Source organism: Tenacibaculum profundi (assembly GCF_052050075.1).
GTDB lineage: Bacteria > Bacteroidota > Bacteroidia > Flavobacteriales > Flavobacteriaceae > Polaribacter.
Window position 1 is genome coordinate 2,153,357 of the sequence record NZ_CP197225.1, and the last position, 461,373, is coordinate 2,614,729.

The following is a 461,373-nucleotide window of genomic DNA, read 5'->3' on the forward strand; positions in this document are numbered from 1 at the left end:
TTCGAGCATTTGATAACTAACAGGCGTGTTTGTTTTACCAGAAAATTTATTCGAAAAAACAGCTACATCTATTTTTAACTGATTCTTACGCGAAAATAAAAAATAAGATAATCCCAGCTTTTGTAGCCTCAACTTTTCTGTACCATAATCAAAATTCTCTTTCTTCTTCAAATTATAGAAAAAAGAAAGCTTATGATCTTTACTATAAAACAATGTTAGTTTGGGTCTAATTTCTTTTGTTTTAATATGATAGTTTCTATTAACTAAATTCTCTGTCTGTAGACGGCTTTCTGAAAATACACCTTGTGTTTCGAATGCACAAAATGATGTCAGTTTGTGTTGAAAATTTAATTGATGAATTAAAGAAGTATTTTCTTGACTTCCAACTGAAAACTGTTGTTTATTTTTAGACTTTCCATAAGTATAAACCCAGCTATATCTCTGTAAATTTCTATTGTAATAAAAATTGTTTCTGATACTGTAGGAAAGACTTAATAAATTACTTGGATTAATTTTATATGGATTCCACCAAAAACCTTTCTCTTTTTTTTCTTGCTCATTATAAATAGAAAAATAACCATTATTGAAAAAATGAGATATTAGTTTTCTTATTCCTTTTTTAACCTCCCATCTTTGTGGGTTTAAAGTTATGGATTGTTTATAATTTAAACGCTGCGTAGGTATAAAGCGTATATTAGGGAGCGCAACTCTTAAATAAATTGCCTGGTCCTGAAACTGAGCTACTTCAAACTCATCAATTTGTTGCTTTCCGTCTTTATTATAGTCATTCCAAATATAATACCCCTGACCTGGTTCTGTTTTTATATAAACAAAATCTTGTCTAGCAAGATTACCAGAAGTTGTTTCATAAAGAGCTCCAAGCTTCAAAAAATTTTTAAAAAAATGCTGATTATAGACCACTCTAGAATTAAGTGCTATTTCATTCTTTTCAAACTTATTATCAGTCATTCTAAAGTTTGTATAAACTGATAAATTAGTTCTTTTATTTTGAATAAGTTTAGTTTTTAAATAAAACATCTTGCGTTCATTTATTTGTTTAAAAACATTTGATTTTATACTATCATTTGTTCGGTAATTGAACCCTATTTTTGCGAATACTTTAACAGAATCTCCTATTCCGTATACTCCTTCGACTTCGTTGAAACGATGACTTAAACTATCAAAATAATTAGTTTCTGATAATTTCCGCAGATTTGATTCAAAATTCACGGCTAACCCTGCCCAAGATTTATTAAAGCTTCTTTTAATTTTTGATTTTACCTTGTAAAAATTACCTTCTATTAAGCTAGTTATATTACTTAACATACTTGCATTTAGCCAAAAATTGATTTTTTGTTTTTTTATGTTAGTCTCAATACCTTGTCTATAACCTAAAAAATTATTTGAAAAAGTAAGATATTGAAAATCATACGCTATTTTTGTGTTTTTTTTATTGTTAAATATTACACTTGCTCCTAACTCGGATTGATTTCCAATTCTATTTTCTAAATTCCAGTCTCTATTAAATTCAACAGCTTGAAAACGTTGTACTGTTTGAAATTTATCTTGAATAAACTTGTAATTTAATTTACCAGAAATATTCCAAGTCTTATTTACTATTTGCTGTTCCCACTTAACTCTAGTGGCTATTCTTCTATTTTCCTGATTATCAATTACTGAAAATAAATTCTGATCGTTATCACTAATGGCTAACTCAGCAGAAAGTTGTATTTTCTCAGATGGTTTAAAAGTAGAATTCAATGCTAGTATTTGTAGTTTTGTTGGAGCGCTCAGTTTAACAACAGGATTAAAATCTCCCAAATTTTCACCAACATACTTATAGATTGTTCCTAAAGCAATCATTTCATTTACTCGATAATCTCCTTTGTTTTCTCCAACATTTGTAAAAGTTACTGTATACACTTCACTGTTATCATCAGTAGTATATTCAAAAATTTCTTTAGTCCCTCTCAGAATTTTCTTATATTGAATCTTATTTATGGAAAACTCGTCAATAAAGGCACTTTGAGTAGCCATTTTATCGGGGTTATTTCCAGCATTTTTCAATATTTCTTTTTGAGCATCTGTTAAATTTTGTTGAACAGTTTGGCTTTTAACATCATTTTCGTTGTAAAAAAAACCTGCTACTGAAAAAGAGTTATTTTTATATTCTGTATTTCCATAAGTAATAAATCGTGTATAGTTTCTATCTGCATACTGAAATTCAATCCGAATACGCATATCATTCGTTATTGGATACGTTGTATTAAACTTAATTTCTGCTAAATTATAATCTATGGTATAGTCTTTATTTTCTCCTTTTTCAATGACAACACCATTTACAAATACACGTTCACTTCCTTCAACCATAATAACAGCTGATTCATCATTAGTCCCATAAATTTTATAAGGACCTTGATTCCCTTCAGAACCAATAAAATCAAATACTGAAAATCTTCCTCTTACGATGGCTCCTGAAAATTTAGCATTTAAATATTTACTATACTTGGTCCCTATTTCAATGCCTGAAACTTGTTTTTCAAAATTCAAAAAATAAGTATTTTTATTTGATAAATTTAAGTCTCCTCCTTTTATATTCCAACTCTTACTATACAGTTCAATAAATATTCGATCGAAATCAGTAATATTTTGTGAATATCCCTCTTGTTGTAATGGAAAATTTGTGTCGAAAATATTTGCTCTAATTCCTACTTTATCTGATAGCTTTCCTGATATTGTTAAATCTAATGTGGCATTAGTAACTGCATTTTGGTTACTTCCAGTAGTAACTCCTCGGGTGATAAACCCCGATGTTTGTAAACCATCAAAAAACACAAAATCATTATTTTTTTTATTGGTTGTCTCACTGTACAACTTTCCTGTATATTTACTATTTGCAACAATTAGTCCCTTATCAAAAGGAACATATGTTTTAGTCAAAAAGTCAGGATATCGATAATATTCAATAATAATTTCCTTATACTTTTTCTTATTAATAACAAGTTGAGAAGCAATAAAATCAATTTTGTATTCACTTTTCGGAATAACCTCTTTTTTCTTTCCTAAATCTAAAATTTTAAAACCCTCTTTTTGAATACTGATACTATCGATTTGAATAGTATCATTAACAACAAATATTTCTTTTGAACGAAACTCTTCAGATATACTTTGAGCATAACTATTTATAATTACTAGTATAAAAACACAAAAAAATTTACTAAACATAATACAGTAATGTAGCAATTCCATCAATAGATTACAATATAGTTGATGTAATCAATTTACTGTATCATTATTTTTTATAAAATTAATATCTAGTATTTTTCACGGCTATAGAAATAACATTATGTATTGCTTAAATTAAGAGACCAGATAATACTTAAGTTTAACCGTTTAAAAGGGTAATATGACCAAGAAATAATTAGTTTACATAGAAAATCTTTCTACCCTATCCAAATTTGAATGAATAAAAGCAAAATAGCACTCCTTTAGTGCTACTTTGCTTAATATATTTACATTAAAATACCTTTTTTGGGTTTTATTTGTGGAGGTATTGTTTCTTCTTCTAGCATTTCCTTTAAATCAATTTCTATAGTTCTACAAATTGATAGCATTGGAACATCGTTAGGTAGTCCTTCAAAAGGATTTTCAGAATAATCTCCTATAAGCTCCATCATAAGATAAACCCATCCAATTAAAATATTAAATGGAATAGAAAGCCAAATTCCAAATGTTCCGAGTTTATCAAATTCCGAGACAATACCAAATGGTAATAAGAATAAAAATATAGCAACAAATATGAAACTATAACTACCATATTGCCTTGGTAATGGAAACTTTTTTATTCGCTCGCATTGTCCCTGATAAGTATAGAAATTATGTAGTAATTTTTGTAATTCTACATGTCTAAAGTTATCTAATAAATCTCTTGACCTGATGTCTGCTAAATCTTTAGACTGCTGATCAATAATTTGAGTTGCTGTATTAGTGTGCTTTAACAACCTATCCTTTTCTTTTTTTTCCAAGCACATGTTTAATTCTTGACTAGTAACCTCATCGATAAAAAGCCCTACACCTCCTTCTCTTATTCTCTTCTCTGTAGTTCTTCGTAAATGCCAACCTTGGTTAATGTGTTCCCAAGGAGTAGGTGTTAACAATTGACAACGCAAGGTATACAACCATGATATGTGCCTGTAAATTAATTTTTTATGAATACCATATAACTCTTGTTTTGAAATAGGGCTATTTACTGAAAGATTATTTATGAAAGCTCTTGTGGTAGCTCCCCAACTTCTACTATCATTAACAATTGCTCCCCATATTTTTCTTGCCTCCCAGAGACGATCATAAGAACTATTGTTCTTAAAACCAACGTAAAAAGCTACTGCTGTACCAATAAGCGATAAAGGTAACCATGGAATAACTAACCAATCCCAGTGTGTAAATCTATACAGTACTGCGACAAAAGAAGTCCATACTGTTAACCATATTAAGTGTATTCCACTAAATCTTAAAATAGATACTAAACCAAAATTCTTTTTTGTATACATATTTAATTAATGTTGAATTTTTATTAAGGGTTACAAATCTACTAATAACGAAGTAATTAATTGTGAAGTGTCCTTTCTGTAATGCTTTTTAATATTCTTAACTATTTCAATCATTATAATTATATCTTAAAAAAAAAGTAAAACATTATTTTATGAATAGAAAATCATTTGCCTTTTTCGTTTTTAAATATTGATTATCAGAAACTATAACTGCTATTTCAAAAAACATTCTTTTTTATTTAGATAGCTTTTTAAACGAAAATTACTTCTTCTAATAGTTTACCTGTCTATTAACGATTAACTTTTTTTTAACAGTTTACCCAATTTATGTGACTTCTTAAAATTTAAAGCATCTAACTAGACGACAACCTAAAATAATTGTTGTTTTATAAAACTTTGATTCCCTTCAAAAAGGCACCTGAAGTCCCATTTTACATGGATTGAGGGTGCTCTTTTTTCAATTTAGCTACAAAGCAATTAATAATTATAGTTGTATTAGATAAAAATAAGACAACATTGTATTTTTCTTTATGAATAAGTACATTTTATAAAAAAACAATCATTAAAGAAAATACAACCACCTATTGCTTAATATAAAAAGAGGGAGATTACCCCTCTTTTTATAAACTCATTTTTAATATATTTTTACGAAATATTCTTATAATACTTCCTCAAAATCACCTTGAGTAGCTTGACATATATTCTCTTGTTTATCATCACCTCCACAACTTATAAAAGCGCAAATCATTATTAAGAGAACAAGTATATATTTTATTTTTTTCATTTTTAAAAAATTATGTAAAACATTACTTTGATTCGATTCTTACAGACTTTACTACATTATTTACTTTTACTTGGTAAAGCCCTGGCTCTAGTGAATCAAAAATAACTTCATTATTTGAAATAACAGAATTTCTAACATTAGCACCATTTTTTTCTAGGCTTACTTGCTCCCCCTCTAACTCATAAACAACTTTTATGACTCCTTTATAATCACAAACAACGTGCTTTCTAAAAAAACGAGGCGTCGCAATGTTAACTTTATTAATAGTAACTAGTATTTTTTTCATTTTTGATTGATCCGGCGATCTAAGGAAAACTTCTATAGGTCTCGTAAAGTCTATTTCTGTTACTCCCGAAACAACTTTTTGTCCTTTATAAAAAATTTCAGCCAAAGGTGTTAATTCGAAAATAGGTGCTAAACTTGTTATATCACTTGTATCAAAAACATCAATGGTCAATGTACCATTGCTAGCATTATAATCATAACTTAACGATCTAAGATCTTGTAAAGAAAAGCTTATAATTTCTGCTTCTGATAATAACTCAGGCTCAGCAATACTATAAGCCTGTGTTAAATCTCCTTGAATGCTTCCTGATTTAAATTTAAAAGTTTTATTTACATCAATAATTTTATCGTTTGTTGAATCATAAATTTTAAATCTCATGGTTTTGTTATCTTCATCTGAAAAAATTTGTAAATAAGCATAATATTTACCCTCAACTCCAGCCTTAATAAGATTCGCTACCCCTCTACACTCATCGCCTACAAAGACTCCGACTCTATCGTTTTCACTATTGAGTGTTTTTCCGTTTAAATTCAAAAACGCAACTACAGACATATCATACTGATAGCCATTCTCTACCTCCCAGTCCAAAGAAGACTGGGCTTTTAATAGTAAAGAATTTACAAATAATAACAGTAAAGCTATTTTATAACATATTTTATTCATCATGAAACTCTATTATTTAATTAGACTATTCATATAAACTTTCTGACCTACAACAATCTTCATTTGATATACCCCATCTGATAAATCGTCTAAGCTAAGAGTCAAAACATTACTTCCTTCTTTTAGATCAAATTTTTTGTCGTAAACAATAGATCCTATATATGAGGCTACTTGAACCTGAGCTTTATTCTTTTTTGGACTATAAAGTCTAACACTCAAGCTCTTTTCAAATGGGTTCGGCCATACAAGTAAATCTGTATTTATAATTTCAGATTCTTTCTTTAAAACCAAGGGTTTTTGAATAGTTCCTAGAATATCATTTTCCTTAAAAGAAATAGTGTTGCTAGGAGCTTTTTCAAATGAATTTTTTAGGTTGAAAACTAACTCTTCATTAGTATCTTCACCATAAATTGTCATAAAAAACAATCTTTTATTGTTTATAAATATTTCATTCGCTTCACCTCTTAGGTTTCCTTTTTTATCTACTATCTCTAATATTGAATATTCTTTAGGAATTTCAACTACCGCATTCATATTACCTTTATACTTTTGATATTTATTGGCTCTTACATAACTTTTATTGGAAATTTTGAAAGTTCTAGCACGTCTTGAGGCAATGTACGAAGGGTACGTAAAATTTTCTTGTTCATTTGAAGAGTACAACATATACCCAACACCTGGTTGTAAAAACTCTAAATTCCCTGACCATCCACTTAAATTATCATAAATAGCAAAATGGTGTTGTGACTTTATTACATCTCCTTCTTGCGGATGGAAGTTTGCTAACGCTTGCTTCACTGATGTTGCTGTATTAGCAATGTAAGGAAGCCAATTCCATCTTTTTTGAATATCAAAACTCCATGTGTTTAAATTAACCTTTGGACCAACTGTTCTTAAGTTATTATCTTTTGCTAAATAAACTTTATACATATGATTTGAACTCAAACCTCCATTTCTTGTTATAGAACCTGACCATTCTCCAGTAGTAGAATCAAACACTTCTAGTCCATTATTTTGACTTTGACTTAAAATTCTATCCTGATTACTTAAGCTTAAATCTACCGTAAGATTGTTCAAATCTGCAAATTTTTCATCCTCAAGGAAAAAAGAAACCCAATTCCAACCACTACTAAACTTAATATTTTGGTATGCCAGATCAGAGTTTTTAAACACTTCAGGATTATTTTTGGCTCCTAAAATTCGATTTGATTCGAAATTTAACTCTAAACTATTCCCAATAGTAGCAGGATAAACAATATCTGTTGAAGCCTCCCAAATACTGAAATTTATTGCTTCCCCTTCAGATTGATTTGAATAAACTGTTAAGTATAAGAAGTAATCTTGATAGGAATCATCGTATACTAAACTGGCAACCCCTCTTACTTCACCATTAATAAATGCAGCTACTTTATCCTTAGTACTCAAAGAAAAAGTATTATCTATCTTAATTTTCCCTACAATATTTATGGCAAACTGGTAATCTGAAGGATTTACATTCCAGTCTGGACCTACGGGATTAACATTTAATTTGATCTGAATATTTTGATCATAACCGTAATTAGAATTCAAGTATAAAACTTCCTCATAATTTCCTACCCCTAATTGAGAGCTTGTACTTCCTTGAATTGTAATACTGCTCGAAGGAGGAATAGTTCCATTAGTTTGAGACAATGATAACCAATCAGGAACATTTGTAATATCGAAATCTCTTGGTGTACCTCCGCTATTTATAATGTTAATTTCAAAGTTTGCTTTATCACCTTTATTGGTTTCCTCTTGAACTATTTCTTTTTCATTATTAATAGTCCAAGTTAATTGATCTTGATTTACAAAAGCTGACCAAGTAATAGGTGACTGTTGCATATTATTAACTGCATCAAACATACGATGTACTGTTATATCCAGTATTTGCCTCTCTATCAAAGATTTATCATTGATTACAGGTTCTATAATCATTTCATCTTCGTTAATTACACGAGTTACTTGGAACAAGACTTCTTTTCTTGCCGGCTTAATAGGCGGTGCATCATTAGAATAGTTTACACTACCATCACTTAAAATACTTAAACTATTGGTATGTTGCAAATTTGATGTTCTATGATAATATCTCGGTCCATTTCCTGTAGGTATATCAGGCATATTCATTGGTAGATACAATAACAAACTAGAATGATTAATATCAACCTCATTAAAACGATCTCTGTCAATTTGTTCATAAGAACGTAATGTATTCCATAAACGAACTTCATCCACGTATCCCACAAAATGATTATCAATTTCAGGGGTAGAATTTGGGACAAATTTACCTCTGGCTCCAATCCAAATATTACTACCATAAAAACCTGATAATTCATTACTAGGTAAAGTAGATACTAATTCTGCATCAAGATATGTATTTAGATTACCATATCTATTTAACAATATAGCTACGTGATGCCATTTCCCGTCAGCGACATTATGATTTTCAGTTAGCACATATGAATTCCCTTCGTTATCTAACGATAATACTCCATTCGTATTAATATTAACGGCTACCGTATTATTTTCACTGTTATCTCCGCGTCCATTAGAGAATATTGTTGCATTTTGAGATACATCTGTTTTCATCCAAAAACTTAATGTATAACTCATTTGATTGGTAATTTGCACAAAATTAACATTGTCACAAGTTAAGTATCTACCGTTACCGAATCCATATGATGTACCACGTGGTTTAATATCCCAAGAAGTATTTACTTTAGCATGCTTAAATCTAGCCAAATCTTTTGCCAAATTTCCCATACCTTCGTCCATTGGCCAAATACCAATCAAACCATGTTCATTACCTTGGTAATTTGTATAAATATTTGAAGTAGATTCCGCTAAGCTTAATGCCTTAGACCATTGTCTTAGGTTATGAATATTACCTTTAAAAGTATTCCCTCCTATAACAACATCTTTAGTAAAGTTATACCTTAGATCAGTAGGTGTGTCTGCTGTAGCAACTTCGCGATCATCTTGATATATACTTATACTATTGTTTAAGCTATTATAAACAAATGCGTAGTGGTGGAATAAATTATCATTATCGCTTATAACTCCAGAAACAACCTCATTGCCAAATTTGAACTCTAAATTTTTATTCCCATTATTTTCATTAAGCTTAATTTCTACACCTCCCTCTTGCGATAGTATAGTTGCTGATGACTCAGTATCATTTTTCATCCAAAACTCTAATGTAAAATCTCCGTTAAGCATAGATGGGTTTTCTATAAGCACCGTATTAGAAGCCCCATTGAATGCTAGAGAAACACTATGATCAATTTTCTGCTCATTCGTTTCTCCTCTAACTTCTATTAAACTAACTGCTGGGTTATACACGATAGGCTCATTAAAATGAACTTTTAAATCATCTCCAAAGTTTAATATTCCATTGCTAGGACTTGGCGAACCAAAAAGTCTTGGCGCGATCAAATCAATGGTACCTGAAACAACTTCTGATATATATTCTGTGTTGTTAGTACATGTACTAATTGCTCTTATTTCATATTCTCCATTCTGTATATTTTGACCTACAACATCCCAAGCATAACTAGTATTAGCTCCATCAATTAATGAAATCTCATTTTCGTTATTTGCAACTGCATCATCATAAAAGGCTTCTGTACTATAATATGTATGTAATCTTGTCCAAGTCGAAGAGGTTTTTTTTCTATATTGTAAATCAATTTTTTGAAAACTAGAAAAACTCGTGTTATAATCACCCAAACTGATTTGTAAAGGATTGGTACTTTGATCAGTATTGTATGCTTCAGAAAGGTTATAAACCCACTTGTCTAATGGTGTCTTAATATCAACACTGGTACAAGACGGTGTAAAATGTGCTGAAAGCTTTATCGTCGCTGCATTACTATCTCCCGAAGGCGTGTTACATTCACCTTCAAAAGCAATCTCAATATCTTCATAGTCATATATATCAGAAACTGATTTTTCAATTGTTACAACATACTCTGTTGGTTTTCCTGGTTCAAAATTATAAAACCAAAGACCATTTTTAGCTATATTGATGATTGCATTATGAGGATTCGTATTTTCGTTCACACTCAAAACCATGTGTGTAGCTGATTCAGTTACACTTCTATTTTCAAGTAATATCTTAAATTCTGCTTTATTACTTTCAGGAATATTAGAAATACTCACTACTTCTGCGGTAATTACAGGAACCTCAATTGGTTGTGTACCATAACTTAGGTCCTCTCTATCCTTTTCGGCAAGTTCTTTAATCTCTTCGCTGTCTTGATCATAGGTTTCATGATCATAAAACAATGACTTAGTAGCTTTTTCATATGGACAAGAAGTTCTTCCTCCAAGAGTCATAAAAACAGGACCATTCCCATCAAATGGATCAACAATATCTACACTTAAAAGTGTATGAATATCTAAATCTGATAAGGTATAAGAAATGGTTGTTGTCGATTCATCCTCTTGGGTAAGCTCTGTGAAAATATCTTGCTCAAGACCAATTGTTGTCTCAGATAACACCCCTGTTGTATTTACGGCAAAACCTAATGTTGCTATAAATTCTTGAGATGTATTTAAATTAATTGACCTAGAACTAGTATTCAAGACAGTAGTTTCGATAGACCTTGTAATTTCTCCAGCTCCTGCAACAAAAGAAACATTATCTTCGAAATTCTTTTCAACTAATTCAGAAAGCTGATTTGCCTGCATAAATCTCTTTTTTAATATTTCCTCTGTGGCAGGATGCTTACTATCATCTAAAGCTTTATTAATTTTTGAAATATACGTATCTATAGAGGCAACCATTGATTTTCTATATGACTCTCTATCGTTTTTGACCATGTACTTGATACGTTCATTCTCTCTTATTGTTGAACGCCATAATTTAATTTGATCTTGGTATTGTTCTTTAGACAAAACACCTGGTTCTTTAGGATCAATTGTTCCATTATCAATTCCTTTAACCATCTCTTTAAGCTCTGGAATTAAAACTTCTAGAATATGTTTTTGAGTATAAACAAAGAAGGTATTTGAAGGTTCTTCTGAAAAATAAACAGCTCTTTCTTTTCCTATAAATGCACTTTCTCCACTTTTATTGGTAAGTTCATAACCTTCTCCATTATTACTGCTTTTAGCTCGTATATTATTATAGGTTCCGTAAAAATAATTTTTTGACTGCCCTATATATAAATCTGCATCTGCCCCTACACGATCTATTTCTCCACTCGTCGATATTGACTGATTAAAAGTATATGTTTTTGTCAAACTGGTACCATCGGTGCTAGAATTAGTTAAACCTATACCTGTAACAATATTATTTGTTGCTTCACTTTCTATAACAGGTCCAGCCAAACCTCCACCTACTTCAAATTTCACACCAGCTTTAACTGTAATCTCTTCATTCAATAGACCTCCATAAGTAAAGTCTGTATCTACAGTAAAACTAATTGTTTCTCCCTTTTCAATCGTAGCAGAACTATGTGAACCTGGTGGGTCTCTTAAAATAATATCTGGAGTATCCGGAGCAGAGGTAACAAAAGTCTGACTCCCATCGGACTGCCCTCCTAACAGCACAGCTTTCTTATGATAATTTTGAGCTTCATACTCACTTCCATTAATACGATATTTGATACTTAAAGTATTTGTAAATGGTGGGGTAATTGAAGGATTTCCTCCTCTAAATTTATAAATAATAATTTTATCATCAGATTCACTTGTTTCTGTAGATTCTGAATCTGGTAAAGCCAAATTATTTTTGATAACGAACTCTCCGTCAGCCACTGGAACTTTAAACTCGTCACCTTCACTATTTTTATCATAGTTATAATAGGGTTCAAAGCGCTCTAACGAAATTTGATAATACTTGAATTGTTCATATACAGGATACTCAAAACCTTCTGTGCTAATTCTGGTTCCATTTTTATCAATTTCTATAGTAGCCTCAGTCTCTTGGTCAATAACTCTCAGTACCGGAGTAGATCGATATATAAAATCAAAATTATAATGATACCCCTTTTCTGTAATTTTTGTTTCGTCTGGTAGTTCATAACTTGGAGTTATCACTGCAGATGTCGCTGGCACGTTAATTGTTTCATTAGCGTCTAAAATAGAAATATTGGCATTATTATTTTTTATCTTCACTCCATTCAACTGATTAACAGTATAATTTAAAGGTAAAACTTTTACCCTGTATTCTCCAGTTTCAGAGTTTGTTGAAAAATTAAATTTAGTATAATCCGTTGCAGCGGCTCCTAGTGGAGCATACTCAAAAATTATATTAGCTATCCCTATATTATTTACAGAACTAATGTTTATCTCATGCTCAATATTATCTGAATCTGTATATGGAACTTTATAAGTACCATCATAGCCAAAACCAATCTCTTTTTCAGACTCAATAGAACCCCCAACAACTCTTCCTACTACATCAACCCTTGTTTTGTCAATAAAAGTTACTTGTTCTTCCCTATCTTGAAAAAACTCAGTAAACTCATCTGGATTTGCAGGAAATCTTCCTTCATATTCAAATTCGTGATTTAATTTTTTTACCGTTATAAAATGATCTCCAATAGGAACCTGAATTTCAAAATTTCCTTCACTATCAGATACAACTGGTACATTATTTTTGTCCAATACGATATTGTTATCAACATATATATTTGCTCCTTCAAGACCAATACGTGCATAACGCTCCAGATAGTCATCATTTTTATCATCAGGAGTACCTGCATCGTTTAACCAATAATCACCTTTACTATATTTAGTATCTCCTTTTAAATAGTAATTGTAGCCTTCATCAATAATACCTGGGCCTTTTATATATTCATCACCATCTGTTAAATTTTGAAAATTAGGTTTATTAGAACCTACACTATTTAAATCAACATAGGAAGGGAATACTCCTCTTGTATCATATAACACCTTTCCTTTAAATGTAAAAGATGAAATATCTGTAAAATTTATTTGATTAGCGATTTGATTTTGCTCCCCCAATACAACCAACTGTTGCTTAGGAGAAAACTCATGAACTCCTAATCTAGGAATTATTTCAAAAGACTGTCCATCTCCCTCATAAGGAATTCCTGTTATAATATAGTTCCCGTTGCTATCTGTTAGGCCTAAAATACCTAGTTTGTTTACTCTTGGTAAATCTTGCTGGTTAGTAACCCAACGTACATTGTGTTCTTTATCAAATTTATCAACATTTTGAAAGCTCGCAATATTTCCATTATACTTAAACCCTTGATGAGATAAATCATAAGCATTTATGCCTACCCCTTCATCAAATCTAAAATATGAAATTAAATTTTCATGGTCTCCTTTTATATATCTCTTATAATCATTGTAAATAGTTGTTTGGTCTAACGTGCTATTCCATAATCGTAATTCATCTAAAAAGAAAGCTTTTGTGTCAGTAACACCAAAAGACATTTTGTTCCATTCTATAATTTCATTTCTCTCGTTTAATAAATTAACCTGTTTTGTTGACACCTCTACAGAATAGACCGGTCCATTATATTTTGGGTTAGTACCTAAATAAACATCATTAAATGATTGGATATTTTCATCGTCCTGAGAAATCTCAATTCCATTAATAAATAACATAGGAGCTTCTCCTTGTTTTGCAACTACACTAATATGAGTATACTCAGTATTGAAATTAGATACTGGTATTATTGTTTCTTCTCCTCGCATATTAATGACTCCCGCAGGGATGAAATTATGTAGCTTAAATATACTTCCATCTACATCAACCTCAAGATAATTGTTATTTCCAGACCATAGTTTGGTTTTTATCTCTTTATGCAACATTTCACTACCATTTTTTAAGACAAATAGAGTCATGTACTTATCTTGATCAGTAAATGCTGAACCTGGTTTTACCCAAGCTTGAAAAGTATAAGCATTTTTTATGGTTTTACTTGTATAGTCTATATCTAACTGACCCTTTTCTGGTATAAATATAGCTGGACCTCTTACAGCTATGTTTGAACCATTGGTAGACTTTACATCTAAAGTTACACCTGCTACGGGGTTTCCTCCTTCAAAATTCACATTTCCAGAGACTATTGCGTTAGGAGTTCTAAATCCAATACCACGCACAAATGATTTTTCTTCAACTTCTTTTTCTCCGCTTGGTATTACACCGATCGCTTCTACTTTATATTCGTATAATTTAGCTCCTTCGATTCGAAAGTCATCAAATTCAGTAGCATTAGAAGGAAGGTTTTTAATAACAGTAAAAGATTCCTCAATCGTTTTTAACTCTCTTCTTGACACTCTGATTGATTCAATTTTATCAGTATTACTTTTTATTGTCCAGTTTAAAGAGATTCTATCACTATAATACCCTTTAGACACCTCAAAACTATCGTATGAAAATGTATCATATATGTAAGAAACCCCCCATGGGAAGCGAATATCGATAGGTGATACATTTCTTTGCGAGTTGGAAAAACTCCCTAATATAGGGTTTCCAACCTGTACAGTATACTCACCATCATTAACATTATTTTTACTTACTGAAGTTTGAACAAACTTTGCTCCTTCACTATTTGATTGCCCATGAATGATACCTATATTAAAAATAATCGTAAGTAAAATACATGGAAACAATCGCCAAAAAATTAGCGTTTTCTTCATAATCCTAAAACTCATGTGGTAGCTTATAATTTTATAATATAGTTAACACCATAGTTAACTGGACGGGATTCATTGCCTCCGTGAAAGTCTGTATTTCCTGAAATCGAGTGCCTATGTTCACCACTGAATGCCGAAGTTTTAGTGTGATCACCATCCCTATCATTTCCTGAAAGGTTTTTTGTACTACTTCCATCATTACCAGCTGCCGAAGCCCATTCAAAAATATGTTTAACTTGATGCCTATGGTTTCCAGCACTATTAGCTACTAGATTTCCTGAACCATGATTATGGCTTTTATTTTGAGAGTCTTGAGTATCTCCAACTTCAGGTCCTTCCTGACCATTAACCGTTGATGTTCCTGTACCTCTTAAAAACATCCCTCTCAAATCTGGAGTTGTATTCGATCCTAATATAGATTTTAAAGGCCTTGCATATGGTTCATTGGGTAAAGGTCTTCCATCGCATAACAACCACCCTTTAGGTGCTTCTTTACCCATAAAGGGCATAATACTTCCAGTGGGCACTCCATTAGCGGCCGATAAAGCATAAGGTACATCTTTAAAAACCTCATTAGAAATTAATTTTGACCCTTCACTAATTTTTAAGAAATGCTTATGTTGGGATAAAATACTTTCAATATTTGAATCTAACTCTAAAACTTGAGAAAATACCCCAAAAGCGTCTGTAGTAACTTCTGTATCTCTCACCAAAGTACTCTCTGGCACACCATTGTCAAGATAATATAAATCAAATGTTAGAGTAATTTTTTGATTTGCTCTTACAGAGCCAGTGCCTGGATCTCTTGCAATACCCTGTACTGCAAGCCCTTCTTGCTTATTTTGCGCTTGTAATGTAAAAAAAAGTAAAGTGATTACGAAAGTAATTAATCTTCTCATGTTCTCTTGTTTAATTATTTATTTTATTCTATCGTTAACTTATTGTTAATTCTTATTTCTGGCTTTTTTATTTTCTTTACTTTTTCTTATTTTTGAATAGAGTTAATTGATTTTTTTAGACGTTTCTCATTTATACTTTTTGTTAAAAGCGTACAAAAAAATTGAACCTCCTCTTAATTTCACTTGAAATAAAAAAAAGCACTAAACCCTCATACAAGGGGCAAAAGCCTTATAGTCGGGGGGAACTAAGTCTTATTGATTTTTTATATACAGAGTAAGAATCTACTCTATATTAATATTTAAATTATTCACTCTCAAAACGTTAATTAGCATCAGGAACATTTTAGGGATTTTGCCATGTTGCTTAACTCGTTTTTTAACAAACATAAGTTAAAAAATTTGCTGAATTTTAAAACAGCGTATAAAAGCTCTCTATCAGTTTGTTGCGACAAAATTATAAAAATTAAATTGAACAATAAAACAATTTTTTGTTTTAGTAACAAACACAGACATTATCTACCTTTTAAGAGGTTTTAACTATAATTTATTTTTAGTTTGTATACTTTTTTCCTTTTTATTTAAAACAATTTATGGTCAATAAATGCTTCCAAAACTTAAAAAATCAACTTAATTTTAAAATAACATTGTTAGATTTTTATGTCCGTAAACATGAAATAAAGGAAATATTACATTTTTACTAAATATAAAATTCAGTTGGCTTTGCGGTGCAAAAAAATATCTGTAAAACTAAGTTTAATATAATCACTTCACTCAATACGTATTACAAAAGAGCTATTGTTTTTTCACTACCCCCCTCTAAAACAGAGTTTTTTAAATTAAAAATTTACGTATCACCCGCATCCACATCCTTTGTCACAATTATTATTTTTCTTTGCTTTGAAGAAAAATTTTCTAATTAAAAAAAGCACAGCGAGCGCAACGGTTATATATGATAGTACTTCTTGCATTACCTCAAAATTTGATAAAATATTAAAGCAGATAGATACGCCAGAACTCCCATTCCCACCAACTGTAGTAGAGGCCATTTCCAACTTTTAGTTTCGCGTTTTACTACCGCTAATGTTGCCATACATTGCATAGCAAAGGCGTAAAACAGCAATAAAGAAACACCTGTTGCAAAATTAAATCGTTTTTTACCCGTATTAGCATTTATCTCCATCGCCATCTTTTCTTTAATTGTTGTGGTGTCTTCATCATTATTTCCAACACTATAAATTGTAGCTAGCGTTCCTATAAAAACCTCTCGTGCTGCAAATGAAGTAATTAAACCAATACCTATTTTCCAGTCATAGCCCAATGGCGTTACTATTGGCTCTATGGTTTTACCCATAATACCAATATAAGAATTTTCCAACTTAGACGCTGCTATCTTTTTATCTAATTCTTCCTGTGAAATCATATTTTTAGGATACTGCGCACTTACTATTTGTTCAACATTATCAAAAGAAGAAGGCCCATGAGAGGCTAAAAACCAAAGAATTACAGAAATTGCTAAAATAATTTTACCGGCGTCAAAAACAAACGTTTTAGTTTTTTCAAAAACCTCCAAAAAAACATTTTTAAAAGATGGTATATTGTAATCTGGCATCTCCACAACAAAAAGACTGTCATTTTTAATTTTAAGCTGTTTATGTAAAAGAAATGCCGCGAAAACAGCCACAGCAAAACCTAATATGTAAAGACTGAGTAACGTAAGCCCCTGTAAATTAAACACACCGAGAATCTTCTTTTCAGGAATTATCAAAGCTATTATAATGGCATATACTGGCAATCTTGCTGAACAAGTTGTAAATGGAGTTACCAAAATGGTGATCAATCGCTCTTTCCAACTAGAAATTGTTCTAGTAGCCATGACTGCAGGAATGGCACATGCTGTTCCTGAAATTAAAGGAATTACACTTTTTCCATTCATTCCAAACCGTCGCATAATTTTATCCATTAAGAAGACCACCCTACTCATATAACCTGTCTCTTCAAGTATGGCTATAAATAAAAACAGAATAGCTATCTGTGGTATAAAAATCACAACTCCTCCAATACCAGGAACAATACCTTCAATAAGTAAGTCGGTAAACATTCCTTCAGGCATAACTCCTTTTAAGTAAGTAACTATCTCTGCAAATAACTCGTCGATAAAGTCCATTGGTGCAGATGCCCAATCAAATATAGATTGAAAAATCAAAAGAAGTAACGCGAAAAATATGGCGTATCCGGCAAATTTATGTGTAAAAACACGATCAAGCTTACTTCTTAAGTCTGAAGCTTTTTCCTTATTTACAGAATACGTTCTTTTTAAAATTTCATTAATTTTCTGGTAACGGTATATAGTTTCCTTGTGCTGGTATCTCTTATGTAGTGAAACATCTTTTTCAAACTGTTTTAACGCCTCAATCTCATCAGATAATAATAATATATCATGGTTCTTAGTCAGAATTAACCATAACTGATATACCGAAAAACGGTTGCTTATTTTTTTCAGCGAAGCAAAGTAGGAAGAATCAATTCTTTCGCAAAAACTTTTAAAGTTTGTATTCGCTTTAAGGTCTGAAAAATTTGCAATAGTACTTTTAAGCTCACTAATTCCTTCTTTAGTTCTAACCGAAATTAAAATAACTTTAGTTTCTAATTCTTTTTCTAACTCTTGAATATTAATAGAAATCCCTTTCTTCTGCATTTGATCTGCCATGTTAATAGCAAGAACAACAGGTATATTAAAATCTTGTACCTGAGAAAACAAAAGCAAATTTCTTTTTAAATTTTCAACATCTGCTACTACAACAATAACATCTGGTAAATCTTCTGAATTATCTTTTAACAAGTTTTTTAGTACAATACTCTCATCTAATGAAGTCGGATTAACACTATAAGTCCCTGGCAAATCAGTAACTAAAGCAACAATATCATTATCTAACTTAGCTGTTCCTTGTCTTTTATCAACCGTAACCCCTGGATAGTTTCCTACTTTTTGGTTCAAACCAGTTAATTCATTAAACAATGATGTTTTTCCTGTATTAGGATTTCCAATTAAACTTACTTTTAACTTTTGAGCCATTATTTTCAGATTTTGGTAACTAAAATTTGATCAGCTAGTTTTTTACGAATTGCTAAGTAACTTCCATTAATACATATATATATAGGATCCTTCAGGGGGGCAACCTGTAATAATTGAACTTCAGCTCCTGGCAAGCAACCCATTTCTAATAGTTTTAATGGTATCCGATCTAAACATTCCTCAGATACAATTCCCTTTTCCCCGATTTGTAGTGATGCGATTGTACTCAAAAAAAATAATGTGTTAACATGCAAATATACTAAAATAGAACTATTCTAAACTGAAAGTACAAAGACAAAGCTTCTTTGAAAACTAAAAAGCTATTTTTATGTTACACTTTTAAATAAAATCATTTGAAAAAAACCTTATAGATACTTTTTTAAAAACATCGAATTGATTTTTTAAAAACTATGTAAACTTTTGTCTAAACTGTATATTTGCAATATGACTTTTGATAGTATTATAGGACAAGAACATATCAAAGAACATTTGAAAAAATCTTCTAGTAACAATAGGATTCCTCATGCACAATTATTTATTGGAAAAGAAGGTACTGGTTGTTTAGCTACGGCTATTGCATATGCACAACATGTTTTATGTAGTTTTTCAGATAAACCAGAGGCTTGCAGAATTAAATGTGAGAAGCTTCAGCATCCAGATTTACATTTTGCTTTTCCTGTAACCACTACAAACTCTGTAAAAAGTCACCCTATAAGTAATCTTTTTCTTGAAGAATGGCGCTACTTTGTTAGTAAACAACCTTACGGAAGCTTATACAACTGGCTTCAGTACATAGGGGTTGAAAACAAGCAAGGGCAAATCGGGGTTGATGAAGCTGAAGAAATTGTAAAAAAACTTCATTTAAAATCTTATGAAGGTGGTTTTAAAATAATGATTATTTGGATGGCGGAAAAAATGAATACTGCTGCTTCTAATAAACTTTTAAAACTTATTGAAGAACCCCCTAGCAAAACAATTTTTTTATTAGTTACTGAAGATGAGGGTCAGATAATAAACACTATTAAATCAAGATGTCAAGCATTACATTTTCCTTTATTAAATGAGAAAAACATTGTAACCGCCCTTGTTGAAAGAGAAAGTGTTGAAAAAAATGAAGCACTTAGAATTGCTCATCAATCTGAAGGTAATTATAACAAAGCACTTCATCTATATCATAACGATTCAAATGATCAAGTGTATGAGCAATGGTTTATAACATGGATCAGAACTGCTTTTAAAGCTAAAGGAAATGCAGCTGTTATTCAAGATTTAATTGAATGGTCAGATGTCATTGCAAAATCTGGAAGAGAAACTCAAAAACAATTTCTTAAATATTGCTCACAGTTTTTTAGACAAGCTCTTCTTTTAAACTACGGCGCATCAGATCTCGTCTTTTTAGAAACAAAATCACTTAACTTTCAGTTATCAAAATTTGCTCCCTTTATTCATAGCGGAAACATACTTCTCATTGAAAAAGAAATAAGTGATGCACAATATCATATTGAAAGAAATGGAAATCCTAAAATAATTTTATTAGATTTATCCATTAAACTAACGCGTCTATTACATACAAAAGAAGATACTATTAGTAATTAAATTATTTAAATGTATTATCACAATCCTTTTTATGAACTAATGTAATAGAGTTATAAAAGTTTATCCGATGCAAATCGGTTCAGTTTTTGATTTAGAGTAATTAGATAAAATGCAATTAATCATTTTAAGTAAGTTTAATTTAATCATAATCCTTACTTCAATAAATATATTTGCAACAACACTAATTTTTAAAAATCTTAAATAAATACGTTGTAAAATTAAGATATAGAACAAAATACTAAAAGCCCTCTAAAGTTGACATTTTTTAATAATATTTCCTTAAAGACACGAATATTCCTATCAATGATAGTATTGTTATTTTTTACATCAATGCTTATCGTTTATATAACCGTGCACCAATACGAAGAGCAAACAAAAGATTATAATGAATTACGTTTTGGCAGAAAAGAATCTGCTACGGTACATAATGTTCGTATTGAACTTGGCAAAACAACCTATCCTGTTACATCTGAAAATCTATCAAAAATATTTCAAGATAAAATTTATGAGATTGCTTCCATACATAAACTAACTATTTCAATGTATGACATGGACGGAAAATTACTTAAGTCATCAATTCCATACAACTTTGATAGGGCGAAAGAAATTCCTTTACCTAAAAAAACACTAAAAAATCTCGCAATTAATTCGAACCATAGGATTGTTAAAGATACTGTTATTGATGGCTTAAAACACCAGTCTTCTTTTGCATATATTAATGACGCTCGATTTAAAAGAATAGGTATTCTAGAGCTTCGTATTGCCCAAGATAATTCAAATCAAAAAAAAGAGCTTGAAGAATTTTTATCTAGACTATCATTGGTATACGGTTTAATGTTAGTACTAGCCATTGTTCTAGCCTACTTTCTTTCAAGTTACATCACTAGGTCAATTAAAACCATTGCTGAAAAAATCGAAGAAACTAGACTTAACCAACGTAACGAAAAAATAATTCTAAATGCGGCGAGCTCTGAGATTATCGCTCTTGTTAAATCATATAACAATATGATTGATCAACTTGAAGAAAGCGCTATAAAACTAGCAAAAAGTGAACGTGAAGAAGCATGGAAAGAAATGGCAAAACAAGTTGCTCATGAAATCAAAAACCCTCTTACTCCCATGCGACTTACTGTACAAAGTTTTGAAAGAAAATTCGATCCAGAAGAATCTAATATTAAAGAAAAAGTTGCTGAATATAGTCAAACACTTATTCAACAAATTGATGTTTTAAGCTCTATTGCTTCGGCTTTCTCTGATTTTGCTAAAATGCCAAAACAAAATAGAGAAAAATTAAACGTGCATGATGTTGTGAAACATGCTTTGGATATTTTTACCGAGGATTATATTGAATATATTTCTGAAGAAACTGAGCTGTATGCTAGTTTAGATAAAACACAACTAATACGAATTGTAACTAACTTAGTTAAAAACGCAACGCAAGCAATGCGAAATGATGGAACCATTCCTAAAATAGAAGTTAAGGTCACCTCTGAAGGGAATAGTATTAAAATTTCTGTTTCAGATAACGGAAAAGGAATTTTAGATCAGAATAAAGAGCTAGTATTTGAACCTAAATTTACTACAAAAACTAGTGGAATGGGACTAGGGCTTCCTATGGTAAAAAAAATAATTGAGACTTATGATGGCTCTATTAATTTTACCTCTACAAAAAATATAGGAACGGTTTTTAACGTAATTTTACCGAAAACATAGTGATTGAACTAAATTGAAAAATAAACTAAACATGAATTTCGAAAATATTTTAATTAAACAAAAAGATAAATTAGCTACTATTTTTATTAATAGACCAAAAAAGTTAAATGCATTAAATAAAAAAACTATAGAGGAACTTCATATAGCTTTTGAAACATTAGAAGATGACTCAAATATCAAAGTAATTATTATTACAGGAAACGGTGAAAAGGCATTTGTAGCAGGTGCAGATATTTCGGAATTTGCTAATTTTTCCTCTAATGAAGGTGCTTCCCTAGCGAGAAGAGGGCAAGAAATATTATTTAATTATATAGAAAATCTCTCAACACCAGTAATTGCAGCTGTAAACGGTTTTGCGTTAGGTGGTGGTTTGGAACTTGCAATGGCTTGTCATTTCAGAATAGCTTCTAATAATGCAAAAATGGGACTTCCCGAAGTTTCTCTTGGAGTTATTCCTGGCTATGGAGGAACGCAACGTTTGCCTCAGCTAATAGGAAAAGGTAAAGCCATGGAATTAATAATGACAGCAAGTATGATTGACGCAGTTGAAGCAAAAGATTATGGACTTGTAAATCACATCACTTCTCAAGATGAATTATTATCTCTAGCAGAAAAATTAGCTTCAAAAATTATGAAGAATTCATCTGTTGCTATTGGTTCAGCGATCAAAGCAATTAATGATAACTTTAAGGACGGAATTAATGGTTATGAAACCGAAATTGAAGTTTTTGGTGCTAGCTTTGATACGGAAGATTTTAAAGAAGGCACGACTGCTTTTTTAGAAAAAAGAACTCCTAATTTTCCAGGAATTTAAAAGATTTTTCACTAATAAACCATGATGATATTAAATCGGTTTTAATGATTTAATATCATCAAACTAAAAGTTTATTTTTTAATTAATAACACTTATTAATTAAATTATTATAAAATTCGTTAACAATACAATAGTTGCCTGTATTACAGAACGATTAGTATCTTACAACCAAAAATAGCACTTAAACTATGTATTTAAATGCTATTCTTTAATAAGGGGAAAAAAAGATTTTTCTTGGGAATATGTTTCAAACATAATGTTATTTTGTGAAAAATCAAAATTTAACATAAAATTTATGATGATTTAATGCTAATTTAACAAAATTCACCACTCCATTCTTTGTAAAATTGTTTCAAAAAACCTTCCATATATTGATGCCTCTTAAGCGCCATTTCTTTTCCAGTTTTTGTATTCATTCGGTCTTTTAATAATAATAATTTCTCGTAAAAGTGATTAATCGTAGGAGCTTCAGATTTTTTATATTCTTCTTTATTCATTTCTAATTTTGGCGAAATATCAGGATTGTAAAGCTCTCTATTTTTATATCCTCCATAATTAAAACACCTCGCAATACCAATAGCTCCTATTGCATCTAATCGGTCTGCATCTTGAATAACATCCAACTCAGAAGATTTAAAATTTTGCACGAAATTTCCACCTTTAAATGAGATATTCTCTATAATTTTTACAACATGGTCGATTACTGGCTTGTCTACATGCTGATCTTCCATAAAGAGCCTTGCTTTCTTTGGCCCTATGGTTTCATCTCCCTCATAAAATTTACTATCAGCAATATCATGAAGTAAAGCTCCTAAACCTACTATAAACTCATTTACATTTTCTTTTTTCGCTATGGTCAATGAGTTTTTATAAACACGTTCAGCATGAAAAAAATCATGCCCACTTTCTGCTCCGATTAATGTTTTTTTTACAAAAAGTTTTGTGTTTTCTATTATTATATTTTCATCCATTTTACAAAAATATCAAATCCCCACAATTTGTGATTTTTTAAGCTATAGAATTGTTTACGCGAAGAAGATAAATTCGAATTTAGCATAAAACAAAAAGCCTTGGGCAATATAACCCAAGACTTTATAATAGTTTTTATATTTTTTGAACTATGCTAATACATTGTTTTTTATTAGTTTATTAGTCACTAAATATTCAGCTATCTGAATTGTATTTGTTGCTGCCCCTTTTCTTAAGTTATCTGCAACAATCCACATATTTAAAGCATTTTCCCTTGATAAGTCTCTTCTAATTCTTCCAACGAAAACTTCATCTTTACCTTCTGCAAAGAAGGGCATTGGGTATTGATTGTTTTCAATATCATCCTGAACAATAACACCATCTGTACTAGAAAGAATTTTTCTGATATCTTCAATATCATAATTAGTATCGAACTCCAAATTAACAGCTTCTGAATGTCCACCGACAACTGGTATTCTAACAGCAGTGGCAGTGACCCCTATAGTTGGATCATTTAAAATTTTATGGGTCTCTCGAACCAATTTCAGTTCCTCCTTGGTATAACCAGCCTCTTCAAAAACATCACAGTGCGGTAATGCATTTTTATGAATTTGATAAGGATAAGCAGCATCTCCTTCAATCCCTTTTGATTCATTTTCTAACTGTCGTACTGCTTTTACCCCTGTACCTGTTATCGATTGATAAGTAGATACCACAATTCTATTAATCTTGTATTTTTGGTGCAAGGGAGCTAGTGCTAATACCATTTGAATTGTAGAACAATTCGGATTTGCAATTATTTTATCATTTTCTGTTAATTCTGTTGCATTAATCTCTGGAACTATTAATTTCTTTGTTGGATCCATTCTCCAAGCTGAAGAATTATCAATCACCGTAGTTCCTACTTCTGCAAATTTTGGGGCCCACTCCAATGATGTGTTTCCTCCTGCTGAAAATAAGGCTATATCTGGCTTCATAGAAACTGCTGTTTCTAAACCAACAACTGTATAATTGGTTCCGTTAAATTCTATTTGATTTCCAACTGAACGTTCAGAAGCAACAGGGATTAACTCTGTTACTGGAAAATTTCTTTCAGCTAACACCTGTAACATTACATTACCTACCATTCCGGTAGCACCTACGACCGCTACTTTCATTTTTATTAATTCTTTTAATAATCAAACAAAACCTTTTTAAAAAAACAAAGGTTTCTTTTCTAGTTTGACTTGTTATAAACATATAATTACAAAGGTTTAAAAAATTCGCTATACTTGTATGAATAATCTATTTTTTTTTAAGCTAAGTTTAAAATCTTATCAAAAAAGAAATTAATCGTCTTATTTTAAACAATCAGTTCAGAAAATCAGTACCTTTGGCTCGTTTTTTTAAACACCCAAAATTTTGTTTAACTTTAAAAAGTATAGCATGCAACTGTACAACAAGTTAAGCGCACAAGAACGCGCAAAATTAATTGACGAAGCGGGAGAAGACCGTCTTACCATTTCTTTTTATCAATATCACAAAATACAAAACCCAACCCTTTTCAGAAATAAATTATTTATTGAATGGAATAAACTAGGTATTTTAGGAAGAACTTATGTTTCTTATGAAGGTATTAATGCTCAAATTTCTATTTCAGCAAAGAAGTTCTTAGAACTAAAAGAGCAATTAGATAATATTTCATTCTTGAAAGATATCCGTTTGAATGTGGCGGTTGAGCAAGACAACAAATCGTTCTTGAAACTCAAAGTAAAAGTTCGTGATAAGATTGTTGCAGATGGATTAAATGATGAAACATTTGATGTAACTGATAAAGGTGTTCACTTATCGGCTAAAGAGTTTAACGAAATGCTAGCAGATCCTAAAACTGTTTGTGTGGATATGAGAAATCATTATGAAAGTGAAATTGGACATTTTGATGGAGCTATTACTCCAGATGTTGATACTTTTAGAGACTCTTTGGACATTATTGAAGAAGACTTAAAAGACCATAAAGAAGATAAAAATCTTTTAATGTATTGTACTGGTGGAATTAGATGCGAGAAAGCTTCCGCTTATTACAAACATAAAGGGTTTAAAAACGTATTTCAACTTGAAGGAGGAATTATTGAATATACGCGTCAAGTTAAAGAAGAAGAACTTGAAAATAAATTTTTAGGAAAAAACTTTGTTTTTGATCACAGACGTGCTGAACGAATTTCAGACGATATCATCTCAAATTGTCATCAATGTGGAAAACCTTGTGACACACACACGAATTGTGCAAACGAAGGATGTCATTTATTGTTTATCCAATGTGATGACTGTAAAACAAAAACTGACAATACTTGTTCTCAAGAATGTCAAGATATTATTCAGCTTCCTTATGAGAAACAAAAAGAAATTAGAAAGGGGAAGCACGCTAGCAATAAAATTTTTAAAAAGGGGCGTTCTGAGGTTTTAAAATACAAAAAATAAAGATTTAAAATCAACGTATTAAAATTAGAGCTCATACGCTATGAATTTGTATTAAAATAATCAAGAGCTTTTGGCTCTTGATTAATTATTTACTTTTAATTAGAATTAATATAAATACATTTTGCTTTAGTTTTTTTTACCTTTGTTATAGCACAATAGTGTGTATTTCGATAGTTTAATAATACTTTTTTTCTTGTGAAGAAGCGATTTCCTTTAATTGTTAAAATTTCAATCATATCTGTTTATTTAATTTTTTTAGCAGGCTCAATTGTCCGAATGACTGGTTCTGGAATGGGATGTCCTGATTGGCCAAAATGTTTTGGATACTACATTCCTCCCACTTCTGAAAAACAAATTACTTGGCAACCAAACTCATTTTATAAAAAAGGAATGATTATCGTAAAAGACAAGACGTTATTCGTTGCTCAAAACAACTTAAAAACTGGAAAAGAATTCAGCCTATCAAACTGGAAAAAATATACTAAACATAATTACGCTAAATTTAATAAATACCATACATGGACTGAGTATGTTAATCGATTAGCATCTGTATTATCTGGCTTCGTATTTCTTTTTTTAATTTATGCTGCCTCAAAATTCTGGAAAGAAAATAAATCTATCCCAATACTAACATACATCGCATTTTTTTTCATGCTTTTTGAAGCTTGGCTTGGTAAAACTGTAGTAGACACCAATTTAAAACCGACTGTTATAACAATACACATGATTGTTGGTTTGCTTATAATAGCGATCCTATTATGGCTTCATTTCATCGTCAAAGACACTGAAAAAAACTATAGAAAATACGATAACTTATTCAACAAATTACTTATTATATCAGTTATTTTTTCTTTAATTCAAATAGCACTAGGAACACAGGTTCGTCAATTTATAGATGAACAAATAAAACTAAGTGGCTTCGAAAATAAACAATACAGTTTGATGAACCCTAGCTTTAAGTTTTACTTTCACCGCTCTTTTACAATTGCCATTGTCTTAGTGAATTTAAGCCTATTCTATATAAACCAAGTCAAGAGTTTAGGTTATGATATTATTAATTGGGTGATATTTTTAATATTCTTAGAGGCTATTACGGGTATTTTAATGTATTACGCTGAATTTCCAATAGGTACACAAGCAACACACTTACTAGCTGGAGCTATTTTATTTGGTATGCAATTTTATCTTTGGTTACAAAGCAAAAAGTCATCGGTAAGTAAATCTAATATGTGATTTTATTAAAAAGATAAGAAGTCTAGTTGTAAAATTTTACGTATTGTTGTTTTGGTAAATTAATACATAAAATTTCTATCTCGTTTTTTATTATCTCCATTTTAAACTCTCCATCATTTTAACCATGTCTTTTTTAATATATTCGACAGCTGGAAAAATCGAATCATAATTAGGTTTAGCATAAAAAAACAAGGCGCCTTTAATAAAATGCTTTGCGCTATCTGTAGCATGAAACTGAACCTGAGAAGCGGCATTACCCTCTATTTGACATAACTTTCCATATACCTTATGATTTGTATTAGAAAAATCTCTCCAAATTATGTTATCTGCTTTTACAGTATGTTCAAAAACTAACTTTTCAGCCTCCATAAATAATTCTTTTAAATTATTATTTACCGGTCTGTATGTGATATCAACAGAAGCTTTTAAACCAGGATATACAATTTTTAACCAATTCTTCGGCAATGCTTTGACAGAGGTATTTTCGTCTATTTCGAATACATAAGGTCGGTCAACATCCAAATCTTGGTAATTTTGACTTGGATATTCTAAACTTAAGTACGCTTTTTGCTTTGGAATATTATCTTCCCGACAACTTATTAAGATTGTTGCTACAAACAACAATATAATTTTATACATTTCTGGTAACTTTTACTTGCTTTATACGTCGCTTGTCCAGCGCTTCAATTATAAACGTATAATTACTAAAATTTATTTTCTCTCCTTTCTTTGGAAACTTTCCTGATGCTTCTAAAATTAATCCCGCCAACGTTTCACTTTCTCCCTTTTCTTTTTCAAATTGATCCTCGTTATCATCTTCCATCACTCTACAAAAATCTTTAATAGTAATTTTACCCTCAAAAATATAATTATTCTCATCAAGTCTAGAGTAAAATAAATCATCATCATCAAACTCATCGTTTATATCCCCAACAATCTCTTCTATCACATCTTCCAAGGTAACAATACCACTTGTACCTCCATATTCGTCAACAACAATTGCCAAATGATTCTTTTTTTCCTGAAACTCTTTAAGTAAATCATCTAACTTCTTATTTTCAGGAACAAAAAAAGGTTTTCGAACTAAACTCTGCCACTTAAAATTTATTTTATCTAAGTGAACTAGCAAATCTTTCGCATACAGCACACCTATAATATTATCTATATTATCCTGATAAACAGGATTTCTGGAATAACCATTTTTCAAAATAATTTTCAAAACTTCTTCATAACTGGTGTCTTCAGAAATTGCACAAACATCTGTTCTTGGCTTCATAATTTGGATAGTTTCCGTATTTCCGAATGTAACAATTCCTTCTAAAATTTTTTGTTCTTCTTTTGATGTTGAATTATTTGAAGTTAATTCAAGTGCCTGTGATAGTTTTTCAACAGACAAGTTGTTATTTTTATTTCCAAGTTTATTTTCTATACTACCTGTTACTCTTATTAGAGGAACACTCAATGGAGTCAGTAATCTACTTAAAAAGTTTACTGGTTTTGCCATGATATTTGCAAAAACTAAAGCCTTTCTATTTGCATAAACTTTAGGTAATACCTCTCCAAAAAGTAAAATCAAAAAAGTTACTAAAATAACTTCAACAAAGAATCTCAACTCCTTTGACACCTCTTTCAGCAAAAACTCTCCAAGTGAAGCAAATAATAAGACTATTAAAATATTTATAAAATTATTTGCAATCAAAATAGTTCCTAAAAGTCGCTTAGGTCTATCCAGTAGTTTAACAATTGTGCTTTTTCCCTTTGTTTTTTCTTTCAAATCATCAATTTCTGTTTGTGATATTGAGAAAAAAGCTATTTCTGCTCCTGATATTAAGGCTGAACAAAGAAGTAATAAAATTAGTATAATTAGCTTAATAACAATTATCCAATCTATATTTAATAGTAAAAATGAAATCGGTTCGGGTTCTGAATCCAAAATTTATAATTTAATTATTCTAGAATGGTAAATCATCGTCTTCATTTGGAATTGATGAAATACTATTATCTCTAGTTCTAGTTGGTATAATTTTTTGGTCCATCTTGGATGATGGATTACTAGGGTCTTTTTTTGTTGACAAGAATGTCATGTCCTGAACATGAATCTCAGTTGTGTATCTTTTTTGACCATCTATTTCATATTGCCTATTTTTCAATCTTCCTTCAACATAAACTTTATCTCCTTTAACAAGATATTTTTCACATATTTCAGCTAATTTATTTCGTACAACAATATTATGCCATTCGGTATTTGTAACCCTTTCACCTGATTGACGATTAGTATACGTTTCATTAGTTGCTATTGGAAAACGACCAATCGAATTTCCTCCCTCAAAATAATGCATTTTAACCTCATCTCCTAAATGCCCAATTAAAATTACTTTATTCACTGTTCCTGCCATAGCCAACACATATTTTCTTTATAGTCAAAGATACAAAATTTACTCTCTAATAAATTAAAGGATGATAACATTATTCTTTTTGTACCAATGTTTTTCTGTACTCCTCTATAAATTTTTCTATTAAAACTGGTACTGGTTTTTCTAAAATTTGCGACCAATTCAAATTTGCTTGATCGTTTCTATTTACAGAAATAATCCAAAATTGTGTGTGTAAGTGCTGGTGTGAGAGTTTGTGAATTATAGTCTTTTTATTGAACTTGTTAATAACACACCCTTCTAAATTCATTTGATTGAAGCATGAATTTTCAACGAGCTCATCAGCACTAATAATTTTCTTAGTTTCAATAAGTGGAAATTGATAAAGCCCTTGCCAGATCCCTTTTGTTTTGCGCTCTTCTAAAATGGTTTTACCATCGTCAGTATTTAAAACTAAAAAATTAAAAAACCTCTTTCTAATTTTCACCTTCTTCTCCTTAATTGGTAATTCTTTAACAAGGTCATTCTTAAAAGCAATACATTCAACAGAAAGTGAACAGTTTTCACATAGTGGTTTTTGTGGTTTGCAATTCAGGGCGCCAAAATCCATTATCGCCTGATTATAATTACCAGGTTCATTCCTGCTAAGCAAACTTTGCGCTAAATTTTTAAACTCTTTTATTCCTGCCACTGAATTAATCGGTGTACGAATTCCAAACACTCTTGAAAGTACACGATATACATTTCCATCTACAACAGCCACGGGCTCATCAAAGCAGATCGATGCAATTGCGGAAGCTGTATACTCCCCAACTCCTTTTAATTTTAGCAAATCTTTATAATTGGAAGGAAATACTCCATCTAACTGGTAAGCGACATGTTTTGCTGTATGGTGTAAGTTACGGGCTCTAGAATAATACCCCAAACCTTGCCAAAGTTTTAGCACAGTGCTTTCTTCTGCATTGGCCAAATCAAACACTGTTGGAAAAGCTTCCTTAAATCGCTGGAAGTACGGTAAACCCTGGGAAACTCGCGTTTGTTGAAGCATTATTTCGCTTAACCAAACGCTGTAAGGGTTTTTTGTTTTTCTCCAAGGCAAGTCTCTTTTATTTTGTAAATACCAGATGGTTAACTTTTTATCAAAAAACATTTAATCAAATTAATCCAACAAAGTTAGTGTAATTTGGGTGTTTTTTTTTAAATTTAACCTTTTCCGGAATAGATTAATTATCATATCTTTGCCTCCGCAATTTTCGCAGAAAACAAATAAAAAAAATATTATATAATGACAAAAGCAGATATCGTATCTAAAATTTCAGACAAAAGTGGAATTGAAAAAGCAGATGTTTTAGCGACTGTAGAAGCATTTATGGATGAAGTTAAAGACGCATTAGAAAATGGAGACAACGTTTACTTAAGAGGTTTTGGAAGCTTTATAATTAAGAAAAGAGCTGAAAAGACTGGTAGAAACATTTCGAAAAACACTACCATAAAAATACCTGCACACAATATTCCAGCTTTTAAACCTTCAAAAGTATTTACAGAAGGAGTAAAAACTAAGGTAAGTGTTAAGTAATACAATCTTGCAAATAAATTATTAACCAAAAAATCAAAATAAAGATTTTTTTTTAAACCAGTTTAAATATGCCGAGCGGTAAAAAAAGGAAGAGAGCTAAGATCTCTACTCACAAAAGAAAAAAAAGAGCAAGAGCAAACCGTCATAAGAAAAAGTAAGCTTTCGCTTACTTTTTCAGTTTGCTTTATTTAGCTTAGAAAAGTTCATTGACATTAAGGTTTAAACACCTTAAAAGGTATTAAAATACCTGTTTACAAATTCATAATCCGTCTTCGTGTATTGTTTTACACGTAGGCTAAAAAATTATACTCAGATGAAAACAGAGTTAATTATTCGTTCAAATTCTTCTGATATTGATTTTGCCTTATTAAGAGATGGTAAACTTATTGAATTAAACAAAGAAACAAACGATAATAAATTTTCAGTTGGAGACATTTTCCTTGCAAAAATCGGAAAAGTAATGACTGGATTAAATGCAGCGTTCGTAAATGTTGGATACCCCAAAGATGGTTTTTTACACTACCACGATTTGGGTCCACAAGTACAATCTTTGAATAAATTCATGAAGAAAGTAAGCACAGGTAAATTTAAAGAATTCACTTTAAAAAACTTTCGCTTTGAAGAAGACATTGACAAAGATGGAAGTATTAAAAATGTACTAAAATCAGGTCAGAATTTATTAGTACAAATTGTAAAAGAACCGATTTCTACCAAAGGACCACGTATAAGTTCAGAGTTATCAATAGCGGGTAGATATTTAGTTTTAGTTCCTTTTTCCAATAGAATATCAGTTTCTCAGAAAATAGCTGATAATACAGAAAAAGAGCGCTTAAAAAGATTAGCAAAAAGTATAAAACCAAAAGGTTTTGGACTTATTTTACGTACTGTTGCTGAAGGAAAAAAAGTAGCAGAACTTGACAAAGATTTACAAAATTCACTAGATCGTTGGAAAAATATGTGTAAGCGAATTCCAAATTCAAATACACCAACAAAAATTTTAAGTGAATTAAATAGAGCATCTTCCATTTTAAGAGATGTTATGAATGATTCTTTTACAAGTATCGTAACAAACGATGAAGCTTTAGTTCAAGAAATTAAAGAATATTTAGGGGAAATTTTCCCCACAAAAGAAAATATTGTAAAACTTCATAGATCACAAGCCCCAATATTTGAAAAATATGGTATTGAGAGGCAAATAAAAACATCGTTTGGTAAAACAGTTTCTATGAGTAAAGGTGCTTATTTAGTAATTGAGCACACTGAAGCTTTACACGTTATCGATGTAAACAGCGGTAACAGATCAAATAAAGCTTTAAGTCAAGAAGAAACTGCTCTGGAAGTCAACTTAATTGCCGCATCAGAAATAGCAAGACAATTGCAATTAAGAGATATGGGCGGTATTATCGTAATTGATTTCATAGACATGAAAAGTTCTGAAAACAGACAAAAATTATACCAACATTTAAAAGAAGTAATGTCTTTAGACCGTACAAAACATAAAATCTTACCTCCTAGTAAGTTTGGTTTAGTACAAATTACAAGACAACGTGTAAGACCTGAACTACACATAAAAACAAGAGAACCCAACCCTAATAAAAATGGAGAAGTTGAAGCTCCTATAGTATTATTAGATAAGTTCGAATTCGAATTGGAAAAATTATTTAACAGAAAAGAAGGTTTTAAAAATGTTACGCTAAACGTGCATCCTTTTGTAGCTGGATATTTGACTAAAGGAATGAACTCAATTCGTTTTAAATGGTTCTTAAGATATAAAAAGTGGATAAAAATTTTACCAAGAGATGCTTACCTATACTTACAATATAAGTTTTCATATACTAAAAATAACAAGTAAGGTAAAGTCTTATTATGAAATTAACCCCCTTTCAAATAAATTGAGAGGGGGTTTTATTTTGTTTATCAATTTAAAAAAATAATACAAATGCTAAAAATCATCGAACGTATAATTCATTTATTTCAAATCAAATCCAATATCCGATCTGAAATTCATTTTATCAAAAGCTATTTTATCAATATTTCTATAAGATTTATCCAAAGCTTCCTCTATAGAATTTCCAAAAGATGTAATAGCCATTACTCTTCCTCCACTGGTAACAACTTTACCTTCTTGATCAGAAGTCGTACCTGCATGATATACGATCGAATCTTTTATTGAATCATATCCTGTGATTTCCTTTCCTTTTTCATAGGATTCTGGATATCCACCTGAGACCAACATTACTGTAGTTGCAGTTTGAGTCGTTACTGAATACGTTTTCATTTCCAACGTTTGATTAGCCACACCCTCAAATAAATCAACTAAATCCGATTGAATTCTTGGCAATACAACTTCAGTCTCTGGGTCTCCCATTCTAACGTTGTACTCAATAACAAAGGGCTTCCCATTAACATTCATCAAACCGATAAAAATAAATCCACGATAATCAATACCATCTAATTGTAATCCCTTAATAGTCGGTTTAATTATGGTTTCTTCTACCTTACTTAAAAACTGGTCATTTGCAAAGGGAACAGGCGAAATAGCTCCCATTCCCCCTGTATTTAATCCCGTATCTCCTTCACCTATTCTTTTATAGTCTTTTGCAGAAGGTAAAACTTTATAACTCTTACCATCTGTAAGTACAAAGACAGATAATTCTATTCCATCTAAGAACTCTTCAATTACTACTTTTGACGATGCTTTACCAAACTTATTATTGGACAGCATTTCCTCCAATTCGATTTTTGCTTCGTTTACATCATTTAAAATTAACACGCCTTTTCCTGCAGCTAAACCGTCTGCCTTTAAAACAAATGGAGGCTGTAATGTGTCGAGAAATAACTTCCCTTCCTCTAGCGTTTTACTTGTAAAAGATTTATACTTGGCGGTTGGTATTTGGTGTTTTTCCATAAACTGCTTGGAAAAATCCTTACTACCTTCCAACAAAGCGCCATCTTTTTTAGGACCAATGACTGAAACATTTCTCAAAGCTTCATCACCTAGAAAAAAATCGTGAATTCCTTCAACTAAAGGAGCTTCTGGACCTACCACAACCATATCAATATTGTTTTCCAACACCATCTCCTTCACTGCATGAAAATCAGTTAAACTAATTGATATATTAGTCGCTATTGTTTCGGTACCTGCGTTTCCAGGTGCTACAAATAAGTTATTAATTCTTTCACTTTCAGATATTTTTTTTGCAAAAGCATGTTCTCTACCTCCAGATCCTAATATTAAAATATTCATTTCTTGTGTGTTGTTTTGTTGGTGCAAATATAAGTATGACTGAATTAGTTCTCTTTATAATCATGTCCATTTTTTAAAATATTTATATGCTGATAAGAGATGGATTAAAAAAAGTTTTATTTGCTTTGAAGACCCCTTACGATGTATATGTTTTATCTGAACTTCAGGAAAATACAAAATTTGTTCATTATTCTGATAAATTTTTCTACACAAATCAGCATCTTCTAAATAAAGAAAATAACGTGTATCAAATCCAGATAAGCCAACAAATCTATTGGTCTTAAAAAGCATAAAACACCCATAAATAAATTCAGGCATAAAAGGCCTGGTTAAATCTAAGTTTCTATACTCTCTATTTTTAACATATTCGCTATTAATACCCAACCTTCTTGATAAAAGCTCCTTAATTGTTGGATGTTTACGACATGTATACTGTAATTGTCCATTATTATCAACAACTCTAGGAGCGATCATTATGATGTTTTTATTCGCTTTTAAAACACTTATTAACTTCTTAAGAATTGCTCCTTCAAACTCTACATCTGGGTTTAAAATAAGATGATAATCTGATTTATATTTTATTCTTTCTATAATTTGATTATGTGCTTTCCCAAAGCCTAAATTTTTATCATTTTTAATATATTTAATTTCCTGCTGCTCTTTAATAAAATGGCTCGGTTTCGGTGAATTATCAATAACATACATAATTTTGGAAAAAGGAATACTCAAAAAACTATTGATTATTTTACCTAAAACCACATTATTTTCATTAAAAATAACCATAGAACAAGTCAACTTAACTTTATTCATTTAGCACGCATTTTCATCTCCTTTCAAAAGGTTATAAATAGTTTTAATTATGATACTTATATCTAACCCTAATGATCTTTTTTTAATATAAAAAACATCTAGTCTAATTCTATTTTTTATATCTGCTTTTTTCCTAATTTTTCCTCTATATCCACTTACCTGAGCCAAACCTGTAATACCTGGCTTTACATCATGTCTGTGTATATAATTTTCGACTTCTTTTTGGTATTCTTGAGCCAATCTTTTCAGGTGAGGCCTTGGACCTACAACACTCATTGAACCATAAAGAACATTTAAAAATTGAGGAAGTTCATCTAAACTATTTCTTCTCAAAAACGCTCCAACTTTTGTAATTCTTTTATCGTTACTATCCGCACTTCTATTATCAGTAAGACTATTCGAATACATTGATCTAAATTTATAACAAATAAACTGTCTTCCATGGAGGCCTTCTCTATGTTGCTTAAATATAACTGGTCCTTGTGACTCTATTTTTATGAAAATAAATATTACTGGGTATAACCACGATAAAACAAAAACACATACTAATATTGAAAAAAATATATCAAATATTCTTTTTAGTAACCTACTTCTCATTAATTCAAAAGATGTATTTTCTACTTCATCACTACCTATTGACACCTCATGATTTTTTGATACTGCTTTTTCACCTACTAAACTACTTGAGAGAAATCTATACTTCCAGTCTTTTTTATTTTTTAACCAATGCTTTTCTTTCGACTTTATAGGTAATTCATTAAAATTTGAAGTTAAATATTTAAGCCCATTCGGCTTATTTTTTATTTGATACAAAAATCCTGCTGTTCGTAATGGGTTTGTACAAATTAATTCTATAATTATCCTGAACACCTCTTCCTCAAAATAAAAATTTGTTTTCAACAAAGGTCTATTTACAACAGTTCTATTTTTTAATATATAAAACTCAATAAAGGGTATAAAAAGTAGTAATAAAACAAGTGATACAAAGTCCCCTAATTCATTTTCTTTCAATACATTTTTAGCATAAAATAAAAAAAACACTAGATAATTAAAAATTAAAATAAGTAACCGAATTAAAGATGTGTTTAAACATAATTTAGCTACGAATACATATATACTCAAAAGGTAAATGATAAAAACTAAAGTAATAGCTTGCAGATAAAAAATCAAACCAGTATCGACTATTTTTGTAGAAACAAAAAACCCTATGATTAGCACAAATAAGACTTTGTATAAATAAATAGTCTTCTTATTTTTTGAACCGCTACATTTCATTTAAACTACTTTTTTATAGATATCCTGTAAAAGATGAATATTATCCTCTATTCTAAAAGATTTTTCAAACAATTTTCGTGAATTGTATTCCATCTGTTTCCTTTCATTGGTATTTTCTATTAACCAAATAATTTTTTCTGCAATTTCTTTTGCATTCTCAGGTAACTTATATCCATTAAAATTGTTTATTACTAAATCCTTATTACCGTCTACATCCGTCACAACACAAGCTTTAGATAAAGACAAAGCTTCTAATAATGAATATGGCAACCCTTCATACTTTGAGGTAGATACATATAACAATGCATTTTTAAGAATTTGTAGTACTTCTTCTCTTCCTGTCCAATTCATTAAAAAAACATCATTTATTAAATTCTTATCTCTAATAACTTTATTTATTTTTGCCAAAAAGGGTGAATAAAAGCCTACCCCAAGAACAACGAGTTTAAATGACTTACCTCTCTTTTTTATTTCTTCGAATACATCTATTAACAAAAGTGGATTTTTCTGGAAAGACAACCTCCCAATTGAACATATATAATTCTCAGTAAGTTTTGACGTATTTTTTAATTTTAGAAAAAGACTTGGATCTTTGATAGAATTTCTCCAAATAAACACTTTATTTTTTTTAAAATTCAGATCAAAAACAGCTCTGTGGTACTCGGATTCTGAGCAACATAAAATACTTGACGGAAACCGTACAAAAGATTTCTCTATTAAGAGAAATAACAATTTTTTAAATACAGAACCTGAACTAAGATAAGAAAACGCGTGGGGCGTATATAGAGTTGAAATGCCTAGATAAGCACCTATTAATCTACCGAAAAAACCTGCCTTAGCACTATGACAATGTATTACATCTGGTTGTATTTGCTTTACCTTTTTTAGTATAGAAAACAAACATATTATATCAGACAAAGGAGAAACCTCTCTTCTTAAATTAATGTGTGAAAAGTTATTGTTATTTATGGTTTTATCTTTTATAAAGCTTAAATCATCTTTATAATTACAGAGTATTAAATTCTTAAATTGATTTTTATCTAAATGCTCATTTAACAACTGAATATAAGTACCTATTCCTCCAAGAGGCCTGGCAATATGAAGAATTTTAATCATTGTTTATCTTCTTTTTTATACTTAAAAGGTATTAAAAAAATTAGAAGATAGGTTCCTAATTGTCGATTTAAAAGGTTTTCTATTGTTAAAAAAATAATTGTAAAAAATATAACGATCCTTTGTTCAAAACTTAATTTTTTTTTGAAAAACCAAAAAAAACAAAGGCATAAAAACAAACTTAACCCCAATAAACCATTTTTTAAAAAAACATCCAAAAACTGATTGTGCATATTAAAATTCATTTTGAGATAGTAATCTCTTTTTGATTTTTTATCTATTATTTCATAATAGCATTGAAGCAAATTTTTTTGAACCTCTTTTATTTCAGAAAATCCAAATAACAAAGAAAAACTGTCAAACTTTTGTTGTTCAAATCCACACTTCCAAATAGTAAATCTCGGTTCGTAATCTTTTAACTTATTAACTGTTGTTTTTATAGACCCACCCACGTAGAATCGTTCTTTAATATTTTTATTTCCTAATAGAAAAATCAATCCTAAACAAAATATACATACACCCCAAGTTTTTATTTTTTTAAAATTTCTTTTTTTGAAAACTATACGTATAAAATAACAGCAAATCATCATCAATGCTAGGCGAGCTGTAATTAAATATATAAACGTTACTAATATAATTTGACATAAAGTAAATAAGACGTTTGTTCTCACATTTTTTCTTAGTTTCATGAACTTACTCAAAAAGATAATAGATATAACACACATGAAACCAATGTATGGCCTATCTATTATTATCAACTCATTAATACCTGACGTGTTCCCAAATGGGATCACATCATTTAAAAAATAATAGTTTACAATTCTATATATAGCTCTAAAAACAGCTGATAAGGTGCCTAAAACAAAACCTATTTCTAGCCATATGTAATTATGTATATTTATCCCCACAACTAATACAAAAATCAGTAGTAAAGAAAATTTATATTCGGTTATATCATTCGGTTGTTCAGTTAGTAAAATATCTTTGAAAAGAGAAATACATCCAAATGCAAACGCAACCCCTATGTAATTTGAGAACCAAATAGTATTTTTTCTCTGCAAAATGAATAGAACAATTATTAACACCAATAATATGTTTGGAATTGCCATCGAAAGAGGTAAGAAAAACATAAGAAGAGCTGTTATAAAGTTGGTTGTGTTAGCTAGTTTTTTTTCCACATCTTAAATATACTTTTAACTGATTCTGTTACTTTATTTGGAGTTATATACAGAATCAGGCTTCTTAATAACCCATAAATAGGATATATTCCGAAATAAAAATTATCAAGAATAATTCTTATTCTACTTTTTATCTGTTCTTTCCTAAATTTACGTGAAATTCCGTTATTATTGGCTTCGCAACTGACTAAAAACCTATTTAAATTTGCTACTTTAAATTCCTTTAAAATTTTAAAAAAAAAAGCATAATCTTCAGCAGCTTTATATTTTGTTGGGTATACTCCTATTTTTTTAATTATCGACAATTTAAACATTATCGAAGGGTGGATATGCATTGCATTTAAATACATTTTTTTTCTGATAAATCTGTCTTTAGTTGGCAAGCGTAGTCTATGTATCATTACCCCTTCCTTATTCACAAAATTAACGTATGATCCAACCAAGACTATGTCGCTATTTTTATCTAAAAACTCCTCTTGAATTTTAAACCTATTTCCAATACATACATCACCACAATCAAGTCTTGCTAAATATTTATAATTCATAGAAAACGCTATACTTAATCCATAATTTAATGCCTCTTCTATTCCCTTATTATAATTTAAATATCTGAAGAAAATTTGCCCTTTCGCATTAAAGTTTTCTGTAATCTGAAATTCATTAATATCAAAAAAACTACCATCATCAACTACTAAAACATCTATATTCTCTCCTTCATTTATTGAATGAATTGATTTTATCAAGCCTTCTTGGTTGTTAAAATGAGGAATTAATAATAGTGTTTTATTCATTAACTAAATATTTCCCATTATAAATAAAAAGAGAAAGACAAATCCAAAAACCATAAAGTCTAAAACTATCAAATTGAAACCAATTTATTGTAAAGCCTACAAAAGATACATAAATAATAATAGACAATACGCGTTGTTCATTAAATTGGGATAAAATTCTTTTTTTTGATATATATATGAGAATAAAAATAAAACTTATAAAAATCATAGTGCCAACTAATCCTGTTTCTGCAAGTAATCTAGTATACATATTAAAACCAGGAGGAAAAGATTTTTTCAATTGATTTAAATACGACTCTTTAAATTCATAATTTTCCTTTGTTGCCCACATTGGGTACCTATCTATAGAATGATATGTTTGTTGTCCGAAACCTACCCCTAAAATTGGATTTTCACTAAACACTAATAATGAAGCATATTGAATTCCAAATCTTGATTTATTGGAGACATTTGTGTCAATATTTTTCTTAAAATTTAATGTTTGTATTTTTTTCTCTATCGCCGGAATAATTTTTGAATGGTTAAACGAAAGTAGAATTGTAAAAAACATAAAATTGATTAAAATAAATCTCTGTAAAATATTTTGAAACTTTTTACTAACAGAAAAAGTAATCCATAAGAATGCACTCAATTGCAATGAAACTACAATAAAAGCTGTTCTTGATCCTGAAAAAAAAGTAAGTAACATAATTAGAATACTTGGTATATACCTTGAGAATCCTTTTTCTGTCACTATGTAACTAAACATCCATCCGGACACTGTTATTAAATAAATAGCTAAAAATGGGGGTTCATAGGAAACAGATGAAATTCTTCCAAAAGTTGTATCTAAATAAACATCTGTAAAAGGAAAATAATTAAATAAAAATAGAAAATCTTTGAATGCCAAAATTTTAAAATAAACAATTAAACATTCAAAAAAACCATAAAATACTACCACAATAAAAGAATAAAGAAACGCTTTCCTAAATTTAAAAAGAACTTGTTTTACGGAATATCTTATTGTAATCGCATGACAGACTAAAAACACCAAGATCATCAACAATAATGCTATAAACTGCCTTAAAAACCTATTCAATCCAGAGGTTTGCTTATAGTAGTTATCTAAAACCGAAATGAAATTTACACCAATGCTAAATATTAAGCACATAACAAATAACAGTAATATTTGGAAATAAATACTTTTAATCGGAACAACTATTTTTCGTTTAAGCATTACTTCAAGGAAACAAAATAGTATGCTTGCTAAAAAAAATAAAATAGCAGCATCTCTTCTATATTCTCCTAGAAAAGAAATACCTCTATAAGAATTAAAAGGGATAAAAAAAACCCCTAAAAAAAATAAGACCGTGTATATTTTTCTCAGAGATATATTCATTTTTTAATACTTTTAAAAATAATAAAAGATGCAATCACAGAACCCAAGTTAATTATAATCTGAGATAGAAGCGTAGATGTTGCGGCTATAACTGTCCCATACTTTTCTATAAATAAAGTATTTAATAAAATATTTATTCCTATTGCTAAAACAGCAATTGTGAATAAAACCTTATATTTTTTGTAAGCTATTAAAAAAGAAAAAGGTAGTGAAGAGTAAGTAATATAAGAACCAAATAAAAGAATAGTTGTGTTTATAATCGATTCTTTATAATCAATGTATACATAATTCAATAAAATATAATTAGCTACTAAAAAAAGAATAAAGATACAGGTTGAAAAAAGTAATACTTTTCTAACTTTTTCTTTTACATAGAAAGCATACGCATTTTTTTTCACTATTTCTATCTGCTTAATATTTAGAACCGTAAACATTGGCACAACTAGCATTAATGACATATTATAAACTTTTAAAGAAAAAGAATACAGTCCTAAGTCTCTTTCGGTAAGAGATTTACTTACAAAATACGAATCTAAAAAAGAAAATATAGGAATAAACGCTGTATAAAAAATTAAGTACCTGGATTTATAAAAAAGATTTTTCAGTGTTGAAAAGCTAACATCAAAAAAAATAAAATCTTTATTTATATAAATTGGTACTAATAATAACATGGTCAAAAAGGCAATGCTATAATTTACTTTCAACAAAAAAATATAATCATAATTTTCATAAATGCAGAAGTATGTTATGGTACTAAAAAAAATACTTATTTGTCTAAAAACATCAATTAATCCATAATTTAAAAAAGATTCATAAGTGTTTAAAAAAGACTTTAACATTACACTCATAAGAAAAGTAAAACCAAATAGCATAAAAACTTCAACATTTAATGGTAATTTTAAAAAGTAAAGTACTCCGTAAAAAACAGGCAATAAAATGAGACTAATTGAAAAAATACCTAGATTGTATTTCTTAAAAGATTCTGTTTTAAAATCAACTAAGTAAGATGCAGTGAATGGGTCAACAATCACCCCCATTAAATTAAGGACAATAAGAAAATAACTATACTTTCCAAATTGTTCAAGACTAAGAAACTCAATTATTATTATAAAAGTTAAGAGTCCAATGGCTTTAGCAACAACATGTGCTGAAAATATTTGAACAATACTTTTTATCATTTACACTTGGTTAAAAACATCAATTAGTGCTTCTGCTTTTTTATCCCAACTGTATATCTTAGATTTTTTTAAGTTTCTAAAAGCCATATTGTTTAAATTATTATCGGTTTTGTCAAAATGAATCAGCTTTTCTGAAAAAGATATTACTGTATTACACTCATAATAATGAATATCAGGCAGTAGATCATCAAATCCTCTCATGCTCTCTTTTGTTGCAATAATAGGCTTTCCAACAGCCAAATAATCACATATCTTATTTCTTACTCCACCACATACAGCATTGAGAGGATAAGTAGCAATGCAAACATCAGCTATATTTAACCATTCATTGTAATCTTTAACGTATCCCGTAAAAATGACATTATCTAAACTTATCTTGGGTGTCTTTCCTCCACCTAAAATTAAAAATTTAATATCGTTCCTTTTCTTCCTAACTTTTTCAGCTACCTCAAATAAAAACTCCATTGCCAACTCGTTACTCACAAAACCATTTCTCGGATTGGGGAACATAGCTAGTACATTATTTTTCTTATCTAGCCTATACTTTTCTAGTTTAGCTTTATCAAAAGTATCTACTTTACTTATTACTGATGTGTCCGTAGCATTTTTAATAACTATGATTTTTTCTTGGTCTATGGAATAATAGTTAACTAAAAGGTTTTTTGTTTCTTCGGACACTGTAATAATTTTATCAGATTTTTCACATATAAACCTCTCAAGGTAAGGAACAAGAAATATTCTAAGTCGTTCTTTTAAGTGCTTGTTTGGTTGATATTTTAACTCAAAATACTCACAAGAATGAAAATCGACGTAAAATGGTAATCTAGGGTTCATCAATTTTACAAAAGACCCAATAATACCATAAAGCAACTGATGAGTATAAAGTATCTTAAACTCTTTTTTCTTTATACTCTTATTAATTTTTTGAACAACTTTCCAAATTGATAATGGTCTTGAAAAAGATAACGAACTTGGTAATTTTTCATACTTAATATTATCTTTTAATTCCTCTAGCAAGCAAAAATGAGTTACGCGGAAGCAAGAACTCAAATACCTTCCTAAGAAATAAGGTCTTGTTGAATCTCCATATTTTTCTGAAGAAATATTCGATAAAATCAATAGCTCTTTCAATCTAATAGTAAATCTACTCTAAGATACTATTTATCGTATAGTTTTATTTCATTTTTATTATAAAATATGAACTGAAAATAATTAAATTATTCTTTTTAAATCAATTTTGTTTTTCAATGTGGCTTTGTATATAATCTTTACGAATACTATATTTTTCCAAAAATTTATTAAGTTTAAGTAGCAGTAAAATAAATACCATAGAAAAAAAGGAAAGAAATGCGAGTTGTACAGATCTATTTTCATAAACCCCATTGATTCTGTATCCAATAACTTGAAAATTTGAAATCACATTTATTACCTCAGACTTTTCTGTTTTTTCCTCACTAACATTCTTAAGTTCTTTATTTATTTCAAGAATTGTTGAAAACAACTCTAATTCCTTTTCTTTATTTACTTTTTTTGTATCTCCTAGATTTATATTTATTCCCTGATGAGAAACTTTTGAGCCACCCAAAAGAACTTTTTTATAGGTATCATGTAATGAATCTGTTTGCTTTAAATTTTTTCTTAACAAAGCATCAGTCCTATTTAAATTCTCATTGGTTAATTCTTTTAATTTATTAAAATACTTGTTTTTAGTAACAGATGAAATAATTATTTCATCCAACTTGGAAAAAACATCCTGTTTTGATGATTGCACTTCAATATTATGCAATTTGTAATTAAACTTATTAAATGTCTTCTTAAAATCAGAAAAAGGGTAGCTTTTAACCGCAATTGTATCTATTTGAAGAATTAATTTATCATAAGTTACAATAAGATCTTTACTATCTATAATAGGTTCAACTTTAAATTGTTTCAATGATGATGCTTCTTCTAAATCTATCCCAAATGTTTCTGATAAAATACTTATTTCTTTCTGTTTAACCAGGTTATTGTAGAAGTTAACATTACTATATAACTGCCTGGCACTATTGAAGTTTGTTTGAACCAGAAGATTAGAACTATACTTAGTTTCTTCATTCAGTTCTATTATAAGTCCAATGATAGCCCCCATTGCAAGGGCTATCCCTAGTACTTTATAATTTTGTTTAAAAAAAAGTAAACTCTCAATCAAAAAATAAAAAATATTTTTAAAACCATTTCTTATTAACATCAAAAGTTTAGAAAAACCTTTTCCAATTATTGAAAATAATGATCCTAAGTCCGCTTCTTCCTCCTTATAATTGCTCATTGCATTTAAAAATTTGTTCAAGAATTTTTTGAGTAATGGCATATGTAGGAGTAACGCCACTCATTCCTAAACCTCCAGATGCTAATGTTGCCCCTGTTTCTAGCGGATTATCTGATGCATAATAAGCATATCGGACTTTAACCTCTTCCGAAATATTTCCTCTTATCCTTGAAGCAGATTGAATTGCTTTTTGATAATGAGCTCCTTCCATCTCTAACCCAATAACATCCCAAGTTGAATCATGAAAGAATTTTAAAAGGTCCTTATTTTGTAATGAAGTACCTAGAACAGTAACCATAGATCCGTCAAAAACTTCAACGCCAAATCCCTCTAAGTCTTCTTTTGATAATTCATTTTTAAAAGGATAATTATCTGCTGTACCTTCAAAAATATGAGAAGTTGGAATCATTATATCTCCTTTACCTCCCTCTAAAATTCCTGCTTTTCCCATAATAGACACAGATTCAACATTTAAATGAATATCTAAATCATTAACTTTATATGGTTTCAATAACTCATCCATTGTTTCATATGCTTGTTCTCCAAAAGCATAATCCATAACAATAATAACCGGTTTGTCATTAGACGATTCAGTTTTATTTAAATAAGTAGTATTTGAACTCAATTTTTCTGTATCAATAACTTGAACATTGATATTGGTACCTGAAGTATCTTTCAAATAAATCAATCCATTTTCAGAAGCATATTTCTTTACTTTAGTTTGTAAGTTTTCACTCGAAGAATTACTCAGTAACTCAAAAAGTTCAAAAAGTTCCTTCGTTTTAGCTTCCTTTGGTAGTGCATTTTTTGCATAAATTGTATTCATTACACTATGCATATTAGCACTAATGATATGGATGGGTCTATTGATTAAGTTATTTTCTAAGAGTGTGTTTTTTATGTTATTTGCCCATACTTCACCATAGAAATGACGACCAATTTCATCAATTAATATAGAACTAAACTTAACAGATCTTTTTTTGTCATGAACTACCTCATTTATAGCAAGTTTACCTAACCAATAAATTAGATGTAGGAAACGATTAGGATTTTCATCTGAGCCGAAAGAATTATAACTATCGTAAACCTCATCATAAGTTCTACCTAGAATACTTGCTAGATGAACAATCATTACATCTCTTTCTTGGTCCAAAAGAGTTTTATTATAAATTACCGTTTCCTCCAAATGAGTCCATTCTCTTATGAACTTTTCTTTTGAAGTGCCAATCATTACTCTATCTTTAATTTTATGGGACTCAATAAATAGAAAAGTTAAATGTGTAAGAATATCATATATCTCTGAACGTCCTCTAGTTATTTCGATATTCATTTGATCTTTATCTATTCTGTAGCAATTTCTTCTTCTTTTTGGAGGAATTATTACTTCAAAATTAGAATTTCTATAACCTTCGTCTGCCGTTAAGTTAATAAATTGACACTCTTCAATTCCTTCAGGTAATCTTTCTATTACATAAGTTAAGCCATTTAATTCTGTTTTTTTCTCTGTAATAGAACCATATATTTCAGGCCTTAATGCTAACAACGATTTTATTAGTGTTTCTCCTGAAACTCCCATTGGTTTATAAAATCCACGACTAAAAAGGTGTCGCATTGAAATATACAAACGTTCAATCGCACTGGTTGACTCCTGAGCCCTTGTTCTTTCTTTCTGATTTGGTTTTGACATTTGTTTAATCAAGTATTAGGTTATATAGTTTGTTTTATTTTTTAAGTATTGAATTATACCTATCCTCATCATTGAGTAATTCTAAGGCCTGTTTAATTACTTCATCATTTCGTAGTTGATGCCTGTACATACCTTCTCTATAGTAAAAGTTCTTAACTATTTCTTTTTCTATACTGGTCATAATTACATCCTTATTTTTATTGATTTCTTTTATTTTATCTTGCTTTAGTTTTAATTGAAGACTTTCATACTCTTTCTCTATTTTTTTTTTGTCTTCAATAATTTTATAAGCTTTTTTAAAAAGCTTTTCTTCTTTGGTTACAAATGCCGTATCTTTTTCAAATAAAAAACTCTTAAACATCTCAAAATCTGACTCTTTAAATTTGTACTTTAATGAATCAATTATCCCAATTTTACTGGTATGCTCTTCTACAAAAGTAAATATTGCTCTCGATTTCAAAAGAGCTTTTGTCGATTCATTTTTATCAACATACTTTGATGATACATCTGGAGTTACCCCTCCTCCATCATATACAGTTCTTCCATTTTTAGTTTTAAACGAAGAAACTTCTCCGTCAGAAAATTTCGGAACTTTTTTTGTTTTAGGATCTCTATTTGAATAATCTAATTCTTGGATACACCTTCCACTTGGTGTATAATACTTGGAAATTGTAATTTTAGCTTGTGTTCCATAAGTAAGGTCATAATATCTTTGAACCAGTCCTTTACCGAAAGAACGCTTTCCTAATACAATAGCTCTATCATAGTCTTGTAGAGCTCCCGAAACTATCTCAGAAGCTGAAGCCGAACGATCGTCAATTAAAACAACTAATGGGATCTCTTTATCTAATGGTTCTTTACTTGTTTTATAAATTCTACTATTTTTTTTTGTTTTACCCCTAGTGTCAACAACTCTTTCTCCTTTGGGTATAAATAAATTGGTTATATTAACAGCATCAAAAAGAGAGCCCCCCGGATTACTTCTCAAATCAAATATTAGCTTACGCATACCTCTTTTCTTCAAAGAATCAATGGCTTTTTTAACTTCATCTGTTGCTTTTCTATTTATAAAACGTGTTAAAACAACATAGCCTGTTTCTTGATCTACCATATCAAAAAAAGGTACAGGATTAACAATAATTTTATCTAATTCTATTTCAACATTTTTGATTGCTTTTTTTGATTTAACCTTCAAAGAAAGTTTTTTTCCAGGAGTTCCTTTTAGCATTTGAGATAGCTGTGCTTTTTCTAAACCTAACAAAGGTTGACCATCAACTTCAACAATAACATCACCTGGTTTTAAATTAGCCAAATCTGCAGGAAAACCCTTGTAAACTTCTGTTAGGACAACCCCTCTTTTTGTATAGAATGTCGTTACGCCGATACCTCCATACTCACCTTCTCTTCTTATTCTGGCATCCTCGACATCCTGTTCATTATAAAAGTTAGTATATGGATCTAAACTTTTCAAAGTATTTTTAATAGTCTTATCGGTAAAGTCACCTGGATTAATTTCATCGATATAATTCATGTTTATTTCCTTAAACAATGTATTGTAGATTTCTATCTGCTTAGCAATTTCAAAAAACCTAGACTGGAAGGAAAAAAAAACTATTATCACAATCGTTAAACTCCACGTAAAAAACCTTTTATTTTTCATCTTTATTTATTTCCGTTATAAAATTGGTTAATAGTTTTTTCATTTTCATTTCAATTTCAAAGTACCCTCTATCTTCTTTCGCAAGATAAGAAATCATAAACACAAATTTTTTATTAGACTCCGAATAAATAGTGTGTTTTTCTTTACGATAACATTCTCTTAAGAGTCTTTTAATTTTATTTCTATCGACTGCTCTTTTAAAATTTCGCTTTGGTACAGAAAATCCTATTTGCACAGGGTAGTTTGAAGTGTGTTCAATTTGTAAATAAACCATTCTAAGAGGAAAAACTTTAATAGACTTCCCCTCATCATATAACTTAGCTATTATTTTTTTGCTTTTTAGTCGCTCTTCTCTTCTTAAAGTAAATCTCATAATATACAAACATACATAAACCTTCTAGGATTAACCATTTTTTTGATTATTTTTGAATCTATCATGTTTTTTTATTAGTTACTAAATTTCTATAAATCTTTCAATTTTAGTAAATTTATTTGTTTAAAAACAGACTTATGAAACCTGATTTATTTCAATCTCCTGACTACTATGGAGTAGACGATTTACTTTCTGAAGAGCATAAATTAGTTAGAGACACAACACGCAAATGGGTAAAGAAGCACCTTTCACCCATTATTGAGGATTATGCACAACAATCAAAGTTTCCAAAAAAACTAATAAACGGACTTGCCGAAGTGGGTGCTTTCGGACCATATATTCCCGAAAAATACGGTGGTGCTGGTTTGGACCAAATTTCATATGGATTAATTATGCAAGAACTTGAACGAGGCGATAGTGGAATTCGTTCTACCGCTTCAGTACAATCATCTTTAGTAATGTATCCTATCTTTAATTATGGAAATGAAGCACAAAGAAAAAAGTATCTTCCTAAACTTGCAAGTGGTGAATGGATTGGTTGCTTTGGGCTAACAGAACCTAATCATGGATCCAATCCTGGGGGGATGGAAACCAAATTTAAAGACATGGGGGATCATTATTTACTTAATGGTTCAAAGATGTGGATTTCAAATTCCCCAATAGCAAATATAGCTGTTGTTTGGGCTAAAGATGAAAATGGGAGAATTCATGGACTTATTGTTGAGAGAGGAATGGACGGATTTTCAACACCTGAAACACATAATAAATGGTCATTACGAGCTTCTATTACTGGTGAATTAATTTTTGATAATGTCAAAATACCTAAAGAAAATTTACTCGAGGGTAAATCTGGGCTTGGTGCTCCACTTCAATGTCTAGATTCAGCAAGATATGGTATTTCATGGGGAGCACTAGGAGCCGCAATGGACTGCTATGATACTGCTTTACGTTACGCAAAAGAGCGAAATCAGTTTGGTAAACCGATAGGTCAATTTCAGTTACAGCAAAAAAAACTGGCTGAAATGATTACTGAAATTACCAAAGCACAACTTTTAACTTGGAGACTTGGTGTACTAAAAAATGAGGATCGTGCCACTTCTGCTCAAATTTCAATGGCTAAAAGAAATAATGTCGAAATAGCATTACGTATAGCTCGTGAAGCAAGACAAATTTTGGGCGGTATGGGAATTACAGGTGACTACTCTATAATGAGACATTCTATGAATCTTGAAAGTGTTGTAACCTATGAGGGGACACACGATATACATTTACTCATCACTGGTCTAGATATTACTGGCCTAAATGCTTTTAAATAAAAGGAGTGTTCTAAAACGAAAAAACTTTTAGAACACTCTCACAATCAACTATTAAAATCGGCAACTAATAGCCGCTCTTTTTTTCAAATTTCACCAACATCTAAAGAGCGGCTAATCACCCTAAAAAATACCAAATACTATGAAAAACATTAATTTATTAGCGCTTATATAAGTACTAAGTAATAATGTAGTATATCCATACTTTTTAAGGTAAAAGTAATATTAATTAGGCCTGTAAAAAATGACTTTTATCAGTATTTCAAAAATTTTGGCTTTAACTAATCGTTAACCTATTTAAATACAAAAAATTTATACGTTTTATTTTCAAATTCGTCTTAAAAATATAAAATTAAAAGCCTCTAGTTAACTAGCCATACAAAACTGAGAGATCATTATTTTTAATCAATCCAATCTTTTGTTCTTTCCACAGCTTTTTGCCATTTTTTATAAAGATTTAATCTCTTTTCCTCTGTTATAGATGGACTAAACTCAGAACTTAATTTTCTATTATTTTCAATATCCTCAAGGTTCCAAATCCCTACTCCTATTCCTGCTAAATACGCTGCCCCCATTAAGGTTGTTTCAATAATTTCTGGTCGCTGAACAATAACATTTAAAATATCAGCTTGAAACTGCATTAAAGTATTATTAACACAAGCCCCACCATCAACTTTCAATGATGTTAATTTTGTTTTACTATCCTTTTGCATAACTGAAAGCACATCTTTTACACGATAAGCTAAAGAATCAAGTGTTGCTTTAATTAGATGTTCTTTTCCTGTGTCTCTAGTTAAGCCAAAAACAGCTCCTCTGGCATTCATATCCCAATAAGGAGCCCCCAAACCCGCGAATGCGGGTACAACATAAACAGGATTTTCTCCTTTTATTTTATTCGCAAAAAACTCACTATCAGAAGCCGTTTTTATTACCTCTAAACCATCTCTAAGCCATTGTATTGCTGATCCAGCCACAAACACGCTTCCCTCTAAAGCGTAATAAACTTTATCTTCTACTCCCCAAGCAATCGTTGTAAGTAATCCATTATCGGAATATTCAATATCTTCTCCTGTGTTTAACAGCATAAAACAACCCGTTCCATAAGTGTTTTTAGCTTCTCCTTTTGTAAAACAAGCTTGGCCAAAAAGTGCTGCTTGTTGGTCTCCTGCAATACCTGAAATTGGTAGCTGAACTCCTTCATAAGAATAGTGCCCATATAAAAAACTTGATGGCTTTACTTCTGGTAATATATTCTCTGGAATATTTAACTCATTTAATAATTTAGTATCCCATTCTAGTTCTTCTATGTTATAGAGCATGGTCCTTGAAGCATTACTATAATCAGTAGCATGAACTTTCCCATCAGTAAGATTCCAAAGTAACCATGTATCTATTGTTCCAAATAATAAATCTCCTTTTTCGGCTCTATCTTGAGCTCCTTTAATATTATTTAAAATCCAATGAATTTTTGTTGCCGAAAAATAACTATCAATAACCAATCCTGTTGTTTTTTTGATGTATTCAGCTAAACCATTTTTATTAAGATCATTACACTTATCAACTGTTCTTTTATCCTGCCAAACAATTGCATTGTATATAGGTTTACCTGTGCTCTTATCCCAAATCACCGTTGTTTCTCTTTGATTTGTAATGCCAATACTAACTATTTGAGAAGCATTAATACTTTGCTCACTAATAACCTCTTTTAAAGTTGCTATTTGAGCCTCTAAAATTTCTATTGGATCATGCTCTACCCATCCTGGTTGCGGAAATATTTGCGTAAGCTCTTTTTGACTCATAGCAACTATTTTTCCCTCTTTATCTAAAATGGCAGTCCTTGAGCTTGTAGTTCCTTGATCTAAGGCAATAATGTATTCTTTTTTTTGCACGTAAATAATTTTAATTGTCTTTAAGTTAATTAAGATTAATGACGATATCATTTTCTTAATCCAACACCAGCAATTTACAATTTATATCAAAAAAAAAAACTCCTCAGGGAATATTTCCCAAGGAGTTCTTTAAATAATTAATTTGGTTCGTAATGTTTGCTTAATGCCTTAGCGCGTAACTAGCACCTCTTCCAAACTCAGTAAGTGTCAATAATAAACTTCGTAGTGCTAGATTTATTTTTTTTACTAATGATTTCCCCATAATAATAAAATTTAATTCGTTTGATTTTTTATATTAAAACAACATTGTAAATATATACCTAACAATCAGCCTATAAGAAGGGATAACCGATACATATTCCGTACTTTTCCGCCGTGAATTAAATCTATTTAAAAAATTACAATAAGTACCTCTATTACATAATGCTATATAGAATTAAAAATAAAACTATTTGATACGTATAAAAACCAACAACCCCTAGAATTTTTTCAATCCTAGGAGTTATTTTATAAAGTAATCAGTTTAGATTGTTAGATCTTCTTAGTTTCTTAAAGCATAACCTGCCCCTTTACCGAATTCACCAAGTAATAGTAATAAGCGGCTCAAAAATAGTCTTGTCTTTTTTATCAATAATTTCCCCATAATAAATAAAGTTTTAATTCCTCTTATTTTTTGTGCTTTAAAAAGTCACATTGTAAAGGTATCAACTATAAACAACACAAATAATGGGATAACCGACACGTATAATGCGATTTACCGTTAAAAATAAAGCTAATTAATAGTTTATGAGAAAATGGAAGGCATGAGAATGTACGAAAAAAACCTTCTAGACTAAATATTCCCAGAAGGTTTTGTTTTTCCCCTTAAATTGTAGATTTATTCCTAATAAACCTACAATGCAAAGATAAAACAGTTTTTATTTTTACTCAAAAAATTCATGAAGTTTTATGGTTAAAATGTTTTTCTAAAAAGAGAATTTATTTTTTAGAACAATCAATTCATATTCTTCAAAAGTCATAAAACATTTGGAGTGTTATTTTATATTAAATAGGAACTCCCAAATAAACAGCAACACACAATAAATCATTCGAAAATAATTAATCCAAAACACCTAATTCTTTCGCTTTTAAAACTAAATCTGTATTGTTATTTGCATTAAAATCAGTTCTCAGTTTTGCAAGTTTACTTTCAATTGTTCGTATTTTAACTAATGAACCATCTGGTTTGGTAATTTCGCCTTCTAAATTTGATATTTTAGTGTGATTAGGCAATTCTTTTAGAATTTGAATGGCAACATCGTCCATCTGAATTTCAACAAGTGTTCTTTTCATTAATTTTTCATGAATGTCATGTGTATAATAAACCTGATCAGACATCATTTTTTGAATCGCAAAATTCAATTCTACAGTATTGCACTGTCCTTTCAAAATATAAGCTAACGGTTTTAAGTTTTTTACAACATTAAAAACCCTATTTGTTTCAGAATGTCCAGTGATTACGCCTATTTTTATAGGCACCTTATCTTTCTGTAAAGCTTTGATTAGACTCTCACCCCCATCAATTGCAACATTTTTCTTACCTACATCAAAACTTAGATCGGTAAATAAAATGTGAAATGGATCTATTGCTAAGCTTGATTTTATAAGTCTATAAGCTTCATCACAAGAATTAGTGGTTGTTATTTTTAATCCATCAATATCTTTTAGGTAGGAAGTAATTCCTTCAATAATCAATTGATGATCGTCAACGAGTAGTAGTTTTAATTTATCAGACATCTAATGGTATTTGAATATCGGTCTTGGTTCCTACTCCTACAGTGCTTTCAAGTATGAAAGTTCCTTGTAACTCTTCAACTCTTTCTCGTAGATTGTATAAACCTATTCCTTTTTTTCTGACCTTAGTATCGAAGCCAATACCATTGTCAGTTATATTCAAAAATACGTTTTTTTTGTGTACTAGAAAAGTTACGATCACCTCTGTTGCTTGCGCATGTTTTTTACTATTTTGAACACTTTCCCTAATACATAAATATAAGAGTCTTTTAACTGCATCATTTACTGTTGACCAATCATGATTTTCTATGCCTCTTATTATAATTCGAAACTTAGGTTCAAAATAATCACTAATTAAATTAATTAACTGATCTTTAAAGCCAACTTTCTCGAAAGGCACGCTACTTAATTGATGGGAGAGGTTTCTTACATTATCTTTAATTGCATTTAACTTATTTGCCTCTTCGTTTAGGCTAGATTTTTCAAGCTTTTTATGAAGTAATCGTAAATCTCCCGCTACTTCATCATGAAGAGCTTTTGCTATTTGTTTTCGCTCTTGTTCTCTTGCTAAAACTTCATGTAACTTTGTTTGGTATATAAGTTTTCTTCGTCTAAAAACAAAAATTGTTATTGTAAAACCTAAACCTAAGAAGGCAATAACAGCCGCTAACCAGCCAACCAGCTTTTGTTGTTTTTGTCTAATAATTTCTTGTTGTTTTTTATCTGTTTCGTAACGAATTTTTGCAAATTGATGTTTTAAACTTCGTTCTTTATGAAGTAGACTATCATTTAACTTAAGATACTCTTTAAGATATCTTTTTGATTTTTTACCTGAAGTTAGCTCTGCCAACTTTCTTAAAGACTCTATTTTAGTTCTATTATAATGTACTTCGTTGGCATTTTTTAATGCTTCCTTTAAATTAGCTTTGGCTAATCGAAGCCTTCCTTGATCTTTATAATAATCTGCAATATTCACGTAGGTATTACAAATTAAACGATCATTTAAACTATCTCTTATTTTTAGTACCTCCATATAGTTACTCAAAACATTTTTCTTATCACCAGATAGAAAACTACTCGCTGCTAAATTTTCTAGCAGACTCGCGTAAATTGATGGTCGTTTTTGTCTAACATCTTCGACATTTAAACCTTTTTTAAAATACTCTATTGCTTTTTTATGTTCGTTTTTTCTCTGATACAATCGACCAATATTATTTTGTATCCACATGTAACCTCTTTCTTTAGTCCAAACACTCGAAATTTTACTATTAATCTCTAAAGCTTTATTAAAATATCTTAAAGCATCTTCATATTGATTAAACTCATCAGAAATAATCCCTAGATTATTGTAGATAATAGATAAATCTATATAGACACTTGATGACTTAATAGATTCTAAATAATTTAGACCTTCTATGGAACTTACTTCGCTTCCAACAAAGTCTTTTGCTTCACTTTGTAAAAAAGCAATACTTATTAACCTCTTTGCTGCTTCTTCAAAATCACCCGTTAAAACTGAAATATTCTTTGATTCATGATGATAATAATATGAACTGTCAGGACTATGCTTTAACTGAAACCCTTCCGCTTTAAATTGATAATATTTTGCTAAAGCAATTGAATCCTTTTCATTAACGTAAAGATCCCATAAAGCATTTGTTACTTTTTGTAACTTAATTGTATCTTTTTTTCGATAATGCGATATTCCCTCACGACTAAGTTTATCTCTCTTAGAATAATCTACTTGAGAAAACAACTCAATTGTTATTAATAATGATACAAAGAAAAAACGCATTAATTTTTTTTTATCTGAATTGAACTGTTAATTCTATATTTCTATCCAAATCCTTTTCATGCTTCTTAATATGTTCAGCATTCCATTTAAAATAACTTGTAAACTCATCAATAATGTATTTTTTATTCCTGTCTACACTCGGTTTATCAAAAAATAAACGTCCTGTTCTTCTCATGAAGAAATCAGTAGGTGTGCAAGTCATTTCGTGATGAATGGTAAACCAAATTTCAGCTTTCAACAACCTTCTTTCACTGTTAGCTTCTGATAACTCATCAAACTTATCTAATATTATAGCCACTTGCTTTCCATAGTTATAAACGAGATAATCTGCATGCTGCTCTGTAAACCCATGAGATTTAATTCGTTTAAACACTTGCTTACAATATAATTTTACAGATTTAAAATTTTGAAATGGACCTCCCGATAAAACAATCTCTTCAGTTTGAATTGGATCGAATTCAATTTCAAATCGACGTTTCATCTTTTTTGCCACTAAATCAACGATCCGTTCTGCCATTTTTCTATATCCAGTCAACTTACCTCCAGCAATTGAAATAAGTTTAGTGTCTGAAACAAAAATTTCATCTTTTCTTGATAATTCTGAGGCTGACTTTCCTTCTTCATGAATTAGTGGTCGTAAACCAGCCCAAGAAGATTCGATGTCTTCCATTGTCAATGAAATGTCAGGAAACATGTTATTCACAGCTTCTATTAAATACAAAGCATCAACGATGGTAGTTTCAATATTATCTTTGTTTTCCTGATAATTTGTATCGGTAGTTCCAAAATAAGTTACTCTACCTCTTGGTATCGCAAACATCATACGACCATCAGGAATATCAAAATAAACTGATTGCTTTACTGGTAGCTTTTCATGCGGAACTACCAAATGAACTCCTTTTGTTAAATGCAAACGTTTACCTATTTTTGAGTTGTTAATTTGTCTCAATTCGTCTACCCATGGTCCTGCGGCATTCACTACGTATTTTGCTTTAATATCAAATAAAGCATTGGAAAACACATCACATACTTTTGCCCCAACTACTCTTTTATTTTCATAAATAAACTCTTTTGCTTCAATATAATTAATAATTTGTGCATTATACTGATATGCTGTTTTTAAAATTTCAATTGTTAGACGAGCATCATCTGTTCGATATTCAGCATAATAACCTGCTCCATTTAATATTTCTGTTGGTAATAAAGGTTCTTTTTTAAGTGCTTCTCCTTTATCAAGCATTTTTCGTTTATCATCTCCCTCAACAGAGGCCAATACATCGTATACTTTTAAACCAATTGAAGTCAACCAAGAACCATAAGTACCTCCTTCTATTAAGGGAAGAATCATTTTTTCAGGAACTACAAGATGAGGAGCTAATTTATGAACAATCGCCCGTTCCGTTCCGACCTCTTTTACTAACCAAAAATCAAATTGCTTTAAATAACGTAACCCTCCATGTATCAATTTTGTAGATTTACTACTTGTTCCTGAAGCAAAATCATCTTTCTCAACTAATGCTACTTTCATGCCTCTTGAAGCTGCATCAAGTGCTATCCCTGCACCAGTTATTCCTCCTCCAATAATCAGAATATCAAATTCTGTAGATTGTAATTCTTGTATACTCGTTTCTCGATTAAAAAATGAAAAATTATTCATGCTATTTAGGCTGTTTCAAACAAAAATAAACTAATAAGCGTTATTATGCTTAATAAAAATAATAGAAATAGTATTTTTTTTTTCATTCTTTTTCACAGGAGGTACCAATTATTTGAATACTGTATCTTTTTTTTAATGTAAAAAAATCATACACACATATAAACCATTGATTATTAATATTTTTATTTTAATAATACTAATTAGTATTATTAAAACACCATTAAGTTACAACCTCTTATATCAGAATTATCAAACCGTCCAATAACCTCAAAACCATTATCTGAATAAACTTTTCCTAAATCTTGAGTAGCAATAAACGAGCAAGAATTGTAATTTGCTAAGTCAATTACATTAATACCCCCTGTTTTTTCATTTGGCTGAATTGTTAAAGCATCTTCCGCATCGCGGGTCAAAACCTTCATCCAAGGAGGACAATTAAAAACACCATTACCTTTAGAATATGCTTGACTAAATAATTCTGTCATTCCATACTCTGAATGAATTTGCTCAACACCAAAACCTTTTTTTAAAAGTTGATGAAGTTCATGTCGAATTAATTCTTTTCTCTTCCCTTTCATTCCACCGGTTTCCATGATGATTGTATTTCTTAAAGAAAACTGATATTTTTCAATTAAATCAAGCAGTGCAAATGAAACACCTATTAATAAAACCTTTCTTCCTCTTTGATCAAGCATGTTTATTTTTTTAGCTAGATCAGATATATCATCTAAATAAAATCCACTTTCTGATTGTTTTGATCGTTCAATTAGATCTTTTACCATGTGTATCAATGAAGAGCCTTTTCGTTCTAAATAATTAGGTAATAAAGCCAATACCACATAATCACTTATATCTCCATAAAAATAGTCAAAGCCTAATAAGTAACTCCTTTCATACCATGATATATCGGTAACATAATGCTTACTTGTGATTGATCCAGTTGTGCCTGAACTTAAAAAAGTTTCTTGTATCTGTTCATTTGAGGAAATTATTTTTTTTGATTTAAAAAACTGTATTGGTATGAAAGGAATTTCCTCGATTCTTGTAATATCTGAAGGGTGTATATTTAGTAAGTCGCAAAATGAGCGATATACTCGGTTGTTCGAAAATTGATATCTAAAAACATCAAAAGACACCTCGTTAAACTCTTCTTCAGATTGTATGTTAAAAACTTTATTTTGCATAATTCGTACAAAAATAAGGGTATTAGACCTATTTTTTATTTTTTAACATAGCTATTTAAAATTCTTTAAAAACAAGAACAAATATCATTTTATAACTAAAGACGCAAAAACTGAATATGTCATAGGTGAAAAATAGTAAAATATAACTCATCTAATCTTTATGATAGAAGCTCTAATTACAAAAACTTTTTTTTATAAATTTCATTCTTTAACGAATTATCAATCAAATCAATGATTCTTTTTTAATTTTAATAATTTCCTCTCCTTTCAAAATAGGTGTGTTTTGTAATCTAAAAAAAACTTGAGCTACAGTAATGGTATCTCTTTCACAGTAGTTAATAATTTTTTCTAAATTATTTTCTACGTAAAAAATTCCAGCAACTTGACTTCCATCCATATCCTCTTTAGGAGAAGAAATTCCTAGAACATGACTTAATAATTTTAATGATGTATAATGTTTATAATCTCCAAACTTCCATAAATCTAATGTATCTAAATGGGGAACTTCCCAAGGTTTTTTACCGGCTAAATCTAATTTTGTAGGAAGCGGTATTTGATGAATAATCATTCTCCTTGCAATGTATGGAAAATCAAATTCTTTACCATTATGAGCACACAATAAGCTTTTCTTATGGTTAAAATACTTTTCAAGTAACCTTTTAAAATTTATCAAAATTGTTTTTTCATCTTTTCCTGCAAAAGAGGTAACTCGAAATGATCTTTTCTCATCCTTAAAACTTATATAACCAACAGAAATACATATTATTTTCCCAAATTCTGCCCATATTCCAGCTCTTTGGTAGAATAAATCTAAATCATTTTGATCACTTCTTTGGTATTTCGTTTTTTCATGAAAAAGCTCTTTCTCTTCAATGGTTAAACTATCCCAAGATTCATACTCAGGAACCGTCTCAATATCTAAAAATAAAATATTTTCAAATTCTTTTTTTCCAAACATATGTTTTAGTTTTTATAATAGACGTTTTTTTATGGAAGCATAGCAAAAAATAAAATTCAACCCTTCACTAAAATGATGAAAATCATAAGATAAAAGCACTTAAAAAGAACATTAACAGCAATTATTTTTTAATAAATTTATGATAAACATAAAGTTTAAATCTACTATTCTACAAGCACTAAGATATAAAAAATAAACAACTGTATTACAAGTACTAACAGATTTAAAAGTTTACAAATCATTAAAAGATCGTTAAGTTAAAACGGGGAATAGTTATTTTGTTAATTTATTGTTACTTTTGATTAATACTACTTAAAAATTCATTTTATGAACACTAACGATATTAAGATTTTATTAGTTGATGATGAGCCAGATATATTAGAAATTGTAGGCTATAACTTAAAATCTGAAGGATATCAAGTTTACACAGCAAATAACGGAATCGAAGGAGTTAAAATAGCGAAAAAAATACAACCGCACCTTATCTTACTTGACATCATGATGCCTGAGATGGATGGAATTGAAGCCTGTGAAAAAATTAGAAACGTAAAATTACTTGAAAATACCATTATCTCATTTTTAACTGCTAGAGGTGAAGATTATTCTCAAGTAGCAGGATTTGATGCTGGTGCTGACGACTATATAACAAAACCTATCAAACCGAAAGTTTTAATTAGTAAAATAAAATCATTGTTAAGACGCTTAAAAGCAGAAGAAAAGACAGATAGTACTACTAAAATAGGAGATATAGTAATTAATAGAGATGAGTACGTTGTTTTTAAAGGAGACAACAGAATTTCTCTTCCGAGAAAAGAATTCGAACTTTTTTCTTTGCTAACATCAAAGCCTGGTAAAGTATTTAAAAGAGAAGTTATATTAGATAATGTTTGGGGTAATGAAGTTGTCGTTGGAGGAAGAACCATTGATGTTCATATTAGAAAACTTCGCGAAAAAATTGGAGATGATTATTTTAAAACTGTTAAGGGTGTAGGATATAAATTTGTTTTAGAACCATCTGATAAGTAACTAAAACTATTTAAAATTAGGCGCATTAGTTTATTTCAATAAACTATCTTTCTTTTATCATAAAACCACACTACTTTGAAACTGAAAAAAACATATAAATATGCTCTTTGGTCGGCTCTGTATCTAACTGTTTTTTCAACATTTTTATCTACTCTTATCTATTTTTTGCTTTTTAAGTATCTAGGGTTACTATCCTACATAGTTTTTAGTCTTGTTATATTTATTTTCTCATTTTTTGTTATTCAGTTTAGAGCAGAACACTTCATTTATCAAAGAATTAAAAAATTATATGAAGACATTAGCTTTCTTGATGTCAATGATCTAAAAAGAAAAAAAATAACTACTGATGTAGAAGCTTTAACGAAAACTGTTCAGGAGTTTATTGAAGGAAAAAGTGAAGAAATCGCAGATTTAACGCAAAGAGATTCCTTCAGAAGAGATTTCTTAGGAAACGTTGCTCATGAGCTTAAAACTCCTTTATTTACGGTTCAAGGATACATTTTAACACTAATTGAAGGAGCCGCTGATGATAAAGAAATAAGAACAAAGTACTTAGAAAGAGCTAGCAAAGGAGTCGAAAGACTAACTTCTATCGTAAAAGATTTAGACATGATTGCTAAACTTGAAACTGAGGGGATGAAAATGAATATTGAAACTTTCAATATTCTTGAAATGATTCAAAATGTATTTGACTTATTTGAGATGAAAGCCAAAAAAAGAGGTATTAAATTAAAACTTGATAAAACCTATGAATTTCCTTTTTTTGTAAAAGGCGATATTGAAAGAATTGAGCAAGTAATTATAAACCTAGTGGTTAATTCTATAAAATATGGTAAAATAAATGGTATAACTACAGTTAGTGTCGAAAATTATAATTCAAAAAAGTTCATTATTAAAATTAATGATAACGGTGAGGGAATAAAGCAAGAACATATTTCTCGTCTATTTGAACGGTTTTATAGAGTTGATCAAAGTCGGTCCAGAGAACAAGGAGGTTCTGGCCTCGGGCTATCTATAGTAAAACATATTATTGAAGCACACGGAGAAACAATTCTTTTAAAAAGTAAGTATGGTAGCGGGTCTGAATTTTCGTTTACCTTACAAAAAGCAATATAATTAGTTTTAATAAATTTAAAACCAAAACCCAAGATTAAACAACCAGTATTTTTCCTTATGATCTGGTGACCAGGAGTATTTTAACTCTACAGGACCTAGAAATGTACTTAATCCATATCCTAAAGCATATCCTGATTTAATATTATCAATTATTTTTTTATGTTTAAAAACATCGTGCTCTACACTTGCATAATTGGCGATAAAATTAAAATGATGTTTCTTAAAAAAATTATATCTAAAGTTAAACTCAGACTTTACAAAAGTTTGATTTACTAGCTCAGACATATCGTAACCATAAAATGAAACAAAATTATTAATGTAATTTTTATTATATCCTCCTAATCGATAATCAAACACCTCTGAAGACTCGTTTCCCAGTGTAAAACCACCCTCTCCAGTATATTGAAACGTGAATTTCTCATCGAAAAAGGATTTTGCTAAGCCAATAGTTCCTGATATTTGAGAGAATTGTTTAAATTCTTCACTCTGTTGAATAAATTCATCTATCCTATTATTTCTATCTGACCAAATAAACCATTTGAAACCAATATTTGCAAAATATCCATCTGTCGGGTACACAGATTTATTATAAGCATCTAATTTCAAAAATGAGTATGCGTCAATATAATTACTATTATCAAAAAATGCGTCCTCTCCATTTGTTAAAAAAGTATCTGATGAAACCTTGATTCTTTTATTTTCTATACCAATACCAAAAGCAATCTTTTTATTGATGGTTGTTTGAACATAAAAGGTGTTTGTAAAATCTAAATATCTTACGTTGTATTTATTTGTAAAATCTTTATCAAAAACCATAGCATTTCTAAAAGAATTATAACTCGAGCTAAAACCATAACTTGGAATAATACCATTATCTATAAAATAGTCCAATTTATAGCGAATACGATCTCCGATTACCAGATCAAGATTAAAATCATCATTTTGCCTAAATAATTTTCTATGGTCATAATTTAGAAGAACTCCCGTTCGATATAGCAAGTCGTAATGAAGACCAAACCTAACATATGATTTAATTTTTTCTTCCTTAACCTTCAGTTCTAATTTCTTTCCAGAAAATGAATTTTCGAAATGATAATCGATTCTTTCAAAGTTATTTGTAGCAGATAATGAACTTATTTTTTCTGATACATCTCTGTAAGACGTACTATCACCTTCTTCAAGCTTTAACTTTCCAAGAATGTAATTATCAGTGTAATTCTTATTTCCTCTAATAATGATTCTATCAACTAAAAATTTAGTTTTTTTCAAATTAATTTGGGGTCTTTGCCTTTTAATTGTTTGAAGTTTTGCAATACTATCGAAAACAATCCTATTTGATTTAGCAACTCTTACTCCTTCTTTAATAATTTCTTTATTCCTATCAAAAGAAATGATATTGTATTCCAAAATATTTGGTTTCAGAATAACATCAAGAAGCCTCATTTGCTCATCTGTCTTTTTATACATCTGAAAATTAACAATTTGTAGAAGTAATGATGCAACAGAAGATAATTCTTCTCTTTCCAACAGGTGTCCTTGAACATTAACACCAATAACGATGTCCACATCTTTAGTTCTCATTAAATCAACAGGAAAATTGTTAACAACACCTCCATCAACAATTAATTGACCATCAATATCAACAGGGTTTAATAGCGAAGGAAAAGCAGCACTAGCTCTTAAAGCAAGTGGTAAAGACCCTTTCTCGAGAACCACCTCTTTTCCTGTTTCTATGTTAGTTCCAACGCAGAAAAAAGGAATAGGTAATTTGGAAAAATCAACTATATCATCAACAGGAGCTAATAATTCGGTTAAAAAATTAAGTACATTTTGTCCTCTTGATAAACCAAGTGGTAATCCAATTCCCCCCTCTCTAATAGGCAGTGTTACTGCATACTTTTCCGAATTTTGCTTTACCCTAAAAGGCTTTGACTCTCTAACTACTTCGTCCTGTAGAAGATTCATAAAATCAGCCTCTTTAATAACACCCTCAATTTGTTTGGGCGAATAACCAGAAGCATATAAAGCACCAACAATAGCTCCCATGCTGGTTCCTCCAATATAATCTATTTGTAAACCTGTTTTCTCAAGTTCCTTTAAAACACCAACATGCGCAAATCCTTTAGCACCACCTCCGCTTAAAACTAAGCCTACCTTAGGTTGTTTTTGCGAAAATAATGACAAGGTTGTCATTAAAAAAATTAACAGCTTGTTCATTTTTATTTTTATTTTTAAGGGTATTTCATACTTTCTTGAGAGGTTAAAAATTTTGAAAATGATTAAAGCTCTAAAGAAAATTAAGGCAATTACTGCTTCTTTTGATAATATTGAAAAATTTTTTTTGCCCTTGAAAAGCCAACCACCTCTTTCAATTCTTCGAAACTTGCCTTTTTTACCCGTTTTGCTGATTTAAATTTGCGTAATAGATTGGTTATCGTCTGCTTTCCAACATCAGGAATTTGTTCTAATTCAGATTGAATTGCACTTTTGCTTCGTTTGTTTCTATGAAATGTAATTCCAAAACGGTGCGCTTCATTTCTTAAATATTGAATAATCTTTAATGTTTCAGATTTCTTATCCAAATATAATGGAATACTATCTCCTGGATAAAAAATTTCTTCCAAACGTTTTGCTATGCCGATGATTGCTATTTTTCCTCTTAAGTTTAAAGCATCTAAACTTTTTAAAGCAGAGGAAAGTTGTCCTTTACCACCATCAATAACAATAAGTTGAGGCAGTGGTTTTTCTTCTTCTAACAAGCGTTTATATCTTCTAAAAACAACTTCCTCCATTGAAGCAAAGTCATCAGGTCCTTCAACCGTTTTAATATTAAAATGACGGTACTCTTTTTTACTTGGTTTTCCATCTCTAAACACAACACAAGCAGCAACTGGATTCGTTCCCTGAATATTAGAATTATCAAAACATTCTATATGGCGAGGTTCAGTCCCTAAACGTAGATCTTTTTGCATTTGGGACATTATTCTTTTCACATGACGATCAGGATCTACAATTTTTATTTGCTTAAACTGTTCTTGCCTGTAATATTTAGCATTTCTCATGGAAAGCTCAACAATTCGTTTTTTATCTCCAAGTTTTGGAATGGTAACCTTAATTTTTTCTCCTAAATCAACCTCAAACGGAACATACACTTCTCTTGATAAAGAATTAAAGCGATTTCTAGTTTCAACAATAAATAACTCTAATAAATCTTTATTACTTTCCTCTAGCTTCTTTTTTATTTCAGTAGTATAGGATTGTACAATTGCGCCGTTCATGATTTTAAAAAAATTTGCATAACCATGAGTTTCATCAGAAATAATTGAAAAAACATCTACATTGTTTATCGCAGGATTAACAATCGTTGATTTCGCTTGATAATTCTGTAATGATTCAATTTTTTCCTTAATTTTTTGAGCTTCCTCAAACTTCATTTCTCCTGCAAGAGACATCATAATGTTTCGGAACTGTTCTATACTTTCTTTAAAATTACCCTTAATAATACTTTTAATAGCTCTAATATCATTTCCATAACTTTCTTCGGTTTGCATGCCCTCACAAGGTCCTTTACAATTTCCTAAATGATATTCTAAACAAACTTTGTATTTATCTGCTTGTATTTTTGTTTCATGCAAGTCATAGTTACAAGTACGAAGCGTATAAAGTTCTTTTATAAGGTCTAATAAAGCATTTACAGTTTTAACGTTCGTATAAGGACCAAAATAATCAGAGCCGTCTTTTATGATTCTTCGTGTTGAAAAAACTCTAGGAAAGCGCTCTTTTTTGATACATAACCATGGATAAGATTTATCATCTTTTAAAAGTACATTATATCTGGGTTTATATTTTTTAATTAAATTATTTTCTAAAAGAAGTGCATCAGTTTCTGTATCAACAACAATATGTTCAATACGAACAATCTTTTTTACGAGGATTCGAGTCTTTCCATTTTCATGGTTCTTGGTAAAATATGATGAAACTCTTTTTTTTAAACTCTTTGCTTTTCCTACATAAATAATTACGTCATCTTTATCAAAATATTGATAGACTCCAGGTAAATTTGGTAATGTTTTTATTTGTAGTTCTAAAGTTGTTGGCATTCAAGAACTCTTTTAATTTGCCGAAAAATTATACTGTTAAATCCTCTTTTGTCTTTTTTATTCCCAAAAGTTATGAAAACAAAAAACATATTTTAACAATAACACTCATTATTTTCAATTTTCGCTTCAATTCGAAAAACTCAAACGAAAGCAACGAAAATACAACTTTCTAAAAACATAATGGTTTATTATTTTTCCCATTTTAGAAGTCTGTATTAGCCTAAACTTGTATTTTTATTGTTTTTTTAAGAGATGCAAAAACTACATAATCATTACGCAAATCAACTCAAAAAACACGAGCAAAAACTAGTAGAAGTCAAAAAAAAAATCCGATTGATTAGAATCTTTCGATCTTTAATTTTCTTTGGTTTTATTATAAGTATTTATTTTACCTATCAAATTCCAAATATTCCTTTTTTCATTGGAGGTATTGGTGTTCTAATTTTTGGTTTTCTTGTTTCAAAACACCAAAACTTAAAAGATAAAAAAAATCACGTCGAACTTAAAATCGCATTTAACAAAACAGAGATTTCTATTCTAGAAGGTAATTTTGTAGATCGACCCGATGGAAAAGAATTCATAAATTCAATGCATCATTACAGCAACGATATCGATTTATTTGGAAAAAGTTCTTTTTTTCAATATGTCAATAGAACTGCTACCAAAAAAGGAAAAGAACTTTTAGCTTCTTTGCTTACAGCTAATACTATTAATTTTATTGAAGACTATCAGAAAGCAATACAGGAACTCTCTAAAAAATACAATTGGAGAGAAAATTTCACTATGCTCGCTCAACTAGCTAGCCCTAAAAAAAAGCAAATTTCAAATATTTCTTTATGGATAGAGAACTATACATCTCAATTACCTTCCTTTTTAATCATTCTACCTAAAGTTTTTTCAATAGTATCTATCCTTGTTTTCGGTCTTATTGTATTTAATATTGCCTCTTTTTCTTTGATAACGACTTGGTTTTTTATTGGTTTAGGAATTTCTATGTTTTATTTAAAAAAAACCCAAAGTTTATATACCTCAGCAAGTAGTGCTAAAGCCATTTTTAAACAATATTACTTACTATTGGAGCAAATAGAAACTGAAAATTTCACCTCAAAAGTTTTAAAAGAAAAACAATCCAAAATACAGATTAAAGAAAAAAAAGCTTCTTCTATTTTTAAAGAGTTTTCAGATGTACTAAATGCTTTTGATCAAAGAAATAATTTAATTATTGCTGTTTTTGGTAACGGTTTGTTTTTATGGGATATCCGTAATGCTTCAAAAACTGAAGCATGGATTGCTAAGTATAAAAATGTTGTTAATGAATGGTTTGAGGTAGTTGCTTTTTTTGATGCTTATAACTCATTCGGAAATTTTGTTTTTAATCATCCTAATTACATATTTCCTGCCATTGAAAATAAAAACCAAACCATCGAAGCTACTAGCTTAGGACATCCTCTTTTAAAGCCTGTAAATAGAGTTGATAATGATTTTATGCTTGATAGTGAACATTTTTTTATTATAACTGGTGCAAATATGGCTGGAAAAAGTACTTTTTTACGCACCTTATCATTGTCGGTTGTTATGGCAAATTGTGGATTGCCTGTTTGTGCAAAAGCTTTTAAGTATTCACCCATAAAACTAGTTACAAGTATGCGCACTTCTGATTCGTTAACAGATGACGAATCTTATTTCTATTCTGAGTTAAAAAGATTGAAATTTATTGTCGATGAAATTAAAGAAGATACCTACTTCATCATTCTTGATGAGATATTAAAAGGGACTAATAGTAAAGATAAAGCGATTGGTTCAAAACAGTTTATTGAAAAATTAACGAGGTCAAAATCTACGGGTATTATTGCTACGCATGATGTTAGTTTGTGCGAATTAGCAGAAGAATACAAGCAAATTCAAAATTATTATTTTGATGCCGAAATAGTTAACAACGAATTATTTTTTGATTATAAAATGAAAGAAGGTATTTGTAAAAACATGAATGCTTCTTTTTTACTTAAAAAAATGGAAATTGTATAACCGTTTTTTCAAGAAAAAAATAAAAAGGACTTTTAAAAAAAGTCCTTTTTATTTTTTAAATATATCGCAATCATATGATGACTATCAAAACGAACTTTTATAAGTCATCAACTCTTCTAAACAATTTTGTCTAAAATAAATTAAGCGTATTACTTTTATTTTAATATCTCAATTATTTATTATTCACATAATTCTAATGTAAAGTTTCCATTTATGGTACTTCCTTTTTGCCCTGTTGCAATAATTTTTCCGCTAATTTTATTATTATTAACCTCCGTTATTTCCAATGTTCCACAGATAGCTAATTCTGCATCTGTATAATTACTATTTGTATTGCTATCATAATGTTTCGCATTAAAATTTAATGTATTCTCTAGAGTTCCTCCAGCATTAGCAGTATCTGAGAAAGTAATGGTTTGAGGTTTTAATTCCTTTAACCCAAACAAAATTTTAACCTCTCGTAGTTCTTCGCTAAACGGATCAAATTCAGGAAAAAAACAAGATCCCCCAGTTACTTCTTTTGTTCGAATGGTACAGTTATATTCTCTATTTGGCATTAAGGTATAGGTACCTCCTTGGTTGGTAAAGTCAAAGCCTTTTACTTTTCCTTTAGCTTCTTGATTTATAAAATCACCACAATTTTTTGATGTATTTGCTTCATCATCACTTGAACTACATGATACTACACTTGTTATAAAGATAAAACTAGCTAGTATTCCTTTTAATATTTTCATTTTTAATTGTTTTAATTGATTGTTTTGTTTTTACAGTTTTTTATTCGTTTTTTTAACCAGTTTTGGTAAACGTTTGTCTAAATCTTTTAATAAACGTTCTAACGCACTTTCGCACATGGGTAATAGTTTTTTTGGCTTTATCACTGGAATTCCTGCAACCATAGCACCTGTTTTTTTAGATTGTGCACTTTCGTTAATCGCTAAAATTTGTTTTCCTTCATCATTCAAAAGTGCTATTCTGGCATATACTCTCATTTTTACACTACCTGTTCCGCCAATTCCAAAACCTTTTACCAAGTCAAAATGAATTCTTACATACATGGTTCCATCCGCTTTATCCTTAAAAATAGCTGTCATGGCTTTTTCTCCATCAGTTTTAAACCAAGATTCACTTATATATTTATACTCTGGATAAATCTCATAATTATCAAGCATTACTTCTCGTTCTTCTACCTTGCTCAAGTCGTAGTTTTTATAGGCTTCATTTTTTAAAACTTCTTGTTCTCTTAACAATTCGAATGGAAATTTTTTCGAGTATTCATTAAAAAATTTGTCATGAAATTTTTCTAAAATAGGTGTAAGATTAAAATCTGGATTGTTTTTTAAATCGGCAATTTTGGTAGCGAGTATTTCATTTCCTTTTCCTACAAGGTCGCTAAAACCGATCATTTTGTCGGAGTAAAAAGTAACTACGGCTACTTTCTTTTCTTGTGCTATTAATATTACGCTAAACAATAACGCTATTAGAAATATTAGTTGTTTTTTCATAATTTTTAGTTGTCTTTTTATTTTTTATAGTTGATTCAAATTTTTTTAATTAGTTATTGTACCCTCTGGTACAACACTCTGGTTCTTGCTTGTAACGAGTACCTGTATAACTGTAGCCCCTAACTAGCTCTGGTGCTCGTTTGTAACGAGTACCTATATTACTACAACGCAACGAGCCTACCATAAAGCAGTTACCTTAACATGACTCATTTCTTTGTTATCTTCTTCATAAACTGCATAACTACTATTTACCCAATCTCTTTCATGGTATACAAATCCTGCTACTTTTGGATTATTATGTATGTAGTTTACACGCTGTTCTATTTTCATAATAGTATCTAATAGTACTGGATGGAAACCGTCTTGCCATACTTTATAATTCTTTGCTCTTTGAGTTCTTTTTGCCTCATATTTAAACTTATTTAACAACCATTCTCTTCTGCTTTCCGGGTGTTCTTTTATTATTTTTATGAATTCTTTTGCCGTAAATTTTTTAAAATCTCTTACTATGTTTTGTAACTCTTCTTTTACTGATGATACAATTAAATGCAAATGACTGGTCATGTATACATATGCATGAACTTGCAAACCTTTGTTTGAAATACAGTAGTTTAATGAGTTATCTATGACTTGGCTGTAAATAGGCCGTATAAATAAATCTACCCAACCTACTAATGTTAAGGTTATAAAAGTGGGCTTGGAACTATCTATTATTTTGTATTTCTCTGACATTGCTTGTCTTTTATTTTTTTTGTTGGCGTTGCAAACGCTATTTAGGTTAGTCACTCGTTATAAACGAGCGCCAGTGGGTTCTCTCTCTATCGGTAAAAGCTCACTCAATGATGGGTACATACTATTTTCCATAGGTAATTATTTTTTCAATTTCTAATGCCGTGTCGATTCTGGATGTATATAATACAGCAATACCAACAGGCTTATTTTTTATCAATTAATTCTAGAACTAATTGTTTTACTTTAACTCTCTAATCATAAACAACAGTTAAACACATAAAAAAGCAGTGTAATTTCTATCTCCCTCTATGATTAGTTATTTATAAATATTTCCCATATGAACAGTTTCTTTTTATTTAGAAACTACATGGGTAACAAAACCATCTCAATTATTCACATAATTGCAATGTAAAGTTTCCATTAATTTCACTCCCTTGAACACCTTTGGCTACTACTCGACCTTTTAAAGCTTTGGTTGTACTATCCACAGATATAATTTCAATGGTGCCACATTCTGATAGTTCAGAATCAATTGATGCTCCATTTGAATCTTGCGTTGTTCTAATAAAACTTAACATATCAGTACCTGATTGACCGGTATTAGATATTGTTATGGATTGTGGTTCCGCTGAACTTAAAGTAATATTAATTACATCTTGTCCTTCGTTAAACTGTGGGACAAAACATGGATCACCACTTGTTTCTTCATAAATAAATAAGGTAAAACTGTAATCATCGAATACCTTTTTATAAGTGCCTCCCTTTACTGTAAAACTCTTGCCTCGAAAATTTCCTTGTGCTGTTTGCTCTTTAAAATCACCGCAATTGTTTGATAGGTTTGCTTCGTCATCATTTGAGCTACATGATAATACAATGGTTATCAAGATAAAACTTGCTAGTATTCCTTTTACTTTTTTCATTTGTTTACTTTTTATGCTAATTATTCTCTTTTTTACTTTTACTTACTTTTTTGTTACTTCCAAGAGTATAAATCTCTTTGACTTTTTATTATTGATTAACCAATTTTTATTTTTATCAGGACTATTAACCCTATAATATTTAAAGGCAATAACCACCAAATCCATTTGGTATTGTTGTTACCAAATACGGTTTCGGTGATAAAATCATCCATTTTAGTATAAAGCTTAGTACTTGCTTCAGCTTTATTTCCCGAAGCAATATCTTCTTTTAACTCTGTAAGCATTCCTACTAACGGAATTTTATTCAGAATTAACACAATACCTTTTCTTAAAAAACTAGGCAATCCGCTATAGGTTTGGTGTACTGTTTTTCCAATATCAATGGCTTTTGAAAATTGTTGGGAGTTTAGGTTTACTTTTCCATCAAAAACAGCTTCGGTTTTATCCACTAATAAATCCGTTAATTTTTTAAACAAGCTGGCTAGGTTTTCATAAATTACACGAATGGTATCTATAACAACGTACTGGTAGGTTTTATAGCTTGCAAAAACAGTAAGTGCTACACCAATTATAAGTACTAAAAATACAAACGCTAATTTTCCAAAAGCAAAGCCTGAGCCAAAAAGTGTGGCTAAAGCATAAAAAAACAGTATTGTATTGCAAGCCCCAAATAAAAACAACACGGTAAAAAAGCGCTTTACACTGTTTACACCAAACTTACCGCCGTTTTTAATTAATTGCCATGGGCTATTGAGCAACTTTAAAAGCTGTGCTGTATTTTCTTCTTTTTCAGGAGAATTGTTATACGTTATCTCAAACTCTTTTTCTGAGTTATTTCCTACTTGATAGGTACCTGAAAAGGTTTGTTTTTCATTCATAATTTTTTATTAATTGGTTCCTTATTCTTTCTCTTCTTTATAATATTCTATAATTCGATTTACTTCTGCGAAAGGTTCTTTTTCATCTCCAAAATAAAAATAGCATTTGGTCCAGTTATCATAGGCATCATGCCCTTCGTATTTAAAATAATAGGTAGCATACACTGTTTTTCTATCACTTTCATAAGAAACCACCTTGGCAACCTCTTGCTTGTCGGTAAAGAAAAATTCATTATAGAATTTCCAATTTTTATTCATAAACCCACCTCCGTGACCAGAATTGACTTTTTTATGTATGAGTTGGTTATTTTCATCGTAAAAATACTTTTCCTTGTGGTAGGCAAATTCTTTCAAAATTTCACCATTTCGTTTTACCATAGAATATACGGTAACTGTTGCCAAGTTACCTACCTCATCATAGGTGTACTCTTCTAACGGAAAACTAGTATCAAACTTAAGATGATCGTGATCTTCATACCTTAAATAAGCTATTGCGTCATAGGTTTTTCGTATTAGTTGCTGTTTGTCATTGTAGGAGTAGGTAGCTATATAATTGTGTTCTTTTTCATCCACAAATCCATCTAAATTATTATCCCACAACTTTTTCGATATTTCTTGTTGAATTGTACCATTACTATTTAGTACATAGTCATAACCAATAGCTAGTCTCTTGTAAGAGCTATCTTTATCGATAATTACAGTACTTAAAGTATAAGAATCGTTTTTATAACGCACCCGATAAGGGTTAAACACAAATTTTTTAGGTTGTAAATTTTGCTTAAACTGTATTTTCTTTTTGATCTCTGCAGTATCCTGAACTTCCAAACGTATTTTTAGCAAGGTTTTTTTGTCCTTTGTTTCTTTTGCAGGAAATGGCTCTGTTAGGGAGTCTTCTAATCTATAATGTACCTGTTCGACACCATTTTTATCAAACTCAAAATATCCAGTTAACCCAATAACATTAAGATTACCATAAGGGTTAAAATAAAGGGAATTTTTTTTTCGAAATTCAGGATCGTTTTTTTTATAAACAGTCATTTTAGAACGTGCTATTTTAACAGGGCCGCTTAAATAATGGTCACTCTCCGAATGTTTATAAATACTCTGATATTTTCCAGTACTTACTTTAGGGGTTGAACAGCCTATGAGCAGCGCTATGCTGGCTACTGCAATAAAATAACAATACAATTGTTGGGTGTACATATCTATTAATTGGTTCCTTATTCTTTCTCTTCTTTATAATATTCAAGTATTCTTTTTCCTGTACCGAAAGGTTTTTTACTATCTTTTAAATACACGAAAAACCCCGTCCAATTATCGTATTCATCATATCCAAAGTATTCAAAACGATACCAAAGGTGTACCGTTTTTCCATCGTTTTCAAAGGTGGTTACTTTAGCTACATCTCCTTTTTTATTGAATTCTAAATCATTAATCAATTTAAAATGACTTCCATATACAAAAGTTGCCCATTTTCTTTTCCATATTAAATTGTTTCGCTCGTTGTATTTATATTCTTCTTTTGCAACTATTCTTCTTTTACTTTTATCTTCATCGGTATATAAGCGGAATGACGTTAAATTACCTCTCTCATCATAAGTATATGCTTCAAAAGGAGTTTTATACCCCGTATCATAAAATTCAGCGTCATGATCTGGAAGACCAGGTACATGACCCAACTCAGTATAGTTTTTACTGATTAATTGGTTCTTTTCATTATAATTGTAAATAGCCTTATAATCTATTGTTTCTTCTTCTATTATATCATCTAAATTTCTATCCCATAAGGTAACTCCTATCTCTTCTTTTATTGCTCCATCACTATTTAGGTTATAGCGATATGCTCTGACCTGCCTTTTTGCCGTACTGTCTTTTTTTACATAAAAATAGTAGGGTTGGTATGAATAATAATTTAAATGCACCCTATAAGGATTAAATACATGTTTTTTTATTGGAAACTGTTGCCTGTATTCTACCTTTTTCGTTACATCATCTTTAAAATACTTTTCTATATATACATATATATTTCCTTCTTTATGTTTTACTACAGCAGAATCATAAGGAACCGAACGATTCAATCGCCCTCTTAAAGGATGAAATTTAGTGGTAATACCATACCTATCGAATTAACTATAACCAGAATTCCCCACAGGTAATACGGTAAAAACCGCATTAAACATATACAAACTGTCTTTTGGCAGGTTATCTTTAGATTTCGCATAATTAAAAACCTGACGCTGCATTTTAACAGGTCCATTTAAGTATTGCTCTTGCCAAGTATTTTTAAAATAACTAGCATACTTCCCTTTTTGTTGCTGGGAAGTGCAAGAAGAAAATATGAGTAGTGATAATAAACTAAAGGCCACCGTATGTTTCATATATTTGGTTTTATAATAATACAATTCAATGTGTCACTGTATTATATATATCCTGTTTATACTCTTCTAAAAAATAAGTGATTTTTCACAGAGAATGTGCTTGCGTTTTTTCGCTTTCAAAAATTGATTATACGCATTGAATTCTTCTAAATCTCCATTCGCATGCAGATGTTCATGTGTATTCTCTTTAATTTGAATCCGTAGTGTATTTACTTCTGTAAAAAAATGAAACCCCATCTTTTTTAGCTATATTTTTTTAAAGTCTTTGAAAAAAATCAAAAACCCAATTGTTTTCTTATGTAAGAAGTGATTTATTTGGCAATTTTTATCTCAGCAATCCTTCTTTTTTCAAATTGCAAGTTACAATTTATATTATTTTTTTATGGAGAATAAAATCACCTTTATTTGCATTAATCGCAAAAAAATAATTTACTAACAGAAAACACAAAGCTAATTTAAATTTAATAACCTCTTTTTACTTTTAGAAATGAGCGCTATGCTCATTATACCAAATATAACAAGTAGTGAGTTTGCTATTAAAACGACAAATTAATTTCAGATAAGAATATACAGCTGAAAACCATATGGACTTTATTTTAGAACATAAAAGTGTATTCATTTCAATTATTACAAACATCATTACTTTTTTATCTGATAGAAAAAGTGGAAGAGTTAAAAAAACATTGCTTTATGATATGGAAAATCAAGTAAAAAAATAATTTCTCATAACAATGATTTAGAAGTAAAGCTTACTTAATGCGAAAACAAAAATAATAGTCTAAATAATGAAAAATACAATTGCAATTATTATACTAAAAACGCACCTACTAGAAGCTTAATAGTGATTCACCGTAGCAATTAATGTTCAGACACACGTGGTTATATTTTTGGTAGGAAATGCTTTTAGATATATTAATAGTGATGGTTATCGAGATGTTACTTCAAGTAAAAAAACAATGAAATGAATTTTAACATTAGCGCCTAGTGAATTTGAACTTACCATTTTAAATGAATAGTCATACAATTATACTCGATGGCTCTTTATTGTTTCTTTAAAGTCGATAACTTCTTTGATTGCTCGATAAAATCAACGGTTTTGAATTTGTTATATTTGTTTTATGCAGTCATTAATAGACAATTTTGGGCGTCAAATAACATACGCTAGATTAGCCGTTACGGATCGGTGTAATTTACGCTGCCAGTATTGTATGCCGGCAGAAGGAATAGCCATCGTTCCAAGAAATGAGTTGCTAACCTACAAAGAAATGTATCGAATTATTAGAGTCCTTACAGAATTGGGAGTTACAAAAGTCCGATTAACAGGAGGTGAGCCCTTTGTAAGAAAAGATTTTATGAGTTTCTTAGAAATGCTATCTTTTAATGACTTGCTGAAAACGATTAATATTACTACCAATGGTGTACTCATTCAAAAACATATTGAGCGTATTGAACGTTTGACAAAAGTTAAAAACATCAACTTAAGTATTGATAGCTTACAAGCTAGTAAATTTTTTAAAATAACCAGAAGAGCCGTTTTTGAGGACGTTTATAAAACTCTTGAATTATTAGAAAAAAGCAGCCTGCATTTAAAGTTAAATGTAGTTGTTCAGTCAGGTTTTAATACTGATGAGATTGTTGATTTTGTAAAACTTACCGAAACCAAAAACATAGACGTTCGCTTTATAGAAGAAATGCCTTTTAATGGAAGTGGTCAAAGAGAGTGGAAAGAACAATGGAACCTAATAAGAATTTTACAAGAAATACAAACAGCCTTTAAAATTGATAAAATTCTAGATAAAAAATCCAGTACCTCTAAAAACTATCAGGTTAAAAATTTTAAGGGTACTATAGGGATTATTCCAGCCTTTACAAGAACCATTTGCAATGATTGTAATCGCATTCGAATTACCTCAACTGGCGCGTTAAAAAATTGTTTGTTTGATGACGGTATTTTTAATATTCGAGATTTTTTGAGGAAAGGTGCTAGTGACAATGAATTAAAAATATTGTTTTTAAAACTTGTAAAAGAAAAACCTGAAAACGGCTTTATAGCAGAAGCTAATAGGACACAAGGCAAAGTGTCTGAAAGCATGAGTACTATTGGAGGATAGCTACAGATATTAATTTGTAGTTTTTTGATATTTACTAATTTAAACTGTAAAAAAATTTAGCATCACACACCAAATAATTATTTTCTATAAACACATTTACATTTAAAATTGCTGCAAAAATATAGTTCTCTTTACATAAATTGGCTACCGTTTCTTTTTCTCCTCTAATAAAAAGGAAAAAATCGTTTTACAGCGGTAATCTTAAATTTTATAAGGTAATATAATCTATAGTTACTTCATAGTTCGATTTCTATTTTCGCCATTCCTAGACTTGTTTACCAGAATACCTTAACTTTGTTTTTTCTATGAAACTTATACTAAAATGATCACAGTAAAAGAAGCTAAACAAATTGTATTAAAACATAAATTAGATTTTGGTATTGAAGAGGTTCCATTTATAGAATCTGTTGGAAGAGTTCTAAAGGAAGATATTGTTGCCGATAGAGATTTTCCGCCTTTTAATAGAGTAGCCATGGATGGTATTGCTGTTAATTATCGATTTTTTAAATACGGCGTTCGCGATTTTAAAATTGAAGGAATTCAACCTGCTGGAACGGTTCAAGAGACTATGGAGAATGCGGCACACTGCTATGAGGTAATGACAGGAGCTGTACTTCCTCACAATACTGATACCGTTATCCGTTATGAAGATATCTCTATAAACACGTTAATGGCTTCCGTAATAGTTGATGAAATTAAAGAAGGACAAAATATACACCATCAGGGTTCAGACAAATTGAAAGAAACCGTTTTAATTAAAAAAGACACTATTATATCCCCTGCAGAAATTGGTGTTTTAGCCACGGTTGGAAAGACAACGGTTAAAGTGGCAAAGCAACCAAAAATAATGATCGTTTCTACGGGTGACGAATTAATAGAGGTTAATCAAACTCCTTTGGACCATCAAATCAGAAAAAGTAATGTTTATACTCTCGTTTCTCTCCTTGAAAAATTAAATATTCCTTCAGAAAACGCACACCTAACAGATCAAAAGGAAGTACTGAATTCAAAAATAGCAACATACCTTAAACAGTATGATGTTTTATTATTTAGCGGAGCTGTTAGTAAGGGAAAATACGATTTTTTGCCTGAAGTTTTAGAGAGCTTAGGTGTTCAAAAATTATTTCATACAGTTTCACAGCGTCCAGGTAAACCTTTTTGGATGGGAACTACCTTCAATGACACTCATAATTCTAATGAAAACACCAATACTACAGAAAAAAGTACGCAGAAAAATACTTTTGTTTTTGCTTTTCCTGGAAATCCAATATCTACCTATGTAAATTGTATGGTTTATTTTTATTCATGGTACTATTATAGCATGAACATAGCTCCTGTTTCTTTAACCGCTATTTTAGGTGAAAATGTTGATTTTAAACCTAATTTAACATATTTTTTACAAGTAAATTTACAACTTAAAGATGGTCAATTAATCGCCTATCCTGTCAAAGGAAATGGTTCTGGTGACTTAGCTAGCCTAACAGCAGCGGATGGTTTTATAGAGCTTCCAAAACAAAAAGAACTATCATACAAAAAAGGGCACGTTTTTCCTATACATCGCTATCGTAGTTTTGAATTTTGAATTTTGTAAAAATGTTTATTTTCTTTTAATTAAAATCTCATCATAAATATCTAATTTTAGGTTTTGTCAAAAACGAATTCAATGAATTCAATGAATTCAATGAATTCAAAAATTAAAAAGTAATAGACAATAAAAGTAAAAAAAGTTTTACCGTAAAATTTATAGATTTAAGTTGAGTAACTTTACACATATAAACAAAAAAAACAATCCTAAAATGGTGAATATTTCTGAAAAGAAAGTCACTAAACGAAAGGCAATAGCTAAAGCGACCATGTTTTTAGGAAAAGAAATCATCAATCAATTTACCAATTCAGAACTCATCACTAAAAAAGGACCTGTTTTCCAAACAGCCATTATTGCAGGAATTCAAGCCGTAAAAAAAACATCCGATATTATACCAATGTGTCATCCCTTATTAATTAACGGAGTTGATATTGATATTTCTGTAATCGATGCCACGCAAATTAAAGTCACTTGTGAAGTTAGCATTGAAGGAAAAACTGGTGTTGAAATGGAGGCACTTACAGGAGTTTCAGCTACTTGTTTAACAATTTATGATATGTGTAAGGCTTTTAATCAAAAAATGATTATTAAAGAAGTGAAGCTTGTTGAAAAAAAGGGAGGTGCATCTGACTTTAAAAAATAGTTTTTTTAAATATTAATTAAAAAAGACCATACATTATAAAGAGGTTTTTTGAGATAATGTAATCACGAATTCTAAAACTAGAATACTTTAAAAAAGTATTAAAAATCAATTTGTAAAAACTTATTGTTTTATAAAGTTATCTGTTGTAATTTTTAGTATTAATACTTTAGTAACCAACAAGTCAGTATCGTTTTCATAAAAAGTGATTTTAATCTACAGAATATAGAATCCAATAATTTTACCTAACGCAGATACTATAATAGTATCATAACAATTAGCTATGCTCTCGATATGACAACATCAAAAGCATTCTCTAATTGAGAAGAATAACAAGGATTTTATTAAAAAATAGAAGTGTTATAGATGGCCTATTTTGTAGAAATAATTATACCATTATTACTTTGCCAACAATAAAAATTTGATTTAAAAATTACCAAGCAAAATTTCATGGATTAAGTATAATCAAAAAACAAAAAATCACTTTAGATAAGGTCTCCTAATAAATTTTTGAAGCATTAAGAGACCTTATTGAATCTTTTTCTATAATCATTAACTATCAATTAGTTGAAAACTAAAAAGACAATAGTTTTGATCTAATCTTCTTTAAATACAGGATCTCCAACTTTACGACTAAATCGACCGTTTTTCCCTACACTTGTATATGACGCAGCCTGTGCAGCAAAAACTTCTATTACAGCTGTTTTCCATGAAACTCCATTTTTTTCATTCCAATTTTTTGGAGCTTCTGCAGGAATTTTACCATCATCATTTAACACAAACGAAACAGGATTTCCTGTGTGCCCTCCCTCAACTGGTGATAAGCCAATAGCTGGAAAATCAAACTTTGCTCCTGGCTTTGTGTACGTTATAGCACGTTTTCTTCCAAAAGTCTCTGCTTCACGTCCATTAGTGTTTCCTGAACATCTAAAAACCCACTCGTTAGTAACCAAATATAGACTAGAACCATGATCGTCATCTCTCTGTGTTGTAAACACGGCTACTTTGTTTACATAATTGGATAGATTCTTTTTATTATCTCCCTTACCTTTTTGAAAAATTAGGCTTTGGCCAATTTCATTGGTATTAGGAACATTCTCTGATAAGTTATCACTACAAGATGTAGCTACCAACGCTAATACTATCAACCAAGGTGTTGATAGTTTTTTAAATTTTTTAATCATTTTTTATTTTATTTTATTACGTGAAGATAATTTGTTTTTCAATTTTTTGAAAAAAATTAACAAATATTTAATACCGCTTATAATTTGAAATTATTACAAAATAATTCAGCTATAAAGTAAAGTGAGGTCATTATAAATACTAACTGATATACTTTTAACTTTGACTGTTAATAGATCTTAAATATTGTACACAGCTGTTATTTTTTAAATAAATATCGCAACTCAAAATATTAATCGTATAAGTCTTTTAAGGTAGTCTTCTTCAAAAGCATTTTATTATATTAAAATTTGTACCTTTAAAAAGCACAAAACCGTGCGTAATTTAAACCGCCTAGCGATACTCTAAAATGCAACAACACCATAAACATGCTCTGTTAAGTAAAAAAAATAACGATAATTTTGCTCCTAATGAAATTGCTATTTTGGGTACTAAATGCACTACTATTAGCAATTTAATTTATATAATAAGTAAAAAACTTACGTATTTCAATTTAGGATACTTTGATGCATCTCATGCCAAAAACGTTGATGAAAATATATTAACGGAATATACTTTCCACTATGAAGGAAACCTTAAAATAAGCACTAGTTCTCACCATAACAAATACGAGCAAAGATTACAGTTTTACAACCATGATTTAGTTTTTATAAATGGAAATCATTATCCAGGCAAAAAACAAATTATTATTCTAGACGGTGAAAAAGAAGCTTCAATTCAAAAAAGATTGTCTCAAATAACTAATATTGCTTTTATAATTAAACTAAACAAAGAGACTCATTTCTTTGACTGCCTAGTAGAAAAATTTCCCAAAATAAAAAAAATAAAATGCTACGATATTAAAGATGTGGATGGAATTACAAATCATATTGAAAGTATTATAAAAGATAACATTGCTCCTGTAAAAGGACTGGTATTAATTGGTGGTAAGAGTACTCGAATGGGGATGGATAAATCTACATTAAACTATTATGGAAAACCACAAAAAGAACACCTTAAAGATTTATTTAAAGAATGTTCTCTAGAAACCTTTTTTTCCGTAGGAAATATTTCACCTTCTACTAATAAAACTAATGAAATTAATGATACTTTTCTCAACTTAGGTCCATTCGGAGGCATTTGTTCGGCTTTTCAAAAAAAACCCAATACTGCTTGGTTTGTTTTAGCCACTGATATTCCTTTTATAAATAAAGAGATTATTCAACTTTTACTAGAAAATAGAGATCCCAGTAAAATTGCCACAACTATCAAAGGAAAAAACAAAGAGTTTCCTGAACCTTTGGTAACTATTTATGAACCCAAAGCGTATGGTAAACTATTGCAATACCTAGCTCAAGGTTATTCTTGTCCGAGAAAAATGCTTATCAACACTGACATTAAAGTTATTGAGGTTGATGATAATTTGATAAGAAACATTAATACCTGTGAGGAATTCAAAATGGCTCAATTAGAAATAAAGAGAATTCCACAAACGTAATTATCTCGACTACCTTTTTGTTTTTAATTTCTCTATTAATATTAATTGTTTTATCAAATTAAGCTATCTTAATCTATTAAATATTCATTATCAAATCTGAACATATAGTATAATAATAACGTAACATTTTAAATTTTAATTCATTGGTTTTTTATTTATTTAAAGGTTATTTTTTTGAACGAAATATACTTTCATCCCATAAAAACATATTACTTTTGTGGCAAATATTAGAACCTAGTGTAGGTCATCATTATAAGGCTATATTTTTCGATTTTTGATGTTTTAATAACATTATAATAATTCCAAACCCCTTCCAACAATAACATATTATCCAATTTATTCTTTAAAATGAAAAAATTAAAGCTATTTTTAGTTATAGCAAAAATAACAATTATAACAGACTGTTATTCTCAATATGTGTACCCTATTGACATTCCAGATGTAAACTTTAAAAAATATTTACTTCAATCTTCAATAAATCAAAACAACGATAATGAAATCACTAATATTGAAGCTCTTAAGTTTGTCAACCTTGATATTTCGAATAAAAACATAAAATCACTTGAGGGCATTCAAGAGTTTTCAAATTTAAAATATCTTGATTTTTCTGGTAATAAAGTTAGGCACACAGATTTATCTTTAAATCAAAAACTACAAATATTAGTCTGCGATAATAACGATCTCATTTACCTTGAAATAAAACATAATGCTAATCTGAAATATTTGTCGTGTAGTGGAAATAAACTTCGTTTATTAAAACTTCCCTCTTCTGAATACCTACGGTTTTTAAAACTAAGTAATAATAGATTACGAAATTTAAATATAGCAGAACTTCCAGAGCTGGAAACAATACATATTTCAAATAATATGTTACGCTTTCTTGACATGTCAAATAATTTAAAAATAAAATCTGTTCTGTGTAACAACAACGAAATAACAAATCTCGACACTAGTAATAATGAAGAATTAAAATATTTGAGTTGTGCTAACAATAAAATTGAAATTTTGGATATAAGACCTAATAAAAATCTTAATGTTTTGAATTGTGAAAATAATGAACTAAAAACATTAAAGATTTACTTTCAGGGACACGGATCCAATCTCAATACTTTAAAAACAAAATCAAATAGGTCTCTTTATGAAATTCATACAAATTATCCTGACGGTGCTAGAATAGCTGTAAGTCGTCAAATTTTTCAAATTGATAGTCATACAAAGTTTGTAAGTTACACTAATCAAAGAAAGTTTTTAGAGACTCTCATCGATGCTTCTTCTTCTGTGATGGAAGTTATATTTGAGATTTCCAATAATACCCTTAAATATCGTTCTAATGATAAAACCATAGATAATCTCGATATAGAGGTGTATAACCTTTCAGGTCAAAAGGTAGTCACTAAAACAAAACTTGTTAACGGGGAACTTTTAAATTTAGATAATACATTAATTTCTGGTCCTTTTATATGCTTTTTTTACACTAAAAATCAAATAATTAGAAAGTTGATTAAAATAGAGAATAACAAAGTCAATTACCATAAAATAGAATTTCTCTAGTCACTTAAAAATCAGCTCTTTTAATAATTTTAAGAGCAAACATAATCAAGTAAGCGCTTGAAAAATAGCTTTCTTGATTATGTTTTATAAATAAAAATACTTTTTTATTTAAACCAACCGGGGACCTTAACCATTGCCCTATGCATTGTGCCTTCAACACCCGCAACTCTTCTTTTTGCGGTATAAGCTATCAAGTCTTTTCCTTTTCTTTCAAACCAGCGGGTAATTTCAAACACTGCATCAGGTATCGGTACCCAATCACCTCCGTCTATCTGCATTTCATATTGTTGTTTCATTTTCCAAACCTTCGATTCTCCATCAGTAGCTAGCTGATATTTAAATTCAGGTGGAACGATCGAGTGATCATCAGAAGCAAAACCTGAATTTGCTCCATTAGTACCTAATCCATTATGGAATGCTGATCTTTGATATTCTATAGGTGCGCCAAACTCAATAGGAGCAGAATCCCAAACAACTCTTTCTCTTGTTTTAATATGAGAAAGATCTTCTAAATTACCTGTACTAGATTCCCAAACAACCTTATGATGAAGTGTTGCTGCTCCTGTAGTCATCGATTCGGTTCCAAATTTAATTAAGTTACCTTTTTGCATAAAAATAATATTTAATTTGATTTTTATTCTGTGCTATAGATTCTTGAATAGCCTATATATTCAGCCCAAACGTAATTATTTTTATTGTATGATAGTCGCTATTTTTAAAAGGATAGCTACTTTTTTCAAAACATTAACTAATTAAAATAAATATGGTTGTTAGAATTAAAAAACGTGGATACTGAAAAAAAATCATCTTATTTTTCAAATCACAGAGAAAAAATGTTGATATATAATTTATTAACATTTTATAAAAAAAACTCTTATAAAGTATAAGAGTTTTTTGTGGAGAAGGCGGGGCTCGAACCCGCGACCTTTTGACTGCCAGTCAAACACTCTAGCCAACTGAGCTACATCCCCATTTTGAACAGATGCCGTAAAAATACAATTCTTTATTTTAAATATAAAAAATGAAGCGATACAAATTTTGTATCGCTTCATTAAATCCTAATTATCAAATACTTAAAACTTAAAAATAAAGATTAAGTAATTTTTATATTTTAACATCAAATCGATCTAAATTCATCACTTTTGTCCAAGCTGCTATAAAATCTTTTACAAATTTTTCTCTAGCATCATCACTAGCATATACTTCAGCGACTGCTCTAAGCTCAGAATTAGAGCCAAAAATTAAATCGGCTCTTGTTGCTGTCCATACTAATTTGTCAGTACCTCTCTCTATTCCTTTAAATTCTAATTTATCTTCAGAAACAGGTGACCATTTTATTCGCATATCTAAAAGATTTTTAAAAAAATCGTTTGTTAACACTCCTGGTCGTTGAGTAAATATCCCATTTTTAGAATTATTAAAATTTGCATCTAACACACGCATTCCACCTACTAAGACAGTCATCTCAGGAACTGTTAGCTTTAGTAATTGTGCCTTATCCACTAGCAGCTCCTCAGTTTTTAACGTATATTTTTTCTTTTGATAATTTCTAAACCCATCGGCTATTGGCTCTAAAACTGCAAAAGAATTAACATCTGTTTGTGTTTGAGTGGCATCCATTCTTCCTGGAATAAATGGTACTTCCATTGTATATCCTGCTTTTTTTACTGCTATTTCAATAGCTGCAGAACCACCTAGTATAATTAAATCAGCGAGAGATACTTTTAGGGTATTTTTTTTATTAAAATTAGACTGTATTTCTTCATATATAGCTAATACTTTTTTTAATTGTTTAGGATTATTGCTTTCCCAATTAACCTGAGGCTCTAAACGGATTCTTGCTCCATTAGCACCTCCTCTTCTGTCAGATCCGCGAAATGAAGATGCCGAAGCCCAAGCCGTCTCTATCAATTGGTTTGCTGGAATTCCTGAGCTTAAAATAATCTTTTTTAACTCAGTTATATTCTTTTTAGAAATTACTTTTCCGTTTGAAACGGGTATTGGATCCTGCCAAATAAAGTCCTCCTCAGGTATGTCATTTCCTAAATAGGTTGTTTTTGGTCCCATATCCCTATGTGTCAACTTAAACCATGCCTTTGCAAAAGCAGCATCAAAAGACAAAGGATTGTCTAAAAATTTTTGACAAATCTTTTTATACTTTGGGTCAAATTTTAAAGCTAAGTCAGATGTTAACATGGTTGGTCTATGTCGTTTATTTTTATCAAATGCATCAGGAAAAACTTCTCCAACTCCTTTAGCTGACCATTGATGAGCTCCTGCTGGACTTTTAGTTAATTCCCATTCATTATTGAGTAGCGTATTCAAAAAAGCATGACTCCATCTTGTAGGTGTTGGAGTCCAAATAACTTCTAGTCCAGTAGTGATGGCATCTTTTCCTTTACCTGATTTATAACTACTCTTCCATCCTAAGCCCTGCTCTTCAATTCCTGCAGCCTCAGGCGAAGCACCCACATGTTCAACAGCACTAGCTCCATGTGTTTTTCCAAAAGTATGCCCTCCAGCAATTAACGCAACTGTTTCTTCATCATTCATTCCCATTCTATCAAAAGAAATTCGAATATTTTTTGCAGAAGCTAAGGGATCTGGGTTTCCATTGGGACCTTCTGGGTTTACATATATCAGCCCCATTTGAACAGCTGCTAACGGATTCTCGATTTCTAAATCCAATTCACCTTTTTCATTAAGTCTTCTACTTTCTAACCATCCAGATTCTGAACCCCAATAAACATCTTCTTGTGGAACCCAAACATCTTCTCTCCCTCCTGCAAAACCTATGGTTTTTAATCCCATTGACTCAATAGCAACAGTTCCAGTTAAAATCATTAAATCTGCCCATGAAATTTTCTTCCCGTACTTTTGTTTTATCGGCCATAATAACCTTCTTGCCTTATCTAAATTACCATTATCAGGCCAACTATTCTGTGGAGCAAAACGTTGTAATCCCATTCTTGTTCCTCCTCTTCCATCGCCTGTTCGATAAGTACCTGCGCTATGCCATGCCATTCTAATAAATAAAGGGCCATAATGGCCATAATCTGCTGGCCACCAATCTTTAGAATCCGTCATCAATTTTGTTAAATCTGATCTCAATGCTTTGTAGTCTAACTTACTAAATTCATCTGCATAGTTAAACTTTTCCCCCATAGGATTACTTAGTTCAGAATTTTGAGCCAAAACATCTAAATTTAGTTTATTGGGCCACCAATCTTTGTTTAGTTTTCTCTCAGAGATCTGTTCTTTCTTATGCCCTTTATCAAAACCAAAAGGACAGCCCCCCGCTTCTTTCTTATCACTTTGCCTCTTTTCACTAGAACAAGATAAAAGAATCATAGAAGCCAATAGGCTGAATACAATTTTCTTCATTTTTATATTATTAATTGATTTAATTCAAATCTATATATAAAAAAACTATAGATAATAAATTAACGATAATAAAAAACTATAATTAAATACTTAAAAATAATTCGTAGACAATCTAATTACTAAATAAACAAAGGATGTGCGGTAAAAAAATTGAATCAAACAATAACAGCTTACAAAAAATAACAACATAAATTAAATAAAAGTTATTTATCTTAAATGGAAATAAGAAGACGAATATTGAAAAAACTATTTGTTGCATATTTATTATAAATAAACTTATATATACAAACTTTCCAAACTCAATAATTAATATAAATTTTAGTTTGTATAACATTATAAAAAAATAATGTTAATTAGCGCTATAACATACTAAACTTAGTCTCGAAAAATAAAAATACTAGTTAAAAATAGCTTTCTTAAAGTATTAAACTTTTTAATGCTCCAATTTGCTTTTTAAAACTAATTACATTCTTAAAAATTGAAATTGATAATTTAACAAATTGGAAAGAACAAATTAGTTATGGAAAAAACTACTCAAAATATAGCTTTATAATAATTTAAAAAATTGTAAGGTCTTCTCAAAAATAAATACACTTTAAGTTAATTACTATAAAACACTATAAATCAAAACCTAATAACTATTTATAAGGAAACGAATTTTTATAGTTCTTAATCATTTCATAGTGTATTTAATAAAAAACTGATTTGTATTCTTCTTACATTATTTAAAAAAATTAAAAAAAACTAAGGGTGTATTCTTTTTACTGCGACATATCATTGAAACAAATATTAAAAACAAGTTTAAAATGATTAAAAAATCAATAAATATCGTAACAGTTTTCTTAAGTATTTTAACAGTAACTATTTCTTGTAATAATAGTGAAGAGATACTTCCAAAACCTCCTGTAATTAAACACAAGCCTTTTTTTTCTGAAAGTTTTGAAAAATCCTCGCCTGAACAATTTATAAATGCGGATACAGAAAAATCTAGTATTGAACAAGGAGCATCAAGTTGTAATAAAGCAGGAATAGGAACAACAAAGGAACATAATTCTAAAAAAGTAGACTACAAAGAAAGTCAAAACAATGGAAGATTTTTAGCATTTAATCCTGAAAATTGCAAAACTAAAAGTAAAGCTACAATTTTATTAAAAGAAGAGTTTAATATTACTAAAGTAAATAATTCACGTCCTTTACAATTAAGGTTAAAATACTATCAAACTTCGATTTTAAATTCAGGTAAATCTAATATTAAAATCACTATCAAAGACGAAAAAAATTCGTGGGTAATCCAATCTGAGCTAGACAAAAAAAATCAATGGACAAATTTGGTTTTAAATTTCCCTGCTAACATTAACAATAAAATCACCGATATAAAAATAGAAATGGGAGGAGAAGAAGCTGTTGCTATTGATGACATTATAATAGATATATTATAAAGAAAAAATATACCTTTAGTTTTTAAATAAACTAAAGGTATCTCCTATTTTTATTTGGGGGTGAGCGGTTTTAAAATTATATGTATGAGTGAAATTTATAGCCTATTAGCAAAACATTTTTCTGGAGAAACAACCATAAAAGAAGAGTTGGAAATCGATGAATTTAAACAACAATCTCCACTAGAGTACGAAGCACTAAGAAAGTTATGGAACGTAAATGGAAAAACCATAGATACAATAGAATTCAATACCCAAAGAGCACTCAAAAAAATAGAACAGCAAATGAAAAGAAAGCAACAAACAAAGGTAATACCATTATTTACATCTATGAGACAAATTGTAGCTACAATTGCTTTACTGCTAACTACAGTTTTTATAGGGTATTTCGCTTTAAATAGTAGGGTAAATACTGCTGTAACAATAGCCTCAAATACAACAGTAAAAAGTAAAAAAGTTCTATTAGAAGATGGTTCTATTGTTTGGCTTAATAAAAACTCAACACTTTCATATCTTAAAAATTTTAAAACCAATTCGAGAGAAGTATCTCTTAACGGAGAGGCTTTTTTTAAGATTGCCAAAGACAAAAACCGTCCATTTACCGTGCAAATGAAAACTACCAATGTAACTGTTTTAGGAACATCTTTTAATATTAAAGAAGATAGTTTGCAAACATTAGTAAGCGTAAAAACAGGTAAAGTTTTTGTGAAAGCTAATCAATTAAATAAATCAATCATAATTACACCTAACCAAACTGCAAAAGTAGACGCAACGAAGATTGAGTCTTTCGAGACAAAAAACAAGAATTATTTAGCTTGGAAAACAGGAAATTTTGAATTTAACAACACCCCGATAAATCAAGTAATAAGAGATTTGAATACGTTCTATGAAACAAAGCTAAATATAGAGAATACTAAGACATTACCTAATTGTCATTTAACCGCAAAATTCACTAGCAGTCCTATTACTGAAATCATTGAAATATTAAAATTAACCTGTTCCATAAATATTAACAAAGAGGATAATAGTTACAAAATAACGAAAAAATGAAACACCTATTAGCAGTTTTGCTTTTATGTATTAGTGTTAATTCAATGGCACAAAAAATTACCGTTAAATTCAATAAAATTACTTTAAAAGATGCCCTACATAAATTAGAAAAAAAGACTATCGATAGATCTTTTTCATATAACAACAATTTAAAAGAATTACATAAAAAAATAAATAAATCATATAAAAACAAAACATTATATGAAATTTTAAACGACTTATTAAAATCAGAAAAACTAACCTATAAAAAAATAGGAAATACCATTATTATTTATGCCAAATCAAAAAAAGATAAGAAAAAGAATAAAATTATATCTGGTTATATCTTTGACGAAAAGTCGGGTGAAGTACTAATAGGCGCTACAATTTTTTCGGTAGAAACAGGTAAGGGTACAAATACAAATAACTACGGATTTTACAGCCTATCATTACCTGAAAAAAATAATACGGTTTCTGTAAGTTATGTGGGATACAAAAACAAAATATTGACAGTTAAAAACAAACGTCAAGACATTTATTTAGTAATTGACAATTCCAAATTAAATGAAATTGAAATTAAAGCAACAAAAAATAAATTACGAAAAAAATATGCTGGAGCTTTAAATATTTCATCATCAGAAATAAAAAAAATACCTCTACTGTCTGGTGAACCTGATGTATTAAAAGCCATACAACAACAAAACGGAATTCGTACAGTAAACGATGGGTCTTCTTTTTACTTCGTAAGAGGAGGTAATTTTGATCAAAATTTAGTGTTATTAGACGAAGCTCCTTTGTATAATAATTCTCATTTGCTAGGTATGGTTTCTGTAATAAATGGAGATATCATAAAAAACACTAAATTTTACAAGGGCTTTTTTCCAACAAAATATTCAGGACGACTGGCTTCTGTTTTAGATATCACCACTAAAGATGGAAACAAGAAAAATTTTCAGTTATCTGGTGGAATTTCAACCTTAGGAGTTCGATTAGCAGCAGAAGGTCCAATAATAAAAAACAAGATCAGCTATATAATCTCTGGTAGAAAAAGTTTATTAGATTTGTTAGCTAGGAACACAGAAGTTCTTTCACCAAATTATTATGATATAAACACTAAGGTAAATTGGAAGATCAATAAAAATAACAACTTGCTTTTTTCCTTCTATAACGGAAAAGATATTTACACACTTAAAGGTTCTTTTTTTAACGTTAAAACCATTAATCATTTTGCTACCATACGATGGAACCACATTTTTAATGAAAAATTATTTGCTAACACCTCATTAATTTATAACGAGTTTAAAGGAGATTATACAATTTCAAATGATGCAGACAATTGGAAAAGCAATATAAAAGAAGTACATTTAAAATATCAATTATCTTATTATTTAAATAATAGACACACCTTCAACGCAGGCGTAAAAACAGGGTTTCATAATTATCAACCTGGTTTGTATGAAAACCTAAATATAAACTTTGGCACAAAAAAGCTTAATTCACTTAATATATTTACTAATCATAAAACCCAAATAAACAGCAATTTATCACTTGACTATGGAATCAATTTTAATCTAACAAACGCTCTAGGAAAAGCAAGACTAATCACTTTAGACTCCGATTTTAATGTTAGTAATACCTTTCAAAATGATGGTGGTGTCTATAAAACTTGGGCAGGTATAGAGCCAAGAATTAATTTATTATATAAGTTTAATAAATATAATAGATCCTATACCTCTTACTCAAAAATGCGTCAGTTTGTTCACTCTCCACACCCCTATAAAAATGATTTTAGTATTATTAATTTATGGGTTCCTACTTCTAATAATGTAGATCCTCTAAGTAGCAATATTTTTTCTGTTGGCTATGATTATTCATATGGAAATTTCGGAATCAATATAGAAGGTTATTACAAGGATATTAAAAATCAACTGGATTATGTTCCTTATCCGGATATTAGAGACACTAATTACGAACGTTATTTAAGAAGAGGGAATGTTACATCATACGGTATGGAATTAGGTTTAGGTTATAAAACCGAAAAAATACACCTAAAAGCGGATTATAGTTATTCGAAAACAACAGTTAAAAATAAATACCTTAACAATGGAGAAAAGTATATAACTCGCTATGATATACCTCATCAATTAAATCTACTAGGGACTTTCAATTTTACAAAACGTCTTGATTTTACAACCACTTGGGTATACAAGACTGGGCGCCCCTATACCTTACCGGTTGCAGTTCAATTACTAAATGGAGGTAAATCTTTAATTCCATTATACGGCAAAAGATACAACGCTAGATTAGAAGATTATCACAGACTTGATTTCATGTTCACCTTAAAACCAAAAATAAGTAAAAAAGGTTGGAAAGGAACTTGGAATGCTGGAATTACCAATGCGTATGCGCAATTAAACCCAATAACAATTAGAGATAATCTACAAAACATAGGTGAGGATAACAAATTTAAATTAGAAGGAGGTAATGTATTTAGATTATTTCCCATTTTATCTTACAGTTTTCAATTTTAAAATATTTAAATATGGTACTAAAAAAAACGATAATCTTCCTGTTCATATTAATCGGAACCTTTTCTTCTTGCTTAGATGAAGGGGAACTTACTGGTGATTTAATAAAAAACTACCACACAGATGTAAAATATACCATAGAAGGTCAAATCACTAATACTCCATCAAAACATCACGTAATTATTACGAGCATTGGTATAAAAAATGATCTTGTAAAAAATGTAGGTATTTCAGATGCTACTGTTAAAATTACTGACAATACAAATACTTGGAATTTCACAGAGTTACCTCAAAAAGGAATTTATGAAAGTGACCGTTATTTTGCAGGAAAAGAAAATGTTAGTTATACATTATCCATAACTATAAAAGGTAAAACCTACACAGCAACACAAACAATGCCAGTAGCAGATGAAATTAATTCAGCAGAATTTAACGCACTAAAAAGAACAGGTAAAGAAACAAAACATATTTTCGGGATGGATAGATCTGCCATTTGGGAGAATGTTAATACTACTTCTAAAGAACAAGTTTCAATTCTTCTAACCTCTACTAGAGGTAATCATGACATAAAAAACACCCATAAAAGAATTAGCTTTGCTAACCCCGTTCCTATAGAAAATCCAGGTCATTTTTTAAACCCTAATTCCGGTGTATATAAAACGATTCGAAGGTATACCTTAACAAGTAATTATGAAAAATATATGTGGTCTATTTTGTCTGAACTTGGCATAAGTGGTTTTGGGGAGTACGAGCCAAGTAGTTTAGCCTCTAATTTTAATAATAAAGAAATTTCAGGTTATTTCTCTGCAGTTAGCTGCAAAGAGTACTCTGTGAACAAAACTATTTTTTTACCTAGAAATTTGTCTGTTTTTGATTCACAAAAACAATTTAAAGCTAGTTATACTAACAAAGGTGAATTTCAACTTGTTTTTAAACCTTCGGGAGAATGCGAATTAAAAGGACTAGGGGAAACACTAACTGGAGCCTATCAAATAGCTAAAAATGAAGAAATATTAGTTTACTTTAAAAGCAACCGTTTTTTTAAAAATCTAGATGACAATCTTTTACGATTTTATTTAACCAAATTAATGAAAACAACAACTATTATAACTCCAACAGAAGAAATAATTCGTCTTGATACATACGCCCATTTTAAAATAGAAAATAGAACAACACTAAAGTCAGAAGACGATGTGATTTGGACTTCTTTATAAATCCATAAACTCTAAAAGTACTAATAGTGTAAAAAAGTCATGATCCTTTAAAAGCTTTCGCATTATTTTTAATGCTTTACTCATATGGGTTTCTACAGTTTTAACAGCAATTCCTCTATCTTTCGCTATTTCTTTATATGTTAACCCGGATGTTCTACTTAGTAAAAAAACTTCTCTTGTTTTTCGGGGTAATTTAGATGCAAAATAGTGTAACAACGGTTCAATGTCCTCTTCATTTAAATCTACTGTACTTGTAATTTGATCCCATGATTCTTGGCTAGCAAACACTTTAGTACTTGAATTGTTTTTTCGTAAATAATCGATGCATTTAAACTTTGTACTTCTTAATAAAAATCGTTCTGGTTTTTCTATTGTAACTAACTTATTGGTCTCCCACAACTGTATAAATAATGATTGTACAATGTCTTCAGCAATAACTGAATCTTTTACAATTTTTACAGCATAATTACATAACGGACTGTAAAATTCATTAAAAATATTTTTAATATCAGTCAAATATAGTTTTTGTCAAAAATAATTAAATATTAGTATTTAATCCTCTTTTTTAAAACTTCTTATCTAAAAGTCAATACTTAAAATTTTTCTATAGTTACTGACAAACTTATCCGTAATAATTTATTAACATCAGCATTAGGCTATTTTTAATCAAAGTATAGATTTATCGTAATTTTAAGAAAAAAATGATTCAAAAGATTAAACTACTTGTTTAATAATTTACTCGGCGTATAGCCAAAATGCTTCTTGAAAGCAGTAGAAAAATGTTGCGGATTTTTATAGCCAACCGCATCCGAAACTTGATAAACAGAATGATCTTTTTGTAAGAGAAGTTTCTTTGCTTGCTCCATTTTCAAGTTTCTTATATACCCAAATACTGTAGTACCAAAAATATTTTTAAATTCTTTTTTTAAAGTACATTCGTTCGTATGCACCTCTTTGGCAAGGTCTGCCAGTCGCATAGGACTATCTAGTTTTTTTGTAATCAATTCTTTAGCACGGTACATCTTATCCATTACATTTTTAGAACTCGAATACGACGCCGTAATTCCATTATAACTGCTTATTTGATCTATTTGCAATAACAGTAACTCTAAAACTTTAGACTCTAAGAATAACAAACGAAATGTATTTTTCCATTTACAATTTACGATTTCGTGGATGATAAAATGCATCTCTGGTGTTATTGGGTAATTACTTTTGTTCAAAAAACCAACCTCTTTATTCGCAATAAGCGCAATAAACCTTTTGAAAAATTTACTTTCTGGAATATATTTTTGAAAAAAATCTGGTCTTATTTTTATCTCAAAATTAAACATCTCCCCTTCTCCAACTACCATTTTTCCTTGCACATCACTACCATAGAAAATATTATGTTAGTTTTTTTTAATTAAAAATTCTTCGGAAATATACTGCATTTGGGTTAAGGTAGAGCCTAGTATGGTAAAATGCATTTCTACAATTTCACCTTGCATTTCAAAATTGATCATCGTAGTATTCTTAAAGGCCCCGCTTCCATAAGCAATAGTAAACTTATCGGTAATAATTTCTCGATATCGACCATTAATATTGGCGTGTTCAAAACCAAAGCTCAAATCTTTAACTCCGCAATCATCCACGCTACAACGTGTTTTTTCCGAATCAAAAATAAGCTCTTCTAAATCTTTTAATAGTATCTTCAGGAAAAGTAGGGCTAACATAAGCAATAGTAGCTTAACCAATTATGAAATACAACCACTTTTAAAAGAAAAAAGGAAGCTTATTGCACAACTAGCAAATAAAAGTAAACGAAATAAATCCCTTATTTATCTGCTACTTAGCATTGGATTGCTTCTAATTTTCCTGCTTTTTTATAAAATTAGAAATACTAAACTGTATAAGAAGCACTTCGATACATTAATGCATTCCAATACTACCCCGAAAATCAAAGAAGCATTACTTACCAAACAAAATACTACTAATTCGAAAAGTACTCTTTCTGAAGAAACTAAAAATCAAATATTAAAAAAACTACATGAATTTGAAGAGAAACAATTGTTTTTACAAAAAAAATACACGTTGGTTTCCTTAGCAAAAGAATTGGTTACTAATAGCGCCTACCTTTCCAAAATAATTAATGAAGAAAAACAATGTAATTTTGCCAACTATCTAAACCAACTTAAAATTAACTATGTCGTAGAGCGCTTAAAAATGGATACAACATTTAGAAATTATACGGTAAAAGCCATTGCTGAGACCTCTGGTTTTAGCAATACGCAGTCTTTTTCATCCTCTTTTTTCAAGCAAACAGGTATTTATCCTTCTTATTTCATTAAACAATTGAATACTTTAAAAACAACACTAAATTTATAAATTTATGGCAACTTAATTTTAAAATTACTTTCCTTATCCATACATTTGACAAAACACGAAATTTTAATAACTTTAGAAATACAGAACACAAAAATATTTTAAACTGGTGTTCGAGAGAAAAAAAGGTTATGACTTTCAAGCATCCCAAAAAAAAAAGATCAAGAAACAGTAAATGTTATGAAACTTTTGCTTTGGCAAACAGGACACCCTGATTATCAATTAAAAAAATAAAAATTACTATGTACATGCACAACACTAAATTGTTACTAACCTTTAGCTTTATTATACTAATGGTGTTTTCCGTAAACGGACAAAAAAAAGTAAAAACAAGTAGATGGAAACCATTTATACAATCTATAAAAGTGGAAACCGATAAAAAAGCGGCCTTTAAATTTCGAGCTGCTGTAAAATTGATGTCTAACGACTCATTAGCTTGGGGAAGTATTTGGGTAAATGTAAAAACTAAAAACGAAGAACCTGGATTTTATGATAATATGTATGATAGACCCATAACTTCTAATGAGTGGCGTTATTATGAGATAGATGGCTTTATCGATAGCAACTCCAAAGCCCTCATCATTGGTGGGCTGTGTAAAAATAATGGTGCCTTTTATTTTGATGACTTTTCTTTATCATTTCAAAATGAAAAAGGTGATTTTGAACCTTATAAATTACTCAACTCAGACTTTGAAAACGTGCATTCAGAAAATGTCTTAGCACATTGGAGTGAAGGCTATTCCACCGAAAAAACTTATGGTGTAAAAGGATTCAACGTGTCGTTAACTAATGATGCTGTTCAAGGAAAAAAAGCTTTGCTTATCAAAGCCAAAGGCATTGAAAAAGAAGTGGTAAAAATTGGTATCAAAGGTGAAAAAGGAAGTCAAGTGCAAATTGAAGCCATGATTTCTATGCTGGAAGATTTAAAAGAAAGAGTAGAACGAAAGGTAAAAAACATGAGTCAATATCAAATTGATCACTTGCATGACGAAAAAGCCAATAGAATTGGTGCGCTTATTATGCACTTAGCAGCAGCAGAGGTATATTACCAAGTTTTTACTTTTGAAAGTAGAGGGTTTAATCCAGAAGAACAAAAGCAATGGGAAGTAGCATTAAGTTTAGACCAGGCAGGGAGAGATCAATTTCAAGGAAAAGACATTCAGTATTATTTGGATATTTATAATAAAGTGCGTCAAAAAACTATTCGAGAATTAAGAAAAAGGGATGACCAATGGTTTCAAGAAGTACAGAAAGTCTACGGATGGAGTAATCAATATTGTTGGTTTCATGTTATGGAACATCAATCTAGCCATTTAGGACAAATACTATTTCTAAGCAAACGTATTCCTCCAGAACCAAAAAAAACTGTGATTAAAGAATCTTTTAAGGGGTAATAAAAAGAGTTTTTATTACAAAATTTATCCATTATTTTGAGGGTACAATTTCCGTTTTATCTCAAAATCATAGCTAAAAATTATGGTAGGACTATTTGTTTGCAACAATTACGAAATTTAAGCGAAACGTTACGAACAGGAAGTAGTTTGTTAGGTTTAAGTGATGTTGCTGAATCTATTGGCTTGAAAAGCCTTGTAAAAATTGGTCTGGAAAAATAAAAATTGGACAAACCGTAAATATTAAATTAGAAAATTATCCTGAAGTCGAATTTGGAATCTTAAAAGGAAAAGTGAATAGAATAGCTGTAATCCCAGATAAAGAAGGTAATTACTTTATAAATGTATCACTTCCTAAAAAATTAATTACTTCATATAACAAAGAAATAGCCTTTAAGCAAGAAATGCTTGGTTTTGCGGAGATCATTACAGAAGATTTACGTTTAATTGAGCGTTTTTTGATTAGCTTAAAACGACATTAATTAAGGAACAAAAAAAGGTAGCTTATGTTGTAGCTACCTTTTGTACCAAAGGTGGGACTCGAACCCACACGTCCTTGCGAACATTGGATTTTGAATCCAACGTGTCTACCAATTCCACCACTTTGGCGATTATCGGTTGCAAATTTATTAAAATATTTTAGTTAATTAACAAAAATACTTTTAAACTCTTAAAATAGTTTTATTTTTGTTTCTACATAACAACACAAACTAAAAATACACTTTCTATAAATGTCAGAAAATCATTTAATTCCTAAATTTTTTGCTTGTTCTCAGAGTACAGAATTAGCAGAAGAAATTGCAAAGAAATTTGGAACAGAATTAGGTAATGTTAACATATTACGCTTCAGTGATGGAGAATTTCAGCCAGCTTTTGAAGAATCTGTAAGAGGAAGAAGAATTTTTATCATTGGTTCTACTTTTCCAAATGCAGATAATCTTATGGAAATGTTATTAATGCTAGACGCAGCTAAACGTGCATCAGCAAGACATATTACTGCCGTATTACCTTATTTTGGTTGGGCGCGTCAAGACAGAAAAGATAAACCAAGAGTTGCAATTGGAGCCAAATTAATTGCGAAATTGTTGGAAGAAGCTGGCGCTACTAGGATTATGACTATGGATTTACATGCCGATCAAATCCAAGGTTTCTTCGAAAAACCTGTAGATCATTTATTTGCTTCCTCTATATTTTTACCCTACATAGAAAGTTTAAATTTAGATAAACTCACTGTTGCTTCTCCTGATATGGGGGGGTCTAAAAGAGCTTATGCCTATTCTAAATACCTTGAGAGTGATGTAGTAATCTGTTACAAACAACGTAAAAAAGCAAACGTGATTAGTCATATGGAACTTATTGGTGATGTTACAGGAAAGAATGTTATCCTAGTAGATGACATGATTGATACGGGTGGTACATTGACCAAAGCAGCGGATTTGATGATAGAAAGAGGTGCCTTAAGTGTTCGTGCTATTATAACACATCCAATATTATCAGGTAATGCCTATGAGAAGATAGAAAACTCAAAGTTAAAAGAATTAATTGTTTCTGATACAATTCCTTTAAAAAAGCATATATCTAAAATAAAAGTTGTATCTTGCGCCACTTTATTCGCAGATGTTATGCATAAAGTGCAAGATAATACATCTATTAGCGATGAATTTTTAATGTAATTTAATCATAAATTAAAAAGTAATGCAATCAATTACAATCAAAGGATCTCAAAGAGAAAGCGTAGGTAAAGTAGCTACTAAAGCCTTACGTAATGCTGGAAAGGTTCCTTGCGTATTATACGGAGGAGACAAGCCTGTACACTTTTCAGCAGAAGAAAAAGCGTTCAAATCGTTAGTGTATACTCCAAACGTTTATACTGCAACGATTGAACTTGACGGACAATCATATACCGCTGTTTTACAAGATATTCAATTCCATCCTGTGTCTGATAAAATTTTACATATTGATTTTTATCAATTATTTGAGGACAAGCAAATTACTATGGAAATTCCTGTAAAATTAGTAGGAAGTTCTAAAGGAGTTATGATTGGTGGTGCTTTACGTCATAACTTACGTAAATTAAAAGTTAAAGCATTACCAGCTAATTTACCTGATTTCTTAGAAGCAGATATTACTGAGCTAGAAATTGGTAACAAATTATACGTTACTGAGTTATTTAATGAAAAGTATACTATCTTGCACCCAGACAATACTGTTGTTGCACAAGTACGTATGTCTCGTAACGCAGCCAAAGCAGCAGCTGAAGCTGAATCATAAAATATTCTATTTTTAAGAAAAAAGCGTTACACTTGTGTAGCGCTTTTTTTTCTTACTAAAAATTATTTTTCAATTACTTTCATTCAAAAATACTTGATAAACTTAATCAAATGAAAAAATTTCTAATTGTAGGGCTTGGTAATATTGGCGAAAAGTATACTAATACTCGACATAACATTGGATTTAAAATTGTGGATGCCTTTGTAAAAGAGCATAAAGGAAATTTTGAAACTGAAAAATTAGGAGATATTGCTACCGTTAAAATTAAAGGAAAAACAGTTACCGTTTTAAAGCCAAATACTTACATGAATTTAAGTGGTAAAGCATTGGTATACTGGATGAAAAAAGAAAATATTCTAATAGAAAACATCTTGGTAATAACTGATGATTTGAATATTGAATTTGGTAAAGTTAGAATTAAAGGTAAAGGAAGCTCAGGTGGCCATAATGGTTTGAAAGACATTCAAGATAAATTAAACTCAGGAGCCTATCCAAGATTTCGATTTGGAGTAGGATCAGAATACAGAAAAGGTGGGCAAGTAGATTTTGTTTTAGGTGAATGGAGTAATGAAGAAGAAAGTGCTATGATAGAACGTATCCCTTTTAGTGTTAATGCAGTTACCTCTTTTGTTACAGCAGGTCTAGCAAATACCATGAACGAGTTTAACGGTAAATAAATAGTGGATGTATTAGCTATTTAAAGTAAGCTCTGTCTAATTTTTCTTTTTAGAGAGGCTTCTGGTTCCTGTCTCAAAACTACCTAAATAAATACCTACAAAAACATCTTCATTCATCAAAATTGAGATCTAAAAATAAAATACAACTATATTTTTAAAAAGTATCGCAATGATATTTGCCTCCCTTCTTTATACACTTTTTAGTTATTCATCATTTTGGACATTAAAAGGCTTTCTTTCCCTTATACTTACCTAAACACCTCAGCTATTTATCATCATCTTACTGCTCTTTTAAAAAGTTTAAAACATCATTTAAGTAATTTTTTATCAAAGGTTAACACTGAATAAATAATCATAGGTACCAAGTCTAAAATACATGCAAAATAATAATGTTTTTTTAAAAAATAAAAAAACTAGAAAAGTGCCAATTGATTAAAAAATACTATTTTCGCACTTCTTAAAAAAATTGCATAATCACATCGAATAATAAATACCCTTAAATTAATTATCAAAAATGAAAAAAGCCCTAATACTTTTATCCTTTTTATGTTTTCAATTTACGAATAGTCAAAATTGTATTAAAGGAAAAATAAAAGAACTCAAAAACTTAACAGATAAACCTTTAGCTGTTATTCTTCTCAAAGAAAACAAAAAACTAATTGAAAAATTAGAAAAAAAGATAGCAAAGAATAACAAAAAAAAGGAAAAATTTCAAGAACAATTAAACGATTATCGAAATCATATTAGCTATTTCAACACCAATATTAAAGAAGTTATAACAACGTACTGGAAATTAAATAACACGGATAACATAAAGTATTTTACCAAAGAAGAATTAAAAAATGCTAAAACAAGTCAATATGCTGTACTTGATTTAACTCCAGAAAATGTAAACGTTAATATAAATGACATAGGTTCAAGATTCATGTATTACTATAGCTTAGATGTTCAAATAATTACTTATGGTAGTTCTGAAAATAAAAGACATAAAGCGTCTTATAAAAACCACCTTACTAATGTAAGTTATAATACTCCTGGATATGCTGACAAAGAACTTAAAAAAGCTATTGAACGATTAATAGAGGAACGTAAAAATGGCCCAAAACTTTTATCAAAAGAGAATATGATTGCCTCTGTTATACTTTCGCAAAAATACATTGAAAAAGTTTTAACGTTAAACGATAAAATATCTTTTCAAGAATTTGCAGAAGAAGAAATGAAGAAAAATTGTAAAGAATTAGAAGGAAAGAACATTTTATTTCAAGAGACAATAGTTCATGGTAAAATAAAAAATTCATTAAAAGATTTGCTACCGAAAGCAAATATAGAATTGGTTTCAGCTAATAGGATAGCACAAGCATTTATTAACGAAGAAGATATTCTTGTTGCTTTTCCAATTGTAAAAAGACTACAAAAATCAAAAGGTAAATTAAGTGGTTTCTCATTAAGTACAGTTATCCCAATAACTCATAAGATAATTATTAATACAAAATCTAAAGAAATTATTGGTTTTGTAGAGCATTCAGGTATGACAAGCTATACTTACTTCAAAAAAAATGATTTTAAAAAGCTTAATGAACAATGTAAATAATTAATTTCTATATAAAAAGAGCGAGAATCATCTCGCTCTTTTTAATTTTATATCTAAAACTTTTACTCCAAATCACTAAAATTGACACGAAAGCATGATTGAAATATGATGTTTTTTTTAGCTCATACAAAAACTCATATATTATTGTATGAATTAATCAATTAATTATCTGATGCATACCACTCTGCAAAACTTGTTTCTGTTTCCTGAAGTTTTAATGAATATAATTTGATGTTACCAGGAAGATATTTTATAATTTTCTGCGCAAAATCAATAACCATCATTTCACTGGTTGGTTGATAATCAACTAAAATAACATGATGTCCTCTATCTATCAATTCTTTAGCTAATTCTACATGTGGTGTATTTTTATTAAATACCGTTGCATGATCAAATACATCGACTATTTCCTCTTTGACAATCTTTTTTAGATCTCCAAAATCTATAACCATTCCATGCTTTACATTTGAAGAATTCATTATGGGTTGCCCTATGACTGTTACCGAAAGCTTATAACTGTGCCCGTGAACGTTTTTACATTTTCCATCATAACCATAAAGTGCATGCCCTGTTTCAAAACTAAATTGTTTTGTAATTCTAATATTACTCACTTTCTTCTAAACTTTTTATTACTTCTGTATTTATTATAAAAGTATACGATTGCAACTAAAAATGCCAATCCTGCAAATAAAACATTATCCATCTTTTCAGAATTTAATTTGTGGATCCGAAAGTACAAATTTGAATTGAATTTACTAGATTTTTAAGGTTCCATAAAGAAAAGTTATAAGCACTATTTTGTTGTTTTTGATTTAGCGCTTGACTTTTTGTAATCAACTGCTTTTTTTTAAGAATTATATGCTATCCCCACCTCTTTGATTATCTAAAATTTTATAGTGTTTTTACATAAATACCACAAAAACAATAATTTAAATTAAAAAACACAAAACTCAATAAATTCAACTACGGAGCATCATTTTGTTGAATACAATAAAAATATTCTTTTTGTAAAAATCACAATTAATAATAATTTTTTAACATATTTTCAATAATATTGTGAAATTTTAATTAAAAACCTTCTTAATATGAATAGAAAAAAATTATTTTATGCTTTTTTAACAATTCTAGCTTTTAATTACTCTTGTGAGAGTGATAAGATAGAAGAAGAAGTTACTATAACTCAAGATGACACTTCGCTTGTTACTTTTAAAGAAGCTGAAAAAATTAGTGGAGAATACATTGTTTTACTCGGAAAGGAGCAAAAACAAAAGATGTTCGAAAATAACACACAATTGAAAAATGCTTCTAATTATAGACAAAGACAAAGTCTTGTTCGTAGTTATGTAGAAGATATTTTTAAATCAGGAGAAATCGCTTTACAAAAAGAAGCAATAATGAAAGTGTATAGTTCTAAAGCGAATGTAGGATTTCTTGCAAAACTTGAACCTCGTCAAGCAAAGCTTCTAAAAGAAAAAGGCTATAAAGTACACGATAATGTTATTTTTGGAATTAATCCAATTTGTCAAATTATTCCTTGGCTATGTAGCGAAACTGGAGATGTATCTGGTGGAGAAGATAGACAACAAAAAACACCATGGGGGATTGCAAGAGTGGGAGGTCCTAGAGATTTTTCTAAATCATCAAAAACTGCTTGGGTTATTGATACAGGAATCGATTTAGACCATCCAGATTTAAACGTTGATGTTGCTAGATCAAAAGATTTTACTGGAAAAGGAACTCCTGATGATGGTAATGGTCATGGAACACATGTTGCCGGTACGATAGGCGCTATCAATAATAATTTTGGTGTAGTAGGCGTTGCTGCAGGAGTTAAAGTAGCCGGTATAAAAGTTTTAAGTGATCAAGGATCAGGATCTTATGCAGATATACTTGCAGGCGTTGATTATGTTGCTCAAAATTCTCGTCCAGGTGATGTTGTAAACTTAAGTCTTGGTGGACCTTCATTTTTTGGAGGTAGTTTTCCTGCTGAAACAGCTTTAATTAAGTTAGCTGCAACGGGTGTATATGTTTCTGTAGCTGCTGGTAATTCTTCTGCCCCTGCTGCTTTTTTCACCCCAGCAAAAGCTAATGGTAAAAACTTTTATACCATTTCTTCAATGAATAATAAAGATGATATGTCTTATTTTTCAAATTGGGGAGGTCCTGTAGACTATGCTGCTCCTGGAAGTAAAGTTAATTCTACTTTACCCGGAGGTAGATATGGTGTATTTAGTGGTACATCAATGGCTGCTCCTCATGCAGCTGGTGTTCTATTAGTTACCAATGGTAGACCTAATACTGATGGAAAAACAACTGGCGACTTTGATGGTGGTGATAAAATAATTCACAATTAATACTATTAACAAGCAAAAAAATTATTACTATATAATTTTTGATACTATTTCTATTATGTAAAAAAGACCTCTAATTTATATAAATTTAGAGGTCTTTTAATTTTTTATAAACTGTTGTTGTTATACTTATCGTATAAACTTAGTTAATGCCTTCTTCGTATGGTCTGACAGAACCAACTTTCCAGAGGTTTCTGCTCTTTCGATTAATAAGTTATCCCAATTTTCTGTATCTAGCCAAAATGCTTTTTTCATTTCTTTTAATGCTTCGGGATTATAGCTTGCTAATTTTAAAGAAAGAAGATCTACTTCCCTATCCATTTCATCAATACTTTCAAATACTCGAGCATACAATCCTTTTTCTTTTGCCCAATAAGCATTTTTCCAATTGGTAGCTTCTAAAGTCAGTTCTGATAAACCACTTACTCCTATTTTACGTTTTACAGCAGGAGCGATAACAAAAGGACCAATTCCTATGGTAAATTCAGAAAGTTTAATAGAAGCGTGCTCTGTAGCAAAAACATAATCACATGCTGCTACTAAACCTACTCCTCCTCCAACAGTTTTACCTTGTACTCTTCCAATAATTAACTTTGAGCATTTTCGCATAGCGTTAATTACATTTGCAAAACCTGAAAAAAACTTTTTACCCTCCTCTAAATTTGTAATGGCTACCAATTCATCAAATGAAGCTCCTGCACAAAAAGCTTTATTTCCCTCAGATTTTAGTACAATAATAGCCACCTCATCATTATTAGACAATTCATTGAATTCGTTTGTCAAGCGATCTAATAATTCGCTTGGAAAGGAATTGCTAGCTGGATGTCCAAATTCAATAGTGGCAATATTACTTTCGATTTTAGTATATAAACTTCCGTTAATTCTAGTTGTTGTCATGTGTCTCTTATGGTTTATTCAAAAATAGCAATTTTCTATTCAGCTTTTTGTTGATTAGCTAATGGTAAAAACTTATTCTTAAAAATTAATAATAAAGGAATACTTCTTGCTATCATCCATAAATAAAAAGCAATCCAAATAGCATTTAATTTGTAATTCCAATAATCAAAAATCATTAAAACAGGAATAAAAATAAACGCAGTTGCTATTAGTAATAAATTTCTTAGATATTTAGCCTCTCCCATCCCCTTAAACATACCGTCGAATATAAAGGCTACCGAACAAACTGGTTGCATTAATAAAATGATCCAAAAACTTTTATAAAATTGTTTTAAAACTAAGGGTTCTTTGGTAAATATTTGTCCTATAAAAGTATAAAATATAAATCCTATTACAGCCAAAGTACTACCAAATAATAAACCATAAATAACAAGTTTTCTGCCAAGTTGTAGGAGGATTTTATATTTTTTTGCTCCTAATAACTTTCCTGAAAGAATATTTCCTGCACTAGAATATCCATCAATCATAAAAGCTCCCATTAACCAAATATTAAAACCAATAGTGTATGCTGCTATATACTCTTTCCCGTACGCAGTAGCATAGGATGTTCCAAAATATAAGGCTACATTTAAAGCTATTGTTCGAACAAAAAGGTTTACTATAATATTAATGAAATGCGGTATTTCACTATTAAATGGTAATTTAAATTTTAACCGTATCGTAGTTTTAGTAAGTAATAAATACAAGGATAATAATGCCATTACAAACTGAGCAATGACACTAGCATAAGCTGCTCCTTGAATATTCATTGCAGGAATATAATTTTCAATACCATACACTAGAACAAAATCTAATACAATGTTTACTATAGTTCCAACAATTGCTATTAACATCGGATAATAAGTATTTTGTAAACCTCTAAAAATCCCAAAAACAGCAATGACAAATAAAGTAAAAGGAAATCCAAAAACACGTATTTTATAGTACTGGATTGAAAAATCTAAAATAATTCCTTGTGCATTATAAAATTCAAATATTTGTTTGGCAAATGGATAACTGAGCAGTAAAATAACTAAACTTGCAACAATTACTATAAAAACTGCTTGAGCTGGAAGATCTTCAATTTCTTCTAATTTATCAGCTCCTAAATATTGTGAAACTATCGAAGAAATAGCGCTTCTTGTTTGACCAAAAACCCAAATTAGCATAGATAAAAAAGCACCTACAATTCCAATCGCTGCAATGCTTTCTGTAGCATTGTTTTGAATATTACCTACAATTGCCAAATCAGTAGTAGACAGCAAAGGTTCTACAATACCAGCAACTAAAGCTGGAATAGCTAATTTATTAATTCTTCTAAAACTAATATCTTGACTCATAATAAGGGTTAAAAATAGTTCATATTCTTTCTTCTACCGATGAAAAAAAATGAAAATGTAGTTTACATAAATCTTTTCTATTAACTCTTTATATCCAAAACTACCATGAAAAGTACTTATGTTACTAAAGCAATTTTCCATATCTTTTGCTTCTTACGGTGTATTTTTAAGTTTTATTTGGGTGATGAGTTATAGAAATAAGAAGATACTAGAGCTTACTTCTTCACCAACATACGCTTTATTTCATTCAACTTCATAAGAGCTTCAATAGGTGTTAAAGTATCGATATTAGTAGTTAATATTTCTTCTCTTAAATCTTCTAATAAAGGATCGTCTAACTGAAAAAAACTCAATTGCATTTCTTCATTACCTACCTCCTTTAAAGTATCTTTTACCTCTTTATTTGAATTATTTTCTTCTAGTTGCTTTAATATTTTATTTGCTCTTCGAATAACCATAGGTGGCATTCCAGCTAATTTTGCTACATGAATTCCAAAACTATGGTTACTTCCTCCTGACACCAATTTTCTAAGGAAAATAATGCTGTCTTTTAGTTCTTTTACTGAAACGTTGAAGTTTTTTATCCGTTCAAAAGTAGTGGTCATTTCATTTAACTCATGATAATGAGTAGCAAATAAGGTTTTTGCTTTAGAAGGATGCTCGTGCAAATATTCAGCAATAGCCCAAGCAATAGAAATGCCATCATAAGTAGAAGTTCCTCTTCCAATTTCATCAAGAAGTACCAAACTTCTTTCAGATATATTATTTAAAATGGAAGCTGTCTCATTCATTTCTACCATAAAAGTTGACTCTCCCATTGAAATATTATCACTGGCTCCTACTCTTGTAAAAATTTTGTCAACCAATCCAATACGAGCATTTTGCGCTGGTACATAGCTTCCCATCTGGGCTAATAATACAATTAAAGCTGTTTGACGTAAAATGGCTGATTTACCTGACATATTAGGACCAGTAATCATGATTACTTGTTGCTGATTTCTGTTTAATACAACATCATTGGCAATATACTCTTCACCAATTGGTAGTTGTTTTTCGATAACAGGATGTCGTCCATTTTTAATTTCAATATCAGTGCTTTTATCAACAATAGGCCGTACATAGTTGTTTTCTATTGCTAAGGTTGCAAATGATAATAAACAATCAATTTGAGCTATTAGTTGAGCGTTGTTTTGTACAGATTGAACATGTTCAATTATAAAACTTATTAAAGTACCAAATAACTCGCTTTCCAGTTGTTGAATTTTTTCTTCCGCTCCTAGAATTTTTGACTCATATTCTTTAAGCTCTTCAGTAATATAACGTTCTGCATTTACCAGAGTTTGCTTACGAATCCATTCTTCAGGTACTTTATTTTTATGCGTATTTCTTACCTCAATATAATAACCAAAAACATTGTTAAAAGCAATTTTTAAACTAGGTATTCCTGTTCTTTCTGTTTCTCTTTCGAGCATCGAATCAAGATATTCTTTACCTGAATTGGCTATATTTCTTAACTCATCTAATTCCTCTGATACTCCATTGGCAATTGTATTTCCTTTATTAATATTTACTGGCGCATCATCAAAAATTGTTGAAGATATTTTATCAATTAATTCTTTACAATCGTTTAATTGTTTTCCAATTAATTTAACAGAAGCATTTTTGCTGTTTTCAGACGCTTCTTTTATGGGCTTTATGGCTTTTAATGAATTTTTCAATAAAACTGTTTCTCTTGGAGAAACTTTACCTGTAGCAACTTTAGAAATTAGGCGTTCAATATCTGATATTTGCTTTAGTTGATAGGTAACAGTTTCAAAAAAATCATCAGTCTCAATTAAAAACTTCACCAATTCATGACGTTGTTTAATAGCATCTAAATCTTTTAGAGGAAGCGCTAACCAACGTTTTAAAAGCCTTCCTCCCATTGGTGAAATCGTTTTATCTATAATGGTTAACAAACAAACTGAATTGAGTGAATTACCACCATATAGCTCTAAATTTTTTATGGTAAAACGATCCATCCAAACATAATTATCTTCTGCTATTCTACTTATTGTTTGAATATGCTCTAGTTTATTATGCTGTGTTTCTGAAAGATAATACATAACAGCCCCGCCAGCCACAATTCCTTGTTCAAGTTCATCTACACCAAATCCTTTTAAATTTTTAACTTTAAAATGATTGCTCAAAGTTTCAAGTCCATAGTCTTTTTGAAACACCCAATCTTCTAAATAAAAGGTGTGAAATCTTTTTGTAAAAAGCTCTAAAAATTTTTGTTTGAATTGTTTTTGAACAAGTATTTCACTTGGAGAAAAGTTTTGTAGCAATTTATCTACATATTCATCATTTCCTTCAGCAATTAGAAACTCTCCTGTAGAAACATCTAAGAAAGAAACTCCTATTGTTTTTTTACTAAAATGAACTGCTGCTAAAAAATTGTTAGATTTTGATTGTAAAATATCATCATTCAAAGCCACCCCTGGCGTTACTAATTCTGTAACGCCACGCTTAACAATCTTTTTAGTCATTTTAGGATCCTCTAACTGATCACAAATGGCAACTCGAAGACCTGCTTTAACCAACTTAGGCAAATATGTATTAAGAGAATGATGCGGAAATCCAGCCAACGCTGTTTCACTTTCACTACCATTTCCTCTTTTAGTCAAAATAATACCTAAAACCTCCGATGCTTTAATAGCGTCTTCGCCAAAGGTTTCATAAAAATCCCCTACTCTAAATAATAACATCGCATCAGGATATTTTCCTTTAATTCCGTTATATTGTTGCATTAATGGGGTTATCTTTTTTGCCTTTGTTTTTGTCAAGTTTGTGGATTTTTTCTGTTAGTTTTGCGAAGATAGAAAAAAGTGATTAGTTGTTGGTTTTTAATAACTGGTTTTATATTTAATAAAACATCATACTGTTTATATATTTTTTATGAGGAAACTTAAAAACAATGAGTTAAGAAGAATCAGTGTCTCTGAGTTTAAAAAAGCTTCAAAAACACCATTAATTGTAATTTTAGATAACATAAGGAGTTTAAATAATATTGGTTCAGTATTCAGGACAGCCGATGCTTTTTTAATAGAAAAAATCTATTTATGTGGCATTACCGCAACACCTCCTAACAAAGAAATACATAAAACTGCTTTAGGCGCAACAGAATCGGTAGATTGGGAATATGTTGAAAACACCGTAGATTTGGTAAATAATCTTAAAAAAAATGACATTTTTATTGCTAGTGTTGAACAGGCAGAAAATAGCACTATGCTCAATAAATTTACCCCTAATGCTTCTAAAAAAACAGCTATCATTTTTGGAAATGAGGTAAAAGGAGTTCAACAAGAAGTTGTTTCTAATTCTGATGTTTGCATTGAAATACCTCAACTAGGAACAAAACATTCATTAAATATATCAGTAAGTTGTGGCGTTGTTTTATGGGATTTATTTACAAAGTACAATTAGTGAATCAATTTTAATATACAAAATATTCATACCTTTTTAAAAAAGATTTTGAATGTTATTTATACATTAATGAAGACTATGAAATTTATTGTAATTGATACTAAATATACTAATTTGTATTTTTTTTAACAATAAAAAAAAATGATTTCATAACTGAAAATCATTACTTTGCGTTTATTTTTTTATCATTTAATTAATGAAAAATTCAAATTATTTTTTTTTAATTGTTTTATTTTTTTGCTGTTTTACTAAACATCTTTATGGGCAAAAAACAAATAAAAAATATACTATTAGCGGGTATGTTAAAGAACTCGGGAGTCAAGAAGATCTTCCCATGGTTTCCGTTTTTATTCCTAATAAAAATTTGGGAACTAGTACCAACGATTATGGCTTTTATTCTTTAACCCTTCCTGAAGGAGAATACGAGTTAGTTATTTCTTATGTTGGCTACACCAATCAAAAAAAAACAGTAAAACTCCAAGAAAACCTAAAACTCAACTTTGAAATGGAAGTGAGTAGGGAAGTACTTGATGAAGTAATTTTGCATGCCAATAAGGAAACTAAAGAAAGTCAACAATCACAAATGAGTATGCTTAGACTGAAAACCAAAGATGTAAAAGAAGTACCAGCAATATTTGGAGAAAAGGATGTGATTAAAACCTTACAATTACTACCAGGTATTCATAGAGGAAGTGAAGGGTTCTCTAATTTCTTTGTACGAGGAGGAACACCAGATCAAAATTTAATCATATTAGACGATGCACCAGTGTATAACTCTAATCATTTATTTGGATTTTTATCCGTTTTTAATGGAGACGCCATTAAATCTATAGAAATGTATAAAGGCGGCTTTCCTGCACGATTTGGTGGTAGGTTATCCTCTGTATTAAAAATAGATACAAAAAATGGTAACAAAGAAAAATTAAAAGGTAAGTTTTCTGTAGGTTTAGTATCTACATCTGCCGTTTTAGAAGGTCCCATTAAAAAAGGAAAAACATCTTTTCTATTCAGTGGTAGACGAACATATTTAGATTTGTTATTAAAACCATTTTCAAATAGTGCTACTAGCTCTTTATTTAACTTCACTGATTTCAACTTTAAAATACATCATGTTTTTAATGATAAAAACAAATTATATTGGAGTAACTATTACGGTAATGATCATTTATCTATTTCTGAACCCACTGAAAATGGGATACTAAATAATCATAGTTCTTTAAATTGGGGTAATATTACCTCTACTTTGCGATGGAATCATGAGTTCAGCGATACGTTTTTTTCTAATACCTCTTTTATTTACAGCAATTATAATTTACAGGTTAAAAATGAATACACTACTGAAACACAAGAAAATATATTTAATTTAAAATCTGGAATTAACGATTTTGGTTTGAAAATGGACTTCGATTATTACCCAAATCCAAAACATCTCATAAAGTTTGGATTTGCCTCAACCTACCATCATTTTACACCAAGACAATCTAGATTAGAACAAAGTAGTGGTGATAACGCAGCATTTAAACAGGATATAAAATCATTAGAAAGTGCACTTTACGCCGAAGATGATTGGAAATTATCCAATTCTTTACGGTTTTCAGGAGGATTTCGATTCTCGCATTACAAGCATAAAGCTAAAACTTATATGAGTTTTGAACCACGAGCTACTTTATCTTGGAATGTGCAACCCAATTTAGCAGTTAAAGCTTCTTATGCTAATATGAACCAATACATTCATTTATTAACTAATGCCAACGCTGGACTTCCAACGGATATCTGGGTATCTTCTACAGAAAATCTAAAACCACAAAAATCAGAACAGTTTGCTCTAGGTATTGCAAAAGACTTTGTAGATAAAGGGTACACACTTACTTTGGAGGGATATTATAAAAAAATGGATAATATCATTTCCTATAAAGAAGGTACCTCTTTTATAACACTTGAAAATTCAATGAATGCAAAAGAAATCAATTGGGAAAAAAATATTACAAATGGACAAGGTTGGGCATATGGTACAGAACTTTTGTTTCGTAAAAATATTGGTAAAGTAACAGGGTGGTTAGGATATACACTCTCTTGGTCTGAACGTCAATTTGATGAAATAAATAAAGGAAAACGTTTTTTTGCAAAATATGACAGACGACATGATATCTCTTTGGTAAGCGTCTATAAGCCATCTGAAAATATTGTTTTATCTGGATCTTGGGTATTTTCTAGTGGAGATAATTTCAATTTATTGGATCGTGAAGCCTTAACGGGTCTGAATAACTCCTTAATTCCTAATGATAATTCAATACAACCGTTTTTAAAAGAACGTAACAACTTTCAGGGAGAAAATTACCACAGACTAGATCTTGGTATTCAACTACACAAAAAACTAAGTAAAAATACATCTCGCTTTTGGGAATTTTCGATATATAATGCCTATGGAAGAAAAAATCCTTTTTTTTATCATTATGATTACAGAGAAAATAAACTAATGAAAAGAACTTTTCTTCAATTTGTACCCTCCATAAGTTACACCTATAGATTTTAATACTATGAATTACATAAAAAATATTATTTTAGGAACACTTTGTCTTTTATGCATCAGCTGTGAAAATAATTTTGATGCAAATCATTTATTAGATCAAAAACAATATACCGTAATTAATGGGTATCTATGCCCTCAAGATGCAAATATAAAAATACAAGTATCAAAGTCTAAAACTATCGGTGGTAGCGAAGGTATCGAAGATTTATTGATTGCAAATGCCTTAGTATCTATCAAAGATACCAATGGAAATAGCATAAACTTACCTTATTCTTCTACTTCTTATAGCTACGAAATTTCTGCTTCCGAATTTCCAATTATTGCAGGACAAAAATACTTTCTTTCCGTAGAAATAAATGACGACACTTTTCAAGCTTCTTGTACCATACCATCAGAAATGGTACAAAATGTTGATGTTACTGTGCAAAATCATATAAAGCCTTGGGGAGGCGAAGAAAAAGAAATAATAATTAATTTTCCCGATATTAAAAACACAAAAAACTATTATATCGTCGCTTCCTATGATGATATCCCAAATTCAAATTTTTATGAATATTTATTTGTTTTAGATACTGGTTTTGAAAATAGAAATATTACTGCAACAGCAATCCAATATTATTTTGACGAACAACCAGAAAAAATTCAAGTACGTGTTGCCAATGCGGAGAAGATATTATACGATGCAATTAGTGCTATGGACTCCAACTATTCGAATGAAGGTATTCTCTTTTATGAAAGTGTCGTTAGCCCTTCGAATATAGAAGGAAAAGATGCATTAGGTGTTTTTGCAGGGTACCAGCTAACCATAGTTGAGCAAGATATCGACTAAAGTTATACCAATTAACAAACCATAATATTAAATAAAATTAGTACAAAATGTTTGTATGTACTCCCTAAAGTAATAATTAGGCTTTCTATTATAAAGCCCAATTATTATTTATATCATAAAAGACAAATTATATAATTTTTCCACCCCCCACGCCCTATATATTATACTGATTTTTCGTGTTCTTCTAAATCTTTAGTAAGATCTAACTTTCTTAAAATTGGATTCCATATTCCTGTTACTACTACCGTTATTAAAGTCATGGTACCACCAAAAATCACTGCAGTAACTGTACCCATAATTTTAGCCGTAAAACCGCTTTCAAGTGCACCTAACTCATTAGAAGAACCAACAAACATAGAATTTACGGAAGCGACCCTTCCACGCATGTGATCTGGAGTTTTTAATTGTAAAATAGTTTGTCTAATAACCATAGACACTCCATCAGTTACACCACTAAAAAATAATGCTACCAAAGAAACAATAAAAGATGTTGATAAACCAAATGTGATAATACATATACCAAATCCAAAAATAGCGACTAAAAGCTTTATTCCCGCATTTTTACTTACTGGTATGTAGGCAGTAAGTAACATAGTTAAAAAAGCACCAATAGCAGGAGCCGCTCTTAGAGCACCGAACCCTTCAGCCCCAACTTTCAAAATATCTTGCGCAAACACAGGTAATAATGCAATTGCTCCTCCAAATAATACAGAAATCATATCTAAAGTTATGGCACCTAAAATTGCTTTAGTTTTAAATACATAGTTTATTCCTTCTCCTAAACTTTTCCATATTTTTTCTCCTTTATTGGGGTTTAAAATGGGCTTTTTCTTTATTAAAAAAACTAATAATAATGAAATTAAGACCAAAATAAACACAAAACTAAGTGACTTACTTACACCAAAAAAAGAAATTGAATATCCAGCAAAAGCAGGACCTAAAACTCCAGAAATTTGCCATGTAGAACTGCTCCAGGTAGCTGCATTTGGATATAATTTTTTTGGAACAATCAATGCCATCAAAGAAAAAATTGTAGGGCCAAAAAATGAACGTAAAAAACCTCCAAAAAATACCAAACCGTAAATGCTATATAAGACAGTGTTTTGACTCCAATCTGCAATAAATGATGTATTAGTTAAAAAGTACAAACCGAAACTAATAAGAGAAAATAAAGCAATACATAACGCTAATAAATTTCTTTTTTCTTTTTGATCAACTATATGTCCTGCAAATAATGCCATAGAAAAAGCCGGTAAAAATTCGAATGCTCCTATAAGGCCCAAGCTCCATGGATCTTTAGTTAAAGAATATACTTGCCATTCAATAATTATAAACTGCATTGACCAAGCAAATACTAAAAAAAAACGCATTAAAAGAAATATGTTAAACTCTTTAATTCTTAAAGAAGCATAAGGATCTTTTGTTTTCATAAATTTGATTAATTCGGATTTTACCCCATTATAACATCAAAAGTATAGAAAATAACACGATACAAAGTGTTAAAAAATATAGATTCAAAAACCTAAATTAAAATAATACACTAGTTAATTAACTGGTTTTATCTTATAATACTTAATCTAGTTCAATTTTAGATCCATTAGAATAGCAAAAGTTTCATTTACATCTTCTTCCTTAACAACGATTGTCATTTCATGTGTAGTTGATATAACCTCTTGAACGGCTATATTAGCCCATGCAAACTGCTTCAATATAAAATAATAAACACCAGATTGTTCAAGATTTTCTTTTGGAAGTTTAATAGTAATTGAAGCTAAATCATTAACATTATTAATTAATATTTCGCTTTTAAAGATATCTTCCACAAAAGGTTGTAAATTTTTACTTGTTACTATATTTGTTTCAAAAATTCCTTGTGAAACTGTTAAAAAGTAATCATTACTATCTGCTGATTTACTCAAAATTTTTGCTATTTCTTTGAGTAAAGAGGGTGTATTTTTAAAAGTGAAATCACATAAATCAGACCTCACAATAACATCTCCCAAATCTAGAGCCAGTTTTTTTATATTTTTTCTGATTCTTAATTCATTAACTGGAGACAACCTGTTAATTGCCATCATAACTGCTCCTACTTTCACATCTTTTTTCAAAAGCTTGGAAACCTCTGGTAAAATTTCTCTCGCAAGTGAGGATACATTGATGAGTTTTTCGTTAAGTGCTTCTTCTATAAAAGGTGTTTTTCTAATGGTTATTTCAACAGCTTCTTGAATTGTTTTCATGGGTTAATTAAATTGAGCTTTTAGATTAAAAATTAACTATCTAAATAATAAAATTACTTTAAATTTTAAATTCTCAAAAGATCTATTTTTTGTAATTATAAATAAAAAAAGGAAATATTTGATTTGAAGTAAAAATATGCTTTTATTTCTTAATCAATGAGTTTTATAAAAAAATTGTAAATTCGTTTTTGGAGTGGTTTTATAAATTTCATTTTAAAACAACGTTAAAAATCAGGTAATTAAACTGAAGCGATTGATGAGGATTTCTTAATTGTAAGAAAAGTTTTTTGTACAAATACAAACAACTAATCTAATCTATTTGTTAACTTTCTGAACTCATCTTTCGCTTCTTTTTTATCATATAATATATTGTAAACAGTATCTATTATGGGAGTCTTAGCTCCGTTTTCTTTTTTGATTTTATAAGCGCTATTTGATGCATAATAACCTTCCGCAACCATACTCATTTCAAACATTGCAGATTTTACTGTATAGCCTTTACCAATCATATTTCCAAACATTCTATTTCTACTAAATACGGAATATCCTGTAACCAATAGATCTCCTAAATAAGCTGAATGATTGATATTTCGCTTCATTTTATGAACTTTTTTAATAAAACGTTTCATTTCCCTAATCGAGTTACTCATTAAAACAGACTGGAAATTATCACCGTAACCAAGACCGTGTGCAATTCCAGCAGCTATAGCATAAATGTTTTTTAACATCGCTGCATACTCAGTACCAATGATATCGTCCGAAATTTTTGTCTTGATATAACGACCTTTAATTTGCTTACTTAAATAGTTAGCTTTCTTCTTATCTTGACAAGCTATAGTAAGATAAGATAATCGTTCCATTGCAACTTCTTCAGCATGACATGGCCCAGTTATAACTCCAATATTTTCATAAGGTATATCATAGAATTCGTGAAAATACTCTCCTACAATTAATCCTGTTTCTGGAACAATACCTTTAATAGCAGAGAAAACTATTTTCCCCTTCAATGAACCTTTTAATTTATCAAGTTCTGCTTTTAAAAAAGCAGAGGGAATTGCAAAAATTAAAACATCATAATTTTGAACAATTATATCAATATTATCAGATAATTCTAATTGTTCTGGATGTAATTCTGCGGAACTTAAATAGCTAGGATTATGATTGTTTCTTTTTATATGCTCTATTGCATAAGTACTTCTCATATACCATCCAATAGTATTGGAATTTTCAGAGAGCATTTTAACAATAGCTGTTGCCCAACTTCCACCTCCTAATACAGCTATCTTTTGATTTTCTTCCATTTAGTTATTTGTTTTACAGTGCGAAATTAATAAATATGATAACTATAACCTCAAACTTAAAGTCATTATATTTTATTTTTAAAAAGTAACGTTAAATAAACGATTAATTTGCATTTCAAAAAGACTTATTTTTTAATAAAAAAATCATGTACTTTTGACTTCATCAATCTAAATTTTAATTATGAATATAAAAATTATAAATAAATCAAAACATGAAATTCCAGCCTATGAAACAAAAGGATCAGCAGGAATGGATTTACGTGCAAATTTAGAAAAATCTATTATACTGAAACCTTTGGATAGGGTTATTGTAAAAACAGGTTTGTTTATAGCACTTCCATTAGGTTTTGAAGCTCAAGTTCGTCCAAGAAGTGGGTTGGCTGCTAAAAAAGGAATTACTGTATTAAATGCTCCAGGAACAATAGATTCTGATTACCGAGGAGAAATAGGAGTTATTTTAGTAAATATTTCTAATGAAGAGTTCCATATAAAAGATGGAGAACGAATTGCACAATTAGTAATTGCTAAGCATGAACAAATAACTTGGACAGAAGTAGAAAAGTTAATTGAAACCGAACGAAATACAGGTGGTTTTGGTAGTACAGGTATTTAAATTACCGTAAGTCTTTTACGACTTGATTCATCTTTTTTACCGAATCGTGTAATAAATTAAAATCTAAAAAGCAGTGGGAGTGGTATTGAAATCCTTTTCTTTTGTAAAAATTAAATGCCTGTGGTTTTTCGTTCATAGTGTCGAGCCATAAAAATTCATATTGCTTTTTTTTAGCTTTATTTTCAATCCACATTAATAAACTACTACCAACTCCTAAACCATGTACTTTTGGATGCAAATAAATTCTTTGAAGTTTTACTATTTTTTTCTGTGAAAAATTTTTTAATGGTTCGTCCCATATAATTCTCATGTTACCGATAATTTCATTCTTATACAAAACAAAATAGTATTCTGTATTTTTTTCTAAAATTTCTTTTAAAATGTTTTGCTTACCGTACTGTTTTTGAACAAACCAATTTCCATTGTCCTTCCAAAAATGCCCATACGCCAGTGAATAAACTTCTTTCATTAGAGCATACATGACGGTAACATCTGACGTTTTTACAACACTTAATTTTATTAAATCTGAAATAATTATACTTGTATTCATTCTATTGAAATATTAAAAATAAATTTATTTTAAAATTTAAATAGCCTACTTTGTAAAAGTAAAAATATTTTTATCAAAGCCGCAACATTTCACATAAGCATCTAAAAAAATAAAAAAGCTACTAATAAAATATATAGTAGCTTTTCATTTAATTATTTTTTGATGATGGCTAAAACTATCATTTCATTTTTTACTCTTGATTTTCAATAGCTTCTTTAATTTTATTTTCAAGCTCATCCATCAACTCAGGATTATCTTTAATGATCCCTTTTACAGCATCTCTTCCCTGACCTAATTTAGTATCTCCATAACTAAACCAAGATCCACTCTTCTTAATAATATTGTAATCTACACCAATATCTAATACTTCCCCTACCTTCGAAATTCCTGCACCATACATAATATCAAATTCTGCTTGTTGAAAAGGTGGAGCAACTTTATTTTTTACAATTTTAACTTTAGTACTGTTACCAACAACTTTATCACCATCCTTAATTTGAGTTCGTCTTCTTATATCTAATCGAACAGAAGCGTAAAATTTAAGAGCATTACCACCAGTTGTTGTCTCTGGATTTCCAAACATTACTCCTATTTTCTCTCTTAACTGATTGATAAATATAACTGTACAGTTCGTTTTACTTATGGTTGCTGTTAATTTACGTAGAGCCTGAGACATTAAACGAGCATGGAGTCCCATTTTAGAATCTCCCATTTCTCCTTCAATCTCAGATTTTGGGGTCAAGGCAGCTACAGAATCTACCACAACAATATCAATAGCTCCAGATCTAATTAAATTATCAGCAATTTCAAGTGCCTGTTCACCATGATCTGGCTGTGATATAATCAAATTATCAACGTCAACTCCTAGACTTTCTGCGTAAAAACGATCAAAAGCGTGTTCGGCATCAATAAAAGCAGCAATTCCACCACTTTTTTGAGCCTCAGCTATTGCATGTATTGTTAAAGTTGTTTTACCAGAAGATTCTGGTCCATATATTTCTATAATTCGACCTCTTGGATAACCTCCAACTCCTAACGCTAAGTCTAACCCAAGTGATCCAGAAGAAATTGCGTCTATATCTTCAATCTGACTATCACCTAGTTTCATTACTGTACCTTTACCATAAGTTTTATCTAACTTATCCAAAGTAAGTTGAAGCGCTTTTAATTTCGCTTCTTTCTCTTTATCTGCTGCCATAAAATCTGCTAAAAACTTTTTAATAAAAAATAAGAAATGCTAAGTTATAAAAAACTTACTGTTTTTTACTTAAAATATTATTAGTTTTTACTTAGTACATATAACTTATATTTTACTAAAAAAAATGATTTATTAACAAATAAAAAATGTTTTATGACATAAGTTTTAAATGAGTTATAAAAAATTTGATTGATAATTAATTGTTTTTAAATCCTTAAATTTACGTAACCTGTCTAAAAAATTAACTCATTAATAAACATATTTTTATATTTGAACTCATTTTTTTTCTATGAGAAATAGAAAACTTTTCTGTAATGATTCATATAAATTATGAAAATAATTGACAATTATTTAAAACCTATTAAACTGTAAATAATGATTTTAGTAGCAGACGGTGGCTCTACAAAAGTTGACTGGGTAGCCATAGACAATGATAAAAATGAAATATTTAGAACAAGTACTTTAGGGCTCAATCCTAATGTTGTTTCTTCTTTAGAATTACAATCACGTTTAGAAAGTTCTTCTGAATTAATGGAGTACAGGACATTAATTTCTGAAATTTACTTTTATGGTGCAGGACTTGGAACCTCTTCTCCAAAAATAATTTTAAATGAAATTCTAAAAAATTTCTTTCAAAATACCAAAAAAATAACAGTTGAAGAAGATATATTAGGAGCAGTATATGCCTCTGCAAAAAATGAAAAAGCCATTGTATGTATTTTAGGAACAGGAGCTAATAGCTGCTATTATAATGGAGAATCTATAACGTGTATTGCTCCATCATTAGGATACATTATAATGGATGAAGCGAGCGGAAATTATTTTGGGAAACGTTTAATCAGAGACTTCTTTTACAAAAAAATGCCTAGTGAAATTGCTGCTGCTATGAGTGATGAATTTGATTTAACTCCTGATGTAATTAAGTCTAACTTGTATAAAATAGATAATCCTAATAAGTATTTAGCTTCTTTTGCTAAATTCATGTTCAATCATCAAAATGATTCATATATAAGAAAACTAGTAATGAATGGTTTTAAAAAGTTTTTTCTTTATCATGTTTTAAATTACAAAAAAAGTAAAGACACGCCAATTTATTTTATTGGGTCTATTGCATTTTATTTTGGAGATTTGTTAAGAGAAGAAGCAAAGAAAAATGGAGTTCAAATTACAGGCATTATTGCAAAGCCAATAGATAACTTAATAGAATATCATAAAGAAATATTAGTTTCTTAAAAATAAAAAGCTTCCTTAATTGGAAAGCTTTTTATTTTTTATTATCATTTTAACATGTGGTATACCATCTTCTAAGTATTCTTCTCCGATAGTTTCAAAACCATGGGAAGTATAAAATTTCAACAAATACGTTTGTGCTGATATACTGATTTCCTGAGTATTATAGTAGTTATTAACAGCTTTAATAGAGGCTTTAATTAAATCGTGTCCATATCCAAACTTTCGTTGCGATTGATCTACAACAACTCTACCTATACTTGAAGTATCAAAATACTGTCCACTATCAAACAAACGCGTATATGCTATAATTTTCTCTTCTTTGGTTCCAATTACATGCAAAGCCTTTTGATCTTTTCCATCAAGATCCTGGTATACACAATCTTGTTCCACAACAAAAACTTCCGAACGCAATTGTAGAATTCTATATAATTCGGACGTTGTTAATTCAGAAAATGTTTTTACTACAAAATTCATTATTGATTACATGCTATTTTATTAACTCTATTTTCATGACGACCACCTTCAAACTCGGTAGACAAAAATATCTTCACAAAACCTAGAGCCTGATGTAATGAAACAAAACGTGCAGGAATTGCCAATATATTTGAATTATTGTGTTGACGTGCCAATTCAACCAGTTCATTATTCCAACACAAAGCTGCTCTCACACCTTGGTGTTTATTAGCAGTTATTTGCGCACCATTTCCACTTCCACAGAGTATAATACCAATTTCTGCTTTACCTTTTTCAACAGCATCTGAAGTAGGATGAATAGAGTCAGGATAATCCATGCTATCGTTCGTATCGGTTCCAAAATTTATAACCGTATGTCCTAATTCTTCCAAGAGTTTAACTATCTCAAACTTATAATCAGTACCAGCATGATCATTACCAATTGCTATTGTCATAATTTATTGATTTTAATTAAGTTGTGAACTACAAAAGTAAGGTTATTAGTGGTTGTCAACAGTAATTATCAATACTTTTTTGAAAACCTTTAATAAGTCCTTTACTATCAAGGTATTTCAATAAAAAATAAAAATGTTAAAAACTATTGGTATATTTTAAAAAATAAATTTGTGTTTGTTTAGTTTTTTTTCAATACAATTACAACTTTCAATTAAGCAACTTTTTTTCTTAGTTTTTAACTAACATTTATCAACATTTTTTTTACAGTTTATTTACATAAAATATTAAACTTTTAATCAATAAAAAATAGTGAAATAGTATTTAATAACATTGTTGATAACCTCAATAAATGTATAGTTTTAAAAGACTTACTCTATTTATAATATGTTAATGATTTTTAATAAATCAGAAAAACAATTATTATTTCATTTTTTTACTCTACATATTCACACACTATAATAATTAATATATATTTTTTAAATTTTTAAATTCTATTTGTATTATAATATTAGATGTTAATAACATGATTTTACAATTAAAATTTATTTAAAAGAAAGTAGTCTGGAATTTTAGTTAAGAAAGGTATAATGCTATATACTTTAATATAGAGTATTGGTTTAGATTCGTTGGCTAGTAAACTATGGTTTCTTTCAAATTAATTACTTTATCTGCAGCAGTCTTGGTGGAATAAAAAAATTAGAAGAGCTATTTCTATATTTAAGTATTACTTTCATATGCCACTTAATATTGTATTTAACCATAAAAAGGTTTATTAACAACAAATTGAATTGCTTTGTTATAAATAGAAACTTTAACGGAACCACTACCTACTAACTCTCCATCGGCTTCTATAAAACTACTTAGATTTTGATTTTTAGGAACTATTAACAACGACGTACTTTTGTATGTTGAAATTTTTTTATGGTTTATAATGGAACCATTGTATAAACCTCGTAAGTTCTTAATCAAATCTAATATATTTAGATTTTTAGCAATTGTAATATCAAACAATCCATTTGATGAACTTGAATAACTTGTTAATTTCATTCCGCCACCAGAATATTTACAAATACCAAATAGTATCATTAAGCATTTTTCTTTTATTGTTTCATTGTTTACTTTTATTTCATATTTATTTTTTTTATAAGATATAATCGCTGAAATACTACTTATCAAATAGGAAATGGCTCCTAAATTTTTTAATTTATCCATATTACTAACAATATAACCATCATAACCTATTCCAGCTACATTATTAAAATATCTTGAGGTATTCTTTAACTCTAAGAAACCTATATCTTGATATTCTGTATTTACTTTTTTTATAATCTCTATTGATTTTTTAATATCGTTATCAATATTGTAGGTTTTTATCCAATCATTTCCCGTACCTATTGGAATTACTCCTATTACAATTTTGTTTTGAGAGATTATATTTTGCTTCATTACTCCGTTAACTATGTAATGAAGAGTTCCATCTCCTCCAATTGAAATAAAATGAGTGTACCCTTTTCTTATAGCATCATAAACTATTTCAATTTCGTGTTTATGATACTCTGTTATTTTAAATTCATATTCAATATTGAAATATTTTAAATAGGAATGAATTTTAATATGTTGTTGTTTATAATTATTCTTTCCGGCAATCGGGTTAGCAATAGCATACCATTTTTGAGTCATATTTTAGTAAGTAAAATCTAAATCAGAAAAGTACAAAAAGTTTAATAAGAAATTAATTTGTAATTTGCAAAAAATTTTAAGACGCTAGATTAATGACTAGAAAGAAAAAAATACCAAAAAGAAAAGGAAGAACTATAAAAGACTTAGGAAGGAAAATATTAAAAATCCTAAATAAAGATAGTAATAAGAACTATAATTATAAACAACTTGCATCACAGCTTGAAATAAGTGATTCAGAGGGAAAGAATCTTGTTATAAAAAAGCTAAATGAGTTTTTAGCTACAAAAAAAATTATCGAGACAGAACGTGGAAAATATAAAATCAATGAAGATCGAAAATATTATACAGGTACATTAGATACTACCTCAAATGGTAATGCCTATTTTATATGTGATGATTTTGATGAAGATATTTTTGTACCCTCTGTTAATTTAGGTCATGGATTACATAATGATACTGTAAGAGCTTATGTTTATAAAAAAAGACGCAGTAATAAAACTGAGGCAGATGTAGTAGAAGTTATAAAACGTGCTAAAAAAGAGTTCGTTGGGGTTTTACAGATGAGTAAAAATTTTGGTTTTGTTCTGCCTGATAGCAATAAAATGTATACTGATATTTTTATACCTAAAAGTAAAATTAATGGAGCAGTTAACGGTGATAAAGTTCTAATTAAAATTACTGACTGGCCGGAAAACTCAAAGAATCCTTTTGGTAAAATATTAGATATATTAGGAAAGCCAGGAGAACATGATACAGAGATTCACTCAATTTTGTTAGAATATGGACTTCCGTATGACTTTCCTCCTGAAATTGAAGAAGAAGCAAAAAAACTTCCTATTCAAATAACTGAAGATGATATTTCTATAAGAAGAGACTTTAGAAATGATTTAACTTTTACGATAGATCCAAAAGATGCTAAAGATTTTGATGACGCACTATCTTTTACCAAATTAGATAATGGAAATTATGAAATAGGAGTACATATAGCAGATGTTTCTCACTATGTTCAAGAAGGAACTGATTTAGATAGAGAGGCATACGAAAGAGCTACCTCTGTATATTTAGTGGATAGGGTTGTGCCTATGTTGCCAGAAATATTATCGAATGGTGTATGTTCACTTCGTCCTAATGAGGAAAAACTAACTTTTTCTGCAGTATTTGAAATAAATGAAAAGGCGCAAATTATGAATCAATGGTTTGGACGCACGATTACTTATTCAGATAAAAGATTTGCATATGAAGAAGCTCAATATATTATTGATTCTGAAAGTAACGAAATTTCTGAGGAAGTTTCATTAACAGGTGAAAAATATAGTGTTGATAATAATATAGTTGATGCCATTTTAACATTAGATAAATTAGCTAAAATATTACGCAAACAAAGAATGGATGAAGGGGCGATTTCTTTTGATAAGGTTGAAGTGAAATTTGATTTGGATGAAAAATCAAATCCCGTTGGAGTTTTTTTTAAAGAATCAAAAGATGCAAATAAATTAATAGAAGAATTTATGTTATTGGCTAACAGAAAAGTTGCTGAAGCTATAGGATTTTCCAAAGGTAAAGCATCTAATAAAACTTTTATTTATAGAGTTCATGATGAACCTGATGTAGAAAAACTAGCTTCATTACAGAATATAGTAAATAAATTCGGATATAAAATTAACACAGAAACAAAAGAAAAAACTTCTAAAAGCCTTAATAAACTTTTAAGTGATGTACATGGAAAAGGAGAAGCAAATATGGTTGAAACATTAACCATAAGATCTATGAGTAAAGCTGAATATACAACTCAAAATATAGGTCATTATGGTCTCGCTTTTGATTATTACTCTCATTTTACTTCTCCAATACGAAGATATCCTGATGTCATGACACATAGGTTATTACAACACTATTTAGAAGGAAAAAAATCACCCAAAGTAGAAATTTATGAAGAGCGATGTAAACACTCGTCTAAAAGAGAAGAACTAGCATCTAAAGCTGAACGTGATTCTATAAAATATATGCAGGTAAAATATATGCAAGACCACAAAAATCAAAAATTTGATGGAGTTGTTTCAGGTGTTACCGAATGGGGGGTTTATGTTGAGATTATAGCTAATAAATGTGAAGGAATGATTCGAATTAAAGATATAAAAGATGATTATTATATTTTTGACGAAAGCCAATACGCTATTGTTGGACAGGCAACTAAAAATACAATTCAATTAGGAGACAATGTTGTTGTTAAGGTAAAGCATACAGATTTAGAACGAAAGCATCTCGACTTCGAATTAGTATTAAGTTAAAGTTTATTAATAACTAATAATAAATTCATAAAATTGCCCTTACAGTATTACTACGATTGACAATTATTAATTTTATCATAAGTAATTGAAGAGTTGTTAAAATATAAATAAAATGAAAAGAAATATTTTTTTTAGCATGTTTTTTGTTAGTTTTTTTATTTGTGCTCAAAATAAAATAACAAAAGATTTAGGGTCTTTTAAAGTATTAAAAGTCTATAACGGTATAACTATTGACCTAATCAGGTCGAATAAAAATGAAGCTATTGTATCAGGTATTAAGTCTGACAAAGTGAGATTTAAGTTAGATAATGATAAATTAAAAATTTCGTTATCATTTCCTGAAACAACGGCGGATGGTAAAGCTAAAGTAGTTCTGCACTACGCTAATGATATAGAGATTATTGATGCGAATGAAGGTGCTGTGATGACGGCAAAGAGTTTAGAACAGCAATCTGTTCAGATAAAGGCTCAAGAAGGTGCATTTATTAATATGGTTATTAATGTTAAACATTTGAAGGTAAAAAGTACTTCAGGTTCTGTAATTAAACTTTCAGGTTCTAGTAAAAACCAATCAGTAAATGTAGATTTAGGTGCTAATTATCATGGATACAATTTAAAGGTAGCAGCAATGAACATTATTAGAGCTGGCTCAGGAGCTAAAGCAGAAGTTAATTCAGGTGAAACACTTGATGCTAAGGTATCTTTTGGTGGCTCAATTTTTTATAAAGGGAAGCCCGAGGTTTTGAAAGAGAAAAAAGTAATTGGAGGGGTAATAGAACACAGAAGTTAATTTTGTATCTTTGTAAAAAAATTATTTTAAAATGAATGCATTTAATATTTTTTTAGGACTTGTAGGACCATGGCAAATTGCTATTATCGTTGCACTTGTTTTATTAATGTTTGGTGGTAGGAAAATACCTGAGCTTATGAGGGGATTGGGAACAGGCATTAAAGAGTTTAAAGATGCAACAAAATCGGATTCAGACGAAGATACTAAATCATAAATTATAAACAAAAAGCGAATCATTTGATTCGCTTTTTGTTTATTGTTCAAGTTGTATTCATTATTATTTAATCATTTTTTTTTCTATTCTTAGCGTTTTTCATTGCCTCACCTATTTGATTACTTGCAGTAAAACTAGCTACCATATTATTTAACATATCACTTCCGGCTTGTGGTGAGTTTGGTAGTAGAATTAAGTTACTATTTGTATCGGCTCCTATAGCTTGTAAAGTGTCATAATGTTGTGTTACTACTATTAAAGCGGAAGCTTCTTGACTATTTATTCCTACCTTGTTTAAAACTTCAACAGATTCTTCCAAACCTCTTGCTATTTCTCTTCTTTGATCAGCAATACCTTGCCCTTGTAATCTTTTACTTTCTGCTTCAGCTTTTGCCTTTTCTACTATTAAAATACGTTGTGCGTCTCCTTCGTATTGTGCCGCAACTTTTTCTCTTTCAGAAGCATTAATTCTATTCATTGCTTCTTTTACCTGTGCGTCTGGATCAATATCTGTAACTAGAGTTTTTATAATATCATAGCCATACTCCATCATGGCATTGTTTAATTCTGATTTAACAGCAATAGCTATATCATCTTTATTGACAAAAACATCGTCTAATCTCATTTTAGGTACTTCTGCACGAACAACATCAAATACATAAGAAGTAATTTGATCATGAGGGTAATCTAGTTTATAAAAGGCCTCGTAAACTTTTTCTTTAATAACTTTATATTGAACAGATACTTTTAATTTAACAAAAACATCGTCTAAGGTTTTAGTTTCAACTATAACATCCAATTGTTGAATTTTTAAACTAAGCTTTCCTGAAATTTTATCAACTAAAGGAATTTTAAGTTGTAATCCTGAGTGACGAATGCTTTGAAACTTACCAAAACGTTCAACAATTGCGGCAGTTTGTTGTTTAATAACAAAGAAAGACGATAATAATAGAATTATTACTATAAATAGTATAGGAACTGAAAAAAATGACATAACAAAAGATATTATAATTAGTTTGTTAAAGATACATTTTCTTTTGTTTCATTAAGTAATTTTTATTTAGGAGGTTTGTTCATTATGATAAAGTTATATTTGCAAAAAACAACATATGGAACTTATTAAATCTAATCTAACACAAATTTTAATTTTATTGTTTTTGGTAGCAACTTTTTTGCAATCAGGTGTTGATAAAGTAACTGACTGGTCTGGAAATTTATCATTTATTAAAGATCATTTTAAAAATTCACCATTGAAAAATATGGTTTCTATTTTATTATCTATTATTCTTGTTATGGAAATAACAGCTGGTGCTTTTATGTTTATAGGTATTTTTAATTTGGTTACTACAGGGTCTAAAGATTTAGCTCTATTAGGTGTACAATTATCATCATTAACTTTAGTATTTTTACTTATTGGTCAAAGATTAGCAAAAGATTATGCTGGAGCAATGACCTTAGCTGTTTATTTTATTATTACAGTATTAGGTATGTATTTGTTAAAATAAATTTTATTTATACTTATTATTTTATAATATGTTATCTTTATTTAAAAAAACTGTTTAAATTAGTTTTAAGCAGTTTTTTTTGTTTTTCATATACATCTATGATAGTTTGTATAATATATCCTTAAATCAATTAAAAATGATTATTCTTCTTTTTCAATGATATATATTAAAGATGAATAGTTGTTTTTACCAATGGCTTTGATATTAGATTTCAGTCCTATGTAAAAAGCTTTAATGTAATTTATTTTTCCGGATTTATATTTTTCACTTAGAAGCGACACATAAAAAGAATCGAAAAGCATTGGACGAATTTTGATAATTTTTAATCCGTGAAATTTAAAGATTTTATTCATCGAAATTTTTGAAAAATGCCATACGTGTCTTGGTACATCATAGGCTGCCCAGTATTGTTTGTAGTATGATGCATCATAACTTTCAAAATTAGGAACGGCTACGATAAGTTTACCATTTTTTGAAAGCGATTTTTTTAACTTATCAATATATAAATGTAATTCAGTAATGTGCTCTAGAGCATGCCAAAGCGTTATTATATTGTATTTTTTATCAGGTATTTCTTCTAAAGAGTCTTTCAATTGTATTTCTTTTTTTAAAGCAATTAGTCTTGCTTTTTCTGAAGGTTCCATTCCTTCTGATTCCCAGTTATGCTCGCTACAATATTTTATAAATTCACCTGTACCTGCACCAACATCTAAAATGGTTTTATTTTTGAAACCAAAACTATTTATAAGATTTAGTTTTTTTCGTAACGAGTATTTTTTTACTAACTGGTAAACTTTATCTACCAATGATTTCCTACTATCTGTATGAGAAATATAGTTAGTACTTTCATAATAATTATGTAAATCTTTTGGTAAAGGAGAGGTGACTAGCATGTTTAATTGTTCATTATACATTACTTCATAGCTTTCTTTCGATACTGTATAATCAATACAGTTTAGATATGGTTTTAAATTTTTGTAAAGATCTTTGCCTTTTCTCAATGTTAAGAATTATTAGTTAATGTATAGAGAACAATATTACGTAATTTTCACAAACGTTTCACATGGAACATTTGTGAAAATTACGTAATATTTATTATTTTTTAAAATAAAACCAACTAATAAAATTTAATTTTATTAGTTGGTTTCCAATAAATGATTTTCTTTTTAAAGAAAATTTTTATTTATCGTATAGATATTAATATATTATCGGCCCATATATACTAAAAGAACAGATATATCACTTGGTGATACACCACTTATTCTACTTGCTTGTGAAATAGAAGTAGGCTGTATTTTGTTTAATTTTTCTCTTGCTTCATAAGAAAGTGATTTAACTTTACTGTAATCAAATGATGAAGGAATAGGAACATTTTCTAGTCTATTAAGTTTATCCGCATTATTTTTTTCTTTTTGAATATAACCAGAGTATTTTAAATGAATTTCTACTTGTTCAATAATTTCATCATCAATTGAGTTTTCTCTTATAAAAGAATTTAATTTTTCTATGTTTTTAAAATCATTAAATACTAGTTGTGGTCTTGTAGCAATTTTATATAATTTCATTGATTGATTTATGCACGCTAAATTTTTAGCTTCTAAAATTGGATTTATTTCTTCTTTCGAAACACTTAATTCTTTTATAAATTGTAGTAACTTTTCTGTTTTTAGTTCTTTTTCTTTTACCCTATTAAGTCTTTCTTGTGAGGCTAAACCTAAGTTAAAAGATTTATTCGTTAACCTTAAATCTGCATTATCTTGTCTTAATAGAGTCCTGTATTCCGCTCTAGATGTAAACATTCTATATGGCTCTTCAGTTCCTTTTGTAATTAAGTCGTCAATTAAAACACCTATATAAGCCTCACTTCTTTTTAATATAAAAGGTTTCTTGTTCTTGGTTTTTAATGCTGCATTAATCCCTGCCATAAGCCCTTGTGCAGCTGCTTCTTCATATCCAGTTGTTCCGTTAATTTGTCCAGCAAAAAATAGATTTTCTATTTTCTTGGTTTCTAAATTATGTTTTAATTGTGTTGGTGGAAAATAATCGTATTCGATAGCATAACCATATCTAAAGAATTTTACATTTTTAAATCCTGGTATTGCTCTTATAGCTTTATCTTGTATGTCTTCTGGTAATGAAGTGGAAAAACCATTTACGTAAATTTCTACAGTATTCCAGCCTTCTGGTTCTACAAATATTTGATGTCTTTCTTTCTCCGAAAAACGATTAATTTTATCTTCAACTGAAGGACAGTAACGAGGTCCCGTTGATTTAATTCTGCCGTTAAACATTGGTGAACGATCAAATCCTTCTTTTAATATTTCATGTACTTCCGGATTTGTATATGTTAGATAGCATGATCTTTGTTTTTTTAGAGAAGTTGTAATTGGAAGGTATGAGAATTTTTCTGGTATTTCATCGCCAGGTTGTTCTGTCATTTTCGAATAATCTAAAGATCTACCATCTACTCTAGGTGGTGTGCCAGTTTTCATTCTTCCTGATTCAAATCCAATTTTTATTAAATCTTCTGTAATTCCAGTTGATGCCCCCTCTCCTGCTCTACCACCACCAAATGTTTTTTCACCAATATGGATTAATCCATTTAAGAATGTTCCTGCTGTTACAATTACAGTTTTTGCCTTTATTTGTAAACCCAATGCTGTTTTAACACCTATAACTTTATTGTTTTCAAATAATAAACCATTAACTGAATCTTGATAGAAATCCAGATTTTTCGTCTGTTCTAGCATAGTTCTCCAGCATTCTGCAAACTGCATTCTATCAGATTGAGCTCTGGGGCTCCACATGGCGGGCCCTTTCGATTTATTAAGCATTTTAAATTGAATAGCTGTTTTATCTGTTACTATCCCACTGTATCCACCTAATGCATCGATTTCTCTCACAATTTGTCCTTTTGCGATTCCTCCCATGGCAGGATTACAACTCATTTGTGCTATATTTTGCAAATTCATTGTAATTAATAATGTCTTAGCTCCCATATTGGCACTACCGGCTGCCGCTTCACTACCTGCATGTCCTCCTCCTACTACTATAACGTCGTATATGGTATTATATAAACTCATTTTATAAATTTAAGTTCCACGTGGAACTAGGTTATATTTTACTTAAAATTTTTAAACATTTATTTTCTTTTTCTCTCATGTTTTTTTTTTCTATATCAGATTTGTCTTTATATCCTAGATAATGCAATATGCCATGTATAATTACGCGATGAAGTTCATTATCAAAATTAACATTATAAAGACTAGCATTTTCTCTAACACGTTCAATTGATATAAATATATCTCCACTGATTTTTCTACCTAAAGAGTAATCAAAGCTTATGATATCGGTTAATGTATCGTGTTGAAGAAATTCTACATTGATTTTATGTAAATAAGCATCATCACAAAAAATATAATTGATCTCACCGAGAGAGCCAGCTTCGTCTTGAATACATTTTTGTATCCAAGAACTAGTGCTTTTTTCATTCGTTAATTTAAAGTCTATTTCGTAATTAAATTCTATCATTTGATTTGTTGAAAATATTTTTATCTAAAATTTTTATTTATAATTAATTTTTAGATGTCTTCTCTTTTTTTGTAGTTGTAAAGTATTGTTTAACTTTCTGTTTATAATTTTGATGCAAAGGTAACGAATGTCTATTTAATATTTCTGTTTGATTGTTATACTGCTTTTTGAAAATAAGTTCTTTTTCAATGTTATTAATGTACTCCCTTATATTGGTATTTGATTCACGTTCTTGTTTTTTACCTTGATCAAAAGATGCTTTATTTAACTTTAATAATTCATATTTTAGATTCTGCATTCTTTTAATATTCTCTTTATTAAAGCCATTTTCTAAAATTTTATTTTCTAACTCTTCCATTTTTTGAATTGCTTTTTTTGAATTACCTGTACCTTCTTTCCCCTTACCTATAGCATCTTCTAGTTGCTGTCTTAATCTAGATTGTTCTTTGAATATTTCATATAATTCACCGCTCATTTCTTCTCCGTTTTTACCATTTTTTCCTTGCGCTCCATTTTGATCTTCACCTTCACCTGGTTGCTTACCTTTTCCTTCTTTAGGGTTTCCTTTTTCTCCTTTTTTAATAGCATTTTTCATTTTTTCCATTAGTTCACTCTGCTTTTGAATAATATCAGGCAAACTAAAAGAATCTCCTTTGCCTTTTTTTCCTTTACCCTGTCCCATTCCCTGCTGTGGGTTTTGCATTGAATCAAGTGTGTCGCTTAACATATCAGCAAGTGTATTTGCTGAAGTCATTACGTATTGTTGATTTGAGATACCATTCGTTATTCTGTTTTCTGTAAGATTATCTAATGATTGATCAATATTGTAATGAGCATTTGCTAATTCTTCTTGAATTTTAGTACTTATACTAGGTACTCGCATTGATAAAGTAAATAAGCTGTCGTCAATATGTTCAAAGTAAGTTTTTAATTGATTTTGTTTTTTAATATTTTTCCCAAAACTTGGATGCGCTGTATTCGTATTTGTAAACTCATTCATTAATTCCTCTTGGCCAAATGAGAATGTTACCAAATTTTCAAGTATTTGTCTTAAACTCTCCATGTTTTCTTCTTCCATTTCAGCGCTCATCGATTGCATTGAATTGGTCATCATATCCTTCATTTCTTTCATTTTTTGAGCAGCTTTTTTTTGATTTTGCTTTGCTTGCGAACTTTTTTGTTGATTCATATTGTTTAATGATTCTTTCATTTCTTGTTCAGCTTGTTTTTCCATTTCTTCCATTGACGGAATGTCCATTGGTTCTTTTAAATCTTTATTTTCTTTTTCAAGTTCGTCTATATTCTTTTTTAAATTTTTAAAGTCCTCGTTTAACTCTTCTTGTTTTTTAATATCATTTTCTTTTTTAGATAAATCCTCCTGCTTTTCCGATAGTTGATCAAGTTTTTCTTTAATTTGATTCATTTTCTGCTCAACATAATAACGTTTGGTCATTTCAAGGATCCTTTCTAAACTCCTTTCTTTTTGTTTATTCTGCTCGGCTAGCTCTTTTGTTTTCTTTATAAGATCTTCTTTTTTTAACTTATCAGCTAATTCTTTTAGTTCATTAAGCAGCTTTTGTTGTTTGTTTATTTTTTTTAATTCCTCTATTCTTTCTTTTAAATTTTCTTTTTTTTCTTTTAATGAGGGAGTATTTTCTTTTTTCTCTTCCAAATTTTGTTTTATTTTTTCCGCCTGACGCTCCATTATTTGTTTATATTGTTGTTGGCGTTTTATTAAGTCTTTGATGTTTTTTTGATCACTCCAGCTAATATTTTTTTTATTTTGAAGTTCTAACTGTATTTTGTCTACTTCTTTTTTAGTTTCTTTTTGTTTTTTTAATGAATTTTCTAATTTATTTATATGGTTTTTTTGTTCTTGTAAAAGCTCCTCTTTTATTTCATGTGCAGATTTTTGACGATAATAAAATTTCCTGCTAATTGTATATTTACTACCATTTACACCATCATTATCATATACTTTAAAATAGATTTCATAATTTACATCATTCTTTAAATTTAAATTGTTAGGAAATTCATAGAAGAAACTCTGAATAGTTTCTCTATTAGTTTTAATGATTTGAATATTTACATCTTCTTTATTTTTTTGATCACTATAAATTACTTCTAGTTTTGATATTCCATGATCATCAGAAATTTGACCTAAAAATTGGGCATTACCTCTGGTAATACTATCAATATTCGTTTTTATTTCAATATCAGGAAAATCATCTTTTATAACATTAATTTTAAATTGCAGTTCCTCATAATTTTTTAGGTCTTTATTAGAGGTTGATAAAGTATAGTCAAGTGTTTCTAAAACTTGCTTTTCTAGTGTGAATATGTTTTTTGAATCTTGAATAAATTCTTTATTTATTTTCTGCGAATTAAATTTAAGCGTATCTGTATCAGATGTTTTAATCTTCCAGGTTATAAATGTTCCTTGTGGAACAATTAAATTTGATGCGTTCTGAATAGTTTCATTTTTTTTGTCTAAATATGCTGGATATATAAGTTTTAGAGTAATGTTTTGTATTGAAGGAGTATTTATAGTTTTAAGTAAATATGCTCTTGATTTAACATTATTCGCTTTTATGAAAAAAGAGAAAGAGTTTTGAACATTATTGAAAGTATATGAAAAAAGACCGTTACCGTCATGTTGCATGTAGTATTGTTGACCATTAAAATGAACTTTAGCTTCTTGAGGAATAAACTCACCTTTTGTCTCAAAATATATTGTAATTGATTTTCCTTTTATAACAGAGAAATTAGATGTTGTTGGAAAAAAATAAAAAGGGCTCGGAGGAGTATATGCTTTTCTGGGGTTCATAACGCGCTCAAAACTTTGATTGAGTTTTGAATTAATCCCAGTTAAAAGAGTGAAAAGCCAAATGAAAATAGGAATTAATGTATATTTTAGATATTTAAAGTTAGATTTAAAATTAACAGCGTTTGAAAACGGTATTGGATGAATTTCTTCAGATTTTTGAGAAATACTTGCTAAAAGTAATTCGGACTGTTCTGTATGACTTTTTAATTGTAGAATATTAATCAATTTATCATTAACTTCAGGAAAATGTTTTCCTATTATTTTTGAAGCTTCTTCGGAAGAAATACCTTTTTTTAAACCAACAATTTTGAATAAGGGGAAAAGAATAAATCGCATTAATAAAATAACTTCAACTGTTATGAATAACCAGAAAAGTAATGTTCTCAAACTTGTATCTAACCATAAAAAAAATTCAATGAATAAGGTTATGAATAGGTAAATTACCCCAAGAGAAATAAATAATAAAGTTCCTTTTATAAGTTCATTGGTGTAGTATTTTTTACTAAACTGGTTTAATTTTAGCTCAATTTTTTTAAAATTTTCCATCTGTTTTCTTGATTTATTTTATTTACTCTTTCAGTTTTTAATAAATTGAATAATTAATTCTTATATAATTAAGGCTTTGAAACATCTATGTGCCGTATGATTTTTTTGTAAAATCACTATTTCCTTAAAGAATATAAAATTTAACATTCCTTTACTAGTTATTTTGTTTTTTAAACAACCTTTAGTTTACTACTATTTTTTGTTTGCTTTAAAATGTTTTTTAGGTAAGTAAAGTGTTAAGAATGTCATTATAATATAACTTATAAAAATACTACATTTACATTTAATTAATATAAAAAAAAGTGTAAGGGAATATTACTTGCTTCTACTATAGTATAATGTTAGTAAATTATTAACTAACTCAATTAATAAGTATTATAATTAAAATCAAACATATGAAAAACATAAAAATCATTCTAGCACTGGCCTTTACAGGCACATTATTTGCTCAAAGTCCTTGGACAAAAAATAAAAATGAAGCCTATTTACAAATAACTTTTTCTTCAATTTCAAATTATAAAGAATTATTTGGAAATCCAGATTATAGCACTGACAGAGAGATTACGGACAATACATTACAACTGTACGCAGAATATGGTATGTCAGATAAAACGTCTCTTTTCGCTAACATACCTTTTAAAATGGTAAAATCAGGAAACTCTACTCTTAATACTGCAATAACCTCTGAAGGATCAGAATCATCTTTTGGGAATATACAATTAGGGGTAAAACATAATTTTTACAATAAAAAATGGTTGATCTCTGGGCAAATAGGTATTGAGGCAAATACGGGTACGTATAATACTACAACAGGTCTTCGTACTGGATACGATGCATGGACAATTACACCCTTAGTACTTGTTGGAAGAGGGTTTAATAGTTGGTATATTCAAGCATTTACTGGAGTAGATATTAGAACAAATGATTACAGTAGTGCTTATAAACTAGGTGGAGAACTTGGTTACAAGGCTGTTGATTGGTTATGGGTTGCTGGATTTTTGGATGGTGTTGCTTCTTTTCAAAATGGAGAAACTGTGATTCCAATTAGTAATGTTTTAACAGGATTGTATGTAAATAACCAGAGCTATGCTGCTTTCGGATTAAAACTGATTGGAGAAATTAATGATAATTTTGGAGCAAATGCCGGAATTGGAGGCGCGTTTGGTGGAAGAAATGTTGCTAGAAAGCCTGCTTTTAGTTTTGGTATATATTACAAAATTTAGATTAAAAATAGATGGATATTTTATTTAAAAGACCACCATTTGGAGGTCTTTTTTGATTTTATATCTGGAATCAATTTTGTCTTGTATTTTTTGAATTTCAGAATATCTAGTTTTTAATTATTACTATGTTCCTAAAAGTTTTTTAAATTTCACTTCGATAGTAAAAATATGCAATGAGTTTATAAGATAAAGTTATCTTTGCGTTGCCTTAGGAATGAACCAGTTTCATACAAACAGATTATTAAAAGAATTTAATTAAAATGACTGACAACGTAAGAGTACGATTTGCTCCAAGTCCAACAGGACCCCTTCATATGGGAGGAGTAAGAACTGCATTATTCAACTATTTATTTGCTAAAAAGCATAATGGAACTTTTGTGTTAAGAATTGAAGATACCGATCAAACACGCTATGTAGCCAATGCAGAAAAGTATATTATAGACTCATTGGAATGGTGTAATATTCCATTTGATGAAGGACCTGGTAAAAATGAAAAATATGGGCCTTATCGTCAGTCAGAACGTAAAGATTTATATAAACAATATGCTGATCAACTTATAAAAAATAATTGGGCATACTATGCCTTTGATACTAATGAAGAGTTAGATGCGTATAGAAAAAATAATGAAGAAAATGGTAAAACCTTTATTTATAACTGGCATAACCGTGAAAAACTTCAAAATTCATTAGCATTATCTAAAGACGAGGTACAGAAAAAAATCAATGCTGGAGAAAAATTTGTAATTCGTTTTAAAACTCCTCAAGATGAAATTTTAGTTATGGAGGATGAAATACGTGGAACAATTTCGGTGAATACAAGCACTTTAGATGACAAAGTGTTGTATAAATCTGATGGAATGCCTACTTATCATCTCGCTAATATTGTAGACGATCATCTCATGCAAATTTCACATGTAATTCGTGGTGAAGAGTGGTTGCCTTCTCTCCCACTTCATACATTACTTTATAAAGCTTTTGATTGGAAGTCACCAAAATTTGCACATTTGCCTCTTATTTTAAAGCCAGTTGGTAAAGGGAAATTAAGTAAAAGAGATGGTGATAAATTAGGGTTTCCTGTTTTTCCATTAAAATATGTAAATGAAGAAAAAGGTGATATATCAAGAGGATACAAAGAAGATGGGTATTTTTCGGATGCTTTTATTAATATGTTGGCTTTTTTAGGGTGGAACCCTGGTACAGAAAGGGAATTATTTTCTTTAACTGAATTAATTGAAGTTTTTGATTTACAAAGAGTTAGTAAATCTGGAGCCAAATTTAATCCAGATAAAACGAAATGGTTTAACCAACAGTATATGCAACTAAAATCAAATACTGAATTGTCAGATGCATTTGAACTAATACTGGCCGAAAAAGGATTAAAATTTGAACACAGTTATACAGAAAAAGTAATTTCTTTAGTTAAAGAAAGAGCTATTTTTGTCTCTGATTTTTGGGATTTAGCTAGTTTCTTTTATGAAACTCCTTCGGATTACGATACAAAGGCAGTTAAAAAGCAATGGAAAGAATCTACACCAGATCTTATGAAAGAATTGATTATTGTAATAGAGTCAATAATTGATTTTAATTCAGAGAATATTGAAGAAATAGTTAAAAAATGGATTTCTGAAAGAGAAATAGGTTTCGGTAAAGTTATGCAACCCTTACGTCTAAGTCTAGTGGGAGCTTTAAAAGGACCTCATTTATTTGATATCATGGAAATGATTGGAAAAAAGGCTACAATAGAAAGAATTCAAAATGCAATTAATAATTTATAATATAAAAAAAGCGGCTAATTTATAAGCCGCTTTTTATGTTTTTTGCTAGAAACAGAATCCACCTTTTGTAGTGGTTACTTGATTACCTTTATTAAAAATATTTCTCCAATCTAATTTGAAAATAAGGCTCATTGTTCCTTGTACATGAGAACGCATACTTTCATAACCCTCAAAAGAATGCTTATAATAAATTTGTGGGCTTACTCCTATTCGTTTTGATATCCAAAAAACTCCTCCTACTCCTAAGTTTAATGTAGGTGTCATTTTTCGTTCAGAATCTACTACACTTCCACCAACAAAAATATAAGGTGCAAAATTTTTTAAAATAGCATCTAAATTATAACGAAAAGATCCATCCATTGAAAAGTAAGAAACAGAATTTTTAATAATACCTATATCGTCAATAGTATTGAAGGATAGGGCTGCATCAATAGAAAAATGTTTACCGATTGGAGCTGTTAAATTAAAACGAGGAACTTGAAAAATAGTTGCATCTCCAATAAAACCAGCATCTTTTGAACTAAATTTAGTGATACCAGCACCAAAACCAACTTGCCAAGTATCATTTAAATTTTGACCTAAAATGGATCCGGTAATTAAAAATAAAGCAACTACAATGAAGAGTTTTTTCATGAATTAAGGATATATTATATAGTATAACTTATAAAATGTAAAAATAGTATAATTATAAATTCTGATTTACTTTTTTAATAGCTGAATTAAAAATGGTTAGATCATCATCATTTAGAACCAAATGAATAGCTTCATCACATATTTTTTCAATATTTTGTAAAGGAAAATTTAAAGCGACGGCAATTTTATTAAGAATACCTACTTCTTTTTTATCAATTTTTTCATCTGCAAAAATCATTTTTGTTAGCGTATACAATCGTGCAATTCGTTCTTCATACTCAATAGGAGGATTTACTGGGTACTTTTCAGGGTTTTTTAATATCTTTTGATATTCTTCATCACTTATGTTTAATTTTTTAGCAGCTCTATCAAGTAATTTTTGTTCTTCTTTAGTAATTACATTGTCTACTATTGCAATTTTTATGATACTTGCAAAATGACCAATTTCTTGTAAATGTTTTCCTTTTGAATATAAATCTGATATTGACATAATAAACGTTTTTTTATGACACAAAGTTAGCGAAAAAAGTTACTGTCAATTTCTTCTAATTTAAAAACAAAAACCGTCTAAAAAATTCTTTTAGACGGCTTTATAAAGGGAATCGGGGAACTTAACCAAGTATGCTATAGATTTTACAGTATTTTGAAAAAAATGAAATTATTGTTTGGTGTTTAAGTAGTTTTTAAAGATATATTTGATATGTAATTCAAAGTAGATTTATTTCTTAATTTTACTTTTATAATATTGAAAGACATTTTATTACATGGTGTAAATTCATTCTCAGCATTGCTCAAAGCTCTTATTTGTAAATATGGATTATTTTTAAATAAAAAATAATATCAAAAAGTAATAAGTATTTTTCCTTAGTTTTTTATTCAATCTATCAGTTATATTTTGAGACTGCAACATAAATAACTTTTTAAATTATTAGTTTTTTATAAGTACTACAAAACCACGACAAAAACATCATATAATTACTACAGAATAGTATAATTTTTTTCTATTTATTTAGATATCAATTTTTTAATTATTTCAATTCAATTTTCAGATGTAATTTTTTAGAAATTAAAAGTAGATCTCCAAATATTTCGAAAGTCTAATGATTACTACATAGTGGTTATTATTGTTACAAATGAAAAAAAATAATCTCACAATATTTTTATTGTATTTTTTGTGAATTAAAGTATTTTTTTTTCTTATTGAAATGTTTTTTTTTATAAATATTCCTAATTTTTAAAGCTGTATTTAAAAAGCTTTTTAAGCTATTTTTTTAGATAGTAATGTTCTTGTATTTATTTAGATAAAACCTAGTTTCTAATAGCTTTAAAAAAGGTTTTGATAAAAATGGACTAAATTTTCTTTACGCTTAGTAGTTTTTTGATTTATTTTAAAATGGTCTATGATACAGTTATTAGAAATGTTTCGTAATTAATAAAAAAATACATCAAGCAGTCTAAACATTTTATTAAATGCATTCTCTTATCTTTGTGAAAAAATTTTTCGTTGAGCAAGCAAACCATTGTAAATCATTACCAGCAATCAGGTAAAGTAACACAGATTGTAGGTCAGCTTCAACAAGGCCCACACCATTTTCAATTAACGAATTTGGTAGGATCTTCGTTGTCTTTTGTTATTTCTGAAACTTTTAAAAAAGCAAATAAGCCTTATCTACTAATAATGAATGATAAGGAAGAGGCAGCTTACTATTTGAACGATTTAGAACAGCTTTTGGGTGAGAAAAATGTTTTATTCTATCCAGGTTCGTATCGTAGACCCTATCAAATAGAAGAAACAGATAATGCTAACGTTCTATTACGTTCAGAAGTTTTAAATAGAATTAATTCTCAAAAAAAACCAGCTATAATCGTTACCTACCCTACTGCTCTATTTGAAAAGGTAGTCACTAAAAAAGAGTTAGAAAAAAATACGCTTAAGTTAGGTGTTGGAGAGCAAGTATCACTCGATTTTGTAAATGAGGTCTTATTTGAGTATAATTTTAATCGAGTAGATTTTGTAACAGAGCCAGGAGAATTTTCAGTAAGAGGAGGAATTATCGACGTGTTTTCTTTTTCAAACGATGAACCCTATCGTGTTGAGTTTTTTGGTGAAGAAATTGATAGTATCCGAAGTTTTGATGTAGAAACACAACTGTCAAAAGAAAAGTTAACTAAAGTAAGTATTATGCCAAATGTTGAAAACAAGGCATTAAAAGAAACAAGAGAAAGCTTTTTAAAATATATTTCTTCAAAAACTGTAATATTTTCTAGAAATACAGAGATATTAACTGCAAACCTTGATAAATTTTATAAAAAAGCAGAAAAAGCTTTTACTGAATTATCTAAAGAGGTTCAACATGCCAAACCCACTACCCTATTTTGTAATGGTCATGAAATTAAAGATCAATTACAAGATTTTACAGTAGCACACATAAGTTTTCGTTCAGAATTAAAAGAAGAAAATCCTAAAAAAGATGTGCTATTTCGCATAAAACCACAACCTTCTTTTAATAAGCAGTTCAATTTATTAATTGATAACTTAAACGATAATCATAAGGAAGGATTTACCAATTATATTTTTTGTGCAAATGATAAGCAAGCACAACGATTTAAAGATATTTTTGATGATGCTGATCAAGAAGTTCATTATGAAACGCTGGTATTTCCTTTATATCAAGGGTTTATTGACATCGATAAAAAAATAGCATGTTATACTGATCACCAGATTTTTGAAAGATATCATAAATTTCGCTTAAAAAACGGATATGCCAAAAAACAATCCATCACACTACAAGAATTAACTAAACTTGAAGTTGGCGATTATGTAACTCATATTGACCATGGTGTCGGAAAATTTGGAGGCCTACAAAAAATTGACGTAGAAGGTAAAAAACAGGAAGCTATTAAGTTAATCTACGGAGACCGTGATATTTTGTATGTTAGTATACATTCTTTACATAAAATATCAAAATTTAATGGTAGAGATGGGAAAGCACCTAAAATTTATAAACTAGGATCTAATGCTTGGAAAAAAGTCAAGCAAAAAACAAAAAATCGTGTTAAAGAAATTGCGTTTAATTTAATACAATTATATGCTAAAAGAAAATTACAAAAAGGGCATGCTTTTGGTCCAGATACAAATATGCAACATGAATTGGAAGCAAGTTTTCTTTTTGAAGATACACCCGACCAATTCACGGCTACGCAAGATGTAAAAATTGATATGGAAAAAGAACAACCAATGGATCGTTTGGTTTGTGGAGATGTTGGATTTGGAAAAACAGAAGTAGCTGTAAGAGCAGCATTTAAAGCAGTAGACAACGGAAAACAAGTTGCTATTTTAGTACCTACTACTGTATTGGCTTTTCAACATTTTAAAACTTTTTCAAAGCGATTAAAAGATTTTCCAGTTGTAATTGATTATCTTAACCGTTTTAGAACAACTAAACAACGCAAAAATGTTTTAGAAGGAGTTTCTAGTGGGCATGTAGATATTGTAATTGGGACGCATCAGTTAACTAATAAAAGTATAAATTTTAAAGATTTAGGATTGCTAATTATTGATGAGGAGCAAAAGTTTGGTGTAGCAGCGAAAGATAAGCTAAAAACGATAAAAGAAAACGTAGATACCCTTACTTTAACAGCAACTCCAATTCCTAGAACATTGCAGTTTAGTTTAATGGCAGCCCGTGATTTATCAGTTATTAAAACCCCCCCACCCAACCGACACCCTATTGAAACCAATGTGATGCGTTTTAGCGAAGAAACGATTCGTGATGCTATTTCATACGAAATAGCTCGTGGTGGACAAGTATTTTTTATTCATAATCGAATAGAAAACATTAAAGAAGTTGCAGGTTTATTGCAACGTTTAGTGCCTGATGCTAAAATTGGTATCGGTCACGGTCAAATGGAAGGAAAAAAATTAGAAGAACTAATGTTGGCTTTTATGAATAATGAGTTTGATGTATTGGTATCAACAACGATTATTGAGAGTGGTCTTGATGTACCAAATGCCAACACTATTTTTATTAATAATGCCAATAATTTTGGCTTGTCAGATTTGCATCAAATGCGTGGACGTGTAGGACGTTCTAATAAAAAGGCCTTTTGTTATTTTATTACGCCTCCCTATCATCATATGACTGACGATGCGCGAAAAAGGATTCAGGCACTTGAATTATTCTCTGATTTAGGAAGTGGGCTTAATATTGCGATGAAAGACTTAGAAATTAGAGGTGCTGGAGATCTGTTAGGTGGAGAACAAAGCGGTTTTATCAATGATATAGGTTTTGATGCCTATCAGAAAATTTTGCAAGAAGCTATTGAAGAATTAAAAGAAAATGAGTTCAAAGAGTTATATGAAACAGTGGAAAAAGGAGAGAAAGAATATGTAAAAGAGGTACAAATTGATACTGATTTTGAAATTTTATTTCCGGATGATTATGTAAATTCGGTAAGTGAACGATTGGTACTTTACAACAAACTTTCAGAAGTTACGAACGAAGAAGAATTGCAAGTTTTTGAAAGTGAAATTATTGATCGTTTTGGAGAATATCCAACGCAAGTATCTGATTTATTCGATAGTGTTCGTATCAAATGGTTGGCAAAATCCTTGGGGCTGGAAAGAATTATATTGAAACAAAAAAGAATGATAGGGTATTTTGTATCGAACCAGCAAAGTGATTTTTATCAAACATCTGCTTTTACAAGGGTATTAAAATATGTTCAGGAGCATTCGAAAAGTTCGGTAATGAAAGAAAAAGAAACAAAAAACGGATTACGCTTATTAATAACTTTTATTAGAATTGATACGGTTAATAAGGCGTTAAATACATTAAAAAAAATATAAATTAATTTACATATGAAAAAAGTACTTTTTTTAATCATTGTTATGATGAGCTCTTCACTAGTAAGTCAGCAATTAATAGGAAAAGTGCAACACTTTTCTAGTACATCAGAGCTTTCCATTGTTGAAATATCAGAACGGGTTATTAAAGAAATAAAGCTTGATAATGAAGGAACATTTTCTACTGAAAATTTAAAGTTATCTGAAGGCTATTACTTATTTAGAAGTGGCAATGAATCCATTACCATTTACTTAAAACAAAACGATGTACTTGTCATTAATTTTGATGCAGGTGAATTGGTAAATACAGTCGCTTTTTCAGGAGAGGGAACGAAAAGAAATACCTATCTAATTTCCAAAAGACGTTACAGTGATAAACTTAAAGAAAAAACAGACATATTTTATGGTGTTGATGTAGTACAGTATAAGAAGAATGTTATGAGTTTGCATAAAAGGTACAAAGAATTATTGACCAAAGAAAAGTTAGACAAGGACTTTGTAGACCATGAAATAACTAATTTAAAGTATGATTATTTATTGGATTTATTTAACTATAAAAATTCACAAAAGGTATATTTTGGTAAGGAAATTAAGATGCCAAGTGAATTTTTAGCACTTTTTGAAAAGACAAATTTAGATAATGAAAAATTGTACACAATATTTCCAGCGTATAAAAATTTAGCATCCTTAAAATGGAAGTTAGATATAGAAAACAACGAAGGTTTTGTAAAAATGGATCAAGTTTTTTCAAAAGTAAAAACCAAACCCTTAAGTTTGGAGTTACTTTTTAGCTTTTATTACGCTATTACAGAAAAACCTGAAAAAGCAGAAGACTATTATGCACTGTTTCGGAAATACGTAACGAGTCCTAATTTTATAAGACGCGCTAAAAGTCAACTAAATAGTGTAAAAGCTACTGCAAAAGGAAAAAAATCACCGAGTTTTAATTACAAGAATACAGAAGGACAGCAAGTTACTTTAGCTAATTTTATAGGAAAGTATGTTTTTATTGATATTTGGGCTACGTGGTGTATGCCTTGCCTTCAGCAAATTCCTTATATAGAGTCCTTAGAAAAGAAGTTTAAAGAGAAAAAGATCGTTTTTGTGAGTATTTCTGTAGACGATGAAGATAAAATAGACTTTTGGAAAGAAACAGTAAAAACTAAAGCTATGAAAGGTGTACAGCTTTTTGCAGACAAGTCATTTGATTCTGATTTTATAAGAAGTTATGGAGTAGCATCCCTTCCAAGGTTTATTTTAATAGATCCTTTAGGAAATATTGTAAATAGCAATATGTATAAACCGTCAGATACTAAAACAGCTAAAATCCTTACCGATTTATTACAATAAGGATAGTAAGATTTAAAAATGATGATATTATTGGATATTTATTATTTTTTAAAATAGAAAATCTGAAAAAGCACTGACAAATGTGGTTGCGTACACAAAATATCAGCGCTATAATAAAAACAGGAAGACTCTTTTAAAATTGAATTATATTTTTGATTTTAATATTTGAATATCATATAAATAACGTTTAATTTCTTTTCTTACTTTTGGAAATAATAGCAATAGGCCAATCATATTAGGAAAAACAAGTGCAAGAATCATTGCATCAGAAAATTTAATTACAGCATCAAGCGTTACGGCTGCTCCTAAAACAGTAAACATTAAGAATATAATTTTAAATACTAGGTCACTCCACTTACCTCTGCCAAATAAATATTTCCAAGACTGTAATCCGTAGTAAGACCATGATAAAATGGTAGAAAAAGCAAATGAAGCTACGGCAATTACAAGCACATAAGAAGAACCTGGAATAGCACTATCAAAAGCCAAAGAAGTTAAGTTTACACCACCAAGCCTAGAACCATCAGCCATAAGTGCTCTTCCATTCACTACATCACCATAAACAAAAGCCCCGTCCATATTAAACATTACAATAATAAGGGCTGTCATGGTACAAACGATAACCGTATCGATAAAAGGTTCTAACATGGCTACAAGGCCTTCTGAAGCGGGATATTTAGTATTTACAGCAGAATGTGCAATGGCTGCAGAGCCAGTTCCTGCCTCATTAGAAAAAGCTCCCCTACGGAATCCTTGTATGAGAACTCCAATAAATCCTCCTGCAATGGTTGCTTTTGGTGTAAAAGCTTCAGTAATTATTATATGAACAGCATCGTCTACAAAGCTAAAATTTGATAGAATTATAAAAAATCCTGAAAGTACATATAATGCCGCCATTAAAGGAACTATTTTTTCGGTGACTGAAGCAATTCTTTTAATACCTCCAATGATAACAATACCAACAAAAACAGCAAAAATTAAGCCTATAATACTACCTGAAGCGGCTCCTTCAATGCCAAATCTTGAAATAATCTGTGCTGCAGCTTGATTTGTTTGAAATGCATTTCCTCCTCCGAAAGATGCACCAATACACAAAACAGCAAAAATAATAGCCAAAGCTCTACCTAGCTTTCCAAGACCTCGCTCTTCTAACCCCTTTGATAAATAGTACATAGGTCCCCCATATACATTTCCTTCACCATCAATATCTCTATATTTTACACCTAAAGTACATTCTACAAACTTAGAAGACATACCTAGTAATCCTGCAATAATCATCCAGAATGTAGCACCAGGGCCACCAATAGATATAGCAACGGCTACCATGGCAATGTTGCCTAATCCAACAGTACCCGAAACGGCGGTAGCTAGAGCTTGGAAGTGATTTACTTCACCAGAATGTTCATTAGTTGCTTTTTCATGTGTTTCATTGTCTTTTTGTGTACTAAATTTTTCTATATCGTCATATTTTCCTCTTACTACTTGGATTGCTGTAGAAAAATGTCGTATATTAATGAAACCAAAATAAAGAGTGAAAAATAAAGCGCCCGAAACTAATATTATTAAAATAATAGGAAGCTCTAGTCCGAAGAAATTAATGGATGCTAAAATGAGGTTTTCCCACCAGGTAGCAAATGGCATAAAGGCATCGTTAAGTTGTTTGTCTATCTCATGAGGTTGTGCCTTAGTAATGATAGGAATTAAAAAAAAAAAGATGGCTAGTAAGCGTTGTAGTCTTTCAGACATAATTAAAGTTTTATGATTTGCGACCGCAATTTTTAAAATAGATTTTTTTCTAAAACTAATTATCAGAAATAATACATAAATGTCAGTAAAAAATCTACTGACAAAAAAAATAACACATTGTTTTACAGTGAAATATTTTCTTTTGGGATTTTTAAACGAATTTTTCTATCTCTTTTTTCCGACATTTCAAAAAGTGTTGTTTTTAGTGGGTTTAGATGGTGTTCTGTACTCCAGTTACCCTTTCCAAAAATACCATCTAGTAAGCAGACAAGTAATCTTTTTACCTCATTATAATCTTTAATATCGAAGGTTTTTGTGGCTATAGAAAAGTTTTTTGGTTTAATTTCTAACCATTCCATACCGGATAATTTGCGTTTTGCGAACTTTATAAAAAGTTCAAATAAGGCAGGTGTTAATTTGACTCTGCGTTTTTCTGAACCTGGAAATCCATTTAAAACAACAAGATTTTCTACTTTTCCAGAGGCAAGTTTGGTTTTTTGAAATTTGACGTATAAATGATGAGAGTTAGGAATAATGTTTTCAGAAAGTTCTTTAACCCAACTTAAAGCCAAAGCAAAGAAAATCATAATTAAGGAAGTCTTAAAAATGGCTGAAAATAAAGTTAAATTAATAGCATTTCCAGAGAGTTTGTAAATCTGAGCTATCCAAGCAACCAAAACACAAGTTAATGATAAAAAAGCAAGTGATTTTAAACGTCTTTTTAAGAACGACTCCCATAAAACATAACCTAAAAAGCCAAGTGTAAAGAAAGCATAGTATACATCTAGCTCGTTAATCACAGTAATTACATTACCAGAAATCATTCGATTTAGTGTGGGAAGCAATGAAAAAAGAAATGGAATTCCCACAATATATATCCATTGCTTTGATTTAATGATATGTTTAATAGTACTTGGTAAATACCTAAACCAAGGAAGGGATAATAAGATAAACAAACTGTTAAGTAACGACCAAACACTTCTCCATCCATTGATAATATATTCGATTTTAGTATCACTTTCTATAAAATAAATTTCAGATGCACCTGAGATACTCCAGCATAAAACAGAGAGCGCTAACCATATTTGTCCAAAATCATTTTGTTTTTTTCCAATATGCCACCAAATCGCTATTAAAGCGATAAAAGCAAATAAACACACTGAGAGTTGCCACCAACCATAAAAATAAATTATTTCATGACTGATTTGTTTCATATTCATTAATTTAGAGATCATATACTAAATATATTTGGGGCTCGTTAGTACCCTTGTTTTTAAATTAGTTACTGTATTTTCCCCTCGTGTGTAAAATTTAAGAAACTTAAAGAAACCTTTTTTTTGCATTACGATATTGAATGTTTACTGAGTTTTAAACTCATTTACTACATAGAAGTATTTGACTAGAACTACTTACTTTTTGGTTTTAAAAATACGCTAAATTACAATACTGCACCGTTATTTAACGATGTCAGCTCAGTATTTATGGGCTTTCTTTATATTGATTGTACCAAAATCATCATTTTGGGTTTGATTCACAAACTCTTATGGAATGTCATTGATTAACTTAGTACTAACTAAAAGCATTAATTTTTTCTTTTATAAATCTTTTTGTTTCCTCTTTGTGATAAGTCCATGAGAGGTAAGAAATGGGAATAATTTGTATTCCGACACGATATAAAATACGATAACGTTCAATATCAAAGGCGGTAACAAAATTACCTGGATAGCCAATTAAATCAATACCCAGGTATTTATTATTTTTTTCTACCAGTATATCAATATTTAGTCCTGCAATAGCGTATCCAATATGAATTGTTGTTTGAAACTGTATTAAAAAAGCTTTAATTTCTTTACTAAATGTATCTTCTAAAAGTTCATTTTGCGACTTAGGTAGTTTTTTTTGTTCGAAACAACTTAGATACTGTTTTAATAGTGATTTTTCGGAAAGAGTCTTTGTATCTAAAGAGTAAAATACATGTTGTTCGTTCCTAGCTCGTGTAATTGCTACATTGAAAACATCTTTTTTATTGAGATAGTTGAGACTCGCAAAATGTGAATGTGAGTTTACCGCCATAGAAAGTAGCATTATATCGCGCTCCTCTCCTTGAAAATGATATGGAGTTCCAATTTTTATACTATGTTTTTTGATAATATTTAAATCAAATTCTATTTTAATGGCTTGGGTTAAGGCATTTATTTGTTGTCGAAATGGTGATAATACACCAATGCTAGTAGCAAAGTTTTTATTTAGTGAATGCTCTTTTTTTACTATTGTTTGAATCTGTTTAATTAGTTGAGATATTTCTTCTGAATTAACACCTTTTTTATCTTGTAATCCATTGGTTTTGTGTAAGAAAACACTTTTTTTATTTCGGTTTTCTGGTTTATGTGTCATTATTCTTAATGTACTTCCATAAAAAAAGTCATTACTAAATTGAATAATTTCTGGCAATGATCTATAATGTTCATTTAATAAAACAATTTGATCTCCTTTTGCTGCGTGTTCAATGGTAAAATCTAACAAACTTTTTTTCCTGAAGTTAAATCGAATTGGGTCTGTAATTTGATGTTGTTTTTGAAATACGTTCATCTGTTTCTCTGATAAAAAACTAAGATGACGCAATTGATTGGTATCTCCAGCGACTATTATTTTTTTTGCTCTTTGAAATATAGGTAAACATGAGGCAATATCGCATTGTGTAGCTTCATCAACAATAGCTACATCAAATACATCTTTTTGCATTGGAAGGCAACTGGCAATTTCATCAATTTTAACTAACCAAACAGGTAAAAAATGCGTTAATGTTTCGACATCTAATTTTTGAAGATTTTTATTAATTAAGGACTTATCTTCTATTTGAATTATGTTTTTTAAAGTAATAAGTTTCTGAAGTTCTGTATTTGAATAAAAAACAATGTTACTGATTAATTTTTTGAGCAAGGCTTCTTCTGCCCTTTTTTCAAATAAAGTGAGTTCTTTAAAATAATTTTCAATGATTTCCCATTCTATCTTTTCAAAAACACGAATAAAATTAATATCAACTTTAGAGAGCGTTTTTTTATAAAAACTTTCAGAAAATAAATTTTCAACACGTTCAATTTCTTTGGTAACCTTCTCTTCAAAATCTATTTCTAATGCTTTTACTTTATTGAATTGAATTTCTCTTTTTATATCAGCTTCGTAAGCTTCTTCTTTATGATTGTAACGGTAATATGTACCTTTAATAATTTTGTTTAATTTGGCTAGTAGTTTCCTTTTGTAGTAGTTCCCTCCTACTTTTATTGTAAAATTATTAATTTTAGAATGCATTAATTTATTTGAAATAACATCCAATGCTTGACTAGTTTTAGTTACAATTAAAACGCTTTTACCTTTACTAATATAATCTTGAGCAATGGCATTTATAGTTTAGGTTTTTCCAGTTCCAGGAGGACCAAAGATTACAGACTTACTGTACTTAGAAGCATTTCGAACGATTCGTTCTTGTGCTGAGTTCAAAAGCTGCGGTATTTTTATATTCTTATTATGGTTAGAAATTTCATTGACTCCAGATGAAAAGAAGGCATGCAAACCTTGTGAATAGTCAGCTTGATTCTTTAAAATTTCCAATTCATTTACTACCGCGTTTATATTGTTAACACGGCTAGATATAAAAATTCCAGAACTTGATACGACGGTGAAGTTTTCTGATTCTTTTTTTTGTTTTAGTACTGTTTTTAAAAAAGCTTTATTTTTAAGTTTTGGATATAATAAGAAATCAGTTTCAAAATGAAGGTTTGATATGTGTTTTTCTAGAATATGCTTTAGCCTACTTACAACATAAAAATTCATGTTCGTATTTGTCTCAAAAAGCAATTCAATATCTACTTGAAAATCATAAAAAGATGTTTTAAATAGGAGTCCTTTTAAAAAGGCAATATTTAGTTGCTTTGTATTGTGGTTAATTTTTAAAAAATAATCTTCTTCCTTTTGCTCTATAGTTGCTTTGTAAATTAGTAATGGCGCCGCAATAGTAGTATTACGCTTACTAAAGTTAGTACGTTTTCCAAGGCAAAATAGGCTTCCGTACCAAAGTTCTTTGTCATTTTTAAAAAGTTCTATAGTTTGAAGGATAGGAAGTGCCTTTTCTTTTGAGATATATTGTAATGGATATTTCTTATTACTTAACTCCTCTTCTGACTTAATAATAAGTTGATGTTCATATTTTGATGAAAAAAAATTAAGAATACCAGTTTCTCTATTATCAGCCTTAAAGCAATGATAAAAGTAAGAAATGTAGTTATTAATCATAGTAATTTATTGGCTTTACTAACATACATAAAATTTTCTAGAATTACAGCGGATCCTATTTTTTCTCTTTTTTAAAGAGTTTATTAATAATACAAGCAATTTTTTTGTTAAATATATAGTCAATTTTGAAGTTAAATTGGAAACTGTCTTTTGTAAGTGAGAAACTTCATTACATTTGATTTCTTATTCATGGAATTATGTATAATAATCACTTAAAAAATGTAATCGTTTTATTAGTAGCTACTTTTTTCATCAGTACTTCTGGAGTTTTAGGAAGGTATATAGCTATGCCATCTGAAGTTATTATATGGTTTCGTTCAACGTTTGCTGCTATATTTTTATTTGTTTTTTGCAAGTATCGTAAAATAAATTTTAAGTTAAAATCTTCGAAACACAAAAAGCCTTTTTTAATAGCAGGTGCTTTTATGGCAGCTCATTGGGTTACTTATTTTTACGCACTAAAACTATCAAACGTAGCCATGGGAATGTTATCGCTTTATACTTTTCCAGTAATAATTGCTTTTTTAGAGCCTGTATTTTTAAAAACTCAATTTAAACCTATTTATATTGTTTTAGGATTACTAGTTTTAATAGGTTTATATGTATTATCTCCAGATTTTAACCTTAAAAGCTCTAATCTTCAAGGAATTTTATTTGGCGTTCTTTCTGCTTTTTGCTACGCAATAAGAATTTTAATTTTAAAGAAATATGTCCATCAATACAATGGAATAATGTTAATGTTTTACCAGACTGTGGTCATTTCTTTATGCTTATTCCCTACTCTATTTTTTATGGATATCTCTGGAATTCAAAGTCAATTACCTTATTTATTGCTTCTCGCTTTTCTAACAACTGCTATTGGGCATAGTTTAATGGTGCATTCTCTTCAGTTTTTTACTGCGTCAACAGCAAGTATTATTAGTAGTGTACAGCCAGTTTTTGGTATTATTCTCGCATTTTTATTTTTAAATGAAATTCCAAGCATAAACACCTTTATTGGAGGTAGCTTAATCTTAGCAACTGTGATAATAGAAAGTATTCGAAGTAAAAATTGAGTTCTTTTAGTAGTAAAAGAATTGAAGAAATATTATTTACCAACTAACTCTCATATTCTCATAATTTCTTTTAACAAAGTCCAAGGCAGCTGCTAATACTTCTCCCATATTTTTACTTTTTTTAAAGGCAATGTCTTTGGTAAATTCATAAATCTGAAACTTTAAAAGGTCGATGTTTTTATTAGTTGAAATAGTATCATTTATCATACAGCTAACAAGTTGGTTAATTCTACTTCCAGAGCTTAGAATACGTTTAGCAACTATTGAACGCTCTTCAATTTTATACTGATTAATAGAAGCATCTTGTAGCTTTAGTCCTACCAAAGAAACCATGGGTAAATTTTCTTTAAAAAATTGAGGATTATATACTTTAAATTTCCCTTCAAAGCATTGTTGATCAAAATCAATAGCTCTAATTTTGTAGACAACATGATCAAAATCGTGTGTTGGAACAATCACATAGTTGTATGATCGCATATCTCCTAAAAGACGAATCATACATCTTTCATTGAACTTAACAAATTCTTTGGCAATTTGTGCTTTTTCAGATTCGGTACATTTAGGAAGGAAATCTTTAATAAAATCGTCACCAGGAATACCAGCGATATGCTCTTCAATAAGTGTGTCTTTATAAACTAAAAAATTAAGGTTATAGGGAGATAAAATATGCTCTAGTTCTAGTCCATAAATTCGTGAAGCATCAGTTTTTTTTATATAAAAATAGGTGTAGTTATCATTTAAAATATTTCTAACCTTTACACGGAAAGGTTTAGAATTACCAAAAGTACAATAATCAATGGCGTCAATATTTAAAAAAGGTATGGTATCTTCATTACCATTAGAGTGAAGAAGTGTATACACTTTTTTTAAACTCAAATCAATTTCTATTCTTTCAAATTCTGAATAGTAGGTACGGACCCATAGCGTATCTTTATCATTTCTATCATATACTACTATAGAACCCTGAAAGCGAAGTAAATCATCATAAAAAATAGGTATTTTTATATTTCTACTATGTTCCAGTAAATAATCATTCAACTGATTATTTACTGGAAAAGCAGGTTTCTTTTGCGACATTAGTTTTTCTCCAGAGGACATACAATAAAGGAATTTTTTCAAAAATAGGTAATAATCGACAGCGAAATAATAAAGTACATACAATTTTTATCAGCAGAAAATAAAAAATAAAAAATGTTTTTCTCATTTAAATATATGCTAATTGATAATTTCTTTTAGAGATTAGTTAATAGTATTGAAAATAATGTTCTTTATTTTTGTGATAGGCCTATTATACAGCACTTTTAGTGTTAAGTAAAGGAAAAAATGTAGTGTAACTATAGTTATAGAGTATTATTTCTTTTTTTTTAGTAACTTACTGAAAAACAACGACTTTTGTTTTTTGTGGCATGATATTTGGAGTTTTTAAATAAACACTTATACATTTGATTATGAAATATATAGGACTATTGATTACTTTTCTATTATTGACATCTTGTGTGCCTCTGTTAGTTGGAACTTATGTGGCAGCAGAGCATAGCTCTTTTACAAGAACAGATTTGAGCGTAGCGCATAGATTAACACCAGGTATAACTAAAAATGAAGCCGAAAATATTTTAGGAGTACCTATACGTACAGAGTTTAATAATAACTATGAGACATGGCATTACTGTAATACGAAACGAAATGCTGATGAGTATATTGCATTATATTTTGTGAGAGGAATTTTAGCGCAAAAACAGTTTTATACTGTTAGAGGAATATACGGATCATGTTCAGATAACATCAAGAAAGGAAATTATAGAGAGCCAGAAAATATATTTTTAACTTCTCAATTAGAACCATTTGATCTGTCTTATAAGTTAGGAAAAGGAATCAGTAAATCTGAAGTACTCGATGTAATGGGGCCACCAGTAAAAAGTGAGCTTCTGAAAAATTATGAGATTTGGCATTACTGTAACTATTCAATGAATTCAAATAATGGTAATTATATTTCTATAGCTTTTGTATCTGGAAAACTTGTTGAAAAACAAATATATAATGCAGATAATAGATTTGGCTCTTGTGTAGATAATATTAAAACTGGTGATTATCGAGATTTTGATGTAGTGGGATACGCTAATGGTCTATATCCAGGGATGAAAAAAAGTGCAGTTATTGCCTTGATTGGAAATCCTGCAAAAAGTGAGTTTAGTGATAATATCGAGGAATGGCATTACTGTAATAATGATGTGAATGGAGACTACCTTGCACTTTATTTTGACGGGGATATTCTTATTGAAAAGTTAAATTATACAGTTTCTATTGATGATAGAAAAGGCATTCAAGATAATTGCTCAAAGTTTATTAAAATGGGTAACTATAGAATGCCAGATAAAGTTTTAGAAATTAAACTAGGTAATTAGTTTGAATAAATTTACGGGGTGATTTTAAACTTCAAAACATTTACCAGGTAAAGGTTTTATCACTCCGTTTAGTTCCATTTCAAGCAAAATTGAAGATAATTGATATACAGGTATATTGCAGTACCTAGCAATAACATCAAAGTGTTTTTTACCTTCTTTTGATAAATAATCTAAAATTTGTTGTTCTTGCTTATTAAGATTTACAAAAAGAGAGGTTTGCTTTATTCGTTTTTCACAAACATCCCAATTGAGCATCGTTACTAAATCTTCAGTTGAGGTAAGTATATGAGCGCTATTATTTTTAATTAAGTTATTACAGCCTTTGCTATATTCATCGTTTGCTCTTCCTGGCACCGCAAACACATCTCTGTTGTACGAGTTTGCTATATCTGCAGTAACAAGAGCCCCTCCTTTTTTTCCCGATTCAATAACAATAGTAGCTTTTGAAATACCAGCAACAATTCTATTTCTTTTTAAAAAATTCTCCCGTACTGGATTTTCTTCATGCCAAAAATCTGTTATAAAACCTCCATTTGAGTTAATTTCTTGTATATATTTTTTATGCGCTTTCGGATATATTTTTTCTAAACCATGCGCTAAAACAGCAATATTCTGAAGCTTATTATCAATAGCTGCTTTGTGAGCACAAATATCTACACCGTATGCAAACCCACTTACTATAATAGGCTGATAAGGAGCAAGTTCTTTGATAATTTTATTACAAAAATTTCTTCCATAATTTGTTATTGTTCTTGTTCCAACAATAGATATAATTCGCTTAGTATTTAAGCAGATATTACCATCTGTAAAAATAAGTATTGGAGCATCAAAACAGTGTTTTAGGTTATAAGGATAGTCATCATCAAAAAAATAATGATAATTGTAGTTGGAATGATTTAAAAAAAGTAACTCTGCCTCTGCTTTTTTATAGTTTTTTTTATCAAAAATATGTTGTAGTACATAGTTGTTAATTCCTTGTATTTTTAATAAGTTTGAGAGGGGTTCTTTAAAAACCTGTTCGGGGCTACCGCATGCTGATATGAGTTTTTTGGCAGTAATATCTCCAATGTTTTTGGTGGCTTGAAGTCTTAAAATAGCCAATAATTTTTCATCTTTCATAGTCATTTTTTTGAGTATCAATATACAAAAAAGTGTTAATAAGTATTGTACATAAAACTCAATAAGGCCACTTAAAATTATTAATTTTGTCTTATGAGTTTAGCCAGTTACATTAATGATTTATTACATAGATATGATTGTGTAATCGTTCCTAATTTTGGAGGATTTGTTACCAATAAAATTGGAGCAAGAGTAAATAAAGAAACAAATGTTATTTACCCACCAAAAAAGCAGGTAACCTTTAATACTTATTTACAGCATAACGATGGCTTGCTTGCGAACCATATCGCTTCCACGGAAAGAATTTCTTTTGAAAAGTCTTTAGAAAAAATAACCGAAGAAGTGGCTACTTGGAAAAAGCAACTCGAACAAGGTAAGTTAGCTTTACAAGGTGTTGGTGTACTTACAATTAATGAAGAAAGTAAATTGTTTTTTGAGCCAGATGTTTCTAATAATTTTTTATCAGAGTCATTTGGTTTATCGAAAACAGAAGCTCCTGTTATTACAAGAAAAGAAGTAATTGATGATAGTGTTGTTCAAGAAAGCAATAGAGTAATACCGTTGATTATAAAAAGAGCAGCTGTGGCAGCAATTTTTGTTGGTCTTACCTATACAGGATGGAATTATGTACAAAATTATAATCATCAAAAAGAATTTATAAATCAACAAGAAAAAGCGATCCAGTCTGCTACCTTTGTTATTAATACACCTTTACCAATGCTAGATTTAAAGGTTTCAAAAGAAAAACTTAAGAATTTTCATGTAGTAGCTGGTGCATTTGAAGAAGAGTTAAACGCACAAAAAAAACTTATCGAATTAAAAAATGAAGGTTTTGAAGCTAGTATAATAGGTGAAAATTCCTTTGGATTAACACATGTTGTATACGGAAGCTATGTAACAAAAGAATTAGCTCGTAAAGCGTTAAAAAGTATTAAGAGAAATCAATCAGAAGAGGCTTGGTTACTTGAAAAATAGTAAAGATTCTTTACTTTTAACTGACAGATAGAAATTTTAAACCTCTTTGAAGGCTTTTTGAACTTCCAGGTATCCTACAAGATAGGGAACTAAAAAGTTGATAATGATTATTTTTTAACAATTAGAAAAAGTTTTAAAGTGTTTTCTAATCTACAAACTAATCTTATAAGTAAATTTGTATTGATATTTTATAACTCTAAATTTTATTAGCCTATACTTTACGTTTATTTATTCTAGAGAAATATCTACTATCTTTGTATTAAATTTTATAGAATGAGAGTGAAAACCCCTAGCGAGTCATTGACTACGCTTACTGATTTAGTATTGCCCGGTGAAACGAACTATTTAGACAATCTTTTTGGCGGAGAACTATTAGCAAGAATGGATAGGGCGTGCAGTATTTCTGCTAGAAGACATTCAAGAAGAATTGTTGTAACAGCCTCTGTAAATCACGTGGCATTCACAAAGTCAGTTCCTGTAGGAAGTGTAATAACTATTGAAGCTAAAGTTTCTAGAGCATTTAAAACTTCAATGGAAGTATACGTTGACGTTTGGATTGAAGACCGTCAATCAGGCGAAAAAACCAAAGTTAATGAGGGAATATATACATTCGTAGCAGTTGACGAAACAGGAAAACCGGTACCAATACCACAGATTGATCCTGAAACAGATTTAGAAAGAGAACGTTATGAAGGAGCTCTGAGAAGAAAGCAACTTAGTTTAGTTTTAGCAGGAAAAATGCCACCACAAGAAGCAACTGAATTAAAAGCACTCTTTGTACCTTAAGAGTATTTTATATGAAGTTGAAATTTCTTTAAAAATTAATACAATCCTTAGGAATACAAAAGCTTCAAAAGTATGCTATTATAACTGATGAGGTTTTTGTTTCTTTAATTAAAGAGAATATATTTTGCATTTCAAAATACTATGAAATTTTCTCAATGTCCCCATTTTCAGATAAAACCATAGCAATAGCTTTTGTTTTTTCGAATTGAGAAAAAATTATAATCATAATAACGGTGATAGGGACACTTAAAACCATACCGGTAACTCCCCAAATTTTACCCCAGATAGCAAGAGATAATATCGTTACTAAAGGGCTTAAATTTAAAGATCTACCGAATAATTTGGGTTCTATAATATTTCCTACGATAACTTGAATGCCACCAACAGCAAATAGAACAATTAAAAACGATGTTATTTCACCAAATTGTAATAAACAGAATATCGACGGAAAAACAGTAGCAACTAATGAACCAATTGTTGGAATGTAGTTGAGTAGAAAAATTAAAAAGGCCCAGAAAGGAGCACTATCAACACCAGCGAATAGTAAAACAAAATAGCTTAAGATTCCTGTAAGTAAACTAACATAGGTTTTTAATCGTAGGTAATTTGAAATAGATTCCTCAATTTTAGTTAGGATTTCTTGCATATTACTATCCTTATTGCTTAAAAACATTTTATCGAGCTTAATTTTAAAACTAGTTTCCTCTAAGAATAAGAACAATGCATATATTATGATCATAAATGTATCTCCTAATAAACCACTAATTCCATTAGCAATATCGCCTAAAAAAGATCCATAACTGAATTTTCCGATGAGTGTTTTAATTGATCCTACAAGATCAACATGAAAAAAACTATCTATTTTTTCAATTATGTTATCAATATTAGACTCGTATTTTGGATAGGATGCCGTTAAATTAGAAATACTATTAGTAATGATTTCAGAAATAAACCCAAAACTTAAAATAATTATACTAAATACAATAATGTTACTTAACCATTTAGGAATTAGTTTTTTAGTAAAGGGTATTTGATAAATTAACTTCCTAATTTCTCTTGTTAAAAACCAAAAGATTAAAGCAAAAATAAAAGGAATTAAAATTCCTTTTCCAATAACTAAAATGGAAATAATTGCTGTAATAACAATAATAATATTAGCCGAATTTTTCACAAAATTAAATTTAGATTTATGTCGTCTTTAGGAATAGTAAGCAAATACGGAAACAAAAATACATTATTGTATCCATTCTTGCGGATTCAAACGTGTTGTGTTTTTGTAAAGAATAAAGCTTAGCTTTGTCTTTCCTGTAATTTTATCGGTAAAAATTTTTCCTAACTTATCTCCTGTTTTTATTGGATCTCCTTTCTTAACATATATTTTTTCAAGGCTGTTATATACCGAAATATAGTTTCCGTGTCTTACATAAACCGATTTTTTCCCATCAGTATGGCTTTGTATACTCATTACTTTACCATTAAATATACTTTTAGCATCAGCGTTTCCTTTTGCTGCAATGTGTAGGCCTGTACTATTGATATTAATTCCAGGAAAGGTTGGATGTGGTTGTACACCATATTTTCTTGTTATAATTCCTGGCACAGGCCACGGTAAATTTCCTTTATTCTGCTCAAAGCTTGCTTTTAAGGCTTTTTCTGCGGCGTTTAGGGTAAATTTTGATGATTTTTTAGCACCTTTTGCTTTGTTTGCTTTTGCAATAGCATCACGAATTAATCGGTCAATTCTTGCTGCAATTCGTTTCTCTTCTTTTTGTTTTTTTAATAGTTGGCTTTTGTATCGTCTTTCTTGTTTTTTAATTGAAGAAACCAGCTTTTCTTGATTTTTTTTATCTTTTTCAACGGCTTTATTTTGAGTTTTTTCTTCTGTAATTAAACGATCCTTTGCTTTTTTTCTATTTAGAAGAGAGTCGTTTAACTGTTCGATGATTTTTGTTTTTAATAAGATATCATTTCCTTGTTTTTTTCTAAAATCATTGTATTGTTGCATGTATTTTACACGCTTATAAGCTTGATAAAAGTTTTTTGAAGATAGTAAAAACATTGTTTTACTTTGAAGTGATTTACTCTTATAGGTTTTCACAACCATTTTTTGATAATCCAATTTAAGTTTAGTTAATTCATCGTTATTCTTTTGAATTTCCTTCTGATTATTTTGAATTTCCTTGCTTAAAATAGTTGTTTCTAGCGTAATTGTTTTAATGAGCCGTTCACGAATACTAATTTTGTGGGTTAAGTCTTTGAGATCATCTAAAGCATTATTTTTTTTCTTTTTCGTTTCTATTAATAAGCTATTTACTTGCTTTATTTCTTTTTTTAAGTTGGAGCGTTTTCTTTCAAGCTGCTTTCTTGTTTGAGAAAAAGAGACAAAGTACATTAAGAAAAAGCATAAAGCTGTAAAACAGATACGAAATCTTTTCATGTGTTATAATTGAATTTCTTTATATCCTTTAGGAATTGAAAAACTAAAGTTAGGGGTTGTATTAAAATCAACAGATCGAACAATCATCTCAATCTTTGTAAATTTATTATTTTCTTTGGCAAGTATATTTATTTTATCTGGAAAAAGCACATCATTTTTTCTGCTGTAACTTGGATATGAAATCTCGAGGCGTTGGTTTTCTACTGAACTGATAATAGACTGTTTATCTAGCTTGTAATGTTTTGGATTTATAAAAAAGAATAGTTCAAATAATTTGTTTTGTTGCTTAGGTGATAATTTGTAAGAGTTTGAAGTGATATCAATATTTTGGCGTTCAGATTTTATATCGATTATAGCTTCACCCAAAAGAATATTTTGTAATTGTTTGAAAGAAATATCAGCGCCTAATACTTTTTTTATAGAAGTGAAATTTTCTTCAAAATAAATTTTTTGAAAAGGAGAGTAAAAACTAACTTTTTCAGGAGTTATTTTAGCCTTGAAAACAGTGATTAATTTGGTGCCTTTAAGCCAAATCACTTCGTTTTTTTTAATCTTCATTCTTACTGATAAACTCAGTTGATTTTTATTGTTTTCATAGTTTAGCTTTAATTTAGTATCGACTGTTTCTTCCTTAAACTCCTCCGCTAGATGCTTTTTAGCAACTTTTCTGGAAGAAATTTTTTTAATAGATACAGAAGCCACTTCTTTAGTTGGTTTACATGATGTGAAAACAAAAACAGCAATGAGTAAATAATTTAATAGCTTCATTTCTTAAAACATTGATTATTAATAAGCGTTATTTGATTAACTTTTTTCTATACTTACCTTCATTTTTTATGTCTCCTAATCCTTGGTAACTGATAACAAATTCATTGTAGTATTGATGTTCTAGTGCAGGATTATCAATAACAAAATCAATACCATTTTTTAAGCTGAGAACAGCTTTTTTATGTCTTTTCATTTTATTAAGTGCTTTCGCATTCATGAGGTATACAAAAGGTTGAGCAGGAAAAAGAGTAATCCCTTTATCACTATATTCCAGTAATTTTGTATCATTTTTTTTATCAAGTTTGTTAAGTAGTTGTTTTAAATTTGTAAACGACTTGTTATTCTTAAACTGTAATTCAAGGGTTACATTGTCCTGATTTATTTTTTTATTCGGAATATCGTTATTTTTAATTTCAGATTTTTGGTATCGATCTAATTTTTTATGAATTCGCCTTAAACGTGGGGTTAAACGTTTAGTAGACTTTAGTTCATTAAGCACTAATTTTGCGGAATCAATCTGATCGTATTGCATATAAAGAAAAACAAGGTCTTGTTTCTTTTCGGGAGTAATTCGAATTAATTTTTTTTGGTATGAAATGGCACTTTTAAAGTTACTATTCCCTTTTTGGGCAGCTACCATGTGTTCTAGCACCCAAGTATTTTTAGGCTCAACAATAAGAGCCTCCTTTGCATAAGCTATGGATTCAATGTATTTTTTAAGTTTATAGTAGTTTTTTGATAACTCAAAAAGAATGGTAACATTGTTTGGTACTAATTTATTACAAGCATCTAAATTATTAATAGCTTTTTGGTAATTATTAATAGCTTTATTTGTAATTGCTTGAAAAAAAAATTCATGAAAGTCCTCATTAAATTTATCTTTTTTATCCTTAGAAACAGGAATACTATCTTGAGTGTAAACTGCTGTTATAGATATAAAAAAGAGTAAACCATAACCAAAATTTTTAAAAATTTTGGTTATGGTTTTAATGAAATATTTTTCCTCTATTTTATATAATCTCTGTGTAATCACCGATACTGATTGATGTAAATTTACCATTGTATTTTGCATGATTTCCAATCATTGAATTTTCTAAATTTGCATTAGAAATCTGAACATTGTTTTGTATCAATGAATTAACAATTGTTGAATTTTCAACGATGCTGTTTTTACCTAACGATACATAAGGTCCGATGGTGGTATTCTTCAAAACAACATTCTTACCGATGAAGCAAGGTTCAATAATAGTTGAGTTTTCTAATATTACATCAGACGAAACGAGGTTATTACCATCTTCTTGCTCAAAGCTAAGAATTTGTTTATTTGTGTCTACAGTAGGGTCTTTTTTACCACAATCCATCCAAGCATCTACCTTCCCTGGAATAAATTTTGCACCTTGTTGTTTTAAAGATTCTAAAACATTCGTAATCTGATATTCTCCATTTTCACGAAGGTCGTTATCTATTAGATACTTAATTTCGTTGAGCAACTTATCACCATCTTTAAAATAATAAATCCCAATGATGGCTAAGTCTGAAATAAAGTCTTTTGGTTTTTCTATAAAGTCAGCAATAAACCCATCTTTAAGATTAACAACACCAAAGGCACTTGGATCTTCAACTTGTTTCACCCAAATAGCGCCATCTGCATTAACATCTAACGTAAAATCAGCTTTAAAAAGTGTGTCAGCATAAGCAACAATACAAGGTCCACTTAAAGAATTTTTAGCACAGTAAATAGCATGAGCTGTACCTAATGCTTCTTCTTGAGTGTAAACACTTCCTTTTGCACCAAGGTTTTTTGCGATTTCAAGAAGTTTTTCTTTCGTATTCAAAGGAAAGCCTTTTGAAGTTGGTCCAATAACGAAGGCTATTTCATCTATAGGTTGGTCAACGACTGAGGCAATATTTTCAACTAAACGTTGAACAATAGATTTACCAGCAATAACGGTAAGAGGTTTAGGAGTGGTCAGGGTATGTGGTCTTAATCTCGAACCAATTCCTGCCATAGGAACAATAATTTTCATTTAATTTATTATAAATTATCCAAAAATATTCTATGACTCTATAATTAGAGTGAAGAATATTTAAAAAGTGCAATATACCATTAAATTATGTTTATAGAAAGTTATATCCCTTTAGGGATGGCATTTATCAATGTTTTTGTATAAGATGTTTTAGGATTTTTATAAATATCATCTGCATCTCCCATTTCTTCAATTTTTCCTTCATTCATAACAAGTAGTTGATCAGACATATATTTTACAATAGATAAATCATGAGAAATAAAAATATAAGTGAATTGATACTCTGATTTTAGGCTATTTAAAAGATTAAGAACCTGCGCTTGCACAGAAACATCTAATGCTGATACAGATTCATCGCAAATAATTAGTTTTGGTTGCAATGATATTGTTCTTGCAATGCCGATTCTTTGTCGCTGACCTCCTGAAAATTCATGAGGATATCTATTAAAATGAACCGGTTCAAGCCCTACTTTTTGAAGTAGATTTATAACATATTTTTTACGTTCTTTATAAGAGGATAAAATATTATGAACCTTCATAGGTTCAATAATAGCCTCACCAACAGTAATTTTTGGATTAAGGGAAGAATAAGGGTCTTGAAATATAATCTGAATATCTTTTCGTAATTTTTTTTTATTAGATTTCGAAATTTTAATGATGTCTTCGCCTTTGTAGATGATTTTCCCTGAGGTTGCCTTTTCCAATTGTAAAATAGTTCTTCCTAACGTTGTTTTTCCGCAACCACTTTCCCCAACTAAACCAAGTGTTTCTCCTTCATATATATTAAAAGTTAAGTCATCAACAGCAACTACTTTCGATTCCTCTGAAAACCAAGAAGGTCGTCTAATAAATTCTTTTTTTAAATTTTTGATTTCTAATAGAGGTTTTTTTTCATAAATAACGTTATGTTTTTCCCTTCTTTCTTTTTCTGTAATTATTGTTTTATCTAGTTTATTATCAATGAAATCTGAAACAGTTGGTAGTTTTTTATATCTAACAGATAAGTTTGGTTTTGAATTTATAAGTGCCTTTGTGTAATTTTCTTTCGGTTCTTTAAATATATTTTTTGAGTTTCCCTTTTCAACAACCTTTCCTTTATACATAACTATACTGTAGTCTGTTATTTCAGATACCAAAGCAAGGTCATGAGAAATGAAAATAATACTCATTTTCTCTGAGGACTGAAGCTCTTTCAATAAATTAATAATTTCTTTTTGAACAGTTACATCTAGTGCTGTTGTTGGTTCGTCTGCTATCAAAACTTTTGGCTTACAAGCGATGGCCATAGCAATCATAACTCTTTGTTTTTGTCCTCCACTTATTTCATGTGGATAAGAATCATAGATATTTTTAGTTCTGGGTAATTTAACTTTTTGAAAAAGAGTTATAACTTCTTTATAAATTTCTTTATTGCTTAAATTCGTGTGTTGCTTAAGATTTTCCGCTACCTGATAACCACAGGTTAAGGTGGGATTAAGAGAACTCATAGGGTCTTGAAATATCATTGCTATTTCTTTACCTCTTATTTTTTGGAGTTCAGTTTCATTTAAAGTTAAAATATTTGTGTCTTTGTATATTATTTCTCCACTAACAATAGTATTTGAGTTTAAAAGTCCCATGATAGCTAATGAACAAAGAGACTTACCACTCCCGCTCTCCCCAACAATTCCAATAATTTGATTTTTTTTTAAACTGAATGATACTTTATCAAGAGTAAATTTTGAATCGTTGAAATAAATATTTAGATCATTAATTTGTAACATCAAGATGTATGTTTATAAATTAGGTATTGTTTAGGTTTGTTAAAAAATTATTTTTTTAACACAAAAAACAACTTATTGTTCGTTTTTTGTGAAATATTGTTTAATATTTAACATTTTTTTAATAATTTAGGATCTAAGTTAACCTAAACAATCATAAAAATGAAACAAAAATTACTACTAACACTTTGGTGTCTTTTTTTATTGTCTTCTATAACTGCTCAAAAGAAGAGAAATTGTCATACAATGAATAATTTTGAGTATAGAAAAATAAAAAATCCGTCGATCAAAGACAAATTAGATGAAATTGAAAAGTTTACACAAAAAAAACTATTAGAAATAAAGGAAAAAGATCAAAAAATTGAGGGAGATATTATCAAGATTCCTGTGGTGGTCCATATCATATATAGTAATGATGATGAAAACATTAGTATGGAGCAGATTCAATCTCAAATAGATGTTCTAAATGAAGATTTTAGAAGATTAAATCCTGATAAAACTGAACAATGGTTACAAGCTGCTGATTCAGGTATAGAGTTTTATTTAGCACAAGTGGATCCTAACGGAAATCTTACAAACGGAGTAACAAGAAAGTTTTCATCAAGAACTTCATGGGGAATTGCTGATGCAATGAAATTATCGTCACAAGGAGGAGTCGACGCATGGAATACTTCAGAATATTTCAATATGTGGGTTTGTAACATTGGTGGAGGAATTTTAGGATATGCTCAATTTCCAGGCGGAGAAGCGGCTACTGATGGCGTTGTAATGGGACATCAATATTTTGGAAGTTCTGACAAAGGAACAAATTTTTATTTGTCAGCTCCTTTTGACAAAGGTAGAACTACAACACATGAAGTTGGTCACTTTCTTAATTTACGTCATATTTGGGGCGACGGAGGCTGTGGTGTAGATGATTTTGTAGAAGATACTCCAGAGTCAGATGGATCTAATTTTGGATGCGCAACTACACATGAGTCTTGCGGTTCTCTGGATATGGTTCAGAATTTTATGGACTATTCTGATGATGCGTGTATGAATTTGTTTACAATAGGACAGAAAAATAGAATGAGAGCAGTATTGGAAGAAGGAGGTATAAGACATGAGCTAGCTTTATCAGACAAAACAACAAACTTAAGTTGTAATGCTTCTATTCCTATTGGATTGGCTACATCAAACGTAACCTATGACGAAGCCACAATAAGCTGGGAGCAAGTTACAAATGCGAGCTATGAAATAAGATACCGACCTAAGGGTACTAATGATTGGTTGTCAACTACAGCTTCTCAAATACCAACAATTATTAAAGATTTGACAGGTTCAACAGAGTATGAAGTACAAGTTAAAAGTATTTGTCCATCTGAGAGTTCGGATTATAGTCCAGTGATAACATTTATAACTACGGAAACACCACCGATGTATTGTGAATCAGCAGGAACAAATGTAAGTGATGAACATATTCAAATCGTTCAGATAGGAACGATTAATAATACGTCTGAAACAAATACAGGATATTCTGATTATACAGACATTTCAACAGATTTAGAAAAAGGAGTAGAACACACAATAACTGTAACTCCCGAATGGTCAGGTACTGTTTTTAAAGAAGGATGGGGGGTTTTTATAGATTATAATCAAGACTATGATTTTGATGATGAGGGAGAGGTTGTTTATGTAAAAGAACCAAGTTCTGAGGCACCTTTTATAGGTACATTTGTTGTACCTGATAATGCTCTTTCAGGACCAACTAGGATGAGAGTTGTTTTAAAGTTTAATTCATCTCCTGACGCTTGTGGTATTTTTTCTTACGGAGAAACTGAAGACTATACAGTAATAATAGGAGAGGGAGATAATGAAGCACCGACAGCACCTTTTAAACTAAAAGCTTATAATGTTACACCAATAACTGTAGGTCTAAATTGGAGTCGATCAACAGATGATTCTGGAATGTTAGAATATGATATATATCAGAATTCTCAGTTGATTAAAACTGTTTTAGACACAACAGTAACGATTGATGGTTTATCTGCTAAAACAAAATACTTTTTTAACGTGATAGCAAGAGATAATGCAGGAAATGAGTCGGAAAGCAGTAATACAATTTCGGTAACAACAAAAAAACTGAAATACTGTAAATCAAAAGGAAAAAATGCAGCCTATGAATGGATTGACTATGTAAGATTTGGCGGAATGAAAAATAAAACTAAAAGCGATGCCGGTTATGGGAATTTTACAAATAAAGTAGCAAATGTAGAGAGAGGAACAACAAATACAATTGTTATTAGTGCCGAGTTCAGATCACTTTCTTATCTTGAGTATTGGAAAGTTTGGATAGACTTTAATCAAGATGGAACTTTTAGCAATAATGAGGAAGTTGTTTCAGGGTCATCTTCTAAGAGTAAAAATTTGAAAAGAAAAATTACTATACCAGATGACGCTAAATTAGGAAAAACAAGAATGAGAGTATCTATGAAATCTGATGCACAACAAACTGCTTGTGAAAGATTTGATTTTGGAGAAGTAGAAGATTATTCTGTTAATATTAAAGAGTCTTCAGGTAGGTTATTTACAAATACTTACTTAGATACAGACTTAAATGAAGGGCACGTTTTAGGGTATGAAGAAAGGAAATTAATGCATACTTATCCAAGTCCTGTAATCGATATTTTGAGTATAAATACAAGCAAAATAATTCAAGGAGCTATGTATCGAATAGTAGATTCAGCTGGAAAAGTTTTCATTGATTCAACTCAATTAAAAAGACGAATTGATGTTTCCAATTTGAATACAGGTATTTATGTTTTGGAAATTCATGACACACAAAAAACGTTAAAGACTAAGTTTATAAAAAAGTAAACATATAGTTATAGTATAAAAATAAACAGAAAAAGTCCAGGTTTAATCTGGGCTTTTTTTATTAATAACAGCTTTTTGTTTGTTTTTTTTAAAAAAAATGTATATTTGATAACTGAATCATCATTAATTTAATGATTTAAGTAGAAAATATTAAATTAAACCCTTCTAACAATGAAACTAAAAATTACTTTAGCACTCTCGTGCTGTATTTTTGTTGGTACGCTATTCTCTCAAGTCAAAAGAAACTGTCATACAATGGAAAATCTAGAGTATCGACAAAAAAAAGATCCACTTCTTAAAAATAGAATGAATCAAATTGAACTATTTACAAGAAATAGGGTGAAATCTATGAATAAGAAAACACGAAATCTTGTAGGAAATGTAATTAAAATTCCTGTGGTGGTTCACGTAATATACAGCAAATCCCAAGAAAATATTAGTGATGCTCAAATTCAATCACAAATAGATGTAATTAATGAAGACTTTCGAAGAGTAAATTCAGATAAAACAAATAAATGGTCTCAAGCAGCTGATACAGAAATTGAGTTTTATTTAGCTCAAGTAGACCCTAATGGAAATTCAACCAGTGGTATCACAAGAAAAGCATCAACAAAAACATCTTGGGGTTCAAATGATGCAATGAAAAAAGCATCTCAAGGTGGTGTTAACCCTTGGAATACTTCTGAATATTTAAATATGTGGGTATGTAATATTGGTGGAGGAATTTTAGGGTACGCTCAATTTCCAGGAGGTTCTTCGGCCACTGATGGAGTTGTAATGAGTCCTCAGTACTTTGGTAGTTCAGATAAAGGATCTGAATTTTATTTATCAGCTCCCTTTGACAAAGGAAGAACAACAACTCATGAAATTGGACATTATTTAAATTTACGCCATATATGGGGAGATGGAGGATGTGGTATAGATGATTATGTTTCGGATACGCCGGAATCTGATGCAGCAAATTATGGATGTTCATCTAATCACTCTTCTTGTGGTTCTCAAGATATGGTTGAAAATTATATGGATTATTCTGATGATAGTTGTATGAATTTATATACTTTGGGACAAAAGAACAGAATGCGAGCAGTCCTTGAGTCAGGAGGAATAAGAAGAAGTTTAGCTTTATCTGATAAAACAGGCGGTGGCGGTAATTGTACAGCAACAGTACCGACAGACGTAACTGTATCATCAATTACCTCTTCAGAATCAACAGTTTCTTGGTCTTCTGTTTCAGGAGCGACTTACGATATTAGATATCGTCAATTCGGAACAGGTACTTGGATAACGAATACTGTTTCGAAAATATCGGCCTCATTAGTTGAGTTATCTGCACTTACTAAATACGAATTTCAGGTACGTAGCAAGTGTTCTGATGGGTCAAATTCGTCGTACTCGAATTCAATTAATTTTACTACGAAGGGAGCAACTGTTTCTTACTGTGAGTCTAAAGGAAATAGTGTACAGGATGAATACATTCAAAGAGTTAAATTAGGATCAATAGATAATGAATCTGGTGCTGGAAATGGTTATACAGACCATACATCTATTTCAACTAATCTAGCAAAATCTACTTCCCATACAATAACGATTACTCCAAGGTGGACAGGAACTATTTATAATGAAGGATATGCTGTTTTTATAGATTACAACAAAGATGGTGATTTTTTAGATACAGGAGAAACTGTATGGACAAAAGCAGCTTCCAAAGATAGTCTGGTGAGCGGTACTTTTATCGTTCCTGCAAATGCTTCTGAAGGAGTAACAAGAATGCGTGTTATTTTAAGATATAATTCATTACCAAACTCTTGTGGAGCTTATGATTATGGTGAAACGGAAGATTATTCTGTAGTAATTGGGGCAAATCAAACAGACAACGAACCACCAACAACACCAGGAAATTTAAAAGTTTCAAATATTAACCAAACAAGTTTAAATTTAAATTGGACCGCTTCAATTGATAATGTTGGTGTAATTGGATATGACGTGTATCGTGGATCAACTAAGATGGGGTCAGTAACTGAAACTTCATATGATGTAACTGGACTAACTGCAAATACTTCATATACATTCTCAGTGGTGGCTTTGGACACAGCTGGTAATGAATCAGAAGCAGGCAGTATTACAGCAACTACTTTAGGAAATGCAGCTTCTTATTGCCTTTCAAAAGGAGATAATTCTAATTATGAATGGATTGATTACGTGTCCTTTGGAGGAATGACAAATAGCACAGGAAATGATGGAGGTTATAAAAGTTATATAAATAAAGAGGCAATGATTGGAAGAGGTACTACCAATCAGTTATTGGTAAGTGCAGGGTTTAGCGGTTCGTCCTATAATGAATATTGGACGATTTGGATTGACTATGATCAGGATGGGAATTTTTCAAGTAAAGAGAAAGTAGCTTCAGGGTCTTCTAGAAGTTCAAACAATTTAAGTTATAATATTTCGGTACCTACAGATGCATTGCTTGGTAAAACAAGAATGCGAGTTTCTATGAAATGGCGTTCGTCTCAAACAGCTTGCGAAAATTTCTCTCATGGAGAAGTTGAAGATTATACTGTAAATATCTCTTCAGGTTTACTTAAAACAAATGAATTTATAGCAGCAGAAGAATTAAGGTTTGAAAAAAACCATGATGACATAACAATATATCCAAATCCTGTTAAAGACCTTGTAAAGATCAATGTTAGGTCAGATCATAGTACTTACAAAATTATAAGCGCAATTGGGAATGTTGTTAATTCAGGAAAAATAAAACCAAATATTGATGTATCTTTTATTGAATCAGGTGTTTATATGTTAGAGGTTAATGATGGTCAAAAGTTGATTACAACAAAATTATTAATTAAGAAATAATAGAATCAAAGTATATTTATTTCCAAAAAAAGCTCGATTATATTTCGAGCTTTTTTTGGAAATAAATATATTTTAAGTGTGTTTTTAAAATATATAACTATAATAGCTGTTTTTTTAAACATTTGATCAATTAATAGTTAAAAAACATATAAAATTTGATTTTTTTTGAAATTTTAATTTTCAGTAAAAGTTCGTATAAACCTAGATAAATACTAGGGTTGTGGTTTTTTTTTGAAACCAAAAAAGAAGAGTCTTTAATAAGGTAGTATTTTTTTTAGAAAAAAAATTATATATTTGGCAGTGTTTTGTTTAAAAAATTGATAAAAACTAATTTTATATTTAAATAAATAAGTATTCAATAAAAAAATAAAAACACAAAATTAAAACCCTTCTTAAAATGATACATAAGTACTTTAAAAGTCTTGTGTTTGCTAGTACGTTTATTGGTTTAGGCCTTAACATACAAATGCAAGCTCAAGATAAACGTGAAGTTGAAAAAATCCGAAAAGGATACAACTTAAAAAAGCTTGAAAGACTTAAGCAATCCCTTCACAAAAAAGCTTTTGATGAAAAACAAAAAGCTTTATCACTTGCCAAGAAAAAAGGCTGGAAAGAGCGATTTACTACAGAAAATGGTAATTTAGTTGAATTGCAAAAAATTGTTGACGGTAAGCCCATTTATTTTACAACATACAACTCAGCAGCAGCAAAATCAACAAGAACAAATCACTTACATTCGGGAGGTTCTCTCGGTTTAAACTTAATGGGTAAAAATTTGACTGCACATGTTTGGGATGCCGGAATTGCTAGGTCCTCTCATAGAGAGTATGATGGTAATGGAGGAAGAAATCGATTTTCTATTGGGGATGGAACTAATGATATAGATTCACATGCAGCGCATGTAACGGGGACAATTATAGCTTCAGGAGTCACTGCCTCAGCTAAAGGAATGGCTCCACATGCAAAAGCAGTCGGTTACGATTGGAATTATGACAAATCTGAGGCAATAAGAGCTGCTTCAAACGGTATGTTAATTTCTAATCATTCTTATGGTTATCGTGCTAGTCAAATACCTGATTATTATTTCGGAGCGTACATAAGAGAATCTCGTGATTGGGATGAAATTATGTTTAATGCTCCTCAGTATTTGATGGTTGTTGCCGCAGGAAATGACGGTAATGATAATAGATCTAATGGAATTCCATTAAATGGAAACTCTTCGTTCGATAAATTGTCAGCTAAAGCAACTTCAAAGAATAACTTAGTTGTAGCAAATGCAAGAGATGCTAATATTGATGCTACTGGAAACTTAATTTCAGTGTCAATTAACAGTGGTAGTAGTGAAGGACCAACAGACGACTACAGAATAAAACCTGATATTGCGGGAAATGGAACAGGCGTTTATTCAACATTTCACAATAATGATTCATCTTATGGAAGTTTAACAGGTACTTCCATGGCCTCACCAAATGTTACAGGGTCTTTATTGTTATTACAAGAACATTATAAAAACACTCATGGTTCTTTTATGAGGGCAGCATCACTTAAAGGATTAGCTTTACATACAGCAGATGATGCTGGTAGATCAGGGCCTGATGCCGTTTTTGGTTGGGGGCTTTTAAATACGAAAAAAGCAGCACAAGTGATTACAGAAAGAGGAAGCAAATCAAAAATAGAAGAACTTACTTTAAAGTCAGGAGAAACATATACAGTTACAGTTAATTCTGACGGAAAAAGTCCTTTATTAGCTTCAATTTCTTGGACAGATAGACCTGGTACAGCTAATAGAGGTGTGGCTAATTCAAGTACACCTGTTTTAGTTAATGATTTGGATATAAGAGTTAAAAAAACAGGACAGAGTTATTTGCCGTATAAATTAACAAGTCCAACAACGAATACTAAAGGAGACAATAATGTTGATCCTTATGAAAGAGTTGATATAGCAAATGCTTCTGGAACTTATACAATTACTGTTACTCATAAAGGTAATTTAACTGGAGGAAATCAAAACTTTACATTGATCGTAAGTGGTATAGGAGCATCAGGAGGTGGAGGAACCCCAACAATTACTTGTTCAGAAACAGTTCGTGATTTTCCATATAACCAAGGGTTTGAGTCAGGTTTTGGATGGACGCAATTGTTAGGAGATAATGGTAATTGGACCAGAAAAAGTGGTAGTACAACTTCAGATAAAACTGGTCCAAGTTCTGCAATTGAAAAGAGATATTATATGTATTTAGAGGCTTCTACAAGAGGTTTTGGAAGTATTGGAAGTAATGCTACAGCCATTTTAGAAAGTCCTTGTTTTGATTTATCGTCAGTTACTTCGGCTTCATTTGGTTTTAAAAATCATATGTATGGAGTACATATGGGAACATTAAGAGTACAAGCATCTACAGATGGTTCATCATGGAAAGATATTTGGACAGCCTCAGGTGATAAAGGAAATCAATGGAATGCTGTTTCCTTAGACCTTTCTTCTTATTTGGGGAATAAATTAAAACTCCGATTTGTGGGAAAAACAGGTCGTAGTTATAAAAGTGATATTGCCATTGATGATTTATCATTGACAACTTCAGGGGCAGCTTCAGACGGACAGGCTCCAACAGCTCCATCAAACCTAAGTGTATCAAACATTACTCAAACTGAAACTACATTGAGTTGGACAGCCTCTTCGGATAATATAGGCGTTACGGGATATAATATTTATCAGGGTTCAACAAAAATAGTTACAGTTACAGGCACTACTCATAAGGTAACAGGTTTAAAAGCAAATAGTCGTTATACGTTTTTTGTAAAAGCTATAGATAAAGTAGGTAATGAATCTGCTTCAAGTAATTCAATTACCGTTTTAACAGATACTGCTTCGGTTAATTATTGTACTTCAAAAGGAAATAGTTCAACTTTTGAATGGATTGATTATGTTTCTTTTGGAGGGATGACAAACACCTCTAGAGGTACCGGTGGTTATGGAGATTATACCGATAAAGTTGCTACAGTTTCAAGAAACAGTACGAATAGATTATACTTTAGTGCTGGTTTTTACAGAACTATTTACAAAGAAGATTGGGCAATTTGGATAGACTATAATCAAGATGGTGTTTTTTCTGATGACGAAAAAGTTGTTTCGACATCCTCAAGAACGTCTAGAAACCTTTATACAAATATAAAGATTCCTTCTACGGCCCTTTTAGGTAAAACAAGAATGCGAGTTTCTATGACAGATAGAGGAACTTTAAGCCCATGTAAAACACTTGAATATGGTGAGGTTGAAGACTACAGTGTTAACATAACATCTTCAAGTGACGCTGTGAAATTTTCGGATGATAATGCTCAGTCGTTTGATAATGGGTTGTTTGATAATGAGTCAATATTTTATCCAAACCCAGTCACAGATGATACAATTACGATTAGGTTTGGAACTGGTAAGCATATAAGTTATTCAATTACTGATTTTAAAGGAGGATTATTAGATGAAGGGAATATTCCCAATAATTCAAAATTAAATGTTTCATTTTTAAAACGAGGTGTTGCCTATAATTTATTAGTAAATGACGGTCAAAAGTCTAAAACTGCAAAAATCGTGAGAAAATAAAATAATATAAAACGGTAAGGGGTCTTTTAATCACCTTACCGTTTTACATTTAAAAAAGCCTTTTTGAATTGATTTTTAATATTTCCTTTTTCAGGAAACAAATTCAATATAAGCAAAGTGATTTTTTATATGACTTGAATATTATCCTCTCTTTTATGTTCGTATTGTTAAAATTTTAAAAGCAATAAAAAGTAAAAAATTTTTAAAGTAATAGGAGAATTGAAACTCTTGACTTTTTTTCCTAAAACCCCTTTTTAATGTATAGTACTCTCTTCTTAATATTTAAAAAAGCTATGTTTCATAGTTATTTAAATTATTGGATTCTATGTTCTGTAGATCAAAAACACTGTAAATCAAAACGATATTAATTTAATTATCAAAAAAAGTTAATATTAAAAATTACAACTGACAACATTATAGTTATATAACAAAAAGTTAAAATACAATTATTATTAATGTTAAAACGGCAGGAAGTAGGAGCTTCCTTCTGTTTTATTTTCAAAACCCCTTCTTATAATGAATAATAAGTTTAAATTAATAATTGGAGGGCTGTCACTTGCAGCGATTTCAATTGTAGGTTCTATGAACCTAAAAGAACAAAATGCTAGGAATGAATTAGAAAAAAAACGAAGAAAGCATGTAGCTTTTATGGACAACAGCCCATTAAATGAAACATTAAAATGGGGAAAAAAAGAAAGAAAATTAAAGGGATTGCCTCCGAATAAGTACTTCGATCAAATGAAGTTGCTAACTATGAATCCAGCAACAGGTAAAATGGAAGATGGAGAAGTTACCAATATAAGGGAGCGTTTATTAAAGCAAAGGTTTTCAAAAGAAGGAAAACAAAGAAAAAGTCCCGGGGATGCAAATAATGCATGGATTGAAAGAGGACCAAATAATATTGGAGGCAGAACAAGAGCTATTTTATTTGATCCTAACGACACATCTAATAAAACTGTTTACGCAGGAGGAGTTAGTGGAGGTTTATGGAAAAACACTAATATTACGAGCTCTAACTCACAATGGCAAAGAGTTCAAAATGTTCCAGGTAATTTATCGGTAACATCCATAACAGTTGATCCAAGGAATTCTAATAGATGGTATGTTGGAACAGGTGAACAATATACTGGGGGAGATGTTGTTGGAAACGGAGTTTACATGACGAATGATGGAGGAAGAACTTGGAGTGCTCTAAATATACCACCCGCAGGAGGAAGTACCTTTAGTCAAGGATCTTATAGCCTTTTTTTATCAGGAGTTTATTTTGTGAATGACATATTAGCTTGGGATAATGGAACTTCAACTGAGTTATATGTTGCTGTAGGAGGTAGTTTTTATGGAGATTCTTCTGGTCCAAGTAACTATTTAGGTGTTCAATCAGCAGGTCTTTATCGTTCACCAGATGGAGGAGCTACATGGAAGAGAATAGAGTCAGCCAATATGAGATATCGATATAATGGAAAGAATTATTATTATACTCCAAACGATTTAGAAGTAGGAGCTGATAACAAATTATGGATGGGAACTATTAGATCTTCAGGGACTTCAAATAATGGAGGAGGAAGAGTTTATAGTTCTTTAGACGGTGTAACATGGAAAGAAGCAGGAGCCTCGCCACTTCCATATTCTAACAGAGTTGAGCTAGAGCCATCAAAAACAAATCCAAATAAGATGTATGCTTTAACACAAGGAACAAGATCTCCAGTATATATTTATAAAACTACTAATGGTTTTGCTTCCGTAACAAGAACAAGTTTACCGAATGATGCTGATAGAGGAATTTCATCGAATGATTTTACAAGAGGACAATCTTTTTATGATTTGGTTATAGAAGCTGATCCAAGAAATGATGAAACTGTTTTTGTTGGTGGAATTGACTTATTTAAAAGTACCAATGGCGGTTCTTCATGGTCTCAGCTTTCACATTGGTATGGAGGATATGGATATCAGAATGTGCATGCTGATCAACACTTTATTACGTTCGCAAATAACAATCCATCAAAAATGTTGTTTGGAAATGATGGAGGCATCTATTATTCGGCTAATTCAGGTAGAACAATAAGTGAGAGGAACAAAGGCTATAACGTAACACAATTTGTTAAAGCAGCAATAGGTCCTAATGGAAGAGGAGACACGAGAGGTATTTTTACTGCAGGAGCTCAAGATAATGGAACTCAAATATTTAGAAATGCAAGTGCTGGAGTGAATAGTTCTCAAGAGTTAACTGGAGGAGATGGGTTTTACACATTTATTGATAAAGACGGAGAGTATATGATTTCTACCTACGTTTACAATAATATTTATCGTTTTAAATTACCATGGAATGGTAGACAGAGAGAAGTAACCTTACTAAGTGAAGATTCAGGTGATTTTGTTAATCCAATGGATTATGATGACTCTGCTAATCGTTTATTAGCTAGTAGAGGAAGAGGGGCTATAAAAAGTATTAACGTTGCTACAAATACTAATGGAACTTTACGAAACAACATAATGGACTCTAAGGGTACAGCTTTTAGAGCTTCCCCTTTCGATAACAATACATGGTATGTTGGTTTGGCAAATGGAAAGTTGTTAAAATTATCTAACGTAACCAATACTAATGCTTCTTGGAAACGCATTAACACTCCTTTCGTAGGTTCAGTTTCTTCTGTAAGATTCGGCGAGACTAAAAATGATATTTTCGTAACTATTCATAATTATGGAGTTAAGAGTGTTTGGGCAACTGCTGATGGAGGCACAAGTTGGGTTAGTAAAGAGGGAAATTTACCGAATATACCTGTAAGAGATATTTTGCAAAATCCATTGGCTAGAAATGAGGCAATTCTTGCAACACAATTAGGTGTTTGGTCTACTAGAAATTTTAACGATACAAATCCGACATGGTCGCAAGCGTATAATGGAATGAGCGATGTAAGTGTAACATCTTTTGACTATTGGAATGTAAGTGGTGATCATAAGAATAATAAGGTTATTGCATCAACTTATGGAAGGGGTGTTTTTACTGGTAAATTTACTGCTTCTGGATCAACAGGTGGTGGAGGAACTCCAACAATTACTTGTTCAGAAACGGTAAATAAGTTTCCGTATAACCAAGGATTTGAGTCAGGTAATGGATGGTCTCAGTTATCAGGAGACAGTGGAGATTGGACGAGACGTAGTGGTCGTACAGGTTCAAGAAATACAGGTCCAAGTTCTGCGGTTGAAAAGAGATACTATATGTACTTAGAGGCTTCTAGAGATGGTCTTGGTAGCAATGCTACAGCTATTTTAGAAAGCCCCTGTTTTGATTTATCGTTAGTTACTTCGGCTTCATTTGGTTTTAAAAATCATATGTATGGAGTACATATGGGAACATTAAGAGTACAAGCATCTACAGATGGTTCATCATGGAAAGATATTTGGACAGCCTCGGGTGATAAAGGAAATCAATGGAACACCACTTCATTAGACCTTTCTTCTTATTTGGGGAATAAATTAAAACTCCGATTTGTAGGAAAAACAGGTCGTGATTATAAAAGTGATATTGCTATTGATGATTTATCATTAACAACCTCAGGGGCAGCTTCAGACGGACAGGCTCCAACAACCCCATCAAACCTAAGTGCATCAAACATTACTCAAACAGAGGCTACATTGAGTTGGACAGCTTCTTCAGATAATACAGGAGTAATAGGATACAATATTTACCAAGGGTCAACAAAAATAGCTACAGTTACAGAAACTAGCTATAAAGTAACAGGTTTAAAAGCAAATAGTCGTTATAAGTTTTCTGTAAAAGCTATAGACAAAGCAGGTAATGAATCTGCTTCAAGTAATTTATTAACTGTTTTAACGGATGCTATTTCGATTAATTATTGTACTTCAAAAGGAAATAGTTCAACGTTTGAATGGATTGATTATGTTTCTTTTGGGGGAATGACTAATTCATCTATAAGTGATAGTGGTTACGGAGATTATACTGATAAAGTTGCTACAGTTTCAAGAAACAGTTCGAGTAGACTGTACTTTAGTGCTGGCTTTAGTAGAACCATTTATAAAGAGTATTGGGCGGTTTGGATAGACTATAATCAAGATGGTATTTTTTCTGATGACGAAAAAGTTGTTTCAACATCATCAAGATCCTCTAGAAATCTTTATACAAATATAAAGATTCCTTCTACTGCTCTTTTGGGTTCAACAAGAATGCGTGTTTCTATGACAGATAGAGGAGTTTTAAAACCTTGTAATTCATATAGATATGGCGAGGTTGAAGACTACAGTGTTAACATAACATCTTCAGGTGATTCAGTATTATTCTCTCAAGTAAATTCAGAGCTGTTAGAGGAAGAGTTATTTGTTGAGGAACCAATTTGTTATCCAAATCCAGTTACAGATAATACAGTTACGATCAGGTTTGGAAGCAGTAAGAATATAAATTTCTTAATTACAGATGAAAAAGGATCTGTATTTGGTGAAGGAAATATTCCTAACAATTCAAAAGTAGACGTATCATACTTAAAGCCAAGTGTTCTTTATATTTTGGAAGTAAATGATGGTCAGAAATCAGAATCAATGAAACTAATAAAAAAGTAAGTAATAATAAATATTAAATTAAAATAAGGCAGTGGGAAAAAATAGTTTTTCTTACTGCTTTTATAACTAAAAACCCTCATTAAAATGAAGTTAAACCCTATTTTAATACTTGTGTATCTTTTTTTTGCTAATACCCTGTTAGCTCAGACAAAGAGAAATTGTTACACAGATGAAAAGATGCAACAAGAACTAGCAAAAAATCCCCATCTAAAACAAAAGATGGAGGCTATTGAAAGTTTTACAAAAAGAGTAAGTAAAAGAATGAATAGAGCAACTAATAATAACATTATTAAACTGCCAGTAGTTGTTCATATTATTTATAATAGCTCTAAAGAAAATATTAGTGAAGCCCAGATTAAATCTCAAATAGATGTGCTAAATGAAGATTTTCGAAGAACTAATTCGGATAAAACAAATAAATGGTCTCAGGCAGCTGATGTTGGGATTGAATTTTATTTGGCTAAAGTAGATCCTAATGGTAATCCGACAAGCGGTATTACAAGAAAATATACAACAAAAAAATCATGGGGAACTGGAAACGATATGAAAAGGTCCTCTAAAGGAGGTGTAGATGCATGGAATACATCTGAATATTTAAATATGTGGGTTTGTAATATTGGAGGAGGTACTCTTGGGTTTGCATATTATCCAGGAGCAACTGTTACTTATGATGGTGTTGTTATGTCTCCTCAATATTTTGGTAGCTCTGACAAAGGCTCTGGATTTTACTTGGCAGCTAGATTTGATAAAGGAAGAACGACTACGCATGAGGTAGGTCATTATCTAAATTTAATGCATATATGGGGAAATGGATGTGGTTCAGATGATAAAGTATCTGATACTCCAAGTTCTGATCGAGCAAATTCTGGTTGTTCATCAAACCACTATTCTTGTGGTTCTCTTGATATGGTTGAAAACTATATGGACTATTCAGACGATAGTTGTATGAATCTCTTTACTTTAGGACAGAAAAATAGAATGCGTGTTTTATTTGAACCGGGAGGAGCAAGAAGAAGTTTGGCTTTGTCTGATAAAACAGGAGGTAATACTAACTGTTCAGCTAGTGTACCCGTTTCAGTAAATATATCGTCTATTTCTTCTACTGGAGCAATTGTTTCATGGTCATCAATTTCTGAAGTGACATATGATGTTAGGTATCGTCAGTCAGGGACAAGTTCTTGGATAGTACGTTCTGTTTCTGATGCATCTATCAAGTTAAAAGAGTTGAAAAACGAAACTAAATATGAGGTTCAAATACGAAGCAAGTGTACTAATGGTTTAATTTCTTCTTATTCAAGAATGGTGAACTTTACAACTAACAAAGGAACTGTATCTAGTTGTTCAGAAACAGTTCGCGATTTTCCATATAACCAAGGGTTTGAGTCAGGTTTTGGATGGACGCAATTGTTAGGAGATAATGGTAATTGGACCAGAAAAAGTGGTAGTACTACTTCAGGTAGTACTGGTCCAAGTTCTGCAATTGAAAAGAGATATTATATGTATTTAGAGGCTTCTACAAGCGGTTTTGGAAGTATTGGAAGTAATGCTACAGCCATTTTAGAAAGTCCTTGTTTTGATTTGTCGTCAGTTACTTTGGCTTCATTTGCTTTTAAAAACCATATGTATGGATCCCATATGGGAACATTAAGAGTACAAGCATCTACAGATGGTGGTTCATCATGGAAAGATATTTGGACAGCCTCGGGAGATAAAGGAAACCAATGGAACGCTGTTTCCTTAGACCTTTCTTCTTATTTGGGGAATAAATTAAAACTCCGATTTGTGGGAAAAACAGGTCGTAATTTTAGAAGTGATATTGCCATTGATGATTTATCATTGACAACTTCAGGAGCATCTTCAGACGGACAGGCTCCAACAGCTCCATCAAACCTAAGTGTATCAAACATTACTCAAACTGAAACTACATTGAGTTGGACAGCCTCTTCGGATAATATAGGCGTTACGGGATATAATATTTATCAGGGTTCAACAAAAATAGTTACAGTTACAGGCACTACTCATAAGGTAACAGGTTTAAAAGCAAATAGTCGTTATACGTTTTTTGTAAAAGCTATAGATAAAGTAGGTAATGAATCTGCTTCAAGTAATTCAATTACCGTTTTAACAGATACTGCTTCGGTTAATTATTGTACTTCAAAAGGAAATAGTTCAACTTTTGAATGGATTGATTATGTTTCTTTTGGAGGGATGACAAACACCTCTAGAGGTACCGGTGGTTATGGAGATTATACCGATAAAGTTGCTACAGTTTCAAGAAACAGTACGAATAGATTATACTTTAGTGCTGGTTTTTACAGAACTATTTACAAAGAAGATTGGGCAATTTGGATAGACTATAATCAAGATGGTGTTTTTTCTGATGACGAAAAAGTTGTTTCGACATCCTCAAGAACGTCTAGAAACCTTTATACAAATATAAAGATTCCTTCTACGGCCCTTTTAGGTAAAACAAGAATGCGAGTTTCTATGACAGATAGAGGAACTTTAAGCCCATGTAAAACACTTGAATATGGTGAAGTTGAAGATTATACGGTAAATATAAAATCTGAAGAGAAAAGTATCTCTTTTGCCAAGATAGATGATAATTTAACGGAGGAAAAACTTTCTATAGAAAAATCAATTTTCTACCCAAATCCAGTTACAGATGATACTATTACGATTAGGTTTGGAAATAGTAAGAGTATAAATTTCTTAATTACAGATGAAAAAGGAGCTGTATTTAGTGAAGGAAATATTCCTAACAATTCAAAAGTAGACGTATCATACTTAAACCCAAATGTTCGTTATATTTTGAAAGTAAATGATGGTCAGAAATCAAAATCAACTAAATTAATAAAGAAGTAATTTTAAAAAAGTGAGAAGTATCGGTTTTTTAATGGTTCTCAAAATGAAAAATGTAATGCTAATCTTAGATAATTTAGTTAATTACTGATGTTATTTGCTTTTTATTTCTAAAATTGCATTATATTAAAATTCATTGAAAGATTATCTTATAACCCTTCTATTTTTTAATGGAAATATACCCTGAACTAAAAGGTTCAGGGTATTTTTTTCACCTATATTAACCTATTTAAGTATTATAGAAACTGAAATTCCTTTTGAAATTTTCTTATGGTTGGCCTATAATAAAATTACTTATTTTTGTCAAATGAATTATTTAACGGTAGAAAATATTTCCAAATCTTATGGAGACAAAGTATTATTTCAAGATATTTCTTTTGGAATAAATAAAGATCAGAAAATTGCGTTTGTAGCTAAAAATGGAAGTGGTAAGACTTCAATTTTAAATATAATTGCAGGAAAAGATACTTCTGACACCGGACAAGTAATTAATAGAAAGGGAATACACATAGCTTATTTAGCACAAGATTCAAAATTTAACCCTGAATTAACGGTAGAAGAAACCATATTTTCGACAGAAAATAAAATACTACCAATAATTCATAATTATGAAAAAGCACTAGAAAACCCAGATGATCAAGAAGCATACCAAGAAGCTTTTGAACTTATGGAGCAACATAATGCATGGGATTTTGAAACAAAATATAAGCAAATTTTATCTAAGCTTAAACTTGATAATTTAAAGCAGAAAGTTAATAGCCTTTCTGGAGGACAAAAAAAACGTCTTGGACTGGCTATTATTCTTATTAATAAGCCAGATCTTTTAATTCTTGATGAACCAACAAACCATCTAGATTTAGAGATGATAGAATGGCTAGAGATGTTTTTTGCTAAAGAGAAAATAACACTTTTTATGGTGACTCATGACCGATATTTTTTAGAACGTGTTTGTAATGAAATATTGGAATTGGATAACGGCAAATTACATAAATACAAGGGAAATTATTCTTACTATCTTCAAAATAAAGAGGAAAGATTAGCCTTAGAGGCAACAAACTTAAGCAAGGCTAAAAGTTTATTTAAAAAAGAGTTAGACTGGATGCGTCGCCAACCAAAAGCAAGAACAACAAAATCTAAATCAAGAACAGACGATTTCTTTAAAATCAAAGAAAAAGCCCATCAACGAAGACAAGATCATGAAGTTCAATTAGAGATAAATATGGAACGCCTTGGTAGTAAAATAGTAGAACTCCATAATTTAAAAAAGACTTTTGGAGAAAAATTAATTTTAAATGGTTTTGATTATGTATTTAAAAAAGGTGAACGTATTGGAGTTATTGGAAAAAACGGAACGGGAAAATCATCTTTTTTAAATATAATAACTCAAAGAGAAAAAGTTGATGGTGGTAAAGTAGTTAAAGGAGAAACAGTAAAGTTTGGTTATTACACTCAAAAAGGAATAGAAGTTAAGAAAGGACAAAAAGTAATTGATATAATAAAAGAGTTCGGAGAATATATTCCATTAACAAAAGGACGTAAAATTTCAGCAGGGCAACTTCTTGAGCGGTTTCTATTTGATAGAAAAAAACAGTATGATTTTGTAGAAAAATTATCAGGCGGTGAACAGAAAAGACTTTATTTATGTGCAGTATTGATTCAAAATCCAAATTTTTTAATTCTTGACGAGCCTACAAATGATTTGGATGTTGTAACGTTAAACGTATTGGAATCGTTTTTGTTGGATTATCCGGGTAACTTGATGGTCGTATCACATGATCGTTATTTTATGGACAAGATTGTGGACTCTTTATTCGTGTTTAGAGGAGATGGAATTATTGAAAATTTTCCAGGGAATTATTCAGATTTCAGAGTATACGAAAATTCGCAACCACCTTTAAGTAAAATAGATAAAGCTACAGTTGAAACATCAGATAAAAAAAGTACTAAAGGAAAACTTAGTTATAATGAAAAAAGAGAATATGGAGCTTTAGAAAAGGATATTGAAAAGTTGCAGAAAAAACGAAAGACTATTGAAGCTTTGTTCGCAAATGGAGATATATTACCTGAAGAAATCACTGATAAGTCTCTTGAACTTCAAGAAATAATTGAAGTAATCGAAGAGAAAGAGGAACGTTGGTTTGAACTTTCAATGAAATTAGAGGAATAAAAAAACATCTTCATTGTTCTATTGAATTTAGACAATTAAGATGTTTAATTATTTGGGAAAAATTAATTATTTGGGGAATAATTACCTCAAATATAAATTTAATTTTAAATCTTTAATCTTGGTATTCGCTATATTGACAAATATTTAGGTTGAACAGTGTTTTACTTAAGCTAAATAGTAATTTACCAAATAAAAAATCGAAAAAGTAGTATGTTGAAAACACCTAGAAACGGTGACGATTCAAAAATACGAATACATCAATTTGCTCTACGAATTCTTGATTATTTATGTTGACTAGGTTTTAGCCTGTGTTTTTAATATTAAATGAATTTTACCCTTAATATCTCTAAGTTTATAATTTTTTTAACAAGTATACTTATTGGTTTATAAAGTCAATGAGAATAATTTTTTGGATATGTTAAATAATAATTAAGTTTTTTATTTGTTTGATATAAATAGTTGTTTTAATTTATAAAATGTTAAAAACAAGTTAAAACTCAAATAAAGCCATGCTAAATACTTACTACTTTTTAACAGGTGTACAGACTCTGTTAATTACTTTTATTTGCTTTTTATATCGCTCAAAAAAAATACATGTTAATCAATATTTAGGATATTTTTTTCTGACACTTTTTTTAGAGGTTGTAAAAATAATTCTTTTAAAGATATATAAGAGCGGGCATCTTCTTTTCTTACCGTTGAGCTTTAATTTTCTGACAATAGTATTTTTATTTTTTTATGCTTCAGAAACAGCTGGATTTACCATTAAAAATAAACGGCGGTATTACATTTTCGCAATTGTAGAATTTTTTTTATTTAGCTTTCTATATGTCTATCTATGGTTTGATTACGGTTTACTTAAATATTTATTTACCATAGGTTTTATGGATGTATATATGTTGAGCTCGTCTGCTTATATTATTTTCTTTTGTTTTAGAATAATTGAAATTAATTTTAAACATCAGAGAAGAATAAAATCCTATTTTAAAAACAAAACATACAAAACACTACATTGGCTAACAGTTTTTTGTGTTATGTGTTTAATGTTTAACCTAATGGGATTTTTAGGGAAGTTTATTTTTTTAGAAAATGAAAGTTACCTTCTATTTTACGAAGGATTTTATCTTTTTTCTTTATACTATGTGGCTATCTCAAGTCTACTCCAAATTAATATAGATAATGTGATAGATTCTAATAAATTGATTTTTAGTGGTTATGATCTCAGTACGATTTTTGATAAGATAGAAAAGATAATGGTAGAAAAGAAATTATATCTAAATCCCAATTTAAATTTGAAATTGATTTCTCAGGAAACGGAAATACCTATGAGGTTAATATCAAAAGCGATTAATGAAATAAAGAAAAAAAACTTTAATGCTTATGTACATGAATATCGAATAGAAGAATTTAAAAAATTAATTCTAAAAAAAGATTATTTAAAATATAGTATCGAAGCATTAGCAAATGAAGTGGGATATAACTCCAGAGCATCGTTCTACAAAAATTTTAAAAAAATCGTAGGCGTTTCCCCTCTTGACTTCATTAATGAAAAAAGGAACCAATAAATTATAGTTTGTCTACTTTTTTTTGAGCTGTCTCAAAACATGATTGTAAACATAGTTTTCTTTTTAAAAATATTGATTTTGTGTTTATTAGCTGTCTAATTAAAAACTTTTTAATAATGAAAAGAAAACTAAATTACGCTTTTGTCATTATATTTTCACTAATGACAATCGGACTTACATTTGCTCAAAAAGGTGTAAGCGTTCTTCAAAAAGGAGAAAAAGGATTGGCTCCACGATTTCTCAAAATTAATCAAGAAAACAAAATAAGTAAGGAGAACTATGAAAAACTCTTATATAACATTTTAAAGATAGATAGAGCCTATCAATTTGTTGAAGTTAATACAGAGACCGATGATTTAGGGATTAATCATCTGAAAGTTCAGCAGTATTTAAATGGCTATCCAGTCGAAAATGCGTTTTATATTATCCATTCAAAGAATGGATTTATTCATTCTGCTAACGGAGAAGTGTTTAAGGTTGCTCTAGTTAATAAAAATAGAATCTCTGAAAGTTCTGGAATATCACCTAAAGAAGCACTTCAAAAAGCAAAGAATTTTATGGGAGGAGATGCTTTTCTTTCTGAAGAGGTAGAAATCAAGTCGACTTTTAAGAAAAAAGAAACAAAAGTTTATATCTGTAAGAATAACGAGTTGGACATATCAAATTTAAAGCTAGCTTATAAATTTGATATTTATTCAAAAAAGCCTTTCGATAGAAAGAAAGTATACATTGATTTTCGTTCAGGAAATACTGTTTTTGCAGAAGCCTTAATGCATTCTGCTTTTGATAGTGAAAAATCAAGTTCTTGTAAGCACCACAATCATTATGAAGAAGGAGGTCAAAAAGTAAAAGCCTTTGCAGGTGGGACTACAAAAACTGGGTATTATGGAACAAAAAGCATTGATGTTTCAGGATCATCAGGAAGGTACTTGGCTTCCCAAACAGGAAAAAGAAATATTTCTATAACAAATTTGAATGGAAGAACTATTGGGCGTACCAATTCTCCTCCAAGGGGGGGGACTATAATTTCGAGTAGTTCCTCGGATGGTTTTGGAAAATCTGGTAATGAAGCTTATTATATGGCTGCTTATTGGGGTGCTGAGAGAACGTGGGATATGTTTAAGGATGAGTTTGGAAGAAATGGATATAATGGTTCAGGAGGAAAAATAAATATATTTGTAAATGCATCAGATAGAGAATTAACTAACAATGCTTTTTGGGTAGGTTCATGGACTTATTTTGGTAATGCGTCACAAGGAACTCCATTCACACCTCTTGATGTAGTTAGTCATGAAATTGCTCACGGAGTAACTCAGACGTCGGCTGGACTAGTTTACAGAAATGAATCAGGAGCAATGAATGAGGGATTTAGTGATATTTTTGGTTGTTATGCAGAATATTATATACTTAACAGATTAGATAATAATACTTGGACAATGGGTGAAAATATTTCATTCCAAAGATCATTATCTAACCCCAAAAGACATAGACAACCAGATACTTATCTAGGGACTAATTGGTATTCTGGATCAGCTGATTATGGAGGAGTACATACCAATAGTGGTGTATTAAACCATTGGTTTTACATATTATCTCAGGGAAAACAAGGAACAAATGATAAAGGAAGTTCATACAATGTAAAAGGTATCGGAATAAAAAAAGCAGTCCAGGTAGCATACCGAGCTCTTACACGTTACTTAACTTCTAGTTCCAATTATTCTTCGGCAAGAAACGCTGTGATTAGTGCAGCTTCAGATTTATACGGAGCAAATTCGTGCGAATTAGTTGCTACCACTGATGCTATGTATGCTGTAGGTATTGGTGCTAAATACTCAGGTTCAGGTTGTAGTACTACTAATTGTGCTGCTGTTAAAGATTTAAAAGCTGGTAATATAACAAAGTCAAGTGCTCAAATTAATTGGACCGCAAAATCAGGAGTAACTAGCTATCGATTAGAGTATAAAAAAGCATCTTCAACAGCATATAGTAATATTTCTGTAAATGGATCATCTTATAATTTATCTGGTTTATCAGCCAATACATCTTATCAGGTAAGAGCTACATATACTTGTAATGGACAATTAGCTCCATATTCAACTATCATTAATTTCCGTACGAAAAATGATTCAGAGCCGCCAAAGTGTAATGCAGTAACAGGAGTAAAAGCATCAGAAATCATGCAAACATCAGCGTTAATTTCTTGGAGCTCAAAAACAGGTATTACTTCTTATGTTGCGGAGTATAAGGAAGCTTCTAGTAGTTCATATTACGCGGTTAATACAAATACCAACAGTAAAATATTAAATAATTTAAAGCCAGGAACAACATATAATGTAAGAATAAAGTATACTTGTAATTCTAGTGATGGAGGTAGTAATACGGGGTGCAGTGGCTTGAATGCATATCAAAACTATCCAAAAATATATAATTTAGGCGACAAGATTACTTACCAAGGCAGAAAGTATAAATGTAATTCTAATGGAATTTATAATATTCCTCCAGTAGGTAATGTATACTCATATCTATGGACTGATTTAGGTTCTTGTTCTGCTTCATTAATTAAAAGACTTAAGGATTCTCCTTACTCAATATTGATTACTTTTACTACGTTGACCAAAGGAAATCAAGACTGTAATCCTGTTCAAAACGTAGTTGTTTCGGATATTGTAAAAAAAGGAGCTAAAGTAACTTGGTCAGCTATTCCTGGAGTGAATACATATAAACTTGAGTATAAAAAATCGTCTTCTTCATCTTATATTTCTTTAAATGTATCAGGTACAAGTTATTCTTTTACAAATTTGGTAGAGAATTCAAAATATAATGCTAGAATTCAATATACTTGCACTAATGGGCAAGCATCACCTTATTCAACCGAAGTGAATTTTACAACAAAAAATAATGGAGATGGTGATTGTGCAAATATACCTGCTTACCAAAACAATAAAACATATGAAAAAGGAGCTAAGGTATTTTTTAATGGAAATATTTGGGAAGCACAAATTAAAGCTTGGTGGTCTCCTGCCTATGGATATTGGACGAATTTAGGCCTTTGTTCTAATTCAAGTATAGCAAAAATTAAGTATACATTATTTCCAAACCCTTTTGAGGGAGGTGAAATAACTATTGAATTGAACAAAAGAATCAATTCAAACGTAGAAATTAGAATGACCGATACGTCAGGAAATATTTTGTTTAGTGCTAAAAAATCACCTAACACTAGTAGATATATAAAAGTTGATGTTCCTTATTTAAATAAGGGAGCATATATCTTCTATGTCAATGATTTGTCAAAAAAATTAATTGTTAAATAAATAGTATTTTTTTTGAGTAAAATAATACTACTTTAGGTATATATTTATAACAAAACCACGTGTAATTTTTATTACACGTGGTTTTGTTATAAATACAAAATGTTGTAAAAATCAACAAAATTCTTTTAATTGTTTAATTATTATATAATTAATTTATTTGTAGTTTTGTTTCAATATAAGAACACTTTATAATAAAACTTTAAAACAAATGACTGATTTTGGTATTGATCAAGCCATTAAAGAATTAGGCTTAAAAGAAATAAATGAAGGGACTTCAACAGGTTCTGTAAATTTCTCTAATGGAGAAATAATAGAATCATACTCACCTGTAGATGGAAAATTAATTGGAAAAGTTAAAACTTCAACTAAAGAGGATTATGAAAAAGTGATGGAAGTAGCAGTAGAAGCATTTGGTACGTTTAAAATAATGCCAGCTCCTCAACGTGGTGAAATTGTTCGGCAATTTGGAGAGAAGCTAAGAGAGAAAAAAGAAGCTTTAGGAAAACTTGTTTCTTATGAAATGGGAAAATCTTATCAGGAAGGATTAGGTGAAGTTCAAGAAATGATTGATATCTGTGATTTTGCAGTAGGTTTATCACGTCAACTGCATGGATTAACTATGCATTCTGAGCGCCCTGGTCATAGAATGTATGAACAATACCATCCTTTAGGGGTAGTTGGAATAATTTCTGCATTTAACTTTCCTGTAGCAGTTTGGTCATGGAACACAGCTTTAGCATGGATTTGTGGTGACGTTTGTGTTTGGAAACCATCTGAGAAGACACCTTTATGTGGAGTAGCTTGCCAAAATATAATAGCAGAAGTGTTAAAAGAGAACGGATTACCAGAAGGTATTTCTTGTTTAGTAAATGGTGACTATCGCGTAGGAGAATTTCTTTCAAAGGATACAAGAGTTCCATTAGTTTCTGCAACAGGGTCAACACGTATGGGTAAAATTGTAGCAAAAGAAGTTGCAGGTCGTTTAGGAAAGTCTTTATTAGAATTAGGTGGAAACAATGCAATTATTGTAACACCAGACGCAGATATAAAAATGACGGTTATTGGGGCTGTTTTTGGAGCTGTTGGGACCGCTGGGCAACGTTGTACTTCAACGAGACGTTTAATAATCCATGAATCTATTTACGATCAAGTGAAAACTGCTGTAGTTGATGCATATGAACAATTAAAGATAGGAAATCCATTAGATGAGAATAATCATGTTGGGCCCCTAATTGATAAACAAGCCGTCGAAATGTATAAAACAGCTTTGAATAACGTAGTTGCCGAAGGAGGAAAAATAGTTGTAGATGGAGGAGTTCTTAATGGTGAAGGATATGAAAGTGGATGTTATGTGAAGCCCGCAATTGCTGAGGCATCAAATGATTTCGAGATTGTACAACATGAAACATTCGCACCTGTTTTATATCTAATTAAATACACTGGAGGGGTAGAAAATGCGATAAAAATCCAAAATGGAGTGGCTCAAGGACTATCGTCTGCTATTATGACAAATAATTTACGTGAGGCAGAGCGTTTTTTATCGCATGCTGGTTCAGATTGTGGAATAGCAAATGTTAATATAGGTACCTCAGGAGCAGAAATTGGAGGTGCTTTTGGTGGAGAGAAAGAAACTGGAGGAGGTCGAGAGTCTGGATCAGATGCTTGGAAAGTTTATATGCGTCGCCAAACTAATACAATTAATTATACTACAGATTTACCTTTGGCTCAAGGAATAAAATTTGACTTATAATACAGATTTATAATAAGTTATATCTAAAGTCGCATCGAAATGATGTGACTTTTTTTTACATTTGTTTCCAATAGATGAAATATATTTAATTTTAATTCTCCTGAAAAATGAAAAGAACATTTTACCTTGTTGTAATTTTATTAGTCATAGTTTTTGGCGCATATTTTGGTTGGTTACTGTGTTGTAACGACCAGATCGTTGAGGAAGTAAAAAAAGAGAAACCGAAAGAAGTTGAATCAAAACCTATTATTAGTTTTGGAATTCTAGATTCTGATGGAAATATATCAATTCCATTAGATAAAGGTGTAAAATTTAAAAAATCTAGTATTAAATTTGATGCTCCAGTTTCAGTTGAGTTAGATGAAAAAATTGATAAGTTGAAGGATTTTTTGATTTCAGAAAAAGAAAAATCATTATCAATTACATCGTTTTATACGAGTGATGAAACAAATAGTTCAGTTTTTCCAAATATAGGTTTGGCAAGAGCAATATCTTTTAAGAATTATGTCTCAGAAAAAGGTATTCCTACTAAGCTAATTGATGTAAAAGGAGAATTAAGAGATAACTCAGAAATTGATGAGAATAATAATATTAAAAAGCCTTTGAAGTTGAATGTAGGAAAGTCAAAAGATTATACTCAATTGTTGGCTAGTATTATCAAAGACATAGAATCAAATCCATTAGTTTTAAACTTTGAGTCTGGAAAAGCTCAATTAAAGCTAGAATCAGATCAGCGAAGAAAAATTGTTAATATTTCGACCTATCTTGATAAGGTGGAAAAATCAATTTGTACAATAACTGGACATACAGACAATACTGGAACTACAAAAACAAATTTATATTTGGGACAACAAAGAGCAAATTATTTAAAGGATTTTTTTGTAAAAAGTGGAATTTTAGATAATCGAATTAAAGCAATATCGAAAGGAGATTCTGAGCCTATTGCAAGTAATAATACTAAAAAAGGAAGAGCAAAAAATAGAAGAACAGATGTTTCTTTAGGTAAGAACTAAAAGTAAATTTAATTTAAAGCTATAATAAATAAAAAAGACACTTTAAAGTGTCTTTTTTATTTATTATATAATTTTTTTACTGCATCATTACATGTCTATCTTTCTTAAGGCTGCTAATTTTATAAAATTTTATTGTGCCGTGTTCTTTATAGCTTAAAATAGCCTCATTTTCTTTTAATTCGAAAGGAAACTTTTCTTGTTTTCCATTTTTAATCTCTTTACTTTCAAGTGTTGCTTTGTCAAAAAGAAATCTTGGATTTTGGGGAGATGTATTATATCGTCCCATAATATATTTTACTCCACTTTTTATTTCTATGACAGCTTTTGTAATTCTATTTTGAAAGTACAATTTATCAAACTCAATTTTCTTTTTTGAAGAAAAGGTTAAATGTATATCTAAAGAATTATTTCCAGCTCTACCTCCAGTAACATTTTTATAAATAGCACTTTTTATAGTAAATGGAGGATTATTTTCAAATTTTTGACTAACACATTGGCTAAAACTTATAGCAAAAAAGCAGGTATATATTATATTTATTGTTTTCACGAGAATAAATTTAAATGTATAACTTATTTAATTCTAAGCAAATTATTTTACATATTTGCTAAAAACACGTAGCAAAGTACTAATTTATTATTAAAAAATGATGGATTATAGTTATTGGGAGGTAAAAGAGTGGTTTAAGAATATTGATTTTACTATTGTAGGTAGTGGTATTGTTGGTTTGAATTGTGCTTTCTATTTAAGACAAAAATATCCAAATGCAAAGATTTTAATTATTGAAAAAGGAGTTTTACCACAAGGAGCAAGTACAAAAAATGCTGGTTTTGCTTGTTTTGGGAGTCTTTCGGAGCTAATTGATGACATGAAAAGACATACTGAAGAAGAGGTTTTTAGTTTAGTGAAAAAAAGATTGGAGGGTTTACAACTTTTAAAAAAAAACTTAGGAGAAAAAGAAATAGCCTATCAAAAACATAAGGGGTATGAATTATTCTTCAAACCCGAACTTTTTGATGAATGTTTAGATAAAAAAAATAAGGTAAACTCTTTATTACAAACATTATTTAAAAAGCCAGTTTTTAAGATTGACAAAAACATATTTAATTTCAAGCAGATTTATAAAAACTATATTACGAATAACTATGAAGGACAGATAGATACTGGTAAAATGATGGCAGCATTATTGAAAATGGTAATAAATTCTAATATTCAAATTTTAAACGCTACAGAGCTTATAGCGTATGAGGAAAATTTAAATGAGGTTATTGTAAAAACGAATAAATTTGAGTTTACCTCAAAAAAACTGTTGTTTGCAACGAACGGATTTAGTCAAAAATTACTTGATGAAGAAGTAAAACCAGCAAGAACACAAGTTTTAATCACAAAACCAATAAAAGATTTATCAATAAAAGGTACATTTCATTTAGATAGAGGGTATTATTATTTTCGAAACATAGATAGTAGAATACTTTTGGGTGGTGGAAGAAACTTAAATTTTAAGTCAGAAGAAACTACTGTTTTTGCACAAACAGATTTGATTCAAAATAAATTAGAAGCTATTTTGAATAATATTATTTTGCCAAATCAAAAAATAGAAATAGAACGACGATGGAGTGGTATAATGGGCGTAGGAAGTAAGAAAAAAGCAATTGTTAAACAGATTTCTAATAATGTTTATTGTGGTATTAGATTGGGAGGTATGGGGGTTGCTATTGGAAGTATTATTGGTAAAGATTTAGCCGAAATGGCGTATTAATATGGAGAAATTAAAACAGGTATTGTATCAAAAATGTATTGATTTTGTTAATAAAAGAGAAGAAACAATTCAAAAATTGATAGCGTCTAATAAGCAAGCACTACTTTCTGAGACCAAAAGTTCCGTAGGAGATAAGCATGAAACTGGTAGAGCTATGTTACAGTTGGAACTAGAAAACATTAGCCAACAACTTGAAGGAATTACAACAATGAGAAACACACTTGCTAGAGTCAACATTTATAAGAAGCCAGAAATAGGTTGCCTCGGGAGCATTATTATAACAAATAAGGGAAATTACTTTTTATCCGTTTCAGCAGGACAAATTAGGTTTAATGAGGAATTGTATTTTGCTGTTTCTATTTCTTCTCCAATAGGAAAATTGTTTATAGGTAAGTGTCTAGGTGATGTTGTTCAGTTTAGAGGAGATAATATTGTTTTAGAAAATATTTTATAAGTTGCAATAAATTTTTGTTTCGAGTTTCGAAAGAAATAGATGTTTTCTTTAATTTTAAAAACAAGTAAACTTCTTTTTTAACAAAAAAGAAGTAGGGTGTCTGTAAATAAGAATGTTGTATAATTGATGAGTGTCAATAGCATCAGTTGTTTTAATCATAACAGTTTTGCAATTTTAGCAGGACTGTTTTTTTTTCTTCAATATAATAAAGATTTTCAAAAAATAAGGGTTGTCCATTAAAAATGGATTCAACTAACCAATGAGATCCCTTGAAATAAGACTTTAAAACATAGGCTTCTATTGTTCCTTTATCATCAATTTGTAATTGATGAGGGTAAACCAATAGCTTTTTGTTATTTATTGTAATTTCATTGATATCGTCGAATAAGGAACAAACATATTTTTTTTTCCCTTTTCTATAAAGATTTATTGGTGTGTCATATTCAATGATCTTATGGCTTTTAATAATCATTATTTTATCACCAAAAGATAAGGCATCATCACCATCATGGGTAGCAGTAATACAAGCGATATCTTTTTCTTTCAAATAGTTAAATAATTTCCTTCTAAGTGAATTTTTTTTGAAGTTATCGATTTGGCTAAACGGCTCATCAAGTAATAGAAGTACTGGTTCTTTAGCTAAAGCTCTAGCAATAGCGACACGTTGTTGTTGACCTCCACTTAAATTTTTCACTTTGATATCTATGAATTCTTTCATTTCAATTACTTCTAGTAATTCTTCTATTCGCTTATTTGCTTCTTCTAGATGAAAACGAGACAAAAACTTAGCAATATTTTCACCAACAGTTGTATAGGGCATTAAATCAAAATCTTGAGCGACGTATTTAAAAAAATCTATCCCTGGAACTAGATGAAAATTCGGACCTAAAATTTGTTCTTGATTCCAGAAGAGTGTTCCTTTATCCACATCGAGTAACCCATATATTATTTTAAGGAGTGTAGATTTTCCACAACCACTCTCTCCCATTATACATAAATGTTCTCCTTTATTTAAATTGAAGCTTATATCTTCAAGAGTTTGTTTCTGGTTTGAGTATTGGAAAGAGATATTTTTTACTTTAAGCATTTAGCAAAAATAAGAAATCAATAGTCAAAATATAACTTTGATAAACTACTAAGAGAAAGAAAAAAGCCAACATTTTGTTGGCTTTTTTTATAAAAAAGAGTTACCATATTCTAACTCTGTCTTCCGGTTTTAAGTACATATTATCCCCTTCTTTAACATCAAAAGCATCATAAAAAGCGTCAACATTTTTTAGAGGCATATAAGCACGGTACATTCCTGGAGCATGCGGATCGGTCATAATTAAGTTTTTGAGAGCTTCGTCTCTTATTTTTGTTCTCCAGATTGTTCCCCACGAAAGAAAGAATCTTTGTTCCGGAGTAAAACCATCAATATCTTTTGGACGACCATTTTTCGTCAAGAATATTTGAAGTCCTTCATAAGCTGCCTGAATACCACCTAAGTCTCCAATATTTTCACCCAAGGTAAACTTACCATTCAAGTGCATACTGTCGATAGCAATAATGTTATCGAACTGAGCAATTAATTTTTCACCAGCTTTTCCAAATTTCTCTGAATCTTCTTCGGTCCACCAGTTTTTTAAGTTCCCGTCACCGTCAAAACGGGCTCCCGAATCATCAAAACTATGAGAAATTTCGTGTCCAATCACAGCACCTATACCACCATAGTTAACAGCTTCATCGGCTTTGTAATCATAGAAAGGAGGTTGTAAGATAGCTGCAGGGAATACAATTTCATTATTGACAGGGTTAAAGTAAGCGTTTACTGTTTGAGGTGACATTCCCCATTCAGTTCTATCTACTTCTTTTCCTAGTTTCCTAATATCTTTGTCAAAGTTCCATTTACTTACATTAATTGAGTTTTCAAAGTAGCTACCTCCGTTTTTAAGACCTTTTATTTGCAGTTCAGAATAATCTTTCCATTTATCTGGATAGGCTATTTTTATTGTCAACTTGTTTAGTTTTTCCAAAGCTTTAGTCTTTGTTTCGGCACTCATCCAAGGTAATGCATTAATTCTTTTTTCAAATCCAAGCATTACATTGTCAATCATTTCTTTAGCTTTTTTCTTAGCTTCTGGGGGAAATTTTTTATCTACATATAATTTTCCTAAAGCTTCACCAATAGCTCTGTTAAGACTTCCTAAAGCACGTTCATCTCTTGGACGTTGTTCTTTAGCTCCTCTCATTTCTTTACTGTAAAATTTCCAGTTAGCCCTTTCTAAATCGGTAGACAATGTTCCTAGTGAATTGTTAATGATATTCCAACGAAGTACTAGTTTGATGTCCTCAACCGGACGATTTTTAAGGATAGTATTCATTGCTTTGAAATACCCTGGGTCAGTTACAATAACTTTATCTATTGATTCAACCCCTAATCCTTTTAAGTGAGCTTCCCAGTTTATAATAGGAGATAGTTTGGATAACTCTTTTATTGTCATTGGATTGTATATTTTCCGTGTATCTCTTCTTTCTTCCTTGGTCATTCTTGGTTCTGCTAGACTTTTTTCAAACGCTACAATAATGGCCGCATTTTTTTTAGCAATCGTTTCGTTAGTACCAAATTCTTGTAGCATTTTAGCTATAAAATCTTGATACTTCTCTAGTTTGTCTTTTACTTTTTCATCGACATAGTAATCTCGACTTAGACCTAGACCATCAGCTCCCATGTATCCAGCATTTATATTGCTGTTTTTAAGATCGTTAAATACGCCAAAGCTATAAAAACCAATTCCACCAAATGGAGCCATGTTAGTGATGAACTGTTGGATATCATCAAAACTTTTAATTTCATCAATTTTTTTTAAGAAAGGAAGTACAGGGCTTTTTCCAGCTTTATTTCTAGCAACCGTATCCATGATAGTTTCATAATAGTTTACCGCTTTTTGTTGGTCAGAATCAATTTCATTGCCATTAGAATCTTTTATTTTTGGAAAGTTCCCTTCTTCTATTGCTTCGTTTAAAATAGCAAGAACATCAGTATCTGTTTTTTTTCTCAGCTCTCCAAAACCACCCCAAGAAGTTCTATCTGCAGGAATTTCAGTTTTATCTACCCAGTTTCCGTTTACATATCTAAAAAAATCGCTTGTTGGTTTTACCGTGGTATCCATATTTTCTAGTGCAATTCCCTTAGTTTTTTTCTCAGGTTTTTGCTCTGTTTTACATGCAGTTATACCTAACGAAGCAATTACAGTTGTAAATAATAGTTTTTTTAATACTTTCATTTTTATGTTTAATATTTGTTAAGATTTTATTTTTGAATTTGATATGTTGGGTAGGTTCTCAAAACCCATATTAAATAATGTGAACCCAAATATATCAGCGTATTGTTCGATAGTCTTTGCTACTGGGGTCCCTGCACCATGCCCCGCGTTTACTTCAACTCTAATTAGCACTGGATTATTTCCTTTTTGTTTGTCTTGTAGTTCGGCGGCAAATTTAAAACTATGCGCAGGGACTACTCTATCATCATGATCCCCTGTAGTGATTAATGTTGCTGGATATTCTGTTCCTACTTTTACATTATGAACAGGTGAATAGCCTTTTAAATACTCAAACATTTCTTTGCTTTGTTCAGAAGTCCCATAATCATAAGCCCAACCTGCACCAGCAGTAAATTTATGATATCGTAACATGTCTAACACGCCAACAGCTGGTAGCGCAACTTTAATTAAGTCAGGACGTTGTGTCATGGTGGCTCCTACTAATAAGCCGCCATTTGACCCCCCTCTAATTGCTAAGAAATCAGATGAAGTATATTTATTTTTAATCAAATATTCTGCTGCTGCAATAAAGTCATCAAAAACATTTTGTTTCTTAAGTTGAACCCCCTCTTTATGCCATTCTTTCCCATATTCACCGCCACCTCTTAAGTTTGGTACAGCATAAACTCCACCTTGTTCCATCCAAACAGCATTAGCTATGCTAAAATTAGGAGTCAAACTGATATTAAATCCACCGTAACCATATAAAATTGTAGGGTTTTTTCCATTTAATTCAAGCCCTTTTTTATGAGTAATAATCATAGGAATTTTAGTTCCGTCTTTTGAAGTAAAGAAAATTTGACTACTTTCATAGTCATCAGGATTAAATGAAATAGAAGGTTTCCAATAAACTTTATAAGTTCCATTTTCTGTATTGTATTTGAATGAAGATCCAGGGGTATTATAATTGGTAAATGAAAAGTATAATTCTTGTTCTTCTTCTTTTCCGCTAAAGCCATTAACAGTACCAACTCCTGGTAATGTTATTTCACGGATAAGTTTACCATTAAAAGCATATTGAAAAACTTTAGAAACGGCATTAACCATATAGTTGGCAAAAATATAACCACCTCCTTTTGTAGGTGATAATACATTTTCAGTTTCGGGAACAAAGTCTTTCCAGTTTTCAGGAGAAGGGTTATTTGCATCAACAGTAACTATCTTTTTATTAGGGGCATTTAAATTTGTTACTAAATAAAGTTTACTTCCTTTATTATCTATAATATATGTATCACTATCAAAGTTGTCGATTATTGGTGATAACTTATTGTTTTGGTCTTTTAAGTCTTTTATAAAAAGTTTATTTCCAGAGGTTGATGTAGAAGCTGAGATTATAAGATATCTATTGTCTTCGGTTATTATTCCACTTACATAGCGATGTTTTTCGGATGAGATTCCACCAAAAATCACTTTATCAGAACTTTGAGGAGTACCTAGTTTGTGAAAGTATAATTTGTGTTGGTCTGTTTTAGCAGATAAAACACTTCCTTGTGGTTTATCGTAGCTTGAATAATAAAAGCCTTCTTTTCCTTTCCAAGAAATTCCACTAAACTTAACATCAACTAAAGTGTCTTCTTTGATTTCTTTAGTCTTTGTATCCATTATAATTATTTTTTGCCAGTCACTTCCACCCTCTGAAATTGAATAGGCTAAAGTTCCTCCATCCTTTGTGAATTGTAAATTTCCTAAAGATGTTGTTCCATCTTTCGAAAAAGTATTAGGGTCTAAAAACACCTCGTCATTACCATTTTTGTCGATCCTGTGAAGAACATATTGGTTTTGAAGTCCATTGTTTTTAAAATAATACGTAAAATCTCCTTCTTTGAAAGGAACGGAGACTTTTTCATAATTCCAAAGTTCTGACAAACGATTTTTTAATTGATCACGATATGAAATTTTACTTAAATAATTAAAAGTAACTTTATTTTCTGTTTTCACCCAATCTTCTGTTTCGGCGCTTTTATCATCTTCTAGCCAACGATAATTATCAATTATACGTGTTCCAAAATAAGTGTCAGTAATTGGTTTTTTATTTGTTTTAGGGTATGTCACTAAGTTATTTTTTTTAGTTTCTTTTTGAAGTGTTTTCTTACAAGATGCAATGACGAAGACTACCGTAAGAATTGAAAATATAATTTTTTTCATGATATAGAAATGGTTCGAAAATTCTCTCAAAGTTAGATGAAAAAAGTACCTGATTGTTATGTTTTATGACGAATTTAACATAAAAAGGTATAATAAATGGAAGAATATGTAATTTTTTAATATTTTTTTATGCTTTAAAAAAGTGTAAAAAAATAGTTAAGAAGCATGGTAGATTCTAAAAAAACATACAGATATTTTATAACTTTTTTGAAAAATTTTTTTAAAACAAAAAAGGAGCGATATTTTTATCTTTACTTATTTGTATGATTACAATGTAATTTGTCACTTAAGTGAACGACTAAAATGAAAACAAATAAAATAAAATGATAGAAAATTTAACAAAAGAAACATTTTTTGAGAAAGTATTTAATTTCGAAAAAAATAAAAATTGGAAATATGAAGGAGAGTTGCCAGCAATTGTTGATTTTTATGCTGACTGGTGCGGACCATGTAAAGCGCTTACACCAATATTAGAAGATCTGAGTAATGAGTATGAGGGTAAAATTATAATTTACAAAATAGATACCGAAGCACAAAAAGAATTAGCAGCTGCTTTCGGGATTAGGAGTATTCCATCAATGCTTTTTTGTCCAAAAAAAGATGAGCCTCAAATGGCACATGGAGCATTACCCAAAAATCAAATTAAAAAAATAATTAATGAAGTTTTGAAGGTAAATAAGTAAGCATAAAATGAATAATTTTTTCACTTTGTTTTTTTAAATATGATGTTTTAATAAATGCAGTAAAAATCACTACATAAAAAAGTTTAAAAAAAATAACTATTTGTATTATAGTGTTTTATATGGTTTAAGAGGTTGGGGTTTTTTAACCGAAAATATAAGCTTTGTTAAAAACTTCAAGGGTTTTGTGAATAAGTAACGCTTTCAATTTTTAGTAAAATTTTCAATCTTTGTTCATCCTTTAGAATGAGTAAAAGTAACCGATAAAATATTAGTTTAGAAAATGACGTCCATTGAACCAATTTTAGAAGAAAACAAAGACAGATTTGTGATATTTCCAATTCAACATAATGATTTATGGGATTGGTACAAGAAACAACAGGCGTGTTTTTGGACTGCTGAAGAAATTGACTTACATTCAGATTTAAATGATTGGAATACAAAGTTGAATGAAGACGAACGTTATTTCATAAAACATATTTTGGCTTTTTTTGCGGCCTCAGATGGAATTGTAAATGAAAATTTAGCCGAAAATTTTGTGAATGAAGTTCAATATTCTGAGGCGAAGTTTTTTTACGGTTTTCAAATTATGATGGAGAATATACACTCAGAAACGTACTCTCTATTAATTGATACTTACATTAAAGATGAAAAAGAGAAAAACAATCTTTTTAGGGCTATTGAAGTCTTCCCGGCAATTAAAAAGAAAGCAAACTGGGCATTGAAATGGATAGATTCTGATTCTTTTGCTGAAAGATTAATTGCCTTTGCAGCAGTTGAGGGAATTTTCTTTTCAGGGTCATTTTGCTCTATTTTTTGGTTAAAGAAAAGAGGTTTATTACCAGGACTTACTTTTTCCAATGAGTTAATATCACGTGATGAAGGAATGCACTGTGATTTTGCTGTACATTTGCATAATAATCACTTGATTAATAAAGTTTCAAAAGAAAGAATAAAAGAAATCATAGTTTCTGCTCTTGACATTGAACGAGAATTTATAACCGAGTCATTGCCCGTAAGCTTAATAGGAATGAATGCTAAGTTAATGACTCAGTATTTGGAGTATGTTACAGATAGGTTGCTATTAGAATTTGGCTGTGAAAAAGTTTTTGAATCTACAAACCCATTTGATTTCATGGAAATGATTTCTTTAGAAGGTAAAACTAATTTTTTCGAAAAAAGAGTTGGGGAATATCAAAAAGCTGGAGTTAAATCTGGAGGAACAGGAAGCATCAGTTTTGATGCGGATTTTTAAAAAGAGATCTTATTATACCGCTATCCCCTGTGCGTGGTAATGCTATAAAATTAATTTTTTATTGATTTTATAATCAGTTTCATAGACAAAGAAACCATCATTTATATTATTGTAGGTTTCTCAGGATCTGCCTGGGATATCCTTAAAAGCAACGTTAAAGACCCATATTTAAATATGTATGTAGTAAAAAGAGACGGTAGAAAAGAGCCCGTAATGTTTGACAAAATCACTGAAAGAGTGCGTAAAATGTGCTATGGTTTAAATAACATAGTAGATCCTGTAAAGGTAGCAATGCGTGTGATAGAAGGACTTTACGATGGAGTAACTACTTCTGAATTAGATAATTTAGCTGCTGAGATAGCTGCAACAATGACCACAGCGCACCCTGATTATGCTAAGTTAGCAGCAAGAATAGCTGTATCTAATCTACATAAGAATACAAAAAAGTCATTTTCAGAAACAATGACAGATTTGTATAATTATGTAAATCCACGCACAGGTAAGGAATCTCCTTTGTTAGCAGATGATGTGTATGACATCATTATGAAAAATGCGAATAAATTGGATTCAACGATAATTTATAGTCGAGATTTTAATTATGATTATTTTGGTTTTAAAACACTCGAACGTTCCTACCTGCTAAAATTAAATGGTCAAATTGTTGAAAGACCACAACAAATGTTGATGCGTGTCTCTATCGGAATTCATAAAGATGATATTGATGAGGCAATTGCTACATACGAATTGATGAGTAAAAAGTATTTTACTCACGCAACACCAACTCTTTTTAATTCTGGTACGCCAAAACCTCAAATGTCTTCTTGTTTTTTACTACAGATGCAAGACGATAGTATTGATGGTATTTATGATACGCTGAAACAAACAGCTAAAATTTCGCAGTCTGCTGGAGGTATTGGTTTGTCTATTCATAACATTCGTGCAACAGGTTCTTATATTAGTGGGACAAATGGAACATCAAATGGTATTGTGCCAATGTTACGAGTCTTTAATGATACTGCTAGATATGTTGACCAAGGGGGAGGTAAAAGAAAAGGATCATTCGCAATGTACTTAGAGCCATGGCATGCTGATATTTTTGATTTTTTAGATTTAAAGAAAAATCACGGTAAAGAAGAAATGCGTGCCCGTGATTTATTTTATGCAATGTGGATTTCTGATTTATTTATGAAACGTGTACAAGAAGATGGAGAGTGGACGTTAATGTGCCCTCATGAATGTCCACACTTATATGATACATATGGAGAGGAATTTGAACGTCTGTATACAAGTTATGAAGCAGCAGGTAAGGGAAGAAAAAAAATAAAAGCTCGAGAGTTATGGGAAAAGATTTTAGAATCTCAAATTGAAACGGGTACACCATATATGCTGTATAAAGATGCAGCAAATCGAAAGTCGAATCAGAAAAACTTGGGTACAATTAGATCATCAAACTTGTGTACTGAAATTATGGAATATACAGCAGAAGACGAGGTTGCTGTATGTAATTTAGCTTCTATCGCAATTCCAATGTTTGTAGCAGAAGATGAAGCTGGTAATAAGTTTTTTGATCATCAAAAATTATTTGAGGTAACAAAAAAAGTTGTACGAAATTTAGATACTGTTATTGATAGGAATTATTATCCAGTAAAAGAAGCAGAGAATTCTAATTTTCGTCATCGTCCTGTTGGACTAGGGATTCAAGGACTTGCTGATGCGTTTATTATGCTACGTCTTCCATTTACTAGTGATGATGCTAAAAAACTTAATCAGGAAATTTTTGAAACATTATATTTTGCAGCAGTAACTTCATCTATGGAGGTAGCTAAAGCAAAAGGAGCCTATTCTACATTTAAAGGTTCTCCTATGTCTGAAGGAGAGTTCCAGTATAATATGTGGGGAGTGAAAGATGAGGAATTAAGTGGAAGATGGGATTGGAAAACATTGCGTAAAGATGTACTAGAGTACGGTGTAAGAAACTCTTTGTTAGTAGCTCCAATGCCAACAGCTTCAACGTCTCAAATTTTAGGCAACAATGAAGCTTTTGAACCATATACATCAAATATTTATACTCGAAGAGTTTTATCAGGTGAGTTTATTGTTGTCAACAAACATTTGTTAGAAGATTTAGTAGATTTAGGTCTATGGGATAATGACATGAAAGAGGAAATAATGAGGGCCAATGGTTCCATTCAGCATATAAGATCTATACCACAGAATTTGAAAGAATTATATAAGACAGTTTGGGAAATGAGTATGAAAGATATAATTGACATGGCTAGACAAAGAGGGTATTTTATAGATCAATCTCAATCACTAAACCTTTTTATGAAGGATCCAGATTTTGGAAAGCTAACATCAATGCATTTTTATGCCTGGAAATCAGGTTTGAAAACAGGAATGTATTATTTGAGAACTAAATCTGCTGTAAATGCGAAACAGTTTACGTTAAATGTAGAAAAGAAGGAAGAGGATAATATATTAAGTCCAGAAGAATTTAAAGCTATGATTGAAGCTTCTAAAGATGCAGGACCAGACGATTGTTTAATGTGCGGATCTTAAAAAGGTAAAAGTTTTTATATTTTTAAAGAGAGATGTTGTTTTAACATTTCTCTTTATTATTTAAAAAGATATCCCATTACTAAAATAAAAAGACCAACTATAGTAGCTGATGATGAAGTTATAAGTGTTATAGACACTGTATCATTAGGACGGAAATCTATGACTTTAAAAAATCCTAAAGCAATTATAATAAATAAAACGAGAACGACAATAGTAAAATAATATAAGAAGACGAAGGTTCTAAAAGCGTATTTTTTAAGTCCTTCTCTATCTTGATTTCTGTCCAGTATTTCTTGCTTGTTAAGCAACGAATTTGTATGAATCTAGCGTGTGTTGAAATGATCTTTTTCAGATTCAACAAGTAGAATATCTAATTTTGATTTAGGCATTTTTTAAATAACTTTGTAAATTATTAACAAACTTGTCATAATATTTTCTTACAAGATCATTGTTAAATGATGTTATTTTTACGGTATATGTAAAACATTCAAGATGTTGCTAATTCCTCAGTAGAAACGTCTCGATATAAGTTCCAAGTTAATTTAACTACGTTTTTTGTTCTCAATATCCACAACTTTAGGTTTTAAGAAACTTTTCCAGTTATTTCCTGTTACAACAGATTTAGATGTAATGTGTGATGATTTAAAGGGTTTAAACTCGTTATTAATACTAGGAATTATTGATACGTATTTCCTGGTTTCTATATTATCGTCACCGAATAAAGGTCGTTCTAAAAGTGACAAGGAAAGTCCTTGAGCTAGATATATGATCTTAACTCGCCTCATATTTGTTATATGAAGGTTTGAGTCTTTTGACAGCTTTAAAAATTCATTGGCAACAGCAATAGTTGTTCGCATATTATTTTAGTTAATAAACATAACATGTTTTTAATAAAAAACCTGTATCATACAAAGGCAGTCAATTTTAAAGTAATAATTTTACTTCATAGGAAAACAGTCCATAAAAGAGGTTCTTATAAAAAGAATAAATATTTTTGTAAAAAAGTTTTAAAATGAACTGGGAGCAATTATTATCATTAAAAAGATTTGGAGATACTCAAAAAAGACTAAGAGCAGAACAAGATGAAACGAGACTTGGTTTTGAAGTTGATTTTGATAGAATCATATTTTCCTCTGCTTTTAGAAGCTTACAAGATAAAACACAGGTTATTCCTTTGTCAAAGACTGATTTTGTTCATACAAGGTTGACTCATAGTCTTGAGGTATCTGTTGTTGGGAGAACCCTTGGAAGAAGAGTTGGTAAAGAGTTGTTAAAAAGACATCCTAATTTAGTTAGATTAGGTTATACGTTCAATGATTTTGGGGCTATTGTAGCAGCTGCAGCTGTAATGCATGATATAGGAAATCCTCCTTTTGGCCATTCTGGTGAAAAAGCAATTGGAGAGTATTTTAAAACAGGAAATGGAGTAAAATTTAAAAATCAATTGAATAGACTGGAGTATCAAGATTTAATTGATTTTGAGGGAAATGCTAATGGGCTTAAAATTTTGACTGAAAAAAGAAAAGGGAGTGAAGGAGGTTTAAGGTTATCTTATGCAACATTAGGAGCTTTTATAAAATACCCTAAAGAAAGCTTACCGAAAAAACCTACTACGCATATAGTTGATAAAAAATATGGTTTTTTTCAATCTGAAAAAAAAGCTTTTTTGGATCTTGCGGAAAACCTTGGGCTTAAGAAGAAAGGGAGTGAAGGAATTTCTTACTTTCGACATCCTCTTGCATATTTGGTTGAAGCTGCCGACGATATTTGTTATACGATTATTGATTTTGAAGACGGAATTAATCTAGGACTTATTGAAGAGGCTTATGCATTAGAGTACATGTCCAAGTTAACTAAGCATATTAATAGGGAAAAATATTACGCATTAGAACATAAAAAAGATAGAACAGGTTATTTGAGAGCTTTAGCAATAGGGTCTTTAATTGATGAGGCAGTAACTATTTTTTTAGATAATGAAGAAGCAATTTTAAATGGAACATTCGAAAAGGGGTTGATGGATAAGTGTAAGTATGAAGCTCAAATTAATGATATTATTAACAAGAGTATTGAAAAAATATATAAGAGTAATGAGGTAATAGAGAAAGAAGTAGCAGGTTATAGGATAATCGCTGATATTCTTGACGTATTTATCACTGCACTTAATAATAAATTTTATGAAAATTCAACTAATTACGATCGTTTAGTTTTGAATCTTTTACCAGAAGAATATCAGCATGAAAAAGAATATTTATATGACAGAATTATGCAAGTTTGTAGTTATGTGGCTGGACTGTCAGATGGGTATGCAATTCGTTTGCATAAAAAGCTTAGAGGCGATGTAGTGTAATTCAACTTCACTAAAAACCCTTCCATGGTTTTTTTAATGTTTTAATCTAATTTTTTGTTAAGTTAATTACCTTTTATAAAAAACTAGATAGCATGAAAAAAAAACAAATATTATACTTAATAACAGGATCTTTAATTCTTATGACTTCACCGTTTCTCCTAGTCAGAGAAAGTACATCAGTTGACATATTAAGAACAAAACATACTGAATTTTTAAAAAACCATGAATTTCAGAAGTTAATAAAATTAACTAAAGAAGAGAGAATATCTAGGGGACTTCCACCAAATCCTTATTTCGAATACAAATATTTATCTGAAATTAATCCTGTTGATGGGTTCGTTCACAAAGAAAATATTTTTAAAGTTCAAAAAATGTTAGAAAAAGACAGGAGAATTAAAAAAGAAGTAAATATTGATAGTCCAGGAGGGGAAAATACTCCGTGGATTGAAAGAGGGCCAGATAATGTTGGAGGAAGAACTAGAGCTATCATTTTTGATCCAAATGATCCAACAAAAGAGACTGTATTTGCTGGAGGGGTTAGTGGGGGACTATGGAAAAATACAAATATTTCAGATTCGAATTCAAAATGGGAAAGAATAGGAATTCCGGAGAACCTAGCCGTTTCATGTATTGCAGTTGACCCAAATAATTCAAAGATTTTTTATGTAGGAACTGGAGAATCATATGTTGATGGAGATGTTAATGGTAATGGTGTTTGGAAGTCTACAGATGGAGGAAGCACTTGGACACATATTTTTGGAGGTAGTACAGGTAATTCCTTTTTAGATACAGGAACATCTTTGGTTGTTAACACTCCTACTTTTATATCAGGAAGGTATACAGCAGTAATAGCAACTTTTGGAGGTGAGTTAAATGATTCAATTACAGGTGATTTGGTTCTTGTGGATGATGGTGAAGCTCCAACCGATGATGCATGTGAAAACATTTTAAATGCGGGGGACATTAATGGAAAAATAGCCGTCATAAAAAGAGGTTCATGTAACTTTGATGATAAGGTGGTAAAAGCGCAGAATTCTGGGGCTATTGCAGTGATCATGGTTAATAATATTTCAGGAGATCCGATCGCTATGAGTGGGGATGATTCTTCTATAACGATCCCTGCACTTATGATTTCATTGGAAGATGGTAACTCATTAATTAGTTCTTTAGGTTCAACTGTAAATATAACTATGGAAAAAAGTGAGGGAATTGGAGTTAGGTTAGTACCAGGTATTCACCATATAAATGATATAGCTGTAAGAAATATTAATGGTCAGTCAGAGGTTTACGTGGCTGCTGGAGAATCGGGATACTTTAGTTCTTCTAGTGTTGCGATTATTGGAGGGGATTCTTTTGGTGTGTATAAGTCAACAGATGGAAGTAATTTTACCCAAATCAATTTACCCAGCACTAGTAATGGAAATAAATATGAACCAAATAATATAGAAATTGCTGCCAATAATTCAATATACCTGAGTACTATTAACTCAAGAACTTATCAAGATGGAGGAGGTTGTATTTTTCATTCTTTTGATGGCAACAATTTTGTGTTGAAACACACAATTTCAGGTGGTTTAAGAACAGAGATATCGCTATCATCATTCAACGAAAATGTAGGGTATATTTTGGTTCAGACAAGTGAAGATCCTGTTAAAATTTATAAAACTACAGATGGGTTTTCAACAGTAAATTCAGTGTCATTACCAAATGATGCAGATACTGATATACCAGCAAATGACTTTACAAGGGGGCAAGCGTTTTATAATTTGATCATTAAGGTAGATCCAAATAATGATGATATTGTCTATATAGGTGGTATTGATTTATTTAAATCACTAGATGGAGGAAATTCATGGAGTCAACTAACACATTGGTATGGTGGTTTTAATTTTCAAGAAGTTCATGCGGATCAACATGGTATTGCTTTTGCCTCCTCGCAAAAGATACTTTTTAGTAATGATGGAGGAGTTTATTATTCTTCTAATTCAGGGACTAATATTCAAGCAAGAAATAATAACTTTAATACTCTCCAATTTTATACTATTGGAGTGGCACCGACGACTGCTTTTGAAGGGGATGAGTATTTTTTAGCAGGAGCTCAAGATAATGGTACTCAGCTAATAGCAAACGCAAATGATGGAATTAACAGTTCAATTAGTGTTTCAGGAGGAGATGGGGCAGCTAGTTTTTTTGATTTAGATGGGACAGATAGATACTTTGTAACTAATTACGTTTTTAATTCGTCAATTGGTTTTTTTAACTATGATACAGGGTCTCCTAAATTAATAAACTCAGAGGAAGAATCAAATGGAGATTTTATAAACCAAGCAGATTTAGATTCAAATTTAAACATTTTATATACAAACTATTCAGTTGGAAATATTTACAGATTAAGGAGATATAGCGATTTAAAAGGAGATGTATTAAAAACAATACTAACTGATCCTATTATGAATGCTAGTCCTTCAGTAATAAAAGTATCGCCCTACACATCTCAATCGAGCAAGTTGTATTTAGGTTTGAAAAATGGAAAGCTACTTGTTGTCAGTGACGCCGATACTGTAGCACAATGGTCAGAAATAACAGGGAGCGATTTTGTTGGTTCTATTTCTGATATTGAGTTTGGGAGAGATGAAAATGAAATTTTTGTAACAATGCATAATTATGGTGTTCAAAATATTTGGTATTCTGATGATGGTGGTATTTCTTGGTCCGCTAAAGAAGGAAATTTTCCAGATATTCCCGTTAAAACTATTCTACAAAATCCCCTAAATAGAGAAGAGGTCATTATTGGAACTGATATTGGAGTTTGGAAAACTTCAAATTTCATGGCTATTTCTCCAGAATGGTTTCAATCCTATAATGGTATGAGCAATGTTCCTGTTTTAGATCTTGATTTGAGAGATGATAATACCGTTTTCGCAGCAACCTATGGAAGAGGGATTTTTTCTGGAAAATTTACAGGTGAAACTGCTTCAATTAAAGATGTTGATAATCAAATGGAAGATTTTACTATTTTTCCAACCATTTCAGATGGTAATTTTATTATCTATGGTGACGAAAAATTGAAAGATGTTGAATTACAAATATACAGTCTAAAGGGACAAAAAGTTTATAACAAGCAACTCGACTTTACAATAGATAAAAAGATTGATATAAACACTAGTTTAAGTTCAGGTATTTACTTTGTGAATATTATTGATTCAAAAAATAGAAAGAGATCAAGGAGAATTATTGTAAAATAGTTAATGCTGTTGAATAAAATTTATTTTATTCTTTGTTCGGCAATTTTTACTAATTCATCGTACCAGTCTTGTCCAAACCTTCTGGTTAAAGCTTCCTTTAGGAATTTGTATACAGGGACTTTAAGTTCTTTGCCAAGTGAACATGCATCGGAACATATTTCCCAATGGTGATAATTTACTGCTGAGAATTCACTATATTCTTGAATTCTTACAGGGTATAGGTGACAAGAAACAGGTTTCTTCCAATTTATTATATTTTGGTTATATGCTTCTTCTATTCCGCACAAGGCAGTACCTTTATCATCAAATGTAACATATGCACATTCTGCACCATTTATAAGCGGTGTTTCTAGTTCATTAAAATCATTTGAAATCCATTTTCCTTGCTTCTCAATAGCCTCGACCCCTTCTTGTCTTAGAAAAGGTTTGACTTTCGGATAAATTTCATCTAAAGTTTTTGTTTCTTCTATCGATAAAGGAGCTCCAGCATCTCCTTCAATGCAACATATTCCTTTACAGGCAGATAGATTACAAACAAATTCTTTTTCTAAAAGATCTTCTGAGACTATGGTTTTTCCTAACTGAAACATATATATCGAATTACTAAAATACTTTTAATAGAATGGTTTTTATGAACAAAGAGATTCTATTTAAAAAAAAGTATGTTAGGTTTATGTAAAATTTTTACAAAAATAGTAGTTTGTTAGAATACTTATCTAATTTTGTAGTCGAAAAACAAAAGATCATGAATTTTATTTTAAAAGAAATTTTTACTGCATTTATGGTTTTATTTGCAGTAATTGATATTGTAGGTAATGTTCCAATCATCATTGACCTTAGGAAAAAAGTCGGTCATATTCAGTCTGAAAAAGCATCAATAATTGCAGGCTTAATTATGATAGTATTTTTATTTGCCGGGCAAAGATTACTTGGGTTTATTGGAATTGATGTCAATTCTTTTGCTGTAGCTGGTGCATTTATTTTATTTTTTATTGCTTTAGAAATGATTTTAGGTATAACATTATATAAAGAAGATGAAGAGGAAGCACTTAATGCAACTGTATTCCCAATAGCTTTTCCATTAATAGCAGGTCCAGGTAGTTTAACTACATTACTTTCATTAAGAGCAGAGTATGCCTGGGAAAATATTTTAGTTGCGGTTCTTTTTAATGTTCTCTTTATTTATATTGTTTTGAAAACATCTGCGAGAATAGAGAAGTTAATAGGAGCCAATGGAATTAAAATTATTAGGAAGGTATTTGGAGTTATTTTATTAGCTATATCAGTGAAACTTTTCGCAGCCAATATCAAAATACTTTTAGCTTAGACTATGGATTTTGATGTTTTAATTATAGGGGGCGGGGTTGCTGGTATGCAGTGTGGTCTTGTTTTAGGCTCAGCCTTAGAAAAAGAGTATGCTAAAGGAAAAAAAGTAGGAATCATTATTCACCAGAAAGCATCACATTTACAAGAAGCTTTGTTTAATAATGTTCTCGGGCTTCCAATAGGAACACAAGGTAAAGATATTCTTAATAAAGGAATGATACATTTAGAAACCCAGTATCCAGAGGTAGTTCAAATTTCAAACGAAAAAGTCACTGCTGTACTTGATGTTGGTGTTGGTTATAAAGTTGTATCGAACAAAAGAACCTATACTACTAAAGTGGTAGTACTAGCTTTAAATTATGCTAAACCTTTTGATATAGCCGGACTTGAACAATACATAGAAAGGCATTCTAGAGCAAATGCAGTAAAAGATAGGATTCAGTTGAGAAACTTTAACCACTTAATTAAAGAGGGTTTATATGTTTGTGGAACTCTTGCTGGATGGAGAAGCCAATTTGCAATTGCTGCGGGTAGCGGAGCTAGTGTTGCTACAGATATTTTAACTGTTTGGAATCAAAATATTCCAACAAAAATACATGATAAGATAAAAAAATGAGTTTCGATACCATAATAAAAGAGATTTATGAAGAAATAAAGCAAATAGATAATATAGGAAAAATAGCCTCGTATATTCCTGAATTATTAAAAGTTGATTCTAATAGTTTTGGAGTTTATTTTTCTTCAAACAAAGGAGATAACTTAGGTGTTGGAGATTATCAAGATAAATTTTCAATACAAAGTATTGCTAAGGTTCTTTCTCTTTCTTTGGCCTATAGTATAAAAGGCGAGCTTATATGGGAAAGATTAGGAGTAGAGCCATCAGGCACAAGCTATAATTCACTAACGCAATTAGAAACTGATCGTGGAATCCCAAGAAATCCTTTTATAAACGCTGGAGCAATTGTGATCACTGATATTTTAATTAGTAATCTACCAGAATACAGAAAAAGTTTTTTAGATTTTGTACAGGCTCTTTCTGGCAAAAAAACAATAAACTATTCTGAAAAAATTGCGGCTTCAGAAAAAGAAGTAGGTTATAGAAATATTGCTTTATGTAATTTTATAAAGTCTTTTGGAAATATAAAAAATAATCCAGAGGATGTATTAGATTTTTATTTTGATATCTGTTCACTTGAAATGAATTGCGAGGAATTATCGACTTCCTTTTCATTTCTTGCCAATCAGGGAATAAATCCATATAATAATACACAAATACTCACCAAGAGTCAATCCAAAAGAATTAATGCTTTGATGCAAACTTGTGGTTTTTATGACGAATCTGGTGAGTTTGCTTTTAAAGTTGGTCTTCCCGGAAAAAGTGGTGTAGGAGGAGGAATTGTTGCTATACACCCAGGTGAATATGTAATTTCTGTTTGGAGCCCCAAATTGAATAAAAAAGGTAATTCATTTAAAGGAATACGGTTTCTTGAAAAATTTACTACTGAATCAAGGTTTTCTATTTTCTAGTTTGTTTCTAACAACAACTTTTATTTTAATAGTATTATATTTAGATTTATAAATTAATATAATCTTTACTTAATTAAATAATTTCTCATATGCATTCATTGTATATGAGCGTTGTTTTTAATTGAAATAACTAAAAGAAATGAAAAGAATATTCATATTATTTATCTTTTTATTAAACACGGTTTTACTAGTAGGTCAAAGTACTTATATATACTGTGGAAAACTCATTAACACTAAAAAAGGAATTATTGAAAAAGATAAAACAGTTATTATTACGTCGAATCGAATCGAAAATGTTTTAAATGGCTTTGTAAAACCTAAGAATGAATCTGATAAAATAGTTGATTTAAAGGAGAAATACGTTATGCCTGGACTTATTGATATGCATGTTCATATAGAAAAAGAATTTGGTCCAAAATCACGCTTAAAACGCTATATCTTGAATGAGGCAGATATTGCTTTTAATTCTGTTGGGTTTGCGAAATCGACATTACTAAATGGTTTTACTACGGTAAGAGATTTAGGAGGTACTGGTGTCAATATTTCCATTAGAAATGCTATTAATGCAGGTAAAATCCTTGGACCAAGAGTGTTTACTGCCGGAAAATCTTTAGCAACAACAGGAGGACATGCCGATCCTACGAACGGTAGCAGTAGGGGACTCATAGGAAATCCAGGTCCAAAGGAAGGGGTTGTAAATAGTGTAGAGGATGCAAAAAAAGCAGTTAGACAACGCTATAAAAATGGCGCAGATTGTATTAAAATTACTGCTACAGGAGGTGTTTTGAGTGTAGCTAAAAGCGGAGACAATCCACAGTTTACTATTGAAGAAGTAAAAGCAATTTGTGATATGGCTAGAGATTATGGAATGCATGTTGCAGCACATGCACATGGTGATGAAGGTATGAAAAGAGCTATTTTAGGTGGTGTTAAGACAATAGAACATGGAACTTATATGAGTGAAGAAACCATGGAATTAATGAAAAAGCACAATGTTTATTTAGTTCCTACAATTACCGCAGGAAAAGAGGTTGAAGAGAAGGCAAAAATTAAAGGTTTTTATCCTGCAATTGTTGTTCCAAAAGCTTTAGCCGTTGGGCCGCAAATTCAAGGAACTTTTGCCACGGCATATAAAAAAGGTGTAGGAATTGCATTTGGTACAGATGCTGGCGTATTTAAACATGGTAATAATGGTAAGGAATTTAAATACATGGTTGAAGCAGGAATGCCTGCTATGAAAACCATACAGTCAGCTACTGTAACAAATGCCAAAATATTGAAAATGGAAAATAATATAGGTCAAATTAAAAAAGGATTTTATGCTGACATTATTGCGGTAGATCAAAACCCTTTGAAGAATATTGAAACTATGGAAAAAGTTAGTTTTGTAATGAAAGATGGCGTGGTCTATAAATAAAAGAAACTATTTTTTAATTAAAATAATCATAATTATAAAATAACTAAGTTGAAATAATCTGCTTGTATCCAGGTAATATAAGTAATAATGATCGAGGTTTAGTATTATTTCAGTGGAATACGTATGAAGTGTTTATATTAAAGTTAAATAAATTAAGTCGCTAAAAAGAATTTTATTTTTTAACTGCTTAAAAAAATTCAATAAAAAACTCGTTTGAATATGAACAATTTACAAACGAGTTTTTTATAAAATTTTATTTTTTAAGTGCTGATTTAAGAAACTCTGAGTTCATACGAGCAATGTTTTCTAAAGAAATTCCTTTAGGGCATTCAACTTCGCATGCTCCAGTATTAGTACAGTTTCCAAACCCTTCTAAATCCATTTGGGCCACCATATTTTTAACGCGGTCTTTAGCTTCAACTTGCCCTTGAGGAAGTAATGCATATTGTGAGACCTTTGCACCAACAAATAACATTGCTGAAGAGTTTTTACAGGTTGCAACACAAGCACCACAACCAATACAGGTAGCAGCATCGAATGCTTTATCAGCATTATCCTTGTTAATAGGGATGGCATTTGCATCTTGTGTATTACCAGAAGTATTAACAGAAACATATCCTCCAGCATGCTGTATTCTGTCAAAAGCGGAACGATCCACTACTAGGTCTCTAACGACTGGAAATGCCTTAGCTCTCCATGGTTCTATGAAAATGGTATCTCCATCTTTGAACATACGCATATGCAATTGACAGGTTGTAATACCTCTATCAGGTCCGTGAGCTTCACCATTGATGTACATTGAACACATACCACAAATTCCCTCACGACAATCGTGATCAAAAGCTACTGGCTCGTCTCCGCTAGCAATTAATTGTTCGTTTAATACATCCATCATTTCTAAGAAGGACATATGTTCAGAAATATTAGTCACTTTATACTCGACCATTTTTCCTTTATCACTTGCGCTTTTTTGACGCCAAATTTTAAGTGTTAAATTCATAATCCTTTTTATTTATATGAACGTTGTTTTAATTCAATATCGTTAAATTCTAAATTTTCTTTATGAAGCACCGCATCGGCTGGTTCTCCTTTATATTCCCATGCTGATACGTAAGTAAAGTTCTCATCATCTCGTTTTGCCTCTCCTTTTTGAGGTCCATCTAATTCAACAGATTCTTCTCTAAAGTGTCCTCCACATGACTCAGTTCTATTAAGGGCATCCTTTGCAAATAACTCACCCAATTCTAAAAAATCAGCAACACGTCCCGCCTTTTCAAGTTCAGGATTCATCTCATTTGCTCCTCCAGGAACGGTAACATTCTTCCAGAAATCATCACGTAGGGCTTTGATTTCATTAATAGCTTCTTTTAAACCTTGCTCATTTCTTGACATACCACATTTATTCCACATAATGTTTCCAAGTTTTTTGTGATAATAGTCTACAGAGTTGGTTCCTTTATTATTTATAAAGAAATTAATACGATCTTTTACTTCTTTTTCTGCTTTTTCAAATTCAGGAGTGTCTGTTGAAATTTTTCCAGTTCTAATATCATTTGCTAGGTAATCTCCAATAGTGTAAGGAAGAACAAAATATCCATCAGATAAACCTTGCATTAGTGCAGAAGCTCCTAAACGATTAGCCCCATGATCAGAGAAATTCGCTTCTCCAATAGCGTAACACCCTTCAATAGTGGTCATTAAATTGTAATCTACCCAAATTCCTCCCATAGTATAGTGAACTGCAGGATAAATCATCATTGGAGTTTTGTATGGATTTTGATCTACAATCTTCTCATACATTTGGAATAAATTCCCATATTTATTTTCAACAACTTTTTCTCCTTCTGCTAAAATTTCAGCATGTGTTGGATTGTCGTTCCCTTTTAATTTTGCTTGTTCTTTGCCATAACGCTCAATAGCTGATTTAAAATCTAGATAAACAGCCTCTCCCGTAGCATTTACTCCATACCCTGCGTCACATCGCTCTTTTGCGGCACGTGATGCAACATCACGGGGTACCAGATTACCGAAAGCTGGATAACGACGCTCTAAGTAGTAATCTCTATTTTCTTCAGTAATTTCAGTTGGCTTTAATTTACCTTCTCTAATCGCTAAAACATCTTCCATTTTTTTTGGAACCCAAATTCGACCATCATTACGCAATGATTCAGACATTAACGTAAGTTTTGATTGATAATCACCTGAACGAGGAATACATGTTGGGTGAATTTGAGTAAAACAAGGATTTGCGAAGAAAGCTCCTTTTTTATGAATTTTCCATGCGGCAGTAGCATTTGATCCCATTGCATTTGTTGATAAGAAATATACATTTCCGTATCCTCCTGAGGCAATAACTACGGCATGTGCTGAGTGACGCTCTATTTCACCAGTTACCATATTACGAGCAATAATACCTCTTGCTTTTCCATCGACAATAACAACGTCTAACATTTCGTGACGATTGAACATTTCAATTTTACCGCGTGCAATTTGACGGTTCATAGCAGAGTAAGCTCCTAATAATAATTGTTGCCCTGTTTGACCCTTTGCATAGAAAGTACGAGATACTAATACACCTCCAAACGAACGGTTATCTAAAAGACCTCCGTAATCACGAGCAAAAGGTACCCCTTGAGCAACACATTGGTCAATAATATTTGCAGATACTTCTGCTAGACGATATACGTTAGCTTCTCGAGAACGATAGTCTCCTCCTTTTACTGTATCATAAAACAGACGATATTTTGAATCGCCATCTCCTTGATAATTTTTTGCTGCATTAATTCCTCCTTGAGCAGCAATAGAGTGTGCTCTACGAGGAGAGTCTTGATACGCAAATGCTTTTACATTGTATCCAAGTTCTGCTAAAGTAGCAGAAGCAGAGCCGCCAGCTAATCCTGTACCAACAACAATTACATCAATCAAACGTTTGTTTGCAGGGTTAACTAGGTTTATTTTATCTTTATAGGTAGTCCACTTATCTTTTAATGGACCTTTTGGTACTTTTGAATCTAAAATTGCCATATTTTAAGTGGTTTTATTAATGAACTAAGTGATGAAATAATGCGATAATTATAAATCCAACAGGAATTCCAATAGCATAAATCTTACCAAATGTTTTTAACCCTCTTGTGTATTTATTATTCAAACCTACTGATTGAAAAGCAGAATTAAAACCATGTAATAAATGAAGAGCTAAAAAAACAAATGCTATAATGTAAGCCCCTACTCTTAGTGGGTTTACAAATTTATGTTGCAATTCATGAAAGTATCTCAATTCACCATTATGAAGCCCTGACCAATCTCCTTTTATGAATTTTGTGTTTATTTCTGGAATCCAGAAATCTATAAAGTGTAAAACAATAAAAGCAAGTATGGTGAGACCACTAAATATCATGTTTCTACTCATCCAAGAAGAATTCGCGGCTCCATTGTTTTTTGCATATTTAACCTCTCTAGAATTTGTGTTTTTCAATTCTAGAATAAAACCCATAACAAAGTGAAAAACCACGCCAATAATTAATACTGGCTGTAAGGCATACTGAACTACTGGGTTCGTTCCCATGAAATGAGACAATTTATTAAATGTTTCTCCGTTATTGGGAAATATTGAAGTTATGTTGATTGCAAAATGCTGTAGCAAAAAAAACATTAAGAAAAAAGCCGAAAGTGCCATGGCTATTTTTCTTCCTATGGAAGATTTTAATAATCCGCTCATTATTTTATATGTTGTTTAAATAATAGCTACAAATTTAAGGGCTATGCATTACTTGCACAAACTTTCGGATTTGTTTTGTTTAATATTTAGAATTGGTTTAAATAAGGTTTTTGTGTTTGTAAATCACTGTTGTAAATTAATTTTCAATTTTTGAAAAATAAATTTTACGTGTTGATTTTGGTCTCTAGTGACTACTTAAAAAAAGCAAATATTTTTTTATCGAATTGAAAATGTTTATGAAAGGTGAAACTATATTTCCCAAAAAAGAAGTAAATTCATTGTGTTTATCTTCAATTCCAAATTCAATTTTTTTTGTCGATTTGGATAAAATTAGTGTCCCAAACATCCAATCCCAAATAGCGAGCTTTGACCCCATGTTTTTATCGAAATGTTCTGGTGAGTTACTATGGTGAATTTGATGTTGAAAAGGACTTATTAATAGTTTCTCTATAAAACTAGGATACGTAAGTTTAATGTGTGAATGTCTTAAATTTGCTCCTAAAAACATAAACAAGAAGCCAAAAACATTGACTCCTAAAAATACGAGTTTGTTAATTTGGTGGTTGGATAGGTAATCGAAAATCCCCGTAAGAACTCCGAAAACCAGGAGGCTCTTTGCGTTATTGATTAGCAATTCAATTGGATGAATTCTATACTGGGTAAAAGGATTCAGTTCTGTGGCTGAATGATGAACTTTATGAAATTCCCATAAAAAAGGAACCTTATGCATTAAAAGATGAGTTAAATAAGTAAAGAAATCGCCAACAATAGTTAAGGTAATTGTATAATAAATAATGGTTTCGGTTTTGTTTAGATTAAAAGTAGCATACCCAAATTTTTCTAATAGAAATTCGTTCGTGTAAAAGGCAATATATAACCCTAGGATAAGATAAGGTCCTATGAATAGTACTTTAAATACGCTATTAAACATAACCATAGCATAATCAACAAAAGCAGATTTGCCCAGCCAAATATTTTTAGGGAATAAAAACTTTAGAAAATCCCCTTTATTTTTCGATTTGTAATACACATAATAAGCTAATATAAATGAAGATAGCAAGTAAACAAAGTAAGTTCTTCTATTAGGACTGGTCAAGTAAGAAAGAGAAACCTCAATGGCTTCGCTTAAAGTATTAAAAAATGTATTTAACTCCATAAGACAGTCATAAAGAAATAAAAGTTTAAAAGAGTATTTCGTCTAGTGCAAAGATAAGGTTTTCTCAAAAAACTATGAATCTATAAATAAGTGAAGTAAATACACCAATTCTTTTGGCTTTTCCAATGGAATCATGTGGCCACATTGTTTTAAATTTACATGAGTCGAACTAGACATTTCTTTTGAAAGCTGTTTTATTTCAGCGGGATTAATTAGTATATCGTTTTCTGCTGATATCAATAATATTTGTTTTTTGTAACTCTTTAATTGATGGGTAATATCAGTTCTTTCAGAAGTCGCTTTTAATTGTTTTATAAGTACGTCTTTCCCTAAATTAGCATCCATTTTTTTAATAACAGCTATAATGTCTTGATTATCATGATTTTTAGGGTGTAAAAATTGTTGTATTCTAGTTTGAGAAATTCCTCCGTAATTATTTTTTTTTAAAAACTCAATGGTACTTTTTCTTAGTTTTATTTCGATTGGGTTTAGTCCTTTAGAGTTAGTAGCAATGGCAATTAATTTGTCAACTTTCTCTGGATATTGACTGGTGAAATTCATTGCAGAAAAACCACCTAATGAAAATCCAACTAGTATAGCAGGATAGCTAATACTTTCAAGAATAATATTATTAATCTCATCAAAAGAAGATGCAGAAGTAATGTCAATATGAATCGGATTTATGTTTTTTAGATAAGGGAATATGTATTGCCATAAATCTTTAGTGCACATGGTACCTGAAATAAAAAACACATCAATCATTTGATTATCTTTTTTTTGAAGAAACTAAGCATTTGTTGTTTTTCCACTTACCTAGAAGTAATTTTGGTTTAATTTTGTTACCTGAGCAGGTTAAAAAGTTTCCATTCTTGTCTTTTTTGATAACCTTGAGTCTTCCTTGACGAATAGCGTTAATAACTTTATAAATTAATCCTCGTTTGGATTTTTTCTTTCCCGTCAAAGAAAGTTGTAACCCAACTTCGTTATTAAATAAATCCATAATACTAGATACTTCATCAGGCACAATACCGTCTTCAAGTTTTTGTTTTTTAAAAGTCCAATAATTTTCTTTTTCATGTGCTTTTCCTAATGATCTAGCGGCGTTTTCACCAATTTCTTCTTTTAGTCTTGCCATCCAGTAAGCATGTCTAAAAGCATCTACTTGGCCTCCAGAAGGATCTTTGTCTAGCAGAGGTGATAGTTTCATCGAATCTGCAACTCTTTTCGCTTCTTTCGAAATTTGAAGTGCTTTTTTTGCTTTAAAGGGGTGCGATATTACCCAAACTTTTTTTGAACAAGATAGTCGTTTATAAATATTCCAATTGGATTGAGCTGAAATTTTAAAACAAAGAAAAATAACAAATAAAAAAAATAATCTGTTCACTATTAGCTAGAGGTTTTTTTACTTATTTGTTGCTCCAGTTCAATAACTTTACTTTCCAAATCATGTAATCTGTCGTAAACATCTACGGGTTCGGGCATTTGTTTTGAGGCAAACATGGTAACATACCATAGTTCCATAATTTCATCAGCATTAATTGTATATGTTGGGTAATTACCTGTTTTGTTATCGCTTTTTAAGATGAGCTTCCCTCTTTCATTGATTCTATTAATAACCCGTTTTAAGACAATACCATCATTTTTACTAACAATAACATAAACTCGACCATTTTTAACATCGTTGAGACTCTCTACATACTTACCAAAAACTAGATCTCCATCGAAAAAAGTACCTACCATTGAGTTTCCCTGAACTTCAAAGCATCTATAGGTTCCGTTGTTTAGTAAAGGAATGCTAAATGAAGATAATTGTTCAATGTAATTAGCATCTCCGTAACCATTTAGGTAACCAGCTCTCGCCTGTAAAGGAACATATACTATATTTTCATTTCCTGATGAATTTACAGATACAACTTGTGGTATTTCAGAGTACATTGAGTTTTTAGTTGCTTTCGAATACAACATATTGTCACTTTTTCCGAATAAATAATCAGGATTAATATTGAATTCATTGATTATGGCAGTTAAAACATCGTAACCTGGCTTTGTTCTTTTTCTGCTACCATCAGGCTGTGGCCTACCATTTATAATACTATCAATAGTTGTTCCTGTAACTCCAATTCTTTTAGAAAATGAAAAATTATTAAGATTAAAAGCATCTCTAATCGCCACTATTTTTTTTGAAATTTCCATTTTGTTTTCCACTTAGGATATTTAATATTTTAAAGCGATTGTAAAACATATGTTTGTTTTTAGTGTAAAATGTTTTTATATTTGCTTTAAATTTACGTTGCTAATATACAAAAAAATAGAGAATCAAACATTTGTGTGGTTTTTAACATAGTAAAATTGTATCAAAGTACTCTTAAAACTTACCTTTATTTGGGCTTTTGTTATAGGAGTTAAAGAAGACTCTATTTTGATTAAACTGTCTTTAGTAAGTAAAAGTGTTGATTTCCAGTTTAGAGTGTTGAATTTAAACTACATTGTTTGAATAATTTTAGAAATTAATTAAATTCTTTAATTAATAAAAAGTATACTCAAGAAAGCTCTGTCAAAATATTTTTGTGTGGTTTGATTAAAATCCATATTCAATAAAAACCATTTGAAAGTTTTTTATGTGTTATTACAATATCTATATTTTTTCTCCAATCATTATTAAACTTATTACAAAATAAAAAAAATACTTCTTGATTTTTTTGTAAAATGTTTTATTTTTGTTGCGCTTTCAAAAAGTTTATTAATCTTTTTAATGTGGGGCAGAAACTAAATTTTTATAGCTTTAAAAGAGAAAAAAAGAAGTCTTAGATTTTTGGTTTTTATCTGCTAACGATTTAAATCAAACATTTGTATGAATATGTTAATATCTATAGCGTTATCTCAATATGGGCTAAAAGAAGTAAAAGGCTCAAAGGATCACCCTCAAATAATTAATTATTTTACTTCTCTTGGTTTTGATACCTCTAGACTAAAAGAAGAAACATCTTGGTGTAGTGTTTTTATAAGTTGGGTGGCATACCAAGCAGGGTATGAAAAATCAAATTATCTGACAGCCAGAAGCTGGCTAGCCGTAGGTGTATCTCCTACGATACCTAAACAGGGAGATGTGGTAGTTCTATGGAGAGAGTCACCTGATAGTTGGAAAGGGCATGTTGGTTTTCTGGTTAAGGAATCTAAACGTTACGTGTACCTTTTAGGTGTGAACGAAGGTAAAAGCGTAAGTATAAAAGCTTTTCCAAAAAAAAGAATTATAGCTTATCGAAAATTAAGAAAAAATGGATAAAGTAACAGCTGTTTTTTATGGAATGATAGCTTTGTTGACTCCATTAGAAGGCGTATTAATTACTGTTGTATTTTTAATTTTAGTTAATTTTATAACCGCAACCTATGCTTCTTTTAAGTTAAATAAGTCTTTCAATAGTGGTCATTTATCAAATACTATTTCTAAACTTTTTATTTATAATTTGATTATTATAGCTGCTTTTTTTTTAGAGAAATATATTGTGAGTGAGGCACCTTTTTTAAAAGTTATTGCTGGGTTTATCGCTATAACGGAAATAAAATCAATTTTAGTGAATTACAATAAAATCTATGGAGTTAATCCAGTCAAAGAGTTTTATAAAATATTAAGTCAAGCTCTATCAAATCAAACAATAAAGAAAATGTTGGAGGAGGAAAAAGAAAAAAAGCCTTAGATATAGCTATTTTTTAATGAAAGTATCATGTGTAATTTTGTAATAATTTTCTACTTTCAATAATTCACCTTTTGTAATATTGATCTTGTTAAAAATGAATAATGAAACAAAACGAAAAAATCATAAAAAGTTACTTTGACACAGGTAACAGACCAACGCAAGAAATTTATGTAGACTTAATTGATAGCTATATTGATGCTAAACAATCAAAAGGGGAGTCTAATCGTAGATTTTTAGTTAACGAAATGGAAATGTATCTGCTGTTTCAGTAATTAGTGAGGTTAATGTTTATTTAGTGGCTGTCGGTACTAGTCGAGAAATTTCAGGAATAAAAACAGTAAAGGTTCCATTATTTACTGAACGAATTTAGGATGATAGTTGCATACGTATAGTTGGAGATAGTATGTTAATAGAAGGAAATGCATTATATTTTATAGAACCAGGAAATTCGGGCTCGGCAACTATAAGTACTGATATTTCTGGATCAATAGTGTATGTTCTCTAGACTATGTCAGGTACAATGCATATTTAATTGATATTCTAGAAAGTATTTCTGTGTTGAAAATAGTCAAAGTATTTATTCAGCGACTGTATTGGGATCGGTTGATTCATAAACTATTATTTCGGGCCAAGGTTAGGAAACGATCTTAGACATTATATCTGTACATTCTATTTTTAACTCCAAAGAAGATGATTGCAGTGATGTGTGTTTGTTGTTCAATCATGGGGTTGCAACTATTTCATTGAATGATATAGCTTCAAATTAAATATGTAATAGGAGTGAACTGATTGAGTTCACAAGAAATAGTTGTTTTGATTTATTATGGTAATATTTTTTGTTAGAAATTAGTTAATTTACGACTATATCTATAAATTGAGAAAAATAACGATTATATATGGTGTAAAGAGAAACAGGTTTGGCATTACAAAACATAAAAACATATCAATTTCGCAATGTGTTTTCGCTGCAACAAATAGCGTTCGATAAAGCGTGCTCCATTAGTAAAGAAGAAAGAGTTAATTCTTATAAAATTATTTGGGTAAAAGAAGGTTCTGGTGTTTATAGTATTGATTTTGATAGGTTTATAGCTGAAAGTGACACTTTGTTTTTCCTTTCGCCTGGTCAAGTGTTTTCTGTAGACTCTGAAAAAATAAAGAATGCGTATCAAATCAGTTTTACACAGGATTTTTATTGTCTCCAAGCGCATGATTCAGAGGTTGCTTGTAATGGGGTGCTTTTTAATAATGTATACAAAACACCTTCTGTTTCAATTGATCAAAAAGATAGAAGAAAGCTTGATTTCATAGTAGAAAATTTAATAGAGGAATTTGAACAGTCAGAAACGGCTAAGTATGACATGTTACAGTCTTACCTGAAACAGTTTATTGTACATTCAGTTAGAATGATAAGTAGTTCTGTGTCACTTAAAGATGATATAGAAACAAGATTGTACAAAGACTTTAGCGTTTTAGTTGAGCAAAACTTTAAAAGTATACATAGTGTTACTGAGTATGCAAACCGGTTAGGATTATCTCCAAAGTCTTTAAGTAAGCATTTTCAAAAGATAGGTACTGAAACTCCTAGTGACTTAATTAAAAGTCGAATCATTACAGAAGCTAAAAGACAACTTTTATATTCAAGTAAAACAATTAAACATATTGCTTTTGATTTAGGGTTTAATGATCCTGCATATTTTTCACGTTTCTTTACAAAAGCCACAGGAAAATCTCCAAAATTATTTCAAAAAACAACCTAGTCTATTTTTATAATAGAGCTATTTTTTTGATGAAAAATTGATGAGTTTTTTCATAGCCGATATGAGTTATTAAGTTTTTCTAATAATAGTTTAATAAGGGTTTAAAAAAACTTGAAAACCGTCCCTTTTCTAATTTGTCCAATAGATAAGAACTTTTGTCCATTTTTTAAGCTGTCTCTTAGTTGCATCTTTGTAACAGAAATAAAAACAAGATATTATGAATTCAGAAAAACAGAATTGCCCGAATTGTTGGGGTTATCAAGAATATGGGAATGGTGTAAATTATAATGAGTGTGATAAATTAAGTAATACAATAAAATAATCTTAAAATTATGAGTACAAGAATAAAAACTTTAAATCCAGATACAACTACAGGTAAATCAAAAGAATTATTTGATTTGGTAAATAAAAAATTAGGATTCATTCCAAACCTAATAAAAGTGTTTGGAAATTCACCAGCAACATTGCAAACGTATTTAAGCCTAGGAGAATTAACGGCTAGTGGAAACTTCTCAAATAAATTTAGAGAGCAGTTAGCATTGGCGATAGCAGAGGAAAATAATTGTAATTATTGTTTGTCTGCTCATACAGCTATTGGTAAAATGAACGGTTTGTCTGAAGCTGAAATCAATAGTAATAGAAAAGGTGACGCTTTAGATAAAAAAGTTAAAACAGCATTGCAGTTTGCTCAAAGTGTTACAAAAAAAAGAGGGAATGTTACTTCTGAAGAAATTATAGCTTTTAAAGAGGCAGGATATGATGATGGTGATGTTTTGGAAATCATATTAAATGTAGTGGCCAATACATTAACAAACTACGTAAATCATGTTGCTGAAACGGAAATTGATTTCCCAAAGGTAGAAGCAGGAAAATATTCAGTAAACGTATAAAAATAAATAAAATGAGAAGAATAATAGTAGTATTAGTTTTATTAGTAGGATTTTCTTTCCAGGGGAATGCACAACAAATAAAGACAGTAGCCCTTGAACAGACTAAAGGAGAATTCACTCAAAAGTCTATTTCTCTTTCCGAAGGAACCTATGTTTTCGAGATAGCAAATAATGAAGTAGGTCATGATGTAGGTTTTGTATTAACTCCAGAAGGAAAAATAGATGAAGTAAATCATATTAAAAATGCATATGTCACATCATTAGTAAAGAATAATAAAAAATCAAAGACTAAAGAGGTTGTTTTGACAAAAGGAAGATACGTTTATTTCTGTCCACTAAATCCAACTCCTCAATATAGTCTTGTTGTAAGGTAAGTAGTTTTTATGATTATTCTATAAACTTTTAAAAAAAGGGTGCTTATTTTGGCGTCCTTTTAATCTTTTGATAATCTTCATAGATTTTTTATTTACAAATAATTCCGGGTTTATTGAGATCTTTTATATTTTTTAAATCATCCTCTCTTATAGTGTTCTTTTTAAACAAGAATGTTTTATCGTAAAGAATATTGTTTTCAAAGAAACTTACCTGAAACCTGTTGTCTAAAGCAAATAGTTCGGGTTGAATTAATTCTATCTTAGCAGAAGAATTTTCTGGGAGTAGATCTATTTTTTTTCTAAATACAGACGTTGTTTTTGTTTCTGAAAACCCTTGAGATACAATGATAACCATGTTCAAAGGAACTTCCTTTCTATTAATTAGATAGACAATCCACTCTTTAACATTGTGAGTTTTGTTATGTTCTAAAACAACAGCCATTTCAATATTTTTAACATCAGGAATATGAATGTCTTTTCTCATTTCTTTTATTGTAATTCAATTGAATTTATAAGTTAGTTTTATTGAATAATGATATTAAGAAAAATATTGCAATAAATGTTTATTTTGAGTACCTATTAAATAAATCATAAAATTTTACTTTATATGACAGTATAATTATCAGTTATATAAATTTAATTTCTGCTATATTTTTAATTGGTTATTAATAACAATGGTTTTATAAGCTATGGGAGTTAATGACTTTAGCCTTGCTATATTTCTAAATTTTGATTAGAAATCAAACGCTAGAAGTAAGCTTTCTAATAAAACTTAAATTACTGATTTAAACTGTTCCAAAAATCTTTTGTCATTTTCGTAGAACATTCTAATGTCTGGTATTTGATATAAGAGCATAGCAATACGTTCAATACCCATTCCAAAAGCATACCCTGAGTACTTGATAGGATCTATATTACAGTTTTTCAATACGTTTGGATCTACCATTCCACAGCCCATTATTTCTAACCACCCGGTTCCTTTAGTAATTCTATAATCTGTTTCAGTTTCCAGCCCCCAATAGATATCAACCTCTGCACTAGGTTCAGTAAAAGGAAAATAGGAAGGACGCAAGCGTATTTTAGATTTCCCAAACATTTCTTTAGTAAAATATAGTAGTGTTTGCTTTAAGTCAGCAAAAGATACATCTGTATCAATATACAGCCCTTCAACTTGATGAAAAATACAATGAGCTCGAGCAGAAATATCCTCATTACGAAAAACCCTACCTGGTGAAATTGTTCGAATAGGAGGTTCATTATTTTCCATGTAGCGAACCTGAACAGATGAAGTATGCGTTCTTAAAAGCGTGTCTGGGTGTTTTTCAATAAAGAAAGTATCCTGCATGTCGCGTGCTGGATGATATTCTGGTAAGTTGAGTGCGGTAAAGTTATGCCAATCATCTTCAATTTCAGGTCCTTCAGAGACAGTGAAGCCAATTCGGTTAAAAACTTCAATAATTTGATTTTTAACTATTGAAATCGGATGCCTTGATCCTAGTTCAATTGGTTCTGCAGGCTTAGTTAAATCACTACAGGAGTGGGTTTCGTTATCAGAAGTTTCAAAGGCTTCGTTTAACTGAGAGACTTTATCTTCTGCTGATTTCTTTAAATTGTTCAAAGCTTGTCCAAAGTCTTTACGAAATTCTGCATCAACATTTTTAAATTCAGCGAATAAGTCCTTCAATAGCCCTTTACTACCTAAATACTTGATTCGAAAAGCCTCTATTTCTTCTTTGGATGTAGCTTGAAACGTCTTTACGTCACCAATTAACTCTTTTACCTTATCTAACATTATCTATGAGTCGTCAAAATTAAGTCACAAATTTAAGGTTTTTTTAGTAAAAAAATAATGAGTTTTTGATGAATCAAAAAAACATAAAAAAGCTATTTAAAATAAATAAAAAAATTAAATTTAACAAATTGCAAATTAATTATATTTGCTTCATATAAATTGTCGAAATTTAAATAACAAAACAACTAAAAAGGTTTATGGAGTCTAAAATAAAAGCTTTCATGGATTACGTTAAAGAACGTAATGCATTTGAACCAGAGTTCTTGCAAGCTGTACATGAGGTTGCAGAAACAGTAATTCCTTTCATAGAAAATAATCCGAAATACCAAGGTAAAAAATTATTAGAGCGTATGGTTGAACCAGAACGTGTCATTATGTTCAGAGTGCCATGGGTTGATGATAAGGGGGAAACTCAGGTAAATAGGGGATACAGAGTTGAGTTTAACTCAGCAATAGGCCCTTACAAAGGAGGGTTGCGTTTCCATCCATCGGTAAATTTATCAATTTTAAAGTTTTTAGGATTTGAACAAGTCTTTAAAAATTCTTTAACAACATTGCCTATGGGGGGGGGTAAAGGAGGTTCTGATTTCAACCCGAAAGGAAAATCAGATCGTGAAGTTATGGCTTTTTGTCAATCTTTCATGACAGAATTATCACGACATATAGGTCCTGATACAGATGTACCAGCAGGAGACATAGGAGTTGGTGGGCGTGAGATTGGTTATATGTTTGGGCAATATAAACGTTTAAGAAATGAGTTTACTGGAGTTTTAACTGGTAAAGGAGCTACTTGGGGTGGTTCACTTATAAGGCCAGAGGCTACAGGTTATGGTAATGTGTATTTTGCGCAAAATATGCTTAATGCAAAGAACGATTCTTTAGATGGTAAAGTTGTGGTTGTTTCTGGTTCTGGAAACGTAGCTCAATACGCTGCAGAGAAGGCAACAGAATTAGGAGCTAAAGTGGTAACTATGTCAGATTCATCTGGATATATTTATGATGAGGAAGGGATTGATGCAGATAAACTAGCTTTTATTATGGAACTCAAAAATATAAAAAGAGGAAGGATTCATGAATATGTAGAAAAATATCCATCAGCAAAGTTTTTTAAAGGAGAAAGACCATGGGGAATATCTTGCCAAGTAGCCTTACCTTGTGCAACGCAAAATGAACTTAACGAAGATGAAGCTAAAACTTTGATTTCAAATGGCTGTATATGTGTTTCTGAAGGAGCAAATATGCCATCTACTCCTGGAGCAATTGAAGTTTTTTTAAAGGAAAAAATACTTTTTGCCCCAGGAAAAGCATCTAACGCAGGTGGAGTAGCAACTTCTGGTTTAGAAATGTCTCAAAACTCGTTACGTTTATCGTGGACTAGAGAAGAAGTTGATAGCAAATTACATGCTATAATGAACAGTATTCATGAGTCATGTGTAAAATATGGTAGTCAAGAAGACGGATATATTGACTATGTAAAAGGTGCCAATGTTGCAGGTTTTGTGAAAGTAGCCGAAGCTATGATAGATCAAGGAGTAGTTTAGAATTTATTTAAAAAATATAAACCCCCTATAATTTTTCAATTATAGGGGTTTTTTTTTATTTAATTATTATATGAATTTTTTGAGTTTAAAAATATCAATTTTTACATTAGTCAAGAATACGTATCTTTACTGATTGATAAGATATAACTATCAAAAAAATAATTAGATTAAAATCAAAAATATACAAATGCTTCTTGATACTGATTGAAATTCAGGTTTAAGAAGGCTTTTAAAAAATATAAATATTAATTATGGGTTGTAGCAGTTGCTCAACTAACAAAAACGGCATTCCAAAAGGATGTAAAAGTAACGGAAATTGTGCTACCGGATCATGTAGTAGTGGAACAAAATTAGCCGTTTTTGATTGGTTATCAAATATGTCTTTACCAGCAGGTGAGGTCCCTTTTAACATATTCGAAGTCCGTTTTAAAAACGGTAGAAAACATTTTTTTAAAAATACAAACAATTTGAGTATCTCAATGGGAGATATCGTTGCTGTGGAGGGGTCTTCTGGTCATGATGTTGGCGTTATTTCTTTAGCAGGTGAACTAGTAAAAGTTCAAATGAGAAAAAAGAAGGTGCTCGTAGATAGTGATGATGTAAAGAAAATATATAGAAAAGCATCACAGAAGGATATTGACGTTTGGCAGGAAGCAAGAGAAAGAGAAAAAGAAACACAGCGAAGAGGTAGAGAAATAATATTGAAGCTAGGACTGAAGATGAAATTATCGGATGTTGAATATCAAGGAGATGGGACAAAAGCTACTTTTTATTATACGGCAGATGACCGTGTTGATTTTCGCCAGTTAATTAGAGATTTAGCAAGTGCTTTTTCAATAAGGGTAGAAATGAAACAAGTAGGAATGAGACAGGAAGCAGCAAGATTAGGTGGTGTTGGCTCATGTGGCAGGGAACTGTGTTGTTCCACTTGGTTAACTGATTTCAGAAAGGTAAATACAGCATCAGCTAGGTATCAACAATTATCTTTAAACCCTTTAAAGTTAGCGGGACAGTGCGGAAAATTGAAGTGTTGTTTAAATTTTGAGTTAGACTCGTATTTAGATGCTCTTAAAGAATTCCCAAAGCAAGATGCTATTTTAAAAACAGAAAGAGGAGACGCCATTTTTGTTAAAATGGATATATTTAAACAGTTGCTTTGGTATACATACAAAGAAGAAAGTTATAAATGGTACAAATTATCTTTAGACCAGGTAAAAGAGATAATTGAACTAAATGAATCAGATGAATTAGGAGCTCCACTTGAAGAATACGAATTAGAAGTTGTGGATGAGCCTAAAAATGATTTCGAAAATGTTGTAGGTCAAGATAGTCTTACTAGGTTTGATGTTCCAAAAAAACCAAGGAGGAATAGAAAAAAGATAAAAAAAACAAATAATAAACAGCAGGGAAATAAGAGAACAAATACCTCAGGAAAATCGCAAAACAAAAAAGTTAACAAAAATCAAGATAAAAAAGTTTCTCACATAAAAAACGAAAATAAAAAAACAAATCAACAAAATAATAAAAAAGAAGCACAGCCAATTAAGTCGCAAGGTAATAGAAGAAGAAATAATAATAAGCCTAATTCAGAAACGAAAAAAAATGGTACTGGTAATAATACTGTAAATAATAAAACTAACACAAACAGTAGAGCAAAAAGAAACACCAATAATAAAAGAAGAAATAATAGTAAGAACAATGCTGAGAATAATAAGCAAAAGTAAACTTTTGATTGGTTGTTTAGTACTTTTAATTTTCTTTATCTCTTGTGATAAGAAAAGAATTTATGACAAGTATTTGACATTAGACAATCAAGAATGGAATATTAAGGATGAGCTCCAGTTTGTTTTTTCTATTCAAGATACTCTCAAAAAAAGAAATATATTCATTAATTTAAGGAATAATAAAGAGTTTCATTTTCGTAATTTATTTTTAATAACGCAGTTAAAGTTTCCTGATGGAAATGTCATAATCGATACATTAGAGTATGATATGGCTGATGCTTCAGGTAAGTTTTTAGGTCATGGATTCTCTGATATTAAAGAGAATAAACTTTTTTACAAAGAGAATATCGTTTTTCCTAAAAAAGGAACTTACATTTTTAAAATTAGACAAGCAATGAGAAAAAATGGTGAAGTAAAAGGTATTGAAAAGTTAAAAGGAATTACAGATATTGGGTTAAGAATTGAAAAAAGAGAGTAATGACAGAGAAAAGAAAAGTAAGTTTTATAAAGTATACAAAATGGTTTTGGGGAATAATTTTAGGGGGAATAATTTTTATTTCTTTTTTATTTTTACTTGCATCTTGGGGAGTCTTTGGGAAGCTTCCGACATTTGAGGAGCTGGAAAACCCTAAGAGTGATTTAGCAACAGAGGTAATTTCTGCTGATGGGAAAACCCTAGGGAAATATTACGTTAAGGCAAATAGAACACCAATTCAATACAAAGACCTTCCTGATAATTTAATAAAAGCATTAATAGCAACTGAAGACGAGCGTTTTTATGAACATTCTGGAATAGACTTTAAAGGTCTAGCAAGAGCAATTGCAAAAATGGGTGCTGGAGGAGGAGCAAGTACCATAACTCAGCAATTAGCTAAAAACCTTTTTACAAAAAGAGCTTCTTCGAATAAACTGAAAAGAATTATTCAAAAAATGCAAGAATGGGTTGTTTCGGTAAAATTAGAAAGACAGTATACTAAAAACGAAATAATCACAATGTATTTAAATACACAAGGATTCCTCTTCAATGCTACAGGGATTCGTTCAGCAGCAAGGATTTATTTCGGAAAAGAACCCAAAGAGCTGGATATACAAGAGTCTGCAATCATTGTTGCAATGCTTAAAAATCCAAGACAGTATAATCCGCATAGAGAAATTTCAAAAAAGAAATCTTTAGGTAGGAGGAACGTTGTTTTTTCTCAAATGAGAAAAAACAATTTTTTAACAGAAAAAGAAAAAGATTCTCTTCAAAAGTTACCACTTAAAATTAATTTTACACCGGAGAGTCATAGTGATGGTTTAGCAACGTATTTTAGGGAGAATCTAAAGAAAATTTTAAAAACATGGGCTAAAAATAATTTGAAGCCAGATGGTAACGCTTATAATATTTATAAAGACGGTTTAAAGGTTCATGTAACCATTGATTCACGTATGCAAAAATATGCAGAAGAATCATTAAAAGCTCATATGACAAACTTACAGTCCTTCTTCAATAAGGAACAAAAGACTAACAAAACAGCACCGTTTTATGATTTAGACAAAGCTGAAATAGCTAGTACGATGAGAAGAGCAAAACAAAACTCTGATCGTTATAAAAAGATGAAAGCAAAAGGAGCTAGCGAAAAAGAAATAGAGCAAGCGTTTAATACTGAGATTGAGATGAGAGTGTTTTCTTGGAGAGGAGATCGTGATACTGTTATGACGCCATATGATTCTATACGTTACTATAAGCATTTTCTCAGATCTGGTTTGGTTTCTATTGAGCCACAAACAGGCCATATTAAAGCTTGGGTGGGTGGAATAAATCATAGGTATTTTAAATATGATGCTGTTGAACAACAGAAGCGACAGGTAGGGTCTACATTTAAACCTTTTGTTTATGCTACAGCAATTAACCAGTTAAAGATGTCTCCTTGCGATAAGTTATCAAATACTCCATACACAATTCCAAAAGAAAAGTATGGAATGCCCGAGGATTGGACACCTAAAAATTCAAGTGATAAGTATGGAGGGGAATTAACATTAAAAGAAGCTTTGGCTAAATCAACTAATGTAATTACAGCACAATTAATAGATAAAGTTTCGCCGGTAAATGTAGCGCGTTTGGCAGAGTCAGCAGGAATTAAGTCTAAAATAGAAGCGAATCCATCGATCGCATTAGGAGCTATAGACTTATCTTTAATTGAAATGGTCAGTGCTTACTCAACTTTTGCTAATAAAGGGCTTAGGGTAAGTCCTATGATGATAACTAGAATTGAAGATAAAAATGGAACTCTTCTAGAAGAATTTGTGCCTCAAACCAAAGAGGTGTTAAGTGAAGAATCAGCTTATGTTATTCTAGATTTAATGAAAGGGGTTACGGAATCTGGATCAGGAGGAAGATTAAGGTCTAATTGGACAAGGCAGAAGAAAGAATGTACAGGTTTTCCGTATAAGTTTACTAATCCAATTGCTGGTAAAACAGGAACTACTCAAAATCAGTCAGATGGATGGTTCATGGGAATAGTGCCAAATTTAGCGACAGGTGTTTGGACTGGTGGAGAAAATAGAGCAACTCATTTTTACGGGATTGGTCGAGGTCAAGGAGCTACGATGTCATTACCAACATGGGCATTGTTCATGCAAAAATGTTACCAAGACAAAACACTGAATATAAGTAAGGAAGACTTTGAGAAACCTTCTCAGGAATTAACAATTAATATTAATTGTTCGACAAAAAATCCTAATAAAGATAAAGGAATTGAAAAAGAAGAAAAAAAAGAAATTGATTATGAAGACACAGATTTTTAAAATATAACAAGCAGCTATATATGATTAATAAAAAAGTAACAAATGTACAAGAGGCAGTTACTGGAGTTAAGAGTGGAATGACGTTAATGTTAGGTGGATTTGGTTTGTGTGGAATTCCTGAAAATGCTATTGCAGAATTGGTTCGGTTGGAGATAAAAGATCTTACTTGTATATCAAATAATGCAGGTATTGATAATTTCGGTTTGGGGCTGTTACTCCAACACCGCCAAATAAAAAAAATGATTTCATCTTATGTTGGAGAAAATGATGAGTTTGAGCGTCAAATGCTATCAGGTGAGTTAGAAGTAGAATTAACCCCTCAAGGTACGCTAGCAGAGAAATGTAGAGCAGCACAAGCAGGTTTTCCTGCTTTTTATACACCTGCTGGCTATGGAACTGAAGTAGCAGAAGGCAAGGAAGTAAGAGAATTCGATGGTAAAATGCATGTGCTAGAGCCGGCATTTAAAGCAGATTTCTCTTTCGTTAAGGCTTGGAAAGGAGATGCGGCAGGAAATCTTATTTTTAAAGGCACATCAAGGAATTTTAATCCAAATATGTGTGGTGCTGCAACAATAACAGTTGCAGAGGTTGAAGAACTAGTACCAGTAGGAGAGCTAGACCCTAACAATATACATATTCCTGGGATTTTTGTACAGCGTATTTTTCAAGGCGAAAAATATGAAAAAAGAATTGAGCAAAGAACCGTTCGTCAAAAGGTTTAATTCCTTTTGTACAGTAGTGAGTCAATAGTTTAGAAATCTATTGAGTCATTTTTGCATATTTTTTAAAAACAGACTATACACATACACATTATTAAATTGATACAATAGAAAATGTTAGATAAAAACGGAATCGCTAAACGTATAGCAAAAGAGGTGAAAAATGGTTACTACGTAAATTTAGGAATTGGTATTCCAACATTGGTAGCCAATTTTGTTCGAGATGATATTCAAGTTGAATTTCAAAGTGAAAATGGTGTTTTAGGAATGGGACCATTTCCTTTCGAAGGTGAAGAAGATGCTGATATAATAAATGCAGGAAAACAAACAATAACTACGCTTCCAGGGGCTAGTTTTTTTGACTCAGCAACCAGCTTTTCAATGATTCGTGGAAAGCACGTACACTTAACTATTTTAGGAGCCATGGAAGTGGCAGAAAATGGTGATATTGCTAACTGGAAAATTCCAGGTAAAATGGTAAAAGGAATGGGAGGAGCCATGGATTTAGTGGCAAGTGCTGAGAATATCATTGTAGCAATGATGCACACAAACAAACGAGGAGAATCAAAACTATTGAAAAGGTGTTCCTTACCATTGACAGGTGTGGGATGTGTAACAAAAATTGTTACGAATTTAGCCGTAATAGAGATAAAAAATAACGCTTTTCACTTACTGGAAAGAGCACCTGGGGTTTCTGTAGAAGAAATTAAAGCATCAACGGAAGGAACTTTAGTGGTACAAGGAGAAATACCTGAAATGGATATTTAAACATAAAAAGATTAGGAAGTTAATCGATGAAAATAATTTCATACAACGTAAACGGTATAAGAGCTGCAATAAAAAAAGGTTTTTTAGAGTGGCTTAAACAAGCGAATCCTGATGTGCTATGTATTCAAGAGACGAAGGCGCAACAAAATCAGTTAAATGCTAATGATTTTACTGAAGCAGGTTATCCGTTCCAATATTGGTTTTCAGCTCAGAAAAAAGGATATTCTGGCGTAGCAGTTTTCTGTAAAAACGAACCTAACCATGTGGAATATGGTACTGGGATAGAAAGTATGGATTTTGAAGGTAGGAACCTAAGAGTAGATTATGATGATGTTTCAATCATGAGTTTGTACTTACCTTCTGGAACAAATATTGATCGACTAAATTATAAGTTTACTTATATGAAGGAGTTTCAAGAGTACATCAATATTCTAAAAGAGAAGCATCCTAATATTATTATTTGCGGAGATTACAATATTTGTCACGAAGAAATAGATATTCATAATCCTAAGATGAAAGGCGTTTCTGGTTTTTTGCCAGAAGAGAGAGCTTGGATAGGAAATTTTATAGATAGTGGATTTATTGATAGTTTTAGGTATTTAAATAAAAATTCAGGTCATTATAGTTGGTGGAGTTATAGAGCAAACTCGCGAGCAAACAATAAGGGGTGGAGAATCGACTACTGCATGGTGTCAGATTTATTGGAAGATAAGATTAAAAGATCTTATATTTTACCGGAAGCAAAACATTCTGATCATTGTCCAGTTGTGGTCGAAATGAATATTAATTAAGTACGTTAAGAATAAAATGTAGTATTTCATTTATTCTAATAAATAATTTTTTAAAGAAACATATTTTTGAAAATTTTATTAAAGCTATTATTTTTCTATGGATCAGTGTTAATTGCACAGCAGCCAGTAGACTCTATTTTAAAGACAAAAGGAACTATAAAGCCTGATTCTGTTAAGTTAGTAGGAAAAAAAGACTTTTTTACTAACAGTGATCTAAAAAGAATTGATAGTCTTCTCGTTGAGGGTACCTTTAATTCTTCTTTATTCGATAGTATACAATACGTTATTAACGATAAGGATGTAAAGATTGAAGAAAATGTTATTCTGTCTAAAGAGTCGCTAATAGATAGATTAAAAAAACTAGATGAAAAAACACCGTTTAATTTATCATATAACCCAGCTCTAGAAAAAGTAATTAATAAATATCTGAAATATAGAAAAAAATATTACCCAGCTTTAATGGCTAAAGCAGAATATTATTTTCCAATGTTTGAGCAGTATCTTGATCAATACGACGTTCCAATTGAAATGAAATACTTATCAATTGTGGAGTCTGCCTTAAATCCTAAAGCTCGTTCATTTGCTGGAGCTACTGGTCTATGGCAATTTATGTATGGAACGGGTAGGCAGTTTGATTTGAAAGTAAGCTCTTATGTTGATGAGAGAAGAGACCCAATAAAATCAACGGTCGCAGCATGCAAATACTTAAATCAAATGTACAAAGTTTTTGGTGACTGGGATTTAGCTCTTGCAGCATATAACTCTGGCCCAGGAAATGTCTCAAAAGCGATAAAAAGATCAGGAGGGTATAAAAATTATTGGAATATTAGGCCATTCTTGCCTAGAGAGACAGCTGGTTACGTGCCAGCTTTTTATGCAACAATGTATATTTTTGAATATGCAAAAGAGCATAATTTATACCCTAAAACTCCAGAAATTTTTTATTTCGAAACAGATACCATAAAAGTAAAAGAAACAATTAGTTTTAAACAAATTTCACAAAAGGTAAATATAGATGAAGAATTACTTTCTTTTTTAAATCCAGAATACAAATTAGATATTGTTCCTTATGTTGAAGGCCGTAATTATTCCATAAGGTTACCTAAATTAAGAGTTATTGATTTTCTTGATAAGGAAGAGGAGATTTACAATTTGGCAAAGCAAGATGAAGCCAAACGGGAGAAGCCATTGCCACGTTACTTTGAAATGGATAAACGGATTGTATATCGAGTTAAAGGGGGAGATTATTTAGGTAAAATAGCAAATAAATTTGGAGTAAAAATTAGAGATCTGAAGGGGTGGAATGGGTTGAAAAAAAGTAATCTAAAAATTGGTCAACGATTATTCGTTTACCCAAAGCGAATAGTGGTCTCAAAACCAACTTCTAATAATCAAAAAAAGAATTTAAAAACAAAAATTAAATCTATTTAATTTTTAATGCTATTTATGTTGTATAATATAAAAAACAATCATTGTAGTTATTATTAATAATGGAATGATTTTTGATTTTAATTTGTAACCAAAAATAAACTTAAATACATAAAAGTATGAGAAAGTCATTGTCATTACTACTGTTATTGTTATTGATAATTTCCTGCAAACAAAGTTCAAAAAGTAGAGAGGTTATTTTACCCTCATCTTCAGGTAATACCAATAAGATTTTAGTAGTTTTAAAAGCTAATGATTGGGATGGTAAGGTAGGTGATGAAATTCGAGTTGTATTTGGAGAGCATCAGGTAGGATTGCCACAGCCAGAAACATTATTAAATGTAGGTCAAATAGACCCTGCTGGTTTTAAGGGGTTTATTAAGCATAGCAAGGCGATTTTAATTTGTAGAAAAGGAAAAGAAGAACAAATTTCAATAGAAAGAAATAAATACGCAGAGCCTCAAATAATTGTTTACGCTACAGCTAAAAATGAAAAAGATTTAGTAGGTTTGATAAGAAATAGAGGAAAAGAAATTATTAAAATTTTTCAAGAAGAAGATATCAAGTTTATTCAAAGTGTTTTTAAAAGCGAACGCATGGATGAGCGTAAATTTAAAACCATTCAAAACTTGAATGTTAAGGTTGATATACCTAAGAGATATAATTTAGTAGAAGATAAAGATGATTTTTTATGGCTTCGTCAGCACTTAAAAAGTGGTATTGCCAGAGGAGATGGTAGTAATAATATTTTAATATATAGTGTTCCTTATGAAAATGGATCTAATGTGGCAGATAATATTTCATCTATGAGAGATATGATTGGTGAAAAGTATATTCCAGGTGGAAAAGAAGGAATGTATATGATTACTGAACAGGCGTATACTCCGCATACAAATGAAATCGAGTTTGATGGCAGGAAAGCCTTTGAAACCAGAGGTAAATGGGAGGTTAAAAATGATTTCATGGCTGGACCATTTCTTAATTACACAATCATTGATGAAAAAAATAAAAGATTAGTGGTTTTTGAAGGATTTACATATGCACCGTCTGTAAACAAGAGAAATTTTGTTTTTGAACTTGAGGCAATTGCTAAAACATTAAAAATTAAATAATATTTTTATATTTCTTTTGGTGTATTTATAAGATGGGATTTAATTGTTGATAAAAATATAATTAAAAGTTAGTAAACTTTTATTAAAACTTGTTAATAAATTTAATTAGATATAATTATAATAAAAAAATAAACACCGTTAATTTTTCAAAATAGGCTTTCAATTTGACTTATCGATTATTTTATGTTTCAATTTCCAAAAGATCTCCAGAGTCATGTATCTTCAGTTCAAAGTTTAAGAAAAGAAGTTTTAGCACTACATGTAAAAGCAGACTCTATAAACAAATATAGTACAGTTCTTCAAACAACGCATTGCTTAGAAGTTGTTTTAGTTGGTCATCGAAATATAATAAGTTCAGTAGATAAAAGAATAATAACTAAAGGTGATGTACAGTTTAGAAAAAGAGCTAATTATATTTTTGAAACCTCATCTGACTATGAAGGAGTTTTATTCTTCTTTGAAAACATGTTTATTACTGATTTTCTTGAAGAGCATGTCATTATTCATTCAAAAAGAGAAACAAAAGAAGAGTTACCTCCTTTTACCTTTAGAGTGACTCCTTTCATAACCTATAATATAGAGGAAATAGTAAGTGTAATTAATAGTAAAAGAGAATATAGATCTTGCATTGTGAAGTTTTCGTTGCACCAAATTTTACTTCAAATACTTGATAGAAATAAAAATAATGTTTACGTAGAATACCTTAAATATCTGGTGAATAATCAGAAAATAAATTTACCTTACTATATGGAGAAGAATTTTACACAAGCCTTAAATATTGAAACGTTAGCAAAACAAACAGGAAGAAGTTTAAGTACCTTTAAAAAAGAATTCAAAGAGGAATTCAAAACAACACCTATGAAATGGCTAATTAATCGAAGGCTTAAGTATGCTAATTATTTAATCACCAAAACGACACGTACTGTTTCTGATATTGCATTCCATTGTGGTTTTGAGAATGTATCACACTTTTCGAAGTCATATAAAGCTAAATTTGGATTAAGTCCCGTAAACGAGAGAAATACTAGCACGATATAAAAACTTCACAGCAAAAACATATAACTTTACAGCAATGTATACATGCTAAAGAGTAGCTAATTTTGTTCCTATAAAAATCAGATAAAATTAGATAAAATGAAAACAGCTTTAGTTATTGTAGATTTACAGAACGATTATTTTCCTAATGGAGATTGGGAGCTTAAAGGAACAGAAAAAGCTGCAGGAAACGCAGCAAAACTTTTAAATTATGCTAGAAAAAAAAATATGCCTGTTGTGCATGTTAGACATGAGTTTCCAAACAACGATGCTCCTTTTTTTAAGCCAAATTCTAAAGGTGCTGAAATTCATGCAAGTGTGATAAATCAAGAAGGAGAGCCAGTTGTCTTAAAACAAGAAATAAATAGTTTTAAGAATACCAATCTAAAAGAAATTTTAGATGAAAATAATATAGAAAATTTATGGATATGTGGTGCAATGAGTCATATGTGTATTGACGCTGTAACAAGAGCAGCTAGTGATTTTGGATATAATTGTACTGTCGCTCATGATGCGTGTGCAACCCTAGATTTAACATTTAATGGAGTTACTGTTCCAGCCGAGCAAGTGCATGCTGCATACATGGCTGCATTACAATTTGCCTATGCAAAAGTTTTAGCTACTGAAGAAATTATAGGATAATAAACATGCTTAAAAAGCAGGATGGTTATAAAAAAATAATCCTGCTTTTTATCAAGTAAACATATAAAATATAGTATGTCAAAAGTGTTTTTAAAATCATTCTGACTGTCGTAATTTCGATATTTTTTTTATTTCAATTTTAAAAATGCAGAATTTTTCCTTTTTATTACTAATTTTACGCATTTACGTACAATAACTTAGCAGTATAATTGTTGTACAATATATGCGTATTTTTTATGAAAAAACTATCCAAAATATTCGTTTTCAGTATTGTTTTACTTTACGTATGCTCATGTGGCACGAAGAAAAATACCCTTATAAATCGTAAATTTCATTCGTTAACAACAAAATATAACGTGTTGTTTAATGGTGAGCAGGCATTTTTAAAAGGTTTAAAAGAAATAGAAGAAAAGCATCAAGATAATTTTTGGAGACGGTTGCCAATTGAGCCAATAACTTTTAATGAGAATGTTATTGAAGCACCGCTATTTAAACCTGGTGTAGGATTCGATGATTCTGAAGAAGAAGAAGAAATAAAGCCGTTATCACACTTTGATAAAGCAGAGGAGAAAGCAGTAAAGGCAGTTCAGAAGCATTCAATGAATATAAATGGGATAGAAAGAAATAACAAAATTGATGAAGCTTATTTGCTTTTGGGAAAAGCACGATATTATACACAACGATTTATACCAGCTGTAGAAGCTTTAAATTATGTGATTTCCAATTATCCCAAAGCAAGTTTAATATACGATACCAAAATATGGAGGGCGAAGGCAAACATTAGGTTAGATAATGAAAAGTTAGCGATTGAGACTTTAAACTTGTTAATAGAATTAGATAAAAATGAAAAAAGCTTATCAGATTCACAAAGGGAACGTGCACATACAGCAATGGCGATGGCTTATGAAAAAACAGATACGATACAAAAGGTAATTAAGCACTTAACACTTGCCTCAAAAACATTTAAAAATAAAGAACAATCGGCACGAAATATGTTTATTCTAGGACAAATATATGCAGAATTAGATAGGCGTGATTCTGCTCGTATCGTTTTTAAAAAATTAGCTGATACAAAAAGGGCTTCAAGAAAATATAGAGTAAGAGCTGGTATTGAATTAGCCAAAAATACGGATAATGATTCTTCTTCAGTAGTAGTGTTAGGTAGGTTGAAGAAACTAGTTAAAAATACAGATAATCGTAAATTTTTGAATGCTTTGTATTACCAGTTAGGAGTACTTGAAGTTGGAAGAAATAAAATTGATAACGCTGTTGATTATTTTAATAAATCATTGAAAGCTAAAACAAATACTGATTATCAGAAAACATATGCATATGAGCAATTAGGAAACATTGCTTTTAATAAGCAAAAATATGTTTTAGCTGGGACTTATTATGACAGCTTACTAGTTGCGACACCAAAAGAGTTTGAGCAAGAAAAGAGAATTAGAAGAATTCGTAGAAAAAATAAAGGACTAACAACTTTAAGAAAGCACGAAGAAACGATAAAAGTGAATGATAGCATTCTAAAATTGGTTGCAATGAGTCCAGATCAAAGAAAGGTTTTCTTTGAAGAATATATAGAAAGAATTAAGAAAGAAGATGAGGAAAAAAGACAACAATTATTGAATTCTCAGAATTTCGGAAGTTCTTTTGGTGGAGGTTCATTTATTGGTGACATTTCTGAACAAGGGAAATGGTATTTTTATAACGATCAAACAATAGCATTTGGTAAAGCTGAATTTGAAAGAGTATGGGGAAACCGCCCTTTGGAAGATAATTGGAGATTATCAGAAAAAGAAGGAGGTTTAATAGTAGAGAACGAGCTAATAGCTTCAGAAGAAGAGGAAAAAGAAAACCCAAAATATGTCCTTGGTACTTATTTAGATGCATTACCAAAAGAGAAAGAAGAAATAATAGTTTTAAAGAAAGATAGAAATGAGGCATTATATCAACTGGGCTTAATTTATAAAGAGCAATTTAAAGATTACGAGTTAGCTTCTTCAAAATTCGATAGATTATTAAATATCAAAAGCCACGAACAGTCTGACTTAGCTATAAACTATCATTTATACCAAGTTTATACCAATGCTGATAATCAGGAAAAAGCAAATAAACATAAAAAAGTAGTGCTAAATCAATATCCAGATAGTAAATTTGCCCAAATTATAAGGAAGCCTAATGTAAAGCTGGTAGAGGAAAAGAAAATAGATGAGGTTCTTAATAGATATAAAGAAATATACGTTATTTATAAGTTAAATAAATTTGATGAAGCTCTAGTAGAAATTGATAAGTTTGAGCCTAGAGTTAAAAATTCAAATTTAATTCCTAAATTAGCTTTATTGAAAGCTCTGTGCATAGGGAAAGTTGATGATAAAGCAAGCTATAAAAAGGCGCTTGAGTTTGTTTCCTTGAGTTATGCAAATACCGATGCTGGTAAAAAAGCAGAGGAAATATTGAAACAGTTAATTGAATAAAATTTTTTTTTGTAAAGCCCCCGTGTAAATGTTCAGTAAAGACAGTAAAAAACCAGGAGAGAGAGTAGTTTCAGAAAGAAACGTAATTGGAGGAAACACTAAAATTGTAGGAGAAATTGTATCCGAAGGTGACTTTAGGATCGACGGAACACTAGAAGGTAATATAAAAACTAACGGTAGAATAATTATTGGAGAAGCAGGCTTAGTTAAAGGAAAGGCAGAGTGCACCAATGCAGATGTAGAAGGTAAGTTTGCAGGAGATTTACAGGTTTCAAATGTTTTAACCGTAAAAGCCACAGCAAATATTACAGGTGAAGTTATAATTGGGAAGTTATCCGTAGAGCCAGGAGCAACTTTTAATGCGACTTGTTCTATGAAAGGGGCTGTTAAAGAGCTAAAGAAAAATGAACAAAAAAAGACCGAAAAATCAGCTTAATAAATATGTTCGTTTCTCTGGTATAGCATTTCAAATGGGTTTGACTATCTACTTAGGAAGTGTTTTAGGGAAGTGGTTAGATGTTACTTTGGCAACCAATGATGGTCTTTTTATGAAAATTTGTACCCTTTTTGCTGTTTTTGGTGCTATGTTCGCTGTTATACGTCAAGTAAGTAATTTATCTAAATAAAAAATGATTAAGCGTATTTTACTTTTTTTTGTTGTTATATGTGTGACTTTTATAGCTAGTTATTTTTTTCATTTTTCTGTTTTGGAAAATAAAGACTTACAACTTTCATTTTCATTACAAAGGGTGTATTTTTTTTATGCAATTTCAGCGGTTTTAATATATTTAATAGTCACCGTCATTTCTGAAAAAACACCAAACCAGGCGGGTTATGGATACCTAGCGTTGATGTTTGTGAAAATTGGTTTTTTTTTAATACTATTTAAAAGCACAGTTTTTTCAGAAATTCCAATTGATAAGCCAGAAAAAATATCTTTAGTAATACCTTTCCTGTTGTTTCTTTCTCTGGAAACTATTTTTATCGCAAAGCTCTTGAATAACAAATAGTTTTTCTATTACTAGTAGATTCAATATCCTTTAAAAAACTAAACAAAAAAAGGGTTTGTAGTTCTAATTTATTGTGTACCTTTGCACCGAAATTTAGAGACCAAGTAAATCTATATTTAGCAAGGCATTATGATAGCAAACAAACCTATCTTTTATTTAACGATAATAGCATTAGTATTTAGTTCATTCACAGCGTTCGCTAGTGGAGAAGAAACTTCAAGTAAAGAGGGGCAAATCAACACTCCTGAAGGTATTAAAGAATATATAAAACATCATTTAGCGGATTCTCATGATTTCGCTTTGTATTCGTATACTAATGATGTTGGTGAGCGAAAGCATGTAGGTTTTCCATTACCTGTTATAGTTTGGACAAGTAAAGGTTTGAAGTCTTTTATGTCTTCGGCATTTCATCATAATGATGATGGGCATGTAATTGTGGATAAAGGAAACGTGAAATTAGTGAAGATTCATAGCAAAATTTATGAATTAAACGAAGGCGCGGATGAAGTTGTTTTTGATGCGTCTCATCATGCGACAAACGCTCATAAAGTGCTTGATTTTTCGATTACTAAAAGTGTTTTTGGGATGTTGCTTGCAGGTCTTTTAATGTTTTTAGGGTTTAGGTCTTTAGCGAATGGATACAAAAAAGAAGCTATTCCAACAGGTGTTGGTCGTGTTCTAGAACCGTTGGTTTTGTATGTTAGAGATGAAATAGCAAGACCTAATATCGGAGAAAAAAAATATCGTAAGTTCATGGGGTTCCTTTTGACAGTGTTTTTCTTTATTTGGATTTTAAACTTATTAGGTTTAACCCCGTTAGGGTTTAATGTTACAGGGCAGATTGCTGTTACAGTTTGTTTGGCATTATTTACTTTTTTTATAGTACAATTTAGCGGTAATAAAGATTACTGGAAGCATATATTTTGGATGCCTGGAGTGCCAGTGCCAATGAAAATAATTTTAGCGCCAATTGAGGTGCTGGGAATGTTTACAAAACCATTTTCTTTATTGATTCGTTTGTTTGCAAATATGACAGCAGGTCACTTTGTAGTAATGAGCTTAATTGCCTTAATGATTACATTGAAGAATCAGTTTGGAGTTTTTGGGTCAACAGGAATGTCATTGTTATTAGCTTTGTTTATTTCTGTGATTGAAATACTGGTAGCGTTTTTACAGGCATTTATTTTTACAATGTTATCATCATTATTCATTGGGATGGCTGTTGAAGAACACGAACATCATTAAAAATAGAAATTAAGAATTTGTTTAATTATATATAAATCAATTAGTATGTACAATTTAATTGGAGCAGGATTAATCGTAATAGGTGGAGGAATCGGATTAGGTCAAATTGGAGGTAAAGCAATGGAAGGTATTGCTCGTCAACCTGAGGCTGCTGGTAAAATCCAAACTGCGATGATCATCATCGGGGCATTATTAGAAGGTTTGGCATTTGGTGCATTAATCTTAGGGAAATAATTCCGGAGAAATTAAAAAAATAAAAACATTTACCTGTAACGGTTGGTTGCAGGAAATGTTTTTAGTTAGAATTAAACAAAATTATTAAAGAATAAATTACATAATATAATGGATCAGTTATTAAATGATTTTTCACCGGGGTTGTTTTTCATGCAAGCATTAATCTTAGTAGTTATACTTTTTTTAATGATCAAGTTTGCTTGGAAGCCAATAATGAATGCGCTTACAGAACGTGAAGAAGGTATTCAAAACGCATTAGACGCTGCAGATGCAGCAAAAAAAGAAATGCAAAACTTGCAGGCTGATAATGATAGATTACTTAAAGAAGCAAGAGCTGAAAGAGATGCAATGTTAAAAGAAGCGCGTGAAATTAAAGATAAAATTGTTGCAGATGCAAAAGAGGAAGCAACAGAGCAAGCTTCTCAATTAATTGAAAATGCAAAGTCTTCAATAGAACAAGAAAAACAAGCTGCCTTAGCTCATGTCAAACAACAAGTAGCTGAATTATCGATTGGTATTGCAGAAACTGTCGTAAGAAAAGAATTAGCTTCACAAGATGATCAATTAAAGCTTGTTGAAGGAATGTTAGAAGAAGTTACTTTAAACTAATCATTCAATGAAAGGAGCAAGACCAGCATTACGTTATGCAAAAGCACTCTTAAATCTAGCAACTGACGCGGGGAATGAAACAGAGGTTAACAACAATATGAAGTTAATCGCTGATACAATTGCTGAAAGTAGCGAGTTAGATGCAATGCTAAAAAGTCCAGTAATAAAAGCAGCTGATAAGCGAAAAGTTTTGACTGCGCTTTTTGGAGATAAAGTAAATAACATTTTGAAAGGATTGTTTAATATATTGGAAGAGAACAAGCGTATGGTTATGCTTGAGCCAATAGCAAAGCAATATGCTGTTATTTATGATTACCACAAAAGCATGCAAGTAGCAAAGGTGACTACAGCAGTGCCTTTGAATAAAGAATTAGAACAAAGAATCTTGGCTAAAATTGTTGAAATAACAGGAAACCAAGCAAATATTGAAAATATAGTAAATCCAGACATTGTAGGAGGATTTATTTTAAGAGTTGGTGATGTACAGTATGATGCTAGCATTTCAAACCAATTCAAGGAATTAAGGAGAGAATTTGACAATAGTCATTATATTCCAAAAATTTAATTTTACATCAAAAGATATAAAATGGCAGCAATTAAACCAGCTGAAGTATCAGCAATTTTAAAGGAGCAATTAACAAATTTCGAAGCGAAAGCTACGTTAAATGAAGTTGGAACCGTATTACAAGTGGGTGATGGTATTGCTCGTGTGTATGGTTTGTCTAATGTACAATACGGTGAGCTAGTTGAGTTTGATAACGGTTTAGAAGGAATCGTGTTAAACTTAGAGGAAGATAATGTAGGTGTTGTTTTGTTAGGTCCTTCAACAGGTGTTAGTGAGGGTTCAACAGTAAAGCGTACTGAAAGAATCGCTTCTTTAAAAGTAGGAGAAGGAATAGTTGGGCGTGTTGTAGATACATTAGGTAACCCAATTGATGGTAAAGGCCCTATTAAAGGCGAAACCTATGAAATGCCTTTAGAGCGTCGTGCTCCTGGGGTAATTTATAGAGAACCTGTAACAGAACCAATGCAAACTGGAGTTAAGTCTGTAGATGCTATGATTCCTATCGGACGTGGTCAGCGTGAATTAATTATTGGTGACCGTCAAACTGGAAAGTCAACAGTTGCTATCGATACTATCTTAAATCAGAAAGAGTTTTACGATGCAGGACAGCCAGTTTACTGTATTTATGTAGCTGTAGGTCAAAAAGCTTCTACGGTAGCTGCTATTGCAAATATGTTAGAAGAAAAGGGAGCTTTAGCATACACTACTATAGTAGCTGCAAATGCATCTGATCCTGCTCCTATGCAGGTATATGCTCCATTTGCGGGTGCTGCAATTGGAGAATATTTCCGTGATACTGGTAGACCAGCTTTAATTGTTTATGATGATTTGTCTAAACAAGCTGTAGCTTACCGTGAGGTGTCTTTATTATTACGTCGTCCACCAGGGCGTGAGGCGTATCCTGGAGACGTTTTCTATTTACACTCAAGATTATTAGAACGTGCTGCAAAAGTAATCAATGATGATGCGATTGCTGCTGAAATGAACGATTTACCAGCTTCATTAAAAGGTAAAGTAAAAGGTGGAGGATCTTTAACTGCATTACCAATTATTGAAACACAGGCTGGAGACGTTTCTGCGTATATTCCAACAAACGTAATTTCGATTACTGATGGACAGATCTTCTTAGAGTCTGATTTATTTAACTCAGGGGTTCGTCCTGCAATTAATGTAGGTATTTCTGTATCACGTGTAGGAGGTTCTGCTCAGATTAAATCAATGAAGAAAGTATCTGGTACATTAAAGTTAGATCAAGCTCAATATCGCGAATTAGAAGCATTCGCTAAGTTTGGTTCTGATTTAGATGCCGCTACTTTAAATGTAATTGAAAAAGGTAAGCGTAATGTTGAAATTTTAAAGCAAAATCAAGGTGATCCTTTTACTGTTGAAGATCAGGTGGCAATCATCTATGCTGGGTCTAAGAACTTATTAAAAGATGTTCCAGTAAACAAAGTAAAAGAATTCGAAAGCGATTACATAGAGTATTTAAATGCAAAGCATAGAGGTACATTAGATACATTAAAAGCTGGTAAATTAACAGATGAAGTAATTGATACTTTAACTGCGGCAGCTAAAGAGATTTCAGCTAAATTTTCAGCTTAATTAAAGATTTTAGTGTTGAGTATTGAGATGATATTTCTCAATACTCAATGCTCAATACTAAATAACTGCTAGTATGGCAAACTTAAAAGAAATACGTAACAGAATTAGTTCTATCAAATCAACAATGCAGATTACTTCTGCCATGAAAATGGTATCCGCTGCAAAGTTGAAAAAAGCTCAAGATGCTATTACGGCAATGCGCCCTTATTCATCGAAGCTTACAGAGTTATTGCAGAGCTTAAGTGCTACTCTAGATAGTGATGCAGGTGGAGCTTATTCTACAGAAAGAGAAGTAAAGAAGGTATTATTAGTTGCTGTAACTTCGAATAGAGGATTATGTGGTGGCTTTAACTCTTCAATTATAAAAGAAACAGTTAAAACAATCAACGGAAAGTATAACGGAGTTGCTGCAGATTTACTCACCATAGGTAAAAAAGGAAATGATATTTTATCAAAAGAGTATAATATTATTGAAAACAGAAATGATGTTTTCGATGAGTTAACTTTTGATAACGTAGCATTGGTAGCTGAGCAATTAATGAACTTATATGTTGATGGATCTTATGATAAAATTGAGATCATATACAACAGGTTTAAAAATGCAGCTACTCAAATTGTACAAGTAGAGCAATTTTTACCAATTAAGCCTATTGAAAGTGACGAAAGCGTAAACTTAGATTACATTTTCGAACCTTCAAAAGAAGAGATTGTTTTAGAATTAATTCCGAAATCATTAAAAACGCAATTATACAAAGCTATTCGTGATTCATTTGCTGCCGAACATGGTGCTCGTATGACTGCAATGCACAAGGCAACAGATAATGCTACGGAATTACGTGATGAGTTATTATTAACGTATAACAAAGCTCGTCAAGCTGCTATTACCAATGAAATTCTTGAAATTGTTGGAGGTGCAGAAGCACTAAATAACTAATAAAATATTATATATAAAATAAAAAAACCAAAACATTTCGTTTTGGTTTTTTGTTTTGATAAATCCATACATAAGGGTTATACTTAACTAAAAGTTACTTCATCTATTATAAAAATAACCTTTACAATATACATTAGTTTATAGATTAATTTTTATCAATATTATTTCATTTTTGTTTTACGATTTACATAAAAATACTAGATAATTATTATAAGATAAAGAAATAGGATAAACTTTTTAATTAAGTGCTATATTACTTAAAAGCGAAAATTTCTAATTAGCTTTAATAAGGTAATAGTAACCATGCTATGAAATCTATGACTCTTCGATGAAAGAGTATGGAAAATGTTCAATAAGAAATAATAGTATACTTGACGTTTAGGTTATGTAAATTGAATTATTGAAGCTATAATAGTCCGATTTGACTTTATAGTTTCTTTTGATAAAAAGTTACTTTCTAAAGGTTTATCGGATATACATATTGAGATAATTTATTTATTCTAATATCAGAAATAGTAGGTTTAAATTTTTTTACTATTAAAAAAAGCACTAATTTCGCGCCGCATTCTTTTTTTAGGTTAAATAAGAATGTCAATGCTAAGAAAATTTTAAACACTAATATATACGCTATGATAAAAAATTTCATTTTTATACCAGCCCTTATTTTACTTATTCTTTCATCATGTAGTAGTGAAGAAGAAAAACCTAATTTACCGCCTTTAAAAGTTTCTGGAATAGAGTTGGAGGTGATTGAGAATACATTTGTAAAATTATATTGGAATGCATCTGAAGATCCAAATGGAGATGAAGTTAGCTACAATGTTATTGTGAATGGTAATGTATTGGCTAGTAGAACTAAAGAAAATAACCTTGATATTGATGTAGGGTCATATTTGACAGGAGCAAAAAATAACAGTACTCGAGGTATGGGACTTGAGCTTACCGTTAATATCACTGCCATTGATTCTGAGAATAATCTTTCTGAGGAGTCAGTTGTGAAAAGGTATGTTTTTGTGAATAGGAATCCAGGCGACTTTGATTTTAAAGAAGTCAATTTTGATTTTTACACTTATAGTTCAGTAAGTGTGGATTGGTTTCCTTCTAATGATGCTGACAATGATTTACTTTCTTACGATATCTATATTAATGAAAAGCTTTATGTAAATGATTTTGTAATAGGAACCAATTCGAATAGTAATATGGGTTCAGTAAATATTCCTTTTCAGTTTGAAGAATTATTGGATCAGGAGATTACCATTAAAATTATAGCTAATGATAGATCAGGAGGTGTAAAAGAGGTATCAAAAACGGTCAATTTTAGAGCTACAGATATTGATTTAGGTGAAGTTTCATTGCCCTATAGTGAAATACTTAATTATGAATTTTTAGCAGACGAAGTAGATAATAGAATCGGGTATAAATTTATTCTCACAGAAAGAACAGGCATTTCTTTAACTGATGATTATGGCAGAAATATTGAGTATTCGTTAAGAGATGCTAACAACAATTATATTTTTCGTGGACAAAATAACTTGAAAAGTGAAAATTTGAATGCTGGTAGTTACTATATTGAAGTTAAAAATAATTATGGTAATTTATTCAATGGTTCTTTTAATCTTATTTTTAGAGACCCAAGAGAAACAAATACTAATTTAGGAAGTATAGCACTTCCTTATAGTAAGTCTTATGATATTACTTCTATAAATGAAGAACCAGATAATAGCATTATCTATACTTTTACTATTCCATCAGGTAATTATAAATATACATTTTCTTCAAATTCAAGTGTCTATTTTGAATTAAGAGATAGCAATCAGAACCTACTGACAAATACAAGCAATCATAATAACCAGTCATTATTTTCAGTTCTAACAGGTCCAGAAACATTTCACTTAAAAGTTATTAAGAATAATTATGCGTACAATGAAATTAATGGCTCATTTAATATTAAAATTGAAGAATTTGAAGGAACCTCGCATAATAATAATTTAGGTAATATATCAACACCTTTTCATAAAAATTTCGATTATAATAATTCCATATCGATCAATGGAAGAGTTCGCATCAGTTTTACAACTCAAACATCATTTAATTACCATTTTGAAATTTTAGCAGCAAACTATGATACTTATCTGTATTTATATCACTCTAACGGACAGCTTATAAGTTCTGATGATGATGGAGCAGGAAACGGGAATTTGTCAAAAATAAATGGAAATTTATCTCCAGGAGGTTATTATCTTGAAATAGGTGGTTATAATGATGCTTCAGGTAGTGGAGTGTTAGGGTTTAATATCTATTAATAATAAGAAAAACATAAATGATTACAGAGCGAACTAATTTTTGGTTCGCTTTTTTTCTATTATTTTTTTAACTTCAAAAATATTACAGAGTTAATTCTATTATTTTTCTCTTGGTTTATATAAAAAAAGACAAGTAACGGCATTATACTGTGTGGTAATCGATAGATCACAAGATATAAATATTGGTGTATTATGCTTAGAGAAATATCATAATGAAAGCCACTAAAAATTCTAGCAAAAGCAGTTGCAAAACCCCAAAAAGAGGCATACAACAAAGCAACTTTAGCAATTTTAGGTATAAAAACAGCAACCGCTACTAGAAAATCTAAAATTCCGGCAATAAGTAATATTTTTTTTACTATTTCTTCTTCAAGGTTTAGTATGTTCAACGTCATCGTAACGAAGTTTACAGGTAATGGATAAAAGTAATCGATAGCATATATTCCGTGACAACTAAAAGTTAACAGGATGAAAATTTTTAAAAATATAATTAGTTTTTCTTGGTTCTTATCTTTTAAAAAATAGATTAATAGGGTAGGAACCCCAAATTGTATGCTGTGTTCAAAGAACATAATCAAATGATAAAACTTTTCTTTGGTTAATAATAAGGCCAAAAAGATTAAGTTAATAGCACCTAATTTTAAAATTGAGCTCATCCAAGTTTTAGAGCGCTCATTAATAGTTAGTGAAATTATTGCACAGATGCCATATAGAATACCAGTAATTTTTGTTAAAAATTGAATTGCATCATCTGTATATACGTTGGTGACATAAGCTTGCCAAGAAATACCTAGTACAGTCGATACAATTGGTTCCAATAGATTTTGGTCCCAAAAAAGGCTTCTGTAGGGTGCATCCCAAAATAAATGTTGATAACACCTTCCCAAAAAAATTAAAAAGGAACTAATTTTTAGAATACGTAGTAGTGTTGAATTCTTCATATTTAAATATAAAAATGATGTTTTTGACTTTATGTTAATTAGCAGTTATAAAATTAGCTTGTGTAAGTTAAGAGCTTACCAGGAAAGTGATCATTGCATTAATTGTTTTTTTGAGTTCAATATGTAATGTATTCAGAAATATATTTGTAGATTTTGTATAGTAAACTTAAATCCTTCATTATGAAAAAAAAAATATTCACTTTGTTTTATATGACTTCTTTGGTTACTTTTTCTTTCAATAATAGATATAGGCTTGTAATTACAGATAATCCAGCTACAACAATTACATTAGGTTGGAATCAAGTTTCAGGTTCAAGTCCCATTTTGTATTATGATATCATTGATCACGGAACAAACTGGTCAAATTATTCAAATTCAAAATCAGTAGATCGTTCAGTTTATTATAAAGGGATGAATAATACGTTTATTAAAATGACAGGTTTAAGACCAGATACTAATTATTATTTTATAATAAAAGATAGCGAGGGAGTAAGTGATCGGTTTTGGTTTAAAACCGCTCCAAGTACTAATAAAAAATTATCTTTTATTGCAGGTGGAGATTCAAGAAATAATAGAACTCCCAGAAGAAAGGCTAATTTGTTGGTAGCTAAATTAAAACCAACCGCTGTGTTTTTTGGAGGAGATATGACTAATGGTGATTCAAGTTTAGAATGGAAAAAGTGGTTTGATGATTGGCAAAATACAATTGCCGATGATGGAAGAATGTTTCCGATTATTCCTGCTAGAGGAAATCATGAGGATTCTAATAATAGTATTTATAATTTATTTAATGTACCCTCTTCTAAAATATACTACGATATAACTTTTGGGAACGATCTTTTTACTATGTATACATTAAATTCAGAAATTTCGGCTGGAGGAAATCAATTGAATTGGTTAAAGCATAAGCTATCTAATAACACAGCTATATGGAAGTCTGTTCAATATCATAAACCAATGCGTCCGCACGTGTCTTCAAAGTCCGAAGGGAATGATGAATATTCAAACTGGTCTGCTCTTTTCCATGATTATCGCGTAAAACTTGTTTTCGAATCAGACTCTCATACAGTAAAAACAACTTGGCCTGTAAGACCGTGTTCTGGTAAGGGAGAATGTGATGAAGGTTTTATCCGAGATGATATTAGTGGGACTGTCTATATTGGTGAAGGTTGCTGGGGAGCTCCTCTACGCTCTTCTAATGATAATAAAACATGGACTCGTAATGCAAGTTCTTTTAATCAGTTTAAATGGTTTTTTGTAGAAGAGTCAAAAATAGAAGTAAGAACTGTGAAAGTAGGTAATGCAAGTACTGTAGGTTCTGTAACAAATGATGACCCATTTTTTATGCCAACAAATATAGATATTTGGACTCCATCTAATGGAAGCATAGTTACTATTTTAAACCCTAATATTTACATTCCAGAAGTTGAGATTAAAAGCCCTCTTAATAATGCCTCCATTGAAGTAAACTCAAAAGTTAATATAACTACTAAAGTATCGGATGCTGATGGTTATGTTAATGAGGTTAGATTTTATGTTAATGATTCTTTGATAAAAGTAGATAAAAACCCTCCTTTTGATGCATCTTGGATTCCAATAGTTGATAAGAAGTTATATAAACTTAAAGCGATCGCTTTTGATAACGAAACCAACGAAAGTTTCCCTAGTGAAATAAGTGTTTTTGTAGGGGATGTTATAAGGACTATGATAGCGAAAATTACAAGATCAAATGATGATGTTGAAGAGTACCAGTCGTCAGGTAAAATATATATGAATAGTTCGGATTTAGAAATGACTTATGACGGAATTTCTAGAGGAAATCAACACGTTGGGCTGTTATTTCGAAATATTAATATTCCTAAGAATGCAGTTATTAAACAAGCATACATACAGTTTACAGTAGATGAAATAAATTCGAGTAGTACAAGTCTAAACATTAAAGTAGAGAACTCATCAAATGCTACAGAAATAAGTCCTTTAAAGTACAATATTACTTCAAGAGAATACAACAGAAAAAAGGTAAGTTGGAATCCTGAGCCATGGAGTTCTATTGGTGCTTCTGAAGAAGGTCAAAGAACACCAGATTTAAGTTCTCTCGTTCAAGACATCGTAAACAAGTCAAATTGGAAGTATGGAAATAGAATACTTTTTTATATTTCAGGAAAGGGAGAAAGAACTGCAGAATCATATGATGGGAACGTAAGTAAAGCGCCTCAATTAGTAGTAAAATACACCAAGGGTATTGATGGAAATATATCTTTTTGTAAGGAGGTATCTGTCAAACTAATTTTTGATCAATATGCTTCAGAAACGTCATGGAAAATGAAGAATGTTGAAGGGGAAATATTAATGAGTGGTAGTGATTATTCAAAAAATGAAGGAGAAATGGTAATTAGTTCAAAATGTTTACCTATTGAGTGTTATGAATTTATTATTGACGACTCTGCTGGAGATGGTATTTGCTGTGATTATGGTAAAGGGTCATATCAAGTTATTAACTCTGATAAAGAAGTATTAGTATCTGGCGATATTTTTGGGTCTCACGAAGTAAAAACAATTTGTTTGTCTGAGTTTACTGCAAAATATCTAGAACAAACAAAAAGTAGTAAGATTAATTCTGTAGATTTATTATTATATCCCAACCCAGCTGTAAATAAAATTAAGATTAAAGAGAGTGTCAATACCTTATTTTGGACTGCTATCATTAAAGATATTAATGGTAAAGTACTAGACGTAGCTCCTGTGATTAATGGAGAAATCGATCTCACGTACTTTCCTACCTCAAATTTCTATATTATCGAAATCTTTAATGAAAAAAAACAATTAAAATCAATAAATAAGATATATAAAAACAATTAATACTTATTCATGCTGAAAAGAAGAATGTAATATTTTATTAGGGAAGCAACTGGTGTATTTTGTCTCTAATATTTTCTGTATCAATACCACATTGTTTTTGTAACTCTTCGATAGTACCATGATGAATAAACGAATCAGGGATACCTAAAATTTCAATGTTTCCATCATAATTATGTTGTGCAGCAACTTCTAAAATGAGACTTCCGAACCCACCCTTAACACAACCATCTTCTACTGTTAGAATAGCATCGAATTTTTCAAAAATAGAAACTAGTAGCTCCATATCTAAAGGTTTTATAAAACGCATATCAAAGTGAGCAATTTCTTTATTATTTTTACTTTTCTCTATGGCATCCGTTACGTTACTTGAAATAGTACCAATAGAGAGAATGGCAAGTGATTCTCCTTGTTGTAAAGTGTTAGCCCTACCAATTTTAATTTTCTGAAAAGGTAGCTGCCAATTTTTTAATTTTCCGTATCCTCTTGGATACCTTATAGCAATAGGGGCATTTAGACCCAATTGAGCTGTATAAAGAATATTTCTGAGTTCAATTTCATTTCTTGGAGCAAAAAGAATAAGATTAGGAATGCAACGCAAAAAAGCAATATCGAAAATACCATGGTGGGTTGCTCCATCTTCTCCGACTAGTCCAGCGCGATCTAAGCAAAAAATTACTGGTAAATTTTGCAAAGCGACATCATGAATAATTTGATCATATGAACGCTGTATAAAAGTAGAGTAAATATTACAGAAAGGAACCAAACCTTGTGTTGCCATACCTGCTGCTAGTGTTACTGCATGTTGTTCTGCAATCCCTACATCAAAAGTTCGTTCAGGGAATTCGTCTAACATAAGTTTTAGAGAACTTCCGGTTAACATAGCAGGTGTAATACCAACAATTTTTTGATTTAAACCCGCTAGTTCTAAAATAGTTCTTCCGAAGACATCTTGAAATTTTGAAAATTCATTGTTTGTTTTAGGAAATACATCCCCAGAGATTTTGTCAAATTTTCCGGGAGCATGGTACTTTACTTGATTTTCTTCTGCTTGACGAAGTCCTTTTCCTTTGGTTGTTATTACGTGTAAAAATTTAGGCCCTTTTATGGTTTTTAAACGATTAAACTCTTGTACTAATTCATCGATATTATGTCCATCAATAGGACCTGAGTAATCAAAGTTTAAACTTTCAAAAATATTATGTTGCTCAACATCATTTCTCGTAGACTTTATTCTTGTTAAATAATCTTTTAAAGCACCTACAGAGGGGTCAATTCCGATGGCATTATCATTTAAAATTACAAGTAAGTTAGCATCTGTATCACCAGCATGGTTTAATGCTTCAAAAGCCATTCCACTTGCAATTGAAGCGTCTCCAATAATTGCAATATGGTGCTTGTTTGTTTTTGCTAATTTCGATCCTATAGCCATTCCTAACGCAGCAGATATCGAGGTTGAAGAGTGCCCGACGCCAAAGGTGTCAAATTCACTTTCACTTCTTTTTGGGAATCCAGAAATACCACCTAATTGACGATTGCTTCCAAAAGCCTTTTTTCGCCCTGTAAGAATTTTATGACCATAAGCTTGATGTCCAACATCCCAAACAATCAAATCTTTTGGGGTATTAAAGCAGTAGTGTAAGGCAATGGTAAGTTCTATTACTCCTAAGCTTGCTCCCAAATGCCCCTCTTTAGTTGAAACGATATCAATAATCAATTGACGAAGCTCTTGGGCCACTTCGGGTAATTCCGCTATGGCTAATTTTTGTAAATCTGAAGGATAATCAATGGTATCTAAAAGCTTTTTTGACATAATGACAAAAATACAAAAAGCAAATAGGTGTATAAAGATCATTCATTTAAAGTTTTTTTTATTAACATTTTGATTTACAGCATTTTTTTATATATTGCCTAGGCTGTAAATTTCATATGTAGCCAATTTGCGAGTACTTCATGCAATTATCCCCCTAGTGTTGATGGTTTGTAATATGACTCGACACTAACCATATCTTATTTTTTATAAAGGCTAAGCCTACATTATCTATTTGAGTATTAATCAAAATAATAAATAATGATAAAAAATAACATTTTACAATTTTTAATTCTAAGCTTTTTAATAACGGTTACATCTTGTAACAACACTCAAGAATTGAGAGAAACAAAAGAATTAAGTGAAGAAAATAGCTTTTCCACCATCACCCCGAAAGATAATGATAATAGAGCTAGAAGCAACGAATATAACTTATCAAATAAACAGGTTTTAAATTGGTCAAATATCAAAAGACAAAATTACTATTTTCCCGATGGAGGTATTAGCAGATTTAAAGTTGGAAATAAATGGCGCTTTACAATGGCGGGCTCTTCAAGTTATGTTTACGAAGGAGGAAATATGTGGCCTGAATATTCAGATGGTAAAATCTCTGGGGCATTTGGTAAACAGCAATATAATTGTAATCCAGATAATGGAGGAAAATGGTTAAATAATGTTGATCAATTATGGAATCAAAATAATCTAGTAGGGTTTTATCATGTTGAAAACCATTGGTGTAAAACAAATAATGACACTAAATATTGGGCATCTATAGGAGCTGTTTATTCTAATGATGGAGGTACAACTTTTAAATCTCTAGGAGGTTCTAGAAATGAGGGATATATTATAAAATCTTCAAAGCCTAAACCATCAAATAAAACATTTGGGGGAGCTGGTAATGGGCACGTTTTTAAAGGACAAGATGGTAATTGGTATGCTATTTATAGTGAATATGAAGCTAGTGTAAACAATTATGTTTTACATATAGCTCGTTCAACTAATTATTATGCATCTCCCGGAACATGGAAAAAATATTATCGAGGAAACTTTAGTACAAATGCACTTCATACAAACGGTGCAAAAACAGCACTAAGAAGCAACCTTGGTTTCATGTTTGGAGCAAATCCTTTTGTTCAATGGAATCATAAACTTCGTAAATATGTGATGGTTTATCATAAATGGGGAGGTGCAATAAGATGCGTTACTTCTTCAGATCTTATAAATTGGGATAGTGAAAAAGAACTTCTTGGAGGTGATGCTTATTATGAATACCCTACCTTAATGAGTCCAGAAGGGGGAAATACGTCTAAAAATTGGACACGACTTTATTACTCTAAAAAATCGTCACGAAACTCAAGTCAAAGGAATTTTGAAGTACAAACATTAAATGTTTGGTAATCAACAGATAATATAAGTTCGTAAAAGGCTGATTAGAATAAAATTCTGTCAGCTTTTTTTGTGCTGATTTTTTAATTGAAATAGAAATAATTAATTAGTAATTCCTTTTTATTCAACTTTGATTCTCTTTTTAGACATTTTTTTTTTCTTTTAAGTTTATGAACTCATCACATACACAGCACTTTATTAGAGTTCTTGATTCAGTATGATATTTGTTAAGTAATTAATTTCCTAGTAAGCAATACATCTGTCAAATTTCATAAAGTATGCAAACTTCTATAAGATGCTTCATAGTATTTTGATAACTTTTGTTTTTTGGTATTTAGATAATGTCAATCAGGATTCTAAAATAAAAAATTATGTTTAAAAATAACCCTTTACAATTTCTGACACTCATTATTATGATTTATTTATCAGCCTGTACTAAAAAATCATATTTACCTGACAAAAAGAGTTCTGAGGAACAAGCGTCTTCTTTGTCTACTGATAAATATGGACCAATCAAAACAAAAAAGAATAAATATAAATTATCAAATAAACAACTCTTAAACTGGTCTAATATTAAAAGTCACAATCAATATTTTCCTGATGGAGGCATCACTAGGTTTAAGGTTGGTAGTAAATGGCGATTCACAATGTCAGGTTCTACAAGTTATATCTATGAAGGGGAGAATATTTGGCCAGAGAATGCAAGTATTAAGATTTCTGAAGCTTTTGGACAACAGCAGTATAATTGTAATCCAGATAATGGAGGAAAATGGCTAAACAATATCGAACAATTAGACGATGAAAATAACCTTGTAGGCTTTTATCATGTTGAAGATCATTGGTGTAAGGAACAGGAAGCGGATGATAATAGATATTGGGCGTCTATTGGAGTTGTTTATTCTAATGATGGAGGTAAAACTTTTAAATCTCTAGGAGGTTCTAGAAATGAAGGGTATATTATAAAATCTTCAAAACCTAAACCATCAAGTAAAACATTTGGTGGCGCTGGTAATGGGCACGTTTTTAAAGGACAAGATGGTAATTGGTATGCTATTTATAGTGAATATGAAGCTAACGCAAATAACTATGTTTTACACATAGCCCGTTCAACTAATTACTTTGCATCCCCTGGAACATGGAAAAAATATTATAAAGGATCATTTACAACCAATGCTCTTCATACGAATGGTTTAAAAACAGCACTTAAAAATGGTCATGGTTTTTTATTAGGAGCGAATCCTTTTGTTCAATGGAATCACAAAATAAAAAAATACGTAATGGTATATCATAAATGGGGAGGAACTATAAGGTGTGCAACCTCGCCTGATCTAATCCATTGGGGTAGTGATAGAGAAATTATTGGAGGACATGCATATTATGAATATCCTTCTTTAATGAGTTCAGAGGAGAATAATACCATTACTGATTATACGCGACTTTATTACTCTAGGAAAGCTTCAGAAAAATCAATTCATAGAAATTTTGAAGTACAAACATTAAGTGTTTGGTAATTATATTAGTTTAATTAAAGCTGGTCCGAATAAATTTCTACCAGCTCTTTAATATCGTAAACTTTTAATTCGTAGGAAAAAGAATTATTAATTTGGTAGTTTTGCTAAATGAGCAAATTATTTATAGTTCCAACACCCATTGGAAATTTAGAGGATATAACTTTTAGAGCAATTAAAGTGTTAAAAGAGGTTGATGTAATTTTAGCAGAGGACACAAGGACTAGCGGAAAATTACTAAAGTATTATGAAATATCTACGTGCATGCAATCACATCATATGCACAATGAGCATAAGACAGTCGACACAATAATTAGACGTTTAAAGCAAGGAGAGGTTTTTGCTTTAATTTCTGATGCAGGGACTCCTGCAATTTCTGACCCTGGTTTTCTCTTATCGAGGGCTTGTATTCAAAATAACATTGCAGTTGAATGTTTACCAGGTGCGACAGCTTTTGTTCCTGCATTGGTAAACTCTGGTTTGCCAAATGATAAATTTGTTTTTGAAGGTTTTTTACCCGTGAAAAAAGGAAGACAAACTCGACTGAAGTTTTTAGCAGAAGAAACAAGAACTATGATCTTTTATGAAAGTCCACACAAACTTCTAAAAACTTTGGGTAATTTTGTTGAATATTTTGGCGAAGACCGACAAGTTTCAGTTTCTAGGGAATTGACCAAGCTATTTGAAGAAACTAAAAGAGGAAACGTAAAAAAAATTCTATCACACTATACCGAAAACTCTGTTAAAGGGGAGATTGTTATTGTTGTAGAAGGTAAAAAAACTAATTAAGCTATTTTTATATTCCAGGTATAATTTTTGATTTCCTTTTTTTAAAAATTAGAATAAATATACGCATAATCATTTTATAAATTATTTTACTTATGAAGTTGATCATTTGTTCATTTTTTGTTTGTTATTTTTGCTGAACATAACTAATAATATGACGAAATTCTATAGACTACCTATTAAAAAAATTATAAAGGAAACTGTAGACTCTGTTTCTATTTTATTCGATATACCCAAAGAATTAAAAGATAACTTCTCGTTTAAGGCGGGGCAGTACGTTACTTTGAAGAAGAAAATTAATGGCGAGGATATAAGGAGGGCTTACTCGATATGCTCATCACCTAGTAGTGGAGAATTGAAAGTTGCTGTAAAAGCTGTTGAAAATGGGAAATTTTCACTATTTGCGACTACGAAACTAAATAAAGGAGATCAACTTGAAGTATCTGAACCCGAAGGAAAGTTTGTTTTAATACCTGAAACAGGAAAAAGTTATATTGGGTTTGCCGCTGGAAGTGGAATTACTCCAGTTCTTTCTATGGTGAAAGCTACTTTAGAGGATTCAGATGCAAATTTCACTTTGGTTTATGGTAATAAGAGTAAGTCGGCTACTATTTTTTATAACGAATTATATGATTTAAGTAATAAATATGAAGGGCGTTTAAAAGTTCATTATGTTTTTAGTAGAGAGCGTGATGATGATACGCTTTTTGGAAGAATTGATAAAGGACATGTAAATTATTTTATCAAAAATATTTATAGCGAAACTACTTTTGATGAGGTATTTTTATGTGGGCCAGAAGAAATGATCAATACAGTCTCAGAAACGTTACAAGAAAATGGTTTAAGTAAAGATGCTGTAAATTTTGAACTTTTTACGGCTTCTGTTTCTGAAGAAAATAAAAATCAGATTAAAGAAGGTGAAACAGAAATAACTGTTTTATTAGATGATGATGAAACCATTTTTACGATGAAGCAGTCGGATACCATTTTGGCTGCCAGTTTACGAAATAAATTAGATGCACCTTATTCTTGTCAAGGAGGAGTTTGCAGTAGCTGCATAGCAATGGTAACCAAAGGAAAGGCGGTAATGACTAAAAACTCAATACTGACTGATGATGAGTTGGAAGAAGGTTTAGTTTTAACTTGTGTTGCACACCCTGTTACACCAAAAATTTCAATTGATTTTGATGAAGTATAGAAAATAAGGAATAGATGAGTTTTTACATATTTAAAAATGCGTTTTTAGTCGGTGTTTTCATGGCTTTTATGATAGGTCCTGTGTTTTTTATGCTATTAAAAACAAGTATTCTAAAGGGGGCAAGAGCCGCAATAGCGTTTAATTTTGGAGTTATTTTAGGAGATATTAGTTTTATTTTAATAGCTTATTTCGGTAGTAGGAATTTATTGGAAAAGATTAAAGATGATCCACGATTATTTTTAATAGGAGGGCTTATACTTATAGTCTATGGAATTATAACTTATTTAGATAAAAGTAATAAAAAAGAAGTTGATCAAGATCATGTTGAAGTTCCTACTGCTAACAATTATTTTAAACTTTTTTTTAACGGTTTTTTATTAAATTTTATAAATATAGGTGTTTTAGCTGGCTGGCTTGGTATAATGGTAGTTGTTGGCCCCACTTTGAACATGGATCCTTCTTCAATTTTTTGGTATTTTGCTATTGTAATTCTTGGGTATGCATCAACTGATTTAATTAAGATTCTATTGGCAAAGAAATTAAAGAAAAAGCTTACTCCTTTAGTCATTTATAGAATTAAAAGAGGCATGGGAGTTTTATTGATAGTTTTTGGAGCATTTTTTATGTTAAAAGGAGTTCTTCCTAAAGAAAAAATGAATACGTTAATAGATAAAGTTCAAATAGAAAGTTTTGATAACAGTTAAAGTAGATAAGGTATCCATAAAATTCACTAAATATTCCTATTTAGATTCCTAGGACTAATTTAGCTATGGAAAAGTAAATTAAAATTCCAAAAATATCATTACTGGTGGTAATAAATGGACCTGTTGCAATAGCTGGATCGATACCTCTTTTATTTAGAAATAAAGGGATAAAAGTACCTATTAACCCTGCAACAACAATAACAACAATTAGGGAAATAGAAACAGCTAGAGCCTTTATAAATTCTTGTTCATAAGCGAATACGAAAAAGAATAAAAATATAGTTAGTACAACTCCATTAAGTAAAGCTAAAAACATTTCTTTAATTAACCTACTTTTAATGCTTCCTTTAACATCGTCATTTGCAAGTCCTTGAACTATAATAGCGGACGACTGTACACCAACATTACCTGCCATAGCAGCAATCAGAGGAGTAAAGAAAAACAGAAAGGCGTTTTCTTGAAATGAATTTTCAAAGTTTTTCATAATCAAAAAAGCTCCCATTCCTCCTATTAATCCTAAAAATAACCATGGTAAGCGCGCTTTTGTAAGTTGAACTATTGAGTCTCCTGCTTCTACGTCTTGTGTAATACCAGCAGCTAATTGATAATCTTTGTCAGCTTCCTCTTTAATTACATCAACAATATCATCGATGGTAATTCTACCTACCAAAACACCTCTTTCGTCAACAACAGGGATAGCTTCCAAATCATATTTTCTCATTACATTAGCAACTTCTTCTGCCTTATCATGCACATCAACAAAATCTACTTTAGGGATATAAACCTCTGCAATTTTAGATCTAGTAGAGGCCATAAGAAGGTCTTTTAAAGATAAACGACCTTTTAACTTACCTTCGTTGTCAACGACATAAATTGAGTGTACACGTGTAACTTCTTCTGCTTGTTGACGCATTTCTTTTACGCAGGTAAGTACGTTCCAGTTTTCATTTACCTTTACTAATTCTTTTGCCATAAGTCCACCAGCTGTGTCCTCGTCATATCGTAATAGCTCAACAATTTCTTTGGCGTGTTCTTTATCTTCTATATTCTGAATAACCTCTTGTTTCCTTTCTTCTGGAAGTTCAGCGATCACATCAGCGGCGTCGTCTGTATCAAGTTCTTCAATTTCTTCAGCAATTTCTTTAGATGATAGTCTCTCAAATATTTTTTCTCGAATATCTTCGTCTATTTCCATTAGCACATCGGCAGTAGTTTCAGAGTCAAGTAAGCGAATAATATAGATTGCTTCATTAAAAGAGAGTTCATCTAAAACTTCAGCTATATCAGCATGATGAGTTTCTGAAAAAAAATCGTTAAGAGCTATATCTTTTTTGTTGATAATTAGCTCTTTTACATTTTCAATAAGTTCTTTAGTGATCTCCAGTGCCATCGTTTGCTATTTTAGATGTTAAATCAACAAATTCCTGTACAGATAACTGTTCAGGACGCATAGCAAATATAGGTTCTTCTTTTAAAGTAACCGAGAGATTAAATGATTTTAAACTCGAGCGAAGCATTTTTCTTCGTTGGTTAAAAGCAGTTTTAACAACTCTAAAAAATAAACCCTCATTTACAGGAAGTGAGTAGTTTGGTTTTCTAGTTAATCTGATTACGCCAGAATTAACTTTAGGGGGCGGATTGAAAACATCTGGAGGTACTGTAAATAAATATTCAACATTATAAAAAGCTTGTGTTAGAACAGATAAGATCCCATAAATTTTACTTCCTTTTTTCTCTGCAATTCTCATGGCTACTTCCTTTTGAAACATTCCTGAAAATTCAGGAATTAATGATCTATTTTCAATAGCTTTAAATACTATTTGTGAAGATATATTATAAGGAAAATTACCAATAATTGCTGTTTGACTATGAGAGAAAAGAGTTGCTAAATTTTGTTTTAAAAAATCACCTTCTATGATGGTAAATTTCTCAGAGGAGGTATCTAGTTTAATATGTTCTATAGGAAACACATCTCTTAGGTAATAGACTGATTCTGAGTCTATTTCCATAACCTTGATTTTTGACTTTTTTTCAAGAAGGTACTTTGTAAGAACCCCCATCCCTGGTCCAATTTCAAGTATATTATTGTAGCCTTCATCCGTTAAAGAATCAGCTATTTTTTTTGCAATGTTATCATTTGTTAAAAAATGTTGCCCCAAATGTTTTTTTGCTCTTACGCTCATAATCTAAATAAGATATATGTTCTTTTTAGTTATTCTTTTTCATTGGATAAAATTCTTTGATAACTTTTAATTCAGTTCTGAAAGCAAGCATTTTATCAGCAAATTTTTTTAATCCATCACCTCTTAGCTTTTCCGCACTAAATTTATAGTAATTTTTAATGTCTTTGTATGTTTTAGCGCTGTACTGAATTGAATAAGTAACTCCCCCCATTTCTTCTTCAACTAAAACCTGAGTCATTTTCGCACTTAAAAAGTGCCCTGTTTCTAATACTTCTGAAATGTGTTTTTCTATCCAAACAAGCCATTCATCATGAATACTTTCATCAACGTTTACAGTTACATTATATATATGCATATGTTAAAATAAAATTGAAACGCAAAGATTTTAGCATTAACAACTGTAAAAATCTATGCATTAATTAAATATTATCGCCCCTTAATTCTCTAAATTTTTTTCTTGCATCTACTAAATAGATACTCGAAGGATGGTCAAAAATAATCTTTTGATAGTATTCGGAGGCTTTTTTAGGAGTATTTAATTTTGAATTATATAATTCCGCTAAAGCATATAGGCTGTTATCCACTAATACACCTTCTTTATTTATGGAGATAACTTTTTCTAAGTTAGCTATTGCTTTATTAAACATTTTATTTTTTACAAAAATTTGTGCTTGTTTGAAAAGAGCTTCATCTTCTATTGGTTGATTTTTATAATTGGTTATTAATTTTGATAATAGAGTGATTGCATTTTTATCTTGATTCTGAAACGCTAATAATTCTGCTTTGGCATATTCTTTTAGCCCTGTAGGGATGCTATCTGAAGGCTGATTGTCAGAAATTGTTAAGAAAAGCTCAGTGGCGTCATTTGCTATAAGTTGACTGGCAGACCCTTTCAGTACTTTAAGTTGAGCTTTAGCCCAGTTAAAATCACTTTTAAAGTAAGAGGTCTGAGCTACTTTAAATCGAGCTTTTTGAGCGAGTTCATGGTTTTTAAATTTTGTTTGAACCTGAGAAAAATAAATTAAAGCTTTGTTAAAATTCCTTGTAAATACTAAAATTTCTCCTAGTTTTAATTTAATAGAAGCTTTTGAAAATTTAGATAAGGATAAATTCAATGCTTTTTGTAAAATAGAAATAGCCCTTTGGGGTTCATTGCGCTGAAATGTTAAAAAATCAGCATATGTCAATTGTATGTAAATAGTTTTTTTGTTGAAGCCATATTGATCAAATACCTCTTTAAACTTAGCTTCTAAATTTTGTTCTTTATTTGCGATATCAATAAGTAAATTCATATAAATACCATGAAATTTATCCTTCTCATAGTTGGTGTTTTCAATGATAATTTTGTAACAATTCTTTGCAGTTTGATAATCTAAATTATCATAAGCAATTTTACCTAATTCCTTGATATTGGAAAGGTTTTCAGTTTTACGTGCAATCAAGGCTTTATATTGAACAAGGGCTTTTGGATATTGTTTCTCTTTGATAAATAACCATGCTAGTAGGTTGTTCCATATATTTTTAGGGTTACTGACAGATTTTCTTAGTAGTGCTTTTTTAAATAACTTATTATGATGACTCTCATTATTTTCGGTAATATATCTATTGGCATATCGTTTTACGCTACTGACAAAATTTTCATTTTTATCTACCAAATCAACATAACATTCAAACATTTTTTCAAAATTTCCTTTCTCTCCATAGACTTGAGCTAATTGAAACCCAAAATTAGCTTTTGGGTTTTGTTCCATTATTATATTGTATACTTCAATGGCAGAATCTAATTGATTATATTCTTTAAAAAGATTTGCAGTGAGACTTCCATAGCCAATATTATCTTTAATGGTTCTTAGTGCTTTTTGGTATTGTTCATTCGCTTTGTTTTTAAGTTGTTGTTTTTCAAAATTATGTCCTAGAATTACTAAAAGATAAATTTGTTTTGGAAACTTATCGATTTTTTTTAAAAGTATATTTTCAGCTTGATGAAATTGATTGGTTTCTTGATAACAACTGATTAGTCTTTTAAGGTAGGTGGTGTTATATGGACTATTTTCATAGAGCTCTTGATAAAGCTGAATAGCCTTTTTATATTCACTGTTTCTGAAATAGTTTTCAGCAATTATAAAATTGTTCTTTTGAGCAAAAGAAAAAAAAGTTATAAAAAGGGAAAAAATGATTACTATATTTTTTTTCATCAAAATAAGATTTGTGCATACCGAAACACGATAGTCATACAAAATTCTAAAAAAAAGACCTATTATCAAAGATTTACTTCTGTTTTAAGCATATTTATTAATAAACCTTGTAATTATAGAGAAATGTCAAATAGACTTATTTGTTTTGTTATATTTTTTTGGCATGGACTTTGAAAAGAGGTTATAAATAACTAAATAATTAGCAAATGAAGACTTTTTCACAACAATATGAATCGGCAAAAAGAAGAGCAAACAGATCTATGGCAAAAGGAGAAGTTTCTCAATATTTTGATGCTCTTTTAGAAATGAATAAGTATAAGAGGTTAATGATTGCAGTAATGGCCAATTAAAAAAGTAAGTTTCTGCAGAAACTTACTTTTTATCTTATCTATTCTTTTTTTATTTAATTGATAATTTCAAATCCACAATAGGGAACTAATACTTCAGGAATTTTTATTCCATCTTTGGTTTGATAGTTTTCTAGAATTCCTGCTAAAACTCTCGGTAAAGCTAAAGAACTACCATTAAGGGTGTGAGCCAACTGGCTTTTCCCATCTTTATTCTTGAAACGTAACTTTAATCTATTGGCTTGATAGGTTTCAAAATTTGAAGCAGAACTAATTTCAAGCCAACGTTCTTGAGCTGTAGAATACAGTTCAAAATCAAATGTCAAGGCAGAAGTGAATCCAGTATCACCTCCGCATAAACGAAGAATTCTATAAGGTAATTTTAGTTCTCTTAAAATATTCTTAATGTGTTCGACCATATCATCGAGAGCTTTGTATGAGTTTTCTGGATGTTCAACCCTAACAATCTCTACTTTATCAAATTGATGTAATCTATTTAATCCTCTTACATGAGCACCATAGCTTCCTGCTTCTCTTCTGAAACAGGGGGTATAACCAGTGTAAGATTTCGGTAAATCAGACTCTTGTAACAAATCACCTCTTAGCATATTCGTTATTGGTACTTCTGCAGTTGGTATCAAGTATAGATCATCTAATGGAATATGATACATTTGTCCTTCTTTATCGGGAAGTTGGCCTGTCCCTAAACCAGAAGCTTCGTTAATCAAGTGTGGTACTTGTACTTCATTATATCCAGCAGCTGTATTTTTATCTAAAAAATATGAAATTAGGGCTCGTTGTAGTTTGGCTCCTTTACCTTTATATATTGGAAAACCTGCTCCAGTTACCTTGGCGCCCAAATCAAAATCAATAATATCATATTTTTTAGCAAGTTCCCAATGGGGTAATGAACTATTACCAAGTTCAGGAATGATGCCTTCTCTATATATTTCTTCATTATCTTCTTCATTTTTACCTTTTACAACAGACGAGTGAGGTACATTAGGGATTTGATATAGCGTTTTTTGAAGGTTTTCAGTAGCGATATTTAATTTTTCTGTAAGTTCTTTTGATTGCTCTTTTAACCGACTTGTTTTCTCTTTAATTAGATTTGCCTTTTGAATTTCACCAGATTTGTATAAAGATCCAATTTCTTTGGACAGTTTATTAGATTCAGCTAACACATTGTCTAATGAAACTTGAGTTGCTCTTCTAGTTTCATCTGTATTTAACACTTCATCAATAACCGTCTCGGCATCTGCAAAATTTCGTTTTGCAAGTCCATTTAAAACAGCTTGTTTGTTTTCTCTAATAAACTGAATTTGTAACATTTTTACTTTTTTAAGAAACGCAAATATAAAGTATGTATCAGATTAAAGCAACGCTTTGATAATACTATATTTCCTCTATCATCATAAAGAAGGTAGATAAGGTAATGTTAAAATAATCGCATATTTTTTGAAGTGTAGAAATGGTAATATTTGTTTTCCCTTGTTCTATTCTTGCTAAATGTATTCCCGTATCAATATAAAATTCACTCAAAGTTACGTTATACTCATCTCGAAGATTTTTAACACAAAGGGCGATCTTTTTTAATATAACCTCCTCTTTTGACAGTATCATTCTTTTTTGACACAAAATCTTAAAAACATATGAATTACATAATGACACACTTGTCATTATACATGACTTAAAAAAGAACTATTTTTGTCCTTAGTTGCGTCATAAGTTAACTCTATAAGTTAGAAAATAAGGGGGGAAATATTTAATAATTTTTGAGGTTAGAAGTTGGCGTAACTTTTTAAAAAGCGTTTGGAGTCTTTTTCATCTTGATTTAATTGTTTTTTTAATTCATTTAAAGATACAAATTTTTGTTCATTTCTTAAAAAATAAAGTAATTCAACTTTTATCGTTTGATTATAGATGTTTTTATTAAAATCAAAAAAATGAACTTCAATAGTCCTATCATTACCACCAACAGTTGGTCTCATACCGATATTCATCATTCCAAATTTCAATTTATTTTCTATTACTGACTTAATAACATATGCTCCTTCTTTAGGAATAAGTTTATAGCTTTCCTTTACGTTTAGGTTTGCTGTCGGGTAACCTATGGTGTTTCCTAGTTGCTTTCCTTTAACAACGATTCCCTTTATAGAAAAATTGTATCCTAGGTAATTATTAGCTGTTTTCAAATGACCGCTTAGGAGGGCCTTTCTAATTTTTGTTGAGCTTATGGAAACATTATCAATATCTTGTGCTGGTATTTCTTCAACTTTAAAGTCATACAAATATGAGTATTCTGTTAATTGTTCAATATTTCCTTCTCTATTTTTTCCAAAGTGATGGTCATAGCCAATAATTAACTTGTCAATATCTAATTTGTTTACTAAAACGTCTCTTACAAAATCGAATGCTGTTAGTCGTGAAAAATCTTTGTCAAAAGGGTGAATTATTAAATGATCCAAGCCCAAGCGCTCTAATTGATCTATTCTTTCTGTAATGGTGTTTATTAATTGGATTTTAAGATCTTTTTGAAGAACCATTCTAGGGTGAGGGAAGAAAGTGAGTACAACAGACTCTTTATTATTCGCTTTGGCGTTTTTAATTAATTTTTTGATAATTTTTTGATGTCCAATGTGTACTCCATCAAAAGTGCCAATAGTAACATATGTCTTTTGAGAAGAATTAAAATCAAAAATGGAGTGCTTTACTTTCAATTTGTGGTTTATGTGTTTTTACAAAGGTACAATTTGTATATCATAAATTGAAAATGTATTTTAAGGACCTTCATTGTAAGTTAGGATTTTATGATTGATAAAAAATAGATCCTACATTAGTTATCTAATAAAATTTCACTCAGTTAATTATGAAATAAAAAAAAATTGTATTTTGCGTTTAGTTAACAAATTAATTTATACAATTATTATGATGAATAGATTATTACTCGTTGTATTTGCATTGTGCAGTAATTTGTTGTTTTCACAAACAACGATTACAGGTACTGTGAATGACGAATCACTGGGAGGACCACTTCCAGGAGCTAATATCAAAGTTTCGAGAAAAGCCGTGGGTACAACCACTGATTTTGATGGAAAATTTACATTAACTGTTACGGATACACCACCTTTTACTCTTGAAGTTTCCTTGATAGGTTATCAAACTAAAAAGGTTGAAATAACAAAAAATAATCAAGTAGTTGAACTAAGCTTATCTGAAAATGCAACTTATTTAAGTGAGGTTGTGGTTTCAGCATCAAGAACACCTGAACGTGTTATGGAATCTCCTGTAACAATTGAAAGATTTGATTCTAGAGCTATAAAAAATACAGCTTCAGCTTCTTATTACGATGCAATTGAAAATTTGAAAGGAGTAGATATTAACTCTGGAGGTTTAACCTTTAAAACAGTAAATACAAGAGGGTTTGCTACTTTTGGAAATGAAAGATTTATTCAACTAGTTGATGGAATGGACAATTCATCTCCAGCTTTAAATTTTGCCGTAGGAAATCTTCTAGGAATGTCAGAGCTTGATGTTAAAAGTGTAGAAGTTTTACCAGGAGCGGCATCTGCTCTTTATGGAGCTAACGCATTTAATGGTATTATGTTAATGCAGAGTAGAAACCCGTTTGATGACCAAGGGATTAGTGTTGGTCTTAAAGCAGGTGTAACAAGTCAAGAGGCCGCTGGTGATAATGGTTTTTATGATGTAGGAGTAAGAATGGCACACGTTTTTGATGATAAATTCGCTGCTAAGGTAAGTTTTAGTCATTTTACTGGAGAAGAATGGAATGCTGTTGATTATAGAAATACTAATGGCGTAGGTAGAACTTATAAACCAGGTTTCAGAGAAATTGGAAATCTAAATTCTGATATAGCTTATGATGGAGTTAACGTTTATGGAGATGAAGTTGCAACTAATCTTAGAACAGCTTCTGGAGGTCAAGGTATTATTCCTAATGAAAGGGTTAGTAGAACTGGATATAATGAGTCAGATTTAATTGATTATAGTGCAAAGAGTATAAAGTTTAACGGAGCTTTACACTATAGACCTTTAGGTAACGATCGTGTAGAAATTATTTGGAATTCTAAGTTTGGAACAGGTAATACTATTTATCAAGGATTAAATCGATATAGTTTAAGAAATTTCTTCATGCAGCAACATAAACTTGAAGTAAATGGTAAAAACTTTTTCGTAAGAGGGTACTATGCAGGAGAAGATGCAGGAGACTCTTATGATACTCGTTTTGCAGCAATTAATGTTAATAAAAGATGGAAATCAAATGAAGACTGGTTTGGAGATTATATCGGTACATTTGCAAACGTTGCTTTAGGTGGAAACCCAGGAAACTTATCACAGGCTGAAATTCATCAATTAGCAAGAACACAGGCTGATTCTGGAAGAGCTTTACCTGGCTCGCCAGAGTTTAATAGATTTTTTAATGAAGTGATCTCAGATCCCGATGTTGCTACAGGAGCAAAACTTAAAGACAATACCAACTATTATCATGTCGACGCAAATTTAAATTTAAGAGATTATATTGATTGGGCAGAGGTTCAATTTGGTGGGTCTTATCGTCAATTTAACTTAAATTCATCAGGTACAATTTATACAGATTATGATGGGCCAATTACTTTTGAAGAATTCGGTGTCTACTCACAAATTCAAAAGAAGATGATTGATGATCGCTTGAAGTTTACAGGTTCTCTTCGTTATGATAAATCACAAAATTTTGATGGTAATTTTTCTCCAAGAATTTCCTTTGCTTATGCGGCAGGAGATACAAGAAATCATAACTTTAGAATTTCTTTTCAAACAGCATTTAGAAACCCAACAACTCAAGATCAGTATATCGGTCTAGACACTGGCGCTGGCTTCTTAATTGGTACCGTAGAAGATAATTTAGATAGGTTTGTGAAAACAGTAGGTGGATTTGACGTAACAGCAAGAGATGCTGTTGAAAGAGGTTACTCTACTAGGTCTTTAGAAAATGGGACTCCAGAATTAGTTACTACAGAGTTGGTTACTCCAGAACAGGTGAGAGCTTATGAAGTTGGATATCGTGGAGAAATTCCGACAGGAAAGAATAAGTTGTCAGTTGACTTAAGTGCTTATTATAATATCTATGATAAGTTTATTGCAACTAAAGATATTTTAGTATTGTTAGATCCGAATAACGTAAATGTAAATAATCAATCTGAATTAATAGGTGCTTTAGAAAATCAATCAGCAGCATTTAGTGTAAAAACAAATTCTGTGGCTGACGTAAGCTCTTATGGTGTAGGCTTAGGGTTATCAACAAAAGTATTCAATGGATTCAATGCAAGTTTAAATTATACCTGGTCTAAATTTGATTTTGATAAATCTATGGATCCAGATTTTGAGGCAGGGTTTAATACACCTGAGCATAAGGTAAAAGTTCAGTTCGGACATCCTAATTTGTTTGAAAATTTCGGATTCAATATTAGCGGACGTTGGCAGAATGAATTTTATTGGGAGTCTACTTTCCTTGAAGGAATTGTTGACGAAAGAACTGTTTTAGATGCTCAGATAAATTATGCTGTTCCATCGATTAAATCAGTATTTAAAGTAGGAGGTACAAATTTAACAGGAAAAGAGTATTTAAGTGCGCCTGGAGTTGGTGCAATAGGATCGCAATATTTCATCTCTTGGACTATTAACAATTAAAAAATTTAACAATGAGAAAACATATAGGTTGGGTTTTAAGTTTAGGGGTTTTACTGAATTCCTGTGACGTGAACAATGAATTACCCGAAATTAAAGGACCTGAAGAGGCAGAGAAAGTTGCTTTACAGGTAGCAAACTTAGATTTTTCAAAATATATTGCTGTTGGTGGCTCATTTACTGCTGGTTTTACTGATGGAGCTTTATTTATCAAGGGGCAAGAAAATTCTTTTCCAAATATTCTGGCAGGTAAATTTGCAATGGCTAATGGTGGTGCTTTCAATCAACCATTAATGTCTGATAATATCGGAGGTTTAATAAGTGGTACTACTGTAGTACAAGAACCAAGATTTTATTTTAATGGTGCAGGACCAGCAAGGCTAGATAAAATACCAACCACACAAGTTGGAGTGCCAGCAACAGGGGCTCCTGATTTTCATAATTATGGAATTCCAGGATCAAAAAGTTTTCACCTTTTAGCATCTGGTTATGGAAATCCGGCAGGTTTGGCGACAAATACAGCAAATCCTTATTTTGTAAGAATGGGACCTACTGCTACGTCTTCAGTTATAGATGAGGTAGTAGCAAAAGAACCTACATTTTTCACTCTTTCAGAAGTAGGAGGGAATGATGTTCTTGATTACGCAATGGAAGGAGGAATAGGAGAAGATCAAACAGGAAATTCAGATGTTAATACATATGGAGCGAAAGATATAACGGATCCAGATACTTTTGCACAAACCTATTCTTTAATAGTGGATGCTTTAACTTCTGGAGGAGCTAAAGGAGTGTTAACGACCATTCCTTATGTAACGTCATTGCCTTATTTTACAACCATTCCTTATAATCCAGTGCCTCTAGATGCGGCTACTGCAGAACTAGCAAATCAAGGATTTGAAGCGTACAATGCAGGTATACAACAAGCGTTTTCGTATTTGGTAGCTAATGCATCAATGACGCAAGAAATGGCTGATACTGAAATAGCGAAACGTACCATTAGTTTTACTGAAGGCGACGGCAATCCAGTAGTTATTTTAGATGAAAGTTTAACTGATTTAACTGCAATTAATCCAGCATTACTAAATTACAGACAAACTACTGCTGATGATTTAATAGTGTTACCAGCAAAGCCTATTATTGGCACAGCTGTAGTGGGTAACCCTACGAAGGTATATGGAGTTTCAGAACCTTTAGAAGATAGATGGGTTTTAACAGCAGATGAAAAGTCTAAAGTAATTACAGCAACTGATTCGTATAACACGTCAATAAGAAATATTGCACAAACAAAAGATTTAGCTCTTGCGGACATTAAAGCGACTTTGGAGCAAGCTTCAAAAAGCGGAGTTGCTTTTGATGAATTCACCATGAACACAAGTTTAGTTTCTGGTGGTTTAGTGGGGTTAGATGGAATTCATTTGACAGCAAGAGGGTATGCTTTTATGGCTAATACGATTTTAAAAGCAATAGACGCCAAGTATGAATCAAATTTCACTGATGCAACAAACACTTTAGCAAAAGCAGAAGACTTTCCAACAAATTACTCACCTACGTTATTACCCTAACTTAGGCGATTTTATAATTATAAAGAAAAAGAAGTTGAAAATTTAATTTTCAACTTCTTTTTCTTTATCAGAATTGATAATGTATTTTTTATATTTTCCATCTTTATACCGATGATAAATAAAAATTGGCATTAATATAAAGGCCATGTATAGGACACCTAACCCCATAACGATTTGAGCTTTTGGGTGTGCTAAGTTTAATAAAATTGTGCCCGTAGCCATCCATAAAATAAATAGCAAGAATAATATTTTTATCAATTTCATTTTTGATTTCTCTTAGATTATAGTAAAAATAACTTTTAAAATTAAACACCTATCTGGTTAAAGATAGGTGTTTAATGTATTTTTATATTTTCCTTACATTTTTTGCAGCCATGATTTTATATCAATTTCTTTTTTAATAATAGTTTTTAAATCTGTTATTTTTACTCTATTTTGTTCCATAGAATCTCTGTGTCGAATAGTAACAGTATTGTTGTCAATGGTTTCATGATCTACAGTAATACAAAAAGGTGTTCCTATGGCATCCTGACGACGATATCGACGGCCTACAGCGTCTTTTTCATCATAGGTAGTACTAAAGTCCCATTTTAACTCATCTAAAATTTTACGAGCAATTTCTGGTAAACCATCTTTTTTAACTAATGGTAGAATAGCTGCTTTTATAGGAGCTAAAACAGAGGGTAGTTTTAGAACTACTCTAGTGGTATTATTATCGAGTTTTTCTTCTTTTAAAGAATTAGCAAAAACAGCTAAGAACATTCTGTCCAAACCAATAGAAGTTTCAACCACATATGGTACGTAGTTTTTATTTTCTTCATGATCAAAATACTGCATCTTTTTTCCAGAATATTCTTCATGAGCTTTTAAATCAAAATCGGTTCTTGAGTGAATTCCTTCTAGCTCTTTAAAACCAAATGGAAATTTAAACTCAATATCGGCTGCAGCATCTGCGTAATGAGCTAGTTTTTCATGATCATGAAAACGATAATTGTCTTTTCCCATGCCTAAAGATAAATGCCATTTCAAGCGTGTTTCTTTCCATGTTTCATACCATTTTTTTTGAGTTCCTGGCTTTACAAAGAATTGCATTTCCATTTGTTCAAATTCCCTCATTCTAAAAATGAACTGACGAGCTACAATTTCATTTCTAAAAGCTTTACCTGTTTGTGCAATTCCAAAAGGAATCTTCATACGCCCTGTTTTTTGAACATTTAAAAAGTTCACAAAAATACCTTGTGCAGTTTCAGGACGCAAATATACCTGCATAGAGCTATCTGCAGAAGCACCTAATTGAGTACCGAACATTAAGTTAAACTGTTTAACATCTGTCCAGTTTTTACTACCTGTTAAAGGGTCAGCAATTTCAAGTTCTTCAATCAATAATTTGACATCAGCTAAATCTTCATTTTCTAGAGATTTGCCCAGTCTACTTAAGATTGTATTAATTTTTTCTTGATAACCAAGAACACGGGGGTTCGTAGTTACGAATTCATCTTTACTGAAAGTATCGCCGAAACGCTTTTGTGCTTTTTTTATTTCTTTTTCAATTTTTACCTCAATTTTTGCACAGTAATCTTCAACTAAAACATCGGCACGGTATCTTTTTTTACTGTCCTTATTATCAATAAGAGGATCATTAAAAGCATCAACGTGGCCAGAAGCTTTCCAAGTAGTTGGGTGCATCAAAATAGAAGCATCAATGCCAACAATATTTTCATGCATCTGGACCATTGCTTTCCACCAATAGTCTCTTATATTTTTCTTAAGCTCAGCTCCGTTTTGAGCATAGTCATATACAGCACTTAAACCATCATAAATTTCAGAAGATTGAAAGATATAACCGTATTCTTTTGCGTGCGAAATTACTTTTTTAAATAAATCATCTTGTTTTGCCATCTTGCAAAAATAAAAGAAGCTTTTAAACTATTGTTAATTACATAAAAAAAAGTGAAGTTTTTTAGGCTTCACTTTTTTGTGTTATGCAATGTAAATTATTTTCAATCTATTTTAGATCAATTGAGGAGTTACCCGAATAGTTTCCATCGATAAAGGTACTTACGGTATATTTACCTTTGAATATATCATCACGGTTAACTAAGATAAGGGAAACTAAACTCAATCTACTATTGTTGTAATTTACAACCAAAGAATCGCTATATAATATTTTTGTACCGTTGTTTAGGTTGGTTTTACCTTTTGGAGTAATCACATTTTTTTTATCATCAATAATTTGGATATAAACTTTTTTATTTCCAGCTGTAGTTACCTCATTATCAAGCAAGTCAAAGTTTATTTTGAATGCATCTGTTCTACTTGATCTTGAGGTACTTGTTAGTTTTCCACTACTTCGTTCTTTCATGGCAACTATTTTTACAGGACTAATTTCAATTTTTGAGGCTATGGCAACTTTAGCCTCGAGTTTTTTATTTTCTTCAACTAGTTCTGTATTTGTAGTTTCTTTTTGAGTTAATATTTCGTTAGTCAAAATATTTTTCTCAGCTAAATCTTTATTTGCTGAGTTTAGTGAGTCAATTTTTATAAAGAGTCTTCTGTTTTCTCTTTCTAGACTTGTAATTTTACTTCTATATTTTCTAATTAAGTTATAATTATTCATCTCAATTTTAGAAATAGAGTCTCTTAAGTTTTTCATTTTTTGAACTTCTATTCTTAATCTTTTTGAAAGTCCTTTTTTCACTACTACAACTTCAGTATAATCATTAATCATCTCATCTAATGCATTTTTTAAGTCCTTTTTTTCTTGTTTAAAAACACTCTGAAGCTCTTTGATTTCACTTGATGTTTTCAAGCTATATAATGACAAAAAGAGTATAATAAATAATAGGACGACAAGTAAAGTGTTTTTTTTAGTATTTGATTTCATTTTTATAAAGTGTTAAGAAGGTTGCTATAAATATATTCGTATTGCATTAAGGTTAATGATTTTAAAGTTTTAAAAAAATAAACCTGTGTGTAAATTAAAGTTTTTAACGTTTATAGTTCTACAGTATTATGTTTTCGTATTGTTTTTTCTTTTTGATGTTCTTTACGTTGTCTCATATCTTTTATTTAAAGTTCTATGAGTATAAAATATAAATTGATTACAACGTAATACTAATAGCTTTACAAGAAACTTCTTTTAGAAATTTTAATTTAAAAATATTATTGATGGACTATACTTAATTTTCTTCCCTTTTTTTTCGTGTTCTATCAAAATTAGTACTTGAAGCATCATATATTGAAGGGGTGATTTTTTTCTTTGAAAAGTTATATAAGTTATTGCTTTTAATGGTTTTAGTTTTGATGCTTTTATTTTCTGTTGTTAGCTTGTTGTTAGCTTGAGGTTTATTTGTTTTTTCGCAGGCTAAATTTTTGCAACGTTTTATAAGGTTATTTCTTGAAGCCTTTAGAGTAAGAATAGTGTCTTGTAGTGATTTTATTATTTCAAGTTGATCCTTCATTTTTACTGAAAAATTATGATTTTCAGATGAAAAGTTTTGGGATTGATTTATTGCTCCTTTTAGGGCTTCTTCAAGTTGCTGTTTTTCGTTTTCGAACGTTGCTTTTAAAATATTAAAGTCCCTTGAATTTTGATACGCAAGAAGACCAATAAAAGTTACAAGTGATAGCAGAAATACTATTAACCCTTTGTTTTTTAGTTTTTTGAAAATCATTGTAAGGGGAATTATAAGTCTCAAATTTAAGAAGATATTCACTAAAAAACTATTTTTTTATGCACTTATAGATAAATGCAGGAGGAAAATTTAAAGTTTCGAAACCTAAAATAATATTTTTCCCAAAAACTTTTTTTAATTTTCTAAGATATGATAGAGAGTATTGGTATTGAATAAATAATCCGTTTTTCTTTAGGCAAATGTAGCTGTTATTGAGTATGTTGTTGGATGTTTTTTTAGGGATAATGGTAAGGGGAAGACTTGAGATGATTACATCAACTTCATTAAAACCTAATTTATCTAATTCTTGAATAATATTCTCAGCAGACTTGTTGAGTACGATAAGTTGCGGATTTTTAAATTCTTTTAACATTCTATAAAAGGTGTCATTTATTTCAAAGCAAATAAGTCTAGATTTAGGGTTTAACTTTTCTAAAATACTTTTCGTAATAGCGCCATTCCCAGGTCCAAGTTCTATTATTATTTGAGATTTTGAGAAATCAATTTTATCGAGCATTTTATTTGTTAAGAAGCGAGAGCTGGGAATTAATGTTCCAGATGTTTTATAGCTTTTTACAGCTTCCTTGAAAAAAGAGATTGTTTTGGTCACTAATTGATTGTTTTTTAATAAATTGCTAAAAAAGAGCTGATGTAAAATGAAATTAATAAAAGACCTTCTCTCTATTTTTTTTCCTGATTTATGTATCAATTGTTATTCAAGACTTTTAGAAAAGGAAAATCATTTATGCACTATTTGCTTAAATGATATACCTGTTATAGTCTTCAACGATATAACTAAAAAAATGTTAAAAAGCATTTTTTATGGAAAAATACCCATAGAGGACATTTATTCGTTTATGTATTTCACTAAAAATGGAATCACTCAAAAATTAATTCACGGGTTAAAATACAAAAATCAGGAGAATATAGGTGAATTTCTTGGAAGAAGAATATGTTATGAAATAACTAAATTACAATTATTTACTAAAATAGATGTTATCGTTCCTGTTCCATTGCATAAAAGTAAATTGAAAATAAGAGGCTATAATCAAGTTGATTATCTTGGAAAGGTTTTAAGCATTCATTTGGATATTCCATTTATGAGTGGAGTGATTGAAAGGGAAGCAAAAAGTAAAACACAGACTGGAAAACGAAGGTTTGAAAGGTTTTCTAATTCAGATCGTAAATTTTATATTCCCAATATTGAATGTTTGGAAAACAAGCATGTTTTATTATTAGACGATGTAATTACAACAGGAGGGACATTAATATCTTGTAGTGAAGAGTTATTGAAAGTTAAAAATATCAAAATAAGCATATGTACTATTGCATATACAGAGAAAGGATAATTTTTAGTTAGTGTTATTTTACTACTTTTGATACTTATTCAAAATACTTGTCTTGTGAAGATAATATCAAAAATAGTAGTGTTTTTTATGGCTATGTTATTTTTCAGTTGTGCTAGAAAAGGAAGGCCAGAAGGAGGCCCTAAAGATGAAGAAGCTCCAATTATGGTGACTGCTAATCCTCCTTATAAAACAATTAATTTCGACAAAAAATCGGTGAAAATATACTTTAATGAATATGTTGTTTTAAAAGATCTTATGAAACAATTAATAGTTTCACCTCCATTAAAAACTCCCTTAGTTATCAATCCACAGGGCACGCCAAGCAAGCATTTTACTATTAAAATATTAGATACGTTAAAATCTAATACCACTTATACTTTTAATTTTGGTAATGCAATTCAAGACAATAATGAGGGTAATAAACTAGAAAGTTTCAAATATGTATTTTCAACAGGAAAATCTATAGATTCTTTAAATATTAAAGGAGAAGTTACACACTCATACAATAAAGAAAAAGAAAAAAATATTAGTGTTTTATTATATAAATTAAGCGATTTACTTAACGATTCAATAATATATAAATCTAAACCTGAGTATGTTACTAGTACTTTGGATTCTACTAATTTTAATTTTAGTAATATAAAAGAAGGGAAGTATTTTATGATAGCTTTAAAAGAGACTACTAATGATTATTTATACAACCCTAAAACAGATGAAATCGGTTTTTTGAATGATACACTTACTTTACCAAAAGATAGTATTGTTATAGAGAAGTTACGCTTATTCAAAGAAAAGAAGCCATTCAAACTAAAAAGGGCAAAAGAGCTTTTTAAAGGAAAGATTCAGTTTGGTTTTGAAGGAGAAAGAAAAGGAGTTGAAATTGAGTTGTTATCTAAAACTATCCCTTCTTATAAAGGGTTCTATAAGTATGAAAAAGAAAAAGATACCTTGTTATACTGGCATACTCCTTTAGAGGTAGATTCTTTAAATTTTTTAGTAAAAAAAGATGAAGTAATTGATACAGTAACGGTTCGCTTGAGAAAGAAAAAAATAGATTCGTTGAAAATTACATCCAATATTTCATCTATATTACATCCAAGAGATACATTTTTTTTAGAGACTAACAATCCTATAAAAAGCATAGATTCTACAAAAATACACTTAACTGATAAAGATACTGTTCAAATTCCTTTTAATTTGAAGAAAATAGATATTAATAAATTAGCCGTACTTTTTAAATCAAAAGATAACTGGGGTTACAGTTTAAAGCTGCTACCAAATGCAATAAATGATCTATATGAGGTCAAAAATGATACACTTAATTACCAGTTTAATACTAAAGATGTTGAAGATTATGGGAGTATTGTTTTAGATGTGAGAAACAAGTCGCAAAAAAGCCTAATTCTTCAGTTACTTAGAAAGAATAAAGTCTTTCTTGAAAAGAAAGTGAGGCTATCTAAAGAAATTAAATTCATGTCACTTGAACCTGATGAGTATACCATAAGGGTTATTATAGATAAAAATGATAACGGTTTGTGGGATACAGGAGATTATTTAAAAAGAGTTCAACCAGAAAAGGTTATATATATGCCTCAAGAGTTTAAACTTAGAGCAAATTGGGTTCAAAGTGAAATATTAGAGATTAATTAAAAAAAGCTGTCTTTTAAACAGCTTTTTTTAATTATTTGATTTATTCCAAGTGTCCCTCAAACCAACAGTTTTATTAAATACAAGGTTATTTGGAGCTGAATCATTATCAATATTGAAATATCCAAGCCTTTGAAACTGGAAGGAATCTCCTATATTAGAGTTTTTTAGACTGGGTTCAACATAAGCATGAATTACTTTTAAAGAATTTGGGTTTAAAAATTCCATGAAATCTTTTTCTTTATGATTGTCTGGAGCTTCATCAGAGAATAGGCGATCATAAATTCTAACTTCAGCTTTTATAGAATGCTTTATAGATACCCAATGAAGTGTTCCTTTAACTTTACGCTTGCTTTCTTCCGTTCCACTGCCAGATTTACTTAAAGGATCATATGTACAATGAATTTCTGTAATATTTCCGTTTTCATCTTTAATACAATTTTTACCTTTGATGATATATGCATTTTTTAAACGAACTTCTTTACCAAGTGTTAAACGAAAATATTTTTTATTTGCTTCTTCTTTGAAGTCTTCTCGTTCAATATATAGTTCTTTTGAAAAAGGAACTTCTCTGGTATCGGTATTGTTGTCTTCTGGATTGTTCTTTGCAATTAATATTTCTTCTTTGCCTTCAGGATAATTGGTGATTATCAATTTAACAGGGTTTAACACCCCCATTACTCTATTAGCTGTTTTATTTAAGTCTTCCCGAATCTTAAATTCTAACAAGGCTACATCAATAACATTTTCTCTTTTTGAAACACCTACAGTTTCAACAAAACTATTGATTGCTGTTGGAGTATATCCTCTTCTTCTCAACCCTGAAATTGTGGGCATCCTAGGATCATCCCATCCAGAGACAACGCCTTGTTCAACGAGCTTCATTAACTTTCGCTTACTCATAACAGTATAACTCAAGTTTAAACGAGAGAATTCTCGTTGTTTTGGAGCTAAAGGGTAGTTTAATTTACCATAGCCATATACATTATCTCTAAACCAATTATAGAGTTCTCTGTGAGGTTTAAACTCAAGAGAACATAATGAATGAGAAATCTGTTCAATATAATCGCTTTCACCGTGAGTCCAGTCATACATTGGATAAATTACCCAATCGTTACCAGTTCTATGATGTGTCTTTTTTAAAACACGATACATAATGGGATCACGCATTAACATATTTGGAGATTTCATGTCTATTTTTGCACGTAAAACATGAGTTCCTTCATTAAATTGACCTTCTTTCATTTTAGTAAAAAGGTCAAGATTTTCTTCAACAGCTCGATTTCTAAAAGGACTATCTATTCCATGTGTTGTGGGAGTTCCTTTTTGAAGAGCCATTTTTTCTGAAGATTGAGAGTCAACATAAGCCTTACCTTCTTTGATTAATTGAATAGCCCAATCATATAGTTGCTGGAAATAATCAGACGAATAACATTCATTAGCCCATTGATAGCCTAACCAAGAAACATCTCTTTTAATAGCGTCAACATATTCTTGTTCTTCTTTTGCGGGGTTTGTATCATCAAAACGAAGGTTAACAGGTGCATTATAATACTTTCCTAATCCGAAGCTAATACCAATCGCTTTTGTATGTCCAATATGTAAATAACCATTGGGTTCGGGAGGAAATCGAAAGCGCAAGCTTTCTCTAGGCATTCCATTAGCCAAATCTTCCTCGATTATTTGTTCAATAAAGTTTAACGATTTTTTTTCTTCTGACATTCTCTTGAAATTGATGTGCAAAATTAAACAAAAATATTCAGTTGAAATAGCGTGCTTGAATAAGCAAAAAAGACAAAGTGTAACTTTGTCTTTTTTGCTTATTCAAGTTAAAAATATTTCTTTTAAAATTACTGCTGATGTAATTGCAGGTTGATCGTAACATTTACATCATCTCCTATAGGAGACATTTTTGAGCCTATCTTAAATATTTCTCTTTTAATAACAGTTTTAAGAGAAAGACCAGCTTTTTGTTTACCTTTAGAGTCAGAAATTATTCCATTTATTTTACCTTTGAAAGTGATCTCTTTGGAAATACCTTTCAGTATTATTTCTCCTGTTAAAGAGAACTCATCATCGTTTAATTTTTCGAATTTATTACTAGTGAATTTTATGTTAGGAAACTTGGTAACATCAAAAAAGTCTGAAGATTTTAAATGATTATCTCTACCTTTCTGATTTGTATCAATTGAGGAGGCATCTATTGTCACTTCAAAAACAGGATTTTTAAAATCATTTTGTGTTTTAGTAGCGATATCAAATTTATTAAAGTTACCAACAACTTCTGAAATTTTAAAATGAGATACTGAAAAAACGATTGAAGAATGCGCTAAATCTGCGTTCCAACTAGTTTGCGAGAAGCAAAAGTTTACAATTAAAAATGTTAAAAATGATAATAAATTTTTTTTCATTATTTTAATAAATTTCTATTTATTTGCAAAAATAAATAAACAATTGATAGTTAGGTTATTAAAAACATTTAAAGGCTTATAATTTTGATCTTAATATGTGTGTAAATAAAGATATTCCAGTTCATGGATTTAAACATTCAGCAATTGTCAATATAGAGAGAATATCACATGACAATCCATATGATTTTCAAAGAGTACATAGACATAAATATTTTGAAGTGCTTTTTTTTGTCAAGGGAGGAGGGACTCAGCTTATTGATTTTAAGACTATTGAAATCAAAAATTATGCCTGTTATATGGTTAAGCCAAGACAGATACATCTTTTGAAACGAGACAAAGAAGCTGATGGCTACCTTATTCAATTTGATGATGCATCTATACCTAGAGAGTTAAAAAATTCTTTATCTATTTTGCAGTACTACAGTAACACTTCTATTATATTTGAAAATAATGAAGACTTAACAACCAAAATTGTTCAATTTATAAAAATATTGGCTGATTTAAAAAAATCTGAAACCGCGTTTATAAGGGAAAGAATGAGTCATTTGTTGGCATTAATTATTTATGAATTAGAGCTTAATTTGGTAGATGAATGTGTTGGAAATAAGGTAGTTGATAAAACACTGTTGAAATATACAAAATTGGTAGATGAATATTTTAATCAGTATTCTGTAAAAGAGTACGCATCCATGTTACATATTTCAACAAGGAAATTAACAGATTTGGTTAAAGAGGCTTATGGAGTTACTCCGCTAAAATTTATTCATAACGCTTTAATTCTTGAGATACAAAGAGAGCTCATATTTAATAGTCTTAATATAAAAGAGATTTGCTATAAGTTTAATTTTGATTCGCTGTCAAATTTTAGCCTTTTTGTTAAAAAAATGTCAGGATATAGTCCTTCTGAATTACAAAAAACCTTGTTGAAATAAAAGCTGACTAAAACCTTATATAAAAGCCTTAGTCAGTCTGTGCAAAAAAGCACCGTTTTATTTTACAGATAAACGATTGTTATTCATGTTGATGTCAGCCATGAGTTTGGATGGGTCAATTTCTACAGTTTTTACTTTTTTTGTTGTTGTAAAAGAATATGTAGGGTGTGCAAATGTCCAGTCCTCTAAAATGATTGCTTCTGTAGGTTTGTTCCCTCTCATCATTCTTAAAGGGATATTAAAGGTTTCTTTAGAGTTATCCATATAAGTGATTTCAAGATCAATAGGCATTGGCATTTTACCTATACGCTCTAAAGTAATTTCTTTTTCGTTTATTTCTTTTACACCGTAATCTATAGTGTGTGTTGTTTGCGTCCATTCATTTATATACCAGTCTAAGTGTATGTCAGAAACTTTTTCGGCAGTTCTTTTTAAATCATTAGGTGTAGGGTGTTTAAATGAAAAGTCATTAAAATATCTTTTTAATGTTTTTTTTACATTTTCTATACCAATGATGTACTCTAGTTGACAGAGAAAAATACTCCCTTTAGAATAGCTCCCAACTCCATATGCTGTATTTGTATGATACCTATCAGCGTGAGTAGTTAAAGGCTCTTCCATATTTCCATATACAACATTCATATAGCTTTTGTAAGATCCTAAATTTGGATTTTTTCTTCTTTTATTTAGTATGTCATTTTCAGCTTTATTTGAAATATACGTCGTAAAACCTTCATCCATCCACGGGTGTTTTGTTTCATTTGTGGCTAATAAAAATTGAAACCAAGTATGCGCTAATTCATGTGCAGTAACTCCAAAAAGACTATCGAAATTTCGCTTACCTGTGATTAGTGTACACATGGCATATTCCATACCTCCATCACCACCTTGGATAACGGAGTATTGTTTGTAAGGGTAATGACCAATATTTTTACTAAAGTAATTCATTAAATCAGCAGTTTTACTTTGTAGCTTTTTCCAATTTTTGATGTATTCTTTGCTTAAGTTTTTTTTGTAAAAGAAATGTAGAGAAATTCCTTTTTTCATTTCATATATGTCATGAATATATTCTGGATCAGCAGCCCATGTAAAATCGTGAACATTGGGTGCCTTAAATCGCCAAGTAATCTTTTTGTTTTTATTCTCCTTAATTATAGGGTTTCCTTTGTTGTACCCGTGTCCTACTTCTTTTGGATTTTGTAAGTATCCAGTACTAGCAACAGTGTAGTTTTTGTCAATGTGAATGGTAACGTCAAAGTTACCCCAAACCCCATGAAATTCCCGACCAATATATGGGGGTGTATGCCATCCTTCGAAGTCATATTCAGCCATTTTAGGATACCACTGAGTCATTGACAAGGCTACACCTTCTTTGTTATTTCTTCCAGACCTTCTGATTTGTTTAGGAATTTGAGCATCAAATATCATATTAAATGCAACACTTTCACCAGGTTTAATAGGTGTAATTAAAGGAACTTCTAGAATAGTTCCTACTGTTTTAAAAGTAAGATTAATTCCGTTTTGTTTTAAGCTTTTCACCTTTATAAACCCTATTTCAGATGAGGTTAATTTACTAATTCGATCACTCACTCTGCTATCTGGATCTTGAATGTTTCTTGAGCGAATATCCATTTGAGATCCTGGTTGAAAGGCGTTTAGGTATAAGTGATAAAAGACTTTTTTTAAAGTGTCAGGCGAGTTATTAGTATATGTTAAATGTTGTTTTCCTTTATATTGGTATTTTTTAACATCCATGTCAATTTCCATGTTATAATTAACATGCTGTTGCCAATAACTATTATTTTTTTTAGATTGTTCTTGTCTTGTATTATTAGTTTTCTCCTGCGCAGATATAGATATATTGGTAAGTGAAAAAAGAGACAAGGTTATTAATATTAGTTTTTTCAAGCGGATAAATTTTAGTTATATTTTATTTCTTTACATAAAAAGAGCATTTAATTAAACTAAATGCTCTTTTCAAAGATACTCAAATTAAATGAGTTATTTTATTTTTTCAACATGCTGTCTGCCATTATTAAGGCATTATAGGCATTTACAATACGTCCAGAAACAGATAAATCAGAAAAGTTAACCAAATCATTTGCAGAAGAAGATGGCCCTTGTGATCCAGGTTTTAAAACTTTCATATTAATTTTAGTTCCAGAGTTCATTAAAATATGCTTTACTTGACTCGCTGTTAATTGAGGGTAGTAAGAACGAATTAATGCCGCAACACCTGCCGTATTCGGAGCAGCCATAGAGGTGCCACTAAACTTTTTATATTCATTTTCGGGAGTAGTAGAATAAATTTCTACTCCAGGAGCAAATACATCTACATTTATTTTACCATAATTAGAGAAAGAGGCTGGTAAGTTTTCGTTATACTTTACACTCATAGCCCCCACAGTGATAAAATTATCAGAAATTTCGTTTTTTAAATCAGGAGCATCATTTGGAAATGTTTTTTCAATATCAATATTTTTTCCATCATTTCCTGCTGCATTTACAATTAAAACATCTTTTTTCGCTGCATATTTAATTGCGTCATAAACCCATTCTTTATTTGGAGAAAATCCTTTGCCGAAGCTTGTATTAATTACTTTGGCTCCATTATCTACAGCATATCGGATACCTAGTGCAACATCCTTGTCATATTCATCGCCATCAGAAACTGTTCTTACAGCCATTATTTTAATATTTTTAGCAACACCATTAATTCCTATGTTATTATCTCTTGTTGCTCCGATGATTCCAGAAACATGTGATCCATGAGCTTCGTCTTTTTCAGAATGACCAGTATTAGCATCTCCATAACCAGGTTTGTCATTAATGTCGTAAGCATTATCCCCTACAACTTTACGATAATCTTTTTTTAGATTATCTCCATTTATAGTTTTATCTGCTTTTTTTAGTTCTTTTTCAAAGTATTCTTTTGCTTCATTTAGCGAAGAGAAATAATTAAACATACCTGATGCAAAATCCACTGCTTTTTTTAATTCTGGAGATGGATCTTTTATTTTTTTGATATCATCAGCAGTATAGTCATTTTTACCAAAGTGTTCTTCCAGTATTTTTTTTGATTCAAGGCATCCAAATACGTAGTTTCCATAAGTGGCCTTTGTTCTTTGAGCCTCATCAACCTTTTTTTCTTGAAAGGCCTTTACTTCATCTAAAGTTTCTTTATCTGCAATAGCAGGATTCATTAAAATCCGTTCATACTCAAGATGTTCTGTGTAAGATTTTCCTAGGAAATTCCACCCATTTATATCATCGATATAACCATTTTTATCATCGTCAATACCGTTATTAGCAATTTCATTTTTATTAATCCAAGCAACATCTTTTAAATCTTCATGTTTTAAGTCTGTTCCACTATCTACTACTCCAACAACAATTTCAGTTCCTATCTTATTTTTTAAAAACTCGTGAGCTTTGATAACACTCATTCCTGGAATCGTATCTTTAGCTAGGTCTAAGTGTTGCCAGTTATTTTTTTGATATTCTGTTAAAGGTGATTTTTTGTGAGCAATAATTACTGAATTGTTATTTCCTGCAGGTACAGGAATTTTACTTATAGAAGAACAACTTGTCAAAATTGCGGTAGTCATAGCCGAAAAAAATACGGGCTTCAAAATTCTCATAATTCTTATCTTAATTAAAAATGTCTGTAAATTTAAAACTTTCTTTTAAACGAACACCTTTTTCAGTATGCTGGACTGTACATATTTCGTTATTAGCATCATGTTCGAGAAATAAATAGAAATTATTATCGGCAGCTTCATTTAAAAAAACTTGTTTTTCTTTTATTGTGAGTAACGGCCTTGTATCATACCCCATTACATATGGTAGCGGGATATGACCTACTGTAGGAAGTAAATCAGCCATAAAAACAATGGTTTTTCCTTTGTAACTGATTTTTGGTAACATTTGTTTTTCTGTATGACCATCTACAAAGATAACATCAAACCCTATTTGATCTTTAGCATTACGATGGATAAAGTTTAGTTGTCCGTTTTCTTCAATAGGTATTATGTTTTCCTTTAAAAAAGAAGCTTTTTCGCGAAAATTTGGTTTAATTGCCCATTGCCAATGTCTATCATTACTCCAAACTTTAGCGTTTTTAAATGCAGGTATATACCCTGATCTATTATCATTCCATTGAATAACACCTCCGCAATGATCAAAGTGTAAGTGTGTTAGAAATACATCAGTGATGTCGTCGCGATGAAAACCATGTTTAGCAAGGGAGGAGTCTAGTGAAAAATTACCGAATAAGTAGTAGTAGCCAAAAAACTTATCAGACTGTTTATTACCAAGTCCTGTATCAATTAAAATTAAACGATTTCCGTCTTCGATTAATAAGCAACGCATGCTCATTTCAATCATGTTTTTTTCGTCTGCTGGATTCGTTTTTTCCCAAATTGATTTTGGAACGACTCCAAACATAGCACCTCCATCTAATTTAAAGTTGCCTGTTTCAATAGGATATATATGCATAACTACAAAGATGCGTAATTTTAATTAATTTATCGTTACTGAAAAATAAAAGAGTAGTCTGTAAAAGAATAATTTTAAAAAAACCTAATAATTTTAAATTATTAGGTTTTTGAGGTGTCGAGCGGATTCGAACCGCTGTAGATGGTGTTGCAGACCACTGCCTAGCCACTCGGCCACGACACCCTTTATTGGTGTGATTCGGGATGCAAATTTACACCTTTTATTCTTTATTACAAATGTTTTTTAATTTTTACGAATATCTTTTAATACAATCACCACTTCTTCAACATTTCCTCCAATAGGAGGGTTTATTTTAGCTACTTTTACCGTTGCTTCTTGAACTAAACTTAATTCTTTGAAAATACGATTTAAAATTCTTTTCGCAACATGTTCAAGTAACTTAGACCTTACAGCCATTTCGTCTTTAACAATATTATTCAAATGTACATAATCGACAGTATCTGTTAATATATCAGATTCTGCAGATGTTGTTAAATCTGCTTTGATTTCAAGATCTACCCTGTATTCAGATCCTATTTTGGCTTCTTCTTTTAAACATCCGTGATTAGTGAATAAACGGATATTATTTACTTGTATTATTCCCATAGCACAAAGATATTAATCTTTTAGTACGCAAGTGATGTTTTCTAGGCAAGATAGTATTCTTAATGACTTTATTTATTTAATCTCAAAAGTTTGTTTTTTTGAGGAAGCTTCAACGGTATACTTACCTTTTGGTAAATAATACATGTTGTTGTCAGCTTTTTTAATTTCAGCTTTTTTTTCATAATTTAAATAATCTATTTTGCCTTTTTTTGAAAAAGTAAGGTCATAAACTATATAGTTAAAACCTCTCGACACATTAGTAATTATTTGATTAACAGTAGTGTTTTTCGATTTAATATTTAGCGTTAATTTTTTGTCTGAATTTGAAAAGAACGTTATTATTTGTTTGGGTATGTTGGCTTTTGACCACTTACTCCATGAACTACCCCAGCTAGGTTTTTTATCAATATCATTAATTGGAAAAAGAAAATTTTCTTTTGTATTTTTAAGTTGTTGGAAATGAGAAATTTTTGTTTTGTATAAGCTGCGGCCATGAGTAGCTAATATTAGTTCTTTTGCTTTTGGTTGAATGACTAAATCATGAATAGCAACATTTGGAATTTTCGAAAATGGGTTCCAATTCTTACCGTCATCAAAAGTAATGTAAGCTCCGTTATCCGTTCCGACATATAAAACGTTCTCTTTTAAAGGGTCTTCTTTAATAACATTAACAGGAGAATTTGGAATATTGTGGCTAATACTAACCCAGTCTTTTCCGTAATTATCTGATTTATATATATAGCTTTTAAAGTGATCGAAGCGATATCCGTTTAGCGTAGCGTAAACTCTCTCTTGCTTGTGCTTAGAGGCTATAATTCTACTGACCCAAAGATTTTTGGGTAGGTTTTTTGAGATTTTTTCCCAAGACCCACCACTATTTTTAGTTATGTGAATTAAACCATCGTCAGATCCTACATATATTAAACCAAACTTAAATGGGCTTTCAGAAATAGTGGTAAGAGTCCCATATGCAACATTTCCTTCTTTTTCCCCTTGAGTTAAATCTTTAGAAATAGTTTCCCAATTGTTCCCCTGGTTTAATGAACGATGCAGTTTATTTCCTCCTAAGTAAAGAATGTCTTGATTATGCTTAGATAATAGAATAGGTGTTTGCCAATTAAAACGAAATGGATTCTCTCCCAAATCATGCTTTGGTTGAATATGTTTTTGTTTTTTTGTTTTTCTATTAATTCTGTAATAATTACCAAATTGATAACCAGTATAAACAATATCAGGATCTCTGTCATCAACCGCTATCTGCATTCCGTCTCCTCCCATTAAATTTTCATAAGGATTTTTGCCAGATTGTTTCCATGATTTATTTATTTCAACATTATTGTTGGCAACCCAAACCCCATTATCTTGAAGACCTCCGTATATTTTATAATTTTTTTGATTATCGGCGTAAACTGAATAAAATTGACCTACTGCAGGGGAGTTTAGTTTTATCCAGTTTTCACCATCATCATAAGATATATTCAGCCCTCCGTCATTCCCATCAATTAGATGCCCTGATCTATTTGGATTGATCCATAGAGTTTGATGATCAGCATGTACATTTTCTTTACTAATAGAGAAAAAGGTCTTGCCTCCGTCATTTGATTTTAAAATAGGTACTCCTAAAGCATAAATTTTATTTTCATTTTGTGGATCCACCCTTATTTCGCCAAAATAATAACCATATGAGTAATATAAGTCATCTAGATACCCTTTATGTGTTTTTCTCCATGAATTACCACCATTAATTGTTTTATAAACTTGTGCCCCAATAACTGGTGTGTTAAAAAGTAAAGCATTCGCATTATCCAAGTATTTTACCAAATCTATTGGCTTTATGGATCCAGAACGCACCTTTTGTTTAATATTTTTTGCATTGTATTTTTCATGGAAACCATTTGTCTTTAGGTAGGTATTTAGCTTTTCATCAGTTAAATTTAAAAATTCAGAAGTACTGATGCTTATGAGTTTTTTTTTAGTTAACGTGTTAGAATTACTTTTCTCTTCCTTTCGTCTGAATTGGTTATCAAGAATAGCGTAAACTTTATTTTCATCAAATACAGCTAGTCCAATTCTTCCTATTCCTTCCCCTTCAGGAAATCCATTGTTTTTTGAAATTTTTTTCCATGATTTACCAGCATCGATACTCTTATAAACCGCAGATCTAGTACCATCACCGTCAAAATTCCAAGCTTTTCTCTCACGTTCCCATGAAGCAGCGAATAAAACATTAAAATTACCAGGAACCTGCTGAATATCGATAACTCCTGTTTTGTCGTCTATAAATAAAGTATTGTGCCAAGTTTCTCCTCCGTCAGTTGTTCTAAAAATACCTCTTTCTATATTTTTAGAATACAAGTGCCCAATCACTCCAACAACAACTTCGTCAGTATTATTAGGGTTTATAAGAATTTTACCGATATGGTGACTATCATACAGTCCCATATTCTTCCAATTTTTCCCATTATCGGTAGATTTTAAAATACCGATTCCAGCATATGAAGATCGGGAAGAATTATTTTCGCCAGTCCCAACCCAAATAATATTTGCTTTCCAATCTACAGCAATATCGCCAATATTTTGTGTTTGCGACTTGTCTAAGATAGGAGAGAAGGAGTTACCATTATTTTTGGTGTACCAAAGACCACCAGAAGCATATGCGACATAGAATTCTATTGTATTATTGGGGTTTACATCAATATCAACAACACGCCCACTCATAACTGTTGGTCCAATATTTTTAAAAGTAGTCCTTTTAACTAAGGAGCTACTATCAAGTTTATGTTTTTTTCTCAAAAATTGTTGGATATTTTCTACTGAAGTTGGTTTTAATTGTGCTATTATATTTAACGATAACAACAATAACCATAAGTTTATAAATGTTTTCATTTATTTAATTGTTATTTCTGAAAGATAAAGTTGTAAAATAAAAAACAAGTATTAATTTAACAGCTTTATTTCGAATGCTTTAAAGTTAAAGAAAATATCAGATTTGTAACGATAGAAAATGCTTTGCGTCGAATTTAAAAGTTCTTTTGAATTAAAAGCAGCATAAGATTGATGAGAAAGAAAGACAAATTATGTCTTTTCAAATATGATTAGGTCAAGTTTCGTTTAGTTTAATAGTTTTTACAAAAAAACAAAGTATTGTTTATGAATATTTTTATTCTTTCGGTTAGTAAGCAAGTGTACTCTACTAAGCGACTTTATGAGGAGGCTATTTACCGCGGTCATCGTGTTAATGTAATTAGTCATGCTAAGTGCTCGGTAAAATTAAGTGGGGGTGATAGACACGTTATTTATAACGGAAATAATATTATTAATTGGCCAGATGTTATTATTCCTAGGATTGGGGCTTCTATAACTAATCATGGAGCTGCAATTGTAAAAGAGTTTGAAATGAGTGGCGTTTTCAGCACAGCGCGATCATTGGGAATTTTAAGAGCTCAAAACAAGTTAAGAACTTTACAAATAATGAACAGAAAAAATATTCCTATACCAGACACCGTTTTTTCTGTGAATACAGAGAATATTAAAGAACAAATTGAGCTACTTGGAGGAGCGCCAGTTATTATTAAGTTACAAGAAGGAACCCATGGCATGGGGGTGATTTTAGCCGAAACAGAGAAGTCAGCTAAGTCAATGATCGATACTTTATATACAATGAATACTAGTTTTCTATTACAAGAATTTATAGAAGAAAGTAATAATGAGGATATAAGAGCATTGGTTGTTGGAGATGAAGTTGTTGCTTCAATGAAGAGAAAGGGTTTGGATGATGATTTTAGATCTAATATTCATAGAGGAGGAGAGGGAACTAAAGTAATTTTATCTACCGGAGAACAAGAAATGGCAGTTAAGGCAGCTAATCTATTAGGTTTACCTGTAGCAGGTGTAGACTTTATAAGATCTAAAAGAGGGGCATTATTAATTGAGGTAAATTCTACTCCAGGACTGCAAGGAATAGAAACATATACGGGTATAAATGTAGCAGAAAAGATAATTAAATATTTAGAAAAAAATGTTCAGTGATGCATGTAAAAATAAAGAAATAAAAATAAGAAATGAAAGAGTTCAGTTGGGAGAGTCAAAATTAATCAAAATTCCAATTGACAGATTAGCAACAGGAACATTAATAGAGATACCTGTTTATGTTTTTAATGGAGATGAGTTAGGACCGACTGTTTTATTACAGGGAGGGTTGCATGGTGATGAAATCAATAGTATTGAATTAGTTAGAAGGATGCTTATTGATAAGCGATATAAAATTTATAAAGGTTGTGTTATTGTAATTCCATTACTTAATGTCTTTGGTTTTCTTGATTTGACAAGAAATATGCATGGAAAGGATGTTAATCGAAGTTTTCCAGGATCTAGATCAGGATCTCTTGCGAGCAGAATCGCCTTCTATTTGATGAAAGAATTAGTTAAAAATATTGATTTTGCAATTGACTATCATACTGGGGGTGCACAGCGAAATAATTTTCCACAAATTAGGTATACCCCAAAGGATCCTCAAAGTTTGAAGTTGGCAAAGGTTTTCAAGGCGCCTTTAATTTTTGGATCAAAATTAATTTCCAAATCATTTAGAAATGAGTGTTACAAGAATAATATACCTGTAGTTGTATACGAAGGGGGAGAGTCATTAAGGTTAGATGAGCGTGCGATTAAAGAAGGAATCAAAGGAACGTTAAGGGTTTTAAATTATTTCGGTATGATAGATGATAATTTAGCTGTTGAGAGTAGTCGAGAGAGTATACATTTAAAAAAAAGAAAGTGGGTGAGGGCGAAAGTTGCGGGTTTATTTTCTTCCACAATTGCTAATGGAGAATTTATAGAAAAAGGACAAGTTCTTGGGAGGATTATGGATACTTATGGAGAAACAAGTTATGCTGTTAAAGCTCCGATTAGTGGTTACATAATTGCAAAAAACAATTTTCCAATTATTAATATGGGAGATGCTCTATTTCATGTCGGAGAGATTTAATTATATTTGACTCTTAGTATATATATAGTAATTAACAATGATTTAGATTTAATTGATTTTATATTGTTTTAGTGGCTTAAATAGAATTAAAAAATAAAGAATTAAGATTTCCTGATGCTAATTAAATTATTGTTTCTCTAATGAATTTGACCTCTTAGCAAAATAGATTACCCATTACTTGAGTATACGTGTAACATAAACGTTGCCTCTACTTAATGCACTTCATTTATCTAAACTAAGGTTAGTGGCTCCCTAGTGAGCTTTGTTTTTTTAAAAAAATTACATTATCATTTACCAAGTTGATGAGTACTAATCTTGTAGAAAGAATATTTTCAGAATGCATATGAGCTACTCTGAGAGAATACCTGAAGATGAAAAGCTTTTGATCGCTATTCCATTTTAAATGCTAAGGTGCTTTAAATGTGTTTTTTAACTATGCAGATAATTGACTAAAAAAATAAAAAACCAATAAACTTTATTGAAATGGTCAGTTAGTATGTTTAAAAAGAGAAAACAGATTTAAAATATTACATACTTAACCATTGCTTAAATTCAGCAGCTTTATTTTTGCTTATTAAAATTTCTTCTGAAATTTTAGCTTTCAGTAAAATTTTTAATTGACTTTTTCCATATTTTATGATTTTATTAATCGCAGATATGCTAATAATAAACTGACGATTCGCTCTGAAGAAAAGGGTTTCGTCTAAATTAGAATGAATTTCATCTAAACTTGAGTTTGAGGTAGATTTTTTACCATCAAAACAAACAATGTAGGTTATTGTATTTTCAGTATAAATATATGCGATATCACTAATTAGCACAGGTACCAATTCGTTTCGAATATATGTTAGAATTCGGATTTTATTATTTTCAGAAGCTTCATTTATTTTTCCTGAAGTAACCGCAACCTCATTCGTTTCTTTTTCTTTTTTTTCTTGATAGGAGATTAAATCTGTATTCAATCTGGAAAGATTAATTACTTCATTAGCTAAATTAGAGTTTTTCATTTCAAGTTGTTTCTCATAACTACTTCCAATAATTCTAACGGCAGCAGATGATAAAACAATTACTAATATTCCCATGATTAAAAAAATCATATAGAAATTACGTTTTAACCTTTTTAATTGTTTATGAATGTTATTGATATTTACATTAGCAGCAACAATCAAGTCGGAACTTTGTACAGGTGCAATATGTATCACTTCTGAAATAGCCTTTTCATTTTTTCTAATAGCACTATTTGAAACTAGTAAATCATGTAAATTTTCGGAATTATTTTTTTCTTTCAATGATGCTAATAAATTAGGTTTTGAATTTACAGCTTCTCCAATTTTTGTAATATCTGGATGACATATTTTTTTCCCAGACCAATCGAAAATAGAAATGAACCATGTATCAGAACTACTTTTTGATATGATTTGCTGAAAGTTTTTTAAAATAGCTTTCTTATCATGGTCTGTTTTTAATTGAAAATTCAAGATACCAGCAATTTCATTTGCTTCTCTTTTACTCGTTTCTACCTGTACTTCTATTAATTGATTAGCACTTACCTTAATAAAATATTGAACTCCAACAACGGAAATTATAAGAAACACCACTGTAATGGCTAATACTGTAAATAAATATAACTTGTCTTTCTTCATTTTTTATATCATATACTCACAAATACAACTCGTTTTTTTCCTTTTTCAAACCCATTTTTTCTTTTCTCAACAAAATTGTGCTAAATTTATTAAAATAAATGAGTTTCTTTGAAATGGATTTTTCATTTTTCCTAATGATTAAAAAACAGTATTTATTTATTAACAGTAGTTTCGTTCTTTTATTTGGATTTATCTTGTATTGTTTTTTTACCAATACAAACAAAATTGAATACTCTGAACCTTGTTTTAGTATTGCTTCAGAGAGTCTTATGAAATTATATTCATATGACGAAAAACAAGCAGATAGCTTGTATGGAAATAAGGTAATAGAAGTATTTGGAAGAGTTAAAGAAGTTTCATTCCTAAACAATAGAAAAACTGTGTTTTTAGTAGGGAATTCAGAAAATACAAGTATTATTTGTGATATTGATGAAAGCCAACGAGAATTAGTTAATCAACTTAAAAAAAATCAATTAGTCTATATAAAAGGCGTTTGTAAAGGATATTTAAAAGATATTATTCTTCTAAACTGTTATTTAGACACTTTAAAAAACAATGAATAAACTCTTAGTTTTATTACTCGCTTTTCCAACTACTTTTGCTAGAGATTCGTTATCTAATCAATTTATAGCCAGACAAGGACAAGTCACTTTCTTTTCTTATGCTTCCTTTGAAAACATTGAAGCAGAAAATAATCACGTATTAAGTCTTATTGATCTTGACAATCAAAAAATAGCTATCAGTATGTTGATGAGAGCTTTTGTTTTTAAAAAAGATTTAATGCATGAGCATTTCAATGAAAGCTATATTGAATCTGATATGTATCCAAAAACTACTTTTGAGGGATCTCTTGAAAAATTTAATATAGAAGAGAATGGAGAACAAACCCGGTTGATTAATGGGATTATTACGATACATGGAATTTCGAAAGAAATAGAGGTAAAAACGACTATTTCAAAATCGAAAGAAGCAATTCAACTAAAGGGAGAATTTAATTTAACAGTGAATGATTTTAATATTAAAATTCCTCCAATTTTATCTAATAATATTGCCAAAGTTGTTTTGGTAAAGTTTAATCTCAACTATTTGCCATATGAAAGTAACTAAACTTATATTATTATTATTATTCCCTTCATTTCTTATTGCTCAAGATTTATTAAATCAACTAGATAAAGAATTTCCAAGTACACCAGTTTATGAAATTGCTACTTTTAAAACTACAAGAATAGGATTAGGGCACTCCATAGAAACAAGAAAACAGGGTGCTCTTGAAATATCTCTTTATAATCGGTTTTGGAATCATAAGGAAGGAACAACACAACGATTTTTAGCAGACGAAGTAAGTACTCGATTCGGTTTGGACTATGCCATTACAAATAACTTTACTATGGGGGTTAGCTATACAAATTTTGATAAAATTACAGAAGGTTATTTAAAATATAAATTTTTAAAACAGTTAAAAAAATCTAAAAAAATTCCATTGAGCATGGTCTTGCTTCAAACTATTTCTCATCGGAATAAAGAAGCATTACAAGAATACGATCAATATGGGGTACTTACATCTGATAGTAACAAATCATCAGTATACAGTTATACTTTACAGCTGTTAATTGCAAGGAAATTCAACACCAAGTTTTCAGCTCAATTTTCTCCTATTTTTATCACAAGAAATCATAGTGTTTTTGAAGGGCAACCCAAAAATCAGTTCGCTTTAGGGTTTGGAGCTCGATATAAAGTTGGAGGGCATGTTTCTTTTGTTTCAGAATATTATAAGGTTTTTAACACGAGCAAAATAGTCACATCTTACAATCCCTTTATGATTGGAGTTAATTGGGAGTTAAGTCATTTATTATTGCAGTTTCAAATTACCAACGTTCGAAATTATGCGGATGACACCTTTATTACTCAAACAAAAAATAATTTTAATTTTCATGACGGTAATTTTCATTTTGGCTTTAATGCTACTTTTGTTCTACACTTAAGTAAAAATGAAATGAGGAGTAATTACAAGAAAAAACAGTAAAAAAGCATTAAGGGGGGGTACGATTGTTTAATAAATATATATAATGGCAGTCCTTACTACTGTACTATAATTAAATAATACTTAAAATTATATAATATAATTTTAAGTATTATTTTAAAAAGTGTGTATTATTTTCGAGTGTTTAGTATAACTGGAATAGGTCTTGATTCTTGTTTAAGACCAGCACGAAATTCTTGTTCTTTTATAGAATGACTTGTGTCATAATGTCCAATAAATAGTAATCCTGCTATATGCGGAGCCGCTAATGAAGTTCCTTGATTATCGGAATCATTATCATTATCAAGAACTCCTTTGTTGGTTAAAATAGGTAAATTATAGCCTGGGGCAAAGAAATCGATAACTTTCCCAAAGGCACCTAGTACTTTTTCATTTTCATTCACAGCGCCAACAATATAAATTTGATCATGATTATCTGAAAAATAACTTTCTGGATAAGGATATTTATCTAAAGGTGCTGGGAAGTTTCCTGCTGCAATTGTTCCAGGGGCTTTTTTTTCTAGTTTTTTAAGAAGTATCTGAATTTCTTTCCAATTCTCTAAATCTTCGCTTCCCATAGCATCTAAAGGACGTAAAGACCCTAAGCTCATGTTCCACACATCTCCTGGTTTAATTTTATCGTTTACATAAGCCAAGGCATCTATTAAGATAGGAGCTATATTTCCTCTTTCATTAATAATTTTAATAGCTACAACTTCAGCTCCGGCAGCTACTCCTGTATAGCCATTTCCTAGCTCTTTTGCGGCCGCTACAGCAGCGACACTCGTTCCATGACCCCTTTGATCTGTCCATGCTTTAGGGTCTATATTGCCATTAGAATCTGGAGCAAAATTTCTGCTTAAATCTTCATTTATGTTTAAAGCATCTATTTTAGCAATTCCTGAGTCAATAATCCAAATCTTTTTTCCAGAGTAATTTTGGTCGTTTTCAACATTTTGATAACCAATTTTTTGAATTCCCCATGAAAGTTTATCTTTAGAGCGATTTCTTGTTTTTAGGTCATTTGAGATTTCATTTTGATGATCAATTGCAGTTATTGCAGAATCGTCGTTGGCACAAGAAGTAGCCAAAAGTACAGTTACTATCAACGATTTTGTCGATAGCATTTTAAATTTGCTTACCATTTTATTTTTTATTTTATTTTCGTGGCTAAATTACTGTTTTTTAGGATTTTTGTTTTTTATTTTTTGTTTTTTAACAAAAAATTATATTTTTTTTAATAAAACAAATAAAGTTTAATTTGAAAAGTGTGTTTAATTTTTTTTGTAACATCAATGAGAAATACTTTTGATTTAAGTGTTTTAAAATTAGATAATTTCATGAGTGGTAGTTGGCTTATGTCTAAGAAAAAAAACACTTAATGTACAATGATTAAACTATAGAGCGATTTTCATAGCTTTTTTATAAATTTCAGAAAATTGTGTTTTTTGACAAAAGATGTTTAATAAGTTTTTTTACGAAGAAGTTTTTATTTTGAACTGCAATTCGTGATACTATTTCTAATGCTAGCTACATTTTAGATGTTTCTGGAAAGGGTTATAAATACTAGATAAATAAGAAATTGAAGTCAAATTTAAACAAGGTTATTGCGTGTCTTATTCATCATGGTATAAGGTCTAATACTAGAAAATACTTTTTCATTTCTCACTTAAAAGCTAATAAAAAAATGGATGGTTATTAGTTATAAATTTTTTGCCATTAAATGAAGAAATAAGACTGTTGTTGTTTGGTTTTCAGTTTTAAAGGTGGCTGTGTTTATAAAACGTGACTTCTTTTCGAGACGTGTTTATTTCTTTTAAGAAGTAATTAAATTCAGTTTTATTATTACAGATATCAAAATAATATTAGAAGTGTTTAAACGATTTGTATACTACAATCTTTTAATAGTATAAAAATTGCTTATGAAAAGAAGAATAATACGCTTTGTTCATCCAAAAAGAACAAAGCGTATTTATATATTAATACGGTTTAATAATTTGATTTTTAGAGTTTCTAAAAATCAACTTTTATAAGTTTTTTGAAAGAAGAAAGTTCTTTATTTATTTATCGGTACGGTTACAATGGTGTTACCCCACCCCAAATACATATTAAATTTATCATCCTCTCCGTCAAAGGTAACTGAAAAGGCTTCAATATTATTTTTACTTTCGGATACTTTTGCTTTAACTCTTGCAATGTCCTCACTTTCCTTATAAAAATAAGATCCCCAAACATTTTTGGCACTACTCAAAATAATGGTCCATTCATTTTCGCTAGGAATAGAGAAAAGAGAATAAGTTCCTGGTTTTATTTTTTTTCCTCCGAAGTTTAATTCTTCATAAAAAGTAATTTCTGCAGCTTCATTTGCTCCAGTTCTCCATATTTTATTGGCAGGAGCTAGCTTTGAAAGGCTCCTACTTTTTAGTTGAGGTCTGCTGTATATAATTTTAATTTTTTTGTCAGAATTTCGATAGCTTGATGGGTAAGAAGCTGCATCCATCGGACTTTTATCCAAACTCGGGAATTTTTGTGCATTGAGCTCGTTTGAAGAGATTAGGGCTAAAACAAAAATAATAATTGATAATATTGATGTTTTCATATTTATGTTTTTTTATTAATTATTATGTGATTAGTCTCTAAAATTACTAATTCTTGCAAGATGAATTACTTTTTTAACTTAAAATTAAGGAATTAATTTTAATGCCTAGAAGTTTTTTGACTGGTTATAGTTGCTAAATAAATTATTAAAATACTCAATCCAAAAAGAGGTAAAATAATACCTAGGATAATTATAATAACATATAGCAATGGTGGTATTGAAAATGATTTAGGAATGTTGGGGATGCCTAAACTTCCTTTTCGTTTTCTTAATAGATATGACATTATTGCTGCCAAACTTATAAAGGTTAGGGCTACGGCAATAATAAACATTAACCAAAAATTCCACCCTCCTAGTTGTCCTTGATGAAATGCCATCAACCACAATCTGGCTTTCATTAAAGCGCCTATATCACCCCAGTTATGCGCTTTAATCAAATTTCCATTATATTGATCAAAGTGTATCATTTTTTGAGCTTTTAAGTCGAAAGTTTTATTATGAACACTAAAAGTACTCTTCTTTGATTTGGGTAATCCTATATACAACTCTCCTTTTAAGTCTTGATTTTTGGCTATTGTTATCATTTTATCTAAAGCAAGCGGATTTTTTTGGAGTTCTGAGGATAATCCATTGCCGTTCCATGTTTTAGGGTACCCTGTGTTTGTTATTTTCTGAATCCACTTAAATTCGCTACCGAAAACATCTGTCCATGGCAATCCTCCAGCCAAGGCTAACAAAAGCCATCCAGAAAACCAAAATCCTAGAATTGCATGTAAGTCTCTGTAAAAAATACGTTTACCTTTGTTTAATTTTGGAAAAAACACGCTCCTAACTTCTTTTTTAAAAGGCCACCAAATATAGAGTCCAGTGATAATTAATACAATCATCCAACAGGCTATTAATTCAATTATTTTTGTTCCAAAAGAACCGCCTAGAAGCTCACCATGTAGTTTTCTGATTGTATACATCCAAGTATCTTTCGGTGAGAACTTACCCGTTACTTCACCCGTATTCGGATCGACAAAAACTGATTTTTTATGACTGAACCTTCCCGCTACAAATTCAGTAGTAAGCTGGTCATCATTTGATACAATTATAGAGTTCAATGGTTGCTTTATATTCTTTTTTGCAATTAACCACTGCTGCTGATAAGAAAGCTTCGAAACCTTACTACTTAAAACCTTAGTCATAGATCTTTTATAAGCTTCTTCAACTTGAGGGTTAAAAAGATACACAGCGCCAGTAACAGATAAAACCATCACAAATGGTAAAGAAAAGAGTCCTGCTATAAAATGCCATTTCCACAACCATTGATTTAATTTTCTATCTTTCATATTTAAAATCAAGGGGATGCCCCTGTAGTTTAAAAGTTATATTTTATACCAAAATGAAATGCTCTTGGATTACCAATACTGTAGGTGTTTTCTCTTGACCATCGGCTATATAAAGCTCTTACAGCATAAAGTTTATCAAATACATTTAAAACCTGCCCCCAAACTTCGAATTGACGATAGGTAAAGTTCGCTCTTACATTGAAAACATTATGACCTGCATAGTTAGTTGTTCCAAAGATTGGGTCATTACTATTATCAGTTCCAACAATTGCTTGTCCTTCAAAACTTGTGTTATAAGAACCTACTTGTTCGTGTTCAATAGTGAATAAAATATCTTTTATTGGGCGATAATTCAGTGTAGTATTAGCTATATAATTGGGAGCTATTTGCATATTTGTATTTGAATAATCAATATTGTTTTCAAAAAAAGAAATATACTTATGTGTAGCGTAACTTCCGTTATAATTTATATCTAAATTATCTAATATTGAGTATTTTATTCCTAATTCGGTTCCAACAGATCTTGTTTTTCCTGCGTTTTTTTGAATAAAACTTCCGTCATCAGATCTTAAAGAAATTAATCGATCAAAACCGTCTAATTGGTATAAAGTAATATCAACTTTTAACTTTGAAGGAATCATAAAATACCCACCAATTTCATAGTTATGAAACCTCGATGGTTTTAATGAGAAAACTGACCCTGTATTATTTTTTCCGTTTCGGAATAACGTACTTATTTGTGGAGGTGTAAATCCTTTAGAATAATTGGAATAAATTCCAATATTTTTATGGAGGTCGAAGTTTATACCTAATTTAGGAGCTATATTTTCATAACTAACTGTTGTGTCAACAACTCCTGAATTACCCTCATCTAAATTATCATAGTCATACGTAAAGCCATCGTAACGTATAGCTGCAGTAAGCTTTACTTTTCTAAGTGGCGATATTTCAAATTGAGCGTATCCAGCATAATTAAAGATATCGGCATCATATTTCATAATATATTGATCATTTCTTACCGTATACCCAACGTTTTGCGCCGTTGCAGTATTTACATTAACATCAATTTTTTCCGCCTCATACGTTTGGGGTGAAAAGTCAGCCGTTGTTCCAAGAATTAAACTAGAGTTTGCAAAGCCGAAATTCATTTTGTGTTGAATTAACCCAACATAACTTTGAAACTTATTAGAATTGATTTCCCCTTTTCCTGTACCGTCTAAAACTCCAGAAACTCTATTTTGTCTGATTCTATAGGATGGGATTTGATTCATTTCGTTATTTCTATAAACAAAATTAATTGCAGTTTTGTGTGAATTATTCCAAGCTTTATTTAATGTAGATCTAAATCTGAACGATTTAGCGACTCTTTCTGTAAAAGTTTGATTGCTTTCATAATTGCCATCAAAATAGTTTTTTTCAGATAAAGATCCCGACATATCGGAGCGATAATCGATTAAAGTAATGCTATTAATCCATTGTAATGTTTCAGAAAAGTCATTTACATTTTTAAATGTTATTGCTGTTTTTTCATAATCGGAGTGTCCAATTAAACCATTATCTCTTCTTGCATGATGTCCTCCAACATAAAATCCGTACTTTTTATTCAATGTTGCCGATGCTTCCGCTTCATATCTGGTAAGTCCTAAATTATTGATTTGAAAACCTACCGAACCTTTAAGTTCTTCATTTGGTTTTTTTGTTATGAAGTTAAAACTCCCTCCAATAGCTTCGCTTCCGTAAATACTTGATGCTGGGCCTTTCAAAACTTCAACTCTATCAAAAGTAGTATTATTCATTTCCAACAGAGCATTATGGTTGAATACTGCTACAGGTCTAATAGGCAATCCGTCTTCTAAATATAAAAATAATGATTTTGTAGAAATAGGAGATCGGACGGCCATGAAATGTTGTTCATTACCAGAAGCTTTTGAGGTACTCATGAAAACCCCTGGAACTTGGTTAATTATCTGTTCAATACCAAAAGCCTTTGTCTCTTCAATCTGTTTTGCTGTTAGTAACCCAATTGATGCAGGTACTTCGCTTCTTTTTTGAATTTCTCTACTTGCTGAAACTACGATTTCTTCGAGCCCCTCATTTTTAGTGATTAACATGATAGTGTTTGTTAGACGAGGCTCAAGGATCGTCTTTTTTGTTTCATATCCTATCATAGAAATGGTTACATTACCATTAGAAGATTTTATGATGAAGTTTCCATTGGTGTCTGAAATAGTTCCAGTTGCTTTTTTTTCAGTAGAAAAGATATTAGCACCTACTAACGGAAGATTGTTTTCATCTGTTATTTTTCCTTTAAATTGTGTTTGGGAATTTACTGTAGTAAGGGTAACAAAAATACAGACAATTAGAATTATGTTTTTTCCGTTCATCTTTTATGATTTAAAAATTATAATTTAGGTAGACACTTGATCTATATTTTATTTGAATAGTACCTTGTGCAAGTTCCTGGTTAATCGGATACATCGTTAGAAGTCCAAGCGTAATTTTTTTTGAGTTATATTCTGCTCCTATATTGGAAAAGATAGCATATCCTTTTGTATTTCTAATGGGAATTCCAAGTATTTCATTGGGTTGATAAAACTCTCCAGATACACCAAGAGATGGGACGAATTTATTTTTCTTAACATCCTCAAATGCATAAAAAATAGTGGAGTTAAAATTAAATTGATTACCAAACTTGTATTGATCACTATTTTTTGTCTTTACAAAATAGTTTAGGTAGTTTGTAGCTCCGAAATTATTGTGCTTGAATATATATTGACAACTCGCTAAAAAGTCAATACTTCCTGTTCCTAGTTGAAAACTAGGATTAACAGCGTTATTGATAGTTTCATTAAAGGTACCTGTAGGAAGCTTCAACCCTGTTCCTAGTTTTAAAATATGATTATAGGAGAATATTTTATTTTTTTCTTTACGATACTTGCTGTAATTTTTGTTCAAGAGAGTATAATTTACAAGAAAAGAAATATCTCCTAGCCCATCAATTTTTGTTGTTTTATTTGAATATACTCTTTGATGAAAATGTATAGGCATAAATATTTGCGCCTCTAGATAATCTTTTATCACAGGAATTCTTGACCAAATCTGAATGGTATTAAAATATTCATTAATTGTTGGAGAGTTATCAAAAATACCATCTTTTGATTGGTATTTTTGGTGTAGGTATCTGATACCTATAAAGTTGTTTTCTATTACGCCTCCTAAACCTAAGCTACCTCCATTATTGCTACAGCCACAAGCATCACATTCTTCCATTATATGAAGGTGAAATTTAGGGCATGGATTATTGGCCTTTATCATTTGAGTTGCAAGAAATAGTGTTAAAAGTATGAGAATTTTACTCAGCAAACCTTTTGTCTGAAAGAAATTCATAATCTGTTAGTGTTTTTAAAAATGTTATTATATCGATCTTTTCTTTTTCATTTAGCTGTATTCCTAAGGTTTGATTTTCACCTCTTAGTAGGGGGTCTAAGTTTTCTGTTTCTTGTACCCCACTAGTATAAAAGTCTAATACGGATTTTAAGGAGCCGAATCTTCCATCGTGCATGTACGGAGCAGTTACCTCAACATTTCGTAGACTAGGTACTTTAAACTTGTATTTATCTTTTTCGAGTAAGGTAACTGTCATCCTTCCCAAATCATTTATATTAGGATTAATAGGGAGTCCGTTGTTTCTAAAGGAATCATCAGTAAACAAGTCTGAAGCATGGCAAGAGGCACATTTTTTTTTGAAAAGTTGTAAACCCTTTTTTTCTTGTGAGGAGAAAGTTACATCGTTCTCATTTCGCTTATATTGATCATATTTAGAGTTAGACGAAATCATCATATTCATGAATTGAGACATTGCTTTGAAAGTATTTTCAGCATTGATTTGTCCATCTTCAAAAGCCAATTCATAAAGTTTTTTATAATCATTGTTCTTTTTTAATTTCTGCATGACATTACTCACTGTTTCATCCATTTCAACAGGATTTGTAATAGGAATGATAGGGAATAAATCTAAATGAAATGCGGCTCCGTCCCATGAAAATTGTTTTTGATATGCCATATTTTGAATGGGTTGAGAATTACGTTTACCTTCTCGTTCTTCTACCCCATGACTTAAACGATGTCCGTGATGGGTAAATGCAAACTTTTGTTGATGGCAAAACGCACACGAAACTACCCCATCGGATGATAAGTTTCCGTCGTAAAATAGTTTTTTGCCTAATTCAAAACCTTTTTCAGTTATTGGATTTGTATTTAAATCATAGCTGGGTTCCGGAAAATTTGAAGGTTGCTCAAAAACCAGATCAACATTCGTATAAACTTCTTGATTTTTACAGCTCAAAAAAGAACCTAATAATAATATCACGAATTGTTTTCTCATGTATTAACAATTAGTTTAATTCATATGATGTATTTCTCCTTGGTACATTCAAATATTTTTCCTGTACAAAGAAAAAGTAGTATTTATTTTAAGATTTTGTGAAGAGAAGAGATCTGAAAAGCCATGACTTTATTGATTTTTTAGTTACTCGCTAAAAAACGTTTTTTAAATATGGTTTGTCAAAAACTCAATCTTTCTTTAATTTTCTTTTTTAGTGGTGGTTTGCATTATGCACATGATGGACGAAGAACATATCTTTACAGTTATCTGCAATTTTTAGTGCATTAGGTCCTCCCATCACTGTCGACTGATCAGCAAGTTTAATCTTTTCGTTACCATCCAGCATTGCACTAGCATTAACTTTGATATGCAATTGAGGTGATTGTTCATTACTAACAATAGCTAAATCCATTGGTAGTTCAATTTCCCTATACAGATCGTCACCATTACTACCTCTGCTAGCTATATGAAGCATAAAAGGGGCATCTTTTTCTTTATCATCAGATGTAAAAGTACCCTCTAAAACTATAAATTTATAGCCAGCTTGCCAGCTCCAGGTAAGATTATAATCTTCTGCTAATGTCCAAAAGTCACCTTGAACTGCTTGTCCCTGAAGAAATCGTTCTCTGTCAACTCCGATCCCAAACTTTATTTTTGTATATTTTCCTGCAGGTATGTCTTTTAATATAATTCCAGTATTCTTGATTTTATCATTTCCGCCTTCGCTAATAATAAAGTAGTTGTTTTCTTTAAGGTATTTTATTTCTTCTCCCTTATCAGAGATTAAAGTAAAGTTACTTACGATATAGTCAAAAGAGGTTATTTTTAATATTTCTTCATTAGCATTAGTATACGCTGATCCTAATATCAATTTATCATTTTTGAATCCATTATCAAATTCAATTTTAACATTGTTTTTTCCATCCAAAATAGAGTCTAGTTCTTCATTGTTACCACATGAAGTAATTATAAGTAGGGTGATTATAAGTATTGTTATTTTTTTCATTTTTTGTTATTTAATACATCTACTCCCAATGAAACATGAGTAGAATAGGTAAAAGTATTTGTTTAGGTGTTTTCAAGTAGCGATCTGCCATCTAATACATATCTATGTTTCAAGTACCATAGATTGTAGAAGACAAATAGTCACTCACATAATAGGGGTAAAGAAAATAAGTATATATAAGAAATAATGCTTAGTAGTATCATCAATGTGTATCTACTAAAACACATACAGTTGTAAAAACATCTTTTCTATATACACTACGATTTTATGTAACTGGTGGATGAAATACTTTTTGAATTCTTAAATAAAAGTAATTTTCAATATGATTAAAGTGATCTTTTAAGTAAAGTGAAAAGCTATGCTGCGGGATTTGTAAACTTAAAATGGATATGAAACCAATCGGATACTCTTCAATTAAAATCTCTAACGATTTAAAATCGTTCTCCTCTTGTTGCTTAAGTTTCTTCACTAATTGACATTTTCCGTTACAACGCATTTCGGGCTTATCTTTGTTAATGCACAACACTTTTGAAATGTAGTCATAATTTATAACATACTCTACATAGGCTTTGATAGGCCTAAGCATGGCTATAAAGTAAAGAAATACAAAAAGATATGTTATTATATTTTTTAACAAGATTTATAGTTGTTTAAGAAATAAATTTTAAACAGAAATTTGCGTAACAAAAATAGCTTTCCTCGTCCTTCTTTCAAAAAAAAACATCATGAATTTTATTTCTAGATAAGAAGGAAAAATGTTCGATAAGGAACACTTCTGATTTAAATTATTCTAATTATAAACATCAGTTTAATTGATTAATATTATTAATTTTTTAAATTTCTATGCTGAGTATTAGAAATGATTTCTAATATCACCTATGTGTTATTTAAGGAATATTTTTTTGATTAAAATAGATGTATTACGTCATAATTAATTTTTATAAAGTTAACAATGCAAATATAGTAAGGATACCTAACAAAATGAAATTTCTTATAAAGAAATATTTTAATTGTTGTTTTTTTTAAATAAGTTTCTGAAAGATAGTTTTTTATGTTTTTTTAAAAGATCAAATTATCGACTTGACATACTTATAATCAGATGATTTTCTATATCTGATGTACCGATAGTGTTTATATCTTGAATATCTTAATGTGGTAATCAGTTAGTTTTTCAAATTTAATTGCTTGTTCAAGTAAGTGTAAATTTTAGAGAACTTCGCAATAAAAATTGCATGATTTAATAAAGGCGATTTTTGAAAAATTAATGAGGCTTTGTTTAATTTTAATTTATTCTAAATAAAAAACGTATATTTGCAATGATTTACTTAGAAAGATGATTGTTTTTTACCAAGATATTAAAAAGCTGATGTCCGTTTCTAGCTCGGAATTAACAAATATTAATATACGTAATTCGTGCAGTGATTTGTGTTCTTCAAATTGTATAAAACCAAAGAACAAATGTTGTAATAAATATTTGAAAAAAGGCATCAATTGTAAAAGATGCCCTTTAATATTTGAACTCAAGGCTGTTTCTTAGACTTGTTCTACGTTTAATAAGAAGTAGTTTTTCTTACCTCTTTGGAGCAAAACATATTTATTAGCTATTAAATCTTTATTGCTTATAGTATAGCTTTCTTTCACTTTTTCTTTATTTACAGATATAGAATTTTCTTTTAAAGCTCTTCTCGCGTCTCCATTAGATTTTAAAAAATTTGTCTTAGCGGCTAATGCACCAATCATATCCAATCCTTCAGAAAAATCTTCGTTAGAAACAGAAGCTTGAGGAACTCCATCAAAAACATCTAAGAATGTTTGCTCATCCAAACCCTTTAAATCTTCCGCAGTAGATTTCCCAAACAAGATATTCGACGCTGCAATTGCTTTATCTAATTCTTCTTTTGAATGTACAAAAATCGTTACCTCCTCTGCCAATCGCTTTTGTAAAACTCTTACATGAGGTGCTTCTTTATGTTCTTCAATTAAACTATCAATGGTTTCTTTATCTAAGAATGTAAAGATTTTAATATACTTTTCAGCATCTTCATCCGAAGTATTTAACCAAAACTGGTAGAACTTATATACAGATGTTTTGTCAGCATCTAACCATACGTTACCGCCTTCAGATTTACCGAATTTAGAACCATCTGCTTTGGTAATCAATGGACAAGTAGCTGCATATGCTTTTACCTCTTCTCCAACATTCATTCTTCTCACTAATTCAGTTCCAGTAGTAATATTTCCCCACTGATCTGAACCACCCATTTGAAGTTTACAATTGTGCGCTTTATGTAAATGATAGAAATCGTATCCTTGAATTAACTGATAAGTAAATTCTGTAAAACTCATTCCAGCTCCACCTTCGCCAGAAATCCTCTTTCTTACAGAATCTTTTGCCATCATATAGTTTACTGTAATTCTTTTTCCAACATCACGAGCAAATTCGATAAATGAAAAATCTTTCATCCAATCGTAATTGTTCACCAATACTGGAGAATTTTCAGCACCATTATCAAAATCTAGAAAACGCCCTAATGTTCTTTTAATTCCAGCAACATTATGCGCTAACGCTTCTTCATTTAAGAGATTACGTTCATCTGATTTTCCAGATGGATCACCAATCATTCCTGTTGCACCTCCTACTAAAGCAATTGGCTTGTGCCCAGCCTTTTCAATGTGTACTAACAAAATGATAGGGACTAAACTACCGATATGTAACGAATCTGAAGTTGGATCAAAACCAATATACGCTGTCGTCATTTCCTTTTGTAATTGGTCTTCTGTTCCAGGCATAATATCGTGAATCATTCCACGCCATTGTAACTCTTCAATTAAATTCTTGGTCATATCTTTATCGTTTTAAGTAAACAAAGATACATTTATCAAACAAAAAATTCTATTTTCGTAATATGATTTTAGTAACGGGAGGAACAGGATTAGTCGGATCGCATTTATTATATCATTTAGCATTGTCTAATGACAGTATCTTAGCTATTTACAGGAGAAAAGAAAAATTAGAAAGTGTAAAAAAAGTTTTCTTATACTATGGCAATAATATTGATGAGATTTTTCATAAAATACAGTGGATTAAAGCTGATATTACGGATATTCCATCTCTAAGTAGAGTTTTTTCATATCCAGTTACTAAAGTTTATCATTGTGCAGCATTAGTTTCTTTTGATCCATCAGACTATAAAAAAATGCGTGATATAAATATTAATGGAACAGCTAATATGATTAATTTTTCTATTGATTTTGAAATAGAAAAATTTTGTTTTGTAAGCTCGATTGCAGCTATAGGAGATTCTTTAAATGAAAAATATATAAATGAAGATAATGAGTGGTCTGATGATGGTAGTCAACATGGTTATGCAATTTCAAAGTATGGAGCTGAAATGGAAGTTTGGCGTGGTAGTCAGGAAGGGCTAGACGTTGTTATTGTAAATCCAGGCGTAATTCTTGGAAGTGGATTTTGGAATGAAGGATCTGGTTTACTATTTAAGAGAGTTGATAACAATTTTAAATTTTATACGAATGGAATTACAGGTTTTGTATGTGTAAAGGATGTTGTTAGAGCCATGATTAGTCTGGTAGAATCAAGTATTGATAATGAGCGTTTTATTCTTGTTTCAGAGAATAAGTCATTCAAAGAAATATTAACGATGATAGCAAAAGAATTTGATAAAAAAGCTCCGAATGTAAAAATTGGAAAATTTTTTACTGAATTTTTTTGGAGAATTGACTGGGTAATAACCAAATTATCGGGAAAAAAGCCACTACTAACAAAAAATTCAGCACGTTCATCTCATTCTCAATCGTTTTACACTTCAGAAAAAATCAAACAAATAATTAGTCATGAGTTTACGCCTATTGCAAAATCGATAGCTCTTATTTGTCAGGATTATAAATTGAAAAAAATGAATAGACAATAAATCTTATAATAAGTTTTTAGGTTTGTATAAATAAAATATGTTATTGAATTACAATTGTTTTCTTGATTTTGTCTCTTTTTCTATTAAACTATCGTTACTTTTATTAGTTTCTTTTAGCATTTCAGTAAATAGATCTTTTTGAGACATGTAGTATTTTCTACTTTTATCGAGCCTTAAACTATCAATCTTATATTTTGACTGAATAGAATCAAAATAGTAAATACGGTTTTTAATTAGCTTATTAGGTTTTTTTACTTCCATTTTTTTTTGAAAATGCTGTACATACTTCATGATGTCGATCATGGTGTCTTTTGGAATTAAATCCTTAGGTTTTACAGTATCTTTAGGTCTCGAAATGAGAGGGGTTTTTGTTTTTATAATATCATTAGGTTCCACCTTTACAGAGTCTCTGGCTCTTTTTTTATTACGATATAAAGTGCTAAGACTATCAATATTATTTTTTACCTGCTTTAAAATCTCAGAGTATTCATCTACTCTAGAGGTATAGTATTTATTACTTTTATCAAATCTGGTAGTGTCAATTTTATATTTATCGTAGATTAGAAAAATATAACTAGGTTCTTTTTTTTGAAGTTTGTTTTTTAATTCTTTAGCGGATGATGCTATATACATATCTGTTAAAAAAGCTACCATTGTATCTTTCGGAATTAAATCGTTTGGTTTTTCATAGATAGTATTACTCGAACAAGATACCAAAAGGTTTAAGAAAATAATAAAGATTATATTTTTCATTGTCTTTCAAATACTAAGCGTTTACCTTTAACTTGATCATTAAATATACCATCATTATATATAAGGTTACCATTGACAAAAGTATGTGTTATTTTAGTAGAAAACTTTTGTCCTTCGAAGGGAGACCATCCACATTTATATAGAAGATTGTTTTTTTCTACCATCCAGTTTTGATTAGGGTCAATTAGGACTATATCTGCGTAGTACCCTTCCTTGATATAACCTCTTTTTTCTATATTAAAAAGAATCGCAGGATTATGACTCATTTTTTCAACAGCTTTTTCAATTGGTATAACGCCTTCTTTTACTTTTTCAAGAATAGCAATGACGGCGTGTTGAACAAGAGGGCCACCACTAGGAGCCTTGGTGTATTTATTGTTTTTTTCTTCAAACGTATGAGGAGCGTGATCTGTTGCGATTACATCAATGCGATCATCAAGCAGTGCTTCCCATAAAGCATCCCTGTCATTTTCTGTTTTTACAGCAGGGTTCCATTTAATTAACGTTCCTTTTTCATCATAGTCTTTATCTGAAAACCATAAATGATGAACACAGACCTCAGCTGTAATTTGTTTCTCTTTTAGCGGAATATCATTTCTAAATAATTCCATTTCTTTTGCTGTCGAAAGATGAAAAACATGTAATCGCGCCCCTGTTTTTTTAGCAAGCTCAATAGCTTTTGATGATGATAAATAACAAGCTTCTTCACTTCGAATTATCGGGTGATTTTTAATAGGAATATCTTCACCATATTTATCAATAAATTCTTGGGTATTCTTGCGGATTGTTTCTTCATCTTCGCAATGAACCGAAATAGGTAATTTTGTTGATGAGAAAATTTTTTCTAGCACTTCCTCATTATCCACTAACATGTTCCCTGTTGATGATCCTAAGAATAACTTTACTCCAGCCACATTTTTAGGATCTGTTTTTAATAATTCTTCTAAATTATCATTTGTTCCTCCAAACATGAAGGAATAGTTAGTATAAGACGTTTTACTAGCTATTTCAAATTTATCTTCTAGTAAATCTTGAGTAGTTGCTTGCGGAATGGTATTGGGCATTTCAATAAAAGAAGTAATACCACCAGCAACAGCTGCTTTACTTTCTGTTCCGATGTTTGCTTTATGTGTTAGTCCGGGTTCACGGAAATGTACCTGATCATCGATCATTCCAGGAATTAAATATTTTCCTGATGCATCAATAATGATAGCGTCATTAAATTCAATATTTTCAGCTATTTGTTTTATATAAGCACCTTCAATTAAAACATCACCAACAAAGGTTTTATTTTCGTTTACAATTTTTGCTTTTTTTATCAGGTATGATTTCATATTATTTAGGTAATCCGGTTAATCTCATCTTTATAACACCCAAAAAAGCTTCGAAAAATATGCTACCGCTCATTTTAGATTCTCCTTTAGTTCTATCAGTAAATATAACAGAAACTTCGTTTATTTTAAATTTGTGTTTCCAGGCTTTGTATTTCATTTCAATTTGAAAAGCATATCCAACAAATTTTACCTTGTCCAAGTTTATAGTTTCAATAACTTTCCGTTTCCAGCACACAAAACCTGCAGTTGTATCGTGTATTGGTATCCCCGTTATAAAACGCACATATTTTGATGCGAAATATGATAAAAGTACTCTGTCCATTGGCCAGTTTACTATGTTTACTCCAATTGAATATCTAGACCCAATGGATACATCAGCTCCTTCTTTTTTGCATGAATTGTAAAGTTTTACCAAGTCATTAGGGTCATGTGAAAAATCGGCATCCATTTCTATTACGAAATCATATTTTTTAAGTAGTACCCATTTGAATCCATGAATATAAGCTGTACCTAAACCATTTTTACCGGCTCTTTCTTCTAAAAACAATTGTCCTTCATATTCCTCTTGCAACTTTCTCACAATGGCTGCAGTTCCGTCTGGAGAATTATCATCAACAACTAAAATGTGAAATTTTTTTTCTTGACTAAAAGTTGCCCTTATTATAGGTTCAATATTTTCTCTTTCATTGTAAGTGGGAATAATAACAATTGTATCTGACATCAGATTTTTTTATGAAATAAGTACAAATATACATTAATTTGTTGCTAGTTTTTCCTGATAAAAAAACTAATTTTTTAAAATTGAATATATTTTATTTAATATTTTTTATGTGTTTCTTTGCTTAATTTTGGTTCGCCATATGAATACTTAGTAAAATCATGTATTTTTGTTTTAATTTTTTTTTTTGCAAGCAATTGAATTGAATAGTGAGAAAGAAAATTGGATTATACTAGTACTTTTATTTTCCTTTATTCTTTTAGCTTTTTTAAAGCTACTGAAACCCAAGTATTTGGCGGGTTATTGTATTGCGTTTTTTAATCCTGGTTTTTTTAAACAAAAGGAAAGTGAATTTATCAGTGTTTTCTCTCCTTTTAAACTAACACTTTTTTTGTTTAGTACTATTATATTCTCTCTTATAATATATTCACTATTTGTAAATCATCTATCCAGTAATATTGGTTTTTATTTTTTTTTAAAAATTTTTTCTGTGGTTTTTTGTTTTTTGATTTTTAAATATTTTACGGATGTTTTTCTAGCAAGTGTTTTAGATATAAAGGAGGAGGTTAACTATTTCTTGCAATTGAAATACAGTTATCTATCCACAATTTGTCTGCTTATTTATCCTGTTGTTGTTGTGAATGAGTTTGCTATCAAGACCAATTATTTTTTAATCATGATTTTAACTATTTTGATACTTTTTAGATTCCTGTTAATATTGTTTAACAATAAAAGACTTATTCTAGGTAAGTTGTTTTATTTTATTTTGTACTTTTGCACACTTGAAATAGCACCGCTATTGATTCTTTATAAAACAACAACTACGTAAAGAGAAATTTATGAAAGTGAAAACTATTTTAGTATCCCAGCCAGCCCCCAAAACAGAAACTTCTCCTTATTTTGACTTAGCAGATAAGCTTAAAATTAAAGTAGACTTCCGCTCTTTTATTCATGTTGAAGGTGTTCCTGTAAAGGAAGTTAGAGCACAAAAGATTGATTTGAACAACTACACAGCTATCATATTAACGAGTAGGAATGCAGTTGATCACTTCTTTAGAATTGCAGAAGAAATGCGTTTTACCGTCCCAGATGATATGAAATATTTTTGTCAGTCTGAAGCTGTTGCATATTACTTGCAGAAATACGTTGTTTATAGAAAACGTAAAATTTATGTGGGAACGAGAACATTTCCCGAATTAATTAAATTAATTAAAAAGCATAAGGATGAAAAATTCTTATTACCTTCTTCAGATAAATTAAAAGACCTTATCCCTAATGAGTTAAATAAGTTGGCTGTTAATTGGACGCGAGCAGACTTATATAGAACTGTTGTTAGTGATTTATCAGATTTAGAAAATGTTTTTTATGACATTTTAGTGTTTTTTAGTCCCTCAGGAATTGAAAGTTTGTATAAGAATTTTCCAAATTTCAAACAAAACGATACTCGAATTGCTGTTTTCGGAAATTCTACCAAAAAAGCTGTAGAAGATAGAGGTTTAAGAGTAGATATTGCTGCTCCGGCACCAGAAACTCCCTCTATGACAATGGCGTTAGAAAAATATATTAAAACATCAAATGGAAAAAAATAATCCTAAGATTAGATTTTATTGAATATCATAAAAAGCTACCGATTTTTTTGGTGGTTTTTTTATTTTTATTTTGTAATGTTTAATTTTTGATATCGACTTTATTTATCGGTTTTTTTGTGTTAACAAAAGAGTCGATAAATTTATGTCAAATATTTTCTCTAAATGAAGAATATCTTAATAGGTTTATTATTATTTGTTATAAATTATGTTTATTCACAACAAATAATAACTGGAACAGTGATATCAGAACTTGATAAGAGTCCTATTCCATATATAAATGTAGCTGTTAAAAACTCCAATGTTGGAACTGTGACCGATAGTGATGGAAATTATTCTATAAAAGTGATTAGTTCAAAAAGCATCCTGGTTTTTTCGTCGATTGGTTATCAAACCAGAGAGATTAAAACATTGGGTAAAAATAGGATTAACATAACGCTATCTGAAGTAACAACTGGACTAAGAGAAGTTGTTATTACGGCTTTAAATAAAAGAAGAGTATCTAAAGAACTGGGATACGGAGTTCAAAGTATTCAACAAAAGGATATTGCAGAAGTGAAAGCCGTAAACTTTTTAGACAATCTTACAGGTAAACTTGCTGGAGTTTCAATTACTCCAGGAAGTGCAACTGGAGTTGGATCTTCTTCGAAAATTGTGATTAGAGGTGAAAAATCATTTACTAATAATAACCCACTATTTATTGTAGATGGGACACCTATTAATAACAATACGGTTTTCAATTCCACCAATGAAGCCGCTACTGGTTTTCAGGAAGTAGATTTTGGAAATGGGGCCATGGAAGTAAATGCTGACGATATTGAATCGGTATCTGTATTAAAAGGTGCTAGTGCCGCGGCATTATATGGGACAAGAGCTTCGAATGGTGTTATTATTATCAATACTAAAAAAGCTAAAGATAAATTTTCAGTGAATCTAAATTCTTCTTTATTTATCGATACGGCTTTTAAGTTGCCACAGTTTCAAAATTTATATGGACAAGGTAACTCAGGTAATTTTGAATTTGTTGATGGGTTAGGTGCAGGAATTAACGACAATATTACTTATAGCTGGGGACCAAGGTTAAACCAAGGTACTAAAATTCCTCAGTTTGACAGTCCTGTTAACTTACCCGATGGAACAATTGTAAGAGGTGGAGACACTTCACTTTATAGTGGCTTACCAATTACACCGACTGCTTTTGTTTCTAATCCAGATAATCTTAAAAACTTCTATAGGACAGGAATAACTACCATTAATAATATTGCTATCGGTTCTGGATTTGAGAAAGGAAATTATCGACTTTCCTTTACAGATTTAAATAGTGAATCTATTATACCTGGAGTGAATTTAAAGCGTAAGACTATTACAACCAATCTTCAATTTCTTCCATCAGATAAAATAACAGTTTCAGCCCATATCAATTATGTAAATAGTACTAGTGATAATAGGCCTTCGAATGGATATGGCTCCGAAAATGTAAATTATTCACTAGTTGCTTGGGGACCGAGGTCTTTAAATATTGATAACCTGAGAAATTATTGGCAACCTGGATTGGAAGGAAGACAACAATATTCATTCAATTATACTTTCTTTGACAACCCTTACTTTATTTTACATGAAAACCGAAATGAATTCAACCGAGATCGTATTTTCGGAAATGTATCTTTAAAGCAACAAATTACAAAAGATTTATCTGCAACGTTGAGAACAGGAATGGATTACTCAACAGAAAGAAGAAGGTTTTTAAGGAACTTTAGTACCAACCGATTTAGAAACGGTGCTTATGCAGAACACGATGTAAGTTATCGAGAAATCAACACAGACTTCTTACTGAACTATACTAAGAAAATAACTGATTTTGATGTTGATATTTCTTTAGGGGGAAATCAACTTCGTCAGAAAGCCACAACAAAGCAAACACAAACAACACAACTAGCACAACCTGAAATTTTCAGTTTTAACAATGCTGCTTCCCCTATTGAAACCTTTGATTTCTCTTCTGAGAAAAGAATCAATAGCTTATACGGATTGTTAAAAGTTGGATATAAGAATACCCTATTTATTGACATTACTGGTAGAAACGATTGGTCAAGTGCTTTAGCCACTCCCTTTTCAGCAGAGAATACCTCTTTCTTCTATCCTTCAGCTTCAACGAGTTTAATTGTTAGCAATCTATTGCAACTTCCGAATGCAATATCATTTGCAAAGTTAAGAGCTAGTATTGCTCAAGTAGGAAACGATACAAATCCTTATCAAACCTCAAGAACGTTCCTTCCAACAGCAAATGTAAATTCTCAACCAAGTTTTACGAGTCAGAATTTTATTCCGGATCCGAACTTAAGACCTGAGAAAACAACTTCTTTTGAAATAGGAACAGATCTACGTTTTTTTAACGATAGATTAAACTTTGATGTAACCTATTATAATGATTTGACTAAGGATCAAATTTTATCGCTACCGATCCCAATATCATCTGGTTTTAACGAACAAGTTGTGAATGGAGGTAAGGTGCGATCAGAAGGGATTGAAATTGTATTGAACAGTACTCTTATTAATAACAAAAGTTTTAAGTGGAATACTTCCTTAAACTTCAGTCGAAATGTTTCTACGATTGAATCTTTACCTCAAAATAATGGAAGAGTGACTTTAGCTTATTCGAGGGTATATAATAATCCTGATCAAACAGTTTGGTTTCAAGTAGAAGAAGGTGGAAGAATTGGAGATTTTTATGGTACGGGATATTTAAAAAATGAAAACGGAGACTTTATTTTGACTCCCGAGGGAAGATTTATCGCTGATCCAACATTAAAAAAACTAGGAAACTACAATCCCGACTTCACTCTTGGTTTTAATAACGAATTCAGCTATAAAAACTGGAATCTAAGCTTCTTATTTGACTGGCGTCAAGGAGGAGAGTTGGTTTCAAGAACTTTATCCCTTGCCGGTGTTGGTGGTCAACTAGAAGAGACTGCTTACAGACCTGAAGCGGGTATTGTTGCTCAGGGTGTTGTGAATACAGGAACCGCTCAAAATCCAGTATACACTCCTAATACTACAGCGGTAACTCCTGAAAGTTATTATCGTCAGTTTTATGATAGAAATCATGAAGAAAACAATGTATATAATGCTTCATTTTTAAAGCTTCGTCAGTTTTCTTTAGGATATACATTCCATTTGAAAAACAATGCATTTGACTTTGTAAAAAATGGAGCGAAGGTAAACCTATCTCTCATTGGAAGAAACCTATTTGCTATTAGCGATATTCCTCATTTTGATCCAGAACAAATTGCTGTTCAAGGAGAAGGTATTGTTGGAGGTGTTGAAGACATGTCTTATGCTTCTTCCAGAAGTTTTGGTTTTAAACTTGGTGTTAACTTCTAATCTTATTAAAAAATGAAACGTTTTATATATATTCTTATCATCTTGACTAGTTTCGGGTGTACTAAAGATTTCCGAGAGACTAATACAAATCCAAATTTTCCAGTAGATGTAGTCCCAAGTTTGTTATTCAGAAAGGTGATTTACAATTACGGAGAAGCTATGTCGTACGAAGGTTTTGTTGCTGGAAACTTATTAAGCCAACAACTTACCGCACTAGATTTTAATTTATTTGATCGACATGCCTTGAAATCACCGCAACTTGGAGGAAATCCATGGGCGATTTTCTATACCAATTTGCGTGATAATGAGATTATTTTAAATAAGGCACAGCAGGAATCTATATTTTCAGTTTACGAAGGACCTGCTTTAATTTTTAAAGCTTATATGACCATGGCTTTAACGGATCTTTTTGGCGATGTTCCTTATAGTGAAGCGTTTTCTGGGAATCAACAAACAATAACTCCTAAATACGATAAACAGCAAAGTATTTATTTAGATGAAGGAGGTATACTGGATAACTTGCGAAAAGGAATTATAGCCATAGAAAATTATGCTGGAAACTTACCTCTTGAGGGTGATGTTTTATATAACGGAAATCTTTTAAATTGGGTTAAATTTGCAAACTCTCTTCTAATAAAGGCTTTGTTAAGAATTTCTTCTAAACAAGATGTTTCTTCAACTTTACAAGCAATAGTTTCTGACGGAAATTATATTTCTACTAATAATGAAAATGCAATTTTCCAATTTACAGATGGTGAACCAAATAACTTTAGAATGGCTCGCTTACGTGCAGGAGATTTCAACAACTTTGTGCTTTCAGAAACCTTAGAAGATGTTTTAGTAAACTTAAATGATCCTAGAATAAAAATATTGTTTCGTCCTTTTGGTAACTCTACCAATGAATACAATGGTTTAATTAACGGAATAGATGCCTCACAAACAACTATTTCTCTTGGTGATTATTCATTGGCTGGCACCATTTTTAGAGAAGAAACAGGAAAATTGAAAATAAATTATATGACGCATTGGGAAACTAAATTTTTATTAGCAGAGGCGGCTTTAAAAGGATTGATAATTGATGACGCTGGGTTACTTTATAATACAGCAGTTAAAAGTGCTTTTGATTATTGGGGGGTGAGTTTACCTGATGACTACTTAACAGAGGTAGCGGCTTACCGCGCTGATATTGCTTTAGAACAAATTATTACACAGAAATGGATTGCTAACTTTATAAATGGTTATGAAGGATGGATTGAATATAGAAGAACAGGGTTTCCAAAACTAAAACCCGTTTCTGCGAGTTTAAATAACGGTTTAATTCCTTTAAGAATGCCTTATCCTGCGGAAGAGAAAACATTGAATAGTACAAATTATGCTATTGCAGCAGAGGTAACTGATAACAATAGCATAAATGCTAAAGTTTGGTGGGCCAGATGATAATTAAATTTTAAAATTTGTGTTGGAAACAATAGACGAACATATTGAAATAGGGCAATGGGGGATACTCTTAATATCAAGTTTAGCCTTTATATTCTTTTCTCCACTAGCAAAAACAAAAAAAGTATTCTTTAAGGCGACTCAAAAAAATAGAGCTCCAAACACTATGTTATTAATGGGCAGCCTAGTAATATCATGGATTTTCGCTAAAAGTATTACGAATGCAGCAAACCTTGGACAACAATTTGGCGTAGCTGGTGGTGTGGCCTATGCAATGTATTATTTTTCATTTGTAGTTGCAGGAGTTGTTATTTATCAAATAAGAACAAAAGGGAATTTTGAAAGTATACACGATTTTTTAAAAGTGAAATTTGGTCATACAGCTATTCTTATTTTCTCTTTTTTAATTTTGATTCGACTTTTTAATGAAGTGTGGTCAAATACCATGGTTATAGGAGCTTATTTTGGCAGTATTGGTAGTAGTTCTTACTATTGTTCTATTGTTGTTTTTACAGGACTTACTTTGTTTTATGCTTTAAAAGGAGGGCTCAGTAGTAGTATCTTTACAGATGCTATTCAAATGCTATTTTTTGCTATTCTATTGATATTTATTTTAGGGAAGATTTTTTCTTATAAGAACTTTAGTCTTTCGGATATCTATTGGTCAAGTGAGTGGAGTATGGCTTTGGGAGGAAATTTAATTTTTACCGCTTTAATTCAGTCGTTTAGTTATCCTTTTCATGATCCTGTTTTAACAGATCGTGGGTTTTTAAGTAATCCAAAAACTACATTAAAGAGTTTTCTATGGGCAGCAATAGTCGGTTTTTTTTGTATTCTTTTATTCAGTTTTATTGGAGTTTTTGCAAAAGCTAATGGTAGTGTAGGTCAGCCTACGTTAGTTGTTAGCAGATTATTTGGTACTGTATTTTTATTAGTTATCAATTTTATTATGATTAGTTCAGCCGCTTCAACATTGGACTCTACTTTTGCGTCGGCCTCAAAGCTACTAGCTATAGATTTAAATATAAAACCTACATTATCTTTTGGTAGACTTGTTATGATAGGAATCGCTATTGTAGGAACGATACCGGTATTTTTAGATGCTTCTATTCTATCTGCTACGACGATTAGTGGAACTATGGTTATTGGTCTGGCTCCTGTTTTTATTCTTTGGAAAATGAAAACACCAAAAATTAGTTTTTACGCATCTGTTTTTGCTGGGATTACCTTCGGCTTTCTATTGGTTTTTAAAACTTTTCCATCATCTTTAATTTTAACAACTGGAAAATATGCAGATTTGTTATGGATTAATATTTGGGGAAGTTTTATTTGTTTCATTTTATATTTATTACCCATATGGATAAAAAAAACATTCAACTAGGTTCATTAACAGGAAAAGTAATTTTATTTGGTGGGGTATACAGCAATTTACAGGCTTTAGAAGCGCTTATAAGTATTGCAAATAAAGAAGGTATTTCATCAGAATATTGTTTTTGCACAGGGGATATTGTCGGCTATTGTGCTCAGCCAGAAGAGACCGTTCAGAGATTTATCAATTGGGGAGCACACAGTATTATTGGAAATGTAGAATTACAGTTAAGGAATGGTGATGAAGATTGTGGATGCGATTTTACAACAGGATCGCGTTGCGATAACCTTTCAAAGCTCTGGTATCCATACGCTCAATCTCTGCTTTCTGAAGTATCTATCAATTGGATGAAAAATCTACCAGATCATATAAGTTTTGAATATGCGGAAAAAAGATTAACGATAGTACATGGAAGTTACAAACAAATTTCTGATTTTATTTTTAAATCAACTCCTTGGAAGTATAAAAAGCCTTCATTTATCTCAACCGAAAGTGATGTGATTATTGCTGGACACTGTGGACTTCCTTTTGTAGATAACTATCAGGATAAGCTTTGGCTAAATCCAGGTGTTATTGGTATGCCTGCTAACGACGGCACTCCTTATGTTTGGTATATGATTCTTGATGATTCTGATGGTTTTTCTTTTAAATTTAAAACATTAGAATATGATCATTCAAGAGCCAATGGATTGATGATAAAAAACCATCTTCCCAAAGAGTACGCCAAAACTTTAATTACTGGTTTTTGGGATAATATGGAAATTTTACCATTAAAAGAACGACTATGGAAAGGACGACCTTTGAACAAATTGATTTACTAATAATTAATTCATTACTTTTATAGAGAAGACGAGTGCGAAATGAATAGATATATAGAACTTATAAAAAACGCCTATTCTGGATATTGGAATTACCTAAAGGATTTAGTTCTTTTTGAGGTTCAATTGGAAAATTATTTTTACGGTTTAATTATCATTTCTCTTTTTACCTGGCTTCTAGAGTTACGATTTCCATGGCGTAAAAATCAACCTATATTTAGAAAAGACTTTTGGTTAGATACTTTTTATATGTTCTTCAATTTTTTCTTACTCAATCTAATTGTTCTGATAGCTTTATCAAACGTGACCGAGCAGTTTTTAAATGATACTTTAGAAATAGTAAATTTATCCGTTGCTAGCTTTCAATTATTTGAAGTCAATAGTTTTCCGTATGTATTAAAATTATTGGTGTTTTTTATTTCATTAGATTTTATTCAGTGGTTTACGCATATTCTGCTTCATCGTTATGAATTTCTTTGGAACTTCCACAAAGTGCATCACTCAGTAAAGCAAATGGGTTTTGCGGCCCATTTACGTTATCATTGGATGGAGCCTGTTCTGTATAATTCATTGAAATATATTGTTTTAGCGATTATGGGAGGTTTTACTATTCAGGATGTTGCTATTGTTCATTTCTTTAATATTAGTATAGGTCATTTAAATCACGCTAATATTAATTTAGATTATGGTCTTTTAAAGTATGTTTTTAACAATCCTAAAATGCACATTTGGCATCATGCTAAAGAACTTCCCCCTGAAAGAAAAAATGGTGTTAATTATGGAATTACTTTAAGTATATGGGATTATATTTTTAAGACAAATTACATTCCATATGATGGTAGAGACATAGAAATTGGATTTAAAGAGGATGAAAAATTTCCAAAAGATTTTATAGGTCAAGAGCTTTACCCATTTAGGAAATAATGGATACTTTTAAAAAATAAATATGTCAAAAAACTTACTGTTAACATTTACACGTAATCCTGAAATTGGTAAAGTAAAAACTCGCCTAGCAAAATCTATTGGAGATGCTGCTGCTTTAAACATTTATGAGTTCTTATTAAACCATACAAAGGAAGTTATTGAAAAAGGAGCTTTCGATATCGCTGTATATTATTCTGAGAAAATTAAAGAGAATGATATTTGGGCTGGTCCAAAATTCACAAAATATGTTCAGAATGGAAATGATTTGGGAGAACGCATGCTAAAAGCATTTGAAGAAGGCTTTGAAAACAGCTATACTAAAATAGTGATTGTAGGCAGTGATTTATATGACTTAGAGTTAAGCCATATAAATGAAGCCTTTGACAGTTTAGACAAAACAGAGGTAGTTATTGGTCCAGCCGAAGATGGGGGCTATTATCTCTTGGGTTTAAAAAGAATGATTCCGAGAATTTTTAGAAATAAGAAATGGGGAACAGAAACAGTAAGGAAAGATACTTTAAAAGATTTACAAGATCTTTCGGTACATTTACTCCCTACGCTAAATGATATTGATGTTTTCGAAGATATTCAATATAATTCGATATTTGATCAATTTTATAAATAGACACGTACTAATTTTAACTATACTTAAAACATATAAAAATTGAAAAGAGAGCAATTAGAAGAGACCAAAGCATATCTATTTAAAAATGGAGTTAAAAAGCCCGAGATAGGAATTGTTTTGGGGACTGGATTAGGTAAGTTAGTAAATGAAATTACTATTGAAAAGGAAATTCCGTACGTCGAGATACCACATTTTCCAAAAGCCACAGTAGAATTCCATTCAGGTAAATTAATTTATGGAACTTTATCTGGTAAAAAGGTAATTGTTATGTCTGGGCGTTTTCACTTATATGAAGGATACAGCTTGTGGGAAATTACCTATGGTATAAGAACCATGCACGAATTAGGTATTGATAATTTGTTGATTTCAAACGCTGCTGGGGCAGTAAATCTAAATTACAAGAAGGGCGATTTAATGCTTATTGAAGATCATTTGAATTTACAAGGTGCTTCGCCTTTAGCTTTTAAAGGGGTAGGAGAATTTGGAGATGTATTTGCCGATATGTTGGAGCCATATTCAAAAACAATGAATAATAAGCTTAAACTTATAGCTAATAAAAAGGAGATAAATCTTAGGGAAGGAGTATATGCCAGTGTAATTGGTCCGCAGTTGGAGACGAGAGCGGAATATAGAATGCTACAAATTTTAAAAGTAGATGCTGTTGGAATGAGTACGGTTCCAGAGGTAATCGTAGCAAAACATTTAAAACTTCCTTGCGCAGCTATTTCTGTTTTGACAGACGAGTGTGATCCGGAAAATTTAAAACCAGTTGATATTCCAGAAATAATTGAAGTGGCAGGAAAGGCAGAGCCTAAAATGATAACACTTTTTAAAGAGTTGTTAAAAGAATTATAAAGTGAGTATCTATGTAAATAGAAAAAATACAGATAGAAAATAATGAAAGCTGTTTAATAATATCTTATTTTAATAAAAAAGAATTTCACGAATACATTAAATAAACTATATGAGCTATTTAGAAACCACTAAAAATCTATATAAAGAGGCGGCCTTATCACCAGATGTGGGGCTCTGTTGTACTACCAATCCAATTTGGGAACTGCCAGGACTGAAAATTCCAAAAATAATGCAAGAAATGAACTACGGTTGTGGTTCAACAGTGCATGCAAGAGATTTGACTAATAATCCAAAGATACTATACGTTGGCGTAGGTGGAGGTATGGAGTTATTGCAGTTTTCTTATTTTTCTCGACAACAAAAAGGGGTTATAGGTGTTGATGTTGTTGAAGAAATGTTAGAAGCTTCAAAAACGAACTTTAAAGAAGCTGAAGTAAAAAATGACTGGTTTAAAAGTGAATTTGTTGATTTACGTAAAGGAGATGCTTTAAACCTTCCTGTTGAAGATAATTCGATTGATGTTGCTGCACAAAATTGCTTATTTAATATTTTTAAAGAAGAGGACCTGAAAAAGGCTATTTCAGAAATGTATCGTGTTTTAAAATCGCATGGACGTTTGGTAATGAGTGATCCAACTTGCGAGCAAGTTATGAACGATACCTTAAGAAGTGACGAGCGGCTTCGTGCCTTATGCTTGAGCGGAAGTCTACCAATTAATGAATATGTAAAGATGTTAACAGATGCAGGTTTTGGAACTATTGAAATAAGAGCTAGAAAACCATATCGGATTTTGGATCCAAAGAATTACCCTACAGATGAATTAATATATATTGAGTCCATAGAAGTAGCAGCTATAAAAGATCCGATGCCAAAAGATGGACCATGTGTATTTACCGGTAAAGCCGCTATTTACTTTGGAGAAGAAGAGTACTTTGACGATGGAAAAGGACATACTTTATTAAAAAATCAACCGTTAGCTGTTTGTGATAAAACAGCTAAGTTGTTAGCAGAATTGAGAAGAAACGATATTTTTATCAGTGAGTCTACATTTCACTATGATGGAGGCGGTTGTTGTTAATTAATTTTGAGGTAATAAGGTGTTTTTGTCTTCTCAATAGTGTTTTTTATTTAATTGACTATTAGAAATGCCTAAAACAAAAATGATATTTAAGAAGGTTCTAATTTGGAGATATAAAAATATTTCTGAAAGACAGTTTGTTTACTTACTTAGTATTTTAGTAGGATTTCTTTCTGGATTAGGAACTGTGATTTTAAAAAATCTGACATTTTTCTTTCATTCTATTTTAGAAGGGAGATTTATTAAAGATCTACATCATTCATTATATTTCATTTTTCCTATTATTGGATTAATTATTGTTTACTATTTGAAGAAAAGAATTATAAGAAAAGATATTAATCACGGCATTTCTACAACATTACATGCTATTTCACAAAGGAGTGGAATTATAGAAAAATATAAGATTTACGCTTCTCTTATTACAGCTCCTATTACAGTTGGATTTGGGGGATCTGCAGGTTTACAAGGACCTGCAGTTAGCACAGGAGCTGCCCTTGGTTCAGTTATAGCACAAATATTTCACATGAATACTAAGACAAGAATGATCTTAATTGGCTGTGCAACAGCAGGAGCAATGTCGTCAATGTTTAAAGCTCCTGTCGCGGCTATTATTTTTGCGATAGAGATATTTAGTTTAGATCTTGCTTTTGCTTCTTTAGTTCCACTCTTATTAGCATCAGTTTCAGCAGTAATAACATCGTATTTTTTCTTGGGAAAGGATATTTTACTCGGTTTTAAACTTCAGGACGAGTTTCTTGTGAAGGATGTTCTTTTCTATATATTATTAGGTGTTGGAACTGGTATAGCTTCGGTATACTTTTCTAAAATGTATTTTAAAATTACACGATTTTTTAATCTTTTTAAAAATCCTTTACATAGACTTGTTTTGGGAGCTATTGCTATTGGAATTATGCTTTATTTTATTCCTCCATTGTATGGTGAAGGTTACGACATTATAAATAATTTATTGGAGGGGAATGCTCAGAAAGCCCTTGAGGCGATTCATTATTCGGTAGATTTTAATAACGTTTGGATGGTTGTTGTTTTTTTATTGTTAATAACAATTTTCAAAGCAATTGCCATGACAACAACTTTTGCCGCTGGAGGCGTTGGGGGTATATTTATCCCTACTTTAGTAATGGGAAGTGCTCTTGGAAATGTTTTCGCAAAAATTATAAACCAGATTGGAGGAGCTGTTTCAGAAAGTAATTTTACTTTAATAGGAATGAGTGGTTTAATGGCAGGTGTGTTACACGCGCCTTTAACGGCTATATTTTTAATTGCAGAGATTACAGGAGGATACGATTTATTTGTGCCATTAATGCTAGTAGTAGCTATATCTTATGCGTTTACAAAGTACTTTATTTCAAACTCAATTTATACTGTTGAATTGGCTCGGAAAGGAGAGTTGATAACCCATAATAAAGACAAAAATGTGATGATGATGATGCGTATTAATAATCTTATAGAAACTAATTTTAAAACGGTTTATCCAGAAATGAATCTTGGAGAAATGTTAAGAGGGGTCGTAGCAAAATCATCACGAAATATATTTCCTGTAGTAGATAATGAAAATAGATTTTTAGGAATTGTTTTGCTTGATGATATAAGATCACTTATGTTTGACCAAGATTTATATGACAAAGTTGGTGTCCACACACTAATGAAAAGCGCTCCCAATATTATTTTTTATGATGATTCAATTGAAATCGTAATGAAAAAATTCAAGGAAAGTGGTGCTTGGAACTTACCTGTTATTAAAAACAAAAGATATATTGGGTTTATTTCAAAATCCAAATTACTGTCTGCGTATAGAACAAAATTGATAGAACTTACTAGCTAGTAATTATGTTAAAATAATTTAAGTATTCTTGATAGGGAAAAATTAAACTAAGTAAATAAGGTAGCAAAAGCTTCTTCTATTTTACTTACTAAAAGTAGCTTTATTGAGTTGTTCTTGATAGTTATTTTGTTGTATTTTGAGGCTACAAAAGTTTTATATCCCAATTTTTCAGCTTCTACAATACGTTGCTCTATTCTCGAAATAGGTCTTATCTCTCCAGCTAAACCAACTTCGGCAGCAAAACAAACATCAGGATTTATTGCTAAATCTTGATTTGAAGATAGAATTGCAGCAACAACGGCTAAATCTATTGCTGGATCATCAACTTGAATTCCTCCAGTTATGTTTAAAAATACATCTTTGGCTCCTAATTTAAATCCCGCTCTTTTTTCAAGAACTGCTAAAATCATATGAAGGCGTTTTAAATTGTAACCAGTGGTTGTTCTTTGTGGAGTTCCGTAAACAGCTGTGCTTACAAGTGCTTGTATCTCAATCATAAGAGGACGTGCTCCTTCTAACGTTGAAGCAATAGCAGTGCCACTTAAATCAGCATCTTTTTTGGAAATTAAAATTTCAGAGGGATTTGATACTTCACGTAATCCATTTGATAACATTTCGTAAATTCCTAATTCTGATGTTGATCCAAATCTGTTTTTTTGAGAACGTAATATTCGGTAGGTATGGTTTCTATCTCCTTCAAATTGTAGTACAACGTCTACCATATGTTCCAAAATCTTAGGTCCCGCAATATGCCCTTCTTTGTTAATATGACCTATCAGTATAACTGGAGTAGCGGTTTCTTTTGCAAATTTTATTAGTTCTGCAGAAGTTTCACGTATTTGAGAAATGCTTCCAGGTGAGGCTTCTATGCTATTTGTATGTAATGTTTGTATTGAATCAATAACCAATACATCAGGCTGTACTTCTTCAATATTTTTAAATATTTGTTGCGTATTTGTTTCGGTTAAAATAAGACAGTTTGAAGTACTTGCGTCTAACCTTTCCGCTCTCATCTTAATCTGAGATTGACTCTCTTCCCCAGAAACATACAATACCTTTTGAGGGATGTGCAAAGCAACTTGAAGCAACAAAGTTGATTTTCCAATTCCTGGTTCTCCACCAAGTAATACGACAGCTCCTTTAACAATACCTCCTCCTAATACATTATCTAATTCGTTATTGTGGCAAAGAATTCTTTCTTCAGGATTTAAACTTATTTCTTCTACCTTTAATGGTTTTGAAGTTTTTTTCTCCTTATTAGACGATACTTTCCAGTTTCTTTTTTCTTCTTTCTGAATAATTTCTTCAACAATTGTATTCCATTCTTTGCAATTATTGCACTGACCTACCCATTGTGCATGTTGAGTCCCGCAGTTTTGACAGAAAAAAGTAGTTTTAGTTTTTGCCATTTTATGAATGAGCTGAATAAAATATTATTTGTTTTTGTTATAAATTGGTAATAGTAAAAAAGCTAATCCTCCGAAAATAATTATCATTAATGTTTGTGATGCCCACATCACACTTCCAAAGGCAATAGCAGGCTCTTCAGAAATGTTGAACAAGCTAAACGCTCCTGCCACAGCAATAGGATACAAACCAATTCCCCCATTTGTAGCCGCAATACTAAATGCTCCTGCAATAAAGCCTACGAGAACTGCTCCAAAAGGAATACTAAGATTTTCAATAGATGGAACTGTTGCCCAAAACATAGCGATATACATAATCCAAATAAAGGCTGTATGGAAAATAAAGGCCCATTTATTTTTCATCTTAAAAATACTAGTAACACCTTCCGAAAGACTTGTAATAAACTCTTTAATTCTCAAGCCAACTCCTTTGTTTGCCTTCCTCACATATTTAAAAAACATTAAAAAACTTCCGATTAAAATAACGATAAGAAGAATAATTTTACCTAAAGAAAAGTTTTTTGTCAAAAGATTATAAATAAAGTCGAATTGAACAAAAAGGGCAATACAAATTACGATTATTAGCATGATCAAGTCGGCAATTCGTTCAGCAACGATAGTACCAAATCCTTTTTCAAAAGGAATCTTCTCATAGTTTGACATTACTGCGGCTCTGGAGACCTCTCCTGCTCGCGGTAAAAAAATATTCATAAGATAAGCGACTAAAACAGCCATAGTACTATTAAAAAAGCTAGGTTTAAATCCAATGGGCTCTAATAAAAATTTCCAACGATAAGCACGCGAAATATGGCTTAGTATACCAAAAAGTAATCCAAGTGAAACCCAATAATAATTGGCTCCTTTGAAATACTCAAGTAACTCTTTGGGTGATACAATAGTAAATGAATACCAAACTAAAAAACCTCCCAAAATGAGAGGTAAAATAATTTTTAAAGTTTTTTTCAAAATACAATCATATTTATGTTAACGTATTATTAGATTCATTTGGAAAAACTAATTTAGGCTTGAAATTTTTAGCTTCTTCTAAATCCATAAAAGCATAGACAATAAGAATTAACACATCTCCCTTTTGAACCCGTCTAGCGGCAGCACCATTAAGCGTTATTTCTCCACTTCCGCGTGGACCAGGTATCGCATATGTTTCTAAACGTTCTCCGTTATTATTGTTTACGATTTGAACGCGTTCCCCTTCAATAATTCCGGCAGCATCCATCAAATCTTCATCAATGGTAATACTACCGATATAATTTAAATCAGCACCGGTAACTTTTACACGGTGTATTTTTGATTTCACAACTTGTACTAACATAATGCAAAAATAGTTCTTTTTTAATGAATACTAATTTCTTTATTTTTTTATTGTAGTCTAATATTGTCTATTAGTCTTACATTCCCGGCATAGGCAGCAATAAAAGCACGATAGTTTTTATTTGGCTGAATATTTTCTGTTGTTTTTAAGGTTTCTTCTTCAGCAATTGTGAAATATTCGAGCTGTAAAAGTTCATTATTTTTAAATTTTTCTTCTACCCATAATGTTAATTCTTTAGGAGTTTTAGAAGTAAATCTTTGTTGAGTATCTCTTAAAACTTCATAAATAAAAGGAGCCGCTTTTTTGTGTTGTTCTGAAAGTCTTGAGTTTCTTGAGCTCATAGCTAAACCGTTGCTTTCCCTATAAATAGGAAGACCAATGATTTTTAGGGGTATGTTTAGTTTTTTTACTAACTTTTTTATAATCTGTAATTGTTGAAAATCTTTTTCTCCAAAGTAAGCATTATCTGGTTTTATGATTTCAAAAAGTTTTTTAACAATAGTTCCAACACCGTCAAAATGCCCTTCTCTGTGCTTGCCTTCCATTTCAAGTTCAAGCCCATCGAAATCAAAATTTTGAGAAGTGATTTTTTTTGAATAAATTTCTTTGACGTCGGGAATAAATACAACATCACATTTAACCTGTTTTAATAATTTTAAATCATTTTCCAGAGGTTTAGGATATTTTTTAAGATCATCGCTATTATCAAATTGGGTAGGGTTTACAAATATACTTACTACCACTAAACTATTTTTTAATTTAGCACTCTCTATTAAAGATAAATGACCTCTATGTAAAGCCCCCATAGTTGGAACAAAACCAATTGTTTTGTTCTCTTTTTTCTGAAGACCTAAAAAGGCTTCTAATTCCGATTTTAATTTGAAAACATTCATTAGTTATTCGTTGAAAATCCTGCTAAATTAGGAATTTAACACGATTTTTGCATAAAAATTCGTATTTTTGCATCTTCATACAAAGAGTTCGATTTAATGAAGGATAAGAGAATACTATATGTTTCTTCAGAGGTAACACCTTATTTACCAGAGACAGAATTGGCATCAACCTCGTTTAATGTAGCGAAGCAAGCACATTCAAAAGGAGTTCAAACAAGAATATTTATGCCTCGTTTTGGGGTCATTAATGAAAGGAGGCATCAACTACACGAAGTTATTCGTTTATCAGGTATGAACCTAATAATTAATGATATGGATATGCCATTAATTATTAAAGTCGCATCTATTCCTAAAGAAAGAATGCAGGTTTATTTTATTGATAACGATGAGTATTTTAAGCGAAAAGCGATGTATTCTGACGAAGATGATCAGCTCTTTATCGATAATGATGAGCGTATGATATTTTTTGCTAAAGGAGTTGTTGAAACTGTTAAAAAATTAAATTGGGCGCCTGATATTATTCATGTTCACGGTTGGATGGCTTCTTTATTACCTTTATACCTAAGAGAATATTATAAAGAGGAGCCTTTGTTTAACCAAAGTAAAATAGTTACTTCTTTGTATAATACTGGTTTTGAAGGAGAGCTAAATAAAGAATTAGCGAATAAAATTCGTTTTGATCGTATAGATAATAAAAAAGCATCGAATTTAGAAATTCCAAATCACATTAATATTTTAAAAAGCGCTATTGAGAATTCGGACGCAGTGGTTAAGGGAAGTGAAATTATCTCTGAAGAAATAGAAGAGTTTATAGCAGAAAGCAACACAAAAGTTCTTGAGTTTCAGCAAGAAGAAAATCTTACAGAAGCATACTTAGAGTTTTACAAAGAAAATGTTTTAGAATTAAGCGAATAAATGATTAGAAAAATTGGTATCTTAGGATTAGGACTCTGTTCTTTGTTGTCACTAATTTCATGTGAGGAAGATTTTAAAGATATTGGAGGAAACGTTATAAAAAATACAGCGTTTACTACAAATCAAATTGAACTAGAACTAGAAATTTCTTCATCTAGTATAGACTCTGTAAGGGCTGATAATATAGCTTTTTTACAAAATCCAGGAGTAGTTCCTGAATATTGGATAGGAGTTTATAATAGTGGGAATTATAAAACAGTAAAATCATCTTTTGTTAGTCAATTAGGTTTGATAACAAACCTTAAAACTAATGATAATCAGGTTGAAGTCGATTCTGTTTACACATTAGATGAGGTAATACTAAAATTACCCTACCAAGCAACAAGAAATGGAGTACATGATGACGGGTCTCCTAAGTTTGTTTTAGATTCAATACTAGGAAACCCTGATATTGCTGCAAATATTGAAGTTTTCGAGAATGGAACTTATTTGAGTAATTTGGACCCTTTGAGCCCTGCTAATTCAAATTCATTTTTTTCGAATAAAATATATGATGAAAAAAGATTATTAAATAAAAATGATCAAGTATTTAGTCTAAGACCTCAAGCTACTGATACGGTATACACCATAACTAGACATAAAGTTATGGGTGTTAATACTCCCAATACGGTTGAACTATTTACAAGCGAAGAAAAATTAGCTTCAAAAGGCCCGTTTATAGCAATACCTCTTAAGAAAGATCTTATGAAAGAATTGTTTTGGGATAAATTTGAAGATTCAGAGTTCTCGTCAACAGAACAGTTTAATAACTATTTTAGGGGGCTATACGTGAAAGCTACAGGAAGTAATGGTTCTCTTGTACCGCTTGATTTAAATTCAAGAAATGCTCAAAATACAGCTGCTGTTGAATTTCATTACACAATTACACGGTTTGAGAAGGATGAAAGTGGAAACTTGATATATAAAGATACAGTTCCATCAAAATATAGCTTTCCTTTAAATGGAATTCGTGCAGCCAAATATGATATGGGGTCAGCAAGTATTGCCATTCCAAGTGATAATTTTGCTATTCAAGGAACTGTTGGAACAAAAGCAACCGTAAAAATCATAGGAGTTAATCTTGAAAAAACAAGACAAAATGATCCTAATAACCCTATTCTGAACTATGAGGCCTTTGATGAAAATAATAATGGTTATCTAAGTTTGGAAGAATTATCGGCTATTGAAGATTCAAGTGACGATAATTTTGGTATTTTGATTAATGATGCTTCTCTTTCTTTTTATGTAAATGAAATAATAAGTAACGATCTAAATATTGTTCCACAACGTTTAGTAATTTATACAAACGAATCTAATGAGGGTACTAATACTTCATCACCAAAACATATAGTAGATGCTCACACGGAAAGCGCTTTATATGGTGGGAATTTAGTTGTTGCAAATGATAAACCTGAAAAATATACGTTTAGAATAACAGATTATATATCAAACCTTCTTAATAAAAATTCTACTAACTTTTCTCCTTTAGAGCTTCGGGTTTTTAATAACCCTACTGATAGCCCATTTTATAAAGGTGCACTAGATGTAAATGTGCCTACGTATAATTGGAATCCAAGAGGAGTAACTCTTCTAAATGGTAATGAGGCTTCACATGGAGCAAAAAAAGCAGTTTTGACTCTTTCGTACTCAGAACAAAGTAAATAAACTAGAAAAAAGACAAAGAATTTAATATGTGTGGTATTACAGGATATATTGGGAATAGGGAGGCCTACCCAATAGTTATTAATGGATTAAAAAGACTCGAGTATAGAGGGTATGATAGTGCTGGTATAATGATTTATGATGGTGAAAAAATTCATCTATCAAAAACAAAAGGAAAGGTGGCTGATCTAGAGGGGATTATTGAGGTTGATCATAAGAGTAGGAAAGGAAATATAGGAATTGGTCATACAAGATGGGCAACTCATGGTGTTCCAAACGATATAAATTCACATCCTCATTTTTCTGAATCAGGAGATTTAGTTATTGTTCATAACGGAATTATAGAAAATTATGACACCATTAAAAAAGAACTTATTTCGAGAGGTTACACATTTAAAAGTGATACAGACACAGAAGTTTTAATCAATCTTATTGAAGAGGTTAAAAATAGTGAAGGATGTAAATTAGGTAAAGCGGTTCAGCTGGCATTAAACAGCGTAATAGGTGCTTATGCTATTGCTGTTTTTGATAAAAGTAAACCAGATGAGTTGGTAGTAGCAAAATTAGGAAGTCCGATAGCTATTGGTGTTGGAAAAGAAAACGAAGAGTTTTTTATAGCTTCTGATGCTTCTCCTTTTATTGAGTACACTAAAGATGCTATTTACTTAGATGACGGTGAATTAGCTATTATTAAAAAAGAAAAAGACATAGCTGTCCGTAAAATTGAAACTGATGAGAAAATTGATGCGAATATTCAAAAACTACAATTGAATCTTGACCAGATTGAAAAGGGCGGTTTTGATCATTTTATGATTAAAGAGATTCACGAGCAACCTAAAGCAATTTTGGATACTTATCGAGGAAGAATGCTGCCTAATGAAGGAATCATTAAGATGGCCGGAATTGATGATAATTTATCTAAGTTTTTAAATGCTGACAGAATAATTATAGTAGCATGTGGCACTTCGTGGCATGCAGGTCTTGTAGGGGAATATCTATTTGAAGACATGGCAAGAATTCCTGTAGAAGTAGAATATGCATCTGAATTTAGGTATAGAAATCCAATTATTACTTCTAAAGATATTGTTATAGCAATTTCTCAATCAGGAGAGACTGCGGATACTCTTGCGGCGATTAAATTAGCTAAATCAAAAGGAGCTTTTGTTTTTGGTGTATGTAATGTTGTCGGTTCTTCAATTGCCAGGGAAACCGATGCAGGTGCTTACACACATGCAGGTCCTGAAATCGGTGTAGCATCAACAAAGGCATTTACAACGCAAATAACTGTTCTTTCCTTAATAGCATTGAAACTTGCTAAAGAAAAAGGAACATTATCCAAGACAACAGTAAACAATTACTTACAGACGCTTCAGTACATACCACAACAAATTGAGAAATTGCTGAAAATAGATCCTTTAGTTCAACATATTGCCGAAGTATACATGAATGCAGGTAATTGTTTATATTTAGGCAGGGGCTTTAACTTTCCAGTAGCTCTTGAAGGCGCATTAAAGTTAAAAGAGATATCATATATTCATGCAGAAGGATATCCCGCAGCTGAAATGAAACATGGTCCAATAGCACTTATTGATGAAAACATGCCGGTGTTTGTAATAGCTACAAATAAAGGGCATTATGAGAAAGTTGTTAGTAATATTCAAGAAATAAAATCTAGAAGTGGAAAAATTATAGCGATCGTTACTGAAGGTGATGTAACTGTTAAAGAAATAGCCGATCATGTTATTGAAATACCTGAAACAGAAGATGCATTTACTCCTTTACTTACAACCATTCCACTACAGTTGTTATCGTACCATATTGCGGTTATGTTGGGTAAAAATGTAGATCAACCAAGAAATTTAGCGAAGTCTGTTACTGTAGAATAATATACTTATAAAATATTTCAAAAAAAGCCAATTATCAATAATTGGCTTTTTTCTTTTTTAATTTTATATAAACAGGGAAGTGGTCGGAAAAGCCTCCTTGATACCAGGGGCCTATAAATGTTCTTAGAGGGCTCCCTTTTAGCTTGCCTTTAGCAACTTTCATCCATGGCTTGCTATATATTTTAGCTTCAATAAATTCTAAGCTACTACTTTCTTTAAAAAAATTCTTAGATAAAATGATTTGATCAAATAAATGCCAATCTCCATTATATTTTAGGGTGCCCAAACCTTTTTCGTGTAGTGAAAACATTGGATTGTAAAATGTATTATCAACTAATATCTCGTTTAAGCTTTGAGAAGATGGGTCGTCATTAAAGTCACCCATCACAATAAATTTAGGTTCATGACGCTCTTCAGCTATAATTTTATGTATAGTTTCTGATACTATTCTTGCAGCATTTATTCTTTTAGGCTTTGTTTCAAGCTTTCCTTTGGCTCTTGAAGGCCAATGATTAACTAATATATAAACAAGGTCACCATTGAGAACTCCTTTTACCACTAAAACATCTCTTGTATGGTCTAGAATACTACCCTCGTCGAGGGGGGGAATATAAACTGTTTCTGACGAAATAATTTTGAATACATCAGGTCTATAAAGCAAAGCAACATCTATCCCTCTTTTATCAGGTGAATCATAATGAATAAACCTATAATTATGATTGATTAAATTCTTATGAGTGATAAGATCATCTAATACTTTGGGATTTTCGATTTCGACCAAACCAATTATAGCAGGTGCGTAATAAGATTCATGTTCCCCAATTTTAGCTAATACAGATGAGATTTTTTTTATTTTATGATAGTACTTACTTTTATTCCATTTGAACTTTCCTTTAGGAGTAAAATCTTTATCATTTTTTAGGGGGTCTTTTAGTGTATCAAATAAATTCTCAACATTATAGAAAGCAACAGTTAAGGTGTTTTTTAGTTTATCTTTTATCATTTGTGCGTTTTTATTCGGTTCTCAAATCATTTATTAATAATAAAAATCAAAGATAATTATTCATTTATCTTACGTAAATAATTATCTAATTACTTTAGATTAAGCTATTATAATTAATAAACCACCTCGACACTGCAGCAGTAATCTATTTGATGAGCTTGTTTTACTTAAATCTGGTTAATTGTATTTATTTAATTTAGAAAGTATAAATAGTTTATAAGCCAAGTGCATTAGTATAAAATACAATAGTTCACTTAACCGCTTTTTATTTGTATTTTTACATCCTTATGATAGAAACAAGAGAATCCATATCAGAGTATGTAGTGTTAATAGGCATTATTACTCAGCACCAAGATGATAAACAATCGGAGGAATACCTTGATGAATTAGAATTTCTTACGTTAACAGCAGGAGGAAAAACGTTAAAGCGTTTTGTGCAGAAGCTTGATAAACCAAATCCAAAAACTTTTTTAGGATCAGGAAAATTAGATGATGTTAAGACATATATTGATAATAATGATATTGGTACAGCGATTTTTGACGACGAGCTTTCACCTGCACAACTTAGAAATATTGAACGTATTTTAAATTGTAAGGTTTTAGATAGAACTAATTTGATACTTGATATTTTTGCCAATCGTGCACAAACCAGTTCTGCTAAGGCACAAGTAGAGCTTGCTCAATATCAGTATTTATTGCCACGTTTAACAAAAATGTGGACCCACTTAGATAAGCAAAAAGGTGGAATTGGTATGCGTGGACCAGGTGAAACAGAAATAGAGACTGACCGACGGATAATTCGAGATAAAATTAGTTTATTGAAGAAAAAACTGCAAAGTATTGATAGGCAAATGTCTGTACAGCGAAAAAATCGTGGTAAATTGATACGTGTTGCGCTAGTGGGCTATACAAATGTTGGTAAATCAACACTTATGAATGTTGTTAGTAAGAGTGATGTTTTTGCTGAAAATAAGTTATTTGCTACTCTTGATACAACAGTAAGAAAAGTAGTCATTAAGAATATTCCTTTTCTAATGACCGATACAGTTGGTTTTATTCGAAAGCTACCTACTCAATTAGTAGAATCGTTTAAGTCTACACTAGATGAGGTTAGAGAGGCTGATTTACTTCTACATGTTGTAGATATATCACATCCAAATTTTGAAGATCATATTGCGTCAGTCAATAATATTTTAGGAGAAATAAATAGTGTCGATAAACCTACAATAATGATTTTCAATAAAATTGATGCCTATACTACAAAAATTATAGAAGAGGATGATTTAGTTACTGAAAAAACAAAAGAGTATTATTCTTTGGATGACTGGAGAAAAACATGGATTAGTGATATTGGTAAAAAAAGTATTTTTATCTCCGCCATAGAAAAAAGTAATTTAGATGAGTTTCGTGAAAAGGTATATGCAAGTGTCAGAGAGCTACATATTCAAAGATTTCCATACAATGATTTCCTATATTTTGAATAAGTTAACATATTGATAATATTTTGTTTACTTAAAACAAACCTCGTTTATATTGCCTATTTATTTTTTTTTTCTTATTTTTAGTGAAATTACATATAAAACATAAGTTACTAATTATTAATGCTTTAATCCCCCTAAGAATGAGAATATGGACTTTTATATCAAAAAATAGTTATACGAGCGTTTATTTTCGCAGAGAACTAATTGATTTATCAATAGATAAAATGATGTTTAATTAAAAATCAATAATCTACATTAAATAATTTCAGTCAGCTTTGAACCTAATATTTCTAAGGCTTTTGTTATTGTATAATGTTTGTGTTATAGGTTAAAAACAATAAAAAACATCATGAAAAAGCTAATTCTATTTTTTCTAGTTTCCCTAGTGGCTCAATCTTTACTTTCTCAAGAAGTATGTGAAAGTAAAAATGTTGTGCAAGATGCTAACGATATATCTAGCATCACTAAGTGTTCGGTAAATGGAAATTTATCTTCTACCGACAAGGAAAAATCAAAAGTTAAGGTAGTGTCTTCAAGAAGTCGACAAAAAAGAAGGTCTATTGAAATAAAAAATGATCAAAAAAACACTGCTAGTAATAGAAAAAAGATAAATGACAGTGTTAAACACCTTCAATTAGATCATATAAAAGAAAATATCATAGCTGTAAATACCGTTATCGAAGAAAAACTTGTTAAAGAACAGGTTTGTTTTAATGAGGTTGAATTCATACCCCAATTTAGAGATTGCTCAGATGAGTCTCTCGATCCTTATGATTGTTTTAATCACGAAATGGAAAAGCATCTTGTAAATAACATAAGCTATCCAGAAAAAGCATTAAAAAACAACATTCAAGGTGATGTTTGGGTAAGCTTTATTATAACGCATTCTGGAGAAGTTAAGAATATACTTGCTACGGGTGGTGATGAAAGTAGCGAAATGTTAACAAAAGAGGCTATACGAGTAATTTCAATTTTACCTTCTTTCATACCTGGAAAACAAAATAATCAAGAAGTAAGTGTGAGATATACATTTCCAATTAGTTTTAATTTAGATTAATTATATAAAATTATAGTAAATCATTTATGTTTAGTTTCAAGAATTTTTCATTCTTGAAATTTGTATTCTTGATTTATTTAGTAGTCCTCTTTTACATAAAATAGTGTTTAATGATCATAAAATAATTTTTGTTAAACGAAAAAGTATATTTTCAAGCCATTACTTTTCAAAAACTATGTAAAAAAGCGTAACTAGGAGATTAATTTTAGAATAGTTTCCATAAAAAACAGCGTTTAATTCCATATAAATTTTTTGTTTGTGTTTTTTACAAAAAAAAGAAGTGTTCTTTTGTAAAATAAAACACCTTGTTTAAAAGTTTTATATTCCCAGTGTTTATATGGGCTTTGACTGTTAACTATGAGTTTTGGAACTAAATAATTAAAGTAAAATTACTTAAGGAAAAGATCTGGTTTTAAGAAAAGAGTAAACATTGACGTTTATTGGTATTTTTTTGCTAATTTTGCCCCCAGAGAGAAAATACTAGCCGAATATAATACAGTAAAATAATAATTCTTCTTAACCCCTAAATTATGAAAAGAATAATTGTTTTGATGGCATTTTTTATGCTGTCATTTATAACATCCGCTCAGGAAGTATGTGAAACACCAGATGAAGATATTGCTGATTTAAACAGTATTACAAAGTGTTCTATAAAACCTTCTAAGAATTCGAAAAATAAAAGATCTCGTCAAATTATGGTGAAAGTTTCAGCTAGCAAGCGTTTTCTTAAAAAAAGAGAGATCAAAAAAAAGAAAAAATCTTCAGGTATCGGTAGTATTAATACTGCTGGAGTAACCAAGTTAAGCACAAGTTCTGGCATAGAGAATAGCAAAATTTCAACATCGTCTAGTGAGAATAACAAATCTTCTCTAACAAGTTCAAGCGAGTCAAAATCGGAATCTATCAAAGGAAACCTAGAATCTTTAACAGAAAGGTTATCTCGTGAAGAGGTTAAAAAAGCAGAACGTTTTAGTACTGTTGGTGAACTGCCTTCATTTAAAGCTTGTGAAAAAATCAGAAACAAAGAAAAGTTAGATTGTTTTAATACAGAAATGATAAAACATATTCAAAAGTACTTCCGCTATCCTAGTGAGGCTGTTCGAAATCAGGTGGAAGGAGAAGTTTGGGTTCGTTTTGTTATTGATAAAAACGGATACGTAAAAAATATTAAAACATTAGGTCCAAAAGGAGGTGACCTTCTTAATGAAGAAGCTAAGAGAGTTGTTACAAAACTTCCCCGTTTTGCGCCTGCCAGAAAAAATGGAAAATCGGTGTCTGTTAAATATGGTTTTCCCATTAACTTCTCTTTAGAAGAATAAATCAATCAATCAATACATTTTAAAACCCCAAAAAAATGGTAAAAAAACAATTAACGCTAATTGTTTTTACTTTGCTAGCGATCACCTCCTATGCACAAGTAAAAATAAGTGGAACTGTTTATGATGAGTATTTAGAACCTTTTTATAGTGCTAAAATATCTCAAGGTAAAAATTATGAAATTTCTAATACATCTGGAGAGTTTTCTTTAATCCTTGAAGGAAAACTGCCAACATCCATTACGGTAACTGCATTTGGTTATAAAACTGAAGAAATTGAAATAACTTCGCTTGATCAGGAAATTAATGTAATTCTTAAAGAAAACTTGCTACTAGATCAAGTAATTATTTCTGCTTCAAGAGTCCCTGAACGTATTATAGAATCACCAGTAACGGTAGAACGCTTAGGTTTAAGTGAAATTAAACGAAATTCAGCCAATTCATTTTACGATGGTCTTGCTAATTTAAAAGGTATTGATGTGCGAGAAAGTAGTTATGGTTTTAAAACTGTAAACACACGTGGTTTTGCTGATTTTGCTAATTCTCGTTTTGTTCAATTAGTCGATGGAATTGATACTGCTGCTCCTGCATTAAACTATAGTCCAGGAAACCTTTCTGGGGTTTCAGAACTTGATATTTTGAGTGTAGAGGTTTTACCTGGGGCTTCTTCAGCTCTTTATGGAGCGAACGCATATAATGGTATTTTATTGATGAATACTAAAAGTCCATTTGATTATACAGGAATTAGTACTTCTTTTAAAACGGGAGTTACCCATCAGTTAGCAGCAGGAACCAACCCTTATTATGATGTTTCTACAAGAATGGCTTATAAATTTAGCGATGCTTTTGCGGCAAAAGTAAATTTTTCTTATTTTGAAGCGGAAGAGTGGCATGCAAATGATACCCGTAACCGATTGATTGATACACAGGAAATAGCGCCTGAACCTTCTGGTGTTAGTTATGATGGAGTAAACGTATATGGGGATGAATTATATTCACAAATCGTTGAAACTGATTTCTTTCCTAATGAAGATCGAACTTTCCTTTTGAACCGACTTCTAAGACGTAAGGGCTACCTTGAAAGCGATTTAATAGACGATTTTAAAACACACAATTTAAAATTTTCAGGATCTTTATATTTTAGACCCTTTAAAGATGAATCTCTAGAAGTTGAGTTAACATCAAGACTAGCAATAGGAGATAACATGATACAAGGAAATAGCAGATTAGCACAACGAGGTTATTACCTGGGCCAGCATAAATTAGAGTTCAAAGGGAATAATTTCTTTTTACGCGGATACTTTACTGAAAATGATGCTGGGAAAACTTACGATTTAGAGCGAACAGGAAATTTGTTAAAAATTGCTAGGTCTGCTAATTCATCTGGTAATAGTTATAAATATGACTTCTTATATGGATATTTTAATTCTCCTGAAGTAAATCATGAGGGTAGGGTAAATGATGCTTATTCATATGTTGAAGGTTTTAGTCTTAAACCAGGTACACCATTATTCAACGAGAATCTAGATAAAATAACCAATACTTTAATTACAGAAGGAGGAAGTACAATATATGACAGAAGCTCTTATATTCATGCAGATGGTAATTATAATTTTAAAAGTTTATTAAATAATTGGGCAGATGTTCAAATAGGAGGTTCTTATCGTAAATATTCTCCTAATTCAAGAGGAACCATTTTTAACGACAAAGAGGAGCCTATTAGGGTTGAAGAGTATGGTTTTTATTCGCAAATTCAAAAGAAGTTATTTAACGAAAGATTGAAGCTAACAGGTTCTGTTCGTTATGATAAGTCTAAAAATTTTACAGGGCACTATTCGCCAAGATTTGCCGTTAACTATGCTTTAGGAGAAAATAAGGACCATATCCTTAGAGCTTCTTATCAAACTGGTTTTCGAAACCCAACTATTCAGGAGCAATATTTAAGAAGGGATGGCTTTCCTCTTAATATTATTGGAACTGTTGAAGATAATTTAGATAGAGTAACTTACGAAAATGGGATTAAAGGAAGTGATGTTATTAATAATGCATTACTAACAAGATTTTATTACGAAGAAAATGAAGACCAATCTTCTGGACCATATAAAGAGAAAGTGATAAAATCTGAATATAAATCAATTCAACCAGAGTCTGTTAGGTCTTTTGAGTTAGGTTACAGAAGTATAATTAGGTTGAATAATAATAAAAATTTAGATTTAGATATCAATGGTTTCTATAGTAAACATGACGATTTTGTATTTTATCAAGCTGTTACAGTTCCTATGTATGGAAAAGTTCTTGGTGATGGTGAGCTTGATTCTGAAGCAGAGGACGCTTTTTCCTTTGGGGATGTTTCTGATTTTAATATCATTACCAACAGTAAATCTCAAGTAACATCGTATGGGGCTTCTATAGGTATGCACACTAAATTTTTAAAGAATTTTGATTTAGGACTTAATTATAATTTCATTGACTATTCACTTGATGATAAAGATTATAATTTATTTACACCTAATTTTAATACTGCTAAACATACGTTTAAAGTTCAAGTAGGGAATGACAAATTATTTAAGAATTTCGGATTTAATATTAATGGTAGATGGCAAGATCGTTACACATGGCTCTCTCCATTTGTAAGAGGTGTTGTGAATGCTAGATGGGTAGCTGATGCTCAAATGAACTACCGTATTCCTTCGTTTAAATCTAGAATAAAAATTGGAGGAACCAATTTGTTCGGTAAAGAATATTTTGTAGCTCCAGGGATGGGACAAATAGGACAACAGTATTATATCTCTTGGATTATCAATAATTAAGATAAATTAATAGATATTTAAAAGGCCGTAAAAAACATTTTTACGGCCTTTTTAAGTTTTTAAATGTAAAAAAGAAGTGATACGGTGTTTAGTTTTGGTTTATGATGTTAAAAAATAGAATAGCCTTACTAAAAAGCAAGCAAAACGTAACATTAAATTAAATTTTTCCGCTCTGTTTTCTTTAATATTTGATAAAGAGAGAAACAATAAAAAACCTCTAGCAAATTAATTTTAATTTATTAGAGGTTTTTTTATAATTAAAAAATACTTGGTATCTATTCTTTTACCGCTAGAGTTATATTCAGTTCTTCTAATTGCTCTTTGTCTGTTGCAGCAGGAGCATCGATCATAACATCTCTTCCTGAATTATTTTTTGGAAAAGCAATAAAGTCTCTAATTGTTTCCTGTCCTCCCAAAATAGCTACTAAACGGTCTAAGCCGAATGCTAACCCTCCATGGGGTGGAGCTCCGTATTCAAATGCGTCCATTAAAAAGCCAAACTGTGCTTTAGCTTCTTCTGAAGTAAATCCTAAATGTTTGAACATTATTGCTTGCGTTTCCTTATCGTGAATTCTGATTGATCCACCCCCAATTTCATTTCCATTCAACACTAAGTCATAAGCATTTGCTTTTACAGCTCCTGGGTCGGTATCTAATAATGCTAATTGCCCTGGCTTTGGTGAGGTAAATGGATGGTGCATTGCGTGATAGTGACCTGTTTCTTCATCAAGCTCTAATAATGGGAAATCAATTACCCATAACGGAGCAAACTCATTGGCTTTTCGTAATCCTAAACGCTCAGCAATTTCCATACGTAAAGCACTTAATTGCGCTCTTACTTTTGAGGTTTTACCAGAAAGCACACAAATTAAATCTCCAGCTTTTGCGCCTGTTACTTCAGCCCATTTTTTTAGATCGTTTTGATCATAAAACTTATCCACAGATGACTTATAACTACCATCTTCATTACATTTCACATATACCATTCCTAAAGCACCAACTTGCGGACGCTTTATCCAATCAATTAATTTATCAATTTCTTTACGAGTATAAGACGCGCCTCCTGGTACAGCAATACCCACAACCAATTCAGCATCATTAAAAACTTTAAACTCTTTATGTTGTGCTACTTCATTTAACTCACCAAACTCCATCCCAAAACGAATATCTGGCTTGTCATTTCCGTATTTTTGCATTGCTTCATCAAAAGTAATTCTTGGGAACTTAGCTACTTCAACACCATTAATTTCCTTTAATAGATGACGTGTCATTCCTTCAAAAATTTCTAAAATATCTTCTTGCTCTACGAAGGCCATCTCGCAATCTATTTGCGTAAATTCTGGTTGTCGATCCGCTCTTAAATCTTCATCTCTAAAACACTTTACGATCTGGAAATATTTATCCATACCGCCGACCATTAAAAGTTGTTTGAAGGTTTGTGGACTCTGTGGTAAGGCATAAAACTGCCCTGCATTCATACGAGAAGGAACTAAGAAGTCTCTTGCTCCTTCTGGAGTAGACTTAATTAAGTACGGCGTTTCTACATCAATAAACCCTTTATTTGAAAGATACTTACGGACTTCCATTGATACTTTATGACGGAAAATTAAGCTTTCTTTTACAGGATTACGACGAATATCTAAATAACGATACTTCATACGCAAGTCTTCTCCACCGTCAGTTTCATCTTCAATAGTAAATGGAGGAAGTTTTGCTTCATTTAAAATAGTTAATTCTGAAACTAGTACTTCAATATTTCCAGTACGAATATTTTCATTTTTAGAAGCCCTTTCAATAACAGAACCTTTCACCTGAATAACGAACTCTCGCCCTAGTGTTTTGGCACGATCCATTAATTCTTTTGGAGTACGCTCTTCATCAAAAATTAATTGAGTAATTCCGTAACGATCACGTAAATCTACCCATATCATAAATCCTTTATCACGTGACTTCTGAACCCATCCTGCTAGGGTAACTTCGGTATTAACATGCGATGCTCTTAACTCACCACAATTATGCGTTCTGTACATTTTTTGAATTTTTAGCTTCGCAAATTTAACTATAAATGTCAGGATGCAAAAAAATTACATTAAGTTCGTTTTTTAAATAATAGTTTGTTTTAATAATATTTATAAAAGCTGATATAAATAGTACAATTTTATTTTAGTAAAAACTAAATGTAATTTTCATCATATGAATAAAAGAGAACACTTTGTCCCATTTCTTCTTACTTTTCTCATATTTTTAATTGTTCAATTGCCCTTTTTTGATGTTGTACAATACCCATTTCGATTATTGGGTACATGGTTTCATGAGATGGGACATGGAATAGCTTCTTTATTACTTGGGGGAAAATTTGTGTATTTAGAAATTTATAAAAATGGAGGCGGTGTTGCCTATACTGATGTTTCTAATTCTTATTTACCATATCGTTTGGCCAGAGCTATTACAGCTGCTGGAGGTTTAATAGGAACTACTATCGGCGGAACCATATGTATTGTTGTTTCAAAATATAATATAACAGCAGTTCATGTATTACGGGTATTATTTTTTCTTATGGTACTTTCATTATTTTTATGGATTCGATCATTTTGGGGCGTTTTTTTATTAAGTGTTTTTGCGATTGCAATTGCTGGAATTCTTAAGTTTACTAATAAGAGCTTTCAAAAATCAACACTTTTATTTTTGGGCTTGCAAGCGATATTAAGTAGTTACTATGAATTAGGATATGTTTTTACAAAACAATTTGAAAGGTTTGGTCAAATCAATTATTCTGATACTGAAATTATTGCTCAAAACACTTTTGGCCCTTATTGGTTTTGGGGAATTTTAATAACAATGCTTAACGTGTATGTTGTTTGGAAGGCTATTGTTTTAAGTTTTCATTACAAAAAGGGATAATCGATGAGCTGAAGTTTATGCCTTTTATAAAAAAACACATACTTTTTCACATAAATACAACGAGAATTGCCAGTCTGTTAAAAATTAAATATTATTGGTTTTGTCACTCAATACAACGTTAATTTGTTTTTTAAAAATGATTATCATGACACTAGAACAATTCAAAACGAAATTGATTAATAGCAGGGAGCAGATTAATTTTTCAGATACAATAGCATTAATAGATTCACATTATAGTTTTACTCCAACAGCTTTTAAGAATGGAGATATTAGTAATAAGCCCAATGAAAACAATGGCTCTTGCAAAGTTTTTTCTTTTGCCTTAGATCAAGAGCTAACTAAGGAAGAAACTTTAGCTTGTTTTGGAGCATTTTATTTCGAAGATGTATTAGGAAATCCTCAGGGAACAGATCACCAAAATATTAGAAATTTTATTAAATATGGATTTGATGGACTATTATTTGAGAATAAAGCTATTGTATTAAAATAAAAAGTTTTATGTAGCTAATGATTAAAAGCTCCTTCTTTCAGTCTATTAAAATAGTCTTTAGCAGCTCTTTTTACTTTGGGAGCTAGAATTAACGTTGAAAGTAACGTAGGAATCGCCATTAATGCATACGCACTATCAATCACGTTTATAACAAAGTCTAACTTTATAATTGAAGCTACTATAATTGTTACTATGTAGATGTAGTTATAGTACTTTCCGATTTTTACACCAAATAAATAGCTTAAGCAACTATATCCATAGAATGAATAGGTGAACAAGGTAGAGAAAGCAAAAATTAGTACACAAACTGTGATAATGATGCTGCCTATATTAGATGGTAACACGCTATCAAAGGCAACAAGCGTTAACGAAATACCATTGCCATTAAAGTTTTGCCATACCCCTGAAGCCAAAATAGCTAAAGCAGTTAATGTACAGACCAAAAGTGTGTCAATAGCAGGCCCTAGCATTGCTACTAATCCTTCCCTTATAGGCTCGTCTGTTTTTGCAGTTCCGTGCATCATAGGCGCTGTTCCTAAACCAGCTTCATTTGAAAAAGCAGCTCTTTTAACACCAGTAATGATAAGGGTACCAAGTGCACCACCTACAACAGCTTTTCCTGAGAATGCATCTGTAAAAATGAGAGAAAAGATGGAAGGAATTTCTTCGACTTTTAGTATCAAAATGGTGAGTACGGTAATTAAATAAACTACTACCATAGCAGGGACTAACTTACCTGCTACTTTTCCTATTCTTTTTATACCTCCGAAAATTACCATTCCTGTAATTAAGGCAATACTTACACCTAAACAAAATTTTACGGTATCAATGTTTGTAGCTTTAACTTGAAAAACATCAACTAAAGTTTGCGTTAATTGGTTAGCTTGAAACGCTGGTAGTGTGCCGAATAAACCTGCAAAGGCAAAAAATACAGCTAAAGGTTTCCATTTTTCACCTAATCCCTCTGTAATCACATACATGGGGCCTCCTTTAGCATTACCATCTTCATCTTTTCCTCTATACATTACAGATAAACTACAAGTGAAAAATTTAGTTGCCATTCCGACAAAAGCACTCACCCACATCCAAAATATTGCTCCAGGTCCTCCAGAAGCAATAGCAATAGCAACGCCACTAATATTCCCCATACCTACTGTTGCTGCTATAGCAGAAGATAAAGCTTCATAATGTGATAAATCTCCTGGTGAATCATGTTTATCGTATTTACCTCTTAAAACATTGACTGCATGCTTCATATACCTGAAAGGAACCAGCCCAGAATATAAAAAGAGAAACAACCCTCCTCCAATTAACAAAATTAATAACGGAATTCCCCATACCCATTGGGAAAATTCAGATACAATGTTTTGTAAAGATAAATACATACTGCTTTAATTTTTCGCCAAATTACGGAATAATAAATAATCTGACTTTCATATTTTGCTCAAATATTACTTACATAAAGCAAAAAAAATGGATCATATGATCCATTTTTTTTATTGAAAATATTTTACTCTTTATTACGAGTTCATTAGCTCTTCGATTTCCTCAGCTTCGATAGGAATATTTCTCATTAGATTAAACGGCGTGTCGTTTTCTTTAATAACAACATCATCTTCCAGTCGAATCCCAAAGCCCTCATCAGGTAAATAAATACCTGGCTCAACTGTAAAAACCATATTAGCTTGCATTGGCTCATGAAGTAAACCGTAATCGTGTGTATCCAAACCAATATGATGAGAGGTACCATGCATAAAGTATTTTTTGTAAGCAGGCCATTCAGGGTTTTCATGTTGAACATCTTCTTTATTCAAAAGACCTAAACCTAATAATTCAGATGTCATTATTTTACCGACTTCAACATGGTAATCTGCCCAGATGGTTCCTGGAACTAACATTTTAGTAGCTTCATTTTTTACTCTATGAACTGCATTATAAACGGCTTTTTGTCGATCTGTGAACTTACCAGATACAGGAATGGTTCTTGTCATATCAGCAGAATAATTTGCATATTCAGCACCAACATCCATTAAAATAAGTTCTCCTTCACTACATTGTTGATTATTTTCTATATAATGCAAAACATTAGCATTGTTACCAGATGCTATAATTGGAGTGTATGCAAATTTTTTAGAGCGATTTTTTACAAACTCATGAATATATTCAGCTTCAATTTCATATTCCCAAACTCCAGGTTTTACAAAATTTAAAATACGTCTAAATCCTTTCTCTGTTATATCGCAGGCTTTTTGCATTAAATCAATTTCTATAGAATCTTTTACGGAACGTAATCTCTGTAAAATAGGATTACTTTTAGCGATTGAATGTGCTGGATATTTATTTCTAATCCAAGAAGTAAATCGATCTTCTCTTGTTTCGGTTTCAACAACAGCTCTGTAATGCTCATTTGTGTTTATATAAATAGTATCAGCGTAACTCATTAGTTCTCGCATTACCTTTTCCATGTCTTGTAGCCAAAAAACAGTTTTAATTCCACTTACTTCAAAAGCTTTATCTTTTGTTAATTTTTCGCCTTCCCATATGGCTATATGCGCATTCGTTTCTTTTAAGAATAAAATTTCTTGATACTGTGGTTTTGGACAACTCGGAAATAGAACTAAGATACTTTCTTCTTGATCTACGCCGCTTAAATAAAAAATATCTCGGTGTTGTTCAAACGGCAATGTACTATCGGCACTCACAGGATAAATATCATTTGAATTAAATACGGCTAAACTATTACCCTGCATTTGAGACATGAAATTTTTGCGATTTCTTTTAAAAAGATTGCTATTAATAGGTTGATATTTCATACGTACGTTTTTAATATTTAGAAACTTCCCGTTTCAAAATTAGTTAAAATACTAATGAGTGTTTGTAGCTAAATGCGAATATTTTATTTAATATATTATATAGAGTAATATTAACTGAGGTTTTAAGCTATAAAATAGTGAGTAATTTTTTTATCATAATAAGAAAGCTTTTTATAAATTTTAGTAAGTGACGACTGACTTGCCATCAAACATAAAAATGTTTCAACAAGGAATATTGTACTATTCTGAAATGGAGTTCTTTTCCTAAGGAATTAAAAAATAAGGAGAATCATAGAAATGCTATGCCTTATTCTTTTATAATAGGTAAATAACCGTAAATTTGCTTCCTTTAAAACAAGAAGTTACAGAAATGCAATACAATCATAAAGAAATTGAAGCAAGGTGGCAAAAGTACTGGGCTGATAACGGTACATTTAAAGCTGAAAATAATTCTGATAAACCAAAGTATTATGTGTTAGATATGTTTCCTTATCCATCAGGAGCTGGATTACATGTTGGACATCCACTAGGCTATATTGCTAGTGATATTTATGCGCGTTATAAGCGTCATAAAGGCTTTAATGTATTGCACCCTCAAGGATATGATAGTTTTGGATTGCCTGCTGAGCAATATGCAATTCAAACAGGACAGCACCCAGCAATTACTACAGAAACTAATATTAAAACATATAGAGGTCAGTTAGATAAAATCGGATTTTCTTTTGATTGGTCTCGTGAGGTACGTACTTCTAATCCTGAATACTATAAATGGACACAGTGGATTTTTATTCAACTATTCAACTCTTGGTACAATAAAGATACTGACAAAGCAGCAGATATTTCAACATTAGTTGCAATGTTTGAAAAAGAGGGGAATGCAAAAGTGAATGCAGTTTCTGAGGAGGATATTAAAAGTTTTTCTGCAGAAGAGTGGAATAGCTTTTCTGAAACTGAACAACAAGCAATTTTATTACAATATCGTTTAACGTATTTATCAGATACGGAAGTAAACTGGTGTCCTGCTTTAGGAACCGTGCTGGCAAATGACGAAATTGTAAACGGTGTTTCTGAACGTGGTGGACACCCAGTCGTGCGTAAAAAAATGACACAATGGTCAATGCGGATTACAGCGTATGCGCAACGCTTGTTAGATGGATTGAATAAAATAGACTGGCCACAGCCGTTAAAAGATAGTCAAACCAACTGGATTGGTCGCTCTCAAGGAGCGATGGTTTCTTTTAAAGTAGACAGTTATGATGCAAATATTGACGTGTTTACGACACGTCCTGATACTATTTTTGGAGTGTCTTTTATGACATTAGCTCCAGAACATGAGCTGGTAGCTAAGATTACTACTGATGCGCAGAGAGAAGCTGTAGAAACCTATGTTGAGGCTACAGCAAAGCGTTCGGAACGCGATCGTTTAGCAGATGTTAAAACGATTTCAGGAGTATTTACTGGAGGCTATGCTTTACATCCGTTTACAGGAAAGCAAGTGCCAATTTGGATTGGTGATTACGTGTTAGCTAGTTATGGAACAGGTGCGGTAATGGCAGTTCCTTGTGGAGATCAACGCGATTACGATTTTGCAAAGCATTTTGGATTAGATATTCCAAATATTTTTGAAGATGTTGATATTTCGGAGCAAGCTTTTGCTGATAAAGGAAAAACAGTTTTAGCGAATTCTGATTTCCTAAATGGATTGAATTATAAAAAAGGAATGAAAACCGTGATCTATGAAATGGAGCAACGCGGTTTTGGTTTCGGAAAAATAAACTATCGTTTACGCGATGCGGTATTTAGTCGTCAACGTTATTGGGGAGAGCCATTCCCGGTGTATTACAAAGACGGAATGCCTCAAATGATTGATAAAAAGTACTTACCAATCGTACTACCTGAAGTGGAAAAGTATTTACCTACTGAAGATGGAAAACCGCCATTAGGAAATGCTGAGGTATGGGCTTGGAATAGCGTTGAAAATAAAGTAGTAAGCAATGAGCTAATTGATAACGAAACGGTGTTTCCATTAGAGTTAAATACCATGCCAGGTTGGGCAGGGAGTTCTTGGTACTTTAACCGTTATATGGACGCTCGAAATGATGGTGCGTTTGTAAGTAAAGAAGCGGTTGAATATTGGAAAGATGTTGATTTATACATTGGAGGCTCTGAGCATGCTACAGGACATTTGTTATATGCACGTTTTTGGCAAAAGTTTTTATTTGATAGAGGTTTCTTACCTGTTGATGAGTTTGCTAAAAAACTAATCAACCAAGGAATGATTCTAGGAACTTCCGCAATTGTTTATAGAGTTTCTGGAACTGATACCTATGTTTCGGCAGGCTTAAAAGATCAATATGAAACAGAAGCGCTACGCGTAGATGTAAAGCTTATCAACTCATCTGATGAGTTAAACATAGAGAAGCTTAAGAATTGGCAGCCTCAATTTGCGAATGCAGATTTTAAATTAGAAGACGGGAAATATCTTGTAGGAAGAGAGGTAGAAAAAATGTCTAAACGTTGGTTTAATGTGGTTAACCCAGACGATATTTGCGAAGAGTTTGGCGCTGATAGTTTACGTTTGTTTGAAATGTTTTTAGGACCATTAGAGCAATTTAAACCTTGGAAAACTTCGGGCATTTCAGGTGTATATTCATTCTTGAAAAAATTATGGAAATTATTTCATAACAATGATAATTTCGAAGTTACCGAAGGAGAAGCAAGCAAAGAAAGTTTAAAAACATTACATAAAACCATTAAAAAAGTAGAAGAAGATATCGAGAATTTTTCTTTTAATACATCGGTTTCTACTTTTATGATTGCAGTGAACGAATTATCGGCACAAAAGTGTAGGAATAAAGAAATATTGAAACAGTTATTAGTTTTGATCTCACCTTACGCACCGCATATCGCAGAAGAATTATGGAGCAAGTTAGGTTACCAAGAATCTATTGCTTTTGCAAATTTTCCAATATTTGAAGAAAAGTATTTGGTTGAATCTGAAAAAGAATATCCTGTGTCATTTAATGGTAAAATGCGATTCAAATTGAATTTACCATTGGATATGGGTAAAGCGGATATTGAAAAAACAGTAATGGCTCATGAAAAAACACAGCAACAACTCGCAGGAAGAGAACCAAAAAAGGTGATTATTGTGCCTGGAAAGATTATCAATATTGTTGGGTAAAAGTTATTTCACTTGAGAGGTTATTGATTTAAAGGACATATTTTAAACCGATCCTCTAATAATTTAGACGATTTCTTTTTATTAGTCGAAATAACAAACTATTATATAAAATTAAGAAAAAGTCATTGTAAAAATTTGCAATGGCTTTTTTGCTACAGAATGTTGAATTCCTGTTGTTCTAATAATTCGGAGTAAAAAAGTTATATTGTCATAAGCAGGTAATCCAAAAATAACTAGGTAAGAACCATTAAAATTAAAATCTGTTTGAATGATAGTGAGTTATTTTAATTTAGGTTCGAGATTGATTATTTTTGAGTGTAGCATGGTTAAGACTAGATTTTTTGTTTCTTTTTCATTAATGGAAAAAGAAATAGACTTAAAAAACACAAGTCGCAATAAAGTTTATGTCTTCTAGAAAAAGTATGAAAGAGATCAGTTAAATTCATAGAACATAATAATTAAACCAAAAAAATGTCACGAAAACTTCATTTAACCACGAGAAAAGTACATCGTTATTTAGGATTATTTATTGGTGTTCAATTTTTATTTTGGACACTTGGAGGCCTTTATTTTAGCTGGAACAATATGAATGATGTTCATGGTAAAACCCTATTGGATAAATCAGAAAAGAGTTTTAGTTTTAAGGTAAGTCAATCTTTGGTTAGATGTCTGGATTTGTTGGAGCTTAAAGAAGGTTTTAAAGGAGATCAAATACAAGGTGTTATCCTTGGTAAGGATAGCATCCTTCGAGTTTCTAACGAGAAAGGCACACGATTAATAGCGTTATCTCATGGAACGTATCGTTTACGCAACGAACTAACAAAAGAAGAGGTACTTACTTTTGTAGAAAGTAGATTATACGAGCCTATTCCTGTAAAAAATACGGAACTCTTAAAAAACACGGTAAGTAAGCATCATGAATATCGAGGAAAACCATTACCTGCGTATATCGTTAAGTTAGAACACGAAACAGATACAAAGGTGTATGTTCATCCAGAATTGGCAAAAATAACCACAGTGAGAAATAATAATTGGAGACGATTTGATTTTCTATGGATGTTACATGTTATGGATTTTGAGACTAGGGATGAAATTACAAATTGGATGTTAAGGGTATTTTCAATTTTAGGCTTGCTAACTATTCTGTCTGGTTTTTATCTATTTTACCTCAGCTCATCAACCATTCGAAAAATAAAACAGCAGTTTTAACTATGTAAATAGTTAATTGAATTCGATTAGACTTTTATCACTTAATAAAACTTTCTTAATTTTACACAAAAATAAAATTAGTGAGCTTTTTTTCATGTAATCAAGACTTATCAGCTTCTCATGTAAATTATTACGAAAAGGTTGATGCTATTCCTAATAAAGTTTATGAGGATTTAAAGTGTAAAAATAATCTTTATTTTCATCCAAGTTATTTAATTGCTTTGGAGACGCATAATCCACAAATTAAATTTGCTTATATTGTCTTAAGTAATGAATTGGGTAACTATATAGGTTTTTTTGTAATTCAAGTCATTGATTTTTATTCAGATAGTTTTCAGGATGACACTCAAACTATTTTCGAATACCTCAAATGTATTGCTAGGAATCTTCGAATCCTTCCCCAAGGAAAGCCATTAAAAGTTCTTACTTGTGGAAATACTTTTGTAACGGGAGAACATGGCGTTTTTATTCGATCAGATCAGGATAAAAAAAATATAGTTAAGCAATTTTCAAAAGCGATCGCAGGGTTAGTTAATTCTAAAAAAGAACTAAACGAAGAGATCGATGTTTATATGATAAAAGATTTTACTAAAGAGTCAACTTTTATTACCGACGAACTAAAATCAGATGGATTTTATGACTTCAAAGTAGCGCCTAACATGGTGATGAAAATAAATAAAGAATGGAATGACTTTGAAGATTATCTCTTGGCTATGAAAACAAAATTTAGAGTAAAAGCAAAAAAAGCGCTTTTGAAGAGTGAACGGTTACATATAGCTGATATTCAATTGAAAGACTTGGACTCCATAATTCCACAAATGACTGAACTTTATAAAAAAGTATCGAATAAGGCGAGTTTTAATTTAGGTGCTTTCAATTTGATAACTTATAAAACGTTAAAAGAAAATCTTGGTGAATATTATATTTTAAAGGGATATTGGCTGGGAACCAAATTAGTTGGGTTTATGTCAGGTGTTATTAACCAAAAGGATATATTAGATGCCCATTTTGTTGGAATAGATTATGACTTAAATAGAGAACTAGCTATTTACCAAAGAATGCTTTATGATTATGTTGATATAGCGATTCAAAGAAAGGTAAAACAAATTAACTTTGGTAGAACTGCCAGTGAAATAAAAAGCTCTGTAGGAGCAACTCCAGAAGAAATGACCATTTATTTGAAACATAGGAAGCATTTACCGAATAAAATACTTAGCTTATTTTTGAAAAAGATTAAACCAACAGGCTTTAATCAAAAATACCCTTTTAAGTCAGTACTTGTTAAATAATTCTATTTGATGTTTAAGTGGTTGTTATGTAGGTTTTAACAGCTTTTTTGTTGTATAATACCTTTTATTATAAAAAAATGAGAGATAGAGAAGACTTATTAAAATTGCTAATTTTGGAAGATGTTGGAAATAATTGTTTTAAAGGAACGAGCACAGATATTGGTAGTTTAAATATATTTGGAGGACAAGTAGTGGCTCAATCTTTAAATGCCGCTTATCGTACTCTTCCAAAACAAAGAGTTTTACATTCATTACATTCTTATTTTTTAGAACCAGGAGACCTGAAGTTACCAATAACTTACAGTGTTGAGAAAATCAGAGATGGTGGTAGTTTTTCAACACGGCGTGTGACCGCATTTCAAAATAAAAAAACAATGTTTATTTTATCATGTTCCTTTCATAAAATAGAAAAAGGGTATGAGCATCAAATGCCAATGAAAGTAAATGTAAAGCAACCAGAGGAATTATTAAGTTGGTCTTGTATTGTAAAACAATATGGTACTTTTATTCCCAGAAAGATGAAGCATTTTTTGGGTATTGAACGCCCCATTGAGTTTAAGCCCGTCCAGCTTATAAATCCCTTAACTAAAGAAGATTTACCTCCTGTTGTTGATGTTTGGTTTAAGCTAAAGGGAAGTCGAGAAAATATAGAGCTATCGCTAAAACAGCAAATTTTGGCTTATATATCAGACTATAATATCCTAACTGCCTGTCTCTATCCAAATGCAAGTAAAGCTCATTTTGGAAATACTCAAATGGCAAGTTTAGATCATGCTATGTGGTTTTATAGAGATTTTAATTTTAGTGATTGGATACTGTTTTCTGTTGAAAGTCCAAACTCTTTTGGTGCAAGAGGCTTTTCACGAGGAAATATATATACTCGCGATGGCAAATTAATAGCTTCCATAGCTCAAGAAGGTCTTATAAGGCCTATTAAATAGAAGAGCATCGGGGATAGGGTTAGCCTTTAGTAGATTTTTTTAGGTTTATAATCATAGAATCGCAAATCAAATAACGTGCTATATAGTATATAAAAGTATAGGAAAATACATACATTATGTCATAATCGATGAAGTTATTGAAAGTCATTAAAATATCTGCAAAAACAAGGAGAAACAATCCTATGAAATACAGTTTATTCCGACGATTCATCTTATTGAGATAATTGATATAGGAAAATAAAACCATGACTACAGAAGATAGGCCCATAACAATAAAAATTTCTACTATTTCTTGTATGTAAGGTTTCAAAATTGTGTAAATAACAATAAAAACCAAAAGAGACAAAAAAAGATAAAAAATTAAAAACTTTAATTTCGTTTGGATTATAGCCTTGCTTGCAATAATAATATATAAGAATCGATTAGCAATAAGGGGTAGGGAGCCTATAAAAAGAAAGTCTTCGGAAAAAATAAGAAAGGCATCTGAGGCCATTGAAAATAAAAGAACTAACAGATAGTAATAATTTATTATTCTAGTCTTATTTAGATACATAAAAGTTAATGAAAGTATCGAAAGAAGCTTTAAAATAAGCTCTATGGTAGAGTCATTATCTATAAAAATAAAAGAAAGTAAAGATATTGTTAAGTAGAGTAAGGTGTATCCATACTCCTCCATTATCATATAAAGTTCATTTTTTATTGACATCTTTTTTATATAGCGAGTAAATTGAAATTTTAGGAAGGTACTAAAATCTAAATGTAACAAATATTTTGATTATTATAATGCGTAAATATCTAAAAACACAAAAAAGATTTTATTTTTTTATTAAATGTTGTTTGATGATTTTTTTTATGATTTAATTTTTGATAAGTACAATTTTTTCCATCTCTTTTTCAATAATTTGTTTATAAAAACTTTTTGTTGTTTTGTAGTAAGTAGGAGGTATCGCGTGTTGATTCATTTGTAACAAGCATTCAGCTCTTATTTTATCCTTTTCATAAAGAATTCTATATTTAAATACGCCTATATTTTCTGGTAAGCCAATCGCAATTGAACTTGGAGCCGATTCAATACTGTAGTTTTCTGGAATTTTAATTGTTGCTGAAAATTTTTCTTGCCATGGTATCAGAAAGTCTATAGGGTAATTTCTTTCCTCAGTTTTAAAAGGATTTTTCCTTTTAGTTAGGAAAATCATAGGGTTAAAATAAATTTTATTACCTATTTCTTCAATAAAATCTTCAGATGTAAATTTAAATGAACGAGTTGGTTTCTTTGAAAGATCAGATCGGTTTTTATCTTTAAAGCTAATAATCTCAATGTTATAATTATTCTCTAGTTCATTAATTATTTCATCCTCCTTTTTACTTTCATTATTACTTCTAAATATTAAAGCATTATGCCTGTCATAAGTTTTTCGATAATTTCCAATTATAGATAAATCACTATCAATAACAAAATTTAATTGATTTAGTTCTTGAGTTTGATTATCGGGGATTAAGGGGACTGTGTTCGAAACTCCGTTTTTTCTAATTTCTCTTCCTTGCCAATTTAGACAGTGTAGGGGTAAAATATTAGGAACAGAAAATTTATCTGTGGCATCAAGTAAAACAGATTTTCCATCCATGAAATTGACTTTAGCAATAACATAATTAAACCCTTGTCGTGTAGGAAAAATAGGAATACCGTTAGATTTGGTACTTACCAATACAGGATTGGCTGTAAGACCAGCATACCGAAGCATTGAAGTTAACATAAGATTGATTTCTGCAGTATTACCAACCCCCTCTTTATAAGCTTTTTTAACTCCTTTTTCAGTGTACTTATTATAGTACCCGTTCCAAGTTATTTTGGATTTAACAAAATTGAAAATAGCAGTTATTTTTTCATTACTTGTTTTTGTTGCGTTTAAAATAGTTTTTATATCGTCTTTATAGTAACTAGATTTGCTTAATTGCTCACCAAAGCTATTAGACTCGAATATTTCTTTGCTCACCTCTTCCCAAGAGGTTGCCATATTTTTATAAGGAGTGTTTGGAAACCTTGTTCCAGAAAGTTCAAATTCCATTCCTCCTCTGTAATTTTGAATGTTACCAGCGTAAGGTTCGTTGTCCTTCATAGCAGGTATGTTCTTTGCATTGAAGGTATATTTATTCCCCGTATAGCTTACTTGATTGTTTTGGTAACTTGTAGTGTTGGTATAACCGTTACTTCTATATTTTGTTTGAAAATTAATACTATTTCTGTAAGAAGTTTCTTTTATAGGAACTGAAAAGTAGCCCTTTGAACGCTTATTAAATATAAAGTATTCTGGTATTTTGACTTGGTAGTCAAGAACATCTACAGGAATATTGTATTGAAAATTTAAAGTTCTTATAGACCAAAAAGGCGATATAATTTTGTATTTTAATTCAAGAATACTTCCTTCTTTAATTTGAGGAAAGGTAATTTTTTTCTCAGAGTAGTATTTATTTAACTTTTCTTTAAAAATATGTTCCGAGGTAACTTTGATTTTTTTAGGTTTATTATCTTGAATATTAAATGTATAAGCCTTTTCTATGATAACCTTTTCTTTATTTCCTGACTCAGGAGAATAAAATGATATTTTTTTAGTCGCCTTTGAAAAGCCCTCTTTAGAATATATTTTAATTCTTTCATGACATTCTGTTATTACAACAAAGCCCTCACCTTTATCATAATTGAAATAAGTGTTTCGTTTTTTATATAAATATGATGCATTAGCTGTTGAATCAATAGGGTGTTTAACTTGCATCAGCGCATCTTTAGATACCTTTCCAAATTTAATTTCTTGAGAAAAGAGAGAAGCTGAAATTAACAATACTATAAAGGCAATCGATTTTTTCATGTGTTTTTAATTTTTATAATTTGCGCTTACGTTTTGCTATAAAAACTATTGATTTTAAAAATTCTATAATTTTCCTATGGCTTAGCAAACAATTTTAGGATATGTATTATTTCGTAAGTTCTATTCTTTGATTGTCGTGGCGAGTTACGGATTTTATAAACTTTCTGTATAAGGAGTAATCTTCTTTAGAAAAAATACCTTCGGTTAAAGAAAACTCTCGAGTGTATTTAATAGATTTATTACCCATCTTTTCGAAGGCTACTTTATAGTAGCCAAATTTGTTTTTAATTTCTTTACCTTTAGGTAGTTCGTTTATTTGATGGTCTTCAGGAATTTCAATTAAATACTCATCTTTATCTGTAAAGCTATGGTATAATTTTAAAGGCATTTTCCTGTTTCTGTAGCGATCTGGAATACTAGTGTTTCTATTTAAAACATTAGGCTTAAACAAATAATTAGTTTCACTTACAGTTGCATAATTATCTATGGCAAGTTCTAGTTTTTCAGTAAATTCAACAGTTTCTTTATTATTATTGAATTCAGCTGATACTAGCTCTAGATTATTATTGTAATCCCAACGATATTCTTTATAGTACTTCTTAAGTTTTTTTTGCGTATAATCTTTAACGTAGAACTTATTGTCATATTGGGTTCCCGTAGATTTTGCAGTTAATGAGCTCGTCAAGTTTCCATTTTTTAGAAGTTTCACTTGTGCTAAGGTATTTTGAAAACTTGAGTTTTTATAGCTCGGGGTTCTTTTAATGATCCCTCCCTCAGGTGTAATTACTAGTACGTCCCGGTCATCAGTAAAATCTCCTAAAAAACCAAAAGGCATTGTTTGACTTGTGCACTCTAACCATATATCATCCTTACCTTTGATAGGTATATTTAAAATCATATGATTTCCTTCGATAGATGAAAAATCGGTATCAATATTTCGTTTTTTACCAGCAAAAACAATAACATGATAAGATGATATTCCGATGGCTTTAAGTAATGCGTTTGTATAATTAGTTAAACCTTTACAGTCTCCATAGCCTGATATATCTACCCTATCAGCGGTTATTGGTGACCATCCTCCGATATCAATTTGAACCCCAATATAACGTGTTTTATTTTGGACAAACTCGTATACTTTTTTGATTTTTTCTTCTACTGTTTTAAGGTCTTTCACAAGCTCTTTTACTTTGGTAATGGTTGCTATAGACAATTCATTTTTTCCCTCATATAAGTTTGTATAGATCCAATTTCCAAATTCAGTCCAGTTTTTAGCCTTTCCTTTAACTCCTTTAAGAGAAAAAGAGTTTAAAGCCAGCCTTAAGAAAGGAGTAGTGCTGTATAAAGAAGGCGCTTTTTTTTCATGTTTTATAGCTATGTGATCATTTAAACTATATTGTAAAAATTGTTCGTTTTCTTCTTTTTTAATAGAATAGCCTGTGAAATTTTCTTCTTTTTTTCGAAGAGTTATATTCCTTGGGTTTTTTAAAGAAAAAACACTTTTTTCTACGGAAATTCTATAATCTTCTAGTGGAATCCATTTAGGAATAAATGCTGTAGAGGAGTTTTGATATTCTGATTCGAACACTATTGTATATGGATAAGATATCGGGGTATGTTCCAAATATTTCAGTCTTGAATCTGAATATAATTGCCCGCCTTCTACTGCGCTAATATCTTTAAAATCATTTTTTGAGTATTTTTTTATTTTATTTCCTGAAGCATCATAAATAATTGCTGATATTTTTTTAATTTTAGTATCTTCATTATAGTATTCAAAAGCTCTGATATGCTTATTACCTCTCTTGTTAAGAACTGTTACGATTCTTTTGTTAGATACTATTAGTTTATCAACTTCAGCGACTGTTATAATTTTATCAGAAAGTCTCAAAACCGCATCGGCATTGGCTTTAAATTCTTCAGAAATAAGGTTTACGTTTAATTCGGTATCTTGAGAAAAAACAGTGTTATGTAAGAATAACAAAACAAAAATAGCTCTGTAAAAGGGTTTCATGCAATTAATTAATGAAATAAGATTGCGAATTTATAAAAAAAAATAAAAGTGTTAAAGTTTTTTTTGTGGTTTTAAAAGACATTCCTATACTTAGGGTCTAAATGTTATTCTTGATTGGTAAAATGAAGTGCTTATAAGTTGTATGATTTGATTTAAAATAAGTTTACAATTCATTTCTTCTTTTGAATAATTGATTATGTTAAAAGTTAGTTTAATGGTTAATGATAGGTTAACGAGACTGTATTATAGCTTTATTCAATAAAGTTTACAATACTTTTGAATTGTGAGAACGAAAATCAAAATATTAATTATAGCTTCTGCTTTAGCACTAATTGTTTTGTCTGCAATTCAATATGCTTTAATTAAAAATACCTTTAAGTTACAACGTGATATTTTTTTTAAAGAAATAAAACAAGAATTAAAGTTTTTAGAAAAAATTGATAGATGGGATGACACATATGCAAAAATGTTTGAGGGTGCTTTATCTCAATGCGATGATAATGTAATTCAAGCTGAGCAATTACGTGTACAGTTTTATAAAAAAAGAGATAGTTTAAATGAAAGATTTAAAAGTTATTTTGCTGAAGAAATTGAAACTAAAAAGCTTACGTTTCCTATATCTTATCAAAAAAATATCACTAGCGCTATTGTTTTTAATAAGTTGGGAAAAGATACTTTGGTGAGTGCCGAAAATGAGCCTGTATTGCTTTTTGGAGATTTATTAAATAATGATACGAGATATCATGTGAACACAGGTGAATGGTCATCTATGAGTTCTTCTAAGCAAAAGGACAATAGAATGGATTTAGTAAATAAAAATAGGGGTTTTGAAATTACAACAAGTAGCTATATTGATGTGAAAAATTGGGAAATTGAGGTTTTAAGACGTATGTTTTGGGTGCTTTTGGCAAGTTTTGGTTCCATCTCAATGATTATTATGTTGTTTACTTATGCTTTTTATGCGGTTATAAAACAAAAAAGAAATGCAGATATAAAAACGGACTTTGTTAATAACATAACCCATGAACTTAAAACCCCTTTAGCCACTTTGAGTATTGCTACTAAAACATTACAAACAAATGCTATTCAAAATAGTAAAGCTAAATTTCAATCAACTGTAGCAACTATAGATAGGCAAAGAAAAAGGCTTCAAAAACTTGTTGATCAGGTGGTTAATGATTCTTTAGGTTTTGAAAGTATTCAGCTTGAAAAAAAAGAGATGGATGCTAAAATATGGTTAGAAAACTTATTGAATGATTATTGTTTGCAACATAATAACATCAGTATTGTAAGCCATTTTCATTCTGAAAGTACGAAACTAGTGTTAGATGAATTTCAATTTAATACTGCGATACTTAATATATTGGAAAATGCAACCAAGTATGGAGCTAGTAAAATTTGTGTTTCTACAGAAAAATCAAACACAGAATTTGCAATTATAATTGAAGATAATGGAGTTGGTATTGCCAAAAATGATCAAGCAAAGGTATTTGATAAATTTTATAGAATAGCGAATCAAACCGTTCACAACATAAAAGGATTGGGTTTGGGATTGTATTATGTAGATCAAATTGTTAAAGCTCATGGAGGATATATTAATTTAAAAAGCGAGGTTTCTAAAGGAACAATACTAATTATTAAAATTCCAATTGAATAAAGTAAATTATACAAAGGCATCGATGATGAACGGATTGTTATTTATAAACAAAATTTGATCTAATGGAAGTAATAAATAATAAACAAATGAAAACGATTTTATTAGTAGAAGATGATCTTGATTTTGGTAACATTTTACAAGAATATTTAAGCTTACATGAATTTCATGTTATTTGGCTTAAAGATGGAGAGGAGGCTTTGAAAAGAATTCACAAAAGCCATTTTGATATCTGTGTTTTTGACGTAATGATGCCTAAATTGGATGGATTTTCATTAGCCGAAAAAGTAATTGAGTATAATCCTGAAATTTCTTTTGTTTTTTTAACGGCTCGGAATCACAAAGAAGACAAAATTAAAGGGTTGAAGTTAGGAGCAGATGATTATATTATAAAGCCATTTGAAGCAGAAGAGCTTATTTTGCGAATACAAAACATCATTAAAAGAACACAAAAGAAAGCTGTTGATTCACCATCAAATACCAGTTTTAGTATTGGGAAATACCAATTTTTTAAAACTAGGCTTGAATTAAAATATAAGGATAGTATCCAACGGTTAACAGAAAAGGAAGCAGCACTAATTCAGTTTTTATTTGAACACAAAAATCAATTGCTAAAAAGAAATGAAATATTAGAAGCCATTTGGAAGGCTGATGATTTTTTTACAGGAAGAAGTATGGATGTATTCATTAGTCGCCTTCGGAAATATTTTAAAGAAGATGCTTCTATTAAAATTGAAAGCATAAGAGGTGTAGGGCTTGAATTTAAAATTTCTTAAAAATAAAATAGTATTAATCATTTTTAATTGATGTAAATAATTACTGTTGAACATTCTTTGGTTTTTTAACCAGCTGTTTAAGATTGATATACAACATAAAATAATTTCTGTACTGTTTTACAGGAATAATGATTTTAATATCATAAATCAATATATAATTCTAAAACCGATAATTATGAGAAATGCAATGTGTTTAGTGTTTTTTTTAGCCATTATAATGGCAACAGCTCAAAAAAAGAAGGAATCAGCCCAATCGTTAACTGAAAACTATGGGAACACGGATAGTATGAGCTACTTTAGTAATAGTACGTTAAATAAAAGTAAGTGTAATGGTTCGAGTTCTATTTCAGTTAAAAGTAACAAAACCACGTATAAATTTAAAGCTTCCTTTAATGATGAGATTACAGCTGATGTAAGAGATTTTCTTCAGATGAAATTTAAAGATCTAAAATTTTCTAATACCAATCAAACTACTTTTTGGACAATAGTTAAAAATAAAGAAGAGGCTTTTAGTTGTAAATTAAGTGAGGGACATGTTAGAATTTATGCTGATAAAGAAATGATTTCAAAAGGTTTTCAAGAAAAATTAAAAGCTATTGGCGAAGAACTTAAATATGTAATTAATGGAGAAGCTATGAAGGGGGCTAATGACGCTAGAAAAGAAGTAGCAAAGAGAAGATTAGCGCATGCGAAAAGAGAGTATGAGAGGGCAAAGCGTTATTATGAAAAAACGACTAAAGTGAAGTAAGGAACGAAGAAAAAAGTCCCATTTTCGTATGTTTAAAAAATGGGACTTTTTATAGTTTTATTTTGCATTTAACTCTGTAAAATATTTATAAAAGTAAGGAATGGTTTCAATACCTTTTAAATAATTCCAAACACCAAAATGTTCATTGGGTGAGTGAATAGCATCAGAATTTAACCCAAATCCCATCAAAATAGTTTTACTCTTTAATTCTTCCTCAAATAAAGCGACAATAGGAATGCTACCTCCACTTCTTTGAGGAATTGGAGTTACCCCAAATGTTTCTTCATACGCTTTACTTGCAGCCTTATAGCCAACGCTATTTACAGGAGTTACATATCCTTGTCCTCCATGATGAGGAGTTACTTTTACTGTTACGCTTGCTGGAGCAATATTTTCAAAATGGGCTTTAAATAATTCGGTAATTTTTCTCCAGTCTTGGTTGGGTACCAAACGCATTGAAATCTTAGCATAGGCTTTACTTGCAATAACAGTTTTAGCCCCTTCACCAGTGTAGCCTCCCCAAATTCCATTCACATCTAAAGTAGGTCGAATAGAACTCCTCTCGTTGGTAGAAAAACCACTCTCACCATAGACATCATCAATAGCCAAAGCATTTTTATATGCTTCTAAAGAAAAAGGGGCTTTAGCCATTTCATCTCGCTCCGATTTCGATAATTCTTCAACATTATCATAAAACCCAGGAATGGTAATATGATTGTTTTCATCATGCAAAGAAGCAATCATTTTTGTTAAAATATTAATCGGATTGGCTACCGACCCACCATAAAGACCAGAATGTAAATCTCTATTAGGACCAGTGACTTCAACTTCAACATAACTTAATCCTCTTAATCCTGTGGTAATTGAAGGAATATTGTTTGCGATCATTCCTGTATCAGAGATCAAAATGACATCATTCGCTAATTTTTCTTTATTTCTAGGTACAAACCAAGCTAAACTTTCTGAGCCTACTTCTTCCTCTCCCTCAATCATGAATTTTACATTACAGGGTAAATTACCAGTATGGGTCATATATTCCAGCGCTTTTACATGCATGTACATTTGACCTTTATCATCGCAGGCACCTCTTGCAAAAATAGCACCTTCTGGGTGTATATCGGTTTTCTTAATTACGGGTTCAAAAGGAGGAGAGTCCCATAAGTCAATTGGATCAGCGGGTTGTACGTCATAATGTCCGTAAACTAAAACTGTTGGGAGTGTAGGGTCAATTATTTTTTCTCCATAAACAATTGGATAGCCAGGGGTTTCACATATTTCAACTTTATCACAGCCAGCTTTTTCCAAACTATCTTTTATACTTTCGGCTGTATTAAGTACATCCTGATTGAAGGCAGGATCAGCGCTAACAGAAGGGATTTTAAGGAGCTCGATGAGTTCATTTAAAAAACGTTGCTTATGATTGCTTATATATTCTTGAATAGTTTGCATTGTAATTTAATTAAGTACGCTAAGTTAACAGATTTTTTTTGAATTCTTTTTTCAAAAAAGATGTGACTTTTTTATTGCTTTTGTTTCATAAATACAGGGTGTATATACGTTTATCTTATTGTAAAATATCATATCTAAAATTTAGGAATGATTATTGATTAGATTAGTTATATAAAAAAGGTACTTATTTTGATTTGAATTAATATTCTATTTTCTAATCTTAGAAGGGTTTGAGATAGATTCTAAAGGAAAGCTCTCGTTAGAGAGCTTTCTGAATTATTGATATGTTTTGATTTACAGTGAGGTATGGAGGTGTGCTGTAAAAGTTTTAAAAATAGCTTTGATATTTGAATAGTTTATGTATATTTGCACGCACAATTTTAGTATACGCGGGCGTGGTGGAATTGGTAGACACGCTAGACTTAGGATCTAGTGCCGCAAGGTGTGAGAGTTCGAGTCTCTCCGCCCGTACAAAATAAAAGCTTTAGATTTTTTCTAAAGCTTTTTTTATATTGTCAAATAGTTTATGTCTTTAAAAGGATTATTCACATTTGTAACAAACAAGTTCAATTTCTACATCAATAATGCCTCCAGGTATTTTGGCCATAGGGATTAGGGCACTTGCGGGTTTGCTTCCTTTTAAAAATTTACCTCTTTCCCGTAAGAAAATATCGAAGAACTCATTGTCCATTCGTGTAGTATATTGCTTGATCATAGTAATGCATTCTGGCTTAGAGCCTGCTTTTTTTAATATATCATCTAATTTTTTAAAAATCTTTTGTAATTGTTGTTCTAAGTTCAAGCCTTCGCCATTTTCTCCCCGAGCATTGATTCCAGATACATATATCATTTGAGCATTTTTAGGTGCAATGGTAGCATAACTATAGGTACTTCCAGGGTCTATATATACGGTTTTTTGTGCAGCTTCTTTTTTTTCTAAAGTGGCATTTTGATCTTGATTTTCTTTGAGTTCTGTGTTCTTTTTCATATCACACGAAGAAAGAAATAAACTTAGTAAAAAGCTATAAAAATAAATGGAAGTGTTCATAATATGCTGTTTTTCAAACAATAAATATAGTTTTTTGTTTTTTTTGAATTTAAAATTTTAACAATTTTAACTTAAACTAATAAGATGGTTTTTTATGCATTTTTTTTACGTTTTAGTTGTTGGGTAAAGAGAAAATGTTGTTATATCGAAGGTTAATGAAATTCCGTAAACTGATCTATTTATCGTTTTTTAAATGATGTGTTTGAAAAATAAATTTTGTAAAAAGAATAAGGGGAATAGGGGAACGATTTTCAGGGTTTTGAGTATAAAAAAGAATTTAGAAGCGCTTTTGATTAGTAATACTAGTTTATATATTTGAGTTAATTAATATATGAGAAATTTTTCAAAAAATTAGAAAATTAAGCAAGGTAGCTCAGTGTTGGTAACACTGAAATCTATATTAAAATCAATGAGTTACTTTACTGATTTTATTTATACTTAAACAAAAACATTCAAATTAAAAAACATGAAAAAAATATTTGTAACCTTAGGGCTGTTAAGTTTTATTACATCATGTAGTGATGATAGTGAAAAAGTAACAGATCAAAATAAAGAACTCATTTTTGGCATGTGGAGGCTACATAAAGTGTATGATAAAAATGGAATGGTATTAAATGAAAATAGGTATGAAAAGAAAAAAACTTTAGAGGTAAAGGCAGATGGTATTTATGAATTTCCATTTGTTATTGAGGATAGGGGATCTAAAGAATTAAATAAAAAAACACCAACGAATATAGAGTTAAGAGATGATCGCATGGTTATGCATTCGAATGGAAAAGTTGTAAAGTACGGATGGGTACATTTCCCAAATGAAAATACTTTTGAGTTAACAGATATTGTTGATGAGGTAAATGAGGGGGCGTTATCTGGAAAAGGAAATAAGGAAATTTGGATAAGAATAATGAAATGAACAAAGACAAACATTGTTTTTCTTTTTGTTTAAGTTAAGAAGGAGTTGTTTGGATAGTAATGTATTCATTTTAGAATCATACGATTTTTTGAAATGACAATAGTAGTTGATACCTGAAATCAATAGTTTTTGGTGTATTTTCCGAAAAAATATGAGACTGATATTATTTTTTAGAGAGAGTAATATGTGTTTTGTTTTTAGTGTTTTAAAGTGTTTTGTTTTTATAGAACTTTTCATACTCTTCTTAATTTCCTTCTATATCTTTAAATCCATAACCTTTTAAAAATTTTTTAAACACTTCCTCTCAATCTTCAAAAAAAGCATTATTATCTAAACCCATATAATTATTGTTCAACCATTAAATCATTTAATGACAATATATCTTTCTAACTCTTTGATAAGCCGCATTTGAAAGAGGTTTAGATTTATTTACTATTTTTCCTCTAAAGTCTCAAACTTTTTATAATCTTCATAAGTGAATTCTCCTGTAAGGATAGGTTTGTAAAATTTTTCTAATTTTTCTCGAACATACATCATTTCTCCTTTATATGTTTTAAAAGTATTTAATTTTAGATGCTTATTATAAATTTTACTAGATTCAGAAAAATTGATTTGTAAGATTTTTTCAAGGATACTCCCTTTAATATGTTCTTCTCTAGTACTTTTAAATATTCTACATACTCCTATGTGAGGAAAATTACAAAGCATATTAATTTCTAATATCCAAAACTTGCTTTTGTAGAATTTTTCATAATCTTCCTCATCTCCTCCTATATCTTCAAACCCATAACCTGCTAAAAAATCTTTAAATACTTCATCACAATCCTTAAAAAAGGTGTCATATCCTATATCATCTATCATTTTATTATTGTTTGACCATTAAACCATTATCTAGTAAAGTATATCCTTTACTTCTCAAATATTTATATTTCTAAGACATAAAGGTTCTAGTTTTTTAAAAATTACCATTATTTACTTTAAGAGAAATGCGAACTTATCTATTCTTTTAATTTTTCTAAGATGATATTACAGTTATTTATATCTTCTTCAAAAATCAAATCGGATATTAATCCACTTGGTTTTGAATAATTATATTCAAGTATTCTTGAATTTTTTTCAATAATTATGTCGTCATGCACATTGTTCATTATTTCTTCAATCAACAATAGAGCCTCCGAATCCTCTAGCTTTTTTGAAAAATCAAAATTTTTGTTTGATATTAGTTTATTTATAAAATTATCTAAAGTTTCTGATCTCCAATAATTATTCAAAACATACTCATCAATTTTTTTATTAGTAATTTTTTGAATTTTAGTTTGTAATTCTTTAATTGTTAAATCAGAGTCCTCAAACTCTTTCATCAATTTTTTAATTATTTCAAACTCTTTCATTTTAAATGCTAAATTATGGTTTACAATAAGATAGGAGTTGCCCTAAAAAACAACTCCTATGCGTTATTTGCAAATTATATTTTCAATTGGTTTCGATGTAAACCCTGTCATTCCAGTATCTAATAATGCATTTAATAACCGTTCACTAATAAAATTTTTTAGGTCTAACCCTCTTGTTTTATATACATCATACTTAGGAAACTCTTTTTTGAAAATTATTTTTTCCCATTTCATACGTTGATGCCATGGTAGTTTTTGATTAATTTTTTCAATTTCCTCCAAAGAAAGGCTCAGATTTAACTCCGAAATAACTTTATAAACTCCATTTTTATCATCGTATATTATAGCTTTCGATTCTTCTTTATCCAACCAACTAAAAAAATCATTAATCGCATAATGAAACCAAAAATATTCCAAAAGTGTTCCTTTGAGATATACTTTTATAGGATAAAAAGCATGTGGTGGTAAATTGATTTTTTTTAAAATGGCTCTAAATTTCCCACTAACAATAATCCCTGAAATATCACCAAAATGTAAGTAATCTGTAGCGTTTGCATCTTTATGCAATTCTAGTTCTAAATTGGGTATAAAATTAGGAAATGAATGTGGTTCTACAGCCCAATGACTATCGGGTAAAGAAGGATTATATCCTTTTTTTAAGCTCGTTTGTGGATAATGCCCAATCACTTCTAAATTATCATAATCCCAACTAATACTGTAATACTTCATAAGATCTTAAAATATTAATATTTGTATAAAAATGATACAAGGAGCCACTATTGCAGCTCCTTTGTTATTATTACTCATTAACAATTTTATCGTAAGGTTTTACTGTAAAACCAGTCATTTCTGCTTTTTGTAAAGCCTTTAATAAATCTTCACTTATTAAAGTTCTCAAGTATCCTACCTTTGAAATTTTAATGACATCATAGGCTGGAAAATTCTGTTTAAAATAAATTTCATTAACCCTCAATTCTTGTTGGCGCGGTAAAGCCTTTTTATATTCTCGAATATTATCTAAATTAGGAATGAGAATTACTTTTTCTATTTCCTTTTTAAATTTCTTACCAATTTGAGCTGTTGATTTTTTTAAGTCAACATACTCCCAAATATCGATGATATAATGAAACCAAAAATATTCCAAAAGCGCTCCTTTATGATATACTTTTATAGGATAAAAAGCATGAGAAGGTAATTTAAATTGCTTTAAAATATTTTTAAACTTGGTATTCACAAGCATACCAAAATCTACATATTTTTCTAAAAAATCCGTTGGATAAGCTTTATCATGCAATTCTAGTTCTAAATTGGGTATAAAATCAGGAAATGAATGTGGTTTTACATTCCAATAACTATCGGATAAAGTTGGATTATATCCCTCTTTAATATTTATTTGTGGATAATGCCCAATCACGTCTAAATTATCATAGTCCCAATCAATTTCAAAATATTTCATTGACATTAGTTTAATGTTTTATCTAACCTCAAACAGCAGTTGGGGTAGAACCGTCTTTAATGAGTTTATGGGCAACTTTATCAATACCTAATTGATTTCTAAAAGCCCATTGTTTTATTCTATTATTGGGATTCTCAAAGTCAGATAAATTATTATATAACACTATTTTTCTTAGACCATTTTCTAAAACTACATTCTCTTCACAGTCTGTAAATTCTTCCCATATTTCTTTTGAAATATATTTATAATAAACATCCGAGAAGTACATCATTGCACAAGCACCAAACCACAATCTATCTCCTGTTTTGATAAGGTGATAATGTGTTGGTATACTTTCTAAATCGATTAAATACTTATCTCTTTCACTTGTACTCTCTCGATTAGGTAATAGTCTTATATAAGAGGGGACTTTACCTAATTTTCTAATCCAACTTCTATGTGTCTCAACTCTAGATAATGTAATGTCTAAATCGTTATGACAATATGCAAATAGGATGTGTTGTTCAAGTAGAGTGACGATTTTAAGAAATAATTCCTGCTTAATTATATTTCCGAAAACTCTTAATACCCCTTTTGATTGCTGAAAACCAATAAATAGATCATCTTCTTTACTTTTCAGCTTCAATAAGTCAAACCTGTAATTATTTGACTTATAATATTCTGCAAACGGTTTAAAAGATTTAAATCTTTTTTCTCCATATAAAACCTTTTCAACATTAGTAGTATATTCATATATCAAGTTTTTAGACGGAAATATTTGTTCTACTTTCCTTATCAAATCTATAAGTAAATTTGAGTTTACAGATTCATTTAAGGTGATATTGAAATTTATTTTAATCATTTTAAAAAGGTGTTATTTTAATTTTATCCACATCTGTAAACTCATCTAACAAGTCATCTACGTAATCCAAAATATTATCCATTTGATTTTGAGTTAAGGAACCTTCTTCAATCACAAAATCTAAAACCCTATTCTTTCCAGCATGATTGACCCCTATCGCAATATCATTGTTTAGCTTTCTGACATACCCTCTTAATGTCGTTTTTAGAGTTGATATGGATTTATCTGCTCGTTTATATGATTTCAGGGATACGACCTCATTAATATTTGCAAGGACACCGTCAAAATCCAAAGTCCTATAATTTGGAATTATATCATTTAAATTTTGATAACCGCCATATTTATTACCCCATTGATTAAATATTTCTTCAATTAAATCTCCTCTCTTGAATTGACCAGAGGAAACATTGTTAAGGCTCCATATTGTAGTTCTGTTTTCAGTTAACAATAGATCATCTAGATTATTTGAGACAAAATCAGGTACATCAACTTTTTTCAAAAGCGCTAATTCTGATGTTGTAAATCTCCTCACCGCTTTAGTCAAGCTAATATATACTTTATCCCCTATTTTAGTTGCAATTTTCCAAGCTTTTTTTGTTCTAGTTGCTTTCACTATAACTTTTACTAATTTACCTCCTGGAACTACTTCAACAACTAGTAATCCTGCGGCTAACCAACGTGAAGCGGTTTGTCCATCAAAATCTTTCCCGTCAATTAGAACTTTAACATCTTCCACAGGGATGATAACACTTCCAATAAATTTAGCTAGGGCTGTAGTACCTAATTCAAACAGTACTTCTAGTTCTTCTTTTGTGCTAGAAGGACCTAGAATAAGGTAGTTAGACCAGTGTTGAGCTCCGTTGGGTTTAATGTACCAAGATTTACCTCCAGCTTCACTTCTTAATTTTCTAACTAACTGATTGTTTTTGTTTAATACAAGGGTGTTATCGCTATTAATAACCACAGCCCCGTCAGTCATTTTATAATACGTAGTGTTTCCATCACTGTAACGGTGTGTGTATTCTTGTCCTACTTTTCCGTTAATTCTTCCTGTAGCGGGTTGCCACTTTACTGTAATACGTGTAAGTATATTGTCTAGTTCAATTTGTCCAAGAGCCCATTGTTGAGCCTCAGCAACACTCCAACTATTTCTACGGTCTAACGGTGCCAGTATCTTTTTTAAATAGTCTGTAGCATTTTTTTCAGACATAATTATAGTTGTTTGCCTTACAGGGTCATTAAAAAACATAAGTTTATCGAGTTCCCTACTGGCATGTGCATTGGTGTAAAAAAACTGTCGGTGTAGTTCGTTAGTTACATTACCGCGGTTTAGCCAATTGGTTGTTTTACCCCCAGCATAAAGAGCTGTTTTAATATGATTATTAAAAACAGTATTGGTATTTGCAATGGTTTGAGGAGTTATCAACGATTTTGTTTTGGCTACCATATCACGAAATACGTTTGAGCGGTAATTTTCGTTTAACCATTGAATTCTGTCAGGCTGTTTGATACGGTAGGTATTTATTAAATAATCGACTTCGGAAGTTGCACCAATAGCAGTCTTACTCAATATGTTTGCAAGCTCTCTATTTTTCTTACTAATCCATTTGTTATTTAAATCTCTTATATTATACATATAAAGGCTATAAGATCTAGAATCAAAAACAGAAAACCCTCCTTCTCTGTGTTGCTCTGCATATTGCTGAATTTGCGCAACACTAAGCATTTCATGCTGAAATTTTGAATTGGTGCGCGATAAGTATGGTCCGATCCTTCTACTATCTTTTATTTTAAATATAAGAGACTGTATATAATCTAATTTTGACCAATCATTGAGATGATTGTAATATTGGTGTTTCTGCCCTACAGCACTATTTAAGATACGGGTATGGTCTTCACTGTTAAAACTGTTTAGTTTTTTATTAACGAGATTACTTACGTGATACTTAGCTATGGCAGGTTCAACTTTTTTAATTAGTTCTTGTCGAATTCTAGATAATTGGGGTATCGATACAATTCTTTGTACGGGAATATTATTGACTCTTCTATCAGCATATAAAGCATTGTTTCTATTGCCCCCTTTGAGTTCATTTTCTCTGTGTTGAAGAATTTTTAACTCCTTTAGCAGGTTGTTTTGTGTGGTTTGGTTTCTTTTGTTTTCACCAGAATACCGATTTCTTGTTTTTGAAATTAACGTGTTAAGGTTTTTCTTTTCTGTAAAATTAAATAAGGTATTTTTGGCATCGTTAAAGTTGCTAAATCTTTTGCCTAGTACTCCTTCTATTTCAGGTTTAATTCTATTGTTCTTTTGATGTTCTAGCCATCGTCGTAATTTACGTTTGGCCGCCATTTGAATGAGGTGTTCATTATTGGCTATAGTTTGAAGGCTAGAACTGTAATTGAAACTTATATTGTCAAGTCCTTCAACATTTCGGGTGTCTGGAAAATTTGGATTTCGAACTGCTGTTCTTCTAGCTTTATATTCACCGTTTTTTAGGTGTCTAGCACTTCGGCTTTGTCTTTGTGCTTGCAAGGGAATTATAAGCCCTAATACAAGTAATAAATAAAATATTTTTTTCATCGTTTTTAATTTTTTATAACAATTTTAGTGTGTTTTTTATCGTCTGTAATCAGGGTGAGTATGTAGGTTCCTACTTTTAAATTTTCTCCTTTAAAAGTATAGTTATAGCTACCTTTATTTTGTAAACCTGTAGGTTTTATCAATTGTTTTTCAATAAAAGATCCTTCAAGAAACAAGGTGGTGTACTGTGGGCGGTTTAACTCATAACTAATGGTAAGATCCTTTTCAAAAGGGTTGGGGTACAACTGCAAAAAGTTTTGCGATTGTTCTAATGCCATAGGGGCAAGTGATTCTTGTTTTGGTTGCTTTTCTGTAGTTGCCTTTTTTGTTAGTAATAACCTTATGGGAGCTCCTTTTTCATTCCATTGGTTTATATTGCTTTTTATATTGGCTGTTAAATATGTTTGGGCGTCCTTTTTTTGAATAGAAAAGGTTGTTTCGGTAATTTGATGTACCAATGTTGAAGGAATTTCTTTTTTAAAGGATGTGTGAGCAATAGAGGCAAAGAAATCATCATAAAACAAGGTGTTGTCTATTCTGGTAAAGTCATTTTGATGAGAGTTATTATTGATTTCCCAGATACTTTGCAATAGGTCTTCGTTTTTTGTAAAGTTAATTTCAATAGGGATTTCTTGTTCAATTTGATTATCAGACCAATCCATTACAAAAAGAGAGCCTTCCCAATTTCCTAGTAATTGTTGGTCTTCTATTATTTTCTCCTGTATTGTTTGGATAGTTTGTTGTTGTTTGAATTGCTGTAGCAGGAGTTCTTGCTGTTCGATACGATCTGAGGCTGGTTTTTGAGGATTCTGATAATCCAATTCTGTGCTGAAATATTCATTAGCTATTGTTCTGTTTTTAGGAACTCCATAGCCATAATAGTAGCACACACCTAACCAGTAACGAGCCATAGGATGGTTACTTTTACGAAACCAATAAATGGCTTTTTTATAGTTTTGCTGACTACTTCCCATTCCTTTTAGGTGTAAATATCCTAAGCCATATGCCGCTTCTTTATTGCCGTGTTCATAGGCTTTTAGATACCATTTCGGGCTTTATTAAAACTGAGTTTACATCCAATACCATATTTGTAGAGATCTGCTAAATCATTCATTGCAATATGATCCTCAGCATTAGCAGCACTTTTTAATAGTTTAAATGCTTTCTTGTCGGAAGAGGTTTGTTCTTCCTCTAATAGGATAGTAGCCATAATTATTTGCGCATGTGAGTGCTTTGCTGTTAAACAAGGGGTAAGGTAGCGCGTTGCTTTTTGATGGTTTACTTCATGATATTCATCGCCTTCAAAATAATTTAGAGCTTTACTAATGTTAAAATGACAATCGATTAGTTGTTGTGCATGGCTACTGCCTAGAATGTTGATAAGGCAGATAACCAAAATAATTTTTCTTTTTACTGTATTCATAGTATTACATTGATTTTAAAAAAAACGCAAAACAATACCTGGGAAAAGAGGAGCGAGTTCTTTTCCATAGCATTATTTTTTTATTCTTTTTTTCGGCTGCGAAACTATATAAAAAAATGTAATAAACCCAGTGTTTACGGGTGTTTTTAAACAAAAGTATTTTCTAGAGTCATGGTGTTTTATATTATTGCTCAGGTTAAAAATTTAAAAAATAGATTTTTTTAAATTTTCATCATTGGTTTTTGATAGAATAAGTTTATATTTGATACTGTCCTTTGAGACGTCTTAGGACTTTTCTTTTTCATAGCAATTTTCCCGCTCAAATTTTGAGCGGGTTTTTTTATTTTTATAATTAAATCTAATAACTACTGTAATTGTGCTATTTCTATTAGATTGCCAAGATCTGTAATTATGGCCAATGGTTTTAGGTAAATAATTTTTTTAATCGTAATTTCAAATATCCAATGGTAGTATTCTTTAAAAAACATGTTTTTTTATGTGTCTAAAAGCTAAATATGTTTAAGGGTTTTTACTTATGTAATTTTGGGTGTTTTTGCTTGTTGTTTTATTTGTGTTGTTATTTTTGAGATGTGTTAAAGTTTAAATATTAATGTTCTTTTATTTTAGGTTTTAAGTATTTTTGTTCAGATTTTCAGCTTGTTATCAGTGTTGTGGATGATTTTTTATAGTTGGAATAATCACTTAAAATTAAAATAAAAAATAAATGTCTTTTAAATTATTAACATTACAACTTGTTTTGTTTTGTTGCTTCGGTCAGCTTTTGGCTCAAAAAGCAAAAAACCAAAATTACCATGCGAATCTACTTGTTAACCCTGACTCTGTTGATGGAGGAACGGTTGTAGGTTGGGAACAAGAAAAAGGAGAATGGCTTGGTCATCAAGGAAACCCAAGAGATTCTGACGATAATTATTTCACCTCTAGGGGTCCTAATGCGGATAGGAGTCAGCTTATTAATTTGACTAATTTCTTTTCTGAAGAGGTATTAGATAAAGCACCACCTATTGTAATTTCAGAAGTATATGAAAGGGTAACTTGTGGAGCTCAATATAACTTGGAATTAGAGCTTTTGGATGCCAAAAAACAAGTAATAGGAACTTGGCAAAGCCAAAATAAAGGATTTAAAAATATAGATTGTAGTATTGATGGTTATCAGGAGTTATTGAGTAAACGAATTACTAATTATGGTTTTGGTGTACGGTATATAAAGTGGATTGATAAAATTCGAGGAAAGGGAACAGGAGAAAGTATACGTTTAAAAAAAGCTTATTTAGGAATTAGTCCGCCAAATTTATTGGAAGTGCCTGAAAAAGAAAACTCTTGGAATTGGAAAGGAACAAATGTAAAAGGTGCTAAAAAATTAGTTAAAGAAGAAGTGCTTACCTCATCTGAGGAAATTAATACTTTTCCTCGTGGAGCTGATGATAAAAAAATATTGACTGTTGAAGGAGGAGACTGGGTCGTTAGAAATCAGAAAATAGACCTTAAATTAAACGGATATTTGGATTCGGATTTAAAAAATTCTCCAGCAATTATTTTTTCATCATCATACGGTAGATTGAATTGTGGAGATGAATATTATTTAAAGGTAGTATTGCTTGATGATAAGAATCAAGTATTGAATTCTTTCTATTCTGGTATACAAAAGCGAGAATTCAACTGTAGTTCAAATGATAATTATCAGGAATTAATTACTAATTTCCTTGATACTCCTAAGGGGAAAACGGTCACGTATATTGAGGTAGAACAAGGTTTAAAAAACATAGAGGCTAATTCAAATGTTGAAAAAAACGCCTTTTTTTCTGATAGTTATGTTGGTTTGATTGATATAAACAATCGGCAGAATCAAAGGGTAAAGAGAGATTTAGCTGTTAATGCAAATTATACGAGTGAATTAGCAACAGTTTCAGCAGGGACAATATCTTGCCTTTATTTGTCTAGCATCACTGGTGGAATAGGTGCTCCGACTTGTGCTGTAATAGGAGGTGTTGCCGGGGGACTTATTTATATTTATAATTACCTTACAGATTTTTCTGTTCAACCAATTGAATCAGAAAAAATGGAAAATAACCCATCTGATAATGGGTCGGCGAAGACTGGAATTGACAATATTGCTAAGCATCTAGAAAGCAATGGCTTTAATCTTTGGGATATTTCTAATAATGATAAAATTGAAGTATTTGCAACTCCAAGTTTTTCCAACGAACGTTTTCAATTGACTTTTAGTTCTTACACCGATAAATTATATAAGAACTTAAAAAAAGTTAAAAAAATAATTGATATCACTACTTTATCTAAAATTGATGGAGATTATATAAAAGGATTACACGATGTTTTGGCTCAAATTCAAAAATCAGCAGAAAATACTGATGATGAGATAATAGTTCGAATTTTCCTAGGTTTATCTGGCTTTTCCAATGATTCTTACACTGATGGTGTTTTTACTGCTTTAAAAAGAATTTTTGAGAGACTAGGCCAAGGTCATCGAATAGAAGGATTACCTCAAAGTAGAGGTAATGAAGTTGTTAACGAGATATTAGGTAAAATTACTGAAGGATTACCTAAAGGAGGAAATGGTAATTTAAAAGTTTATATGACCGCTTCTAGAACTTTTGGAAAGGGACTATTAGGTGAGGGTATATTATCATGGAATCACTCTAAAATTGTCGCAATAGATGGAAAAACACTTTTTTCAGGAGGTAACAACCTGTGGGGTATTTATTTAGGGGATACACCTCCTATGGATGCAGCTACTATTATTAATGGAGATGCAGCTTTGTATGCTCATAAATTTGCGGATATATTATGGAACGAACATCTAGAAAAAGTTAAAACAAAAGAAGAAACTCATATTAGAGAATGGAATGATAGTGCGACAGATTTAATAACAGTAAAAGAAGTTCCTCTTGCTAAAAGTATTTTAAACTTTACATCATCCCCAAAAACCTCCAATAAAGGACTTAAAGTGTTGTCTGTAGGTCAATTAAATGCAAAAGCAGAAAATAAAAATGATAATTTAACAAACCTATCTACTTCTACACTTAAAGAAGCTATAAAATATATATTGGACCATGCAAAAAATAGCATTTACATATCACAACAAGCTATAGCTCATGGGTTTATTAATAAATTTTTTAATAATAATAAATTTGTTAATCATGTTGACCAGGCAGTTATAAGGATACTTATAAAAAAAGCACTCAGCGGTATTCCTGTAAAAATTATCCTTTCTAATGAACAAGCGGGACATGACACAACTAGCCACATCAGCAATACAGAATTGATCAATATTATTTGGCAAGTAGCTAAAGAAATGGGGGTAGATGATAGCTTAGTAAACAGGAAGTTATTATGTGAAAATATTGACTTGGGTTATGTTAGAATTGATGAGGTTACTGAAACCTATCCCAATACCAAAGAATCTTTTGCAAATCACGCAAAAACGATCATGGTAGATCAAAGTGTTTTTCTAATAGGGTCTCATAATTTATACGCGCAGTACCCTGCACAACTGGCTGAATTTGCAACTATTATTGAAGATTCTAAAACGGTTAAAAAATATTATAATGACTATTGGCTTCCTTTAATACGAAATTCATCGCGTACATTTTTGTCAATCGATGCTTGTTTAGGTGCTATGGATATTGATTATGATGTGCAAAATTTTGTGCGGTTATATTCAGATTCGCAATATAATGGTAAGTTACTTGCGTTGCCTGAAGGGTATCACAAGTTAGAAGGAACTGTTTTAGAAAATAAGGTGTCTTCATTAAAAGTACCTTTGGGGTGGAGAGCTACTTTATATCAGGAAGAATTAGAATTTCTGGATGAAGAAAGTGACGGAATTGTTACCCACCATAAAAGAACAGCTCCCTTAACAATTACTTATGACACTCCTTTTGTTGGAAAGCATTGGAATGATAAAACAAAAGCAATAATTATAGAGAAGGACCCAAATTATTCTTATCAAGTACCGCAATTGAATATCCCTGTTGGTCTTTTTTCTGAAAAAAACTTTACAGGAAATCATAAATTTGTGAAGGATGGTACTTATGATTTGAAAGATCTAGTACCTCTTGGTGGAGACCAGTTAAGCTCTATTCGTGTGCCTAAGGGATATCGAGTATTACTATATTCTGATCCAAAATATCAAGGTGCTTTGAAAATATTAGAAGAGGGAGACTACGCTGAAATACCAGAACAAACGCATGGAGAAGGAGATTTTGACAATATTGTAAGTTCTATTCTTGTTCAGGTTTTATCTAATAGTAGCAGTAGTACAATTGTTTTGGATGATGAAAGAGTGTTTCTATATCAAGATATTTTTTATCTAGGAAATTCTCAAGGTTTTTATCCAGAGAATGAGCCTTATACTGCTACCGACCTTGAAAGCATAGGTAGTGGTCAAATGTCTTCAATACGTGTTCCTAGGGGGTGGAAAGCTACTCTTTATTATGAAGACTTAGGGAAAAGTGACCCTGGGCAGCCTATAGAAATAAACTTTGATACCCCTTATATTGGTGATAAATGGAATGATAAAGTTAAATCTGTAAAAATAGAAAAGCTAAAAGATTATAGTGTTCCTGAAATTTCTAAAAATGAAAAAGTAACGTTATTTATTGATGGAGATTTTAAAGGAGAGCAAAAAGAGCTAGAGGGCGATATAACTTATTATACATCTTTGCTATTAGAAGAATTTTCTGGTACAATAAGTTCTATAAAAGTACCTGCTGGATGGCGAGTAATCGGTTATACAGAAGATTTATTCCGAGGGGATATTATTTTATTGAATTCAAATTCTACTGATTTAACTACGCAAACCCCAGTACTATCTAAGAGTACGAATTTTAATGATAAAATTAAATCTTTGGTAGTACAAAAAATAGGGAATTATGTAGAGGAAAATGTATCTAGTGGTAGATCTGGTAGATCCATAAGAAGTAAAAGATCTATAGAAAAGGAAGCAACTTTTAGTACTGAAACAAATATGGTCTATGGACCTAATCCAACAACAGGATATTTAAATTTACAATGTTCAGAGACTTTTATGAATAAAGTTTCAAAAATTTATATAGCCTCGCCAGGGGGAGCTGAAAAGTTAATTAGCTTTAAGAACAATCAAAAACTAAATATTAAGATTGATTTGTCTTTAAAAGTAGCAGGTATTCATTTTTTAATCGTTGAAAAATTAGATGGATCGAGAGTCGTTAAGAATATTTTAGTACCCTAAATAAAGGCATACACGCACGATAAAGTTTTAAATAATAAACAATACTTCAGTATTTTTGTTGAAGTATTGTTTTTTTTGCAGTTATTTTTTGTCAATTCAAATATTATTGTTGAATTTTTAAAAAAAAGGACGGTATCAAGCTTTACTTGAAAGTGCTTGAGAGATCATCTATTATTACACTAACTCTCGTGCTTTAGTTAGTGCTTCTTCAAAGTCTTTTTTAGGATTTTTGGTTAGTATGGTAGGTTGAAACCTTACTTCTTCTATGTTTTTAATTCCAATCATCTGTAGCCACCAATTAAAATAGGTAGATTGAAAATCGATTCCATATTTAGGGTCGACTCCTTGTGAAAAAACACCACTTGTGTAAAATACAGTTGCTTTTTTATTTTTTAGAAGTCCCAAATATCCTTTTTCAGGATCAAAATTGAATGAAATTCCAGGCTGAGTTATTATATCAATGTATTGTTTTAATCTATATGGAAGTCCTCCATTCCACATTGGTACGGCAAATACATAATGATCTGCATTCATGAATCGTTCTGTGATTTCTACTACGGATTTCCAAACTGATTTTTTTTTATCATTCATTTGACCTTCTCCAAAAAAGGTCATTTTCGCAGCGGCTTTATCAGCATCAAAGTCGGGTAAGTTTTCATCCCAAAGCTCAATAGTTTCTATGACTATATTGGGGTTTTTACTTTTTAGTTTTTTAAGATAAGCATCAGATAAAGCTTTAGCTTTAGAATTAGCTCCACGAGGAGAAGCTATGATATACATGATTTTTTCCATTATAATCTATTTTTAAATCAAAAAGAGGTATAAAGTAGTTTACTGAATACATTTTTTTATTAAGTTAGTAATGGTGTAAAATTAAGCTCTAAAGATGATATAGAAATTCAGCTGGTTGAATAAATATGATTCAACTAATTGAATGTTTTACAATTCATGGGTCAATTGTTTTCGTATTTCACTTAAATATTGTTTTGATATTCCTATGTAAGAAGCAATCATATACTGAGGGATACGTTTTTCAAATTTCGAACATTCTTTTTTAAATAAAATATAGCGTTCTTTTGCGGTGTGGCTCAGACTAGAAATAATTCTTTTCTCTAATGATATGGAAGCTTCTTGATAAAGCAAACGAAATACGTGTTCTAACTCTGGAATTTCTTTATATAACTCTTCTAAATGTTGTGATGAAATTTGAATTACTTCTGTTTTTTCAAGAGCCTGAATATTTGTATTTGATGGAACTTGATGAATAAAGCTGGGTAAGTCTACAGCCCACCAATTTTCTATCGCAAATCTAAAAATATACTCTTTTCCTTCTTCATCAATATGAAAGGTTTTGGTGGCGCCAGAAATTATAAAGTTTGTATATTTACAATAGTCTCCCTGCTGCAGTAAATATTGACCTTTTAGATATACTCTTCTTTTACACTTTTCTGCTATGAGCAATGCATCCTTCTGAGGGAGAGGTATGTAGTTTGATAAATAATTCGTTAAATGCTGTATATCCATATTGCAATTTATTATTTGGGTTGTGTTTTTTACATTTTGTTTTTCCTAATTTCTAAATAAGAAATCTAAATGGATTAACGAAGTATAGTGTTTATCAAAGTACTGTATTAATGTGATTATGTAGTCAAAGATACTTAAAAACTATTTGATAGTAACTGTCTGCGGTTAAGACTTCCTTTAAAGCTAATTAAAGGTGTTTTTTGTTTTTAGTATTGCTTAAAATAGAGAAGCGTAATGTTACTTTTCAATAATGATCAAATTGGTCAGGTAATAGGTGTTTTTATAAGACTTCCTGTAAAGAGTAATTAAAATATTATTCTATAGAACAAGCTCTTTGTGTAGGTCAGTTATCAGAATACTCTTTTTTTCTAGGTGTCCTTATTTAGTTTATCTAACATTGTTAAACAATGTTCAAGGTTTGCACTTATTTTTTCTTTGTTGATATTCTGCCCTATAAATACAAGTCTATTTTTACGATCACCAATTTCTATGTCCCAGTTAGACTCTATCTGTTTTTGATTTTTTAAGAAAGCTATGTGTTGATTTCATTTTTCAAAAGACATGCTACTCCACCAAACATCTGTTCTATCTTATTTAATCTAACTTCATTATTTTAAATGTGTTAATGTTTGCTTTAGTCGAGAAGCACACATTATGTTATTAGGGGAATTTTGTTGTATATAATACCAAAACCGTCTAAGATCAAAAGATTTTTTATTACGATAAACAAAAGAAGATATTTCGTATGTCTTAGTTTCAGGAGTGTGATCATCTTCGCTCAATTCTTCTATCCAACCAGCGCTTTTTTATGCTTCTTCAAAATTAAACAAACCTGTATTTAGAATTTCTTTAAGATTTATTTGACTATAGTTTGAGGATAGTGTTCCTGCCGAAGGGTTTAGTTTACTAATTGTAGCTTTTAAAACACACAAAATGTTCCTTAGTTATTAAATCTACTTTATTTAAAATTACATTAACAAATTCTATTTGATCAGTCAACAAATCAACAATAGCAAGATTACCACCTTCAATCTTGGTAAGTTCTCTGCCTATTAAAGTTTTAGGGTTGCCAAAATTATTGAAAAAGTTGAAGGTATTTATTGCAGTAACCATTGTATCTACATGGCTAAATTTTGAAAGGTTTATTTCTTTTTCTTTATTCATAAATGAAAATGTTTGAGCTATAGAAATTGGTTTACTTATGCCTGTACTTTCCATAATAAGGTAGTCGAATTGGCTTTCTTTGGCTAGGTGTTCTACTTCTTCCCTTAAATCCTCTTGTAGCGCACAACAGACATAGTTATTATTTATTTCAACTAATTTTTCTTCACTTCTGGATAGCTTGTTTGTACTTTTAATGGTATGAATAAAATGCCGAGTGTACTTTATTTAAAATTTTGCTTTTTTGTTTAAATCGTTGAGTTGCCTCTGTAACTCTTTAATTTTTAAATGTAATTAATAAGCAATCATTAGAGTTTTTATATCATAAACATGCTATAATTCTTTTGTTTTATTTTTTTGCTCTTCAATAATAATAGATTTTTTAACGACTTTATTTCCCTGTATTGTTAATTCTTTAATGCATGTAGATTTATTTTATTGTTTTTTTATAGGATAACTGTAATTTCTGAAATATGATTAATTCTTATCAATGTCTTTATCCATTGTAATTAGGTTATGGGGTGTATGGGAAAGACGAGTGATGTAAATCAATTTTCAAATTACTGTTTTCTAATTTATATCCGAAAGTGTATTCTACTTTCGCTTCGTTTCCATCAGGAGCAGTAAAGAAGTAATTCCCCATTGCGATAGCACGATTTTCATCTAGGATAATTTCAGTATTTTCAAAGCGAACTTTTATCCATGGATTCATAGCAAATCCTTTGTCCTCTTCACAGGCACGATTATCTCCGGCGATAAAATAAGACATCGCTTCTACTTTTTTCGGTCTAAATTGTTTGACTGCGCATTTAGTGGGCTTAAATAATACGATACCCGAATCAAATGCGTAAAGTTCATCTAAGAATTCATTAGTAAATGTTTCACAGCTTAGCCTATCTTTTTTTAAAGATCCAATTTTTATAACCCCTTTCGCCCATGTATTTTGGGCTTCTAATACTTGTTCTTTTGTTATCATTATTCATAAGGTTTATTTATTTTACTGAAAGTAAATATAATGATTTTTTAAATAAAGCAACTTGGTTGCTTTATTGATGATTTTTAATCAAAAAAATAAGTTATTTGCTTTGAGTTTATATTGCTTAGTTAAAGTTCTCTAAAAAGAAAATATATTGGTTTTAAAGCCTTTTAAAACTAATATATTTGCCCATGATTTTGATGTATTAAAAATCAATGCACTGGAATTCATGATGTGCTATTTGATTAAAAAATAAATAAAAATGAAAGTGATACAAAAAATTTCTATTTTATTGTTTGTTAGTGTGCTAAATTCGTGTGCTCCAGATGACCATTTAGGACCAGAGGTTAATTTGAATTCTAAAGGTAATCCAACAATAGAAGTTTCACCACCTACACCAATTAAAGTTACAGAACAAAGTCCGGATCAATTGGTAGTAGTAACGAAGTATAGAAATAATTTTATTGAAGGAATTCATATAAAATTGTACCAAAGTCTTGAAGATTTAGTACAGAAAAGAAATTTCGTTTTTGAAGGTATTACTAACGGATTAGGTATTGTATATTTCGAGGGAGTTGAGAGGGGAAAAAAGTATTTTGTAGAGGCGTTCAGTTCTAATGGATGTATTAATAATTATTTTGATTTAAAAGTAGGAAAAATGAAAAATAACACAATTACTACTTTAAATGAGTATACTGGAAGTAGTAATTTTTTATCTCTACATTTAATAAAAACAGTAAAAATTAATTTAAAAAATAATTCAGGTAAAAATTTAACTATTAATTACGAAGGAAAAGAACTACACAAATTAAAAATGAATGACGAGTTACTTTTTGATTTCTTTCCAATTGAAAATAAAGATTTAATAAATATAAAGGCAGAAGGGTATGAGTACAACATACATCATATAGATAGTGGAAGTTGTGATTCTGTTACACCATACAATATTCTATAAATACCACTAAATTCATCATCTAAAAACACCTCAGTAGAGGTGTTTTTTGTTAAATACTCCTTTGGATTAAAGTTATAATAAGCTATTAAATAAAAAAATATCTATTTTAACTTTCGATATTGTGTCTATTTTTTGGTAAAAGTCCTTCTGTTTTATTTTGATTACTTAATTTTATGATGTTTAGGTCAATAGTGTTACTCTCCAAATAAAAGCAACCAATCAGTTGTATTTATAACCATTTAGAATATCAAAATCTTTTTGCATAATATAAATAATTCAACACCTTATAATAATCGTTTAATTAATCGAAGTATTTGTGTTATTTTTTAAGCACTTATTAAGTGCTTTGTTATTAGTAACTTGAGAAAGTACTTAATTAGTTGTCATCAAGACTGAATTTAATTCTGAAATTACCACCACTAACGTTAACATATGTATCTTCATCTCTAAACCTGCTAAAGCCTACACCAGTCAAGTAAAATCTACCTGAAAACTCCCCTTCGATGTAATTATCTGTAACGGATTTTATTATAAGCTTCAACCCTTTTTCAGTGGACCCTATAAATTCGCAACCTGCATCAATACCACCACATCTGTTGTCTTTATCAGTAAGGTTATTATCCCATGCTATGGATGCACTTGTGGTTGACCAATCCGAATATGGTAGAGAAGCTTTCAGGATGTTTAAATCATGAATTCTGATTCTCCAGTGTCCTCCTGTACTAGTTTCTTCTTTATTTTCATAAGCCTGTAGCCATGTTTCTTTTGACTTGCTAAAAAATGTATTTGATGTGTTTACATTTTCAAAATTTAGTTGCTGATAATTTTCAACTTTTGAGTCAACAGTACCGCTAATATAAGTTCCACGATCAGTCGCTTCTGGTTCATCTTCACTTGCACAAGACATGAAAATAAGTATTAAAACAATAGTTATAGAATATTTCATTTTTTAAATATTATAAATTATAATTTTTATTTGATGGATTAAGAGTTAAAAAGACAAGATTTAGAATGTAAATACTTTATCGTATAATTAGTTCTTAAGCCATTTTAGAGTAAAGTTATAATTTGTCACAATTTCAGTACTACGGTTATCCGCAATATTTTTATTTAACTTATTACTTTTTGTATGTTAAAATATTTTTTAAAGTTATGTTACTGATTTCGATAAAAAATATAGTTGGTCTTTTTGTTTTAAATTACTTGGTTTTTAAGAGTTGTCTTGTTTGATTTTTTTACTGATAATTAATCGCTTAAAAAAGTGGTGCAAATGAAAAGTAGGTTCGTGTTTTCTAACACTTTGATAAAAGCTTCAAAAGGTATAATAATGCAATGTACTTGTCCGATTTAATTTGTTGAGTTTAGAAAATTATTTTTATTGTTTAGTTTTTAATAAAAAAATATCGAGGTAAAACTACCTCGATATTTAAGAATAAAATTTATTACACTTTTGAATTAACTTCTTTGGCTTTTGATGTTAATAGAAAAGTACTTTATTGTTTATTTAGTGAGTTATGGAATTGGCCTTAAGATAATTTCAGTATCAAACAAAAGAGCAGCAGTTTCAAAACGTTCGAAAGAAAACATTCCAAAAAATCCTTTTTCATAACCTCTTAGTGTTTTAAAAACCCCCTTCAGTTTTCTCAAACGATTTTGTTCATTAATATTGTCTTCACAACCTTCTTTTAAGCTTATTTTAAAATCACTAACATCAAATATTGAGTTTTCATCGTATTCGAGAGTTAACAATTTAATTCCTGAGACTTTATAACATGTATTGAATACCGAAATAGAACCATCTTTTTTGATCTCCATTAAATATTTACCTTCTCCATCTTTAATTACCTGGTCGTAAGAACCAGTGCCTGTCAATTGTCTATTTCGAAAAACTTGAAAAACTTCAAAAGTTCCTATTATTTCTTTTGGTACAGAAAAAGTTTCTGTTGTTTCTTCTGGTACAGAAATTAAACACTTGGAGTTAATTGGAGTAATTTTATAACTCTTTTTTAGTTTTTTTACATTAAAATTTTTGGCAGTTAGGTTATTTTTTACATCATCAACCTTAGTAAATAGAAACAATTTTTGCCTACGGTTTGCAATAACCATTCGTCCTCCAATCGTTAAACTATTATGAGTGTCTACGATTTTTTGCTTACTGCGATAAGATATTTTATTGCTTTCTTCTTCGCAGGAGATATAAATCTCATTTCCTTTACGATTCTTTAATGACGTACTGTTGAGTTCTATATTTAATAGCATCGTACCAAATTCATCATTATTATTCTTTAGGATTTCGCTTTCACTGTTTTCTGAGCATGACACTAAAAATAGAGTCGCTATAAGTAAAATCAAATTACTTTTTTTAAAAGATAGATTCTTCATTTTAAAATATTATTTGTTATTTTATTGTGCTTGCAAAAGAAAGCAATAAGACTTTATATTAACAGAAAAAAAACACTTTTAACAAAGTAAAAATAATGTAGGTTGTGTTATTTATTAAATATCTTTAAAAGGGGTGTTAATATTGGGTTATTATCAAATTTTTGGTTTTTTTATTGAAAATAGCTCTGTTAGATGTTATAAGGTATTATAGCAAGTAATGAGTAGTTGATTTTTTAGCTGAAAATATCTGTAACTATAATTATTAATGAATTTATCAAAGTTATCTATTTCAATTTCTTTCTAAGAATTATAATTACGATGTAACTTATAGCCAAGTTACAAATAGGTTAGTTTTATTTTTTGATTTTAATAATGGTGTACGAGTTTTGTTTAAAGATGTTTTACTTTAATTAGTACCCTTATCGTATCTTGTAAAACTATCAATTTGGCTTATCTATTTTTATTTAAGATCTGTTTTGAAGAGTTACTCTTTTCAAATTGTTCTTTAATGTATTTGTTATACGTAATTGATATGTCATGTTCTTTACTGAGAGATGAATATATTTTTATAAGTAAATCATTAAATGTTTCTTTTTGATGATTTTCATTTAACCATTGAATTACGTTAGGGTTCTTAATATTAAAAGTTTCTATTAAAAAATCAATCTTAGAACAACAACCAATAGAGGTTTTGTTTAACTTATGATTAAGTTCTTTTTCTTTAATGATTTCCCAACGCTTTTTTGCGATTTCTTCTTTTAATTTTTTATTTTTTTTTGTTTGATTGGTTTTCCTGCTGCCTTTGTTTATAAGTTTATTATAATAGTCATCATCAAAAATAGAAGCGATATCATCTGTGTTGTCTTTTATATATTGTTCAATATGTGATGAGGTAAGCATAGTGTATTTAAAATTAGGGTAGGTATAAGATCTTTTTGGTAAATAGCTTTTTATTACATACAGCTTAAAAAGAAGCGCCTGTGTATATGTAATTTTCATCCATTCATCCAAACAGTCATAATAGTTACGTTCTTTGTTTATAACTATATTAATGATGTTTTTTAAGTCCTTCGTATTTAACTCTAATAGTTTTTTTTGGAATTTCTCGCTTACATGTTTTTCGGCAGAATTTGATTCAAAAAGTTTTATAAGATCTTTTCGTAAGTTTTTTATAGAGCCAATATTTTTAATGTTTTTAAGAAGAATCTCATTAATCTTTACTTTTGGGTATAACGAATTATTGAGATTGCCATTTCTTATTTCTTTTTCTCTTATTGAAAGAAGTTTTAAACTTCTTAAACACTGATTAATGATTTTGTCCTTTCTAATAATATTTAAATCGTATTCCTGTTCTGAATGCTTTAAAAGATGATTTAAATTAAATTCTTCTGTGATTTTATATAAAGCTTGTCTAGCATTTTTGTAATTGTTAAATTTTTGATTTAAAATATTCTCTATAGCAGGTTTTATTTTGTTATTTCTTTGATATTTTAACCAATTTCTTAAATTTCTTTTGGAAGCTAATCGTATTAATTTTTCATTCTTTAATACAGTATTGATGTCTTCAGAAGGGGATATGTTTATATCATCAATATCTTCTTTAGTAGAGCTAACTTTAATCGAATTAGGCTGAATAAGATCGTCGAAACCTTTTATTTTAATTTTAAACTCCCCAATATTTGCCTGATTACTATTTTTTTTACTTTGTGCTTTTAGAACAGTTACAAGTCCTAGTAAAAGTAAAAAAGAAAATGATTTTTGCATGTTTTCTTTATTTCTTTATAAGAATACGAGTATGTTTTTTGTTATTTGTAATTACTGAAACAGTATATATCCCATCAGTCATTGTATTTCCTTCAATAAGATATGTATAACTCCCTCTTTTTTGAATACCCTTTGGCTTTACAATTTGTTTATCAGAATTGGTTATTCCTTCTATAAATACAGTTGTATTTTGTGTTTCTAATAAGTTGTAAGAAATCACTAAGTTTTCATCAAAAGGATTTGGATATAGTTTTATAAATTTTTGCTTCTTTTTAGTTAAAGTTAAAATTGCTTGGTCTGATAATTCTTTTTCAGTAGTTTCATTTTTGGTTAATAGTAATCTTATTGGGGGAGCGTTTTCTTTCCATTGTTTTATATAGCTTTCAACTTCGGCTGTTAGATAAGTGTTTTTTTTAAGTTTTTTGATAGAAAACTCTGCTTCTACAATAAGATGTTTTATCCTTTTAGGGATTTCTTTTCTAAAAGAAGTGTGGGGTACTTCAATAGAAAAGTCACTGTAAAAAAAGGTGTTATCAATTTTAGTGAAATCTTTTTCATGTACTTGTTTATCAAGTGTCCAAGTTGTTCGTAATTGACTGCCATCATTATGGTTGTCGAAATTTATTGTTATCGGTACTTTATGCTCAATATGGCTGTCTGACCAATCCATTAGTAATAAAGTTCCTTTCCATTCCCCTAGTAGTTCATCTTTTCTTATTATTTGGGGGGTGAATTTTTGTTCTTCAATATGATTTTTTATTTTTTTTAATACCTTTTCCTGCTGTATACTGGCTTGATTGTTTGATTGTGTTTTTTGATTTTCATTAAAATCAGTATTAAGGAGCTTATTAGCTAATGAAATGTTTTGAGGGACTCCATAACCGAAGTAATAGCATACTCCTAACCAATATTGAGCCATTGAATGGTTGCTTTTTTTTAGCCAATAAATGGCTTTTTCATAATCTTGCTTAATGTTACCAAACCCTTTTAAATATAAATAACCTAAACCATAAGCGGCTTCGTTATTTCCATGTTCAAAAGATTTTAAGTACCACTTTCTAGCCTTATTAAAGTCTAGCTTGCATCCAATGCCAAATTTGTAAAGGTCTGCTAAATCGTTCATAGCGATTTGATTACCAGAGCTAGAAGCATGCTTAAGTAATTCAAAAGCTTTACAATGTTCAACAGAACTATTTTTGCTAAGTAGAATACGAGCCATAGTAATTTGAGCGAAAGGATTATTTACTTCTAGACAAGGCAGTAGGTACTTTAGTGCTTTTTTTTCTTGAGGAGCACTTCCTTGTAGGTAACTTATTGCTTTATTGACGTTAAATTGGCAATCATTGTTATTCTGCCCATATAGGTGAAAAATAAGACTAACAAAATAAAATGTTAAAGGGATTTCTTTTTTTATGCTTATCATTTTTATTGAACATATTATTAAATATCAAAAGGTGAAAAATATCGTAAAAAGAGAACTCATTAATTCTTCTTTACGGTAAAATTTTCCACCTTTTTTGAGTTCGCTAAACTATTAAAAAAACTGACTTTTACTAGTGTTTATTGTAGGTTTTATAGGAAAAATATTTGCGGTTTTTCAACGTGTTTACAATTAATGTGTTATTTGAAAATTAAATTAGGTTACATATTATTTTTAAGATAGTTTTTAAAAAAATACCCCCTAAAAATATAGCTTGATTAGTGTTTTGGAAGATTTAAAAAAAATCAATAAAATTTCTTTTTTAAACTAATTTTATTGATTTTTAATTAATTATAGCAATCGGTGCTATAGATAGTTTTATTATCCTTATACCAAAACCTTTTTTTATTTATTATGTTAGAAGGTACTTTAATACAGCTAAGAGCGTTGTTCTCGCAAATCAAAACTTCAAGATTGTTATTTTTAGATAAGTTTAAACTTATTAACTGATTGTTTGAACACATCAAGCCTCTTATTTTGGTGTTGTATGATAAATCTAGATTTGTGAGTTGATTATTACTGCAGTTTAAAGTTTCAAGAAGGCTATTGTTTGAAGTAATTAAACTTGTTAATATATTATTTTTACAACCCAAGGACCTTAATTTTAAGTTTTTGGATAGATTCAATTTTTTAAGCCGATTATTCATGCAGTTTAAGATTTCAAGATTTTTAAAATATATGATTTCAGCTAAGGAGCTAATTTTTTTTCTGGAAATTTCAAGTTGTCTTATAAATTTCACCTCACTTTTCTGAATTTCTCCATCTCGATTTTTATCAATCCCTATTTCTATTAGAGCGTTTTTAAAGTTTATGTCTTGAAATCGTATTATTTTAGAGTGTTTATTTTGTTTTGATAATTTTACGCTATATTTTTTTGTGCTTTTACCGGACTCTACTCCATCTTCAAGCATTAATTCTTTACTAGAACAACAACATAGTAAATAAATGATTAAATAATAACTGCTTTTTTTCATTTTATAAGTTTGACTTTATTAGCATCAGGTTTCAAACATAGGTAAATAGTGTCTTTCTAACGTTAATGATTTTAAATCGAGTTAAAAAGTTCAATAAAATATTCAGAATAGCTTATTATCTCTAAGTTTTATAATGTAGTTCCTCATATCAACATTTTGTAAATAGCTATTTTAATGAAGTCTTCCTTGTGTTATTTTTTAAAATGAGACATATATCGATCTAAATTTTAATCGCAAAATAATTCTTTTTATGAAAATTATATTGAATACGTTTGTGATTACTCTTAAGTCACTTAAGAATGGGGTTTGTTTTATTTGCAATAACTATTTAATTACTTATTATTTTTTGCAAATAGCCTTCCAGATTCTTTTCATTTTTTTGCAGTCATGTTCTCAATAACCTTAGATTTTTAGCAGAGTCTATATTATATTTATGAAGAAAGGAGTTTTTTAACTCCTTTTTTACACCACTGATCAAACCAAGGATTTTCACTTCCTTGTCAATAATAAAAGCGTTTAAATTTTAGAAGGGTTTTTTATTCGCATTTTGATTGAAAGGAGTTTAGGCTCCTTTCTTTTTTATTTTAAACTAGATGATACAATTATTTCAGGCTCAAATCAATTAAGTAAAGATGCATTTTATATTTAAAACTAAAAAAATATATTATTTTAATTTTTTTTAATGGTTTTATTGTTGTTTCTTTAATGGTTTTTGCCGGTGTGTCTTTCAGTATTATTGCCTATTGGTTGCTTCGAATATTTTTTTCAGATTTGTACTTAGATTTTAAAAATTCTGCGTATTAGCTAAACATTATAACTTCATATATTTCACTCTAAAAATGTTAGTGCGCGGATATTTTAACGTCCTTAGTTAGTAAATAACTAAGCGGTATTTCTCAATTAATTATAAAATGATAGAATTTCTTGAAATTTTATCACATCTTTAGCCAGAAGGGTAAGCACCTTCTGGTTTTTTACTTGTTTTTTTAAATTAAAATATTCTGTTTGATAAGTGTTTTAAGTTTAATTCATGCTAAATGTTTATAAGGTTTTCTTCTAGTAAAATTTACCAACCGAAAAAAGTATGATTTAAAATAATAGCTTTAATAGGATTATCAAGTTTGATAATTTATTTATAGTTTTTAAATAGATCTACTCTAAAAATCTTTTTTATAATTTTGTTTTTGGTCTAAGGGTTTGTACTAGTTTTAGTTTCAGTATTAGAGTCTATTTCCTGTTTAAATTTAAATATTCATTTTTGTTGTCCTAGGTAAGAATTACTGCGTGTTAGCAAAACATCATAACTTCATACATTTCACTCTATAAAAGCTAACACGCGGTTTTTAAGAACCATTGTTAAGTCCTATTCTGTTTTAACATAATTTTAATTACCCTAGATTTCAAAGTTGTTTTTTTATTCTGTTTGTTGCTTTTTTATTCTGTTTTATAGTTATTTATTTTTGTTCCATGTTGTGGTTTAGCATGTCAAGTGCTACATTAAATTTTATGATTTTCTCTCTTAAATCGTATTTTTATAGGTCTTTGACAGTTAAAAATTATTTTATAATTATTATCTTTATTAGTGTAATTGTTCTTCTGCGTATTAACCAAACTTCTAACTACATCCCTGAACTAGATTAATGCGCAGTTTTTTACTTTTGAATGAAGTTTTAAATTTGTTAATAAAACCTTTCTCTTATAGTAAATAGTATCTTTTATGGCTTAACTCATATATGTGCTTCGCCTATCTCAATTAATATTCTTTCTTGTTTATAAATGCTGTCTTATAGTTTGTTATTGGTGTTTGTTGCAAATAATTTGATGTCAACTCTTTTTAAAGTGATATTTTAAATTCTAAATAGTTTATTTAAAAATTATTTTAACTGAATCGTTATAGTCTATGGAAATCAATAACAATAATATATTGTTATTGATTTAATGGCGAACCCTAGTTTAAATATAGTATTACTACCTATTGGGAGTTTGAAATTTTAATAATTACTTTGTTTTAACTTAGAGACAATCTAAGATTTTATTTTCTATTTTTTTTTGTAATCGTTCCCGTTCAATAATGTTGAACGGGATTTATCCTTATCGTCTTTTGTATCTTATTTAAAATTTATTTGTAATGGAATGTTTATGTTTGTTGATTTCAAACAAGGACCATTAATAGGGTTTAATGAATAACAAGTTGATAAATGTCCTATTCTGTATCTTCTTTTTTACACAGAACAAACGACAAGTCAAATAATTATTTTGATCGGGTGCTTTTTTTAACTGTATTTTAGAGATTCTGTAGTTGCCTATACTTTAAAGGTTAGTACAGGTTTAACAACATTTTTCGATAAACTCATTGATATACTACCATTCAGGTATTTTGAAAGACCTGTTTTTCCGTGCGTCGCTATTGAAATAAGGTCAACTTTTTTATCTGTTGAAAAATTTAAGATGCCCCTAGGAACCGATTTGCTATTATAGATATGAATAGAGTACTTTTTTAAATCATATTTCTCAATAAATTTTTCAACCTTTTCTTTGGATTCTATAGAGTCTTCGAAATTTCTTGGGGTATTGACTTTTAGTAAATAAAGTTTGCAATTGAAGAATTTGGCAAATTCTAGAAAGCTTTCAAAAGCTTTCGCTTCGTCTTTTTGAAAAGTGGAAGCAAAAACCATTTTTTTGAATTTAAACTCAGCGTCGTTTTTCTTGGTGATCAAAACAGGTGTATCTAAACTAGCAATTGTTTTTTCTGTATTAGAGCCGATAATCATTTCTTTTAAAGCTGTTTGACCTTTTGACCCCATTACTATTAAGTCTGCGGAGATTTTTTTTGAGTAGTCACGAATGCCTTCGTATGGATTTTGAAAGCGTATTGAGTGCTGAATTGTATTGAAGTCTTCAAAATATTTTAATTTGATGTCAATAAGTTTATCCCTTACCTTTCTAAGGTATAGCATGCTTTCTGGAATACTAAAGTTACTTCCAGCTCCCATATCTATAATTCCAGAAGGTAATTCTACCATGTGAATCAAGTGTATTTCACTCATGGTTTTTTTTGCAATCTTAGAACCTAGAACACATGCATATTCTGAATGCTTAGAAAAATCAATAGGGATCAAAATTTTTTTCATAATAACCTGGGGTTTGAGAGGAGAACAACAATCCTAAGGTACAAAATATTTAAGAGAAAAACTATTTGCGTATAAAGTAATAAGTTAGTAACTTTGCGAAGAATTTAAAGAATTATTGAATGCAGGGGACAAAAGTCCCCTCTTTTTATATCCATGATGAATAAAGAGAGAGTTAAAGAATTATTAAGGGAGGCTTTAGATCAAAATAACAAGTTGTTTTTGATTGATTTACAGTTTCTGGAAAATAACAAAATAAAGGTTGTTATTGACGGTGATGAAGGGGTGCCTCTAAGCGAGTGTGTTCGGATTAGTAGAAATATAGAACATAATTTAGATCGTGAAGAAGAGGATTTTGCCTTGGAGGTAACTACGCCAGATATTGCTCATCCTTTGACTCACAAACGTCAATATAAAAAAAATAAAGGGCGTACTCTAAAGGTGAAAACAAATGATAATGAATATGAAGGTAGTTTGACTGGAGTGAATGAGAATGGTATCACTTTGCACTGGAAAGCTAGAGAACCTAAGCCTGTTGGAAAAGGAAAGCATACGGTTGAAAAAAACATTGTGCTACCTTATGTAGATATAAAAGAAGCAAAAGTGAAGATTATATTTAATTAAGATAATGAGATGGAAAATATTGCGTTAATCGATTCGTTTTCGGAATTCAAAGATATAAAAAGTATTGATAGAGTAACACTTATGTCTATTCTAGAAGAGGTGTTTAGGGCAGCTTTAAAACGTAGATTTGGATCTGATGAGAATTTTGATATAATAATTAATCCTGATAAAGGAGATTTAGAAATTTGGAGAAATAGAGTTGTAGTAGCTGATGGAATGTCCGAAGACGATAACGAAGAGATTGAATTAGCAGAAGCTAGAAGAATAGAGCCTGATTTTGAGATTGGTGAAGATGTTTCAGAAGAAGTGAAATTAGTGGATCTAGGAAGAAGAGCTATTTTAGCATTACGTCAAAATTTAATTTCTAAAATCCACGAGCACGACAGTACGAATGTATTTAAACAATTTAAGGATTTAGAAGGAGAAATTTATAGCGCAGAAGTACATCATATTCGCCATAATGCTGTAATTTTACTTGATGATGAAGGAAATGAAATCGTATTGCCAAAAAGTGAGCAAATTCGATCTGATTTTTTTAGGAAGGGAGATACGGTAAGAGGTGTTATAAAGTCTGTAGAGTTAAGAGGTAATAAACCTGCTATAATTTTGTCTAGAACTGCTCCGCAATTTTTGGTAAAGTTATTTGAACAGGAAATTCCAGAAGTTTTCGACGGATTAATAACCATTCAAGGAGTAGCTAGGATTCCCGGAGATAAGGCTAAGATAGCCGTAGACTCGTATGATGATAGAATAGACCCAGTTGGGGCTTGCGTTGGTGTAAAAGGTTCACGTATCCATGGAATTGTCCGCGAGCTTGGTAATGAAAACATAGATGTGATTAATTATACAAAAAACGAACAGTTATTCATATCCAGAGCACTGAGTCCAGCTAAAGTTTTGTCAGTAAAAATTGATTTATTTGAAGAGGAAAAGTCAGGCAAAAAAGGTAGGGTAAATGTACTCTTAAAACCAGAAGAAGTATCCAAGGCAATTGGTAGAGCCGGTGTAAATATTAGACTAGCCAGTGAATTAACCGGTTATGAGATTGATGTACAAAGAGAAGGAATTGAAGAAGAAGATGTTGAATTAACAGAATTTTCTGATGAAATCGAGGCTTGGGTGATAGAAGAATTTAAAAAGATCGGATTGGATACTGCTAAGAGTGTTTTAGAAAAAGATGTGTCAATGTTGATTCAAAGAACAGACCTTGAAGAAGAGACAATTTTAGACGTTCAGAAAATTCTTAGAGAAGAATTTGAAGATTAATAATTATATTCGGAGTGCTGGCTGCCGCGAAAAAACAGCAATTAAGAAAAAAAACATAACTATATTGTAATCGATGTAAAGTGTGTTTTTTAGAAATAAAGTATAAAATAATTTATGGCTGAAGGCAAAAAATTAAGACTAAATAAAGTTTTAAGAGAATTAAACATTTCTTTAGATAGAGCTGTGGAGCATCTAGCTAAGAACGGCTATGATGTAGAGGCTCGTCCTACTACAAAGATTTCTGATAATGAATATCAGATTTTACTTGATGGTTTCCAAACGGATAAATCAAAGAAAGTAGCATCCAAAGAGGTTAGCGAAGAGAAAAGAAAAGAAAAAGAGGCTATTCGTCAACAATTAGAGGCAGAGCAAGAAAAGAAACGTCAGGAGGAGGAAGAAAAAAAACAAGAAGTTTTAAAAGCCAAAGCGACTAAATTAGAACTTAAAACTATTGGTAAAATCGATATTGAAACAGGTAAAGAGGTAGTAGAGAGTCAAGAAGAAATAGCTACCAATGCTGTTGAAGAAAAAAATCAAGAACCAAAAGTTGAAGAAAATATAACCAAACAAGCAGAGATGCCTAAAGTAGAAATAACTGAACCTATGAAAGAAGTTATTCCTCCCGTTAAAAAGGAAGAACCTGCCCCAATTTTAAAAAATCAAGATACTATAAAAAAAGTAGAAGAAAAAGCTCAAAAAGTAGAGCACTCTAAGCCTATCACTGCTTCTAGAATAGATAAAGCAGTAGAACAAAGTCAATTGTTAAGATCAAAAAAAGGCGATAAACCTAAACCTGTTGAAAAACAAGCTGAGGTAACGCCTGAAAATGCTGAGAAAATTAAAACTCAGTATAAAAAGCTCGATGGTCCTAAAATTACAGGTCAAAAGATTGATCTTAAGCAATTTGAAAGACCTAAAAAGAAAAAACCTGATCCAAAGCAAGATAATAAGAAAGACGGAGATAAGAGAAAACGCAAGAGAATTGTAAATAAACCTGGTGGTGGTAATAACAATCAGGGAAACAATAATTCACAAGGCAACAATAACCGTCAAGGAGGAAACAATCGTCAAGGTGGAAATAATCGTCCTGGCGGTAATAATAATAGAGGGAACAATAGAGGCAATCACAGAGGAAGAAGACCTGTTGTTCAGAAAGAAGAGCTTACAGAAGCTGAAATACAGAAACAAGTTAGAGAAACACTTGAAAAACTTCAAGGAAAATCAAATAAAGGTAAAGGAGCGAAATATCGTAGAGATAAGAGAGATCAGCACCGCCAACAAGTTGAAGCTGAATTAAAAGCACAACAAGAGGAAAGTAAGGTCTTAAAAGTTACTGAGTTTGTTACTGTAAGTGAGGTTGCGACGATGATGGATAAGCCAGTTACGGACATTATTTCAGCATGTATGATGTTAGGAATGATGGTAACTATGAATCAACGCCTTGATGCTGAGACGTTACAAATAGTTGCTGAAGAATTCAATTACAAGGTTGAATTTGTTGGAGCAGAGGTCGAAGAATCTATTGAAGAAGTAATTGATAAGCCAGAAGATTTATCAAATAGAGCACCTATAATTACAGTTATGGGACATGTGGATCACGGTAAAACATCTTTACTTGATTACATTCGTAAAGCAAACGTTATAGCAGGTGAAAGTGGGGGGATTACACAACATATTGGCGCTTATGGAGTAACTTTAGATAATGGTCAGAAGATAGCATTTTTAGATACTCCTGGTCACGAAGCTTTTACTGCTATGCGTGCTCGTGGGGCACAAGTTACAGATCTAGTCATCATTGTAATTGCAGCAGATGATGATGTAATGCCTCAGACAAAAGAAGCAATTTCTCATGCACAAGCAGCTAATGTTCCGATAATTTTTGCTATCAATAAAATTGATAAACCTAATGCTAATCCGGATAATATTAAAACTCAATTATCTTCAATGAATCTCCTTGTTGAAGACTGGGGAGGAGATATTCAGTCACAGGAAATTTCGGCTAAAACTGGTCAGGGAGTTGACGAGTTATTGGAAAAAGTATTGCTAGAAGCGGAAGTACTTGAGCTTACTGCAAACCCCGATAAAAATGCTTTAGGAACTGTAGTTGAAGCTCAATTGGATAAAGGTAGAGGTTATGTTTCAACAATTTTAGTTCAGGCAGGTACATTAAAAATTGGAGATTATCTATTAGCTGGTAAACACAGTGGTAAGGTAAGAGCAATGTTTGATGAAAGAGGTAATAAAGTTAAAGTTGCAGGCCCGTCAACACCAGTATCTATTCTTGGTCTTGATGGAGCGCCACAAGCGGGAGATAAATTTAATGTGTTTGATGACGAAAGAGAAGCCAAACAAATCGCAGCAAAACGTTCTCAATTACAACGTGAACAATCTGTAAGAACGCAAAAGACATTAACATTAGATGAGATCGGTCGCCGTATTGCTTTAGGAGATTTCAAAGAGTTGAATATTATTCTTAAAGGGGATGTTGACGGATCCGTCGAAGCTTTAACGGATTCATTCCAAAAACTATCGACAGAAGAAATTCAAGTAAATATACTTCACAAAGGTGTTGGAGCAATTACAGAATCTGATGTGTTATTAGCTACTGCTTCTGATGCTATCATTGTTGGATTTAATGTGCGTCCTCAAGGAAATGCCAGAGTCGTTGCGGATAAAGAAGAAGTAGATATTAGAACATATTCAATCATTTATGATGCTATTAATGACTTAAAAGACGCGATGGAAGGAATGCTTTCTCCGGAAATGAGGGAGGAAGTTTTAGGTAATGTTGAGATAAGAGAAGTTTATAAAATTTCAAAAATAGGTAACATCGCAGGTTGTATGGTTATGACTGGTAAAATAACAAGAGATGCCAAAGTTCGTATAATTAGAGAAGGAATCGTGGTTCATGATGGACTTTTATCTTCGTTAAAACGTTTCAAAGATGATGTCAAAGAGGTAACAAAAGGTTATGACTGTGGTCTTCAAATTAAAGGTTATAATGATATTAAAGAAGGAGATAGTATAGAAGCTTATACCGAAGTTGCAGTGAAGAAAAAACTTAAGTAAATTACAAGATAAATTTATTATTATAGTATCTTAATAAAAGCTCGATTTACAAAATTATTAAATCGAGCTTTTAATTTTTCTATTAATTGTTTAAATGAAATTATCATTTTTAGTAGAAACATATATATAGTATAAAAGTTTTGTAGAGATACTAATAATTAAAGTACTAAATTAATCTCTTTTAAATCGTGTAATTTAAATTTTATGAGGTATCAGTGGTGTATCAATTTAAATTAAAAACAAGTTATTTATGACGGGGATTCCTCTTCTAAGTATACTTTTTAATTATATATGATTAATTTTATAAATATTCTCTGACGCGGTGAGAAACTTCTGAAATTTGAATGGTTTCAAAACAATTCAAGTAAGTTTTAGGATAGTCCTTACCATAAACAGATGTTGGAATAAGCGGAAATTTTTTTAAATCTGGAATAATTTGATTACAGTCAGGTTGCTTATAGGGTGTGAATCCAAGAAATGGGTGTGTTACACCCCAAATTGTTATTACTGGAACATCATATAATGCTGCTATATGACCATTTCCAGAATCTACAGAAATCATTACATTTAAGTTAGAAATAACATCAAGCTCCTCTTTAAAGCTTACCTTTCCGACACAAGAGAATGTGTTTTTATAATCTTTAGTAATTGATTCAAAAATGTCTTTTTGTTCATCTCCACCTCCAAAGAGTAAAATACTTATGTTATCAGTAGTGCTTAAACTTTTAATTAATTCATGTAATTTGCTTATTGGTAAGCTTTTACTTTCGTAAGCAGCGAAAGGTGCAATACCTATTAACTTTTTCTCTTTAACTTTTTTAGAAATGAGCTCAGGAATCATCTTTTTACTAATCGGATAACTTTCTGATAAGTCAATAGTATATCCTAATTTTCTAAAGACATCAGCATAACGTTCGTGTGTCGTTTTGAGTGGCTTTAGCTTTTTGTTTGGATCTTTACTAGTTAATTTTTTTTTATCTTTTCGAGCTTTATCTATTTGATGACAAGTATATCCGTTAAATCTGAAAAGTGCAATAAGCACTTTCGATCTAAGTACATTATGAAGATCTACAACAAAATCAATTTTTAGATTAATAAGCTCATTATAAAGCTTTAAAAGCCCTAAGAAGCCTTTATGATGATTTTTGAAATCCGAACAAAAAACACTAACTCCCTGTATATCCTTGAAAAAAGGAGCAAAAAAAGGCCTTGTAAGCACTGTAACTTTAATGTTTGAATTTTGCTTCGTCAATGCTTGTATTACAGGGGCAGTCATTGCAACATCTCCCATTGAAGAAAGACGTATAACTAAAATATGTTTTCTTGAAAGTTTCAAGTACCTTTTTTACTTTATTATTTTTGAGATCTTAGAATAGGGTTTAGATCTGCATCATTATACATTTTCATTTGTTTATATACCTTCATATACTTGTCTCCATTTTTAATATCATTTAACAGTGTGTCTATTGCAGAAGACAAATCAGTTTGTTGCTCGAGCAGAACTGCTAATTTTTTTTCACAATTATTTCTATGTGTTTTTGAAGCATCATTGCGTTTTGCTTCTTCGTTCATGTGATACACTTTTAAAGCTAAAATAGACAGGCGATCAATGCCCCAAGCAGGACTTTCTGTATTTATGGTAGCGTTATGTTTTGTCGCAATACCTTTGTATTTTTCCAAAAAATAAGCATCAATGTATTCAACCATATCGGTTCTATCTTGATTTGAAGTATCAATCTTTCTCTTTAAATCTAAGGCAGCAATTGGTTCTATATTCGGATCTCTGATAATATCTTCATAATGCCATTGAACAGTGTCAATCCAGCATTTTCTATATAGTAAATGCTCAATTAAGTGGGAGTTTTTATTGTATTTATTTGTAAAAGGTTGATGTACACTGTCTTCAATGTGATAGCAATCTATTACTTCTTTAAAAATTTCGTTTGCTTTGTCTGTAAACATTCTTTTAAATTACTTTAAGATACCAAAATTACTGTTATTTCTAGTTATTGAAAGAATCAACTGATCAAAAATAACATAAAAATTTAAAACTTTAGGTTGAACATAGTTAAAGCTCCTCATTATGTAAAGCGTCTCTCAATAATTTCAATTAAACGTGTTTCATATTCTTCTTTTTCAGACCAATCATAATCAGGTTTTACAAGATTATTGATAAAGTTTTTAGCTTCTTTCTCTGTTTTACAGGTGTTTAATTGAGAAATAACCCTGTTAAAGTCTGATTGATTTCCTTCAAAAAGATTTTTGACGAATGCAATTCTATCATTAAGTCCAATTTGTAGAGTTTTCTGTAGTTGATCATTTAAAGATTTTTTTGATTCAACTTTTTCAAAAAGATTGGCCATCACATCAACAGGCAGTGTATCGTTTAACTCTTCCTCTAACGTTGGAGTTTTACGCTCATCCGAATCATTTTTTTTGTTGAATAAAATATTATTGAATTCGTCGAAAGACTGTTCTGTTATTTTTTTCACCTCAGGGTTAGGATCATTATCTTTAGTTTCCGAGGCGAGTTTATTTTGAGTAGTGTTTGATGAAGTTTTTTCTGTTATTGGAGAAGGCTCTTCTACTTTGTTGTTTTTTGAATTAAACGGACCCTCTTTAGGAATTATTTCTTTATGAGTAGTTTTGTTTTCTATTTTTGTTGAATTAAAAGTTTCTTTGGATATATTTGGTTTGCTTAACTTTCTCTCTGTTTCAACTATTTTTTTTAGCAACTCTTCTTTAGTAAAATCTGCATTAGGTGTAGTATTTATATACTCATTAACGTAGGCCAAGATAGAAAGCTTTTCATAAACTTCAAAAGCTTTTTTCTTCAATTCCAGCACATCCTCTTTATTTTTCATTTTTAAAATACTATGTGCTAAGCTCGTTAAATCGGATGCTAATTTTTTGTGCATAAGTTGTTCTATGTTTTTAAATTTTATTTTTAAAATTTAATAAATTTGCTTTTCACTACAATAATAATGTAAATGTTAGTAACAGAGCTTAAAATTACAAAATGTTTCTTGAAAATACAGTAAATCACACAGAACAATTTGGGTGGATAGAGGTAATTTGTGGTTCGATGTTTTCAGGTAAAACTGAGGAATTAATAAGACGTCTAAGAAGGGCACAGTTAGCGAAGCAAAAAGTTGAAATTTTTAAACCAGATTTAGATACTCGCTACGATCAGGAAGAAGTTGTTTCTCATAATGAGAACAGAATTCGATCTACTCCAGTTCCAGCTTCATCAAATATTCGATTGCTAGCAAATAATGTTGATGTAGTCGGTATCGATGAAGCACAATTTTTCGATGATGAAATTGTTGCTGTTTGTAATGATTTGGCGAATAGAGGGATTCGAGTAATTATCGCTGGATTAGATATGGATTTTAAAGGAAATCCATTTGGTCCAATGCCAGCCCTAATGGCAACAGCCGAGTATGTTACAAAAGTTCATGCTGTTTGCACGCGAACGGGAAATTTAGCACATTATAGTCATAGAAAGGCAACGAATGATGATCTTGTTATGCTAGGAGAAACACAAGAATATGAGCCTCTTAGTAGAGCGGCTTATTATAAGGCTATTAAGGAATCAAAAGTAGAAAAAGAGAATCTAGATGAATAACCATGTTACGATATTAGAAATAGATAAAAAAGCTATTTTATATAATTTCCAATATTTTAAGAAAAAACTGGAATCAACTACGAAAGTGTTGGTTGTTGTCAAAGCTTTTGGGTATGGTAGTGATGCAGTAGAAGTTGCTAAAATAGTTGAAGAACAAGTCGATTATTTTGCTGTTGCTTATAGTTATGAAGGGGTTGTTTTACGTGAGGCAGGCATTAAAACACCGATTTTAGTTTTACATCCACAACTTCAGAATATGGAGCAAATTGTTCGATATCATTTAGAGCCAGGACTCTACAGTTTTAAAACATTAAATGCATTTTTGAAATTAGCAGATGAGAAGCCCCTGATGAATTATCCAATTCATATTAAATTTAACACAGGATTAAATAGACTCGGTTTTAGTCATTCTGATGTACCTTCAATTTTAATAGAGCTAAAAAAGTCAAATAATGTAGTAGCAAAATCGATTTTCACTCATCTTGCCGCAAGTGAAGATCTACATGAGTATGAATTTACTGTCGGACAGATAAATAATTTCGCATTTATTGTTAAAAAAATTTATGATCATTTGGGGTATAAGCCTATAATACATGCTCTTAATACGTCGGGAATAATAAATTATTCTAAAGCTCAATTTGATATGGTTCGTTTGGGGATTGGTCTATATGGTTTTGGGAATACTCCCAAGGAAACACAAAACTTAAAAAATACCCATAATTTAAAGTCTATAATTTCTCAAATACGAACTATTCAGCCAGGAGAAACGGTTGGTTATAATAGGGCTTTCGTAGCTAGTAAACTTACAAAAAGTGCTACAATACCAATAGGGCATGCAGATGGAATTTCTAGGAGATTAGGAAATAAAAATGGGTTCGTCACAATTAATAATAATATCGCACCTATTATAGGAAATGTTTGTATGGATATGATTATTGTGGATGTTACGAAAATAGACTGTAATGAAGGAGATGAGGTGATTATATTTAATAACCAAAAACATATCGAGTTCATAGCTAGTAAATGTGAAACAATTCCATATGAGATTCTAACATCTATTTCTCAGAGAGTTAAAAGATTAGTAAAAAACTAATTTTTTTTATACATTTAATAAATTTAATTAAAAAATCATAAAATATGGGAATGCTCAAAGAGTTTAAAGACTTTGCAATGAAAGGGAACTTGGTTGACATAGCTGTAGGTTTTGTCATGGGGGCCGCTTTCAAACAAGTTATAACTTCTTTTACAGGTGGAATCGTATCACCTCTAATAGGTTTGCTATTTAATGCAGACTTTAAAGATTTAAAAATGATCCTTAAAGAGGGCGTGGTTGATGAAACAGGAAAGACTGTTGGAGAAGTGGCTTTGTTATATGGAGAGTTTCTTACTTATGTGATTGATTTCATAATAGTTGCTTTTATTATGTTCTTAGTCGTAAAAGGGATCAATAAAATGAAAAGAAAAGAAGAGCCCACAGTAGAGACACCAAAAGGACCAAGTCAGGAAGAGTTGCTTTCAGAAATAAGAGATTTATTAAAAAAATAATCTTAGATAACTAAAACGCTTTGAGAAATTTTTCCCAAGGCGTTTTTTACTGAAGATTAATTATTACATAAAGGAGATTAAGGTTTTTGATTTTATCTCGTTTTTTAATTGATCTATTTTTTCATACATAGTAGTAAAAAAGACTTTTCTGTCTATTTCTGTTTCACTAGAAATCTTTTTCGCGAACTGTAGCTGTTTTTGCAAATAGCTGTCCATTTCATTACAGATTATAGAGTCTTCTATTTTTATATGCGAAAAAGAGCCGTAAGGCATTAATATTCCTTTTTTAAACTCATTTTTAAAGAAAATAGAATGGTTTAGATTGAGTAGTTTGCTGTAATACAATGTGTATCTGTATTTTCTCTTATTAATAAGCCGGTTTTCTGTGTTTACGTTAGTAACATTTTGTTCAAGCCGACTTATGATAGTATTGATTTCATCGCATAAAAGCAGGGCTTCTTCTTTATTTAATGTTTTGGTTCTAAAAAAATAGAAAATTTGATAAAGAGAACTGTCTATTGTTGTGTCGCTCCAAATATCAATGATATCAGTTAACTTAAAAGTTTCTCTAAAATTTTTGGCCTCTTCAACTGCAGCAAATTTTGGTGTAAATTGATAAAATGATAAATTGTTATTTATTGAATTCTTTTTTGAAAAGTTTAGATGTGCATAAATTCTAAATTTCCAATAAAGATTTGTTGTCTTTACATGATAAAAAGGAATATCTTTTGCAGAGTACACAATCTGTGCTTTACTTCCCGAATGAAAAGTTTTGGTATAATAAGATAATTCTTTGTAAAAGTGGATAAGTCCATCAATATTATCTTGAAATTTGTTTTTGTTAATTAAGAGTGTGTTATCAGAAGGGAGGTCATATAATTCGTTTAACGAAATTTTATAATGACTTGCTAATTTTACTGCCTCTTTAAATGTTAATGCTGTCCTACCTTTGATTCTCCTATAAGAAGCATCATAGCTAACATCTAATACATCTGCGATTTCCTCCGTAAAAAGAACGTTCTTAGGCAGTTTCTGCTTAATAACGTCAAAGAGCTTATCTTTTTCTATACCCATAATGTCTCTTGAATAGTGTTCTGGTATTCTTAAATAATGCAAAAAATTTATTTTTTATTTTGCATTATTTACAACCATCTTTTGTCTAAATCTTTTTTAATTTGTTATTAAGACTTAGTTTAGGTGAACTGTGGGGGGACATCTATTTAAGGTTAAAAAAAAGTCTTCTCTATGCAGGGAGAAGGCTTTTGATTACTAATATAAGAAAAATTATGAATGTTTGCCTTCATTCCATCCGTTTTTTTCTAAATATTTTTTTCCGCTCTCAACAGCGCCTTTCTCTATCATAGTACCCATAGAGTCATTCCAACGATTTAAATAACCAAATAAAGATATTACACCAAGCATCTCTACGATCTCTCCTTCGTTCCAATATTTTTGTAACTCGGACTTGATATTTTCATCTACCATATTAGGAATTTGGCTAGCAGCTAAAGAGAAGTCTAAGGCAGCTTTTTCAGCTCCATTAAAAGCAGGGTGTGTTTTATATTCCCATATATTATCCAATTGTTCTTGTTCTGCTCCATAGCGCTCTGCAGCTCTTATTGCGTGAGCTTGACAATATCTACACCCTGTAGCATTACTTGAAACCCAAGCAATCATTCTTTTTAAAGCAGATGTAACTCTACCTTTATTTTCCATTACGGCTTTATTCATATTGATGAAAGCCTTTGAAATTTTAGGTCTATGTTGCATTGTTAAAACAGAATTAGGACAAAAGCCTAAGGTTTCATTAAAAAAATCAGCTAGTTCTTTTGTTTCCTGGTCGTGATCAGCCGGTAAAGGATTTACTAATGGCATAGTCTGTACTTTTTAGTTTTTATTGATATTTTTTTACTGTAAGTTTGTTTTGTGAAATGTATACTTATTAAGTATAACTTGGTAAATATCACATAAAATTACGTAAACAGCAAAAATAAATATTATGGCTTATCATACAGTTACTACTATTTGGAAAGAGAATATGGCATTTGAAACAGATAATCCGCTAGGAAATAATGTTATAATTGACACATCTAAAGAAAATGGAGGCGACGCAAGTGGATTATCACCCAAAGCGATGATGCTTTCTTCTTTGGCAGGGTGCTCAGGGTTAGATGTTGTCGCATTGCTTAGCAAAATGAGAGTTGAAGTTGATGATTTTAAAATTATTGTAAAAGGAGAATTGACCGAAGAGCACCCAAAATACTATAGTAGTGTTACGGTTGACTATCATTTTACAGGAAATAATCTCAAAAAAGATAAAATAGAAAAAGCTGTAGCTTTATCTGTAGAAAAATATTGTGGTGTTATGGAAATGTTTAGAAAGTTTGCCGAGGTTAAAATAGAGATATTTTATCATAAAAAATAAATTACATGCGATGGACTTTAAAGCCTGAACCCAATGAAGAGGAGGTTGAAAAATTAACGAAAGAGCTAGGAATAGATAAAGTTTTATCAAGATTATTGGTACAAAGGGGTATCAAGACATTTGATGAAGCAAAGGAATTTTTTCGTCCTTCGCTTGATAATTTGCATGATCCTTTTTTAATGAAGGATATGAATTTAGCAGTAGAAAGAATTGAAAAAGCTATTGAATTAAAAGAAAGAATATTAATTTATGGTGATTACGATGTGGATGGAACAACTGCAGTATCATTATTGTATTCTTATATTAAGGATAGGTATTCTGATGTTACTACTTATATACCTGATCGATATAAAGAAGGGTATGGTATTTCTTTTTTAGGTGTTGATTTTGCAATAAAAAATAATTTTCAATTAATCATTGCTCTTGACTGTGGAATTAAAGCAATTGACAAAGTAACATATGCAAAGGAGAATAATATAGATTTTATAATTTGTGATCACCATAAGCCAGGACAAGAAGTTCCAGAAGCAGTAGCTGTTTTAAATCCAAAACAAATTGATTGTATGTATCCCTATAAAGAGCTTTGTGGGTGCGGAGTAGGATTTAAGCTAATAGAAGCTTTAGAGTATCGTAATAATGGTGTAATTGAAAATTTAATTCCTTATTTAGATTTAGTTGCAATAGCGGTGGCAGCCGATATTGTTCCCATCACAGGAGAAAATAGAGTATTGGCTTATTTTGGGCTACAAGTAATTAACACAGCGCCAAGAAATGGAATAAAGGCGATTATTCATCAGTTTGGAAAAAAAGAACTCACAATTACTGATGTTGTTTTTATTATTGCTCCTAGAATCAATGCTGCAGGAAGAATTAAGCATGGAAACTTTGCTGTTAGTCTTCTGACTGAACTTGACTATCAAATAGCACTTGTTGAAGCTTCTAATATTGAAAAATTTAATACTGATCGAAAAGAATTAGATGCCGCAATTACTCAAGAAGCACTAATTCAAATAGTGAATAATAAAGAAGAAGATAAGTTTACGACAGTTGTATATGAGGAAGACTGGCACAAGGGGGTAATAGGTATTGTAGCTTCTAGGTTGATAGAAACATATTATCGGCCAACAATAGTGTTTACGAGAAGTGGTGATAAATTAGCTGCGTCCGCTAGGTCAGTGAAAGGATTTGACGTGTATAATGCTATAGAAGCTTGTTCTGAATATTTGGTTCAATTTGGAGGTCATAAATATGCGGCTGGATTAACTATTTTACCAGAACAATATGAAAATTTTAAGAATAAATTCGAGCAGGTAGTTTCCGAATCAATTCATAAGAATCTTCTAGTTCCAGAAATAGGGATTGATGTAGAGTTAGATCTTTGTTCAATAACCCCAAAGTTTTATCGGATATTACAACAAATGGCACCTTTCGGACCTCAGAATTTGAAGCCTGTGTTTTATAGTTCATGTGTTAGAGATAATGGATACGGAAAGCAGGTCGGAGGCGATAAAAGCCATTTAAAACTCAATATTATATATGGAGCAGATAATAGAACATATGGAGCCATTGGTTTTAGTTTGGGAAAAAAAATGAAGTTAATAGAAAATAGTTTTGATATTGCATATTGTCTAGATGAAAACACATGGAATGGTACCACGTCAATACAATTAGTATTAAAAGATTTAAAGCAGTCAATTTAGAATTAATCTAAATTAATTATATTTGCTCGTCAATTAAACTGATTATGGACTGTATATACAAAATTTATAATAACGATATTGGTATCTCTTTTCGTTGGAAAGAGATACCATCAAGACTAATCCAAGTTATATTTAGGGATACTGGTTTTCATCTAACAGTAGAGGAAATTGAACTATTTATAGATAAAGTTTGTGACGCAAAAGTCCAGAGATCCTGTGCTTCATGCGAAGCTGCTGGCTCATGTAGATCGCTCTTGTTACAAACTCCTTCAGATAAAGTTAGCATGGCAGTTTCAATATCTGAACTTTCCCAGATTGAAGACCTATTAAGAGGGACGTTATTTCAAATTAAGATGAATAATTATTTAGACGATCTATGCAAAAATTAAATAGTAAAAAGAAAGCTTCTATTTTTTATCTTCTTTAATTAAGTAAAGATATACAGGATAATGATCGCTATATCCGCCTGTATACTTTCCATTAGAAAAGCTTCTAAAAGGATAACCTCTATATTTTCCGGTTTTTTTAGTCAAAAAGAGCTTATTAAATATGGCTGATTTGAACATTTTATAATCTAAGAAATTTTTGTTATCGAAATTTAAAAAGGGAGAAGTAAACATAATTTGATCAAATAAATTAATGTTATCTCTAAAGCCTAGAGAATTATAGCCTCTTTTAAACATGCTTTCATAGGGGTTATAAATCTCTCCTTTTAGAGTATTCTTAATTTTTGATTTTGTATTTAAAATTTTTTTAAAGCTTGAGCTACTTGGGTCATCATTAAAGTCACCCATTATAATGACTTTAGGATTAGTGTCTGTTAATTTTATTTTTTCTAATATTTGTAAAACTTTATAGGCCGCTTTTTCTCTTAAAGGTCTACTTTTTGCTTCACCACCCCTTCTTGATGGCCAGTGATTTACAATTATGTGAATTAATTCGTTGTCTAAATAACCAGATACTAAAAGAATGTCTCGTGTGTTAATCTTTCTATTCTTTACATAAATATTTGGATTAAAAGTTTCAAAGTTTATTGGTTTAAAATAACGTTGTTGATAAAGTAAAGCTACATCTATTCCACGCTTATCAGGTGAGTCAAAATGAATAATTTCATACTGTTTTTTTTTTAATTTTTTTGTTTTGACAAGATCCTTTAATACTTTTTTATTCTCAACCTCGGCTACCCCTAAAATAACAGGACTTGTATTTGTCTTCTCTGAACCTATCTTAAGTATGACTTCTCCTAGTTTATCTAATTTATCCTTGTATATTTTTTCACGATTATTCTTTATTCTCATTATCGGGCTTTTCTCATCTTCTTTATTAGGATTATCGAAAATATCGAATAGATTCTCTAAGTTATAGAAGGCAACAGTTCTTATTTTAAAACTTCTACTTTTTTGTGCAAAACAATAATTTAAAAGCAGGCCAAGAATAATAAACAGTATTCTATTCTTCATTCTATTTGATTTTTTTAATGGTTAAAGTAATGTAAAAACTTAACTAAAAGGTGTTTTTTAGTGTGTTTTTTTTAATTTTTTTATTTTAAAATAAAATTTTTTGTAATTTTATGGCTGTTTTATTGAAAAAAAGCTATTTAAAAATAATTAATTGTTTATGAAAAAAATTAAAGTAATAATGCTATTGCTATTACTAGCACAACTACCAATTACATCTCAAAACATCATAAGAGGAGTCGTTTTAGAAGCTGACTCTGAAGAGCCCTTTGAAGGAGTATCCATTTATGTAGAAGATCTTAAACTTAGCCAAATAACAAAAAGAGATGGTAGCTTTATGGTAGAGCTTATACCTAATGGAGAGCAACTTATAACTATATCTTTTGATGGATATGAAAAGCAAAAATACCTTTTGAAATTGATCGGGAAAACCATTGATCTTGGGATTATTTTATTACATGAAGACGTTTCTATTGATCAAGATTTAAGTACAATTACAATTACTGAAGATGAACTTAATAATGATGCCAGTACAGCAGATAATATTTCAGGTCTGTTACAAGCATCAAGAGATGTTTATTTGAAAACAGCAGCTTTTGAATGGAGCCCATCCTTTTATAGTGTCAGAGGTTTAGATTCAGAAAATGGAAAAGTAATGATAAATGGGATTGAAATGAATAAACTTTATAATGGAAAACCTCAATGGAGTAACTGGGGAGGACTTAATGATATCTTTAAATATCAAGAATATAGTAATGGGTTAACCCCTTCAAATTATGGATTTGGAGGTGTTTTAGGATCTGTTAATATGAACACAAGAGCATCCGATTTTAAGAAAGGAATTAGGATATCTTACGCTTCTTCTAATAGGAGTTATTCACATCGTATTATGGGAACTTATACTTCAGGACTATTGAATAATGGGTGGGCAATAGCAGTATCTGGAAGTAGAAGATCAGGGGAGGAAGGATATATTGAAGGTACTTTTTATGAAGGGAATTCATTTTTTATTTCTTTAGAAAAAAAGTTAAATGATTATCATAGTCTTAATTTATCAATAATTTCTGCTAATAATAAACGAGGGAAATCATCACCTAATACTCAAGAGGTATTTGATTTAAAAGGAATCAAGTATAATCCTTATTGGGGGTACCAAAACAATAAAGCAAGAAATTCTCGAATACGAGATTTATACGAACCAATTTTAATGTTAAATCATTTTTGGAGATTATCCGATAATACAACTTTAAATTCTAATTTATCCTTTCAAACAGGAAGAGAAGGTAATAGTCGTATTAACTTCAATGGAGCTCGATTAGTAAATGGTTGGCCAATTGGCGGAGGTTCAAACCCTGATCCAACATATTATCAAAAGTTACCAAGTTACGCAATACGAAATGGCAGTCGAACAGAGTACAATTTATTACAAGAATTTTTAAATGATGGGCAGTGGGACTGGGATGAAATGATTAGGCAAAACTTAGCCGGTAATGAAAGTACAAATTCAAAGTATATTTTATATGAAGACAGAAATGATGAAGATCAATTTTCTGCGAATACTATTTTTTTTAGCGAACTAAATGAACATATTGTAATCAACAGTAAATTACATTATACTCAAATAAAATCTGAAAATTTTGCAAATCTTCTTGATCTATTGGGTGGGCAAGGTTTTTTAGATGTAGATACCTTTGGGGATAATTTAACCTCAAAGCAAAATAATCTTAGGAATCCAAATAGAATTGTAACTGAAGGAGATCGATTTAATTATAATTATATTCTAAAGTCAAAGGTCTTAAGTGCTTTTTTACAAGCCCAGTTCAAGTACAATAAGGTTAATTTTTACGTGGCAGGAGATGCGTCAAAAACTTCGCATCAAAGAGAAGGATTGTATCAGAGTGGAGCTTTTAAGAATAATTCTTTGGGAAAATCTGAGAAACTAGAATTTACGAATTTTGGATTTAAAGGAGGATTTACCTACAAAGTTTCAGGACGTCATTTATTAGATTTCAACGGAGGTTATTTAACAAAAGCACCAACAATAAGAAATACATTTTCAAATCCAAGGGAAACTAACAATGCTGTTTTAGGTCTTGTTACAGAAAAAATAATGTCTAATGATATCAGTTATATCCTGCGATTTCCTACTATACAAGCAAAGTTAACAGGGTATTATGTAGGGATCAAAGATGCAACTGAAATATCATTTTTTTATGTAGATGGTATTAATGGTAATAATTCGGCATTTATTCAGGAAGTGATAACGGAAATTGAAAAAAAACATTTGGGTATCGAAATAGGAATTGAGGCACAAATAACCCCTTCAATTAAATTGAAGGGAGCTACTAACATTGGTCAGTATACTTTTCATAATAATCCAATGTTATATCTGACTTCAGATGCAGATAATCAGAGTCATAATGATAGTGAATATTTTTTACGACCGACAACATCTTATTTAAAGAACTACAGAGTAGCTTCAGGTCCACAAAAGGCATATTCGCTTGGCTTTGAATATCGAGACCCAGACTTCTGGTGGTTTGGAGCTACTGTCAATTATCTAGATGATGTTTTTGTAGATATCTCTCCACTAAGAAGAACACAAAATTTTGTAGTTGATGAAGATGGTATTGAGTTTTCGGACTATGATCCACTTATAGCACGTGATCTTTTAGATCAAGAAGAATTTGAAAATTATATGGTAGTAAATGCAATAGGAGGTAAGTCTTGGAAATTAGGAGACTATTATGTTGGTTTTTTTGCCAGCTTAAACAATTTATTTAATAAAAAATATAAGTCAGGAGGATTTGAACAGGGTAGAAATGCGAACTATAGAGTATCAAAAAAAGACTCAGAATCAACAACTCCTGTTTTTGGGAATAAATATTGGTATGGAAGAGGTACGACGTTTTTCATAAATGTTTATTTCAGATTCTAATTATAATAGCTATGAAAAAAATGAAGACAAGCACGATACTTAATATGATAATATTAGCTGTTTTTTTTGAGGTAACTGTCTCATGTGTAGATAATAATGATTATAATTTACCTCAAATTAATATAGATGAACCAAATATAATAGCAAACACTTCTATTTCAGGTATTATAAGAATTTTTAACGAACAAGCAAATGGTGTACTTGATTTCAGTACAATCCAAAAAGATGAGATGGTACTTGAAGGCTATGTGGTTTCTAGTGATGAGGCAGGAAATATGTATAAAATACTATCTATTCAAGATAAACCTAAAGATCCAACTGCAGCTATTCAATTAACCGTAGATGATACTGATATGTATACTTTTTTTAATGTAGGTAGAAAAGTATTTGTTCCTCTTAATGGTTTAGGGATGCACAATAATAATGGTGTTTTAGAAATAGGAAAACTTAATGGAGGTGCAGTAGATAGAATTTCTCTTATAAAAGATCCTGAGGCTATTAATATGAAGGATAAATATAGCATTATGAGGTCTTCAGAAGTAGCTCAGATAGAGCCTAGAGAAATAGTAAGCATTACTGATCTAAACAGTTCACATATCAGTATGTTAATTTCCATTGATAACATGCAGATAGAAGCCAAAGATCAAACTTTTGCAAATTTAAATAATACCTTTTCGGTCAACAGAGTATTTAAGAGTTGCGCTGATGAAGAAACAATTATCATGAGAAATAGTGGTTTTGCTGACTTTAGAGCTCAATTGATACCTAATATGCAAGGAAAAATTACGGGTATTGTTGGAAATTATAGAGGAGCTTTTCAGTTGTTAATCAGAGATACAAATGATTTGGATTTAATTCAAAGTAGGTGTGAGCCTGTTTATGCGGAAGATTTTCAGAGTGTTGTAGGTAATGCTGATTTTGATATTGATGGTTGGATAAATTATACAGAAAAGGGTTCAAAGGTTTGGACAGAGAAAGTGTTTCAAAGTAATGGATATGTTGAATTTAATCCATATGGATCAGATGATAGTGAAAATGTAAGTTGGTTAATTACTCCAAGAATTGACCTTGAAAACCAGGATAATGAAGTGCTTACTTTTCAAACACAGCATGCATATCCAGATTCAGGACATGATCCTTTAGAAATATTAATTTCTACAGATTTCGATGGTACTGAGGAGGGAATAGAGTATGCTACTTGGAATTCTCTAGATTCTAAAATAAGTTATATTGAAGACTTTTCTTCGTGGTTCACCTTTGTAGATTCTGGAGAGGTAGATATATCGTTATATGAGGGTATAGCTTATATTGCATTTAAATACACAGGAAGCGATAGAGAAAACAAAAATATGACTATACATGTCGATAATGTAAAAGTTTCTGTAAAATAAACTTTAATTAGCATGATTTATTTTATAAACCCCGAGTTTACAGTCGGGGTTTATTATAATTCAAACTATTTTTTAATTAACTGCTTTGTATATTTACTTCCTGTATTTGATAGAGAGATGTAGTAAACTCCTGTAGTTATGGACATGGTAATATCTTTTTGGCTATCTGCCATTGAAATACTTCTTAATAGTTTACTGTTAGAATCGTAAATAGTCACTTTCTTATGTTTCCATAAATCGTTTTTTACATGAATACTAAACGTTTTACCTTTCAGTGGATTTGGAGAAATGGTAATTACTTCATTATCATTAACCAATGATAAAATTTCTTTAGTATTCTCAAGCTTATTTGCATTACATTTTCCGATACGCTTCCAACCTCTTGAGGTTCTTTCGTATAATGTACCGAAATATATCACTTTATCACCATTTTTGTAATTCTTACTTGAATCATATTGAGGTATGCCATCACAAATATCAGGGTTTACTACTGCTCCTTCAGAAATTGTAACAGAATAATCCTCAACTTCACCAAAATCAAAATTTCCACAAGAATCAGGAATTTTTTGATAGCGCATACTAACACGCATTCTTGTTTTTCCTAGTTTTGCAGATGTTGGTATAGTAAAGTTTCCAGTTACAGGTGATTCGGTTGATGCCTTTTTACTCCATACTAATTCACCAGAGTCATTAAAATCTGAATCTTGATTAAAATCAATCCATACGGCGTATCCTTCATTATATTTGCTTTTAGTCCATTTTGGTGTAATTGAAATTTTATTAGAAATATTCTTTTTTAATTCAGTATTCTTACTAGTGAAGTCTTGATATCCATTTTGCGCAGTGGAATTATTGTTAATACTACCAATGTTAACATTTTGAATATATTCATCATTAACATTTTTTCCTTGTGAATTGCAATAAGTAGGAGATATAACTGTCCCTTTACTTTTAGCAACCTCAATTAAGTATTCTAACCCAAGTTTAGCAAACTTAGCAGCATGGGTTGCATTTGCTGTAGGGAATTGACTTGAAGTATCCCTTATGGTATGAATATAAGGGCTTGATTCATTAAATGAAGCTTCAAAAGGAAATGCAGCAGGGTATCCTTGTTGAGCCCAGCTATAGTGGTCAGAACAACCATAGTTACAACGAGTATAGTCATAGTTAAATTTATGATTACCTGAACTGTTATAATGATCCATTAAATCAGCTAAAAAAGAATTTAAAGAAGAGCTGTTGTAAGAATCATCAGAAATATAAACATCTTTTGAAGAGCCCTTATAGTTTGTCATGTCAAACTGTACATAGGAAAGAACATTTATATTCCTTCTTTTATAATCCTCAGCAATTTCTTTAGACCCTCTTAAGCCAACTTCTTCTGCGGCGTAAGCCATGATTTCAATTGTTCTTTTTGGTTGAAAATCCATTTCAAATAAAACTCTGGCTACCTCTGTTATGGTAGCAATTCCAGAAGCATTATCATCAGCTCCTGGAGCATTGGTTGTCCTTTGAGGACTAACAGAATCAATATGTCCACCAATAATAACATATTCATTAGGTAGTTCTTGACCTTTAATTGTCATGATTAAAGAAGGCATTGATGTACTTTGATGTTCTACAATTTTTATAGAAACGTCAGATCTTCCGTTAGCTATTGATTCCCATTTTTGTTTTAAGTCCAATACGGACTGCCTCGCTTTTTGAGTGGTGTGGTATCTAGTGCCGTAGGCTTCTAATTCTCTGATGTGAGTATCAATATTAGTGTTTTTTACCAATGCAATACTCTTTTGTACAGCTTGATTTTCAGAAATAGAAAAACTAGTTGTTTTTCGTTGTTTTCGTCTTAGTTGATGATTTCTAATAGTATTTAAAGCCTCTTGTTCAGATGTTTCAAAAATAAAGCCTGGTCCATGAGTTAGAACCATATGATGAAGCTTTTCAGCAGCTTTATCACTGAGTTTTACGGCACTAAATCCTTTTCTAGAAGCAATTATTTTAATATCATCTGGGGCTAATTTTTTCAGTTTTACAGCATCCTCTGTTTGAATAGTTCCATAAAACATACTAGTTGTTTGAGCATAAATATTATTAAGGCTCATGTACAGCAACGCTATACAAGTAAGTAGATACTTGTTTTTCATTTTTAGAAGGGTTTAAAATTAATTTTTATTAAAACTGATAAAGCAGTTTAAAGCTAAAATAGTGTATCTTGTTTGTAATCAGTCCTTAATTTTTGTTTTTTTATCTAAATTAAATGTTAAAAAAATAAGATTAGTTAATTATTTGAGAGTGTTTAAATGAATTGTAACATAATTAAAAACTTTATGATGTCGTCTGGAGATAGAATTACAAGAGCTTTTATTAATGCAAAAACTTTAGACTTATCAGAGGATTCAAAGTATATAATTTTTTCTGATTGTCATAGAGGTGATAATAGCTTTGCTGATGATTTTTCACGGAATAGAGATGTTTATTGTTATGCATTATTGCAATATTTGAAAAAAGATTTTACTTATATAGAGCTTGGAGATGGAGATGAGCTTTGGGAAAATAAATTTCCCGCAATTTTTGAAGCAAATAAAGATGTTTACCTTATTTTGAAAAAGTTTTATGATAAGGGAATGTTACACTTTATTTGGGGTAATCATGACATGGACTACAGAAAACCAGAAAAAATAGCTGAAAACTTACATTTCTATTTTGATTCAAAAGAACAGAAAGAAAAGAAGTTAATGATAGGAGTTGAATTTTCTGAAGCAATACGGCTTATACAAAAAGGAGGGAGCAGTATTTTTTTACTTCATGGCCATCAAGCAGATTGGTTTAATTATAATTTTTGGAAATTGAGTAGGTTTTTGGTTAGAATACTTTGGAAACCTTTACAGGTAATGGGGGTGAAAGATCCAACAAGCCCTGCTCAAAATTACAGAAATTTAATAAGGGTGGAATATTTACTTGAAAAATGGATTAAAAATAATGATAATCAAATGGTTATAACAGGGCATACACATAGGCCAAGATTTCCTACCGATAAAGAACTTCCTCATTTTAATGATGGAAGTTGTGTTCATCCTAAATGTATTACTGGTCTGGAAATTGAAAATAATAAAATAACTTTAGTAAAATGGCATTCGGTGGTTAATGATAAAGGAGTTATAAAAGTCAAAAAGGATGTATTAGAGGGACCAAGCAGTTTATCAAAATACATCTAAAACGATTACTTAACATTTACTTAACATTAGAAGAGGTGTAAAATGCAATTTTAGAGAGAATTTTATTAGCTTAATCTTTCTAAAGCAATTTTCTATAATAATTGTTGTTTTGCGACTTTCAGTAAATGTGTTTTGTTCAAATGCTTTAATTTTAAAACAAACTACTTCATTATAGTTGATTATAATTCAATAATTATAGTAATTTTTATGCATTAATCAATAAATATAGTCTTTTAATTATTGTTACTTAACGTAAGTGTCATTTTATAAAGGAAGTTTAATAGATGAAAAAATTTTTTTTAGAAGGAATATTGTTGTTTTTTTTAAAAAAAACAAGATTTAATTTAATATGAAATTATTTAAAATGATAACATAAAAATAACATATGTGATTTTACGTGTTAGTAATTTTGCATTGCTAAACTATAAACTAAACAATGGGAGATCCATATATTTTAATGCTAGTTGCTTTAGCTGTTCTAGCCTTGGCTGATTTGGTCGTTGGAGTAAGTAATGATGCCGTTAATTTTCTGAATTCAGCAATTGGTTCTAAAGCGATACCAATAAAAACAATTATGATCATTGCCAGTATTGGTGTATTTGTTGGTGCAGTTACTTCAAGTGGTATGATGGAGGTTGCCCGAAAAGGTATATTCAATCCTCATATGTTCGTGTTTGAGGAGATAATGTATATTTTTATGGCGGTAATGATAACAGATATTTTACTACTTGATATCTTCAACTCATTTGGTATGCCAACCTCTACAACCGTTTCTATTGTTTTTGAATTATTGGGAGCTGCTGTGGCAATAGCGCTGATAAAAATTTCGGCAAGTGATACTAAGACGATTACTGATATTTGGAATTATATAAATGACGAAAAAGCTTTAGAAATCATTTCAGGTATTATTATTTCTGTTATTGTAGCTTTTACAGTAGGAGCAATTGTTCAATATTTTTCTAGGCTTATTTATTCTTTTGATTTTGAGAAAAGACCTGATTATATCAATTCATTATTTGGTGGTTTTGCGATTACCGCTATTACCTATTTTATAATTATCAAAGGGCTAAAGGGAACTCCTTTTTATGGCAGTATAAAGGGATTGGTAGAGGGATATTCTGTAGGTATTGTTTTGGGAAGTTTTATAGCTTGGTCTTCGGTATCTCACATTCTTGTTAAGTTTTTTAAAATAAATATATTAGTCCTTATTATCGCAATTGGAACCTTTTCTTTGGCAATGGCTTTTGCTGGGAATGATTTGGTTAATTTTATAGGTGTACCTATCGCTGCATTGAATTCTTATGAGGCTTGGAAAGTTTCTGGTGTTGCTGCGAATCAATTTACAATGGGTATTCTAGCTGAAAAAGTTCCATCAAATGTTTGGTTATTATTATTTGCGGGAGGAGTGATGGTCATTACATTGTGGACTTCAAAAAAGGCAAGAGCAGTAATCGAAACAGGAATAAATTTATCACGTCAAGGAGAAGGACAAGAAAAATTCCAACCTAACAATTTATCAAGAGTTGTAGTAAGGTTAGCAATGTTTTTTAATAAAGGTATTAATTTGGTTATACCGTTAAAGACCCAAGTTTTTATTAATTCAAAGTTTGAAAAACCAATTATTAAACTTCCTAAAGACAAAGTTTATGAATTGCCGGCTTTCGACCTGGTAAGGGCAGCTGTAAATCTAATAATGGCTAGTATTTTAATATCTATAGCAACTTCTATGAAGCTACCTTTATCAACTACCTATGTAACATTTATGGTAGCAATGGGAACATCATTAGCAGACAGAGCTTGGGGTAGAGAAAGTGCTGTTTACAGAGTTGCTGGTGTTTTTAATGTTATAGGAGGATGGTTTTTAACAGCAATAATAGCTTTTATAGCAGCGGGAATTGTGGCTTATTTGATAAGTTGGCATATCGCTATGGTACCAGTGCTTCTTTTATTAATTATTGGTTTGGTAACTCGAACCAGTATCATGTATTCTAGAAGAACAAAAGAAGAAAAAAAACAAATCTATGTTGAAAGAGCAGAATTAATTTCTATTAATGGTGTTATTGAAGAGAGTTCTGACAATATCGCTGGGGTTGCAGAAAGAATAAATAAACTTTTTTCAAACGTTGTCAATGATTTAGCAAATCATGATTTGGTTAAGCTGCGTAAAACTGATAAACATGTTACAAAATTAAATGATGAAATAGATAGTTTGAAAGATGGTGTTTTTTACTTTATTAAATCACTCGATGATAGTTCTGTTCAGGCAAGTAGGTTTTATGTATTGATTTTAGGTTATTTACAAGATGTAGCGCAATCAATAAGTTACATATCAAGAGCGACTTATAAACATGTAAATAATAACCATAAAAATCTTAAAAAAGGTCAATTAAAAGATCTAAAACAAATAGAAGTTACGCTCTCGTCCATACTTACTAATGTGAAAAATGTATTTTCTGAGCGTAATTTTGATGAGCTCACTATTATTATTGATGAAAAGAAAGAGTTACTTACTGAGGTATCTCATTCGATAGAAAAGCAAGTTGATAGAATTAGAACCAATGAAACCAGTCCTAAAAATACTACGTTATATTTCAGTATTTTACTAGAAACGCAAGATTTAGTTTCTGGACTTGTAAGTCTTTTGGAAACTTATCAAGATTTTTATGTGAGTTCTAAAAATCTATAAAAAATACTTTTTTTCCTTGAGTTATAATTTAAGTTGTCTTAAATAAAATAAAATCTATTTATGTTGGTAGAAGTAAGTTTGATTTTTAAAAGCTTTTAATTGAAAGCTATAAGCTTGTTTTTAAGTAAGATTTTAAGAATGAAAACATATATTTCTAATTCTAAATTCTAGTCTCTAAAGTAAAATCCTTTTAAATTAGGAAATTGAAGCTGTTCCATTGATTTCGGTTATTTAAGATGTTGTAGTTATATATTATCTCTTAAGATATCTCAGGGGTGACACTGTTCAAAAATTATTGAAAAATAAGGTTGTTCTTATTACCGAATAAAGGATAAACGGTATTACTTAATAATTACGCGAAGAATAACGAATATTTTTTTAGATTTAGTATTAGAAAAAGTTTATTCGGTGTTTATCAGTATTCCTATTTAAAAGAGTATTTTAAAGAAGTTGTTCAAACACAGATTTTCACAATAGAAATCATAAAGAAAGTAAGTAGGTGCGTTTTTATGCAGATATTTTATTGACCTTTTAATAAAAACAATTGATTAAGAATATGTAATGAATTTAAAAATAGACTGAAATATTTGTAATTACCCAATAATTTTATCCTAAAAACATAGAAGGACTTATTTTACATAAGTCCTTCTATGTTTTTAGTGATGATTTTGTTGTTATTCATAAAATGTTACGGATCCGTCTTGGATATTATACATTCCACCAATAATTTGAATCTCTTTATTATTATGCATGTCAGCTAAAACCTCACTTTGTTTTATGATATTATCAATAGTTAACTCTACGTTCTTTTTGGCAACTTCATTTACAAAGTTCTCATTGGAAGAATTCCTAACCGATGCTTCCTTTGGTTCAGTTACAGCCTCTACGGCCGGTTTTATTTTTTTAAGCATACCTGTTAAATTTCCTAGTTTAGCGTCATCACAAGCTCCTTTAACTGCTCCGCAACTTGTGTGTCCTAAAACAACAATCAATTTGGTTCCAGCTAATTTACATGCAAATTCCATACTTCCTAGAATATCTTCATTAACAAAATTACCAGCGATTCTTACGCTAAAAATATCGCCAATCCCTTGGTCAAAAATAAGTTCAGATGATACTCTAGAATCAATACAGCTTAATATGGTTGCAAAAGGGAACTGACCTTTTTTTGTGTCATTAACTTGTTCAAGTAAATTTCTATCCGCTTTTAGACTTTTTTGAAATCTTAAATTACCTTCTTTTAAGGTTATAAGAGATTTTTGGGGTGTCATTGCGGTTTGAGTTTCTTTTGTATGGGCTTTCATTTAATTTAATATTTAATTCGTTAAAATTGGCTTATATTTTTATAATAATGAAATGTGCAATTTTCCATTATTATATTTATTGATTTTAAATAGCTAAATAGATGCATCTATTAATTCGTGGATTTTTAATTAATCGCTTTTTATTTATAAAAAGTAAAACTTCGTTAAGGATTACTTAAAGATTAAGATCACTACCTATCACTTTTAATAATATAGGACTTACTACAACGTTAATTTTAGATAGCTATTTTTACCAGAGTTTAATAATTTAGATTTTTTTTGAAAATGTGTCTGTATGTTGCTTTTTATCAAATAAATAGATTGTTTTATTTTTAATGGTAAAAATCATTAAATTTTAATCTAATCGAAAGCTTCATATTCTTTAGCGTGTCTTAAAAATTATTATGTTATAAAAGTTACTATTTAATTAACGGCCGCAATTTAAAAAAATCTACGAAACTTTTTGGGTTTTCGATGGTTCCTCTTTCTGAGAATACTTTAATATTTATGCTTTTTTCTCTAGCTTTAAAAAGAAAATCTTCAAGAATTTCAATAATATCATTATCTAAATATCTTGTTTTTCTTACATCTAATTCTAAATATGTATTTCGGGGTAAGTTATTTAACTCCTTCAGAATAGCACCTTTATTAAAAAAAGTAACTTCCTCTGCTAGTGTCATTTTAATTTTATGAACGCCATTACTTACATCTTCAATATGTAAAAAATGTGAATTTTGATAGCTTTTGATTAAAATTACAATAATTCCAATAGCTAAACCTAGCCCGATTCCTTTTAGTAAGTCAATAAAAACAATCCCTAAAACCGTAACAATAAAAGGTAGAAATTGTTTCCAACCTAATGCGTACATTTTCTTAAATAGTGTTGGTTTAGCCAGTTTAAAACCAACGATAAAAAGTACAGCGGCTAAAACTGATAGAGGTATTTTGTTTAATAAATTTGGAATTAATATTATGGATATTAATAATAAAAAACCATGAATTACAGTAGAAGCTTTACTCTTTCCTCCAGATTGAATATTGGCTGAACTTCTAACAATCACTTGAGTAACAGGTAGTCCGCCAATTAGTCCAGAAATTATATTTCCTGTACCTTGTGCTAACAGTTCTCTATTAGTGGGGGTTATATTTTTATTAGGATCAATCTTATCTGTTGCTTCCACACATAATAGGGTTTCTAAGCTTGCGACAAGTGCAATGGTAAAAGCGGTAACCCATATACTAGAATCAGAAATAAGTGAGAAATTAGGAAATTGAAATTGGCCAAAGAAAGATGTGATATCTTCAGGCACAGGAACACTCACTAAGTGTTTTGAGCTAATGCCTAATACGTCGTTAGTTTTAGTTATTGTATAAAAAATTATACCAATAATAACCGCAACAACAGGTCCTTGTATTAATTGAAATATTTTAGCTTTTTTTACAAGAATTTTTTCCCATAATAGTAATATTCCTAGGCCTATAAATCCAATAACAGTAGACCCAGTTCCAATATTATTAATAGTATTAAAAATTCCCGAAAAAGTATTCTCACCATCTACTTGCATGAATGCAAAATCACCTTCAGGATCTGCATCATACCCAAAAAAATGAGGAATTTGTTTCAGTATAATAATTACACCTATTCCGGTTAACATTCCTTTAATTACAGATGATGGAAAATAATACCCTATGATACCCGCTTTTAAAATTCCGAACATCAGTTGTATTATTCCTCCAAGGACAACAGCAAGTAAAAAGTTATTAAAGCCACCCAATTCACCAATGGCAGTTAACACTATGGCAGCAAGTCCTGCAGCAGGCCCACTTACACCAATCTTGGACCCACTCAGGGCACCTACTACAATACCACCGACAATACCGGCAATCAAGCCAGAAAATAACGGAGCTCCACTGGCTAGAGCTATTCCCAAGCAAAGGGGAAGTGCAACGAAAAACACCACTATACTAGCGGGTAAATCATTTTTAATTGTTTTAAACATAAAACGAGTTTTTTATTAGTATTTAACTAATGATTTGAAATTAATTGATTATAGTTTCTAGGACACTATTATTCAGTAATCCTTCTTATAACGCACTAATTCGGGGATAATTAAAAGAGTCTTAAACTACTAGATTAGCAGTACAGAGAAGTTTAGTCCTCTGGTGGAGGATTCTCTTGTTTTTGATAAATAGTTCTATAGAAACTTTTATGATGTGTAAGTTTAGTTCGATTTATAACACCACAAAAATTGTTTGTTTCAGATGTAAAGTGCAAGTATTTTATTTCTAATTCTTTGTTTGTTTCGTCACAGTCTTTTTCCGCTTCCATTCCTGAAATTTCACAGACTTCTTCAAATATATTTGTATACCTAGGTACGACTACTGTTGCAGTTACCAAGAATAAAAGAAGGTATGTTAGTATATATTTGATCATTTTTAAACAACACAATATACAACATTAAGTTTAATTTTGATGCCAACAAAATTTAAAATTTATCTATAATTTTAATATTTTGTTTTTGAATCCACCCCGTTTTGCCATCAATTAATCTTATTCTATTCCATTCATCTACCGAATCTATTAATGATACCTTAGTTCCTTCGTGAAGCAAAAAAACATCATCAGAGCTTAAATTTGGAGCATTTTTTACACTTATTTCGTTACTATAGATAATGGCATGTTTTACATTATGAAATTCATTGAATTGTTGGAAAGTTATAACAATTGAACAGATAAGAAGTAGAAAGTTTAACATACTAATGCTGAAGAAAATTCTCTTTCTGAACGAATCATGTGATAAATAGAACAAAATAAAAAATAAACTCGTTATAAATGAGAAAATTATAACAACAAATGCCCATGTGTTATAGTGAAGACTATTTAGAAAATTACTCCTAAATTTTTCAAACACATTTTGGGGAAGCGGCTCTATCCTATCTAAGGTTAATTTATGAGCAATAGTAAGGTTGTTTTTAGCATCTTTGTTTGACGGATCAATTAATAACGCCATCTCATAGTTATAAATAGATGGAGCTACTTTATTGAGCTTATAGTAGCAGTTTGCAATATTAAAATACAACTCAGATGAAACGTCATTTTTTATCTCAATCTTTTCGTATAAAGCGAGAGCATCTTCATATTTATCTTGACGGTATAAGTTATTCGCTTTTTCGAATAAATCAGTAGATGTCTGTGCGGACATAACACTTGACAAAAGTACTATAAATAATGCTATATTTCTCATTATAACTGTTTATCTAATTGGGTTATCACTTGTTTAGCTTTATCGAATTCTTGATTCATATGAGTATCGTCAAGTGGTGTATATCTTGCGAAGTCACAGTCATTAAGAACCGTGATAAAATCCTTTATGGTATTATTTTCTATTTCACGTTTTTTAAGTAGCTCTGTAATTTTATCTTTACTAATATCTTGCGTTTCTACTTTTAGTTTTGCTTTTAAATAATTGTGTAATGCGCGTTCAAGTGATTCGTAAAATGCTTCTTTCTGTCCAAGTTGTTTTTGAGCTTCTGAAAGATATTTCTTCGCTAACTTATCTGCTAATCTTCTTTTATTTCCATCCGTATCTCGATTTTTTCTCTCCTTTTTCTTATCGAGAATGATAACTGTTGGAATAGATATTATTGGAAGGAATAGTAAAAAATAAAACAAAGAAGATTTAAAGAAGTCTAATTTATTTGTGCTTTCAAAGTTAGATTTTGTTTGAATATATCTGAAATCGTTACCTGTAACCTGAATATTTTGTTTGGTAGTACTGTTAATTTCTTGAGAAGAAGAAATAAGTTCTTTACCTCCTAGCACTTCTACATACATATCTTCAGAGTTAATTGTTTGATAAACTTCTTTTTTAGGGTTGAAATAAGAAAAACTAACTGAAGGAATTTTATATTTCCCTTTATATTCAGGAACAAGTGTATAATTGTCTGATATTTTACCTTGTAAACCTGAAGATGTAATAATTATTTTTTCTTTTCTTTCTGGTTGATAAACTTCTAATTCTTTAGGAGTGTCTAATTTAGGTAATTCAAATAATTTTAGATTGCCTTTTCCTTTGATATTTATAAATATTTGAGATGATTCGTTGGCCTTCAGTATTTGTTTGCTTAAGGATACATCTAGTGAAAATTCCCCTACGGCTCCATTAAAATTTTCAGGTCTATTTTGCTGTGGTAACTCTTTAACATTGATAGTTTTTTTTATAGAAGAAAATTCTTTTTTTATTTGTCTTGTCATTGGATTACCGAAAAAGTCAACTCTTCCTGTTGGTACAGCCACTACAATGTCCATTTTCATTGGATCTATTGTTAATTTTCCAGCTTTTGTTGGGATCAATAGTGCTTTATGTAAAACTGCATATCTATATTTTTCTCCATTATAAGTGCCTGATTTAACTTGCGTTCCATTTTTCTTTATTTCTTGTGTCCAAAATCCATTATACTGAGGAGATTCAGTAATAGCATTATCGTAAATACCTACATTTTCACTAAAATAAAGTCTGTATTCCAGGTAAATACCTTCACCTAAATAAGGTTTAGATTTTGAAATTTCAGCTACAAGATGAATGTTTTGCGAAGCAACATAATTTGGATCATTGGGGTCTTTTGGAAGTTTAACTGCATCTAATACTATTATTTTAAGGGTGTTTGATTTAATCTTTTCCCCATTTATTTCAATAGAAGCAGAGGGTAAATTAAACTCACCCTTTTTTTTGGGTTGTAAGATATAGGTGTACGATTTAGAAAATGTCATTTTACCGTTAATCCATGATTGACTTATGGATTGACTTGGCCCTCCAATAATTTTAAAATTAGTATAAACAGGAGGTGTAAAATTATCAGCACCTTGTGTATTTATTGAATACTCAACTTTTAGTCGCTGATTAATCCCGAGTTTACTCTTACTTACTTTCGCTACTAATTCTCCTTTTTGTGCATGCAATGAAGATATAGCTAAAAAGAATAATAAAATATGCAATATTATATGTCTGCTCATTTTTAATTCATTATAAACTGATGTCTAAACACCCAAATATCTAAAAACGGACATTAATTTAAAAAGTCCTTGTCTTAGCTTTTTGTTAAATATTACCAGTCTTTTTCTTGTTTGACTTTTTGCCCTTTTGATTTTTTAATATTCATTTTCTTTTGTGTCTTTTTCTCTTCATTATTTAAGCTTTCCAAAAGCTGTTTCATTTGCTCTGGAGTCATCTTACCTATTTGAGATTTAGATTCTTTTTTATTGTCTTTGTCTTTCTTCTTATTCTGATTTTTTTGATCTTTGTTTTGATCCTTTTGGTCTTTGTTTTGATCCTTTTGATCTTTGTTTTGATCCTTTTGGTCTTTGTTCTGATCCTTTTGGTCTTTGTTTTGATCCTTTTGGTCTTTGTTTTGATCCTTTTGATCTTTGTTTTGATCCTTTTGGTCTTTGTTCTGATCCTTTTGATCTTTGTTTTGATCCTTTTGATCTTTATCCTGATTGTTATTGTTTTTTTGCTGTTGCTGTTGTTTTTTTAATTCTTTTTGGGCTACTGCTAAATTATAGCGTGTTTCATCGTCATTAGGGTTATTTCTTAAAGAATTTTTGTAGGATTCAACAGCTTTTTCATATTGTTTTTGCTCCATCATAGCATTTCCAATATTATGAAAAGCTTCTGCTTTAGTAATTTTATTATTACTACCTTTTGTAGTTAATTCATACTGAGAAACAGCTTCTTTATAACTTTTATTTTGATATAAAGAATTTCCATAATTATAGGTAGCTTTTTCATAGTTACCGTCCTTTTCCAGCGCTTTTCTGTAGGAAATTGAAGCTTCATCGAATTTTTGCTTATTGTAAAGTTCATTTCCTAAACGAAGTAAGGATCTTGCCTCCTTTTTTTGTTTAAGGGTATCTATTTGTGCGTTAATCTCAATTGATTGAAATAACAATAATATTATAACTAAACTTTTCAATATGTTCACTTGTTTAATTTTTTGATTCTTCATTAAATAAGTCAATTTTCTTTAACCACTTTGTTTTTCTTTCAAACAGCAAAATATCAAGCATTAAAAAGAATAAAGCGAATGTCAAAGGCCATTGAAACTGATCTTGATAATCAGAGAATTGTTTTGTTTCGAACTCGCTTTTTTGTGCATTAGCAATAACATCAGTAATAATTTTAACAGCTGCTTCTGTTTTATTACCTTCAATATAATTTCCTTTGCCAATATCGGCGATGTCTTTTAATATTTTGGATTCTTTTTTGGTGATAACCGTTGCTCCTTCACGGTTTTTCTTATAGCCAATTAAAGATCCGTTTATTTTTATTGGAATTGGTCCTCCTTTTTGGGTTCCAACACCGATAGTAAAAATCTTTGTTCCTTCATTAGAAATATTTTGTGTAATTTGCTTGGTTTCTTCTTGGTGATCTTCTCCATCAGATATTATAATTAAAAATCTATTAGTTTGCTCATCGTTATTGTAGTAAGTTTTGGCTAAGTTTAAAGCTTCATTTATGGCTGTACCTTGACTAGAGACCATATCGGTATTAGCGTTTTGTAAAAACATATTTCCAGCAGCATGATCTGTTGTTATTGGAAGTAAAGGGTATGCACTACCTGCATAAATTATTATTCCAACTCTATCACTACCAAGTCGGTCAATTATCTTTGAAATAATTTGTTTCGATTTTTCAAGCCTATTTGGAGCAATATCTTCAGCTAGCATACTTTTTGAAACATCTAGTGCAAATACTACATCAACACCTTCTCTTTTTACAGTTTTTAATTTAGTTCCCATTTTCGGGTTAATTAAAGCTATTATTAAAAACGTAAAACTTAGTAAGAGTAGTGCAAGTTTCAGAAGAGGTTTGAAACGAGAAGAGTTTGGCGCTAATTTTTTCAATAATTCTGGAGATGTAAACTTTTTTTGAGCTCTTTTCTTCCAAAAGAAAACTAATAAATGCATACCAATTATTACTGGAATGATAATAAATAAGTAAAAATATATCGGTTCTTCTATCTTGTACATATATTTATTGTTGTTATATGAAGCTTTTGAAAATGGTGTTTTTAAAAATAAATTCTAAAATTAAGAAGAATCCTGCAATAAAAACAAATAGTCTATATTGTTCAGTGTAGTTATAATACTTAAATTCTTCAATTTTTGTTTTCTCAAGTTTGTCTATTTCATCATAAATTGCACTAAGCTTATTATTGTCTGTCGCCCTAAAATACTTACCATCAGTTTCTGAAGAAATATGCTGTAATAATTTTTCATCAATTTCTACTTGTTGGTTTCTAAAAGAGATTTTTCCTGTTCTTGGATCTTTTGCCCATGGAAAAGGAGCCATGCCATTTGTGCCAATACCTATTGTATACACTTTTATGTTATTACCTTTAGCCAGTTCAGTAGCCGTTTTAGGATCTACAAATCCTGCATTATTTACACCATCAGTCAGAAGAATAATTACTTTACTTTTAGCTTTGCTTTCTTTTAAACGATTTACGGCTGAACCAAGCCCCATTCCAATAGCGGTTCCTCCTTCCATTTGACCAAACTTAATCTCAGAAATAGTTCTTTTTACAATAGATTTGTCACTAGTAATAGGAGTCTGAGTAAAGCTCTCGCCAGCATATACCACAATACCGATTCTATCATTTGGACGTCTAGAAACAAACTTTATGGCTACTCTTTTTAAAGCCTCAAGTCTGTTGGGTTTTAGGTCTTTAGCGAGCATACTAGCAGATACATCAATAGCCATAACAATATCAATACCTCTATTAGACTTTGTTTTTTTACTTATAGATACATTCCTCGGACGTGATAGCCCGATGATTAAGGATGTTAACGCAAGTAACCTTAAAATATACAGTAGCGGTTTTAATCGAGAAGAAATAGATCTTTTTAATAGAAAAGCACTTGTATTTCCAATTGTTAACTGTGCACTATTTTTTTTATCTGTAAAAATAAACCAGATAGCTAATACAGGTATGAACACAAGTAGCCAAAGAAATTCTGGGTTGTGGAATTCAAAATTATTTAGCATTTTCTAACTGTTGATTTTTTGATTCGTACATTGATTTAGCTTGGGAAGCACTATAGCTAATCAAAGCTATTATTAAAACTAACGAAATAACTATTAATATTTTAATAACCAAGCTGTGTTTTTTTATTTTGGGTTTTTCAACAATAGTAACAGGTGAAGAATAGCTAGTTTCAGAATTTTCACTTATAACAGCTGGTTTGACATTTTTTATGATTATTTCTGCGTTTTTCCTGTCAAACTCTATATCGTTAGCTAAAGGTTTTGATTTAGCAAATTTGACAAAATCTGATTGAATAAGTAATCTTTCCAATTTCTCAATTGTATCTTTATCTGTAGTAATTGTATTAACCTTATTCAAATTGTTGAGTGTAAATATAAGCTCTTTCGTGGTTTGTTCAAGAGCGGGAATATTTAATTCTCGTTCAATATAATTTCGTATGATTTCAGTCAATTCACTATAGTAATTCTTTGTTTTATTGTTCTGCCATAAAAGCTTATCATCTAAAAGTTTTAAGTTTTGCATGGCTTCCTGAAAAGGAGCTAATTTTGGAATGAAAGTTTCAGATGTACTCTCTTCAGTTTTATTAAGTGCAAAATATAAAGTTATTATAACAATTATTAGTAAAGCTAATATCCATATTATATACTCTTTGAAATCATCAATTTGATAAGGTTCTCCTTTGATCCCTTTAATAGGAAATTTTTTTACTTTAGTGGTATCAATAGCTACGGAAGCAACTTTTATCAATAAGCTATCTGTAAAGTATGCTTGGTTTTTTATAAATATTTGCTGTTTTGGTATATAAAAGGCACCACTATCAAACCCAGTTAATATATATCTTTGAACTAACGATCGGTTAAGAGTGTCTAATTTTAACGAATCAACAACTTCTATATTCTTGAGGTTTTCTAATTTCGGAATAATTACATTTTCTGTTTCATCAATTGTAATTTTATATTCAAATTGCTCACCAATCCTAATATTTGTTGTGTCAATTTCTACTTTTACCGTTGGATTCTGGGAAAAACCAATGGTAACAATGCTCAAGAATAAAATATGTAAAAGGTGTTGTTTCATAATTTAGTCATCATAATTGCTTGAAAATTAGTTTTTTTGTTTAAAGTAACCTAGCAGTTTTTTTACATAGCTTTCATCTACGCGAGCATGAATAATACCTGATCCAGACTTTCTAAAAGAAGAGGTGAAATAATCCTTAAGATATAAAGCGTGTTTTTTATACTGCTTTCTGACGGTTGAAGAACTAGTATTTACAAGAATAACTTCTCCTGTTTCGGCATCCCTCATTGAAACCATTCCAATATTTGGAATCTCTTGATCATGCTTATCAAAAACACGGATACCTGTCAAATCATGTTTATTACCTGCAATTTTTAAGGTATGCTCATAATTATCGTCCATAAAGTCTGAAAGAACAAAAACAATTGCCTTTTTCTTAAGTACATTTGATAGGAATTTTAGGGCTTGATTAATATTTGTTTTTTTACTTTTCGATTCAAACTCAATTAGTTCTCGGATTATGCGAAGAACATGGCTACGACCTTTTTTGGGAGGGATAAATAGTTCAATCTGGTCTGAAAACAGAATTAAACCTACTTTATCATTATTTTGAATTGCTGAAAAAGCAAGCGTAGCAGCAATTTCAGTGATAGTGTCTTTTTTAAATTGTTGAGAAGTGCCGAAAAATTCAGAACCAGAAATATCAACAACGAGCATCATTGTGAGTTCGCGTTCTTCTTCAAAAATTTTAACAAAAGGTTCGTTATATCTTGCAGTAACGTTCCAATCAATAGCACGAATATCATCTCCATACTGATATTGTCGAACTTCGGAGAAAGTCATCCCTCGACCTTTAAAGGTCGAGTGATATTCTCCTCCAAATATATTATTGGATAGTTTTTTTGTTTTAATTTCAATTTTACGAACTTTTTTAAGTAATTCTTTTGTGTCCATGCACTAGCTTAACCAATTTTCAGGTAAAGGAGGCAGTTCAACTTCTTTAAGTTCAAAAGATTTTTCAATTGACAGCAAAGGCGCCTCTTTTATCGATATGTTAACGTTGTTTTTGTGGGCTACTTCCTTTATCACGTTGCTAATACTTCTTTTCTGTCCAAGTACCAAACTGTTCATTATGATATTTGATTCTGTTTTCAAGTCGAAACAATTCACATAATAAGAAGGTTTTTCATTTTGATAAACAATAGCTTCAGTTTTTTTTCTTTTTTGCAATTCTAATATTGTTTTTGTTCCTGTTAATGTTTTGTAAGTTGTTAATTTGTATGTCATCTCTAACTGTATTTTAGTTGAAGGGGTGTTTTTATGTAGAGTATGCTTGTTTTGGTTTGTTTTTAAGGGACTTGTACTTCGTTTATTATTGAGGTAATAATGTCTATTGATGAAACATTTTCAGCTTCAGCTTCATAAGTAATTCCTATTCGGTGTCTCAATACATCATAGACAACAGCTCTTACATCTTCTGGAATAACATATCCTCTTCTTTTTATAAATGCGTAACATTTTGAAGCCTTTGCAAGGGCAATACTACCACGTGGAGAAGAACCAAAACTTATGAGGGGTTGAAGTTTTTCTAGGTTGTATTTTTCTGGATAACGTGTTGCAAATATGATGTCAAGTATATATTTCTCTATTTTTTCATCCATATATACTTCATTGACAGATGCTCTAGCTTTTATAATTTGATCTATTGAAACAACAGGGTTTACCTTTCCGAAACTTCCGTTTAAATTTTGACGCATAATTAATTGCTCGTCTTCAATTTTTGGATAATCAATTACCGTCTTTAGCATAAAACGATCTACTTGGGCTTCCGGCAAAGGGTAAGTCCCTTCCTGTTCAACTGGATTCTGAGTCGCCATAACTAAAAATGGCTCATCCAGTTTGAAAGTTTCATCTCCAATTGTAATTTGTCTTTCTTGCATTGCTTCTAACAAAGCCGATTGCACTTTTGCAGGAGCTCTATTAATTTCATCAGCTAACACAAAATTAGCAAAGATTGGGCCTTTTTTTATAGCGAAATCGTTTTCTTTAACATTATAAATCATCGTTCCTACAACATCCGCAGGAAGTAAATCAGGGGTGAATTGAATACGACTGAAACTTCCTTGAACAGCTTTTGAAAGCGTGTTTATAGCCAGTGTTTTTGCCAATCCAGGAACACCTTCTAATAGGATGTGTCCATTTCCTAATAAACCAATTAACAAACGCTCAATCATATACTTCTGACCAACAATAACCTTGTTCATTTCGTTTGTTAGCAAGTCAACGAAAGCACTTTCTTGTGCTATCTTTTCATTAATTGCTCTTACATCTACGTCCATAAAATATTTTAGATTTTCTTAGCTTTACGTTTAACAAAACTACAATATTAAGAATTTTTGATTTGTTAAAGTATGGTTAAACCTGAAAAATCAATGATTTATATAAAAAATAAATATATAACGTACTTATCATAATTTTAATATTTGTGTTTTTTAATTTGTTTTTGTTAATTAGCAGCGGCTATAATATAATTTTAACATAAAAGTTAGGGGGATTCAGTTAGAATATGATAAAATAGCTATAACCATCGTAATACTTAGACTTCACCTATAGATAGAATGACATTAATTAAAATAATGTAATTCTGTGGTTTTATTTTTTGAATTTAATTCGTATTTAATTTTCAGTTTAAATAATTGAAAAAGTAAAAAATAACAACTAATTTTTTGTAGATCTAACTTATTGTTAGATCTTTATTTGACGCGGGGGATAAAAAAATCAATAATTAAATTAATACACAAATGAACAAACAAATCAATCAAAAGCGATGGCTCATATTGCTTTTAATTTGTTACTCTACAACAATCATGGCTCAGACAATATCTGGTAAAGTTGAGGATTTACAAGGTAATGTCATTCCTTTTGTTAACGTAATAATAAAAGGAACTCTTAATGGGACAGAAACAAATATGGACGGAGAGTTTTCCATTAATGTAGCTAAATTACCAACTATACTTGTATTTTCCTCGGTAGGTTTCAAAACACAAGAGGTATCAGTGAATGATAAAGCAAGTGTTAAAGTTATTTTGGAGGAAGATAAAGGTATTTTAGATGAGGTGGTGATTACAGGAAATAGAGCGAAGCCAAGAACAATTTTAGATTCAGCTGTACCTATTGACAATGTAGGAGTACGTGAATTGCAAGCAACAGGTCAAACTAATATTGATCAAATGTTAACTTTTGCTGTGCCGTCTTATAATTCAACAAACCAAACAATTTCTGATGCTACAGCACACTTTGACCCAGCAGATTTGAGGGGGTTAGGTCCAAGTAGAACCTTGGTGCTAGTAAATGGCAAAAGAAAAAATCAGAGTGCTTTAGTTTATGTGAATGATACTCCAGGAAAAGGTGAAGTTGGTACTGATATGAAAAGTATTCCCACAGCAGCTATTGAGAGAGTAGAAATATTAAGAGATGGAGCCTCTGCTCAATATGGATCTGATGCGGTAGCAGGGGTGGTAAATATTATTTTGAAAAAAAATATCGATTACACTCAGGTTAACATTAATTCAGGAATAACCTCACGAGGAGATGGTTTTAATGCTGATGCTGATGTAAATCATACGATTACTTTTGGTGAAGGGCGCTTTTTAAACGCCTCTTTAGGCGTTGGTTATCAAGATTACACAAATAGAGCTGGTTCGCCTGGAGGTGATGGTTTATTTGGTTCTTTATATGACTCAGGAGCAATACCAATTGGTGCAGCAGATGGTTATTTGGCGACTGACGGTGTTATAGCTACAGGAGCAGATATATTGAATGGTAATACAGATTGGTTGAGAGAGAATCCTGATTTAGGAATGATTATTGGGCAACCAGAAATGAAGAAAGGTGATATTTATCTTAATTCTGAGTATCCGCTTAATGAAAATACGAAGCTTTATGCTTTTGGAGGTTTTAATATAAGGCAAGGAAAAAGTTTTGCCCTGTATAGAACACCTTATTTTCCAGGAATACCAGGGCAAAATTCTTCGGAAGATAATGTTCTTTACGATGGTACTGGAGCTTATCAAGGTTTTCAGCCTACTTTTGAAACGGATATCAAAGATATTTTATTTACGGCAGGAGGCCAGTTTGCAATTGGAGGGTTTAATGCTGATTTAAGCACAACATACGGGATGAATCAAGTCGATTATACTATTGGTAATACGATAAATCCAAGTCTTGGTGCAAATAGCCCTACCCAATTTGATGCTGGCGCTTATGCTTTTGGTAACATAATTGGAAACTTAGATGTAAATAGAAGTTTTGGTAAAGTTACCATGGGGGCTGGAGTTGAAGCACGTCAAGAACGTTTCAAGGTTACTGAAGGACAATCGGAATCTTATGTAGGTGGTGGAGCACAATCTTTTCCAGGAATACAACCTAGTAATGCTCTAAATGAAACAAGAACTAATATTGGAGCTTATGGAACATTAGATTGGGATATTTCTGAACGTTTTTTGATTGGAGGAGCTGTTCGCTATGAGAATTATTCTGATTTTGGAGGAAATACCTCTTGGAAGGTTAATTCTAGATATAAATTAGGAGAAGCAGGAGTGTTAAGAGCTTCCTATAGTACAGGATTTAGAGCACCGTCATTACATCAGGTATTCTTAAGTAACATACAAACTCTTGTTACAGGAGGTAGAATAGAAAATCAAGGAACATTCAACAATGTTAGCCCTGTTGTTAGAAGATTAGGTGTTGCGCCTTTGTTTGCAGAAACTTCTAAGAATATTTCAGCGGGTTTAACAGTGAAAGCGTCAACTAATTTTACAATTTCACTAGATTACTATAATGTTAGAGTAGATGATAGGGTATTGTTCTCTGGAGAAATTAACGGTGAGGATGATAATGGGGTTGCTAATGCTGCTGTTCAACAAATATTGGATGATAATAGTATTAAAAGTATTAAATTTTTTATCAATGCTATTAACACAATTACTCAAGGGTTTGACTATACCATGCGATATAAAAACATAGACTTTGCTTCGGGCAAGCTTGGTCTTAACTTGGCTTTAAACGTTAATAGAACCAATTTAGAAGGGGATACAGAGACTCCGACTAGTTTGGGTGGATATAAAAATAAAATTTTCAATAGAAAAGAACAGTCTCGAGTTATAAGCGCAAGACCTAACATGAAATTTTTATTTGGGGGAGATTATAAAATAGGTAAATTTAAAACGAATTTGAACAATACTTATTTTGGAGAGGTTACTTGGCAACATGCTTCAGACCCAGCTAAAGATCAAACCTTCAAAGGAAAGGTTGTAACGAATCTTTCTTTAGGATATGATTTTAGTGATTCAATTTCTTTTTCAGCACAAGTAAATAATTTATTTGATGTTTTTCCTGACGAGATAGATCCTAAAGGAGATCCAGCAACTAATTTAGGAGGACGTTTTAAATATCCATGGGAAGTCAATCAGTTTGGTTTTAACGGAACTTCGTTTAGAGGTAGTTTAACGTTTAAGTTCTAAACTAAATTTAATAGGGTAGTTCTTAGTTGATATAATTTTCAAAAAGAAGGTAATATAATTGCCTTCTTTTTCTTTTTAAAGCTCTTTAGCATTATTGCACTCTTATTTATTAATTTTAGTGTTATTCCCTCTGCATTCAAAAGTTCTAATTATTTAGTTTTAAATATTGAATATTGTTCTTTTAAATCCGAATCGTTTTTTTTCGTTCTATCTTGTTTTTTAATAATTTTTTCTCTAAAACTTATACTTCTTTTATTTAATAAACAATTACTCCAATTCTGTTTTTTAGTGAGGTGTTTTGAAACTGTGAAACTTGTTTTGCAAAAAACTTAAAATCTTCTAAAATGATTAGTTTAATTCTTTTTAAAAAACCGGATTTTTACTATTGACGGTTAATTTAAAATTAAAATGCTATCATTTTAGATTTAGAAAAAAAATCGCTAACGATAAGTTAGCGATTTTTGCATTATGTATTATGGTAAAATGTATGTGTTATAATCTAAATAACAAGGGTACCCTTCGATTTCAGTTTTAGTTCCGTTCCATGTTTTGCTGCCAATATTTTCACCTATACTATAATCTGATACGTATATATTATGTTTCGTAATGTCAAACCATTTTTTCTCTTTTGCATTATATTCATACTCATTAGATGATATTTGTCCATCACGATAAACATAACAACTTGCATCGCATTCTCCTATCCTAGATACTATTCTAAAACGCTCACCTTCTTTCGCTCTTGCTTTAAAATCAATAAACTTCCCAGGTGCCACATGTTTTTTCTTGTCAAACACATAATGATCTAATCCGATATTGGGTTCGATACCATACCCCCAATCAATTTTCTTACCTGTCAAATACCATGATTGTGTATCTTTGTTATATTTCTCTACATAAAAACTTCCAAATAGTTCAGCTCCATCAGTTCCGTGATCATAACCATAATAGGCGACCATTGTAGGATCTACTCGTATATTATTATAGTAAACTAAATCGCAGTCTTTTTTAATGTAACTTAAATTTGAAGTAACTTTAAAAGGACTATTGTTATATGTGTAGTTTACTTTATAAGAAATCGGGTATCCTGGATTACTAGCAGAAGCATTAGCTCCTTCTTTTAAATATTGTACAACCTCATTTAAATTATTTGCCATTGCTGATATAGTAGAAAGTATACCATTTTCTGCGTCACCTCCTAATTGTTTTACTATGACATTAAATTCACTAAAAACACTCTTATACTTACTTTCAGCTGAAGCGTCTGCCGAATTACCTAAAGATTTATATGCAAAATTCAATGCAGCTTCTACTTCGGTTGCAGAACGAGTAGATTCATAAATTAATGTATACATACGACCATAAGTAACTGATTCTACATATCCTGATGGGTTTTTCTCATCTTCTGGTACTTGCTTAAAGTCAGTCACATATGGATCTAGCCTTTTTGAATCAACATTATCTTTTAACCATCCGTTAAGTCCAATAATATTTTCTTTTCCCTCAACAGAAACGGTAAAAAAACGTTGCTTTAAGGTAACAGCAAATCTAGTTCTCTCTTTAGAAAAGTCGACTCCAAGACTACCAGCAACATCAGCGCTTGCCCCAGAATATCCTGCTTTTAAGGCCATTTGAAATTGTTTTTGATCATGAATCTGTTGAATAGAAATCTCAAAGCTAGCAGGGAAATTTACTTTTTTATTCAAGCGATATAAAATATTATTCAGACTATCTTGAACTTTACCTGATGTTGGTTCGTTGATATTAGCATAGGTTTTTTCTTTAGTTCCTACTAATGCATTAACTCGAACTTGTATAGGATTTCTATATACTCCTGTTATGGGTATAACTCTTGGGTCTCCGTCTTTAATCGATTTTGAAGATACAAGATTACCTGGCCATAATAAAGAAGAATTCGCATCTAATACAAAGAAATCAGAGTCTGTTTGATTAAAAGAAACTTCTTGCTCAACACAATTTTCTTCGGTTGGAGTTCCAACATTAGCTTTGAAAGGAGCAGTTTTAATAGGTAGCTCCCTAACCCTAACATTAGATATTCCATCAGGTATATTGTCATTTAAAAATTGAGCGATTGGTACATCACTTCGATTATCCAATTCTTTTTGATCTAGATCTTCGCTGTCACAGGATGATAACCAAAATAAAGATCCTAATGATATAAAAGTTAGTGTTTTAGTGTTTTTTAATTTTCTTTTTATACTAGTAATATTAAATTTCTTTTCTAGAAGAAAATTCTTATTGTGCCTTTCTTTATTAAAGAAAGAATTCTTTTTAAAATCCATAGTTACTCTCTATTAAATATTTTTTATGCTCTATAAATATTCAATAATTACATAGCTCTTGAAATAAAATTACTTTGAACCGCCTACATAAGTATTTGAATCATCTTAATCTAGCTTTTTATTATCATTTGTTAAAGTATTAAGTGGTATTGCCTTTAGCATTATTAATGTTGTTCTAAATAGCAATTTGTTGATATACTCAATTGTTATTAACGAAGTTATTCTAATAGTTGAGTCTTGTGATAGGTTATTTATAAAGTTGATGAAATAATGTCGCAACTCTTTTTTAAAGTATCAGATTACTTCTTGAAATCTTTTCGGTTTCGTTTTATTGATGTTTTTTAGTAGCTCATGCTATTTTGGCTTTAGAAATATAAGAGTAAGGGTTCGTATACATTTTCGAGTTACTGCCTGTTTTAAGGTTTTACTTCAGTTTTTTTCAATAAATTGTACTTTTTTTTCTGAAATTTTTATAAGATAATAAGTTTTCACTGAACTTAATTCAGGGTAATCAGAAAAGTGATAACAGTATGTTTTTGGTATTTTTATATCTCCTGTTTGATGAAAAGCTACATTGTAAGTGATTAATATTTTGAGTTTATTAGGCTTTTCTTCTAAAGTCCTCTAGGTATTGTTATGAATAATACTTTACAAATTTACATTAACGATTCTATTAAAACTTTTCTATTATCATTTGTAATGATAGTTATAATTATAGTTTCAAAAAGATCTATATCTTTTTTCTAGTGATAGTATTATTTTTTAAGAGAGCCCTATGAATTTATAAGTGCTAACTTTTTATGAGGTGTTTTTTATAATGAATGTGAAGTTAAGAGTTTAAAATTCTTTTAATTCTATGTTTTTTTTCTCATAAACTCCATAGGTAAAATATTTAACCCAATCTCCTAAGTTTATATACTTACTTTCTTCTGTGAGATCAATATTTAATGGCAGGTGACGATGTCCAAAAATAAAAAAATCATACTTTTTGGTTTTTAACTTTCTCCTACAATATTGAGCAAGCCATTCGTTTTCTTCTCCTAAAAACATCGCATCCTCATCTCCAGAAATTAGTTTATTTTTTACAGACATGTACTGACCGAGCCGAACTCCCAAGTCAGGATGAAGCCATCTAAACATCCATTGAAACAAAGGAAAAGTAAATATTTTTTTCATTCGTTTGTAGCCTTTGTCGTTTGGCCCCAGTCCATCTCCATGTCCAATTAAAAATATTTTATCATTGATAAGAAATTCCTTTGGTTTATGAAAAACAGGGATGTTAAGTTCTTCTTGAAAATAATCATTCATCCATAAATCATGATTACCAACAAAAAAATAGATGGGAATGCCGCTGTCTCTAATTTCCGCAAGTTTACCTAGAACCCTTACAAAACCTTTAGGGACAACAGTTTTGTATTCAAACCAGAAATCAAATAAGTCTCCAAGTAAAAATATAGCTTGTGCATCTTCTTTTACGATATCTAACCAGTTAACAAATTTTTGTTCCCTAGGAAAGCTAATCTCTCTACTAGGAGCTCCTAAATGCTGATCAGAGGCAAAATAGATTTTTTTATTTTCAGAAATTGTAATTGAGATCAAATCGTATAATTTTAGACAAAAATAACTAATTTGATCTCAGTTAATGCAGTTTAATTTTGGTTACTTTTGTTGAAAATTTCATAGTAACTTAGTTTAGATGAAACCATTTGATGATATATACTTTATGAGAAAAGCCTTACAAGAAGCATATGTTGCTTTTGATAAAGGTGAGGTTCCTGTTGGAGCAGTTATTGTTTTTAACAATCAAATAATTGCTAGAGCCCATAACCTTACTGAAGCTTTAAATGATGTAACAGCTCATGCAGAAATGCAAGCATTTACGGCAGCAGCTGATTACTTAGGAGGTAAGTATTTGAAGAATTGTACACTTTACGTAACTTTAGAGCCATGTCAAATGTGTGCTGGAGCAAGTTATTGGACTCAGATTGATAAAATTGTTTACGGTGCCTCTGAGCCCAAATTAGGTTTTTCTGTTTTAGCTACTAAAATTCATCCAAAAACTAAAGTAAAGAAAGGAGTTCTGGAGAAAGAATGTAGTTTTCTGTTAAAAAAATTTTTTATCGAAAAAAGGAATTTAAATTAATCAGAATTAGGTTTGGGCCTTGAAGTAAAATTATTTTGTGCGAAATAATAAATATCATCACCTCCTTTTCCTCCGTATCTATTTGAAGAAAAATATCCTTTATTTTGGTTTCTTTTTTTGATGAAACCAAAATCATCCGCATTACTATTAATAGGAGAGTCTAACTTGTGAGGTTTTTCGTATGTGCCATCTTTGAATTTAGAGCAATAAATATCTAAGTCTTCGTTATTGTTATTGGATGAAAAATACAAGTTGTTGTTTTCATCAATAAAGGGAAACATTTCTTTTTTTGAACTATTTATTTGTCTTCCTAAGTTTTTTGGAGTACTGTACTTATTGTTGTCTAAAATATCTACAACAAATATATCTGACTCTCCGTGGGTACCTGGCATGTTCGAGGTAAAAAATAATTTTTTATCATCATTACTTAATGCAGGGTGTCCTATAGAATAATTATCGGAGTTAAAAGGGAGCTCTCTTATATTTTTCCATTTACCATTTATATAATTTGCTGTATAAATTTTCAAAACAACAGAGCCTTCTGAGTCTTTTTTACCAGGTCTCCTTTTCTTTGCGTTTGTTTTTGTAAAGTATATAGTATTATAGTCCTTTGTAAATACAGCATTTGATTCATGGAAAAAGGTGTTAATTTCATTAGAAAAAGGAATGACTTTTTTAGTTGAATTGGAATAAAGTAAATTAGTTTCGTCAGTTTTAAATAAGTTGAAAAATTTTAATCTTTTATTAGAATTGTTTGCTATTGGTCTAGCAAAAACGAGAGTGTTGTTTTTATAAAAAGTTGGTGCTATCTCTGAGTCCTTTGTATTTAAACTTAGGTTTTTGATTTTGTAGCTAATATTTTGAGATGTTAAGTTATTAAGAAATAAAAATGAGATTATAAATACAATTACTTTCATTTTTGAGAATTTAAAGTTTAATCTAGTTTATTAAGTTACTTTCTATACTCTTTGCAAATGAGAATACTCATGTATAAGAGATAGATTTATGCAATATGATGGTAGCAATTGAAAATTTATTCAATTGTATTTCATTAAAAATTCATGTGGAGTTATGCTAAGTACAGTTAATTAGTTAACTGTCTCTAAGATATTTGTTTGTTTTTTCCATTTTAGGGATGATTTTCTTAATATTTGAGTACTTAATTACATCATAGCAAGAAATAATATTGATGATACTAAAACTTGTTATCATTGTTTTTACCTAAATCAAATAGATGATTTAAATTTATTGAAAGTTTCTAAGTTGGAGTGAATGGGGATTTTAGACGCTTTTTTTTGTTTTCATTTTAAGGGGATTTAAAAATTAGTTAGAATTTCATTGACAATATACAAAAAAAATGCAAAAACACAAGTTAATGTATTGTTTTTTAGTTGCTTGTGGTTTTTTTGTTTTGAGTTATAATAGAACCAAGTATATTATTACTTATAAAAATGTTTTTCAAAATGCTTAAAAAAATACTTAAACACCAAACACGTCTTTTGAATTTTGCGTAGTGATTTCAGTTATTTCTTGAAAGCTTATATCGTAAATATCAACTAACTTATCTATTACATTAGTAATATAACTGCTCTCATTACGTTTACCTCTATATGGGGTAGGAGCTAAATAAGGAGCATCAGTTTCTAAAACAATATTTTTAAGATCGATTTGTTTCAAAAATTTATCAATCTTTCCGTTTTTAAAGGTAGCAACACCGCCGATACCTAGCTTCATATTGTATGATATTGCCTGTTGAGCTTGCTCAAAGGTTCCTGTAAAACAATGAAATATTCCATATAAGCTGTCAGATTTCTCTTCTTCTAAAATTTCAAAAACTTCATCAAAAGCATTTCTACAATGAATAACAATGGGTAATTTTTTTTCTTTCGCCCATTGGATCTGAATTCTAAAAGCATCTTGCTGTTGTTTTAAAAAATCTTTATCCCAGTATAAGTCAATACCTATCTCACCAATTGCATAAAAGTTTCTTTTATCAATCCATTTTTTTACAAAATTAAGTTCTTCTTTGTAGTTTTCTTTTACTGAAGTTGGATGTAAACCCATCATTAAAAAAATACTATTTGAATAGTTTTTTTCCAGGTCTAACATTCTATCCATATATGAACTGTCAATGGCTGGAATAAAAAAACGTGAAACACCTATCTTTTTAGCTCTTTCCATTACACTTTCTCTGTCTTCATCAAATTGTTCGGAGTATAAATGCGTATGTGTATCAGTAATCATAGAATTTGTGAATTGGATTGTATCTTTGCGAAACAAAAGTACAAGAAATGGCGAGTTTGAAAAAAATATTAAAGAAAAAGAAGTATTCGGAAATTAAATTAAAGCAAATTAAGACTAATCATCTTGAAGTTGTAGTTAAAGTAAATGGAGTTAAAGGAAACTTTATTTTAGACACAGGGGCTTCAAGTTCTTGTATTGGAATTGATTTAAAAAACCATTTTAATCTTACTTCTGAGGAGACGGATGTAAAAGCAGCAGGGGCTGGTGCTCTAGGAATGGAAACTCAAAAATCATCCAATAATAATATAAAGATAGGCTCTTGGAAAACAATGGACTGCGACTTGGTCCTTTTCGATTTATCTCATGTAAATGAAGCCTTAAGGCAGCAAGATGTTTCAGAGGTTCAGGGGATTATAGGAGCTGACATTCTTGGTGCAGGAAAAGCAATTATTGATTACAGTAAGAAAAAATTATTTCTTAAAAAGGTTAAAAAGAAAAAAGTTATTGCTCTACCTTTTTAATTTCTATAAATTAATGGTTGTTGTATTTTTTATATCACTTATTGTGAAAACACTATGCGTACTGCCAATATGTTTTAGATCTGTTATTTTATTGATCATAAATTCTCTATATGATTCCATGTCTTTAATATAGATTTTTAAAATATAATCGAATTCACCACTTACGTGAAAACATTCAATAACTTCAGGAAGTTTATTTATTTCATTTTCAAACAAGGTGATATGTTCTTTAGTATGTTTATCAAGTTTGATGTTACAAAAAACCGTTAAAGCTTTATCTATCTTTTTTTTATCAAGAAGAGCAGTGTACTGCCTAATAATCTTTTCTTTCTCTAGTTTTTTTATTCTTTCATATATTGCTGTAACAGAAAGATTTAGTTTTAAGGAGAGGCTTTTTGTTGTTTGCTTACTGTCTTCTTGTAAAAGATTAAGAAGCTTTTTGTCTTTTTGGTCTAATTTCATCTGAAAAATAATCTATTATGTGTTGAATAAGGCTTTTTTTTATTTTAAATTTTCGGTAGTAAAGCGTAAATATAAAAATATAATCTATTCTTGTGTATTTATGTTGATTTTTAGTCTTTTAAAAATGAATTTAGTAATTAAATTTATAAACCTTATTCTAATGGAATTTAAGCCAGCTAATAATATTCAAGATCTACAATACTTTGGAGAATATGGAGGTGTAAATCCTTCTGTTTCTGATTCATCAACATATACCTTTTTAAGTGCTAAAACCATGTTTGATACTTTTGAGGGAAATACAGATGGTTGTTATCTTTATTCCCGGCATTCATCTCCATCAAATTTGTATTTAGGAGAAGCTTTGGCAGCCATGGAAGGAACAGAAATGGCTAATGTAACAGCCTCTGGTATGGGAGCTATTACGCCAACAATACTTCAAATATGTGGAGCAGGAGATCATATTGTTTCAAGCAGAACTATTTATGGGGGAACTTACGCGTTTTTAAAAAACTTTACTCCTAGAATGAATATTAGTACTTCATTTGTTGATATAACTAAGCTTGATGTGGTTGAACAGGCTATCAGTCCTAAAACAAAAATGATTTATTGTGAAACTGTCAGTAACCCGCTACTAGAGGTTGCAGATATACTAGCATTGGCAAAACTTGCCAAGAAATATAAATTGAAGCTGGTTGTAGATAATACATTTTCTCCACTATCAATTTCTCCTCACAAGTTAGGGGCTGATGTCGTAATTCATAGTTTAACAAAGTTCATCAACGGTAGTTCTGATACAATGGGAGGGGTGATCTGTGGAACTGCAGAGTTTGTAAATGCTCAAAAAAGTGTAATTGATGGAGCTAGCATGCTTTTGGGGGCTTCTATTGATTCGATGAGATCAGCTTCAATATTAAAAAATATGAGAACATTACATATCCGAATTAAACAACACAGTAAAAACGCATTGTTTTTGGCGGAGAAATTTGAGCAAGATGGTATAAAAACAGTATATCCTGGATTGTTATCACATCCGTCTCATGATATTTTCAAGCGAATGATGAATAATGAGTACGGTTTTGGAGGAATGCTAACTATTGATGCAGGATCTCTTGATAAAGCGAATCAATTAATGGAGTTGATGCAAGAGGTAAATATTGGTTATTTAGCAGTAAGCTTAGGTTTTTATAAGACTCTTTTTTCTGCTCCAGGGACTTCAACCTCGTCTGAAATTCCATATGAAGAACAAGAAGAAATGGGACTTAGTGACGGGTTGATTCGATTTTCAATTGGCTTAGATAACGATATTCAGAGAACTTATAGGATGATTAAAGAATGTATGATAAAAGTAGGTGTTCTTGAAAAAGTTGTTTAGTCAGGTTATGTAAATATTTTTTAGATAATTACGATCTTTTATATTCTAAAAAAGATCGTAATTATAGTTGTATGATTTTGATAAACAGTAAGAGTAAAGAAATTTTAGAAGAGGAAATTGTTGTATTTGTGCAATAAAAACTTGCTTCTGTCATTGTTTTTTCACTAAAAAAACAAGCTATGAAGTTTCGATTTGTGTAATTCTTTTAAAAATAGTAACATTACAGCCTTAAATTAGTTTCAAATGCAAGAGGGGAAAAAAATAACTGAAATTAAAATTGGAGATCAAAAAATAATCGACGACAATCAATTAAGCCTTAAACAGGCTCTAATACCTGTTTTATTTCTAATGTTACTTTTATCATATAACATTTTTTTTGCTGACGGTGCTTGGTTAGGTGATTATTCAAATCAATTTATTTTGCTAATTGGAGGAACTGTTGCAGCCGTGATGGGATTGTTTAATAAAGTACCTCTTAAAAGTATGCTCGACGAGGTTATAGAAAATTGGAAAAGCGTCTTCGTACCGATTATGATTCTATTTTTAGTGGGAGCTTTAGCAGGTACATGGTTGATTAGTGGTATTATTCCTGCGATGGTGTATTATGGTTTACAGGTATTAAGACCAGAAATATTTTTACCAGCATCCGTTATTATCGCTGCTATTATTTCTATCGCTACTGGTAGTTCGTGGACCACATCAGCTACTGTTGGTATTGCGTTAGTTGGAATTGGAAATGCATTAGGTATTCCTTCTGGAATGATTGCAGGAGCAGTAATTTCAGGAGCTTATTTTGGAGATAAAATGTCTCCATTGTCAGATACAACAAATTTAGCTCCTGCAATGGCTGGAACAAGTTTATTTACACATATTAGATATATGGCATATACAACAGTTCCTACTATTTTAATTGCGCTTATCGTTTTTGCCGTTTTAAGTGGGACGATTGAAACTTCGGGTAATGCAGATATAAGTGATTTACTTAGTTCAATTGATAGTTCATTTAATATTACTCCTTGGCTTTTTGTAGTCCCATTATCTGTAATTGTTTTAATTCTTTTAAAGACCAAACCATTATTTGCTTTGAGTACGGGAGTTGTATTAGCAGCAATTTTTGCTTTAGTATTCCAATCTGATATCTTAACTAACTTATCGGACTCAAAAATTCAATCAATTTTTAAGGCTATTTTTACCGATATTCAAATTGTAACTAATAACGATAAATTAACGGAATTATTTAGTGCAGGAGGGATGAAGGGAATGTTGTGGACTATTTGTTTGATAATATGTGCAATGGTTTTTGGAGGCGTTATGGATGCAATAGGGGCGCTTTCAAAAATTACAGAAACGTTACTTTCCTTAGCTTCAAACATATTTGGTTTATTTGCAAGTACGGTAGTTAGTTGTTTAGGGCTAAACGCGATTGCATCAGATCAATACTTAGCAATTGTAATTCCAGGTAAAATGTTTAAAAAAGCGTTTGAAGATAGAGACTTAGCTCCTGAAAACCTTAGTAGAACTTTGGAAGACTCGGGTACTGTAACATCAGTTTTAATTCCTTGGAATACCTGTGGGGCATATCAATCTGGTGTTTTAGGAGTTGGGGTTAGTGAGTATGCAATATTTGCAATCTTTAATTGGTTAAGTCCATTTATGACATTAATATTTGCGGCGTTCGGACTCAAGGTTCGACAGCTATCAAAGAAGAAATAAAAAAGAGAAGCTTTATAAAGAAGTTCTTTTCTAAACGAAAAGAACTTTATCAAGTGGGATAGTTAGTGATAGTGTTAGATTTTTAAACTTGTATCAGAATTTTCATTCCAGTAGTAGCTATCTGGGTAGGCCCTTTTTCCAAATATAGCTGTTCCAACTCTTATGATTGTAGCTCCTTCTTTTATGGCGATTTCAAGATCACCACTCATCCCCATTGAAAGTTCATGCATTTGAACATTACGGATGTTTTCTGAGATTATTTTTTGTTGTAATAGTTTGAGCTTTTGAAAACACTTTCTTACTTCTTCATCATTAGAGCTAAAAACACCAATAGTCATAAGTCCTTTAATATGAATTCTATCAAATAAAGCGATTTCTTTTATTAAATTAATGGCTAGTTCAGGAGAAATACCGAATTTACTCTTTTCATCAGAGGTGTTTACTTGAACTAATATGTCTATATGCTTATCTTCATGAACAAGTCTTTTTTGTAGCTTTTCAGCAAGACTTAATCGATCTACAGATTGTATACATGTTACATTGTATTTGAGAATATCTTTGATTTTATTACTTTGTAAATGGCCGATAAAGTGTTTTTGATGAGTAATTGAGTTAAGACTATCAAATTTTTCTTTTATCTCCTGAATTTTATTTTCTCCGATTAGTTTTTCTTTTGATAAAGCAATTTTAATATTTTCGGGACTTACGGTTTTTGTGGCTAAAAGAAGCCTTACTTCGTTAACCTCTCTATTGGCTTCCGTGCAAGCTTTTTGTATTCTATGTTGTATTTTATTAATGTTTTCAATTATTAATGGATTTGTTTTCATAATGTGTTTCTTTCGCTTTTTCTTGGGTTATTAATTTTTTTTTAACTTGATTTTCTACCAAATCTTTAGCTTCTGCATATGATATTTGATAAGTTCTTTTTATTTCATGTAAATTCTTTGGAAACTTATCTAATATCTCATTATAAAAGGTTTCTAGTTGACTTTTAGTAGGCAGGTTAAAGGAGAGTTTGATTTCAAAACGTCGCAATAGAGCTTGGTCAATTATTTTAATAAAATTTGTTGCGCAAATTAATAAAACATTATCGGGGATTTGGTCAATAAGTTGTAAAAGGGTATTTACCACACGTTTCATTTCTCCGGAATCTTTTGTTTCGTAGTCTCTTAGTTTTCCTAACGAATCGAATTCGTCTATAAAAAGAACTGCATTTTCTCTTGCGGCCTTTTTAAAAGAACTATTTATATTTCTAGAGGTCTCTCCTAATCTACTTGAAATGAACTCACTTAAATCAAGCGTTATTATTTTTTTATTTAGTTTTTTTGCAATCGCTTTAGCAGTTGCTGTTTTACCGCACCCACTCGCACCGTGAAGAAGTATTTTATTAGTTATTTTTAGTCCGTACTGATTTAAAATATTGAAGTAGCTAACTTCATCTATAACTTGCTGTAGCTTTTCTTTATTGTTATTGTCCAGATGAATTTCATCTAAACTTAATTTTATAGAGTTTGGATTGGTTATTATATCGTAGCTCATAAGTTTTATTATTCTTTGGAAACATGTTCTGGACAATCAACTCTTAACTCAGTTTTATTTAATTCTAATTCTAGTAATTTGCAATAATGACTACTGTTTTTAAAACTGTAGTTATTACAGGTTTTGCACATCCGTTGAACGGTTATTACGTCAACTTTGTTCAAAGAGGAAATTAAATCTAACAAACCATCTAAAATTATTTCTTTTTTATCGAGGTTCAATTTTTCGATAGCTTTTTCTAGAGGTGTTGTAAAAATAGCGCTTTCTTTGGCCAGAACGAGTCCTTTTTTACTCAAGGAAATCGTGTAGCTTCTTGTATCATTAAAATCATTTTCTTTCTTAATGAGTTCTTTTCTATGAAGCGTTTTTATACTGTCGCTTATGGTAGCTTTTGTCATATTAAATTCTTTAGCCAAGTAACTCACTTTACATTGTTCTTTTTTATGAAACAACAGGAATATTAGAATTTGTATTTGAATTGGACTCAAAGAGTTTTTTTTACCTTCATCCCATAACAGAACTCGGAATGCCTCAGAAATACGTTCTAGTGAAACAATAATTTTACTATCTATTTTTTTGCCTTGAGTTATAGGATTGAATGAAGACATTTGAAAAAAGTTATTACGATTACAAAATTAGTAATCCTAACTATTGTTTCCAAGGAAAAGAACTATATTTTTTTCTGTAAGAATTGATTTGTTTTAATTTTGCCTTATGGAGTTTCCAAAAAAGTTAAAGAGAAAAATAAGTTTAAGAGAAATAGAAGGTTCTCTTAGAACTCTAGGAGAGACGAATAATTTAGTAGACTTTTCATCTAATGATTACCTAGGGTTTGCGAAATCAAAAGAGATTCGTCTTGAGGTATATGAATTTTTAATGAAAAATGAAGTGGACTTAAATGGAGCTACGGGTTCGCGCCTACTCTCAGGAAATCATCAATTATACGATTTAACAGAAAAAGTACTTTGTTCTATTCATAATTCTGAATCTGCACTTATATTTAACTCAGGGTATAATGCAAATCTAGGTTTTTTTTCGTGTGTTCCTCAAAGAAATGATATAATATTGTTTGATGAATTGATTCATGCATCTATTCGAGATGGAATAAGATTGTCTAATGCTCAATCGTATAAATTTGAGCATAATAATAGTACCAAACTCGAAAATATACTTCAAAAGTTTTCTTCAGAAGGAGCTTTTACCTCAAGGGAAATATATGTAGTTACAGAGTCTATTTTTTCTATGGATGGAGATACTCCTGATTTAAAAAAAATGCTTGAGATATGTGAGTCATATGGGGCTTATTTTGTTGTTGACGAGGCCCATGCTATAGGTTTGTCTGATAAAAAAGAGCTAGGGATTATCCAAAACCTAAAATTGGAGGATAGAATTTTTGCAAGAATTTTAACATTCGGAAAAAGCTTAGGTTGTCATGGGGCAGTTATTTTGGGAAGTAACGATTTAAGAACCTACTTAGTGAATTATTCAAGAAGTTTTATTTATACAACAGGCTTAGCTCCTCATTCATTAGCCGCGATATGGAGCGCACATAAGTTTTTACAAGGAAAGTTGGGAGAATTGCGTAGAGGGCAACTTCATTCTAATATTGATTTTTTTAAGAAAAAAGTGTATGAGTTAAATCTTAATTTTATAGAGAGCTCGTCTGCTATTCATTGTTGTATAATCTCTGGAAATCAAAAAACTAAAGAAATAGCTCAGAACTTATATGAAAATGGGTTTGATGTTAAGCCAATCCTATCTCCAACTGTCACTAAAGGAAAAGAACGCCTACGATTTTGTTTACATAGTTATAATAATTTTGATCAAATAACCAAAGTTTTAGGTAAGCTCACTACCTTTGTTTCGTAATGAAAAAATGAAAAAGATCAAAGAGATTACAATTAATATAAAAAGAGAGTCAAGAATAAACAAGGAAATTAGAAACTCTTTTGAATAGGTATATGAAACTATCATTTGCATAGGAGTAGCTAGGTGTATTTTATTGATATTTCTCTTTTTCGTGAAGAAAAAATTTATTAATAAAATTTTAAAAAGATAATTTTTAATGCAAGAGAAATACTTTATTACTGGAATATCCACTGAGGTTGGTAAAACAATTGCTTCAGCAATTTTAGTGGAAGCTTTAGAAGCTGATTATTGGAAGCCTATTCAGGCAGGGGATTTAGCTAATTCAGACACAGATAAAGTTAGAAGTTTAGTATCAAGTAAAAAATCTATTTTTCATGAAAATTCGTATGCACTCCATACTCCAATGAGTCCTCATGCGGCGGCAGAAATAGATGGTGTTTCCATTGATTTGAAATTCATTTGTGAGCCAAAGACAAAAAATAATATTGTAATTGAAGGGGCCGGCGGGTTACTGGTTCCATTAAATGATCAAAATACTATTTTAGATTTAATTGAACCAGAATACAAAGTTATTGTAGTTTCTCGTCATTATCTAGGTAGTATAAATCATTCGATTCTAACTATAAACTTACTAAAAGATAAAGGGTACGACGTATCCGTAATTTATTCAGGAAAAGAGCATAAAACAACAGAGGGTATTATTGAGAAAATGACCGATGTCAAGGTTATTGGAAGGATTGATGAAGAACCCTATTTTGATAAAAATGTGATCAAAGAGTATGCTGATCTTTTCAGGGAAAAGCTTTAGACATACATTTCACTATTTATAGAGTAAAGCATGATAAAAATGATTTTAAGCGAACGAGATAAAAAACATTTATGGCATCCATTGACTCAGCATAAGTTACATCCTGATCATATTGCCATAACTAAAGCAAAAGGAGTGTTTCTTTACGATGAGAGAGGAAATAAATATATTGATGGTATTGCTTCTTGGTATACTTGTATGTATGGGCATTGTAATGAGTATATAACAAAAAAAGTTTCTAGGCAAATGAGGGAGCTTGATCATGTAGTATTTGCTGGATTTACCCATGAGCCAGCGGTAAAATTATCTGAAGAATTAATCAAAATATTACCTCACAATCAGGAGAAAATATTTTTTTCAGATAACGGATCCACTTCTGTTGACGTTGCCATAAAGATGGCTTTGCAATTTCATTTTAATAGAGGTCATAAAAAAAATAAAATAATTGCTTTTGAAGGAGGGTTTCATGGAGATACATTTGGAGCAATGTCTGTTTCAGGGCTTTCTGTTTATAATGGGCCCTTTGAAGATTTCTTAATTAATGTATCCCGTATTCCAGTACCAAATATGGATAATTTTGAAGTGGTAAAAAACCAGTTCAAAACTTTATTAGAAGAAGCTGAAGTGGCTGCTTTTATTTTTGAGCCTTTAGTTCAAGGTGCTGCAGCAATGCAAATGCATAGTGCTAAGCTATTAGATGAGTTAGTGGCATTAGCCAAAGACTATGGAGTAGTAACGATTGCAGACGAAGTAATGACTGGTTTTGGAAAGACAGGTAAAAATTTTGCTTCTGAATATTTAAATAACCTACCAGATATAATATGTTTGTCAAAATCATTAACAGGAGGTTTAGTTCCTATGGCTATAACTAGTTGTTCGTCATTTATTTATAGTGCTTTTCTTAGTGATGAATTGGCAAAGGGCTTTTTTCACGGACATACATACTCTGCAAATCCAATAGCTTGTTCTGCTGCATTAGCTGGTATAGAGCTTTTAAATAGTAAAGAGATTCAAGATCGAATTGAAAAAATTATTGAAGCTCACAAAGTTTTTGGTGCAAAAATACAAGGTCATCCTAATGTCAAAGAAATTCGTCAGTTAGGTGTGATTTTTGCTTTAGATTTGAATATTCAAATGGAGCGTTATGGAAATCTTCGCTACCAATTATTTAATTTTTTTATGAATAGAGGAGTTTGCTTAAGGCCTTTAGGAAATACAATTTATGTACTTGCCCCATTTATTATTAATAATGATGAATTAGATAAGATATATGAAACAATTGAAGAGGCTTTAGATACTTTTTAGAGCCTCCTCAATTAGGTTGATTTTCTCTTGAGTTTTTGTGATTTTTACATATAGATCTTCAAAAACCCATTTTCCGTTAGTTTTAATGCCATTTACGACAAGAATGCCATTGCTCTTACTACCTTTTATAGGGATAGCAAAGCTTATTTCTCCATCACTATTAAACAATGAAATATTACCATTAGGCATTCCATTTTTTTTAATAGGTGCCCCTAAAATAGAGGTCACCCTAGTGTTATTATTTGCTTTTTCTATAGCATTTTTAATGGGTGTAGAATTATTAATCATATTTGAAACTCCGAAAAAAGCAAAACCAATTCCGAAAATTAAAAATAAAATAATACCCAAACATCCACTAGTTGGTATAAACCAAAGCCAGTTTCTGCTAAACCAACTTCTCTGATTTTCATCTGACATAATAATTTAGATAGTGTTAGGTTAAATTGCTTTCAAGTGATTTTTGATTCAAATTTAAAAGTTTTAGAACGACTTAAGCAACTACTAAACGAATAAAGTCATATTAATTTAAAGCTAAGATTTTTGACGTTGCGATTTTATTGATTTGTGGAAGAAAGAGATTGAAAGATAAAATCAGTTGTATATATTCGGAAATTGGAGCTAATTAGCTTTATTTTTGTCAAAATTTTTTGAGTTTGAATAAAAAAATATCGATTACCTCAATAGGCTCAATATCTGCGTTAGGGAGCAGTCATGAAAAAGTATGGAATAATTACAAAAATGATGAACATTTTCTAAAGTTAGAAAACTATGAAAATTTTGAAGTATGGATAGCTAAGATTCCAGAAGAAGATAAACAGTTCATCGAAAAAATAAGATGTTCAGATGTAAGATATAAAAACTTGGATAATTCTGTTTTATATGCACTATTTGCCGCTCGAAAAGCAGTTCAAAATACAGATTGGCAACCGCAGGATAACTTTGGAATAAATATAGGATCTTCAAGAGGAGCGACTTCATTATTTGAAAAATATCACAAAGAATTTTTAGAAACAGGTAGATCTTCGACAATAAGTTCACCAACAACCACCCTTGGAAATATTTCGTCATGGATAGCACATGATCAGCAAACAAGAGGTCCAGAAATATCTCACTCAATAACCTGTTCTACTGGTTTACATTCTTTACTGAACGGTGTTGCGTGGATTTTGTCAGGAATGACAAATAAGTTTTTAGTTGGAGGGAGTGAAGCCTCTTTAACGGAGTTTACTATTGCCCAAATGAGAGCATTAAAAGTGTATGCTAATAATACAGAAAATTACCCATGTAAAGCTTTTGATCTTACTAAAAGACAGAATACGATGGTATTAGGTGAAGGGGCTTCAATTTTATGCTTAGAATTAGGTGTAATACCTTCTGCAGAAGCAATCATTGAAGGAGTGGGATACGCGACAGAAGTTCTAAAACATAATATTTCTATTTCGACAAATGCGGATTGTTTTCAAAAATCAATGAAAATGGCAATAGGAAATACAAATAAAAATGAAATTGATGCTATTGTCATGCATGCACCAGGAACTGTAAAGGGAGACCTTTCTGAATTGAATGCAATTAGGGCGGTATTTGGACAAAATATTCCTTTTTTAACTACGAATAAATGGAAGTTAGGACATACTTTTGCGACCTCTGGTTTGCTTAGTATTGAGCTTGCTGTATTAATGATTAAGAATCAAAAGGCAATACATGTTCCTTTTGTCGAAAAGCAAGACGATCCAAAAAGTATGAATAAGGTATTGATAAACGCTGTTGGTTTTGGTGGCAATGCAGTGTCAGTTTTAATAAGCAGAAATACAATAGATAATTAATAAATGTTTAAGAATTTAAATGTTGAATGATAAGTCTTCCGGGTACACTTATTCAGTAAAAATTTAAAAGTATAAATTAATTATTAGTACTTTTGAGTAATCAAAAAATAAACAAGTAAACATAAGTTTATGAGCGATGTAAGAAATGACTGGACAAAAGAGGAGATATTAGCGATATATAATAAACCATTGATGGAGCTTTTATATGAAGCTGCTTCATTGCATAGAAAACATCATGATCCTAATACTGTGCAGGTTAGTACACTCATATCAATAAAGACAGGAGGCTGTTCAGAAGACTGTGGTTATTGTCCGCAAGCAGCTCGATATCATACGGATATTGAAGGAAATGATCTTATGACAGTAAATCAAGTAAAGGCCCAAGCATTGAGAGCAAAATCTGGAGGTTCTTCAAGGGTTTGTATGGGGGCCTCATGGAGAAATGTTAAAGATGGACCTGAATTTGATCAAGTATTAGAAATGGTTAGAACTATAAATAAACTTGATATGGAGGTGTGTTGCACGCTGGGAATGGTAACTGAAAATCAAGCAAAACGTTTGGCAGAAGCAGGATTGTATGCCTATAACCATAATATTGATACCTCTGAAGATTATTACGATGACGTGATTTCAACGAGAGCATTTAAAGACAGAATTGATACAATCGAAAATGTAAGAAAAACAAACGTAACGGTTTGTTCAGGAGGTATTATTGGAATGGGAGAAAGCTTAGAGGATAGAGCAGGAATGTTGGAAACATTAACAAGGTTTTCTCCTCATCCTGAGTCAGTTCCGATAAACGCTTTAGTTGCTGTGGAAGGAACACCTATGGAAGATCAGCCTCCTTTAAATATTTTTGAGATGATTCGAATGGTGGCTACAACACGAATTGTTCTTCCCGAATCTCAGGTACGCTTATCGGCTGGAAGGACACAAATGTCAAGAGAAGGACAAGCAATGTGTTTTTTTGCTGGAGCTAATTCTATTTTTGCCGGAGATAAGTTATTGACAACACCAAACCCTGACATTAATGAAGATATGAAGATGTTTGAAGAGCTTGGATTGAACCCTCAAAAAGCCTTTTTTAAACATGAGCAACGTAATACAATAGAAGCCGAAAAATCTAAATTTAAAGCACTAGGAGAGAAGCCGAGATGGACAAGACCAAGTCATAAAATTGAAAGAAATGAGCAAAAAAAGAAACAGGCTTTAGAATTCCGTAAGAAGTAATTAACTTTTTCCCTGAAAAGTAAGTATACATACCAAAAACAATTTTTTTTACAAAGTATAATACAAAAAATTTCATAACAATTTCTTAATTTTACACATAGAAAAAATGGAATCAATGGGACTACAATTAACAAAAGTTGATAGAGTTGAAACTATTACAAAGGAGGATTTTATAAAAAAATATTTTAAACCTCAGAAACCAGTTGTAATTGAGCGATTTATAGAAGATTGGCCCGCGTATTCAAAATGGTCACTAGACTATATGAAAGACATTGCTGGAGACAAGAAGGTTCCTTTATATGATGACAGACCTGTCGATTATAAGGACGGGTTTAATGAACCACACGCTGTCATGAAAATGAGCGAGTACGTAGATTTATTAAAAAAAGAACCTACAAAATTTAGAATTTTTCTGTGGAATATTCTTAAAGAAGTGCCGCAACTTCAAAAAGACTTTAAGTTTCCTGATTTTGGACTAAGGCTAATGAAAGGATTACCAATGTTATTCTTTGGAGGTAAGAATTCATATACATTTATGCACTATGATATTGATTTAGCTAATATTTTTCATTTTCATTTTGAAGGCAAAAAAAAGTGTATTTTGTTTGACCAAAAGCAAAATAAATATCTTTATAAAATTCCAAACTCATTAATTACAAGAGAAGATATCGATTTTAATGATCCCGATTTTGAAAAATGGCCTGCATTAAAAAAAGTAAAGGGATATGTTGCAGAGTTAGAACATGGAAATGTTTTGTATATGCCAGAAGGATGGTGGCATTATATGAGGTACATAACCCCAGGATTTTCTATGAGTTTAAGAGCTATTGCGAGAACTCCTAAAAATTTAGGAAAAGCCATTTATAATGTCTTCATAATGCGAACAATCGATAACATTATGAGAAGATTAAAGGGACAAAAATGGATTGATTGGAAAAATGAACAAGCTATTGTTCGAACTAACAATAGAATTAAAGTTATAAGAAAATAACAAGAAAAATATGTGTCGATGACATATTTTTCTTGTTATTGTTATTTTTATTTGGCAGCAGAATATCTTCTTTCAACTTCATTCCAATTAATTACATTGAAAAAAGCTTCAATATAGTCTGGACGACGATTTTGGTAGTTTAAATAATAAGCATGTTCCCATACATCAAGTCCTAATATAGGGGTCCCACCACATGAAACATTTGGCATTAACGGATTATCTTGATTTGGTGTAGAGCACACTTCAACTTTCCCTCCTTTATGTACGCACAACCAAGCCCATCCTGAACCAAATTGAGTAGCAGCGGCTTTGGAAAAAGCATTAATAAACTCGTCTTTCGACCCAAACTCAGCTTCAATAGCTTCTTTTAACTCTCCAGACAAGTAACCTCTATCTTCAGGATTCATAACTGACCAAAATAAAGAGTGATTATAGAAACCACCACCGTTATTTCTAACTGCTGAATTGTTCATGTCCAAGTTCAAGAGAATATCTTCAATAGATTTTTCTGCAAGATCACTTCCTTCAATTGCTGTATTTAATTTATTTGTATAGCCCGCATGGTGTTTGCTATGGTGTATTTCCATCGTTCTAGCATCTATATGAGGCTCTAAAGCATTATACGCGTATCCTAATTCTGGTAATTCAAAAGCCATAATTTCTTAATTTTTAAAAGTTTTATTTTTTTGATTTTACGTAGGTAAAGTTAGGGTAAAAAAACAAGGCAAACAACCATTCGCTTTGTGTAAAATACCTTTCTTATAAAAATAATGAATTCTATTCGTAAACAGGCTTTTCTTTCGATGAAAATTCTTGCATGAAGCCTTCTGCTTTTGAAACCAGTTGTTTACTGCCACAATAAAAAGGTACTCTTTGATGAAGTTCCGTTGGTTTAATGTCAAGAATTCTTGTAAATCCATCAGAAGCGGTCCCTCCGGCTTGCTCGCAAATAAAAGCCATTGGATTACATTCATAAAGTAAACGTAATTTACCATTTGGATTAATAGCGGTTGCGGGGTATATATACACGCCACCCTTGATTAAGTTTCTGTGAAAATCTGAAACTAAAGATCCAATATATCTTGCGGTGTAAGGTCTATTGTCTTTTTTGTTTAATTCTTTACAGTGAATTAAAAATCGCTTCATTCCTTCTTGAAAATGAGTAAAATAACCTTCGCTTACGGAGTATATTTTTCCTATTTCAGGAAATTTCATGTTTGGGTGAGATAAGTAAAAAGTTCCAATAGCTGGGTTTAGTGTAAAACCGTTAACGCCGCTTCCAGAGGTAAATACCAACATAGTTGAAGTGCCATAGGCTACATAACCAGCTGCAACTTGTTCACTGCCTTTTTGTAAGAAATCATCTTCTGTCACTGGTGTTCCGACAGGAGAGACCCTTCGATAAATAGAAAAAATTGTTCCGACAGAAACATTTACATCGATGTTAGAGGAGCCATCTAAGGGGTCCATAAGTAAAACATATTTGTTTTCGTTTGTTTTATTTTTACCTTCAACAATAACGTAACTATCCTCTTCTTCACTTGCGATACCACAAACAATTTCTCTGTTTATCAAGGTTTGTTTAAATAAATCATTCGCTAATACGTCTAATTTTTGTTGAGCTTCACCTTGAATATTAATATCTCCAGCAGCACCAGTGATATCAACTAATCCTGCTTTTCTAATTTCGTGGTTCACTACTTTTGCTGCCAAACGAATTGAGTTTATTAAACGCGAAAGTTCCCCTGAGGAATATTTAAAAGATTTTTGATTGTTGATGATAAATTCACCAAGTGTGGTATGCTTGTTATTCATAGTTTAAAAATTCTCTGGTTTTACATACAAATATCTCAACTTTTTAGGTTCTGAAACAATTTTAAACTTTAAAATTTTCAACAAATTAAAATGATATGTTTTAAATCATAGGATTATTTTTAAAAAAGTGTTTTCAAAGTATCTTTACGAAAAAATCAACAATGAATTTTGTTATTAGAAAAGGTGAGGTACATGATGTAAATGCAATTCTTAGATTGATTAAAGAATTAGCTGAATTTGAAAAATTACCGAATGAAGTTGAGGTAACCGAAGATCATTTAATTCGAGATGGTTTCTCCTCAAATTCAAAGTTTAAAACATTTGTTGCTGAGGATTCTGATGGATTTGTTATTGGAATGGCTCTTTTTTTTGAAAGGTATTCAACTTGGAAAGGAAGAATAATTCATCTAGAAGACCTAATGGTAACAAAATCTCATAGAGGAATTGGAGCAGGTAAAGCCTTGTATACAGAAGTACTGAAATATGCAGACCTTCAGGGGTGTAAAAGAGTATCTTGGGAAGTGTTGGATTGGAATAAAAGTGCTGTTGGTTTTTACGAAAGTACAGGTGCTACTATTTTAGATAGTTGGCAAGTTGTGCATATGAATGAAACTGGATTAAAAGAATTTGTGAAGAAAAACTAAATAATGAGAATATTTAAGTTTGGAGGAGCATCTGTAAAAAATGCTTCCGCTGTAAGAAATGTTGTAAGAGTATTACAACAAGAAGGAACAGATAGTACCTTGGTAGTTATCTCAGCAATGGGGAAAATGACAAATGCTTTTGAAGTATTAATTGACGCCTATTATAACCGACAAAATAATTTGAATGAAGCTTTAACTTTCATTTATGATTTTCATTTTAATATTATTAAAGATTTATTTGAAATAGACAGTGAGAATGTTAAAAATAGAGTTAATGAATTGTTAGGGGAATTAAATGGATTTATGATTCAAAATGAATCTAGAGACTATAATTATGTTTATGATCAAATTGTAGGTTATGGAGAATTGTTGTCAACTACGATTGTTAGTTTTTATTTAAAAAGTATCGGAATCGAAAATAATTGGCTAGATGTTAGAGAGTATCTAAAAACAGACTCTAATTACAGAGACGCAAAAATTAATTGGAGTTCTACAGAAAAAATAATAAAGGGTAATGTTGATGTTCAAAGGTTAAATATAACACAAGGTTTTATAGGTAGAAACAATGATACAACAACAACATTGGGTAGAGAAGGTTCCGATTATACAGCAGGAATTTTCGCTTTTTGTTTAAATGCGCATAGTGTAACTATTTGGAAAGATGTTGAGGGGGTTTTAAATGCAGATCCAAGAGTGTTTTCAAAAACAGAGTTGTTAAAGGAAATTTCATATTCTGAGGCAATTGAGATGGCTTTTTATGGAGCCTCTGTAATTCATCCAAAAACAATTCAGCCTCTAGAAAAGAGAAATATACCTTTATATGTAAGGTCATTCGATCATCTTGATAAAAAAGGGACAAGAGTTAGTAAAGGGGTTTCATTGAGACCTTTAATATCTTGTTATATCGTTAAGAAGAATCAGATTTTGATTTCTATCTCAGTTAAAGATTTTTCATTTATGGTGGAAAATAACATTAGCCAGGTATTTGAAAAATTACATAAGCATAGATTAAAGGTTAATTTAGTGCAAAATTCAGCATTGAGTTTTTCAGTATGCGTAGACGATAAATTTAATAATTTTGATGAGTTTTACCAAGAGCTTAAACATATTTATAATATAAAAGCCTACAAAGGAGTAACTTTATATACCATAAGACATTTTGATGATGATGCGATTGACTTGATAAGGCAAAAAGGAAAATCACTAATAAGACAAATAAATACAAAAACGGCGCAATTAGTCATTGAAGAAAGCACGTAAACCTCGCAAATTTACCCTATATTTGTAGTTATGTTTAACTTAATCTAAATAATGGGATTAGTAACACCAAAAGAATTAGCGAAAGCAATTGGTACAGATAAGTTTGGAGTTTTAGGAGTGTTTTCAGGATGGTTATTGATGAAAATTTTGAGGATTTCGAAGGCAAATGAAGTCTATAACAAGCATAAGCATAAGAAAGATTTACCGTTTTTAAATGGATTGTTGAATGAATTTCAAATAGAATTTGAAATTCCTGAGGAAGATTTAAAGAGAATACCTAAGGATGGACCATTTATAACAATATCCAATCATCCATTGGGAGGTATAGATGGTATTCTTTTATTAAAACTTTTAGTTGAGCATAGAGCCGATTACAAAATAATAGCTAACTTTTTATTGCATCGGGTTGAGCCATTGAAGCCTTATGTTATGCCTGTAAACCCTTTTGAGAACCATAAAGACGCTAAATCAAGTGTTTCTGGTATAAAAAACGCGCTCCTTCATTTAAGAGAAGGAAAGCCTTTAGGAATTTTTCCAGCAGGAGAGGTATCTACCTATCGTGATGGTAAACTTATGGTTGACAAAGAGTGGGAGGAAGGAGCTGTTCGCTTGATTAAAAAAGCAAAGGTACCTGTTATACCCATATACTTTCATGCAAAAAATAGTAAATTATTTTATTTTTTATCTAAGATTAGTGATACATTACGCACGGCTAAGTTGCCTTCTGAGTTACTTTCTCAGAAAAATAGAATTATAAAAGTAAGGATAGGAAAGCCTATTTTGGTAAAAGATCAAGAAGCTTATCCAGAAATCCCCGATTTTTATCAGTTTTTAAGAAGAAAAACATATATGTTAGCTAATCCATATGAAAAATCTTCTCAAAAAATTTTGTCATCGCAACATTTGAAAATTCCTAAGAAAGCAAAAAATATATCTAGTCAAAAAAATCCAGATTTATTTATTAAGGAGGTAGAAAAACTTCGAGCATCAGATGCTAGATTATTGAAGAGTAAGAATTATGAGGTGTTTTTTTCCAGTGCTAAGCAAATACCGAATCTCCTCCATGAGATAGGAAGATTACGAGAGATCACATTTAGAGAGGTTGGGGAAGGAAGCAATAAATCACTAGATTTAGATAAATACGACAAATATTATTACCATATGTTCCTTTGGGATAGTGATGCAAATTGTCTTGTCGGAGCTTATAGAATGGGTATTGGAAAAGAAATCTATAAGAAATTGGGTATTAATGGATTCTATATTCAGACGTTGTTTAGAATAGAGCCAGAGCTATATTCAATGATGGAGTCTTCTATTGAAATGGGAAGGGCTTTTATCGTGAAACAATATCAGCAAAAACCAATGCCTTTATTTCTTCTATGGAAAGGAATTGTTCATGTAACACTTCGTTATCCTGACCATAAATACCTAATAGGGGGTGTGAGTATTAGTAATCAGTTTTCTGAGTTTTCGAAATCACTTATGATCGAGTTTATGAAGTCACATTACTACGATCCATATATAGCACAATACATCCATCCAAAGAAAGAGTTTAAGGTAAAATTAAAAGATACAGATAAAGATTTCGTTTTTGATGAAACAGAAGCAGATCTTCAGAAGTTTGATAAGATAATTGATGAAATTGAACCAGGTGCCTTAAGAATGCCTGTATTAATTAAGAAATATGTTAAGCAAAATGCAAGGTTGGTAGCGTTTAATGTAGATCCCAAATTTAACAATGCAGTTGATGGTTTAATGTATATCAAGATAATAGATATTCCAGAGAGTACAGTCAAGCCTGTTATGGAGGAATTTCAGGCGGAGTTGGAGAGAAGAGCAAGTGAGTCTGTCAATGTTGTTGTAAACTGATCGTTATTATACAAAATAAAAAAAGCGGCTAGTATTTTTAAAAATACTAGCCGCTTTTTTATTTTGCTTTATTTTAATTATGCTTTAGAACAACAGTTTTTTTGACAATCATCTGCACAGGCGACTTTTTTATCATCATCTTTTACACAGCATTTTTTCTCACATTTAACAGAGGGTGTTTTATCAGAGTTCGTTGCACACTCTTTTTTGCAATTTTTTTCACATTCTTTCTTGCAACTTATTTTTTCTCCTGTAAATTCTTCAGCTTTGTATGTTTCACCGTCAGCAATTCCATCAATAAATTTAATAATATCTTTCTTGTCGGTTCTATTGCTATCATATTTTACATTGGCAGTACCATTTTCAAAAGATACTTTAGCATCAATTATACCATCTTTTTTAGAGAGTTTTGAAGCAATAATCTTTGCACAACCGATTTCACAGGTCATCCCTGATACGGTAAAGCTAGCTTCTTCTATTTTAGTGGTTAACTCATTCTTCTGAGGTTCAGTATCTTTATTTTCTGATTTTTTACAGCTTGTAATGATCAGACATATAAAGGCAAATACTATTAGTAATTTTTCAATTTTCATCACTTTAGACTATTGGGTTATTATACAAATTTATCAATAATATAATATTATACTATATAAATAGTCGATTTTTGTATCCAAAATAAATTTAAATGCTTATTAATCACCAAAAATGGTTATACCTCATTACGCTTTCTCTTGTTTGGGGTAGTTCTTTTATCCTTATGAAAAGAGCTCTTATTGGCTTAACTCCTATTCAAGTTGGTGCATTAAGACTGGTTATAGCAGGTTTTTTCTTGTTAATTATAGGCTATTCATCAATTAAATCAATAAAAAAAAAACAATGGAAGTGGATTTTAATAAGTTCACTTTTGGGTACGTTTTTCCCAGCTTTTATGTATGCTTATGCGATCATGGGTATTGATAGTTCCATAGCTTCAATATTAAATTCAATTACACCTTTTAATGCTTTATGGATAGGAGCTACTTTTTTTAGTTTCAATTTTAAAAAAGAGCAATTAGTGGGAATATTTATCGGTTTATGTGGGACTATTGTTTTGATTTCTCAAGGAGCAACTATGAATCCTAATCAAAATTATTGGTATGCTTTATTGCCAATTATTTCATCTTTTGGTTATGCATTTAATGTAAATATTATTAAAAAGTATTTACAAGATTTAGATGCTTTAGCCATCACAGTAGGCAACTTCATTTTTATTATTATTCCAGCTTTAATAATACTTTTTTACTCTGACTTTCCTGGGTCATTTGAGTTAACATCTCAAACAAAGACAGCACTTATATATATATTCATATTAGCTATATTCGGAACGGTGATGGCCAAAATAATATTTAATAAGTTAATTCAGATTTCTTCGCCAATCTTTTCAACGTCTGTAACTTACTTAATACCAGTTGTAGCTGTTATATGGGGCGTAATTGATGGAGAGAAGCTAAGTGGAATTCAGATAATAGCCGCACTGGTTATATTATTAG

The 461,373-nt window shown here is 30.6% G+C and carries 364 protein-coding genes, 4 tRNA genes and 1 pseudogene (2 of these 369 only partly in view); 173 read left to right on the forward strand and 196 right to left on the reverse strand.

Annotation, left to right across the window (positions count from 1 at the left end):
* The 7 genes from ACSIGE_RS08795 to ACSIGE_RS08825 all read right to left on the reverse strand — a co-directional run.
* Positions 1–3,225 carry the 5' portion of a hypothetical protein gene (locus ACSIGE_RS08795; protein WP_440879503.1) on the reverse strand. The gene continues 153 nt to the left of window position 1, outside the view, so 3,225 of the gene's 3,378 nt are visible here — the first part of the coding sequence; its start codon is at positions 3,223–3,225; the stop codon falls past the left edge of the window.
* Between the two features lie 287 nt (positions 3,226–3,512).
* The gene (locus ACSIGE_RS08800) at positions 3,513–4,550 is read right to left on the reverse strand and encodes a bestrophin family protein (RefSeq protein ID WP_440879504.1); all 1,038 of its coding nucleotides are present in this window, start codon (positions 4,548–4,550) and stop codon (positions 3,513–3,515) included.
* Positions 4,551–5,356: 806 nt separating this feature from the next.
* On the reverse strand, positions 5,357–6,286 hold the full coding sequence (locus ACSIGE_RS08805; RefSeq protein ID WP_440879505.1) for a hypothetical protein: 930 nt from the start codon (positions 6,284–6,286) through the stop codon (positions 5,357–5,359).
* Positions 6,287–6,295: 9 nt separating this feature from the next.
* Complete coding sequence (locus ACSIGE_RS08810) at positions 6,296–14,926, reverse strand: LamG-like jellyroll fold domain-containing protein (RefSeq protein ID WP_440879506.1); 8,631 nt, start codon at positions 14,924–14,926, stop codon at positions 6,296–6,298.
* A gap of 23 nt (positions 14,927–14,949) precedes the next feature.
* Positions 14,950–15,822: a phage tail protein gene (locus ACSIGE_RS08815; protein ID WP_440879507.1), complete on the reverse strand. Its 873-nt coding sequence runs from the start codon at positions 15,820–15,822 to the stop codon at positions 14,950–14,952.
* A 967-nt stretch (positions 15,823–16,789) separates the two neighbouring features.
* Positions 16,790–18,895: a ferrous iron transport protein B gene (feoB, locus tag ACSIGE_RS08820; RefSeq protein ID WP_440879508.1), complete on the reverse strand. Its 2,106-nt coding sequence runs from the start codon at positions 18,893–18,895 to the stop codon at positions 16,790–16,792.
* 5 nt (positions 18,896–18,900) lie between these two features.
* Entirely contained in the window at positions 18,901–19,125 is a 225-nt protein-coding gene (locus ACSIGE_RS08825) for a FeoA family protein (protein ID WP_440879509.1), read from the reverse strand.
* A gap of 214 nt (positions 19,126–19,339) precedes the next feature.
* Between ACSIGE_RS08825 and ACSIGE_RS08830 the strand changes: the two genes are divergently transcribed.
* The 3 genes from ACSIGE_RS08830 (at position 19,340) to ACSIGE_RS08840 (ending at position 23,018) form a co-directional block, all read left to right on the forward strand.
* Positions 19,340–20,491 (forward strand): DNA polymerase III subunit, encoded by a 1,152-nt coding sequence (locus ACSIGE_RS08830; RefSeq protein WP_440879510.1) that lies wholly within the window; start codon positions 19,340–19,342, stop codon positions 20,489–20,491.
* Positions 20,492–20,794: 303 nt separating this feature from the next.
* On the forward strand, positions 20,795–22,204 hold the full coding sequence (locus tag ACSIGE_RS08835) for a sensor histidine kinase (protein WP_440879511.1): 1,410 nt from the start codon (positions 20,795–20,797) through the stop codon (positions 22,202–22,204).
* A 31-nt stretch (positions 22,205–22,235) separates the two neighbouring features.
* Positions 22,236–23,018: an enoyl-CoA hydratase/isomerase family protein gene (locus tag ACSIGE_RS08840; protein WP_440879512.1), complete on the forward strand. Its 783-nt coding sequence runs from the start codon at positions 22,236–22,238 to the stop codon at positions 23,016–23,018.
* Positions 23,019–23,332: 314 nt separating this feature from the next.
* Here the strand turns inward: ACSIGE_RS08840 and ACSIGE_RS08845 are convergent, their stop codons facing one another.
* Both ACSIGE_RS08845 and ACSIGE_RS08850 read right to left on the reverse strand, forming a co-directional pair.
* Positions 23,333–23,989 carry an HD domain-containing protein gene (locus ACSIGE_RS08845; protein ID WP_440879513.1) on the reverse strand — a complete coding sequence of 219 codons (657 nt, stop codon included), beginning with the start codon at positions 23,987–23,989 and terminating at the stop codon, positions 23,333–23,335.
* Positions 23,990–24,136: 147 nt separating this feature from the next.
* Entirely contained in the window at positions 24,137–25,144 is a 1,008-nt protein-coding gene (locus tag ACSIGE_RS08850; RefSeq protein WP_440879514.1) for an aspartate-semialdehyde dehydrogenase, read from the reverse strand.
* A 268-nt stretch (positions 25,145–25,412) separates the two neighbouring features.
* Here ACSIGE_RS08850 and trhO point away from each other — a divergent pair, with 268 nt between their 5' ends.
* Both trhO and ACSIGE_RS08860 read left to right on the forward strand, forming a co-directional pair.
* Positions 25,413–26,444, forward strand: a complete 1,032-nt coding sequence (trhO, locus tag ACSIGE_RS08855; RefSeq protein WP_440879515.1) for an oxygen-dependent tRNA uridine(34) hydroxylase TrhO — start codon at positions 25,413–25,415, stop codon at positions 26,442–26,444.
* A 195-nt stretch (positions 26,445–26,639) separates the two neighbouring features.
* Positions 26,640–27,677, forward strand: coding sequence for a COX15/CtaA family protein (locus tag ACSIGE_RS08860; protein WP_440879516.1), 1,038 nt, complete (start codon positions 26,640–26,642; stop codon positions 27,675–27,677).
* Between the two features lie 90 nt (positions 27,678–27,767).
* Here ACSIGE_RS08860 and gldD read toward each other — a convergent pair whose 3' ends face one another.
* The 4 genes from gldD to mutY form a co-directional block, all read right to left on the reverse strand.
* Positions 27,768–28,316 (reverse strand): gliding motility lipoprotein GldD, encoded by a 549-nt coding sequence (gene gldD, locus ACSIGE_RS08865; RefSeq protein WP_440879517.1) that lies wholly within the window; start codon positions 28,314–28,316, stop codon positions 27,768–27,770.
* Positions 28,309–29,610 carry a gliding motility-associated protein GldE gene (gene gldE / locus ACSIGE_RS08870; RefSeq protein WP_440879518.1) on the reverse strand — a complete coding sequence of 434 codons (1,302 nt, stop codon included), beginning with the start codon at positions 29,608–29,610 and terminating at the stop codon, positions 28,309–28,311. Before gldE ends, gldD begins: the two co-directional genes overlap by 8 nt.
* A gap of 19 nt (positions 29,611–29,629) precedes the next feature.
* Positions 29,630–30,073: a single-stranded DNA-binding protein gene (locus ACSIGE_RS08875; protein WP_440879519.1), complete on the reverse strand. Its 444-nt coding sequence runs from the start codon at positions 30,071–30,073 to the stop codon at positions 29,630–29,632.
* A 70-nt stretch (positions 30,074–30,143) separates the two neighbouring features.
* A complete protein-coding gene (gene mutY / locus ACSIGE_RS08880) occupies positions 30,144–31,199 on the reverse strand; it encodes an A/G-specific adenine glycosylase (protein ID WP_440879520.1) in 1,056 nt (351 codons plus the stop codon).
* A 135-nt stretch (positions 31,200–31,334) separates the two neighbouring features.
* On the opposite strand from mutY, the gene ACSIGE_RS08885 reads away from it, so the two are divergent.
* Together ACSIGE_RS08885 and ACSIGE_RS08890 are read left to right on the forward strand one after the other, a co-directional pair.
* Positions 31,335–31,625 (forward strand): HU family DNA-binding protein, encoded by a 291-nt coding sequence (locus tag ACSIGE_RS08885; RefSeq protein ID WP_408029324.1) that lies wholly within the window; start codon positions 31,335–31,337, stop codon positions 31,623–31,625.
* 313 nt (positions 31,626–31,938) lie between these two features.
* Complete coding sequence (locus tag ACSIGE_RS08890; protein ID WP_440879521.1) at positions 31,939–33,477, forward strand: Rne/Rng family ribonuclease; 1,539 nt, start codon at positions 31,939–31,941, stop codon at positions 33,475–33,477.
* 117 nt (positions 33,478–33,594) lie between these two features.
* On the opposite strand, the gene purD is transcribed toward ACSIGE_RS08890, so the two are convergent.
* The 5 genes from purD to ACSIGE_RS08915 all read right to left on the reverse strand — a co-directional run bounded on the left by purD (position 33,595) and on the right by ACSIGE_RS08915 (position 39,179).
* Positions 33,595–34,872 carry a phosphoribosylamine--glycine ligase gene (purD, locus tag ACSIGE_RS08895; RefSeq protein ID WP_440879522.1) on the reverse strand — a complete coding sequence of 426 codons (1,278 nt, stop codon included), beginning with the start codon at positions 34,870–34,872 and terminating at the stop codon, positions 33,595–33,597.
* A gap of 60 nt (positions 34,873–34,932) precedes the next feature.
* Positions 34,933–35,682, reverse strand: coding sequence for a glycosyltransferase (locus ACSIGE_RS08900; protein WP_440879523.1), 750 nt, complete (start codon positions 35,680–35,682; stop codon positions 34,933–34,935).
* Positions 35,683–36,582: a sugar transferase gene (locus ACSIGE_RS08905; protein ID WP_440879524.1), complete on the reverse strand. Its 900-nt coding sequence runs from the start codon at positions 36,580–36,582 to the stop codon at positions 35,683–35,685.
* A 375-nt stretch (positions 36,583–36,957) separates the two neighbouring features.
* Positions 36,958–38,073 carry a glycosyltransferase gene (locus ACSIGE_RS08910; RefSeq protein WP_440879525.1) on the reverse strand — a complete coding sequence of 372 codons (1,116 nt, stop codon included), beginning with the start codon at positions 38,071–38,073 and terminating at the stop codon, positions 36,958–36,960.
* Entirely contained in the window at positions 38,070–39,179 is a 1,110-nt protein-coding gene (locus ACSIGE_RS08915; RefSeq protein WP_440882197.1) for an O-antigen ligase family protein, read from the reverse strand. Before ACSIGE_RS08915 ends, ACSIGE_RS08910 begins: the two co-directional genes overlap by 4 nt.
* Here ACSIGE_RS08915 and ACSIGE_RS08920 point away from each other — a divergent pair.
* Positions 39,133–39,255 (forward strand): hypothetical protein, encoded by a 123-nt coding sequence (locus ACSIGE_RS08920; protein WP_440882231.1) that lies wholly within the window; start codon positions 39,133–39,135, stop codon positions 39,253–39,255. The two genes, ACSIGE_RS08915 and ACSIGE_RS08920, sit on opposite strands and share 47 nt — an antisense overlap.
* On the opposite strand, the gene ACSIGE_RS08925 is transcribed toward ACSIGE_RS08920, so the two are convergent.
* The 8 genes from ACSIGE_RS08925 to rnpA all read right to left on the reverse strand — a co-directional run bounded on the left by ACSIGE_RS08925 (position 39,233) and on the right by rnpA (position 48,620).
* Positions 39,233–40,039 (reverse strand): glycosyltransferase family 2 protein, encoded by an 807-nt coding sequence (locus ACSIGE_RS08925; protein ID WP_440879526.1) that lies wholly within the window; start codon positions 40,037–40,039, stop codon positions 39,233–39,235. The two genes, ACSIGE_RS08920 and ACSIGE_RS08925, sit on opposite strands and share 23 nt — an antisense overlap.
* On the reverse strand, positions 40,032–41,417 hold the full coding sequence (locus tag ACSIGE_RS08930) for an O-antigen ligase family protein (protein WP_440879527.1): 1,386 nt from the start codon (positions 41,415–41,417) through the stop codon (positions 40,032–40,034). Before ACSIGE_RS08930 ends, ACSIGE_RS08925 begins: the two co-directional genes overlap by 8 nt.
* Entirely contained in the window at positions 41,414–42,595 is a 1,182-nt protein-coding gene (locus ACSIGE_RS08935) for a hypothetical protein (RefSeq protein ID WP_440879528.1), read from the reverse strand. Before ACSIGE_RS08935 ends, ACSIGE_RS08930 begins: the two co-directional genes overlap by 4 nt.
* Complete coding sequence (locus tag ACSIGE_RS08940; protein WP_440879529.1) at positions 42,596–43,726, reverse strand: glycosyltransferase family 4 protein; 1,131 nt, start codon at positions 43,724–43,726, stop codon at positions 42,596–42,598.
* 100 nt (positions 43,727–43,826) lie between these two features.
* The gene (locus tag ACSIGE_RS08945; RefSeq protein ID WP_440879530.1) at positions 43,827–44,900 is read right to left on the reverse strand and encodes a hypothetical protein; all 1,074 of its coding nucleotides are present in this window, start codon (positions 44,898–44,900) and stop codon (positions 43,827–43,829) included.
* Positions 44,887–46,587 carry a DUF6909 family protein gene (locus ACSIGE_RS08950; RefSeq protein ID WP_440879531.1) on the reverse strand — a complete coding sequence of 567 codons (1,701 nt, stop codon included), beginning with the start codon at positions 46,585–46,587 and terminating at the stop codon, positions 44,887–44,889. The genes ACSIGE_RS08945 and ACSIGE_RS08950 overlap by 14 nt, the downstream gene beginning before the upstream one ends.
* 34 nt (positions 46,588–46,621) lie before the next feature.
* Positions 46,622–48,247, reverse strand: coding sequence for a S41 family peptidase (locus tag ACSIGE_RS08955; RefSeq protein ID WP_440879532.1), 1,626 nt, complete (start codon positions 48,245–48,247; stop codon positions 46,622–46,624).
* Positions 48,237–48,620, reverse strand: a complete 384-nt coding sequence (rnpA, locus tag ACSIGE_RS08960; RefSeq protein WP_440879533.1) for a ribonuclease P protein component — start codon at positions 48,618–48,620, stop codon at positions 48,237–48,239. The genes ACSIGE_RS08955 and rnpA overlap by 11 nt, the downstream gene beginning before the upstream one ends.
* A gap of 137 nt (positions 48,621–48,757) precedes the next feature.
* Here rnpA and ACSIGE_RS08965 point away from each other — a divergent pair, with 137 nt between their 5' ends.
* A complete protein-coding gene (locus ACSIGE_RS08965; protein ID WP_440879534.1) occupies positions 48,758–49,936 on the forward strand; it encodes an acyl-CoA dehydrogenase family protein in 1,179 nt (392 codons plus the stop codon).
* Positions 49,937–50,334: 398 nt separating this feature from the next.
* Here ACSIGE_RS08965 and glpK read toward each other — a convergent pair whose 3' ends face one another.
* The 6 genes from glpK to ACSIGE_RS08995 form a co-directional block, all read right to left on the reverse strand.
* Positions 50,335–51,822, reverse strand: coding sequence for a glycerol kinase GlpK (glpK, locus tag ACSIGE_RS08970; RefSeq protein ID WP_440879535.1), 1,488 nt, complete (start codon positions 51,820–51,822; stop codon positions 50,335–50,337).
* Positions 51,823–52,920: 1,098 nt separating this feature from the next.
* Positions 52,921–53,598, reverse strand: coding sequence for a response regulator transcription factor (locus tag ACSIGE_RS08975; protein WP_440879536.1), 678 nt, complete (start codon positions 53,596–53,598; stop codon positions 52,921–52,923).
* Positions 53,591–55,390, reverse strand: a complete 1,800-nt coding sequence (locus ACSIGE_RS08980; RefSeq protein WP_440879537.1) for a tetratricopeptide repeat-containing sensor histidine kinase — start codon at positions 55,388–55,390, stop codon at positions 53,591–53,593. The genes ACSIGE_RS08975 and ACSIGE_RS08980 overlap by 8 nt, the downstream gene beginning before the upstream one ends.
* A 10-nt stretch (positions 55,391–55,400) precedes the next feature.
* Positions 55,401–57,047: a glycerol-3-phosphate dehydrogenase/oxidase gene (locus ACSIGE_RS08985; RefSeq protein WP_440879538.1), complete on the reverse strand. Its 1,647-nt coding sequence runs from the start codon at positions 57,045–57,047 to the stop codon at positions 55,401–55,403.
* Between the two features lie 209 nt (positions 57,048–57,256).
* Positions 57,257–58,231, reverse strand: a complete 975-nt coding sequence (locus tag ACSIGE_RS08990) for a LuxE/PaaK family acyltransferase (RefSeq protein WP_440879539.1) — start codon at positions 58,229–58,231, stop codon at positions 57,257–57,259.
* 223 nt (positions 58,232–58,454) lie between these two features.
* A complete protein-coding gene (locus ACSIGE_RS08995) occupies positions 58,455–59,189 on the reverse strand; it encodes a 3'-5' exonuclease (protein ID WP_440879540.1) in 735 nt (244 codons plus the stop codon).
* Positions 59,190–59,516: 327 nt separating this feature from the next.
* Between ACSIGE_RS08995 and ACSIGE_RS09000 the strand changes: the two genes are divergently transcribed.
* Positions 59,517–60,215: a response regulator transcription factor gene (locus tag ACSIGE_RS09000; RefSeq protein WP_440879541.1), complete on the forward strand. Its 699-nt coding sequence runs from the start codon at positions 59,517–59,519 to the stop codon at positions 60,213–60,215.
* A gap of 75 nt (positions 60,216–60,290) precedes the next feature.
* Positions 60,291–61,331 (forward strand): sensor histidine kinase, encoded by a 1,041-nt coding sequence (locus tag ACSIGE_RS09005; protein ID WP_440879542.1) that lies wholly within the window; start codon positions 60,291–60,293, stop codon positions 61,329–61,331.
* Positions 61,332–61,346: 15 nt separating this feature from the next.
* On the opposite strand, the gene ACSIGE_RS09010 is transcribed toward ACSIGE_RS09005, so the two are convergent.
* Together ACSIGE_RS09010 and uvrC are read right to left on the reverse strand one after the other, a co-directional pair.
* Positions 61,347–63,548, reverse strand: a complete 2,202-nt coding sequence (locus ACSIGE_RS09010) for a patatin-like phospholipase family protein (protein ID WP_440879543.1) — start codon at positions 63,546–63,548, stop codon at positions 61,347–61,349.
* 89 nt (positions 63,549–63,637) lie between these two features.
* Complete coding sequence (uvrC, locus tag ACSIGE_RS09015; RefSeq protein ID WP_440879544.1) at positions 63,638–65,431, reverse strand: excinuclease ABC subunit UvrC; 1,794 nt, start codon at positions 65,429–65,431, stop codon at positions 63,638–63,640.
* Positions 65,432–65,764: 333 nt separating this feature from the next.
* On the opposite strand from uvrC, the gene ACSIGE_RS09020 reads away from it, so the two are divergent.
* On the forward strand, positions 65,765–67,456 hold the full coding sequence (locus tag ACSIGE_RS09020; RefSeq protein ID WP_440879545.1) for a MutS-related protein: 1,692 nt from the start codon (positions 65,765–65,767) through the stop codon (positions 67,454–67,456).
* A gap of 179 nt (positions 67,457–67,635) precedes the next feature.
* Here the strand turns inward: ACSIGE_RS09020 and ACSIGE_RS09025 are convergent, their stop codons facing one another.
* The 9 genes from ACSIGE_RS09025 to ACSIGE_RS09065 all read right to left on the reverse strand — a co-directional run bounded on the left by ACSIGE_RS09025 (position 67,636) and on the right by ACSIGE_RS09065 (position 74,103).
* Positions 67,636–68,190 carry a hypothetical protein gene (locus ACSIGE_RS09025; protein WP_440879546.1) on the reverse strand — a complete coding sequence of 185 codons (555 nt, stop codon included), beginning with the start codon at positions 68,188–68,190 and terminating at the stop codon, positions 67,636–67,638.
* A 30-nt stretch (positions 68,191–68,220) separates the two neighbouring features.
* Complete coding sequence (locus ACSIGE_RS09030) at positions 68,221–68,958, reverse strand: hypothetical protein (protein WP_440879547.1); 738 nt, start codon at positions 68,956–68,958, stop codon at positions 68,221–68,223.
* Positions 68,959–69,135: 177 nt separating this feature from the next.
* Positions 69,136–69,690, reverse strand: a complete 555-nt coding sequence (locus ACSIGE_RS09035) for a transposase (protein WP_440879548.1) — start codon at positions 69,688–69,690, stop codon at positions 69,136–69,138.
* Between the two features lie 389 nt (positions 69,691–70,079).
* On the reverse strand, positions 70,080–70,610 hold the full coding sequence (locus ACSIGE_RS09040; RefSeq protein WP_440879549.1) for a hypothetical protein: 531 nt from the start codon (positions 70,608–70,610) through the stop codon (positions 70,080–70,082).
* Between the two features lie 95 nt (positions 70,611–70,705).
* On the reverse strand, positions 70,706–71,488 hold the full coding sequence (locus ACSIGE_RS09045) for a hypothetical protein (protein WP_440879550.1): 783 nt from the start codon (positions 71,486–71,488) through the stop codon (positions 70,706–70,708).
* A gap of 21 nt (positions 71,489–71,509) precedes the next feature.
* Entirely contained in the window at positions 71,510–72,691 is a 1,182-nt protein-coding gene (locus ACSIGE_RS09050) for a hypothetical protein (RefSeq protein WP_440879551.1), read from the reverse strand.
* 17 nt (positions 72,692–72,708) lie between these two features.
* Positions 72,709–73,566: a hypothetical protein gene (locus ACSIGE_RS09055; protein WP_440879552.1), complete on the reverse strand. Its 858-nt coding sequence runs from the start codon at positions 73,564–73,566 to the stop codon at positions 72,709–72,711.
* 48 nt (positions 73,567–73,614) lie between these two features.
* The gene (locus ACSIGE_RS09060) at positions 73,615–73,866 is read right to left on the reverse strand and encodes a hypothetical protein (RefSeq protein WP_440879553.1); all 252 of its coding nucleotides are present in this window, start codon (positions 73,864–73,866) and stop codon (positions 73,615–73,617) included.
* A gap of 66 nt (positions 73,867–73,932) precedes the next feature.
* A complete protein-coding gene (locus ACSIGE_RS09065; protein ID WP_440879554.1) occupies positions 73,933–74,103 on the reverse strand; it encodes a hypothetical protein in 171 nt (56 codons plus the stop codon).
* A gap of 881 nt (positions 74,104–74,984) precedes the next feature.
* Here ACSIGE_RS09065 and moaA point away from each other — a divergent pair.
* The 3 genes from moaA (at position 74,985) to moaC (ending at position 78,205) form a co-directional block, all read left to right on the forward strand.
* Complete coding sequence (gene moaA / locus ACSIGE_RS09070) at positions 74,985–75,977, forward strand: GTP 3',8-cyclase MoaA (protein WP_440879555.1); 993 nt, start codon at positions 74,985–74,987, stop codon at positions 75,975–75,977.
* 322 nt (positions 75,978–76,299) lie between these two features.
* Entirely contained in the window at positions 76,300–77,559 is a 1,260-nt protein-coding gene (locus tag ACSIGE_RS09075; RefSeq protein ID WP_440879556.1) for a molybdopterin molybdotransferase MoeA, read from the forward strand.
* A 172-nt stretch (positions 77,560–77,731) separates the two neighbouring features.
* Complete coding sequence (moaC, locus tag ACSIGE_RS09080) at positions 77,732–78,205, forward strand: cyclic pyranopterin monophosphate synthase MoaC (RefSeq protein ID WP_440879557.1); 474 nt, start codon at positions 77,732–77,734, stop codon at positions 78,203–78,205.
* A gap of 593 nt (positions 78,206–78,798) precedes the next feature.
* Here the strand turns inward: moaC and ACSIGE_RS09085 are convergent.
* The gene (locus ACSIGE_RS09085; RefSeq protein WP_440879558.1) at positions 78,799–79,386 is read right to left on the reverse strand and encodes a hypothetical protein; all 588 of its coding nucleotides are present in this window, start codon (positions 79,384–79,386) and stop codon (positions 78,799–78,801) included.
* Between the two features lie 347 nt (positions 79,387–79,733).
* Between ACSIGE_RS09085 and ACSIGE_RS09090 the strand changes: the two genes are divergently transcribed.
* A complete protein-coding gene (locus ACSIGE_RS09090; protein ID WP_440879559.1) occupies positions 79,734–80,861 on the forward strand; it encodes an NTP transferase domain-containing protein in 1,128 nt (375 codons plus the stop codon).
* A gap of 348 nt (positions 80,862–81,209) precedes the next feature.
* The gene (locus tag ACSIGE_RS09095) at positions 81,210–82,412 is read left to right on the forward strand and encodes a leucine-rich repeat domain-containing protein (protein WP_440879560.1); all 1,203 of its coding nucleotides are present in this window, start codon (positions 81,210–81,212) and stop codon (positions 82,410–82,412) included.
* 104 nt (positions 82,413–82,516) lie between these two features.
* Here the strand turns inward: ACSIGE_RS09095 and ACSIGE_RS09100 are convergent, their stop codons facing one another.
* The 3 genes from ACSIGE_RS09100 to katG form a co-directional block, all read right to left on the reverse strand.
* Entirely contained in the window at positions 82,517–83,023 is a 507-nt protein-coding gene (locus ACSIGE_RS09100; RefSeq protein ID WP_440879561.1) for a hypothetical protein, read from the reverse strand.
* A gap of 286 nt (positions 83,024–83,309) precedes the next feature.
* A tRNA-Ala gene (locus ACSIGE_RS09105) sits at positions 83,310–83,383 on the reverse strand.
* 133 nt (positions 83,384–83,516) lie between these two features.
* Positions 83,517–85,796: a catalase/peroxidase HPI gene (gene katG / locus ACSIGE_RS09110; protein ID WP_440879562.1), complete on the reverse strand. Its 2,280-nt coding sequence runs from the start codon at positions 85,794–85,796 to the stop codon at positions 83,517–83,519.
* An 806-nt stretch (positions 85,797–86,602) separates the two neighbouring features.
* Between katG and ACSIGE_RS09115 the strand changes: the two genes are divergently transcribed.
* The 4 genes from ACSIGE_RS09115 to ACSIGE_RS09130 all read left to right on the forward strand — a co-directional run bounded on the left by ACSIGE_RS09115 (position 86,603) and on the right by ACSIGE_RS09130 (position 92,003).
* Complete coding sequence (locus ACSIGE_RS09115) at positions 86,603–87,235, forward strand: hypothetical protein (protein WP_440879563.1); 633 nt, start codon at positions 86,603–86,605, stop codon at positions 87,233–87,235.
* 84 nt (positions 87,236–87,319) lie between these two features.
* Positions 87,320–88,282, forward strand: a complete 963-nt coding sequence (locus ACSIGE_RS09120) for a FecR family protein (RefSeq protein ID WP_440879564.1) — start codon at positions 87,320–87,322, stop codon at positions 88,280–88,282.
* A complete protein-coding gene (locus ACSIGE_RS09125; protein ID WP_440879565.1) occupies positions 88,279–90,792 on the forward strand; it encodes a TonB-dependent receptor domain-containing protein in 2,514 nt (837 codons plus the stop codon). Before ACSIGE_RS09120 ends, ACSIGE_RS09125 begins: the two co-directional genes overlap by 4 nt.
* Before the next feature lie 11 nt (positions 90,793–90,803).
* The gene (locus ACSIGE_RS09130; protein WP_440879566.1) at positions 90,804–92,003 is read left to right on the forward strand and encodes a hypothetical protein; all 1,200 of its coding nucleotides are present in this window, start codon (positions 90,804–90,806) and stop codon (positions 92,001–92,003) included.
* Here the strand turns inward: ACSIGE_RS09130 and ACSIGE_RS09135 are convergent.
* The 3 genes from ACSIGE_RS09135 to ACSIGE_RS09145 all read right to left on the reverse strand — a co-directional run bounded on the left by ACSIGE_RS09135 (position 91,998) and on the right by ACSIGE_RS09145 (position 93,718).
* Positions 91,998–92,519, reverse strand: a complete 522-nt coding sequence (locus ACSIGE_RS09135; protein WP_440879567.1) for an RNA polymerase sigma-70 factor — start codon at positions 92,517–92,519, stop codon at positions 91,998–92,000. The genes ACSIGE_RS09130 and ACSIGE_RS09135 overlap by 6 nt on opposite strands.
* Positions 92,520–92,722: 203 nt before the next feature.
* Positions 92,723–93,358 carry a helix-turn-helix domain-containing protein gene (locus ACSIGE_RS09140; protein WP_440879568.1) on the reverse strand — a complete coding sequence of 212 codons (636 nt, stop codon included), beginning with the start codon at positions 93,356–93,358 and terminating at the stop codon, positions 92,723–92,725.
* 36 nt (positions 93,359–93,394) lie between these two features.
* On the reverse strand, positions 93,395–93,718 hold the full coding sequence (locus ACSIGE_RS09145) for a hypothetical protein (protein ID WP_440879569.1): 324 nt from the start codon (positions 93,716–93,718) through the stop codon (positions 93,395–93,397).
* 199 nt (positions 93,719–93,917) lie between these two features.
* Between ACSIGE_RS09145 and ACSIGE_RS09150 the strand changes: the two genes are divergently transcribed.
* From ACSIGE_RS09150 to ACSIGE_RS09165, 4 genes are all read left to right on the forward strand, one after another.
* Positions 93,918–94,370 (forward strand): helix-turn-helix domain-containing protein, encoded by a 453-nt coding sequence (locus tag ACSIGE_RS09150; protein ID WP_440879570.1) that lies wholly within the window; start codon positions 93,918–93,920, stop codon positions 94,368–94,370.
* 245 nt (positions 94,371–94,615) lie between these two features.
* On the forward strand, positions 94,616–95,761 hold the full coding sequence (locus tag ACSIGE_RS09155; RefSeq protein ID WP_440879571.1) for a DinB family protein: 1,146 nt from the start codon (positions 94,616–94,618) through the stop codon (positions 95,759–95,761).
* Between the two features lie 36 nt (positions 95,762–95,797).
* Positions 95,798–95,980: a cysteine peptidase family C39 domain-containing protein gene (locus tag ACSIGE_RS09160; RefSeq protein ID WP_440879572.1), complete on the forward strand. Its 183-nt coding sequence runs from the start codon at positions 95,798–95,800 to the stop codon at positions 95,978–95,980.
* A 71-nt stretch (positions 95,981–96,051) separates the two neighbouring features.
* Complete coding sequence (locus ACSIGE_RS09165) at positions 96,052–96,240, forward strand: hypothetical protein (protein ID WP_440879573.1); 189 nt, start codon at positions 96,052–96,054, stop codon at positions 96,238–96,240.
* Positions 96,241–96,283: 43 nt separating this feature from the next.
* Here the strand turns inward: ACSIGE_RS09165 and ACSIGE_RS09170 are convergent.
* Positions 96,284–96,367, reverse strand: a tRNA-Leu gene (locus tag ACSIGE_RS09170).
* Between the two features lie 122 nt (positions 96,368–96,489).
* Here ACSIGE_RS09170 and ACSIGE_RS09175 point away from each other — a divergent pair.
* From ACSIGE_RS09175 to ACSIGE_RS09190, 4 genes are all read left to right on the forward strand, one after another.
* Positions 96,490–97,431 (forward strand): ribose-phosphate pyrophosphokinase, encoded by a 942-nt coding sequence (locus ACSIGE_RS09175; protein WP_440879574.1) that lies wholly within the window; start codon positions 96,490–96,492, stop codon positions 97,429–97,431.
* A gap of 22 nt (positions 97,432–97,453) precedes the next feature.
* A complete protein-coding gene (locus ACSIGE_RS09180) occupies positions 97,454–98,029 on the forward strand; it encodes a 50S ribosomal protein L25/general stress protein Ctc (protein ID WP_440879575.1) in 576 nt (191 codons plus the stop codon).
* Positions 98,030–98,139: 110 nt separating this feature from the next.
* Positions 98,140–98,706, forward strand: coding sequence for an aminoacyl-tRNA hydrolase (gene pth, locus ACSIGE_RS09185; protein ID WP_440879576.1), 567 nt, complete (start codon positions 98,140–98,142; stop codon positions 98,704–98,706).
* 514 nt (positions 98,707–99,220) lie between these two features.
* The gene (locus ACSIGE_RS09190; protein ID WP_440879577.1) at positions 99,221–100,297 is read left to right on the forward strand and encodes a hypothetical protein; all 1,077 of its coding nucleotides are present in this window, start codon (positions 99,221–99,223) and stop codon (positions 100,295–100,297) included.
* A 161-nt stretch (positions 100,298–100,458) separates the two neighbouring features.
* Here ACSIGE_RS09190 and ACSIGE_RS09195 read toward each other — a convergent pair whose 3' ends face one another.
* Positions 100,459–100,908 (reverse strand): 6-pyruvoyl trahydropterin synthase family protein, encoded by a 450-nt coding sequence (locus ACSIGE_RS09195; protein WP_440879578.1) that lies wholly within the window; start codon positions 100,906–100,908, stop codon positions 100,459–100,461.
* 474 nt (positions 100,909–101,382) lie between these two features.
* Here ACSIGE_RS09195 and ACSIGE_RS09200 point away from each other — a divergent pair, with 474 nt between their 5' ends.
* The gene (locus ACSIGE_RS09200; protein ID WP_440879579.1) at positions 101,383–102,651 is read left to right on the forward strand and encodes a S8 family peptidase; all 1,269 of its coding nucleotides are present in this window, start codon (positions 101,383–101,385) and stop codon (positions 102,649–102,651) included.
* A gap of 126 nt (positions 102,652–102,777) precedes the next feature.
* Here ACSIGE_RS09200 and ACSIGE_RS09205 read toward each other — a convergent pair whose 3' ends face one another.
* The 3 genes from ACSIGE_RS09205 to mutS all read right to left on the reverse strand — a co-directional run bounded on the left by ACSIGE_RS09205 (position 102,778) and on the right by mutS (position 107,713).
* The gene (locus ACSIGE_RS09205) at positions 102,778–103,545 is read right to left on the reverse strand and encodes an enoyl-CoA hydratase/isomerase family protein (RefSeq protein WP_440879580.1); all 768 of its coding nucleotides are present in this window, start codon (positions 103,543–103,545) and stop codon (positions 102,778–102,780) included.
* 35 nt (positions 103,546–103,580) lie between these two features.
* Positions 103,581–104,924: an MATE family efflux transporter gene (locus ACSIGE_RS09210; protein ID WP_440879581.1), complete on the reverse strand. Its 1,344-nt coding sequence runs from the start codon at positions 104,922–104,924 to the stop codon at positions 103,581–103,583.
* A 215-nt stretch (positions 104,925–105,139) separates the two neighbouring features.
* Complete coding sequence (gene mutS / locus ACSIGE_RS09215; RefSeq protein ID WP_440882198.1) at positions 105,140–107,713, reverse strand: DNA mismatch repair protein MutS; 2,574 nt, start codon at positions 107,711–107,713, stop codon at positions 105,140–105,142.
* A 148-nt stretch (positions 107,714–107,861) separates the two neighbouring features.
* Between mutS and ACSIGE_RS09220 the strand changes: the two genes are divergently transcribed.
* The 3 genes from ACSIGE_RS09220 to ACSIGE_RS09230 all read left to right on the forward strand — a co-directional run bounded on the left by ACSIGE_RS09220 (position 107,862) and on the right by ACSIGE_RS09230 (position 111,748).
* Entirely contained in the window at positions 107,862–108,389 is a 528-nt protein-coding gene (locus tag ACSIGE_RS09220; RefSeq protein ID WP_440879582.1) for an RNA methyltransferase, read from the forward strand.
* 196 nt (positions 108,390–108,585) lie between these two features.
* Positions 108,586–110,922 carry a TonB-dependent receptor gene (locus tag ACSIGE_RS09225; protein ID WP_440879583.1) on the forward strand — a complete coding sequence of 779 codons (2,337 nt, stop codon included), beginning with the start codon at positions 108,586–108,588 and terminating at the stop codon, positions 110,920–110,922.
* Between the two features lie 4 nt (positions 110,923–110,926).
* On the forward strand, positions 110,927–111,748 hold the full coding sequence (locus ACSIGE_RS09230) for a DUF4249 family protein (protein ID WP_440879584.1): 822 nt from the start codon (positions 110,927–110,929) through the stop codon (positions 111,746–111,748).
* A 161-nt stretch (positions 111,749–111,909) separates the two neighbouring features.
* On the opposite strand, the gene ACSIGE_RS09235 is transcribed toward ACSIGE_RS09230, so the two are convergent.
* From ACSIGE_RS09235 to ACSIGE_RS09245, 3 genes are all read right to left on the reverse strand, one after another.
* A complete protein-coding gene (locus ACSIGE_RS09235; RefSeq protein ID WP_440879585.1) occupies positions 111,910–113,178 on the reverse strand; it encodes an MFS transporter in 1,269 nt (422 codons plus the stop codon).
* Positions 113,179–113,325: 147 nt separating this feature from the next.
* Positions 113,326–113,985 (reverse strand): hypothetical protein, encoded by a 660-nt coding sequence (locus ACSIGE_RS09240; RefSeq protein ID WP_440879586.1) that lies wholly within the window; start codon positions 113,983–113,985, stop codon positions 113,326–113,328.
* Between the two features lie 305 nt (positions 113,986–114,290).
* Complete coding sequence (locus ACSIGE_RS09245) at positions 114,291–115,286, reverse strand: NAD(P)H-dependent glycerol-3-phosphate dehydrogenase (RefSeq protein WP_440879587.1); 996 nt, start codon at positions 115,284–115,286, stop codon at positions 114,291–114,293.
* Between the two features lie 181 nt (positions 115,287–115,467).
* Between ACSIGE_RS09245 and dut the strand changes: the two genes are divergently transcribed.
* The gene (gene dut, locus ACSIGE_RS09250; RefSeq protein WP_440879588.1) at positions 115,468–115,899 is read left to right on the forward strand and encodes a dUTP diphosphatase; all 432 of its coding nucleotides are present in this window, start codon (positions 115,468–115,470) and stop codon (positions 115,897–115,899) included.
* Between the two features lies 1 nt (position 115,900).
* Here the strand turns inward: dut and ACSIGE_RS09255 are convergent, their stop codons facing one another.
* Positions 115,901–116,449: a GNAT family N-acetyltransferase gene (locus ACSIGE_RS09255; protein ID WP_440879589.1), complete on the reverse strand. Its 549-nt coding sequence runs from the start codon at positions 116,447–116,449 to the stop codon at positions 115,901–115,903.
* A gap of 190 nt (positions 116,450–116,639) precedes the next feature.
* Positions 116,640–117,647 carry a recombinase RecA gene (gene recA / locus ACSIGE_RS09260; RefSeq protein ID WP_440879590.1) on the reverse strand — a complete coding sequence of 336 codons (1,008 nt, stop codon included), beginning with the start codon at positions 117,645–117,647 and terminating at the stop codon, positions 116,640–116,642.
* A gap of 375 nt (positions 117,648–118,022) precedes the next feature.
* On the opposite strand from recA, the gene ACSIGE_RS09265 reads away from it, so the two are divergent.
* A complete protein-coding gene (locus ACSIGE_RS09265; RefSeq protein ID WP_440879591.1) occupies positions 118,023–118,880 on the forward strand; it encodes an N-acetylglucosamine kinase in 858 nt (285 codons plus the stop codon).
* Positions 118,881–118,895: 15 nt separating this feature from the next.
* On the opposite strand, the gene ACSIGE_RS09270 is transcribed toward ACSIGE_RS09265, so the two are convergent.
* From ACSIGE_RS09270 to ACSIGE_RS09280, 3 genes are all read right to left on the reverse strand, one after another.
* On the reverse strand, positions 118,896–119,354 hold the full coding sequence (locus ACSIGE_RS09270) for a GNAT family N-acetyltransferase (protein ID WP_440879592.1): 459 nt from the start codon (positions 119,352–119,354) through the stop codon (positions 118,896–118,898).
* Positions 119,354–119,788, reverse strand: coding sequence for a ribose 5-phosphate isomerase B (gene rpiB / locus ACSIGE_RS09275; RefSeq protein ID WP_440879593.1), 435 nt, complete (start codon positions 119,786–119,788; stop codon positions 119,354–119,356). The genes ACSIGE_RS09270 and rpiB overlap by 1 nt, the downstream gene beginning before the upstream one ends.
* 754 nt (positions 119,789–120,542) lie before the next feature.
* On the reverse strand, positions 120,543–121,469 hold the full coding sequence (locus ACSIGE_RS09280) for a diacylglycerol/lipid kinase family protein (protein WP_440879594.1): 927 nt from the start codon (positions 121,467–121,469) through the stop codon (positions 120,543–120,545).
* A gap of 92 nt (positions 121,470–121,561) precedes the next feature.
* Here ACSIGE_RS09280 and rnr point away from each other — a divergent pair, with 92 nt between their 5' ends.
* The 3 genes from rnr (at position 121,562) to ACSIGE_RS09295 (ending at position 124,761) form a co-directional block, all read left to right on the forward strand.
* Positions 121,562–123,757 (forward strand): ribonuclease R, encoded by a 2,196-nt coding sequence (gene rnr / locus ACSIGE_RS09285; protein ID WP_440879595.1) that lies wholly within the window; start codon positions 121,562–121,564, stop codon positions 123,755–123,757.
* 112 nt (positions 123,758–123,869) lie between these two features.
* The gene (locus ACSIGE_RS09290) at positions 123,870–124,547 is read left to right on the forward strand and encodes a head GIN domain-containing protein (RefSeq protein WP_440879596.1); all 678 of its coding nucleotides are present in this window, start codon (positions 123,870–123,872) and stop codon (positions 124,545–124,547) included.
* Positions 124,548–124,578: 31 nt separating this feature from the next.
* On the forward strand, positions 124,579–124,761 hold the full coding sequence (locus ACSIGE_RS09295; protein WP_440879597.1) for a twin-arginine translocase TatA/TatE family subunit: 183 nt from the start codon (positions 124,579–124,581) through the stop codon (positions 124,759–124,761).
* Between the two features lie 67 nt (positions 124,762–124,828).
* Here ACSIGE_RS09295 and ACSIGE_RS09300 read toward each other — a convergent pair whose 3' ends face one another.
* On the reverse strand, positions 124,829–125,755 hold the full coding sequence (locus ACSIGE_RS09300) for an SPFH domain-containing protein (RefSeq protein ID WP_440879598.1): 927 nt from the start codon (positions 125,753–125,755) through the stop codon (positions 124,829–124,831).
* Between the two features lie 115 nt (positions 125,756–125,870).
* Between ACSIGE_RS09300 and ACSIGE_RS09305 the strand changes: the two genes are divergently transcribed.
* The gene (locus ACSIGE_RS09305) at positions 125,871–126,266 is read left to right on the forward strand and encodes a DoxX family protein (protein ID WP_440879599.1); all 396 of its coding nucleotides are present in this window, start codon (positions 125,871–125,873) and stop codon (positions 126,264–126,266) included.
* Positions 126,267–126,406: 140 nt separating this feature from the next.
* Here ACSIGE_RS09305 and ACSIGE_RS09310 read toward each other — a convergent pair whose 3' ends face one another.
* The 4 genes from ACSIGE_RS09310 to ACSIGE_RS09325 all read right to left on the reverse strand — a co-directional run bounded on the left by ACSIGE_RS09310 (position 126,407) and on the right by ACSIGE_RS09325 (position 133,170).
* Positions 126,407–127,267 (reverse strand): class I SAM-dependent methyltransferase, encoded by an 861-nt coding sequence (locus tag ACSIGE_RS09310; protein ID WP_440879600.1) that lies wholly within the window; start codon positions 127,265–127,267, stop codon positions 126,407–126,409.
* Between the two features lie 204 nt (positions 127,268–127,471).
* Positions 127,472–129,349, reverse strand: coding sequence for a tRNA uridine-5-carboxymethylaminomethyl(34) synthesis enzyme MnmG (mnmG, locus tag ACSIGE_RS09315; RefSeq protein ID WP_440879601.1), 1,878 nt, complete (start codon positions 129,347–129,349; stop codon positions 127,472–127,474).
* A gap of 31 nt (positions 129,350–129,380) precedes the next feature.
* The gene (gene ybeY, locus ACSIGE_RS09320) at positions 129,381–129,797 is read right to left on the reverse strand and encodes an rRNA maturation RNase YbeY (RefSeq protein WP_440879602.1); all 417 of its coding nucleotides are present in this window, start codon (positions 129,795–129,797) and stop codon (positions 129,381–129,383) included.
* 43 nt (positions 129,798–129,840) lie between these two features.
* Complete coding sequence (locus ACSIGE_RS09325; RefSeq protein WP_440879603.1) at positions 129,841–133,170, reverse strand: DUF4175 family protein; 3,330 nt, start codon at positions 133,168–133,170, stop codon at positions 129,841–129,843.
* A 395-nt stretch (positions 133,171–133,565) separates the two neighbouring features.
* On the opposite strand from ACSIGE_RS09325, the gene ACSIGE_RS09330 reads away from it, so the two are divergent.
* Together ACSIGE_RS09330 and gltX are read left to right on the forward strand one after the other, a co-directional pair.
* Positions 133,566–134,393, forward strand: a complete 828-nt coding sequence (locus ACSIGE_RS09330; RefSeq protein WP_440879604.1) for a transporter — start codon at positions 133,566–133,568, stop codon at positions 134,391–134,393.
* Positions 134,394–134,653: 260 nt separating this feature from the next.
* On the forward strand, positions 134,654–136,168 hold the full coding sequence (gltX, locus tag ACSIGE_RS09335) for a glutamate--tRNA ligase (RefSeq protein ID WP_440879605.1): 1,515 nt from the start codon (positions 134,654–134,656) through the stop codon (positions 136,166–136,168).
* Between the two features lie 45 nt (positions 136,169–136,213).
* On the opposite strand, the gene ACSIGE_RS09340 is transcribed toward gltX, so the two are convergent.
* Positions 136,214–136,801, reverse strand: a complete 588-nt coding sequence (locus ACSIGE_RS09340; protein WP_440879606.1) for a hypothetical protein — start codon at positions 136,799–136,801, stop codon at positions 136,214–136,216.
* Positions 136,802–136,853: 52 nt separating this feature from the next.
* Positions 136,854–137,291, reverse strand: coding sequence for a TerB family tellurite resistance protein (locus ACSIGE_RS09345; RefSeq protein ID WP_440879607.1), 438 nt, complete (start codon positions 137,289–137,291; stop codon positions 136,854–136,856).
* Positions 137,292–138,305: 1,014 nt separating this feature from the next.
* On the opposite strand from ACSIGE_RS09345, the gene mfd reads away from it, so the two are divergent.
* Positions 138,306–141,650 (forward strand): transcription-repair coupling factor, encoded by a 3,345-nt coding sequence (gene mfd / locus ACSIGE_RS09350; protein ID WP_440879608.1) that lies wholly within the window; start codon positions 138,306–138,308, stop codon positions 141,648–141,650.
* A gap of 12 nt (positions 141,651–141,662) precedes the next feature.
* Positions 141,663–142,997 carry a TlpA family protein disulfide reductase gene (locus ACSIGE_RS09355; protein ID WP_440879609.1) on the forward strand — a complete coding sequence of 445 codons (1,335 nt, stop codon included), beginning with the start codon at positions 141,663–141,665 and terminating at the stop codon, positions 142,995–142,997.
* A 144-nt stretch (positions 142,998–143,141) separates the two neighbouring features.
* On the opposite strand, the gene ACSIGE_RS09360 is transcribed toward ACSIGE_RS09355, so the two are convergent.
* The 4 genes from ACSIGE_RS09360 to ACSIGE_RS09375 all read right to left on the reverse strand — a co-directional run bounded on the left by ACSIGE_RS09360 (position 143,142) and on the right by ACSIGE_RS09375 (position 149,033).
* Positions 143,142–144,743 carry an alanine/glycine:cation symporter family protein gene (locus tag ACSIGE_RS09360; RefSeq protein ID WP_440879610.1) on the reverse strand — a complete coding sequence of 534 codons (1,602 nt, stop codon included), beginning with the start codon at positions 144,741–144,743 and terminating at the stop codon, positions 143,142–143,144.
* A 122-nt stretch (positions 144,744–144,865) separates the two neighbouring features.
* On the reverse strand, positions 144,866–145,957 hold the full coding sequence (locus ACSIGE_RS09365; RefSeq protein ID WP_440879611.1) for a hypothetical protein: 1,092 nt from the start codon (positions 145,955–145,957) through the stop codon (positions 144,866–144,868).
* A gap of 355 nt (positions 145,958–146,312) precedes the next feature.
* On the reverse strand, positions 146,313–148,076 hold the full coding sequence (locus ACSIGE_RS09370) for a DEAD/DEAH box helicase (protein ID WP_440879612.1): 1,764 nt from the start codon (positions 148,074–148,076) through the stop codon (positions 146,313–146,315).
* A gap of 75 nt (positions 148,077–148,151) precedes the next feature.
* Positions 148,152–149,033: a hypothetical protein gene (locus tag ACSIGE_RS09375; RefSeq protein ID WP_440879613.1), complete on the reverse strand. Its 882-nt coding sequence runs from the start codon at positions 149,031–149,033 to the stop codon at positions 148,152–148,154.
* 197 nt (positions 149,034–149,230) lie between these two features.
* Here ACSIGE_RS09375 and ACSIGE_RS09380 point away from each other — a divergent pair, with 197 nt between their 5' ends.
* Positions 149,231–150,088 (forward strand): DMT family transporter, encoded by an 858-nt coding sequence (locus ACSIGE_RS09380; RefSeq protein ID WP_440879614.1) that lies wholly within the window; start codon positions 149,231–149,233, stop codon positions 150,086–150,088.
* Between the two features lie 36 nt (positions 150,089–150,124).
* Here ACSIGE_RS09380 and ACSIGE_RS09385 read toward each other — a convergent pair whose 3' ends face one another.
* A complete protein-coding gene (locus ACSIGE_RS09385) occupies positions 150,125–151,186 on the reverse strand; it encodes a hypothetical protein (protein ID WP_440879615.1) in 1,062 nt (353 codons plus the stop codon).
* 350 nt (positions 151,187–151,536) lie between these two features.
* On the opposite strand from ACSIGE_RS09385, the gene ACSIGE_RS09390 reads away from it, so the two are divergent.
* The gene (locus ACSIGE_RS09390; RefSeq protein WP_440879616.1) at positions 151,537–152,490 is read left to right on the forward strand and encodes a hypothetical protein; all 954 of its coding nucleotides are present in this window, start codon (positions 151,537–151,539) and stop codon (positions 152,488–152,490) included.
* 24 nt (positions 152,491–152,514) lie between these two features.
* Here ACSIGE_RS09390 and dprA read toward each other — a convergent pair whose 3' ends face one another.
* Positions 152,515–153,609 (reverse strand): DNA-processing protein DprA, encoded by a 1,095-nt coding sequence (dprA, locus tag ACSIGE_RS09395; RefSeq protein ID WP_440879617.1) that lies wholly within the window; start codon positions 153,607–153,609, stop codon positions 152,515–152,517.
* Positions 153,610–153,702: 93 nt separating this feature from the next.
* On the opposite strand from dprA, the gene ACSIGE_RS09400 reads away from it, so the two are divergent.
* On the forward strand, positions 153,703–154,584 hold the full coding sequence (locus ACSIGE_RS09400; protein WP_440879618.1) for an SPOR domain-containing protein: 882 nt from the start codon (positions 153,703–153,705) through the stop codon (positions 154,582–154,584).
* Between the two features lie 273 nt (positions 154,585–154,857).
* Positions 154,858–155,370, forward strand: a complete 513-nt coding sequence (locus ACSIGE_RS09405; RefSeq protein WP_440879619.1) for an acyl-CoA thioesterase — start codon at positions 154,858–154,860, stop codon at positions 155,368–155,370.
* Positions 155,371–155,509: 139 nt separating this feature from the next.
* Here ACSIGE_RS09405 and ACSIGE_RS09410 read toward each other — a convergent pair whose 3' ends face one another.
* From ACSIGE_RS09410 to ACSIGE_RS09435, 6 genes are all read right to left on the reverse strand, one after another.
* A complete protein-coding gene (locus tag ACSIGE_RS09410) occupies positions 155,510–156,541 on the reverse strand; it encodes an AI-2E family transporter (RefSeq protein ID WP_440879620.1) in 1,032 nt (343 codons plus the stop codon).
* Positions 156,542–156,604: 63 nt separating this feature from the next.
* The gene (locus ACSIGE_RS09415; protein WP_440879621.1) at positions 156,605–157,807 is read right to left on the reverse strand and encodes a murein hydrolase activator EnvC family protein; all 1,203 of its coding nucleotides are present in this window, start codon (positions 157,805–157,807) and stop codon (positions 156,605–156,607) included.
* Between the two features lie 3 nt (positions 157,808–157,810).
* Positions 157,811–158,575 carry a DUF4292 domain-containing protein gene (locus ACSIGE_RS09420; RefSeq protein ID WP_440879622.1) on the reverse strand — a complete coding sequence of 255 codons (765 nt, stop codon included), beginning with the start codon at positions 158,573–158,575 and terminating at the stop codon, positions 157,811–157,813.
* A gap of 28 nt (positions 158,576–158,603) precedes the next feature.
* Entirely contained in the window at positions 158,604–159,647 is a 1,044-nt protein-coding gene (locus ACSIGE_RS09425) for a tetratricopeptide repeat protein (RefSeq protein WP_440879623.1), read from the reverse strand.
* Entirely contained in the window at positions 159,586–160,602 is a 1,017-nt protein-coding gene (locus ACSIGE_RS09430; RefSeq protein WP_440879624.1) for a sugar phosphate nucleotidyltransferase, read from the reverse strand. Before ACSIGE_RS09430 ends, ACSIGE_RS09425 begins: the two co-directional genes overlap by 62 nt.
* Positions 160,603–160,703: 101 nt before the next feature.
* Positions 160,704–162,365, reverse strand: a complete 1,662-nt coding sequence (locus ACSIGE_RS09435) for an ABC transporter ATP-binding protein (protein ID WP_440879625.1) — start codon at positions 162,363–162,365, stop codon at positions 160,704–160,706.
* Between the two features lie 159 nt (positions 162,366–162,524).
* On the opposite strand from ACSIGE_RS09435, the gene ACSIGE_RS09440 reads away from it, so the two are divergent.
* The 10 genes from ACSIGE_RS09440 to ACSIGE_RS09485 all read left to right on the forward strand — a co-directional run bounded on the left by ACSIGE_RS09440 (position 162,525) and on the right by ACSIGE_RS09485 (position 188,909).
* Positions 162,525–165,218, forward strand: coding sequence for a GEVED domain-containing protein (locus ACSIGE_RS09440; protein WP_440879626.1), 2,694 nt, complete (start codon positions 162,525–162,527; stop codon positions 165,216–165,218).
* A 171-nt stretch (positions 165,219–165,389) separates the two neighbouring features.
* Positions 165,390–168,074 (forward strand): GEVED domain-containing protein, encoded by a 2,685-nt coding sequence (locus tag ACSIGE_RS09445; protein ID WP_440879627.1) that lies wholly within the window; start codon positions 165,390–165,392, stop codon positions 168,072–168,074.
* A gap of 397 nt (positions 168,075–168,471) precedes the next feature.
* On the forward strand, positions 168,472–171,669 hold the full coding sequence (locus ACSIGE_RS09450; RefSeq protein ID WP_440879628.1) for a S8 family serine peptidase: 3,198 nt from the start codon (positions 168,472–168,474) through the stop codon (positions 171,667–171,669).
* Positions 171,670–172,185: 516 nt separating this feature from the next.
* Positions 172,186–176,241, forward strand: coding sequence for a GEVED domain-containing protein (locus ACSIGE_RS09455; protein WP_440879629.1), 4,056 nt, complete (start codon positions 172,186–172,188; stop codon positions 176,239–176,241).
* Between the two features lie 84 nt (positions 176,242–176,325).
* The gene (locus ACSIGE_RS09460) at positions 176,326–179,106 is read left to right on the forward strand and encodes a GEVED domain-containing protein (protein ID WP_440879630.1); all 2,781 of its coding nucleotides are present in this window, start codon (positions 176,326–176,328) and stop codon (positions 179,104–179,106) included.
* Between the two features lie 304 nt (positions 179,107–179,410).
* Positions 179,411–181,270 carry an ABC-F family ATP-binding cassette domain-containing protein gene (locus ACSIGE_RS09465; RefSeq protein ID WP_440879631.1) on the forward strand — a complete coding sequence of 620 codons (1,860 nt, stop codon included), beginning with the start codon at positions 179,411–179,413 and terminating at the stop codon, positions 181,268–181,270.
* Between the two features lie 509 nt (positions 181,271–181,779).
* The gene (locus ACSIGE_RS09470; protein ID WP_440879632.1) at positions 181,780–182,835 is read left to right on the forward strand and encodes a helix-turn-helix domain-containing protein; all 1,056 of its coding nucleotides are present in this window, start codon (positions 181,780–181,782) and stop codon (positions 182,833–182,835) included.
* Positions 182,836–182,951: 116 nt separating this feature from the next.
* Complete coding sequence (locus ACSIGE_RS09475) at positions 182,952–186,146, forward strand: M4 family metallopeptidase (RefSeq protein ID WP_440879633.1); 3,195 nt, start codon at positions 182,952–182,954, stop codon at positions 186,144–186,146.
* A 208-nt stretch (positions 186,147–186,354) separates the two neighbouring features.
* Positions 186,355–187,896 (forward strand): L-piperidine-6-carboxylate dehydrogenase, encoded by a 1,542-nt coding sequence (gene amaB / locus ACSIGE_RS09480; protein ID WP_440879634.1) that lies wholly within the window; start codon positions 186,355–186,357, stop codon positions 187,894–187,896.
* A gap of 107 nt (positions 187,897–188,003) precedes the next feature.
* Complete coding sequence (locus ACSIGE_RS09485) at positions 188,004–188,909, forward strand: OmpA family protein (protein WP_440879635.1); 906 nt, start codon at positions 188,004–188,006, stop codon at positions 188,907–188,909.
* Between the two features lie 76 nt (positions 188,910–188,985).
* Here ACSIGE_RS09485 and ACSIGE_RS09490 read toward each other — a convergent pair whose 3' ends face one another.
* On the reverse strand, positions 188,986–189,456 hold the full coding sequence (locus ACSIGE_RS09490; RefSeq protein ID WP_440879636.1) for a hypothetical protein: 471 nt from the start codon (positions 189,454–189,456) through the stop codon (positions 188,986–188,988).
* A gap of 100 nt (positions 189,457–189,556) precedes the next feature.
* On the opposite strand from ACSIGE_RS09490, the gene ACSIGE_RS09495 reads away from it, so the two are divergent.
* A complete protein-coding gene (locus ACSIGE_RS09495) occupies positions 189,557–190,666 on the forward strand; it encodes an NAD(P)/FAD-dependent oxidoreductase (protein ID WP_440882199.1) in 1,110 nt (369 codons plus the stop codon).
* A 1-nt stretch (position 190,667) separates the two neighbouring features.
* Positions 190,668–191,120: a 3-oxoacyl-ACP synthase gene (locus tag ACSIGE_RS09500; protein ID WP_440879637.1), complete on the forward strand. Its 453-nt coding sequence runs from the start codon at positions 190,668–190,670 to the stop codon at positions 191,118–191,120.
* A 151-nt stretch (positions 191,121–191,271) separates the two neighbouring features.
* On the opposite strand, the gene ACSIGE_RS09505 is transcribed toward ACSIGE_RS09500, so the two are convergent.
* From ACSIGE_RS09505 to ACSIGE_RS09515, 3 genes are all read right to left on the reverse strand, one after another.
* Positions 191,272–192,207 carry an ABC transporter ATP-binding protein gene (locus tag ACSIGE_RS09505; RefSeq protein WP_440879638.1) on the reverse strand — a complete coding sequence of 312 codons (936 nt, stop codon included), beginning with the start codon at positions 192,205–192,207 and terminating at the stop codon, positions 191,272–191,274.
* 100 nt (positions 192,208–192,307) lie between these two features.
* Positions 192,308–194,386 (reverse strand): M13 family metallopeptidase, encoded by a 2,079-nt coding sequence (locus ACSIGE_RS09510; protein ID WP_440879639.1) that lies wholly within the window; start codon positions 194,384–194,386, stop codon positions 192,308–192,310.
* Positions 194,387–194,404: 18 nt separating this feature from the next.
* Complete coding sequence (locus ACSIGE_RS09515) at positions 194,405–196,570, reverse strand: prolyl oligopeptidase family serine peptidase (protein ID WP_440879640.1); 2,166 nt, start codon at positions 196,568–196,570, stop codon at positions 194,405–194,407.
* A gap of 323 nt (positions 196,571–196,893) precedes the next feature.
* Here ACSIGE_RS09515 and trxA point away from each other — a divergent pair, with 323 nt between their 5' ends.
* The 3 genes from trxA to ACSIGE_RS09530 all read left to right on the forward strand — a co-directional run bounded on the left by trxA (position 196,894) and on the right by ACSIGE_RS09530 (position 201,064).
* Entirely contained in the window at positions 196,894–197,253 is a 360-nt protein-coding gene (gene trxA / locus ACSIGE_RS09520) for a thioredoxin (protein WP_440879641.1), read from the forward strand.
* A gap of 280 nt (positions 197,254–197,533) precedes the next feature.
* Positions 197,534–198,505 (forward strand): ribonucleotide-diphosphate reductase subunit beta, encoded by a 972-nt coding sequence (locus tag ACSIGE_RS09525; RefSeq protein WP_440879642.1) that lies wholly within the window; start codon positions 197,534–197,536, stop codon positions 198,503–198,505.
* 174 nt (positions 198,506–198,679) lie between these two features.
* The gene (locus tag ACSIGE_RS09530) at positions 198,680–201,064 is read left to right on the forward strand and encodes a ribonucleoside-diphosphate reductase subunit alpha (protein WP_440879643.1); all 2,385 of its coding nucleotides are present in this window, start codon (positions 198,680–198,682) and stop codon (positions 201,062–201,064) included.
* Positions 201,065–201,606: 542 nt separating this feature from the next.
* Here ACSIGE_RS09530 and ACSIGE_RS09535 read toward each other — a convergent pair.
* The gene (locus ACSIGE_RS09535) at positions 201,607–201,921 is read right to left on the reverse strand and encodes a hypothetical protein (protein WP_440879644.1); all 315 of its coding nucleotides are present in this window, start codon (positions 201,919–201,921) and stop codon (positions 201,607–201,609) included.
* A 155-nt stretch (positions 201,922–202,076) separates the two neighbouring features.
* On the opposite strand from ACSIGE_RS09535, the gene ACSIGE_RS09540 reads away from it, so the two are divergent.
* Both ACSIGE_RS09540 and ACSIGE_RS09545 read left to right on the forward strand, forming a co-directional pair.
* Positions 202,077–203,411: a deoxyguanosinetriphosphate triphosphohydrolase gene (locus ACSIGE_RS09540; protein WP_440879645.1), complete on the forward strand. Its 1,335-nt coding sequence runs from the start codon at positions 202,077–202,079 to the stop codon at positions 203,409–203,411.
* Between the two features lie 92 nt (positions 203,412–203,503).
* Complete coding sequence (locus ACSIGE_RS09545) at positions 203,504–206,656, forward strand: PA domain-containing protein (protein WP_440879646.1); 3,153 nt, start codon at positions 203,504–203,506, stop codon at positions 206,654–206,656.
* 20 nt (positions 206,657–206,676) lie between these two features.
* On the opposite strand, the gene ACSIGE_RS09550 is transcribed toward ACSIGE_RS09545, so the two are convergent.
* Positions 206,677–207,246, reverse strand: a complete 570-nt coding sequence (locus tag ACSIGE_RS09550; RefSeq protein ID WP_440879647.1) for a DUF3109 family protein — start codon at positions 207,244–207,246, stop codon at positions 206,677–206,679.
* 155 nt (positions 207,247–207,401) lie between these two features.
* Here ACSIGE_RS09550 and ACSIGE_RS09555 point away from each other — a divergent pair, with 155 nt between their 5' ends.
* The 4 genes from ACSIGE_RS09555 to ACSIGE_RS09570 all read left to right on the forward strand — a co-directional run bounded on the left by ACSIGE_RS09555 (position 207,402) and on the right by ACSIGE_RS09570 (position 210,926).
* Positions 207,402–207,983 carry a MarC family protein gene (locus ACSIGE_RS09555; protein WP_440879648.1) on the forward strand — a complete coding sequence of 194 codons (582 nt, stop codon included), beginning with the start codon at positions 207,402–207,404 and terminating at the stop codon, positions 207,981–207,983.
* Between the two features lie 3 nt (positions 207,984–207,986).
* Positions 207,987–208,598 (forward strand): NAD(P)/FAD-dependent oxidoreductase, encoded by a 612-nt coding sequence (locus tag ACSIGE_RS09560; protein ID WP_440879649.1) that lies wholly within the window; start codon positions 207,987–207,989, stop codon positions 208,596–208,598.
* Complete coding sequence (locus ACSIGE_RS09565; RefSeq protein ID WP_440879650.1) at positions 208,595–209,509, forward strand: glutaminase; 915 nt, start codon at positions 208,595–208,597, stop codon at positions 209,507–209,509. Before ACSIGE_RS09560 ends, ACSIGE_RS09565 begins: the two co-directional genes overlap by 4 nt.
* A 139-nt stretch (positions 209,510–209,648) precedes the next feature.
* Entirely contained in the window at positions 209,649–210,926 is a 1,278-nt protein-coding gene (locus tag ACSIGE_RS09570; protein WP_440879651.1) for an amidohydrolase family protein, read from the forward strand.
* Between the two features lie 253 nt (positions 210,927–211,179).
* Here the strand turns inward: ACSIGE_RS09570 and ACSIGE_RS09575 are convergent, their stop codons facing one another.
* The 7 genes from ACSIGE_RS09575 to ACSIGE_RS09605 form a co-directional block, all read right to left on the reverse strand.
* The gene (locus tag ACSIGE_RS09575) at positions 211,180–211,926 is read right to left on the reverse strand and encodes a succinate dehydrogenase/fumarate reductase iron-sulfur subunit (RefSeq protein WP_440879652.1); all 747 of its coding nucleotides are present in this window, start codon (positions 211,924–211,926) and stop codon (positions 211,180–211,182) included.
* 8 nt (positions 211,927–211,934) lie between these two features.
* Positions 211,935–213,950, reverse strand: a complete 2,016-nt coding sequence (locus ACSIGE_RS09580) for a fumarate reductase/succinate dehydrogenase flavoprotein subunit (RefSeq protein ID WP_440879653.1) — start codon at positions 213,948–213,950, stop codon at positions 211,935–211,937.
* Between the two features lie 16 nt (positions 213,951–213,966).
* A complete protein-coding gene (locus ACSIGE_RS09585; RefSeq protein ID WP_440879654.1) occupies positions 213,967–214,644 on the reverse strand; it encodes a succinate dehydrogenase cytochrome b subunit in 678 nt (225 codons plus the stop codon).
* Positions 214,645–214,828: 184 nt separating this feature from the next.
* Positions 214,829–215,800 (reverse strand): sterol desaturase family protein, encoded by a 972-nt coding sequence (locus tag ACSIGE_RS09590; protein ID WP_440879655.1) that lies wholly within the window; start codon positions 215,798–215,800, stop codon positions 214,829–214,831.
* Positions 215,801–215,872: 72 nt separating this feature from the next.
* Positions 215,873–216,562: an alpha/beta fold hydrolase gene (locus ACSIGE_RS09595; protein ID WP_440879656.1), complete on the reverse strand. Its 690-nt coding sequence runs from the start codon at positions 216,560–216,562 to the stop codon at positions 215,873–215,875.
* A 4-nt stretch (positions 216,563–216,566) separates the two neighbouring features.
* Entirely contained in the window at positions 216,567–217,184 is a 618-nt protein-coding gene (locus ACSIGE_RS09600) for a DUF6973 domain-containing protein (RefSeq protein WP_440879657.1), read from the reverse strand.
* 2 nt (positions 217,185–217,186) lie between these two features.
* Positions 217,187–217,993 carry an XRE family transcriptional regulator gene (locus ACSIGE_RS09605; protein ID WP_440879658.1) on the reverse strand — a complete coding sequence of 269 codons (807 nt, stop codon included), beginning with the start codon at positions 217,991–217,993 and terminating at the stop codon, positions 217,187–217,189.
* 658 nt (positions 217,994–218,651) lie between these two features.
* Here ACSIGE_RS09605 and ACSIGE_RS09610 point away from each other — a divergent pair.
* The 6 genes from ACSIGE_RS09610 to ACSIGE_RS09635 all read left to right on the forward strand — a co-directional run bounded on the left by ACSIGE_RS09610 (position 218,652) and on the right by ACSIGE_RS09635 (position 222,516).
* Positions 218,652–219,083 (forward strand): TIGR02594 family protein, encoded by a 432-nt coding sequence (locus ACSIGE_RS09610; RefSeq protein ID WP_440879659.1) that lies wholly within the window; start codon positions 218,652–218,654, stop codon positions 219,081–219,083.
* Positions 219,076–219,495 (forward strand): phage holin family protein, encoded by a 420-nt coding sequence (locus ACSIGE_RS09615; protein ID WP_440879660.1) that lies wholly within the window; start codon positions 219,076–219,078, stop codon positions 219,493–219,495. The genes ACSIGE_RS09610 and ACSIGE_RS09615 overlap by 8 nt, the downstream gene beginning before the upstream one ends.
* A gap of 101 nt (positions 219,496–219,596) precedes the next feature.
* Entirely contained in the window at positions 219,597–219,767 is a 171-nt protein-coding gene (locus ACSIGE_RS09620; protein WP_440879661.1) for a hypothetical protein, read from the forward strand.
* A gap of 645 nt (positions 219,768–220,412) precedes the next feature.
* On the forward strand, positions 220,413–221,252 hold the full coding sequence (locus ACSIGE_RS09625; RefSeq protein WP_440879662.1) for a helix-turn-helix domain-containing protein: 840 nt from the start codon (positions 220,413–220,415) through the stop codon (positions 221,250–221,252).
* Positions 221,253–221,584: 332 nt separating this feature from the next.
* Positions 221,585–222,142: a carboxymuconolactone decarboxylase family protein gene (locus tag ACSIGE_RS09630; protein ID WP_440879663.1), complete on the forward strand. Its 558-nt coding sequence runs from the start codon at positions 221,585–221,587 to the stop codon at positions 222,140–222,142.
* A gap of 11 nt (positions 222,143–222,153) precedes the next feature.
* Positions 222,154–222,516: a hypothetical protein gene (locus ACSIGE_RS09635; RefSeq protein ID WP_440879664.1), complete on the forward strand. Its 363-nt coding sequence runs from the start codon at positions 222,154–222,156 to the stop codon at positions 222,514–222,516.
* A gap of 88 nt (positions 222,517–222,604) precedes the next feature.
* On the opposite strand, the gene ACSIGE_RS09640 is transcribed toward ACSIGE_RS09635, so the two are convergent.
* Both ACSIGE_RS09640 and pheS read right to left on the reverse strand, forming a co-directional pair.
* Positions 222,605–223,000, reverse strand: coding sequence for a hypothetical protein (locus ACSIGE_RS09640; RefSeq protein ID WP_440879665.1), 396 nt, complete (start codon positions 222,998–223,000; stop codon positions 222,605–222,607).
* 288 nt (positions 223,001–223,288) lie between these two features.
* Positions 223,289–224,308 carry a phenylalanine--tRNA ligase subunit alpha gene (gene pheS / locus ACSIGE_RS09645; protein ID WP_440879666.1) on the reverse strand — a complete coding sequence of 340 codons (1,020 nt, stop codon included), beginning with the start codon at positions 224,306–224,308 and terminating at the stop codon, positions 223,289–223,291.
* Positions 224,309–224,505: 197 nt separating this feature from the next.
* Here pheS and gdhA point away from each other — a divergent pair, with 197 nt between their 5' ends.
* From gdhA to ACSIGE_RS09755, 22 genes are all read left to right on the forward strand, one after another.
* A complete protein-coding gene (gene gdhA, locus ACSIGE_RS09650) occupies positions 224,506–225,849 on the forward strand; it encodes an NADP-specific glutamate dehydrogenase (RefSeq protein WP_440879667.1) in 1,344 nt (447 codons plus the stop codon).
* Positions 225,850–226,100: 251 nt separating this feature from the next.
* A complete protein-coding gene (locus tag ACSIGE_RS09655; protein ID WP_440879668.1) occupies positions 226,101–227,573 on the forward strand; it encodes a PSP1 domain-containing protein in 1,473 nt (490 codons plus the stop codon).
* The gene (locus ACSIGE_RS09660; protein WP_440879669.1) at positions 227,548–228,051 is read left to right on the forward strand and encodes a gliding motility lipoprotein GldH; all 504 of its coding nucleotides are present in this window, start codon (positions 227,548–227,550) and stop codon (positions 228,049–228,051) included. The genes ACSIGE_RS09655 and ACSIGE_RS09660 overlap by 26 nt, the downstream gene beginning before the upstream one ends.
* Positions 228,051–230,360, forward strand: a complete 2,310-nt coding sequence (locus tag ACSIGE_RS09665; RefSeq protein ID WP_440879670.1) for a transglycosylase domain-containing protein — start codon at positions 228,051–228,053, stop codon at positions 230,358–230,360. Before ACSIGE_RS09660 ends, ACSIGE_RS09665 begins: the two co-directional genes overlap by 1 nt.
* Positions 230,361–230,380: 20 nt before the next feature.
* The gene (locus tag ACSIGE_RS09670) at positions 230,381–231,082 is read left to right on the forward strand and encodes a CoA transferase subunit A (RefSeq protein WP_440879671.1); all 702 of its coding nucleotides are present in this window, start codon (positions 230,381–230,383) and stop codon (positions 231,080–231,082) included.
* Positions 231,083–231,193: 111 nt separating this feature from the next.
* Positions 231,194–231,847, forward strand: a complete 654-nt coding sequence (locus ACSIGE_RS09675) for a 3-oxoacid CoA-transferase subunit B (protein ID WP_440879672.1) — start codon at positions 231,194–231,196, stop codon at positions 231,845–231,847.
* Positions 231,848–231,873: 26 nt separating this feature from the next.
* A complete protein-coding gene (locus ACSIGE_RS09680; protein ID WP_440879673.1) occupies positions 231,874–232,638 on the forward strand; it encodes an exodeoxyribonuclease III in 765 nt (254 codons plus the stop codon).
* 66 nt (positions 232,639–232,704) lie between these two features.
* Positions 232,705–234,069, forward strand: coding sequence for a transglycosylase SLT domain-containing protein (locus ACSIGE_RS09685; RefSeq protein WP_440879674.1), 1,365 nt, complete (start codon positions 232,705–232,707; stop codon positions 234,067–234,069).
* Positions 234,070–234,185: 116 nt separating this feature from the next.
* Positions 234,186–235,178: a DUF4837 family protein gene (locus tag ACSIGE_RS09690; RefSeq protein ID WP_440879675.1), complete on the forward strand. Its 993-nt coding sequence runs from the start codon at positions 234,186–234,188 to the stop codon at positions 235,176–235,178.
* Positions 235,179–235,361: 183 nt separating this feature from the next.
* The gene (locus ACSIGE_RS09695) at positions 235,362–236,216 is read left to right on the forward strand and encodes a helix-turn-helix domain-containing protein (protein WP_440879676.1); all 855 of its coding nucleotides are present in this window, start codon (positions 235,362–235,364) and stop codon (positions 236,214–236,216) included.
* 96 nt (positions 236,217–236,312) lie between these two features.
* Positions 236,313–236,855, forward strand: a complete 543-nt coding sequence (locus ACSIGE_RS09700; protein WP_440879677.1) for a cysteine hydrolase family protein — start codon at positions 236,313–236,315, stop codon at positions 236,853–236,855.
* A 236-nt stretch (positions 236,856–237,091) separates the two neighbouring features.
* Positions 237,092–239,329, forward strand: coding sequence for a tetratricopeptide repeat protein (locus tag ACSIGE_RS09705; RefSeq protein ID WP_440879678.1), 2,238 nt, complete (start codon positions 237,092–237,094; stop codon positions 239,327–239,329).
* Positions 239,330–239,357: 28 nt separating this feature from the next.
* Positions 239,358–239,765, forward strand: a complete 408-nt coding sequence (locus tag ACSIGE_RS09710) for a bactofilin family protein (RefSeq protein WP_440879679.1) — start codon at positions 239,358–239,360, stop codon at positions 239,763–239,765.
* Positions 239,734–239,955, forward strand: coding sequence for an AtpZ/AtpI family protein (locus tag ACSIGE_RS09715; protein WP_440879680.1), 222 nt, complete (start codon positions 239,734–239,736; stop codon positions 239,953–239,955). The genes ACSIGE_RS09710 and ACSIGE_RS09715 overlap by 32 nt, the downstream gene beginning before the upstream one ends.
* Positions 239,956–239,958: 3 nt before the next feature.
* Positions 239,959–240,339, forward strand: coding sequence for a DUF6168 family protein (locus ACSIGE_RS09720; RefSeq protein WP_440879681.1), 381 nt, complete (start codon positions 239,959–239,961; stop codon positions 240,337–240,339).
* Positions 240,340–240,468: 129 nt separating this feature from the next.
* Positions 240,469–241,584 carry a F0F1 ATP synthase subunit A gene (gene atpB / locus ACSIGE_RS09725; protein ID WP_440879682.1) on the forward strand — a complete coding sequence of 372 codons (1,116 nt, stop codon included), beginning with the start codon at positions 240,469–240,471 and terminating at the stop codon, positions 241,582–241,584.
* Between the two features lie 45 nt (positions 241,585–241,629).
* Positions 241,630–241,818: an ATP synthase F0 subunit C gene (gene atpE / locus ACSIGE_RS09730; RefSeq protein WP_004569351.1), complete on the forward strand. Its 189-nt coding sequence runs from the start codon at positions 241,630–241,632 to the stop codon at positions 241,816–241,818.
* Between the two features lie 108 nt (positions 241,819–241,926).
* Positions 241,927–242,427 carry a F0F1 ATP synthase subunit B gene (locus ACSIGE_RS09735; RefSeq protein ID WP_440879683.1) on the forward strand — a complete coding sequence of 167 codons (501 nt, stop codon included), beginning with the start codon at positions 241,927–241,929 and terminating at the stop codon, positions 242,425–242,427.
* Positions 242,428–242,434: 7 nt separating this feature from the next.
* Positions 242,435–242,992, forward strand: a complete 558-nt coding sequence (gene atpH, locus ACSIGE_RS09740; protein ID WP_440879684.1) for an ATP synthase F1 subunit delta — start codon at positions 242,435–242,437, stop codon at positions 242,990–242,992.
* Positions 242,993–243,013: 21 nt separating this feature from the next.
* Complete coding sequence (gene atpA / locus ACSIGE_RS09745; RefSeq protein ID WP_440879685.1) at positions 243,014–244,594, forward strand: F0F1 ATP synthase subunit alpha; 1,581 nt, start codon at positions 243,014–243,016, stop codon at positions 244,592–244,594.
* 73 nt (positions 244,595–244,667) lie between these two features.
* Positions 244,668–245,528 carry an ATP synthase F1 subunit gamma gene (gene atpG, locus ACSIGE_RS09750; RefSeq protein WP_440879686.1) on the forward strand — a complete coding sequence of 287 codons (861 nt, stop codon included), beginning with the start codon at positions 244,668–244,670 and terminating at the stop codon, positions 245,526–245,528.
* A 629-nt stretch (positions 245,529–246,157) separates the two neighbouring features.
* Positions 246,158–247,831, forward strand: a complete 1,674-nt coding sequence (locus ACSIGE_RS09755) for a hypothetical protein (RefSeq protein WP_440879687.1) — start codon at positions 246,158–246,160, stop codon at positions 247,829–247,831.
* 59 nt (positions 247,832–247,890) lie between these two features.
* On the opposite strand, the gene ACSIGE_RS09760 is transcribed toward ACSIGE_RS09755, so the two are convergent.
* Positions 247,891–248,772, reverse strand: coding sequence for a hypothetical protein (locus ACSIGE_RS09760; RefSeq protein ID WP_440879688.1), 882 nt, complete (start codon positions 248,770–248,772; stop codon positions 247,891–247,893).
* A gap of 180 nt (positions 248,773–248,952) precedes the next feature.
* Here ACSIGE_RS09760 and ACSIGE_RS09765 point away from each other — a divergent pair, with 180 nt between their 5' ends.
* On the forward strand, positions 248,953–251,631 hold the full coding sequence (locus ACSIGE_RS09765; RefSeq protein ID WP_440879689.1) for an Ig-like domain-containing protein: 2,679 nt from the start codon (positions 248,953–248,955) through the stop codon (positions 251,629–251,631).
* A gap of 37 nt (positions 251,632–251,668) precedes the next feature.
* On the opposite strand, the gene dxs is transcribed toward ACSIGE_RS09765, so the two are convergent.
* The gene (dxs, locus tag ACSIGE_RS09770; RefSeq protein ID WP_440879690.1) at positions 251,669–253,441 is read right to left on the reverse strand and encodes a 1-deoxy-D-xylulose-5-phosphate synthase; all 1,773 of its coding nucleotides are present in this window, start codon (positions 253,439–253,441) and stop codon (positions 251,669–251,671) included.
* Positions 253,442–253,699: 258 nt separating this feature from the next.
* Here dxs and ACSIGE_RS09775 point away from each other — a divergent pair, with 258 nt between their 5' ends.
* The 5 genes from ACSIGE_RS09775 to ACSIGE_RS09795 all read left to right on the forward strand — a co-directional run bounded on the left by ACSIGE_RS09775 (position 253,700) and on the right by ACSIGE_RS09795 (position 259,020).
* Positions 253,700–254,836 carry a hypothetical protein gene (locus tag ACSIGE_RS09775; RefSeq protein ID WP_440879691.1) on the forward strand — a complete coding sequence of 379 codons (1,137 nt, stop codon included), beginning with the start codon at positions 253,700–253,702 and terminating at the stop codon, positions 254,834–254,836.
* 359 nt (positions 254,837–255,195) lie between these two features.
* The gene (locus tag ACSIGE_RS09780; protein ID WP_440879692.1) at positions 255,196–256,335 is read left to right on the forward strand and encodes a hypothetical protein; all 1,140 of its coding nucleotides are present in this window, start codon (positions 255,196–255,198) and stop codon (positions 256,333–256,335) included.
* A gap of 108 nt (positions 256,336–256,443) precedes the next feature.
* On the forward strand, positions 256,444–257,121 hold the full coding sequence (gene rsmI, locus ACSIGE_RS09785) for a 16S rRNA (cytidine(1402)-2'-O)-methyltransferase (RefSeq protein ID WP_440879693.1): 678 nt from the start codon (positions 256,444–256,446) through the stop codon (positions 257,119–257,121).
* A gap of 151 nt (positions 257,122–257,272) precedes the next feature.
* On the forward strand, positions 257,273–258,316 hold the full coding sequence (locus ACSIGE_RS09790; RefSeq protein ID WP_440879694.1) for a 2Fe-2S iron-sulfur cluster-binding protein: 1,044 nt from the start codon (positions 257,273–257,275) through the stop codon (positions 258,314–258,316).
* Positions 258,317–258,330: 14 nt separating this feature from the next.
* Complete coding sequence (locus ACSIGE_RS09795; protein ID WP_440879695.1) at positions 258,331–259,020, forward strand: LysE family translocator; 690 nt, start codon at positions 258,331–258,333, stop codon at positions 259,018–259,020.
* A 40-nt stretch (positions 259,021–259,060) separates the two neighbouring features.
* Here ACSIGE_RS09795 and mgtE read toward each other — a convergent pair whose 3' ends face one another.
* The 4 genes from mgtE to ACSIGE_RS09815 all read right to left on the reverse strand — a co-directional run bounded on the left by mgtE (position 259,061) and on the right by ACSIGE_RS09815 (position 263,398).
* Entirely contained in the window at positions 259,061–260,410 is a 1,350-nt protein-coding gene (gene mgtE, locus ACSIGE_RS09800) for a magnesium transporter (protein WP_440879696.1), read from the reverse strand.
* Positions 260,391–261,203: a 16S rRNA (adenine(1518)-N(6)/adenine(1519)-N(6))-dimethyltransferase RsmA gene (gene rsmA / locus ACSIGE_RS09805; RefSeq protein WP_440879697.1), complete on the reverse strand. Its 813-nt coding sequence runs from the start codon at positions 261,201–261,203 to the stop codon at positions 260,391–260,393. The genes mgtE and rsmA overlap by 20 nt, the downstream gene beginning before the upstream one ends.
* Before the next feature lie 25 nt (positions 261,204–261,228).
* On the reverse strand, positions 261,229–261,558 hold the full coding sequence (locus ACSIGE_RS09810) for a DUF4286 family protein (RefSeq protein WP_440879698.1): 330 nt from the start codon (positions 261,556–261,558) through the stop codon (positions 261,229–261,231).
* Between the two features lie 64 nt (positions 261,559–261,622).
* Positions 261,623–263,398, reverse strand: coding sequence for a tetratricopeptide repeat protein (locus ACSIGE_RS09815; protein WP_440879699.1), 1,776 nt, complete (start codon positions 263,396–263,398; stop codon positions 261,623–261,625).
* Positions 263,399–263,604: 206 nt separating this feature from the next.
* On the opposite strand from ACSIGE_RS09815, the gene ACSIGE_RS09820 reads away from it, so the two are divergent.
* Entirely contained in the window at positions 263,605–263,748 is a 144-nt protein-coding gene (locus ACSIGE_RS09820) for a hypothetical protein (RefSeq protein ID WP_440879700.1), read from the forward strand.
* 53 nt (positions 263,749–263,801) lie between these two features.
* Here the strand turns inward: ACSIGE_RS09820 and serS are convergent, their stop codons facing one another.
* The 3 genes from serS to ACSIGE_RS09835 form a co-directional block, all read right to left on the reverse strand.
* The gene (gene serS / locus ACSIGE_RS09825; RefSeq protein WP_440879701.1) at positions 263,802–265,076 is read right to left on the reverse strand and encodes a serine--tRNA ligase; all 1,275 of its coding nucleotides are present in this window, start codon (positions 265,074–265,076) and stop codon (positions 263,802–263,804) included.
* A 64-nt stretch (positions 265,077–265,140) separates the two neighbouring features.
* Positions 265,141–265,368, reverse strand: a complete 228-nt coding sequence (locus tag ACSIGE_RS09830) for a helix-turn-helix domain-containing protein (RefSeq protein WP_440879702.1) — start codon at positions 265,366–265,368, stop codon at positions 265,141–265,143.
* Between the two features lie 158 nt (positions 265,369–265,526).
* Positions 265,527–266,465, reverse strand: a complete 939-nt coding sequence (locus ACSIGE_RS09835; protein WP_440879703.1) for a bifunctional riboflavin kinase/FAD synthetase — start codon at positions 266,463–266,465, stop codon at positions 265,527–265,529.
* A gap of 211 nt (positions 266,466–266,676) precedes the next feature.
* Here ACSIGE_RS09835 and ACSIGE_RS09840 point away from each other — a divergent pair, with 211 nt between their 5' ends.
* Together ACSIGE_RS09840 and ACSIGE_RS09845 are read left to right on the forward strand one after the other, a co-directional pair.
* Positions 266,677–269,433 (forward strand): TonB-dependent receptor, encoded by a 2,757-nt coding sequence (locus tag ACSIGE_RS09840; RefSeq protein WP_440879704.1) that lies wholly within the window; start codon positions 266,677–266,679, stop codon positions 269,431–269,433.
* A gap of 11 nt (positions 269,434–269,444) precedes the next feature.
* Positions 269,445–270,992 (forward strand): G-D-S-L family lipolytic protein, encoded by a 1,548-nt coding sequence (locus ACSIGE_RS09845; protein WP_440879705.1) that lies wholly within the window; start codon positions 269,445–269,447, stop codon positions 270,990–270,992.
* 42 nt (positions 270,993–271,034) lie between these two features.
* Here ACSIGE_RS09845 and ACSIGE_RS09850 read toward each other — a convergent pair whose 3' ends face one another.
* The 5 genes from ACSIGE_RS09850 to ACSIGE_RS09870 form a co-directional block, all read right to left on the reverse strand.
* A complete protein-coding gene (locus ACSIGE_RS09850; protein ID WP_440879706.1) occupies positions 271,035–271,256 on the reverse strand; it encodes a hypothetical protein in 222 nt (73 codons plus the stop codon).
* 93 nt (positions 271,257–271,349) lie between these two features.
* Positions 271,350–272,891: a glycine--tRNA ligase gene (locus ACSIGE_RS09855; RefSeq protein ID WP_440879707.1), complete on the reverse strand. Its 1,542-nt coding sequence runs from the start codon at positions 272,889–272,891 to the stop codon at positions 271,350–271,352.
* A gap of 106 nt (positions 272,892–272,997) precedes the next feature.
* The gene (locus ACSIGE_RS09860; RefSeq protein ID WP_440879708.1) at positions 272,998–273,876 is read right to left on the reverse strand and encodes a hypothetical protein; all 879 of its coding nucleotides are present in this window, start codon (positions 273,874–273,876) and stop codon (positions 272,998–273,000) included.
* Between the two features lie 295 nt (positions 273,877–274,171).
* Positions 274,172–274,666, reverse strand: a complete 495-nt coding sequence (locus tag ACSIGE_RS09865) for a hypothetical protein (RefSeq protein WP_440879709.1) — start codon at positions 274,664–274,666, stop codon at positions 274,172–274,174.
* A 49-nt stretch (positions 274,667–274,715) separates the two neighbouring features.
* A complete protein-coding gene (locus ACSIGE_RS09870; protein WP_440879710.1) occupies positions 274,716–275,276 on the reverse strand; it encodes a class I SAM-dependent methyltransferase in 561 nt (186 codons plus the stop codon).
* Positions 275,277–275,322: 46 nt separating this feature from the next.
* Here ACSIGE_RS09870 and ACSIGE_RS09875 point away from each other — a divergent pair, with 46 nt between their 5' ends.
* Complete coding sequence (locus tag ACSIGE_RS09875) at positions 275,323–276,015, forward strand: ComF family protein (protein ID WP_440879711.1); 693 nt, start codon at positions 275,323–275,325, stop codon at positions 276,013–276,015.
* 54 nt (positions 276,016–276,069) lie between these two features.
* The gene (locus ACSIGE_RS09880; protein WP_440879712.1) at positions 276,070–277,665 is read left to right on the forward strand and encodes an Ig-like domain-containing protein; all 1,596 of its coding nucleotides are present in this window, start codon (positions 276,070–276,072) and stop codon (positions 277,663–277,665) included.
* Between the two features lie 27 nt (positions 277,666–277,692).
* Here ACSIGE_RS09880 and ACSIGE_RS09885 read toward each other — a convergent pair whose 3' ends face one another.
* Positions 277,693–279,384 carry a glutamine--tRNA ligase/YqeY domain fusion protein gene (locus ACSIGE_RS09885; protein ID WP_440879713.1) on the reverse strand — a complete coding sequence of 564 codons (1,692 nt, stop codon included), beginning with the start codon at positions 279,382–279,384 and terminating at the stop codon, positions 277,693–277,695.
* A 128-nt stretch (positions 279,385–279,512) separates the two neighbouring features.
* Complete coding sequence (locus ACSIGE_RS09890) at positions 279,513–280,073, reverse strand: YceI family protein (RefSeq protein ID WP_440879714.1); 561 nt, start codon at positions 280,071–280,073, stop codon at positions 279,513–279,515.
* Positions 280,074–280,168: 95 nt separating this feature from the next.
* Here ACSIGE_RS09890 and ACSIGE_RS09895 point away from each other — a divergent pair, with 95 nt between their 5' ends.
* Positions 280,169–281,005, forward strand: a complete 837-nt coding sequence (locus ACSIGE_RS09895; protein ID WP_440879715.1) for an AraC family transcriptional regulator — start codon at positions 280,169–280,171, stop codon at positions 281,003–281,005.
* A gap of 57 nt (positions 281,006–281,062) precedes the next feature.
* Here the strand turns inward: ACSIGE_RS09895 and ACSIGE_RS09900 are convergent, their stop codons facing one another.
* From ACSIGE_RS09900 to ACSIGE_RS09925, 6 genes are all read right to left on the reverse strand, one after another.
* Complete coding sequence (locus ACSIGE_RS09900) at positions 281,063–282,913, reverse strand: M1 family metallopeptidase (protein ID WP_440879716.1); 1,851 nt, start codon at positions 282,911–282,913, stop codon at positions 281,063–281,065.
* Between the two features lie 98 nt (positions 282,914–283,011).
* A complete protein-coding gene (locus ACSIGE_RS09905) occupies positions 283,012–284,646 on the reverse strand; it encodes a S8 family serine peptidase (RefSeq protein ID WP_440879717.1) in 1,635 nt (544 codons plus the stop codon).
* Between the two features lie 10 nt (positions 284,647–284,656).
* On the reverse strand, positions 284,657–285,502 hold the full coding sequence (locus ACSIGE_RS09910; RefSeq protein ID WP_440879718.1) for an MBL fold metallo-hydrolase: 846 nt from the start codon (positions 285,500–285,502) through the stop codon (positions 284,657–284,659).
* A gap of 112 nt (positions 285,503–285,614) precedes the next feature.
* Positions 285,615–285,685 (reverse strand) — tRNA-Cys (locus tag ACSIGE_RS09915).
* Positions 285,686–285,745: 60 nt separating this feature from the next.
* Positions 285,746–286,108, reverse strand: a complete 363-nt coding sequence (folB, locus tag ACSIGE_RS09920) for a dihydroneopterin aldolase (RefSeq protein ID WP_440879719.1) — start codon at positions 286,106–286,108, stop codon at positions 285,746–285,748.
* A 72-nt stretch (positions 286,109–286,180) separates the two neighbouring features.
* Positions 286,181–288,994 carry a glycosyl hydrolase gene (locus ACSIGE_RS09925; protein WP_440879720.1) on the reverse strand — a complete coding sequence of 938 codons (2,814 nt, stop codon included), beginning with the start codon at positions 288,992–288,994 and terminating at the stop codon, positions 286,181–286,183.
* A gap of 264 nt (positions 288,995–289,258) precedes the next feature.
* On the opposite strand from ACSIGE_RS09925, the gene ACSIGE_RS09930 reads away from it, so the two are divergent.
* Positions 289,259–290,137 (forward strand): RimK family alpha-L-glutamate ligase, encoded by an 879-nt coding sequence (locus ACSIGE_RS09930; RefSeq protein WP_440879721.1) that lies wholly within the window; start codon positions 289,259–289,261, stop codon positions 290,135–290,137.
* On the forward strand, positions 290,127–291,092 hold the full coding sequence (locus ACSIGE_RS09935; protein ID WP_440879722.1) for a succinylglutamate desuccinylase/aspartoacylase family protein: 966 nt from the start codon (positions 290,127–290,129) through the stop codon (positions 291,090–291,092). Before ACSIGE_RS09930 ends, ACSIGE_RS09935 begins: the two co-directional genes overlap by 11 nt.
* A gap of 527 nt (positions 291,093–291,619) precedes the next feature.
* Here the strand turns inward: ACSIGE_RS09935 and ACSIGE_RS09940 are convergent.
* On the reverse strand, positions 291,620–292,735 hold the full coding sequence (locus ACSIGE_RS09940) for a LytR/AlgR family response regulator transcription factor (protein WP_440879723.1): 1,116 nt from the start codon (positions 292,733–292,735) through the stop codon (positions 291,620–291,622).
* Positions 292,736–292,833: 98 nt separating this feature from the next.
* Here ACSIGE_RS09940 and ACSIGE_RS09945 point away from each other — a divergent pair, with 98 nt between their 5' ends.
* The 3 genes from ACSIGE_RS09945 to ACSIGE_RS09955 are packed head-to-tail and all read left to right on the forward strand — an operon-like array spanning position 292,834 to position 294,758.
* Positions 292,834–293,298 (forward strand): OB-fold protein, encoded by a 465-nt coding sequence (locus ACSIGE_RS09945; RefSeq protein WP_440879724.1) that lies wholly within the window; start codon positions 292,834–292,836, stop codon positions 293,296–293,298.
* Positions 293,291–293,842: a YceI family protein gene (locus ACSIGE_RS09950; protein WP_440879725.1), complete on the forward strand. Its 552-nt coding sequence runs from the start codon at positions 293,291–293,293 to the stop codon at positions 293,840–293,842. Before ACSIGE_RS09945 ends, ACSIGE_RS09950 begins: the two co-directional genes overlap by 8 nt.
* Positions 293,829–294,758 carry a DUF5777 family beta-barrel protein gene (locus ACSIGE_RS09955; protein ID WP_440879726.1) on the forward strand — a complete coding sequence of 310 codons (930 nt, stop codon included), beginning with the start codon at positions 293,829–293,831 and terminating at the stop codon, positions 294,756–294,758. Before ACSIGE_RS09950 ends, ACSIGE_RS09955 begins: the two co-directional genes overlap by 14 nt.
* A gap of 128 nt (positions 294,759–294,886) precedes the next feature.
* On the opposite strand, the gene ACSIGE_RS09960 is transcribed toward ACSIGE_RS09955, so the two are convergent.
* The 9 genes from ACSIGE_RS09960 to tyrS all read right to left on the reverse strand — a co-directional run bounded on the left by ACSIGE_RS09960 (position 294,887) and on the right by tyrS (position 306,922).
* Positions 294,887–295,882, reverse strand: coding sequence for a S8/S53 family peptidase (locus tag ACSIGE_RS09960; protein WP_440879727.1), 996 nt, complete (start codon positions 295,880–295,882; stop codon positions 294,887–294,889).
* 929 nt (positions 295,883–296,811) lie between these two features.
* Positions 296,812–297,354, reverse strand: a complete 543-nt coding sequence (locus ACSIGE_RS09965) for a DUF2911 domain-containing protein (RefSeq protein ID WP_440879728.1) — start codon at positions 297,352–297,354, stop codon at positions 296,812–296,814.
* Between the two features lie 98 nt (positions 297,355–297,452).
* On the reverse strand, positions 297,453–298,688 hold the full coding sequence (locus tag ACSIGE_RS09970; RefSeq protein ID WP_440879729.1) for a PepSY-associated TM helix domain-containing protein: 1,236 nt from the start codon (positions 298,686–298,688) through the stop codon (positions 297,453–297,455).
* Positions 298,689–298,717: 29 nt separating this feature from the next.
* On the reverse strand, positions 298,718–301,072 hold the full coding sequence (locus tag ACSIGE_RS09975) for a TonB-dependent receptor (protein ID WP_440879730.1): 2,355 nt from the start codon (positions 301,070–301,072) through the stop codon (positions 298,718–298,720).
* A 10-nt stretch (positions 301,073–301,082) separates the two neighbouring features.
* Positions 301,083–302,075 carry a transporter gene (locus ACSIGE_RS09980; protein WP_440879731.1) on the reverse strand — a complete coding sequence of 331 codons (993 nt, stop codon included), beginning with the start codon at positions 302,073–302,075 and terminating at the stop codon, positions 301,083–301,085.
* Positions 302,041–303,072, reverse strand: coding sequence for a cytochrome-c peroxidase (locus tag ACSIGE_RS09985; RefSeq protein ID WP_440879732.1), 1,032 nt, complete (start codon positions 303,070–303,072; stop codon positions 302,041–302,043). Before ACSIGE_RS09985 ends, ACSIGE_RS09980 begins: the two co-directional genes overlap by 35 nt.
* 211 nt (positions 303,073–303,283) lie before the next feature.
* Entirely contained in the window at positions 303,284–304,078 is a 795-nt protein-coding gene (locus tag ACSIGE_RS09990) for an MbnP family protein (protein WP_440879733.1), read from the reverse strand.
* 265 nt (positions 304,079–304,343) lie between these two features.
* Complete coding sequence (locus ACSIGE_RS09995; RefSeq protein ID WP_440879734.1) at positions 304,344–304,715, reverse strand: hypothetical protein; 372 nt, start codon at positions 304,713–304,715, stop codon at positions 304,344–304,346.
* Positions 304,716–305,611: 896 nt separating this feature from the next.
* Entirely contained in the window at positions 305,612–306,922 is a 1,311-nt protein-coding gene (gene tyrS / locus ACSIGE_RS10000) for a tyrosine--tRNA ligase (RefSeq protein ID WP_440879735.1), read from the reverse strand.
* Positions 306,923–306,984: 62 nt separating this feature from the next.
* On the opposite strand from tyrS, the gene ACSIGE_RS10005 reads away from it, so the two are divergent.
* Positions 306,985–308,007: an NAD-dependent epimerase/dehydratase family protein gene (locus ACSIGE_RS10005; RefSeq protein WP_440879736.1), complete on the forward strand. Its 1,023-nt coding sequence runs from the start codon at positions 306,985–306,987 to the stop codon at positions 308,005–308,007.
* A gap of 48 nt (positions 308,008–308,055) precedes the next feature.
* On the opposite strand, the gene ACSIGE_RS10010 is transcribed toward ACSIGE_RS10005, so the two are convergent.
* From ACSIGE_RS10010 to ACSIGE_RS10020, 3 genes are read right to left on the reverse strand one after another with little or no spacing between them, the layout of a single operon-like run.
* Positions 308,056–308,760 carry a DUF4296 domain-containing protein gene (locus tag ACSIGE_RS10010; RefSeq protein WP_440879737.1) on the reverse strand — a complete coding sequence of 235 codons (705 nt, stop codon included), beginning with the start codon at positions 308,758–308,760 and terminating at the stop codon, positions 308,056–308,058.
* Positions 308,757–310,094: a dihydroorotase gene (locus ACSIGE_RS10015; protein WP_440879738.1), complete on the reverse strand. Its 1,338-nt coding sequence runs from the start codon at positions 310,092–310,094 to the stop codon at positions 308,757–308,759. Before ACSIGE_RS10015 ends, ACSIGE_RS10010 begins: the two co-directional genes overlap by 4 nt.
* A 1-nt stretch (position 310,095) precedes the next feature.
* Positions 310,096–310,815 (reverse strand): polyprenol monophosphomannose synthase, encoded by a 720-nt coding sequence (locus tag ACSIGE_RS10020; RefSeq protein WP_440879739.1) that lies wholly within the window; start codon positions 310,813–310,815, stop codon positions 310,096–310,098.
* Between the two features lie 199 nt (positions 310,816–311,014).
* On the opposite strand from ACSIGE_RS10020, the gene ACSIGE_RS10025 reads away from it, so the two are divergent.
* From ACSIGE_RS10025 to ACSIGE_RS10075, 11 genes are all read left to right on the forward strand, one after another.
* Positions 311,015–311,641 (forward strand): DUF4271 domain-containing protein, encoded by a 627-nt coding sequence (locus ACSIGE_RS10025; RefSeq protein WP_440882200.1) that lies wholly within the window; start codon positions 311,015–311,017, stop codon positions 311,639–311,641.
* 10 nt (positions 311,642–311,651) lie between these two features.
* Positions 311,652–312,401 (forward strand): uroporphyrinogen-III synthase, encoded by a 750-nt coding sequence (locus ACSIGE_RS10030; protein ID WP_440879740.1) that lies wholly within the window; start codon positions 311,652–311,654, stop codon positions 312,399–312,401.
* A gap of 162 nt (positions 312,402–312,563) precedes the next feature.
* Positions 312,564–315,779: a SusC/RagA family TonB-linked outer membrane protein gene (locus ACSIGE_RS10035; protein WP_440879741.1), complete on the forward strand. Its 3,216-nt coding sequence runs from the start codon at positions 312,564–312,566 to the stop codon at positions 315,777–315,779.
* Positions 315,780–315,791: 12 nt separating this feature from the next.
* On the forward strand, positions 315,792–317,216 hold the full coding sequence (locus ACSIGE_RS10040) for a SusD/RagB family nutrient-binding outer membrane lipoprotein (RefSeq protein ID WP_440879742.1): 1,425 nt from the start codon (positions 315,792–315,794) through the stop codon (positions 317,214–317,216).
* A 22-nt stretch (positions 317,217–317,238) separates the two neighbouring features.
* Positions 317,239–318,597 (forward strand): sodium:solute symporter family transporter, encoded by a 1,359-nt coding sequence (locus ACSIGE_RS10045; RefSeq protein WP_440879743.1) that lies wholly within the window; start codon positions 317,239–317,241, stop codon positions 318,595–318,597.
* Positions 318,573–319,406 (forward strand): metallophosphoesterase family protein, encoded by an 834-nt coding sequence (locus ACSIGE_RS10050; RefSeq protein WP_440879744.1) that lies wholly within the window; start codon positions 318,573–318,575, stop codon positions 319,404–319,406. The genes ACSIGE_RS10045 and ACSIGE_RS10050 overlap by 25 nt, the downstream gene beginning before the upstream one ends.
* A 39-nt stretch (positions 319,407–319,445) precedes the next feature.
* Entirely contained in the window at positions 319,446–320,327 is an 882-nt protein-coding gene (locus ACSIGE_RS10055; RefSeq protein ID WP_440879745.1) for a sterol desaturase family protein, read from the forward strand.
* A gap of 22 nt (positions 320,328–320,349) precedes the next feature.
* Positions 320,350–320,952 carry a TIGR04282 family arsenosugar biosynthesis glycosyltransferase gene (locus tag ACSIGE_RS10060; protein ID WP_440879746.1) on the forward strand — a complete coding sequence of 201 codons (603 nt, stop codon included), beginning with the start codon at positions 320,350–320,352 and terminating at the stop codon, positions 320,950–320,952.
* A 39-nt stretch (positions 320,953–320,991) separates the two neighbouring features.
* Positions 320,992–321,807 carry a purine-nucleoside phosphorylase gene (locus tag ACSIGE_RS10065; protein WP_440879747.1) on the forward strand — a complete coding sequence of 272 codons (816 nt, stop codon included), beginning with the start codon at positions 320,992–320,994 and terminating at the stop codon, positions 321,805–321,807.
* Positions 321,808–321,916: 109 nt separating this feature from the next.
* The gene (arsM, locus tag ACSIGE_RS10070) at positions 321,917–322,885 is read left to right on the forward strand and encodes an arsenosugar biosynthesis arsenite methyltransferase ArsM (RefSeq protein ID WP_440879748.1); all 969 of its coding nucleotides are present in this window, start codon (positions 321,917–321,919) and stop codon (positions 322,883–322,885) included.
* A gap of 82 nt (positions 322,886–322,967) precedes the next feature.
* Positions 322,968–324,728, forward strand: coding sequence for a chloride channel protein (locus tag ACSIGE_RS10075; protein WP_440879749.1), 1,761 nt, complete (start codon positions 322,968–322,970; stop codon positions 324,726–324,728).
* Positions 324,729–324,775: 47 nt separating this feature from the next.
* Here ACSIGE_RS10075 and radA read toward each other — a convergent pair whose 3' ends face one another.
* From radA to panC, 4 genes are read right to left on the reverse strand one after another with little or no spacing between them, the layout of a single operon-like run.
* The gene (gene radA / locus ACSIGE_RS10080) at positions 324,776–326,137 is read right to left on the reverse strand and encodes a DNA repair protein RadA (protein WP_440879750.1); all 1,362 of its coding nucleotides are present in this window, start codon (positions 326,135–326,137) and stop codon (positions 324,776–324,778) included.
* A 24-nt stretch (positions 326,138–326,161) separates the two neighbouring features.
* Complete coding sequence (locus ACSIGE_RS10085) at positions 326,162–327,100, reverse strand: lysylphosphatidylglycerol synthase transmembrane domain-containing protein (protein WP_440879751.1); 939 nt, start codon at positions 327,098–327,100, stop codon at positions 326,162–326,164.
* A gap of 13 nt (positions 327,101–327,113) precedes the next feature.
* The gene (gene panD, locus ACSIGE_RS10090; protein ID WP_440879752.1) at positions 327,114–327,464 is read right to left on the reverse strand and encodes an aspartate 1-decarboxylase; all 351 of its coding nucleotides are present in this window, start codon (positions 327,462–327,464) and stop codon (positions 327,114–327,116) included.
* 47 nt (positions 327,465–327,511) lie between these two features.
* A complete protein-coding gene (gene panC, locus ACSIGE_RS10095) occupies positions 327,512–328,357 on the reverse strand; it encodes a pantoate--beta-alanine ligase (RefSeq protein ID WP_440879753.1) in 846 nt (281 codons plus the stop codon).
* Positions 328,358–328,453: 96 nt separating this feature from the next.
* On the opposite strand from panC, the gene ACSIGE_RS10100 reads away from it, so the two are divergent.
* Genes ACSIGE_RS10100 through glmS form a run of 3 tightly spaced genes read left to right on the forward strand, consistent with a single transcriptional unit; the run spans position 328,454 to position 332,859 of the window.
* A complete protein-coding gene (locus ACSIGE_RS10100) occupies positions 328,454–329,272 on the forward strand; it encodes a glycogen/starch synthase (protein ID WP_440879754.1) in 819 nt (272 codons plus the stop codon).
* Positions 329,273–330,976: a DUF4270 family protein gene (locus ACSIGE_RS10105; RefSeq protein WP_440879755.1), complete on the forward strand. Its 1,704-nt coding sequence runs from the start codon at positions 329,273–329,275 to the stop codon at positions 330,974–330,976.
* Between the two features lie 26 nt (positions 330,977–331,002).
* The gene (gene glmS, locus ACSIGE_RS10110; RefSeq protein WP_440879756.1) at positions 331,003–332,859 is read left to right on the forward strand and encodes a glutamine--fructose-6-phosphate transaminase (isomerizing); all 1,857 of its coding nucleotides are present in this window, start codon (positions 331,003–331,005) and stop codon (positions 332,857–332,859) included.
* A gap of 34 nt (positions 332,860–332,893) precedes the next feature.
* On the opposite strand, the gene ACSIGE_RS10115 is transcribed toward glmS, so the two are convergent.
* A complete protein-coding gene (locus ACSIGE_RS10115; protein WP_440879757.1) occupies positions 332,894–333,862 on the reverse strand; it encodes an endonuclease/exonuclease/phosphatase family protein in 969 nt (322 codons plus the stop codon).
* 287 nt (positions 333,863–334,149) lie between these two features.
* On the opposite strand from ACSIGE_RS10115, the gene hflX reads away from it, so the two are divergent.
* From hflX to ACSIGE_RS10135, 4 genes are all read left to right on the forward strand, one after another.
* The gene (gene hflX, locus ACSIGE_RS10120) at positions 334,150–335,346 is read left to right on the forward strand and encodes a GTPase HflX (protein WP_440882201.1); all 1,197 of its coding nucleotides are present in this window, start codon (positions 334,150–334,152) and stop codon (positions 335,344–335,346) included.
* Between the two features lie 346 nt (positions 335,347–335,692).
* The gene (locus ACSIGE_RS10125; protein WP_440879758.1) at positions 335,693–336,400 is read left to right on the forward strand and encodes an energy transducer TonB; all 708 of its coding nucleotides are present in this window, start codon (positions 335,693–335,695) and stop codon (positions 336,398–336,400) included.
* Positions 336,401–336,930: 530 nt separating this feature from the next.
* Positions 336,931–337,719: an energy transducer TonB gene (locus ACSIGE_RS10130; RefSeq protein ID WP_440879759.1), complete on the forward strand. Its 789-nt coding sequence runs from the start codon at positions 336,931–336,933 to the stop codon at positions 337,717–337,719.
* A 35-nt stretch (positions 337,720–337,754) separates the two neighbouring features.
* A complete protein-coding gene (locus tag ACSIGE_RS10135) occupies positions 337,755–340,526 on the forward strand; it encodes a TonB-dependent receptor (RefSeq protein ID WP_440879760.1) in 2,772 nt (923 codons plus the stop codon).
* A 275-nt stretch (positions 340,527–340,801) separates the two neighbouring features.
* On the opposite strand, the gene aspS is transcribed toward ACSIGE_RS10135, so the two are convergent.
* The gene (gene aspS, locus ACSIGE_RS10140) at positions 340,802–342,556 is read right to left on the reverse strand and encodes an aspartate--tRNA ligase (RefSeq protein ID WP_440879761.1); all 1,755 of its coding nucleotides are present in this window, start codon (positions 342,554–342,556) and stop codon (positions 340,802–340,804) included.
* Between the two features lie 163 nt (positions 342,557–342,719).
* On the opposite strand from aspS, the gene ACSIGE_RS10145 reads away from it, so the two are divergent.
* Both ACSIGE_RS10145 and ACSIGE_RS10150 read left to right on the forward strand, forming a co-directional pair.
* A complete protein-coding gene (locus ACSIGE_RS10145; protein ID WP_440879762.1) occupies positions 342,720–343,427 on the forward strand; it encodes a M50 family metallopeptidase in 708 nt (235 codons plus the stop codon).
* A gap of 145 nt (positions 343,428–343,572) precedes the next feature.
* A complete protein-coding gene (locus ACSIGE_RS10150; RefSeq protein ID WP_440879763.1) occupies positions 343,573–343,917 on the forward strand; it encodes a HopJ type III effector protein in 345 nt (114 codons plus the stop codon).
* Between the two features lie 14 nt (positions 343,918–343,931).
* Here ACSIGE_RS10150 and ACSIGE_RS10155 read toward each other — a convergent pair whose 3' ends face one another.
* Positions 343,932–345,302: an alanine/glycine:cation symporter family protein gene (locus ACSIGE_RS10155; RefSeq protein ID WP_440879764.1), complete on the reverse strand. Its 1,371-nt coding sequence runs from the start codon at positions 345,300–345,302 to the stop codon at positions 343,932–343,934.
* Between the two features lie 135 nt (positions 345,303–345,437).
* Entirely contained in the window at positions 345,438–346,730 is a 1,293-nt protein-coding gene (locus tag ACSIGE_RS10160) for an aminopeptidase P N-terminal domain-containing protein (protein ID WP_440879765.1), read from the reverse strand.
* Between the two features lie 370 nt (positions 346,731–347,100).
* Here ACSIGE_RS10160 and leuS point away from each other — a divergent pair, with 370 nt between their 5' ends.
* The 4 genes from leuS to ACSIGE_RS10180 all read left to right on the forward strand — a co-directional run bounded on the left by leuS (position 347,101) and on the right by ACSIGE_RS10180 (position 353,353).
* Entirely contained in the window at positions 347,101–349,914 is a 2,814-nt protein-coding gene (leuS, locus tag ACSIGE_RS10165; RefSeq protein ID WP_440882202.1) for a leucine--tRNA ligase, read from the forward strand.
* A 471-nt stretch (positions 349,915–350,385) separates the two neighbouring features.
* A complete protein-coding gene (locus ACSIGE_RS10170; RefSeq protein ID WP_440879766.1) occupies positions 350,386–351,123 on the forward strand; it encodes a hypothetical protein in 738 nt (245 codons plus the stop codon).
* Positions 351,124–351,203: 80 nt separating this feature from the next.
* Positions 351,204–352,412 carry a GNAT family N-acetyltransferase gene (locus tag ACSIGE_RS10175; RefSeq protein WP_440879767.1) on the forward strand — a complete coding sequence of 403 codons (1,209 nt, stop codon included), beginning with the start codon at positions 351,204–351,206 and terminating at the stop codon, positions 352,410–352,412.
* A gap of 77 nt (positions 352,413–352,489) precedes the next feature.
* A complete protein-coding gene (locus ACSIGE_RS10180) occupies positions 352,490–353,353 on the forward strand; it encodes an acyl-CoA thioesterase (protein ID WP_440879768.1) in 864 nt (287 codons plus the stop codon).
* 19 nt (positions 353,354–353,372) lie between these two features.
* Here ACSIGE_RS10180 and ACSIGE_RS10185 read toward each other — a convergent pair whose 3' ends face one another.
* The 3 genes from ACSIGE_RS10185 to ACSIGE_RS10195 form a co-directional block, all read right to left on the reverse strand.
* The gene (locus tag ACSIGE_RS10185; RefSeq protein ID WP_440879769.1) at positions 353,373–354,059 is read right to left on the reverse strand and encodes a lysoplasmalogenase family protein; all 687 of its coding nucleotides are present in this window, start codon (positions 354,057–354,059) and stop codon (positions 353,373–353,375) included.
* A gap of 151 nt (positions 354,060–354,210) precedes the next feature.
* A complete protein-coding gene (locus ACSIGE_RS10190) occupies positions 354,211–356,217 on the reverse strand; it encodes a transglutaminase domain-containing protein (RefSeq protein ID WP_440879770.1) in 2,007 nt (668 codons plus the stop codon).
* A 106-nt stretch (positions 356,218–356,323) separates the two neighbouring features.
* Positions 356,324–358,228: a DUF3857 domain-containing protein gene (locus ACSIGE_RS10195; RefSeq protein ID WP_440879771.1), complete on the reverse strand. Its 1,905-nt coding sequence runs from the start codon at positions 358,226–358,228 to the stop codon at positions 356,324–356,326.
* 283 nt (positions 358,229–358,511) lie between these two features.
* On the opposite strand from ACSIGE_RS10195, the gene ACSIGE_RS10200 reads away from it, so the two are divergent.
* From ACSIGE_RS10200 to ACSIGE_RS10210, 3 genes are all read left to right on the forward strand, one after another.
* Entirely contained in the window at positions 358,512–359,885 is a 1,374-nt protein-coding gene (locus ACSIGE_RS10200) for a sensor histidine kinase (protein WP_440879772.1), read from the forward strand.
* An 86-nt stretch (positions 359,886–359,971) separates the two neighbouring features.
* Positions 359,972–360,658: a response regulator transcription factor gene (locus ACSIGE_RS10205; protein WP_440882203.1), complete on the forward strand. Its 687-nt coding sequence runs from the start codon at positions 359,972–359,974 to the stop codon at positions 360,656–360,658.
* A 175-nt stretch (positions 360,659–360,833) separates the two neighbouring features.
* A complete protein-coding gene (locus ACSIGE_RS10210) occupies positions 360,834–361,406 on the forward strand; it encodes a hypothetical protein (protein ID WP_440879773.1) in 573 nt (190 codons plus the stop codon).
* A 57-nt stretch (positions 361,407–361,463) separates the two neighbouring features.
* Here the strand turns inward: ACSIGE_RS10210 and ACSIGE_RS10215 are convergent, their stop codons facing one another.
* Positions 361,464–362,855 (reverse strand): dipeptidase, encoded by a 1,392-nt coding sequence (locus ACSIGE_RS10215; protein ID WP_440879774.1) that lies wholly within the window; start codon positions 362,853–362,855, stop codon positions 361,464–361,466.
* Positions 362,856–363,244: 389 nt separating this feature from the next.
* Here ACSIGE_RS10215 and ACSIGE_RS10220 point away from each other — a divergent pair.
* Positions 363,245–363,326: transfer RNA gene (locus tag ACSIGE_RS10220), tRNA-Leu, on the forward strand.
* Between the two features lie 70 nt (positions 363,327–363,396).
* Here the strand turns inward: ACSIGE_RS10220 and ACSIGE_RS10225 are convergent.
* A complete protein-coding gene (locus tag ACSIGE_RS10225; protein ID WP_440879775.1) occupies positions 363,397–363,843 on the reverse strand; it encodes a RidA family protein in 447 nt (148 codons plus the stop codon).
* Positions 363,844–364,369: 526 nt separating this feature from the next.
* Here ACSIGE_RS10225 and ACSIGE_RS10230 point away from each other — a divergent pair.
* Positions 364,370–364,813 carry a hypothetical protein gene (locus ACSIGE_RS10230; RefSeq protein WP_440879776.1) on the forward strand — a complete coding sequence of 148 codons (444 nt, stop codon included), beginning with the start codon at positions 364,370–364,372 and terminating at the stop codon, positions 364,811–364,813.
* 432 nt (positions 364,814–365,245) lie between these two features.
* Here the strand turns inward: ACSIGE_RS10230 and ACSIGE_RS10235 are convergent, their stop codons facing one another.
* From ACSIGE_RS10235 to ACSIGE_RS10275, 9 genes and pseudogenes are all read right to left on the reverse strand, one after another.
* A complete protein-coding gene (locus ACSIGE_RS10235) occupies positions 365,246–365,674 on the reverse strand; it encodes a hypothetical protein (RefSeq protein ID WP_440879777.1) in 429 nt (142 codons plus the stop codon).
* Positions 365,675–365,811: 137 nt separating this feature from the next.
* Positions 365,812–366,204, reverse strand: a complete 393-nt coding sequence (locus tag ACSIGE_RS10240; protein WP_440879778.1) for a hypothetical protein — start codon at positions 366,202–366,204, stop codon at positions 365,812–365,814.
* Positions 366,205–366,267: 63 nt separating this feature from the next.
* Positions 366,268–366,933, reverse strand: a complete 666-nt coding sequence (locus tag ACSIGE_RS10245; protein WP_440879779.1) for an imm11 family protein — start codon at positions 366,931–366,933, stop codon at positions 366,268–366,270.
* Positions 366,934–367,003: 70 nt separating this feature from the next.
* Positions 367,004–367,660, reverse strand: a complete 657-nt coding sequence (locus ACSIGE_RS10250) for a hypothetical protein (protein WP_440879780.1) — start codon at positions 367,658–367,660, stop codon at positions 367,004–367,006.
* Between the two features lie 28 nt (positions 367,661–367,688).
* The gene (locus ACSIGE_RS10255) at positions 367,689–368,501 is read right to left on the reverse strand and encodes a hypothetical protein (RefSeq protein WP_440879781.1); all 813 of its coding nucleotides are present in this window, start codon (positions 368,499–368,501) and stop codon (positions 367,689–367,691) included.
* 1 nt (position 368,502) lies between these two features.
* The gene (locus ACSIGE_RS10260; RefSeq protein WP_440879782.1) at positions 368,503–371,082 is read right to left on the reverse strand and encodes a hypothetical protein; all 2,580 of its coding nucleotides are present in this window, start codon (positions 371,080–371,082) and stop codon (positions 368,503–368,505) included.
* 5 nt (positions 371,083–371,087) lie between these two features.
* A complete protein-coding gene (locus ACSIGE_RS10265; RefSeq protein WP_440882204.1) occupies positions 371,088–371,993 on the reverse strand; it encodes an SEL1-like repeat protein in 906 nt (301 codons plus the stop codon).
* 21 nt (positions 371,994–372,014) lie between these two features.
* A pseudogene (locus tag ACSIGE_RS10270) lies at positions 372,015–372,083 on the reverse strand (hypothetical protein); the annotation flags it as partial.
* A 35-nt stretch (positions 372,084–372,118) separates the two neighbouring features.
* Positions 372,119–372,505, reverse strand: coding sequence for a hypothetical protein (locus ACSIGE_RS10275; RefSeq protein WP_440879783.1), 387 nt, complete (start codon positions 372,503–372,505; stop codon positions 372,119–372,121).
* Between the two features lie 724 nt (positions 372,506–373,229).
* On the opposite strand from ACSIGE_RS10275, the gene ACSIGE_RS10280 reads away from it, so the two are divergent.
* Positions 373,230–377,753 (forward strand): phospholipase D-like domain-containing protein, encoded by a 4,524-nt coding sequence (locus tag ACSIGE_RS10280; protein ID WP_440879784.1) that lies wholly within the window; start codon positions 373,230–373,232, stop codon positions 377,751–377,753.
* 174 nt (positions 377,754–377,927) lie between these two features.
* On the opposite strand, the gene ACSIGE_RS10285 is transcribed toward ACSIGE_RS10280, so the two are convergent.
* From ACSIGE_RS10285 to ACSIGE_RS10305, 5 genes are all read right to left on the reverse strand, one after another.
* Positions 377,928–378,545, reverse strand: coding sequence for an FMN-dependent NADH-azoreductase (locus ACSIGE_RS10285; RefSeq protein WP_440879785.1), 618 nt, complete (start codon positions 378,543–378,545; stop codon positions 377,928–377,930).
* Positions 378,546–378,692: 147 nt separating this feature from the next.
* Positions 378,693–379,277 carry a Crp/Fnr family transcriptional regulator gene (locus ACSIGE_RS10290; protein WP_440879786.1) on the reverse strand — a complete coding sequence of 195 codons (585 nt, stop codon included), beginning with the start codon at positions 379,275–379,277 and terminating at the stop codon, positions 378,693–378,695.
* Between the two features lie 368 nt (positions 379,278–379,645).
* Entirely contained in the window at positions 379,646–379,813 is a 168-nt protein-coding gene (locus ACSIGE_RS10295; RefSeq protein WP_440882205.1) for a GTP-binding protein, read from the reverse strand.
* Positions 379,814–380,183: 370 nt separating this feature from the next.
* Complete coding sequence (locus ACSIGE_RS10300; protein ID WP_440882206.1) at positions 380,184–380,666, reverse strand: GTP-binding protein; 483 nt, start codon at positions 380,664–380,666, stop codon at positions 380,184–380,186.
* Between the two features lie 286 nt (positions 380,667–380,952).
* Positions 380,953–381,414, reverse strand: a complete 462-nt coding sequence (locus tag ACSIGE_RS10305; RefSeq protein ID WP_440879787.1) for a hypothetical protein — start codon at positions 381,412–381,414, stop codon at positions 380,953–380,955.
* Positions 381,415–381,676: 262 nt separating this feature from the next.
* On the opposite strand from ACSIGE_RS10305, the gene ACSIGE_RS10310 reads away from it, so the two are divergent.
* Positions 381,677–382,369, forward strand: coding sequence for a hypothetical protein (locus ACSIGE_RS10310; RefSeq protein ID WP_440879788.1), 693 nt, complete (start codon positions 381,677–381,679; stop codon positions 382,367–382,369).
* Between the two features lie 376 nt (positions 382,370–382,745).
* Here the strand turns inward: ACSIGE_RS10310 and ACSIGE_RS10315 are convergent, their stop codons facing one another.
* From ACSIGE_RS10315 to ACSIGE_RS10340, 6 genes are all read right to left on the reverse strand, one after another.
* Positions 382,746–383,315 carry a hypothetical protein gene (locus tag ACSIGE_RS10315; protein WP_440879789.1) on the reverse strand — a complete coding sequence of 190 codons (570 nt, stop codon included), beginning with the start codon at positions 383,313–383,315 and terminating at the stop codon, positions 382,746–382,748.
* Positions 383,316–383,881: 566 nt separating this feature from the next.
* Positions 383,882–384,751 carry a hypothetical protein gene (locus ACSIGE_RS10320; protein ID WP_440879790.1) on the reverse strand — a complete coding sequence of 290 codons (870 nt, stop codon included), beginning with the start codon at positions 384,749–384,751 and terminating at the stop codon, positions 383,882–383,884.
* A 450-nt stretch (positions 384,752–385,201) separates the two neighbouring features.
* Positions 385,202–386,515, reverse strand: coding sequence for a hypothetical protein (locus ACSIGE_RS10325; protein WP_440879791.1), 1,314 nt, complete (start codon positions 386,513–386,515; stop codon positions 385,202–385,204).
* A 7-nt stretch (positions 386,516–386,522) separates the two neighbouring features.
* Positions 386,523–387,938, reverse strand: coding sequence for a tetratricopeptide repeat protein (locus ACSIGE_RS10330; protein WP_440879792.1), 1,416 nt, complete (start codon positions 387,936–387,938; stop codon positions 386,523–386,525).
* Between the two features lie 344 nt (positions 387,939–388,282).
* Positions 388,283–388,969, reverse strand: a complete 687-nt coding sequence (locus tag ACSIGE_RS10335) for a hypothetical protein (RefSeq protein WP_440879793.1) — start codon at positions 388,967–388,969, stop codon at positions 388,283–388,285.
* Positions 388,970–391,272: 2,303 nt separating this feature from the next.
* Positions 391,273–392,100 (reverse strand): universal stress protein, encoded by an 828-nt coding sequence (locus ACSIGE_RS10340; protein WP_440879794.1) that lies wholly within the window; start codon positions 392,098–392,100, stop codon positions 391,273–391,275.
* A 156-nt stretch (positions 392,101–392,256) separates the two neighbouring features.
* Here ACSIGE_RS10340 and rimP point away from each other — a divergent pair, with 156 nt between their 5' ends.
* The 3 genes from rimP to infB all read left to right on the forward strand — a co-directional run bounded on the left by rimP (position 392,257) and on the right by infB (position 397,056).
* The gene (gene rimP, locus ACSIGE_RS10345) at positions 392,257–392,721 is read left to right on the forward strand and encodes a ribosome assembly cofactor RimP (RefSeq protein WP_440879795.1); all 465 of its coding nucleotides are present in this window, start codon (positions 392,257–392,259) and stop codon (positions 392,719–392,721) included.
* Between the two features lie 9 nt (positions 392,722–392,730).
* Complete coding sequence (gene nusA, locus ACSIGE_RS10350) at positions 392,731–393,987, forward strand: transcription termination factor NusA (protein WP_440879796.1); 1,257 nt, start codon at positions 392,731–392,733, stop codon at positions 393,985–393,987.
* Positions 393,988–394,101: 114 nt separating this feature from the next.
* On the forward strand, positions 394,102–397,056 hold the full coding sequence (infB, locus tag ACSIGE_RS10355) for a translation initiation factor IF-2 (protein WP_440879797.1): 2,955 nt from the start codon (positions 394,102–394,104) through the stop codon (positions 397,054–397,056).
* A gap of 301 nt (positions 397,057–397,357) precedes the next feature.
* Here the strand turns inward: infB and ACSIGE_RS10360 are convergent, their stop codons facing one another.
* The 3 genes from ACSIGE_RS10360 to ACSIGE_RS10370 all read right to left on the reverse strand — a co-directional run bounded on the left by ACSIGE_RS10360 (position 397,358) and on the right by ACSIGE_RS10370 (position 399,974).
* Positions 397,358–398,392, reverse strand: a complete 1,035-nt coding sequence (locus tag ACSIGE_RS10360) for a glycosyltransferase family 9 protein (RefSeq protein WP_440879798.1) — start codon at positions 398,390–398,392, stop codon at positions 397,358–397,360.
* A gap of 17 nt (positions 398,393–398,409) precedes the next feature.
* Complete coding sequence (locus ACSIGE_RS10365) at positions 398,410–399,018, reverse strand: DUF4254 domain-containing protein (protein WP_440879799.1); 609 nt, start codon at positions 399,016–399,018, stop codon at positions 398,410–398,412.
* 119 nt (positions 399,019–399,137) lie between these two features.
* Positions 399,138–399,974, reverse strand: a complete 837-nt coding sequence (locus ACSIGE_RS10370; RefSeq protein WP_440879800.1) for a hypothetical protein — start codon at positions 399,972–399,974, stop codon at positions 399,138–399,140.
* Between the two features lie 101 nt (positions 399,975–400,075).
* On the opposite strand from ACSIGE_RS10370, the gene ACSIGE_RS10375 reads away from it, so the two are divergent.
* From ACSIGE_RS10375 to mscL, 3 genes are read left to right on the forward strand one after another with little or no spacing between them, the layout of a single operon-like run.
* Positions 400,076–400,684, forward strand: a complete 609-nt coding sequence (locus ACSIGE_RS10375; RefSeq protein ID WP_440879801.1) for a thymidine kinase — start codon at positions 400,076–400,078, stop codon at positions 400,682–400,684.
* Positions 400,677–401,777, forward strand: coding sequence for an alanine racemase (gene alr, locus ACSIGE_RS10380; RefSeq protein WP_440879802.1), 1,101 nt, complete (start codon positions 400,677–400,679; stop codon positions 401,775–401,777). Before ACSIGE_RS10375 ends, alr begins: the two co-directional genes overlap by 8 nt.
* Before the next feature lie 50 nt (positions 401,778–401,827).
* Positions 401,828–402,229 (forward strand): large conductance mechanosensitive channel protein MscL, encoded by a 402-nt coding sequence (mscL, locus tag ACSIGE_RS10385; protein ID WP_440882207.1) that lies wholly within the window; start codon positions 401,828–401,830, stop codon positions 402,227–402,229.
* Between the two features lie 63 nt (positions 402,230–402,292).
* On the opposite strand, the gene ACSIGE_RS10390 is transcribed toward mscL, so the two are convergent.
* Positions 402,293–403,345 carry a hypothetical protein gene (locus tag ACSIGE_RS10390; RefSeq protein ID WP_440879803.1) on the reverse strand — a complete coding sequence of 351 codons (1,053 nt, stop codon included), beginning with the start codon at positions 403,343–403,345 and terminating at the stop codon, positions 402,293–402,295.
* A 168-nt stretch (positions 403,346–403,513) separates the two neighbouring features.
* The gene (locus ACSIGE_RS10395; RefSeq protein WP_440879804.1) at positions 403,514–404,104 is read right to left on the reverse strand and encodes a carboxymuconolactone decarboxylase family protein; all 591 of its coding nucleotides are present in this window, start codon (positions 404,102–404,104) and stop codon (positions 403,514–403,516) included.
* A gap of 124 nt (positions 404,105–404,228) precedes the next feature.
* On the opposite strand from ACSIGE_RS10395, the gene ACSIGE_RS10400 reads away from it, so the two are divergent.
* Genes ACSIGE_RS10400 through ACSIGE_RS10410 form a run of 3 tightly spaced genes read left to right on the forward strand, consistent with a single transcriptional unit; the run spans position 404,229 to position 406,743 of the window.
* The gene (locus ACSIGE_RS10400) at positions 404,229–404,654 is read left to right on the forward strand and encodes an OsmC family protein (protein WP_440879805.1); all 426 of its coding nucleotides are present in this window, start codon (positions 404,229–404,231) and stop codon (positions 404,652–404,654) included.
* Between the two features lie 5 nt (positions 404,655–404,659).
* Positions 404,660–406,354 (forward strand): single-stranded-DNA-specific exonuclease RecJ, encoded by a 1,695-nt coding sequence (recJ, locus tag ACSIGE_RS10405; protein WP_440879806.1) that lies wholly within the window; start codon positions 404,660–404,662, stop codon positions 406,352–406,354.
* Positions 406,355–406,398: 44 nt separating this feature from the next.
* Positions 406,399–406,743: a hypothetical protein gene (locus ACSIGE_RS10410; protein WP_440879807.1), complete on the forward strand. Its 345-nt coding sequence runs from the start codon at positions 406,399–406,401 to the stop codon at positions 406,741–406,743.
* An 18-nt stretch (positions 406,744–406,761) separates the two neighbouring features.
* Here ACSIGE_RS10410 and ACSIGE_RS10415 read toward each other — a convergent pair whose 3' ends face one another.
* Positions 406,762–407,814, reverse strand: coding sequence for an endonuclease/exonuclease/phosphatase family protein (locus tag ACSIGE_RS10415; protein WP_440879808.1), 1,053 nt, complete (start codon positions 407,812–407,814; stop codon positions 406,762–406,764).
* 157 nt (positions 407,815–407,971) lie between these two features.
* Here ACSIGE_RS10415 and ACSIGE_RS10420 point away from each other — a divergent pair, with 157 nt between their 5' ends.
* The gene (locus ACSIGE_RS10420) at positions 407,972–410,749 is read left to right on the forward strand and encodes a carboxypeptidase-like regulatory domain-containing protein (RefSeq protein WP_440879809.1); all 2,778 of its coding nucleotides are present in this window, start codon (positions 407,972–407,974) and stop codon (positions 410,747–410,749) included.
* Between the two features lie 20 nt (positions 410,750–410,769).
* Positions 410,770–412,140 carry a DUF5689 domain-containing protein gene (locus tag ACSIGE_RS10425; protein WP_440879810.1) on the forward strand — a complete coding sequence of 457 codons (1,371 nt, stop codon included), beginning with the start codon at positions 410,770–410,772 and terminating at the stop codon, positions 412,138–412,140.
* Positions 412,141–412,205: 65 nt separating this feature from the next.
* Here ACSIGE_RS10425 and ACSIGE_RS10430 read toward each other — a convergent pair whose 3' ends face one another.
* Positions 412,206–414,284 (reverse strand): M20/M25/M40 family metallo-hydrolase, encoded by a 2,079-nt coding sequence (locus ACSIGE_RS10430; protein ID WP_440879811.1) that lies wholly within the window; start codon positions 414,282–414,284, stop codon positions 412,206–412,208.
* Positions 414,285–414,440: 156 nt separating this feature from the next.
* On the opposite strand from ACSIGE_RS10430, the gene ACSIGE_RS10435 reads away from it, so the two are divergent.
* Positions 414,441–415,355: a metallophosphoesterase gene (locus tag ACSIGE_RS10435; RefSeq protein WP_440879812.1), complete on the forward strand. Its 915-nt coding sequence runs from the start codon at positions 414,441–414,443 to the stop codon at positions 415,353–415,355.
* 436 nt (positions 415,356–415,791) lie between these two features.
* Positions 415,792–418,041: an inorganic phosphate transporter gene (locus ACSIGE_RS10440; RefSeq protein WP_440879813.1), complete on the forward strand. Its 2,250-nt coding sequence runs from the start codon at positions 415,792–415,794 to the stop codon at positions 418,039–418,041.
* Positions 418,042–418,715: 674 nt separating this feature from the next.
* Here the strand turns inward: ACSIGE_RS10440 and ACSIGE_RS10445 are convergent.
* The 12 genes from ACSIGE_RS10445 to ACSIGE_RS10500 all read right to left on the reverse strand — a co-directional run bounded on the left by ACSIGE_RS10445 (position 418,716) and on the right by ACSIGE_RS10500 (position 430,750).
* Positions 418,716–419,345, reverse strand: a complete 630-nt coding sequence (locus ACSIGE_RS10445) for a carbonic anhydrase family protein (protein ID WP_440879814.1) — start codon at positions 419,343–419,345, stop codon at positions 418,716–418,718.
* A gap of 419 nt (positions 419,346–419,764) precedes the next feature.
* Complete coding sequence (locus ACSIGE_RS10450; protein WP_440879815.1) at positions 419,765–421,345, reverse strand: SulP family inorganic anion transporter; 1,581 nt, start codon at positions 421,343–421,345, stop codon at positions 419,765–419,767.
* Positions 421,346–421,497: 152 nt separating this feature from the next.
* Complete coding sequence (locus ACSIGE_RS10455; protein WP_440879816.1) at positions 421,498–421,779, reverse strand: hypothetical protein; 282 nt, start codon at positions 421,777–421,779, stop codon at positions 421,498–421,500.
* 52 nt (positions 421,780–421,831) lie between these two features.
* Positions 421,832–422,590, reverse strand: coding sequence for an SH3 domain-containing protein (locus ACSIGE_RS10460; protein WP_440879817.1), 759 nt, complete (start codon positions 422,588–422,590; stop codon positions 421,832–421,834).
* Positions 422,590–424,359 (reverse strand): BatD family protein, encoded by a 1,770-nt coding sequence (locus ACSIGE_RS10465; RefSeq protein WP_440879818.1) that lies wholly within the window; start codon positions 424,357–424,359, stop codon positions 422,590–422,592. The genes ACSIGE_RS10460 and ACSIGE_RS10465 overlap by 1 nt, the downstream gene beginning before the upstream one ends.
* Positions 424,360–424,451: 92 nt before the next feature.
* Entirely contained in the window at positions 424,452–425,327 is an 876-nt protein-coding gene (locus tag ACSIGE_RS10470; RefSeq protein WP_440879819.1) for a tetratricopeptide repeat protein, read from the reverse strand.
* A 4-nt stretch (positions 425,328–425,331) separates the two neighbouring features.
* On the reverse strand, positions 425,332–426,375 hold the full coding sequence (locus tag ACSIGE_RS10475; RefSeq protein ID WP_440879820.1) for a vWA domain-containing protein: 1,044 nt from the start codon (positions 426,373–426,375) through the stop codon (positions 425,332–425,334).
* A gap of 13 nt (positions 426,376–426,388) precedes the next feature.
* Positions 426,389–427,393: a vWA domain-containing protein gene (locus ACSIGE_RS10480; RefSeq protein WP_440879821.1), complete on the reverse strand. Its 1,005-nt coding sequence runs from the start codon at positions 427,391–427,393 to the stop codon at positions 426,389–426,391.
* On the reverse strand, positions 427,383–428,471 hold the full coding sequence (locus ACSIGE_RS10485) for a hypothetical protein (protein ID WP_440879822.1): 1,089 nt from the start codon (positions 428,469–428,471) through the stop codon (positions 427,383–427,385). Before ACSIGE_RS10485 ends, ACSIGE_RS10480 begins: the two co-directional genes overlap by 11 nt.
* Before the next feature lie 27 nt (positions 428,472–428,498).
* A complete protein-coding gene (locus ACSIGE_RS10490) occupies positions 428,499–429,365 on the reverse strand; it encodes a DUF58 domain-containing protein (protein WP_440879823.1) in 867 nt (288 codons plus the stop codon).
* Positions 429,366–429,368: 3 nt separating this feature from the next.
* Complete coding sequence (locus ACSIGE_RS10495) at positions 429,369–429,698, reverse strand: hypothetical protein (RefSeq protein ID WP_440879824.1); 330 nt, start codon at positions 429,696–429,698, stop codon at positions 429,369–429,371.
* A 62-nt stretch (positions 429,699–429,760) separates the two neighbouring features.
* Positions 429,761–430,750, reverse strand: coding sequence for an AAA family ATPase (locus ACSIGE_RS10500; RefSeq protein WP_440879825.1), 990 nt, complete (start codon positions 430,748–430,750; stop codon positions 429,761–429,763).
* A gap of 462 nt (positions 430,751–431,212) precedes the next feature.
* On the opposite strand from ACSIGE_RS10500, the gene ACSIGE_RS10505 reads away from it, so the two are divergent.
* Positions 431,213–433,933, forward strand: coding sequence for a TonB-dependent receptor (locus ACSIGE_RS10505; RefSeq protein WP_440879826.1), 2,721 nt, complete (start codon positions 431,213–431,215; stop codon positions 433,931–433,933).
* A gap of 473 nt (positions 433,934–434,406) precedes the next feature.
* On the opposite strand, the gene ACSIGE_RS10510 is transcribed toward ACSIGE_RS10505, so the two are convergent.
* Positions 434,407–436,236 carry a thiol-activated cytolysin family protein gene (locus ACSIGE_RS10510; RefSeq protein WP_440879827.1) on the reverse strand — a complete coding sequence of 610 codons (1,830 nt, stop codon included), beginning with the start codon at positions 436,234–436,236 and terminating at the stop codon, positions 434,407–434,409.
* Positions 436,237–437,073: 837 nt separating this feature from the next.
* Entirely contained in the window at positions 437,074–437,826 is a 753-nt protein-coding gene (locus ACSIGE_RS10515; RefSeq protein ID WP_440882208.1) for a UDP-2,3-diacylglucosamine diphosphatase, read from the reverse strand.
* Positions 437,827–437,932: 106 nt separating this feature from the next.
* Here ACSIGE_RS10515 and ACSIGE_RS10520 point away from each other — a divergent pair, with 106 nt between their 5' ends.
* Positions 437,933–438,379, forward strand: a complete 447-nt coding sequence (locus ACSIGE_RS10520; RefSeq protein WP_440879828.1) for a nucleoside deaminase — start codon at positions 437,933–437,935, stop codon at positions 438,377–438,379.
* Here ACSIGE_RS10520 and ACSIGE_RS10525 read toward each other — a convergent pair.
* Together ACSIGE_RS10525 and ACSIGE_RS10530 are read right to left on the reverse strand one after the other, a co-directional pair.
* Positions 438,376–439,296 carry a hypothetical protein gene (locus ACSIGE_RS10525; RefSeq protein ID WP_440879829.1) on the reverse strand — a complete coding sequence of 307 codons (921 nt, stop codon included), beginning with the start codon at positions 439,294–439,296 and terminating at the stop codon, positions 438,376–438,378. The genes ACSIGE_RS10520 and ACSIGE_RS10525 overlap by 4 nt on opposite strands.
* A 562-nt stretch (positions 439,297–439,858) precedes the next feature.
* On the reverse strand, positions 439,859–440,623 hold the full coding sequence (locus tag ACSIGE_RS10530; RefSeq protein ID WP_440879830.1) for a TatD family hydrolase: 765 nt from the start codon (positions 440,621–440,623) through the stop codon (positions 439,859–439,861).
* Positions 440,624–440,670: 47 nt separating this feature from the next.
* Here ACSIGE_RS10530 and ACSIGE_RS10535 point away from each other — a divergent pair, with 47 nt between their 5' ends.
* Complete coding sequence (locus tag ACSIGE_RS10535; protein ID WP_440879831.1) at positions 440,671–441,144, forward strand: aspartyl protease family protein; 474 nt, start codon at positions 440,671–440,673, stop codon at positions 441,142–441,144.
* A 3-nt stretch (positions 441,145–441,147) separates the two neighbouring features.
* On the opposite strand, the gene ACSIGE_RS10540 is transcribed toward ACSIGE_RS10535, so the two are convergent.
* On the reverse strand, positions 441,148–441,606 hold the full coding sequence (locus tag ACSIGE_RS10540; protein ID WP_440879832.1) for an Lrp/AsnC family transcriptional regulator: 459 nt from the start codon (positions 441,604–441,606) through the stop codon (positions 441,148–441,150).
* A 160-nt stretch (positions 441,607–441,766) separates the two neighbouring features.
* On the opposite strand from ACSIGE_RS10540, the gene ACSIGE_RS10545 reads away from it, so the two are divergent.
* Positions 441,767–442,978: an aminotransferase class I/II-fold pyridoxal phosphate-dependent enzyme gene (locus ACSIGE_RS10545; protein WP_440882209.1), complete on the forward strand. Its 1,212-nt coding sequence runs from the start codon at positions 441,767–441,769 to the stop codon at positions 442,976–442,978.
* Positions 442,979–443,221: 243 nt separating this feature from the next.
* Positions 443,222–444,691: a Na+/H+ antiporter NhaC gene (nhaC, locus tag ACSIGE_RS10550; protein ID WP_440879833.1), complete on the forward strand. Its 1,470-nt coding sequence runs from the start codon at positions 443,222–443,224 to the stop codon at positions 444,689–444,691.
* A gap of 74 nt (positions 444,692–444,765) precedes the next feature.
* Here the strand turns inward: nhaC and ACSIGE_RS10555 are convergent, their stop codons facing one another.
* From ACSIGE_RS10555 to ACSIGE_RS10565, 3 genes are read right to left on the reverse strand one after another with little or no spacing between them, the layout of a single operon-like run.
* Entirely contained in the window at positions 444,766–445,518 is a 753-nt protein-coding gene (locus tag ACSIGE_RS10555; RefSeq protein ID WP_440879834.1) for a YggS family pyridoxal phosphate-dependent enzyme, read from the reverse strand.
* Positions 445,493–446,230: an AAA family ATPase gene (locus tag ACSIGE_RS10560; protein WP_440879835.1), complete on the reverse strand. Its 738-nt coding sequence runs from the start codon at positions 446,228–446,230 to the stop codon at positions 445,493–445,495. The genes ACSIGE_RS10555 and ACSIGE_RS10560 overlap by 26 nt, the downstream gene beginning before the upstream one ends.
* Positions 446,231–446,238: 8 nt before the next feature.
* Positions 446,239–446,838 carry a MarR family winged helix-turn-helix transcriptional regulator gene (locus tag ACSIGE_RS10565; RefSeq protein WP_440879836.1) on the reverse strand — a complete coding sequence of 200 codons (600 nt, stop codon included), beginning with the start codon at positions 446,836–446,838 and terminating at the stop codon, positions 446,239–446,241.
* 106 nt (positions 446,839–446,944) lie between these two features.
* Here ACSIGE_RS10565 and ACSIGE_RS10570 point away from each other — a divergent pair, with 106 nt between their 5' ends.
* From ACSIGE_RS10570 to bioA, 3 genes are all read left to right on the forward strand, one after another.
* Positions 446,945–448,099 carry an aminotransferase class I/II-fold pyridoxal phosphate-dependent enzyme gene (locus tag ACSIGE_RS10570; protein WP_440879837.1) on the forward strand — a complete coding sequence of 385 codons (1,155 nt, stop codon included), beginning with the start codon at positions 446,945–446,947 and terminating at the stop codon, positions 448,097–448,099.
* 196 nt (positions 448,100–448,295) lie between these two features.
* Complete coding sequence (gene bioD, locus ACSIGE_RS10575; protein WP_440879838.1) at positions 448,296–448,907, forward strand: dethiobiotin synthase; 612 nt, start codon at positions 448,296–448,298, stop codon at positions 448,905–448,907.
* A gap of 39 nt (positions 448,908–448,946) precedes the next feature.
* Positions 448,947–450,212, forward strand: a complete 1,266-nt coding sequence (gene bioA / locus ACSIGE_RS10580) for an adenosylmethionine--8-amino-7-oxononanoate transaminase (RefSeq protein ID WP_440879839.1) — start codon at positions 448,947–448,949, stop codon at positions 450,210–450,212.
* Here bioA and ACSIGE_RS10585 read toward each other — a convergent pair.
* A complete protein-coding gene (locus tag ACSIGE_RS10585) occupies positions 450,198–450,629 on the reverse strand; it encodes a cytochrome c oxidase assembly factor Coa1 family protein (RefSeq protein WP_440879840.1) in 432 nt (143 codons plus the stop codon). The genes bioA and ACSIGE_RS10585 overlap by 15 nt on opposite strands.
* A gap of 236 nt (positions 450,630–450,865) precedes the next feature.
* Here ACSIGE_RS10585 and ACSIGE_RS10590 point away from each other — a divergent pair, with 236 nt between their 5' ends.
* The 3 genes from ACSIGE_RS10590 to ACSIGE_RS10600 all read left to right on the forward strand — a co-directional run bounded on the left by ACSIGE_RS10590 (position 450,866) and on the right by ACSIGE_RS10600 (position 454,256).
* Complete coding sequence (locus ACSIGE_RS10590; protein ID WP_440879841.1) at positions 450,866–452,035, forward strand: beta-ketoacyl synthase N-terminal-like domain-containing protein; 1,170 nt, start codon at positions 450,866–450,868, stop codon at positions 452,033–452,035.
* Between the two features lie 129 nt (positions 452,036–452,164).
* Positions 452,165–453,265, forward strand: coding sequence for a biotin synthase BioB (gene bioB / locus ACSIGE_RS10595; protein ID WP_440879842.1), 1,101 nt, complete (start codon positions 452,165–452,167; stop codon positions 453,263–453,265).
* 115 nt (positions 453,266–453,380) lie between these two features.
* Complete coding sequence (locus tag ACSIGE_RS10600; protein ID WP_440879843.1) at positions 453,381–454,256, forward strand: cupin-like domain-containing protein; 876 nt, start codon at positions 453,381–453,383, stop codon at positions 454,254–454,256.
* Positions 454,257–454,303: 47 nt separating this feature from the next.
* On the opposite strand, the gene ACSIGE_RS10605 is transcribed toward ACSIGE_RS10600, so the two are convergent.
* Together ACSIGE_RS10605 and fbp are read right to left on the reverse strand one after the other, a co-directional pair.
* Positions 454,304–454,912: a superoxide dismutase gene (locus ACSIGE_RS10605; RefSeq protein WP_440879844.1), complete on the reverse strand. Its 609-nt coding sequence runs from the start codon at positions 454,910–454,912 to the stop codon at positions 454,304–454,306.
* Positions 454,913–455,033: 121 nt separating this feature from the next.
* Positions 455,034–456,071 carry a class 1 fructose-bisphosphatase gene (gene fbp, locus ACSIGE_RS10610; protein ID WP_440879845.1) on the reverse strand — a complete coding sequence of 346 codons (1,038 nt, stop codon included), beginning with the start codon at positions 456,069–456,071 and terminating at the stop codon, positions 455,034–455,036.
* A gap of 161 nt (positions 456,072–456,232) precedes the next feature.
* Between fbp and ACSIGE_RS10615 the strand changes: the two genes are divergently transcribed.
* The 3 genes from ACSIGE_RS10615 to ACSIGE_RS10625 are packed head-to-tail and all read left to right on the forward strand — an operon-like array spanning position 456,233 to position 459,844.
* Positions 456,233–456,715 (forward strand): N-acetyltransferase family protein, encoded by a 483-nt coding sequence (locus tag ACSIGE_RS10615; RefSeq protein WP_440879846.1) that lies wholly within the window; start codon positions 456,233–456,235, stop codon positions 456,713–456,715.
* Between the two features lie 3 nt (positions 456,716–456,718).
* Complete coding sequence (locus ACSIGE_RS10620) at positions 456,719–457,975, forward strand: aspartate kinase (RefSeq protein WP_440879847.1); 1,257 nt, start codon at positions 456,719–456,721, stop codon at positions 457,973–457,975.
* Between the two features lie 51 nt (positions 457,976–458,026).
* Positions 458,027–459,844, forward strand: coding sequence for a GNAT family N-acyltransferase (locus ACSIGE_RS10625; protein ID WP_440879848.1), 1,818 nt, complete (start codon positions 458,027–458,029; stop codon positions 459,842–459,844).
* 77 nt (positions 459,845–459,921) lie between these two features.
* On the opposite strand, the gene ACSIGE_RS10630 is transcribed toward ACSIGE_RS10625, so the two are convergent.
* Positions 459,922–460,437, reverse strand: a complete 516-nt coding sequence (locus tag ACSIGE_RS10630; protein WP_440879849.1) for a heavy-metal-associated domain-containing protein — start codon at positions 460,435–460,437, stop codon at positions 459,922–459,924.
* A gap of 92 nt (positions 460,438–460,529) precedes the next feature.
* Between ACSIGE_RS10630 and ACSIGE_RS10635 the strand changes: the two genes are divergently transcribed.
* A protein-coding gene (locus tag ACSIGE_RS10635) for a DMT family transporter (RefSeq protein ID WP_440879850.1) crosses the window boundary here: on the forward strand, positions 460,530–461,373 show its 5' portion. 29 nt of this gene lie beyond the right edge of the window; 844 of the gene's 873 nt are visible here — the first part of the coding sequence; the start codon lies at positions 460,530–460,532; the stop codon falls past the right edge of the window.

Excerpts from the sequence above, each read along its gene's own strand:
- ACSIGE_RS09790 (WP_440879694.1), top strand. The coding sequence starts at position 257,273 with ATGACGAAATTCTATAGACTACCTATTAAAAAAATTATAAAGGAAACT.
- ACSIGE_RS10130 (WP_440879759.1), top strand. The coding sequence starts at position 336,931 with ATGAAAAGAATAATTGTTTTGATGGCATTTTTTATGCTGTCATTTATA.
- ACSIGE_RS09075 (WP_440879556.1), top strand. The coding sequence starts at position 76,300 with ATGATCACAGTAAAAGAAGCTAAACAAATTGTATTAAAACATAAATTA.
- ACSIGE_RS09975 (WP_440879730.1), bottom strand. The coding sequence starts at position 301,072 with ATGAACGGAAAAAACATAATTCTAATTGTCTGTATTTTTGTTACCCTT.
- ACSIGE_RS10285 (WP_440879785.1), bottom strand. The coding sequence starts at position 378,545 with ATGGAAAAAATCATGTATATCATAGCTTCTCCTCGTGGAGCTAATTCT.
- ACSIGE_RS10280 (WP_440879784.1), top strand. The coding sequence starts at position 373,230 with ATGTCTTTTAAATTATTAACATTACAACTTGTTTTGTTTTGTTGCTTC.
- ACSIGE_RS08935 (WP_440879528.1), bottom strand. The coding sequence starts at position 42,595 with ATGATAAAAAGTATTGTTCAAATATTTTCAGCACATGTTGTTGCTAAA.
- rpiB (WP_440879593.1), bottom strand. The coding sequence starts at position 119,788 with ATGACAATAGCAATTGGTAATGATCATGCTGGTACTGATTATAAGTTT.
- ACSIGE_RS09840 (WP_440879704.1), top strand. The coding sequence starts at position 266,677 with ATGAATAGATTATTACTCGTTGTATTTGCATTGTGCAGTAATTTGTTG.
- ACSIGE_RS09000 (WP_440879541.1), top strand. The coding sequence starts at position 59,517 with ATGAACACTAACGATATTAAGATTTTATTAGTTGATGATGAGCCAGAT.
- ACSIGE_RS10150 (WP_440879763.1), top strand. The coding sequence starts at position 343,573 with ATGACACTAGAACAATTCAAAACGAAATTGATTAATAGCAGGGAGCAG.
- ACSIGE_RS09820 (WP_440879700.1), top strand. The coding sequence starts at position 263,605 with ATGAAGACTTTTTCACAACAATATGAATCGGCAAAAAGAAGAGCAAAC.
- ACSIGE_RS09635 (WP_440879664.1), top strand. The coding sequence starts at position 222,154 with ATGAGAAGAATAATAGTAGTATTAGTTTTATTAGTAGGATTTTCTTTC.
- ACSIGE_RS10310 (WP_440879788.1), top strand. The coding sequence starts at position 381,677 with ATGAAAGTGATACAAAAAATTTCTATTTTATTGTTTGTTAGTGTGCTA.
- ACSIGE_RS08990 (WP_440879539.1), bottom strand. The coding sequence starts at position 58,231 with ATGCAAAATAAAGTTTTTAACATACAATCTGAAGAAGAGTTTAACGAG.
- ACSIGE_RS08840 (WP_440879512.1), top strand. The coding sequence starts at position 22,236 with ATGAATTTCGAAAATATTTTAATTAAACAAAAAGATAAATTAGCTACT.
- ACSIGE_RS10180 (WP_440879768.1), top strand. The coding sequence starts at position 352,490 with ATGAGAGATAGAGAAGACTTATTAAAATTGCTAATTTTGGAAGATGTT.
- ACSIGE_RS09670 (WP_440879671.1), top strand. The coding sequence starts at position 230,381 with ATGATTAATAAAAAAGTAACAAATGTACAAGAGGCAGTTACTGGAGTT.
- ACSIGE_RS09855 (WP_440879707.1), bottom strand. The coding sequence starts at position 272,891 with ATGGCAAAACAAGATGATTTATTTAAAAAAGTAATTTCGCACGCAAAA.
- ACSIGE_RS10005 (WP_440879736.1), top strand. The coding sequence starts at position 306,985 with ATGATTTTAGTAACGGGAGGAACAGGATTAGTCGGATCGCATTTATTA.
- ACSIGE_RS09580 (WP_440879653.1), bottom strand. The coding sequence starts at position 213,950 with ATGGCAATTTTAGATTCAAAAGTACCAAAAGGTCCATTAAAAGATAAG.
- ACSIGE_RS10145 (WP_440879762.1), top strand. The coding sequence starts at position 342,720 with ATGAATAAAAGAGAACACTTTGTCCCATTTCTTCTTACTTTTCTCATA.
- ACSIGE_RS09150 (WP_440879570.1), top strand. The coding sequence starts at position 93,918 with ATGCATTCCAATACTACCCCGAAAATCAAAGAAGCATTACTTACCAAA.
- ACSIGE_RS10010 (WP_440879737.1), bottom strand. The coding sequence starts at position 308,760 with ATGAAAAATATAATCTTTATTATTTTCTTAAACCTTTTGGTATCTTGT.
- ACSIGE_RS09485 (WP_440879635.1), top strand. The coding sequence starts at position 188,004 with ATGAAAAGAACATTTTACCTTGTTGTAATTTTATTAGTCATAGTTTTT.
- atpB (WP_440879682.1), top strand. The coding sequence starts at position 240,469 with ATGATAGCAAACAAACCTATCTTTTATTTAACGATAATAGCATTAGTA.
- ACSIGE_RS09700 (WP_440879677.1), top strand. The coding sequence starts at position 236,313 with ATGAAAACAGCTTTAGTTATTGTAGATTTACAGAACGATTATTTTCCT.
- ACSIGE_RS09720 (WP_440879681.1), top strand. The coding sequence starts at position 239,959 with ATGATTAAGCGTATTTTACTTTTTTTTGTTGTTATATGTGTGACTTTT.
- ACSIGE_RS09010 (WP_440879543.1), bottom strand. The coding sequence starts at position 63,548 with ATGAACAAGCTGTTAATTTTTTTAATGACAACCTTGTCATTATTTTCG.
- ACSIGE_RS09570 (WP_440879651.1), top strand. The coding sequence starts at position 209,649 with ATGAAAAGAATATTCATATTATTTATCTTTTTATTAAACACGGTTTTA.
- ACSIGE_RS08985 (WP_440879538.1), bottom strand. The coding sequence starts at position 57,047 with ATGAATAATTTTTCATTTTTTAATCGAGAAACGAGTATACAAGAATTA.
- ACSIGE_RS09240 (WP_440879586.1), bottom strand. The coding sequence starts at position 113,985 with ATGAAAACAATTCAAGAAGCTGTTGAAATAACCATTAGAAAAACACCT.
- ACSIGE_RS09085 (WP_440879558.1), bottom strand. The coding sequence starts at position 79,386 with ATGATTAAAAAATTTAAAAAACTATCAACACCTTGGTTGATAGTATTA.
- ACSIGE_RS09390 (WP_440879616.1), top strand. The coding sequence starts at position 151,537 with ATGAAATATATAGGACTATTGATTACTTTTCTATTATTGACATCTTGT.
- ACSIGE_RS10615 (WP_440879846.1), top strand. The coding sequence starts at position 456,233 with ATGAATTTTGTTATTAGAAAAGGTGAGGTACATGATGTAAATGCAATT.
- ACSIGE_RS10600 (WP_440879843.1), top strand. The coding sequence starts at position 453,381 with ATGGGACTACAATTAACAAAAGTTGATAGAGTTGAAACTATTACAAAG.
- ACSIGE_RS10195 (WP_440879771.1), bottom strand. The coding sequence starts at position 358,228 with ATGAAACCCTTTTACAGAGCTATTTTTGTTTTGTTATTCTTACATAAC.
- ACSIGE_RS10335 (WP_440879793.1), bottom strand. The coding sequence starts at position 388,969 with ATGAAAAAAAGCAGTTATTATTTAATCATTTATTTACTATGTTGTTGT.
- ACSIGE_RS09205 (WP_440879580.1), bottom strand. The coding sequence starts at position 103,545 with ATGACAACAACTAGAATTAACGGAAGTTTATATACTAAAATCGAAAGT.
- ACSIGE_RS10490 (WP_440879823.1), bottom strand. The coding sequence starts at position 429,365 with ATGGACACAAAAGAATTACTTAAAAAAGTTCGTAAAATTGAAATTAAA.
- ACSIGE_RS09130 (WP_440879566.1), top strand. The coding sequence starts at position 90,804 with ATGGTACTAAAAAAAACGATAATCTTCCTGTTCATATTAATCGGAACC.
- ACSIGE_RS09300 (WP_440879598.1), bottom strand. The coding sequence starts at position 125,755 with ATGTCATTTTTTTCAGTTCCTATACTATTTATAGTAATAATTCTATTA.
- ACSIGE_RS09615 (WP_440879660.1), top strand. The coding sequence starts at position 219,076 with ATGGATAAAGTAACAGCTGTTTTTTATGGAATGATAGCTTTGTTGACT.
- ACSIGE_RS09535 (WP_440879644.1), bottom strand. The coding sequence starts at position 201,921 with ATGCGAACAACTATTGCTGTTGCCAATGAATTTTTAAAGCTGTCAAAA.
- ACSIGE_RS10430 (WP_440879811.1), bottom strand. The coding sequence starts at position 414,284 with ATGAAAAACAAGTATCTACTTACTTGTATAGCGTTGCTGTACATGAGC.
- ACSIGE_RS08815 (WP_440879507.1), bottom strand. The coding sequence starts at position 15,822 with ATGAGAAGATTAATTACTTTCGTAATCACTTTACTTTTTTTTACATTA.
- ACSIGE_RS09675 (WP_440879672.1), top strand. The coding sequence starts at position 231,194 with ATGTTAGATAAAAACGGAATCGCTAAACGTATAGCAAAAGAGGTGAAA.
- ACSIGE_RS09710 (WP_440879679.1), top strand. The coding sequence starts at position 239,358 with ATGTTCAGTAAAGACAGTAAAAAACCAGGAGAGAGAGTAGTTTCAGAA.
- ACSIGE_RS10105 (WP_440879755.1), top strand. The coding sequence starts at position 329,273 with ATGATTAGAAAAATTGGTATCTTAGGATTAGGACTCTGTTCTTTGTTG.
- ACSIGE_RS10170 (WP_440879766.1), top strand. The coding sequence starts at position 350,386 with ATGTCACGAAAACTTCATTTAACCACGAGAAAAGTACATCGTTATTTA.
- ACSIGE_RS08885 (WP_408029324.1), top strand. The coding sequence starts at position 31,335 with ATGACAAAAGCAGATATCGTATCTAAAATTTCAGACAAAAGTGGAATT.
- radA (WP_440879750.1), bottom strand. The coding sequence starts at position 326,137 with ATGGCAAAAACTAAAACTACTTTTTTCTGTCAAAACTGCGGGACTCAA.
- ACSIGE_RS09610 (WP_440879659.1), top strand. The coding sequence starts at position 218,652 with ATGAATATGTTAATATCTATAGCGTTATCTCAATATGGGCTAAAAGAA.
- ybeY (WP_440879602.1), bottom strand. The coding sequence starts at position 129,797 with ATGATAGAATTTAATTACGAAATAGACTTTAAATTAACGAATGAAAAA.
- ACSIGE_RS09090 (WP_440879559.1), top strand. The coding sequence starts at position 79,734 with ATGCAACAACACCATAAACATGCTCTGTTAAGTAAAAAAAATAACGAT.
- ACSIGE_RS09955 (WP_440879726.1), top strand. The coding sequence starts at position 293,829 with ATGAAAGTAACTAAACTTATATTATTATTATTATTCCCTTCATTTCTT.
- ACSIGE_RS10495 (WP_440879824.1), bottom strand. The coding sequence starts at position 429,698 with ATGACATACAAATTAACAACTTACAAAACATTAACAGGAACAAAAACA.
- ACSIGE_RS10245 (WP_440879779.1), bottom strand. The coding sequence starts at position 366,933 with ATGAAGTATTACAGTATTAGTTGGGATTATGATAATTTAGAAGTGATT.
- ACSIGE_RS08920 (WP_440882231.1), top strand. The coding sequence starts at position 39,133 with ATGAATAGAACAATTATTAACACCAATAATATGTTTGGAATTGCCATC.
- ACSIGE_RS08835 (WP_440879511.1), top strand. The coding sequence starts at position 20,795 with ATGATAGTATTGTTATTTTTTACATCAATGCTTATCGTTTATATAACC.
- ACSIGE_RS09950 (WP_440879725.1), top strand. The coding sequence starts at position 293,291 with ATGAATAAACTCTTAGTTTTATTACTCGCTTTTCCAACTACTTTTGCT.
- ACSIGE_RS10435 (WP_440879812.1), top strand. The coding sequence starts at position 414,441 with ATGAATTGTAACATAATTAAAAACTTTATGATGTCGTCTGGAGATAGA.
- ACSIGE_RS09980 (WP_440879731.1), bottom strand. The coding sequence starts at position 302,075 with ATGAATTTCTTTCAGACAAAAGGTTTGCTGAGTAAAATTCTCATACTT.
- dut (WP_440879588.1), top strand. The coding sequence starts at position 115,468 with ATGAATATAAAAATTATAAATAAATCAAAACATGAAATTCCAGCCTAT.
- ACSIGE_RS10465 (WP_440879818.1), bottom strand. The coding sequence starts at position 424,359 with ATGAGCAGACATATAATATTGCATATTTTATTATTCTTTTTAGCTATA.
- ACSIGE_RS09065 (WP_440879554.1), bottom strand. The coding sequence starts at position 74,103 with ATGGGGTTTCATTTTTTTACAGAAGTAAATACACTACGGATTCAAATT.
- ACSIGE_RS08950 (WP_440879531.1), bottom strand. The coding sequence starts at position 46,587 with ATGTCAAAACCAAATCAGAAAGAAAGAACAAGGGCTCAGGAGTCAACC.
- ACSIGE_RS08830 (WP_440879510.1), top strand. The coding sequence starts at position 19,340 with ATGACTTTTGATAGTATTATAGGACAAGAACATATCAAAGAACATTTG.
- ACSIGE_RS09735 (WP_440879683.1), top strand. The coding sequence starts at position 241,927 with ATGGATCAGTTATTAAATGATTTTTCACCGGGGTTGTTTTTCATGCAA.
- ACSIGE_RS10275 (WP_440879783.1), bottom strand. The coding sequence starts at position 372,505 with ATGAATACAGTAAAAAGAAAAATTATTTTGGTTATCTGCCTTATCAAC.
- ACSIGE_RS09175 (WP_440879574.1), top strand. The coding sequence starts at position 96,490 with ATGTCAGAAAATCATTTAATTCCTAAATTTTTTGCTTGTTCTCAGAGT.
- ACSIGE_RS10040 (WP_440879742.1), top strand. The coding sequence starts at position 315,792 with ATGAAACGTTTTATATATATTCTTATCATCTTGACTAGTTTCGGGTGT.
- folB (WP_440879719.1), bottom strand. The coding sequence starts at position 286,108 with ATGGGAATAATACAAGTAAATAATATCCGTTTATTCACTAATCACGGA.
- ACSIGE_RS09890 (WP_440879714.1), bottom strand. The coding sequence starts at position 280,073 with ATGAAAAAAAATTTATTATCATTTTTAACATTTTTAATTGTAAACTTT.
- ACSIGE_RS10055 (WP_440879745.1), top strand. The coding sequence starts at position 319,446 with ATGAATAGATATATAGAACTTATAAAAAACGCCTATTCTGGATATTGG.
- ACSIGE_RS08945 (WP_440879530.1), bottom strand. The coding sequence starts at position 44,900 with ATGAGCAATTATAAGGAGGAAGAAGCGGACTTAGGATCATTATTTTCA.
- ACSIGE_RS10315 (WP_440879789.1), bottom strand. The coding sequence starts at position 383,315 with ATGAAATATTCTATAACTATTGTTTTAATACTTATTTTCATGTCTTGT.
- ACSIGE_RS10020 (WP_440879739.1), bottom strand. The coding sequence starts at position 310,815 with ATGTCAGATACAATTGTTATTATTCCCACTTACAATGAAAGAGAAAAT.
- ACSIGE_RS09245 (WP_440879587.1), bottom strand. The coding sequence starts at position 115,286 with ATGGAAGAAAATCAAAAGATAGCTGTATTAGGAGGTGGAAGTTGGGCA.
- ACSIGE_RS09265 (WP_440879591.1), top strand. The coding sequence starts at position 118,023 with ATGATTTTAGTAGCAGACGGTGGCTCTACAAAAGTTGACTGGGTAGCC.
- ACSIGE_RS10135 (WP_440879760.1), top strand. The coding sequence starts at position 337,755 with ATGGTAAAAAAACAATTAACGCTAATTGTTTTTACTTTGCTAGCGATC.
- ACSIGE_RS10190 (WP_440879770.1), bottom strand. The coding sequence starts at position 356,217 with ATGAAAAAATCGATTGCCTTTATAGTATTGTTAATTTCAGCTTCTCTC.
- ACSIGE_RS08975 (WP_440879536.1), bottom strand. The coding sequence starts at position 53,598 with ATGTCTGATAAATTAAAACTACTACTCGTTGACGATCATCAATTGATT.
- ACSIGE_RS10215 (WP_440879774.1), bottom strand. The coding sequence starts at position 362,855 with ATGCAAACTATTCAAGAATATATAAGCAATCATAAGCAACGTTTTTTA.
- mscL (WP_440882207.1), top strand. The coding sequence starts at position 401,828 with ATGCTCAAAGAGTTTAAAGACTTTGCAATGAAAGGGAACTTGGTTGAC.
- ACSIGE_RS09455 (WP_440879629.1), top strand. The coding sequence starts at position 172,186 with ATGAATAATAAGTTTAAATTAATAATTGGAGGGCTGTCACTTGCAGCG.
- ACSIGE_RS09345 (WP_440879607.1), bottom strand. The coding sequence starts at position 137,291 with ATGTCAATATCAGATTTATATTCAAAAGGAAAACATTTACAAGAAATT.
- ACSIGE_RS10050 (WP_440879744.1), top strand. The coding sequence starts at position 318,573 with ATGGATAAAAAAAACATTCAACTAGGTTCATTAACAGGAAAAGTAATT.
- ACSIGE_RS09860 (WP_440879708.1), bottom strand. The coding sequence starts at position 273,876 with ATGAAATCAAATACTAAAAAAAACACTTTACTTGTCGTCCTATTATTT.
- ACSIGE_RS08955 (WP_440879532.1), bottom strand. The coding sequence starts at position 48,247 with ATGAAAAATAAAAGGTTTTTTACGTGGAGTTTAACGATTGTGATAATA.
- ACSIGE_RS10205 (WP_440882203.1), top strand. The coding sequence starts at position 359,972 with ATGAAAACGATTTTATTAGTAGAAGATGATCTTGATTTTGGTAACATT.
- ACSIGE_RS09885 (WP_440879713.1), bottom strand. The coding sequence starts at position 279,384 with ATGTCAGAAGAAAAAAAATCGTTAAACTTTATTGAACAAATAATCGAG.
- ACSIGE_RS09040 (WP_440879549.1), bottom strand. The coding sequence starts at position 70,610 with ATGAAAAAAGTAAAAGGAATACTAGCAAGTTTTATCTTGATAACCATT.
- tyrS (WP_440879735.1), bottom strand. The coding sequence starts at position 306,922 with ATGACCAAGAATTTAATTGAAGAGTTACAATGGCGTGGAATGATTCAC.
- ACSIGE_RS09125 (WP_440879565.1), top strand. The coding sequence starts at position 88,279 with ATGAAACACCTATTAGCAGTTTTGCTTTTATGTATTAGTGTTAATTCA.
- ACSIGE_RS09780 (WP_440879692.1), top strand. The coding sequence starts at position 255,196 with ATGTTTAAAAATAACCCTTTACAATTTCTGACACTCATTATTATGATT.
- ACSIGE_RS10425 (WP_440879810.1), top strand. The coding sequence starts at position 410,770 with ATGAAGACAAGCACGATACTTAATATGATAATATTAGCTGTTTTTTTT.
- ACSIGE_RS09305 (WP_440879599.1), top strand. The coding sequence starts at position 125,871 with ATGGAACTTATTAAATCTAATCTAACACAAATTTTAATTTTATTGTTT.
- ACSIGE_RS10445 (WP_440879814.1), bottom strand. The coding sequence starts at position 419,345 with ATGAAAGCCCATACAAAAGAAACTCAAACCGCAATGACACCCCAAAAA.
- pheS (WP_440879666.1), bottom strand. The coding sequence starts at position 224,308 with ATGTTAGATAAGGTAAAAGAGTTAATTGGTGACGTAAAGACGTTTCAA.
- purD (WP_440879522.1), bottom strand. The coding sequence starts at position 34,872 with ATGAATATTTTAATATTAGGATCTGGAGGTAGAGAACATGCTTTTGCA.
- ACSIGE_RS09365 (WP_440879611.1), bottom strand. The coding sequence starts at position 145,957 with ATGAAACAAATCAGTCATGAAATAATTTATTTTTATGGTTGGTGGCAA.
- ACSIGE_RS10395 (WP_440879804.1), bottom strand. The coding sequence starts at position 404,104 with ATGCCATTAGTAAATCCTTTACCGGCTGATCACGACCAGGAAACAAAA.
- ACSIGE_RS09405 (WP_440879619.1), top strand. The coding sequence starts at position 154,858 with ATGAGAGTGAAAACCCCTAGCGAGTCATTGACTACGCTTACTGATTTA.
- ACSIGE_RS09680 (WP_440879673.1), top strand. The coding sequence starts at position 231,874 with ATGAAAATAATTTCATACAACGTAAACGGTATAAGAGCTGCAATAAAA.
- ACSIGE_RS09470 (WP_440879632.1), top strand. The coding sequence starts at position 181,780 with ATGCTAAATACTTACTACTTTTTAACAGGTGTACAGACTCTGTTAATT.
- ACSIGE_RS10540 (WP_440879832.1), bottom strand. The coding sequence starts at position 441,606 with ATGAAATTAGACCAAAAAGACAAAAAGCTTCTTAATCTTTTACAAGAA.
- ACSIGE_RS09045 (WP_440879550.1), bottom strand. The coding sequence starts at position 71,488 with ATGAATGAAAAACAAACCTTTTCAGGTACCTATCAAGTAGGAAATAAC.
- moaA (WP_440879555.1), top strand. The coding sequence starts at position 74,985 with ATGCAGTCATTAATAGACAATTTTGGGCGTCAAATAACATACGCTAGA.
- hflX (WP_440882201.1), top strand. The coding sequence starts at position 334,150 with ATGATAGAAACAAGAGAATCCATATCAGAGTATGTAGTGTTAATAGGC.
- ACSIGE_RS10545 (WP_440882209.1), top strand. The coding sequence starts at position 441,767 with ATGGAATTTAAGCCAGCTAATAATATTCAAGATCTACAATACTTTGGA.
- ACSIGE_RS10225 (WP_440879775.1), bottom strand. The coding sequence starts at position 363,843 with ATGAAAAAGAACACAGAACTCAAAGAAAATCAAGATCAAAATGCCACT.
- ACSIGE_RS10255 (WP_440879781.1), bottom strand. The coding sequence starts at position 368,501 with ATGATTAAAATAAATTTCAATATCACCTTAAATGAATCTGTAAACTCA.
- atpG (WP_440879686.1), top strand. The coding sequence starts at position 244,668 with ATGGCAAACTTAAAAGAAATACGTAACAGAATTAGTTCTATCAAATCA.
- bioA (WP_440879839.1), top strand. The coding sequence starts at position 448,947 with ATGATTTTAAGCGAACGAGATAAAAAACATTTATGGCATCCATTGACT.
- ACSIGE_RS10060 (WP_440879746.1), top strand. The coding sequence starts at position 320,350 with ATGTCAAAAAACTTACTGTTAACATTTACACGTAATCCTGAAATTGGT.
- ACSIGE_RS08800 (WP_440879504.1), bottom strand. The coding sequence starts at position 4,550 with ATGTATACAAAAAAGAATTTTGGTTTAGTATCTATTTTAAGATTTAGT.
- ACSIGE_RS10525 (WP_440879829.1), bottom strand. The coding sequence starts at position 439,296 with ATGAAAGTAATTGTATTTATAATCTCATTTTTATTTCTTAATAACTTA.
- ACSIGE_RS08805 (WP_440879505.1), bottom strand. The coding sequence starts at position 6,286 with ATGATGAATAAAATATGTTATAAAATAGCTTTACTGTTATTATTTGTA.
- recJ (WP_440879806.1), top strand. The coding sequence starts at position 404,660 with ATGCGATGGACTTTAAAGCCTGAACCCAATGAAGAGGAGGTTGAAAAA.
- ACSIGE_RS09565 (WP_440879650.1), top strand. The coding sequence starts at position 208,595 with ATGAGTTTCGATACCATAATAAAAGAGATTTATGAAGAAATAAAGCAA.
- ACSIGE_RS09525 (WP_440879642.1), top strand. The coding sequence starts at position 197,534 with ATGACGTCCATTGAACCAATTTTAGAAGAAAACAAAGACAGATTTGTG.
- ACSIGE_RS09440 (WP_440879626.1), top strand. The coding sequence starts at position 162,525 with ATGAAACAAAAATTACTACTAACACTTTGGTGTCTTTTTTTATTGTCT.
- infB (WP_440879797.1), top strand. The coding sequence starts at position 394,102 with ATGGCTGAAGGCAAAAAATTAAGACTAAATAAAGTTTTAAGAGAATTA.
- ACSIGE_RS09035 (WP_440879548.1), bottom strand. The coding sequence starts at position 69,690 with ATGTCAGAGAAATACAAAATAATAGATAGTTCCAAGCCCACTTTTATA.
- ACSIGE_RS09050 (WP_440879551.1), bottom strand. The coding sequence starts at position 72,691 with ATGTACACCCAACAATTGTATTGTTATTTTATTGCAGTAGCCAGCATA.
- ACSIGE_RS10585 (WP_440879840.1), bottom strand. The coding sequence starts at position 450,629 with ATGTCAGATGAAAATCAGAGAAGTTGGTTTAGCAGAAACTGGCTTTGG.
- gdhA (WP_440879667.1), top strand. The coding sequence starts at position 224,506 with ATGGAGTCTAAAATAAAAGCTTTCATGGATTACGTTAAAGAACGTAAT.
- ACSIGE_RS09555 (WP_440879648.1), top strand. The coding sequence starts at position 207,402 with ATGAATTTTATTTTAAAAGAAATTTTTACTGCATTTATGGTTTTATTT.
- ACSIGE_RS10290 (WP_440879786.1), bottom strand. The coding sequence starts at position 379,277 with ATGGATATACAGCATTTAACGAATTATTTATCAAACTACATACCTCTC.
- ACSIGE_RS10560 (WP_440879835.1), bottom strand. The coding sequence starts at position 446,230 with ATGAGCTACGATATAATAACCAATCCAAACTCTATAAAATTAAGTTTA.
- ACSIGE_RS08915 (WP_440882197.1), bottom strand. The coding sequence starts at position 39,179 with ATGGCAATTCCAAACATATTATTGGTGTTAATAATTGTTCTATTCATT.
- atpE (WP_004569351.1), top strand. The coding sequence starts at position 241,630 with ATGTACAATTTAATTGGAGCAGGATTAATCGTAATAGGTGGAGGAATC.
- ACSIGE_RS08900 (WP_440879523.1), bottom strand. The coding sequence starts at position 35,682 with ATGAATAAAGTTAAGTTGACTTGTTCTATGGTTATTTTTAATGAAAAT.
- ACSIGE_RS09295 (WP_440879597.1), top strand. The coding sequence starts at position 124,579 with ATGAATGCATTTAATATTTTTTTAGGACTTGTAGGACCATGGCAAATT.
- ACSIGE_RS10015 (WP_440879738.1), bottom strand. The coding sequence starts at position 310,094 with ATGAAATCATACCTGATAAAAAAAGCAAAAATTGTAAACGAAAATAAA.
- ACSIGE_RS10555 (WP_440879834.1), bottom strand. The coding sequence starts at position 445,518 with ATGAAAACAAATCCATTAATAATTGAAAACATTAATAAAATACAACAT.
- ACSIGE_RS09500 (WP_440879637.1), top strand. The coding sequence starts at position 190,668 with ATGGAGAAATTAAAACAGGTATTGTATCAAAAATGTATTGATTTTGTT.
- ACSIGE_RS09400 (WP_440879618.1), top strand. The coding sequence starts at position 153,703 with ATGAGTTTAGCCAGTTACATTAATGATTTATTACATAGATATGATTGT.
- ACSIGE_RS10370 (WP_440879800.1), bottom strand. The coding sequence starts at position 399,974 with ATGCACAAAAAATTAGCATCCGATTTAACGAGCTTAGCACATAGTATT.
- ACSIGE_RS10160 (WP_440879765.1), bottom strand. The coding sequence starts at position 346,730 with ATGAAATATCAACCTATTAATAGCAATCTTTTTAAAAGAAATCGCAAA.
- ACSIGE_RS10570 (WP_440879837.1), top strand. The coding sequence starts at position 446,945 with ATGGAGTTTCCAAAAAAGTTAAAGAGAAAAATAAGTTTAAGAGAAATA.
- trhO (WP_440879515.1), top strand. The coding sequence starts at position 25,413 with ATGCAACTGTACAACAAGTTAAGCGCACAAGAACGCGCAAAATTAATT.
- nhaC (WP_440879833.1), top strand. The coding sequence starts at position 443,222 with ATGCAAGAGGGGAAAAAAATAACTGAAATTAAAATTGGAGATCAAAAA.
- ACSIGE_RS09905 (WP_440879717.1), bottom strand. The coding sequence starts at position 284,646 with ATGAGAATTTTGAAGCCCGTATTTTTTTCGGCTATGACTACCGCAATT.
- gltX (WP_440879605.1), top strand. The coding sequence starts at position 134,654 with ATGACTGACAACGTAAGAGTACGATTTGCTCCAAGTCCAACAGGACCC.
- ACSIGE_RS09460 (WP_440879630.1), top strand. The coding sequence starts at position 176,326 with ATGAAGTTAAACCCTATTTTAATACTTGTGTATCTTTTTTTTGCTAAT.
- rnpA (WP_440879533.1), bottom strand. The coding sequence starts at position 48,620 with ATGAGATTTACTTTAAGAAGAGAAGAGCGACTAAAAAGCAAAAAAATA.
- ACSIGE_RS09560 (WP_440879649.1), top strand. The coding sequence starts at position 207,987 with ATGGATTTTGATGTTTTAATTATAGGGGGCGGGGTTGCTGGTATGCAG.
- recA (WP_440879590.1), bottom strand. The coding sequence starts at position 117,647 with ATGGCAGCAGATAAAGAGAAAGAAGCGAAATTAAAAGCGCTTCAACTT.
- ACSIGE_RS08925 (WP_440879526.1), bottom strand. The coding sequence starts at position 40,039 with ATGAATAAAACACTATTATTAATTCCTCATTTTAACAACCAAGAAGGC.
- ACSIGE_RS09960 (WP_440879727.1), bottom strand. The coding sequence starts at position 295,882 with ATGCTATCGACAAAATCGTTGATAGTAACTGTACTTTTGGCTACTTCT.
- mnmG (WP_440879601.1), bottom strand. The coding sequence starts at position 129,349 with ATGAGTTTATATAATACCATATACGACGTTATAGTAGTAGGAGGAGGA.
- ACSIGE_RS10030 (WP_440879740.1), top strand. The coding sequence starts at position 311,652 with ATGAAAGTGAAAACTATTTTAGTATCCCAGCCAGCCCCCAAAACAGAA.
- ACSIGE_RS09575 (WP_440879652.1), bottom strand. The coding sequence starts at position 211,926 with ATGAATTTAACACTTAAAATTTGGCGTCAAAAAAGCGCAAGTGATAAA.
- uvrC (WP_440879544.1), bottom strand. The coding sequence starts at position 65,431 with ATGCCAACAACTTTAGAACTACAAATAAAAACATTACCAAATTTACCT.
- ACSIGE_RS10185 (WP_440879769.1), bottom strand. The coding sequence starts at position 354,059 with ATGTCAATAAAAAATGAACTTTATATGATAATGGAGGAGTATGGATAC.
- ACSIGE_RS09145 (WP_440879569.1), bottom strand. The coding sequence starts at position 93,718 with ATGTTAGCCCTACTTTTCCTGAAGATACTATTAAAAGATTTAGAAGAG.
- ACSIGE_RS09660 (WP_440879669.1), top strand. The coding sequence starts at position 227,548 with ATGCTGAGAATAATAAGCAAAAGTAAACTTTTGATTGGTTGTTTAGTA.
- ACSIGE_RS10505 (WP_440879826.1), top strand. The coding sequence starts at position 431,213 with ATGAACAAACAAATCAATCAAAAGCGATGGCTCATATTGCTTTTAATT.
- aspS (WP_440879761.1), bottom strand. The coding sequence starts at position 342,556 with ATGTACAGAACGCATAATTGTGGTGAGTTAAGAGCATCGCATGTTAAT.
- ACSIGE_RS10400 (WP_440879805.1), top strand. The coding sequence starts at position 404,229 with ATGGCTTATCATACAGTTACTACTATTTGGAAAGAGAATATGGCATTT.
- ACSIGE_RS10500 (WP_440879825.1), bottom strand. The coding sequence starts at position 430,750 with ATGGACGTAGATGTAAGAGCAATTAATGAAAAGATAGCACAAGAAAGT.
- dxs (WP_440879690.1), bottom strand. The coding sequence starts at position 253,441 with ATGTCAAAAAAGCTTTTAGATACCATTGATTATCCTTCAGATTTACAA.
- alr (WP_440879802.1), top strand. The coding sequence starts at position 400,677 with ATGAATAACCATGTTACGATATTAGAAATAGATAAAAAAGCTATTTTA.
- ACSIGE_RS09435 (WP_440879625.1), bottom strand. The coding sequence starts at position 162,365 with ATGTTACAAATTAATGATCTAAATATTTATTTCAACGATTCAAAATTT.
- atpH (WP_440879684.1), top strand. The coding sequence starts at position 242,435 with ATGAAAGGAGCAAGACCAGCATTACGTTATGCAAAAGCACTCTTAAAT.
- ACSIGE_RS10375 (WP_440879801.1), top strand. The coding sequence starts at position 400,076 with ATGTTTCTTGAAAATACAGTAAATCACACAGAACAATTTGGGTGGATA.
- ACSIGE_RS09530 (WP_440879643.1), top strand. The coding sequence starts at position 198,680 with ATGTATGTAGTAAAAAGAGACGGTAGAAAAGAGCCCGTAATGTTTGAC.
- ACSIGE_RS09230 (WP_440879584.1), top strand. The coding sequence starts at position 110,927 with ATGAATTACATAAAAAATATTATTTTAGGAACACTTTGTCTTTTATGC.
- ACSIGE_RS10235 (WP_440879777.1), bottom strand. The coding sequence starts at position 365,674 with ATGATAGATGATATAGGATATGACACCTTTTTTAAGGATTGTGATGAA.
- ACSIGE_RS09585 (WP_440879654.1), bottom strand. The coding sequence starts at position 214,644 with ATGAGCGGATTATTAAAATCTTCCATAGGAAGAAAAATAGCCATGGCA.
- ACSIGE_RS08810 (WP_440879506.1), bottom strand. The coding sequence starts at position 14,926 with ATGAAGAAAACGCTAATTTTTTGGCGATTGTTTCCATGTATTTTACTT.
- ACSIGE_RS10410 (WP_440879807.1), top strand. The coding sequence starts at position 406,399 with ATGGACTGTATATACAAAATTTATAATAACGATATTGGTATCTCTTTT.
- ACSIGE_RS09385 (WP_440879615.1), bottom strand. The coding sequence starts at position 151,186 with ATGTCCTCTGGAGAAAAACTAATGTCGCAAAAGAAACCTGCTTTTCCA.
- ACSIGE_RS09415 (WP_440879621.1), bottom strand. The coding sequence starts at position 157,807 with ATGAAAAGATTTCGTATCTGTTTTACAGCTTTATGCTTTTTCTTAATG.
- ACSIGE_RS10420 (WP_440879809.1), top strand. The coding sequence starts at position 407,972 with ATGAAAAAAATTAAAGTAATAATGCTATTGCTATTACTAGCACAACTA.
- ACSIGE_RS10480 (WP_440879821.1), bottom strand. The coding sequence starts at position 427,393 with ATGCTAAATAATTTTGAATTCCACAACCCAGAATTTCTTTGGCTACTT.
- ACSIGE_RS09595 (WP_440879656.1), bottom strand. The coding sequence starts at position 216,562 with ATGATTGATGTGTTTTTTATTTCAGGTACCATGTGCACTAAAGATTTA.
- ACSIGE_RS08965 (WP_440879534.1), top strand. The coding sequence starts at position 48,758 with ATGAAACCTGATTTATTTCAATCTCCTGACTACTATGGAGTAGACGAT.
- ACSIGE_RS09640 (WP_440879665.1), bottom strand. The coding sequence starts at position 223,000 with ATGAGAAAAGACATTCATATTCCTGATGTTAAAAATATTGAAATGGCT.
- ACSIGE_RS10630 (WP_440879849.1), bottom strand. The coding sequence starts at position 460,437 with ATGAAAATTGAAAAATTACTAATAGTATTTGCCTTTATATGTCTGATC.
- ACSIGE_RS10460 (WP_440879817.1), bottom strand. The coding sequence starts at position 422,590 with ATGAGAAATATAGCATTATTTATAGTACTTTTGTCAAGTGTTATGTCC.
- ACSIGE_RS09545 (WP_440879646.1), top strand. The coding sequence starts at position 203,504 with ATGAAAAAAAAACAAATATTATACTTAATAACAGGATCTTTAATTCTT.
- ACSIGE_RS10520 (WP_440879828.1), top strand. The coding sequence starts at position 437,933 with ATGAAACCATTTGATGATATATACTTTATGAGAAAAGCCTTACAAGAA.
- atpA (WP_440879685.1), top strand. The coding sequence starts at position 243,014 with ATGGCAGCAATTAAACCAGCTGAAGTATCAGCAATTTTAAAGGAGCAA.
- ACSIGE_RS09155 (WP_440879571.1), top strand. The coding sequence starts at position 94,616 with ATGCACAACACTAAATTGTTACTAACCTTTAGCTTTATTATACTAATG.
- dprA (WP_440879617.1), bottom strand. The coding sequence starts at position 153,609 with ATGAAAGATGAAAAATTATTGGCTATTTTAAGACTTCAAGCCACCAAA.
- ACSIGE_RS09495 (WP_440882199.1), top strand. The coding sequence starts at position 189,557 with ATGGATTATAGTTATTGGGAGGTAAAAGAGTGGTTTAAGAATATTGAT.
- ACSIGE_RS09970 (WP_440879729.1), bottom strand. The coding sequence starts at position 298,688 with ATGAAAGATAGAAAATTAAATCAATGGTTGTGGAAATGGCATTTTATA.
- panD (WP_440879752.1), bottom strand. The coding sequence starts at position 327,464 with ATGTTAGTACAAGTTGTGAAATCAAAAATACACCGTGTAAAAGTTACC.
- trxA (WP_440879641.1), top strand. The coding sequence starts at position 196,894 with ATGATAGAAAATTTAACAAAAGAAACATTTTTTGAGAAAGTATTTAAT.
- rsmI (WP_440879693.1), top strand. The coding sequence starts at position 256,444 with ATGAGCAAATTATTTATAGTTCCAACACCCATTGGAAATTTAGAGGAT.
- ACSIGE_RS09360 (WP_440879610.1), bottom strand. The coding sequence starts at position 144,743 with ATGTCTGAAAGACTACAACGCTTACTAGCCATCTTTTTTTTTTTAATT.
- ACSIGE_RS10455 (WP_440879816.1), bottom strand. The coding sequence starts at position 421,779 with ATGATCAAATATATACTAACATACCTTCTTTTATTCTTGGTAACTGCA.
- ACSIGE_RS09965 (WP_440879728.1), bottom strand. The coding sequence starts at position 297,354 with ATGAAAACATCAATATTATCAATTATTATTTTTGTTTTAGCCCTAATC.
- ACSIGE_RS09665 (WP_440879670.1), top strand. The coding sequence starts at position 228,051 with ATGACAGAGAAAAGAAAAGTAAGTTTTATAAAGTATACAAAATGGTTT.
- ACSIGE_RS10035 (WP_440879741.1), top strand. The coding sequence starts at position 312,564 with ATGAAGAATATCTTAATAGGTTTATTATTATTTGTTATAAATTATGTT.
- ACSIGE_RS10485 (WP_440879822.1), bottom strand. The coding sequence starts at position 428,471 with ATGAAACAACACCTTTTACATATTTTATTCTTGAGCATTGTTACCATT.
- ACSIGE_RS09875 (WP_440879711.1), top strand. The coding sequence starts at position 275,323 with ATGAAATTAATAAAAGACCTTCTCTCTATTTTTTTTCCTGATTTATGT.
- ACSIGE_RS10240 (WP_440879778.1), bottom strand. The coding sequence starts at position 366,204 with ATGAAAGAGTTTGAAATAATTAAAAAATTGATGAAAGAGTTTGAGGAC.
- ACSIGE_RS09290 (WP_440879596.1), top strand. The coding sequence starts at position 123,870 with ATGAAAAGAAATATTTTTTTTAGCATGTTTTTTGTTAGTTTTTTTATT.
- ACSIGE_RS10230 (WP_440879776.1), top strand. The coding sequence starts at position 364,370 with ATGAAAAAAATATTTGTAACCTTAGGGCTGTTAAGTTTTATTACATCA.
- ACSIGE_RS09220 (WP_440879582.1), top strand. The coding sequence starts at position 107,862 with ATGAGGAAACTTAAAAACAATGAGTTAAGAAGAATCAGTGTCTCTGAG.
- ACSIGE_RS10265 (WP_440882204.1), bottom strand. The coding sequence starts at position 371,993 with ATGGCTCGTTACTGGTTAGGTGTGTGCTACTATTATGGCTATGGAGTT.
- ACSIGE_RS10210 (WP_440879773.1), top strand. The coding sequence starts at position 360,834 with ATGAGAAATGCAATGTGTTTAGTGTTTTTTTTAGCCATTATAATGGCA.
- ACSIGE_RS09895 (WP_440879715.1), top strand. The coding sequence starts at position 280,169 with ATGTGTGTAAATAAAGATATTCCAGTTCATGGATTTAAACATTCAGCA.
- ACSIGE_RS09115 (WP_440879563.1), top strand. The coding sequence starts at position 86,603 with ATGATTAAAAAATCAATAAATATCGTAACAGTTTTCTTAAGTATTTTA.
- ACSIGE_RS10565 (WP_440879836.1), bottom strand. The coding sequence starts at position 446,838 with ATGTCTTCATTCAATCCTATAACTCAAGGCAAAAAAATAGATAGTAAA.
- ACSIGE_RS09910 (WP_440879718.1), bottom strand. The coding sequence starts at position 285,502 with ATGCATATATATCCTATTGAAACAGGCAACTTTAAATTAGATGGAGGT.
- pth (WP_440879576.1), top strand. The coding sequence starts at position 98,140 with ATGAAAAAATTTCTAATTGTAGGGCTTGGTAATATTGGCGAAAAGTAT.
- ACSIGE_RS10260 (WP_440879782.1), bottom strand. The coding sequence starts at position 371,082 with ATGAAAAAAATATTTTATTTATTACTTGTATTAGGGCTTATAATTCCC.
- ACSIGE_RS09270 (WP_440879592.1), bottom strand. The coding sequence starts at position 119,354 with ATGAATTTTGTAGTAAAAACATTTTCTGAATTAACAACGTCCGAATTA.
- ACSIGE_RS09200 (WP_440879579.1), top strand. The coding sequence starts at position 101,383 with ATGAATAGAAAAAAATTATTTTATGCTTTTTTAACAATTCTAGCTTTT.
- ACSIGE_RS10320 (WP_440879790.1), bottom strand. The coding sequence starts at position 384,751 with ATGAAGAATCTATCTTTTAAAAAAAGTAATTTGATTTTACTTATAGCG.
- ACSIGE_RS10340 (WP_440879794.1), bottom strand. The coding sequence starts at position 392,100 with ATGAAAAAAATTTTGATCCCTATTGATTTTTCTAAGCATTCAGAATAT.
- ACSIGE_RS10535 (WP_440879831.1), top strand. The coding sequence starts at position 440,671 with ATGGCGAGTTTGAAAAAAATATTAAAGAAAAAGAAGTATTCGGAAATT.
- ACSIGE_RS10510 (WP_440879827.1), bottom strand. The coding sequence starts at position 436,236 with ATGGATTTTAAAAAGAATTCTTTCTTTAATAAAGAAAGGCACAATAAG.
- ACSIGE_RS09120 (WP_440879564.1), top strand. The coding sequence starts at position 87,320 with ATGAGTGAAATTTATAGCCTATTAGCAAAACATTTTTCTGGAGAAACA.
- ACSIGE_RS09420 (WP_440879622.1), bottom strand. The coding sequence starts at position 158,575 with ATGAAGCTATTAAATTATTTACTCATTGCTGTTTTTGTTTTCACATCA.
- ACSIGE_RS09340 (WP_440879606.1), bottom strand. The coding sequence starts at position 136,801 with ATGAAAAAACTCTTCATTGTAGTTGCTTTATTTTTAATTACCGGATCC.
- ACSIGE_RS09190 (WP_440879577.1), top strand. The coding sequence starts at position 99,221 with ATGAAAAAAGCCCTAATACTTTTATCCTTTTTATGTTTTCAATTTACG.
- ACSIGE_RS09620 (WP_440879661.1), top strand. The coding sequence starts at position 219,597 with ATGAAACAAAACGAAAAAATCATAAAAAGTTACTTTGACACAGGTAAC.
- ACSIGE_RS09445 (WP_440879627.1), top strand. The coding sequence starts at position 165,390 with ATGAAACTAAAAATTACTTTAGCACTCTCGTGCTGTATTTTTGTTGGT.
- ACSIGE_RS10365 (WP_440879799.1), bottom strand. The coding sequence starts at position 399,018 with ATGTTTACAGACAAAGCAAACGAAATTTTTAAAGAAGTAATAGATTGC.
- ACSIGE_RS10625 (WP_440879848.1), top strand. The coding sequence starts at position 458,027 with ATGGGATTAGTAACACCAAAAGAATTAGCGAAAGCAATTGGTACAGAT.
- ACSIGE_RS09605 (WP_440879658.1), bottom strand. The coding sequence starts at position 217,993 with ATGGAAATTTCAAAAAAAATAGTGGCGATTAGAGATGCTTTTAATCTT.
- ACSIGE_RS09795 (WP_440879695.1), top strand. The coding sequence starts at position 258,331 with ATGAGTTTTTACATATTTAAAAATGCGTTTTTAGTCGGTGTTTTCATG.
- ACSIGE_RS09425 (WP_440879623.1), bottom strand. The coding sequence starts at position 159,647 with ATGCAAAATACAATGGTAAATTTACATCAATCAGTATCGGTGATTACA.
- ACSIGE_RS09235 (WP_440879585.1), bottom strand. The coding sequence starts at position 113,178 with ATGAAAACAAAAGATCCTTATGCTTCTTTAAGAATTAAAGAGTTTAAC.
- gldD (WP_440879517.1), bottom strand. The coding sequence starts at position 28,316 with ATGTATAAAATTATATTGTTGTTTGTAGCAACAATCTTAATAAGTTGT.
- ACSIGE_RS09630 (WP_440879663.1), top strand. The coding sequence starts at position 221,585 with ATGAGTACAAGAATAAAAACTTTAAATCCAGATACAACTACAGGTAAA.
- glmS (WP_440879756.1), top strand. The coding sequence starts at position 331,003 with ATGTGTGGTATTACAGGATATATTGGGAATAGGGAGGCCTACCCAATA.
- ACSIGE_RS10115 (WP_440879757.1), bottom strand. The coding sequence starts at position 333,862 with ATGATAAAAGATAAACTAAAAAACACCTTAACTGTTGCTTTCTATAAT.
- katG (WP_440879562.1), bottom strand. The coding sequence starts at position 85,796 with ATGAAGAAAATTGTATTCAGCCTATTGGCTTCTATGATTCTTTTATCT.
- serS (WP_440879701.1), bottom strand. The coding sequence starts at position 265,076 with ATGTTACAAATTCAGTTTATTAGAGAAAACAAACAAGCTGTTTTAAAT.
- ACSIGE_RS09025 (WP_440879546.1), bottom strand. The coding sequence starts at position 68,190 with ATGAAAATATTAAAAGGAATACTAGCTAGTTTTATCTTTATAACAAGT.
- ACSIGE_RS09330 (WP_440879604.1), top strand. The coding sequence starts at position 133,566 with ATGAAAAACATAAAAATCATTCTAGCACTGGCCTTTACAGGCACATTA.
- ACSIGE_RS09450 (WP_440879628.1), top strand. The coding sequence starts at position 168,472 with ATGATACATAAGTACTTTAAAAGTCTTGTGTTTGCTAGTACGTTTATT.
- fbp (WP_440879845.1), bottom strand. The coding sequence starts at position 456,071 with ATGAATAACAAGCATACCACACTTGGTGAATTTATCATCAACAATCAA.
- ACSIGE_RS09540 (WP_440879645.1), top strand. The coding sequence starts at position 202,077 with ATGAACTGGGAGCAATTATTATCATTAAAAAGATTTGGAGATACTCAA.
- ACSIGE_RS09030 (WP_440879547.1), bottom strand. The coding sequence starts at position 68,958 with ATGAAAAAACAACTAATATTTCTAATAGCGTTATTGTTTAGCGTAATA.
- ACSIGE_RS09775 (WP_440879691.1), top strand. The coding sequence starts at position 253,700 with ATGATAAAAAATAACATTTTACAATTTTTAATTCTAAGCTTTTTAATA.
- ACSIGE_RS10475 (WP_440879820.1), bottom strand. The coding sequence starts at position 426,375 with ATGTACAAGATAGAAGAACCGATATATTTTTACTTATTTATTATCATT.
- bioB (WP_440879842.1), top strand. The coding sequence starts at position 452,165 with ATGAGCGATGTAAGAAATGACTGGACAAAAGAGGAGATATTAGCGATA.
- ACSIGE_RS08995 (WP_440879540.1), bottom strand. The coding sequence starts at position 59,189 with ATGTTTGGAAAAAAAGAATTTGAAAATATTTTATTTTTAGATATTGAG.
- ACSIGE_RS10250 (WP_440879780.1), bottom strand. The coding sequence starts at position 367,660 with ATGAAATATTTTGAAATTGATTGGGACTATGATAATTTAGACGTGATT.
- ACSIGE_RS09095 (WP_440879560.1), top strand. The coding sequence starts at position 81,210 with ATGAAAAAATTAAAGCTATTTTTAGTTATAGCAAAAATAACAATTATA.
- ACSIGE_RS08890 (WP_440879521.1), top strand. The coding sequence starts at position 31,939 with ATGAAAACAGAGTTAATTATTCGTTCAAATTCTTCTGATATTGATTTT.
- ACSIGE_RS08850 (WP_440879514.1), bottom strand. The coding sequence starts at position 25,144 with ATGAAAGTAGCGGTCGTAGGTGCTACCGGAATGGTAGGTAATGTAATG.
- ACSIGE_RS08875 (WP_440879519.1), bottom strand. The coding sequence starts at position 30,073 with ATGGCAGGAACAGTGAATAAAGTAATTTTAATTGGGCATTTAGGAGAT.
- ACSIGE_RS09375 (WP_440879613.1), bottom strand. The coding sequence starts at position 149,033 with ATGATTAATAACTACATTTCTTACTTTTATCATTGCTTTAAGGCTGAT.
- ACSIGE_RS09465 (WP_440879631.1), top strand. The coding sequence starts at position 179,411 with ATGAATTATTTAACGGTAGAAAATATTTCCAAATCTTATGGAGACAAA.
- panC (WP_440879753.1), bottom strand. The coding sequence starts at position 328,357 with ATGAATGTTTTCAAATTAAAATCGGAATTAGAAGCCTTTTTAGGTCTT.
- ACSIGE_RS10100 (WP_440879754.1), top strand. The coding sequence starts at position 328,454 with ATGAAGGATAAGAGAATACTATATGTTTCTTCAGAGGTAACACCTTAT.
- ACSIGE_RS10440 (WP_440879813.1), top strand. The coding sequence starts at position 415,792 with ATGGGAGATCCATATATTTTAATGCTAGTTGCTTTAGCTGTTCTAGCC.
- ACSIGE_RS10620 (WP_440879847.1), top strand. The coding sequence starts at position 456,719 with ATGAGAATATTTAAGTTTGGAGGAGCATCTGTAAAAAATGCTTCCGCT.
- ACSIGE_RS09810 (WP_440879698.1), bottom strand. The coding sequence starts at position 261,558 with ATGCATATATATAATGTAACTGTAAACGTTGATGAAAGTATTCATGAT.
- ACSIGE_RS09475 (WP_440879633.1), top strand. The coding sequence starts at position 182,952 with ATGAAAAGAAAACTAAATTACGCTTTTGTCATTATATTTTCACTAATG.
- ACSIGE_RS09760 (WP_440879688.1), bottom strand. The coding sequence starts at position 248,772 with ATGAAGAATTCAACACTACTACGTATTCTAAAAATTAGTTCCTTTTTA.
- arsM (WP_440879748.1), top strand. The coding sequence starts at position 321,917 with ATGAGCTATTTAGAAACCACTAAAAATCTATATAAAGAGGCGGCCTTA.
- ACSIGE_RS09655 (WP_440879668.1), top strand. The coding sequence starts at position 226,101 with ATGGGTTGTAGCAGTTGCTCAACTAACAAAAACGGCATTCCAAAAGGA.
- rnr (WP_440879595.1), top strand. The coding sequence starts at position 121,562 with ATGACTAGAAAGAAAAAAATACCAAAAAGAAAAGGAAGAACTATAAAA.
- ACSIGE_RS09210 (WP_440879581.1), bottom strand. The coding sequence starts at position 104,924 with ATGAGTCAAGATATTAGTTTTAGAAGAATTAATAAATTAGCTATTCCA.
- ACSIGE_RS10325 (WP_440879791.1), bottom strand. The coding sequence starts at position 386,515 with ATGCAAAAATCATTTTCTTTTTTACTTTTACTAGGACTTGTAACTGTT.
- ACSIGE_RS10330 (WP_440879792.1), bottom strand. The coding sequence starts at position 387,938 with ATGATAAGCATAAAAAAAGAAATCCCTTTAACATTTTATTTTGTTAGT.
- ACSIGE_RS09940 (WP_440879723.1), bottom strand. The coding sequence starts at position 292,735 with ATGAAGAAAGACAAGTTATATTTATTTACAGTATTAGCCATTACAGTG.
- mgtE (WP_440879696.1), bottom strand. The coding sequence starts at position 260,410 with ATGGCACTGGAGATCACTAAAGAACTTATTGAAAATGTAAAAGAGCTA.
- ACSIGE_RS09985 (WP_440879732.1), bottom strand. The coding sequence starts at position 303,072 with ATGAGAAAACAATTCGTGATATTATTATTAGGTTCTTTTTTGAGCTGT.
- ACSIGE_RS10155 (WP_440879764.1), bottom strand. The coding sequence starts at position 345,302 with ATGTATTTATCTTTACAAAACATTGTATCTGAATTTTCCCAATGGGTA.
- ACSIGE_RS10075 (WP_440879749.1), top strand. The coding sequence starts at position 322,968 with ATGATATTTAAGAAGGTTCTAATTTGGAGATATAAAAATATTTCTGAA.
- ACSIGE_RS09755 (WP_440879687.1), top strand. The coding sequence starts at position 246,158 with ATGATAAAAAATTTCATTTTTATACCAGCCCTTATTTTACTTATTCTT.
- ACSIGE_RS09845 (WP_440879705.1), top strand. The coding sequence starts at position 269,445 with ATGAGAAAACATATAGGTTGGGTTTTAAGTTTAGGGGTTTTACTGAAT.
- ACSIGE_RS09590 (WP_440879655.1), bottom strand. The coding sequence starts at position 215,800 with ATGGAGTTAAATACATTTTTTAATACTTTAAGCGAAGCCATTGAGGTT.
- ACSIGE_RS09715 (WP_440879680.1), top strand. The coding sequence starts at position 239,734 with ATGAACAAAAAAAGACCGAAAAATCAGCTTAATAAATATGTTCGTTTC.
- ACSIGE_RS08845 (WP_440879513.1), bottom strand. The coding sequence starts at position 23,989 with ATGGATGAAAATATAATAATAGAAAACACAAAACTTTTTGTAAAAAAA.
- ACSIGE_RS10305 (WP_440879787.1), bottom strand. The coding sequence starts at position 381,414 with ATGATAACAAAAGAACAAGTATTAGAAGCCCAAAATACATGGGCGAAA.
- ACSIGE_RS09695 (WP_440879676.1), top strand. The coding sequence starts at position 235,362 with ATGTTTCAATTTCCAAAAGATCTCCAGAGTCATGTATCTTCAGTTCAA.
- ACSIGE_RS08910 (WP_440879525.1), bottom strand. The coding sequence starts at position 38,073 with ATGATTAAAATTCTTCATATTGCCAGGCCTCTTGGAGGAATAGGTACT.
- ACSIGE_RS09355 (WP_440879609.1), top strand. The coding sequence starts at position 141,663 with ATGAAAAAAGTACTTTTTTTAATCATTGTTATGATGAGCTCTTCACTA.
- bioD (WP_440879838.1), top strand. The coding sequence starts at position 448,296 with ATGCAAGAGAAATACTTTATTACTGGAATATCCACTGAGGTTGGTAAA.
- ACSIGE_RS10530 (WP_440879830.1), bottom strand. The coding sequence starts at position 440,623 with ATGATTACTGATACACATACGCATTTATACTCCGAACAATTTGATGAA.
- ACSIGE_RS09380 (WP_440879614.1), top strand. The coding sequence starts at position 149,231 with ATGTATAATAATCACTTAAAAAATGTAATCGTTTTATTAGTAGCTACT.
- ACSIGE_RS09830 (WP_440879702.1), bottom strand. The coding sequence starts at position 265,368 with ATGATACTGTCAAAAGAGGAGGTTATATTAAAAAAGATCGCCCTTTGT.
- ACSIGE_RS09850 (WP_440879706.1), bottom strand. The coding sequence starts at position 271,256 with ATGAAATTGATAAAAATATTATTCTTGCTATTTATTTTATGGATGGCT.
- ACSIGE_RS09430 (WP_440879624.1), bottom strand. The coding sequence starts at position 160,602 with ATGAAAATTATTGTTCCTATGGCAGGAATTGGTTCGAGATTAAGACCA.
- ACSIGE_RS09100 (WP_440879561.1), bottom strand. The coding sequence starts at position 83,023 with ATGCAAAAAGGTAACTTAATTAAATTTGGAACCGAATCGATGACTACA.
- rimP (WP_440879795.1), top strand. The coding sequence starts at position 392,257 with ATGAATAAAGAGAGAGTTAAAGAATTATTAAGGGAGGCTTTAGATCAA.
- feoB (WP_440879508.1), bottom strand. The coding sequence starts at position 18,895 with ATGGCTCAAAAGTTAAAAGTAAGTTTAATTGGAAATCCTAATACAGGA.
- ACSIGE_RS09140 (WP_440879568.1), bottom strand. The coding sequence starts at position 93,358 with ATGGTAGTTGGAGAAGGGGAGATGTTTAATTTTGAGATAAAAATAAGA.
- ACSIGE_RS09990 (WP_440879733.1), bottom strand. The coding sequence starts at position 304,078 with ATGAAAAAAATAACAATACTTATAATCACCCTACTTATAATTACTTCA.
- amaB (WP_440879634.1), top strand. The coding sequence starts at position 186,355 with ATGACTGATTTTGGTATTGATCAAGCCATTAAAGAATTAGGCTTAAAA.
- ACSIGE_RS08980 (WP_440879537.1), bottom strand. The coding sequence starts at position 55,390 with ATGCGTTTTTTCTTTGTATCATTATTAATAACAATTGAGTTGTTTTCT.
- ACSIGE_RS09280 (WP_440879594.1), bottom strand. The coding sequence starts at position 121,469 with ATGACTCAAAAATGGTATGCTATTGCTAACCCGATTGCCGGAAAGAAT.
- ACSIGE_RS09060 (WP_440879553.1), bottom strand. The coding sequence starts at position 73,866 with ATGAAACATACGGTGGCCTTTAGTTTATTATCACTACTCATATTTTCT.
- ACSIGE_RS09815 (WP_440879699.1), bottom strand. The coding sequence starts at position 263,398 with ATGAAAAAAAATATAGTAATCATTTTTTCCCTTTTTATAACTTTTTTT.
- ACSIGE_RS09945 (WP_440879724.1), top strand. The coding sequence starts at position 292,834 with ATGAGTTTCTTTGAAATGGATTTTTCATTTTTCCTAATGATTAAAAAA.
- ACSIGE_RS10450 (WP_440879815.1), bottom strand. The coding sequence starts at position 421,345 with ATGTTTAAAACAATTAAAAATGATTTACCCGCTAGTATAGTGGTGTTT.
- ACSIGE_RS10415 (WP_440879808.1), bottom strand. The coding sequence starts at position 407,814 with ATGAAGAATAGAATACTGTTTATTATTCTTGGCCTGCTTTTAAATTAT.
- ACSIGE_RS09505 (WP_440879638.1), bottom strand. The coding sequence starts at position 192,207 with ATGCTTAAAGTAAAAAATATCTCTTTCCAATACTCAAACCAGAAACAA.
- ACSIGE_RS09225 (WP_440879583.1), top strand. The coding sequence starts at position 108,586 with ATGAAAAATTCAAATTATTTTTTTTTAATTGTTTTATTTTTTTGCTGT.
- leuS (WP_440882202.1), top strand. The coding sequence starts at position 347,101 with ATGCAATACAATCATAAAGAAATTGAAGCAAGGTGGCAAAAGTACTGG.
- mutY (WP_440879520.1), bottom strand. The coding sequence starts at position 31,199 with ATGTTTTTTGATAAAAAGTTAACCATCTGGTATTTACAAAATAAAAGA.
- ACSIGE_RS09180 (WP_440879575.1), top strand. The coding sequence starts at position 97,454 with ATGCAATCAATTACAATCAAAGGATCTCAAAGAGAAAGCGTAGGTAAA.
- ACSIGE_RS09690 (WP_440879675.1), top strand. The coding sequence starts at position 234,186 with ATGAGAAAGTCATTGTCATTACTACTGTTATTGTTATTGATAATTTCC.
- rsmA (WP_440879697.1), bottom strand. The coding sequence starts at position 261,203 with ATGAGCGTAAGAGCAAAAAAACATTTGGGGCAACATTTTTTAACAAAT.
- ACSIGE_RS09705 (WP_440879678.1), top strand. The coding sequence starts at position 237,092 with ATGAAAAAACTATCCAAAATATTCGTTTTCAGTATTGTTTTACTTTAC.
- ACSIGE_RS09255 (WP_440879589.1), bottom strand. The coding sequence starts at position 116,449 with ATGAATACAAGTATAATTATTTCAGATTTAATAAAATTAAGTGTTGTA.
- ACSIGE_RS09515 (WP_440879640.1), bottom strand. The coding sequence starts at position 196,570 with ATGAAAAAAATTATATTTTCAATTCTTACGGTAGTCTTCGTCATTGCA.
- ACSIGE_RS09765 (WP_440879689.1), top strand. The coding sequence starts at position 248,953 with ATGAAAAAAAAAATATTCACTTTGTTTTATATGACTTCTTTGGTTACT.
- ACSIGE_RS09925 (WP_440879720.1), bottom strand. The coding sequence starts at position 288,994 with ATGAAAACATTTATAAACTTATGGTTATTGTTGTTATCGTTAAATATA.
- ACSIGE_RS09550 (WP_440879647.1), bottom strand. The coding sequence starts at position 207,246 with ATGTTTCAGTTAGGAAAAACCATAGTCTCAGAAGATCTTTTAGAAAAA.
- ACSIGE_RS09325 (WP_440879603.1), bottom strand. The coding sequence starts at position 133,170 with ATGGAAAATTTTAAAAAAATTGAGCTAAAATTAAACCAGTTTAGTAAA.
- ACSIGE_RS09510 (WP_440879639.1), bottom strand. The coding sequence starts at position 194,386 with ATGAAAGTATTAAAAAAACTATTATTTACAACTGTAATTGCTTCGTTA.
- ACSIGE_RS08930 (WP_440879527.1), bottom strand. The coding sequence starts at position 41,417 with ATGAATATATCTCTGAGAAAAATATACACGGTCTTATTTTTTTTAGGG.
- ACSIGE_RS10125 (WP_440879758.1), top strand. The coding sequence starts at position 335,693 with ATGAAAAAGCTAATTCTATTTTTTCTAGTTTCCCTAGTGGCTCAATCT.
- ACSIGE_RS09930 (WP_440879721.1), top strand. The coding sequence starts at position 289,259 with ATGAATATTTTTATTCTTTCGGTTAGTAAGCAAGTGTACTCTACTAAG.
- ACSIGE_RS09935 (WP_440879722.1), top strand. The coding sequence starts at position 290,127 with ATGTTCAGTGATGCATGTAAAAATAAAGAAATAAAAATAAGAAATGAA.
- mutS (WP_440882198.1), bottom strand. The coding sequence starts at position 107,713 with ATGCAACAATATAACGGAATTAAAGGAAAATATCCTGATGCGATGTTA.
- ACSIGE_RS10605 (WP_440879844.1), bottom strand. The coding sequence starts at position 454,912 with ATGGCTTTTGAATTACCAGAATTAGGATACGCGTATAATGCTTTAGAG.
- nusA (WP_440879796.1), top strand. The coding sequence starts at position 392,731 with ATGGAAAATATTGCGTTAATCGATTCGTTTTCGGAATTCAAAGATATA.
- ACSIGE_RS09865 (WP_440879709.1), bottom strand. The coding sequence starts at position 274,666 with ATGATTTTCAAAAAACTAAAAAACAAAGGGTTAATAGTATTTCTGCTA.